General features: G+C 62.3%; 409 protein-coding genes, 3 tRNA genes, 26 pseudogenes and 1 other annotated feature (1 of these 439 running past the window's edge). Of the genes and pseudogenes, 236 read left to right on the forward strand and 202 right to left on the reverse strand.

Annotation, left to right across the window (positions count from 1 at the left end; genetic code table 11):
* The first annotated feature begins 6 nt into the window (after window positions 1-6).
* Both VDQ28_RS13850 and VDQ28_RS13855 read left to right on the forward strand, forming a co-directional pair.
* Window positions 7-468: a DUF934 domain-containing protein gene (locus VDQ28_RS13850; RefSeq protein ID WP_323036494.1), complete on the forward strand. Its 462-nt coding sequence runs from the start codon at window positions 7-9 to the stop codon at window positions 466-468.
* A 119-nt stretch (window positions 469-587) separates the two neighbouring features.
* Window positions 588-1,400 (forward strand): ferredoxin--NADP reductase, encoded by an 813-nt coding sequence (locus VDQ28_RS13855; protein ID WP_323036495.1) that lies wholly within the window; start codon window positions 588-590, stop codon window positions 1,398-1,400.
* 141 nt (window positions 1,401-1,541) lie between these two features.
* Here VDQ28_RS13855 and VDQ28_RS13860 read toward each other — a convergent pair whose 3' ends face one another.
* The gene (locus VDQ28_RS13860) at window positions 1,542-2,735 is read right to left on the reverse strand and encodes a hypothetical protein (RefSeq protein ID WP_323036496.1); all 1,194 of its coding nucleotides are present in this window, start codon (window positions 2,733-2,735) and stop codon (window positions 1,542-1,544) included.
* Between the two features lie 190 nt (window positions 2,736-2,925).
* On the opposite strand from VDQ28_RS13860, the gene infC reads away from it, so the two are divergent.
* Window positions 2,926-3,465, forward strand: coding sequence for a translation initiation factor IF-3 (gene infC, locus VDQ28_RS13865; RefSeq protein ID WP_416349431.1), 540 nt, complete (start codon window positions 2,926-2,928; stop codon window positions 3,463-3,465).
* A gap of 109 nt (window positions 3,466-3,574) precedes the next feature.
* Here the strand turns inward: infC and VDQ28_RS13870 are convergent, their stop codons facing one another.
* Entirely contained in the window at window positions 3,575-4,588 is a 1,014-nt protein-coding gene (locus VDQ28_RS13870) for a hypothetical protein (protein ID WP_323036498.1), read from the reverse strand.
* A 165-nt stretch (window positions 4,589-4,753) separates the two neighbouring features.
* On the reverse strand, window positions 4,754-5,518 hold the full coding sequence (locus VDQ28_RS13875; RefSeq protein WP_323036499.1) for a DsbA family protein: 765 nt from the start codon (window positions 5,516-5,518) through the stop codon (window positions 4,754-4,756).
* Window positions 5,519-5,696: 178 nt separating this feature from the next.
* Between VDQ28_RS13875 and VDQ28_RS13880 the strand changes: the two genes are divergently transcribed.
* The 31 genes and pseudogenes from VDQ28_RS13880 to VDQ28_RS14025 all read left to right on the forward strand — a co-directional run bounded on the left by VDQ28_RS13880 (window position 5,697) and on the right by VDQ28_RS14025 (window position 34,824).
* Entirely contained in the window at window positions 5,697-6,998 is a 1,302-nt protein-coding gene (locus VDQ28_RS13880; RefSeq protein ID WP_323036500.1) for an N-acetylmuramoyl-L-alanine amidase, read from the forward strand.
* A 101-nt stretch (window positions 6,999-7,099) separates the two neighbouring features.
* Window positions 7,100-9,640, forward strand: coding sequence for a penicillin-binding protein 1A (locus VDQ28_RS13885; RefSeq protein WP_323036501.1), 2,541 nt, complete (start codon window positions 7,100-7,102; stop codon window positions 9,638-9,640).
* Between the two features lie 78 nt (window positions 9,641-9,718).
* Complete coding sequence (locus VDQ28_RS13890) at window positions 9,719-10,576, forward strand: hydroxymethylglutaryl-CoA lyase (RefSeq protein ID WP_323036502.1); 858 nt, start codon at window positions 9,719-9,721, stop codon at window positions 10,574-10,576.
* Window positions 10,573-11,358 (forward strand): crotonase/enoyl-CoA hydratase family protein, encoded by a 786-nt coding sequence (locus VDQ28_RS13895; protein ID WP_323036503.1) that lies wholly within the window; start codon window positions 10,573-10,575, stop codon window positions 11,356-11,358. Before VDQ28_RS13890 ends, VDQ28_RS13895 begins: the two co-directional genes overlap by 4 nt.
* A 375-nt stretch (window positions 11,359-11,733) precedes the next feature.
* Entirely contained in the window at window positions 11,734-12,099 is a 366-nt protein-coding gene (locus tag VDQ28_RS13900) for an NADH-quinone oxidoreductase subunit A (RefSeq protein WP_323036504.1), read from the forward strand.
* On the forward strand, window positions 12,090-12,623 hold the full coding sequence (locus VDQ28_RS13905; RefSeq protein WP_323036505.1) for an NADH-quinone oxidoreductase subunit B family protein: 534 nt from the start codon (window positions 12,090-12,092) through the stop codon (window positions 12,621-12,623). The genes VDQ28_RS13900 and VDQ28_RS13905 overlap by 10 nt, the downstream gene beginning before the upstream one ends.
* Window positions 12,624-12,633: 10 nt before the next feature.
* Window positions 12,634-13,233, forward strand: coding sequence for an NADH-quinone oxidoreductase subunit C (locus tag VDQ28_RS13910; protein ID WP_323036506.1), 600 nt, complete (start codon window positions 12,634-12,636; stop codon window positions 13,231-13,233).
* The gene (locus VDQ28_RS13915) at window positions 13,230-14,135 is read left to right on the forward strand and encodes a sulfotransferase (RefSeq protein ID WP_323036507.1); all 906 of its coding nucleotides are present in this window, start codon (window positions 13,230-13,232) and stop codon (window positions 14,133-14,135) included. Before VDQ28_RS13910 ends, VDQ28_RS13915 begins: the two co-directional genes overlap by 4 nt.
* Before the next feature lie 34 nt (window positions 14,136-14,169).
* Window positions 14,170-15,393, forward strand: coding sequence for an NADH-quinone oxidoreductase subunit D (locus VDQ28_RS13920; protein ID WP_323036508.1), 1,224 nt, complete (start codon window positions 14,170-14,172; stop codon window positions 15,391-15,393).
* Window positions 15,390-16,025: a hypothetical protein gene (locus tag VDQ28_RS13925; RefSeq protein ID WP_323036509.1), complete on the forward strand. Its 636-nt coding sequence runs from the start codon at window positions 15,390-15,392 to the stop codon at window positions 16,023-16,025. The genes VDQ28_RS13920 and VDQ28_RS13925 overlap by 4 nt, the downstream gene beginning before the upstream one ends.
* Complete coding sequence (locus tag VDQ28_RS13930) at window positions 16,022-16,393, forward strand: hypothetical protein (protein WP_323036510.1); 372 nt, start codon at window positions 16,022-16,024, stop codon at window positions 16,391-16,393. Before VDQ28_RS13925 ends, VDQ28_RS13930 begins: the two co-directional genes overlap by 4 nt.
* Window positions 16,394-16,471: 78 nt before the next feature.
* Window positions 16,472-17,662 (forward strand): NADH-quinone oxidoreductase subunit E, encoded by a 1,191-nt coding sequence (locus VDQ28_RS13935; protein ID WP_323036511.1) that lies wholly within the window; start codon window positions 16,472-16,474, stop codon window positions 17,660-17,662.
* Window positions 17,663-17,692: 30 nt separating this feature from the next.
* Window positions 17,693-17,926, forward strand: a complete 234-nt coding sequence (locus tag VDQ28_RS13940) for a DUF5337 domain-containing protein (RefSeq protein WP_323036512.1) — start codon at window positions 17,693-17,695, stop codon at window positions 17,924-17,926.
* A 3-nt stretch (window positions 17,927-17,929) separates the two neighbouring features.
* Window positions 17,930-19,229: pseudogene (gene nuoF, locus VDQ28_RS13945) on the forward strand (NADH-quinone oxidoreductase subunit NuoF).
* Window positions 19,230-19,367: 138 nt separating this feature from the next.
* The gene (locus VDQ28_RS13950) at window positions 19,368-19,736 is read left to right on the forward strand and encodes a hypothetical protein (protein WP_323036513.1); all 369 of its coding nucleotides are present in this window, start codon (window positions 19,368-19,370) and stop codon (window positions 19,734-19,736) included.
* Window positions 19,737-19,741: 5 nt separating this feature from the next.
* Complete coding sequence (locus VDQ28_RS13955; protein ID WP_323036514.1) at window positions 19,742-20,005, forward strand: DUF5333 family protein; 264 nt, start codon at window positions 19,742-19,744, stop codon at window positions 20,003-20,005.
* Window positions 19,962-20,141 (forward strand): DUF5333 family protein, encoded by a 180-nt coding sequence (locus tag VDQ28_RS22635; protein ID WP_416349384.1) that lies wholly within the window; start codon window positions 19,962-19,964, stop codon window positions 20,139-20,141. The genes VDQ28_RS13955 and VDQ28_RS22635 overlap by 44 nt, the downstream gene beginning before the upstream one ends.
* A 14-nt stretch (window positions 20,142-20,155) precedes the next feature.
* Complete coding sequence (gene nuoG / locus VDQ28_RS13960; protein WP_323036515.1) at window positions 20,156-22,177, forward strand: NADH-quinone oxidoreductase subunit NuoG; 2,022 nt, start codon at window positions 20,156-20,158, stop codon at window positions 22,175-22,177.
* Between the two features lie 7 nt (window positions 22,178-22,184).
* Window positions 22,185-22,601, forward strand: coding sequence for a hypothetical protein (locus VDQ28_RS13965; protein ID WP_323038129.1), 417 nt, complete (start codon window positions 22,185-22,187; stop codon window positions 22,599-22,601).
* Window positions 22,602-22,610: 9 nt separating this feature from the next.
* Window positions 22,611-23,651: an NADH-quinone oxidoreductase subunit NuoH gene (gene nuoH / locus VDQ28_RS13970; protein ID WP_323036516.1), complete on the forward strand. Its 1,041-nt coding sequence runs from the start codon at window positions 22,611-22,613 to the stop codon at window positions 23,649-23,651.
* Between the two features lie 2 nt (window positions 23,652-23,653).
* Window positions 23,654-24,151: an NADH-quinone oxidoreductase subunit NuoI gene (gene nuoI, locus VDQ28_RS13975; protein WP_323036517.1), complete on the forward strand. Its 498-nt coding sequence runs from the start codon at window positions 23,654-23,656 to the stop codon at window positions 24,149-24,151.
* Window positions 24,152-24,157: 6 nt separating this feature from the next.
* Complete coding sequence (locus VDQ28_RS13980; RefSeq protein ID WP_323036518.1) at window positions 24,158-24,568, forward strand: carboxymuconolactone decarboxylase family protein; 411 nt, start codon at window positions 24,158-24,160, stop codon at window positions 24,566-24,568.
* A complete protein-coding gene (locus tag VDQ28_RS13985) occupies window positions 24,565-25,179 on the forward strand; it encodes an NADH-quinone oxidoreductase subunit J (RefSeq protein WP_323036519.1) in 615 nt (204 codons plus the stop codon). Before VDQ28_RS13980 ends, VDQ28_RS13985 begins: the two co-directional genes overlap by 4 nt.
* A gap of 128 nt (window positions 25,180-25,307) precedes the next feature.
* A complete protein-coding gene (nuoK, locus tag VDQ28_RS13990) occupies window positions 25,308-25,613 on the forward strand; it encodes an NADH-quinone oxidoreductase subunit NuoK (protein ID WP_323036520.1) in 306 nt (101 codons plus the stop codon).
* Between the two features lie 5 nt (window positions 25,614-25,618).
* Entirely contained in the window at window positions 25,619-27,583 is a 1,965-nt protein-coding gene (gene nuoL / locus VDQ28_RS13995; protein ID WP_323036521.1) for an NADH-quinone oxidoreductase subunit L, read from the forward strand.
* A complete protein-coding gene (locus VDQ28_RS14000) occupies window positions 27,583-29,145 on the forward strand; it encodes an NADH-quinone oxidoreductase subunit M (protein WP_323036522.1) in 1,563 nt (520 codons plus the stop codon). Before nuoL ends, VDQ28_RS14000 begins: the two co-directional genes overlap by 1 nt.
* Window positions 29,146-29,158: 13 nt before the next feature.
* Window positions 29,159-30,598 (forward strand): NADH-quinone oxidoreductase subunit NuoN, encoded by a 1,440-nt coding sequence (gene nuoN / locus VDQ28_RS14005; RefSeq protein ID WP_323036523.1) that lies wholly within the window; start codon window positions 29,159-29,161, stop codon window positions 30,596-30,598.
* Entirely contained in the window at window positions 30,588-31,337 is a 750-nt protein-coding gene (locus VDQ28_RS14010) for a biotin--[acetyl-CoA-carboxylase] ligase (RefSeq protein WP_323036524.1), read from the forward strand. Before nuoN ends, VDQ28_RS14010 begins: the two co-directional genes overlap by 11 nt.
* Before the next feature lie 15 nt (window positions 31,338-31,352).
* Window positions 31,353-32,126 carry a type III pantothenate kinase gene (locus tag VDQ28_RS14015; protein WP_323036525.1) on the forward strand — a complete coding sequence of 258 codons (774 nt, stop codon included), beginning with the start codon at window positions 31,353-31,355 and terminating at the stop codon, window positions 32,124-32,126.
* Window positions 32,123-33,796, forward strand: a complete 1,674-nt coding sequence (locus tag VDQ28_RS14020) for a ribonuclease J (protein WP_323036526.1) — start codon at window positions 32,123-32,125, stop codon at window positions 33,794-33,796. Before VDQ28_RS14015 ends, VDQ28_RS14020 begins: the two co-directional genes overlap by 4 nt.
* Window positions 33,797-33,858: 62 nt before the next feature.
* The gene (locus VDQ28_RS14025) at window positions 33,859-34,824 is read left to right on the forward strand and encodes a FliM/FliN family flagellar motor switch protein (RefSeq protein WP_323036527.1); all 966 of its coding nucleotides are present in this window, start codon (window positions 33,859-33,861) and stop codon (window positions 34,822-34,824) included.
* Here VDQ28_RS14025 and VDQ28_RS14030 read toward each other — a convergent pair.
* From VDQ28_RS14030 to VDQ28_RS14080, 11 genes and pseudogenes are all read right to left on the reverse strand, one after another.
* Window positions 34,821-35,543: an ABC transporter ATP-binding protein gene (locus VDQ28_RS14030; protein WP_323038130.1), complete on the reverse strand. Its 723-nt coding sequence runs from the start codon at window positions 35,541-35,543 to the stop codon at window positions 34,821-34,823. The two genes, VDQ28_RS14025 and VDQ28_RS14030, sit on opposite strands and share 4 nt — an antisense overlap.
* 15 nt (window positions 35,544-35,558) lie before the next feature.
* Complete coding sequence (locus VDQ28_RS14035; RefSeq protein ID WP_323036528.1) at window positions 35,559-36,341, reverse strand: ABC transporter permease; 783 nt, start codon at window positions 36,339-36,341, stop codon at window positions 35,559-35,561.
* A pseudogene (gene alr / locus VDQ28_RS14040) lies at window positions 36,338-37,382 on the reverse strand (alanine racemase). The gene VDQ28_RS14035 and the pseudogene alr overlap by 4 nt, the downstream one beginning before the upstream one ends.
* A 253-nt stretch (window positions 37,383-37,635) precedes the next feature.
* Complete coding sequence (locus VDQ28_RS14045; protein WP_323036529.1) at window positions 37,636-38,442, reverse strand: cytochrome c; 807 nt, start codon at window positions 38,440-38,442, stop codon at window positions 37,636-37,638.
* A gap of 108 nt (window positions 38,443-38,550) precedes the next feature.
* Window positions 38,551-39,012, reverse strand: coding sequence for a cytochrome c (locus tag VDQ28_RS14050; RefSeq protein ID WP_323036530.1), 462 nt, complete (start codon window positions 39,010-39,012; stop codon window positions 38,551-38,553).
* A gap of 129 nt (window positions 39,013-39,141) precedes the next feature.
* A complete protein-coding gene (locus VDQ28_RS14055) occupies window positions 39,142-40,473 on the reverse strand; it encodes a 3-deoxy-D-manno-octulosonic acid transferase (RefSeq protein ID WP_323036531.1) in 1,332 nt (443 codons plus the stop codon).
* Between the two features lie 72 nt (window positions 40,474-40,545).
* The gene (locus VDQ28_RS14060; RefSeq protein WP_323036532.1) at window positions 40,546-41,340 is read right to left on the reverse strand and encodes a carnitinyl-CoA dehydratase; all 795 of its coding nucleotides are present in this window, start codon (window positions 41,338-41,340) and stop codon (window positions 40,546-40,548) included.
* Window positions 41,340-43,328: an acetate--CoA ligase family protein gene (locus VDQ28_RS14065; protein ID WP_323036533.1), complete on the reverse strand. Its 1,989-nt coding sequence runs from the start codon at window positions 43,326-43,328 to the stop codon at window positions 41,340-41,342. The genes VDQ28_RS14060 and VDQ28_RS14065 overlap by 1 nt, the downstream gene beginning before the upstream one ends.
* Before the next feature lie 11 nt (window positions 43,329-43,339).
* Entirely contained in the window at window positions 43,340-44,503 is a 1,164-nt protein-coding gene (locus VDQ28_RS14070) for an acyl-CoA dehydrogenase family protein (protein ID WP_323036534.1), read from the reverse strand.
* A complete protein-coding gene (locus VDQ28_RS14075; protein ID WP_323036535.1) occupies window positions 44,503-45,963 on the reverse strand; it encodes a carnitine 3-dehydrogenase in 1,461 nt (486 codons plus the stop codon). The genes VDQ28_RS14070 and VDQ28_RS14075 overlap by 1 nt, the downstream gene beginning before the upstream one ends.
* Window positions 45,964-46,050: 87 nt before the next feature.
* Window positions 46,051-46,965 (reverse strand): 3-keto-5-aminohexanoate cleavage protein, encoded by a 915-nt coding sequence (locus VDQ28_RS14080; RefSeq protein ID WP_323036536.1) that lies wholly within the window; start codon window positions 46,963-46,965, stop codon window positions 46,051-46,053.
* A 221-nt stretch (window positions 46,966-47,186) separates the two neighbouring features.
* Between VDQ28_RS14080 and VDQ28_RS14085 the strand changes: the two genes are divergently transcribed.
* Window positions 47,187-48,161, forward strand: coding sequence for a GlxA family transcriptional regulator (locus VDQ28_RS14085; RefSeq protein ID WP_323036537.1), 975 nt, complete (start codon window positions 47,187-47,189; stop codon window positions 48,159-48,161).
* A gap of 55 nt (window positions 48,162-48,216) precedes the next feature.
* On the opposite strand, the pseudogene tyrS reads toward VDQ28_RS14085, so the two are convergent.
* Window positions 48,217-49,469: pseudogene (tyrS, locus tag VDQ28_RS14090) on the reverse strand (tyrosine--tRNA ligase).
* Window positions 49,470-49,533: 64 nt separating this feature from the next.
* Between tyrS and VDQ28_RS14095 the strand changes: the two are divergent.
* Together VDQ28_RS14095 and VDQ28_RS14100 are read left to right on the forward strand one after the other, a co-directional pair.
* A complete protein-coding gene (locus VDQ28_RS14095; RefSeq protein ID WP_323036538.1) occupies window positions 49,534-50,613 on the forward strand; it encodes an anhydro-N-acetylmuramic acid kinase in 1,080 nt (359 codons plus the stop codon).
* A 152-nt stretch (window positions 50,614-50,765) separates the two neighbouring features.
* A protein-coding gene (locus tag VDQ28_RS14100) for an IS3 family transposase (protein ID WP_416349375.1) occupies window positions 50,766-52,009 on the forward strand; the annotation gives its coding sequence in 2 pieces (ribosomal slippage) (window positions 50,766-51,069 and window positions 51,069-52,009; 1,245 coding nt in all).
* Window positions 51,062-51,178: a sequence feature (AL1L pseudoknot), on the forward strand. Its footprint overlaps the gene before it by 117 nt.
* 81 nt (window positions 52,010-52,090) lie before the next feature.
* Here the strand turns inward: VDQ28_RS14100 and VDQ28_RS14105 are convergent.
* Window positions 52,091-52,684, reverse strand: a complete 594-nt coding sequence (locus VDQ28_RS14105; protein ID WP_323036539.1) for a TetR family transcriptional regulator C-terminal domain-containing protein — start codon at window positions 52,682-52,684, stop codon at window positions 52,091-52,093.
* Window positions 52,681-53,334 carry a TetR family transcriptional regulator C-terminal domain-containing protein gene (locus VDQ28_RS14110; RefSeq protein WP_323036540.1) on the reverse strand — a complete coding sequence of 218 codons (654 nt, stop codon included), beginning with the start codon at window positions 53,332-53,334 and terminating at the stop codon, window positions 52,681-52,683. The genes VDQ28_RS14105 and VDQ28_RS14110 overlap by 4 nt, the downstream gene beginning before the upstream one ends.
* Window positions 53,335-53,584: 250 nt before the next feature.
* On the opposite strand from VDQ28_RS14110, the gene VDQ28_RS14115 reads away from it, so the two are divergent.
* From VDQ28_RS14115 to VDQ28_RS14155, 9 genes are all read left to right on the forward strand, one after another.
* Window positions 53,585-53,998, forward strand: a complete 414-nt coding sequence (locus VDQ28_RS14115) for an ACT domain-containing protein (RefSeq protein WP_323036541.1) — start codon at window positions 53,585-53,587, stop codon at window positions 53,996-53,998.
* A 5-nt stretch (window positions 53,999-54,003) separates the two neighbouring features.
* Entirely contained in the window at window positions 54,004-55,254 is a 1,251-nt protein-coding gene (locus VDQ28_RS14120; RefSeq protein ID WP_323036542.1) for a Zn-dependent hydrolase, read from the forward strand.
* Between the two features lie 129 nt (window positions 55,255-55,383).
* Window positions 55,384-55,707 (forward strand): hypothetical protein, encoded by a 324-nt coding sequence (locus VDQ28_RS14125; protein ID WP_323036543.1) that lies wholly within the window; start codon window positions 55,384-55,386, stop codon window positions 55,705-55,707.
* 31 nt (window positions 55,708-55,738) lie between these two features.
* Window positions 55,739-57,193: a dihydropyrimidinase gene (gene hydA, locus VDQ28_RS14130; RefSeq protein WP_323036544.1), complete on the forward strand. Its 1,455-nt coding sequence runs from the start codon at window positions 55,739-55,741 to the stop codon at window positions 57,191-57,193.
* Window positions 57,193-57,993 carry an ABC transporter ATP-binding protein gene (locus VDQ28_RS14135; RefSeq protein WP_323036545.1) on the forward strand — a complete coding sequence of 267 codons (801 nt, stop codon included), beginning with the start codon at window positions 57,193-57,195 and terminating at the stop codon, window positions 57,991-57,993. Before hydA ends, VDQ28_RS14135 begins: the two co-directional genes overlap by 1 nt.
* Entirely contained in the window at window positions 57,990-58,883 is an 894-nt protein-coding gene (locus VDQ28_RS14140; protein ID WP_323036546.1) for an ABC transporter permease, read from the forward strand. The genes VDQ28_RS14135 and VDQ28_RS14140 overlap by 4 nt, the downstream gene beginning before the upstream one ends.
* A 281-nt stretch (window positions 58,884-59,164) precedes the next feature.
* Window positions 59,165-60,004: an ABC transporter permease gene (locus VDQ28_RS14145; RefSeq protein WP_323038131.1), complete on the forward strand. Its 840-nt coding sequence runs from the start codon at window positions 59,165-59,167 to the stop codon at window positions 60,002-60,004.
* A 40-nt stretch (window positions 60,005-60,044) separates the two neighbouring features.
* Window positions 60,045-61,052 carry an ABC transporter substrate-binding protein gene (locus VDQ28_RS14150; protein ID WP_323036547.1) on the forward strand — a complete coding sequence of 336 codons (1,008 nt, stop codon included), beginning with the start codon at window positions 60,045-60,047 and terminating at the stop codon, window positions 61,050-61,052.
* Window positions 61,053-61,497: 445 nt separating this feature from the next.
* Window positions 61,498-65,157, forward strand: coding sequence for a vitamin B12-dependent ribonucleotide reductase (locus tag VDQ28_RS14155; protein ID WP_323036548.1), 3,660 nt, complete (start codon window positions 61,498-61,500; stop codon window positions 65,155-65,157).
* A gap of 765 nt (window positions 65,158-65,922) precedes the next feature.
* On the opposite strand, the pseudogene yghU reads toward VDQ28_RS14155, so the two are convergent.
* Window positions 65,923-66,756 (reverse strand): annotated as a pseudogene (gene yghU, locus VDQ28_RS14160) (glutathione-dependent disulfide-bond oxidoreductase).
* A gap of 157 nt (window positions 66,757-66,913) precedes the next feature.
* Window positions 66,914-67,924, reverse strand: coding sequence for a Fe(3+) ABC transporter substrate-binding protein (locus VDQ28_RS14165; RefSeq protein ID WP_323036549.1), 1,011 nt, complete (start codon window positions 67,922-67,924; stop codon window positions 66,914-66,916).
* Between the two features lie 196 nt (window positions 67,925-68,120).
* Here VDQ28_RS14165 and VDQ28_RS14170 point away from each other — a divergent pair, with 196 nt between their 5' ends.
* Entirely contained in the window at window positions 68,121-69,803 is a 1,683-nt protein-coding gene (locus tag VDQ28_RS14170; protein WP_323036550.1) for an iron ABC transporter permease, read from the forward strand.
* 144 nt (window positions 69,804-69,947) lie between these two features.
* The gene (locus tag VDQ28_RS14175; protein WP_323036551.1) at window positions 69,948-70,604 is read left to right on the forward strand and encodes a L,D-transpeptidase; all 657 of its coding nucleotides are present in this window, start codon (window positions 69,948-69,950) and stop codon (window positions 70,602-70,604) included.
* 93 nt (window positions 70,605-70,697) lie between these two features.
* Here the strand turns inward: VDQ28_RS14175 and VDQ28_RS14180 are convergent, their stop codons facing one another.
* The 6 genes from VDQ28_RS14180 to VDQ28_RS14205 form a co-directional block, all read right to left on the reverse strand.
* Window positions 70,698-70,967 carry a hypothetical protein gene (locus VDQ28_RS14180; protein ID WP_323036552.1) on the reverse strand — a complete coding sequence of 90 codons (270 nt, stop codon included), beginning with the start codon at window positions 70,965-70,967 and terminating at the stop codon, window positions 70,698-70,700.
* Window positions 70,968-71,117: 150 nt separating this feature from the next.
* Window positions 71,118-71,192 (reverse strand) — tRNA-Glu (locus VDQ28_RS14185).
* A 102-nt stretch (window positions 71,193-71,294) separates the two neighbouring features.
* Window positions 71,295-73,034 (reverse strand): single-stranded-DNA-specific exonuclease RecJ, encoded by a 1,740-nt coding sequence (recJ, locus tag VDQ28_RS14190; protein ID WP_323036553.1) that lies wholly within the window; start codon window positions 73,032-73,034, stop codon window positions 71,295-71,297.
* Between the two features lie 82 nt (window positions 73,035-73,116).
* Entirely contained in the window at window positions 73,117-74,091 is a 975-nt protein-coding gene (gene glpX, locus VDQ28_RS14195) for a class II fructose-bisphosphatase (RefSeq protein ID WP_323036554.1), read from the reverse strand.
* Between the two features lie 138 nt (window positions 74,092-74,229).
* On the reverse strand, window positions 74,230-75,516 hold the full coding sequence (locus VDQ28_RS14200; protein WP_323036555.1) for a homoserine dehydrogenase: 1,287 nt from the start codon (window positions 75,514-75,516) through the stop codon (window positions 74,230-74,232).
* Between the two features lie 99 nt (window positions 75,517-75,615).
* Window positions 75,616-75,900, reverse strand: coding sequence for a hypothetical protein (locus VDQ28_RS14205; protein WP_323036556.1), 285 nt, complete (start codon window positions 75,898-75,900; stop codon window positions 75,616-75,618).
* A 145-nt stretch (window positions 75,901-76,045) separates the two neighbouring features.
* Between VDQ28_RS14205 and VDQ28_RS14210 the strand changes: the two genes are divergently transcribed.
* Window positions 76,046-76,642, forward strand: coding sequence for a TetR/AcrR family transcriptional regulator (locus tag VDQ28_RS14210; RefSeq protein WP_323036557.1), 597 nt, complete (start codon window positions 76,046-76,048; stop codon window positions 76,640-76,642).
* A 75-nt stretch (window positions 76,643-76,717) separates the two neighbouring features.
* Here VDQ28_RS14210 and VDQ28_RS14215 read toward each other — a convergent pair whose 3' ends face one another.
* The 10 genes from VDQ28_RS14215 to VDQ28_RS14260 form a co-directional block, all read right to left on the reverse strand.
* Entirely contained in the window at window positions 76,718-78,562 is a 1,845-nt protein-coding gene (locus VDQ28_RS14215) for a hypothetical protein (protein ID WP_323036558.1), read from the reverse strand.
* Between the two features lie 48 nt (window positions 78,563-78,610).
* Window positions 78,611-79,144: a TadE/TadG family type IV pilus assembly protein gene (locus VDQ28_RS14220; protein WP_323036559.1), complete on the reverse strand. Its 534-nt coding sequence runs from the start codon at window positions 79,142-79,144 to the stop codon at window positions 78,611-78,613.
* The gene (locus VDQ28_RS14225) at window positions 79,144-80,409 is read right to left on the reverse strand and encodes a pilus assembly protein TadG-related protein (RefSeq protein ID WP_323036560.1); all 1,266 of its coding nucleotides are present in this window, start codon (window positions 80,407-80,409) and stop codon (window positions 79,144-79,146) included. The genes VDQ28_RS14220 and VDQ28_RS14225 overlap by 1 nt, the downstream gene beginning before the upstream one ends.
* A 158-nt stretch (window positions 80,410-80,567) precedes the next feature.
* The gene (gene rsmA, locus VDQ28_RS14230) at window positions 80,568-81,404 is read right to left on the reverse strand and encodes a 16S rRNA (adenine(1518)-N(6)/adenine(1519)-N(6))-dimethyltransferase RsmA (RefSeq protein ID WP_323036561.1); all 837 of its coding nucleotides are present in this window, start codon (window positions 81,402-81,404) and stop codon (window positions 80,568-80,570) included.
* 51 nt (window positions 81,405-81,455) lie between these two features.
* Complete coding sequence (pdxA, locus tag VDQ28_RS14235) at window positions 81,456-82,454, reverse strand: 4-hydroxythreonine-4-phosphate dehydrogenase PdxA (RefSeq protein ID WP_416349385.1); 999 nt, start codon at window positions 82,452-82,454, stop codon at window positions 81,456-81,458.
* Window positions 82,432-83,634 (reverse strand): peptidylprolyl isomerase, encoded by a 1,203-nt coding sequence (locus tag VDQ28_RS14240; RefSeq protein ID WP_323036562.1) that lies wholly within the window; start codon window positions 83,632-83,634, stop codon window positions 82,432-82,434. The genes pdxA and VDQ28_RS14240 overlap by 23 nt, the downstream gene beginning before the upstream one ends.
* Window positions 83,635-83,767: 133 nt before the next feature.
* Entirely contained in the window at window positions 83,768-85,924 is a 2,157-nt protein-coding gene (locus VDQ28_RS14245; RefSeq protein ID WP_323036563.1) for an LPS-assembly protein LptD, read from the reverse strand.
* Between the two features lie 53 nt (window positions 85,925-85,977).
* Entirely contained in the window at window positions 85,978-87,078 is a 1,101-nt protein-coding gene (gene lptG, locus VDQ28_RS14250; RefSeq protein ID WP_323036564.1) for an LPS export ABC transporter permease LptG, read from the reverse strand.
* Window positions 87,075-87,305 (reverse strand): hypothetical protein, encoded by a 231-nt coding sequence (locus VDQ28_RS14255; RefSeq protein WP_323036565.1) that lies wholly within the window; start codon window positions 87,303-87,305, stop codon window positions 87,075-87,077. The genes lptG and VDQ28_RS14255 overlap by 4 nt, the downstream gene beginning before the upstream one ends.
* Before the next feature lie 14 nt (window positions 87,306-87,319).
* Complete coding sequence (locus VDQ28_RS14260) at window positions 87,320-88,189, reverse strand: LptF/LptG family permease (RefSeq protein ID WP_323036566.1); 870 nt, start codon at window positions 88,187-88,189, stop codon at window positions 87,320-87,322.
* A gap of 159 nt (window positions 88,190-88,348) precedes the next feature.
* Between VDQ28_RS14260 and VDQ28_RS14265 the strand changes: the two genes are divergently transcribed.
* Together VDQ28_RS14265 and VDQ28_RS14270 are read left to right on the forward strand one after the other, a co-directional pair.
* On the forward strand, window positions 88,349-89,797 hold the full coding sequence (locus tag VDQ28_RS14265) for a leucyl aminopeptidase (protein ID WP_323036567.1): 1,449 nt from the start codon (window positions 88,349-88,351) through the stop codon (window positions 89,795-89,797).
* Window positions 89,798-89,803: 6 nt separating this feature from the next.
* The gene (locus VDQ28_RS14270; RefSeq protein ID WP_323036568.1) at window positions 89,804-90,277 is read left to right on the forward strand and encodes a DNA polymerase III subunit chi; all 474 of its coding nucleotides are present in this window, start codon (window positions 89,804-89,806) and stop codon (window positions 90,275-90,277) included.
* Here the strand turns inward: VDQ28_RS14270 and VDQ28_RS14275 are convergent.
* A complete protein-coding gene (locus tag VDQ28_RS14275; RefSeq protein ID WP_323036569.1) occupies window positions 90,274-92,193 on the reverse strand; it encodes an enoyl-CoA hydratase-related protein in 1,920 nt (639 codons plus the stop codon). The two genes, VDQ28_RS14270 and VDQ28_RS14275, sit on opposite strands and share 4 nt — an antisense overlap.
* 117 nt (window positions 92,194-92,310) lie before the next feature.
* Window positions 92,311-92,643, reverse strand: coding sequence for a TraR/DksA family transcriptional regulator (locus VDQ28_RS14280; RefSeq protein ID WP_323036570.1), 333 nt, complete (start codon window positions 92,641-92,643; stop codon window positions 92,311-92,313).
* A 146-nt stretch (window positions 92,644-92,789) separates the two neighbouring features.
* On the opposite strand from VDQ28_RS14280, the pseudogene VDQ28_RS14285 reads away from it, so the two are divergent.
* The 4 genes and pseudogenes from VDQ28_RS14285 (at window position 92,790) to VDQ28_RS14300 (ending at window position 95,106) form a co-directional block, all read left to right on the forward strand.
* Window positions 92,790-93,652: pseudogene (locus VDQ28_RS14285) on the forward strand (MBL fold metallo-hydrolase).
* A gap of 128 nt (window positions 93,653-93,780) precedes the next feature.
* Window positions 93,781-94,209 carry a YeeE/YedE family protein gene (locus VDQ28_RS14290; RefSeq protein WP_323036571.1) on the forward strand — a complete coding sequence of 143 codons (429 nt, stop codon included), beginning with the start codon at window positions 93,781-93,783 and terminating at the stop codon, window positions 94,207-94,209.
* 1 nt (window position 94,210) lies between these two features.
* Window positions 94,211-94,651: a DUF6691 family protein gene (locus VDQ28_RS14295; RefSeq protein ID WP_323036572.1), complete on the forward strand. Its 441-nt coding sequence runs from the start codon at window positions 94,211-94,213 to the stop codon at window positions 94,649-94,651.
* 26 nt (window positions 94,652-94,677) lie between these two features.
* Complete coding sequence (locus VDQ28_RS14300; RefSeq protein WP_323036573.1) at window positions 94,678-95,106, forward strand: TIGR01244 family sulfur transferase; 429 nt, start codon at window positions 94,678-94,680, stop codon at window positions 95,104-95,106.
* A 70-nt stretch (window positions 95,107-95,176) separates the two neighbouring features.
* On the opposite strand, the gene VDQ28_RS14305 is transcribed toward VDQ28_RS14300, so the two are convergent.
* The 5 genes from VDQ28_RS14305 to VDQ28_RS14325 all read right to left on the reverse strand — a co-directional run bounded on the left by VDQ28_RS14305 (window position 95,177) and on the right by VDQ28_RS14325 (window position 100,911).
* Window positions 95,177-96,079, reverse strand: a complete 903-nt coding sequence (locus VDQ28_RS14305; RefSeq protein WP_323036574.1) for an ABC transporter permease — start codon at window positions 96,077-96,079, stop codon at window positions 95,177-95,179.
* Window positions 96,072-97,082 carry an ABC transporter permease gene (locus tag VDQ28_RS14310; RefSeq protein WP_323036575.1) on the reverse strand — a complete coding sequence of 337 codons (1,011 nt, stop codon included), beginning with the start codon at window positions 97,080-97,082 and terminating at the stop codon, window positions 96,072-96,074. Before VDQ28_RS14310 ends, VDQ28_RS14305 begins: the two co-directional genes overlap by 8 nt.
* An 81-nt stretch (window positions 97,083-97,163) precedes the next feature.
* Complete coding sequence (locus VDQ28_RS14315) at window positions 97,164-98,867, reverse strand: peptide ABC transporter substrate-binding protein (RefSeq protein WP_323036576.1); 1,704 nt, start codon at window positions 98,865-98,867, stop codon at window positions 97,164-97,166.
* Complete coding sequence (locus tag VDQ28_RS14320; protein ID WP_323036577.1) at window positions 98,864-99,919, reverse strand: ABC transporter ATP-binding protein; 1,056 nt, start codon at window positions 99,917-99,919, stop codon at window positions 98,864-98,866. The genes VDQ28_RS14315 and VDQ28_RS14320 overlap by 4 nt, the downstream gene beginning before the upstream one ends.
* Window positions 99,916-100,911, reverse strand: coding sequence for an ABC transporter ATP-binding protein (locus tag VDQ28_RS14325; RefSeq protein WP_323036578.1), 996 nt, complete (start codon window positions 100,909-100,911; stop codon window positions 99,916-99,918). Before VDQ28_RS14325 ends, VDQ28_RS14320 begins: the two co-directional genes overlap by 4 nt.
* Window positions 100,912-101,168: 257 nt before the next feature.
* Between VDQ28_RS14325 and argE the strand changes: the two genes are divergently transcribed.
* On the forward strand, window positions 101,169-102,335 hold the full coding sequence (argE, locus tag VDQ28_RS14330) for an acetylornithine deacetylase (protein WP_323036579.1): 1,167 nt from the start codon (window positions 101,169-101,171) through the stop codon (window positions 102,333-102,335).
* Between the two features lie 61 nt (window positions 102,336-102,396).
* On the opposite strand, the gene VDQ28_RS14335 is transcribed toward argE, so the two are convergent.
* A complete protein-coding gene (locus tag VDQ28_RS14335; protein WP_323036580.1) occupies window positions 102,397-103,137 on the reverse strand; it encodes an outer membrane protein in 741 nt (246 codons plus the stop codon).
* A 211-nt stretch (window positions 103,138-103,348) separates the two neighbouring features.
* Here VDQ28_RS14335 and VDQ28_RS14340 point away from each other — a divergent pair, with 211 nt between their 5' ends.
* Genes VDQ28_RS14340 through VDQ28_RS14350 form a run of 3 tightly spaced genes read left to right on the forward strand, consistent with a single transcriptional unit; the run spans window position 103,349 to window position 106,865 of the window.
* Window positions 103,349-104,515 (forward strand): M20 aminoacylase family protein, encoded by a 1,167-nt coding sequence (locus tag VDQ28_RS14340; RefSeq protein WP_323036581.1) that lies wholly within the window; start codon window positions 103,349-103,351, stop codon window positions 104,513-104,515.
* A 3-nt stretch (window positions 104,516-104,518) separates the two neighbouring features.
* The gene (locus VDQ28_RS14345; protein ID WP_323036582.1) at window positions 104,519-105,682 is read left to right on the forward strand and encodes a M20 aminoacylase family protein; all 1,164 of its coding nucleotides are present in this window, start codon (window positions 104,519-104,521) and stop codon (window positions 105,680-105,682) included.
* Between the two features lie 22 nt (window positions 105,683-105,704).
* Window positions 105,705-106,865 carry a M20 aminoacylase family protein gene (locus tag VDQ28_RS14350; RefSeq protein ID WP_323036583.1) on the forward strand — a complete coding sequence of 387 codons (1,161 nt, stop codon included), beginning with the start codon at window positions 105,705-105,707 and terminating at the stop codon, window positions 106,863-106,865.
* Window positions 106,866-106,923: 58 nt separating this feature from the next.
* On the opposite strand, the gene VDQ28_RS14355 is transcribed toward VDQ28_RS14350, so the two are convergent.
* From VDQ28_RS14355 to VDQ28_RS14375, 5 genes are read right to left on the reverse strand one after another with little or no spacing between them, the layout of a single operon-like run.
* Window positions 106,924-107,316: a hypothetical protein gene (locus VDQ28_RS14355; RefSeq protein ID WP_323036584.1), complete on the reverse strand. Its 393-nt coding sequence runs from the start codon at window positions 107,314-107,316 to the stop codon at window positions 106,924-106,926.
* Entirely contained in the window at window positions 107,316-108,398 is a 1,083-nt protein-coding gene (locus VDQ28_RS14360) for a flagellar type III secretion system protein FlhB (RefSeq protein ID WP_323036585.1), read from the reverse strand. Before VDQ28_RS14360 ends, VDQ28_RS14355 begins: the two co-directional genes overlap by 1 nt.
* On the reverse strand, window positions 108,395-109,186 hold the full coding sequence (locus tag VDQ28_RS14365; protein ID WP_416349432.1) for a flagellar biosynthetic protein FliR: 792 nt from the start codon (window positions 109,184-109,186) through the stop codon (window positions 108,395-108,397). Before VDQ28_RS14365 ends, VDQ28_RS14360 begins: the two co-directional genes overlap by 4 nt.
* The gene (gene flhA, locus VDQ28_RS14370) at window positions 109,186-111,258 is read right to left on the reverse strand and encodes a flagellar biosynthesis protein FlhA (protein ID WP_323036587.1); all 2,073 of its coding nucleotides are present in this window, start codon (window positions 111,256-111,258) and stop codon (window positions 109,186-109,188) included. Before flhA ends, VDQ28_RS14365 begins: the two co-directional genes overlap by 1 nt.
* Entirely contained in the window at window positions 111,255-111,920 is a 666-nt protein-coding gene (locus tag VDQ28_RS14375) for a lytic transglycosylase domain-containing protein (RefSeq protein ID WP_323036588.1), read from the reverse strand. Before VDQ28_RS14375 ends, flhA begins: the two co-directional genes overlap by 4 nt.
* 165 nt (window positions 111,921-112,085) lie before the next feature.
* Between VDQ28_RS14375 and VDQ28_RS14380 the strand changes: the two genes are divergently transcribed.
* From VDQ28_RS14380 to VDQ28_RS14415, 8 genes and pseudogenes are all read left to right on the forward strand, one after another.
* Window positions 112,086-112,424: an SH3 domain-containing protein gene (locus VDQ28_RS14380; protein WP_323036589.1), complete on the forward strand. Its 339-nt coding sequence runs from the start codon at window positions 112,086-112,088 to the stop codon at window positions 112,422-112,424.
* A 188-nt stretch (window positions 112,425-112,612) separates the two neighbouring features.
* A complete protein-coding gene (locus VDQ28_RS14385; protein ID WP_323036590.1) occupies window positions 112,613-115,453 on the forward strand; it encodes a monovalent cation/H+ antiporter subunit A in 2,841 nt (946 codons plus the stop codon).
* A gap of 1 nt (window position 115,454) precedes the next feature.
* Window positions 115,455-115,802, forward strand: a complete 348-nt coding sequence (locus VDQ28_RS14390) for a Na+/H+ antiporter subunit C (RefSeq protein WP_323036591.1) — start codon at window positions 115,455-115,457, stop codon at window positions 115,800-115,802.
* Between the two features lie 10 nt (window positions 115,803-115,812).
* Window positions 115,813-117,422: pseudogene (locus VDQ28_RS14395) on the forward strand (monovalent cation/H+ antiporter subunit D).
* Between the two features lies 1 nt (window position 117,423).
* Complete coding sequence (locus VDQ28_RS14400) at window positions 117,424-117,915, forward strand: Na+/H+ antiporter subunit E (protein WP_323036592.1); 492 nt, start codon at window positions 117,424-117,426, stop codon at window positions 117,913-117,915.
* The gene (locus VDQ28_RS14405) at window positions 117,912-118,181 is read left to right on the forward strand and encodes a K+/H+ antiporter subunit F (RefSeq protein WP_323036593.1); all 270 of its coding nucleotides are present in this window, start codon (window positions 117,912-117,914) and stop codon (window positions 118,179-118,181) included. Before VDQ28_RS14400 ends, VDQ28_RS14405 begins: the two co-directional genes overlap by 4 nt.
* Before the next feature lie 12 nt (window positions 118,182-118,193).
* Entirely contained in the window at window positions 118,194-118,625 is a 432-nt protein-coding gene (locus VDQ28_RS14410) for a Na+/H+ antiporter subunit G (protein WP_323036594.1), read from the forward strand.
* 84 nt (window positions 118,626-118,709) lie between these two features.
* Window positions 118,710-119,063 carry a hypothetical protein gene (locus VDQ28_RS14415; protein WP_323036595.1) on the forward strand — a complete coding sequence of 118 codons (354 nt, stop codon included), beginning with the start codon at window positions 118,710-118,712 and terminating at the stop codon, window positions 119,061-119,063.
* Between the two features lie 59 nt (window positions 119,064-119,122).
* Here the strand turns inward: VDQ28_RS14415 and mscL are convergent, their stop codons facing one another.
* Window positions 119,123-119,572, reverse strand: coding sequence for a large conductance mechanosensitive channel protein MscL (gene mscL, locus VDQ28_RS14420; RefSeq protein WP_323036596.1), 450 nt, complete (start codon window positions 119,570-119,572; stop codon window positions 119,123-119,125).
* A gap of 159 nt (window positions 119,573-119,731) precedes the next feature.
* Here mscL and VDQ28_RS14425 point away from each other — a divergent pair, with 159 nt between their 5' ends.
* The 4 genes from VDQ28_RS14425 to VDQ28_RS14440 all read left to right on the forward strand — a co-directional run bounded on the left by VDQ28_RS14425 (window position 119,732) and on the right by VDQ28_RS14440 (window position 123,601).
* Window positions 119,732-120,433, forward strand: a complete 702-nt coding sequence (locus VDQ28_RS14425; protein ID WP_323036597.1) for a glutathione S-transferase N-terminal domain-containing protein — start codon at window positions 119,732-119,734, stop codon at window positions 120,431-120,433.
* A gap of 134 nt (window positions 120,434-120,567) precedes the next feature.
* On the forward strand, window positions 120,568-121,221 hold the full coding sequence (locus tag VDQ28_RS14430) for a protein-L-isoaspartate O-methyltransferase (RefSeq protein WP_323036598.1): 654 nt from the start codon (window positions 120,568-120,570) through the stop codon (window positions 121,219-121,221).
* An 82-nt stretch (window positions 121,222-121,303) separates the two neighbouring features.
* A complete protein-coding gene (locus VDQ28_RS14435; RefSeq protein WP_323036599.1) occupies window positions 121,304-122,692 on the forward strand; it encodes a TolC family protein in 1,389 nt (462 codons plus the stop codon).
* Window positions 122,693-122,770: 78 nt separating this feature from the next.
* Window positions 122,771-123,601, forward strand: coding sequence for a hypothetical protein (locus VDQ28_RS14440; protein ID WP_323036600.1), 831 nt, complete (start codon window positions 122,771-122,773; stop codon window positions 123,599-123,601).
* A gap of 216 nt (window positions 123,602-123,817) precedes the next feature.
* Here VDQ28_RS14440 and tkt read toward each other — a convergent pair whose 3' ends face one another.
* The gene (gene tkt, locus VDQ28_RS14445; protein ID WP_323036601.1) at window positions 123,818-125,830 is read right to left on the reverse strand and encodes a transketolase; all 2,013 of its coding nucleotides are present in this window, start codon (window positions 125,828-125,830) and stop codon (window positions 123,818-123,820) included.
* A gap of 185 nt (window positions 125,831-126,015) precedes the next feature.
* Between tkt and VDQ28_RS14450 the strand changes: the two genes are divergently transcribed.
* Both VDQ28_RS14450 and VDQ28_RS14455 read left to right on the forward strand, forming a co-directional pair.
* Entirely contained in the window at window positions 126,016-126,549 is a 534-nt protein-coding gene (locus VDQ28_RS14450; protein WP_323036602.1) for a hypothetical protein, read from the forward strand.
* Between the two features lie 13 nt (window positions 126,550-126,562).
* Window positions 126,563-126,943, forward strand: coding sequence for a cell division protein ZapA (locus VDQ28_RS14455; protein WP_323036603.1), 381 nt, complete (start codon window positions 126,563-126,565; stop codon window positions 126,941-126,943).
* 12 nt (window positions 126,944-126,955) lie between these two features.
* Here VDQ28_RS14455 and VDQ28_RS14460 read toward each other — a convergent pair whose 3' ends face one another.
* The 7 genes from VDQ28_RS14460 to VDQ28_RS14490 all read right to left on the reverse strand — a co-directional run bounded on the left by VDQ28_RS14460 (window position 126,956) and on the right by VDQ28_RS14490 (window position 133,366).
* Window positions 126,956-127,672, reverse strand: coding sequence for a hypothetical protein (locus tag VDQ28_RS14460; protein WP_323036604.1), 717 nt, complete (start codon window positions 127,670-127,672; stop codon window positions 126,956-126,958).
* Between the two features lie 145 nt (window positions 127,673-127,817).
* Window positions 127,818-128,180, reverse strand: a complete 363-nt coding sequence (gene grxD / locus VDQ28_RS14465) for a Grx4 family monothiol glutaredoxin (RefSeq protein WP_323036605.1) — start codon at window positions 128,178-128,180, stop codon at window positions 127,818-127,820.
* Between the two features lie 153 nt (window positions 128,181-128,333).
* On the reverse strand, window positions 128,334-128,576 hold the full coding sequence (locus VDQ28_RS14470) for a BolA/IbaG family iron-sulfur metabolism protein (protein ID WP_323036606.1): 243 nt from the start codon (window positions 128,574-128,576) through the stop codon (window positions 128,334-128,336).
* A gap of 67 nt (window positions 128,577-128,643) precedes the next feature.
* On the reverse strand, window positions 128,644-129,096 hold the full coding sequence (locus tag VDQ28_RS14475) for a hypothetical protein (protein ID WP_323036607.1): 453 nt from the start codon (window positions 129,094-129,096) through the stop codon (window positions 128,644-128,646).
* A 117-nt stretch (window positions 129,097-129,213) separates the two neighbouring features.
* Window positions 129,214-131,373, reverse strand: a complete 2,160-nt coding sequence (gene purL, locus VDQ28_RS14480; protein WP_323036608.1) for a phosphoribosylformylglycinamidine synthase subunit PurL — start codon at window positions 131,371-131,373, stop codon at window positions 129,214-129,216.
* A 150-nt stretch (window positions 131,374-131,523) separates the two neighbouring features.
* A complete protein-coding gene (locus VDQ28_RS14485; RefSeq protein ID WP_323036609.1) occupies window positions 131,524-132,174 on the reverse strand; it encodes a class I SAM-dependent methyltransferase in 651 nt (216 codons plus the stop codon).
* 289 nt (window positions 132,175-132,463) lie between these two features.
* Window positions 132,464-133,366, reverse strand: a complete 903-nt coding sequence (locus VDQ28_RS14490; protein ID WP_323036610.1) for a LysR family transcriptional regulator — start codon at window positions 133,364-133,366, stop codon at window positions 132,464-132,466.
* 171 nt (window positions 133,367-133,537) lie between these two features.
* On the opposite strand from VDQ28_RS14490, the pseudogene VDQ28_RS14495 reads away from it, so the two are divergent.
* The 9 genes and pseudogenes from VDQ28_RS14495 to VDQ28_RS14535 all read left to right on the forward strand — a co-directional run bounded on the left by VDQ28_RS14495 (window position 133,538) and on the right by VDQ28_RS14535 (window position 144,083).
* Window positions 133,538-136,953, forward strand: a pseudogene (locus VDQ28_RS14495) (indolepyruvate ferredoxin oxidoreductase family protein).
* A 101-nt stretch (window positions 136,954-137,054) separates the two neighbouring features.
* Window positions 137,055-137,867, forward strand: a complete 813-nt coding sequence (locus VDQ28_RS14500; RefSeq protein WP_323036611.1) for a glutamate racemase — start codon at window positions 137,055-137,057, stop codon at window positions 137,865-137,867.
* Between the two features lie 96 nt (window positions 137,868-137,963).
* Window positions 137,964-138,992, forward strand: a complete 1,029-nt coding sequence (argC, locus tag VDQ28_RS14505; RefSeq protein WP_323036612.1) for an N-acetyl-gamma-glutamyl-phosphate reductase — start codon at window positions 137,964-137,966, stop codon at window positions 138,990-138,992.
* A 22-nt stretch (window positions 138,993-139,014) separates the two neighbouring features.
* Window positions 139,015-139,509 carry a cytochrome c maturation protein CcmE gene (ccmE, locus tag VDQ28_RS14510; protein ID WP_323036613.1) on the forward strand — a complete coding sequence of 165 codons (495 nt, stop codon included), beginning with the start codon at window positions 139,015-139,017 and terminating at the stop codon, window positions 139,507-139,509.
* Between the two features lie 53 nt (window positions 139,510-139,562).
* The gene (locus VDQ28_RS14515; protein WP_323036614.1) at window positions 139,563-140,174 is read left to right on the forward strand and encodes a holin-associated N-acetylmuramidase; all 612 of its coding nucleotides are present in this window, start codon (window positions 139,563-139,565) and stop codon (window positions 140,172-140,174) included.
* Window positions 140,165-140,692 carry a holin family protein gene (locus VDQ28_RS14520; protein WP_323036615.1) on the forward strand — a complete coding sequence of 176 codons (528 nt, stop codon included), beginning with the start codon at window positions 140,165-140,167 and terminating at the stop codon, window positions 140,690-140,692. Before VDQ28_RS14515 ends, VDQ28_RS14520 begins: the two co-directional genes overlap by 10 nt.
* A 102-nt stretch (window positions 140,693-140,794) precedes the next feature.
* Entirely contained in the window at window positions 140,795-142,768 is a 1,974-nt protein-coding gene (locus VDQ28_RS14525) for a heme lyase CcmF/NrfE family subunit (protein WP_323038133.1), read from the forward strand.
* Between the two features lie 4 nt (window positions 142,769-142,772).
* Window positions 142,773-143,213 carry a cytochrome c-type biogenesis protein gene (locus VDQ28_RS14530; RefSeq protein ID WP_323036616.1) on the forward strand — a complete coding sequence of 147 codons (441 nt, stop codon included), beginning with the start codon at window positions 142,773-142,775 and terminating at the stop codon, window positions 143,211-143,213.
* A gap of 93 nt (window positions 143,214-143,306) precedes the next feature.
* A complete protein-coding gene (locus tag VDQ28_RS14535; RefSeq protein WP_323038134.1) occupies window positions 143,307-144,083 on the forward strand; it encodes an enoyl-CoA hydratase-related protein in 777 nt (258 codons plus the stop codon).
* Here VDQ28_RS14535 and VDQ28_RS14540 read toward each other — a convergent pair.
* From VDQ28_RS14540 to VDQ28_RS14550, 3 genes are all read right to left on the reverse strand, one after another.
* The gene (locus VDQ28_RS14540) at window positions 144,080-144,958 is read right to left on the reverse strand and encodes a dimethyl sulfoxide reductase anchor subunit family protein (RefSeq protein WP_323036617.1); all 879 of its coding nucleotides are present in this window, start codon (window positions 144,956-144,958) and stop codon (window positions 144,080-144,082) included. The genes VDQ28_RS14535 and VDQ28_RS14540 overlap by 4 nt on opposite strands.
* Window positions 144,958-145,698: a 4Fe-4S dicluster domain-containing protein gene (locus tag VDQ28_RS14545; protein WP_323036618.1), complete on the reverse strand. Its 741-nt coding sequence runs from the start codon at window positions 145,696-145,698 to the stop codon at window positions 144,958-144,960. Before VDQ28_RS14545 ends, VDQ28_RS14540 begins: the two co-directional genes overlap by 1 nt.
* A 78-nt stretch (window positions 145,699-145,776) precedes the next feature.
* A complete protein-coding gene (locus tag VDQ28_RS14550; protein ID WP_323036619.1) occupies window positions 145,777-148,581 on the reverse strand; it encodes a molybdopterin-dependent oxidoreductase in 2,805 nt (934 codons plus the stop codon).
* 237 nt (window positions 148,582-148,818) lie between these two features.
* Between VDQ28_RS14550 and clpP the strand changes: the two are divergent.
* Window positions 148,819-149,449 (forward strand): annotated as a pseudogene (gene clpP, locus VDQ28_RS14555) (ATP-dependent Clp endopeptidase proteolytic subunit ClpP).
* Between the two features lie 115 nt (window positions 149,450-149,564).
* Window positions 149,565-150,842: an ATP-dependent Clp protease ATP-binding subunit ClpX gene (gene clpX / locus VDQ28_RS14560; RefSeq protein ID WP_323036620.1), complete on the forward strand. Its 1,278-nt coding sequence runs from the start codon at window positions 149,565-149,567 to the stop codon at window positions 150,840-150,842.
* A 141-nt stretch (window positions 150,843-150,983) separates the two neighbouring features.
* Here the strand turns inward: clpX and VDQ28_RS14565 are convergent, their stop codons facing one another.
* The 4 genes from VDQ28_RS14565 to VDQ28_RS14580 are packed head-to-tail and all read right to left on the reverse strand — an operon-like array spanning window position 150,984 to window position 155,212.
* Window positions 150,984-152,543, reverse strand: coding sequence for a 5-guanidino-2-oxopentanoate decarboxylase (locus VDQ28_RS14565; protein ID WP_323036621.1), 1,560 nt, complete (start codon window positions 152,541-152,543; stop codon window positions 150,984-150,986).
* On the reverse strand, window positions 152,540-153,718 hold the full coding sequence (locus VDQ28_RS14570) for a pyridoxal phosphate-dependent aminotransferase (protein WP_323036622.1): 1,179 nt from the start codon (window positions 153,716-153,718) through the stop codon (window positions 152,540-152,542). The genes VDQ28_RS14565 and VDQ28_RS14570 overlap by 4 nt, the downstream gene beginning before the upstream one ends.
* Before the next feature lies 1 nt (window position 153,719).
* Window positions 153,720-154,346 carry a TetR/AcrR family transcriptional regulator gene (locus VDQ28_RS14575; protein WP_323036623.1) on the reverse strand — a complete coding sequence of 209 codons (627 nt, stop codon included), beginning with the start codon at window positions 154,344-154,346 and terminating at the stop codon, window positions 153,720-153,722.
* Window positions 154,343-155,212, reverse strand: coding sequence for a dimethylarginine dimethylaminohydrolase family protein (locus VDQ28_RS14580; RefSeq protein WP_323036624.1), 870 nt, complete (start codon window positions 155,210-155,212; stop codon window positions 154,343-154,345). Before VDQ28_RS14580 ends, VDQ28_RS14575 begins: the two co-directional genes overlap by 4 nt.
* Before the next feature lie 149 nt (window positions 155,213-155,361).
* On the opposite strand from VDQ28_RS14580, the gene VDQ28_RS14585 reads away from it, so the two are divergent.
* The 3 genes from VDQ28_RS14585 to VDQ28_RS14595 are packed head-to-tail and all read left to right on the forward strand — an operon-like array spanning window position 155,362 to window position 157,651.
* Window positions 155,362-156,129, forward strand: coding sequence for a transporter substrate-binding domain-containing protein (locus tag VDQ28_RS14585; protein ID WP_323036625.1), 768 nt, complete (start codon window positions 155,362-155,364; stop codon window positions 156,127-156,129).
* Between the two features lie 2 nt (window positions 156,130-156,131).
* Entirely contained in the window at window positions 156,132-156,881 is a 750-nt protein-coding gene (locus VDQ28_RS14590) for an ABC transporter permease (protein WP_416349386.1), read from the forward strand.
* Entirely contained in the window at window positions 156,878-157,651 is a 774-nt protein-coding gene (locus tag VDQ28_RS14595; RefSeq protein WP_323036626.1) for an ABC transporter permease, read from the forward strand. Before VDQ28_RS14590 ends, VDQ28_RS14595 begins: the two co-directional genes overlap by 4 nt.
* Before the next feature lie 145 nt (window positions 157,652-157,796).
* Here VDQ28_RS14595 and edd read toward each other — a convergent pair whose 3' ends face one another.
* Entirely contained in the window at window positions 157,797-159,602 is a 1,806-nt protein-coding gene (gene edd, locus VDQ28_RS14600) for a phosphogluconate dehydratase (protein ID WP_323036627.1), read from the reverse strand.
* 195 nt (window positions 159,603-159,797) lie between these two features.
* On the opposite strand from edd, the gene VDQ28_RS14605 reads away from it, so the two are divergent.
* From VDQ28_RS14605 to VDQ28_RS14615, 3 genes are all read left to right on the forward strand, one after another.
* Window positions 159,798-159,956, forward strand: coding sequence for an RSP_7527 family protein (locus tag VDQ28_RS14605; protein WP_323036628.1), 159 nt, complete (start codon window positions 159,798-159,800; stop codon window positions 159,954-159,956).
* Between the two features lie 140 nt (window positions 159,957-160,096).
* Window positions 160,097-161,302: an RSP_2647 family RNA methyltransferase gene (locus tag VDQ28_RS14610; RefSeq protein WP_323036629.1), complete on the forward strand. Its 1,206-nt coding sequence runs from the start codon at window positions 160,097-160,099 to the stop codon at window positions 161,300-161,302.
* Between the two features lie 37 nt (window positions 161,303-161,339).
* The gene (locus tag VDQ28_RS14615; RefSeq protein WP_416349387.1) at window positions 161,340-161,813 is read left to right on the forward strand and encodes a PIN domain-containing protein; all 474 of its coding nucleotides are present in this window, start codon (window positions 161,340-161,342) and stop codon (window positions 161,811-161,813) included.
* A 3-nt stretch (window positions 161,814-161,816) separates the two neighbouring features.
* Here VDQ28_RS14615 and VDQ28_RS14620 read toward each other — a convergent pair whose 3' ends face one another.
* Window positions 161,817-163,403, reverse strand: a complete 1,587-nt coding sequence (locus VDQ28_RS14620) for a gamma-glutamyltransferase family protein (RefSeq protein ID WP_323036631.1) — start codon at window positions 163,401-163,403, stop codon at window positions 161,817-161,819.
* Between the two features lie 423 nt (window positions 163,404-163,826).
* On the opposite strand from VDQ28_RS14620, the gene VDQ28_RS14625 reads away from it, so the two are divergent.
* From VDQ28_RS14625 to VDQ28_RS14635, 3 genes are all read left to right on the forward strand, one after another.
* Window positions 163,827-165,599 carry an alpha/beta fold hydrolase gene (locus VDQ28_RS14625; RefSeq protein WP_323036632.1) on the forward strand — a complete coding sequence of 591 codons (1,773 nt, stop codon included), beginning with the start codon at window positions 163,827-163,829 and terminating at the stop codon, window positions 165,597-165,599.
* Between the two features lie 67 nt (window positions 165,600-165,666).
* Window positions 165,667-166,386: an endonuclease/exonuclease/phosphatase family protein gene (locus VDQ28_RS14630; protein WP_323036633.1), complete on the forward strand. Its 720-nt coding sequence runs from the start codon at window positions 165,667-165,669 to the stop codon at window positions 166,384-166,386.
* Window positions 166,383-167,909: a phospholipase D family protein gene (locus VDQ28_RS14635; RefSeq protein ID WP_323036634.1), complete on the forward strand. Its 1,527-nt coding sequence runs from the start codon at window positions 166,383-166,385 to the stop codon at window positions 167,907-167,909. Before VDQ28_RS14630 ends, VDQ28_RS14635 begins: the two co-directional genes overlap by 4 nt.
* A 10-nt stretch (window positions 167,910-167,919) precedes the next feature.
* On the opposite strand, the gene aat is transcribed toward VDQ28_RS14635, so the two are convergent.
* The 3 genes from aat to accB form a co-directional block, all read right to left on the reverse strand.
* A complete protein-coding gene (gene aat / locus VDQ28_RS14640; protein ID WP_323036635.1) occupies window positions 167,920-168,546 on the reverse strand; it encodes a leucyl/phenylalanyl-tRNA--protein transferase in 627 nt (208 codons plus the stop codon).
* 87 nt (window positions 168,547-168,633) lie between these two features.
* Window positions 168,634-169,980: an acetyl-CoA carboxylase biotin carboxylase subunit gene (gene accC / locus VDQ28_RS14645; protein ID WP_323036636.1), complete on the reverse strand. Its 1,347-nt coding sequence runs from the start codon at window positions 169,978-169,980 to the stop codon at window positions 168,634-168,636.
* A gap of 9 nt (window positions 169,981-169,989) precedes the next feature.
* Window positions 169,990-170,478 carry an acetyl-CoA carboxylase biotin carboxyl carrier protein gene (gene accB, locus VDQ28_RS14650; RefSeq protein ID WP_323036637.1) on the reverse strand — a complete coding sequence of 163 codons (489 nt, stop codon included), beginning with the start codon at window positions 170,476-170,478 and terminating at the stop codon, window positions 169,990-169,992.
* Between the two features lie 189 nt (window positions 170,479-170,667).
* On the opposite strand from accB, the gene VDQ28_RS14655 reads away from it, so the two are divergent.
* The 4 genes and pseudogenes from VDQ28_RS14655 to VDQ28_RS14670 all read left to right on the forward strand — a co-directional run bounded on the left by VDQ28_RS14655 (window position 170,668) and on the right by VDQ28_RS14670 (window position 175,583).
* Window positions 170,668-172,053: a helix-turn-helix domain-containing protein gene (locus VDQ28_RS14655; protein WP_323036638.1), complete on the forward strand. Its 1,386-nt coding sequence runs from the start codon at window positions 170,668-170,670 to the stop codon at window positions 172,051-172,053.
* A 66-nt stretch (window positions 172,054-172,119) separates the two neighbouring features.
* Entirely contained in the window at window positions 172,120-172,551 is a 432-nt protein-coding gene (locus VDQ28_RS14660) for a response regulator (protein ID WP_323036639.1), read from the forward strand.
* A gap of 3 nt (window positions 172,552-172,554) precedes the next feature.
* Window positions 172,555-172,743, forward strand: coding sequence for a hypothetical protein (locus tag VDQ28_RS14665; protein WP_323036640.1), 189 nt, complete (start codon window positions 172,555-172,557; stop codon window positions 172,741-172,743).
* A gap of 100 nt (window positions 172,744-172,843) precedes the next feature.
* Window positions 172,844-175,583: pseudogene (locus VDQ28_RS14670) on the forward strand (ATP-binding protein).
* A 15-nt stretch (window positions 175,584-175,598) separates the two neighbouring features.
* Here the strand turns inward: VDQ28_RS14670 and VDQ28_RS14675 are convergent.
* Window positions 175,599-177,389, reverse strand: a complete 1,791-nt coding sequence (locus tag VDQ28_RS14675; protein ID WP_323036641.1) for an ABC transporter ATP-binding protein — start codon at window positions 177,387-177,389, stop codon at window positions 175,599-175,601.
* Between the two features lie 193 nt (window positions 177,390-177,582).
* Here VDQ28_RS14675 and VDQ28_RS14680 point away from each other — a divergent pair, with 193 nt between their 5' ends.
* Window positions 177,583-179,355, forward strand: coding sequence for an SLC13 family permease (locus VDQ28_RS14680; protein WP_323036642.1), 1,773 nt, complete (start codon window positions 177,583-177,585; stop codon window positions 179,353-179,355).
* Between the two features lie 126 nt (window positions 179,356-179,481).
* Here VDQ28_RS14680 and VDQ28_RS14685 read toward each other — a convergent pair whose 3' ends face one another.
* On the reverse strand, window positions 179,482-181,179 hold the full coding sequence (locus VDQ28_RS14685) for a pentapeptide repeat-containing protein (protein WP_323036643.1): 1,698 nt from the start codon (window positions 181,177-181,179) through the stop codon (window positions 179,482-179,484).
* 210 nt (window positions 181,180-181,389) lie between these two features.
* Between VDQ28_RS14685 and proS the strand changes: the two genes are divergently transcribed.
* From proS to tsaA, 7 genes are all read left to right on the forward strand, one after another.
* Window positions 181,390-182,730 carry a proline--tRNA ligase gene (gene proS / locus VDQ28_RS14690; protein WP_323036644.1) on the forward strand — a complete coding sequence of 447 codons (1,341 nt, stop codon included), beginning with the start codon at window positions 181,390-181,392 and terminating at the stop codon, window positions 182,728-182,730.
* Window positions 182,731-183,287: 557 nt separating this feature from the next.
* Entirely contained in the window at window positions 183,288-184,193 is a 906-nt protein-coding gene (locus VDQ28_RS14695) for an isopenicillin N synthase family dioxygenase (RefSeq protein WP_323036645.1), read from the forward strand.
* An 81-nt stretch (window positions 184,194-184,274) separates the two neighbouring features.
* Window positions 184,275-185,156, forward strand: coding sequence for a DMT family transporter (locus tag VDQ28_RS14700; RefSeq protein WP_323036646.1), 882 nt, complete (start codon window positions 184,275-184,277; stop codon window positions 185,154-185,156).
* A gap of 103 nt (window positions 185,157-185,259) precedes the next feature.
* Entirely contained in the window at window positions 185,260-185,598 is a 339-nt protein-coding gene (locus VDQ28_RS14705; RefSeq protein WP_323036647.1) for a hypothetical protein, read from the forward strand.
* A 91-nt stretch (window positions 185,599-185,689) separates the two neighbouring features.
* A complete protein-coding gene (locus VDQ28_RS14710; protein WP_323036648.1) occupies window positions 185,690-186,748 on the forward strand; it encodes an ornithine cyclodeaminase family protein in 1,059 nt (352 codons plus the stop codon).
* Window positions 186,745-186,990, forward strand: a complete 246-nt coding sequence (locus VDQ28_RS14715; protein ID WP_323036649.1) for a hypothetical protein — start codon at window positions 186,745-186,747, stop codon at window positions 186,988-186,990. The genes VDQ28_RS14710 and VDQ28_RS14715 overlap by 4 nt, the downstream gene beginning before the upstream one ends.
* Before the next feature lie 225 nt (window positions 186,991-187,215).
* Window positions 187,216-187,668: a tRNA (N6-threonylcarbamoyladenosine(37)-N6)-methyltransferase TrmO gene (gene tsaA, locus VDQ28_RS14720; protein WP_323036650.1), complete on the forward strand. Its 453-nt coding sequence runs from the start codon at window positions 187,216-187,218 to the stop codon at window positions 187,666-187,668.
* Here tsaA and VDQ28_RS14725 read toward each other — a convergent pair.
* The gene (locus VDQ28_RS14725; RefSeq protein ID WP_323036651.1) at window positions 187,665-189,200 is read right to left on the reverse strand and encodes an MDR family MFS transporter; all 1,536 of its coding nucleotides are present in this window, start codon (window positions 189,198-189,200) and stop codon (window positions 187,665-187,667) included. The genes tsaA and VDQ28_RS14725 overlap by 4 nt on opposite strands.
* Before the next feature lie 144 nt (window positions 189,201-189,344).
* Window positions 189,345-189,809, reverse strand: coding sequence for an Rrf2 family transcriptional regulator (locus VDQ28_RS14730; RefSeq protein WP_323036652.1), 465 nt, complete (start codon window positions 189,807-189,809; stop codon window positions 189,345-189,347).
* 337 nt (window positions 189,810-190,146) lie between these two features.
* Here VDQ28_RS14730 and VDQ28_RS14735 point away from each other — a divergent pair, with 337 nt between their 5' ends.
* On the forward strand, window positions 190,147-190,875 hold the full coding sequence (locus tag VDQ28_RS14735) for a hypothetical protein (protein WP_323036653.1): 729 nt from the start codon (window positions 190,147-190,149) through the stop codon (window positions 190,873-190,875).
* 46 nt (window positions 190,876-190,921) lie between these two features.
* Window positions 190,922-192,034, forward strand: a complete 1,113-nt coding sequence (locus VDQ28_RS14740) for a GSCFA domain-containing protein (protein WP_323036654.1) — start codon at window positions 190,922-190,924, stop codon at window positions 192,032-192,034.
* Window positions 192,035-192,054: 20 nt separating this feature from the next.
* On the opposite strand, the gene VDQ28_RS14745 is transcribed toward VDQ28_RS14740, so the two are convergent.
* Entirely contained in the window at window positions 192,055-193,614 is a 1,560-nt protein-coding gene (locus tag VDQ28_RS14745) for a trimethylamine methyltransferase family protein (RefSeq protein WP_323036655.1), read from the reverse strand.
* Between the two features lie 97 nt (window positions 193,615-193,711).
* The gene (locus VDQ28_RS14750; protein WP_323036656.1) at window positions 193,712-194,557 is read right to left on the reverse strand and encodes a helix-turn-helix transcriptional regulator; all 846 of its coding nucleotides are present in this window, start codon (window positions 194,555-194,557) and stop codon (window positions 193,712-193,714) included.
* A 147-nt stretch (window positions 194,558-194,704) separates the two neighbouring features.
* On the opposite strand from VDQ28_RS14750, the gene VDQ28_RS14755 reads away from it, so the two are divergent.
* From VDQ28_RS14755 to VDQ28_RS14820, 14 genes are all read left to right on the forward strand, one after another.
* Window positions 194,705-195,604: a fatty acid desaturase gene (locus VDQ28_RS14755; RefSeq protein ID WP_323036657.1), complete on the forward strand. Its 900-nt coding sequence runs from the start codon at window positions 194,705-194,707 to the stop codon at window positions 195,602-195,604.
* The gene (locus VDQ28_RS14760; protein ID WP_323036658.1) at window positions 195,601-196,335 is read left to right on the forward strand and encodes a phosphate/phosphite/phosphonate ABC transporter substrate-binding protein; all 735 of its coding nucleotides are present in this window, start codon (window positions 195,601-195,603) and stop codon (window positions 196,333-196,335) included. The genes VDQ28_RS14755 and VDQ28_RS14760 overlap by 4 nt, the downstream gene beginning before the upstream one ends.
* On the forward strand, window positions 196,332-198,881 hold the full coding sequence (locus tag VDQ28_RS14765; RefSeq protein ID WP_323036659.1) for an FAD-dependent oxidoreductase: 2,550 nt from the start codon (window positions 196,332-196,334) through the stop codon (window positions 198,879-198,881). The genes VDQ28_RS14760 and VDQ28_RS14765 overlap by 4 nt, the downstream gene beginning before the upstream one ends.
* Before the next feature lie 234 nt (window positions 198,882-199,115).
* Window positions 199,116-200,198, forward strand: coding sequence for a Zn-dependent alcohol dehydrogenase (locus tag VDQ28_RS14770; protein WP_323036660.1), 1,083 nt, complete (start codon window positions 199,116-199,118; stop codon window positions 200,196-200,198).
* A 147-nt stretch (window positions 200,199-200,345) separates the two neighbouring features.
* Entirely contained in the window at window positions 200,346-201,578 is a 1,233-nt protein-coding gene (locus tag VDQ28_RS14775; RefSeq protein ID WP_323036661.1) for a mandelate racemase/muconate lactonizing enzyme family protein, read from the forward strand.
* 208 nt (window positions 201,579-201,786) lie between these two features.
* Window positions 201,787-203,490 (forward strand): ABC transporter substrate-binding protein, encoded by a 1,704-nt coding sequence (locus VDQ28_RS14780; protein WP_323036662.1) that lies wholly within the window; start codon window positions 201,787-201,789, stop codon window positions 203,488-203,490.
* A gap of 75 nt (window positions 203,491-203,565) precedes the next feature.
* A complete protein-coding gene (locus VDQ28_RS14785; RefSeq protein ID WP_323036663.1) occupies window positions 203,566-204,651 on the forward strand; it encodes an ABC transporter permease in 1,086 nt (361 codons plus the stop codon).
* Between the two features lie 12 nt (window positions 204,652-204,663).
* Window positions 204,664-205,824, forward strand: a complete 1,161-nt coding sequence (locus VDQ28_RS14790; RefSeq protein WP_323036664.1) for an ABC transporter permease — start codon at window positions 204,664-204,666, stop codon at window positions 205,822-205,824.
* Between the two features lie 96 nt (window positions 205,825-205,920).
* Window positions 205,921-208,011 (forward strand): ABC transporter ATP-binding protein, encoded by a 2,091-nt coding sequence (locus VDQ28_RS14795; RefSeq protein WP_323036665.1) that lies wholly within the window; start codon window positions 205,921-205,923, stop codon window positions 208,009-208,011.
* A gap of 227 nt (window positions 208,012-208,238) precedes the next feature.
* A complete protein-coding gene (locus tag VDQ28_RS14800) occupies window positions 208,239-209,492 on the forward strand; it encodes a sarcosine oxidase subunit beta family protein (protein WP_323038136.1) in 1,254 nt (417 codons plus the stop codon).
* Window positions 209,455-210,000, forward strand: coding sequence for a hypothetical protein (locus VDQ28_RS14805; RefSeq protein ID WP_323036666.1), 546 nt, complete (start codon window positions 209,455-209,457; stop codon window positions 209,998-210,000). The genes VDQ28_RS14800 and VDQ28_RS14805 overlap by 38 nt, the downstream gene beginning before the upstream one ends.
* Window positions 209,991-210,251 carry a sarcosine oxidase subunit delta gene (locus VDQ28_RS14810; protein WP_323036667.1) on the forward strand — a complete coding sequence of 87 codons (261 nt, stop codon included), beginning with the start codon at window positions 209,991-209,993 and terminating at the stop codon, window positions 210,249-210,251. Before VDQ28_RS14805 ends, VDQ28_RS14810 begins: the two co-directional genes overlap by 10 nt.
* On the forward strand, window positions 210,248-213,172 hold the full coding sequence (locus VDQ28_RS14815; protein ID WP_323036668.1) for a sarcosine oxidase subunit alpha family protein: 2,925 nt from the start codon (window positions 210,248-210,250) through the stop codon (window positions 213,170-213,172). Before VDQ28_RS14810 ends, VDQ28_RS14815 begins: the two co-directional genes overlap by 4 nt.
* Complete coding sequence (locus tag VDQ28_RS14820; RefSeq protein ID WP_323036669.1) at window positions 213,165-213,722, forward strand: sarcosine oxidase subunit gamma; 558 nt, start codon at window positions 213,165-213,167, stop codon at window positions 213,720-213,722. The genes VDQ28_RS14815 and VDQ28_RS14820 overlap by 8 nt, the downstream gene beginning before the upstream one ends.
* Here VDQ28_RS14820 and VDQ28_RS14825 read toward each other — a convergent pair.
* A complete protein-coding gene (locus tag VDQ28_RS14825) occupies window positions 213,712-214,470 on the reverse strand; it encodes a DeoR/GlpR family DNA-binding transcription regulator (RefSeq protein WP_323036670.1) in 759 nt (252 codons plus the stop codon). The two genes, VDQ28_RS14820 and VDQ28_RS14825, sit on opposite strands and share 11 nt — an antisense overlap.
* Before the next feature lie 171 nt (window positions 214,471-214,641).
* On the opposite strand from VDQ28_RS14825, the gene glpD reads away from it, so the two are divergent.
* The 6 genes from glpD (at window position 214,642) to VDQ28_RS14855 (ending at window position 218,899) form a co-directional block, all read left to right on the forward strand.
* Window positions 214,642-216,210 carry a glycerol-3-phosphate dehydrogenase gene (gene glpD, locus VDQ28_RS14830; RefSeq protein ID WP_323036671.1) on the forward strand — a complete coding sequence of 523 codons (1,569 nt, stop codon included), beginning with the start codon at window positions 214,642-214,644 and terminating at the stop codon, window positions 216,208-216,210.
* 82 nt (window positions 216,211-216,292) lie between these two features.
* On the forward strand, window positions 216,293-216,805 hold the full coding sequence (locus VDQ28_RS14835; RefSeq protein ID WP_323036672.1) for a peptidylprolyl isomerase: 513 nt from the start codon (window positions 216,293-216,295) through the stop codon (window positions 216,803-216,805).
* On the forward strand, window positions 216,792-217,382 hold the full coding sequence (locus VDQ28_RS14840) for a peptidylprolyl isomerase (protein ID WP_323036673.1): 591 nt from the start codon (window positions 216,792-216,794) through the stop codon (window positions 217,380-217,382). Before VDQ28_RS14835 ends, VDQ28_RS14840 begins: the two co-directional genes overlap by 14 nt.
* A 237-nt stretch (window positions 217,383-217,619) precedes the next feature.
* A complete protein-coding gene (locus VDQ28_RS14845; RefSeq protein WP_323036674.1) occupies window positions 217,620-217,994 on the forward strand; it encodes an NADH:ubiquinone oxidoreductase subunit NDUFA12 in 375 nt (124 codons plus the stop codon).
* Window positions 217,995-218,018: 24 nt separating this feature from the next.
* On the forward strand, window positions 218,019-218,483 hold the full coding sequence (gene mlaD / locus VDQ28_RS14850) for an outer membrane lipid asymmetry maintenance protein MlaD (RefSeq protein ID WP_323036675.1): 465 nt from the start codon (window positions 218,019-218,021) through the stop codon (window positions 218,481-218,483).
* The gene (locus tag VDQ28_RS14855; RefSeq protein ID WP_323036676.1) at window positions 218,480-218,899 is read left to right on the forward strand and encodes a DUF2155 domain-containing protein; all 420 of its coding nucleotides are present in this window, start codon (window positions 218,480-218,482) and stop codon (window positions 218,897-218,899) included. The genes mlaD and VDQ28_RS14855 overlap by 4 nt, the downstream gene beginning before the upstream one ends.
* Here VDQ28_RS14855 and VDQ28_RS14860 read toward each other — a convergent pair whose 3' ends face one another.
* From VDQ28_RS14860 to cobS, 3 genes are all read right to left on the reverse strand, one after another.
* Complete coding sequence (locus VDQ28_RS14860; RefSeq protein WP_323036677.1) at window positions 218,900-220,681, reverse strand: aminopeptidase P family protein; 1,782 nt, start codon at window positions 220,679-220,681, stop codon at window positions 218,900-218,902.
* 1 nt (window position 220,682) lies between these two features.
* Entirely contained in the window at window positions 220,683-222,557 is a 1,875-nt protein-coding gene (gene cobT / locus VDQ28_RS14865; RefSeq protein ID WP_323036678.1) for a cobaltochelatase subunit CobT, read from the reverse strand.
* A 156-nt stretch (window positions 222,558-222,713) separates the two neighbouring features.
* Window positions 222,714-223,688, reverse strand: coding sequence for a cobaltochelatase subunit CobS (gene cobS, locus VDQ28_RS14870; protein WP_323036679.1), 975 nt, complete (start codon window positions 223,686-223,688; stop codon window positions 222,714-222,716).
* Window positions 223,689-223,904: 216 nt separating this feature from the next.
* Here cobS and VDQ28_RS14875 point away from each other — a divergent pair, with 216 nt between their 5' ends.
* Both VDQ28_RS14875 and VDQ28_RS14880 read left to right on the forward strand, forming a co-directional pair.
* On the forward strand, window positions 223,905-224,882 hold the full coding sequence (locus VDQ28_RS14875; protein WP_323036680.1) for a DUF808 domain-containing protein: 978 nt from the start codon (window positions 223,905-223,907) through the stop codon (window positions 224,880-224,882).
* A 62-nt stretch (window positions 224,883-224,944) separates the two neighbouring features.
* Entirely contained in the window at window positions 224,945-225,658 is a 714-nt protein-coding gene (locus VDQ28_RS14880) for a DUF5765 domain-containing protein (protein ID WP_323036681.1), read from the forward strand.
* Between the two features lie 132 nt (window positions 225,659-225,790).
* Here VDQ28_RS14880 and VDQ28_RS14885 read toward each other — a convergent pair.
* Window positions 225,791-226,439: pseudogene (locus tag VDQ28_RS14885) on the reverse strand (DnaJ domain-containing protein).
* Window positions 226,440-226,518: 79 nt separating this feature from the next.
* Between VDQ28_RS14885 and VDQ28_RS14890 the strand changes: the two are divergent.
* Entirely contained in the window at window positions 226,519-226,824 is a 306-nt protein-coding gene (locus tag VDQ28_RS14890; RefSeq protein WP_416349388.1) for a BolA family protein, read from the forward strand.
* Between the two features lie 53 nt (window positions 226,825-226,877).
* Here the strand turns inward: VDQ28_RS14890 and VDQ28_RS14895 are convergent, their stop codons facing one another.
* Complete coding sequence (locus VDQ28_RS14895) at window positions 226,878-227,459, reverse strand: hypothetical protein (protein ID WP_323036682.1); 582 nt, start codon at window positions 227,457-227,459, stop codon at window positions 226,878-226,880.
* A 180-nt stretch (window positions 227,460-227,639) separates the two neighbouring features.
* Here VDQ28_RS14895 and VDQ28_RS14900 point away from each other — a divergent pair, with 180 nt between their 5' ends.
* On the forward strand, window positions 227,640-228,203 hold the full coding sequence (locus tag VDQ28_RS14900; RefSeq protein ID WP_323036683.1) for a YbjN domain-containing protein: 564 nt from the start codon (window positions 227,640-227,642) through the stop codon (window positions 228,201-228,203).
* Between the two features lie 17 nt (window positions 228,204-228,220).
* On the opposite strand, the gene VDQ28_RS14905 is transcribed toward VDQ28_RS14900, so the two are convergent.
* Entirely contained in the window at window positions 228,221-228,802 is a 582-nt protein-coding gene (locus VDQ28_RS14905) for a transglycosylase SLT domain-containing protein (protein ID WP_323036684.1), read from the reverse strand.
* Window positions 228,803-228,975: 173 nt separating this feature from the next.
* On the opposite strand from VDQ28_RS14905, the gene VDQ28_RS22640 reads away from it, so the two are divergent.
* The 3 genes from VDQ28_RS22640 to VDQ28_RS14915 are packed head-to-tail and all read left to right on the forward strand — an operon-like array spanning window position 228,976 to window position 231,455.
* Complete coding sequence (locus VDQ28_RS22640; RefSeq protein ID WP_416349389.1) at window positions 228,976-229,431, forward strand: hypothetical protein; 456 nt, start codon at window positions 228,976-228,978, stop codon at window positions 229,429-229,431.
* Between the two features lie 13 nt (window positions 229,432-229,444).
* Complete coding sequence (gatB, locus tag VDQ28_RS14910) at window positions 229,445-230,485, forward strand: Asp-tRNA(Asn)/Glu-tRNA(Gln) amidotransferase subunit GatB (RefSeq protein ID WP_416349390.1); 1,041 nt, start codon at window positions 229,445-229,447, stop codon at window positions 230,483-230,485.
* 40 nt (window positions 230,486-230,525) lie between these two features.
* Window positions 230,526-231,455: a hypothetical protein gene (locus tag VDQ28_RS14915; RefSeq protein ID WP_323036685.1), complete on the forward strand. Its 930-nt coding sequence runs from the start codon at window positions 230,526-230,528 to the stop codon at window positions 231,453-231,455.
* Window positions 231,456-231,569: 114 nt separating this feature from the next.
* Here the strand turns inward: VDQ28_RS14915 and VDQ28_RS14920 are convergent, their stop codons facing one another.
* Window positions 231,570-232,127: a TIGR00730 family Rossman fold protein gene (locus VDQ28_RS14920; RefSeq protein WP_323036686.1), complete on the reverse strand. Its 558-nt coding sequence runs from the start codon at window positions 232,125-232,127 to the stop codon at window positions 231,570-231,572.
* A 111-nt stretch (window positions 232,128-232,238) separates the two neighbouring features.
* Between VDQ28_RS14920 and VDQ28_RS14925 the strand changes: the two genes are divergently transcribed.
* Together VDQ28_RS14925 and VDQ28_RS14930 are read left to right on the forward strand one after the other, a co-directional pair.
* Entirely contained in the window at window positions 232,239-234,176 is a 1,938-nt protein-coding gene (locus VDQ28_RS14925; RefSeq protein ID WP_323036687.1) for a LysM peptidoglycan-binding domain-containing protein, read from the forward strand.
* Window positions 234,177-234,274: 98 nt separating this feature from the next.
* Entirely contained in the window at window positions 234,275-236,116 is a 1,842-nt protein-coding gene (locus VDQ28_RS14930; protein ID WP_323036688.1) for an ABC transporter ATP-binding protein/permease, read from the forward strand.
* Between the two features lie 52 nt (window positions 236,117-236,168).
* On the opposite strand, the gene VDQ28_RS14935 is transcribed toward VDQ28_RS14930, so the two are convergent.
* The 6 genes from VDQ28_RS14935 to VDQ28_RS14960 form a co-directional block, all read right to left on the reverse strand.
* Window positions 236,169-236,363: a DUF2892 domain-containing protein gene (locus tag VDQ28_RS14935; RefSeq protein WP_323036689.1), complete on the reverse strand. Its 195-nt coding sequence runs from the start codon at window positions 236,361-236,363 to the stop codon at window positions 236,169-236,171.
* Between the two features lie 86 nt (window positions 236,364-236,449).
* Complete coding sequence (gene mmsB, locus VDQ28_RS14940) at window positions 236,450-237,319, reverse strand: 3-hydroxyisobutyrate dehydrogenase (RefSeq protein ID WP_323036690.1); 870 nt, start codon at window positions 237,317-237,319, stop codon at window positions 236,450-236,452.
* Window positions 237,320-237,349: 30 nt separating this feature from the next.
* Complete coding sequence (locus VDQ28_RS14945) at window positions 237,350-238,372, reverse strand: enoyl-CoA hydratase/isomerase family protein (RefSeq protein WP_323036691.1); 1,023 nt, start codon at window positions 238,370-238,372, stop codon at window positions 237,350-237,352.
* Window positions 238,372-239,517, reverse strand: a complete 1,146-nt coding sequence (locus VDQ28_RS14950) for an acyl-CoA dehydrogenase family protein (protein ID WP_323036692.1) — start codon at window positions 239,515-239,517, stop codon at window positions 238,372-238,374. Before VDQ28_RS14950 ends, VDQ28_RS14945 begins: the two co-directional genes overlap by 1 nt.
* 128 nt (window positions 239,518-239,645) lie before the next feature.
* Entirely contained in the window at window positions 239,646-239,978 is a 333-nt protein-coding gene (locus VDQ28_RS14955; RefSeq protein ID WP_323036693.1) for a cupredoxin domain-containing protein, read from the reverse strand.
* 327 nt (window positions 239,979-240,305) lie between these two features.
* Window positions 240,306-241,805: a CoA-acylating methylmalonate-semialdehyde dehydrogenase gene (locus tag VDQ28_RS14960; protein ID WP_323036694.1), complete on the reverse strand. Its 1,500-nt coding sequence runs from the start codon at window positions 241,803-241,805 to the stop codon at window positions 240,306-240,308.
* 114 nt (window positions 241,806-241,919) lie between these two features.
* Here VDQ28_RS14960 and VDQ28_RS14965 point away from each other — a divergent pair, with 114 nt between their 5' ends.
* The 3 genes from VDQ28_RS14965 (at window position 241,920) to coaD (ending at window position 243,953) form a co-directional block, all read left to right on the forward strand.
* Complete coding sequence (locus VDQ28_RS14965; RefSeq protein WP_323036695.1) at window positions 241,920-242,816, forward strand: LysR family transcriptional regulator; 897 nt, start codon at window positions 241,920-241,922, stop codon at window positions 242,814-242,816.
* A 53-nt stretch (window positions 242,817-242,869) separates the two neighbouring features.
* On the forward strand, window positions 242,870-243,301 hold the full coding sequence (locus VDQ28_RS14970; protein WP_323036696.1) for a CBS domain-containing protein: 432 nt from the start codon (window positions 242,870-242,872) through the stop codon (window positions 243,299-243,301).
* Window positions 243,302-243,437: 136 nt separating this feature from the next.
* Window positions 243,438-243,953 (forward strand): pantetheine-phosphate adenylyltransferase, encoded by a 516-nt coding sequence (gene coaD / locus VDQ28_RS14975; RefSeq protein WP_323036697.1) that lies wholly within the window; start codon window positions 243,438-243,440, stop codon window positions 243,951-243,953.
* A 9-nt stretch (window positions 243,954-243,962) separates the two neighbouring features.
* Here coaD and VDQ28_RS14980 read toward each other — a convergent pair whose 3' ends face one another.
* From VDQ28_RS14980 to gap (VDQ28_RS14990), 3 genes are all read right to left on the reverse strand, one after another.
* Window positions 243,963-246,473, reverse strand: a complete 2,511-nt coding sequence (locus tag VDQ28_RS14980) for a cation:proton antiporter (protein ID WP_323036698.1) — start codon at window positions 246,471-246,473, stop codon at window positions 243,963-243,965.
* Window positions 246,474-246,549: 76 nt separating this feature from the next.
* Window positions 246,550-247,551 (reverse strand): type I glyceraldehyde-3-phosphate dehydrogenase, encoded by a 1,002-nt coding sequence (gene gap / locus VDQ28_RS14985; RefSeq protein ID WP_323036699.1) that lies wholly within the window; start codon window positions 247,549-247,551, stop codon window positions 246,550-246,552.
* A gap of 192 nt (window positions 247,552-247,743) precedes the next feature.
* Complete coding sequence (gene gap / locus VDQ28_RS14990; RefSeq protein WP_323036700.1) at window positions 247,744-248,745, reverse strand: type I glyceraldehyde-3-phosphate dehydrogenase; 1,002 nt, start codon at window positions 248,743-248,745, stop codon at window positions 247,744-247,746.
* 317 nt (window positions 248,746-249,062) lie between these two features.
* Here gap (VDQ28_RS14990) and VDQ28_RS14995 point away from each other — a divergent pair, with 317 nt between their 5' ends.
* The gene (locus VDQ28_RS14995; RefSeq protein ID WP_323036701.1) at window positions 249,063-249,374 is read left to right on the forward strand and encodes a DUF1294 domain-containing protein; all 312 of its coding nucleotides are present in this window, start codon (window positions 249,063-249,065) and stop codon (window positions 249,372-249,374) included.
* A gap of 29 nt (window positions 249,375-249,403) precedes the next feature.
* Here the strand turns inward: VDQ28_RS14995 and VDQ28_RS15000 are convergent, their stop codons facing one another.
* The 4 genes from VDQ28_RS15000 to VDQ28_RS15015 are packed head-to-tail and all read right to left on the reverse strand — an operon-like array spanning window position 249,404 to window position 252,399.
* Window positions 249,404-250,459 carry a threonine aldolase family protein gene (locus tag VDQ28_RS15000; protein WP_323036702.1) on the reverse strand — a complete coding sequence of 352 codons (1,056 nt, stop codon included), beginning with the start codon at window positions 250,457-250,459 and terminating at the stop codon, window positions 249,404-249,406.
* On the reverse strand, window positions 250,459-250,908 hold the full coding sequence (locus VDQ28_RS15005) for a YcgN family cysteine cluster protein (RefSeq protein WP_323036703.1): 450 nt from the start codon (window positions 250,906-250,908) through the stop codon (window positions 250,459-250,461). Before VDQ28_RS15005 ends, VDQ28_RS15000 begins: the two co-directional genes overlap by 1 nt.
* A 47-nt stretch (window positions 250,909-250,955) precedes the next feature.
* A complete protein-coding gene (locus VDQ28_RS15010) occupies window positions 250,956-251,882 on the reverse strand; it encodes a bifunctional riboflavin kinase/FAD synthetase (RefSeq protein WP_323036704.1) in 927 nt (308 codons plus the stop codon).
* Between the two features lie 31 nt (window positions 251,883-251,913).
* On the reverse strand, window positions 251,914-252,399 hold the full coding sequence (locus VDQ28_RS15015) for a MaoC family dehydratase (RefSeq protein ID WP_323036705.1): 486 nt from the start codon (window positions 252,397-252,399) through the stop codon (window positions 251,914-251,916).
* A gap of 286 nt (window positions 252,400-252,685) precedes the next feature.
* On the opposite strand from VDQ28_RS15015, the gene purQ reads away from it, so the two are divergent.
* The 12 genes and pseudogenes from purQ to VDQ28_RS15075 all read left to right on the forward strand — a co-directional run bounded on the left by purQ (window position 252,686) and on the right by VDQ28_RS15075 (window position 267,990).
* A complete protein-coding gene (purQ, locus tag VDQ28_RS15020) occupies window positions 252,686-253,354 on the forward strand; it encodes a phosphoribosylformylglycinamidine synthase subunit PurQ (protein WP_323036706.1) in 669 nt (222 codons plus the stop codon).
* 57 nt (window positions 253,355-253,411) lie between these two features.
* Window positions 253,412-255,175 carry a sensor histidine kinase gene (locus tag VDQ28_RS15025; protein WP_416349391.1) on the forward strand — a complete coding sequence of 588 codons (1,764 nt, stop codon included), beginning with the start codon at window positions 253,412-253,414 and terminating at the stop codon, window positions 255,173-255,175.
* Between the two features lie 39 nt (window positions 255,176-255,214).
* Window positions 255,215-256,573, forward strand: coding sequence for a sigma-54-dependent transcriptional regulator (locus tag VDQ28_RS15030; protein ID WP_416349392.1), 1,359 nt, complete (start codon window positions 255,215-255,217; stop codon window positions 256,571-256,573).
* Window positions 256,574-257,097: 524 nt separating this feature from the next.
* Window positions 257,098-260,232, forward strand: coding sequence for an Rne/Rng family ribonuclease (locus VDQ28_RS15035; RefSeq protein ID WP_323036707.1), 3,135 nt, complete (start codon window positions 257,098-257,100; stop codon window positions 260,230-260,232).
* 88 nt (window positions 260,233-260,320) lie between these two features.
* Window positions 260,321-261,073, forward strand: coding sequence for a cytochrome c biogenesis CcdA family protein (locus VDQ28_RS15040; RefSeq protein ID WP_323036708.1), 753 nt, complete (start codon window positions 260,321-260,323; stop codon window positions 261,071-261,073).
* A gap of 62 nt (window positions 261,074-261,135) precedes the next feature.
* Window positions 261,136-262,359, forward strand: coding sequence for a hypothetical protein (locus VDQ28_RS15045; RefSeq protein ID WP_323036709.1), 1,224 nt, complete (start codon window positions 261,136-261,138; stop codon window positions 262,357-262,359).
* Window positions 262,360-262,379: 20 nt separating this feature from the next.
* Window positions 262,380-263,751, forward strand: a pseudogene (locus VDQ28_RS15050) (cytochrome P450).
* 7 nt (window positions 263,752-263,758) lie between these two features.
* On the forward strand, window positions 263,759-264,079 hold the full coding sequence (locus VDQ28_RS15055) for a hypothetical protein (RefSeq protein WP_323036710.1): 321 nt from the start codon (window positions 263,759-263,761) through the stop codon (window positions 264,077-264,079).
* Window positions 264,080-264,270: 191 nt separating this feature from the next.
* Window positions 264,271-265,434 carry an isovaleryl-CoA dehydrogenase gene (locus tag VDQ28_RS15060; protein WP_323036711.1) on the forward strand — a complete coding sequence of 388 codons (1,164 nt, stop codon included), beginning with the start codon at window positions 264,271-264,273 and terminating at the stop codon, window positions 265,432-265,434.
* A complete protein-coding gene (locus VDQ28_RS15065) occupies window positions 265,431-265,928 on the forward strand; it encodes a lysozyme inhibitor LprI family protein (RefSeq protein WP_323036712.1) in 498 nt (165 codons plus the stop codon). Before VDQ28_RS15060 ends, VDQ28_RS15065 begins: the two co-directional genes overlap by 4 nt.
* Window positions 265,925-266,443 (forward strand): hypothetical protein, encoded by a 519-nt coding sequence (locus VDQ28_RS15070; RefSeq protein WP_323036713.1) that lies wholly within the window; start codon window positions 265,925-265,927, stop codon window positions 266,441-266,443. The genes VDQ28_RS15065 and VDQ28_RS15070 overlap by 4 nt, the downstream gene beginning before the upstream one ends.
* Window positions 266,440-267,990, forward strand: a pseudogene (locus tag VDQ28_RS15075) (AMP-binding protein). Before VDQ28_RS15070 ends, VDQ28_RS15075 begins: the two are co-directional and overlap by 4 nt.
* 2 nt (window positions 267,991-267,992) lie before the next feature.
* Here the strand turns inward: VDQ28_RS15075 and VDQ28_RS15080 are convergent.
* Entirely contained in the window at window positions 267,993-268,355 is a 363-nt protein-coding gene (locus tag VDQ28_RS15080; RefSeq protein WP_323036714.1) for a type II toxin-antitoxin system HicB family antitoxin, read from the reverse strand.
* Between the two features lie 374 nt (window positions 268,356-268,729).
* On the opposite strand from VDQ28_RS15080, the gene VDQ28_RS15085 reads away from it, so the two are divergent.
* The 6 genes and pseudogenes from VDQ28_RS15085 to VDQ28_RS15110 form a co-directional block, all read left to right on the forward strand.
* Entirely contained in the window at window positions 268,730-270,334 is a 1,605-nt protein-coding gene (locus tag VDQ28_RS15085) for a carboxyl transferase domain-containing protein (protein ID WP_323036715.1), read from the forward strand.
* Between the two features lie 145 nt (window positions 270,335-270,479).
* The gene (locus VDQ28_RS15090) at window positions 270,480-272,411 is read left to right on the forward strand and encodes an acetyl/propionyl/methylcrotonyl-CoA carboxylase subunit alpha (RefSeq protein ID WP_323036716.1); all 1,932 of its coding nucleotides are present in this window, start codon (window positions 270,480-270,482) and stop codon (window positions 272,409-272,411) included.
* A complete protein-coding gene (locus tag VDQ28_RS15095; RefSeq protein ID WP_323036717.1) occupies window positions 272,408-273,256 on the forward strand; it encodes a ferritin-like domain-containing protein in 849 nt (282 codons plus the stop codon). Before VDQ28_RS15090 ends, VDQ28_RS15095 begins: the two co-directional genes overlap by 4 nt.
* A gap of 184 nt (window positions 273,257-273,440) precedes the next feature.
* Window positions 273,441-274,333: pseudogene (locus tag VDQ28_RS15100) on the forward strand (DUF5930 domain-containing protein); the annotation flags it as partial.
* A 99-nt stretch (window positions 274,334-274,432) separates the two neighbouring features.
* The gene (locus VDQ28_RS15105) at window positions 274,433-274,771 is read left to right on the forward strand and encodes a M23 family metallopeptidase (protein ID WP_323038140.1); all 339 of its coding nucleotides are present in this window, start codon (window positions 274,433-274,435) and stop codon (window positions 274,769-274,771) included.
* Window positions 274,761-275,273 (forward strand): annotated as a pseudogene (locus VDQ28_RS15110) (bactofilin family protein); the annotation flags it as partial. The gene VDQ28_RS15105 and the pseudogene VDQ28_RS15110, both read left to right, overlap by 11 nt.
* Window positions 275,274-275,509: 236 nt before the next feature.
* Here the strand turns inward: VDQ28_RS15110 and VDQ28_RS15115 are convergent.
* The gene (locus VDQ28_RS15115; RefSeq protein ID WP_323036718.1) at window positions 275,510-276,295 is read right to left on the reverse strand and encodes a DUF2189 domain-containing protein; all 786 of its coding nucleotides are present in this window, start codon (window positions 276,293-276,295) and stop codon (window positions 275,510-275,512) included.
* A 293-nt stretch (window positions 276,296-276,588) separates the two neighbouring features.
* Here VDQ28_RS15115 and VDQ28_RS15120 point away from each other — a divergent pair, with 293 nt between their 5' ends.
* The gene (locus VDQ28_RS15120; RefSeq protein WP_323036719.1) at window positions 276,589-276,768 is read left to right on the forward strand and encodes a hypothetical protein; all 180 of its coding nucleotides are present in this window, start codon (window positions 276,589-276,591) and stop codon (window positions 276,766-276,768) included.
* A gap of 4 nt (window positions 276,769-276,772) precedes the next feature.
* Here VDQ28_RS15120 and prfB read toward each other — a convergent pair whose 3' ends face one another.
* Together prfB and VDQ28_RS15130 are read right to left on the reverse strand one after the other, a co-directional pair.
* On the reverse strand, window positions 276,773-277,900 hold the full coding sequence (gene prfB / locus VDQ28_RS15125; RefSeq protein ID WP_323036720.1) for a peptide chain release factor 2: 1,128 nt from the start codon (window positions 277,898-277,900) through the stop codon (window positions 276,773-276,775).
* A 102-nt stretch (window positions 277,901-278,002) separates the two neighbouring features.
* Window positions 278,003-278,461 carry a peroxiredoxin gene (locus VDQ28_RS15130; RefSeq protein ID WP_323036721.1) on the reverse strand — a complete coding sequence of 153 codons (459 nt, stop codon included), beginning with the start codon at window positions 278,459-278,461 and terminating at the stop codon, window positions 278,003-278,005.
* 85 nt (window positions 278,462-278,546) lie between these two features.
* Here VDQ28_RS15130 and queA point away from each other — a divergent pair.
* A pseudogene (gene queA / locus VDQ28_RS15135) lies at window positions 278,547-279,594 on the forward strand (tRNA preQ1(34) S-adenosylmethionine ribosyltransferase-isomerase QueA).
* A gap of 11 nt (window positions 279,595-279,605) precedes the next feature.
* Here the strand turns inward: queA and VDQ28_RS15140 are convergent.
* From VDQ28_RS15140 to VDQ28_RS15190, 11 genes and pseudogenes are all read right to left on the reverse strand, one after another.
* On the reverse strand, window positions 279,606-279,965 hold the full coding sequence (locus VDQ28_RS15140; protein WP_323038141.1) for a YbaN family protein: 360 nt from the start codon (window positions 279,963-279,965) through the stop codon (window positions 279,606-279,608).
* 148 nt (window positions 279,966-280,113) lie between these two features.
* Window positions 280,114-280,902 (reverse strand): xanthine dehydrogenase family protein subunit M, encoded by a 789-nt coding sequence (locus tag VDQ28_RS15145; protein ID WP_323036722.1) that lies wholly within the window; start codon window positions 280,900-280,902, stop codon window positions 280,114-280,116.
* An 11-nt stretch (window positions 280,903-280,913) separates the two neighbouring features.
* Complete coding sequence (locus VDQ28_RS15150; protein WP_323036723.1) at window positions 280,914-283,295, reverse strand: xanthine dehydrogenase family protein molybdopterin-binding subunit; 2,382 nt, start codon at window positions 283,293-283,295, stop codon at window positions 280,914-280,916.
* Window positions 283,296-283,374: 79 nt separating this feature from the next.
* Window positions 283,375-283,869: a (2Fe-2S)-binding protein gene (locus tag VDQ28_RS15155; protein ID WP_323036724.1), complete on the reverse strand. Its 495-nt coding sequence runs from the start codon at window positions 283,867-283,869 to the stop codon at window positions 283,375-283,377.
* A 76-nt stretch (window positions 283,870-283,945) separates the two neighbouring features.
* A pseudogene (locus tag VDQ28_RS15160) lies at window positions 283,946-284,946 on the reverse strand (molybdopterin-binding protein).
* The gene (locus tag VDQ28_RS15165; RefSeq protein WP_323038142.1) at window positions 284,946-285,911 is read right to left on the reverse strand and encodes an XdhC family protein; all 966 of its coding nucleotides are present in this window, start codon (window positions 285,909-285,911) and stop codon (window positions 284,946-284,948) included. Before VDQ28_RS15165 ends, VDQ28_RS15160 begins: the two are co-directional and overlap by 1 nt.
* A 135-nt stretch (window positions 285,912-286,046) precedes the next feature.
* Complete coding sequence (locus VDQ28_RS15170) at window positions 286,047-286,643, reverse strand: YeeE/YedE thiosulfate transporter family protein (RefSeq protein WP_323036725.1); 597 nt, start codon at window positions 286,641-286,643, stop codon at window positions 286,047-286,049.
* A gap of 3 nt (window positions 286,644-286,646) precedes the next feature.
* Window positions 286,647-287,189: a YeeE/YedE thiosulfate transporter family protein gene (locus VDQ28_RS15175; RefSeq protein WP_323036726.1), complete on the reverse strand. Its 543-nt coding sequence runs from the start codon at window positions 287,187-287,189 to the stop codon at window positions 286,647-286,649.
* A gap of 232 nt (window positions 287,190-287,421) precedes the next feature.
* The gene (locus VDQ28_RS15180; protein WP_323036727.1) at window positions 287,422-288,681 is read right to left on the reverse strand and encodes a VWA domain-containing protein; all 1,260 of its coding nucleotides are present in this window, start codon (window positions 288,679-288,681) and stop codon (window positions 287,422-287,424) included.
* A 61-nt stretch (window positions 288,682-288,742) separates the two neighbouring features.
* Window positions 288,743-289,657, reverse strand: coding sequence for a MoxR family ATPase (locus VDQ28_RS15185; protein ID WP_323036728.1), 915 nt, complete (start codon window positions 289,655-289,657; stop codon window positions 288,743-288,745).
* Between the two features lie 222 nt (window positions 289,658-289,879).
* On the reverse strand, window positions 289,880-290,518 hold the full coding sequence (locus tag VDQ28_RS15190) for a class I SAM-dependent methyltransferase (RefSeq protein ID WP_323036729.1): 639 nt from the start codon (window positions 290,516-290,518) through the stop codon (window positions 289,880-289,882).
* Window positions 290,519-290,605: 87 nt separating this feature from the next.
* Here VDQ28_RS15190 and VDQ28_RS15195 point away from each other — a divergent pair, with 87 nt between their 5' ends.
* Window positions 290,606-291,493, forward strand: coding sequence for a LysR family transcriptional regulator (locus VDQ28_RS15195; RefSeq protein ID WP_323036730.1), 888 nt, complete (start codon window positions 290,606-290,608; stop codon window positions 291,491-291,493).
* 73 nt (window positions 291,494-291,566) lie between these two features.
* Here VDQ28_RS15195 and VDQ28_RS15200 read toward each other — a convergent pair whose 3' ends face one another.
* Window positions 291,567-292,769, reverse strand: coding sequence for a pyridoxal phosphate-dependent aminotransferase (locus VDQ28_RS15200; RefSeq protein WP_323036731.1), 1,203 nt, complete (start codon window positions 292,767-292,769; stop codon window positions 291,567-291,569).
* Between the two features lie 104 nt (window positions 292,770-292,873).
* Here VDQ28_RS15200 and VDQ28_RS15205 point away from each other — a divergent pair, with 104 nt between their 5' ends.
* Entirely contained in the window at window positions 292,874-293,290 is a 417-nt protein-coding gene (locus tag VDQ28_RS15205; RefSeq protein ID WP_323036732.1) for a helix-turn-helix transcriptional regulator, read from the forward strand.
* Entirely contained in the window at window positions 293,283-293,567 is a 285-nt protein-coding gene (locus tag VDQ28_RS15210; protein ID WP_323036733.1) for a succinate dehydrogenase assembly factor 2, read from the forward strand. Before VDQ28_RS15205 ends, VDQ28_RS15210 begins: the two co-directional genes overlap by 8 nt.
* Window positions 293,568-293,642: 75 nt before the next feature.
* Here VDQ28_RS15210 and VDQ28_RS15215 read toward each other — a convergent pair whose 3' ends face one another.
* Complete coding sequence (locus VDQ28_RS15215; RefSeq protein ID WP_323036734.1) at window positions 293,643-294,593, reverse strand: hypothetical protein; 951 nt, start codon at window positions 294,591-294,593, stop codon at window positions 293,643-293,645.
* 200 nt (window positions 294,594-294,793) lie between these two features.
* Window positions 294,794-295,261, reverse strand: coding sequence for a hypothetical protein (locus VDQ28_RS15220; RefSeq protein ID WP_323036735.1), 468 nt, complete (start codon window positions 295,259-295,261; stop codon window positions 294,794-294,796).
* A gap of 271 nt (window positions 295,262-295,532) precedes the next feature.
* On the opposite strand from VDQ28_RS15220, the gene VDQ28_RS15225 reads away from it, so the two are divergent.
* Window positions 295,533-296,054, forward strand: coding sequence for a MarR family winged helix-turn-helix transcriptional regulator (locus tag VDQ28_RS15225; RefSeq protein WP_323036736.1), 522 nt, complete (start codon window positions 295,533-295,535; stop codon window positions 296,052-296,054).
* 48 nt (window positions 296,055-296,102) lie between these two features.
* Here the strand turns inward: VDQ28_RS15225 and lipA are convergent, their stop codons facing one another.
* The 6 genes from lipA to dusA form a co-directional block, all read right to left on the reverse strand.
* Window positions 296,103-297,056 carry a lipoyl synthase gene (lipA, locus tag VDQ28_RS15230; RefSeq protein ID WP_323036737.1) on the reverse strand — a complete coding sequence of 318 codons (954 nt, stop codon included), beginning with the start codon at window positions 297,054-297,056 and terminating at the stop codon, window positions 296,103-296,105.
* A 189-nt stretch (window positions 297,057-297,245) separates the two neighbouring features.
* Complete coding sequence (locus VDQ28_RS15235; RefSeq protein ID WP_323036738.1) at window positions 297,246-297,782, reverse strand: peroxiredoxin; 537 nt, start codon at window positions 297,780-297,782, stop codon at window positions 297,246-297,248.
* Between the two features lie 124 nt (window positions 297,783-297,906).
* Window positions 297,907-299,091, reverse strand: a complete 1,185-nt coding sequence (locus VDQ28_RS15240) for a vWA domain-containing protein (protein WP_323036739.1) — start codon at window positions 299,089-299,091, stop codon at window positions 297,907-297,909.
* Window positions 299,091-299,255 carry a hypothetical protein gene (locus tag VDQ28_RS15245; RefSeq protein ID WP_323036740.1) on the reverse strand — a complete coding sequence of 55 codons (165 nt, stop codon included), beginning with the start codon at window positions 299,253-299,255 and terminating at the stop codon, window positions 299,091-299,093. The genes VDQ28_RS15240 and VDQ28_RS15245 overlap by 1 nt, the downstream gene beginning before the upstream one ends.
* Window positions 299,256-299,277: 22 nt before the next feature.
* Window positions 299,278-300,657 (reverse strand): DUF2927 domain-containing protein, encoded by a 1,380-nt coding sequence (locus VDQ28_RS15250; RefSeq protein ID WP_323036741.1) that lies wholly within the window; start codon window positions 300,655-300,657, stop codon window positions 299,278-299,280.
* Window positions 300,654-301,658, reverse strand: a complete 1,005-nt coding sequence (gene dusA / locus VDQ28_RS15255) for a tRNA dihydrouridine(20/20a) synthase DusA (protein ID WP_323036742.1) — start codon at window positions 301,656-301,658, stop codon at window positions 300,654-300,656. Before dusA ends, VDQ28_RS15250 begins: the two co-directional genes overlap by 4 nt.
* 201 nt (window positions 301,659-301,859) lie before the next feature.
* Between dusA and VDQ28_RS15260 the strand changes: the two genes are divergently transcribed.
* Both VDQ28_RS15260 and hemE read left to right on the forward strand, forming a co-directional pair.
* Window positions 301,860-302,924: a DUF4424 family protein gene (locus VDQ28_RS15260; protein ID WP_323036743.1), complete on the forward strand. Its 1,065-nt coding sequence runs from the start codon at window positions 301,860-301,862 to the stop codon at window positions 302,922-302,924.
* Between the two features lie 94 nt (window positions 302,925-303,018).
* Complete coding sequence (gene hemE / locus VDQ28_RS15265) at window positions 303,019-304,074, forward strand: uroporphyrinogen decarboxylase (protein WP_323036744.1); 1,056 nt, start codon at window positions 303,019-303,021, stop codon at window positions 304,072-304,074.
* Between the two features lie 47 nt (window positions 304,075-304,121).
* Here the strand turns inward: hemE and VDQ28_RS15270 are convergent, their stop codons facing one another.
* The gene (locus tag VDQ28_RS15270; protein WP_323036745.1) at window positions 304,122-304,955 is read right to left on the reverse strand and encodes an MBL fold metallo-hydrolase; all 834 of its coding nucleotides are present in this window, start codon (window positions 304,953-304,955) and stop codon (window positions 304,122-304,124) included.
* Window positions 304,956-305,079: 124 nt separating this feature from the next.
* On the opposite strand from VDQ28_RS15270, the gene VDQ28_RS15275 reads away from it, so the two are divergent.
* Entirely contained in the window at window positions 305,080-305,832 is a 753-nt protein-coding gene (locus VDQ28_RS15275; protein WP_323036746.1) for a hypothetical protein, read from the forward strand.
* Here the strand turns inward: VDQ28_RS15275 and VDQ28_RS15280 are convergent.
* Window positions 305,823-306,473 (reverse strand): lysoplasmalogenase, encoded by a 651-nt coding sequence (locus tag VDQ28_RS15280; RefSeq protein WP_323036747.1) that lies wholly within the window; start codon window positions 306,471-306,473, stop codon window positions 305,823-305,825. The genes VDQ28_RS15275 and VDQ28_RS15280 overlap by 10 nt on opposite strands.
* A 59-nt stretch (window positions 306,474-306,532) precedes the next feature.
* On the opposite strand from VDQ28_RS15280, the gene VDQ28_RS15285 reads away from it, so the two are divergent.
* The 3 genes from VDQ28_RS15285 to VDQ28_RS15295 all read left to right on the forward strand — a co-directional run bounded on the left by VDQ28_RS15285 (window position 306,533) and on the right by VDQ28_RS15295 (window position 308,659).
* Window positions 306,533-307,603: an FAD-dependent oxidoreductase gene (locus tag VDQ28_RS15285; RefSeq protein ID WP_323036748.1), complete on the forward strand. Its 1,071-nt coding sequence runs from the start codon at window positions 306,533-306,535 to the stop codon at window positions 307,601-307,603.
* Window positions 307,603-308,247 carry a DUF938 domain-containing protein gene (locus VDQ28_RS15290; RefSeq protein ID WP_323036749.1) on the forward strand — a complete coding sequence of 215 codons (645 nt, stop codon included), beginning with the start codon at window positions 307,603-307,605 and terminating at the stop codon, window positions 308,245-308,247. The genes VDQ28_RS15285 and VDQ28_RS15290 overlap by 1 nt, the downstream gene beginning before the upstream one ends.
* Window positions 308,248-308,323: 76 nt before the next feature.
* Complete coding sequence (locus tag VDQ28_RS15295) at window positions 308,324-308,659, forward strand: carboxymuconolactone decarboxylase family protein (protein WP_323036750.1); 336 nt, start codon at window positions 308,324-308,326, stop codon at window positions 308,657-308,659.
* Window positions 308,660-308,732: 73 nt separating this feature from the next.
* On the opposite strand, the pseudogene VDQ28_RS15300 reads toward VDQ28_RS15295, so the two are convergent.
* The 8 genes and pseudogenes from VDQ28_RS15300 to xdhA all read right to left on the reverse strand — a co-directional run bounded on the left by VDQ28_RS15300 (window position 308,733) and on the right by xdhA (window position 318,097).
* Window positions 308,733-309,819 (reverse strand): annotated as a pseudogene (locus VDQ28_RS15300) (BMP family ABC transporter substrate-binding protein).
* A 48-nt stretch (window positions 309,820-309,867) separates the two neighbouring features.
* Window positions 309,868-310,801, reverse strand: a pseudogene (locus VDQ28_RS15305) (ABC transporter permease).
* Complete coding sequence (locus VDQ28_RS15310; RefSeq protein ID WP_323036751.1) at window positions 310,801-311,898, reverse strand: ABC transporter permease; 1,098 nt, start codon at window positions 311,896-311,898, stop codon at window positions 310,801-310,803. Before VDQ28_RS15310 ends, VDQ28_RS15305 begins: the two are co-directional and overlap by 1 nt.
* Window positions 311,885-313,402 (reverse strand): ABC transporter ATP-binding protein, encoded by a 1,518-nt coding sequence (locus VDQ28_RS15315; protein WP_323036752.1) that lies wholly within the window; start codon window positions 313,400-313,402, stop codon window positions 311,885-311,887. Before VDQ28_RS15315 ends, VDQ28_RS15310 begins: the two co-directional genes overlap by 14 nt.
* Window positions 313,402-314,079: a xanthine dehydrogenase accessory protein XdhC gene (gene xdhC / locus VDQ28_RS15320; protein ID WP_416349393.1), complete on the reverse strand. Its 678-nt coding sequence runs from the start codon at window positions 314,077-314,079 to the stop codon at window positions 313,402-313,404. Before xdhC ends, VDQ28_RS15315 begins: the two co-directional genes overlap by 1 nt.
* A gap of 46 nt (window positions 314,080-314,125) precedes the next feature.
* Window positions 314,126-314,359 carry an XdhC family protein gene (locus tag VDQ28_RS22645; RefSeq protein WP_416349394.1) on the reverse strand — a complete coding sequence of 78 codons (234 nt, stop codon included), beginning with the start codon at window positions 314,357-314,359 and terminating at the stop codon, window positions 314,126-314,128.
* A complete protein-coding gene (gene xdhB / locus VDQ28_RS15325; protein WP_323036753.1) occupies window positions 314,352-316,715 on the reverse strand; it encodes a xanthine dehydrogenase molybdopterin binding subunit in 2,364 nt (787 codons plus the stop codon). The genes VDQ28_RS22645 and xdhB overlap by 8 nt, the downstream gene beginning before the upstream one ends.
* A complete protein-coding gene (gene xdhA / locus VDQ28_RS15330) occupies window positions 316,712-318,097 on the reverse strand; it encodes a xanthine dehydrogenase small subunit (protein ID WP_323036754.1) in 1,386 nt (461 codons plus the stop codon). Before xdhA ends, xdhB begins: the two co-directional genes overlap by 4 nt.
* Window positions 318,098-318,314: 217 nt before the next feature.
* On the opposite strand from xdhA, the gene dnaE reads away from it, so the two are divergent.
* Together dnaE and VDQ28_RS15340 are read left to right on the forward strand one after the other, a co-directional pair.
* Window positions 318,315-321,809, forward strand: a complete 3,495-nt coding sequence (dnaE, locus tag VDQ28_RS15335) for a DNA polymerase III subunit alpha (protein WP_323036755.1) — start codon at window positions 318,315-318,317, stop codon at window positions 321,807-321,809.
* Window position 321,810: 1 nt separating this feature from the next.
* Window positions 321,811-322,611 (forward strand): crotonase/enoyl-CoA hydratase family protein, encoded by an 801-nt coding sequence (locus tag VDQ28_RS15340; RefSeq protein WP_323036756.1) that lies wholly within the window; start codon window positions 321,811-321,813, stop codon window positions 322,609-322,611.
* Between the two features lie 3 nt (window positions 322,612-322,614).
* Here VDQ28_RS15340 and hemF read toward each other — a convergent pair whose 3' ends face one another.
* The 7 genes and pseudogenes from hemF to VDQ28_RS15375 form a co-directional block, all read right to left on the reverse strand.
* Window positions 322,615-323,502 (reverse strand): oxygen-dependent coproporphyrinogen oxidase, encoded by an 888-nt coding sequence (hemF, locus tag VDQ28_RS15345; protein ID WP_323036757.1) that lies wholly within the window; start codon window positions 323,500-323,502, stop codon window positions 322,615-322,617.
* Window positions 323,503-323,528: 26 nt separating this feature from the next.
* Window positions 323,529-324,587 carry a DUF2332 domain-containing protein gene (locus tag VDQ28_RS15350; RefSeq protein ID WP_323036758.1) on the reverse strand — a complete coding sequence of 353 codons (1,059 nt, stop codon included), beginning with the start codon at window positions 324,585-324,587 and terminating at the stop codon, window positions 323,529-323,531.
* Entirely contained in the window at window positions 324,584-325,285 is a 702-nt protein-coding gene (gene pth / locus VDQ28_RS15355) for an aminoacyl-tRNA hydrolase (protein ID WP_323036759.1), read from the reverse strand. Before pth ends, VDQ28_RS15350 begins: the two co-directional genes overlap by 4 nt.
* Before the next feature lie 111 nt (window positions 325,286-325,396).
* Window positions 325,397-326,028 (reverse strand): annotated as a pseudogene (locus tag VDQ28_RS15360) (50S ribosomal protein L25/general stress protein Ctc).
* Window positions 326,029-326,507: 479 nt separating this feature from the next.
* A complete protein-coding gene (locus tag VDQ28_RS15365; RefSeq protein ID WP_323036760.1) occupies window positions 326,508-327,413 on the reverse strand; it encodes a sensor histidine kinase in 906 nt (301 codons plus the stop codon).
* Window positions 327,358-327,750: a hypothetical protein gene (locus tag VDQ28_RS15370; protein WP_323036761.1), complete on the reverse strand. Its 393-nt coding sequence runs from the start codon at window positions 327,748-327,750 to the stop codon at window positions 327,358-327,360. Before VDQ28_RS15370 ends, VDQ28_RS15365 begins: the two co-directional genes overlap by 56 nt.
* A complete protein-coding gene (locus VDQ28_RS15375) occupies window positions 327,747-328,400 on the reverse strand; it encodes a response regulator (protein ID WP_323036762.1) in 654 nt (217 codons plus the stop codon). The genes VDQ28_RS15370 and VDQ28_RS15375 overlap by 4 nt, the downstream gene beginning before the upstream one ends.
* A 143-nt stretch (window positions 328,401-328,543) precedes the next feature.
* On the opposite strand from VDQ28_RS15375, the gene VDQ28_RS15380 reads away from it, so the two are divergent.
* The 3 genes from VDQ28_RS15380 to VDQ28_RS15390 are packed head-to-tail and all read left to right on the forward strand — an operon-like array spanning window position 328,544 to window position 330,587.
* On the forward strand, window positions 328,544-329,509 hold the full coding sequence (locus VDQ28_RS15380; RefSeq protein ID WP_323036763.1) for a phosphoethanolamine transferase: 966 nt from the start codon (window positions 328,544-328,546) through the stop codon (window positions 329,507-329,509).
* Complete coding sequence (locus VDQ28_RS15385; RefSeq protein WP_323036764.1) at window positions 329,488-330,192, forward strand: phosphoethanolamine transferase; 705 nt, start codon at window positions 329,488-329,490, stop codon at window positions 330,190-330,192. Before VDQ28_RS15380 ends, VDQ28_RS15385 begins: the two co-directional genes overlap by 22 nt.
* A complete protein-coding gene (locus VDQ28_RS15390; RefSeq protein ID WP_323036765.1) occupies window positions 330,192-330,587 on the forward strand; it encodes a diacylglycerol kinase in 396 nt (131 codons plus the stop codon). Before VDQ28_RS15385 ends, VDQ28_RS15390 begins: the two co-directional genes overlap by 1 nt.
* A gap of 95 nt (window positions 330,588-330,682) precedes the next feature.
* Here VDQ28_RS15390 and VDQ28_RS15395 read toward each other — a convergent pair whose 3' ends face one another.
* The 9 genes and pseudogenes from VDQ28_RS15395 to VDQ28_RS15435 form a co-directional block, all read right to left on the reverse strand.
* A complete protein-coding gene (locus VDQ28_RS15395) occupies window positions 330,683-331,609 on the reverse strand; it encodes a carbohydrate kinase (protein WP_323036766.1) in 927 nt (308 codons plus the stop codon).
* On the reverse strand, window positions 331,606-332,313 hold the full coding sequence (locus VDQ28_RS15400; RefSeq protein WP_323036767.1) for a nucleoside/nucleotide kinase family protein: 708 nt from the start codon (window positions 332,311-332,313) through the stop codon (window positions 331,606-331,608). The genes VDQ28_RS15395 and VDQ28_RS15400 overlap by 4 nt, the downstream gene beginning before the upstream one ends.
* A gap of 25 nt (window positions 332,314-332,338) precedes the next feature.
* Entirely contained in the window at window positions 332,339-333,850 is a 1,512-nt protein-coding gene (locus VDQ28_RS15405) for a mannitol dehydrogenase family protein (protein WP_323036768.1), read from the reverse strand.
* A complete protein-coding gene (locus tag VDQ28_RS15410) occupies window positions 333,850-334,620 on the reverse strand; it encodes an L-iditol 2-dehydrogenase (protein WP_323036769.1) in 771 nt (256 codons plus the stop codon). The genes VDQ28_RS15405 and VDQ28_RS15410 overlap by 1 nt, the downstream gene beginning before the upstream one ends.
* On the reverse strand, window positions 334,617-335,624 hold the full coding sequence (locus tag VDQ28_RS15415; protein WP_323036770.1) for an ABC transporter ATP-binding protein: 1,008 nt from the start codon (window positions 335,622-335,624) through the stop codon (window positions 334,617-334,619). Before VDQ28_RS15415 ends, VDQ28_RS15410 begins: the two co-directional genes overlap by 4 nt.
* Window positions 335,625-335,634: 10 nt before the next feature.
* On the reverse strand, window positions 335,635-336,465 hold the full coding sequence (locus tag VDQ28_RS15420) for a carbohydrate ABC transporter permease (protein ID WP_323036771.1): 831 nt from the start codon (window positions 336,463-336,465) through the stop codon (window positions 335,635-335,637).
* Between the two features lie 13 nt (window positions 336,466-336,478).
* On the reverse strand, window positions 336,479-337,345 hold the full coding sequence (locus VDQ28_RS15425) for a sugar ABC transporter permease (protein ID WP_323036772.1): 867 nt from the start codon (window positions 337,343-337,345) through the stop codon (window positions 336,479-336,481).
* Window positions 337,346-337,462: 117 nt separating this feature from the next.
* Window positions 337,463-338,777, reverse strand: a pseudogene (locus VDQ28_RS15430) (ABC transporter substrate-binding protein).
* Between the two features lie 95 nt (window positions 338,778-338,872).
* A complete protein-coding gene (locus VDQ28_RS15435) occupies window positions 338,873-339,898 on the reverse strand; it encodes a LacI family DNA-binding transcriptional regulator (protein WP_323036773.1) in 1,026 nt (341 codons plus the stop codon).
* A gap of 293 nt (window positions 339,899-340,191) precedes the next feature.
* On the opposite strand from VDQ28_RS15435, the gene VDQ28_RS15440 reads away from it, so the two are divergent.
* From VDQ28_RS15440 to VDQ28_RS15480, 9 genes are all read left to right on the forward strand, one after another.
* Window positions 340,192-341,142, forward strand: coding sequence for a YihY/virulence factor BrkB family protein (locus VDQ28_RS15440; RefSeq protein WP_323036774.1), 951 nt, complete (start codon window positions 340,192-340,194; stop codon window positions 341,140-341,142).
* Entirely contained in the window at window positions 341,139-341,741 is a 603-nt protein-coding gene (locus tag VDQ28_RS15445; RefSeq protein ID WP_323036775.1) for a class I SAM-dependent methyltransferase, read from the forward strand. The genes VDQ28_RS15440 and VDQ28_RS15445 overlap by 4 nt, the downstream gene beginning before the upstream one ends.
* A gap of 621 nt (window positions 341,742-342,362) precedes the next feature.
* Window positions 342,363-342,977 (forward strand): hypothetical protein, encoded by a 615-nt coding sequence (locus VDQ28_RS15450; protein WP_323036776.1) that lies wholly within the window; start codon window positions 342,363-342,365, stop codon window positions 342,975-342,977.
* 99 nt (window positions 342,978-343,076) lie between these two features.
* Complete coding sequence (locus tag VDQ28_RS15455) at window positions 343,077-344,468, forward strand: pyridoxal phosphate-dependent decarboxylase family protein (RefSeq protein ID WP_323038143.1); 1,392 nt, start codon at window positions 343,077-343,079, stop codon at window positions 344,466-344,468.
* A 79-nt stretch (window positions 344,469-344,547) separates the two neighbouring features.
* Complete coding sequence (locus tag VDQ28_RS15460) at window positions 344,548-345,465, forward strand: endonuclease/exonuclease/phosphatase family protein (RefSeq protein ID WP_323036777.1); 918 nt, start codon at window positions 344,548-344,550, stop codon at window positions 345,463-345,465.
* Between the two features lie 74 nt (window positions 345,466-345,539).
* Window positions 345,540-346,457 (forward strand): aminotransferase class IV, encoded by a 918-nt coding sequence (locus VDQ28_RS15465; protein ID WP_323036778.1) that lies wholly within the window; start codon window positions 345,540-345,542, stop codon window positions 346,455-346,457.
* Between the two features lie 41 nt (window positions 346,458-346,498).
* On the forward strand, window positions 346,499-346,732 hold the full coding sequence (locus VDQ28_RS15470; RefSeq protein ID WP_323036779.1) for a hypothetical protein: 234 nt from the start codon (window positions 346,499-346,501) through the stop codon (window positions 346,730-346,732).
* Between the two features lie 209 nt (window positions 346,733-346,941).
* Window positions 346,942-347,151: a fused MFS/spermidine synthase gene (locus VDQ28_RS15475; RefSeq protein ID WP_323036780.1), complete on the forward strand. Its 210-nt coding sequence runs from the start codon at window positions 346,942-346,944 to the stop codon at window positions 347,149-347,151.
* A complete protein-coding gene (locus tag VDQ28_RS15480; protein ID WP_323036781.1) occupies window positions 347,133-348,446 on the forward strand; it encodes a fused MFS/spermidine synthase in 1,314 nt (437 codons plus the stop codon). Before VDQ28_RS15475 ends, VDQ28_RS15480 begins: the two co-directional genes overlap by 19 nt.
* Window positions 348,447-348,492: 46 nt before the next feature.
* On the opposite strand, the gene VDQ28_RS15485 is transcribed toward VDQ28_RS15480, so the two are convergent.
* The 11 genes from VDQ28_RS15485 to VDQ28_RS15535 form a co-directional block, all read right to left on the reverse strand.
* The gene (locus VDQ28_RS15485; protein WP_323036782.1) at window positions 348,493-349,761 is read right to left on the reverse strand and encodes an NAD(P)/FAD-dependent oxidoreductase; all 1,269 of its coding nucleotides are present in this window, start codon (window positions 349,759-349,761) and stop codon (window positions 348,493-348,495) included.
* 38 nt (window positions 349,762-349,799) lie between these two features.
* Window positions 349,800-350,531 (reverse strand): c-type cytochrome, encoded by a 732-nt coding sequence (locus tag VDQ28_RS15490; RefSeq protein WP_323036783.1) that lies wholly within the window; start codon window positions 350,529-350,531, stop codon window positions 349,800-349,802.
* A gap of 3 nt (window positions 350,532-350,534) precedes the next feature.
* Complete coding sequence (locus tag VDQ28_RS15495; RefSeq protein ID WP_323036784.1) at window positions 350,535-351,626, reverse strand: c-type cytochrome; 1,092 nt, start codon at window positions 351,624-351,626, stop codon at window positions 350,535-350,537.
* Window positions 351,607-352,890 (reverse strand): sulfite dehydrogenase, encoded by a 1,284-nt coding sequence (gene soxC, locus VDQ28_RS15500; protein WP_323038144.1) that lies wholly within the window; start codon window positions 352,888-352,890, stop codon window positions 351,607-351,609. The genes VDQ28_RS15495 and soxC overlap by 20 nt, the downstream gene beginning before the upstream one ends.
* A gap of 35 nt (window positions 352,891-352,925) precedes the next feature.
* Window positions 352,926-354,623 carry a thiosulfohydrolase SoxB gene (gene soxB / locus VDQ28_RS15505; protein ID WP_323036785.1) on the reverse strand — a complete coding sequence of 566 codons (1,698 nt, stop codon included), beginning with the start codon at window positions 354,621-354,623 and terminating at the stop codon, window positions 352,926-352,928.
* A gap of 183 nt (window positions 354,624-354,806) precedes the next feature.
* On the reverse strand, window positions 354,807-355,673 hold the full coding sequence (gene soxA, locus VDQ28_RS15510) for a sulfur oxidation c-type cytochrome SoxA (RefSeq protein WP_323036786.1): 867 nt from the start codon (window positions 355,671-355,673) through the stop codon (window positions 354,807-354,809).
* A gap of 35 nt (window positions 355,674-355,708) precedes the next feature.
* Entirely contained in the window at window positions 355,709-356,035 is a 327-nt protein-coding gene (gene soxZ / locus VDQ28_RS15515) for a thiosulfate oxidation carrier complex protein SoxZ (RefSeq protein ID WP_323036787.1), read from the reverse strand.
* A gap of 25 nt (window positions 356,036-356,060) precedes the next feature.
* Window positions 356,061-356,477: a thiosulfate oxidation carrier protein SoxY gene (soxY, locus tag VDQ28_RS15520; protein WP_323036788.1), complete on the reverse strand. Its 417-nt coding sequence runs from the start codon at window positions 356,475-356,477 to the stop codon at window positions 356,061-356,063.
* 38 nt (window positions 356,478-356,515) lie between these two features.
* The gene (gene soxX / locus VDQ28_RS15525; protein WP_323036789.1) at window positions 356,516-357,013 is read right to left on the reverse strand and encodes a sulfur oxidation c-type cytochrome SoxX; all 498 of its coding nucleotides are present in this window, start codon (window positions 357,011-357,013) and stop codon (window positions 356,516-356,518) included.
* A gap of 211 nt (window positions 357,014-357,224) precedes the next feature.
* Entirely contained in the window at window positions 357,225-357,812 is a 588-nt protein-coding gene (locus tag VDQ28_RS15530; RefSeq protein ID WP_323036790.1) for a thioredoxin family protein, read from the reverse strand.
* 23 nt (window positions 357,813-357,835) lie between these two features.
* Window positions 357,836-358,573, reverse strand: a complete 738-nt coding sequence (locus VDQ28_RS15535) for a cytochrome c biogenesis CcdA family protein (protein WP_323036791.1) — start codon at window positions 358,571-358,573, stop codon at window positions 357,836-357,838.
* 157 nt (window positions 358,574-358,730) lie between these two features.
* Between VDQ28_RS15535 and VDQ28_RS15540 the strand changes: the two genes are divergently transcribed.
* From VDQ28_RS15540 to VDQ28_RS15550, 3 genes are all read left to right on the forward strand, one after another.
* Window positions 358,731-359,114, forward strand: coding sequence for a hypothetical protein (locus VDQ28_RS15540; RefSeq protein WP_323036792.1), 384 nt, complete (start codon window positions 358,731-358,733; stop codon window positions 359,112-359,114).
* A gap of 128 nt (window positions 359,115-359,242) precedes the next feature.
* Entirely contained in the window at window positions 359,243-359,608 is a 366-nt protein-coding gene (locus tag VDQ28_RS15545) for a metalloregulator ArsR/SmtB family transcription factor (RefSeq protein ID WP_323036793.1), read from the forward strand.
* A gap of 97 nt (window positions 359,609-359,705) precedes the next feature.
* Window positions 359,706-360,773: a YeeE/YedE family protein gene (locus VDQ28_RS15550; RefSeq protein WP_323036794.1), complete on the forward strand. Its 1,068-nt coding sequence runs from the start codon at window positions 359,706-359,708 to the stop codon at window positions 360,771-360,773.
* A gap of 43 nt (window positions 360,774-360,816) precedes the next feature.
* Here the strand turns inward: VDQ28_RS15550 and VDQ28_RS15555 are convergent, their stop codons facing one another.
* The gene (locus VDQ28_RS15555; RefSeq protein ID WP_323036795.1) at window positions 360,817-360,954 is read right to left on the reverse strand and encodes a hypothetical protein; all 138 of its coding nucleotides are present in this window, start codon (window positions 360,952-360,954) and stop codon (window positions 360,817-360,819) included.
* The gene (locus VDQ28_RS15560) at window positions 360,923-361,729 is read right to left on the reverse strand and encodes an MBL fold metallo-hydrolase (protein ID WP_323036796.1); all 807 of its coding nucleotides are present in this window, start codon (window positions 361,727-361,729) and stop codon (window positions 360,923-360,925) included. Before VDQ28_RS15560 ends, VDQ28_RS15555 begins: the two co-directional genes overlap by 32 nt.
* Window positions 361,730-361,970: 241 nt before the next feature.
* On the opposite strand from VDQ28_RS15560, the gene VDQ28_RS15565 reads away from it, so the two are divergent.
* On the forward strand, window positions 361,971-363,017 hold the full coding sequence (locus tag VDQ28_RS15565) for a YeeE/YedE family protein (RefSeq protein ID WP_323036797.1): 1,047 nt from the start codon (window positions 361,971-361,973) through the stop codon (window positions 363,015-363,017).
* Between the two features lie 56 nt (window positions 363,018-363,073).
* On the opposite strand, the gene VDQ28_RS15570 is transcribed toward VDQ28_RS15565, so the two are convergent.
* Window positions 363,074-363,640: a YSC84-related protein gene (locus tag VDQ28_RS15570; protein ID WP_323036798.1), complete on the reverse strand. Its 567-nt coding sequence runs from the start codon at window positions 363,638-363,640 to the stop codon at window positions 363,074-363,076.
* A gap of 123 nt (window positions 363,641-363,763) precedes the next feature.
* Complete coding sequence (gene hemB, locus VDQ28_RS15575; protein ID WP_416349395.1) at window positions 363,764-364,768, reverse strand: porphobilinogen synthase; 1,005 nt, start codon at window positions 364,766-364,768, stop codon at window positions 363,764-363,766.
* Between the two features lie 145 nt (window positions 364,769-364,913).
* On the opposite strand from hemB, the gene VDQ28_RS15580 reads away from it, so the two are divergent.
* From VDQ28_RS15580 to VDQ28_RS15590, 3 genes are all read left to right on the forward strand, one after another.
* On the forward strand, window positions 364,914-365,441 hold the full coding sequence (locus tag VDQ28_RS15580) for a component of SufBCD complex (protein WP_323036800.1): 528 nt from the start codon (window positions 364,914-364,916) through the stop codon (window positions 365,439-365,441).
* A gap of 22 nt (window positions 365,442-365,463) precedes the next feature.
* Window positions 365,464-368,889: a transcription-repair coupling factor gene (gene mfd / locus VDQ28_RS15585; RefSeq protein ID WP_323036801.1), complete on the forward strand. Its 3,426-nt coding sequence runs from the start codon at window positions 365,464-365,466 to the stop codon at window positions 368,887-368,889.
* Between the two features lie 84 nt (window positions 368,890-368,973).
* Complete coding sequence (locus VDQ28_RS15590) at window positions 368,974-369,672, forward strand: NYN domain-containing protein (RefSeq protein WP_323036802.1); 699 nt, start codon at window positions 368,974-368,976, stop codon at window positions 369,670-369,672.
* Between the two features lie 2 nt (window positions 369,673-369,674).
* Here the strand turns inward: VDQ28_RS15590 and VDQ28_RS15595 are convergent, their stop codons facing one another.
* Window positions 369,675-370,097 carry a PaaI family thioesterase gene (locus VDQ28_RS15595; RefSeq protein WP_323036803.1) on the reverse strand — a complete coding sequence of 141 codons (423 nt, stop codon included), beginning with the start codon at window positions 370,095-370,097 and terminating at the stop codon, window positions 369,675-369,677.
* Window positions 370,098-370,154: 57 nt separating this feature from the next.
* On the opposite strand from VDQ28_RS15595, the gene VDQ28_RS15600 reads away from it, so the two are divergent.
* Window positions 370,155-370,943, forward strand: coding sequence for an enoyl-CoA hydratase (locus VDQ28_RS15600; RefSeq protein ID WP_323036804.1), 789 nt, complete (start codon window positions 370,155-370,157; stop codon window positions 370,941-370,943).
* 39 nt (window positions 370,944-370,982) lie between these two features.
* Here the strand turns inward: VDQ28_RS15600 and purB are convergent, their stop codons facing one another.
* Together purB and VDQ28_RS15610 are read right to left on the reverse strand one after the other, a co-directional pair.
* Complete coding sequence (purB, locus tag VDQ28_RS15605) at window positions 370,983-372,287, reverse strand: adenylosuccinate lyase (RefSeq protein ID WP_323036805.1); 1,305 nt, start codon at window positions 372,285-372,287, stop codon at window positions 370,983-370,985.
* A gap of 208 nt (window positions 372,288-372,495) precedes the next feature.
* The gene (locus tag VDQ28_RS15610) at window positions 372,496-372,936 is read right to left on the reverse strand and encodes a hypothetical protein (protein ID WP_323036806.1); all 441 of its coding nucleotides are present in this window, start codon (window positions 372,934-372,936) and stop codon (window positions 372,496-372,498) included.
* 119 nt (window positions 372,937-373,055) lie between these two features.
* Between VDQ28_RS15610 and moaA the strand changes: the two genes are divergently transcribed.
* The 5 genes from moaA to VDQ28_RS15635 all read left to right on the forward strand — a co-directional run bounded on the left by moaA (window position 373,056) and on the right by VDQ28_RS15635 (window position 377,915).
* Window positions 373,056-374,066 (forward strand): GTP 3',8-cyclase MoaA, encoded by a 1,011-nt coding sequence (moaA, locus tag VDQ28_RS15615; RefSeq protein ID WP_323036807.1) that lies wholly within the window; start codon window positions 373,056-373,058, stop codon window positions 374,064-374,066.
* A gap of 66 nt (window positions 374,067-374,132) precedes the next feature.
* On the forward strand, window positions 374,133-374,900 hold the full coding sequence (locus tag VDQ28_RS15620; protein WP_323036808.1) for a metal ABC transporter ATP-binding protein: 768 nt from the start codon (window positions 374,133-374,135) through the stop codon (window positions 374,898-374,900).
* Complete coding sequence (locus VDQ28_RS15625) at window positions 374,893-375,996, forward strand: metal ABC transporter permease (protein ID WP_323036809.1); 1,104 nt, start codon at window positions 374,893-374,895, stop codon at window positions 375,994-375,996. Before VDQ28_RS15620 ends, VDQ28_RS15625 begins: the two co-directional genes overlap by 8 nt.
* Window positions 375,993-377,144 (forward strand): metal ABC transporter permease, encoded by a 1,152-nt coding sequence (locus VDQ28_RS15630; RefSeq protein ID WP_323036810.1) that lies wholly within the window; start codon window positions 375,993-375,995, stop codon window positions 377,142-377,144. Before VDQ28_RS15625 ends, VDQ28_RS15630 begins: the two co-directional genes overlap by 4 nt.
* Window positions 377,145-377,915, forward strand: coding sequence for a sulfite exporter TauE/SafE family protein (locus VDQ28_RS15635; RefSeq protein ID WP_323036811.1), 771 nt, complete (start codon window positions 377,145-377,147; stop codon window positions 377,913-377,915). It begins immediately after the preceding gene.
* On the opposite strand, the gene VDQ28_RS15640 is transcribed toward VDQ28_RS15635, so the two are convergent.
* The 13 genes and pseudogenes from VDQ28_RS15640 to VDQ28_RS15700 all read right to left on the reverse strand — a co-directional run bounded on the left by VDQ28_RS15640 (window position 377,912) and on the right by VDQ28_RS15700 (window position 391,292).
* Window positions 377,912-378,883 (reverse strand): alpha/beta hydrolase, encoded by a 972-nt coding sequence (locus VDQ28_RS15640; RefSeq protein WP_323036812.1) that lies wholly within the window; start codon window positions 378,881-378,883, stop codon window positions 377,912-377,914. The genes VDQ28_RS15635 and VDQ28_RS15640 overlap by 4 nt on opposite strands.
* Before the next feature lie 64 nt (window positions 378,884-378,947).
* Window positions 378,948-379,226, reverse strand: coding sequence for a hypothetical protein (locus VDQ28_RS15645; protein WP_416349396.1), 279 nt, complete (start codon window positions 379,224-379,226; stop codon window positions 378,948-378,950).
* Window positions 379,223-380,408 (reverse strand): annotated as a pseudogene (locus tag VDQ28_RS15650) (phosphoglycerate kinase). Before VDQ28_RS15650 ends, VDQ28_RS15645 begins: the two are co-directional and overlap by 4 nt.
* A gap of 76 nt (window positions 380,409-380,484) precedes the next feature.
* Window positions 380,485-381,906, reverse strand: coding sequence for an aldehyde dehydrogenase family protein (locus VDQ28_RS15655; protein ID WP_323036814.1), 1,422 nt, complete (start codon window positions 381,904-381,906; stop codon window positions 380,485-380,487).
* Window positions 381,907-382,008: 102 nt separating this feature from the next.
* Window positions 382,009-382,362, reverse strand: a complete 354-nt coding sequence (locus VDQ28_RS15660) for a hypothetical protein (protein ID WP_323036815.1) — start codon at window positions 382,360-382,362, stop codon at window positions 382,009-382,011.
* Window positions 382,363-382,676: 314 nt separating this feature from the next.
* The gene (locus VDQ28_RS15665; protein ID WP_323036816.1) at window positions 382,677-383,306 is read right to left on the reverse strand and encodes a glutathione S-transferase; all 630 of its coding nucleotides are present in this window, start codon (window positions 383,304-383,306) and stop codon (window positions 382,677-382,679) included.
* A gap of 831 nt (window positions 383,307-384,137) precedes the next feature.
* Window positions 384,138-385,196, reverse strand: coding sequence for an aldolase/citrate lyase family protein (locus VDQ28_RS15670; RefSeq protein ID WP_323036817.1), 1,059 nt, complete (start codon window positions 385,194-385,196; stop codon window positions 384,138-384,140).
* Window positions 385,197-385,206: 10 nt separating this feature from the next.
* Window positions 385,207-386,007, reverse strand: a complete 801-nt coding sequence (hpaH, locus tag VDQ28_RS15675; RefSeq protein ID WP_323036818.1) for a 2-oxo-hept-4-ene-1,7-dioate hydratase — start codon at window positions 386,005-386,007, stop codon at window positions 385,207-385,209.
* Window positions 386,004-386,879 carry a fumarylacetoacetate hydrolase family protein gene (locus tag VDQ28_RS15680; RefSeq protein WP_323036819.1) on the reverse strand — a complete coding sequence of 292 codons (876 nt, stop codon included), beginning with the start codon at window positions 386,877-386,879 and terminating at the stop codon, window positions 386,004-386,006. Before VDQ28_RS15680 ends, hpaH begins: the two co-directional genes overlap by 4 nt.
* A gap of 16 nt (window positions 386,880-386,895) precedes the next feature.
* Window positions 386,896-387,879: a 3,4-dihydroxyphenylacetate 2,3-dioxygenase gene (hpaD, locus tag VDQ28_RS15685; protein WP_323036820.1), complete on the reverse strand. Its 984-nt coding sequence runs from the start codon at window positions 387,877-387,879 to the stop codon at window positions 386,896-386,898.
* A gap of 9 nt (window positions 387,880-387,888) precedes the next feature.
* A complete protein-coding gene (gene hpaD, locus VDQ28_RS15690) occupies window positions 387,889-388,743 on the reverse strand; it encodes a 3,4-dihydroxyphenylacetate 2,3-dioxygenase (protein WP_323036821.1) in 855 nt (284 codons plus the stop codon).
* A 14-nt stretch (window positions 388,744-388,757) separates the two neighbouring features.
* Window positions 388,758-390,266, reverse strand: coding sequence for a 5-carboxymethyl-2-hydroxymuconate semialdehyde dehydrogenase (hpaE, locus tag VDQ28_RS15695; protein WP_323036822.1), 1,509 nt, complete (start codon window positions 390,264-390,266; stop codon window positions 388,758-388,760).
* 120 nt (window positions 390,267-390,386) lie between these two features.
* Window positions 390,387-391,292 (reverse strand): LysR family transcriptional regulator, encoded by a 906-nt coding sequence (locus VDQ28_RS15700; protein ID WP_323036823.1) that lies wholly within the window; start codon window positions 391,290-391,292, stop codon window positions 390,387-390,389.
* Between the two features lie 85 nt (window positions 391,293-391,377).
* Between VDQ28_RS15700 and VDQ28_RS15705 the strand changes: the two genes are divergently transcribed.
* The 7 genes from VDQ28_RS15705 (at window position 391,378) to VDQ28_RS15735 (ending at window position 399,853) form a co-directional block, all read left to right on the forward strand.
* Window positions 391,378-393,528: an indolepyruvate ferredoxin oxidoreductase subunit alpha gene (locus VDQ28_RS15705; protein WP_323036824.1), complete on the forward strand. Its 2,151-nt coding sequence runs from the start codon at window positions 391,378-391,380 to the stop codon at window positions 393,526-393,528.
* The gene (locus VDQ28_RS15710) at window positions 393,525-395,048 is read left to right on the forward strand and encodes an indolepyruvate oxidoreductase subunit beta family protein (RefSeq protein WP_323036825.1); all 1,524 of its coding nucleotides are present in this window, start codon (window positions 393,525-393,527) and stop codon (window positions 395,046-395,048) included. Before VDQ28_RS15705 ends, VDQ28_RS15710 begins: the two co-directional genes overlap by 4 nt.
* Complete coding sequence (locus tag VDQ28_RS15715) at window positions 395,017-395,439, forward strand: thioesterase family protein (RefSeq protein WP_323036826.1); 423 nt, start codon at window positions 395,017-395,019, stop codon at window positions 395,437-395,439. Before VDQ28_RS15710 ends, VDQ28_RS15715 begins: the two co-directional genes overlap by 32 nt.
* 267 nt (window positions 395,440-395,706) lie before the next feature.
* A complete protein-coding gene (locus tag VDQ28_RS15720; RefSeq protein WP_323036827.1) occupies window positions 395,707-396,741 on the forward strand; it encodes a TRAP transporter substrate-binding protein in 1,035 nt (344 codons plus the stop codon).
* Between the two features lie 56 nt (window positions 396,742-396,797).
* Window positions 396,798-397,259 (forward strand): TRAP transporter small permease, encoded by a 462-nt coding sequence (locus VDQ28_RS15725; protein WP_323036828.1) that lies wholly within the window; start codon window positions 396,798-396,800, stop codon window positions 397,257-397,259.
* Window positions 397,260-397,265: 6 nt separating this feature from the next.
* Window positions 397,266-398,618 (forward strand): TRAP transporter large permease subunit, encoded by a 1,353-nt coding sequence (locus VDQ28_RS15730; RefSeq protein WP_323036829.1) that lies wholly within the window; start codon window positions 397,266-397,268, stop codon window positions 398,616-398,618.
* Between the two features lie 59 nt (window positions 398,619-398,677).
* A complete protein-coding gene (locus VDQ28_RS15735) occupies window positions 398,678-399,853 on the forward strand; it encodes a cytochrome P450 (protein WP_323036830.1) in 1,176 nt (391 codons plus the stop codon).
* Window positions 399,854-399,889: 36 nt separating this feature from the next.
* Here VDQ28_RS15735 and VDQ28_RS15740 read toward each other — a convergent pair.
* Window positions 399,890-400,763: pseudogene (locus VDQ28_RS15740) on the reverse strand (IS5 family transposase).
* Window positions 400,764-400,833: 70 nt separating this feature from the next.
* Window positions 400,834-400,908, reverse strand: a tRNA-Gln gene (locus VDQ28_RS15745).
* Between the two features lie 209 nt (window positions 400,909-401,117).
* On the opposite strand from VDQ28_RS15745, the gene VDQ28_RS15750 reads away from it, so the two are divergent.
* The 4 genes from VDQ28_RS15750 (at window position 401,118) to VDQ28_RS15765 (ending at window position 405,775) form a co-directional block, all read left to right on the forward strand.
* A complete protein-coding gene (locus VDQ28_RS15750; RefSeq protein WP_323036831.1) occupies window positions 401,118-402,284 on the forward strand; it encodes an NAD(P)/FAD-dependent oxidoreductase in 1,167 nt (388 codons plus the stop codon).
* Between the two features lie 56 nt (window positions 402,285-402,340).
* Window positions 402,341-403,099 (forward strand): RNA methyltransferase, encoded by a 759-nt coding sequence (locus VDQ28_RS15755; protein WP_323038145.1) that lies wholly within the window; start codon window positions 402,341-402,343, stop codon window positions 403,097-403,099.
* A gap of 62 nt (window positions 403,100-403,161) precedes the next feature.
* Window positions 403,162-404,298, forward strand: coding sequence for a heme A synthase (gene ctaA / locus VDQ28_RS15760; protein ID WP_323036832.1), 1,137 nt, complete (start codon window positions 403,162-403,164; stop codon window positions 404,296-404,298).
* Between the two features lie 4 nt (window positions 404,299-404,302).
* Complete coding sequence (locus tag VDQ28_RS15765) at window positions 404,303-405,775, forward strand: carboxypeptidase M32 (protein ID WP_323036833.1); 1,473 nt, start codon at window positions 404,303-404,305, stop codon at window positions 405,773-405,775.
* A gap of 95 nt (window positions 405,776-405,870) precedes the next feature.
* Here VDQ28_RS15765 and pgl read toward each other — a convergent pair whose 3' ends face one another.
* From pgl to VDQ28_RS15790, 5 genes are all read right to left on the reverse strand, one after another.
* A complete protein-coding gene (pgl, locus tag VDQ28_RS15770) occupies window positions 405,871-406,542 on the reverse strand; it encodes a 6-phosphogluconolactonase (RefSeq protein ID WP_323036834.1) in 672 nt (223 codons plus the stop codon).
* Window positions 406,542-407,990: a glucose-6-phosphate dehydrogenase gene (zwf, locus tag VDQ28_RS15775; protein ID WP_323038146.1), complete on the reverse strand. Its 1,449-nt coding sequence runs from the start codon at window positions 407,988-407,990 to the stop codon at window positions 406,542-406,544. Before zwf ends, pgl begins: the two co-directional genes overlap by 1 nt.
* A gap of 114 nt (window positions 407,991-408,104) precedes the next feature.
* Window positions 408,105-408,689 (reverse strand): HNH endonuclease, encoded by a 585-nt coding sequence (locus tag VDQ28_RS15780; protein ID WP_323036835.1) that lies wholly within the window; start codon window positions 408,687-408,689, stop codon window positions 408,105-408,107.
* A gap of 113 nt (window positions 408,690-408,802) precedes the next feature.
* The gene (locus VDQ28_RS15785; protein WP_323036836.1) at window positions 408,803-409,468 is read right to left on the reverse strand and encodes an alpha/beta hydrolase; all 666 of its coding nucleotides are present in this window, start codon (window positions 409,466-409,468) and stop codon (window positions 408,803-408,805) included.
* 11 nt (window positions 409,469-409,479) lie between these two features.
* Window positions 409,480-410,112: a DNA-3-methyladenine glycosylase 2 family protein gene (locus VDQ28_RS15790; protein ID WP_323036837.1), complete on the reverse strand. Its 633-nt coding sequence runs from the start codon at window positions 410,110-410,112 to the stop codon at window positions 409,480-409,482.
* A gap of 170 nt (window positions 410,113-410,282) precedes the next feature.
* On the opposite strand from VDQ28_RS15790, the gene pgi reads away from it, so the two are divergent.
* Window positions 410,283-411,905: a glucose-6-phosphate isomerase gene (gene pgi, locus VDQ28_RS15795; RefSeq protein WP_323036838.1), complete on the forward strand. Its 1,623-nt coding sequence runs from the start codon at window positions 410,283-410,285 to the stop codon at window positions 411,903-411,905.
* Between the two features lie 37 nt (window positions 411,906-411,942).
* Here the strand turns inward: pgi and VDQ28_RS15800 are convergent, their stop codons facing one another.
* Entirely contained in the window at window positions 411,943-412,779 is an 837-nt protein-coding gene (locus VDQ28_RS15800; protein ID WP_323036839.1) for an alkaline phosphatase family protein, read from the reverse strand.
* Between the two features lie 160 nt (window positions 412,780-412,939).
* Here VDQ28_RS15800 and betC point away from each other — a divergent pair, with 160 nt between their 5' ends.
* On the forward strand, window positions 412,940-414,445 hold the full coding sequence (betC, locus tag VDQ28_RS15805; RefSeq protein WP_323036840.1) for a choline-sulfatase: 1,506 nt from the start codon (window positions 412,940-412,942) through the stop codon (window positions 414,443-414,445).
* 3 nt (window positions 414,446-414,448) lie between these two features.
* Here betC and VDQ28_RS15810 read toward each other — a convergent pair whose 3' ends face one another.
* Entirely contained in the window at window positions 414,449-414,658 is a 210-nt protein-coding gene (locus VDQ28_RS15810; RefSeq protein WP_323036841.1) for a hypothetical protein, read from the reverse strand.
* Between the two features lie 465 nt (window positions 414,659-415,123).
* Entirely contained in the window at window positions 415,124-417,619 is a 2,496-nt protein-coding gene (locus tag VDQ28_RS15815; protein WP_323036842.1) for a DUF2339 domain-containing protein, read from the reverse strand.
* A 200-nt stretch (window positions 417,620-417,819) separates the two neighbouring features.
* On the opposite strand from VDQ28_RS15815, the gene rpe reads away from it, so the two are divergent.
* Window positions 417,820-418,521: a ribulose-phosphate 3-epimerase gene (gene rpe, locus VDQ28_RS15820; RefSeq protein ID WP_323036843.1), complete on the forward strand. Its 702-nt coding sequence runs from the start codon at window positions 417,820-417,822 to the stop codon at window positions 418,519-418,521.
* 232 nt (window positions 418,522-418,753) lie between these two features.
* Here the strand turns inward: rpe and VDQ28_RS15825 are convergent, their stop codons facing one another.
* The 6 genes from VDQ28_RS15825 to VDQ28_RS15845 form a co-directional block, all read right to left on the reverse strand.
* A complete protein-coding gene (locus tag VDQ28_RS15825; protein WP_323036844.1) occupies window positions 418,754-419,542 on the reverse strand; it encodes a helix-turn-helix transcriptional regulator in 789 nt (262 codons plus the stop codon).
* Window positions 419,543-419,926: 384 nt separating this feature from the next.
* Window positions 419,927-420,823: a translation elongation factor Ts gene (gene tsf, locus VDQ28_RS15830; RefSeq protein WP_323036845.1), complete on the reverse strand. Its 897-nt coding sequence runs from the start codon at window positions 420,821-420,823 to the stop codon at window positions 419,927-419,929.
* A gap of 76 nt (window positions 420,824-420,899) precedes the next feature.
* Window positions 420,900-421,676 (reverse strand): 30S ribosomal protein S2, encoded by a 777-nt coding sequence (gene rpsB, locus VDQ28_RS15835; RefSeq protein WP_323036846.1) that lies wholly within the window; start codon window positions 421,674-421,676, stop codon window positions 420,900-420,902.
* Window positions 421,677-421,866: 190 nt separating this feature from the next.
* A complete protein-coding gene (locus tag VDQ28_RS15840; RefSeq protein ID WP_323036847.1) occupies window positions 421,867-422,019 on the reverse strand; it encodes a hypothetical protein in 153 nt (50 codons plus the stop codon).
* Window positions 421,964-422,626 carry a GNAT family N-acyltransferase gene (locus VDQ28_RS22650; protein WP_416349397.1) on the reverse strand — a complete coding sequence of 221 codons (663 nt, stop codon included), beginning with the start codon at window positions 422,624-422,626 and terminating at the stop codon, window positions 421,964-421,966. The genes VDQ28_RS15840 and VDQ28_RS22650 overlap by 56 nt, the downstream gene beginning before the upstream one ends.
* Window positions 422,627-422,686: 60 nt before the next feature.
* A complete protein-coding gene (locus VDQ28_RS15845) occupies window positions 422,687-423,166 on the reverse strand; it encodes an outer membrane protein assembly factor BamE (RefSeq protein WP_323036848.1) in 480 nt (159 codons plus the stop codon).
* 200 nt (window positions 423,167-423,366) lie between these two features.
* On the opposite strand from VDQ28_RS15845, the gene VDQ28_RS15850 reads away from it, so the two are divergent.
* The 8 genes and pseudogenes from VDQ28_RS15850 (at window position 423,367) to VDQ28_RS15885 (ending at window position 429,075) form a co-directional block, all read left to right on the forward strand.
* Complete coding sequence (locus tag VDQ28_RS15850; RefSeq protein ID WP_323036849.1) at window positions 423,367-423,915, forward strand: DUF177 domain-containing protein; 549 nt, start codon at window positions 423,367-423,369, stop codon at window positions 423,913-423,915.
* A gap of 170 nt (window positions 423,916-424,085) precedes the next feature.
* Window positions 424,086-424,292, forward strand: coding sequence for a 50S ribosomal protein L32 (rpmF, locus tag VDQ28_RS15855; protein WP_323036850.1), 207 nt, complete (start codon window positions 424,086-424,088; stop codon window positions 424,290-424,292).
* A 23-nt stretch (window positions 424,293-424,315) separates the two neighbouring features.
* Window positions 424,316-425,431, forward strand: coding sequence for a phosphate acyltransferase PlsX (plsX, locus tag VDQ28_RS15860; RefSeq protein WP_323036851.1), 1,116 nt, complete (start codon window positions 424,316-424,318; stop codon window positions 425,429-425,431).
* Entirely contained in the window at window positions 425,428-426,414 is a 987-nt protein-coding gene (locus VDQ28_RS15865) for a beta-ketoacyl-ACP synthase III (RefSeq protein ID WP_323036852.1), read from the forward strand. Before plsX ends, VDQ28_RS15865 begins: the two co-directional genes overlap by 4 nt.
* A gap of 127 nt (window positions 426,415-426,541) precedes the next feature.
* A pseudogene (gene ihfA, locus VDQ28_RS15870) lies at window positions 426,542-426,853 on the forward strand (integration host factor subunit alpha).
* Window positions 426,854-426,856: 3 nt separating this feature from the next.
* Window positions 426,857-427,711 carry a MerR family transcriptional regulator gene (locus VDQ28_RS15875; RefSeq protein ID WP_323036853.1) on the forward strand — a complete coding sequence of 285 codons (855 nt, stop codon included), beginning with the start codon at window positions 426,857-426,859 and terminating at the stop codon, window positions 427,709-427,711.
* Between the two features lie 116 nt (window positions 427,712-427,827).
* Window positions 427,828-427,905, forward strand: a tRNA-Pro gene (locus VDQ28_RS15880).
* Between the two features lie 78 nt (window positions 427,906-427,983).
* A complete protein-coding gene (locus VDQ28_RS15885) occupies window positions 427,984-429,075 on the forward strand; it encodes a 2'-deoxycytidine 5'-triphosphate deaminase (RefSeq protein ID WP_323036854.1) in 1,092 nt (363 codons plus the stop codon).
* A gap of 27 nt (window positions 429,076-429,102) precedes the next feature.
* Here VDQ28_RS15885 and VDQ28_RS15890 read toward each other — a convergent pair whose 3' ends face one another.
* A complete protein-coding gene (locus tag VDQ28_RS15890; protein ID WP_323036855.1) occupies window positions 429,103-430,125 on the reverse strand; it encodes a tellurium resistance protein in 1,023 nt (340 codons plus the stop codon).
* A gap of 168 nt (window positions 430,126-430,293) precedes the next feature.
* On the opposite strand from VDQ28_RS15890, the gene VDQ28_RS15895 reads away from it, so the two are divergent.
* Complete coding sequence (locus tag VDQ28_RS15895) at window positions 430,294-431,268, forward strand: ROK family protein (RefSeq protein WP_323036856.1); 975 nt, start codon at window positions 430,294-430,296, stop codon at window positions 431,266-431,268.
* A 43-nt stretch (window positions 431,269-431,311) separates the two neighbouring features.
* Window positions 431,312-431,998, forward strand: coding sequence for a M48 family metallopeptidase (locus tag VDQ28_RS15900; RefSeq protein ID WP_323036857.1), 687 nt, complete (start codon window positions 431,312-431,314; stop codon window positions 431,996-431,998).
* Window positions 431,999-432,100: 102 nt separating this feature from the next.
* Here VDQ28_RS15900 and VDQ28_RS15905 read toward each other — a convergent pair whose 3' ends face one another.
* Complete coding sequence (locus tag VDQ28_RS15905; protein ID WP_323038147.1) at window positions 432,101-432,649, reverse strand: VOC family protein; 549 nt, start codon at window positions 432,647-432,649, stop codon at window positions 432,101-432,103.
* Between the two features lie 737 nt (window positions 432,650-433,386).
* A complete protein-coding gene (locus VDQ28_RS15910; RefSeq protein WP_323036858.1) occupies window positions 433,387-433,824 on the reverse strand; it encodes a hypothetical protein in 438 nt (145 codons plus the stop codon).
* Window positions 433,825-434,211: 387 nt separating this feature from the next.
* On the opposite strand from VDQ28_RS15910, the gene VDQ28_RS15915 reads away from it, so the two are divergent.
* Both VDQ28_RS15915 and VDQ28_RS15920 read left to right on the forward strand, forming a co-directional pair.
* A complete protein-coding gene (locus VDQ28_RS15915) occupies window positions 434,212-435,006 on the forward strand; it encodes a phytanoyl-CoA dioxygenase family protein (RefSeq protein WP_323036859.1) in 795 nt (264 codons plus the stop codon).
* Complete coding sequence (locus VDQ28_RS15920) at window positions 435,003-435,230, forward strand: ribbon-helix-helix domain-containing protein (RefSeq protein ID WP_323036860.1); 228 nt, start codon at window positions 435,003-435,005, stop codon at window positions 435,228-435,230. The genes VDQ28_RS15915 and VDQ28_RS15920 overlap by 4 nt, the downstream gene beginning before the upstream one ends.
* Before the next feature lie 21 nt (window positions 435,231-435,251).
* On the opposite strand, the gene VDQ28_RS15925 is transcribed toward VDQ28_RS15920, so the two are convergent.
* From VDQ28_RS15925 to VDQ28_RS15935, 3 genes are read right to left on the reverse strand one after another with little or no spacing between them, the layout of a single operon-like run.
* A complete protein-coding gene (locus VDQ28_RS15925; RefSeq protein ID WP_323036861.1) occupies window positions 435,252-435,770 on the reverse strand; it encodes a gamma carbonic anhydrase family protein in 519 nt (172 codons plus the stop codon).
* Entirely contained in the window at window positions 435,767-436,420 is a 654-nt protein-coding gene (gmk, locus tag VDQ28_RS15930) for a guanylate kinase (RefSeq protein ID WP_323036862.1), read from the reverse strand. Before gmk ends, VDQ28_RS15925 begins: the two co-directional genes overlap by 4 nt.
* A 3-nt stretch (window positions 436,421-436,423) precedes the next feature.
* Window positions 436,424-437,314, reverse strand: coding sequence for a YicC/YloC family endoribonuclease (locus VDQ28_RS15935; protein ID WP_323036863.1), 891 nt, complete (start codon window positions 437,312-437,314; stop codon window positions 436,424-436,426).
* A gap of 172 nt (window positions 437,315-437,486) precedes the next feature.
* On the opposite strand from VDQ28_RS15935, the gene VDQ28_RS15940 reads away from it, so the two are divergent.
* Window positions 437,487-438,116 (forward strand): PAS domain-containing protein, encoded by a 630-nt coding sequence (locus VDQ28_RS15940; protein ID WP_323036864.1) that lies wholly within the window; start codon window positions 437,487-437,489, stop codon window positions 438,114-438,116.
* A 76-nt stretch (window positions 438,117-438,192) separates the two neighbouring features.
* Here VDQ28_RS15940 and VDQ28_RS15945 read toward each other — a convergent pair whose 3' ends face one another.
* Window positions 438,193-439,563 carry a class II 3-deoxy-7-phosphoheptulonate synthase gene (locus VDQ28_RS15945; protein ID WP_323036865.1) on the reverse strand — a complete coding sequence of 457 codons (1,371 nt, stop codon included), beginning with the start codon at window positions 439,561-439,563 and terminating at the stop codon, window positions 438,193-438,195.
* Between the two features lie 328 nt (window positions 439,564-439,891).
* On the opposite strand from VDQ28_RS15945, the gene VDQ28_RS15950 reads away from it, so the two are divergent.
* The 7 genes and pseudogenes from VDQ28_RS15950 to VDQ28_RS15980 all read left to right on the forward strand — a co-directional run bounded on the left by VDQ28_RS15950 (window position 439,892) and on the right by VDQ28_RS15980 (window position 446,791).
* Window positions 439,892-440,884 carry a GlxA family transcriptional regulator gene (locus VDQ28_RS15950; RefSeq protein WP_323036866.1) on the forward strand — a complete coding sequence of 331 codons (993 nt, stop codon included), beginning with the start codon at window positions 439,892-439,894 and terminating at the stop codon, window positions 440,882-440,884.
* A gap of 152 nt (window positions 440,885-441,036) precedes the next feature.
* Window positions 441,037-442,218, forward strand: coding sequence for an ABC transporter substrate-binding protein (locus VDQ28_RS15955; RefSeq protein WP_323036867.1), 1,182 nt, complete (start codon window positions 441,037-441,039; stop codon window positions 442,216-442,218).
* A 114-nt stretch (window positions 442,219-442,332) separates the two neighbouring features.
* Window positions 442,333-443,124, forward strand: coding sequence for an ABC transporter ATP-binding protein (locus VDQ28_RS15960; protein ID WP_323036868.1), 792 nt, complete (start codon window positions 442,333-442,335; stop codon window positions 443,122-443,124).
* On the forward strand, window positions 443,117-443,839 hold the full coding sequence (locus VDQ28_RS15965; protein ID WP_323036869.1) for an ABC transporter ATP-binding protein: 723 nt from the start codon (window positions 443,117-443,119) through the stop codon (window positions 443,837-443,839). Before VDQ28_RS15960 ends, VDQ28_RS15965 begins: the two co-directional genes overlap by 8 nt.
* Before the next feature lie 53 nt (window positions 443,840-443,892).
* Window positions 443,893-444,904, forward strand: a pseudogene (locus tag VDQ28_RS15970) (branched-chain amino acid ABC transporter permease).
* Window positions 444,901-446,204, forward strand: a pseudogene (locus tag VDQ28_RS15975) (branched-chain amino acid ABC transporter permease). The pseudogenes VDQ28_RS15970 and VDQ28_RS15975 overlap by 4 nt, the downstream one beginning before the upstream one ends.
* Window positions 446,201-446,791, forward strand: a complete 591-nt coding sequence (locus tag VDQ28_RS15980; RefSeq protein WP_323036870.1) for a nucleotidyltransferase family protein — start codon at window positions 446,201-446,203, stop codon at window positions 446,789-446,791. The pseudogene VDQ28_RS15975 and the gene VDQ28_RS15980 overlap by 4 nt, the downstream one beginning before the upstream one ends.
* Window positions 446,792-446,798: 7 nt before the next feature.
* On the opposite strand, the gene VDQ28_RS15985 is transcribed toward VDQ28_RS15980, so the two are convergent.
* The gene (locus VDQ28_RS15985; protein ID WP_323036871.1) at window positions 446,799-447,980 is read right to left on the reverse strand and encodes a cytochrome P450; all 1,182 of its coding nucleotides are present in this window, start codon (window positions 447,978-447,980) and stop codon (window positions 446,799-446,801) included.
* Between the two features lie 422 nt (window positions 447,981-448,402).
* Window positions 448,403-449,802: pseudogene (locus VDQ28_RS15990) on the reverse strand (M20/M25/M40 family metallo-hydrolase).
* A gap of 196 nt (window positions 449,803-449,998) precedes the next feature.
* Between VDQ28_RS15990 and VDQ28_RS15995 the strand changes: the two are divergent.
* The 5 genes from VDQ28_RS15995 to VDQ28_RS16015 form a co-directional block, all read left to right on the forward strand.
* Complete coding sequence (locus VDQ28_RS15995; protein ID WP_323036872.1) at window positions 449,999-450,586, forward strand: 5-aminolevulic acid synthase; 588 nt, start codon at window positions 449,999-450,001, stop codon at window positions 450,584-450,586.
* Between the two features lie 145 nt (window positions 450,587-450,731).
* A complete protein-coding gene (gene hemA / locus VDQ28_RS16000; protein WP_323036873.1) occupies window positions 450,732-451,955 on the forward strand; it encodes a 5-aminolevulinate synthase in 1,224 nt (407 codons plus the stop codon).
* 236 nt (window positions 451,956-452,191) lie between these two features.
* Complete coding sequence (locus VDQ28_RS16005; protein ID WP_323036874.1) at window positions 452,192-453,319, forward strand: helix-turn-helix domain-containing protein; 1,128 nt, start codon at window positions 452,192-452,194, stop codon at window positions 453,317-453,319.
* Between the two features lie 109 nt (window positions 453,320-453,428).
* Window positions 453,429-454,553: a flavodoxin-dependent (E)-4-hydroxy-3-methylbut-2-enyl-diphosphate synthase gene (gene ispG, locus VDQ28_RS16010; RefSeq protein ID WP_323036875.1), complete on the forward strand. Its 1,125-nt coding sequence runs from the start codon at window positions 453,429-453,431 to the stop codon at window positions 454,551-454,553.
* A 266-nt stretch (window positions 454,554-454,819) separates the two neighbouring features.
* Window positions 454,820-455,506, forward strand: partial view of a hypothetical protein gene (locus VDQ28_RS16015; RefSeq protein ID WP_323036876.1) — the 5' portion only. The gene runs 33 nt beyond the window's last position; the window shows 687 of its 720 coding nt (coding positions 1-687); it begins with the start codon at window positions 454,820-454,822; its stop codon lies beyond the right edge, outside the window.

Here is a 455,506-nt window from a genome sequence, read left to right on the forward strand (position 1 = left end):
AACAGGATGTCAGTCCTAGTCACCGACAACGGGTTTGCGCCCGACGATTGGATTGACGGCTATGTGCCGCTTGCGGCGGCCTGCGACGTTTGGGCTTCGCCTCATGCACTGGGTATTTATCTTGCGTCACCGGATTTGACGGCCCGCGACCGTTTGCGGCTGGAGCAGTTGTTTCCTCGTGTTGGTCTGATCCGCATCCGTGTGCGCAGCTTTGGTGACTTCGAGGCCTATGATCTGGCAAAAGCCCTTCGCGCCAAGGGGTTCTCCGGGCGGTTGCGCGCGCATGGTGCCATGTTGGCGCGGTGCTACACCTTTGCGCGATGGGTGGGCTTTGACGAAATCGAGCTCGATCCACAGCAGGCACGCCGCCAGCCGCTTGAACATTGGCGCAAAGTGCCCGACTGGACCCCTGAAGGCCACGATGCCCGTATGCTCGGTGCTTTGTCGCAGGCATCCAACGTGCAGTAGCCCCGCTGCGCCACATTTCCAACCCCAACGCGATGCGTAAACCAGCGAGAAACCGGCCGGGGTTTCGTTCTCTTGCATTTCACCTTATTCAACCCCAAAGCCTTGTTGAAAGCCCGTATATGCCCGACGCCATGCCAAAGCCCCGCGCCAAGACCCTGCCTGATGCGCAGACAGTGACTCAGGTGAAGCATTGGGATGATCGTTTGTTTTCGTTTCGCTGCACGCGCCCGCGCAGCCTGCGGTTCCGGTCCGGTGAATTCGTGATGATCGGCCTGCTGGACGACAACGGCAAACCTTTGCTGCGCGCCTATTCCATTGCGTCGCCGTCGTGGGATGATGAGCTCGAGTTCTATTCGATCAAGGTGCCCGACGGGCCGCTGACCTCGCGCTTGCAGCATATCGAGGTGGGGGATCAGATCATCTTGCGGCCCAAGCCCGTCGGCACCTTGGTGCATGACGCGTTGCTGCCAGGCAAGCGGGTGTGGATGTTGGCGACCGGGACCGGGTTCGCGCCCTTTGCCAGCCTGATCCGCGACCCCGAGACGTATGAAAAATTCGATCAGGTGGTGGTGATGCACACCTGCCGGAACGTGTCAGAGTTGGAATATGGTCGGCAGCTGGTCGAAAGCCTCCAGGACGATCCGCTGATTGGCGAGATGGTCGAGGGCAAACTGCTGTACTATCCGACCACCACGCGTGAGGATTTTCCGAAAATGGGCCGGATCACCGACAATCTGACATCGGGTAAGGTGTTCGAGGATCTGGGCATTCCGCCGATGGACCCCAAGCACGACCGCGCGATGGTTTGCGGGTCGCTGGCGTTCAACATCGACGTCAAGGAAGTTCTCGAGGGCTTTGGCTTGCGCGAAGGCGCGAACAGCGAGCCGATGGAATATGTTGTCGAAAAAGCGTTTGTCGGCGAGGGCGTCTAAGCGCCGCTCAACTTTGCAAACCGAATTGGTTTTGGGGTGGCGCCATCGGTGCCGCCCTTTTTTCGCCGACAGGCCATGAAAAAAGGCCCCTGCAAATCGCGGAGGCCTTCTGTTTTCGTGGGGGATGTCAGACCCTGTGCGTTACAGACCCAGCAAGCCGCGGATTTGCTCCAACACTGCGGGCAGCAACTCGGGGTTGTCGCGCGCGCTTTCGAGAGCCCGCTGTGCGGTCGCCTTGGGCAAAGCGCCAAGGTCCGACGCTTCGATGGCGGCAACCGCTTGGTCATAGTCAAACCCGTCGGCGCTGAACAACTCGCTCAGCGAGGCCTGTGACTCCTCGGCGGTCGGAGCCGGGGCCACGGTTGTGTCAGCGGTGGCGTCGGTTGCAGCCCCCTCGGTGGCTTCAACCGCGTCCCCGGCGGCCTCTGTCGTTGCCTGGGCAGCGTCTTCGACCACGGCAGCAGCCTCGCCCGCGGTATCCTGGGCGGCTTCCATCGTGCTTACGGCAGCCCCCTCGGTGGCTTCAACCGCGTCCCCGGCGGCTTCGGTCGTTGCCTGGGCAGCGTCTCCGGCCACGGCGGCAGCCTCGCCCGCGGTATCCTGGGCGGCTTCCATCGTGCTTACGGCAGCCCCCTCGGTGGCGTCAACCGCGTCCCCGGCGGCTTCGGTCGTTGCCTGGGCAGCGTCTCCGGCCACGGCGGCAGCCTCGCCCGCGGTGTCCTCGGCGGCTTCCATCGTGCTAATGGCGGCACCCTCGGTGGCGTCAACCGCGTCCCCGGCGGCTTCGGTCGTTGCCTGGGCGGCGTCTTCGGCCACGGCAGCAGCCTCGCCCGCGGTGTCCTCGGCGGCTTCCATCGTGCTAATGGCGGCACCCTCGGTGGCGTCAACCGCGTCCGCAGCGGCTTCGGTCGTTGCCTGGGCAGCGTCTTCGGCCACGGCAGCAGCCTCGCCTGCGGTGTCTTGTGCGGCTTCCATCGTGCTAATGGCGGCACCCTCGGTGGCTTCAACCGCGTCCGCAGCGGCTTCGGTCGTTGCCTGGGCGGCGTCTTCGGCCACGGCGGCAGCCTCGCCCGCGGCGTTCTGGGCGGCGTCAACGGCATCGGTGGCGGCCTGAGTCGCGGTGTCGACAGCGTCTTGAACGGCGTTGGTCACCGCGTTCGTTGCCTGATCGACCAAGGTTCCGGTCTGCTCTTCGACGACGACGGTTTCCGGGGCGGTGACCGCGGGGGCAGCAACGGGTGTCGGTGCGGGTGCGGGGTCCGGCTGGTTGCGCGACACCCAGATGCCCAGGCCGCCGGCCAGAACGATTGCCGCGACGATAAGGAATTTCTTCATGGGATACCTCCGAGAATTGGTTTGTTCGGACTAGCCATGTTTTACCCATGAAGGCAATGCAACGCACCGCAAATCGGCGTCATTTCGCGGAACCGGGCCGAATCTTGGTGGGATTGGGCCCACCGCCCCCTTGCAACACCGCGAAACGAGGGCTATTTTCTGCCCGTCGACCCACAAAAGGAATCCTACCATAGCCCGCAGACCTCACAACGCCCCGCCCAGCCGCGATACTGGACCTCGTAGCAACGAGAAGATTCGCGCGCCCGAAGTACGCCTGATTGGCGCCGAAGGTGAAAATGTCGGTGTGGTAACGCCCGCGAAGGCAATGCAGCTTGCACAAGAGGCGGGTCTGGACCTCGTGGAAATCTCGCCGAATGCGGTTCCTCCGGTCTGCAAGATCATGGATTTCGGCAAGTTCAAATACGAACAGCAAAAGCGCGAAGCCGATGCGCGCAAGAAGCAAAAGACGATCGAGATCAAAGAGATCAAGTTCCGTCCGGGCACCGACACACACGACTATGACGTCAAGATGCGCAGCGTGTTCAAGTTTCTGGAAGAGGGTGACAAGGTCAAGATCACCCTGCGATTCCGCGGCCGTGAAATGGCGCACCAGCAGTTGGGTGCCGAATTGCTGCGCCGGGTTGCCGATGACGTGACCGAGGTTGGCAAGGTCGAGAACATGCCGCGTCTCGAAGGGCGTCAGATGGTGATGATGATCGGCCCGCGCTGATCGCCGCGCGTTTGAAGATATTGAAGCGCCGTTCCGTTTGGGGCGGCGTTTTGCTTTCTGCGCGCGCCGTCGTGAATTTGTTCCGTCGTGAATATATTCTGCCGCAAATTTATTCCGGCGCGGCGGTGCCAGGAAGCCGGGGCACATAGTGTTGGTTTTCGGCAATCAAGGCCGTCGCCAAACAGGCGGACGTCTCTTGCATCCGGGCAAACATGGCGCGCCTTCCACGAATATCGGTCGACAGCAAAATTCGCCGCATGATCGTGGATTGCCCACGCGGTGAGGCGAGAAATTCGGATTGACTGACCAAAGCCTCGGCGGGGGTGCCCAGGGTCAACAGGGCATTGTGGCTGTTCAAGGCCCGGTACGCCGCGCCCCGGCAGGTGTCGCCGCTTTCGGGGCACACGGATTGGCACAGCGCGGTGAGTGGCGCGGCGGCGTCGCTGGAGGCAAGCCACAGGTCAACCGCCCGATGATCCACGCGCTGGCCCATCAAAACCCATTGCGGATGATTGGCAGGCGTGCGGTTGGTGATCTGCGCGCGGCGCTCCTCCGTCGCGGATTGCCAAAGCAGGTACAACAGGTCGGTTTCGATGGTATCCAGGTCCATGTCCCGCAGGCTTGGATGCTCGCGAGAGGCCATCGTGATCAACGCCGTGCGGGCGGCGCGCGGTTCGCCCAGCGCCTCGAAGTCGCGGACCGTCTCCAGACCCATCGACACATCGCGCACCGACATCCAGGCATCCACAAGCGGCACGCCCGTGATTTGGGTCAACCAGTTGCGCCCGGAAATGCCGCCGTCGTTGCGCAACAGGGACACGCGATCTCGACGGTCGAGATGGGCAAGATATGCGCCTTGCAGGGCGGGGGATCTGTCGATCAGGCCCAGAAGGATCTGCGCCGCGACATTGCCCGACCGCGCCAATCTGGAGAAGTCCAGCAACGCCGTTTCTTCGTCATTTGCCAGCCAGACGCCCAGCGCCTCGCGAAAACCGGGGTCGTCGCTGCCCGGAAGCTGCGGTGGCGTTGCGAGCACCGGAACGGGCGCCATCGCCACACAAATGGCAAAGACGCTCCGGCGGGCGAGCCGGGCAAAGCGCGGGATGAGAGCACTCAGCAACACGGGCAAGCCTTGGATCAGGGGTACACGCCACGTCAAACACCATGACAGCGGCGGTGTATAGTCTGCAATTTGAGTGCCGATGATGCAACCCATTAGTTTGGCGCGCCAACGAGACCCGAAAAAGCGTCGCGCCAGACCTGCGTCGCCCCGGCGCGAAACCTGTCGTCAGCCACGCAATTGCGCTGCAATGCCCTGCATTTCGTCAGCCGGCATATAGCCGCGCAGCAATTCGCCACCCTCGAGGCCACCCATCACGAATGTCGGCGTGCCGCTGATCTGCAAACGCTGCGCCAATTCGCGGTTGGCGGTGAGAACGGCCGAGACAGCGTCGCTGTTCATTGCGCCGATCACGTCCTCGACCGAGGCCCCCAGTTCTTCGGCCAACAAGCGCGCGCTGGTTTCCGTGAAATCGCCCTCCCACGCCATCAGGCGCTCATGGGCTTCCTCATATTGCGCGTCGGTGCCTTGCTGGTGCACGGCGACCGCAAAGCGGCTCATGACCTCGGATTGTGGACCAAGAATCGGGAATTCCTTGATGATCAGGCGCACATTGCCGTCGGTGCTGAGGAATTCCGCCATTTGCGGCTGCGCGCGGCGGCAAAAGCTGCAGCGATAGTCCATGAATTCGACCAAGGTCAGGTCGCCATCCAGATTGCCACCAACCCAGGAATGCCCGTCGGCAAAGATTTCCTCGGCGTTGATCTCAACCAAGGTGTTGTCCATGCCCGATTGTGCCTCGGCGGTGCGGCGCTCGAATTCTGCGACGGCCTCGAAGATGACTTCGGGGTTTGCCAGCAGATAGGCGCGGACCTCGGCGCCAAAGGCGGCGCGATCCTCGTCGGACATCGGCGCGGTTTGAGCGGCCAGCGGGCTGGCGGCGAGGAACAAGGCAGCGCTGAAGGCGGCGACGGGAAACGGCAGACGGGTCATTGCAAGTCCTTATGTCAAAGTCGCGCAACTCTGCCCGCGCCGGTCCGTCAAGATCAAGCCCAGAACCGACCGGCACCCCGGTTTCTGACCCAAACGTGAAGCCTGTTGTCCCCTCGGCAGGGATTCCCCCTGGCCGTCGCTTCGGGTTAGGAAGGGACACATGGCAAAAGGGGAGCAAATGACACAGGGGCGAGGCATGGTCCGATTGAGGCGCAGGTTTTCCACAGGCAGTCGGTTTTCCACAGGCGGTCTGGCGGTGCTCGCACTGGTGTTGCTGATCGCCGCGATCAGCCCGGCGCGCGCGCAGTCCGATGGGTCCGACGCGCTGGGCGGGTTGGCGCGTGTGGCGGGCGTGATCGACGTGCAGGCGTCGTGGCGCAGTCTGGCGGTCACACTGCCCTTGACGCAACCGGTCCCGTGGCGCACGCGGTTGTTGGCCGATCCACCCCGCGCGCTGATCGACTTTCACACGGTTGATTGGGCCGGGGTTGATCTTGATGCGATTGCGCTGCCGACCCCTGCGCGCGCCATTCGGGTCGGCGCGGCGGGCGGTGGCTGGAGCAGACTGGTCATCGAACTCAGCACGCCGATGGGGTTTTCCGAGGCCGGCATGGCCACGAACCCGGAAACCGGCGGTGCGGTTGTCTCGCTGCGCCTGTCGCCGATATCCGAGGCAGAGTTCGCCGACCAAGCCGCACGACTGTTGGCGGCAACCGCACCGCTGGGTGTCGATACCTCGGCGGATGTCACACCCCGCGCACCTCTGGGGCAGCGCCGCACCTTGGTGGTTTTGGACCCCGGGCATGGCGGCGTCGATCCCGGGGCCCTGCATAACGGTGTCAGCGAAGCGGAAACCATGCTGACCTTCGCCCGCGAACTGGCGACGGCGCTGCGTCGAACCGGTCGCTATGAGGTGGCGATGACCCGTGACAGCAACGTTTTTGTCTCGCTCGAAGCCCGGATCACGGTTGCGCATCTGGCGCAGGCCGATGTGTTCTTGTCACTTCATGCCGATGCCCTGGAGGACGGGCAGGCGCGGGGCGCGACGCTGTACACACTGGCGGATGAAGCCAGCGATGAAGCCTCGGCCATGTTGGCAGAGCGCCACGACCGCGATGATCTGCTGGGGGCGGGGGTTGATCTGACGGGCACCGATGACACGATCACCTCGATCCTGATGTCGCTGGCCCGCACAGAAACCACGCCCGCGACTCATGCGTTGGCGCGTGCCCTGGTCGCCGCGATTCAGGGGGCAGATCTGCGAATGCACCGTCACCCATGGCAACAAGCGGCGTTTTCGGTGCTCAAGTCGGCGTCGGTGCCCTCGGCACTGCTGGAGGTCGGCTTCTTGTCGAATGATCGCGACCGCGGGCGGCTGATGAACCCGGAGTGGCGCGCGCAAATGGTTGCGGCGTTGATCGCGGGGCTCGATGTCTGGGTCGCCGAGGAAGCCGCGCAGGCGGCGTTGCGACGGCGATAGCATCACCTCTGCGCGATTTCGTGCGTTCCGGGGTCGCTTGCTTTTGACCCCGGCGGCGCATGTCCGTATAGAACTCTGATATCCCTTGTCGGAGCCCCTGCGTGACCCGAGCGATCTTGTCCTTTTTCGGCGGCCTGTTCAGCTTTCTTGTGCTGGGCCTGTTTTTTGGTGCGCTGACGGTGGGTGGCGTGATCTGGGTCTATACGCATGATCTGCCCTCGACCGAGCAACTGGCCAATTACAGCCCGCCGATGATCAGCCGGATCTACTCTGGCGAGGGGCAATTGATCGACGAATTCGCCAATGAGCGCCGTCTGTTCACCCCCATCGAAGATATTCCGCCGCTGCTGCGCGCGGCGTTCATCTCGGCCGAGGATCGCCTCTTTTATGAACACGAGGGCTTCAATCCGATGGCCATGGTCGCCGCGTTTCGCGACGCCGTGGTGTCGCGCGGGCGCAACGTGCGCGGCGCGTCGACCATCACGCAGCAGGTGATGAAGAACTTCTTGCTGTCATCCGACCGCACGATTGAACGCAAGATCCGCGAGATCATTCTGGCGTGGCGCGTTGAGCAATCACTGAGCAAAGACCAGATTCTGGAACTCTACCTCAACGAAATTTTCCTGGGTCAGAACTCGTTCGGCGTGGCCGCAGCGGCGCAAACCTATTTCAACAAGACGTTGGAAGAATTGACGTTGGAGGAAATGGCGTTTCTGGCGGCCCTTCCACAGGCCCCGTCCGAATATCACCCGGTGCGCGCCCGTGAGCGCGTCACGGCCCGGCGCAACTGGATCATCGGGCAGATGGTCGAAAACGGCTATATCACCGAAGAAGACTCGGCGGCGGCCCGCGCGACGCCCTTGAACACGGTGCAAGGCGGCGAAATTCAGTCCTTCCGCGAAAGCCTGCCAGAGCGCGACTATTTTACCGACGAAATCCGCCGCCAACTGTCCTCGTCCTTTGGCGAGGAGGAATTTTTCTCGGGCGGTTTGTCGATCCGGGCGACGATTCAGCCGGACTTGCAGATCGTCGCCGCCCATGCCTTGCAGCGCGCGCTCGAGGATTTCGACCGCGCCGGGGGCGAATGGCGGGGCACGGGCATTCGGTTGGAGCCCGAGCAATTGGCCGATGAGGCATCGTGGCGCGCGGGGCTGGCCGAGGCCGATCTGCCGCGCGACATCACGCTGGACAATCCGTGGTATCCCGCCGTGGTGCTGGAGGTGACGCCGGATCGCGCCCGAGTCGGCATTGAAAGCATTGACGAAATCGGGCAGATCGACCGACCCGATATTGATTGGTTGCCCGGCTCGCTGTCGGACACGCTGGATGTGGGCGACGTGGTGCTCGTGCGGGCCGTGACCTCTGACACCGACGGCAGTTTCGTTCGCTGGTCGCTGCGTCAGGTGCCCGAGGTTCAGGGCGCGTTCATGGCGATGGACGTCAACACCGGGCGCGTGATCGCCATTCAAGGCGGCTTCAGCTATCAGGCCTCGGGCTTCAATCGGGCGACGCAAGCGATGCGCCAGCCGGGTTCGGCGTTCAAACCCTTCGTCTATGCCGCCGCCCTTGATTCCGGCTTCACGCCGGCCACCATCGTCATTGACGCCCCGATCGAGATCGACACTGGCGATGGTATCTGGCGGCCGCAGAATGCCAACCATGATTTCCTCGGGCCGACGCCGGTGCGCACCGGTATCGAGCAATCGCGCAACCTGATGACCATCCGCCTCGCGCAAGAGGTCGGCATGGAGGTTGTCGCGGGCTATGCCGAACGATTCGGCGTCTATGATCGCCTGCAACCGTTTCTGGCAAACTCGCTGGGTGCGCAGGAAACCACGCTGTACCGGGTGGTCGCGGCCTATGCGATGTTTGCCAATGGTGGCGAGCGCGTAGAACCGACGCTGGTGGACCGCGTGCAGGATCGCTGGGGGCGCACCGTCTATCGCCACGATCAGCGCCAATGCATCGAATGTTCGGAACCCGATCTGCCCGCCGGACAAGCCCCGTGGATCGCCAGCCAGCGGCAGCGCGTGATGGACCCGATCACCGCCTATCAACTGACCTCGATGCTGCAAGGCGTGGTCCAGCGCGGCACGGCCACGCGGGTGCGCCTGCCGGTGCCGGTGGCGGGCAAGACCGGCACCACCAACGATTCGCGCGATGTCTGGTTCGTGGGCTATACCTCGACCATCGTGGCGGGCTGCTACATCGGTTATGACCGCCCAAGGTCGCTGGGACGCCGGGCCTCGGGCGGCGGGACATGCGCGCCGGTGTTCACTGAATTCATGCGTGAGGCGATTGAAACATACGGCGGCGGCAGATTCGAGGTGCCCCCCGGTGGGCGGTTCATCCGCATCAACCGCTATACCGGAGAGCGCCTGTCTGACGACGCAACCGGCGAAGAAGTCGTGGCGGAATATTTCCGCGACGGCGAAGAGCCCGTGTTCGGCATCGACGCGTTGATCGACGGCGGGTTCGTCATGGGCGGCTCGATGCCGGTCTTTGCGCCCGACGCCGAAGACCCGCCCCTGTACACCGAGGACGGAACCCAGGTCGGCACCGAAACCACGGGCACGGGCGCGGTGATCTTGCTGCCCGACGGTGCCAGTTTCGGAACCCTCAGCGCGGGTGGCCTCTACTGATCCCGGGCGGCGCATTTGCGCCCTTGGACCCGTGCGCGGAAACTGGCACAGTCGCGGCCGACTATCACGGGGGAGCCTATGTCGGAACGAGTGGAAATCTTCGAGGTCGGGCCGCGCGACGGGCTGCAAAACGAAAAGCGCCAGATCCCGACGCCCGAAAAAATCGCGCTCGTGGATTTGCTGTCCAAGGCCGGGTTTCGCCGGATCGAGGTGGCCAGCTTCGTCAGCCCGAAATGGGTGCCGCAAATGGCCGATTCCGCGCAGGTTCTGGCCGGAATCACCCGCGTGGCCGGGGTCTCTTATGCTGCCTTGACGCCCAACATGCGCGGCTATGAAGGCGCAAAGGCCGCGAGTGCCGATGAGATCGCGGTGTTTGCCTCGGCCTCGGAAGGGTTTTCCAAGGCCAATCTGAACTGCACGATTGCCGAGTCGATCGAGCGTTTCCTGCCGATCATCGAGGCGGCGCGCGCCGAAGGCATTCCGGTGCGCGGCTATATCAGTTGCGTCACCGACTGCCCGTTCGATGGCCCGACGCCGCCCGCCGCGGTGGCGGCGCTGGCGGCACGGCTCGACGCCTTGGGCTGCTATGAGATCAGCCTTGGCGACACCATCGGCAAAGCCACGCCAGACTCCTTGACCGCCATGTTGAGGGCTGTGTTGCAGGTGGTGCCGGCTGCCAGATTGGCCGGGCATTACCACGACACCGGCGGGCGGGCTTGCGACAATATCGAGGCCTCGCTGGCGCTTGGATTGCGGGTGTTCGATGCGGCGGTTGGGGGTCTGGGGGGGTGCCCCTATGCGCCGGGCGCTCAGGGCAACGTTGCCACCGAGGCCGCTGTCGCCCGGATCGAATCCTTGGGCTATGAGACCGGATTGAACCGCGAAATTATCGAAAAAGCCGCCGACATGGCGCGCCAGATGAGGAAAAACGCATGACCTGGGACACGATCACTTTGGCCACCGATGCGCGCGGCGTCGCCACGCTGACCTTGAACCGGGTCGACAAGCACAACGCCCTGTCGGCGCAGATGATCGAGGACCTGACCGAGGCCGCGGCCCAGGTGGACCGCGATGACTCCGTGCGCGTCGTGATTCTGACCGGGGCAGGGGGCAGCTTTTGTGCCGGCGGCGATCTGGCGTGGATGCAGGACCAGATGCGCGCCGATGCCGCGACGCGCGCCGAGCACGCGGGAAAACTGGCGGGGATGCTGGGGGCGTTGAACCGCCTGTCGAAACCGGTGATCGGCCGGGTGCAGGGGCAGGCGTTTGGCGGTGGCATCGGCATGATCGCCGTCTGTGACGTGGCAATCGGTGTCACGGGCGCGAAATTCGGCCTGACGGAAACCCGGCTTGGCCTGATCCCGGCGACCATCGGCCCCTATGTCCTGGCCCGCATGGGCGAGGCGATGGCGCGCCGCGTGTTCATGTCGGCGCGCCTGTTTGGTGCCGACGAGGCGGTGACGCTGGGTCTGTTGGCCAAAGCCGTCGCGCCCGAGGATCTGGACGCCGCCATCGAGGCCGAGGTGAAGCCGTATCTGTCCTGCGCGCCGGGGGCAGTCGCGTCGGCCAAGGCCTTGGCACTGACGCTGGGCGCGGGCATTGGGCCGGATGCGGTGAGCCAGTCGATCGACGCCCTGGTCGCGCGCTGGGAAAGCCCCGAGGCCGCCGAGGGGATCGCGGCGTTCTTTGACAAGCGCAAGGCCACTTGGATGCGCTGATCAGCACGGCACTGGGGCGGGCGTTTTGTCGCAGGTCGACGGCGAAACTCGACATCGCAAACATATGATTTTATTCAAATGTCATGCCGCGTTCGGATGGCAGGGTGGCGTGTCGACTCGGGGTGCCGGGCTTGTGACGTCTCAACTGAGTCGCCGATTCTTGCCCTGAGCGTCCATCCACGCCGCAGAGCAGCAGATTGGCAAATTATTTCCCCGGATCGCGCAACCCCGGCTTGGAAAACCGCACTTTAGCGGGATATGATCGGGCGGGGTTCGGTTGACCCGGCCTGAACGCCGGAGTAAACGAACCAGAGCCAACTTGTGCAGCGCGCCGTCTCCTTTGTGTCGGTGAGCAAAGCGCCAAAGGAGCCAGCGGTGGACGACCTTCTCCGAGACTACCTAGCCATTATTATTTTCCTGGTGATCGCCGTCGGGCTGGGCCTTGTGCTGATGCTGTCCGCCATGGTCATCGCCGTGCGCAACCCCGACCCGGAAAAGCTGTCGGCCTATGAATGCGGCTTCAATGCCTTTGATGACGCGCGTATGAAATTCGACGTGCGGTTTTATCTGGTTGCGATCCTGTTCATCATTTTCGACCTCGAAATCGCGTTTTTGTTCCCGTGGGCCGTGACGTTTGCCGACATGAGCATGACGGCGTTCTGGTCGATGATGCTGTTCCTTGGCGTGCTGACCGTCGGCTTTGCCTATGAGTGGAAGAAAGGGGCCCTGGAATGGGAGTGATGACTGGGGCCAATACCGCCGGGGGTGACCGCGAGGTCGCCACAAAAGCGCTGAATTCCGAGTTGCAGGACAAAGGATTCCTGCTGACCACGACCGCCGATATCATCAACTGGGCCCGCAACGGCTCGATGCACTGGATGACCTTTGGTCTGGCCTGCTGCGCGGTCGAGATGATGCACGCCTCGATGCCGCGCTACGATCTTGAACGCTTCGGCACCGCGCCGCGTGCGAGCCCGCGTCAATCGGACCTGATGATTGTCGCCGGGACGCTGACCAACAAGATGGCTCCGGCGCTGCGCAAGGTCTACGACCAGATGCCAGAGCCGCGCTATGTGATCTCGATGGGGTCCTGCGCGAATGGCGGCGGCTATTACCACTATTCCTATTCCGTCGTGCGCGGTTGTGATCGGATCGTTCCGGTGGATATCTACGTCCCCGGTTGCCCGCCCACGGCCGAGGCCCTGATGTACGGCATCATGCAGTTGCAGCGCAAAATCCGCCGCACCGGCACCCTGATCCGCTGAGGAGAGACGCATGTCCAAAGCCTTGCAAGAACTTGGCGGCTATATCGAAACGAAGCAATCAGATGCCGTGATCGGCACCGCGATTGCGTTTGGCGAGCTGACCGTGACGGTGGCAACGACCGCGTTGCCCGAGTTCATTCGCTTCCTGAAAACCGATGAGACATGCCGCTTCTCGACGCTGGTCGATATCACGGCGGTGGATTACCCTGAGCGGCGCGCGCGGTTCGAGGTGGTCTACCATTTCCTGTCGATGTACCGGAACCAGCGTATCCGGGTCAAAACCGCCATACGCGAGGAGACCATGGTCCCCTCGATCATCGAGGTTCACCGCTCGGCTGACTGGTTCGAGCGCGAAGTGTTCGACATGTTCGGCATCCTGTTTTCCGGCCACCCGGACTTGCGCCGCATCCTGACGGATTACGGCTTTCGCGGCCACCCGCTGCGCAAGGATTTCCCGACTACGGGCTATGTCGAGGTGCGCTATGACGAAGCCGCCAAGCGCGTTGTCTATGAGCCGGTGAAACTGGTCCAGGACTACCGCCAGTTCGACTTCATGTCGCCCTGGGAAGGTGCGAATTACATTCTGCCCGGGGATGAGCGCGCAAAGTGACCAGCACGGTTGATCAGTCCTTGCCGACATGGCCAGCAGGCGTTTCGCTACTGCTGGGTCTTGGCGCGCAAAAAGCCGGGACAACCTGGCTGCATGATCGCCTTAAAGCGCATCCTGATTGTCATGCGTTCCCGATCAAGGAATTGCATTATTTCAACACCGTAAGCGGTCTTTCGCGGCTGGGGTTCACATTGACGGCGGCAGGCCGGAACGCCTTGTTACGCAAAGGGGACAAGGCGGCCGCCGATCGCGTATCACAGCTGGCAGATCTGTTTCATGCCCAGCCTCAGACGCATCAGGACTACGTTGATCTGGTGACCGAGGGTTTGGAACCTGGCTCTGTGGCGCTTGATATCACACCGGCCTATGCACTGCTGGACGATGCGCAGTTTGAACAGGTTGCGGCGATGGATCCGGTTCGTTTCTTGTACATAATGCGCGAGCCGGTTGCACGATTTTGGTCCAACATTCGGATGATTTTGAATGCGCCGGGCAAAGATCAGCCTGATTTCGAGCCTGATGCGCAGGCGCTTCTGGATCACACGCTCGATCATCGTGACGCACCCATGTCTGCGGCGGCCTTTGCGCGCAGCGACTATCTTCAGGCATTGGAAAAGCTGGAGCGGCATGTCCCGGCGCAAAGGCGTCTGGTGCTGTTCTTTGAGGACCTGTTCACGGAGCATACGATGAACAGGATCTGGGCGTTTCTTGACGTGTCGCCCAGACCCCTCACCGCGACCGAGCCACGATTGGAAGGTGTTCAGGCGTCGATGCGCCCGGACCAGATTGAACGACTCAAGGATGTTTTCTGGCCCCAATATGACGCCATATGCGCGCGTTTCGGGGATGCCGTTCCAGACGCCTGGCACGCACGATTCGCGCCCGAGGTGATGGCAGCATGAGCACGATAAAGATTCTGCGACGGAGGTTGCAACGATGATGGACGGTTCAAAAGGATTCGGGGACGCTCAGACGAGCGAACAGAAAATCCGTAACTTCAACATCAACTTCGGGCCCCAGCACCCGGCGGCACACGGTGTGTTGCGTATGGTGCTGGAGCTTGACGGCGAGCTTGTCGAACGTTGCGATCCGCATATCGGTTTGCTTCACCGTGGCACCGAAAAGCTGATGGAAAGCCGGACCTACCTGCAAAATCTGCCGTATCTTGACCGGCTGGATTATGTGGCACCAATGAACCAGGAGCACGCCTGGTGTCTGGCGATCGAGCGGCTGACCAACACGCAGGTGCCGCGCCGTGCGAGTTTGATCCGCGTTCTGTATTCGGAAATCGGGCGCGTTTTGAATCACCTGCTGAACGTCGGCGCGCAGGGCAACGACGTGGGCGCGCTGACGCCGATTCTGTGGTGCTTCAACGAGCGCGACAAGCTGATGGACTTTTATGAACGCGCCAGCGGCGCGCGACTGCACGCGGCGTATTTCCGGCCCGGCGGTGTGCATCAGGACCTGCCGACAGCATTGCTCGACGATATCGAGATCTGGGCCGAGGCGTTCCCGGGCATCCTTGACGATGTTGACGGCTTGCTGACCGAGAACCGTATCTTCAAACAGCGCAACGTCGATATCGGCGTGCTGAATGAGCAAGAGATTCTCGAATGGGGTTACTCGGGTGTCATGGCCCGCAGTTCCGGTCTGGCCTGGGATTTGCGCCGCAGCCAACCCTATGAATGCTATAATGAATTCGACTTCAAGATTCCGATTGGCAAGAACGGCGATTGCTTTGACCGCTACCTCTGTCGCATGGCGGAAATGCGCGAATCGACCTCGATCATCCGGCAGGCCATTGCCAAACTGCGCGCGCCGGACGGGCAGGGCGACGTCATGGCGCGCGGCAAGATTTCGCCGCCCAAGCGCGGCGAGATGAAGACCTCGATGGAAGCGCTGATCCACCACTTCAAGCTTTACACCGAAGGGTTCCACGTCCCGGCGGGCGAGGTTTACGCCGCCGTCGAGGCACCAAAGGGCGAGTTCGGGGTCTATCTGGTCGCCGATGGCACCAACAAACCCTACCGCGCCAAGCTGCGCGCGCCGGGTTTCTTGCATCTTCAATCCATTGATTATGTGTCCAAAGGGCATTTGCTGGCCGATGTGTCGGCCATTTTGGGCAGCATGGACATCGTTTTCGGCGAGGTTGACCGGTGAGACGTGCAGCACCGATCCTGATTGCCAGCCTGCTGGCCGCGCCGGCACTGGCGTTCACGCCGGAGCGGGCGGGGATCATGGTGGATGCGGTGCGCGCCAATGGCTGCACGATGGCGGGGTCTGAAGCACCAGGTGCGCTGGAGCCGTTGGGGCTTGAGTCGGTTGAGGTTCAGACCTTTGTGGACGTGCTTTTCAACGCAGAGCTGGTGACACTGTCCGAGGATATGCAAACCCTGAGCCTGTCCGAGGCGCTTTGCGCCAGCGAAGGCGACGCGGCGATGGCCATGATCGTCACCGCGTTCGAGGCTGGCGAAACCGATTTGCGCCCGTGGCAGCCTGAATTTGCGCCCGAACGCGGTGCCGCTTTGGTGGCGATCCTTCGCGCAAATGACTGCACAATGACTGACCAGCAGGCCGGGGAAATCTTGCCCGATCAGGGCTTCGACCCGGTGATCACCCGCGATATCGTGACGTTGATGCTGGAAACAGACTTGGCGACGGTTAGCGACGATGGGCAGTCGGTGGGGCTGTCGCCCGTCTTGTGCGCGGCAGATCCGGCCACCGATACGGCCACCATCGCCCAAGCTCTGACAGCCTGGACCGAGGCGAACGCGGTGGAGGAGAGCCAATGACCCTGTCTTCCCTCGTTGTGGTATTGCTGGCGATCGGTGTTGTCCTGCTTGGTTTCATGGCATTTTTGTTCTGGACCGATCCGGCCAAGGGCTTGCGCATCACGACGCATCGTCTGGAAAACCTTCCCACCGTGATGGCCAACCGCTACACCGGGCTTGCGGTGTTGAGCCTGGGGATGATCCTGTATGGCAATTACCCGATCATCACGGTGTTTTTCTTGTCTGCTGCCATCATGGCGCTGTCCGACAGCATGATCTATGCACGCGCCGGGCATTCCTTTATCAAACACACGGCCTCGGGCGTGTTGAGCGTGATCGGTATGATCATCTCCGCAATTGCTTGGGCCACGACGCCGGTGGGGGGCTGATCTCGATGAACCGTCACCCACGCATTCGACACAATATCGACGTTCTCGCGACGTCGCAGAAAGGGCAGAACTGACGCCATGCTCCGCCGTCTTCATCCGCACCAACCCGAGAGCTTTGCTTTCACGCCTGCAAACCAGACGTGGGCCGAAGCACAGATCACAAAATTCCCTGAGGGGCGTCAGGCGTCAGCGATCATCCCTCTGCTGTGGCGCGCCCACGAGCAGGAAGGCTGGCTGACCCGTCCCGCCATAGAATCCATCGCGCAGATGTTGGGCATGGCCTATATCCGGGCACTTGAAGTGGCGACGTTCTACTTCATGTTCAAACTCGCGCCTGTGGGGTCCGTTGCGCATATTCAGATTTGCGGCACCACCAGTTGCATGATCTGCGGTGCTGAGGATTTGATCAGTGTTTGCAAGGAAAAGATCGCCTCGGCGCAATTGACCCTTTCCGACGACGGTCGTTTCAGCTGGGAAGAGGTCGAATGCCTTGGGGCCTGTGCAAATGCACCCATGGCGCAGATCGGCAAGGATTATTACGAGGATCTGACCGCGGAAAAGCTGCGTGAAATCCTCGACGAGCTGGCGGCTGGCCGTGTGCCGACACCCGGTCCACAAAACGGCCGCTTTACCTCCGAGCCGCTGTCAGGTCTGACCACGCTGACCAAGGGTGACCGGGTTGAAGCCGCGAATGCTTCGGTGGCGCGGGCGTTGGATCTTGGCGATACGATCAAGCGGATCGACGGGACCGAAGTTCCGATCCTGACACCTTGGCTGAAGACGCCAGGCGAAAAGCTTCGCGTGGCGCGTGACGATGGCAAGCCTGTCAGCGCGCGGATGGGCAAGGCCCCGGTCGCAAAGGCCCGCGATATCGAGGAAAATCAAGTCGCGAGACCCGAGCCAAAGCCGGAGGCCGAAATCAAGGCCGAGTCCAAGGCCAAGGCCGCCGAGGATGCGGCGGCTGAAGTCGCGCCGGTTGCGCAAGCACGCCCGGCGGCCTTGACCGCCGCCCGCGCCGGTGGCGCCGACGATTTGAAACGCATCAAAGGCATCGGCCCCAAGATGGAGGAGACCTGCAACGCGCTGGGGTTCTACCATTTCGACCAGATCGCCGCCTGGACCGAGGCCGAGGTTGCCTGGGTTGACGACAATCTCACGGGCTTTAAGGGCCGCGTGACCCGCGACAACTGGGTCGAGCAGGCAAAACTGCTGGCCGAGGGCAAAGACACAGAATTCTCAAAACGCGTCGACAAAGGCGATGTCTACTGACGACGCGTACTCAGGAGTTGAAACAACGTTATGAATGACGAATCCAAACAGGTCCGGCGCGGTCGCATTGTTGCGGTCATGATCGCTGGAATTGGCCTGGGTTGGATCGGCGTTCTGGCACTCGGGGATGCTTTGGGATGGTCCCAACGCACCCTCGCGTTCTTCGATCTGGCGGCTCTTGCCGGGTTCGGGATGGCGTTGTGGTTGGTTTACGGGATCTGGCGGTCACGCCGGAACAGCGAGGGCCCCGATGCGAAGGATTGAGCGATGCTGAAGGATCAGGACCGGATCTTCACGAACATCTACGGGATGTATGACCGCAGCCTCAAGGGCGCGATGTCGCGCGGGGCGTGGGACGGCACCAAGGATATCATCGGCAAAGGCCGCGACTGGATCGTGTCCGAGATGAAGACCTCTGGCTTGCGTGGCCGGGGTGGTGCGGGTTTCCCGACTGGCCTGAAATGGTCGTTCATGCCCAAGGAAAGCGACGGTCGCCCGGCGTATCTGGTTGTCAACGCTGACGAATCCGAGCCCGGCACCTGCAAGGACCGCGAAATCATGCGCCACGATCCGCATACGCTGATCGAAGGGTGTCTGATCGCGTCTTTCGCGATGAACTCCAACACCTGCTACATCTACATTCGCGGCGAGTATATTCGCGAGCGTGAAGCCCTGCAGGCTGCGATTGACGAGGCTTATGAAGCCGGTCTGGTCGGCAAGAACGCCGCCAAGTCGGGCTGGGATTTCGACATTTTCCTCAGCCACGGCGCCGGGGCGTATATTTGCGGCGAAGAAACCGCGCTGCTGGAAAGCCTCGAGGGGCGCAAGGGTATGCCGCGCATGAAGCCACCGTTCCCGGCGGGGGCTGGCCTTTATGGCTGCCCAACCACGGTGAACAACGTCGAATCCATCGCCGTTGTGCCGACGATCTTGCGGCGCGGCGCGGCTTGGTTCGCGGGTTTTGGCCGTCCCAACAACGCGGGCACCAAACTGTTTGCGATTTCGGGCCATGTCAACAACCCCTGTGTGGTCGAGGAATTCGATGTCGATCGGCTTCGAGGAGCTGATCGAAAAGCACTGCGGCGGCATTCGCGGCGGATGGGACAATTTGCAGGCGGTGATCCCCGGCGGCTCGTCCGTGCCCTTGGTGCGCGGCGAAAAGATGCGCGATGCGGTGATGGATTTCGACTATTTGCGCAACGAGTTGCAGTCGGGCCTCGGCACGGCGGCGGTGATCGTGATGGACAAGCAGACCGACATCATCAAGGCGATCTGGCGGCTTTCAGCCTTCTACAAGCACGAAAGCTGCGGTCAGTGCACGCCGTGTCGCGAAGGCACTGGCTGGATGATGCGCGTCATGGACCGTCTGGTGCGCGGCGAGGCCGAGGTCGAGGAAATCGACATGCTTCTGTCGGTGACCAAGCAGGTTGAGGGTCATACGATTTGCGCCCTCGGCGACGCGGCGGCCTGGCCGATCCAGGGCTTGATCCGCAACTTCCGCGACGTGATCGAAGATCGTATCAAGGCGCAGAAATCCGGCCGTGTTTCGGCCTTGGCCGCAGAGTAACCATGACCCAATTCGCCACATATTCCATGTCTCCCTGCTCGCACGCGCCACGCGCGGTTGTGACCACGGCGTCATGCGCGTGTGTGGTAAGCGGGGGTGCCGGGGCTGTAACCCGGCGCACACATGGAGGAATTTTCAATGAATAAGTTGAAAATGCTCGCGTTGGTCTCGTTGATCATGGGCTCTGTTGCCAGCGTCGCAACGGCGCAAACGCCGCGAATGGCCAGTTATAACGGCAGCACCTGGGGGTTTTACCTGCTTGAAACCGGGGCAGGGATGACCACGGTCCTGACCGGGCAACCCAGCCTGTCCGAGGGTCATCCGGAGGCCATCATCACCGTGGTCAGCCGCGATGGACATGCAATAACCGAGGCTGATCGCAATCTCGCGGTTGGATTGGCTCGTGGCCTTTGCGAACAAACGGGACGGCAATTCAACACGCAAACCCGGGGCCATTGGCTGCATTCGGGCGGGCTTGGCTTTGGGGGGGCGTGTTCGCAATGGTAAGACATATGCTCGCCGGAATACTGGCGCTGGGTGTCTTGGCAGCGCCCGCGTTTGCCACCACGCAGCAAGAGATAAACGCGACCCTGCGCAATGATGCAGAGCTATGGGACAAGTTGTTTGTCCTGGCACTGGCGGATCAGATTCGCTTGAACTGCCCGACAATCGAACCGCGAACCTTGCGGGCGACGCGCTACGTCTATGACGTCTATTCGCACGCGCGCAGCTATGGTTTTTCCCGTGCCGAGATTTCGGGCGTTTCAAACCAATGAAGACGCGCGCGCCGAATTGCGCGTTCGTGTCCTCGCCTATTTCAACCAACACGGTGTACGCGAAGGCGCACCCGAGACCTTCTGCGCGTTGGGGAATGCCGAAATCTCGGCTGGCACCCCGCCGGCACACTATTGAGAGTAAGGTAAGCCATGTCAGAGCTTCGCAAGATCATTATCGACGGCATCGAAGTCGAGGTTCATCCCGCGATGACCCTTATTCAGGCCTGCGAAGTCGCCGGCATCGAAGTGCCGCGGTTTTGCTATCACGAGCGGTTGTCGATTGCCGGCAACTGCCGGATGTGTCTGGTCGAAGTGGTCGGCGGCCCGCCCAAACCCGCCGCCTCCTGCGCGATGCAGGTCAAGGATTTGCGTCCGGGGCCAGAGGGCGCACCGCCCGAGGTGAAAACCAACTCGCCGATGGTCAAAAAGGCCCGCGAAGGCGTGATGGAATTCCTGCTGATCAATCACCCGCTCGATTGCCCGATTTGCGATCAGGGCGGCGAATGCGACCTGCAGGATCAGGCCATGGCGTATGGCGTGGATTTCAGCCGCTACCGCGAGCCCAAACGCGCCTCCGAGGATCTCGAGCTTGGTCCGCTGGTGGCGACCTGCATGACGCGCTGCATTTCCTGCACGCGCTGCGTGCGCTTCACCACCGAAGTGGCGGGCGTCACCGTCATGGGCCAGACGGGCCGGGGCGAGGATGCGGAGATCACCACCTATCTGGGCGCGATGATCGAGTCGAACTTGCAGGGCAACATCATTGATCTGTGCCCGGTCGGGGCGCTGACCTCCAAGCCCTACGCCTTTACCGCGCGTCCGTGGGAATTGACGAAAACCGAGAGCATCGACGTGATGGATGCTTTGGGATCGAACATTCGCGTTGACACCAAAGGCCGCGAAGTGATGCGCATTCTGCCGCGCAACCATGACGGCGTGAACGAGGAATGGATTTCCGACAAGACGCGCTTTGTCTGGGACGGTTTGCGCCGTCAGCGTCTGGATACGCCGTTCATCCGCGAGAATGGCAAGCTGCGCAAAGCGACCTGGGCCGAGGCGTTGTCCGCCGCTGCCAAAGCCATGACCGGGGCCAAAAAACTGGCCGGACTGGTCGGCGATCTCGCCTCGACCGAGGCTGCGTTTTCTCTGAAAACACTGGTAGAATCGCTGGGCGGGTCGGTCGAGTGCCGGGTTGACAGCGCGCGTCTGCCAGCGGGCAACCGTTCGGGCTATGTCGGCACGGCAACGATCGAGGATATCGACAGCGCCAAGTACATTCTTCTGGTTGGGACCAATCCGCGCGATGAGGCGCCCGTGTTGAACGCGCGCATCCGCAAGGCGTGGTTGAACGGTGCACAGATTGGCCTGGTGGGTGCGGCGGCTGACCTCACCTATGAGTATCACCATTCCGGCACCGATCGCGCGGCGCTTCGGGCGATCCTCGAACGGGATCACAGCGACGTGCTCGATGCGCCATCGCTGGTGATTCTGGGTCAGGGCGCCCTGCGCGAGGCTGATGGCGCGGCGGTTCTGGCGACTGCGATGCAGATCTGCGAGCGTTCGCAATCAAAACTGCTGGTGTTGCACACCGCAGCGGGCCGGGTTGGCGCGCTGGATGTGGGCGCCGTGACCGAAGGCGGCTTGCTGGCGGCGACCGACGGGGCCGATGTGATCTTCAACATGGGCGCGGATGAGCTGGACATCGAGGCAGGCCCGTTCGTGATCTATCAAGGTAGCCACGGTGACCGGGGCGCGCATCGTGCCGACGTGATTCTGCCGGCGGCCGCCTATACCGAAGAAAAGGGCGTCTTCGTGAACACCGAAGGGCGGCCTCAATTGGCCAGCCGTGCCGGGTTCGCACCGGGCGAGGCCAAGGAAAACTGGGCAATCCTGCGGGCCTTGTCCGCCGAAACCGGGCAGACCCAACCCTGGGACAGCCTCGGGCAGTTGCGCGCGGCCATGATTGCCGCCGTGCCGCATCTGGACATGATTGATGAGGTGCCGGAAAATGAGTGGCGCGCCGAACCCGCGGATGCCTTGGGTGATGCGACGTTCCGCCCGGCCATCGCCGATTTCTATCTCAGCAACCCGATTGCCCGGGCCTCGGCACTCATGGCCGAACTCAGTGCCGGAGTTGCGGCCCGATCGGCAAAACCAATGGCGGCAGAGTAAACGCATGATGCAGAGCGCTCCCTTTGTGATCACAACCTCGCTGGCCCTGATGGGTCTGGCGGGCTGTGTCACGGCTGCCAGCCAACCGGCTGATGCGGTTTTGGGCGCGCCGGAAACCGCCGTCTATCGCGGGGTCCAGACGCGTCTGCTCGAGGACGATCTGGTGCATTTCATCGTAACAATGCAGGGTGCGCGCGATGCACAAGACCCCATTGCCTATTCGCGCTGTGCCGCTGCACAATACGCCCTGATCAGGGGTTTCGGATTCGCGCGCCACGTGCGCACCAACGTAACAGAACAGGGTGGTCTTTGGCGGGCCGATGCGGTTTATACCGTCTCGCCCGCACTGCCCCGTGGGTTTCATACCATCGACGCGGAAGTCACCGTTGCCGATTGTACGGAACAGGGGATACCGACGGTCTGAGGACAACACATGGCTGACTTCTTTACCAATACCAACCTGGGGATTTCCCTCTTGCTCGTCGGGCAGGTGCTCCTCATCATCGTGCCACTTCTGGTGGCGCTGGCATTCCTGATGTACGCGGATCGCAAGATCTGGGCGGCCGTCATGATGCGGCGCGGACCCAACGTGGTCGGCCCGTTCGGCCTGCTGCAAAGCTTCGCCGACTTCATCAAATACATCGTCAAAGAGGTGATCTACCCGGCAGGGGCGGACCGCGCGGTCTTCCTGCTGGCGCCGATGATCACCTTTGTCATGGCGATGATCGCCTGGGCGGTGATCCCGTTCAACGACGGGTGGGTGCTGGCCGATATCAACGTTGCCATCCTCTATATCTTCGCCGTCTCCGGGCTTGAGGTTTACGGCGTGATCATGGGCGGCTGGGCCTCCAACTCGAAATACCCGTTCCTCGGCTCCTTGCGCTCGGCGGCGCAGATGATCTCGTATGAGGTGTCGATCGGCCTGATCATCGTCGGTGTGATCATCTCGACCGGCTCCTTGAACCTCTCGGATATCGTGAATGCCCAGGCCGGCAGCTATGGCTTGCTGCACTGGTACTTCATTCCGCATTTCCCGATGCTGTTCCTGTTTCTGATCTCGGCAATGGCGGAAACCAACCGTCCGCCTTTCGACCTGCCCGAGGCCGAGGCCGAACTGGTCGCCGGTTTTCAGGTGGAATATTCCTCGACACCGTTCTTGCTGTTCATGATCGGTGAGCTGGTTGCCGTGGTGCTGATGTGTGCGTTGATCAGCCTGATGTTCTTTGGCGGCTGGCTGTCTCCCGTCGAATTCCTGCCCGATGGCATCCACTGGATGATCCTCAAGATGTTGGCGGTGTTCTTCGTGTTCTCGATGGTCAAAGCCATCACACCGCGCTACCGCTACGACCAGTTGATGCGCATTGGCTGGAAAGTCTTCTTGCCGATGTCGCTGGGCTGGGTTGTGCTGGTGTCGTTTCTGGCAAAGTTTGAACTGTTCGGCGGCTTCTGGGCCCGCTGGGCGATTGGGGGCTGAAGATGACACAGCAAGTCGACTATACCCGTGCCGTCAAATACTTCCTGCTCTCGGATTTCGTGATCGGCTTTCGGCTGGGCTTCAAGTATTTCTTCGCGCCCAAGGTGACGATCAACTATCCGCACGAAAAGGGCATGTTGAGCCCCCGGTTCCGGGGCGAACACGCGCTGCGCCGGTATCCGAATGGTGAAGAACGTTGCATCGCCTGCAAATTGTGCGAGGCGATCTGCCCCGCGCAGGCGATCACCATCGACGCGGAACCCCGCGATGACGGCAGCCGCCGCACCACGCGCTATGATATCGACATGACCAAATGCATCTACTGTGGTTTCTGCCAAGAGGCCTGCCCGGTGGACGCCATCGTCGAAGGACCGAACTTTGAATTTGCCACAGAAACCCGCGAGGAGTTGTTCTACGACAAGGAACGCCTGCTCGCCAACGGCGACCGTTGGGAATCCGAGATTGCGCGCAATCTCGAAATCGACGCGCCTTATCGGTGACATGACATGAGCGATCCTTACACCAAGATCCTTGAGCAGATGATGGCATCCAGTCAGGAAATGATGCGGACCTTCAACCCAAGGCTTGAGGCTGCGCAACTGCCTGATGTGGGCGCGCTGTTTCCCACGATGTCCGCGGATATGTTGGAGATGTGGTTTGGCCGCGCGTTCAACCGCGACGGACTTGAGGCCAAGACACGTCTGTTGGTAACTCTGGCGGCGTTGACCGTTTTGGGCGCACAGGCCGAACCACAGATCAAACTGACGGTGCGGCACGCTCTCGAGGCAGGCGCGACCGAACGCGAGATCACCGAGGTGATCTGGCTGATGAGCATGTTCGGCGGCCTGCCCGCCATGCAAAAGGCCCTGGAACTTGCCCAGAAGGTCTTTGCAGATACCAAGGAGAAGGACGCATGAGCGTTGCTGATTTTGCCTTCTACGCCTTTGCCATTGTTGTGGTGGTCGCTGCCCTGCTGGTGGTGACGGCGCGGAACCCGGTGCATGCGGTGCTCTGGTTGGTCCTCACGTTTCTGTCGGCGGCGGGACTGTTTGTCCTGCTGGGCGCCGAGTTCCTCGCGATGCTGCTGATGATCGTCTATATCGGTGCCGTGGCCGTGTTGTTCCTGTTCGTGGTGATGATGCTCGACGTTGATTTCGCCACGCTCAGGGGGGAAATGGCACGCTATTTTCCGCTGGCATCGTTGGTGGGCGTTGTGATCCTGATGCAATTGGCGCTGCTCTATGGGGCCTGGTCCGGGGCAGACGGCGCGGCGGCGCTGCGACTGGCGCCGACACCCGATCTGGCTGTGGTCGACAACACCCGGGCCTTGGGATTGATCATGTATGATCAATATTTCCTGGTCTTCCAATTGGCGGGCTTGATCCTGCTGGTTGCCATGATTGGCGCGATTGTGTTGACCCTGCGCCACCGGAGCGATGTCAAACGCCAGAAAGTACTGCACCAGATGTGGCGTGACCCGGCCAAGACGATGGAATTGAAAGACGTGAAGCCCGGGCAGGGACTGTGAATTGACAGCGGGCCTCGTGGTGCGGTTATCCCCGTGCTGCCGTAGACCCGCTGAACGCTGAACGACAAAGGCGGGCGTGCCTCGCTGATAACGACAAGAACGGGCGACACGCTCGGAGGGAACGGACCATGGTTGGACTTGAGCATTACCTGACGGTAGCGGCAACGCTGTTCGTCATCGGGATCTTCGGGATATTCTTGAACCGCAAGAACGTCATCGTGATCCTGATGTCGATCGAACTGATCTTGCTGTCAGTAAATATCAATCTGGTGGCTTTCTCGAACCATTTGGGTGACTTGGTGGGTCAGGTCTTCACCATGCTCGTGCTGACCGTCGCCGCCGCTGAGGCCGCGATTGGTCTGGCGATCCTGGTCACCTTCTTCAGGAACCGCGGCACGATTGACGTTGAAGACGTCAACGTGATGAAAGGCTAAGACCGATGGCAACGATGCTTCTCTTTGCTCCCCTGTTGGGCGCGATCATCTGCGGTCTGTTTTGGCGCGCAATCGGCGAAAAGGCCGGGATGATCATTGCCACGGCGCTGCTGTTCTTGTCGGCGGGCCTGTCGTGGATCACGTTCCTGACCTTTGACGGTGCCGATCAGACCATCCATCTGTTTCGCTTCATCGACTCGGGCACCCTGGCCGGGGATTGGGCGATCCGCATGGACCGTCTGACGACCGTGATGCTGATCGTCGTCACAACAGTTTCGGCGCTGGTTCACCTCTATTCCTTCGGCTACATGGCGCATGACGACAACTGGACCAAGACCGAGGCTTACCGCGCCCGGTTCTTTGCCTATCTGTCGCTGTTCACCTTCGCGATGTTGATGCTGGTGACCGCCGACAACCTGGTGCAGATCTTCTTTGGCTGGGAGGGCGTGGGCCTGGCGTCCTATCTGCTGATCGGTTTCTACTGGAAGAAACCCAGCGCCTCGGCGGCGGCCATGAAGGCCTTCATCGTCAACCGGGTTGGTGACTTTGGCTTCATCATCGGCATCATGATGCTGTATTTCCTGACCGACTCGGTCAAGTTCGACGATATCTTCCACGCGGCCGAAACACTGTCGCAGACCACGCTCCACTTCCTGTGGACCAACTGGAACGCGGTCAATGTCGTGTGTTTCTTCCTGTTCATCGGCGCGATGGGCAAATCGGCGCAGTTGTTCCTGCACACCTGGTTGCCCGACGCAATGGAAGGCCCGACGCCGGTATCGGCACTGATCCACGCGGCAACGATGGTGACCGCCGGTGTGTTCCTCGTCAGCCGCATGTCGCCGCTGATGGAATATGCCGACGACGCCCGCGCTTTCATCGTTTTCATCGGGGCCATGACGGCATTCGTTGCGGCCAGCATCGGTTTGGTGCAAAACGACATCAAGCGCGTGATCGCCTATTCGACCATGTCGCAGCTGGGCTATATGTTCGTGGCCGCGGGGGTGGGCGTCTATTCGGTCGCCATGTTCCACCTGCTGACCCACGCGTTCTTCAAGGCGATGCTGTTCCTGGGGGCCGGTTCGGTGATCCACGGCATGCATCACGAGCAGGACATGCGCCATTACGGCGGGTTGCGTCACAAATTGCCCTATACGTTCTGGGCGATGATGATCGGCACACTGGCGATCACCGGCGTTGGCATCCCGTTGACCCACATCGGCTTTGCCGGGTTTGTCTCCAAGGACGCCATCATCGAGAGCGCGTTTGGCGGCGGGGCGACCTATGCCTTCTGGTTCCTCGTGATCGGTGCGGCGATGACCTCGTTCTACTCATGGCGTCTGATGTTCCTGACGTTCTTCGGCAAACCGCGGGGCGACAAGCACACGCACGAGCACGCCCATGAAAGCCCGCTGACCATGTTGATCCCGCTGGGCGTTCTGGCGGTGGGCTCGGTGCTGGCCGGGATGATCTGGTACGATCCGTTCTTTGGCTCGCACGAGTTTGTGCACGCGTGGTTCGGTCATTCCATTTTCATGCTCGACAGCAACCACACGATTTACAACGCCCACGAGGCGCCGGTCTGGGTCAAGGTTGCACCGTTCATCGCAATGGTGTTCGGCTTCTGCCTGTCGTATTTGTTCTACATGATGAAACCGCATCTGCCGGGGAAACTGGCGGCAAACCAGCCGATCCTGTATCGCTTCTTGCTGAACAAATGGTACTTCGACGAGATTTACGAGGCGATCTTCGTGCGTCCTTCCATCGCCCTTGGCCGTTTCCTGTGGAAGCGCGGCGATGAGAACACGATTGACGGGTTCCTCAACGGCTTGTCGCTTTCCGTCCTGCCGAAATTGAACCGCGTCTATGCACGCGTCCAGTCCGGCTACCTCTACACCTATGCATTTGCGATGGTCCTCGGGATCGCGGCACTTGTCACCTATGTTACGCTCACCGGAGGGGCGCACTGATGCTGAACCTTCTGTCCATCATCACCTTCACCCCCGCGGTGGCGGCGCTGGTTTTGGCCGTATTCCTGCGCGGCGAAGATGAAGCGGCGCAGCGCAATGCCAAATGGCTTGCGCTGGTGGCGACCTCGGCAACCTTCCTGATCTCGCTGATCTTGTTGTTTACCTTTGACCCCTCGGACACCGGCTTTCAGCAGGTCGAAGAGCGGACCTGGATCATGGGTCTGACCTATAAACTGGGGGTCGATGGCATCTCGGTGCTGTTTGTCATGCTGACCACCTTCCTGATGCCGATCACCATTGCTGCCTGCTGGAACGTGACGCACCGGGTCAAGGAATACATGATCGCCTTCCTGCTGCTGGAAACGCTGATGATCGGCGTGTTCGTGGCGCTGGATCTGGTGCTGTTCTACCTGTTCTTCGAAGCCGGTCTGATCCCGATGTTCCTGATCATCGGCATCTGGGGCGGCAAGAACCGCATCTACGCGGCGTTCAAGTTCTTCCTCTATACCTTCATCGGCTCGGTGCTGATGCTGGTGGCGATGATCTACATGTATATCCAGGCCGGCATGACCGACATTCCGACGCTGCTGTCCTTTGAATTTGACGCAGGTCCGGTCACCTTGCTGGGCTGGCAGATCGCCGGGGGCGCGCAAACGCTGATGTTCCTCGCGTTCTTCGCGTCGTTTGCGGTGAAAATGCCGATGTGGCCGGTCCACACCTGGTTGCCTGATGCACACGTTCAGGCACCCACGGCGGGTTCGGTCATTCTGGCGGCGGTTCTGTTGAAGATGGGCGGCTATGGCTTCCTGCGCTTCTCGGTGCCGATGTTCCCGGCGGGTGCCGAGATCATCGCGCCGCTGATCCTCTGGCTCAGCGCGATTGCCATCGTCTATGCATCGCTGGTTGCTTTGGTGCAGCAGGACATGAAGAAACTGGTGGCCTATTCTTCGGTCGCGCATATGGGCTTTGTGACGATGGGCATCTTTGCCCTGAACAAGCAGGGCCTTGATGGGGCGATCTTCCAGATGATCAGCCACGGCTTCATCTCGGGCGCATTGTTCTTGGCGGTTGGCGTGATCTATGACCGCATGCACACCCGCGATATCGACGCCTACGGTGGCCTCGTGAACCGGATGCCGGCCTATGCGGCGGTGTTCCTGCTGTTCACCATGGCCAACGTCGGCTTGCCCGGAACCTCGGGTTTTGTCGGCGAGTTCCTGACCCTGATGGCGGCATTCCAGGCCAACACCTGGGTTGCCGCGGTCGCGGCGACGGGCGTGATCCTGTCGGCGGGCTATGCGCTCTGGCTGTATCGCCGGGTGGTTTTTGGCCAGCTGATCAAGGAAAGCCTCAAGTCCATCAAGGATCTGAACGCCCGCGAAAAGCTGATGTTCGCGCCCTTGTTGGCGATGACCCTGCTGCTGGGCGTCTATCCGGCCCTGGTCACCGACCTGATCGGCCCCTCGGTCGATAATCTTCTCACTCACTATAATGCCGCGGTTGGCACCGAGGTGGTCGCTGACGCGGCTGCCCATGCCGCTCCCGCCGCCCCAAGCCACTGAAAGGCCCACCCAGATGACCTCGGTTGATCTTTCGATTGCGCTTCCTGAAATCCTGCTGGTGATCTGGTCACTGGTGGCATTGATGGCGGGTGCTTACTTCGGCAAAGACAAGTTGGCGGTGCCGCTGACTTGGGGAACCGTTGCCGTGCTTCTTTTGCTGGCCGTGCTGGTTGGTGTTCTGGAACCTGAGACCCGCTCTGGGTTCGGCGGGTTGTTCGTCGATGATGCCTTTGGCCGCTTCGCCAAAGTGGCGATCCTGCTGTCGGGCGCCGCCGTGCTGGTGATGGGCATGGATTACTTCGAGCGCCTCAACCTGATGCGCTTCGAGTATCCGATCCTCGTGGCACTGGCGACCGTGGGCATGATGGTCATGGTTTCGGCCAGTGACCTGATCACGCTTTACATGGGGCTGGAATTGCAATCGCTGGCCCTTTACGTTTTGGCCGCGTTCCGTCGTGACAGCGTCAAGGCAACCGAGGCGGGGCTCAAGTATTTTGTGCTGGGTGCCCTGGCGTCGGGTATGTTGCTTTACGGCGCTTCGCTGATCTATGGCTACGCTGGCACCACCCGCTTGGCCGATATCGCCAGCACCATTCACGGCGAGCATCTGCCGATCGGGCTGCTGATGGGCCTTGCGTTCATGCTGGCGGGCTTGGCGTTCAAGATTTCCGCCGTGCCGTTTCATATGTGGACGCCTGACGTCTACGAGGGCGCGCCAACGCCGGTCACCGCCTTCTTCGCCACCGCCCCCAAGGTTGCCGCCATGGGTCTGCTGGCGCGGCTGGTGTTCTCGGGCTTTGGCGAGGCTGCGGCGGATTGGGGCCAGATTTTGGGCTTCCTCGCCGGTGCCTCGATGGTGGTCGGTGCCATCGGTGCCCTGAGCCAGCGCAACCTCAAGCGCCTGATGGCTTATTCCTCGATCTCGCATATGGGCTTTGCGTTGCTGGGCCTGACGGCGGGCTCTGCGTTGGGCGTCAAGGCGATGCTGTTGTACATGGCGATCTATGTCGCGATGTCGATCGGCGTCTTTGCGTTCATCCTGTCGATGCGCCGGGAAGGTCGTCCTGTTGTGCAGATCGACGACCTGAATTTGCTCTCGAAGTCGCAACCGATGCAGGCGCTGGCAATCCTGATCCTGATGTTCAGCCTTGCCGGCGTGCCACCGTTGATCGGCTTTTGGGCCAAATTCGCGGTGCTGACCGCGGTGATCGACGCGGGCTACATCCTGTTGGCGGTGATCGGGGTGATCGCGTCGGTGGTCGGTGCGTTCTATTACCTGCGGATCGTGTATTTCATCTATTTCGGCAGTGAAGTCGATCCGCTCGACGCCGATGTCGCGCCCGTTCAGCGTTGGCTGACTCTGGCGGCGGCGGCGATCACCTTGGTGGGCGTTTTCAACCTCTTCGGGATCGAGGGCCCTGCTGCAATCGCGGCGCAGGCTCTTGTCCAATAATCCGCCGCATTGGCCGCAGGGCTATCAGCGTGTGGTGCTGTCGCAAGTGGACAGCACCAACGCCGAAGCCTTGCGCCAAGCATCACGGCTGACGGACCCCACCTGGTTTCTGGGATTGCAACAGACGGCGGGTCGCGGGCGACGTGGACGCGCCTGGGCTGACCCGCCGGGAAATTTCTCTGCGACCTTGGCGATCCGGCTGACGGATGCCCCCGCCAAACTGGCGCTGCGCTCTTTTGTGGCGGCGTTGGCGTTGCATGAGGCGCTGATCGCAATCACCGGGCTGGAGATCGGATTTGCCCTGAAATGGCCGAATGATGTGTTGCTGAATGGCGGCAAGCTGTCGGGCATTTTACTCGAGAGCACGGGGCAGGGCGTGCTGGCGATTGGCATCGGGGTGAACCTGAGGTCCCGCCCGGCCGCAAATCCGGATGCCGGCGGCTTTGCGCCGGCCTGTCTGCGCGATGAAACCGGGATTTCGGTGACGCCAGAGGAGTTTCTGAACCACCTCGCCCCGGTCTATGCGCAATGGGAAGAACGGCTGGTCACCTATGGATTCGAACCCGTCCGCACCGCCTTTCTGGCGCGGGTCGCGCGGCTGGGCGAACCGTTGATCGCCCGCACCCAGCACGACGAAATCCACGGCGTCTTCAAGACAATCGACGAGACTGGTGCGCTGGTCCTCGACACAAGAAACGGCCGCGTTACCGTCCCGGCCGCGGACATCTTTTTTCCCTGACCCTGAGGGGGGCTCATGCTTCTTTGTATCGACACCGGAAATACCAACACCGTGTTTTCGATTTGGGATGGCACTCACTTTATCGGCACATGGCGTTCGGCGACCGACCATCGGCGCACTGCTGACCAGTATTTCGTCTACCTCTCGACACTGATGTCGCTGCACAAACTCGATGTGAGGATTACCGACGTGATCATTTCCTCGACCGTGCCGCGTGTGGTGTTTAACTTGCGGGTCCTGTGTGACCGCTATTTCGAGTGTCGCCCGTTGGTCGTCGGCAAGCCCGAATGCCTGTTGCCGGTGCCGCCACGGGTGGAGCCCGGCGTGCGACCGGGGCCGGATCGGCTTGCCAATGCGGCCGGGGCGTTTGATCGCCACGGTGGGCATGTCGTCGTCGTTGATTTCGGCACCGCGACCAATTTCGACGTCGTGGCAGAGGATGGCGCCTATGTTGGTGGCGTGATCGCTCCGGGCGTGAATCTCAGCCTCGAGGCCCTTCACCAAGGGGCTGCGGCGCTGCCACATGTCGATATTTCGCGGCCAGAGAACGTAATCGGCAAGAATACTGTCGAATGTATCCAGTCAGGCGTGTTCTGGGGGTATACAGGCCTCGTCGAGGGGATTACGGCTCGTATCAAAGCCGAATACGGCCAACCGATGAAAGTCGTGGGGACAGGGGGGTTGGCCTCGTTGTTTGCTCAGGGCAATACGCTCTTCGATGTGATCGAAGACGATTTGACGATGCACGGTCTGACCGTCATCCATTCGCATAACAAGGACACCGCATGACGCGTGAACGACTGATTTATCTGCCGCTGGGTGGGGCCGGCGAAGTGGGCATGAACGCCTATGTCTATGGCTACGGCCCCAAGAATCGCGAGCGGTATATCGTGGTCGATCTGGGCGTGACCTTTCCGGACATGGATGGCACCCCCGGCGTCGATCTGATCATGGCCGATATTGCCTGGCTCGAAGAACGCCGCGACCGGCTGGACGGGATTTTCATCACCCACGCGCATGAGGATCACGTCGGTGGCCTTGGCCATTTGTGGAGCCGTCTGCGCGCGCCGATCTACACCCGCGACTTCACCGCCCGAATTGCCACCAAGAAGATGATCGAGGCCGGGCAACCAGCGGATCAGGTGATCACCGTCGGCGCTATGCCCGAGGTTGTCGAGCTTGGCCCCTTTCGGGTGCAATTCGTGCCCGTTTCGCATTCGCTGCCCGAGGCCTCGGGCCTGTTGATCGAAACGCCGGCGGGTCGCATCTTGCACACCGGCGATTTCAAACTGGACATGGCACCGGGCGTTGGTGAACCTTTCGATGAAGAACTGTTCCGGTCCATTGGTGACAAGGGCGTTCATGCCATGGTCTGTGATTCGACCAACGTCTTCTCGCTTCATCCCGGTCGTTCCGAAAGCTCCTTGCCGGCCGCCATCACCGAACTGGTACGCGGTGCCGAGGGCATGGTCATCGCGACGACTTTTGCCTCGAACGTCGCCCGCATCCGCACGTTGGCCAAGGCCGCCCGCGCCGCCGGTCGGTCGGTGTGCCTGTTGGGTCGCGCCATGCAAAACATGGTGCGCACGGCAACGGAAACCAAACTTTTGCTCGATTTCCCGCCGACAGTCAGCGCCGAAGAGGCCAAAGACCTTCCACGAGAAAGCCTCATGCTGATCGTGACCGGGTCGCAGGGCGAACGTCGTGCCGCTTCGGCGCAATTGTCGCGCGGCTCGTATCTTGGTTTCACCCTCAAAGAGGGCGATCTGTTCCTGTTCTCCTCAATGACCATTCCCGGCAACGAGCGTGGTGTTTTCAAGATCGTCAACGCCTATTCCGAAATGGGCGTCGATGTCGTCGACAACACCCAAGGCGCGTTTCACGTCTCAGGCCATGCCAATCGCCCCGATCTGGAGCGCATGCATGAGCTGGTGCGTCCCAAAATCCTGATCCCGATGCACGGCGAACACCGTCACCTGCGCCAACACGCGCGTCTGGGTGCCGCGCGTGGCATGATCACCGCCATCGCGCCCAACGGCACCATGCTGGACCTTGCGGGTGCCGAGCCCGAGGTCGTGGAATTTGTCGAAACCGGGCGTTTGTACCTCGATGGCACCGTGCTTTATGGGGCGATGGACGGGGTCGTCCGGGAACGGATGAAGCTGGCCTTGAACGGTCTTGTCATGGTGACGTTGATAATTGATGAAGATGGTTTGCCGATGGGCGAGGCTTGGGCCGAGTGCCTGGGTCTTGCGCGGCAGGGTCGTTCGCGCCGTCCTTTGGCTGAGGTGATCGAAGAAGAGTTGGCCACCGAATTGGATCGCGCCGGCAACAAGGTTCTGGCGTCCGATGACAAGCTCTCCGAGACGATCAAGCGTCGGGTGCGGCATGTGTGTGTCGATGAAATCGGAAAGAAGCCCGAGGTGACAATTGTTGTCTCGCGCCTGTCCGACGAGTGAGTTTGACAAGGGTTTGTTAACGTGTACCTGCGATCTTGTGAAAAAGGCAGGACTCTCTGGTTATGACCGTGCAAACCCGCGAAACGACGGTGCTGCGGCGAAAACTCTCGCCGCGAACCCCCGCTCCCAAAGCGGCCAGTCCCGTCTTGACGGGACCGGCACAAGGGATCGGGCGCTCGTTTGCACGCGCGGTGTCGGCAACGGCGCATTTGGTCGCGGAACAAGGCAAGACACAGCGCCAAACCGTCAGCCAATCAGAATTGCTCGACAGCATTGATACCGATGCCTTTGTGGCGCTTCTGACCGCCGGCGACTCGGGCCCGGCTTTGGCGATTCTCGATCAATCGGGCTTTTCTGCGATTATTGAGGCGATGACGATTGGCCGTCTTGGCTCACGCGCCGCGATCCCTCGGCGACCGACCCCCACCGACGCAAGTCTGCTGGCGGAAATGTTGGACAAGACGCTTGCCGGCCTTGAATCCGGGACCTTGGCGGCGATGCATCTGGTGCAAGCCGTACCCGACCATCGGCTGCTGGCCGTGCTGCTGGACGACACCCAGTTCGACTTGGTCACGCATGACGTAACGCTGGTGAGCGGTGATCAATCAAGGCCAGCACAGTTGGTTTTTGCGTTTCCTTGCGTGGATGCCGAAGAGACGGAGACTGCGAGCGGCACCGCGCCTGCAAGTGCCGACGGGTCGGGCTGGGCCGAGGCGTTGGAGGCGTCGGTCCTGCGCGCGCCCGCGTCACTCAGGGCAGAGTTGGGCCGAATCACGCTGCCCCTGTCTCGGGTGTTGGAACTCGACGTTGACAGTGCCTTGACCCTGCCGCTCTCGAACCTCGAAGAGGTGCAACTTGTCGCGCTGGACGGCTCGGTACACGCCTCCGGGCGACTTGGTCAAAGCCGCGGGATGCGGGCGGTGCGCTTGACATCCTGGCCCAATGGAACGCCTCCCAACCCCATTATGACCGAGATCACGCCCGCCACTGCGCAGAAATTGGCAGCGCCGAATGACGACATCTCCTAGCGCAGCGTCGGGATCGGGCCGGTGGTGCGGCCGTGCGTAAATTGTTGCATGATAGGGTCGGTCGTGGTGAAGGCGTCCGCGGTCGTGCCTTGCCAATAGAACTGCCCCTCGTGAAGCATCGCAACCCTGTCACCCACGTCTTTGACCGTGCGCATGTCATGGGTGATCGTCACCGCGGTTGCCCCCATTTCCGTGACGATCTCTCGGATCAGGGCATTGATGACCGCCGACATGATCGGATCCAAACCGGCGGTGGGTTCGTCAAAAAACAAGACCGGCGGGTCGCCAGCAATGGCGCGTGCAAGGCCAACGCGTTTTTGCATGCCGCCTGACAATTCGGCCGGAAACAGATCTGCTGTTTCAGCACCCAATCCCACGCGTGCCAATTTCTCGACCGCCAATGCATGAGCTTCCGCCGGGCCGAGTCGGTTCCGTCCGCGCATCAGGCGAAACGAAACATTCTGCCAGACGGGAAGCGAATCGAAGAGCGCCCCGCCTTGAAACAGCATGCCGACCTGCTCGGCGAGGATTTGCGGGCGCGGGTTCTCCAACCCGGCCACGCGGACAAAGCCGCTGTCCGCGCGCACCAATCCCAGCAAACACTTGATCAACACCGATTTTCCGGTCCCTGATCCGCCGATCACCACCAGGCTTTCGCCTTTCTCGACATCAAAAGAAACGCCTTTGAGGACGCGCTTTGTGCCGAAAGACTTGACGATATTGGCGGCATGAAATCATGCGGAAAAGAACGCTTCTGTCAGCAAATAGTTGGCGGCCAAGATCAAGATTGACGCCAAGACGACAGCGGATTTCGTCGCTTCACCGACGCCCTGCGCGCCGCGGCCAGAATTCATGCCGAAATAGCAGCCGGACAAGGCCACCAGAAATCCGAACGCCGCCCCCTTGATCATACCCGAGGCAATGTCCCAGAACTCCAGGAAATCCAATGTGTTACGAAGATACAGAGGGCCATCGAAACCAAGCCGGGAGATTCCAACGGCATAGCCGCCCAAGACGCCGATTGCGTCGCCAACCGCGACAAGAATCGGCATTGCCAGCGTTGCGGCAACCACGCGCGGCACCGTGAGATATTGCATCGGTTCAACCGCCAACGTCCGCAGCGCGTCGATTTGCTCCGACACTTTCATCGTGCCGATTTCCGCCGCGATGGATGACGCGACACGCGCGGCGACCATCAAGCCGCCCAAAACCGGCCCCAATTCCCGCACCATGCCAATTGCCGTGATCGACGGGACGGTAAACTCCGCCGAGAACCGGGCAGAGCCGGAGTAGATTTGCAATGCCAGGGCGCCGCCGGTGAAAAGCGTGGTCAAGCCGACGACGGGGAGGGATAGCCAGCCGATTTGCACCATCTGGATCAGGAATTCGCGCAGGTAAAACGGTGGTCGGACGATCCAGCCAAGGGTTTGCACGGCAAAAAGCACAAGTCGGCCAATCGCGCCCAGAATATCGCCCATGGCGCGGCCCGTTGCGCCAAGCGCCGTGGTGATGGTCATAGTGAGGACCCCAGGTAGCGACGGCGATATCGCGCGCCGAGACTGGTCAAAATCTCGTAGCCAATGGTTCCGCCAGCCTCGGCGAGCGCGTCGATCCCTTGGTGTTCATTCAGCAGATCCAGCGAGTTCGGGGGTCTCGGTCAGGTCCGTCACATCAACGGTGATCAGATCCATCGAGACGCCGCCGACAACCGGGCAGGGCGTCGCGCCATCCCAGAGCTTGGCAGCGTTGGACAGTGACCGCAGGATGCCATCGGCGTACCCGGCGGCCACCGTGGCGATGCGTGACGGGCGCTCGGCCAGCCATGTGCAACCGTAGCCCACGGGTTCGCCTTTGGCGACCTCGCGGACCTGAATCACCGGAAGCGACAAGGTCACAACCGGGCGCGCCTCGTCGAAAGGTGCGCCGCCGTACAGGCCAATGCCGGGCCGCGCGAGGTCAAAGTGATATTCCGGATTCAGCAGAATGCCGCCGGTGGCCGCAAGAGATCTTGGCCCCGTGTAACCCGCTGTCATATTGAGGAAATTATCCATCTGTTGCGCGTTAAACAGATGTTCATGTTCATCGGCGCAAGCCAGATGCGACATCACCAGAACCGGTTCGGCAGAGATCGCGAGGTCGCGAACGGCCGCCCATTCTGCGGCCTCCATCCCCAGCCGGTTCATCCCGGAATCGAGTTGAACGCCAAAGGGGTGATGCGGCAGGACCTCCAGATGGCGAACCAGTTGCTCGGCAGAGTTCAGCAGGGGGATCAGGTTGAGGTTGCGCAATGTCTGCGCGTCTCCCGCCATATGCCCTGAAAACACGAAAATGCGCGGCCCGGAACCCACCGCCTTGCGGATGACGGCGCCTTCTTCGGCCAGCGCCACGAAGAACGTGCGCACGCCGGCCCCCGCCAGCCGGCCGGCGACTTTGTCCGCGCCAAGGCCATAGGCGTTGGCCTTCACGGTTGCGCCAGTTTCGGCGCGGCACAGGCGATCCAGCCGCTGCCAATTGGCGGCAATCGCATCAAGATCAATGGTCAAACGAGCGGCTGTCATGGGCTTGGTTTGGCCATTCCCGCGCCTGCAAGTCAAGGGAGAATGCGTGCTCGGCGCAGTTCCGCCGAGCCTGTGGATAAGTCGCCTCAATTTCGCCCAAATTTAGTTTGAACCTGTTGCAAATCACGCGCAACAGATGTTTGTAGCCACGACGATTCTCGTCAAGCAAATGGATCCAACATGACCAAGCCTGCACGCCAGTCCAACCCTGCCCCGACGCCAGCCCAACCCGCGCCGCGGCCTGCCCAAAAGTTCACGGATTGGGCGATGATCTGAACGCCACGATATAGGTGGCAATTGCCGCCCGATCTTCGGGCGACAGGCGGCTCGTATTGGCGATGACATCGGCCATCGAGCCGCCGACCACATCAAAGGATGGTGTAAAGCCGCTTTGAAGATAGGCGGCGATATCGTCAGCAGACCACCCGCTTGGCGGCAACGCCGGAATGCGCCCATCGCCAGCCGGGTTGGCTGCCCCCGCAAGCCACAGCGACCGATCCAACCCACCCGCAATGTTGCGCGGTGTATGGCATTCGGCGCAATGGCCCAGGGCCTCGACAAGATAGCGACCACGCGCCAGTTGTGGATCGTCGCTTTCAGGGGCTACAAAATCCGTGTTGAAATTCAAGAGCTTCCAAAGGCCAAGCCCGCGCCGGATGCTGAACGGGAACCCGACCTCATGCGGTTGCGACGGTGTCGCATCGGCAGGAAGGGTTTGCCAGAACGCCCATAAATCCGCGATATCTTGGGGGCTTGCGCGGCTATATGTCGTATAGGGAAACGCCGGATAGTAATGCGCACCGTTTGGTGCGACGCCCAGTAAGACCGCGCGCGCAAAGTCGGTTTGCGACCAAGCGCCGATGCCTTCGGTGGGGTGCATGGAAATATTCGGCGCCCGAAACGTGCCGAATGGCGTGGCGAACGCGTGCCCGCCCGTCAAACGCAGGCGGGCCTCTGTCGGCGCGTTTGGCTCCAGACCCGGTGCCGCGTGACAACTGGCACACCCCGCCGCCCAAAACACCGCTTCGCCCGAGGTCGCATCCCCCGGATGCGTGCTCAAAACGGCGAGCGTTTCATCGGGAAGGGACGCGGGCCGTGTCAGCGCCCAAAAAAGCGCCGCTCCCCCGATGAGGCAGGAAATGCCAAGGCCCGCGACAAGACGCATCAATTACTGTGGCTCTCGATAGGCTTGGTGGCACGCCCCGCAGGCGCCACCAAGGCCGCCCATGGCACCCTGCAACGATGCAAGATCCGTTCCCGCCGCCGCCATCATCGCCTCGGTGGCGGTTTGCAGCGTGACAAAACGCGCCACGAAATCATCGGGGTTTTCCCAGATTGCCGGCAGGGCTCGGGTCCCCTCCGTGTCAAAATTGTCGGTCCCATCGGCCCACATGCGACGGGTATCGACCATGGCCAGAGTATGCAGGTTCGCGGCGGCTGTTGCGGCCATCTCCGCGTCATAGGGCATGCGGTTTTGCGCCATACCACCGATTACGCCCAGATTATACGCAAGCAGATCCATATAACTTTGACGCGCGGCGATGTTTGGATCGGCTTGCTCATCCGCGACAGCGGCACCGGTCAGACTGCAACCGGCCAAAATGGCAATCAGGGCGATTTTGCGAAACATGGTGGTCTCCTCGTGAATGGGTCAGATCTTCAAGTTACGCACAAGTTTGCCTGTCTACTCATCTCAATTCCGTGATCCGCTGATCCCGGATGCACAGGTTTTGTGTATCCTTGCACAGTGGCAATTCCGTCACATCGGGCTGTTCGCCAGCTCGTGCGCGTCGTCTTTGGCCGCGTTCACGAAGGCGTCGATGGCCCGCAAGGCATTCTCCAAAGGTTCCATATTGGCCGCGACCAGAGACTGCGCGGCCGCCAGATACGGTTGCCTGAGCGCCGGATCTTGCAGCGCGACCACAGCTTGCGCAAGTTCGGTCGGCGACCCGATTTGGCGGGCGGCACCAATGTCCTGCAACCGCGCGTAGCTTTGCGCAAAATGGCTGACCGACGGGCCGTGGATCACAACGCAAGACAATTGCAGCGCCTCGAACGGGTTTTTCCCCAACATCGGCCGCTGGTCGAGCGCCAGGGAATGCCCCAGAAACGCGATTTTGCTCATCCGATACCACAGGCCCATCTCGCCCATCGTATCCGCGATATAGACCTGCGTATCCTCGGTCATCGGTTCCTTGCGCGAGCGACGGGCAACATGGCGAAAGGATTTCAGCGCCTCGGCTTCGGTCTTGTCGGCCTGCGTGAGTTGGCGCGGGGCCAGGATCAACAACAGGTCAGGAAGGCTTTGGCAAGCCAGTGCATGGGCGGCGATGATCAGACGATCTTCATCTTCGTGCGTGGCCGCAGCAAGCCACCGCGGGCGGCTGCACAACAGCTGATCCAGTTTTTCACGCTCGACGCGTTGGTCGGGCAGCGGATCGGAGGCGCTTTTCAGAACACCCATCACCTCGAGCTGTTCGGGCGCAGCGCCCAATCGCACGAACCGCGCAACGCTTGTTTCATCCTGCACCAGAATCCGGGTGATCAGTTTGATCAAATAGGCATAGGATTTGGCGGCTCGCAGTCGGCGCTCGACGCTTTTTTCGGTCAAGATCGCGTTGATCAGATAGATCGGAATACTGCGCTCGGCGGTTCGCAACATCATTGTGGGCCAGAGGTCGATTTCGGCGATGAACAGGGCATCCGGCTGCCAATGGTTCAGGAAACGACGCACCGCGGTCGGGGTCTCGATCGGTGCGTACTGGTGAATGACGTTCGCCGGTAGGGTGTTGTTATCCAGCGCTTTTTCGGACGCATAGGTCGAAGTCGTCAGCAGTATCGTCAGAGCGGGCTGGCGGGTTTCGAGGCGACGGAACAGGGTCAGCAGCGCAAGGCTTTCGCCGACGCTGGCGGCATGGAACCAGATCAGCCGACCGCTCGGTCGTGCCAATTGCGCGTTGCCGAATTTTTCCGCAATCCGATCCGGATTTTCCAAGCCTTTGCGTTTGCGGATTTCCAGCGCCAACCACCAGATCGGCGCCGCAGCGGCGACCAATCCAGTGTAAAAACGCAAGAAAAATGGAACACCCATAGAGGTTTCCCCGCCGCAAAGAGCTTTGGGATAGGGTTTCCGCGTTGCAAGTGCAAGTGTCGGGCGCGTGGCTTAGCGGCCCTTCCAGACAGGGTCGCGCTTTTCGGTAAAGGCGTTTTGCCCTTCCATCAGATCCTCGGAGCCATAGAGCCGGTCAACTGTGGCGAATTGCCGTTTCGTGACGCGGTTCAATGCGTCCTGAAAGCGCATGTCCTCGGCCTCGCGGACCACCTCTTTGATCGCCGCGTAAACCAGTGGCGGACCCGAGGCCAAATGCCGCGCCAGGTCCCAGGTTTTCTCCAACAGGTCTTCCGGGGCACAGATTTCGCGGATCAAACCCCAGTGTTTGCCCTCCTCGGCGTCAAACCAGCGCCCGGTGAGCAACAGGTCCATCGCGACATGGTAGGGGATGCGCTTGGGCAATTTGATGCTTGCGGCATCGGCGATTGTGCCGGAACGGATTTCTGGCAAGGCGAATGTCGCGGTCGAGGACGCGAGAATCAGATCGCAGCTCAGCGCCAATTCCAACCCGCCGCCGCAGCAAATCCCGTTCACCGCGCAGATCACCGGCTTGTTGAGGTTGGGCAATTCCTGCAACCCCCCAAACCCACCGACGCCGTAATCGCCGTCAACGGCATCGCCGCCGGCCGCGGCTTTCAAATCCCAGCCCGGACAAAAGAACTTGTCGCCTTCGGCCCGCAAGATCGCAATGCGCAGGGTGTCATCATCGCGGAAGGCTTTGAAAACATCCCCCAGAACCCGACTGGTCGCAAGGTCGATGGCATTGGCCTTTGGCCGATCCAGCGTCACCTCAAGAATTGCACCGTCGGCGCGGGTTTTCACCGGACCTTGCGTCAAATGTTTCATCAGATTTCCTCCCATAGCACAGCGTCCACGGCCACCACGCCCGATCGGCGCAAGATCAGTGGGTTGATCTCTATTTCTGCAATGCCGCCGGTGCTTTGCATCATGTCTTGCAGAACCATTGCGGCATCAATCGCTGCCGGGATATCAGGCTTTGGCCGACCACGATAGCCATTCAGCAGGGGCCAGAGCCGCAATGACTGCAACCCCTCGGCGATCTGATCGCGCGTGACCGGCAGGACCAAAGTCACCGTATCTGCCAGAAGTTCGGCGGCAATCCCCCCCATGCCAAGCGTCAATGTCGCGCCGTAGACTGGATCACGGCGAACGCCCAGGATCAATTCCGCGACTCCATCGCCGACCATTTCTTCAAGCAGATACCCTTCTGCGCCGGGCATTGGCGTTTGCTGCGATAGGTCCGTCACCCCCAAGCGCACCGCACCGGATTCGGTTTTATGAGCAAATCCAAGCCCTTTGAGCGCGAAAGGATATGTCAGACCTTCGGGATTCAGGCCGTCGAGCGTGTCGGACGTCACCCCGCGCGGCACCGCGATCCCGGCGGCACGCAAGCGGTGCTTCGCGTGCGCCTCATTGATCAGTGTCACAGAGGCCGGTGTGGACACCGGCCACGGCCGCCACCCCGCATGCCCGGCGGGCGTCTGCGCGGCTTTGATTGCGGCCAGCGCGGCGTCCAAACCCATCAACGGCACCACTCCGCGGTCGATCATGGCGATTGCGCGCGCCTCGTCGAAATTCTCCGGCAGCGAGGCCACTGGAAACGCCGGTTTTCCGGTGTTTCTCTGCGCGTCCTCGATGGCTTGCAGCGCGGGTTCAAAGCTGCTGGGATCGCATCGATCCGGGCGCGGCGGATCAATTACGAACATGCCAGCGTCATATCCCGCCAACATTGTCGTGAAAACCTCGGTCGTTTTCGGCCCATCCCCCCAAATGAAGGTGTGATAATCCAGCGGATTGGCAACGGTGACAAGCGGCCCAAGCGTTGCCGAGAGGCGGGTCCGCTGCTCCAAGGATGGTGCTGGAAAATCAATGCCATAGGGGGCAGCGAGATCGGCAACGAGGCCCGCCTCACCCCCCGAACACGACAGGGAACACAGGCGCGTGCCCAGATCAGGACCATGGCAATGGAAGATTTTCAGGGTTTCGATCAGGTCGCTCAGGGATGTGACTTCGGCGATGCCCGCCTGTCGCAAAAACGCCGAGGATGCCACGCTTTCGCCGGCCAGCGACGCCGTGTGGCTGGCGGCGGCGGTGCGCGAGGCCTCGGTCTTGCCGGACTTGATTGCGACAATGCCTTTGCCCGCAGACCGCGCCGCCTCGGCCAATTGGGCAAGCGCCGGGGCGTCGGTGATCCCCTCGATGTACAATCCCAACGCCGTGACCCGGTCATCTGCCAAAACGGCGGCTGCAAGGTCCGCCAGCCCGACCTGCGCGGCATTGCCCAAACAGGCGACATAGGCCACGGGCAATCCGCGTGCCTGCATCGTCAGGTTGATGACGATATTCGAGGATTGACTGATCAGCGCGACGCCGGTTTGAACCCGGCGGCCACCATGTTGATCCGGCCACAGCAAAGCGCCGTCCAAGTAGTTGATAACACCGTAACAATTCGGACCGAGGATCGGCATTGATCCGGCCGCCTTGACAAGGTCTGCCTGCAATGCGGCTTCGCCGGTTTCCTGCCAGCCACTGGCAAAGCAAATGGCACCGCCAGCCCCCATCGCCGACAGTTCCCGCACGACCTCGACCGTCGCGTGTCGATTGACGCCGACAAAAACCGCATCCGGTGCTGCGGGCAGCGCGGCGAGGTTCGGAAAACAAGCGACCCCGCGTATCGCGCTGCGGGTCGGGTGGACCGGCCAAACCGGCCCGGAAAACCCCATTTTCGCGCATTGCTCGATAACATTGGCGGCCCAGCCTGCGCCCAACACGGCGATCGACTGCGGGCGCAAGAGCCGTGACAGGTCCTTCATCGCCGTTTCCCCTAGGCGCCGAGTGGTCTGAGCAGTTCCCGGCTGATAATATGACGCTGAATTTCGCTGGTGCCTTCCCAGATCCTTTCCACGCGTGCATCGCGCCAGATCCGCTCCAACGGCAATTCGTCCATCAGCCCCATGCCACCGTGTATCTGGATCGCTTCATCGGCAATCATCGCCAGGGCTTCGGTTGCCTTCAGTTTCGCCATCGCCATATCGGCGTCGGTCACGGTGCCTTGGTCGAACTTCCATGCCGCCTCATAGGTCAACAACTCGGCCGCCTTGAGCTCCAGCGCCATGTCGGCCAGCTTAAAGGAAACCCCTTGAAATTTCCCGATTTGTTGGCCGAACTGCTTGCGTTCCGCCGCCCAGGACAGCGCGTGCCCCAATGCGCGATCGGCCCGGCCGATGCTGGTTGCCGCGACCTGCAAACGGGTGGCGCCCAGCCAATCATTGGCAACCTCGAAGCCTTTGTGCACCGCACCGAGCACGTTTTCAGCCGGGATTCGGCAGTCATCGAACTCCAGGATCGCGTTCGAATAGCCGCGATGCGAGACGTTTCGATACCCGTCGCGCACGCTGAAACCAGGCGTTCCTTTGTCGACGAAAAATGCGGTGATCTTCTTTTTCTTGCCGCGAGGCGTGTCTTCTTCGCCCGTCGCCATGAAAGCGATGGTGAATCCCGCAATATCCGCGTGGCTGATGAAATGCTTCGTCCCGTTCAGGATCCAGTCGGTGCCGTCCGGATGTGCGCTTGCCGTCATGCCGCGCAGATCCGAGCCCGCGCCCGGTTCGGTCATCGCCAGACAATCCCAGGTTTCGCCACGAATACACGGCATGAGATAGCGCTCACGCTGGTCCGGTGTGCCTGCCAAAAGGATGTTTGACGGGCGTGCAACGCAAGTCCAGTGCAGCGCATAGTTCGCACGACCCAACTCGCGTTCATACAAAAGCCACGTCAGTGTATCGAGGCCAGCGCCCCCCACATCCTCTGGCATGTTCGCTGCGTAAAGCCCCGCATCCATTGCCTTTTTCTGCAACTCGCGGATCAGTTCCATGGGCAGGTGACCGGTTCTCTCCACCAAGGCCTCGTGTGGATACAGCTCTTTTTCGACGAAAGCCCGCGTGGTTTCCGCGATCATGCGTTGTTCGTCTGACATTCCAAAATGCATCAGGATTTCCTTTGTCCGACGAAGCGACCCGCCGTGTCAGGGCGCGCCAGCGCGCTGTGTGCCGCGGTGATGGGAGTCAGCCGTTCCAGAACCTCGGGTTTGACCGGGCAGGCGCGACCGGCCGCCATGTCGACATGCAGCAACATCTGCTCGATGCTCGCGACCAGGGCTCCGTCGCGTTCAATGCGGATGAACAGGTGCAGACGCTTTTCGTCCGAACCGAGAACCTGTACTGACCCCGTCAGTTTGTCGCCGAGTTTCGCCTCGCCCGCATGCATGATGTGGCTTTCGGCTGTATAGTAGCTGTGTCCGGCCTTCACATACTCCAGACCAGCGCCGATAAATCGCAAGAACGCATCGCAAGTCTCTGTCGATGCATGTAAATATCGGCTCTCGGTCATATGTCCGTTATAGTCGATCCAGCCAGGCAAAACCTGCATATGGGCAAGCACCAGCGGCGCGGCGGTGTCCGGCGTTGGTGCGGAAGCCAAGGTGCGGCGCCGTTCATCATGGTCCAACAAGACCTTGCCGGCGCCCCAGTTTGTGTCTTTGAGGACGCGGAGAAAGCCGATCAGGTTCTGGTCGCGAATGCGCTCCAGCTCACGAATGGAGTGATGACCGGATTGTGCATCGGATTGCCCGGCGATCAGGTCCACCAATTCATCCGTGAATTCAGGGACATCCATCAACTTGGTCCAGGGCCAGGTCAGGCAAGGGCCAAATTGTGCCATGAAATGTTTCATGCCCGCTTCGCCGCCGGCCACGCGGTAGGTTTCGAACAACCCCATCTGCCCCCACCGCAGACCAAACCCCATGCGGATTGCCTCGTCGATTTCTTCGGTTGTAGCAACACCATCTTTGACCAACCACAGGGCCTCACGCCAAACTGCTTCCAGAAACCGGTCTGCGATATGGGCATCGATTTCCTTGCGCACATGCAACGGATACATGCCAATTTCACGCAGAATTTCTTTTGCGTTTTCAATATGGTCTGGGTCGTTCTTCTGGGATGGTACAACCTCTGCCAGGGGCAGCAGGTAAACCGGATTGAACGGATGCGCGACAAAGATCGTTGCGGGATTGGTTGCCTTTATCTGCAATTCGGACGGCTTGAATCCCGACGTTGACGAACCCAGAAGTGTCGTCGGGGCATGCGCTTGAATTTGGGCATAGACTTTATGCTTGAGCTCCAAGCGCTCGGAAACCGATTCTTGAATGTAATCAGCGCCTTCTACTGCATCTTGAATGGTCTTTGAAAATGTCAGACGTCCCTCGGCTGGCATGGGAACGTCTGCAAGGGCGGGCAGTGCCGCACGCGCATTGGCCAGAACCTCACCGATCTTGCGGGGAGCTTCAGGATCCGGGTCGAAGATGGCGACGTCCCAACCCGACAGAAGAAACCGCGCAGCCCAACCGCCGCCAATTACGCCACCACCGACGATTGCTGCCTTCCGAGTCATGGTCGTTCTCCAGTAAGGGCTCAGCCCTGAATTGTTTATCATTAACAGTTGCGTAGAGGTCACTATTGACGTGTTTTACGCGACGCTTCAGCGTGGCAGAGGCGCGCGCTTTTCAAGATTGAGCCGCTTTCGCACCTCATCAGGGCCGATAACCCGCGCGCCCATCGTTTCGATGATGGTCACCGCCCGTTCCACCAACTGCGCGTTGGTTGCCAGAACGCCCTTGTCCAGCCACAGGTTGTCCTCCAGGCCGACGCGCACGTTCCCGCCCGCCAGGACTGCGGCCGCAACATAGGCCATTTGGTTGCGCCCCAGGCCGAATGCCGACCAGTGCCAGGTGTCAGGCACGTTGTTCACCATGGCCATGAAGGTGTTCAGATCGTCCGGTGCGCCCCACGGCACGCCCATGCACAGTTGCACCAGAACCGGATCCTTGATGATCCCCTCGGTAACCAGTTGTTTCGCGAACCACAGATGCCCGGTGTCAAAGGCCTCGATTTCGATCTGCACGCCGCTCTCGGTCATGCGCTGCGCCATATCGCGCAACATGCCGGGCGTGTTGACCATCACATAATCGGCTTCGGCAAAATTCATCGTGCCGCAATCCAAGGTGCAAATCTCGGGTCGGCACTCGACCACATGCGCCACACGTTCGGCCGCGCCCGCCATATCCGAGGTTTTTGCCATCTGATGCATGGCCTCGGTGCCGTCGAACAGCAGATCGCCGCCCATGCCCGCCGTCAGGTTCAGGACCACATCGGTGCCCGAATCGCGAATCCGCTCGGTCACTTCGCGGTACAGCGCCGGATCGCGCGACGGAGCGCCGGTTTCCGGGTCGCGCACATGGCAATGGACCACCGCCGCACCGGCTTTGGCGGCCTCTATGGCGCTGCTGGCAATCTGTTCGGGTGAGCGGGGAACATGCGGGCTGCGGTCTTGGGTGCCGCCGGAACCGGTCACGGCGCAGGTGATGAACACCTCTCGATTCATCGACAAGGGCATAGGGCTTCCTTCCGTTCGGGCGTTGAGTTGGGCAAAGACTAGCAGGGTTGCAGGGGCGCGTTTGGCAATATACGAACGAGAAATGTCAAAAACCGAAACCATCTTTGCCCCGTCGACACAGCAACTGGATATTGCGGTGCTGGTTTTGCCGCGCGCTTCGATTCTCGAGGTGGCGTCGGTGCTCGACCCGTTGCGAAACGCCAACCGCCAGTTGGGACGCGATGCGTTCCGCTGGCGGGTTGTCTCGCCGGATGGTCGCGCCGGTGCCGTTGACTTGCGGCATCGAATTGCCCAGTCACGGCGACCTGTCGGCCGCCGATGGGGCGGATGCGCTGATCGTTATCTCGGGCTACGGGCAGGCCGAAGTCGCGACGCGCGGATTGATCACCCAATTGCGACGCATGGCGGTGCGGTTTCGCGCCTTGGGTGGCGTGGACGCGGGGCCTTGGGTCCTGGCGCGCGCGGGTTTGCTGCAAGGGCACCGTGCCACGGTGCATTGGGAAGACCTCGAGGACTTCGCCAGTGCGTTTCCGGGCGTCGATGTCGTGGCGGATCGCTATGTGATTTCAAACAACCGCTTTACCGCAGGTGGGGCCGTACCTGCCGCGGATATGATGCTGCATCTGATCGGTGCACGCTGCGGAGCCGGGGTCGCAGGGCAGGTTGCCGATAGTTTTCTCTATGACGCGCGCGCTGATGGCAGCCGACCGCAGCGCACGGGCCTGGTGCCCGGCGCGCGCGACCCGCGGTTGTCGCGGGCTCTGACGGTGATGGGGCAGGCGCTGGAAGAACCTGTTCCACTGGCGCAGATCGCCCGGACGGTTGGCGTTGGCATTCGACGGCTGGAGCAATTGTTCCAGGACGGATTGGGCCAGGGACCGGCGGCGGCCTATCTGGAATTGCGTTTGCAACTGGCACGACGCATGATCGCCGATACACGCCATTCGATCCAGGAAATAGGACTGCGCTGCGGCTTTGCGGATCGCTCAGGGTTTTCGCGTGCGTATCGGCGCCGATTCCAGATGTCGCCCATGCAAAGCCGCCACGCCAAACCTGTCGCGAAAATGTCAGACATTAAAACATCTGACCTTAACGCCAAGTCTTCAGGATCTGTCCGGGCCTCCCGAATTGCGCGTAGTACCGGAAATCGTGACCGCCCGGTGGTCACGATGTCCCAATTGGAAACCAAACAATAGTTTTAAATACAAAGAGTTGCGGCTTTGACTTCTCGCAGTGTGGTAATGTATGACTTTAACCAACAGTGATCATCGCGTGCCGTTTCCGACCGGCGGTCAGTTTTACCGGTTCTGACAAATCTGACATTTGCAGGACCAGACCCGGGTCGCTTACCAGGGCATCATTCAGCCGTGCGCCGCCCTCTGCAATCAGGCGTTTGGCATCTTTGCCCGATTTCGCCAAGCCAGACCGCACGAACAACTGCACAATGGACTGGCCTTGTGCGGCCTCATCGGCCGACAAGGTCACAGTTGGCAAATCCTCGCCGGTGCCGCCCTGTTCGAACACCGCGCGCGCCGTTGCCTCGGCGGCGCTGCCGCCGCCTCGGCACCGTGACAGAGCGTCGTCACTTCATTGGCCAGGATGATTTTGCCCTCGTTGATCTCGGAGCCTTCCAGCGCCCCCAGACGGTCGCATTCCGCGACCGGCAACTCAGTGTACAGTTTCAGGAACCGGCCCACATCGGCGTCGGTCGTATTGCGCCAGAATTGCCAGAACTCATAGGGGCTCAGCAAATCGGCATTCAGCCATATCGCGCCGCCCTGCGATTTTCCCATCTTGCGCCCGTCCGACGTGGTTAACAGCGGCGTTGTCAGGCCGAAAATCTGTGCATCGGCCACGCGCCGCGTCAGGTCGATCCCGTTGACGATATTGCCCCATTGATCCGAGCCACCCATCTGCAACAAGCACCCTTGACGCCTGTAAAGCTCCAAGAAATCATAGGCTTGCAGGATCATGTAATTGAATTCGAGGAAGCTCAGCGATTGCTCACGATCAATCCGGGATTTCACGCTTTCAAACGACAGCATCCGGTTGACACTGAAATGACGCCCGATGTCGCGCAAGAATTCCAGATAGTTCAGCCCATCCAGCCACGCGGCGTTGTTCAGCATGATCGCGTCTTGCGCGCCATCGCCATAGGCCAGGTATTTCGCAAACACCTGCTTCATGCTGTCGATATTCTCGTCGATTGCCGCGTTGGTCAGCAACGGGCGTTCGTCGGCACGGAACGACGGATCGCCCACTTTGGTCGTGCCGCCCCCCATCAGCGTGATCGGCTTGTGCCCCGCTTTCTGGAACCAGCGCAGCAGCATGATGTTCAGCAAATGCCCAACATGCAGCGATTTCGCCGTCGCATCATACCCGATATAGGCCGGAACCACATCTTTGAGCAGCGCCTCGTCCAGCGATTGCAAATCGGTGCAATCGGCCAGAAAGCCGCGCTCGATGATGGTGCGCAAGAAATCAGATTTTGGTGTATACGTCATTTTGCTTGTCCTCGGCCCGCAGGTCGGGCTGTCTATAGACCGAAGGCAGGGGTAAGGGAAAGCCATGTTGAAAGCGGGAACGCACCGAATTCTGGGCACGATGTCAGGAACCTCGCTGGATGGGGTGGACGCGGCGGTGCTGATCACCGACGGCGTTGACATCGCCGGTTTTGGCGAAACGGCTTACCGCGCCTACACCGGCGAAGAGCGCGCGGTCTTGCGCGCCGCATTGGGGGCGTGGCCCGGTGATCCACGCGCGGATGCGGCGGCGGAGATCGTCGAGCTTGCCCATGCGCAACTCTGCGCCCAATTTGACGCGATTGAACTGGTGGGCTTTCACGGTCAAACCCTCGCGCATGAACCGGGCGGACGCGGCACGCATCAAGTGGGTTCCGGCGAGGTCCTGGCGCAAGCTCTGGGCTGGCCGGTGATCTCGGATTTTCGCACGGCGGATGTGCGGTTGGGCGGGCAGGGCGCGCCGCTTGCGCCGTTTTTTCATCATGCCCTTGCCAGACATATCGGCGCCAAGGGGCCAACCGTGTTTCTGAACCTGGGCGGAGTCGCCAATGTCACCTGGTGCGACCCGGGCATCGCCAAACCTGAACACGCGTGCCTTGCCTTTGATTGCGGCCCGGGGAATGCACCGATGGATGACGTCATGCGCATCCGGCGCGGCCTTGCGCGCGACGAAGACGGGGCGCTTGCGGCACAAGGCACGCCCGATGCCGCATTGCTCGACAGCTTCGTCAACCACGCCTTCTTTCGCCGCATCCCGCCAAAGTCGCTGGATCGTGCGGCGCCGGCCCCCGATGTCTCGGCGCTCAACGATGCCGACGCCCTGGCCACACTCGCCGCAGCAACCGCCGCCGGCGTGGCCTTGGCGTTCGAGCATTTTCCAAAACCGCCCGTGCGTCTGCTGGTTTGCGGCGGCGGGCGTCACAACGCGACCTTGATGACGATGATCGCCGCGGGTTGCGATTGCCCGGTCGCACCCGTCGAATCGGTGTCTCTGGATGGCGACATGATCGAAGCGCAAGCCTTTGCCTATCTCGCCGCGCGCGTGGCACAGGGCTTGCCAACCTCCGCCCCCGGAACCACCGGAGTCGCAGCGCCGGTGGGCGGTGGCACCCTCAATCACCCCTGACACGTCTTTGTTCCGGAAATATCCTGCGGGGGTGAATGGCCAACGGCCAGAGGGGGCGCAAAGCCCCCTGCGCGGAACGCGCCGAAAGATCGGGGCTCGATTGAACCGCCCCGGGTTTACCGGAGGGCAAAACTCTCGGAGAATTGCCCGTTATGGAACATGCACAAAAGAAGAAGACTTCGAAGCCGTATTCACCCGAGTTCCGCGAACGCGCGGTGCGGCTGGCGATGGAACACCGCGATGATTATCAAAGCGAAGCTGCAGCGCTGACAGCGATCGCGGGCAAATTGGGCTGTTCGCCGGACAGTCTTCGCGTTTGGATGCGACAGGTCCAGCGCGATGGCGGCGAGCGGCCGGGACCTACCGGCGTCGAGATTGCGCGGATCAAAGAGCTTGAACGCGAGAACCGGGAATTGCGGCAGGCGAACGAGATCCTGCGCAAAGCTTCAGCGTATTTTGCCCAGGCGGAGCTCGACCGCCCGTTTCGCAAATAATTGATTTCATTGAGGAAAGCCGAGAGGCATTCGGGGTCGAGCCGATCTGCAGGGCGCTGCAGTTTGCCCCATCCACCTATTATGACCGACGTGCCATTGCACGTGATCCTGACCGGGCTTCAGCCCGGGCCAAGTCTGATGCCGCCTTGAGCCTCAAGATCGATGCGGCCTGGGATGCGAACCGCAAACTCTATGGCGCGCGGAAAGTCTGGCATGTCTTGCGACGGCAGGGTGAATACGCTGCCAGATGCACGGTGGAGCGGCTGATGCGCCGTCTGGGCCTCAGGGGCGTGGTTCGCGGCAAAAAGGTCATCACAACCAACCCTGACGCATCGCTGCCATGCCCCGATGACAAGGTGAACCGTCTCTTCATGGCAGATCGGCCGAACAAGCTGTGGGTTTCAGACTTCACTTACGTGCCCACATGGTCGGGGACGGTCTATGTTGCCTTCGTGATTGATGTATTTGCCCGACGGATCGTGGGGTGGCGCACCTCAACTTCGATGAAGACGCAGTTCGTGCTCGATGCGCTGGATCAAGCAATCTGGCAAAGAAAGACTCCAGATAACAAGAGCTTGGTGCATCACTCGGATCGAGGATCCCAATATCTGTCGATCAAATACACCGAACGCCTAGCCGAGGCGGAGATCGATCTCTCTGTCGGGACAGTCGGTGACGCCTATGACAACGCACTGGCCGAGTGCGTCATCGGCCTCTTCAAAACGGAGGTAATCAACCAGATCGGGCCTTGGAAATCAATGCGCGAGGTTGAATGGGAAACCCTGAAATGGGTCGATTGGTATAACAACCGCCGCCTACTCGGCCCTATCGGATACATCCCGCCCGCAGAAGCAGAGGAGGCGTTCTATGCAAACCTGAACACACTCGATATGGTCGCCTAGTCGTTGAACAAATCACCCTCCGGTAAACCCGGGGCGGTTCAGATGCCCCGGTCTTTCGGGCTCCCTCATCGCCAGGGCCAATCACGGTGCCAGGAGCCGGTCGAACAACGTTTCCAGAAACGCCTCGGCACCGTCCATCGGGTCGTTGTCGCCGCGGATCAGCCGGATTTGCGCGTCGAAATCGGCATAGTGCTGGGTCAGCGCCCAGATTGAAAAAATCAGATGATACGGGTCCACGGCAGCCAGCCGTCCATCGTCGATCCAGGCGCGGATCACGGCGACCCGGTCCTCGACCAAGGCCTTGAGGGCGCCCGCGATGGCATCGGTCAGTCGTGGTGCGCCTTGCAGGACTTCATTGGCGAACAGGCGGCTCTCGCGCGGGTAATCGCGCGACATTTGCAGCTTGCGCCGCATATAGCCCATGATTTCGTCATGCGGGTCGCCCTTGGGCGCAATGGCGCGCAAAGGTGCCAGCCAGATGTCCAGCAGATGATCCATCAAGGCCCGATGCATCGCGTCCTTGCTGTCAAAGTAATACAGCAAATTCGGCTTCGAGAGCCCCGAGACTTCGGCGATCTGATCCAAAGTCGATCCGCGAAACCCGTTGGCGGAAAACACCTCCAGCGCGGCTTCCAGAATACGCTCTCGATTGCGGCGCTGAATGCGGGTGGTCATGCGTCCGGCCCCGGATCAAGGCCGATGCCGCGCAGGATGACGCCGCAGACGGTCTCGGTTGCCTCGTGCCATTGGTGATCCTCCAGGGCGCCACTGTTCAGCGTCTCGATCTGATGCGCGAAATCGGCGTAGTGCTGGGTGGTCGCCCAGATCATGTAGAGCAGCCAGCGCGGATCGACATTGCGCATCTGGCCCGCGTCGATCCAGCCGCGAATGACGGCGATGCGGGTGTTTGTCCAGCGGCGCAGCGTGGTCTCCAGATAGTCCTGGATGATCGGCGCGCCATGCATCACCTCATTGGCCCAGACCTTCGAGCCATAGCGATGCTCGCGGCTCAGTTGCATCTTGCGGGTGATATACTGGCGCAGCGCCACCTCGGGCGAAGCCGAGGTTTCAAAACTGTCGGCGGCGGCAAGCCAGATGGTAAAGATCCGCTCGACGACGCGGCGATAGAGTTTCTCCTTGGAGGAGAAATAATAATGCAGGTTCGCCTTGGGCAATCCGCTGGCCTGGGCGATGGCCTGCATGGTGGCGCCGCCGAACCCTGATTCCGCGAAAACCACCTCGGCTGCATCCAGGATTACCCGTTCGGTTTCCTCGCGCATTTCGGCGCGAGTGCCAGGTTTTTCAGCGCCCTCGGTGTGGCCCATGCGCGGTTTGCTCCCGTCCTCAAACTGTTTTCGGCCCCTGTTGTTTGCGGGCTGGAAATAATCTTGACTGAATGGTCAAGTCTGCTAGCGTCCTTGTATTCAGGCAAGGTTTTTCTTGCGTGGAGGATCAAGAATAGGCGCGGCTGCGTGCCCTGACAACCCAGGGCGCGCCGATTGAAACGACAGACCAGACGCATCCCCCAAGACGTCCACACTCTGGGTGCGGCGTTCCGGGGCAGGGAGAGATTGCATGGCACCGCCAACGGTCCTTCGCACACGCGCCGAGATGCTGCGACAGATGCGGCCCGAGCGGGTTGCGGGCCGGTTCATGTTCCAGTCGATCCCCGAAGAGGATCTCGCGGATCGGATGTCCGCAATTCAGGGCCTGTTTCGCGAATCCGAGGGCATCTCGGTGATCGTGCCCGCCGAGCCGGGCGCGGCGGGGGCAATGGCGCAAATCACGCTTCAGGCGTATTCGGCGCTGGACGGCGTCGGGCTGACGGCCGCGGTTTCGGGGGCTTTGGCGCAGGCGGGGATCGCCTGCAACATGGTGGCCGCGTTGAACCACGATCATGTGTTTGTGCCCGAGGCCGATGCCGACCGGGCCCTGAAAATCCTGCGCGACGTGTCGCGCTTCTCGAAACAGACGGACCAGAAAGGGTAGACACCATGCCAGCACCCGGCAAGAACCTGCGGATCAATCCCGACCGGCTGTGGGACAGCCTGATGGACATGGCCAAGATCGGCCCGGGCATCGCCGGCGGCAACAACCGCCAGACGCTGACGGACGAAGATGGCGAAGGTCGGCGCCTGTTCCAACGCTGGTGCGAAGACGCGGGCATGAGCATGGGCGTCGATGAGATCGGCAACATGTTCGCCACCCGCCCGGGCACCGACCCGGACGCGCTGCCGGTCTATATGGGCAGCCATCTGGACACGCAACCGACGGGGGGCAAATACGACGGCGTGCTGGGTGTTCTGGGCGCGTTGGAAGCCGTACGCACGATGAACGATCTGGGTATCAAGACCAAACACCCGATTGTCGTGGTCAACTGGACCAACGAAGAGGGCACGCGCTTTGCCCCGGCGATGCTGGCCTCGGGCGTGTTTGCCGGGCGGCACACGCTGGATTGGGCGAATGACCGGGTGGATGCCAAAGGCAAACGGTTTGGCGATGAGTTGGAGCGGATCGGCTGGAAAGGCGACGAAAAGGTGGGAGACCGCAAGATGCACGCCTTGTTCGAGTTGCATATCGAACAGGGCCCGATCCTGGAGGCCGAGGGCAAGGATATCGGCGTGGTGACCCACGGGCAGGGCTTGCGTTGGGTTGAATGCACGGTGACGGGCAAGGAAAGCCACACCGGCTCGACGCCGATGGCGATGCGCAAGAACGCCGGTCGCGGTTTGGCGTTGGTAACCGAGCTGGTGCATGAAATCGCGATGAAGAACCAGCCGAACGCGGTGGGCGCCATCGGCCATATCGACGTCTACCCCAACAGCCGCAATATCATCCCCGGCAAGGTGGTGTTCACGGTCGATATGCGCACGCATATTCTGGACAAGCTGAATGCGATGGTCGCCGAGCTGATGGAGCGCGCGCCGAAGCTGTGCGCGGATATTGGCGTCACGTTCGAGGCGCAGATTGTCGGACAGTTCGACCCGCCCGCCTTTGACGAGGGCTGCGTCGGGGCGGTGCGTCGGGCTGCCGAGCATCTGGGGTATGGGCATATGGATATCGTCTCGGGCGCGGGGCATGACGCCTGCTGGATCAATGACGTGGCACCGACCGCGATGATCATGTGCCCCTGCGTCGACGGGCTTTCGCATAACGAGGCCGAGGAGATCTCCAAGGATTGGGCCGCGGCGGGCACGGATGTGTTGCTGCACGCGGTTCTGGAAACGGCAGAAGTGGTCGGGTGAGGGGGGCGGCGCGCGGGGGCATCGAGCCCCCTTGCGCCGGTGGGGGCCAGCCCCCACGCCCCCGCCGGGCGGGTTTTCCACCCGCCCGGACCCACCCGGAGGATATTTGGAGAACAAAGACGAGAGCATATGGCGGGGTTGGGACCAGACTCGGAGATTGCGCGGATCGAGGCCCGGTTGGATGCGGAGATGGCGGCATTCCGCACGGATACGCGTTTGGCGCAGGGGTCTTTGGCGGCGTTTGCCAAGGCGCGGATTGTGCCGCGCGCGGTGACGGTGAATTTTTCGGGCGGGTTTGCGCATCGGTGTTATTCGGTTACCCGCTCGGATGGGACCTACCGCGTGATTTACATGCCGCGCGCCGACTATTTTGCGCTGTGCGTCGAGAGCGTGTTCGGGCCACTGGATATCGGCGTTCATGGCGGCGCGATCGAATGCCATTCATCGGTTTGAAGAGAGACAGAGACATGACAGGGGGAAGACCATGAGCACGATCATCAAGAACGGCACGATTGTCACCGCAGACCTGACCTACAAGGCGGATGTGCGCATCGAGAATGGCGTGATCACCGAGATCGGGCCGGACCTGAAGGGGGGCACCGAACTCGATGCGACGGGCTGTTATGTGATGCCCGGCGGGATTGATCCGCACACGCATCTGGAAATGCCGTTCATGGGCACCTATTCGACCGATGATTTCGAGAGTGGCACGCGGGCGGCCCTGGCGGGCGGCACGACGATGGTGGTGGATTTCGCGCTGCCCAGCCCCGGGCAGGGTCTGCATGACGCCTTGCAGATGTGGGACAACAAATCGACCCGCGCCAATTGCGACTATTCGTTCCACATGGCGGTGACCTGGTGGGGCGAGCAGGTGTTCAACGAGATGGAATTGGTGGTGCGCGACCGGGGCATCAACACGTTCAAGCATTTCATGGCCTATAAAGGCGCGTTGATGGTCAACGACGACGAGATGTATTCCTCGTTCAAACGCCTCGCCGAACTGGGCGCGACGGCCATGGTCCATGCCGAGAACGGCGACGTGGTGGCGGAACTGACCGCCAAGCTGTTGGCCGAGGGAAACACCGGCCCCGAGGCCCACGCCTATTCTCGCCCGCCGCAGGTCGAGGGCGAGGCCACCAACCGCGCGATCATGATCGCCGATATGGCCGGCGTGCCGCTGTATGTGGTGCATACGTCTTGCGAGGACAGTCACGAGGCGATCCGCCGGGCGCGGATGCAGGGCAAGCGCGTCTGGGGCGAGCCGCTGATCCAGCACCTGACGTTGGACGAATCCGAGTATTTCAACCCGGATTGGGACCACGCCGCGCGCCGCGTCATGTCACCACCGTTCCGCAACAAAAAGCACCAGGACAGCCTGTGGGCGGGGCTGCAATCGGGGTCGCTCAGCGTGGTTGCGACGGATCACTGCGCCTTTACCACCGCGCAGAAACGCACCGGCTTGGGCGATTTCTCGAAGATCCCGAATGGCACCGGCGGGTTGGAGGATCGGATGCCGATGCTCTGGACGCAAGGCGTCGCCACCGGCCGCCTGACGCCGAATGAATTTGTCGCGGTGACCTCGACCAATATCGCCAAGATCCTGAACTGCTATCCAAAGAAAGGCGCGGTTCTGGTCGGCGCGGATGCGGATCTGGTGGTCTGGGATCCGGAAAAGGAAAAGACCATCACCGCCAGCGCGCAGCAATCCGCGATTGATTACAACGTGTTCGAGGGGCACCACGTCATAGGCCTGCCGCGCTTCACCCTGACCCGTGGGCAGGTCGCCGTGCATGACGGGGAAATCCGCACCGAGGAAGGCCACGGCAGGTTTGTGAAACGCGAGCCCAACGCCACCGTCAACAAGGCGCTGAGCCAGTGGAAGGAACTCACCGCGCCGCGCCCCGTGCAGCGCTCGGGCATTCCGGCGACGGGGGTGTAATGAACGACCTCTCATTGCAGGCCGTGATCGAGGCCAGGAATCTTGGCCTCACCTTTCAAACCAACGATGGCCCGGTTCATGCCCTCAAGGATGTGACGCTGACCATCAACAAGGGCGACTTTGTCAGCTTTATTGGCCCTTCGGGCTGCGGCAAGACCACGTTCTTGCGCACCATTGCCGATCTGGAGCAGCCGACCTCGGGCACCCTGTCGGTCAACGGCATGACCCCCAGCGAGGCCCGCATGGCCCGCGCCTATGGCTATGTGTTTCAGGCGGCGGGGCTGTATCCGTGGCGCACGATCGGCGGAAATATCCGGCTGCCGCTTGAAATCATGGGGTTTTCCAAAGCCGAGCAAAAGGAGCGCACGGCACGGGTGCTTGAGCTGGTCGAACTCGGTGGGTTCGAAAAGAAATTCCCCTGGCAACTGTCGGGCGGCATGCAGCAGCGGGCCTCGATTGCGCGCGCGCTGGCGTTTGATGCCGATATCCTGCTGATGGACGAACCCTTTGGTGCCTTGGATGAAATCGTGCGCGACCGTTTGAATGAGGAACTCCTCAGCCTGTGGGCGCGCACCGAAAAAACCATTGCCTTTGTCACCCACTCGATCCCCGAGGCGGTGTATCTGAGCACCAGGATTGTCGTGATGAGCCCGCGCCCGGGGCGCATCACAGACGTTATCGACAGCCCACTGCCCAGGGAACGCCCGCTGGGAATCCGCGACAGCCAGGCCTTTATCGACATCGCCCACCGGGTGCGCGAAGGGCTGCGGGCCGGGTATGACGAGGCCAGTGAACCATGAGCCGTGCCCTGCCAGTTCTCACCGTTGTCGCCGCGCTTTTGGCGGCGTGGTATGTCGCCGTGGTGCCGATGAATGCGCAATGGGAGCGCGATCAGGCGGGCCGCGCGGGCACGGACTTGGGTTTTGGCCAATTGGTCGCCAACACCATGTCACAAGATCGCCCCGTCCTGCCCGCGCCGCATCAAGTGGTGGCGGAGCTTTGGAACTCGACGGTGGTCGAGGAATTCACCGGGCGGCGCGGATGGTGGCGGTCTGGCAGCTTGTCGAATCGCAGCCTGATCTATCACGGCTGGGTCACGCTGACCGCGACGATGCTGGGCTTTGTCATCGGCACTGGCGCGGGGATTTTGCTGGCCATCGGCATCGTCTATAACCGGGCCATGGATGCCAGCGTGATGCCCTGGGCGATCGCCAGCCAGACGATTCCGATCATCGCCTTGGCACCGATGATCATCGTGGTGTTGAACTCGATCGGAATTTCCGGCCTGGTTCCCAAGGCGATCATTGCCGCCTATCTCAGCTTTTTCCCCGTCGTCGTGGGCATGGTCAAGGGCCTGCGCGCGCCCGATGCGATGCAGTTGGACCTGATGAAAACCTATTCGGCCTCTGGGTTTGCGGTGTTCCTGAAGCTGCGCTTGCCGATGTCGATGCCGTTTCTGTTCGCCTCGCTCAAAGTGGGGATCGCGGCGGCGCTGGTCGGCACGATTGTCGGTGAATTGCCGGTGCAGCAGGGCGGGTTGGGCGTGCGGCTGTTGTCGGGCAGCTACTATGGCCAGACCGTGCAGATCTGGGCGGCGTTGTTCGCGGCGGCGATTCTGGCGGCGGGTCTGGTGGGGATCGTGGGTATCATAGAACGGCGGACCCTGCGCCGCATGGGGATGGCAACATGAGCCGGTTCCTGACAGTACCGGGGGCATGGCAACGATTGGCCATGACGGTGGCGGTTCTTCTTGCGGTGGCGCTGGGCGCGACCGGCGCGCCGGCGCAGCCGTCGGGCCTGGTTCTGGCGCTGCTGGCGGCGGCGGTCGTCGCGGCCTTTGTCTATCGCAGACGCCATCCGGCGATCTGGCGGATCCTTTTGTTGCTGGGCATCTGGAACCTGTTGCTCTTTGCCGCGTGGGGCTTGGCCCTGCACCAGACCGGCGCGGAATTGGCGGGGTTTTGGGCGGCGATGGCGGCGGTCTGGCTGGGGGGCTGGACGCTGGTGGCCTTTGTCGCCGAGCTTCGCCCGAGGGGCGGCTGGTGGGCGCGGGTGAAACCGCTGATCGCGCCGCTGGTGTTCGGGGTCACGGTGCTCTGGGCGTGGGAAACGGTGGTCAAGGCGCTGGATGTGCCGCGGGTGATCCTGCCTGCGCCCAGTGCAATTGGTCTGCGGCTGTCGCAGTCCACGGATATCTTGTGGACAGATCTGGTGCAGACCTTTGTGCGCGGCACCCTGTCGGGTTTTGCCATTGGCTGCGGCGCGGCGATTGTCTTTGCGCTGGTGGTGGATCGCTACACCTTCCTGCGCCGTGGCTTGCTGCCGGTGGGGAACTTTCTGGCGGCCCTGCCGATCATCGGCACCGCGCCGATTTTCGTCATGTGGTTCGGCTTTGACTGGCCCTCCAAGGCGGCGGTGGTGGTGGCGATGGTGTTCTTTCCGATGCTGGTCAACACGGTGCAGGGGCTGGCCTCGACCGAGGCGATGCAGCGCGACCTGATGCGCACCTATTCCGCCGGCTGGTGGCAAACCCTGATGCGCCTGCGTCTGCCTGCCGCCATGCCTTTTATTTTCAACGGGCTCAAAATCTGTGCCACACTGGCGCTGATCGGGGCGATCGTGGCCGAGTTTTTCGGCTCGCCAACCCGGGGCATGGGGTTTCGTATTTCCACTGAGGTCGGGCGCTTGCAGCTTGACATGGTGTGGGCTGAAATTGCCGTGGCGGCGCTGCTGGGATCAGCGTTCTACGGTTTCTGGGCTCTGCTCGAAAAACGGGTGACCTTTTGGCACCCGTCGCAACGCAGCAGATAAAAACGGCCCATCAGGGCCGATCAACACGGAGGGAATGACTATGTCGAAATACACTTTGATCGGAATGACTGCGGGTCTGGCTTTGGCGGCGGGTGCAGCCAGCGCCGATAGCCACGGCGGCATGGATGATGTCACATTGCAGCTCAAGTGGGTGACGCAGGCCCAATTCGGCGGCTATTACGCGGCGCTTGAGAACGGGTTCTACGAGGAAGAGGGCCTGAATGTCACCATTCGCCCCGGTGGCCCCGATATCGCCCCCGTGCAGGTGCTGATGGGCGGCGGCGCGGATGTCATGGTGGACTGGATGCCGTCGGCGCTGGCCGCGCGTGAACAGGGCGCGCCAGTGGTCAACATTGCCCAGCCCTTCGTGCGTTCGGGCATGATGCTGACCTGCCTTGCGGAAACCGGGATCACCACACCCGAGGATTTCCGTGGCCGCACGCTGGGCGTCTGGTTCTTTGGCAACGAATATCCGTTCCTGTCGTGGATGAACCATCTGGGCATTCCGACTGACGGCGGTGAAAACGGTGTCGAGGTCCTGCGTCAGGGCTTCAACGTCGATCCGCTGCTGCAACGTCAGGCCGATTGCATCAGCACCATGACCTATAATGAATACGGTCAGGTGCTCGATGCCGGGATCACGGCGGATCAACTGGTGACCTTCAAATACGAGGACCAGGGCGTCGCCACGCTGGAAGACGGGCTCTATGTGCTCGAAGCCAATCTTGAAGACCCGGCCTTTGTGGATCGTATGGCCCGATTCGTGCGCGCCTCGATGCGTGGCTGGGAATGGGCGGCCGAGCATCCCGAAGAGGCCGCGATGATGGTTCTCGACAACGACGAGACCGGCGCGCAGACCGAGGCGCACCAGATCTTCATGATGAACGAAGTGGCGCTGTTGACCGCGGGTTCCACCGGCGTTCTGGACGAGGACGCCTATAATCGCACGGTGCAAACCCTGTTGGGCGGCGGTTCTGACCCGGTGATTACCGCCGAGCCTGTTGGCGCCTTCACCCATGTTGTCACCGACGCGGCCATGGCGAACTGAGGCCTTTGTGCATCACTGAGAGATCAGGCCCGGCGATTGATTTCGCCGGGCCTTTTTTTGTTCATTCGACTGAGTCCGGGCCAAGTATGCCGATTTCTTGGCAAACTTCCGATGTTAACATTTGAGTCGCGGCACCCCCGGACGCGTCTGGATCGGTCAAGCCCGAAAACCTTACAAAAGGGTGAAAATTCTCGTTGACCGAGGCTGTCACATACGTCAGTTTGTGCAAGCCGACAAAAGGGCCACAAGATATAGTAAGGCCCGCACCGAGCAGTGAAAAATAAATCGACCTTATCAGGTGTGCCAATTCTGCGGATTGGCAATGCGTTGCCGCATATTCGTTGCGGCGGGGTTGGTTTGCGTTGTCCACTGTCGGGCGGGAACACGCTGTATCCGAAAATGGCGCATGTCGGCGGGACATTGTGAAACACCGGGGACAGGTACCATGCAGATCGAGCGCAAATTCACCAAGAAAAACCAAGACGCCTATGCGGCGCTGACCTTTACCACGACGGTTTCCGAGATCCGGAATCCAGACGGCAAGATCGTGTTCCGCAATGAGGCTGTCGAAGTTCCGCAGGGCTGGAGCCAGGTGGCCTCGGATGTGATTGCGCAGAAATATTTCCGCAAGGCGGGGGTTCCGGCGATCGTGAAGAAAGTCGCAGAAAAGGGCGTGCCCGAATTCCTGTGGCGCTCGGTCCCTGACACAGACGCGATGCAGTCCTTGCCCGAGGCAGAGCGATTCGTCGGCGAGACGTCGGCGCGGCAGGTGTTCGACCGCATGGCGGGCGCCTGGACGTATTGGGGTTGGAAGGGTGGCTATTTCACCACCGAGGCTGATGCCCAGGCCTATTTCGACGAGATGCGCTTCATGCTGGCCGACCAGATGGCCGCGCCGAACAGCCCGCAATGGTTCAACACCGGCCTGCATTGGGCCTACGGCATCGACGGCCCGTCGCAGGGGCATTTCTATGTCGACCCGTTCACCCACAAGTTGGTGAAATCAAAATCCTCCTACGAGCATCCGCAGCCCCATGCCTGCTTTATCCAGTCGGTGAGTGACGATCTGGTGAACGACGGTGGCATCATGGACCTCTGGGTCCGCGAGGCGCGCCTGTTCAAATACGGTTCCGGCACCGGCACCAACTTTTCCAGCCTGCGCGGCGAGGGCGAGAGCCTGTCGGGCGGCGGCAAATCTTCGGGCCTGATGGGCTTCCTGAAAATCGGTGACCGCGCGGCGGGCGCGATCAAATCGGGCGGCACCACGCGCCGCGCCGCCAAGATGGTGATCTGCGACATGGATCACCCCGATGTCGAGCAATTCATCAACTGGAAGGTCATCGAAGAGCAAAAAGTCGCCTCGCTGGTCGCGGGTTCCAAAGCCCACGAAACCCACCTGAACCTGATTTTCACCGCGATCAAAACCTGGGACGGCACCGCCGAGGACGCCGTGGACCCGGTCAAGAACCCGGCCCTGAAAACCGCCATTCGCGCGGCCAAAAAGGCCATGATCCCCGATACTTACACCAACCGCATCCTGCAATATGCCAAGCAGGGCTATACCAGCATCGAATTCCCGACCTACGACACCGACTGGGATTCCGAGGCCTATACCACCGTGTCCGGCCAGAACTCGAACAACTCGGTGCGCGTCACCGACGCCTTCCTGACCGCCGTCAAGGAAGATGCCGACTGGGCGCTGATCAACCGCAAGGATGGCAAGCCCGCCAAGACCCTCAAAGCCCGCGAGCTGTGGGATCAGGTCGGCCACGCCGCTTGGGCCTGCGCCGATCCCGGCATCCAGTTCCACGACACGGTCAACGCCTGGCACACCTGCCCGGCAGACGGCCCGATCCGCGGCTCGAATCCGTGCTCGGAATACATGTTCCTCGATGACACCGCCTGCAATCTGGCCTCGATGAACCTGCTGACCTTCTTCCACGACGGCAAATTCGACGCGGAATCCTATGTCCACGCCTCGCGCCTGTGGACCATCACGCTGGAAATCAGCGTGATGATGGCGCAGTTCCCCTCCAAGGAAATCGCGCAGCGCAGCTATGAATACCGCACGCTGGGCCTCGGTTATGCCAATATCGGCGGCCTCTTGATGAACATGGGCTTGGGCTATGACAGCCCCGAGGGCCGTGCGCTGTGTGGTGCCCTGACCGCGATCATGACCGGCGTTTCTTATGCAACCTCGGCCGAGATGGCCGCTGAGCTGGGCGCGTTCCCCGGCTTTGCCAAGAACCGTGACGCCATGCTGCGGGTGATCCGCAACCACCGCCGCGCCGCCCACGGCCTGACCGATTATGAGGGCGTCAACGTCACCCCGGTCGCCCTGGACGCAAGCCATTGCCCCGACGCCACGCTGGTCGCCTTGGCCCGCAGCGCCTGGGATGAGGCCCTGACCCTTGGTGAGCAGCACGGCTATCGCAACGCTCAATCCACGGTGATCGCGCCCACCGGCACCATCGGTCTGGTGATGGATTGTGACACCACCGGCATCGAGCCCGACTTTGCGCTGGTGAAGTTCAAGAAACTGGCCGGCGGCGGCTATTTCAAGATCATCAACCAGTCAGTGCCCGCCGCCCTCGCCAAACTGGGCTATTCCTCGGCGCAATCCGCCGAGATCATTGCCTATGCCGTGGGTCACGGTACTCTGGGTCAAGCGCCGCATATCAACCAGACCGCGCTGATCGGCCACGGGTTTGGTGCGGCCGAGATCAAGAAGATCGAAAACGCGCTGGCAACGGCCTTTGACATCCGCTTCGTGTTCAACCAGTGGACGTTGGGCGAGGAATTTTGCCGCGAGACGCTGGGCATCCCGCAGGCCAGATTGAACGACCCGTCGTTCGATCTGCTGCGCCACCTTGGGTTCACCAAAGCCCAGGTCGAGGCCGCCAACGATCACGTCGTCGGCACCATGACGCTGGAGGGCGCGCCGCATCTGAAGCCCGCACATTACAGCGTGTTCGACTGCGCCAACCCCTGCGGCAAAAAAGGCACGCGTTTCCTGAGTGTTGACAGCCATATCCATATGATGGCCGCGGCTCAGTCCTTCATCTCGGGGGCGATTTCCAAGACGATCAACATGCCGAATTCGGCCTCGATCGAGGAAACCCTGGCCGCCTATGAACTCAGCCATTCGCTGGGCATCAAGGCCAACGCCCTGTACCGCGACGGCTCGAAACTGTCGCAGCCCTTGGCGTCGGCGCTGATCGAGGACGACGACGAGGCCGAGGAAATCCTGACCAACGGCTCGAACCACGAGAAAGCCGCGGTCCTGGCCGAGAAGATCGTCGAGAAAATCATCATCAAAGAGGTCGCACGCGAGCGGGCCAAGCTGCCCGAACGGCGTAAGGGCTACACCCAGAAAGCCATCATCGGCGGGCACAAGGTCTACTTGCGCACCGGCGAATATCAGGACGGCAAGCTGGGCGAGATCTTCATCGACATGCACAAGGAGGGGGCTGGCTTTCGGGCGATGATGAACAACTTTGCCATCGCCGTCTCGGTCGGCCTGCAATACGGCGTGCCGCTGGAGGAATTCGTCGATGCCTTCACCTTCACCCGCTTTGAACCGGCGGGCGCGGTGCAGGGCAACGAGGCAATCAAGAACGCGACCTCGATCCTCGATTACATCTTCCGCGAACTGGCGGTCAGCTATCTGGACCGCACCGATCTGGCGCATGTCAAACCGGCGGGCGATGCGTTCGATGATCTGGGGGCGGGCCACAAGGAAGGCCAGACCAACGTCAGCAAGGTCAGCGACGACGCCGCCTCGCGCGGGTTGGAAGTGCTCCGCCAGATCTCCTCGACCGGCTATCTGCGCAAACGCTTGCCGCAGGAATTGGTGGTGCTGCAGGGCGGTTTGCCGACCCAGGCGCTGGGCTCGACGACCTTCAGTGACGGTGCGCTGGCCGTGGCAACCCGGTCGCAAACCTCGGTCGAGGCCGTGGCCGTCGCCACCGTCAACCCGCGCGCCAGGGCCAAGATGCAAGGCTACGAGGGCGACCCCTGCGGCGAGTGCGGCAACTACACGCTGGTGCGCAACGGCACCTGCATGAAGTGCAACACCTGCGGCGGCACGAGTGGGTGTAGCTGAGCAGCGTTTGGGTGGGGATGCAGAGCTACACCCTTCCGCATCCCCGCTTTCCCGCATTGCAGTGCACGCTGTCTGTCTCGGCCCACGACGGGTCAATGTCTGAGGAGAAACACGATCAGAGGCGGCAGGCACGGGCGTGCTCGACTGAATATGGCTTGTTCACAGGAATAAGTGAGAAGCCGTGGACAACGATGGGACTCTCGAATGGTCAAGAAAAGCATCACGGTCGCACGAGAAAAGCCGAGCGGGCTAAACACACACTTTAATGTTCCAGGACAAGGTGTTGTGCCGCGTGGCGTGCTTGCCGATCAGGTTCAGCGCGGCGAACACGACGGCTATCACATAAGGCGCGTTGACAGGCGCAGGGTAATTGCATCAAACCCCGATGGTTCAACGAGGAACAACTTGGGCTAATAGCGCCCTCGCACAACTGATCCGAGCCCAAGCCGGACCAGCTGAGAAGAGCCGGGGGAAACCCCGGCTTTTCTGATTCCCGACACCACACGCCCCCCCCAAAAAAAACTTCCAATACTTTGAACAATCTTGCCGCTCTTTGTTCCCAAAATATCCCGGGGGGCGCGCGCAGCGCGGGGGGCTGGCCCCCCTCTGACCCAACCCAACCACCCCGTCGCACAGACCAATCCCGTCCCGGAACCGATGAACAAATAGTTAAAGGCGCAGAAAATTCTGCGCCTTTTCAAGATCTTGAAATTGTCCCACAGGGGGACATCCACTGTGGTGCGTCCACAAGGGGGCGAGGGCGGCTTAATCCAGATCCGCCGCCGAATGCCGCTCTTTGACCGGATTGTCACCCCAAGACACATTCACCCGCTTGCCCCGTTTCACGGCCGGGCCGCGATTTCTGCAGCCCAGCGGGCCAGATTTTTATACTCATGAACCGACAGGAACTCAGCCGAATCATAAGCCCCCCCCCTCCACCAATCGCCCGTACCACGGATAAATCGCGATATCGGCGATTGAATACATGTCGCCGGCGATGTATTTCTTGCCCGCCAATTCGCGGTCCAACACATCCATCTGCCGCTTCACTTCCATGGCAAACCGATTGATCGGGTACTCAAGTTTCTCGGGCGCGTACGCATAGAAATGCCCGAACCCGCCGCCCAGATAGGGGGCCGCGCCCATCTGCCAGAACAGCCAGTTCATCACTTCGGTCCGTTCCGGGCCAGAGGCGGGCAGGAAGGCGCCGAATTTCTCGGCCAGATGAACCAGAATCGACGCCGATTCGAACACGCGTACCGGCTCGGGACCGCTGCGATCCACCAGTGCCGGGATTTTCGAATTCGGGTTGATGGCGACGAAGCCGCTGGAAAACTGATCACCCTCGCCAATGTCGATCAGCCAGGCGTCATACTCGGCCCCGGTATGACCCAGCGCCAGCAGTTCCTCGAGCATGATCGTGACCTTCACGCCATTCGGGGTGCCCAAGGAATGCAATTGCAGCGGATGCTTGCCGACGGGCAGCTCTTTGTCATGCGTCGGCCCGGCGATGGGGCGGTTGATGGAGGCAAAACGTCCGCCGCTTTCCTGATTCCAGGTCCAGACTTTCGGCGGCACATAAGCAGTATCGTTTGGCATCGGATTTCCTTGGGTCAGAGAGGCATCACGCGGGCGAGAGCCGGTGACGCGATCAGGGTAGATATGGGCGCAAACCTGACCAAGCCCAGCCCCGAGCGCAACAAAAAACAAGGGGGCTGCGCGATGCAGCCCCCCGAAAGACGTCATGTATGCGCGATTATGGGAAGCCGACGCGATCAAAAATATCCGTCGCCTGGCTGGCGTTCAGGCCGTAGACCGAGACGTTGACGCCCGAGCTGAGGAACTCGGTGAACGGGGCCACAGGGCCGTGAATCTCCACGCCTGGCACGATCGGGAATTCGTTGTTGCTGTCGGCAAAGATTTGCTGCGCCTCGTCAGACACCAGATATTCCAGGAATTTGATGGCGTTGTCGCGGTTCGGTGCATGTGCGGTCACGCCCGCGCCCGAGATATTCACATGCGCGCCTCGGTTCCCCTGATTGGGATAAAAGAACGTTACCGCCGCGGCGACCGCGGCATCCTCTGGATTTTCAGACGCTGCCAAAGCCCCCCAATAATAGGTGTTCGACACTGCAACCGAACATTCCCCCGCGGCCAGGGCGCGCAACTGATCGCGGTCGCCGCCTTGCGGAGGGCGTGCCAGATTGTTGGCGACGCCTTGCGCCCAGTCCTGCGCGGCCTCGGCACCCATCACGTCGATCATCTCAGCCATCATCGACACGTTATAGATGTTCGATGAGGAGCGGATGCAGATTTCACCCTCCAACCGGGGGTCGGCAAGGTCTTCGTAATCGTCCAGCCAGTCAGGGCGCTCTTCATCCGAGCGGGTGAAGATGACCCGTGCGCGCGACGACAAGCCAAACCACAGATTGTCCGGGTGTTGGAAGGCATCCGGGACGCGGGCCTCGAGAATTGCGCTGTCGATGGGCTGGAACACGCCCGCTTCGACGGCTTGATGCAACCGGCCACCATCGACCGTGATGAACAGATCCGCCGGGCTGTTGTTGCCTTCGGTCTGAAGCCTTTGCAGCAATTGCTGGTCCGAGCCCTCGATCACGTTGACGCGAATCCCGGTTTCCGCCGTGAAATTCTCATAGATACGCAGATCCGAGTCGTAGTGGCGCGCGGAATACAGGTTTACTTCTTGTGCCAATGCGGGTGCGGCGGCGAGCACGGACAGCCCGATCAGGTTTGCAAAACGCAACATGCGTTGTCTCCATTTCTTTGGGCCTGCCTGACACGATCTCGCGACGTGCGTCTGGGTTGGCGTGATGATTCCCCCGTGGCGACACCACGGTTGCGACCCTGAATATCGCGTCACTCTAATTCTGACAATAAGAATCGGATATCTGGACAGGCGCGGATGGATGGACTAATGCAAAGAAAGAATGCAGGAAAGCGGCATGGTTACAACCGCCACACCAACACCCAAGCGCATCGCGCGACCCGGACGCCGCCGGTTCCTGAGCGCGTGGAGCATCGGCGCAATGCTGATTGGCGCGCTGATTGCCTTGCCGATTGTCACCGTTCTGGCGCAGGTGTTCGTGCCCTCGGGCGGTGCGTGGCAGCACCTGACCGAAACGGTTCTGCCGCTTTATCTGCGCAACAGTCTGTTGTTGGTGGTCTTTACCGTCGGCATGGCGACGGCCATGGGCGTCGGGGCAGGGTGGCTGATCGCCGGGTTCGATTTCCGTGGTCGCGGGTTTCTGCAATGGGCGCTGATGTTGCCCATGACGATGCCGGGCTATGTGATCGCCTATGTCTATTTTGACCGGCTCGCCTATGCCGGGCCGATCCAGACGGGGCTGCGCGAGATGTTTGGTTGGGGGCGGAACGATTACTGGTTTCCGCAGGTCGCGTCGCTGCCCGGCGCGGCGATCTTGCTGGCGCTGGTTCTGTATCCCTACATCTACCTGCTGACCCGCGCCGCCTTTGCCACGCAATCCCTGCATTTGATCGAGGCCGCGCGGGCGTTGGGGCACAGCCCGCGCGGTGCGTTCTTTCGCGTGGCCTTGCCGATGGCGCGACCCGGGATGGTGGCGGGCGCGGCCTTTGTCGCGATGGAAACCTTGGCCGATTATGGCACCGTGCAGCATCTTGGTGTGCAAACCCTGACAACCGGGATTTTTCGCACATGGTTTGCGCGCGGCGAACCGGTGGCGGCGGCGCAACTCGCGGCGATGTTGATCGGCTTCGTGGCCTTGGCGCTGGTGCTCGAGCGGTTTTTGCGTGGGACGCGGCGCTATGTCGGCGACCCGGCGGGGCGCTCTGCGGCGGCGGCACGCCATGTGCTGACCGGCTGGCGCGCGGCGATCGTGATGATGCTCTGTGCGGTGCCGATTGTCCTTGGTTTTGTCTTTCCGGTGCTGGAATTGAGCCGCCTGGCGATTCTGGTGGGCGATCCGATGTGGGGACCACGGTTTTACGCCTTCGCCTTCAACAGTCTGTTCCTGGCTGGGGTGGCGGCCATTGTCCTGTTATCCTTGGGCCTGTTTCTGGGCTATGCGCGCAGGCTTGATGGCGGCCGGGTGGTCAGAGCCACATTGGGCATTGCCGGGATCGGTTACGCCATGCCCGGCGCGGTGATTGCGGTGGGTGTGCTGTTGCCCTTGTCCTGGGCGGATCAGACATTGGACGACTGGATGCGCGCCAGTTTCGGCATCTCGACCGGATTGTTGCTGAGCGGCAGCTATGTTGGCCTGATTTTTGCCTATGCCGTTCGCTTCCTGGCGATCAGCCTGAACACCATCGAGGCGTCTTTGCAACGCATCCCGCCCAGCCTCGATGATGCGGCGCGTGGGCTTGGCTCAGGCCCGGCGCGGACCTTGATGACGGTGCATTTCCCGTTGCTGCGCGGCGGGTTGCTGTCGGCGGCAATCTTCATCTTTGCCGATGTGATGAAAGAGCTGCCCGCGACCTTGATCGTGCGGCCCTTCAACCTCGATACACTGGCGATTCGCACCTATCGACTGGCCTCGGATGGTCGGTTGGATGAGGCGTCGACCTCGGCACTGCTGATCGTGGCGCTTGGCGTGATCCCGGTTATCCTGCTCAGCCGCGCGATGGATACGCCCGCCGGGCATTAAATCGGCGGATTTTTGCGCTGAATCGTGCCATACTGGACCGTTAAACGCAGGTGTGACCGGTTCCGGGCCTCTAGGGGTTTGCCAGCACCATGCAATCTCGCCTATGAAGGCCAAGACTAATGCTGCCAATCAAGGATACCTTTCGTGCTTAGTAGACGCCACTTTATCATCTCGAGCGCTGCCTTGTTCTCAGCGCCCATCGCCCTTCCGCAGCGTGCAGAGGCGCAGCAGTCGAACTGGGATGACTGGGACGCCCAGGTCACACCCGCCGGTTTCGACCTGGCCACCTCCAACCCCTGGGGGTTGCACCCGCGCTTCCTGCCGCAATTGGTCGAATCGAACACCCGGTTGCGCACCGGCGATATCCACGTCGATGCCGTCGCGCGTTATCTGTATCACATCCGCGAAAATGGCTTGGCGATGCGCTTTGGCGTCGCGATCGGACGCGATGGGCTCTATGAACCCGGTACATTTTCCGTGGGGCGCAAGGTGCGCTGGCCACAGTGGACACCGACCGCGAACATGATCGCACGCGACCCGGAATACGCCGAGTTCGCCGGCGGTATGCCCGGGGGTCCAACGAACCCGTTGGGCGCGCGCGCCTTTTATCTGTATGTGGGCTCACGCGATACCTATCTGCGTATTCACGGCACACCGCAGCCGCGCACCATCGGTCAGCGCGCCAGCTCTGGCTGTGTGCGAATGGTGATGCCACATATCATCAACCTGTTTGAGGACGTGGAGATAGGTTCTATGGCGTATCTTTACCCCGCCAGCGAACCCATCACGGCCTCAAGCTGACGCGGCCCACACAAAACCCCCGCAGCCGGTTTGGCCTGCGGGGGTTTTTTTATTGTGCGGGCTGTCAGATCGCGTTCAGGGTCCGGGCCGCGGTCAGGTTCCGGGGCGCGAGCAGATCATGCCACCGGCCCGCGAGCGCAGCGGCAGCATCGTCGTCTCAACCGGGCCAACATGTTGATACCAGTAGCAACCGTCGGGTTGAATGCGCACGGCATGCAAAGGCTGGCCGGGCATCGCGGTCTCCGCCAATCCCTCGGGGAGTTCCTCAAAGAACCCTGGCTCAAGTTCCGTACCGGGTTGCGGCGCGGCACAAGCACTCAACATCAAAAGAGAAACGGCCAATAGGCTGTAGGTGGTTTTCATGATCGGCCTTCGATTTGAGTGACTGTTCTTGCGCGCCAGCATCGCAGACTTCGCCTGTTCGTCAAGGCAACGTTCACCGCGCAAGGCTGGATTTTCATGCGAAAAACGCCCCAGAATGGGGTTCAAACGGCGGCAATTGCGCAAGAAAAGTGGCAGCCCGTAGGGGAGTCGAACCCCTCTTTCCAGGTTGAAAACCTGGCGTCCTAACCGATAGACGAACGGGCCACGCTTGGCGTGGGCGGTATTTAGGCCAGCGCCGCGATGGGCGCAAGAGGGTTTTTCCGTTCCGGTCACATCTTTTTTTTCTGGGTTCTTCATAGTCTTGAATTACACAGGCGCGGCATCTTCCAGACGCAGTTGCACGCGGCTGCGTCCACCGAAGCTGTTGATTTCAATGCGCCCGGCCAAATGCAGCTTTCCGCGGCCTGCACCCTCAACCGCGGGCCCCAGCGCGGTGTCATACGCGCCAAAGGCAATCGCTTCGAGTTGTGGCCCGCCAATGTCGCCGAACCGCACTTTCAGGTGGTTGGTGCCGACTCGCCGCGCGTCGAGGATCGCCATGTCGGGAAAGGCAAAGCGCGGGGCAGGGGCGGCCTGACCATAGGGTCCGGCGCTGTCGAGTGATTCGATCAACTCGACCGTGGCGGCGCCGGGCATCAGCACGCCATCCAGCCGCAAGTCACCAGCCCCTCTGGTGCCTGCCCCCTGACGGGCCAGAAGCTCGGCCAGGCGCTCCATGGCGGCGTCCAGCTTGTCGCGGGCGATCGTCAGGCCGGCCGCCATGCGATGCCCTCCGCCCTTGATCAGCAACCCCTCGCTTGCCAGTCGCTGAATTGCCGCGCCCAGATCGACGCCGCTCACCGACCGCGCCGACCCTTTGCCCTCGGCCCCCTCCAGCGCGATCACCACGGCGGGACGGTTCGTGGCCTCTTTGAGGCGGGCGGCGACGATGCCGATCACGCCAGGGTGCCACCCTTCGGCGGCCGCCCAGACCAGCGGGCCATCGGTGCCGCGTCGGTCGACCTGGGCCATTGCCTCGTCGCGCACGGCCTGTTCTATGGCGCGGCGCTCGTCGTTCAACTGGTCCAATCGTTCGGCGATTTGGCCCGCTTCAACGGGGTCTTTGGTTGCCAGGAGCCGCGCACCCAGGTCTGCCGCCCCGATGCGCCCACCGGCGTTCACGCGTGGCCCCAGCACATAGCCCAGATGATAGGACTTTGGCGCCGTGTCGATTCGCGCCACATCCGACAGCGCCACCAAGCCGGGTCGCTGGCGTCGGCCCATGACCGTCAGGCCCTGACGCACAAACGCGCGATTGACGCCGGTCAGCGGGGCCACGTCGGCGACGGTCGCCAGCGCCACAAGGTCCACCATGGCCATCAGATCAGGGCCCTGGATACCCTGCGCACGCAAGCGGCGGTTCATGTCGACCAGCACCAGAAACACCACCCCGGCGGCACACAGATGCCCAAGATCGCCGGTCTCATCTTGCCGGTTGGGGTTCACGACGGCCAGTGCGGGCGGCAAGGTTTCGCTGCCAAGATGGTGGTCGACAACGACCACATCAGCCCCCTTGGCGGCGGCAATCGGCCCATGCGAGAGGGTGCCGCAGTCCACGCAGATGATCAGGCGGTGCTCGGCGGCCAGAGCCTCCATGGCGGGTTCGTTGGGGCCATAGCCCTCGTCGATGCGGTCAGGGATATAGAGCGTCGCGTCATGGCCCATGGCGCGGAACCAGGTCAGCAGCAGCGCCGCCGAAGCCCCGCCATCGACATCGTAATCGGCAAAAATGGCGATTTTCTCGCGAGTCCTGAGCGCCTGAAGCAATCGTTCCGCGGCGGGCTCCATATCGCGCAAGGTCATGGGATCCGGCAATAAATTACGCAGGGATGGGGCGAGGAAATCGGCAACATCCGCGGCGGCGACCTTGTTGCGGGCCAATACGGCGCAGAGCGGCGCGGGCAGGCGTGTCAGTTGCACCAAGGCCTCGGCTTGGCGCTCGAACTCCGGCTCAGGACCTATCCAGCGGCGACCGGTCAGAGACGTCTCGACTCCCAAATAGGCCATTGAAGCCCCCTAAATCTGGTCGCTGCATTCGGGAAAGCCTGCGTCCCGCGCAACGCAAAAGCCCGGCGCGGGACGCATGAAATCACGGGCTGTTATTGGCCGGCGTGCGATAGGTCATGCGACGCACAGAGCCGGTTTTCGAGCGCATCAGCAACGTCTCGGTGGTGAACCAGCCGGGCTCGCGCTTGATACCGTCCAGAATTGATCCGACCGTGACGCCGGTTGCCGAAAAGATCACATCAGCCGTCACCAACTCGTCGCGGGTATAGATGCGGTCGAGGTCAGTGATGCCCGCCTTGGCGGCACGCCCGCGCTCGTCATCATTGCGGAACAACAGGCGGCCATAGATTTGACCGCCCATGCATTTCAGCGCGGCTGCGGCCAACACGCCCTCAGGCGCGCCGCCGGACCCCATATACATGTCAATGCCGGTGATTTCAGGCTCGGCACAGTGGATCACCCCGGCCACATCGCCATCGGTGATCAGACGGATCGCGGCGCCCGTGGCGCGGATTTCGGCGATCAGGTCCTCATGGCGCGGACGTTCGAGGATGCAGACCGTGATATCGGATTGTTCGCAGCCCTTGGCCTTGGCCAGGGCTCGTACGCGCTCGGAGGGGCTCATCGCCAGGGTGACGGTGTCGGGGGCGAAGCCCGGTCCGATCGCCAGCTTGTCCATGTAAACATCGGGGGCATGCAGAAGCGTTCCGCGCGGCGCCATGGCGATCACGGTCAGCGCGTTGGGCATGTCCTTGGCGGTCAGCGTCGTGCCTTCCAGCGGGTCCAAGGCGATGTCCACGGCGGGTCCTTGGCCGGTGCCAACCTCCTCGCCGATGAACAACATCGGCGCTTCATCGCGTTCACCTTCGCCGATCACCACCACACCCGCGATTTCGAGCATGTTCAATTGGTCGCGCATGGCGTTTACCGCAGCTTGGTCGGCGGCTTTTTCGTCGCCACGACCAACCCAGTCCGCCGAGGCCAAGGCCGCCGCTTCGGAAACGCGGGCCAGGCCCAACGACAGCATACGGTCGTGGAACATCGGAGATTCGGTCATTGGCCTGTCCTTTTATGGAGTTTTGCTCGATCCATGTTCTACCGAAAAGCCCGGTCAGCGCCAAGCACGAACACGGGCGCAACCTGCGAAATGCCGCAAGATACGGTGTCCAGGTCGATTGTAGGGGCCAGCTGTGGCTCAGACGTCTTCGATCCGCAGGGCCATGGGGGCACCAACGACAACGCCGCTCTGATTGAAATGTTCCATGGCCAGCGCAATGTCATCCGACGATGCTTTGTGCGTCACGATCAGGACCGGCGCATGGGCATTGTCATGCGAATACTGCCGCATCCGGTCAATCGATACGCCGACATTGCCCAGAATTGTCGCGATCTTGGCTAATGCACCCGGTTTATCCAACAAAACCATACGCAAATACCAAGACGCGCCGGTGCTGACGGCGGCGGCGGGGGCCTCGGTGAGCGAACCGACCGGTTGGCCAAAGGTCGGAAAACTCAGGCCCCGCGCGATGTCCATCACATCGGCCATCACGGCGCTGGCGGTCGGGCCTTCGCCGGCCCCGGCACCGCGCAAGACGATCTGGCCGACCGAATCGCCCTCGATCACCACCATATTGGTGCCGCCGTCCAACTGACCCAACGGATGCGTTCCCGGTACAAGGCAAGGGGTCATGCGTTGCTCCAATCCGCGGCCGGTCATTTGCGTGACACCCAGCAACTTGATCGAATAGCCCATGTCGCGGGCCAGCCTGATATCGTCAATCGAGATCGCGCCGATTCCTTGCAGAACCACGGCGTCAAAATCAACCTTGGTGCCAAAGGCGATTGCCGACAGGATGCTGAGTTTATGGCCCGCGTCGATGCCGCCCACATCCAGATTGGGATCAGCCTCGAGGTAACCAAGCTGTTTGGCCTCGTCAAAGACCGTCTCATAGGGCAGGCCAGCGCTTTCCATGCGGGTCAGAATGTAATTGCAGGTGCCGTTCATGACACCCATCACACGGCGAATTTGATTGCCGGCCATCCCTTCGATCATCGCCTTGATGACGGGGATACCTCCGGCCACGGCGGCCTCGAACCGTAGCGCGCGACCGTTGCGTTCCGCGAGCGTCGCCAGGGCATGACCGTGATGCGCCAGCAACGCTTTGTTGGCGGTGACCACGTCTTTCCCATTGCGCAGCGCGGCCTCGACCAAGGCTTTGGCGGGGCCGTTGTCGCCGCCGACCAGTTCCACCACGACATCCACATCATCACGCGCGGCCAAGGCGACGGCATCGTCTTCCCACGCATAGGCAGAGACGTCGGCACTGCGGTTTTTGGTACGCGAATGCGCGGACACCGCGGCGATAGTGACCGGGCGTCCGGCGCGCAGGGCCAGAAGGTCGGCGTGCCGCTGCACGATCTTGACCACGCCAATTCCGACGGTGCCAAGACCGGCAATGCCAAGACGAAGTGGGGTGGTCATGAACAGTCTCCGCTGCAGGGGCCGCCCATGGGAAACGGGCAGCGTCCTGCGACGATTAGCGGGTCAGGGGGCCGGGTGCAATGTGCGGATGCGCCCGAATTAGCGGGATTTCAACTGTTCCGCACGATACAGGAGTTCTTGACGCTCGCCGCTGGCAATCCCGGCACGCCGGATTTGTGCGGCGCGTGCCCGCAATCTTGCGCCGCGCGATTCCAGGGTGTTGGCGGCGGCCACGCCGCGTGACGTGTCGGCCGCGATATCTGCGCTTGCCGCGATCTCTTCCATCGACATCAGCGCCGGAGCATCAGAGGCCACCTGTCCACCGCACGCCGCCAAGCCAAGCAACGCGGCAAACGCCAAACTGGCAGAAAAGGATTGGGACATGATGCACGCGCCTGGAGACTAAGACGCCTCACACTACTGCGCGAAGGTTGGTCTGTGAAGGCTCATTTCGTTGGGGGACCCTGAAGGACCCATCAAGGCTCAGGTTTCGGGGTTGAATTGAACGTGTGTTCAGTGACAATGGCCTATGGCTCGCAAACCCGGTTCCCGCGCTGATATCACTGGCCCGCGTTTGCGCGAAGCGGCCTCGCGGCTGTTTGCGCGCGACGGGTATGCCGCGGTTTCGATGCGGCAGATCGCGGCGGAGGTCGGTGTACAGGCCGGTGCCCTGTATTTGTACACCGCGGACAAGCAAAGCCTGCTGTTCGATCTGATGCAGGCGCATATGGATGACCTGCTGGCGGCCTGGGCTGACAGCCTACCACCTGCCGGAGACGCCTGCGCGCGGCTCGAACATTTTGCGCGGTTTCACATCCGTTTCCATGCGGCCCGCGCCGATGCTGTGTTCATCGCCTATATGGAGTTGCGCAACCTCACGTCCGAGAATTTCGCGGTGATCGAAGGCTTGCGCAAACGTTACGAGGGGCAACTGGAGGCGATTCTTCAAGCGGGTCAGTCCGAAGGCAGCCTCAAGGTGCCGGACACCAAATTGGCATCCATGGCGCTGATCGCCATGTTGACCGGGGTGAATACATGGTTCCGCGAAGGCGGGCGCTTAAGTCGGGGACATGTCGAGGATATCTATGTCGATATGGTCCTCAACGCGGCGGGCGCCACGCGCTGATCAAGGGACAAAGGACGATATAGCGGACGACCCGTGCTATTCGCACGGCTCGATGTTTTCAAATGCAGAAGACACTCAGTACGCGACGACCATCAGGTTCGAGTTACACGGCGTGCTGCCATAGCTGCCCATCCAGATGGAATATTGCCCAGAGATGGCATTTCCCCCTTCCAGCCCGGCGTTGTATCCATAGCCGTTGCCGAAATCGTCATTGAACCAATACTGGCCATTGGGATCGCGGATCAAAATGGTGGAATCGCAGGCCCGCCCTTGATTCCGGTCATTGATCCCGACGGCAAGTTGAAACCCGGCGCCGCTGCGCCCCTGATTGTCGTAGTAGAGCACCACACTGGGGGACGCCGAGATATAACCGGTTCCGGGCAAACCAGAGCAGCTACGCAGAGAAGTGGGGCCGCCCGCTTGACGCGGAATATAGATCGCGGTCCTCACGTCTTCGATGCCAACCGACAACCAAGGCGCCCTGATGCGGTAGTCAGGACAACCAGAGTAGCGTGGGAAACGTGTGTGCGGGTCGTTGCTGGTGAAATTTGCCGATGGTGGCGTGAAAAACGGCCGCCCCGTGGCGCTTCCGGATGCGGAGATCGTCAGATTGTCGATGCCAAAAGATTCGTTCGCGGCGATCTCATCAAGGCTTGCGCTGAAGCCCAGCGCAAATTGCGCAGGTGGTTCTGTAATCGTCAGCACGGCATGCCAAACCTGATCGGCAAAGCCACCCCCGGCGAAATTCGTTCCAGAGTGCGTTGGCCGCAGGGTCAGTTGAAACTGTGCACCGTTAATATACCCGGAGGCGGATCGTTCGCGCCGGTATAGCCCGCTATAGTGGACACTGTAGGCATCCAGTGAAATCGGTTGCCCGTCGATCATGATTTGCAGCGTATCACCAAGCGCTGTGGTGTACTGCGGATCATAGCCGTCCCATCCGTCAATGATCAGCAGGTCGAATTCAATCACGGCGGTCGCTTGCGCGGTGCCAAGATCAATGGCCAGTGACAAGGGCGTCGCGTAAGTCTCGCCGCCGAAGGGCCCCAAAAAGCTGCCGCCAACCGCTGATCCGGCAGTGACGGTCGACTGCGACCACCCGGTCGTGACGCCTGTATCAAAATTGTAACTTCGGATGCTTCCGGTGTCATCGACATCATCCGGCGGCGGGTCATTGGGATCCGGGAGTGTTTCATTGCCGCCGCCAGTCCATGCGATTTCGTAATCGGGTTCGGGATAGATCGTCTCAACGCCGTCAAAATTGATCCAGGGCGCAAAGCGCGGGCGTGCGACCACCACGGGTGCGAGCCGGATTTGACCAAGACCCACATTGGAGAAGGGGGTCCACAGCGCAAAGGATTCGACCAGCAACAGCGCCTCTCCTGGCAAGACGGGTGGAACGCGTCCGGGAAGGTCGGAAACCGGCATTTGCGCCGCCGCCCCGGCAAAGCTGAACAATTCATCCTCACCGAACCGCGCCAACAATGTCTCGAGATCGTTATTTTGCATCAACTCGAATGTATCGGTCGGCAGACCGCTCAGGTCACGCGTCCCATAGGACCACTGCAACATGTTGCGTTCATTGACGCTATCCCAGATGATGGATGACACCCGGATCCGAGTGGGAATGCTCCGGTTGACAAGAAAATCAAAGACGTCATTCATGCCCTCGACATAGGCCGCCGTGAACAGGTTCGTTTCGCGCGACATGATATCGGCCACGGTCTGCGCTGCCATCTGTGCATGATACCGCGTGCGAAACCCGTCAAAGAACACGGCCGTTGCCGCCAAGGCCCAGATCAGCATTGGCAGAATGATCACCAACTCGACCGAAACGGCACCTTTGGAATTTTGCGAGAAGCGCCCGACGGCGGCAATGCGGCGCGCCGAACGTTTGTTTTGAGCCGTGCGGTGGGTCATGGTGGACCTCATGGTTGGAACAAAGGCAGCAAAAGTGCTGTGTCGGAGTCAAATGGGTTCGTTCGCGAAGGCCGCGTGTGAGACGATGTGGTAACCGCCAGACGCATCGAGCCGCATGCCGAGCACCATGCCCGTCATCTCAAGGAACGGGTCGGCGACGATACACACGCGGATCAACATCAATTCCTGGCCGCCATTGCCGGGGTTGAACTGCAAGGACGGGGCAATGTTCTGTTCGCGGTTGATACATTGCGCCGGTGTGTCCAGCCCGGCCCAGGTGGCGGTATCGATCGGGCGCATTTCCACGGAAATGCTGGACATGCAATTTGGGATCAAGAAGGTATCGTCGCAGATCATCTGTTTGAACGCGTCGAATCCGCCGGATGGAACATTGCCCAGCCGCACTTGCCGGACCGCCATGTCCACGGAGCGATCCAGAAACACCTGCCGCAACATGACCACGCCAAAATCTATGGATGAGAACAGGAACGCCAGCACGAGTGGCACGGCGATAACGAACTCGACCGTTGCCGTGCCTTGGTCACGGTGCAAGAAACGGGCAAGGCGACGCAGGAAACCCATCAGTACGTCAACCTCAGGGCTTGGGTCTGGATATTTGCCCCGATGCCTTGAAACGCCGCCGCCAGTTGGCTGGTATCGGCATTGAAATAATGATTCGATGACGAGGCGCAGGCGCGCATCAGCGCGGCCCCGGATGTCGGGGCCTGAAACGCTATCGAGTAGATCAAAATCCCTTGCGCTTTCAGAGCGGTGCAGGTTGCAAGGGTGTTCACGTCTTGCACGAGGGTTGGCATACGTTCACCGCAGCAGTTTTCGCCATCGGTGAGCAAGATCAAGGCACGGACCAAGCCAGGCGTATTCCACGCATAAGGCCGACCCTGAAAGACCGGATCTATGGCACCATTCACGATCATTTGCGAGATAATCGGTTGCAGCGTTTCGTCAAAGAACAACGCGCCATTGCGTAACCCGAGGTCGATTGACGTGGTCCCCGAGGCAACCAACGCATTGATATAGCCCGCGGTCACCACCGGGTCATGCAGATAGGGGCGCACGGTGCGCCACGAGCTGGTGCTGCAGGAGTTGCGCGAAATCGGCTGGCTCAGACTGTTGGAGATGACGTTCCAGACCGACCAATCCGCACAAGCGCCGGACGTTCCCGTCAAATTGGTGAAGTGGTTCAGGAACCCGGCCGGTGGCAAGACAGACGCGGCATAGGGCACAATCGTCACGGCGACGCTGCCATCCGCGTTGTCTGCAAGCAATGTGTTGGTCAAGTCGATGGCGGCATTTCGCATCGTGCCGATCTTGTTGGAACCACCCATGGACCCAGAGACGTCGAGCACCATCACCAGTTCAATTTGCACCCCCCCGCTGACCGCTTCGGTGGCCTGAGCGGGGGTAACAATGGCAAAGTCATTGACCCCCAGCAGGCGCATGAAAAGCGATGGAACGGACGCTGCGGGGATCACTGTCACGGTGCGCCCGGTTTCATTGTCGCCGCCCACGACAACACGGCCGGCCAATTGAGGCGACAAACCTTCCGCCGCAAAATAGGCCTCGACGAGTTGTTGGGGGGTGGCTTCGGAGACATTCGCACGCAGCATGGTCGCGGCGAGCACTGCGCGATCGGCGGTGTTTTGCATGCGGATTCGCTCGTTCTCGTGGCGCATCATGTCGATGGCCAATCCGCCGACCAACAGCATCGCGAAAAAGACAAACACGCTGAACACCGCCATCGACCCGTCATCCCGGCGCGCAAGCGTTTTCAGCCGCGCGAAAGCAGGGTTCGGGGGATGACCATTGGTTCGGTCGAGCGCGCGCATGTCGTCACCTTTTGCTAATCTGGCAGACCTGAGTCGAAAGAACTCGGAGGCCAAACTAGAGCAAAGTGGTGACTGAATTGCGGCGCGAAAACCGAATAATATGTCAAGTTTGAGGCAAATGCCTCAGGAAAGTCGCGGTTTGGTTGTGCCGGCGTCTCTCAGCCAAAGTCCCGTGCCAGGGCGCAAAACTGCTCCAACCCGATCTCCTCGGCGCGCGCCGTCGGGCGAATGCCGAGCCGTTCCAGACGGGATTCCGCATTCGGGTCGAGGCTGCGCAAGCTGGACCGCAACATCTTGCGGCGCTGGTTGAAGGCCGCCGCAACAACCCGTTCGAGGGTTTTGGCATCGGCGGGAAAGCGGGGCTCGGGCAAGGCAGTCAGGTGAACCACCGCCGAGTCGATCTTTGGCGGTGGCGTAAAGGCGCCGGGGGGCAAGGTCAGCACGATCCGCGCGTCGCAGCGCCACTGTGCCAGCAGCGCCAGGCGGCCATAGGCCTTCGAGCCGGGCTTGGCGACGATGCGTTCGGCGACCTCCTTTTGAAACATCAAGGTCAGCGTCGACCAGAAGGGCGGCCATTCTTTGGGCGTCAGCCAGCGCACCAACAACTCGGTGCCCACGTTATATGGAAGATTTGCGACGATTTTGATTGGCGGGGTCAGGTGCGCCAAGGGGTCGATTTCCAGCGCGTCGCCCTCGATCACCTGCAAACGACCGGGATAGGCCTCGGCGATTTCGGCCAGCGCGGGCAAGCATCGTCCGTCTTTTTCGATCGCCAGAACCTTTCGCGCACCCTCGGCCAACAGGCCGCGCGTCAGGCCGCCGGGGCCAGGGCCAACCTCGATGATATCCGAGCCCGCAAGATCGCCCGCCGCCCGGGCAATGCGCGCGGTCAGGTTGAGATCCAGCAGGAAATTCTGACCCAACGCTTTTTTGGCGCGCAGATCAAAGCGCTCTATGACGTCGCGCAGAGGGGGGAGGTGATCAATTTGGCTCATGCCCTGTCCCTTAACCAAAAGCGCCGCCAAGGCAAGGCTGGCCCGCGCCCCTTAGCCCCGGCGTTGCACCATATCCCACGCCATCGCCATTGCCGCCCGCATCGACGAGGGGTCGGCGATCCCGCGTCCGGCGATATCATAGGCGGTGCCGTGATCGGGCGAGGTGCGCACGAAGGGCAGACCCAGCGTGACATTGACGCCATTCGCAAAATCAATCGTCTTGATCGGGATCAGGGCCTGGTCGTGATACATGCAGATCGCCACGTCATAGCGCGCGCGGGCTGCGGGGTGGAACATGGTGTCGGCGGGCAGGGGGCCGAAGATCGCCATTGGGCGATCATTATAGCCGCGCACGATGGGACGGATGAAGTCGTTTTCCTCGGTTCCCATTGCACCACCCTCACCCGCGTGGGGGTTCAGACCGGCGACGGCGATGCGCGGATCGGCAATGCCAAAATCGCGGATCAGGGCGGCATGGGTGATCTCGATCGTCATGCGCAGCAGGTCAGGGGTCAAGGCCTTGGGGACTTCGGACAAGGGAATGTGGATCGTCACAGGCACGACGCGCAGCGCGTCACAGGCGAGCATCATCACCACCTCGCACCCGCCCGCCAGATGCGCAAGAAATTCGGTATGGCCGGGAAAGGCAAAGCCGGCGCCGTCCTTGAGCGCTTTCTTGTTGATCGGCGCCGTGACGATCGCACCGGCTTCGCCCGATTGCACGAGACGCACGGCAGTTTCGATCGCGGCGATGGTGCCGGCGGCATTCTCTGGGGTTGGCTTTCCAGGGATTGCGCGCGCCGCAAACCGTTGTTCGAGGACCGCCAGAGTTCCGCTGGGAACCGACGCCCCTTGTGCCGGGGTGCTGACCGCTTGCCATGCCGTACCCGGCGGCAAATGCCGCGGGTCGCCAATCCAGACGAATGGTGCGGGTGTGTCAGATCGCGCAATGGTCGCCGCAAGTTCCGGCCCGATCCCTGCGGGGTCGCCGCAGGTCACAACCAACGGTGCACGCGGCCCCGACATTTCAGGGGTAACGGATTTCGGCATCAGCACGCAAGCGCTGAAGATACAGCATGGAGTGGCCTTCCAACGCGCGATTCAACAGCGCCATGCGCACAGTCTCGCGCGACGGCACGCTCTCATTCGAGACGGAGCGGCGACACAACATCAGGACCACAAGTTGATTGTTCTCCACCAGATTCGCCGAGATCTGGCCCGGATTCAAACGCTCCAACTCGGCGCGCGTGTTCGCATCAACATCGGCCTGTGGGCGCGTGATCTCGGCAACATCGGCATCCGTGAGTTGCGGGACCGCGCGCAGCAAGGTCGCCGGATAATCAACACACGAGTCGATTTGTGCCTGAAACTGCTCAACCAGCGCTGTGTTTTCACCACTGCGGCCGCCGGGCAACCCGGTCCGGTGATAGGCCAACTCGATTGCCGAGTCCGGAACTGAACGTGAATTGCGCCGTGCCCGCAATTGAAAGAAAGCCAAGGCGCCGGGCACTTCGATCGGGCCAACCACGGCGCCGATACCGGCGTTTTCCATTGCGCGGGCAACCGGCGCGGGCATCGCCGCGACGTTGACCCACCGATCAATGCGACCACCGGCGGTGGCGGTCGGTGCGGCTGAAACCTGCCGTGCGGCATTCGCGAACTCGGTTTCCGAGCGTATGCGCTGAATCTGTGGAACAATACGCTGAACCGCTTCGGCATACTGCGGGTCTGTGGGCAAGAATATCTCGGACATGAGAACTTCGGTCACAGGCTGCACACCTTCGACGGACAGGGCCTGATCAATCATCGACTCGGTAATATTCACCTGAGGACTGTATAGTGCCCGGATCAGCTCGCGCCACATGATGCCGGATCGAATGAACGAGACAAACGTCTCTCTGTCGATCCCGGCTTGATCCATGCGCTCAAACATTTCCTCGGCGGTCAGTTCGGCGCGCGCCGCAAATTCTTGCAATCCGCTGTCGAGCTGGTCTGGTGTCACGCGACCGCCCAAACGAGTCCCTTCCTGGAGTTGCAGGCGGTCTTCAATCAGACGCTCGATGGCCAGTTGCCTCGGGTCGGCGCTGGTTACGCCGATAAACTCCAGAAATTTCATTTTCTGCGTGATCTCGTAATTCGTGATCGCGGAATCATTGACGTACAAGGCTGCGGCGAATGGCGACTGCGCAAGGGCGCGCGAGGTCGGCAGACCTGCGGCCAACAGCGTCATGGCCACCGCAATGGTGGACAGAAAACGAGCAAGGCAAGCAATAGGGCGGGCGGGGCGCATAGGGTGCAGTCCGTTGATGTCATCACACATGCTCCCGGCCTAGCGGCTTGGGGGCAAGATGAAAAGGGGCATGTTAGGCGCGGCAACTGCGCCCGTTGATGGTCGGCGCCCGACCGCCGATTCCGAGCAGGTCGATACTCATGCTGAAGCGCGTCGATGCGGTCGGGTTTGTGGAGGTCACGAAATGGCGCGCGAAGGAGAGATCAAATAAAAGGCATTCATTGCGGAATTCCAGTCCTGCGCGCGCTGTGGCGAACAATCGCTGCGCCACGTCATAGTCCCATCCCACGCTGGACGACCAGCCGTTTGAATGACGGCGCGCCAGATCAAAGCTCCATTCGCTCAACGCCGTGGCGCGATCCTCGAAGAGACTGGCGGGCGAATACAAGTACCGAGTCGAGACCGTTGTCGCGCGCCGGGTCCAGGCGAGGTTGGTCTCGGCCCGCGATACGACGCTATCGGTGTCGATCAGCACTCGGAGTGAGCCCGAGACCCCGCTTTGATGGCTGATCCGCCCGGCCAGAAGCAAGTCGGAGGCATCGCCGCCAAGGGGCTGCACATGGGTCGGCGCAAAGCCAAGGTAACGGTCGCGGCGCCAAATGCGCCCGATCATTGCTTCGCTGGACCAACCCGAGGGATCAAAACGGGTCCAGCGCAGACCCGCGTTGATCCGAGATCCATCGTCACGCGCATCTTCGCCGGAAAAGCGGGCCAATGTGAACAGGTTTCCCTCGTCCAACTCGGGCATCGTGTTGTCATCGTTCGGCAACGGGCCAGCACTTCGGCGGCTGCCGATGACCTGAAGGATCGGCTCGACGACATGGCGCGCGCCGGATGATGTCGTTGACGCCCAAGGCCAACGGAATTCCACAAGGCCCTGCAAGGCTTGCCGCGTGACCGGCGTCGGATAGGCGGTGTCATCGCCGACCCGCACATGGTCGATGCGCCCGTCAAGCGCACCGGTTGCCAATATGCCGCCCGACAGAATGGCGCTGCGGCGCCATGTCAACTGCGCGTGCGCGCGCGCAACGTCGCGGCCTTCGCCGCCCAACACCACGGTCGAGCGGCGTTGAATCGCCTGCGCGCCCAACTGGACGCGCAAACTGCCACCAATCAAGGTGTGATCCAAGCCGATGCGCTGATCCACTTCAGCCTGAAGCGCCGCGTTTGGCAGTCGGGCATTGATATCTGCCGCCCGCAGCGAATAAAACGCCAAGGCGCGCGCCCGGATCATTTGATCGCGGCGCACACGCTCGATCGTGACATCGGCATCAAGGCGCGAACGGTCGGAAATATCGTAGGTTTCCAGATAGGTTCTGTCCGAGGCCGCAAGCAGATTGGCGCTGAGTCTGAAGTCATTCGACAGGGCAAACAGCGCGCGCATATAGGCATAGCCGCGAATATCACCGGGCCTGATCTGATCACTCGAGATCTGCCCGCCCAATTCGATGCCGCCGTTCTGCCGTGCTGTACGCCAGCGAAAGCCCAGCGAGACCATGCGCTCGGTGGAGACCATGGGCGTGACGGTCAGATCATGCGCCTCGCCCAGCGGAATGAAATACGGAATTCCGACCGACAGACCGAGATCCGAACCCACATCGACGACGGGGCGCAAGACGCCGCGCGACCGGTCAAGCCCGGGCCCGGGCATCCGCATGCGCGGCAAGTAGAAAATGGGCACGCCGGCAAACCGGAACTGCGCCTGCTCGAAATGCAGTTGATCGGTGTTTTCGTTATGCGTCACCCGTCCGGCGCGGATTTCCCACAGCGGTGTCGGGTCCGCCGCACAGACCGGGCAGCTTGAGGCCACGACCGAGGTCATCTGGCTGATGCCATTGGGGTCGCGCACAATTGTCGCGGCGCTCATTTGCAGTTGCTGCTGCAAGACCACGCGGGCGCTGGTGATCAAACCGGCCCGCAGATCGGGCGAAATCTGCGCGGAATCAGCCAGAAAGATGGTGTCAGGGCCCTCTGTGATCGAGATGGGACCATCGACGATCAGGAAGTCGCGGCGTTGATCAAAGACGACACGCGTCGCGGTCAGCCGCACAGAGCCATGCCAAACCTCGACCGAGCCCGAGGCAATCAGGCGTCCGGCGGCATCGACGAGGACCTGATCGGCCATCAGCGTGGCGGTGGATTGGGCCAAAGACGGGGAAGGCGAGAATACGACGCCAAACGACAGGGCCAAGGCCAGGACGCTACGGCGCGCGCGGGCACACAGATTCAAGGCCGCAGTTGCGGTCCCGTTTCCTGTCTGCAAATGGCGCCTGAATCCGACCACTAACCGTCCTCCATATGCAGCAATACCCCAAGCGCCAGAAGCATGGAAGCGATGGGTGGTGTCCAAATCGCCAAGGACAACGGTATTTGCCCGTTTTCGCCCAAGACCTGTGCGAAATTTCGCAGAAAGAACAGGGCAAATCCAGCAAGAACCGTCATCAGGATGCGGGTGCCGGAATTCCCCGCACGAACGTGTTTGAAACACAACACAGCGCCCACCAGCATCATGGCCGCCATCAAGACCGGAAGTGCCAGCTCTGACAGGAATTGGCTGCGGTGTGTGCGTGATGACAGGCCCGCGCGGTCCAGCGCCGCGATGAAATCGGGCAGATCCCAGACCGACACCATGCCGACGCGCGCAAAACTCTCGCGGATACGCTCTCCGGTCAGGTCACTGGGCATGTCCAGGGTCTCGAACGTTGCGGCATCGCGTTCAGGGTTGTCGGCCAGCAGATTCCAGCGTTTCGCCGTTGTCAGCCGCCAAAATCCGGAATCCAGATGGGCATGGGCCGCCTCGATGCGGATCAGCGGCGCGCCGGTTTCGCGCTCGAACTGCATGAAGGACACGTCGGAAAACTCCAGTCCATCCGGCGCCACGCTCTGGGCACGGATCACCGTTTGGCCATGCGTGTCGCCCTGACGCATCCAGACCGCTGACCCCTCCAACGAGATTTGCGATTGCAGGTCAGGGGTTTGCAGCGTTTGCAGTCGGTCTTGATAAGCGCGCGAGGCCGCCGCAACTATCGGGTTGAAGCCCGCCACCAGCAACGCGCCGAAGATCAGCGTGGCCAGAAAGGGTTCACGCAGCATCCGCATTGCGGAACGCCCCGCCGAACGGATCACCACCAGTTCAGAGCTGCGCGCCAGGCCAAGAAACAAGGACATCGACGACAGGATCGTCAGCAGCGGAAGGATTTGATAGAAAGTCGCCGGGATCCTGAGCATCGCCAGCCAGATGATTTCGCGCATCGGTGTCTCGCCGCCGCCGAAACGCCGCACCATCTCGACCACCTCGAACAACAACAACATGCCAAAGAACACGGCGGAAATCATGCCGAAACTGCTGGCCAGTCGTCGCACAAGATATAACCCAAGCGTCATGCGCGGACCTCCTTGCGCAGACGCCGCGTGCGGCTGGCCCAGAGCATCAAGCCGAATGAGATCACAACGGCCAGAAGGAAAGGCGCAATCCCCAGCCATGACAACGCGATGGAGCGCATGGCGATGTCGGCAAAGGTGTTGGTCAGCGACTGGATGATCGCCATCAGGACCACCGACAGCAACACCTCGCGCCAGAACCCGAGGCGGCTGAATCCACCGGCGATCAAGGTTGCGTATCCAATCAGCGCGCCGCAACCGCCGCGAATCCATCGACAAATCTTGAAACCAGTTCGAACCGTGCTTGTGATGCCGTGACGCCGGTTTCGTCCAAGAGCGCCTCCGACGGGTTGAACAATGCGGAGGTCGGCAGTTCATAAAGGCTTCGCGCCCGGCCCGCTGGGCCGATCAAGACACTCAAATCATAGGTGAAATCGCCAAATCCGGTGACCGACAACCGCCCGGTGCGCCGGTTGTGGATCTGCGCTTGGCCGTCGATCATCACCAGTTTTGGGCCGGTGCTGTCGGGGACGATCAAGGCGGTGCGTGCCGTGTAATCAATGCGTTGCAGTTGTGACCGGGAATCAGACAGATAGATGCCGCGCATAACCCCTTCCGGGGTGATTTCGGAAATGAAGAACGTGACACCCTCGGCGGGGTGTTGGAACACACCGTCTTGCAGCAAGGCCGAGGTGACGTTCTGCGCGACCTCTGCTTGGCGGCGCATCAACTGGCTGCGCGCCTCTGGCACCAGAAAATTCATCAAGATCACCAGAAATGCAGTGACAATCAGACCAAAGATCACAAATGGACGCGCCAGACGAAATGGCGATATACCTGCCGCCTGTAGCACGGATATCTCGCTGTTTTTCAACAGGTTGAGTGTCACGAATGTGGCGGCGACGAAGGCCGAGATCGGCAGCACCGTGCGAATCAGCATTGGCAGGCTGAGGGCCGTGAATTCGAGAAACACGACCATGGATTGCCCGTCGCTGATCAACTGATCAAACAGCTTGACGGCCTTGTTGACCCAATACACGGACACAAGAACCAAGGAAAAAAACCCAAACACGCGCAGCAGCTGTGCCAAGATATACCGGTCAAGCCGCGCCACGTCGTCCCTTTCGTCAAAGCTGTCCCGGCCGCATGATAAACGGTTTCGGCGTGCGGGCAAACGGTCATTCTGCGGACCGGGTGGACAAGGCCTTTGATGCTCTGGCCAAGTCGCGCCGCGCGGGCTAGGTTTCACGCCGACCCTCAGGAGAAATCACGCATGACCCTCGTCTCGGTAAAGTTTGCCCCGTTTGACATCCCCGAAATGGCGCAAAACGCCGGACTTCTGGTGGTTTTCGCCGATGAGAGGCTCGATTTAGATGCGAAGCGGATCGACACCAGGACGCGCGGTGCGTTGAGCCGGGCGATCACGGGCACGGCTTGGGCCGCGCTCAAGCCCGGTGAGGCGCTGACTCTGGCATTTCCACACGGATTGAACGCGTCGGCTGTGATGATGGTGCGCTTGCCCGTCCGCGCCACGGCAGCGCAAGCGCGCAAGGCGGGGGCCACGATTGGCAAGGGCCTGACAGAGGCAGACACCTGCATTGCCGCGCAACGGGTGCGCCGCTTGCCAGACTTGGTCGAAGGCCTGGCGTTGCGCGCCTATGCCTGGTCGATGAAGACCGAGGTCGACAAGGCACCGGGCGGTGTGACCGTGGCGGTTGCCGATCCCAAAGCGGCCGAAGCCGCCTGCGCTGTGGCCTTGACCCGTGCCGAGGCGGTGCATTTCACACGGGATCTGGTCAACGAGCCGGCCAACATTCTGACCACCACCGATTTTGCCAACCGGCTTGAGGCGATGCGCGACATGGGCCTCGAGGTTGAGGTCTTGGATGAGCCAGCCTTGGAGACGCTGGGAATGCGGGCCTTGCTGGCCGTTGGCATGGGGTCCGAAAGCCCGTCCAAGGTTGTCGTGATGCGCTGGGCCGGGGCCGAGGGCGCGCCATTGGCATTTGTGGGAAAAGGCGTGGTGTTCGACACCGGCGGCATCTCGATCAAACCGGCGGCGGGCATGGAAGAAATGACAATGGACATGGGCGGCGCGGGGGTTGTCGCCGGGGTCATGCGCGCGCTGGCGGCCCGCAAGGCCAAGGCCCATGTCGTCGGAATCGTGGGCCTTGTCGAGAACATGCCCGATGGTCGTGCGCAGCGTCCGGGCGATGTGGTGCGCTCGATGAAGGGCGATACGATCGAGGTGATCAACACCGATGCCGAGGGGCGTCTGGTCCTTGCGGATCTGCTCTGGTACGCGCAGGATCGGTTTGACCCCAAGGCGGTGATTGATCTGGCAACACTGACCGGTGCGATTATCATTGCCTTGGGGCATGACCACGCGGGCGTGTTTTCCAACGATGACGCCTTGTGCGGTTCGATCCTGAACGCCTGCACCGAGGATGAAGAGGGCGCGTGGCGGATGCCTCTGGCCCCGGCCTATGACAAATTGATCAAGACGCGCATGGCTGACATGAAGAACACCGGCGGGCCGGCGGGCTCGATCACCGCCGCGCAATTCCTGCAACGGTTCATCAAGCCTGACGTGCCTTGGGCGCATATCGACATTGCCGGGGTGGCGCTTCCGGTCGCGGAAACCGCCTTTGCCCCCAAGGGTCCGACCGGCTGGGGCGTGCGGGCGCTGGACACGCTGGTGCGCCAGAAATTCGAGCAGTAACCCAAAATGGCCGTCGCAAAATTCTATCATCTGACCCGCGATCCGTTGGAGACGTTGTTGCCGAAATTGATCGGCAGGGCGCTGGAAATGGGGATGACGGTTGCGTTGCGCGGTACGGATACACAGCGGATGCAGGCGCTTGATCGCCAGCTTTGGCTCAACGACGGGTTTTTGCCGCACGGCATGGTCGGCGGGCCACATGATGCGGACCAGCCGGTTTTGCTGGTTGCGGATGCCACACCGGTGGCGGCGTTGGCGAACCAACCAGGCTGCTTGATCACCCTGGACAGTGCGCCGGTGACACCGGACGAGGCGCGCGCGGTGGAACGCCTGTGTATCGTGTTCGATGGCACGAATGACTGGGTCGTCGCGCAAGCGCGGCAGCAATGGCGCGCGTTGACCGGGGCTGATGTGGCCGCCGAATACTGGAACCGTGAAAGCGGGCGCTGGGCCTGTGTCGCGCAGCACCCGAAACCTTAGACCTTACGGCGGTTCAGATCTTCAAAGCGCTGACCGTCGCGGATCAACTGGTCAAACAGCGGATCGGGCGACCAGAGCGCGGCATCCACCGTTTCGGCCTGCTGACACTCGTGCCGTAAAACCATCGGCCCGATCCCATCGGCCTCGGCCATCGGGCCACCGCGCCAATTGGGCCAACCCGCGCCCAGAACCATCGCCAGATCAATATCCGACGGCCTGAGGCACGCGCCCTCGCGCAGCAGTCGTGCACCGGCATTCACCACCGCCAACAACACCAACCGCTCGGCGCTCTGCGGCAGTGGGACAAGAACCTGTGCGGCCTCGCCCAGTTCCGCCCCATTGTGCAACAGCCCCGTCGCGCGCAGAGCCGCGCTGGTGACGCCCTTGGCCCGCAAGCATTGTGCGGCCGCGGCGGCGGCCTGTGCCAGAACGGGCAGGATCGGGGCACCTTGCACGCGGATCGGCGTCAGCTTTTGGCGCAGTGCAAAGGCTGTGGCGTGGCGGATCGCAGTGGTGTCGGTGTTCGATTGCACAACAATTTCACACAAACGCGGGGCGCGCGAGGGGGCTGGAACCAGCGCAACCGCCTGGGTCGGTGCGGTCAAACCGGGCAGGGCATGGGCGCCGGGGGACCACAGGATCAGCGGAGTCAGCGCCGGAACCATCGTTTCCAGCCATGCGGCATGTTCCAGATCCGCGAACGCCATGGCCGGGCGCGCACCGGGGTCCGGGTCGAGGCGCCCCGAGAGACGGTTCCAGTCGCGCTCGGAGTTGGCCTGGGTCAATTGCCCAGCGGTCACCCTGTCGAGTTGCGCTTGTGCGACGCTTTCCAATGCCTGTGCCAAGGGCTCCCGGTCGGGGGCGGTCAGCGTCAGGTCAACACCGTGGCGCAGTATCGTCGGCACCAACCGGGCGGCGTTTTCCGGCGAGAGCGCCGCCAGAATCGGTCCGGTCCGCGGCACTCCGTCCGGCATCAGCCCAGCCTCGGGCGTGATCAGTGCGCGTCGCGTGGCGCGCGCCAAATGCGCCAAAGCACGCGCCACCGGGGCGAGGGCAGCATCTTGCGCCCGCACGAGATCAAAGGCCAGCGCCTGATCCGCGGGCAGCAATTGCGCCGCCTCGACGGTATCCAGCAAGTCCGCCTCATGCGCCCGGTGGCTGGGCAGGGGCGTGGGCAAAGCGGCACGGGCTTTTTGCACCGCCACGCGATAGTCGATCGAGGCCGACAGGCCCGCAGGTTCCGGGCGCGGTGTCTTGGTCATGGCCAGAGAATCCGCCAGTGCCAGCGCCGTCGGAACCAGGTTTTCGGGCACGGTGTCGTCGACAAGGCCCGGCACGTCGGCCGCCGTCACGGGCCCGGGGGATTGCAGGACTTTCAGCGCATTGGCGGCACCCAACCGCCAGCAGAGCCGTACCGCGCCATTTCCCGGCGGCAGGCGGCCCAGCCGTGGCTCTGGAAAATGCAAGGTCGTGCGGGTGTCGGCGATGATCCGTCGCGCGGCCAGGGCCAAGGCCAACCCGCCGGAAAACACGCGCCCGTGAATGGCGCAAACCAAGGGTTTATGCGCGGCCTCGATTGTCGCGCACAACGTGGCCAAATCGGCGATCACCGGTGGCAAATCAACGGCGTCAGGACCGGGAGGCGGCAAGTCGGTCCAGGGTCCGGCGCAAAAATCGGCGCCGCGGGCCGTCAGGACCAGAGCACGCACGCCCTCGTCGCGCAGTGCTGTGGCAATTGCCTTTGTCAGGGCGCGCACAAGATATGGCCCCAGACGATTACCGTCTGGCCCCGCCATGGTCAGGATCGCGACCCCGTCCTGCGTGCGTCGTTGAACATACTCGGATGCGGCATCAGCACCACCCAACGGCCCGGCAGCGGCGCGTGGCCCGGATGCGGGTAGCGGGCGTTGCGTCACATCTCCTCCGGCATTGATCCAAGGCTCAACGGCATTAGACGCAACAGCTGCGCAGTTTGCAATGTTTTCGCGTGGATTTTCGGACCTTATCCGGCGATTTCCCGGTGTCTCCGGGCGTCAGGGCGCGCAGGTCCGGCAAAACGGTGTTGCCGGCAGTACATCGAGCCGCTCCTCGGAGATCTGTGCGCCGCAACTTGTGCAGTAGCCGTATTCGCCCGCGTCAAGACGCTCAAGCGCGGCCTGGATCATGCGGATTTCGTCCTTGCCGCCGTCCCCCATGGAGGTCAGCACCTCATCGTGCTCGCGCTCGGTTGCCATCTCCTCCCAATCGCGCGATTGATGCGACATCAATTCGTCCTCAATGCCATGAAGCCGGACGCCCAATTCCGTCAGGCGCGCTTCAAGCTGCGCTTTTCGGTGGGCCAGAGCAGCGGCGGAAAATTCGGTCATGGCGCGTCTCCTCGTTCAAGTTCGGCCCAGAATACGCCTTTGGCAATGACATCTGCATGATCCATGTCAATAAGTCACATTCAAAACTTGCAATATGAGGGTGTGGCGTTATATTCTCCCTCGACACTATATAACGGAGTAGCGACATGAAGCCCGAAGTCTTTGGTTTCTTTGACGAAGCGACCTTTACGATTACCTATGTGGTCCGTGACCCGTCGAGCCAGAAATGCGCTGTTATCGATTCGGTGCTGGATTTCGACTATGCATCGGGGCGCACCGATACGCGCTCGGCGGATGCCGTGATCGCCTTTGTTCAGGACAAGGGGTTCGACGTGGAATGGCTCTTGGAAAGCCACGTTCACGCCGATCACCTGTCGGCGGCACCCTATCTGCAAGCCAAGTTGGGCGGCAAGATCGGCATCGGTGAAAACATCAAGACCGTGCAGGACACGTTCGGCAAAGTCTTCAATGAAGGCACCGAATTTCAACGGGATGGCTCGCAGTTCGATCAGTTGTTCAAAGATGGCGACCAAATCAACATCGGCCAGTTGCGCGCCGACGTGATGCACACGCCGGGCCACACACCCGCCTGTTTGACCTTTGTGGTTGGCGATGCCGCATTTGTCGGTGACACGCTGTTCATGCCGGATTTTGGCACGGCGCGCTGCGATTTCCCGGGCGGTTCGGCGAGGATCTTTACAAGTCGATCCAGAAAATCCTGACCTTGCCCGATGAGACGCGGATTTTTGTCTGCCACGATTACAAGGCGCCGGGCCGCGACGAATTCGCCTGGGAAACCACCGTTGCCGAGCAAAAGGCCTTCAACGTCCATGTTGGCGCTGGCAAGCCCGCCGAGGAGTTTGTGGCGATGCGCCGGGCGCGGGATTCGACGCTGGCGATGCCGCAATTGATCATTCCGTCCTTGCAGGTGAACATGCGTGCAGGGCAAATGCCACCCAAGGAAGACAACGGCGTCAGCTATCTGAAGGTTCCGGTCAACGGGATCTGAGACAGAGCCGAGCCACGGTGCGGTGGGGAGAGCGCTGCACCGAGCGTCGCCGTTGGAAACAAACGGACACACACAAGGAAAAGCCGCTGGGTGAGAAACGCCGAGCGCAGAAACGGGAAATCGGAAGAATGGAAATTGATTGGATTTGGGGCCTCGTCGGGGGCCTTATGATTGGTGCCGCGGCGTCCTTTCACTTGCTGGTCAACGGGCGGGTCATGGGGGCCTCGGGCATTATTGGCGGGTTGGTCGACCGATCCGGCTGGTCCACATGGGGCGAGCGCGTCGCGTTTATCGCCGGGTTGGCCTTGGTGCCGCTGCTGCTCAAGCCAATCTATAATGTGCCGGTTCAGACCAATATCACCGGAAACCTGGTAGCGATTGTGATCGCGGGGCTGTTGGTCGGGGTTGGCACACGGTTGGCGAATGGTTGTACCTCGGGCCATGGCGTTTGCGGGATCTCTCGGCTGTCTTTGCGCGGCATTGTAGCCACGGTGTTTTATCTGCTGGCGGGCGGCGTGGCCGTCATTGTCTTCCGTCATCTGCTGGAGGTGATTTGATATGATCCGCATTCTCACAACGTTGTTTTCGGGCGGGTTGTTCGGCGCCGGTTTGCTGGTGTCCGGCATGACCGACACCCGCAAAGTGCAGGGCTGGCTGGACATTTTTGGCGACTGGGACCCAACCTTGGCCTTTGTTCTGGGTGGCGCGATCCTGCCAATGGTGTTTGCATGGAATTATGCCTCGCGTCGCGCGCGGGCCGTGTTGGGCAATGAACTGCCCGCAGAAACGGGCAGCGAGATCGACCGCAACCTTGTGCTGGGCTCGCTGATGTTCGGCGCGGGCTGGGGACTTGTGGGCCTGTGCCCGGGACCGGCGATTGCGTCGATCACCTGGGGGGGCATCGGCGGGATGGTCTTCCTGTTGGCGATGTTGGCGGGTATGGTCGTGGCTCCGGCCTTCCGTTCGCGCCTCACCGCAATGGCCACCGCTCTGAGCTGACACCACCACAATCGCAGGACCCGACCATGGATATTCGTCCCCTCTCTGACACTTTCGATGTCTCTCCGCAAATCCGCGCCGAAGACATTCCGACCCTCGCGGCTGCTGGATACAAGATGGTGATCTGCAACCGTCCGGATGGCGAAAACCCGCCTGAACTGTCAGCCGAAGCCCTCAGGCCGCTGGTCGAGGGTGCCGGGATGGCGTTTGTCGTCAATCCGGTGGTCGGCAATGCCTTGACGATGGAGATGGTCGAGGCGCAGCGCGCGGCGATTGATGCGACGCCGGGAAAAATTCTGGCGTATTGCGCGTCCGGAAACCGGTCGTCCATCGTCTGGGCTCTGGCTCTGGCAGGGCGGCAGCCGACCAACGACCTGATCAAGGCGGGCGCGCAATATGGCTATCAGGCCGCGCAGTTTCGCGACCTCATCGAACGGCTCGCGACACAGGCCTGAGCCACGCGGCATGGTGACCAAAATAAAAGGGGGGCAGATGCCCCCCTTTTTGCGTGCGCAGACGCGGGTGTCACCGTCCGCGAATGCGTGGGTCCAAGGCGTCGCGCAGACCGTCGCCGATGTAGTTCACGCTCAACACGACCAGCGAGATAAAGACACCCGGCAACATCGACCGCGACGGATATTGCTGAAGATAGTCAACGCCATCGGCAACCAGACGACCCCAGGTTGGAAAGTCGGGCGGGAAGCCCATGCCAAGAAACGACAGCGCGCTTTCCGTGATGATGGCGGCGGCCAGCATCAAGGTCGCCGACACCATCACCGGGGACAATACGTTGGGCAGGATATGGCGCAGGATCAGGCGACGTGGCGGGGTGCCGATGGAGCGCGCAGCTAACACATACTCTCGTTCTTTCAGCGCCAGAACGTCACCCCGCACAACCCGTGCGGTGCGCATCCATGAGGTCAACGCAATCGCCGTGACAATCAGCAGGAAAATGCCCGTCTCGACGCCAAAGACCGTGGACAGCGGTTGGCGAAACAGCATCGACATCACCAAAAGCAACGGCAGCAGGGGCAGGGCGAGGAACAGGTCTGTCAGCCGCATCAAGGTGCCGTCAATGCGCCGGAAATACCCTGCCAGAACCCCGATCAACGTGCCCAGAAACACCGACAGGATCATCGCCACGATGCCAACCGCCAGCGATACCTGCCCACCCTTCATCATCCGCGCAAAGATATCGCGGCCCAATTGATCCGTGCCGAACGGGTGGGCAAGGGTGAAGCCCTGATTGCGTGCCCGGATGTCGATATAGGTCGCGCTATAGGGCCACAGATAAGGGCCGACGAAACAAAAGAGCACAATGGCCAAAAAGACGATCATTCCGATGAGGGCGCCTTTGTGGGTCTTGAATTGGTCCCAGACGTCCCACCATTGGTTTCGGGGCGCGCGGAGGACAACGGTATCAGTCATAGCGGATCCTCGGGTCAAGGATTGCATAAAGCAGGTCGGCAATCAGGTTGAAGCCAACGATGAGAATGGCGAACACCATCGAGAGGGTCAGAACCATCGGGATATCCGAGGCATAGATCGCGATGATCAGCAATTGCCCCAGCCCGTTCACGCGGAAGATCTGCTCGGTGATGATGGCGCCGGTGAAGATGGTCGGAATGCCCAGCGCGATCACGGTGACGACCGGGATCATCGAGTTGCGCAGCACATGGACCAGCACCACGACACGCTCGGTCATGCCTTTGGCGCGGGCGGTGCGCACATAGTCCTGGGTGAAGTTGTCCAGCATTGATGCGCGCATGAAACGGTTGATCTGCGCCGCGTTGTAAAGCGTCAGCACGAACACCGGCATCGCCATTTGCCGCATTTGCAGGCCAAAATTGTGGAAACTGTCGACCACCAGGGTTGTGTCATAGATGATCGGGAACCAGCCCAGCCAGATCGAGAAGATCAAGATCAACAGCGGTCCGGTGAAGAAGGTCGGCAGGGAAAATCCGACCATCGACACGAAGGCGCCCATTTGGTCGAACCAGCTATACTGGCGATAGGCGGAATACACACCGATCGGCACGGCAATCAGAATGCCGAAGACATACGACAGACCAACCACCCACAGGGTTTGTGGCATACGCTGCGCGATGATGTCGGCAACCGGAGAGCGCGTCTGAAACGAGATGATCCGCGGCCCATCGGCGGCGAGGCTTTCGATGCCGGTCATATTGGCGATCACATGGCTCGGCTCCACGATCGAGAACATGTAGAGCCACTTGTAGAAGCGCACATACCACGCTTCACCGAGACCCAACGCGATCCGCATCTGTTCGCGCACTTCAGGCGGGATGGTCAGTGGCATGTCGGACATCGGGTCGCCGGGGGATAATTCCAGCAACAGGAAAATGGCCAGAGCGATGAACAAAAGCGTCGGGATTGCCATCAGCAATCGTCTCAGCGTGTAATTGAACATAAGAAAGGGCGCCTTTGTTCAGCGTTCCATTGCGGGGGAAAAGGCCCGCCCCCGGAGGGGGGGCAGGCCAAGTCGCAGGGATCAGTTTGCGCGACGCCAGCTGGCGATGGCCCACGTTTCGCTGTCCCAGGTGTTCAGATCAGCACCTTCAAGCGTGACCGAACGGGCCGAAACGCGACCACGGCTCACCAGCGGGATGATCGTGTAGCTGCGGACCAGCATGTCGTTCAACTCACGCGCAATCCGGGCACGATCTTCGATCGCAGCGGTGCGGCCAAGTTCGGCGTGCAGCGCATCATATGCGGGATCACAGAAGCGGTTGATGTTCTCGCCCTGCCACTGGGTTTCCGGACGCGGCTCGTTGCCACACAGGTATTGGCCCAGATAGGTCGCCGGGTCGGTGCCCGCAAAGTTGTTCGCATACATTTCAACGTCTGCGTAGAACTTCTGGAACGTGTCGGGCGAACCGGGGTCACCACCGAAGAAGACCGACGCGTTGATATTGCGCAGGTTGGCTTCGACGCCAATCTCACGCCACCACTGCTGGATCAGGGCCTGGAAGTCCTGACGAACCGCGTTGGTCGAGGTCTGATAGTCGAGAACCAGACGCACGCCATCGCGAACGCGGATGCCGTCACCGCCAACCGTCCAGCCGGCTTCGTCCAGCAATGCGCGGGCGCGGTCCAGATCCTGCGTGACGCAGTCGTTGTTGGTGTCCGAGGCGAACATCGGTGGGGCTGGGACCAGGTTGCAACCGGGCAGACCGGCCACACCATAGCCGATTTCCACCAGCAACTCGCGGTCAATAGCGCGGCTCAGCGCCTCACGCACGCGAATGTCCGAGAGGATCGGGTGCATCTCTGCGCGGGTCGAGCGCGTTTCGGGCGGCAGATCCGGCGAAGGGTTGGTCAGGTTGACTTCGATCCGCTCAACCAGCGTGCCAAAGGCCGCCATTGGAACGCCGCGACCACCTTGCGCCATCGTCGCGATGACATCGGGGGCCAATTGCAGGTTCCAGGCGTAGTCCATCTCGCCGGTTTCCATGACCGCGCGACCCGCCGAAGCGGCGTCGCCGCCACCCTTGAGGGTCAGCGTGGCGAAATAGGGCATTTCCGGATCGCGATAATTCTCGTTTGCAACAAATTGCACAACGTCATTCGGACGGAAGTCGGTGACGCGGAAGCCACCGGTGCCGATGGGGTAGAAGTTCGCTTCGGTACACTCAGGCGCGCGCGCGCCAAGGCAATCCGCGAATTGTGCGGCCTGAATGATCGGCGAGAAGCCGGTCACGAAGGGGCCGTAAGGCACGGGTGTCGGGCCTTCGAAGTGCACGGTCACGGTCCGGTCGTCAACGATCTCGACGCTTTCCACGCCCTCGAACTGGCGCAATTGTGCGCAACCGCCCTCGGGGTGCATGCAGTATTCAGCGGTAAAGGCCACATCCGTCGAGGTGACGGGGGTGCCATCCGACCACAGCAGGCCTTCGCGCAGGCGCCAGGTGATCGAGGTCAGATCCTCGGCGACGCCGCCGTTTTCGACTGTCGGGATTTCTTCGGCCAGCCAAGCGGTCAGTTCGCCCTCGATATTATAGCGTGCCAAAGGCTCGATCACGATGTTCGCGGCGTCAACGTCTTTGGTACCACCGGACAGATACGGGTTCATGATCGACGGCGCTTGCCAGTAAATCACATTCAGGTGCCCGCTTTCCCCGCGCTCTGCCATCGCCGATACCGGCATCATGACAAAGGCAGCAGCGGCCCCGAGCAGGGCTACTTTGCTATTCATGCAACTTCTCCTTGTTGGTTTCTTGATTGAGTGCTTGTCGTTTTCGCGCCACCGGTTTGGCCGATGGTCGGTCTGTCATTGAGCAGGTGACAAGCCGAGAAATGACCCGGCTCAATTTCGCGAAGTGGCGGCTTTTCAACCTTGCAGATGTCCATGACCTTGGGACACCGGGTGCAAAAATTGCAGCCAACCGGCGGGTTCGAGGGCGACGGGACGTCCCCCTGAAGTACGATACGCTCTTTGCGGGCCAGAGAGGGATCTGGTTCTGGCACGGCCGAAAGCAGAGCTTCGGTATAAGGATGCAATGGCGCATCATAAAGCTTGTGCACCGGCGCCAGCTCGACGATCACGCCCAGATACATCACCGCCACACGGTCGGCGATGTGGCGCATCATGCTCAGGTCGTGGCTGATGAACATGTAGGTCAGGCCGAATTGCTCCTGAAGCTCCTCCAGCAGGTTCACGACCTGCGCCTGAATCGACACGTCCAGCGCCGCGATCGGCTCGTCGCACACGATGAACTTGGGGTTCAGGGCCAAGGCCCGCGCGATCCCGATCCGCTGCCGTTGGCCGCCCGAGAATGCATGCGGATAGCGGTTGGCAAAGTCGCGGTTCAGGCCGACCTTGTCCATCAGCTCGTAGATCCGCTCCAGCTTTTTGGCTTTGGGCCAATTTGTATGTTCGTCCAGCGGTTCGCCAATGATTCCTGCGACGGTCATCCGCGGGTTGAGGCTGGCCTGCGGGTCCTGGAACACCATCTGCATCATCGGGCGTCGCTTGCGCAGCTCTTCCTGTGACAAGCTTGCGATGTCGGTGCCGTCAATGGTGATCGAACCGGCGGTGGCTTCGTACAGACGCAAGACCGCCCGGCCACAGGTGGACTTGCCGCAACCGGACTCTCCTACGATTCCAAGGGTTTCACCTTCGAAGATGTCAAACGAAACGCCGTCAACGGCTTTCACGGCGCTGACTTGACGGCGCAAAATGCCGCCATAGATCGGGAAGTGGAGTTTGAGGCCGCGAACTTCGACCAGTTTGCGCTGCGCACTCATAGGGCGGCCCCTTTGTGATCCCAATGACAGGCGACGTCGTGGTTCTCGCCCAATGAGCGGCGCTTCGGGTTTTCGGCGGCACAGCGTGCGAAGGCGTGCGGGCAGCGGTCGTTGAACGGGCACGCGACGGGCTGGCGGTTCAAGATTGGCGGCTGGCCTTCGATCACACGCAGTTTCGCGTCGCGCGCGCCGTGAAGTTTGGGCATCGTTTGCAGCAGCGCGCGGGTATAGGGGTGGGCCGGATTGGCGAAAACTTCGCGCACCGGACCTTGCTCGGCGATCTGGCCGCCATACATCACCATCACCCGGTCCGCGATCCCGGCAATAACGCCAAGATCATGCGTGATCCAGATAATCGCCATGCCCAGCTTTTGGCGCAGCTCTTTCACCAATTCCAGAATTTGCGCCTGAATGGTCACATCCAGCGCGGTGGTCGGCTCATCGGCGATCAACACCTTCGGATCACAGGCGAGCGCAATCGCAATCATCACCCGCTGGCGCATACCGCCCGAAAACTGGTGCGGATAGTCGTCGAGGCGGCGGCGAGCGTCGGGGATGCCGACGAGTTCAAGCAGCTCCACCGCGCGATCGCGGGCTTTGGCCTTGCTCATCCCCCGGTGCGCGCGCAGGGGCTCCATGATCTGAAAACCGACATTGAACACAGGGTTCAGCGAGGTCATCGGATCCTGAAACACAAAGCCGATATCGTTGCCGCGAACGTGACGCAGGCTTTCGGCGTCCAATGTCAGCAGATTGCGGCCATTCATCATGACGGTCCCGTTGCGCACTTCGGCGGGTGGCGACGGTAGCAAACCCAACAAGGACATCATGGTCACAGACTTGCCTGACCCAGACTCGCCAACCACACCCAGCAATTCGCCCGGCCGAAGGTCAAAGCTAACAGAGTTCACCGCATGAACTTCGCCACCTCGAGTGTGAAAAACCGTTTTGAGATCCGTGACCTCAAGAATTGGCGCTGCCCCGTCAGGCATGCGAATCTCCCCATGTAAGTCTGCTCCGATTTCTGTGTTGAATCGGATGCCTAGGTTCGAGACTAGGCAATTACTACGCCACCTAGCAAGGGAAAAAGAAATTCATCCGCCAGAGATGTTGCACAATAGTGCATCATTTGAATGGGGGTTATTGAGTTGCTCGTTTGTTCCAGTTGTCATGCGTTTTTGTCATTGTCGGCCTTGACGCCGGGCGGTCGCACCGTCGAGGATAGAGCCGTATTTCACAGGAGAATATCATGGTTGCGACCATTCTCGACGCACGCGCGATTCTGGATCGTCTGGTTGCGTTTCCGACCGTCAGTCGCGACACAAATCTGCCTCTGGTGGATTGGGTGCAGGGGTATCTGTCGTCGCATGGCATTGAAAGCCACCGCATCGCGTCACCGTGTGGCGAAAAAGCGCATCTTTTTGCACATGTCGGGCCGGATCTGCCGGGCGGGGTGGTGTTGTCTGGCCACACCGATGTGGTTCCGGTCGATGGGCAGGCATGGACCAGCGATCCTTGGACGCTGACCGAGAAAGACGGCAAGCTGTTTGGCCGTGGCACCTGCGACATGAAGGGCTTTGATGCCCTGGCGATCTGGGCCATGATCGCGGCCAAGGACGCGCCCCTCAAGCGTCCGTTGCAATTGGCGCTGTCGTTCGATGAAGAGGTGGGGTGCATGGCGGTCGCCGACCTTGTCGAGGGGTTGATCGGCTCTGCGTTGCCGCGCGCGGAATCCGTGATCGTGGGCGAACCGTCGATGATGAAGGTCGTCACCGGGCACAAGGGCGGAATTGGGTTTCGGGTGCATGTACACGGGTTCGAGGTGCATTCCTCGTTGGCCCCCTATGGCGTCAGCGCGATTCACGAAGCGGCGCGCCTCATCCATTGGGCCAATGAGCAAAATGATGCCAATGCGCGGGCCACACCCAGCGACTTGGCGGCCCCGTTTGATCCGCCGTATTCAACGCTGCATGTCGGCATGATCAAGGGGGGAACGGCGCATAACATCACCGCCAAGGATTGCGAGTTTTTGCTGTCGGTGCGCGCCGTACCGGGTGATACCGGATGGGGCGACAAGATGCTGGCCGCAGCCAGAGACATTGAAAGAAACATGCAGGCGATTCGGCCAGAAACCTCGATCGAGATGAGTCCTGCCTTTGGCGTGCCCCCCTTGGCCCCTGAATACGGCGGGCCGGCCGAAACCCTGACGCGCCGGCTGACGGGTGACAATGGCACGCATGTGGTCAGCTACGGCACCGAAGGCGGACAGTTTCAGACGCGGGGCTATTCGGTCGTGGTCTGCGGCCCCGGCGACATTGCACAGGCGCACCAGCCGGATGAATTCGTGTCGCTCGAACAATTTGCGGCTGGCCAGACGTTCATGGAGCGGCTCTTGGCGGATCTGTCAGACGGCTGAGGGCCGCAGTCAGATTGTGGCACCCGGCGATGTCTCGCCGGGCACGGTGTTGCGGCGAGCCTCAGAACCGTTGGCTCAGGCCGACGCGGATCGCATGATAGTCAGGCGTCGCCCGGGTCGTTTGTGTGCCGTCCGTCAGATCGCGTGCGCGGTACAACGTGTAGCCATACTCACCACGCAGCGACCAGTTTGCGCTCACCATCCGCTCGTAACCGACGCCGACCGACACGCCGGGTGCGTAAAACGTCGATTGGATGTTGGACGGAACCGCCGTGTCACCCGCCGCATAAGCCACGCGGCCCAAGGCCAAACCACCGGTGACATAGATCAGGCCGTCACCATTGACCCAACCCGCGCGGGCGCGGATTTCCGTGACCGGAGAAATCCGGACGCGGGAACTGGCGGTGGCATTGGTCAAGTCGTCGCCGATATTGCCAAAGCTCAGAGAACCTTCGACGCCGATGACCCGGTTGCCGCGCTGCCAATCGTAGCCACCATGAAGGCCCATGAATGCGCCGTGTTCGCTCATGCTGCCGATCACGCCCGGAGGTGCCGGGGCCAGTTGAACGCGGTCGCGACCGCAGCAGGCATAGCCCAGCGACACGCCGACATAGGCCCCGGACCAGTTGGTGTCGGGCGCCGCATAAGAGGGGAGTGCGGCGTATGTGGTGGGCGGGGTTTCGTATTGATACGTCGAGGGCCCACTGGCGAGGGCCGGAGCCGCCATGCCCGACGCGATCACAAACAGCGCGGCCATAGACTTCATGGAGCGCACGGGGCGCCCCGATCCAGTTTTTTTCATCTGCTCTACCTCAAGAGTTAAAACGGCATCTTTTGTGCCGATGCGGAAATGGTCTCACGGCCAAGCGCTTATGTAAATGCATTTGATCTGGTGAGCGACGGATTGCGACGCTGGGACGCAGTCGGCCAGTCCTTGCGCGTGACCAATCTAAGCCTTGCTCATGCGTCTGTTCCGCGTCATCTTCACATGTGAATGACTGAAGGAGACTGACATGCCCGTTCGCAATCGCCTCGCCGAAATGCATCCGGAAATCACCGCATGGCGGCACGATCTGCATGAGAACCCTGAGCTGTTATACGACCTTCCCCGAACCAGTGGCATCGTCGCAGAGAAACTCACGGCGTTTGGCTGCGACGAAGTTGTGCCCGGCATCGGCATTTCGGGCGTGGTTGGTGTGATCCATGGTCGCAAGCGCACGTCGGGCAAGGTGATCGGCTTTCGCGCCGATATGGATGCTTTGCCGATTCTCGAGAAATCAGGCGTCGACTATGCCTCGCGGACGCCGGGCAAGATGCACGCCTGCGGCCACGACGGCCACACCGCGATCCTGTTGGGCGCGGCAAAATACCTGGCCGAAACCCGCAATTTTGACGGCACCGTGGTGCTGGCCTTCCAACCCGCGGAGGAGGGTGGCGCAGGCGGCAAGGCGATGGTCGATGATGGGTTGATGGATCGCTGGGGCGTGCAGGAAATCTATGGCCTGCACAACATGCCTGGCTTTCCGGTCGGCCAGTTCGCGATCCGCGAGGGTGCACTGCTGGCCTCGGCGGATGAATTCGAGATCACCGTGACGGGCAAAGGCGGTCACGCCGCAATGCCTCATCAAGCGATTGATACCACCTTGGTCGCCAGTCAGATAGTTGTGGCATTACAATCCATTGTCTCGCGCAACATTGATCCGTTGGGCAATGTTGTGGTGACGGTCGGCAGCTTTCACACCGACAGCGTGGCCTCGAACGTGATTGCCCATGAGGTCAAGCTGCAAGGCACGGTACGCACGCTTGACCCCGATCTGCGCCTTCTGGCCGAGGAGCGGATCAAGGCGCTCGTGCCCGCCACCGCCATGGCCTATGGTGCGGTGGCCGAGGTTGACTATCGCCTCGGCTATCCGGTGACAGTGAACCATCCGGAGCAGACCAGATTTGCCGCCGATTGCGCCGAGGAGGTCGCGGGCTCGGTGATCCGTGACGTCAAACCGGTGATGCCCGCCGAGGATTTCGCCTTCATGTTGGAGGCACGTCCCGGTGCTTATATTTTCATGGGCAACGGTGACACGCCGATGTGTCACCATCCGGCCTATACCTTTGACGACGGTGCCATTCCCGCCGGGTGCAGTTGGTTTGTCACGCTGGCGGAACGGCGTATGCCCTTGGAGTAACCCATGCCCGTCAAGAACCGGATCGCAGAGTTCCAACCCGAAATCGCGGCGTGGCGGCAGGATCTGCACGCGCACCCCGAATTGCGCTTTGACCTGCCGCGCACCACTGCCAAGGTCGCCAGCCTGCTGCGCGCGTTCGGTGTCGATGAGATCACCGAGGGCATCGGTCAATCGGGCATTGTTGCGGTGATCAAGGGGCGCAAATCTGGGTCAGGCCGGGTGATCGGGTTTCGCGCCGATATGGACGCGCTGCCGATCCTCGAGGCCACCGGCCTGCCGCACGCTTCGACCAGTGCGGGCAAGATGCATGCGTGCGGCCATGACGGGCACACCTCGATCCTGTTGGGCGCGGCCAAGTATCTGGCGGAAACGCGCAATTTCGACGGCACTGTGGTGTTGGCGTTTCAACCCGCCGAAGAAGGCGGCGGCGGCGCGCGCGCAATGGTCGCTGACGGATTGATGGATCGGTGGGGCATTCAGGAAATCTATGGCCTGCACAATATGCCCGACCTGCCAACCGGGCACTTCGCGATCAAACCGGGCCCCCTGCTGGCGGCGGCGGATTTCTTCGAGATCACGGTGCGCGGCAAGGGCGGTCACGGGGCCATGCCGCATCAGGTCAACGACACGACCTTGGCCGCCGCGGCGGTGGTCATGGCCCTGCAGCAGGTGGTATCGCGCAACGTGCCGGCGCTCAACCCGGCGGTCGTTTCGGTGTGCGGCTTTGCCACCGATACCATGGCGCATAACGTGATCCCCGATTCCGTTCTGCTGACGGGCACGGTGCGGACCTTGGATGTTGCGACCAAAAAGCTGATCGTTCAGCGCATTGCCGAGATCGCCACGTCCACCGCCCAGGCCTATGGCGCGGTGGCCGAGTTGGACTATCAGGATGGCGTCCTGCCGACCATCAACGCAGAGGATCAAACCGCTTTTGCAATTCAGGCGGCGCAAACCGTCGCCGGGACGGTAAAAACCGATATCGAGCCGTCGATGGGCGGCGAGGATTTCGCGGAAATGCTGGCCGAGCGACCCGGTGCCTTCATCCTGTTGGGCAATGGTGCCTCGGCGGGGCTGCACCATCCGAAATACGAATTCAACGACGAGGCAATTCCGGCAGGTTGTAGCTGGTTTGCAACCCTCGCCGAGCAACGCATGCCGCTTTGAGGCAGAGAGAAAAGGAAACCCCATGGCCGTCAAGAACCGTTTCGCCGAAATGTTGCCCGAAATCACCGCCTGGCGCCGCGATTTCCATGAAAACCCCGAATTGCTGTTTGATGTTCACCGGACGGCCGGCATCGTCGAGGAAAAGCTGCGGGAATTCGGCTGCGACGAGGTGGTGCCGGGCATTGGCCGTACCGGTGTCGTGGCGGTGATCAAGGGGAACAAGACCGGATCGGGCAAGGTGATCGGGTTGCGCGCCGATATGGACGCACTGCCGATTTTCGAGGCGACCGGTGCCGAACACGCGTCGAAAACGCCAGGAAAGATGCATGCCTGCGGCCACGATGGACACACGGCGATGTTGCTGGGTGCGGCCAAATATCTGGCCGAGACCCGCAATTTTGACGGCACTGTGGTGGTGATTTTCCAGCCCGCCGAAGAGGGCGGTGGCGGCGGCAAGGTGATGTGCGACGACGGATTGATGGACCGTTGGGGCATTCAGGAAGTGTATGGAATGCACAACATGCCCGGCATTCCCTTGGGCCAATTCGCGATCCGGGAAGGAGCGTTTTTCGCGGCGACGGACCAATTCAAGATTCATGTCGAGGGGCTGGGTGGCCATGCCGCAAAGCCGCATGAGACCGTCGATACAACCGTGATCGCGGCGCATCTGGTGACGGCATTGCAAACCATTGCCAGCCGCAACCATGATCCAGTCAAGAATCTTGTGGTGTCGGTGACCTCGTTTCGCACCGAATCCGAGGCCTTCAACGTGATCCCGCAACATGTTGAGTTGAAGGGAACCGTGCGCACCATGGATCCAGAGACCCGCGCGATGGCCGAGGTGCGGATCAAGGCGCTCTCGGCCGGGATTGCGGACGCCTTTGGCGCGCGCGCCGAGGTCACCTATAACAGGGGGTATCCGGTCATGGTGAACAGCCCCGAGCAAACGGCCTTTGCTGCCGAGGTGGCGACCAAGGTTTCGGGCGCGTGCGCTGAAGCACCGCTGATCATGGGCGGCGAAGACTTTGCCTTCATGCTCGAGGAACGTCCGGGGGCCTATATCCTTGTCGGCAACGGCGACACGGCGATGGTGCACCACCCACAATATGATTTTGACGACAACGCCATCCCGGCGGGCTGTAGCTGGTGGGCGGGGATCGTCGAGAACCGGATGCCAGCGTAACGGCGGCCTCGAGATCGGCAAGCATGACGGATGCTTCACCTCCACCGTCTTCAAGGGGTTAGCGTGGCTTCTCTTGGTTCTGGCGATGTGAAAGCTGTGCGTGTTCCGTCAATTGTTCCAGAACCGCCGCACGCCCAAAGGCGCGTGCGGCGGCTGGTTTCTGGCGCAGATAATCTGCCGTCACCAAGGCCAATTGCTGGTTCAACCGGCGATGCTGCGCCTCGATCCAACGGCGATGGGCAAGCCGAGCGCTGATCATGGAGGCGACCAAGTTGGCGGATTGACCGTCCACGGAATCCAATGGTTCCTCGGTGTTTTTCAATGCGTTTACAGCGGCTTGCAGGCGCGCGCGGCTTTGTGCAACGGTGGCCAGCCGCGCCAGCTCGGCGTCTTTCTTGAGCGCAGAGAGCGCGGTCAAGCGTGCGAGTGTTTGAACTTTCCTGCGGTCCATCAATGGCGCTTTCTGGCAAGGGCGCGCATGTGTTCGGCAAACCGAATGGCGGCGGCAACGGCTTGATAGTGATCCGGTGCAATCTCATCGCCTATGCGGGTCGCGGCAAAAAGCGCCCGGGCGGTCGGCGGGTCGGAATGGATCGGCACACCGGACTCCTTGGCAATTTCCCGGATCCGGGCGGCGATCTCATCAGTGCCCTTGGCCACACACACCGGGGCACCCGCGCTGTTGGCCTCCCATGCCAGGGCAACGGCGTAATGGGTCGGGTTGACCACCACCACCGACGCCTTGGGGACATCCTTGAGCATTTTGTTGGTGGCGATATCGTGGCCCCGCTGCCGACGTTGTTGCTTGGCATGCGGATCACCCTCGGCCGCCTTGTGGTCTTCACGCAATTCCTGATGGCTCATCCGTTGACGGCGCTTGTGGTCGAACACCTGCCAAAGATAGTCGAGCACACCGATCAGCACCATGACAAGCACCACAATCGCCATGAATTCCGCGATCAGGCGCATCATCAAGGCGCTCAACGGTCCGGGGCTTTGGCTCAGACCCGCGAGCAATTCGGGCATTCGGGCCAACAGGAAAAACCACAGGATTGTGCCGTAGATACACAATTTGGTCGCGCTTTTGGCGAATTCCATCAGTCCGGAGGGGCCGAATTTGTTTTTGGCATTCGACAAGGGAGACACTCTCGAAAGCTTTGGGCTGAGCTTTTCTGGTGCAAAAACAAGTCCCTTCACGGCAAACAGCACGGCAATCACCAAGACACCGGGGACGACCGCGACTGGCGCCAAGGCCAACCCGATCTGCCCCAGCAGCGTTCCGGCAAAGGCTGTGCCGCCCCCCAGCAAGACCGTGGCAAAGTCTTCTGGCCGAGTCAGCAAGCCCTGTCCGATGGCGCCAATTCGGGTGGGCACCCAGCCCCCCGGCAGCAAGGCAAGTGACAAGATGCCGATCGCCGCGGCTGCCGCTGTGATATCGGCGGTGCGCGGGATTTCACCGCGTTTCCGGGCCTCTTGGAGCTTGCGCTCGGTGGCTTCGTGGGGGCGTTCGGCGTCGCTGTCGTCGCCACTCATGGCTGCACCAGCGCCGTTGGGTCGGTTATGACCTCGGTGAAGGCGGAATACCAAACGCCAATCATCAGCGGTGCCGCGATCAGCATCAGAACCAAACCGCCCAGAGTCAGAGCCGGCGCACCAATGAAGGCGACCATCAGTTGCGGCATGGCCCGATTGATGGCGCCCAAGGCCAAATTGTAGAGCGCAGAGCCGATCACGAACGGCGAGGCCAAAACGAAGGCCAGCGCAAAAGCGTGGGCAACGCGGGCGGTGCCCCACTCGGCAAGTGCTGCCGGGTTGGGCCAACTGCCGGAGGGGAAGATGTCATAGGACAGAACCAGAAGTGCGGCCAGGCGCTCGGGAAACCCCATCACGACAATCATCGCCAGCCCGGCCATGACCAACACTTGCGAGAATGCCGGTTGCGGGTCGATGCCAGCCCCGCCAAAGGCTTGCGAGAGCGACGTCGCCTGGGCGGCTTTGGTGCCGGCCATTTGCAAGATCATCACCATCAGGCGCAGCCCCGCGGCTAGCGTCAGGCCGACCAGTGTCTCGGCCCCCAGAAACAAGGCGGCGCGGATCGGGGTGTCCGGCACGGCGGGAACCCAAGCGCTGACGGCGGGGGCGACGATGCTTGTCATGGCCAGCGCGGCGACCAGACGCACGCGGGCGGGGACCACCCGTTCGCCAAACACGGGCAACAGGGCGAAAAAGGCCCCGATGCGCGCAAAGACAAGCCCCGCGGCGATAAACCAGGCCTGCGCCTGCTCCAGCACCTGCGCGAGCGCGTTGAGCACGTCCGGGATCACGCCGCAACCTGTCCAACAAGGGCCGGGCGTGCCTCCATGCCGATTTCCTCGAATGCAAGGACCGGGGCGGAAACATCGCGCGCGGCCATGACGGTCCGCAAGAACCGTCTGCGCCGCGTCGATGTCACGAGGGCCGCTTGCGTGCCTTTGTCCGCCAATCCGGCAAATGTTTCTGCCAACATCGACGCCAAGCGCCCGAACGCATCCGGCGGCAGGGCGATGTCGGTGCCCCCGCGTTCCCCCTCGATCTGGTAGCGGGTGAAAACCTCTTCCCACTCGGGCGCCAATTGCACCAAGGGCAAGGAACCATCGGGACGCTTCAACCCCGAGACGAGCTGGAACCCGAGCCGCTGGCGGACATGCTCACAAACGGCTTCAGGCGAGAGGTGCTGAACCCGGAGTTCCGCAATGGATTCAAGGATAAGTGGCAGATTGCGGACCGAGACACGTTCATCCAGCAGCAGACGAAGCACCGCCAGGAGCGTGTCGACAGGGACTTTGTCCGGGATCAATTCGTCAATCAGGCGGCGATTGGCCTCGGAGCGACGCTCATCGGAAAGGTTGGTCATTTCGTCCAACATCCGGCGCAGCCCACGCAAGCTGAGCAGGCGGGCGAAATTGGTTTTCAGGACTTCCAACAGATGCGTCGCGAGGACTTCGGCAGGGCCGACAACCGTGAGCCCGCCAAGCGCCGCCGCCTCTTCGTCTTTGGCCGCGATCCACCGGGCCGGGGCGGCATAGACCGGTTCACGCACGTCGAGTCCGGCGGGGGCATCCGCGCCCTCTTCGGGCAGGAGCGCCAAGCGTCGATCCGGCATCAAACGGTCGCGGCCTTGTTCGACGCCTTGGATCAAGATCTGATACTCGCCCGGGTTCAATGCGGAATCATCCGTCAGGCGGATTTCCGGCAGGATGAGACCGAAATGTCGGGCGACATGGTTGCGCATGTTCATGATCCGCGCATCAAGCCCGGTCGCGGGGTCGAGGACCATGGGCACCAGATCGGGCGAGAAGGTGACGTGGATCTCGTCCAGATCAAGGATATCCCCGAGCGATGTCTTGCGGACCTCTGGCGCGGGCGACTCGTCGACGATCGGCTTGTTCAGATGGCGACGGGCGAAATATGCCGCCGTACCCAGAAGCCCTGCGCCGGTGACAAAGGGCAAGAATGGCAGGCCGGGGATCAAGGCAAACATCACCATCAGGAGCGCCACGGTCAACAAGGCCGCCGGGTGTTTTCCGAGTTGCGCAAAGAGGGCGGTATCCGTGGCCCCGGTGGCGCCGCCGCGTGCCAGCAACAGCGCCGCGGCGATGGAGATGACAACCGCCGGAATTTGACTGACAAGCCCATCGCCGACCGTCAGGATTGCATAGGTTTCAAAGGCTTCCCCGATTGGCATACCATGCGCCAACGTGCCCATCAGCAACCCGACGACGATGTTGAGAAGCGTGATCAACAGGCCGGCAACGGCATCGCCTTTGACAAATTTTGAGGCACCATCGAGCGAACCGAAAAAGGTTGTTTCAGCTTGATCACGTTCGCGACGGGCTTTGGCCTCGGCGTGCGAAATGGCCCCGGCGGACATATCGCTGTCGATGGCCAGCTGCTTGCCCGGCATTGCGTCGAGGGCGAATCTCGCGCCGACCTCGGCCATGCGGCCAGCGCCTTTGGTGATCACGATGAAATTGACGATCAGCAAGACGCAAAAGATGACAACGCCCAGATACACGCTCCCGCCCATGATGAAGCTGGAAAACCCCTGGATAACCGAGCCGGCGGCTTGTGGGCCGGTGTGCCCCTCACCGATGATCAAGCGGGTGCTGGACACATTGAGCGACAAGCGCAGCATGAGCGAGGCCAGCAGCACGGTCGGAAAAATCGAGAAATCGAGCGGGCGTTCGATGAACAGGGTCAGCGTGAACATCAGAATGGCGAGCGCGAACGAGGTCGCGAGGCCGATATCGAGCATCCACGCGGGGACCGGCAGGATCATCATCACGATGATCGCCATCAGGGCGAGCGCCAGCAGGATTGTCGGCTGGAAAAGCTGGGAAATGGTGAATTTCATGGGCGCAAGGCAATCAACGGGGTCACGCGGGGCAGGTTGACCGGAACCAGAGAGGCACCAGAGGCCGTTCCGGCGAACAACGGAAACGCGCGCACTGTGGTGGCGTGGGCAGGGTGGTCGGGCGTGTGACGGAGGGGTTCGTGGTCCAGACTGGCGCGCATCTCGCGGAATCGTGCGCGATACCGGGTGTTGTATTGGGGCGTGCGTGAATGATAGGCGCCCGCCGCCGCTTCCCATGAGCCGAATTCATCGTGCAACGCAGCCAGATGCCGGGCGGCATAGCGCGCGGCGGTAATCGGTTCCAAAATTGCCTCGGCGCTGTTGAATTGATTCCCATGCCAGCGGACATTGATCTGAAAACACCCCAGATCAATGCTGGTCTGGCCCCGCGCGAGGGTTTGCCGCAAGAACGCCTCTGCCGCATGACGATCTGCGAACCAGTGGCCTCGGCCCTCGGTGTTTGCGGCCCAGGGCCAGGGCCGCAGCCGCCCGTTTTGTGGCCGCCCCGTTTCGGTCAAGGCAATCGCCAGAAGCACATCCACGGGCACGCCCGTTTCGCGGGCGGCGCGTGTTGCGGCCGCTTCACACAGTTCCGGTCGTGCCAGCGCCGGTGACGCCAAAACCATGGCGAGCAAAACCAGTATCAAGCGAGAATTCTTCATCGCATCCGTTCCTGAGGTCCTCGCAATCCTAGGCCGGGTTTGGTTGATGAAGTGTTTACGACGATGCCCCACAGCATATATTCTCCAAACGCGATATGATGGCGGTCAACGCGCGAAAAGGCGCTTTTTGATACGATGGGAGGGCTTGTAAACAGGGAGTGTCCTATGAAGACCATTTTCATGTCTCTTATCGCCGCAGCCGTGCTTGCCACACCGGTAAATGCCGGGGATTGCACGGGAAATGTTGTCGGCGTGCGGCCGATTTCACAGTATAACCATGCTGCGGGTCGCGGCTTTCTCGCGGTTCGCAGCGGCCCTGGGTCTGGGTATCAACAGATTGGCGAGCTTTATGCCGGCGATGAGATCTCGGTCTGGCAGCGCTCCGGGCGCTGGTATTATGTACGCTGCATGTCGGGGCTCTGCACGAATCCGTATTGGGGTCCTGCCGTGCCGACCGGATGGGTTTACGGCAACTATCTGTCGATAGGCGGGGTCTGCCCATAACGTCAGGGTTGCGGGTCCAAGAGACGGCCGAAATACCCGTTGTCGGCTTTTTCTGGTCGAATATGGTGGCGGAGTGTCGGTTCCGCTTGACTCCCGGCCTCAGGTGAAAATGTTAGGGCAGGTGGATCGCTCTGGTCCCAACTCCTGACATCGGCGCCTTTGGGCCGCCCTCAGACAATGGAACCGGCATGTCCCTTGCCTTGATCGCGGCGCTCCCATTTCTCGGAGCCTTGTTGCCCGGCTTGATGATCCGTTCAGGTCGCAACACCTGCGCCTCTGTAACGTTTTCCGTGACCGCACTGGCCTTTATCGGCCTGCTGCTGAACGCGCCTGCCGTGTTCGGCGGTCGGGTGATCACCGAGCACTATGACTGGTTGCCGTCGCTCGGCCTGAACGTGAATTTCATGCTGGATGGCTTGGGGTTCCTGTTCGCCTTGATGATCTTGGGCATCGGCCTGCTGATCATCCTTTATGCGCGGTTCTACCTGTCGAAAAACGACCCGATGGGCAATTTCTATACCTATCTGCTGCTGTTCCAAGGCGCGATGGTGGGGATTGTTCTGTCAGATAACATATTGCTTTTGCTGATTTTCTGGGAGTTGACATCGCTGTCGTCCTTCCTGTTGATCGGCTATTGGAAGCATTTGCCCGAGGGGCGCCAAGGGGCCCGCATGGCGCTGATCGTCACAGGAATGGGCGGATTGGCGATGATCGGCGGCATGTTGATTCTGGGCCAGATCGCGGGCAGCTACGACATCAGCGTGATCCTGACCCAGGGCGAGGCGATCCGGGCCTCGGATATGTATGTGCCAGCGCTGATCCTGATTCTGTTGGGGGCTTTCACCAAATCCGCGCAATTTCCGTTCCATTTCTGGTTACCGCACGCGATGGCCGCGCCGACGCCGGTGTCCGCCTATCTGCATTCGGCGACAATGGTGAAAGCGGGCCTGTTCCTGATGGCGCGGTTCTGGCCGGTGTTATCCGGTACGCCCGAGTGGTTCTGGCTGGTCGCCGGAGCCGGGCTGATCACCATGGTTCTGGGCGCGGTGATTGCGCTGTTCAAGGACGATCTGAAGGCGCTGTTGGCTTTTTCAACCGTCAGTCATCTTGGCCTGATCACCATGCTATTGGGAATGGGGACGGAATATGCAGCCAAGGCAGCAGTGTTTCACATCATGAACCACGCGACGTTCAAGGCGGCGCTGTTCATGACCGCCGGGATCGTCGATCACGAGGCGCATACCCGCAACATCCGGTTGCTTGGCGGCTTGCGCAAATTGATGCCGATCACCTTCATGATCGGCACCGTCGCGGCGCTGTCGATGGCGGGGATTCCGTTCTTTAACGGGTTTCTATCGAAGGAAATGATGCTTGAGGCGGCGTGGAATACCAACACGCTGTTCGCGGTCGTGGCGACGTTGGGGGCGGTGTTCTCGGTGGGCTATTCGCTGCGCTTCATTGTCCACACCTTCCTTGGCCCGGTGCGCGACGACTATCCCTCGCACCCCCATGACCCCGGCTTTGGCATGTGGGTCGCGCCCGCATTGCTGGCGGTCATGGTCATCGTCATCGGGATTTTCCCGCAACAAACCGTTGGCGCGTTCGTCGAAGTCGTCGCGGGGGCGGTGACCGGCGCGCATCCGCATGTGCATCTGGCGCTCTGGCATGGCGTGACGCCGGCCTTGTACATGTCGGGCATCGCGGTTGCGGCGGGCTTGCTGATCCTGTCGATGCAGCGCGCACTTGCGCCGCTCTGGGACAATGCGCCCCGACCCGAAGCCAAGCAGATCTTCGACGCAATCGTCGAATCCCTGGCCAGGCTTGCGCGCGCGGTGACCGACACGCTGCATGATGGCGCGATTTCGCGGTATCTGACGGTGTTTACCGCCTCGGTTCTGGCCTATGGCTGCTGGGCTTTCTTTGGCGGGACCTTCACGGCGGGAACCCGGTCGATGCTGCCAATTGGCCCGGTCGAGGCGATCTTCTTTGTGCTGCTGATCGTCGCGTCGGCGGGGCTGGTGGCTGTTCATCGGAGCCGTTTCAAGGCGCTGATCGTCATTTCGATCTGTGGCTTGGTGGTGTCGATGACATTTGTGCGGTTTTCGGCACCGGACCTTGCCTTGACCCAGCTCACCGTCGAAGTGGTGACGGTCATCTTGCTGCTGCTGGCCCTCAACTATTTGCCCAAGCAATCGCCGATCCTGTCCAGCGCCAAGGCGCGGCTGGCGGATGGCGCGATTGCCTTGGCGGCGGGTGCCGGGGCTGGGGCTTTGGCCTTTGCGATTCTGACCCGTGACATGAGTTTGACGTCGATCTCGGAGTATCACGTCGCGAATTCGTATATCGGTGGCGGCGGCAACAACGTGGTGAACGTGATCCTCGTCGATTTCCGGGGCTTTGATACGATGGGCGAGATTGTCGTTCTGGGCATCGCGGCACTGGTCATTTACGCGATTGTCGAGGTGATCTTGTCCGGCCCGGCATCGCGGCGGTTGCTGAACTGGATCCCCGACATGCCGCAAGCCTTTGACCGTCACCCGCTGATGATGGTGGTGATGACCCGTCTGGCCCTGCCAATCGCGTTGATTGTCGGCGTCTATATCTTTCTGCGCGGGCACAATCAGCCGGGTGGCGGGTTTATCGCCGGTCTGGTTGTGGCGATTGCCTTCTTGATGCAATACATGGCCTCGGGCTTTGCGTGGACCCAGGAGCGCCAGCGCTATGACTATCATGCGGTGATTGCCACGGGCGTGATGGTTGCGGTGACGACGGGCGCGGTCAGCATTATTCTGGGATGGAATTTCCTGACCTCGACCGGTGCCTATATCCATATCTGGCCGCTCGATGAGATCCATCTGGCCAGCGCCGCCGCCTTTGATCTGGGCGTGTTCCTGACCGTGCTGGGCGCTGTGCTGCTGGCCCTCGCCAGCCTGAGCCGGATTGGTCGCCGCGCGGGCGAAGGCGTGAACCTGACCGCGATGGATGTCGACCCCAGCGCCGATCCTGAAACCGACGCGGAGGCACGCTGACATGGAACTTCTTGTCGCGATTTCGATTGGCGTGATGACCGCAACCGGCGTCTACCTGATGCTGCGTTTGCGCACGTTTCCGGTGGTTCTGGGCCTGTCGATGCTCAGCTATGCGGTGAACGTGTTCATCTTTGCGTCGGGGCGGCTGGTCACCGATGCGCCGCCGGTCCTGGGGGTCGCGGACACCATGACCGACCCACTGCCGCAAGCCCTGGTGCTGACCGCCATCGTGATTTCCTTCGGCATGACCGCCCTTGTGGTGATCCTGTCATTGAGCTCGTATCTGAATGCCGGGACCGACGTGATCAATATTGAAAAGCCGGGCGAGCAGCCCGAAACCGGTCGCTGAGGGCATGAGCATGGAGCATTGGATTGTTGCCCCCATCATCTTGCCCGCCTTGATCGGGCCCATGATGGTTCTGACGATGCGACACGACGTGTCGCTGCAACGGATCGCCGGTATCGCAACGGGTGTGGTCCTGGTTGGCATCACGGTCGCGCTTCTGGTCGCGGCCAGCGGCGGGGATGTCGAATCCTATGAGTTGGGCAGTTGGCCCGCGCCGTTTGGCATCGTGCTGGTGCTCGACCGTTTGTCCGCGCTGATGGTCACCTTGACCGCCGTGTTGGGCTTGATCGTGCTGACCTACGCGTCGCTCACCGGCTGGGATCAACGCGGCGAAATTTCCATGCGCTGTTCCAGTTTCAGCTCATGGGCCTGTTCGGCGCCATGCTGACAGGTGATATCTTCAACCTGTTCGTCTTTTTCGAGATATTGCTGATTGCGTCATACGGTCTGATGACCCATGCGGGCGGACGTATGCGGCTGCGCAGTGGCGTGCAGTATGTGATCTTCAACCTTGCCGGATCGACCTTGTTCCTGTTCGCCCTCGGCACGCTTTATGCGGTGTTCGGCTCGCTGAACATGGCGGATCTGGCCGAACGTGCGGTGCAACTTCCCGCCGGGGATGAGGCCTTGGTCCGGGTCACGGCGGCGCTGTTGCTGCTGGTGTTTGTGCTCAAAGGTGCGATGTTGCCGTTGCATTTCTGGCTGCCCAACACTTATGCGCTGGCGCCGGCGCCGGTCGCAGCCCTGTTTGCGGTGATGACCAAGGTCGGCGCTTACTCGGTGATCCGCGTCTACACGCTGGTCTTCCCGGAAAGCCTGGGCGCGATGAACGGGTTGGTCAGCAACGTGTTGATGCCCGCGGCCCTGTTGACCCTGGCGGTCGGCATGATCGGCGTGTTCGGCGCGCGTACACTTGCACGCGTGGTATCCTTTGCCGCGATCGGATCCATGGGGACGCTGTTTCTGGCGGTCTCGACCTTTCATGAAACCGGGATCGCGGCGGCGCTTTATTACATGGTCCATTCGACGCTGGCGGGGGCTGCGTTGTTTCTGGTCGTTGATCAGGTACGGGCGCGGCGCGGAAATTCCGCACTGACGGCACAAGCACCGATGCCGGGCACCGGCATTGTCGCCGGTTTCTTCTTTGTGGCCGCCATCGCCTCTGCCGGGATGCCACCCTTGTCGGGCTTCATCGGCAAATTGTTGATCCTCGACGCGATTTGGGATCAGGCCTGGTGGGTCTGGGGCTGGGCCATTGTGCTGACGACCTCGTTGCTGGCCATCGCCGGGTTTTCGCGTGTCGGCTCATCCTTGTTCTGGAAGCCCTATGACGCCAAGACCCCGCCGCCTGACGGGTTCGAGGTGGTGCCGGGGACGACCTCGGGCGTCGCGTTGGGCGTGTTGGGGCTGTTGCTGGGTTTGATCGTTGCGTTGACCGTGTTTGCCGGACCGATGACACGCTATACGCAATCCGCCGCCGCGCAATTGATGAACCCGGTTGAGTATATCCATGCGGTCATGGGTACACCCGCCGAGCGCGTCGTTCGGGCAGCCGCAGAGGCTGCGGCAGCGGCGGCGACATCACATCACGGCACCGACGACGCCGCAACCGAGGGTCATTGACATGCGCGCGCGCCTTCTTCCCCACCCGTTGCTTTCGTTGGCCTTGTTCGTGATCTGGCTGCTGCTGGTCAATTCGATCTCGATCAACTCGATTGTCTTTGCGGCCCTGCTGGGTATCGTCGTGCCGATGATCACCCAGCCCTATTGGCCGGACATGCCGACGCTGCGCAACCCGGTGGCGATTGTCGGGTATTGTCTGATCGTGCTTTATGACATTGTCGTCGCCAATACCCAGGTCGCCCTGATCGTGTTGTTCAAGCGCAGTGCCGATCTGAGACCTGCATGGGTCTGCGTGCCGCTCGATATCCGCTCGCCCGAGGCAATCACCGTTCTGGCCGGCACCATCACCCTGACCCCCGGCACCGTATCCTGCGATCTGTCCGAGGATGGGCGCGCGATATTGGTCCACTGCCTGCACGCGCCCGACCCGTCGGCGGTCAGCGCCGACATCAAATCCCGCTACGAGCGGCGGCTCAAGGAGATCTTCGAATGATCATTTATGCGCTGACCTTTGCCATCACCTGCTTTTCGCTCGGGTTGATCCTGAACCTGTGGCGTGTGGTGGTCGGCCCCGCCAAGAGCGACCGGATTCTTGCGCTCGATACCATGGTTATCAATGCCATCGCGCTGTTGATCCTGATGGGAATCTGGCAGGGCACGACGATCTATTTTGAAGTCTCGATGCTCTTTGCCCTCGTTGGCTTTGTCTCAACCGTGTCCTATTGCCGCTTTCTTTTGCGCGGCGACATTATCGAATAAGGGGGTGCCGTCATGCCACTTTGTGCTGAAATCACCGTCACGGTGTTCCTTGTCATCGCCGGTTTCTTTGGGCTCGTCGGCTCTTTCGGCCTGATCCGGTTGCCGGACCCGATGACCCGTCTTCATGCGCCGACCAAGCCCTCGACGATGGGTGTTGGCGGAGCCTTGCTGGCGTCGATGGTCTTTTTCTATGCGACCGAGGGGCGCATCTCGTCGCATGAGTTGCTGATCACGATTTTCCTGCTGCTGACCGCCCCGATCGCGGCCTTGTTTATCGGCAAGGTGCATCTGCATCAGCGCGTTTCCCCCAAGGATCTGCCAACACCGGATGCGGGCACTGGATGGGCCAGTTTTACGGCCGAAGGCCCGGCGCGCGGCGTGCGCGATTTTCCGCCCGCAACCCGGGCCACAGAGCGGCGGCCTGACAAAAAGGTGTCAAACTGACGCGGCTATGGTTTCCGTATCAAGACGTTTGCTGTAACACTTCTGCGGTCGCCGGTGTGTTGGCGGCGGGTACAGGGGTGTACCTTGGTGTGGGACGCGGAACAGATTGACGACCTGACTGAAACCGTTGTGCGACGGCTTTTGGTCGAAGGTGGAACGGCGCGTGCCCTTGCGGTCGAAATCGCCGCTCAACTTGCTGCGCAAAACGCGACGCTTCCGGCCTTGGCTGTGGCACTGCCGTTTTCCTTGGCGGCGGGTGGGATCGAAGAGATGCTGGGTGGCGGACCACAGGCCTGCGCTGCGGCCCGCGACGCCTGGCGCATCGCGGCTTTGATTGGCGGCGATGCCCTGGCGCTCCATGCCACGCTTCGATGCCCGGCCACGGTTTCCGACCTGTGCGCACATTGGGCGTCGGGCGATACCGTGTTTTCAGCATAAGCAAAAGGCCCCGCGCCGGGGGCCTTTTCGGGGTCAACCGTTTCGGTGCCCCCCGTGCATCAGGGTCTGGCACCCGATGCCAGCAAGTCGCGGATTTCTGCCAGAAGCTGCTCTTGCGACGGAGGGGTGGGTTCGGCAGGGGCCTCAGGTGCGGCCTCTTGTTCGCGCATCGCGGCGTCCTTGACCTTGTTCACCGACTTGACCAGCATGAATACGACCCAGGCGATGATCAAAAAGTTGATCACGGCCATGAGGAACGACCCATAGGCAAACACCGCCGCCCCGGCTTCCCGGGCAGCCTCAAGGCTTGCGCCCGCCGCGACCTCGCCCGACAGAACAAAGTAGTTGTTCGTGAAGTCCAGGCCACCCGTAAACAGGCCGATGATCGGGTTGATCAGGTCAGCCACCAGGGAACTGACAATCGCGGTAAACGCCGCGCCGATGATGATCCCGACGGCCATGTCCATGACATTGCCGCGCGCGATGAAGTCCCGGAATTCTTTGATCATGTCACAATTCCCCTTTTGTAACGATGGCGTTGTTGTCGCAGGGTACCCGGTCATTCCCACCTTGAAGACCGCACCCGAAGCTGATTGTATCCCCGATAAGCCCTGTGGATACAGGGAAAATCAAGGTTTATTTTTCATCTTTACTGGTCTGGATACGCCATGTCGCCATTGTCTGAACACCCCGTTTCCCGCCGCTGGCCTGCGCAAAATCCTGACGTGTTGCAACTATACTCGTTGCCCACCCCGAACGGGGTCAAGGTGGGGATTGCCTTGGAAGAGCTGGCGATACCATACGAGGCGCATCGACTCAGTTTCGCCGAGGGTGATCAGTTCACACCAGAGTTTCTGGCGCTCAATCCGAACAACAAGATCCCAGCGATCCTCGACCCCAATGGCCCGGGAGGCAAGCCGCTCGCGTTGTTTGAAAGCGGTGCGATTCTGATCTATCTGGCCGAGAAAGCCGGACGCCTGATTCCCGCGGACCCGGTGGATCGCTTGCTGACGCTTCAGTGGCTCATGTGGCAGATGGGCGGCGTCGGCCCGATGTTTGGCCAGTTGGGATATTTCCATACGTTTGCCGGCAAGGACATCGAAGACAAACGCCCGTTCGAGCGCTACCGCGCCGAGACTGCCCGGTTGTTGACCGTTCTGGACGGGCAACTGGAGGGGCGCGATTGGGTCACCGGCGAGTTCTCGATTGCCGATATTGCAATTGCGCCTTGGGTTAGGACGGTCCTGACCCATTATGCGGCACAAGACCTTGTGGGCTGGGATGACCTCAGCAATGTTCCGGGCTGGCTTGACCGTTTCTTGGCCCGCCCGGCAGTTCAACGCGGTCTTCTCGTACCCAAGGCGGATTGACCCGCGAACCGCGACCCGCAGCGTGGCCGAATGGCCCGCAATCAACCTGGTTCTCGGTCAGACGCGTCGGTGCCATTGCAATGGTACCTGCGCCTGTGGCAAGAGAGAGCGACCAATCCAGACGGAGCTAGCCGATGCCTGATTTTGCCACCCGCCGGACGACCATGGTCGATACCCAGGTGCGCCCTTCGGATGTAACAAAGCTGCCGATTATCAAAGCCATGCTGACCATCCCGCGTGAGCGTTTTGTGCCTGATGCCTTGGCAGAGGCCGCATATATCGGCGAAAACCTCGTTTTGGGCAGTGGGCGCGTGCTGCTGGACCCACGGTTCCTGGCGAAAATGCTGGATGCGCTGGACATCAAGCCAGACCAGATGGTCCTCGATATTGCGCCCGGCACTGGCTATTCCAGTGCGGTGATCTCGCAATTGGCAGAAGCCGTCGTTGCCGTTGAGCCTGATTCGGACATGGCGGATGATGCAGAAGCTGCATTTGAGGCGCAGGGCATCAACAACATTGCCCTGGAGCGCGGCCCGGCCGTTGATGGGGCTGCCGCACATGGACCGTATGATGCGATCATCATTCAGGGCGGCATCGAGGTGTTTCCACAATCGCTCAGTGATCAGTTGAAAGATGGCGGACAGGTTTGTGCCATTTTTCTCGACGGAACTCTGGGCACCGTGCGTTTAGGCTATAAGCACGCTGGCGTTATCCGCTGGCGCGATATTTTTAACGCGTGGGCGCCGCCTCTGGACGGTTTCCTCGCCGAGCGCAGCTTCGCGCTGTGAGAGACATGTCGTCCACGTCCGGGCGGTAGACAGGGCAGGACCCCGAGGGGGGTGTTTGCCACGACTAGCATTGGAGGGCGCAATGAGCGTTCTGTTTCGGATTCGGTCCGCAGTTTTAGGATTTGCCCTGAGCGGACTGGCGGCGATGCCGCTCCACGCCGACACATTGGCCGATGCCTTGGCATCTGCCTATCGCAATTCGAACCTGCTGGAGCAAAACCGCGCGCTCTTGCGGGCCTCGGATGAAGACACTCAGCAAGCCATCGCGGCAATCGGTCCCGTCGTCGATTTCATCACCACCGCCTTGGCAAACAGTGACAATGCGCCGTCGATGCGCCTGAGTTTTCAACTTGTCGCCAGTGCCACGCTGTATGATTTTGGCCGCGGCCGTCTGGCAATCGACCTCACACGCGAACAGGTGTTGTCCGCCCGGGCCGGCCTGATTGTGGTGGAACAAAACGTGCTGTTCGATGCGGCGCAGGCCTATCTGAATCTGTTCAGCGAGTTGCAAAGCGTCGATCTGCAACGCAACAGTGTCTCGGTCATCAGTGAGCAATTGCGCTCGGCGCAGGAACGTTTTGAACTGGGCGATTCAACTCGTACCGATGTCGCCATCGCCGAGGCACGTCTGGCCGCCGCCCGGTCGGCGCTTGCCGCGGCCGAAGGCAATGTGGCGGTCGCCCGCGAGTCGTACAATCTGGCGGTCGGCCGCTACCCGAGCGGTTTGTCGCAGCCGCCACGCTTGCCACGTCTGCCCGGCTCTCTGGCCGCAGCGCAAGAGATTGCGCGCCGCCATCACCCGGCGATCACCCAGGCGCAACATCAGGTGGCCGCAGCGGATATCCTGTCGGAAATCGCCGGGCGGCAGCGGTATGGCACTGTTACGGGCAGTCTCACAGGCGAGATCGCCGAGAGTGATACGTCGCTCGGGCGCAGCAGCACGAGCGATATCACCGCGTCGATGCGCTACGCTGTGCCACTTTACACCGGGGGGCGGTTGAACTCGGTGGAGCGTCAGCGCGTGGCGCAGGGGCAAGCGCAGCGCGCGGCCTTGCATCAGACGGTGGCTGTGGTGCAGCAAGCGGTCGCGTCGAACTGGGCGTTGCTGCAAGTGGCGCGGGCGCGGTTGGCGTCGGGTGACTTGCAGATCCAGGCCTCGCTCTCTGCCTATGAGGCGGTGCGTGCCGAGGTTGAACTCGGTTCCCGCACGACCTTGGATCTGTTGAACGCGGAACAGGAATTGCTCGACGCCCGCTCGTCGCGGGTTCTTGCATCTGCAGGCGTGCAAACCGCCGCCTATGCCTTGCTCAACACTATGGGACAGATGACGGTTGGGGCGCTGGGGTTGGGGATTCCCACCTATGACGTGGAAGCCTATGCGTCCGGGCCCAATTCGCGTCGGTCTGACCGCGCGCCGTCGGAACAAGGCAGCATGTTGGACCGCATCCTCGGGCGGCATCAGCAGCCATAAGACAATTGATTCGGATCGACAGTTGTCTGAAACCCCGTCCCGGGTTAGTCTTGGGGTTCAAACGGGCAAGGGTGAAAAATGGCTGAGGCAATGACCAATCGAGAGATTGAGGACGTTCTGACGTCCATTCGGCGCTTGGTTGCGCAGGACGGTGCGCGTCCGACGGATGCAGGTCGTTTGATCCTTACCGAAGAATTGCGAGTGGGCGTCGCGTCGGTTGCGACAGCCGTTGCCACACCCGCGCATGTAAGCACGCAAGCCCCCGGTATCGCGCAGGATGCGGCCCGCTCTCCGGGTGATGGCGATGAGGGGTCAGGGGAAAACCCGCCTAACTTGTCGCTTCCGGAACCTGATTTCGGCAAGCTCGAAGCGACAATCGCAGAGTTGGAAGCCGCCGTATCCGCCAGCGGCGAGACATGGGAGGCCGAAGCCAGCCCCGGGGATGCTCCGGTCTCCTCAAATGTGACCGACCTTTACGGTCGTCTGAACTTTGTGCATCGCAGTGCCGCAACGGAAAAAGATGCGGATGTTGCAACCTCGACCGAGATCGCGACGCCTGACACCGGGGCTACAGAGGGTGCCCCCGGGATCGGAGCCGAATTGCACGCGAAGGCAGCTGATAGTGACGGTGAAACGCAGCCAGAGGACGCCTTCGCAGCCGTTGACGCACCCGCGTTGGCGCGAGATTTCGATGATGGTTCTGAGGCGCGTGAGGCGGATGCGCGTGAGACCGGCGACGCGGTTTCAGAACACGACTCGATTCTGGATGAAGAGATGTTGCGCGCCTTGGTCGCACAAATCGTACGCGAGGAGCTGCATGGTCAGCTGGGCGAGCGTGTGACGCAGCAAGTGCGAAAACTGGTTCGTGCCGAGATCGCCAAGGCGCTGGACGACCGTAACTTTTTGTAAGCGACGACACCGGATGGTCAGGCGGTGCAACCTTTGGCAAGGCCGACGCTCAGGGGCATCGAGCCCCATCGCGTCGGTGGGCCTTCGCCCACATTGCGCGTTGATTTGACGGATGTGCGCGTGCGCAACCGTGCTCGCCGTGAGTATTTTTGGCAAGATGATGGGGCAACACTGGTGAAAACGCCGCCCGGGGATGGGGCGGCGTTTTCTGTCTGGTCAAAGCAACGCTTTGACTTTGTTGACGATGGCGTCGGCGGTGATTCCGAATTCCTGATACAGCCGTTCTGCCGGGGCTGATGCGCCGAACCCGGTCATGCCGACGAAATCCGACTTGCGCGCCCGTTCGCCCAGCAGCCAGCGATCCCAGCCACCGGCCCGGACGCCGGCCTCGATGCCGATGCGCGCCGGACCTGCGGGCAGAACGCGCTTGCGATAGCTTTCTGGCTGATCGGCGAACAGTTCCATGCAAGGCATGGAGACAACGCGTGTGCCAATGCCCTCGGCCTGCAGGGCCTCACGGGCTTGTAGCGCGATCTCGACCTCGGAGCCGGTGGCGATCAGGATCACCTGGCGCTTGCCCTCGGAGTCGGCCAGCACGTATCCGCCCTGCGCCGTCAGGTTCTTGGCGGTGTGCGCGCTGCGCGCCGGGGTCAGGTTTTGACGGCTCAAGGACAGCACCGAGGGGGTGGATTTCTGGCTTAATGCCAATTCCCAGGCTTCGGCGGTTTCGACCAGATCGGCAGGGCGGAACACCAAGGTGTTGGGGGTGGCGCGGGAGATCGCCAGATGCTCGACGGGTTGGTGGGTCGGGCCGTCTTCGCCCAGGCCAATGGAATCGTGGGTCATCACATAGGTGACCGGGATTCCCATCAGCGCGCTCAGGCGCATCGCCGGGCGCGCGTAGTCGGTGAAGGCCATGAACGTGCCGCTATAGGGGCGGATGCCGCCGTGCAGCGCCATGCCGTTCATCGCCGAGGACATGCCGTGCTCGCGGATACCCCAGTAGACATAGCGCCCGCCACGGTTGTCGATGTCGAATACGCCCATATCGGCGGTCTTGGTGTTGTTCGAGCCGGTCAGGTCGGCCGAGCCGCCCATCGTGTCGGTGACGATCGGGTTGATCGCCTTGAGCACCAGTTCCGAGGCGGCGCGGGTGGCCATTTTCTTGGGGCTGTCGATGGCGTCTTTCTTGACCTTGCGGATTGCCGCCGGCAAGCGGGCGGGCAACTCGCGGGCGAAGATGCGGGCGAATTCGGCCTGTTTGGTGGCAGAGAGGGCCGTCAGACGTGCCCCCCAGGCGGCGCGTTCCGTCGCACCGCGTGCGCCGATGGCCTCCCAGGCCGACTTGATGTCGGCGGGAATCTCGAAGGGGCCATGGTCCCAACCATAGGCGGCGCGGGTGTCGGCGATCAGTTTCGCGTCGGTCAGGGCGCCGTGACCCTTGGAGGTATCCTGTGCCGAGGACCCCAGCGCGATATGCGTCTTGCAGGCGATCATTGCCGGGCGTGGGCTGGCTTTGGCGGCGGTGATCGCGCGGTCGATATCCACCGGATCGTGGCCGTCGCAGTCGAACACATCCCAGCCCGAGGCGGCAAAACGGGCGCGCTGGTCGGTGATGTCCGACAGGGCCACGGTGCCGTCGATGGTGATGCCGTTGTCATCCCAGAGCACGATCAGCTTGGACAGTTTGTGCCGACCCGCAATGCCGATGGCCTCTTGGCTCACACCCTCCATCAGACAGCCGTCGCCGGCGATGACATAGGTGTGGTGGTTCTGGATCTTGGCACCCCAGCGGGCGCGCAGATGTTCTTCGGCGATGGCAAAGCCGACCGCATTGGCGATACCCTGACCCAGCGGGCCGGTGGTGGTTTCGACGCCTGTCGCGTGGCCATATTCCGGGTGGCCGGCGGTGATCGCGCCCCATTGGCGGAAGTTCTTGACCTGCTCCAGCGTCATGTCGGCATAGCCGGTCAGATGCAGCAGCGCGTAGATCAACATCGAGCCGTGGCCCGCCGACAGGATGAAGCGGTCGCGATCCTCCCAGTCTGGCGCAGAGGCGTCAAACTTCAGGTGGTTCTGGAACAAAACCGTGGCGACATCGGCCATGCCCATCGGCATCCCAGAGTGGCCGGAATTGGCGGCCGCAACCGCATCGAGCGTTAATACGCGGATGGCGCAAGCCAAACGCCAATGCTCTGGGTGTTGGGCGCGAAGAGTGGCGATATCCATGGCAGCGATCCTTCGTTAAAGGAGGTTTCGAGGCGTCATAACAGGCTGGTGACCGAGTTCAAGCTTGCCGCGCGAGGATCGGTTGGAAAGCCTGCGTTTTCCGCCTATTCTAGCGTCAAAATGACCCGCCAGGCAGGCGTGCAATGATTCGCGTCGCGACTGCGGGCACGCGTGAGGAGAGATGGATGAGCGACCTAGCCCCGGTAGAACGCCGGCTTTCGGATGCCCTTGATCGGATCGCCCGACGTTTGGAGAAAGGTGCAGCCTCGGCCAAGCCTGCGCGCGGGTCCGTGTTCGGTCTGGGCGCGCGGCCCGAAATCGGCCCTGATCCAGAACAGACAGCAACCATAGCCAGTCTGCGTGAGGCGCTGGAAAAAGAGCGGGCGGCGAATGCCCAGCTCAGTGAGCGGGTGCATCAGGTCAAGCAGCGTCAGGAAACCACGATTGCGCAGCTGGAGCGGCGTTTGGCGCGGCTGACCGAGCAGCTTGATTTGCAAAGCCTTGAGATGTTGCGTCTCAAGAAAGCGAATGCCAAGCTGATGGGGTCGAACACCGCGCTGCGCGAGGCACAGATCGAGGAATTCCCGGATGCGACCTTGATCAACAAGTCGATCTCGGCCGAGTTGGAGGCCTTGCAGGCCGAACGCCGGGCGGAAATGGCCGAGATGGAAGAGATCCTGGCCGAATTGAAGCCGCTGCTTGCGGCTGAAGCGCGATAAACAGGAGGCGCGGATGCCCGAGGAAACAATCGAAATTGGTGGCAAGACCTTCGAGGTCGCCTGTCAGGCCGGCGAGGAGCAATATCTGCAAGCCGCAGCCCGCATGTTGGACGCCGAAGCGCGCACGTTGATCGACCAGATCGGCCGCTTGCCCGAGGCGCGCATGTTGCTGATGTCCGGCTTGATGCTGGCCGACAAGACAGCAGGGGCCGAAGACCGGGTGCGGCTGCTCGAGGAAGAACTGGTCGCGGCGCGGGCCGAATTGGACCGGGTGCGCGCGACTCCGCGGGAACGGGTCGAGGTGGCCGCTGTCCCGGCTGCCGCGATTGAAAAACTGTCGGAATTGGCGGCGCGGGCCGAGGCTTTGGCCGATCAGATCGAAACCAGTGCCTGACGGGCGATCCGTTCAGCGAAGCTGTGATTGCAAGGTGCGTGCGGTGTCGATGAGGGTGGCCAGTCGGCCGGGGTCCATCTCGGGCTCGCCCAGCCTGATCTTTGTGCCTTGGTTGCCAATCAGGATCATCGGCGCCATTCCAGACCGGTGGCGCGGTTTTGGCAGGGTGTGAATCGCCTCGGCAATCGCGGCGGTGTCGAAATGTCGGGTCGGGTCCACGCTGGCCATGATCGTCACCATGCTGCCGTCCTGCGGCTCAAAGGCCTGCAACGCGCCCAGATGCGCTCCGATCTCATCCCCAATCAGATGCGACAACACCCGGCGCGACAGCGCGTTGTCGAACATGCCCAGCAGCCCGGACGCCGCCGCGGCAACGCCCGAGGCCGCGCGCGTGGAATAGATCGCCAGCCCCCCGTCGAGCCGTGGATCGGGCAGGCTCAACTGCGTTGAGCCGCCCTTGGTCACTGTGCTGCTGCCAGACTTGCGCGTCAGCGGTTGGGTGATGACGATTTGCAGCCCCGAGTCGTCATCGCGCAGCATGGACCGTGCCGCCTGGCTGCCGTGCCGCCCGGTTTCCGTGTATTCCAGCCCGCGTTCCAGGGCAAAGCGGCGCAGCATGGCTTTGGCGCGACGATCCCGTCGGACCATGACAAAGGCGGTACCGCCGAGTATCCCGGCAAGCGCGATGAAAATCGCGAGGCCCAGTGCATTGGCGAGGGGCAAATCCATGAGGATATCCGCATCGGGACAAGAGTATGTGCCCCAACACTACACCGAGATTGGCGAGACATCCAAAAAAAACCGACGCAGGGGGCCTGCGTCGGTCTTGTTCTGCGGTCGGCGCGGCTCGCGCGCGCGCCGCCAGATGTTCAGATCAGGCGTTGGCTTCGCGGATTTTCTCGGCGGCGTCCTTGTCATAGGCCACGCCTTTTGCCTCGAACAACTGGTCCAATTCGCCCGACAGCGTCATCTCGGTGATGATGTCGCAGCCGCCGACAAATTCGCCTTTGACATAAAGCTGCGGGATCGTGGGCCAATCCGAATATTCCTTGATTCCCTGACGCACGCCTTCGTCGGCTAGCACGTTCACGTCGGCGTATTCCACGCCCATGAAATTCAGCACCCCGGCCACGCGGCTGGAAAACCCGCATTGAGGCGTGGTTTTGGTGCCCTTCATGAACAGCACGACATCGTTGGATTTCACGGTCGTTTCAATGGTGTCTTTTGCGTCAGTCATCCGTTTTGTCCTTTGCTCTCAGAGTGCGGGTCCGCGCAACTCTGGAAATCCTGCGATCAAGGGGCGCCCCAATCACGCGTTTCTTCTTTGTCCAAATAGTCGCGCCTTGCGTTGCGCCAAGTCTCGAAATCCAAGAAAATCGTCGGCCCGTGCTCAGTCTGGTGCTTTTGTCGTCAGCGCCAGCGCGTGCAGCTCGCCATTTGCGCCGTCCATCTTGCCTTTTAGCGCCGCATACACGTCACGCTGTTGCTGCACACGGTTCTTGCCGCGAAAGCTTTCGTCAATGATTTCGGCGGCATAATGGTTGCCGTCACCCGCCAGATCGGTGACCGTCACCTTTCCGTTCGGAAAGGAGGTCCGCAACAGCGTTTCGAGGTCCAGAAGTGTGATAGCCATGCGCCGTCTCCGTTATGCGTTCAGACAGATGTAAATCTCGTGGGGGCTGCGTGCAAGTGTTGGTGCGTTAGACATAAGCGCGCAGGCTGCGGATAAAGCCCGCGGTGCGGCTTTTCAGGTCTGATGCGTCGATGGCGGCCAGCGAGTCGCGTGTCCAGCCGGTGTCGGGCGCGTGTTCTTCGATCAGCGCCTCGCATTGGGCGGCGGCGGCGGCGGGCAGCGGCAAGGTGCGCGCGGTGACCAGCAATTCAAGGTCCTGATGAATTCGTCGCAGAGCCGCCAAGGCCTCGGCCATTGGCACCATCAAAGCCGGTTGATCGCGCCAGTTCTGCCCGGCAAACACGTCGTGCGTCACGCGTTGCCCGGCGCCGAGGCAGGAAAACTTGCGGCAGCCCGAATAGCCCGCGGCATCCAATGTTTCATGGATGGTGCACGAAAATGCCCCATCCAGCTTGGGGCAGGCGGCGCAAGCGGGCTTGTCTGCCGCGAAGTCCTCGCCCGCATCAAACGCGAGCGCCATGCAACACAGCGCCACGCAGTCGGAACAATTCGCCACAAAAGAAGGGATCTGAACCATGTCGTCTATGCGTCCGGGCTTGATTTATACGGCCGCTGTACCCTCAGACGACCGTAAAAATCACTCAATCGCTGCGGCAAAGGACGTCCGATAGAGCGCCGACAAGTCGGACAGTGCCGCGCTGCTCGCCCCCATCGACACGGTGTTCCCGCCAAATCGCCCGACGCTCTGAATTAGGACCCCGGCACCAGAGGCTGCGACCATCAGGGCTTCGGCGGCGTCGAAACCACTGGCCACGAGATAGCGCGCCTGATCCTCGCCGAACAGGGTCGGGGTGTCATCGGACTCGAGGGTCAGGCCAAGGCCCGCCGCTTCGGCCATTTCAAACGCCGCCAAGGCCAGGCCGCCATCCGATAGATCCGTTGCGGCGTTGATCAGGTGTCGATTGGCGCGCAGAAACTCGCCGTTGCGCCGCTCTTCGACAAGGTCAACAACGGGGGCGTCGCCATCCGCCCGGTTGAAGACTTCGGCGAGCAGGGCGGATTGGCCCAAATGACCCTGAGTTTTGCCGATCAAGAGCGCATAGTCGCCCTCGGCGGGTTGCCCGGCAATCATCTCATCAAGCGACTGGAGCAGACCCACTGCGCCGATGGTCGGGGTTGGCAGAATGCCGACGCCGTCGGTCTCATTGTACAGGCTCACGTTGCCCGACACGATGGGCATGTCCAGCGCGGCGCAGGCCTCGCCGATGCCTTGAATCGCGCCGACCAATTGGCCCATGATTTCAGGCTTTTCAGGGTTGCCGAAATTCAGGTTGTCGGTGGTTGCCAAAGGCGTTGCGCCTACGGCGGTCAGGTTGCGATAGGCTTCGGCAACGGCTTGTTTGCCGCCCTCGACGGGGTTCGCCTTGACATAGCGCGGCGTCACGTCGCTGGTAAAGGCAATGGCTTTGGGCGTGCCGTGCACCCGCACAATGCCCGCGCCCAGACCCGGCGCGCGCACCGTGTCCGCCATGACCATATGATCGTATTGCTCCCAGACCCAGGCCTTGTGCGCGTAATTGGGGCTGGAGATCAGGCCTTTCAGCCCGTCAATCGGGTCAATGTGGGGCACGTCGCCCATTGCCTCGGCGGCGGGTGTCGGCACCCACGGGCGGTCGTATTCTGGTGCTTCCGAGGATAGTTTTGACAGTGGCAGGTCGGCTTTGACCTCATTGCCATGCAGAATCAGGAACCGGTCTTCGGCGATGGTTTCGCCAACAATCGCAAAATCGAGGTCCCATTTCTCGAACACGGCGCGGGCCTCGGCCTCTTTTTCCGGGTGCAAGACCATCAACATGCGCTCTTGCGATTCCGACAGCATCATCTCATAGGCGGTCATGTTGGTTTCGCGCTGCGGCACGTCGTTCAGTTGCAGCTTGATGCCCAGACCCCCCTTGTCGCCCATTTCGACCGCCGAGCAGGTCAGGCCCGCCGCGCCCATGTCCTGAATGGAAATCACCGCGCCGGTCTGCATCAATTCCAGCGTGGCCTCCATCAGGCGCTTTTCGGTGAACGGGTCACCAACCTGCACGGTGGGGCGCTTTTCCTCGATGGTGTCATCGAACTCGGCCGAGGCCATCGTCGCGCCGCCAACCCCGTCACGCCCGGTTTTCGCGCCGAGATAAACAACCGGCATGCCGATCCCTGACGCTGTCGAGTAGAAAATCTTGTCCGCATCCGCGAGGCCCGCCGCGAAGGCGTTGACCAGACAGTTGCCGTTATAGGCCGCATGGAACCGCACCTCGCCACCGACATTGGGCACGCCGAAACAGTTGCCATAGCTGCCGATCCCCTCGACCACGCCCTTGACCAGATGTGGGGTCTTGGGGTGGCCGGGTTCACCAAAGCTCAGGGCGTTCATCGCGGCAATCGGGCGGGCGCCCATCGTGAACACGTCGCGCAGAATGCCGCCCACGCCGGTCGCAGCGCCTTGATGCGGCTCGATATAACTGGGGTGGTTGTGGCTCTCCATCTTGAAGATCAAGGCCTGACCATCGCCAATATCCACCACGCCGGCATTTTCACCGGGGCCGCAGATCACCTGCGGGCCGGTGGTCGGCAGGGTGCGCAGCCATTTCTTGGACGACTTGTACGAGCAATGCTCATTCCACATGGCGGAAAAAATGCCCAACTCGGTGAAATTGGGCGCACGGCCGATGATCTCGAGGATGCGCGCGTATTCATCGGGCTTGAGCCCATGCGCGGCGATCAGTTCGGGGGTGACGGTGGGTTCGGTCATGACGGCTTTCCCGGACGCTGGAACGTTGGCAGCGTCATAAGGCAACCCGACCCCAAGGAAAAGGGGACATGGCAAGATGACGGGGATTTCCCCCCAGCCAACGTCGGCGCCGGATATTTTTCCACGGCGGTGTCGACGCGACGCGCGGCCTCAACGCCGGAGTGCGACGTCGAAATAGCCGGTTGGCGACAGCGCGATTGCGATCATGTCATGGCCTTCGTTGACCATTTCGTTGACCACGGCGACCACACCATACGGAATTGCCTCGCCGGGGGACCACATGGTGTAATCGTTGAAGAACAAGACGCCGCCCGGTTTGACCGCAACCTTGGCGGCGCGGCTATCCTTCATCGCGCCAATGTATGAATGGTCGCCGTCGATATAGGCCCAATCCAGCGAACCTGGCGCGATTTTCTTCAAGTTCGTCGAGGAATCGCCGCCGTGCAGGCTGACACGGGGGTCGGATCGGACGTCGGGGCGAATCTGCGGGATCGACATATCCAGCAAATGCAGTGTCTTGAGCGAAAATTCATCGAGAAGGAACCGCGAGAAATCACCACGCTGAACGCCGACTTCGGCCCCCACGTCACCCGTTGCCATGGCCCGCATCATCTGGAAACGGTCAGAAAACACACGGCAGTTTTCCAGCGCGTCATCGCGCATTTTAACGGGTTTTTTTTCGTGCAGGAACATAGGCGGTTGTTTTGCCGCCCGTTTATAGGCCTTTAACGCTTCCCGAAACGCGACGAGTTTTGCCATGGTCGCCTCGCGCAATGCGTTGATCGTTGCCTCGTCAGCCATGGAACCCTCTGAGTTGAGCTTGGAAATTTGATACAGTTATATGGGCGCTGCAGGTTGGCGTAAATCGCGCGCATCCGCTTTCATGCGGAAATGCCAAAAAAAAGGCCGAGCAGTTGCTCGGCCGAAGTCCAACAGGGAGGTAAAGATACAAGCAAAAGCTGTGTATCTTGCGTTCAGAGATAGTCCATTCGTGGCTTTGGATCAAGATTTTCTTCGCTGCATGTGCATCATAACCGCAATGCGTTGCATGCATGCCTCACTGCTGAAACCGGGCGCGCGGAATGTCCCGTCAGGTATTGGTCGCGCTTCGGTTGCGACGATAGGCGATGATTCCCTCAAGAACGAAATCCCGGAAGGCCGTGATCCGCTTGGAATGGCGAAGTTCTTCCGGATAGGCGAGGAAAACGGGGACCTCTGCGCTTTCGACATCTGGCAGAACCCGGACGAGGCTTGGAAAATCCTCGGTCAGGTAATCCGGCAGCAACCCGATGCCAAGATTGTTCAGAACGCCTTGGAGGACGCCGAAATAATTGTTGACCGTGAAGGTCGAACTGATCGCGTAGGTGTTGAGTTCGCGAACCAGCGCGGCACCCGCCGACACCTGCGGCGCGTTGGCATTCTGGCTGACCAGTCGAAATCTGGCCATATCGGGCAACGTAAGCGGGGTGCCGTTTTGCTCCAGATATGCGGGCGACGCATAGAGCCGCATCCGCACGCTCATCAGGCGTTTGCGGATCAGATCGGCCTGGCTGGGTTCCTTCATGCGGATGGCCAGGTCGGCCTCTCGCATCGGAAGGTCCAAAACGCGCTCTTCAAGCATCAGATCAATTTTCAGATCTGGATAACGTTCATACAGGGCGGGCAAGCGCGGGGCCAGCCAGAGCGTTCCGAACCCGGTTGTCGTGGTGACCCGCAGCTCGCCATAGACTTCTTCTTCACTGTCGCGAATGCGGGCGGCAGCGGTTTCGAGTTGCTTGGACATCGTGCGTGTCGCGTCAAACAACAACTCGCCTTGCTCGGTCAGGATCAGACCGCGCGCATGACGGTGGAACAAAGTGGTTCCGAGGCTTTCCTCCAACCCGCGAATTTGACGGCTGACAGCAGATTGGCTCAGGCTGAGCACGTCGCCAGCATGGGTCAGGCTGCCCGCGTCGGCGACAGCGTGAAAAATTCTAAGCTTGTCCCAATCCATAGCGGATTTATCTGTTACCCTGTAGCCTGATGAGGTCTCGTCGCCTCTGCTCATAAGGCAGAAGTGGACGTCAGAAAAGAAAAGATTGCGTCAACGCCGCTTATAGGGCAGTGTTTGTGACCTATATGGCGTTCAAAACCCCGTTCCGCGCCATGCCAGCAGGAGAGTCCGATGACCAACCAGTCCATTTCCCTGAACGATCGGTTCGATCTGGAGAAAACGCCGATCCTGCTCAACGGTACGCAGGCATTGGTGCGGCTGATGCTGCAACAATCTGCGCGGGACCGGGCGAATGGGTTGAATACGGCGGGTTACGTCACCGGGTATCGCGGCTCTCCGCTGGGCGCGGTCGACCTGCAAATGCAGCGCTCGAAACCGTTTCTGGACGCGGCCCATGTAAAGTTTCAACCGGGTCTGAACGAAGATCTTGCCGCGACCGCGATCTGGGGTTCGCAACAGGCGGAACTGCGTGGTGACGGCGCCTATGACGGGGTTTTTGCGCTGTGGTACGGCAAAGGGCCCGGCGTTGACCGCACCGGCGACGTGATGCGACACGCCAATATGGCGGGCTCCAGCGTGCATGGCGGCGTCATCATGGCGATGGGCGATGATCACACGGGCGAATCCTCCACCGTGTTGCACCAGTCCGATTGGGCGATGATCGACGCCTATATGCCGGTCGTGTCGCCGGGGGCGTGCAGGAAATCCTTGATTATGGTCATTACGCCTATGCGCTCAGCCGGTTTTCGGGGCTCTGGGTGGGGCTGAAAACGATGAAGGACACGGTCGAGGCCACGGCCGTCGTCGATGGCAACCCGCATCGCCTGCAGTTTGTCACACCAGAGTTCAAAATGCCCGAGGGCGGTCTGAACATTCGGCTCGGTGACAGCCCGGTTGCGCAGGAAGCCCGGATGATCGACTTCAAACGCTTCGCTGCCGAGGCGTTTTCGCGTGCCAACCGCATGGACAAGCGGATGTGGGGACAGGCAGGGGCCAAGATCGGGCTGGTTGCGGCGGGCAAGAACTGGCTGGATCTGGTGCATGCTCTGGGGCTGCTGGGCATAGACGAGGCCGAGGCCGAGCGTCTGGGCATCACCACCTACAAGGTCGGGCAGACCTGGCCGCTGGATATGGAGAGCTTCCATGAATGGGCCGAAGGGTTGGATCTGGTCATTGTCGTTGAGGAAAAGCGCAAACTGATCGAGGTGCAGGTCAAAGAGGCGATCTTTGATGATCGCCGAGGCCGCCGCGTTTACGGTTGGCACAAGGGCGACACCTGGAAAAACGGCCGTCAGGTCGAGCTGTTCCCGACGCGCTATGCGCTCGACCCGGTGATGATCGCCGAGAAGCTGGGCAAAATCTTCATCGAAGAGGGCAACGACACGGACTCGCTGCGCGCCGGGCTTGCGCGACTGGACGAAGCGCGCCGGGGTGACAACGCCCGCGAAATCGCCGCGCGCCTGCCATTCTTCTGTTCGGGCTGCCCGCATAACACCTCGACCAAAGTGCCGGACGGCAGCCGCGCCTATGCCGGGATCGGCTGTCACTATATGGTGCAGTGGATGGACCGCGCGACCGATGGCTTCACGCAGATGGGTGGCGAAGGGGCCAATTGGATCGGCAAATCCTTGTTTTCAAAGCGCGCGCATGTGTTTCAGAACCTGGGCGACGGCACCTATAACCACTCGGGCGCGCAAGCGATCCGCGCGGCTTTGGCGGCAGGAACCACGATCACCTACAAGATCCTGTTCAACGATGCCGTGGCGATGACCGGCGGGCAGGCCAACGAGGGTGGTTTGACCGCTGACCAGATCGCGCGCGAAATCCACGCGATGGGGGTCAAGAATATCGCGCTGGTCTATGATGACAAGGAAGACGTGGATTTCGCCCGGATGCCCACAGGGATCGAGAAATTCGAGCGCGCGGATCTGATGTCGGTGCAAGACCGCTTCGCCAAGATCAAGGGCGTCTCGGCGATCCTGTATGTGCAGACCTGCGCCGCCGAAAAGCGCCGCCGTCGCAAGCGGGGGCAATTCCCGAACCCGGATCAGCGCGTGTTCATCAACACCGATGTCTGCGAGGGCTGTGGCGATTGCGGCGTGCAGTCGAACTGCGTGTCGATCGTGCCGGTGGAAACCGAATTGGGCCGCAAGCGGGCGATTGATCAATCGTCCTGCAACAAGGATTTCAGCTGTCTCAAGGGGTTCTGCCCGTCGTTTGTCACCGTGACCGGGGCGAAACCCAAAAAGGCCGCAACCCGCGCGCTGGACCTGCCCGACCTTCCCGAGCCGACCCTGCCGGTGATCAACGGCACGCATAACATCGTGATCACCGGGGTTGGTGGCACGGGCGTTGTCACCGTTGGAGCCGTCTTGGCGCAGGCCGCGCAAATCGACGGCAAAGGCGCTGGCATGATGGAAATGGCGGGCCTCGCCCAAAAAGGGGGTGCGGTGCATATTCATTGCCGCATCGCCAACAAACCCGAAGATATCAGCGCCGTGCGCGTGGCCGTGGGCGAAGCGCATGCAGTCATTGGCGGCGATCTGGTCGTCACCGCCGGGGCCAAGACCATTGGCCTGATGCGGACGGGGCAAACCGGCGCCGTGGTCAACAGCCACGAAACGATCACCGGGGAATTTACCCGCAACACCGAATTCCGCTTGCCTTTCAACGAGCTGACCGTCGCTCTTGAGGCGCGTTTGCGGGATCGGTTGAGCATTCTGGACGCCTCTGAACTGGCGCGGGTTTTGTTGGGGGATTCGATTTTCTCCAACATGATGGTGCTGGGCGGCGCGTGGCAGATGGGTCTGATCCCGGTTTCCGGCGACGCGCTGCGCGGGGCGATCCGGCTCAACAAAGCTGCGGTCGAGGGCAATCTGCGCGCCTTCGAGATCGGGCGCTGGGCCGTGCTTCATCCGGCCGAAGCTGCGGCGCTCTTGATGCCCGCCACGGTCAGCACGCTGCCGGTCGATCCGATTGCCTATCGCGAGACGCATTTGCAGGCCTATCAAGGCGCTCGTCTGGCCCGCCGTTTCCGGGCTTTGGTGGACGGCATTCCGGATAAAGCGCTGCGCGAGTCTGTGGCGCGCGGATATCACAAGCTGTTGTCCTACAAGGACGAATATGAAGTGGCACGGCTGCATTTGCAAACCGTCGAAAAGGCCAAAGAGGCTTTTGACGGTGATCTCGGCGTCCATTTCCATCTCGCGCCACCACTCATTGCCCGCACCGGATCGGATGGGCGCCCCCAAAAGCGCAAATTTGGCCCCTGGATGCTGACCGGCTTTGCAATGCTGGCCCGGATGAAAGGGCTGCGCGGCACGCCGTTTGACCCCTTCGGGTATAGCGCCGAGCGCAAGATGGAGCGTGCCTTGATCCAGCAATATGAGGCCGATCTCAAGGCGGTCATGCCAAAACTGACGCCGCAAACCCAGGACTTGATTCAGGAACTGGCGTTGCTTCCCTTGTCGATTCGCGGTTTTGGTCCGGTCAAGCACGCCAACGCCACCAAAGCGGCCAAACGCAGAACCGAGATCCTGGCCGCGATCGAGGCGGGCGGGGTTCCGACGCGGGTGGCGGCGCAATAACCCGCGCCGCGGCCGCGAAACAGGTCATGGATTTCTTGTGCGGCGCACCGTATGACGGGACGCACGCACAACAGGTTGCGGACAGGCGATAGAGGCACAACATGGCGGTTGGCGTTTTTGATTCCGGGCTTGGTGGGCTGACGGTGCTCGAGGCGCTGACGCGCAAACTGCCCGACGTCCCGTTTGTCTACTTTGGCGACAACGCCAACACACCCTACGGTGTTCGTGATGCCGATGACATATATAACCTGACCTGTGCCGGGGTTCAGCGCCTGTTCGATGAGGGCTGCGATCTGGTCATCCTGGCCTGCAACACGGCCTCGGCCGCGGCACTCAGACGGATGCAGGATGGCTGGATCCCCGAGGGAAAGCGCGTGCTTGGCGTGTTTGTCCCACTCATCGAGGCACTCACCGAGCGGCAATGGGGCGACAACAGCCCGCCGCGCGAGGTCGCGGTCAAACACGTCGCGCTGTTCGCCACCCCGGCAACGGTGGCCAGTCGCGCCTTCCAGCGTGAATTGGCGTTTCGGGCCATTGGCGTCGATGTCGAGGCGCAGCCTTGTGGCGGTGTGGTCGATGCCATTGAGCAAGGTGATCTGATCCTTGCCGAAGCGCTGGTGCACAGCCATGTCGAAGCCCTGCATCGGCGGATGCCAAACCCCGAGGCGGCGGTTCTGGGATGCACGCATTATCCGCTGATGGAAGAGGCCTTCCGCGCGGCGCTTGGCCCCAAGGTCGAGGTGTTCTCGCAGCCCGAACTCGTGGCGGCCAGCCTCGCGGATTACCTCATGCGGCATCCGGAAATGCTGGGGAGCGGGAACACCAGCGCCTATCTGACGACAGGCGATCCCGTCGCGGTGGGGCACAAAGCCACTCTGTTCATGCGCCGACGCATTCCGTTCGCGGCGGCGTGACTCCGAGCCACATGCGAGACGCAGTACGCTGCGGCAAAAACGCCCGTTGTCGGGCGAGACCAGACTTCTTATGTCATTCCCCAAGGGAGACCCCTCATGACTCATAACGTCGCAATCCTTGGTGCCAGCGGCTATACCGGTGCCGAACTCGTGCGGATCATTGCCACACACCCACGTCTGCGGGTTGCTGCGCTGTCGGCCGACCGCAAGGCGGGGCAGGCGATGGGCGCGGTGTTTCCGCATCTGCGCCACCTTGATTTGCCGACACTGACCACGATTGACGAAATCGACTTCTCGCAAATCGAGTTGGTGTTTTGCGCGCTGCCGCATGGCCTGAGCCAAGCGCTGGTCAAGGATCTGCCGCGCTCGGTCAAGGTCGTCGATCTGGGCGCCGACTTCCGGCTGCGCGATCCGGCGGCCTATAAAAAATGGTACGGGCTGGACCACGCCGCCGTCGAATTGCAGCCCGAAGCCGTGTACGGCCTGACCGAGTTCTATCGTAAGCAGATCAAGGGCGCACGTTTGGTGGCGGGGACGGGGTGCAACGCGGCGACGGTGCAATTCGCGCTGCGCCCATTGATCGAGGCGGCGCTCATCGACCTTGATGACATAGTCTGCGACCTGAAAAACGGGATTTCCGGGGCCGGGCGGTCGCTCAAGGAAAACATGCTGTTTGCCGAGCGCTCTACCGATGTCTCGGGCTATAGCCAGGGCGGAAAGCACCGGCATCTGGGCGAATTTGATCAGGAATTCAGCCTGTTGGCGGGACGTCCGGTAGAGATCATCTTCACGCCGCATCTGGTGCCGATCAACCGGGGCATTCTGGCGTCGTGCAATGTCAAGGGCGACCCCAAGGCGATTCATGCGGCGCTGGCCGCGCGCTATGCCGAGGAGCCGTTCATCGTCGTGCTGCCCTTCGGCGAAGCGCCGGGGATGGGGCATGTGATGGGCTCGAACTTCTGCCACATCGGCGTGGTCGGCGACCGCAAGCCGGGCCGCGCATTGGTGGTGTCCACGCTGGACAACCTCAACAAGGGCTCCAGCGGGCAGGCGATCCAGAATGCCAACCTGATGCTGGGCCTGCCCGAGACCGAGGGGCTGATGCTGGCCCCTGTTTTCCCATAGCCGCCAGAAACGGAGACGCAAAATGGCCGGACTGAAAAGCCTGAAAAAGAAGCGCCGTGTGCAGATCATCGTGGTTGCGGCGGTGGCGCTGGCGCTGTCGACGGGGCTGATCGGCTACGCCATGCGTGACGGGATCAATTTCTTCCGGTCGCCCAGTCAGGTGCTTGCCGAGCCGCCAACCGCGAACGAGGTGTTTCGCCTTGGCGGCATGGTCGAGGTGGGCTCCTTGCAGCGCGGACAGGGCGAGGAGATCGCCTTTCGCGTCACCGATTTCTGTCATTCGGTAGAGGTGACCTATCGCGGGATCCTGCCGGATCTGTTCGGCGAAAACGAGGGGACCGTCGCGACCGGGCGTCTGGTCGACGGTGTGTTTCAAGCCAGCGAAATTCTGGCCAAACACGACGAGACCTATATGCCGCGCGAAGTCTCGAATTCGCTCGACGGCAATACCGCTGAAACCGAGCACCCCGAATGTGCCTATCATGGCGCTTACGCAACGTCCGGTGGCGATACCTGACTTGAACCAAGCCTGAGCCATTCTGCCCCCAAATTCCGTGTTTGGAGGGCAGAATGCGTACAGTTATGGACCTCGCCGAAGAAATCGTCGACCGCGAGGGGGGCTTTGTCAACGACCCCAACGACCCCGGCGGCGCCACGAATTTCGGTGTCACCATTCACACCATGCGCCGCCTCGGGCTGGACCTGACGGGCGATGGCGCGGTGGATATCGACGACGTGCGCGCCATGACCCGGGCGCAGGCCGTCGAGATTTTCGTCGAGCATTATTATCACCGCCCGCGCATCGCGGCGCTGCCCGAGGTGCTTCAGCCCTCGGTGTTCGACATGTATGTCAACGCGGGCGGCAATGCGGTGCGCATCCTGCAACGGCTGTTGATCGACATGGGCTATGACATCGACGTCGATGGAGCGATTGGTCCGCAGACCCTGCGCGCCGCACAGTCCGCCGCCTTGGCCGCGCCAGATCATATCGCGGATGCCTATGGCATCGCGCGCCGCGATTATTATTACGGGTTGGGCGACCGCCGCCCGGCAAGTCGGCGCTATGCCAAACGGCGTGATGGTGGCAAAGGCGGCTGGATTTTGCGGGCCGAGGTCTTCATCTCGCCGCGCTATCATCTGAGCGCTGCCGCACATCGGGAAAGGACCGCATCATGGGGCTGATCGCACAGTTTTTCCGGGCGTTGTTCTTGCGGGGTGGTCTGGCCGAATTGGGCCGCGCCGGAACCCAGGTGATTGACGCGGTACGCCCCAATGCGACGCGGCAGTTGCAACTGGGCCACGACGCCTTTACCGCGGTGCAGGCCGAACACGCCGAGGAGTTTCGCAACGCACGCGGCGGCTATTTTGACGCGTTCGTCAATGGCTTGAACCGTTTGCCGCGCCCGATGCTGGCGATCGGGACGCTTAGTCTGTTCATCTATTCGATGGCGGATCCGGCCGGGTTTTCCGTGCGGATGCGGGGGCTTGCGGAAGTGCCAGAGCCTCTGTGGTGGCTTCTGGGGGCGGTCGTGGCGTTTTATTTTGGCGCCCGTGAGACGCATCATCTGCGCGCGCATCGGCCCGTCTCGCCGCGCCGGGTGACGGAGGACGCGACGCCGGCCGAGCCGCGCCCCCCTGAGAATCCGGCGCTGGCGGAATGGCGTCGCCAGAACGTCGATACCGACATAGATCGGAGCTGACCGACTATTGTGTGGGGGCAATCAGGCCCCCGCGCGCAGCGGTCGCAGCGGTGTGATGCGTATTGGCTTTGCCCGGCGGGCGCAGTGCGATATATCCACGGCATGATCGTAGAACTCGGACATTTCGCCCTCATCCTCGCCTTCTGTGCGGCCATTTTGCAAACCATTGTGCCCCTTGTCGGGGCGCATATGCGCTGGGCTGACTGGATGGCCGCGGCCAACCCCTTGGCCAGCATACAATTTTCGCTCATCGCGCTGTCGTTCGGCGCGCTGACCTATGCCTTTGTGACCTCGGATTTCTCGGTCGCGCTGGTGGTGAACAACTCGCACACGCTCAAACCGCTGATGTACAAGATTTCAGGCGTTTGGGGGAATCACGAGGGGTCGTTGCTGCTCTGGGTGCTGATTGTGGCGCTTTTCGGCGCCTGTGCCGCGTGGTTTGGCGGCAATCTGCCCGCGACCTTGCAGGCCCGCGTCCTGGCCGTGCAAGGCTCCATCGGTGTGGCGTTTCTGGCCTTTCTGATTCTCACGTCGAACCCGTTTCTGCGCACGGCCTTTCCGCCATTCGATGGCCGTGATCTGAATCCCTTGTTGCAAGACCCCGGCCTCGCGTTCCATCCGCCGTTTTTGTACCTCGGCTATGTCGGCCTGAGCATGGCATTCAGCTTTGCCGTAGCCGCGCTGATCGAGGGCAAGGTCGATGCCGCCTGGGGCCGCTGGGTGCGTCCCTGGACCCTGGCCGCGTGGATATTCCTGACGATTGGTATCGGTCTGGGATCCTGGTGGGCCTATTACGAGTTGGGCTGGGGCGGGTTCTGGTTCTGGGATCCGGTTGAAAATGCCAGCTTCATGCCCTGGCTCTTTGCCACGGCGCTGCTGCACTCGGCGATTGTCGTGGAAAAGCGCGAATCGCTCAAGGCGTGGACAATCCTGCTGGCGATCCTGGGCTTTGGGTTCTCGCTGATGGGCACGTTTATCGTGCGCTCGGGGCTGATCACCTCGGTCCATGCTTTTGCCAGCGATCCCGAGCGCGGCGTGTTCATCCTGATCATCTTTGCGGTGTTTGTCGGCGGGGCGCTGACCCTGTTCGCGATGCGCGGCGCGGCGCTGGAGGCCAAGGGCGTGTTTGCGCTGGTCAGTCGCGAATCCGCGCTGGTGCTGAACAATGTGTTGCTGGCGGTGGCATCTTTCGTGGTGTTTGTCGGCACCATGTGGCCCTTGGTCTCTGAACTGGCGTTTGGCCGGGTGTTGTCGGTCGGGGCACCGTTCTTCAATGCGGCTTTCACGCCGTTCATGGTGGCCTTGGCCGTGGTTCTACCGATTGGCGCGATCCTGCCGTGGAAGCGCGGCAGCATCGGCAAATCCATCCGCAACCTGTGGGGCGCGGCGCTGTTGGCGATTGCCGTCGGGGCTTTGGTCTGGGTGCTGCAAACCGGCGGGTCGATGTTGGCGCCGGTGGGCCTGTCGCTGGGGCTTTGGCTGATCCTTGGCACATTGGTGGATTTGTGGATGCGCGGCGTGCGGGGCGGTGTCGGCAGCCGGTTGCGTCGCATCATCCGGTTGCCGCGCGCCGACTGGGGCAAGGCGATGGCCCATAGCGGGCTGGGGATCACGATTTTCGCGGTGTCGGCAATGCTGGGCTGGGCCAGCGAAGATATTCGCGTGGCGCAAATCGGTGAGAGCTTCGAGCACGGTGGCTACACCTTCACGCTGACCGATGTGCGCCGCGTGCAGGGGCCGAATTATGTCTCGTCCACCGGGTATGTCGATGTGACGCGCGACGGGGTTCTGGTGACGCAACTCGAGCCCGAAAAGCGCGTCTATCCCGCCGCCGGAATGCCCACCACCGAGGCGGCGATTGATTACGGCTTTACCCGCGACATCTATCTGGCCTTGGGCGATCCGCAGGACGGCGGCGGCTGGGCCTTGCGGACCTATATCAAACCCTTTGCCAATTGGCTCTGGGGCGGGATCCTCATCATGGCTTTTGGGGGCTTGATCTCGTTGACGGATCGGCGCTTCAGGGTCGCGGCGGGGGCGCGCAAAGCACCCGCAAGTGCCACACCGGCGGAGTGAGATGATGCGCAAACTGATCCTGCTGCTGGCGTTCCTCGCGTCTCCTGCCTTCGCGGTTCAGCCCGATGAAATTCTGGCGGATCCGGTGCAGGAAGCGCGCGCGCGCGAAATCACCGCGGTGCTGCGCTGCGTGGTCTGTCGCAACGAAAGCGTGGACGATTCCAACGCCGAGATTGCGCGCGACATCCGTTTGATGGTGCGCGAGCGGATCGTCGCGGGCGATACCAACGAGGAAACGATGCAGTATATGGTCGATCGGTTTGGCGAGTATATCTTGCTGAATCCGACGACCTCGGGGTCGAATCTGGTGCTTTGGCTTGCCGGGCCGATCCTGTTGTTGAGCGGCTTGGGGATTGCCGCGCTGACCTTGCGGCGCAGACGGCCAACGACCGAACCCTTGTCCGACGACGAAGAAGCCCGTTTGGCGCGGATTTTGAACGAGTGACGCAAGGTTGTCTCTAGGCGGGAAAGCGTGCCGCGCACTAAGGTGGTCGCCAAACCGGTCCTCGCTCTGGCCGCTGCATCAAAGGACGTCTCGATGATTTACACCACGCTTACCGTGACCGAAGACAACGGCATTGGCCTGATTGTCATGAACCGCCCGACCTTGATGAATGCGCTGAACGTGCAGATGCGGGCCGAGATCACGGCGGCGGTGCGCGACCTTGGCGCGCGCATGCGGGTCCTGGTACTGACCGGCGAGGGGCGGGCGTTTTGCTCGGGGCAGGATCTGGGCGATGGGGCCTCGGTCAATGAGCTCGATTTCGGGCGCACGCTGCGCGAGGAATACGAACCCATGCTGCGTGCGATTTACGACTGCCCGATCCCGGTGATTGCGGCGGTGAATGGCGCGGCAGCGGGCGCGGGGGCGAACCTTGCGCTGGCGGCGGATGTGGTGATCGCCGCGCAATCGGCGGTGTTTCTGCAAGCTTTCGCGCGCATTGGCCTGATCCCCGACGCCGGTGGCACCTATTGGTTGCCGCGTCTGGTGGGCTTTGCGCGGGCCATGGGGCAATCGCTGTTTGCCGACAAGCTGACCGCCGATGATGCCGCAGCGCAAGGTTTGATCTGGGCGTCCGTGCCAGATGATCAATTCGCCGCGGAATGGCGCCGCCGGGCCGAGCATCTGGCCAACGGTCCGACGCTGACCTATGGCGCGATCAAGAAGGCGCTGCGCAAGAGCATGACCAATGACCTTGATGCGCAGCTTGACCTTGAGGCCCAGTTGCAGGGCGAGGTGGGCAAGACCCGCGATTTTCGCGAGGGTGTGATGGCGTTTCTGGAAAAGCGCCCGGCCAAATTCGAGGGCCGCTAGGCGCGTCGCCCATAATAGAGGCCGACGACATGTTCGGCCTCGGCAAAGAACAACCAGCGGGCGGTCGCCATGCCGATCAGGTGCGCCAGCGTTGCCGCAGCCGTGCTGATCACGGTAAACGGCGCGATCCACAAGATGCCAGAGGGCACGATACAGGCCAAAAGCAGCGCCAGAACGCGCAGTTTCAGCGCGTGTTTGCGGGCCACGACATAGACCATTTCCGTCAGCAAATAGTTCTGCCCGGTATGCGGCGGCTCCAGTTGACGCACCATGCCGCGCGCGCCCAACCCGGTTGCGGTGCCAAGGTCGGACCCCGAGGCCGCGAATTGACGGTCGCCCAGCACCCAATGGCAGGCCAGCGCAACTGCCAGCCAAGGCAACAGGATCAGCGCAAGAAAGGCCATTCCGGCCAATAAGGCCCCTCCGGTCAGGGCCGCGAGCAGAAAGACCGCGGGTGTCGTCCAGTGGTTCCAGCGCGGCACGCTGCGCAACTGGGTGTAGATCATCGCGGTTGCCAGCACGGTTTGCAGACACAACACGCCGCCGATGGCCCCAAAGCCGGTCAAGGGCCGCCCCCAGAACACCAGCCCCGCCGCATGGGGGGCCATGAACAGCAAGGCTGCCGTCGCCAGCACCGCCTCGCGCGAAAGCCAACTGGTGCGCCATTGCGAGAACGCCTTGAGCGCGCGCTCTGGGCGGCCAAGATGAAACGCCGAGGCGGCGAGGCCGATCAGCGTCAAGGCATAGCCCAGACCGAACCACAAGAACGCGGCAAGGCCCGTGGGTTGGATCATGCCAAGCCCCAGAAAGGCCAACAATCCCAAGCCAAGGCCAGAGAGGACAGTGAAAGCGATGACAGAGGGTGCAGGGTGCATCAGAACCTCGACAAAGTGCGGTCAATCCAACCGAGGAAGCCCGAAAGCCCGTCGGTCGAGGGGTCCGGCGTTGCGGCCGGGGCCACGGGCAGGGCGTCGCGTGCGCGCGGTGGCAGGTATTTGTTGACCGGACGTGTGCCTTGTTCTGGCATCAGGTCCATGCCACCCCGCGCGGCGACCAGCTGCGACACGGCACTGTCTGGATCCGAGAAATCGCCAAAATGCCGCGCGCCTGCCGGGCAGGTGCGCACGCAGGCCGGCTCGCGGTCGATCTCGGGCAGGTTTTCATTGTAAATGCGGTCCACGCAGAGGGTGCATTTCTTCATCACCCCCGCCAAGGCGTCCATCTCGCGCGCGCCGTATGGGCAAGCCCAGGCGCAAAGCCCGCAACCGATGCAATCCTGTTCGTTGACCAGCACGATCCCATCCTCGGTGCGTTTATAGCTGGCGCCGGTGGGGCAGACGGTGACGCAGGGCGCATCCTCGCAATGCAGGCAGGATTTTGGGAAATGCACCACCATTGGCGGGGCATCAGGCGCGGAAACCTCGTAGCTGTGCACCCGGTTCAGGAAGGTGCCCACCGGATTCGCGCCATAGGCGTCCATATCCGACAAGGGCGCGCCATAATTCTCGGTGTTCCAGCCCTTGCACGAGACCACGCAGGCATGACAGCCGACGCAGGTGTCAAGGTCGATGACCAACCCCAGCTTGCGCTCGGTGGTGGCGGGAAGGGCGGTCATGCGGGGGCCTTTCCTGCGGGCGCGGTGCCGGTGGACGCGTTGCCATGAGTATTTGGGGCAAGATGAAATCGCATGGATCTATCCCTTTGTCTGTTGCGCCACAGTGGTTGGGCCAAGCCCCACGGGTGAGGCCTGGGCCGCGTGTGCGGGTTCGGAGGGGCCGCCGCGTGGTGCCTTTTCAAGCCTGACGCGCAGGTCGAACCAGGCGGCCTGCCCGGTGACGGGATCGGAATTGCTCCAGCGCAGCCCGTCGCCTTTGGCGGGCAGAAGTTCGCTGATCAAGTGATTGAGCAAAAACCCGTTTTCGGCCTCAGGGGCGTCGGGTGACAAGGCCCAGGCGCCGCGCCGTTTGCCAAGTGCATTCCAGGTCCAGACGGTGTGATCGTTCAGGGCATCCATGCGCGCAACCGGCACTTTGATCGTGCCATTGGCCGAGGTCAGGTAGGCCCAGTCGCCTTCGGAAAACTTGTGCTGCTCCCAGACCTTGCCCGGGACGAACAGCGGATTCACGCCATGGATCTGGCGCAGCCAGGCGTTTTGCGAGCCCCAGGAATGATACATCGCCGCCGGGCGCTGGGTGAGGGCATGAAGCGGGTAGTCGGCGGGGTCAACTTGGGTTTCCTCGAACGGCGGATACCAGAGCGGCAGCGGATCGAGGGTTGCCTTGATCCGGTCGCGCAGGTGGTCCGGGGGTTGGCGCTCGCCATGACCTTCGGCGGCCAGTTGGAATTTGCGCAGCGGCTCGACATAGAGGTTGAACACATAGGGCGCGGCTTTGTCGAACAGGCCGCGCGCCACCGCCCAATCCTGATACGCCTTGTTCCACGGCTTGTAGAATTGCGCGCCCTCGGGAATGTGGTCCGCGTAGAAACCGCCGTTGTCGATGTAGTGCTGCAATTGCGCCGGGTTGGGCGCGCCACGACCCGATCCGGTTCCATCGCCGCGCCAACCCGCCAAGGGGCCGATGCCGGGGCGGCGCTGATGGTTGACGATATAGTCGGCATAATCCGCGTATTTCGCGCGGCCATCGTCCTTGACCATGCCCGGCAGTCCCAGCCGCGCGCCAAGATCCAGCAGCACGGATTGAAAGCCGCGCACATCCCGGTCAGGTTCCACCATCGGCCAGCGAATGGCGTCGTTCATGCTGTCGGGCTCACCAATCGGGCGGTCCAGCAGACTGATGCAATCGTGGCGCTCCAGATAGGTGGTATCGGGCAGGATGAGGTCGGCAAAGGCCACCATTTCCGACGAATAGGCGTCGGAATAGAGGATATGCGGGATCACATAATCGCCGTTTTCATCCCGGTCGGTGAGCATGCGCATCACCTCACTGGTGTTCATCGACGAGTTCCACGCCATATTCGCCATATAGAGGAACAGCGTGTCGATCTTGTAGGGGTCGCCGGCATGAGCGTTCGAGATGACCATATGCATCATGCCATGCGCGGACAGAGGGTTCTCCCAGGTGAACGCCTTGTCGATGCGTTTGGCGGTGTTGTCGGCGTTGATCAGCAGATCCTCTGGGCCTTGCGGATAGCCCAGATGCGGGCCGTCCAGTGGTTTGCCGGGGGTCACATTGGCATGAGGTTTGGGGTGTGCCTCGGGCGGTTTGGGGTAGGGCGGCTTGAAGCGATAGCCGCCGGGCACCTCGACGGAACCCAGCAGGATTTGCAGCATATGCAGCGCGCGGCAGGTCTGGAAGCCGTTGGAATGCGCCGAAATTCCGCGCATCGCATGAAAGCTGACGGGGCGGCCGGTCATGGTCTCGTGGTGCTGACCGCGAAAATCGGTCCAGGGTTGGTCGAGGGTGATCTGTTCTTCAAAGGCCACGCGCGCCAGTTCGGCGGCCACCGCGCGGATTTTGCCCGCGGAGATGCCGCAGCGGTCCGCCACGGCCTCGGGCGCGTGGTCGTTGGATAGATAGCGCTCGGCCATCAGGCGCAGCACCGTTTTGTGCGCCTGCCACTCGGCGGCGGGGTCGGGCTGCACGCCTTTGGCATTCCATGCCGCGGGCTGGCCGGTGCGGCGATCCAGGACCATCGGCACGCCGGTATCGTCGCGCAGGAACAGACCTTTATCCGCGCCGTCCTCGCCGTTCACCAGAAACGGAGCGTTGGTGTAGCGGATCAGATAGTCGAGGTCGATTTTCCCGGCCTTGAACAATTCATGCACCAGCGCGAGAATGAACAACCCGTCCGTGCCCGGTGTGATCCCCAGCCAATCATCCGCCACCGCGTTATATCCGGTGCGCACCGGATTGACCGCGATGACCCGGGCGCCGCGCGCTTTCAGCCTGCCGAGGCCCATCTTGATCGGGTTGGAGTCGTGGTCCTCGGCGACGCCGAAAATCATGAACAGCTTGGTGCGCTCCCAGTCGGGTTGGCCGAATTCCCAGAATGCGCCACCCATGGTATAGATGCCCGCCGCCGCCATGTTGACGCTGCAAAACCCGCCATGCGCTGCGTAATTCGGCGTGCCATAGGCCTGTGCCCACCAGCCCGTCAGGCTTTGCGACTGGTCACGGCCCGTGAAAAATGCCAACTTTTCAGGGGCCGTCTCGCGCAGGGGTTTCAGCCAGGACACGGCCAGATCCAACGCCTCATCCCAGGAAATTTCCTCGAACGCGCCCGAGCCGCGCGGGCCGACCCGCTTGAGGGGTGCGCGCAATCGGGCCGGGCTCAGGTGTTGCATGATCCCGGCGGACCCTTTGGCGCACAAGACCCCCTTGTTTACCGGATGATCACGATTTCCTTCGATATATGCGACACGGCCCGCTTTCATGTGGACATTGATTCCGCAGCGACAGGCACACATATAGCAGGTCGAGCGGCGAATTTCGTCCGAAACCACTGGTGACAGATCTGGCGTTGGTTGGCGCTGCATCTCATCCTCCCCGCCCCGCATCTGCGGGATTCTTGGCCGGTATCGAACAGGTGTTTATCCCGAATGTCCATCGCCGCCAGAGATCAGTTTGAACCGCAGACCCGGATCAAGACCGTGAGATGAGAAAAAAAAACACGCCCGCACTGCCCTTGCGGGGGTCTGACCGGCGGGCTAAGTCTGTGGCAAGGTTTGACTCCTAATGTGGCACCAGCCGCGTAAAAAAATGAGGCCCGAGTGATGCGCGATCCGATTGAAACATACATGAACCTCGTCCCGATGGTCGTTGAACAGACCAGCCGGGGTGAACGCGCCTATGACATTTTCTCGCGTCTGCTCAAAGAGCGGATCATCTTTGTCACGGGACCAGTCCACGACGGCATGTCGACGCTGATTGTTGCGCAATTGCTGCATCTTGAGTCGGAGAACCCCTCGAAAGAGATCTCGATGTATATCAACTCGCCCGGTGGCGTGGTGACGGCGGGGTTGTCGATCTACGACACCATGCAATACATCAAGCCCAAGGTTTCGACCCTGGTGATCGGTCAGGCGGCGTCGATGGGGTCGCTCTTGCTGACGGCGGGCGAAAAAAGGCATGCGCTTCTCGCTGCCCAACAGCCGCGTCATGGTTCACCAGCCGTCTGGCGGTTTTCAGGGGCAGGCGACGGATATCTCGATCCACGCCCGCGAAATCCTGGAACTCAAGGACCGGCTGAACAATATCTATGTCAAGCACACCGGCCAGACGCTGAAAAAGGTCGAGGCGGCGCTGGAGCGTGACAACTTCATGACGGCAGAAGACGCCAAGGATTGGGGTTTGATCGACGAAATCGTCGCAAGCCGCACCAAGGAAGAAACCCCGGCAACGTGAACTGGCTCAGGGGCCGAGGGATGATTTTGGCATTGTCCCCGGCCTCAGGCTAGCCTAACCTTTGCCCCAAAGGCCCGTCAGATGGCCCGAACCGAACACGAGCACGAGGTGTCGAATGGCCAATTCCTCCGGCAATGACAGCAAAAACACGCTGTATTGTTCCTTCTGTGGCAAAAGCCAGCACGAAGTTCGCAAGCTGATTGCGGGCCCGACGGTGTTCATTTGTGATGAATGCGTCGAATTGTGCATGGACATCATCCGCGAAGAGACAAAGGGGTCCGGCTTCAAATCCGCCGATGGCGTCCCGACCCCGCAAGATATCTGTAAAGTTCTGGACGATTATGTGATCGGGCAAGAACGTGCAAAGCGCGTGTTGTCGGTCGCCGTCCACAACCACTACAAGCGTCTGAACTACTCGGGCAAAGCGGGGAAAGCCGGCGAAGTCGAGCTGTCGAAATCCAACATCTTGCTGATCGGCCCAACCGGGTGCGGCAAGACCTTGTTGGCGCAGACGCTGGCACGCATCCTGGACGTGCCGTTCACGATGGCAGATGCCACCACGCTGACCGAAGCCGGTTATGTGGGCGAAGACGTTGAAAACATCATCCTCAAGCTGCTGCAATCGTCCGAATACAACGTTGAGCGCGCGCAACGCGGCATCGTCTATATCGACGAGGTCGATAAAATTACCCGCAAATCCGATAATCCCTCGATCACCCGCGATGTTTCGGGCGAGGGTGTGCAGCAAGCCTTGCTCAAACTGATGGAGGGGACGGTTGCCTCGGTTCCGCCCCAGGGCGGTCGCAAGCATCCGCAGCAGGAATTCCTGCAAGTGGATACGACCAATATCCTGTTCATCTGTGGCGGTGCATTTGCCGGACTCGAGAAGATCATCTCGATGCGCAACAAAGGCACGGCCATCGGGTTTGGCGCCGATATCAAGGATGAATCCCTGCGCACGGTGGGCGAATCCCTGACCCAGTTGGAGCCGGAAGATCTGCTGAAATTCGGGTTGATCCCGGAATTCGTGGGGCGTTTGCCGGTGATCGCGACCTTGACCGATCTCGACGAGGACGCGTTGGTGACGATCCTGTCCGAGCCCAAGAACGCCCTGGTCAAACAATACCAGCGTTTGTTCGAGATCGAAGGCACGGAACTGACCTTTACCGACGACGCGCTGCGGTCCATCGCGCGCCGGGCGATCGGTCGCAAGACGGGTGCCCGTGGTTTGCGGTCGATCATGGAAGATATCCTGCTCGACACGATGTTCGACCTGCCGGCGCTTGAGAATATCGCAGAGGTCGTGGTCAACGAAGAAGCCGTCACATCGGGCGCGCGCCCCTTGCTGATCTATACCGACAGCAAATCCAAGAACGCCTCGTCAGCGGGCTGAAACGCCACGTTTTCAAGACGATAGAAACCGCCCCGACGTTGCAGATCGTCGGGGCGGTTTTCATTTTGAGCAAGGCTCACGGACCAGGTCTCGGCCAGAAAATGTATGATGTTTCAAGGTCAGACAATTGAGGCGGGCGGGCTACCGATAGTCCGCGACTTTCTTGCGCTCGACCTCGATCAGCCGTGGGCCTTTGCCGCTGGCCACCAACGCTGGCAATTCCGCTTCCGAGCAAACATCGTAGCGCAGGTTCGATGACTGCGCCACGGCTTCCATCCCCGGCGGGGTCGGCGTGCAACCCAGAACCTCGGCGTCCGCATCCAGCATTGCACGCGCGATTTCGCCGTAGCCGTGGTTGTTGAACACCACAAAGGTCACATCGAGGTTCTCATCGGCGGCGGTGCACAGTTCACCGGGGTGAAACATCAGGCCGCCATCGCCGATCAGACACACGACCCGGCGTTTCGGTGCCGCCAGTGCCGCACCAATCGCGGCACCCATCGCGTATCCAAGCGCGCCGTATCCGGTCGCGGCATTGAACCAACCACCCGGCACATCATGGCTGTAATACAGGTTTCCCGCGTAAATGGTTTGCGTGGAATCGCCGACCATGAGCAATCCGGGTACGGTATCCCGCAGCGCTTCGAGCAGTCGCACCTCGGCCTTGTAGGGCTCGGTCAACTCGGCAAAAGCCTCAAGCCGAACCGCCGCCGCCCGCTCGGCGCCGCCGTCCACTGGCCGGGGCGGGGCGAGTTTTGGCAGAATTGCCGCGACGTCCGCCTGCAGGGTCAGCGCGGCGTTGTGGCGGGCCAGTTGCGCCCCGTCGATATCAATCCGAATGAGCCGCTGTTGGGCGATCTCGAACGCACCAGTCCCGTAAACGTCATAGTCGGTTGGCCCCAACTCGGACCCCGCGACCAGCACGAGATCCGCGTCGCGGACCAGTTTTCGCACCGCATTCAGGCTGGGGCTGGCGGGAATCGCCAGTGGATGCTCGTGCATCAGGCCGCGCGCATTCGTGGTCAGGACCACGGGCGCGCCCATCGCTTCGGCGAGGGATTGCAGCTCGGATCCCGCTTTGCGACATCCGCCGCCCGCCAGGATCACCGGCGCTTTCGAGGCCCGAATTCGGGCCAGAGCTTTGGCCGGATCAGGCAAAGCCGAAACAGGCGTTGCCAAGGCAACCGCCGCCGGAGCGGGCGAGGTCATCAAATCCAATGGAATCTGCACATGAACCGGCCCGCCGCGGCCCGTCGTCAGGGCGCGTCCGGCTTGGGCCAGCACACCGGGCAGCGCCTTGGGGTCTTCGAGGTGCAAGGCCGGGCCGAGCACGCGGGTCAGCGCGCGTTGGTCGGGCAATTCATGCAGATGCCCAAGGCCGCGCCCCAGGGTATCGCGTTTGTTGACCCCGGAAATGACCAGCATCGGCACCGAATCCGCCCGCGCCTGCGCCATGGGCGTCAAGATATTCGTGACCCCCGGCCCGGTGATGACCAGTGCCACGCCAAATCGGCCCGAGGCCCGCGCGTAGCCATCGGCCATGAACCCGGCCCCGGCCTCGTGGCGGGGCGTGACGTGACGAATGCCTGACCCGGGCAAGGCCCGATACAGTTCGATGGTATGCACGCCGGGGATGCCGAAAATCGTGTCTACACCCATGGATTTCAGCCATTCCACAAGGGTTTGCGCGACGGTCTTCATTTTACATATTCCTCGGCAAAACCACGGATGCGGGCGCAGGCGTCCGCAGTATCATCGTCAGAGGCATTCAGAGCCACGCGCAGCCAGCCCTCGAGCGCCGTGCCAAAGGACGCACCGGGCATGACCGCGACAGCCGTTGTTTCCAACAGCTTAAGCGCAAATGCAACTGAGTCATTGCTCAGGGCGCGAATATCGACCAGGGCGAACATGCCGGCTTCGGGCAAGGTCACCCTCATGCCGGCGATTCCGTCCAGGGCATCGCGGATGATGCGGGCGCGGTTTGCCATGCGGGCGGCCATGCTGCGCGCCAACTCGGGTGGCGAGGCAACGGCCTGCGCGGTCATATCGGCGATGAATGGCTGCGAGCCGAACAGCATGGTTTCGGACAGTGGCAGTGCGCGGGTGCAGAACTCGGCCGGGCCGACCGCCCAGCCAGACCGAAACCCGGGCGCCGCGTGGCTTTTCGAGATGGAGGCGGTGACAATCGTACGGTCCTCGAAAGCGGGATTGGCCAGCGCCGAGGTGTAGATACGCTGATCATGCGTGAGGTCGCCGTAAACCTCGTCCGAGACGATCCACAGGTCATGTTTCCGCGCAACTTCGCCCAAGGCCAGCAGGTCCTCGGGCCGCAAGATCGCCCCTGTCGGATTGTGGGGGGTATTGAGGAAAATCACACGGGTTGAAGGGGTTATGGCGGCTTCTACATCCTCGGCGCGCAGCCGGAACCCGGAATCGGGGCGCAGGGTCACGGCAACGGGCGTTGCGCCGGAGCTGCGCACCAATCCCTCATAAGTGGCATACATCGGGTCGCCCAGAATGACCTCGTCGCCGGGTTCACAGAGCGCGCGGAACACCAGATACAGCGAGGTTTGCGTGCCCGGCAGGCACAGGAACCGATCCTTGCCGACGGGCCGCCCCAAACGGTCGGAATAGCGCGCCGACAGGGCCGTCAAGAGACTGTCCTCGCCGCGCCCATTGGAATACCCGGTGCGCCCCGATTGCATCGACGTGCAGGCGGTTTCAATCAAGCTTGACGGCGTCGGGACGTCGGGTTCACCGATCGTCAGATTGAGGATCCGATGACCCTGTGCCGCGCGTTTGTGGGCGGCGGTGTTCAGGATCCATTTGTCCGAGCCCAGCCCAGCCAGTTGATCGGTGACAGCAGCATATTTCATCTCAAACTCCTTCGAGTTGTAGATTAAGAAGGCGCGAAAAGGCCTTGATTGCAATAGATTTCATCTCGTCTTTTGCGAAGTGTTCCGGCAGCGCGCCAGCTTCGATCCAGAGCCCGTCCAGCAGCGCGTTTCCGGCGATGGCAAGCATGCGGGCGTCGTCGGTCGGGCGGCCCGCGGCGCGCAGGGCGTCGTCGATCAACCGCTGCAACCGGTCGCGAAACTGGACATAGGTGGCCTCGTGCACCACGCGCATCGTGGCGTCGCGCGGCACAAGCTGCATGGACGCGGCCCACAAGGAAACGGCGCGCGGGTCGGTCACCGGCGGCGAGACCGCGTTGATGATGAACCCGGCCAGGCGCGCCAGGGGATCATCGGGCAGCGCGTCCAGATTGGCGGCGCTGGCATCGGTCAAGCCTGTCATCAGGCTTTCATGGGCGGAGGCAACGAGGTCTTCCTTGGTCGCGAAATAGTGCCGGATCAGCCCCGGTGTGACACCCGCGCGCATGGCGATGGCCCGTACGGTGGCGGCTTGCGGGCCGCCCTCGGCGATCAGGTCCAGGGTCGCGGCAATCAGATCGGCGCGGCGGGTTTCCTCACCGGCGCGCACAAACGAGCGCCGGGGTGTCATGCCCGCAGGATCGGGCGCGTCAGGCAGGTGGGGCCACCTTCGCAGGCAATGCACAGCGCGTCGCCCTCGAACACCTGAACCCGGCAGCCGTGCGCCTCCATCAGGGCGCGGGTTTTGGGGAAGCCGTCCACCATGACCACATCCTTGGGTGACAGCATGAGCACATTGAGGCTGAGGCCGTTGGACGCCGCGAACTCGTCTTCGGGCGCATGCAGCAGGGTCCAGCCGCGAGCGGTAAGGTCGGCCCACAGCGCGTAAGGCATCAAGGGCGCGTGGATCAGCGCCATTTTTGGCGCCAGCGGCGAGATCATCGACATCAGGTGCAAGCACGCCGCCGGTCCGGTCCAATAGGGCAGGTCATAGGCCTGAACGCGCATCCCGTGCGGGGCCAGGATCGCGGCGACGGCGTCGATACCGGCCTGGTTGCTGCGCGCGCCGCGGCCGATTGCCAGGGTTTCCGGGTCGATCCAGACGCAATCGCCTGATTCCACGGTGGCGTCGCCCGTCAGCCGGCCGATGACCGGAACGCCGAGCTCGGCATAGGCCGCGACATGGAGGTCGGCTTCGGGAACGCGCAGGGGCTTGCCCATGTTCAGAACGACCGCACCGGCCTGGGTCACGAAGGACGGGTCTTGCACGAACATCGCGTCCGACAGGCCATCCGCTTCGGAGGCCAACCAATGAATTTCGGCGCCCGAGTCTGCCACGATCTCGGCCAGTTTCGCGTGCTGCGCCTGCGCGCGCTCGGGGTTGAACTGTGGCCCGTAATGCCATTCGGTCGGGTCAGCCGCCGCCATGGCGGGGCCGGGGGCGCGCATCATCACCCGCGCCAAAGGTTTCGAACGATCTTGTGCGCCGTAGGTCATGATGATCCACCCTGTAATTATACGGTTGCATAATTACGCGAAATGGTGCCGACTACAAGGGCAAACAAGTCTGTGCAATTGCAATAAAACATGCTTAGTCTGCCTAGAAACAGGCGCCAAACGAGCGCCGTCACAACAGGAGCGACCTCATGAAATCCCTATTCCTTTCAGGCTGTGCAGCCTTGGCCTTGATCGCCGGAACCGCCTCGGCCGATGTCGTACGCGTCGGTATTGCGGCAGAGCCCTATCCACCCTTCGCCGCCCCCGATTCGGCTGGCAATTGGGTCGGCTGGGAAGTCGAGATCATTGCCGCCGTGTGTGAAGCCGCGAACCTCGAATGCGAGCTGACCCCGACCGCGTGGGACGGCATCATCCCCGCGCTGATCTCGGGCCGGATCGACGCCATCATGGCCTCGATGTCGATCACCGATGAGCGTCTGCAAACCATTGATTTCTCTGACCCCTATTACAACACGCCCAGCGTGATCGTCGGCCAGGTCGGGATGGAAATGGATGCCACGCCCGAGGGGTTGGCCGGCATGATCATCGGCGTTCAGGCCTCGACCATTCACCAATCCTACGCCCAGACCTATTTCGGCGAGGGCAGCGAGCTGCGCATCTATCAAACGCAGGATGAAGCCAACCAGGATCTGGCCGCGGGTCGGATTGACGCGACCCAGGCCGACAGCCTTGCGATGGATGATTTCCTGAGCACCGATATGGCGTCGTGCTGCGAGTTGAAGGGCGCCGTTGCGATGGACGAATTGATTCTGGGCTCGGGCATCGGCGCGGGTGTGCGCAAAGGCGATGACGCGCTGCGCGAAGCTATCAACGGCGGAATCGCCGCGATTCTGGCCGATGGCACCTATGACGAGATCACCGCGCGCTACTTCGCGACCTCGATTTACGGCCACTGAGCTTGCTGGACTGGCTCTATCACCTGTGGCCGGGGCTTGAAGCCTCGGTCGCGCTCTTGTCGCTCGACCCTCCGGGGTGGGGCGGCAATCTGTTGCGCGGGGCCGGGAACTCCATCATCATTGCGCTGGGGGCGTTTACCCTGGGTGGGGTGATCGGCATCGGCGGCGCGCTGGGGAAGCTGAGCGGCGGTCCGGTTACCCGTGACTTGCTTTCCGTGTACACCACCGTTGTGCGGGCCGTCCCCGAGCTGATCCTGATTTTGCTGCTCTATTACGCCGGCACGGATCTGCTCAACCAGTTGTTGCAGGCCTTTGGCTATCGACCAATCGAAATATCGGGCCTTGTGGCCGGGATTGGTGTGCTGGGCATTGTGCAGGGCGCTTATGCGACCGAGGTTCTGCGCGGTGCCATTCAGGCCGTACCCAAAGGCCAGGTCGAAGCCGCACGCGCCTATGGGTTGACACCGTTTCAGACCTTCCGCCGGGTCACCTTTCCGGCGATGTTGCCGCTGGCGCTGCCCGGATTGTCGAACCTGTGGCTGATTGCCACCAAAGATACTGCGCTTCTGGCGATTGTCGGGTTCTCGGAACTGACGCTGGAGACCCGCCAGGCGGCGAGCTCCACGCGGGCGTATTTCACCTTCTTCCTCGCGGCGGGTGCGTTGTATCTGATCATGACGCTGGTCTCGGGCCGGTTTTTCGGCTGGATCGAGACGCGGTTCCGGCGTCATCAGGTGGGCGCGCGCGCATGACGCGGGAGTTCTGGCAACCGCACCGGATCGGACTGATCCTCGCCGCCCTTGCCCTGTGCATCTGGGCAGGGGTCGCGTTGCGCTGGGACTGGATCCCGCGCTATGCCGGGCTGGGTCTGGAGGGGTTGTGGCGCACGCTGTGGCTTTTGGGCCTGTCCCTGCTGATCGGGTTTGCGATGGCGGTGCCCTTGGGACTGGCACAGGCGGCGGGGCCGCGGATCCTGGCGGTCCCGGCGCGGTGGTTCTGCACGATGGTGCGCGGAACGCCGCTGCTGTTGCAGATCTGGCTGATCTATTTCGGTCTGGGCAGCCTTTTCCCGCAATTCCCGGCCATTCGGCAGTCGGAACTGTGGCCCTATCTGCGTCAGGCGTGGCCCTATGCGTTGCTGGCACTCAGCATCAGCTATGCCGGATACGAGGGCGAGGTGATGCGGGGCGCGTTCAAATCCGTGCCACACGGCCAGTTGGAATCGGCGCGTGCTTTTGGATTGAGCCGCTGGGCTGTGTTCCGGCGGATCTGGCTGCCGCAAGCTCTGGCGCGGTCACTGCCGACCCTGGGCGGCGAGGCGATCTTGCAACTCAAAGCCACGCCTCTGGTGGCGACGATCACGGTGATCGAGATCTATGCCGTCGCCAGCCGCGTGCGGCAGGATACGTTCATCATCTATGAGCCATTGTTGCTTTTGGCCGTGATCTATTTGGCGATTGCCGGTCTGATCGCGCTGGCGTTCCGCTGGTTGGAACGCCGCTACAGGCCGGGGTTGGGATAAGAGGGATTTGTCCGCGCTCTGGGCGGACGTCGCTTGGGCCCCATCGAGGGGCCGCGCGCGCCGGCGGTTTTCGGACCGCGGCCGACTGGAAGGGTTTTCCACCCTTCCAGACCAACCCGAGGATATTTCCGGAACAAAGACAGGTTCAGAACAGGATCGACGCGCCATGCGTTGAGTCCGAGGCATTGCCGCGCAATCGCGCAAAGAGGTCGCGCCCGCAGCCCCAGTCGTTGGCGCTGAGGTCGGCGGTCACGGGGGTGCGCTTTGCGAAGTCCGGGGCCAAGACGTCAAGGTCGCCGGTGGTTGCGTCGAGGCGCACCATGTCCCCATCCTGGACGCAGGCAATCGGTCCGCCCTTGGCCGCCTCGGGTGCCATGTGGATTGCGGCGGGGACCTTGCCGGAGGCGCCCGACATGCGGCCATCCGTGACCAGGGCGACCTTGAGGCCGCGGTCTTGCAGCACCGCCAGAAGCGGGGTGAGGCTGTGCAATTCGGGCATACCATTTGCGCGCGGCCCCTGAAAGCGCACCACCACAACGGTATCGCCAGTGAATTCGCCAGCCTTGAACGCGGCTTTCACCTGCTCCTGGTCCGAGAAAACCCGGGCCGGGGCCTCGATGATCTGGCGCGATGGGTCCACGGCCGAGGTCTTGATCACGCCGCGCCCCAGGTTGCCGTTCAGCTGGGTCAACCCGCCATGCGGTTGAAAGGGGTCGGCGACCGGGCGCAGGATGCGATCGTTGAGGGTTTCGCGTGGGCCGTCGGTCCAGGTCAGCGTGCCGTCAATCAGTTTCGGTTCGCGGGCATAAAGGCCAAGGCCGCTGCCCGCCACGGTTTCCACATCCTCGTGCAGCAAGCCTGCATCGAGCAATTGGCCGATCATATAGGCCAGCCCGCCCGCGGCATGAAAGTGGTTTACATCGGCCAGTCCGTTTGGATAGACCTTGGCCATCAGCGGCACGGCCTTCGCGATATCCGCGAAATCGTCGAGTTCGAGATGGATCCCTGCGGCATGCGCCATCGCGGGCAGATGCAGCACCAGATTGGTGGAGCCGCCGGTGGCCATCAACCCGACCAAGCCGTTGACAAAGGCCTTTTCGGTCAGGATATGCCCGGCCGGGCGCCAGTCATTCCCAAGGTTGGTGATGGCGGCGGCGCGGCTGACGGCGGCGCGGGTCATCGCCGCGCGAATTTCGGTGCCGGGATTGACAAAGGCCGAGCCGGGCAGTTGCAGACCCATGAATTCCATCAACATCTGGTTGGTGTTGGCGGTGCCGTAAAAGGTGCAGGTGCCCGGTCCGTGATACGAGGCCATTTCGGCGGCCATCAGATCCTCGCGCGTTGCCTTGCCAGCGGCAAACTCCTGACGCACCTTGGCTTTTTGATCATTGGGCAGGCCCGAAGTCATCGGACCCGCCGGCACCAACACCGCCGGGACATGCCCGAAACTGGCCGCGGCGATCACCAGACCGGGGACGATCTTGTCGCAGACGCCCAGCCAAAGTCCGGCGTCGAAACAGTCATGTGACAGGGCGACCCCGGCGGCCAAGGCGATGGCATCGCGCGACATCAGCGACAGTTCCATCCCCGCGCGACCTTGCGTGACCCCGTCGCACATGGCGGGAACGCCGCCGGCAACCTGCGCGGTAGCGCCGGCAGCTTTGGCCGCCTCGCGGATCAGCGCGGGATAAGCCTCATAGGGCTGATGCGCCGAGAGCATGTCGTTATACGCGGTGACGATGCCGAGATTGGGGGCGCGATCCGCGGCCAGACTTGCCTTGGCGTCGCCCGAGGCCGCATAGGCATGGGCCGCATTCGAGCAGGAGAGATGCGCGCGGGCCGGGCCTTGACCTGCGGCACGGTTCAAGCGCTCCAGATAAGCCGTACGGCTTGAGCGGGAACGGTCGATGATCCGTTGGGTCACGGAGCCAATTCGGGAATCGAGTGTCATGTCGGAGCCTTCGCAATTTCGCGCATGGTATAGACTGATACCGCTAACATTGCAAGCGGCAGGGGAGCCTTGCAAGCCGTGCAACTCGGGTCTGTCAATTTGGGCCTACTGGTTCGCTGCGGCGCGGCATAGCTATGCACCACGGGAGATTGCGGGGGACGGCCCCGAGAACGGTACCCGAAAGGAACTCTGAGAATGACCGAGAACAGTTTCGATTTCAAGCACACGGACTTGATGGCAATTGAGCGCCGTGCCCAGGCAATGCGCGCCCAGGCGGTGGCAGAGATGGTTCGCGCGTTGCGGGCCGCAATCGTCGCCCGGTTGCAACGTTCACCCAAAACCCGCGCTGCGTAACCCGCGCACCCACATCATCTGACGTCTTGCCCTTGAACGCTCCGCCCGGTCGCATCCGGTGCGGGGCGTTGTCGCTTTGCGCTTTCTCAATTTGCCGCGGGGCGCTATTTGGGGGTGTCCAGCCCAAAGGAAACCGTGCCATGTCCACCGATACATCGACCCGCGCCGTTGTGCGCCTGCGCCCAAAGGCCGAAGCCCGTGCCATTCGTCATGGCTTTCCCTGGGTCTATGCCGATGAACTGGTGATGGACCGTCGCACGCAAGCCTTGGCAGCGGGCAGTCTGGCGATCCTCGAGGATGCCGATCGCACGCCGATGGGGCTGGTAACGGTCAACACCAACTCGAAAATCAGCGCCCGGATGCTGGACCGCGATCCCGAGGCGGTGATTGATCAAGCCTGGCTGGAGGCCCGGTTGGCCCATGCACTGGCGCTGCGGGACCGTTGTTTTGCGACGCCGTATTACCGTCTGGTCCATGCCGAGGCCGATGGGTTGCCCGGAGTCGTGATCGACCGCTTTGGCGATGCCGCGGTGATCCAGCCCAATGCGGCTTGGGCGGAAACCCATTTGGATCTGTTGGTTGACGCATTGATGACGGTGACGGGCGTGAAAAACGTCGTCAAGAACGGCTCGGGGCGGTCGCGTTCGTTCGAGGGTCTGGCCGATGAAACCCTGATCCTGCGCGGCGCGTTGGATGGTCCGGTGCCGGTGCCGATGAATGGCGCGGTCTATATGGCCGATCTGCTGGGCGGGCAGAAAACCGGCCTGTTCCTCGATCAACGCGACAACCACGCCTTTGCCGCGCGGCTTGGCGCGGGTGGTCGGGTGCTGGATGTGTTCAGCCATGTCGGCGGCTTTAGCCTTGCGGCTTTGGCGGCGGGCGCGACCAGTGCCTTGGCGATTGACGGCTCTGAACCGGCCTTGGCCTTGGCGCAAAAGGGGGCCGAGGCGATGGGGGTTGGTGAAAAGCTCACCCTGCGCCACGCCGACGCCTTTGAAGCGCTCGAGGCTTTGGCCGCCGAGGGGCAGGTGTTTGATCTCGTGGTCTGCGATCCGCCCGCTTTTGCGCCGCATAAAAAGGCGCTTGAGGCCGGGCTGCGCGCCTATGAGCGGGTTGCGCGTCTGGCCGCGCCGCTGGTGGCGCCGGGCGGCTACCTGATGTTGTGCTCGTGCTCCCATGCCGCCGATCTGACGCAATTCCGCAACGCCTCGGCGCGCGGCATTGGTCGGGGTGGGCGGCGCGGGCAGTTGATCCACACCGGGTTCGCCGGGCCGGATCATCCGATGTTGCCGCAATTGGCGGAAAGCGGATACCTCAAGGCGCTGGCCTTCCGGCTTGATGCCTAGGGTCTTTCTGGACACCTGCGTTCTCTATCCGCCAATCATGCGCACTCTGCTGCTGGGGTTGGCGGATGCGGGGGTGTTTGATCCGCTGTGGTCCGATGGCGTGGCGGCGGAATGGCTGCATGTCACGGCACAAAAGGGCCAACCGGGCGCGCCCGAGGCCTTGGCGCGCATGGCGGCGCGCTGGCCCGAGGGCGTGACCCCGGCGGGCAACCCTGAGATTCTCGATCTGCCCGATGCCAATGACCGCCACGTTCTGGCCGCCGCAATTGCGGGCGGGGCCGACGGCCTTGTGACCCTGAACCTGCGCGATTTTCCCCCTCGGGCGACCGATCCGCATGGCCTGCGCGTACAGGCCCCCGATCCGTTTGTCATGAATCTCTGGCTGGAAAATCCCGCGGTCGTCGAGGGGCAGGTGGCCCAGATCTGGCCGGGGCTGCAAGGCCGCGATCTGCGCAACGCCTTGAAGCGCGCCCGTCTGCCGCGACTGGGCAAGGCCTTGGAGCATGACTGACGCTTAATAGCCCAGGGCGCAGCCGTCCTTGCGCGGGTCCGACGCCCCGATCAGCACGCCGCGCGGATCCAGGACAATCGCCTGCGCGCCGCCCAAAGGCTCATCCGACCAGCGCATGTCATGGCCCTTGTCCGCCAGGGCGGCAAAGACCGCGGCCTCATAGCCGGTTTCCAACGCCATACCCGTCTTGCCCGAGAACAACCCGGAAAAGGCGCGCGGCGCGTCAATCGCGCTTTGCGCCTCCATCCCGTAATCCACCAGATTCGACACCAGCCGCGCGTGGCCGCAGGGCTGATACGCGCCGCCCATCACCCCGAACGGCATGATCACCCGGCCATTCTGGCGCTGCATCGCCGGGATGATCGTGTGCATTGGCCGCTTGCCGCCCGCCGCCTCGTTGGGGTGGCCCGGTTCCAGCGTGAACCCTGCGCCCCGGTTCTGAAACGCCACGCCAAACCGCTGTGACGCCAACCCGGCACCAAAACTGTGAAAAATCGAATAAATCAACGAGACGGCCATGCGATCCTTGTCGACCACCGTGATATACACCGTGTCGCGGTGGATCTGTTCGGTCAGCGGCGCAACCTCGGCCAATGCGCGGTTCGGGTCGATCAACCCCGCCAACCGTTGCGCCGTTTCGGGGGCCAGCATATGCGCCAGCCTGGTGGTGAAATCGCCATCCGCCAGAAACCGGTTGCGCGCGTCATAGGCCAGCCGCGTGGCTTCGGCCTCCAGATGTGCGCGTTCCGCGCCAAGCGGGTCCATCCTTGGCAGATCGAACTGCGCCAGGATGTTCAACAGCAGATTGGCCGTCGCCCCTTGGCCGTTTGGTGCGTGTTCGATCAACTCGAGGCCCCGATACGGGCTGCTGATCGGGTCACTGTAGTCGCTGCAAACGGCGGCCATATCGTCAAGCGTGTGACAGCCACCCAAGGCGCGAAGGCTCTGGATGAGATCCTCGGCAACCTCGCCGGTATAGAACCCGTCGCGCCCCGCGCGCGCGATGCGGCGCAGGACCTCGGCCTGACCCGGCGCGGCAAAGCGATCGCCCACCTTTGGGGCGCTCCCGCCCGGCAGGAAATGCCGCCGCGCATCGCCCTGCAAACCGTCCTTTTCGGCCCAATCCAGCGCCACGCGGGGGGCCACGGGCACGCCTTGTTCGAAATATCCGATGGCCGGGGCCAGCACTTGCGCCAGGTCCAACTGTCCCCAATCGGTGTTCAGGCGGCAAAAGGCATCGACCGCGCCGGGCATGGTTACCGCCTCAACACCATAAGTCGGCACCGCCGACAGGCCCCGATCCCGCATGGCCTGCGCGTTCAGCCCAGCGGGCGCACGGCCAGAGCCATTCAACGCCACCACATCCTCGCGGCCTGCGGGCTTCACCAGGACAAAACAATCGCCGCCCAATCCGGCCATTTGCGGCTCCAGCAGTCCCAGCAAAACCCCGGCGCCAATCGCCGCATCAACGGCGTTTCCGCCCTCGCGCAGCAGTTGAATGGCGACCTGTGCGGCCAGCGGGTGCGAGGTGGCGACCATGCCGTTTTGCGCGTAAACGGCGGAACGTCCGGGGCGTTGAAAGTCGCGCATAGGTCAGGCTCCTGCATGATTTTCACGCAGAATAGTCGATGCGCGGGAAAACTGAACCGGAAAAGAAAAAGAGGTCGACCCAATCGGGCCGACCTCTGAGCGACCGCCGATGCCTGGGCCAAAACCAGCTTCAAGCGCGACATGTCGCAGATTTGGGCTTGACGCGCGTCGGTGCTCTGGCTGCCGAAAATCACCCCCACCCAAGCGACGACGCACAAGGCGCACGGCTCGGGCAACGGTTGGCAAACACTGGCCGCACGATCCCCCCGACAAACGTTGATCTAAAAAGCATACGTCATTGGATACTGCAACGTTAGCAGGATTCGCCGGACCCGGCTTCACCCATATGGGTTAAAAGGCACTCGTCAGGCGTATCATTTTGCGACACACTGACACGCAGACCGAGTCATGGGGATGCTGGCCATGGACAAGTTGACCCACGCAAACACCGACACTGATCTCGAACGGGCGCGCCTGATCGGCAGCATTTATGAAACCGTGCTGAACCCTGAGCATTTCGACGTTTTCATGCATGACTGGTCCAGCTATGTGGATCAAGCGGCGCGTCGGTTGGGCGAATTGCAGGTCGGCGCGGGCAATGCCGGGCGCTTGGTGAATGATCCGATTGTCGAGGCTCATTTCCAGCGCGCCTTCTCGTTGTTCGAACGCATGGGCCGCGGCGAAGACTCCCCGGATCCCGGATTCGAGGGGCGGGTGCCGCTTGTGCGGTTGGGGCGTCGCGGGGTGATCACCGACCTGACCGCCGAGGCCGAGGCCCTGTTTGGTGCTGCCCCCAGCCTGGCGTCGATCTACGACGCGCTGGATCGTGATAGCGCGACGCGGCTGTCGGCCTTCCTGACAACCTTCGAGCGCGCGCCTGCCTCGGGCCGGTTCGTTGTGTTGTCTCTGGCGCCGACCGCCGACACGATGCCGCTTGACATGCCGGGGGGCGGGCTGATTGCGGCGGTAACCTGCCGTGCGTCAGGGGGCGACGGGTTTGTCGCGGAACTGCGACCCTTGGCGATTGGCTGGTCAACCGGCCTCGCCGGGGTTTTGTCGGATTCGTTCAACCTCACCCCGCGCGAGGTTGAACTGGTGCATGAACTCTCGCAGGGCGGTGATCTGGCGGCCATTGCCGAACGGGTTGATCGGTCTCTCAACACCTTGCGGGCGCAGTTGAAATCGGTGTTTGCGAAAACCAGAACCGGGTCTCAGTCCGAGTTGATGCGCTTGGTGGCGGTGCTGGTGCTGCATGGCCCGACCACCGAGGCACCCGTTGATCCGGGTCTCAGCACCACGCGCGAACACCGGATCGACCTTGGCAATGGTCAATTCTTGCCGATACACACCCTTGGCCCCGAGGACGGGCTGCCGGTGATCTTCCTCCACGGTATGCTCGAAGGTCTGGGCGTGTTGCAACGGATCGGATCGGCGCTGGAGGCCGAAAATCTGCGGCTGGTTGCCCCGGTGCGCCGCAACTATGGCCAGTCGATCCATGACCCTCGGATCAAGGAAGCGCCTGAAATCTTTGCCCATGATCTTGCGGTCATCCTGCAAAAGCTGGGCATTGAACAATGTGTCGTTGTCGGGCACATGGCCGGCGGCATCTACGCCTTTGCCGCGGCCGCCCATTTGCCAGACAAGGTTGTCGGGGTGTTCAACGTTTCCGGCTGCGTCCCGATCAAAACCATCGAGCAATTCTCCTCCATGACACCGCGCCAACGCGCGGTTGCCTATACCGCCCGTTTTGCGCCCGCACTGTTGCCGGCCGTCTTGCGCGCCGGAATTGCCCGCATCGACAGCACCGATGTCAAACGCTTCATGGTGCCGCTTTATCCCGAGGGAACACGCGACCGCGCCACCGTCGAGAACCCCAGGATCGCGGCCGCCCTGATCGATGGCTACCGGTTCACCGTGGCACAAGGCATCGTCGCGTTTCAGGTTGATTCATGGCACGTCACCCGCAATTGGGGCGATCTGGTCGCCGGCTGCACCTGCCCGGTGTCCCTGATCCATGGACAGTTGGACCCGGTCGTGACGATTGGCAGCGTGCGCGACTTTGCACGGTCGAACCCTCGTGTCACCCTGAACGAGATCCCGCGTGAGGGGCAGTTGGTGTTCCACGCGCGTCCCGACATGGTGATCAAATGTCTCGCCAGGTTCGCGCGCACCTGCCTGAACGTTGCGCCGCCTTAGCGCCGGGTTGTACTGTGCCCCATTCCACCCCATGTTTCAGGGGAACCCAGATCTCGAGGTCCTGCCTATGCCCCACCGCGCCAAGCTCACAGTCGGCTCCTATAATATCCACAAGGGCGTTGGCAGCGATTACCGGCGCGATCCACGCCGAACGATTTCGGTGATCCGTGAGTTGGCTGCTGATATCGTCGCCCTGCAAGAGGTCGACCGGCGTTTTGGCGATCGGCGCGGCGTGTTGGACCTGCAGGCGTTGAATGACGCAACCGGCCTCTCACCGATCCCGCTGTCCGACCGTTTGGCCGAGCTGGCGCATGGCTGGCACGGCAATCTGATCCTGTTTCGCAACGCCCAGTTTGAAAGCGCGCATGTCATCTCCCTGCCGGGTCTGGAACCGCGTGGCGCGATTGTCGCCAATCTGACCTATCGCGGGCACCGGTTGCGGGTGATTGCCGCGCATCTCGGGTTGCTGAAGGGCTCGCGCAAAACCCAGTCACAGCGGTTGGCCGAGGAAATCGGTGACGACAGCGCAACGGTGATGATGGGGGATCTGAACGAATGGCGGCAAGGGGAAGGATGCTCGCTGACGGCGCTCAAAGCCGGGCTCAAGGCCGAAGAGAACGCCCAGACCGTGCCCAGCTTTCCCGCCCGGCGCCCCACCTTGTCGCTGGATCGCATCATCGGCTGCACGGCGGCGCAGATCACGAACCTTCGACCTCACGACACACCGCTGTCACGCCTTGCCTCTGATCACTTGCCGATCCGAGCGGACATCAGGCTCGGATCATGATGGCGTGGCTCCTGTGGGGCTTGCTGGGGCTGATCGTGGTTCCGGTGATCTTGGGGGCGGTGATCTGGTCGACAGGGCGCTATGTCTGGCGCAAGGAAGGCACGCCTTCCTACATTATCCCGCCGGGGCAGGGCACCGCGCTCGATGACCTGCTGGCGCCCATCGAGGCGCAGCACCCCGGGAAAACCGGTGTTACGCTGGTCGATGACCCCGCCGAGGCGCTTGGTCTGCGGTTGGCGATGGCGCAATTGGCCGGGCGCAGCCTCGATCTGCTGTATTACATCTGGCACGATGACCTCAGCGGGCGGCTCTTGGCAAAGGCCGTGCTCGAGGCCGCCGACCGGGGGGTGCGCGTGCGGATGCTGTTGGATGACGTGAACGCCCTCAATCGAGACCCGGTCTATCGCGCGCTGGATCGACACCCCAGAATCGATGTGCGCCTGTTCAACCCGATCCGCAACCGGGACCGCGGGTTTCGGCGGGGACTCGAGATCTTGCTCAGCATCCTGCCCTATAATCGGCGTATGCATGGCAAGCTCTGGATCACCGACGGGCGGCTGGCCCTGACCGGCGGGCGCAACATCGGCGATGAGTATTTCGGCCTGCTGGAGGGGCCGGGGCATGATTTTGACGACCTCGACACGTTGCTGTCCGGCCGTATCGTGCGAGACGCCGAAGCCCATTTCGACGACTTCTGGAATTCCGGCCTCGCCTTGCCCATCGGCACGCTATGGCCCGGAAAACGCAAACGTCTGCGCCGGTTTCGCACGCGCCTGGTCCGATTTCTGAACAAGCCGCTGTCGAGGAAGCGCCTGTCCGGTGCGGTGCGGCACACCGCCGAAGATGCCGCCGCCGCGCTGCGTCTCCCGGATCTGCATTGGGTGAGCCAGATCACCTTTCTCGGCGACCCCCCGGAAAAGACCTTGGCCAAAGAGCGCGACGGCTGGTTGCCCGCGGCCCTGCTGCCCTTGTTGCAAAATGCCCAGCACAGCGTGCGGATCATGACGCCCTATCTCGTGCCCGGTCGACAAGGTGCGGCGCAGCTTCTGGCCCTGACCGGCGCGGGGGTTCGCGTCGAGATCATCACCAATGGCCTGGCCCAGTCGGACAATGTTCTGGTGCATGGCGCCTATCGCTGGTATCGGACCCGGCTCCTGACGGGGGGCATCAAGATCTTCGAGGTCGCCTCCCGGACCGCACCGCGCCACATGCTGCACAGCAAGGCGTTCCTGGTCGATGACAAGGCCGGCTTTGTCGGCTCGTTCAATTTTGACATGCGCTCGGCGTTCATCAACACCGAATTGGGCGTGATGTTTGACGATCCCCATCTGGTCGCCGAACTGGGCGCTTTGTTTGACACCAGCATCACGCCGGAAAACGCCTATCGGGTGGCGATGCAAGGGCGCTTGCCGGCCTGGTCCCGGGGCGACGGTCCGGTGACACATCTTGAGCCCGATACCAATATGGCCAAGCGGGTGATTTCCTTCACCGTCGGACACCTGCCAATCCATCGGTTTCTCTGAGCGCCGCCGTTCAGCGCCAGACCGCGCCGTCGTCCTGCGGTGCCGGACCAAACGCGCGCGTGGTGTCGGGCACCACCGCCAAAGCCGCTGCCAACTGCTGACGATAGGCCGCGCGCGAAATCTCCACCCCGCCAAGACTGGCCAGATGCGGCGTCACATATTGCGTGTCCATCAGGCGAAACCCGCCCGCCTTGAGCCGCGCCACCAGCTCGGCCAGTGCCATCTTGGATCCATCGGTGACCCGCGACACCATGCTCTCGGCGAAAAACGCGCCACCAAGCGCCAAGCCGTAAACGCCGCCCGCAAAGGCGCCATCCGGGGACCAGACCTCGACCGAATGCGCAAGCCCCAAGACATGCAGCGCCTTGAAAACCGCGGCAATTTCCGCGTTGATCCAGGTGTCTTCCCGGTCGGCGCAAGCCGCAATGACCGTCGAAAAGGCCTGGTCGCAACTGAACCGATACCCCCCGCGCCGCCGGGTCCGCACGAGCGAGCGCGCGACATGAAATCCGTCCAACGGCATCACGCCTCGATGGCGCGGCTCGAACCAATGGATCTGATCGCTCTGCGCGGTTTCCGCCATCGGGAACACGCCGCCCGCATAGGCTTTGACAATCAGATCAGGCGTCAACCGCATCTCGGCCCATCTTTGTTCTTGAAATATCCTCAGGGGGTGAAGGCCCAGGCCTGAGGGGGCTGAAAGCCCCCTTCTTGTCGCCCGTTCTCAGCCCAGCTTCTCGGCCAGGAATTTTTCGAGCCAATGGATGTTGTAATTGCCCGACTGCACATCCGGATCGTCGAGAAGCTCGAAAAACAGTGGCAAGGTCGTGTCGATCCCGTCAATGATCAACTCGCCCAACGCCCGGCGCAGCCGCGCCAAAGCCTCGGGCCGGTCGCGTCCATGCACGATCAGCTTGCCGATCAGGCTGTCGTAATAGGGCGGGATCTTGTAGCCGCCATACAACGCCGAATCCATCCGCACACCCAGCCCGCCGGGGGCGTGGAACGTGTTGACCTTGCCGGGGCAGGGCGTGAAATTCGGCAGCTTTTCGGCGTTGATCCGCACCTCGATGGCGTGACCGTTGACCTGCAATTCGTCCTGCGTGAACGACAGTGGCATTCCCTGCGCCACGCGGATCTGCTCGCGCACCAGATCGACGCCAAAAATCGCCTCGGTGACCGGGTGCTCGACCTGCAAACGGGTGTTCATCTCGATGAAATAGAACTCGCCATCCTCGAACAGGAACTCGATGGTGCCGGCACCCGAATAGCCCATCTTGGCAATCGCATTGGCACAGATGCCGCCGATATGGGCGCGCATTTCAGGCGTGATGCTGGGGCCGGGGGCCTCCTCGAACACCTTTTGGTGACGCCGTTGCAGCGAACAATCCCGCTCGCCCAGATGCACCGCGTTGCCCTTGCCGTCGCCGAACACCTGCACCTCGATATGGCGCGGTTTCTGCAGATATTTCTCGATATAGACTTCGTCATTGCCGAACGCGGCCTTGGATTCCGAACGCGCCGTGCGAAAGGCGTTTTCCAGCTCGGCTGCGGATTTCGCAACCTTCATGCCGCGCCCGCCGCCGCCCGCCGTGGCCTTGATGATGACCGGATAGCCCATACCCTCGGCGACGGACTTTGCCGTCTCGAAGTCCGGCACGCCACCTTCAGAGCCCGGCACAACCGGAATGCCCAGTTCTTTCGCCGTCACTTTGGCGGTGATCTTGTCGCCCATCATGCGGATATGTTCCGCGCTGGGTCCGATGAAGGTCAGGTCGTGATCCTCGAGCATCTGCACGAAAGCCGCGTTTTCCGACAGGAATCCATAGCCCGGATGGATCGCCTGCGCCCCGGTGATCTCGCAGGCCGAGATGATCGCCGGCATCGACAGATAGCTGTCGGTGGACGAGGCCGGGCCAATGCAGATGGCTTCGTCGGCCATGCGCACATGCATCGCATCACTGTCGGCGGTGGAGTGCACCGCGACCGAGCGGATGCCCATTTCACGACAGGCGCGGATCACCCTGAGGGCAATCTCGCCACGGTTGGCAATGAGGATCTTTTCGAACATGCGCTGGCCTTATTCGATGATCATCAGGGGCGCGCCGTATTCGACGGGGGTGCCGTCGGCGACAAGAATGCGCTTGATGGTGCCCGAGGCGGGTGCCGGGATCTGGTTCATGGTTTTCATCGCCTCGATGATCAGCACGGTCTGCCCGGCGGTCACCGCCTGGCCAATGGCGACAAAGGGTGCGGCACCGGGTTCGGGTGACAGATAGGCGGTGCCAACCATCGGCGAGGCCACGGCACCGGGATGCTCGGCGGGGTCCGCGCTGATCAGGGCCGGGGCGGCGGTGACCGGGGCGCTGGCCTGTGGGGCCACAGGGGCCGCCTGCGGGGCCGCCGCCGGCGCGGCAACCATTTGGGTTTGCTTGGAAACCTTGACGTTCAGCGCGTCGTTTTCGCCGTATTCGCGTTTCACCGAAATCTCGGTCAGATCATTGCTGTTGAGAAGCTCGGCCAAGGCCTGAATGAAGGCAACATCCGCCGTGGTATGATCTTTGCTCATGGACTTCCTCGTCGCGTTATGGGCCAGCCGGGGTCGGCATGCGCCCCGCAATTTTCTGGGGTGTTATACGGTACGCATGGACCTGTGAAAAGTGCCATTCGGCCCGCCGTTCGACGCTATCCAGGCAACAGGTGTCGCTTGCACGCGCTTGGCGGGCATGGTGTAACACGGGGCAACCGGAGGCAAGTCATGGTCCGATCCGCGCTCTCGGGGACGCGAATCCGCGCTTTGCGCACAGCGCGACGGCTGGGTCAGGCCGATCTTGCGCGTATGGCCGGGATTTCGCCGTCCTATCTCAACCTGATCGAGCACAATCGCCGTCGGGCGCGCCCGCAGGTGCTCGAGGCGATCGCGGGGGCATTGCAGATCCCGCTGGAGAGTCTCGATGAGCACAGCGGCGACGCGCAGATCGACGCGCTGCGGGCCGCCGCCACGCGTGCCAGTCAGGGTTTCGAGCCGGAACTGGACCGCGCCGAAGAATTCCTGGGGCGGTTCCCCGGTTGGGCGGCGTTGGTGACGCAAATCCACGCCCATACCGAGGGCCAGGATCGCGTCATCGAGCGTCTGTCTGATCGCATGGCGCATGACCCCAATCTGTCGACGTCACTGCACGAGATCGTCTCGGCGGTCACCTCGGTGCAATCCACCGCCGCCATTCTGGCCGAATCCGAGGATCTGGAGCCCGAGTGGCGCGCCCGGTTTCATGCCAATATCCACGCGGATTCCGTGCGCCTGGCTCATGCCGCCGAGGCATTGGTCGCCTTTCTCGATACTTCCAGCGAGGAAACCGGCCTTGCTGCGCCGCAAGAAGAGATGGAAAGCTGGCTGGCGCGGCAGGAATTCCACATTGACGCGCTGGAACAGACCGCCGCCGCCGATTGGGCGCGTCTCTGCGCCGGACAGGTCGAACTTGCCTCGGCCTCGTCGCGGGAACTGGCCGAGGCGTGGCTCAAGACGGCCCATGCCGATGCGCAGGCGTTGCCGCTCGACCGTTTGGCGCCTGTGCTGGTGGCAATGTTCAGCGGCGGCAAGGACTTTGCGCCCGAGGGGCTGGCGCGCGAATTCGGCGTTGGTCTGGCGCAGGTGTTCCGCAGGCTGGCAATCTTGCCGGTTTTGCAAGGCGTGCCCCGGTTCGGGCTTGCGGTCTGCGACGGCTCGGGAACCCTGGTGTTTCGCCGCCCCGTCGAGGGCTTCGCGTTGCCCCGGTTCGGTGGGGCCTGTCCGCTCTGGCCGCTCTATCAGGCGATGGTGCAACCCGACCGGCCCATACGCGCGGTGATCGAATTCGCCGGGCGCCCCACCATGCGCTTCGTGGCCCACGCCATTTGCTCGGCGCGTGATCCGATGCGCTACGATCCGCCTTTTGTCTGGGAATCGAGCATGTTGATCACCCCGGCCACTGGCGGTGATGCCGGCGTCCGAGAAATCCGGAACCGCGCCGCTGGAGGTTGGAAGCAGCTGCCGCATCTGCCCGCGAACCGTCTGCCCGGCGCGACGCGAGCCCTCGATCGTGATCGGCTGACCGGTTTGCGCAGCGGCTTTTGTTTTTCAAGCGAGCCTTTGACACACCTGTGAATTGCCGCAATACTCACCGTTGAAAGCGCGGCTATCGGTGGCCTTTCCGCCCGCTGGAGGACGTCAATGGCAAACGATGACTTGCATAGGCCAGGTGCTGCACCGGTCGCGCCCGGTGCGCGTCTGGGGGCAGGGCGGGCGGTTTTGGTGGTCGAGGACGAACCCAACATCGGCGAGGCCATCCGCTTTATCCTGCGCCGCGACGGATGGGATGTGACGGTTCTCGAGTCCGGCGAAAACATCAAAGCAACGATTGCCGCCCTGCAACCGGCGGTGATGATCCTCGATGTCATGCTGCCCGACCAAAGCGGCTTTGATATCCTGCGCGCCTTGCGCGCCGCGCCGCCGACCAAAAACCTGCCGGTGATCCTGCTGACGGCCAAAGGCCAGAGCGCCTCGCGCGATCTGGCGATGGAATGCGGCGCGTCGGCCTTCATGGCCAAGCCGTTTGCCAATCGCGACTTGTTGGATGCGGTCCGCAATCTGGTAATGGGGTAACGCATGGAGCGCCGCCGCACCCCGCTGTATCTGGAACGCGAAACCTATCGCCGCCGTCGCATCATGGATGCCGCGCGGGTCTTGCCGGTTCTGGGGTTTGTCCTGATCTTGCTGCCGGTCCTGTGGACGCAGGGCGGGCAGATGGGCACGGCGGCGAGGCGGTCTATATCTTCATTCTCTGGTTCGTGCTGATCCTCAGTGCCGCCCTGCTGTCGCGCCCCTTGCACGCCTCGTTGAACCGCGAGATGCCCCGCCAATCCAGTGGCACGAAACCTGACCCCGGCGCGCCCGAATGACGCTGAATATCCTGATCCCGGCGGCGCTGGGGTATGTGGTCTTTCTGTTCGGCATCGCCTCGCTGGCCGAGCACCGCGCCGAGACCCTGCGCGCCGCCGGGCGGCGTCCACGGTTTCTGCGTTCGCCGCTGATCTACACGCTGTCGCTGTCGGTGTATTGCACCGCCTGGACCTTTTACGGTGCGGTCGGCTACGCGGCGCGCTCGGGGTTGGAGTTTGTCACCATTTACATTGGTCCGACGCTGGTTTTCGTTGGCTGGTGGTGGTTCTTGCGCAAGCTGGTGCGGATCGGCAAGGCGCAGCGCGTGACCTCGATTGCCGACCTGATCTCGGCGCGTTACGGCAAGTCGAACATGATCGGCGTCATCGTGACCCTCCTGGCCGTCGCCGCCACGACCCCCTATATCGCGCTGCAATTGCAATCCATTGCCCTGGCATTCGGGGCTTTCGCGGTGGATGAAATCACTGGCGCCGCAACAGTTGGCGCTGTGGGTGGCCGTGGGCCTGGCGCTGTTCACCATCCTGTTTGGCACGCGAACCCTTGACGCCAACGAGCAGCACCACGGCGTCGTCACCGCCATCGCCGTCGAGGCCGTTGTCAAACTCGTGGCGCTGCTGGCGGTTGGCATCTGGGTTGTCTGGGGGCTGATGGATGGTCCGATGGATGTGATGGAGCGCATCACGCTGGCGGATCGCCCGGAATGGAATGTGCAACCGGGCCGCTGGATGGGGCTGACCTTTCTGGCGGCGGTGGCGATCATCACCTTGCCGCGCATGTTTCAGGTGATGGTGGTCGAAAACTCCGATGAGCGGCAGTTGAGCACCGCGTCCTGGGCCTTTCCGCTCTATCTCATGGCGATGAGCCTCTTTGTGCTGCCGATTGCCGTCGCCGGAATGGAGTTCCTGCCGGCCAATACGAACCCTGACCTGTTCGTGCTCAACCTGCCGTTGGCCCTGGGGCAGGACGGATTGGCGATGCTGACGTTTCTGGGCGGGTTTTCGGCGGCGACCTCGATGGTGATCATCGCGTCACTGGCGCTGGCGACGATGGTATCGAACCATATTGTCGTCCCGCTCTGGCTTCGAGGGCACCGGCACGCGACCGGCTCGGCACGCGAGGTCAGCGATATGCGCGGGCTTGTGCTGAATGCGCGGCGCGTGTCGATCGTGGGCATTCTGGCGCTCGGCTATCTGTATTTCGCGGTGTCGGGCGGCTCGCGGGCGCTGGCGGCGATTGGCTTGATCTCGTTCGCCGGTATGGCGCAGGTCTTGCCCGCCCTGGTCGGCGCGCTGTACTGGCGCGGCGCCAGCCGGATCGGGGCGGCGGCGGGGTTGACGGTCGGGGCCTTGGCATGGCTTTACACGCTGTTCTTGCCATCCTTCGGGCCGGGTGTCGTGCTGGGCGCTGACCTGATGGAGTTTGGCCCCTTCGGGCTGGCGTTGTTGCGGCCGCATTCGCTGTTTGGCGTGGTCGGGCTCGATCCGTTGCTGCACGCGCTGTTCTGGTCGCTTTCGCTCAATGCGATGGTGTTCATCGCGGGCTCCCTGCTCAGTTTTCCGCACCCCGTCGAGCGGGTGCAATCGGCGCAATTCGTCAATGCCTTTGACCATGATCGCAGCGAGGATTCCTCGGGCACGCGCGGCTGGGCGCTGGAAGCCTCGGAAAACGATGCCGAAGACCTGCTGGCGATGTCACAGCGCACGCTTGGCCCCGTCGAGGCGCAGCTGTTCTTCGAGCGTGAGGCGCATGGGCAAGGCCGCGACGGCTTCCTGCCCGACCCGACACCGGATTTTCTGGACCGGCTTGAACGCGAGTTGGCCGGGTCGGTCGGCGCGGCCACGGCGCATGCGATGATTATCCAGATCGTCGGGGGCCGGTTGGTGACGGTGGATGACCTGATGGCCGTGGCCTCGGAAACCGCGCAGATCATGGAACATTCCGCGCAGCTCGAGGCCAAATCCGAGGAACTGGCCCGCACCGCCCGCCAGTTGCGCGATGCCAACGAGATGCTGCAAAAGCTCTCGGTGCAAAAAGACAGTTTCCTGAGCCAGATCAGCCATGAATTGCGCACGCCGATGACCTCGATCCGGGCGTTTTCCGAAATCCTGATGGATGACGAGGTGACGAGCGACGAACAGGTCCGTTACGCCCGCATCATCCACGACGAAAGCATCCGGCTGACCCGGTTGCTCGATGATCTGCTCGATCTCAGCGTGCTGGAGAATGGTCAGGTCAATCTCGATATTCAGCCCGGCAATCTGGCCGATCTGATCGACCGGGCGTTGCTGGCCTCGAACTCGGTGCTGCCCGAGCGCGTTTTCCAGATCCATCGGCGGGGGCTGGACAACCCCATCGCGCTGAACACCGATATCGGACGGCTGACGCAGGTGTTCATCAACATCCTGACCAATTCCCGCAAATACTGCGACGCGACTGCGCCGGAAATGCGCATTTCCGTGCGGCGCAGGGCCGGGCGCGTGACGGTGGATTTCATCGACAACGGCTCGGGCATTCCCAAGAAAAGCCAGGCGCTGATCTTCGAGAAATTTGCCCGCCTCACCGACACCCATCAGGCGGGCGGTGCCGGGTTGGGCCTGGCGATCTGCCGCGAGATCATGCACAATCTGGGCGGCGACATCGCCTATGTCCCCGGTCAGGGCGGCGCGGCGTTCCGGGTTACCTTTCCGGCGGATCTGTCGCCAAAGCTGCCCGATGTCGGCAAGCCCGCGCGGTGATCAGGGCTTTGGTGATCAGGGCTTTTTCGTATTGAATTGCAACGCATATAGGGCGGCATAACTGCCGCCTTTGGCCAACAAGGAATCATGCGTGCCCTGCTCGATGACGCGGCCTGCCTCCATGACGATGATCTTGTCGGCATTGCGCACCGTCGCCAGCCGATGCGCGATCACCAGCGTCGTGCGCCCCTCGCTCAGCGTGTCCAGCGCCGCCTGGATCAGCGCCTCGGATCGGGCATCCAGCGCCGAGGTGGCCTCGTCGAGCAACAGGATCGGCGATTGCCGCAGCAGCGCGCGGGCGATCGCCACACGCTGACGCTGACCACCCGACAGGGCCGATCCGCGCGGCCCGACGCGGGTTTCCAGACCGTCCGGCAGTTGTGGCAGGAACTCATCGACATGCGCCGCCGTGATCGCCGCTTGCAACCGCGCGTCGCTGACCGAGTCGTCACCCATCAGGATATTGTCGCGCAGTGTCTCGTCAAACAATGCGCTGTCTTGCGCGACCACCGAAAACAGCCGCCGCAACCCGGCCAGATCCATCTGGCGCACATCCTGCCCACCCACCAGAACCCGCCCTTCCTGCGGGTCGGCCAGCCGGGTCAGCAGCGTGAACACCGTGGTTTTCCCGGCCCCCGACGGCCCCACCAGCGCCGTTGTCTTGCCCGCTTCGGCCACCAGCGACAGTGCGTTCAACACCGGGTCCTGATCATAGGCAAAGGTCACCGCGTCAAAGCGCAGATCCTCGTGGCCGGGTTCTGGCAGCGGCGCCAACACGCCGGTCGGCTGCGTGATCTTCGGCTGCACCTTGAGCAACCGGTCAATGCGCTCGACACTGGCCAGCACGGTTTGCCAGGTGCCGCTCAGGGTGCCGAGTTTGCGCAGCGGGTCGAACAAGAACGCCAGCGCCGCGAAAAACGTCATGAACTCGCCAACCGTGCGCTCTCCGGCGATGATCTGCCGCCCGGCGAACACCAGCACCAGACCAAAGCCCAGCGCCGCGACAAGATCGGACATCGACCCCATCGAGGCTTGCCCCGCCACGGTGCGCACCCGCGCCTTGAGGAACCGGTTGAGCACCTCACGCAGACGCAGGCTTTCGCGCGCTTCAAGCCCGGTCCTCTGGATCGTGACAACGCCGTGAAAGACCTCATCCAACCGCGTCGAGGCCCCCGCCGACGCGTCGCGCGCCCGGATACCGATGCGGCGCACAACGCGTTGAATGATCGCCGCCGGCAGCACCAGCAACGGCACCCCGACCAGCGCCACCAGCGTCCATTGCACATCGGTGTAAAGCGCCACACTGACCAGCGCGATAATCGAGACCCCGTCGCGCGCGACCCCCGGAATGATCCGTTCAAAGATCGCTGACAGCTCCTGCGTGTCGCCGCGAATCCGGTCGATGAGATGGCCGGGCGGGTGCTCGTGATGAAACGACTGATCCAGCGTCATCAGGTGCTTGGTCAGGTCCAGTTGAATCTGCGTCATCACCTTGTTCGACACATAGGCCGTCAAGGTCCGATACAGCAATGTCGAGACGCTGCGCACGACAAAGGTTCCCGAGATCGCAAAAGCCACGAACAGCACCATGTCGGACCGCCCGGCAACCAGCACGTCGTCGAACATCGGCTTGAGCAAGGCGCTCACCGCGCCGGTCATCGCGCCATCAACCGCCATCAGCAGCATCGCCAGCAAGATCGTCGGCATCCACTGCCGCAAATAGGTCTGCCACAGCCAACGCCGCAAAACGCGATCCTTGGCGCGGGACTGTGGCGCAGTCTCGGGTGGCATTTGGTCCTGGGTCATGCGGCCTCTGCGGCTGGATAGGGTTTCATGGCTATACCGCGCAGCGCGGCGAAGGGAAATGGGCCGTGTACCCCGGCGCGTTCGTGCGGGGCGCAGGTCAACGTCGGGCGCGGGCGGCATCCATCGCCGCAAGGGCTTCACGCCACGGCTCAAATACGCCAAACTCCGCCTCGACCGCAGTATCGGAGCCAGAATGACCCAAGATCAAATGATCATCTTTTCGATCCTCGCCCTCACGGTCGCGGCGTTTCTCTGGGGCAAATTCAGGCATGATATCGTGGCCTTGGCCGCGCTGATCGCCTGCGTGGCCGCCGGTGTCGTACCCTCGCCCGTGGCCTTTGCGGGGTTCGGCCACCCGGCGGTTGTCACCGTCGCGGCGGTTCTCATTCTGAGCCGTGCCCTGCAACGCACGGGGGCTGTTGATGCCTTGGCGCGCAGCGTTCTGCCGGCCAAAGCCGGGCGGCTGACGGCTGTGGCGGCGTTGATGGGGTTGGGCGCGTTCCTGTCGGCCTTCATGAACAACGTCGGCGCAATGGCGCTGTTGATGCCGCTGGCGATCCAGCTTTCGGGTCGGCTCGATCTGGCCCCGGGTCAGGTGTTGATGCCATTGGCCTTCGGAACCATCCTGGGCGGCATGACCACGCTGGTCGGCACGCCCCCCAACCTGATTGTCGCGGGCTTTCGTCCACCCGAGGCCGGAGGGGCGTTCGGTATGTTCGATTTCGCCTGGGTCGGCGTGCCGGTTGCCGCGACCGGCGTGGCCTTTGTCGCGTTGATCGGCTGGCGATTGGTGCCGGTACGGCGGCCATCGGGCGAGGACAGCTTCCAGACCGGGGCCTACCTGACCGAACTCAAGGTGCCCGAAAACAGCAAAGCCATCGGCATGACCCTGCGCGGGTTCGAGGATGCCATGGAGGGGGCCGATTTGCAGATTGTGGCGCTGGTGCGCGGCACGGTGCGTCTGAACGCACCGCATGGCGGGCGGCGGATCCAGGCCGACGATATCCTGGTGGTCGAGGGCGACGCGAAAGCCCTGACCGACACCTCTGCCAAACATGACGTGGCGCTCGAGGGGTTGGGTACGCCCGCGGCGGATGAAACCGGCGACGGCGATTTCGTGCTGCGTGAGTTCGCCGTTTTGCCCGGCTCGGCGCTGATCAATCGCAGCGCGCGCGGGTTGTTCCTGCGGTCGCGTTTTGGCGTGGCCTTGCTGGCGGTCTCGCGGGAAGGGCATCAACCGCGCGCCCGGTTGGGGACGTTGCCGTTGAAATCGGGCGACCTGATCATGCTGCGCGGCGCGCCCGAGGTGCTTGCGGAATTCGCGCGCGATATGGGCTGCGCGCCGCTGGATACCGACGAGATCTCGGTGCCGGACCGCGGCAAGGCCTGGACGGCGGCGGCGATCATGGCGGCCTCGGTCGGGCTGGCGGCGCTGGGGATCCTGCCGGCGGCGGTGGCCTTCACCTTCGGGGTGCTGGTGGTGATGATGACCCGGGTCTTGCCGCTGCGGGACGTTTATACGGCGATTGACTGGCCGGTGGTGGTGCTGCTGGCGGCGCTGATTCCGGTCGCCGGGGCGATGCAGGCGACGGGGGCGGCGGATTTGCTGGCCGGGGTGCTGGTCGGCAGCCTCGCGCAAGGCAATGCGGTGGCGGCGCTGACGGTGGTTCTGGTGGTGACGATGTTCTTGTCGGATGTGATGAATAATGCGGCGACGGCGGCGGTGATGGCGCCGATTGCGCTGGGAATCGCGGCGACTTTGGGGGTGCAGGCGGACGGGTTCTTGATGGCCGTCGCGATCGGGGCGAGCTGTGCGTTTCTGACGCCGATCGGGCACCAGAATAATACGCTGATCTTGGGACCGGGCGGGTTTCAGTTCGGGGATTATTGGAAACTGGGGCTGATTTTGGAGGTGATCATCGTGGCGATTTCAGTGCCGATGATTTTGCTGGTCTGGCCGCTGTAAAGGCGTGTGTCCCCCCGTGGGACAAAGTGGGGGACACGGGATATCAAGGGGTTAGTGTGCAGCGTTAACTTTTGGGAAAGGGTTTGGAGAGGTGGTTTGGTGCGTGCGAGCACGCACCCTACGGGGTTATTCAGGCGGCGGGGCCGGGATGAATTCCTCGCCTGCTGGGGTGTCAAGCCAGCGTTGGTATTCGGAGAGGAATGTGATCTCGGTTGCATCATCAGACCGATACTGAGGTTTCCACGTCAGCCAGTGATCTGGCGCAGGACGCAGGGCTTCGGGGAGGATCACCGAGGCGTCACCGAAACTTGCGTTGACCTGTTCCGCTGAAATTCGGACATTTGAGTAATCAACCTCTCTCAACTTGGCACCTGTCAAGGTGGCCAAGTTGAGAGAGGTTGATGCATCCATCCGCGCCAGCCAGAGGTCCGCCCCCTCCATCCGCGCCAGCCCGAGGATCGCCCCCTCCATCCGCGCCAGCCCGAGGATCGCCCCCTCCATCCGCGCCAGCGTGAGGACCGCCCCCTCCATCCGCGCCAGCCAGAGGTCCGCCCCCTCCATCCGCGCCTGCGTGAGGTCCGCCCCCTCCATCCGCGCCAGCCGGAGGATCGCCCCCTCCATCCGCGCCAGCCCGAGGTCCGCCCCCTCCATCCGCGCCAGCATGAGGTCCGCCCCCTCCATCCGCGCCAGCCCGAGGATCGCCCCCTCCATCCGCGCCTGCGTGAGGACCGCCCCCTCCATCCGCGCCTGCCGGAGGATCGCCCCCTCCATCCGCGCCTGCCTGAGGTCCGCCCCCTCCATCCGCGCCTGCCTGAGGTCCGCCCCCTCCAACCGCGTTTTTTCAGAACGGGCGGTTTGGTAGCGGCCCTTGGTCATATCTGCGCCTTGCAGGTTGGCGCCGCGCAGATCGAGGCGATAGCCGGTGTATCCCTCGATGACCTTTTTCCAAGCGGCCACTTGTTCGCGGTAGGCATCAACCTCGGCTTTCGTCATCGCCGTTTGGCTTGGTTCATCCGGTAAGGCCGGGCATTCGGTGTCAAAGACCCATGTGGTTGTCGCACTGGGCGGGTTTGGCCATGCGGCCTCGACCAGCAATTGTGCGTGGGTGCGGCGACCAATGATGGTCAGGGCTTGGGCGATATCCTCGCGCGGTGGGGTCAGGGTAGTGGCCCATTGGCGGACTTTACCCTCGGAAACATGAGCGCCGAACCGTTCGTCGCGCTTGGCGAGGTGGGCTTTGCGTTCATCATCGGTGGGATCGTCTTTGAGCGGTTCCCAGTCGCCGTATTCGTGGTTTTCGGCGCTGCTGGCGGGTGCATTCTCGCGAATATAGGCGCAGAGGATTTCCATCACCCGCACATGGTCGCGGCCTTTGTCGTGAGTGGTACTGTCTTGGGCGATGCGCTCCAGCGACAAGATCGCGCCGATGCGGACTTCGAGGTTGGGTTTGGTTTCCTCAACCCCGTCTTTCTTGACTGTTTTCTCCGCGCCCAGCATCTCGACCGCTTTGGCGATGCGGTCGGTCATGTGGCCCTCTTTTTGATAGCGCACGGTGGTGTTCTTGAGGACGGTGCTCCAGATCAGGAAGGGCGCGCCGAGGAGGGCGGCGATGAGGCCGCCGACGCCCAGGGTCACATCCATATAACCAAGGACAACCCGCCCGATGATCGCGAATGTCGCAATCAGGGCGAGGGCGAACAGCAAAAACAGCAGCACGCTGAGGAGTGGGCCTAGGGGGCGGGCGACTTTCCAGTTCGGCGCATTGTTAATGCCAAGCCATTCGAGCAAGTCTTGGGGTGGCTTGTTTTCGGGTGTCTCGGGCATTGGGATACTCGCTAACCGGGTGCGGGTACTGTGGCGCAGGTTGTGGGGGTTGGAAAGGGGTGCGTGGAACCACGCACCCTACGGGGTGGCGCTTGAGTGTGGCGTAGGGTGTGTGCTTGCACGCACCGTCCGTCCTGCGTGACGTGAGGTGCTTGTCGGGGCGGGCGCAATCGCTTAGACGGTTTGCAATCCACATTTCAAAGGTGAGCCATGCGCCTGAGCCGTTATTTCCTGCCCGTTCTCAAAGAAAACCCGTCCGAGGCGCAGATTGTCAGCCACCGGTTGATGCTGCGCGCGGGGATGATCCGTCAGCAAGCCGCGGGGATTTATTCTTGGTTGCCGCTGGGCTTCAAGGTGCTGCGGCGCATCGAGCAGATCGTGCACGAGGAGCAGGCGCGCGCCGGGCATATTCCGCTGTTGATGCCAACCTTGCAGCCCGCCGATCTGTGGCGCGAGAGCGGGCGCTATGACGATTACGGCCAGGAAATGCTGCGGATCAAGGACCGGCACGGGCGCGATATGCTCTATGGGCCGACCAACGAAGAGATGATCACCGATATTTTCCGCAGCCACGTTGGCAGTTACAAGGATCTGCCGTTGACGCTCTATCACATCCAGTGGAAGTTCCGCGACGAGGTGCGGCCTCGGTTCGGGGTGATGCGCGGGCGCGAATTCCTGATGAAGGATGGCTATACATTCGACGTGGACAAGGACAGTGCGCTGCATGCCTATAACCGGCATATGGTGGCGTATCTGCGCACCTATGAGCGGATGGGGCTGACGGCGATCCCGATGCGGGCGGATAGCGGCCCGATTGGCGGGGATGATACGCATGAATTCCTGGTGCTGGCCGAAACCGGCGAGTCTGAGGTGTTCTACGATCAGGCGGTGACCGAGTTGACGCTGGGCGACCGGGCGGTGGATTACGATGACCGCGCGGCGGTTGCGGGCGTGTGTCAGGAGTTCACCACGCTCTATGCCCGCACCGACGAGACCCATGATGCGGCCTTGTTCGACGCGGTGCCCGAGGCGCGGCGGCGGGTTGGCCGGGGCATTGAGGTCGGGCAGATCTTCTACTTTGGCACCAAGTATTCCGAGGCGATGGGCGCGACGGTGGTGACGGCCGATGGCAGCCGGGTGCCGGTGGAGATGGGCTCGCACGGGATCGGTGTGTCGCGTCTGTTGGGCGCGATCATCGAGGCCTCGCACGACGAGAAGGGCATCATCTGGCCCGAGGGCGTGACGCCGTTCCATGCCGGGATCGTCAACCTCAAGCAGGGCGACGCGGCGGCGGATGCGGCCTGCGAGGCGTTGTACACGGCGCTGGCGGGCGTGGGGCTCGAGGCGCTTTATGATGACCGCGACGAACGCGCCGGGGCGAAATTCGCGACGATGGATCTGATTGGCCTGCCGTGGCGGATCACCGTGGGGCCGCGTGGTTTGGCCAAGGGCGTGGTTGAATTGACCTCGCGCCGGACGGGTGACAGCGTGGAGATGACGCCGGAGGAGGCAGTGGCGAGGCTGGTCGGGATATACGCGCCGCATCGGTAACGGGTTTGCGGGCGCTGCCATGTTTTTGGTAGGGTTGGGGGCGCTGCCACGTTTTTGGTAGGGTTGGGGGCGCTGCCACGTTTTTGGTAGGGTTGGGGGCGCTGCCCCCGGCCTGCGGCCTCCCCCGGGATATTTTGGGAACAAAGAGCGGGGTCGGGGGTGCTCGGCCGCGAAGGTTGTGATCAGGTCTGGAAGGTCTGGAAGGGCTGGAAGGTCCGGGGGCTGGAAGGTCAGGGGGGGGCTGGGGCGTGTTCGCGTCGGTGGTCTATAGTGTTTGCGGCCGCGATGCGGGTGTTGGGGTGGTGGTCGCCGGCAGCCGTTTGAATGTTTGACAGGGCGTTCTCGCGGATGGTGTCGCACTGGCCTCAAACGCGGGTTTTCGACCGGGGTTTGACGCGCCCGCATTCACCCCATACGCCCGTCCGGCGTGTGTGGTCTCACAGGAGCTCGCGATTTCGCGGTCGCAGCGCACGCGGGTGTGGGCGCAGGTCCAGACTTCTGGCGGGCCGGTTCGGCGCATGCTATGGGGGCCGCGAAAGAGGATAAACAGGTGCGCCATGACCACAATCCCCCGCATTGATTTTCAGGCCCTGATCGCGGGTCAGCCCGACGCGGTCGAGGCCGTGCGGCGCGGGGCGATGGAGGTGGGGTTTTTGACGCTGCACAACACGCCAATCAGCGCGGCGCAGGTGCGGGCGGTTCTGGCGGCCTATGCCGGGTTCTTTGCTTTGTCGCAGGCCGAGAAATCGGCGGTGGATATGGCGCGCACCGGCGCGAACCGGGGGTGGGGCGGGCCGCGATCCGAGCAGGTCGATCCGGAGGCGAACCCCGATTACAAGGAAGTCTTTGACATCGGCTTCGAGGTTCCGGGCTCTGATCTGGCCGTTCATGCGCCGAACCTGTGGCCCAGCGCCCCCGAAGGATTTCGCGCCACGCTGGAGGCGTATTATGCGCAGGCGCGGGGGTTGGCGTTGCAGCTTTTGGGCGCGATTGCCGGGGCGATTGGCGAGGATCCAGCGTGGTTCGAGGGCGCCTTTGGCCAGCCGATGGCGCTGCTGCGGGGCAATTACTACCCGGCGCGCCCCGACTGGGCGGGCGACAGGGATTTCGGCATTGCGCCGCACACCGATTATGGCTGTCTGACGCTGCTGGCCACCGATGGCGTGCCGGGGCTGGAGGTGCAGGGCCGTGATGGCGCATGGATCGCGGTGAACGCGGTGCCCGGTGACTTCGTCATCAACTTCGGCGAGATGCTGGAACTATGGTCGGGCGGGCGGATCACGGCAACGCCGCATCGGGTGCGGGGCACATCCGACGAACGCCTCTCGGTGCCGCTGTTCTTCAACCCGGACCCGGAGACGAATGTGGCGCCGCTCGGCTCGGGCCGGGTGGTTCGCGCGGGGGATCATTTGCAACGTCGGTTCGCGGAAACCTATGTGCATTTGCAAGCGGCGCGCGGCTGAGGCGGCTCTTGTCGCGGCCGGGGGCGCGCGCTATCCGGTCCACCAGCGCGACGCGGACCCTCCGTCCGGCAAGGAGCCCCGATGCCAACCCCACTCCTGTTGATCCTGTCTGCGGCGGGCTTTGGTGCATCGACGCTGCTTCTGGGCCTGAATGTCGCGTATTTCCCGCCCTGGACCCTGGCCGCGTTGCGCGCGGCGATCGGCTTGCCGCTGCTGATCATCGTCGCCGGGTTGACCGGGCCGCAAAAGCTGCCGACATGGCATGATGTGGTGACCGTGGTGGCGGGCGGAATCTTTGTCGTGGCGATCCCGTTCGTGAGCATGGCGGCGGGGATGCAGTATATTCCCACGGGCATGGGCGGGATGCTGTATGCCACGATGCCGCTGTTCACGCTGGGGCTGGCGGCGCTGTTTCTCAAGGACGAACCGGCGACATTGGAGCAGGGGATCCGCATTGCGATTGGCATCATCGGCGTGGTGTTGATCGCCGGTCCGGGGCTGATTGCCGATGGGCTGGGGCAGGCGGGGCTGGGCACGGCGCTGACGCTGATCTCGCCGCTGAGTTATGCGGCGGGGAATGTGTGGTTCCGGCGGCGGCGCAAGATGCAGCCCTTCATGCTGAGCGCCGGGATGTTTCTGGTCGGCACGGTCGCGGTCTGGCCGCTGGCGCTGGTGATCGACGGCGCGGTGCAGGTCGAGCCGACCGGCTATCTGATCTTCATCCTGCTGGCGCTGGTGATCTTTGCCACCGTCGCGCCGAACCTGTTGAACTATGCGCTGGTGCAGCAGGCCGGAGCCAACAAGGCGGCGTTGGCGATGTTCCTGATGCCGGGATTCAGCGTGCTCTTTGGCTTTCTGTTCCGCGATGAGCGCCTGCCGTTGATCGCCTTTGGCGGCCTGGCGCTGGTGATCGCGGCCTCGGCGGCGCGGAGGCCAAAGGCGCTGCGGCGGCGCGCCATGTGAGCCGTCAGATCGCGAAAAACAGGTGGTTTCCTGCGGATCCGAGAACGCGTTGTTAACCCTTCTGGGCTCACAATAGGCGGGTATTCGAGCAAGGAGACCGCCTATGCATCCGATGAGCCCGGCTGATGAGCTGGCCATGATTCGCGCGCAACTCAATGGCCTGCGCACCCGCGAGCAGGAATTGCGCCAAGACCTGATCGCCGCGCCCGTTGAGGGGCGCGACGGGCGATGGTCGCGCGCTGATGTGGTGACCCGCACAGTGCGGGTTTTCGATCACCGCCTGTTGCCGCAAAACCTGCGGGATGACCCCTGCTACTGGCGCGAGCGCGCGGTGGTGGAGGTGCGCTGCCTGCCGATCCAGGCGCGCGGCCCGGCCCGATGGGATGCGCCGCCGACGATCAGACCTGTGCCGGACTCAGGGTCCCGGCCGGTTCACATGTAGCGCGGGCCCACCGCGCACGGGCGATGCCGTGCATGGTGTCCCGATCTGCGGCATCTTGGATCGACGAACGCCCAGAATACCTCTACAGACTGTGACCTGTCATGTAGTCCGGGGTGATCCCGGCGGGGATGGGTTTGGCCATGTGGCCAATGGCGTGGAGCGAGGGCCTGACATGCGGGTTTTGTCGAATGCGGATGTGGCGGCGTTGCTGCCGATGGATCAGGCGATCGAGACCGTCGCGCAGGTGATGCAGCGGGTTTCGCGGGGTGAGGCGCAGATGCCCTTGCGCCATGTGGTGCCGGTGGGCGGGCCGAACATGATGGGGGTCATGTCGGGCGCGCTGGATCAGCCGCCGTGTTTTGGCGTGAAGCTGGTCAGCCTGTTTCCGGGCAACCCGGCCAAGGGCTTGTCGGGGCATCGCGGCGCGGTGGTGCTGTTCGAGCCGGAAACGGGCGGCGCGGTGGCGATGATGGACGCGGGGTTGCTGACCGCGATCCGCACCGCGGCGGCCAGTGGCGTGGCGACGCGCGCGCTGGCACGGCCTGACGCACGGCGGCTGACCATCATTGGCACCGGTGAGCAGGCCGAACATCACCTGGCGGCCCTCGGCGCGGTGCGGCCCTTGGAGGCGGTGCATATCGTCGGGCGGCGCGCCGAAACGGCGGCCGCGTTCGCGGATTGCGCCAGACGGGCGTTTCCGGATCTGCGCGTCACGGCGGGCACCGATGCGCGGGCCGGGGTTGCGGGGGCGGATATCGTCTGTACGGTGACCAATGCGCCGACGCCGGTGTTGTGCGGTGACTGGTTGGAGCCGGGCCAGCATCTGAACATCGTCGGCGCGTCGGTGGCCTCGAAACGCGAGGTTGATGATGCGGTGGTTCTGCGCTCGTCGGTCTGGGTCGATTCCCGGGCCTCGGCCCTGGCGCAGGCGGGCGAGCTGGTGGATATGATCGCGGCGGGCACCCTTATGCCGGAGCAGATCGGCGCGGAAATCGGCGCGGTTCTGGAAGGTCAGGCCGAGGGGCGCCGGGATGCCGCTCAGATCACCCTTTATCGCTCGCTGGGGGTGATTGCGCAGGATTTGGCCTGTGCGCAGCATATCCTGACCCGCGCCGAGGCTGAGGGGCGGGGAACCGAGGTCGCATTTTGACCCGCAAACCCGATGCGCGCTGGGCCTTTGCGCATCACTTGCCCAAAGCCCGCCGGGGCTATCCTCTGGTCAACGCGCCGATCCCGGATTTGAGCGCGGTGATCGCGCGCCATGACGGGTTTGTCCGCGATGCGTTTGGCGTGTTGAACATGGGCGGCACGGTGATCCGCGGCGCGGGCGCGCGGATCGCCCGGCGCTGGGCGGCGGGCAAGAAACCGGTGGTGTTGACCAACGGGGCCTGACCGCCGCAGGAGCAGGCGCTGACGAAATACCACCGCCGGGGGCTCTCGTTCCTTGGCGCCGAGGCGTGGGCCGCGGCACACGGACGCTCCGGGCGGGCGCGCGGCGCGGTGTTTTGGGGCGCTGATCTCGGGGCACGGGTTTTTCGCCGGGCGCGATCCGCAGCCGTTGCCCGCCGCCTCGGGTCTGGTGCCTGATTTCATGCCACCCGCGACATAGGAATGATAATGCCGGACAAGCCCTTGAAACCTCATGAGATTGCCACCGATCAAGCGCTGGGTGCCGATGCCGTTCTGGGGTTCATCGGCCATGTGGAAACGCCCTGGACCACGCGTGCGGCCTGCCCGAAACAAGGCTCGATGGAGGGGCCGGAGTGCACCGTGATTGTAGCGCCGCCGTGGGATCAGGCGCTGCACGGGGTCGAGAACTTCGCGTATCTGGAACTCTATCTGTGGTTCCATCTGGCGCGCCGCGATCTGCTGGTGATCGACCCCAGCCACGGCGGCGGGCCGCGCGGGGTGTTTGCGCTGCGCTCGCCGGTGCGGCCCAACCCGATTGCGGTCAGCACGGTGCGCTTGCTGGCGCGTCAGGGCAATCGCTTGATCGTGCGCGGGCTGGAGGCGGTGTCGGGCACGCCGCTGATCGACATCAAGCCGGGGCGCTGCCCGCAGTCGATCTAAGCGCCGGTTTTGGCGGCGGGTGGCACGGTGTGGCTGGCCAAGGGGATTTCCTGAAGCCGCCAGGACACCAGAAAGCCGAGCACGGCCATCGCGGCGACGATCCAGTAGATCGGCGCGATGGCATTGACCACGGCGTCGGCAATGCTGTCGCGCAACGCCGGGTCCAGCTGCGCGAGGGCTTGCGGGGCCATTTCCGAGGCGAGATTGATCTGGCCGCCCATGCGCGAGGCCAGCCGCGCGGCCATCATCGCGCCGAACACGGCCACCGCCAGCGAGCCGCCGATTTGCCGGAACATGATGCCCGAGGCGGTCGCCGTGCCCAACAAGGCGCGCGGCACGGCGTTTTGCACGGCGGTGGAGAGGATCGGAAAGATCAACCCCATGCCAAAGCCGAACAGCACCAGAACGGCGGCGAAAGACCAGATCGAGGTATCGACGGCAATCTGGGTCAGCGCCAGCGCGGCCAGACCCATCAGCGGCATTCCGACTTTTGCCAGCACGCTGTAACGCCCGGTGCGGCGCATGTAGCGGCCCGAGATGGTCGTCGCCATGATGATGCCCAGCGTCATCGGTGCCAGCAGCAGGCCGGATTCCATCGGCGTCACGCCACGCGCGATTTGCAGGTAAACCGGCAGGAAGGTGACCGCGCCCAACATGCAGGCGCCGGTCAGAAAGCTGAGGATGCCGGTGTTGCGAAACACGTTGCCGCGAAACAGGCCCAGCGGCAGGATCGGCTCTTCGGCGCGGCTTTCGACAAAGATGAACGCGGCCACCGCCGTGAGGGTCAGTGCCATCAGCGCGACGGCCGGAAGCGAGGCCCAGGGGAAATTGTGGCCGCCAAGGCTGGTGAGCAGCGTCAGCGAGGCCAGCGCTATCGAAAGCGCCGCCGCGCCGGCCCAGTCGATCTTGTGTTTGCGGCTCATGGTTTGCGCCGGGAAGCTGATCGCGAAGCCCGCCACCGCGATGATGCCAACCGGCACGTTGACCAGAAAAATCCAGTGCCAGCTGAACATTTCGACGAACCAGCCGCCCATCAGCGGGCCGATCATCGACGAGATGGAAAACACCGCCGCGAACATGCCCTGCACCTTGCCGCGTTCCGCGGCGCTGAGCACGTCCCCGACCACCGAGAGCGCCAGCACGAACAGGCCTCCGCCGCCCAGACCTTGCACCGCACGCGCCACGATCAGGAACGCCATGCTGTTGGCAAGGCCGCACAGCAACGAGCCGAACAGGAACAGCCCGACCGAGATGAACACCATCCGGCGGCGGCCATAGATGTCGCCCAATTTGCCGTAAAGTGGTGCCGCAACTGTCGAGGCCAGGATATAGGCGGTGACCACCCAGGACAGATGTTCCAGCCCGCCAAGGTCCGAGACAATCGTCGGCAGCGCGGTCGAGACGATGGTCTGATCCAGCGACGCCATCAGCAGCAGCATCCCCACTGAGCCGATCACCATCCGCGTCGACCCGGTGCGGGCAGGGGTTGAACTGGCGCGGGTGGCGTCTTGTGCGGGGGGCGTCTGGGTCATGCTGTGGCTCTGGTTTGACGGTTTGGGCGCGCGGAACATGCATCCCACAGCCACCAAATACGCCCGTCACCAACCCGAGTGCAAGGGTTAACAAGTGAAATACCTGTGTGCCGCGCGGCCCGCATCGCGCCGCTTGCGCGGCTGTCAGGCGGTGGTGGCGGCGTCTTGTTGCGCGCGGTCGGCCTCGAATATCGCGGCCAGCGCGGTGTTGCCGTCGACCAGATCGGCCAGCACATAGCGGTCGAGCGACGCATAAAACGCACCCAGCGCCTCGCAGAGCATCCCCTGGAGGCGGCAGGCGCCGGCCAGCGGGCAGGTGTTGCGCGCCGTGTCCATGCATTCGGCAAAGGGCAGATCGGATTCGAACAGTCGGAAGATGCGCCCGACCGCGATGTCCTTGGGCGCCTTTGCCAGGGTTATCCCGCCGCCGCGTCCGCGCGTGGTGCGCAGAAATCCCTCGCTTTCAAGCTTGTTGACCACCTGCGCGACATGATGGAACGAGGCATTGCAGGCCCGCGCGACATCTGCCGTGCGCAGCATCTCGGGCGCGTGCGTGGCGCAATGCATCAAGGTCCGCATCGCCAGATTGGTTCGCATGGTCAGTCGCATGGCACACCGCTGTTGGGTCCGCAAACGTGGCGGTTCGGGGCAAGGTAGGGGTGGCTTCGGGCGAGGGCCTTGATTCAGATCACAAACTCCGCAAGCCCGATCCGGGTTTGTGCGCGCGGCGGATCGGGCCTTTTGCATGACGCCGCCGGGACAAGACGCGCGCCGGGTGCAACGGGGGCGGTTCTGCCGATGATCCCCGGTCGTTTGGCGACAAACGGGCGGCGCTGGCGATTTTGGTCCTGCGTTGGCGATCCGCAGGTTTGCACCGTGCGATCAACCTGTCATAAAGAGGCATCTGATCCACCGGATCGCACGGCACTTGAACATGAGACCACGCATGAAACTCTTACTGATCGGGGACTCGCATATCGGGGCGCTCAAGCGTGGCCATGATCACTTGGTCGCGCAAAACGAGACAGATCCGGCGGTGTCGCTGACCATCTTGCCGCTGGCGAATGGCGCGAACCTGTCGCAACCGTTCTGGGAACCTGCCGAGGGCTATGCCAGGATCATCGACGAGGAGGTGCGCGACCGCATGGACCGGGTGCCGCCAGAGGGACTGTCGTTTGATGCCATCGGCTTCAGCATGGCGCTGTGGCATGGTCGGGTGATGCGGCGCATGGTGGGCGGCAATCATTGCCTGCCCGGGATGCGCAGCGGGCGGCCGATCTCGCGGGCGGTGTTTCGCAAGATGGTCGAGGCCGATCATGCGCATATCCTCGGGCTGCTCGATCATTTCCACGCTCAGGGGCAGCCGGTGTTCTCCATCGCGCCGCCCGCGGTTTTCCGCGACAGTCAGGCCATCGGCCGCATTGGGGCCGAGCGCGTTCTGGGGATTTTCCAGGCCTTTCAAGAGATCATGCGCGCGGAGCTGGCGAAACGCGTGGCACCGGTCATTGATTTTCCGCCGGAGTGTCTGGATGACGAGGGCTATATGCGCGCGCTCTACAAACACCCCGACCCGATGGACCCGCATCATGCCAACGAGGCGTTTGGCGTGCTGATGATCCGGCGCATCGAGGCTTGGGCGCGCGCCTTTGCCGATGAACAGGCCGCACGCGCATGACCCGGCCGGATTTCGTTCCTTCCTGACGCTGACCTCGGAGACTTGCATGGACCACCCCTATCGCAGCCAACCTGCAAAAGCGTATTGGAAAGAGACGGTGACCCCGTATCACCCGCAGGATGTTCCGGATTGGTACGAGAAACGCTTCAGCCTCGAGGGGGCCAGGATCGCGACGGCGGGCAGTTGCTTTGCGCAGCAGTTGGGGCGAAACCTGCGCGAAAGCGGGTTTCGCTATCTTGATGTGGAACCCGCACCCGAGGGGCTGCCGGTGGCGCTGCATCGCGACTACGGCTATGCGCTGTATTCGGCGCGCTATGGCAACGTCTACACCACGCGCCAGTTGATCCAGCTGATCCAGCGGGCGCTGGGCCAGTTCACCCCCACCGAGACGCATTGGGAAAAGGACGGCGGCGTGGTCGATCCGTTCCGCCCGACGATTGAGCCCGAGCCCTATGGTTCGGTCGCGGAATTGCAGGTGTTGCAGCGCGACCATCTGGAGCATGTGGTCGAGATGTTCCACGAGCAAGACGTGTTCGTTTTCACGATGGGCATGACCGAGGCGTGGCTGTCGCGGCATGATGGCGCGGCGTTTCCCCTGTGCCCGGGCACGGCGGGCGGGGTGTATGATGACACCAAATACCGCTTTCACAACCTCAATTCGGTCGAGGTGCGCGCCGATATGGAAGCCTCGATCGCCGCCCTGCGGGCGATCAATCCCAAACTGAAAATCCTGCTCACGGTCAGCCCGGTGGCAATCATGGCGACGGCCACCGACCAACAGGTTGCGGTGGCCAATGCCTATTCCAAATCCCTGCTGCGCACGGTGGCGGGGGAATTGTATGATGCGCATGATTTCATTGATTATTTTCCGTCGTACGAGATGATCACCGCGCCCTTCATGAAGGGCTATTTCCTGGCCCCGACACAACGCGAAGTGGCTCCGGCCGGGGTTGCGTTCGTGATGGCGCAATTCATGGCCCAGCACCAGCCGCCCACCGCCATGAGGCGCGCCGAAGGCCCGGCGGCCACCCCCGCGCCGCGTCCTTTGCCCACGCGCCGCGCGCCGCCCGCGCCGCGACAAGACGCGGGTGATCTGGCGCTGGACGATGTGAAATGCGACGAGGAAATCCTGGCCGCGTTCGGTCCGCCCAAGGACTAGACGACGGCCCGGCGCTTGGGTCAGAAATCGGTGGGCGCGCCGCCTTCGGCCTTGCGGCGTGTGACGAAGCTGTCGAGTTCCTCGCGGATCGCCACGTCCATGGCCGGGGCCTCGAAATTGTCGATGATGTCGCGATAGATCCGGTGCGCGCGCTCGGGGGTTTCGACCGCGCCATCGGCCTGCCAGGCCTCATAATTGCGCCAATCGCTGACGATGGGGCTGTAGAAGGCGTTGGTGTAGCGCGCCTGCGTGTGCTCGCAGCCGAAATAATGCCCGCCCGCGCCGACCTGTTTGACGGCGTCAAGGGCGATATCCTCGGGCGTGGTGGCATAGGTCGCGGGCTCGAAATAGCGCTGGATCATCTGCAACACCTCGCAATCCATGACGAATTTCTCGGGCGAGGCAATCAAGCCGCCCTCCAGCCAGCCCGCCGCGTGATAGACCATGTTGCTGCCCGATTGCACGGCGGCCCACAGGCTGTTCGAGGTCTCCCACATCGCCTGTGCGTCGGGCACATTGGCGGTGCAGACACCCGAGGAGCGCAGGGGCAAGCCGTAGAATCGCGCCAGTTGCCCGGTGATCTGCGTCGCACGCATGTATTCGGGCGTGCCAAAGGCGGGCGCACCCGAGCGCATATCGACATTCGAGGTAAACGTGCCGATACCGACCGGGCAGCCCGGTGAGACGTATTGCAGCAGCGCGATCGCCGCCAACCCCTCGGCAATCGACAGGGTCACGGCGCCCGCCATCGTCACCGGGGCCATGGCGCCCGCCAGCGTGAAGGGCGTCACGATCACCGCCTGCTTGCGCCGCGCCAACCGCAGCGCGCCGTCGATCATCGGGAAATCATGTTTCAGCGGGCTGACCGAGTTGATGTTGGTATACAGGCGCGGGCTGGCGTCAAAGTCTTCGTGGCGCAACCCGCCCGCGATGCGCACCATCTCCATGACATCCTCGACCCGCTCGCGGCCCAAGGAATAGGCGTGGCAAACCTTGTCGGTCAGAATCAGCTTTTCCGCGACGCAATCGAGGTGGCGCACCGCGGGGTGAATATCCACCGGCTCGACCGGATACCCCCCCGCGACATGGATGCAATTGAAGAACTGCGTCAATTTCATGAAATCGCGAAATGTCTCGAAATCGCCCGGACGTTTGCCGCGTTTGATGTCCCAGGAATTGGGCGGGCTGGAGACGTTGATGAACACCATATGCCCGTCGCCGATGGTGATCTGGCGCGCCGGGTTGCGCGGGGTGATGGTGAACGAAGCGGGCGCGCGGCGCACCATCTCCATGATGAAATCCTCGTCCATGCGCACGGTGATCCCGTCCACCCGACACCCGGCCTCGCGGAAAATCTGCAAGGCTTCGTCGTTGAGAAACTCGATGCCGATTTCCGACAGGATATGCATGGCCCCCTTGTGGATCGCCTGCACGCCCTCGGCGTCAATCGGTTCGGTCGGGCGGTCGGGGTTGAAAGGAATGCGCCAGGGCATCTGATCCAGATGGAAACCGGGGGTGCGGCGGGCATTGCCACCGCGCCCGCCATGCCGTTGCCGCCGTCCTGTTGCCTCGTCCGACATGCCCGCAATCCCCCTGTTTGTGGGCAAACTCTAAGCGGCGGGCTGCGCGCGCGGCAAGAGGTCACTTGTGTACAAAGAGCGTTTGCAGAGTCAGCTTTCAGGGATCGGGTGCGACGGGCAAATCGCGGACCCATTGCGCGGCGGTATGGGCGTGCACCTCGGCGTTGCGGATCTGGCTGTCAAAGACCCGGGCGAGGTCGTGAACCAGATGTTTGGAGCGCACCAGCAGATAGATTTCGCCGGCATAAATCGCCGCGTGCAGGTAGCCGAACACGGTCATCGGCGGGGCGAAATGCTTGCGCGCATCGAACAGATACATGCGAAACGCGGGGTAGAGTTCATCAAGCGTGGCGGCGATATGCGCCAGTTGCTCGGCACGATCGGCGGCGCAAAGCCCGGCCCAGGGGCCAAGCCCCGCGGCGAACAGCTCCAGGGTTTGCAGCGGCATGCACATCTCGATATCCGACTCCGGCATCCGCGAGAAATGCAGCCGCGTGTCCGTCTGGCGCTGCAAACGGCGGCGTTCCTGCGCCGAGGACTGCGCCTGAAAGGCTATGACCGCCGGGGTGCGCATCAGATCGGGCAGATGGGCGGGAACGTAGCGCACCTTGTGCCCGGTTGCCTCATGGTGCCAGCGCTCCATCGCGGTGCGGTTCTGCTCGTCCAGCGCCTGCTCGGTTTCCACGACATTGAGCGCCTGCGACAGGACCCCGCGATCCTCGGTCAGGCCCAGCAGCCAGTCGGTCGACACCTGAAACCGCAGGGCCAGCGCCAACAGGGTTTCCGCGCGCGGCAGGCGGGGGTTTTGCCCCGAGGTCAGTTGCGACAGCGCCGAGCGGTCGATGCCGATGGCCTGGGCAAAGGCGGTCTGCGTCAGGCCCGATTGCGCGTGCAGATGCGCCAGGCGGGTGCGGAACAGGGCGGCGGTCTGGCGTTTGCCCATGGCGGCGGGTTCCCTCGCGTGGTGTAGAGTTCAGTAAACATATGTGACTGAATGCGTCAATCCTGCACCAAAATGCGGCCCACACTGCGCTTGTGCCACGCCGGGTTTGCCCGACACTGTCGGCGTGACTTTCGCAAGGGATCGTGCATGAGACTGGAGTGGCCAACGCTTGGCCTGATCATTCTGTGTTACGGCAGTTGGCTGGCGGCGGGGCTCTGGCTTTGGCCGCTGGTTCCGGCGCTGGCGCTGGCGGTGATGGCGCTGATGGGGGCGTTGCAATCGTCGCTGGTGCATGAATGTCTGCACGGCCATCCGACCCGTCACCGCCTGATCAACGAGGCGCTGGTCACGCTGCCGCTGACCCTGCTGCATCCGTATCGGCGCTACAAGGCCACGCATCTGGCGCATCACCACGACGAGCAGTTGACCGATCCGCTGCATGACCCTGAAAGCTACTATCTTGCGCGCTATCGGTATGCGGCGATGCCCGCATGGTTCCGCCGGGTGCTGCGCGCCAACAACACCTTGCTGGGGCGGATCGTGATGGGGCCGTGGCTGGCGGGTGTGGCGTTTCTGGTCAGTGACGGACACTTGCTGCGCGCCGATGCGCGGGGCGTGCGGCGGGCCTGGGCGCTGCATGTTCCGGCGGTGGCGGTGGTTCTGGCGCTGGTCTGGGCGATGGGGATTCCGATCTGGCTCTATGTGCTGGCGGTCTGCTGGCCGGCGCTGTCGCTGATCTCGTTGCGCACCTTTGCCGAGCATCGCTGGCACGAAACCCCCGAGGGGCGCACCATCATTGTCGAGTCATCCCCGCTGGCGTGGGTGTTCCTGTTCAACAACCTGCACATCGTGCACCACCAATTGCCCTCGGCGCCGTGGTACAGGTTGCCGCGTCTCTATGCCGAGCGGCGCGCGTATTGGCAGGACCTCAACCAAGGCTATGTGTTCCCCAATTACCGCGCGCTGTGGCGGCAATGGGCGCTGACGGCCAAGGAACCCGTGGCGCATCCGGTGTTGCGGCGCGAGGCCGAGCCGGGCGTTTCATGAGGCTGGCAACGCTGCCGATGTATGACTGGCCCGAGGTGCGCGCCGAGACGGCGGCGCTCTGGTCGGCGATCCGGGCGGGGGTTCTAGCGCGTCTGCCGGGGTGCGATCTGCCGCTGGACGTGACGCCGACGCCCACAGCCGGACCGATGGCGCTGTGGTGCGATCCGGGGTTGGTGTTTGGCCAGACCTGCTGGGGGCCGTTGTCCCTGGGCTTGATCGATAGGCTTTTGCCACTGGCGCAGCCTGATTACACGGCCTTTACGGGCGGGCGCGGTGCGTTCTATCGTTCGGCGCTGGTGGCGCGCGCGGGGGCGGCGGCCAAGGTGCCGACGGGGGCAGGGGCATTGCTGCCGGTCGGTCTGCTGGCGGGCAGGGTCTTTGCCCTCAACAGCCGCGATTCGCTGTCGGGGTATCTGGGGCTGCGCAAGGATCTGGGCGCCGATCCGGGTGCATTGGCGGCCAGATGCGTGGAAACCGGCAGCCACCGGGCCTCGATCATGGCGGTGGCCGAGGGACGCGCGGATCTGGCGGCGATTGATTGCCGGTCCTGGGCCTTGGCACGACGCCATGAACCTTGCGCCAAGGCGCTGGTCGTGGTCGGCTGGAGCGCAGAGCGCTGGGGGCTGCCCTATGTGACGTCGCGCGCGACCGATCCGCAGACCGCGCAAGCGCTGCGGGAGACATTGATAACCCTGGGGTGCCATGCCGCCCCGGCAAGGAGTGATCTATGACGCGAACCTATCGGGCAGTGGTGATTGGCGGCGGCGTGGTCGGCTGTTCAGTGCTCTATCATCTGGCCAAGGCGGGCTGGAAAGATGTGCTGCTGATCGAGCGATCGGAACTGACCTCGGGGTCAAGCTGGCACGCGGCGGGGGGCTTTCACACGCTGAACGGCGACCCGAACGTGGCGCGGTTACAGGCCTATACGGTGTCCTTGTATGAGGAACTGGAAAAGATATCCGGCCAATCCTGCGGCTTGCATCTGACCGGCGGCGTGATGATGGCCGACAGCGCCGAGCGCATGGATTTCCTGCGCCTGACCCATGCGCGGGGCCGGGCGCTGGGCATGGAGACCGAGCTGATCACACCCCTTGAGGCCAAGGCGATGTTCCCGCTGATGGACGAGACGCAATTTGTCGGCGCGCTCTGGGACCCGGTCGAGGGGCATCTGGACCCGTCCGGCACGACGCACGCCTATGCCAAGGCAGCCAAGGTTCTGGGCGCCGAGATCGAGCTGCGCAACCCGGTGCAGGACATCACCCAAAGCCCCGACGGGATGTGGACTCTGCACACCGCGCATGGGCCGATCCGCTGCGAGCATGTGGTGAATGCGGGCGGGCTGTGGGCGCGCGAGGTCGGGCGCATGGTCGGGCTGGAACTGCCGGTGCTGGCGATGGAGCATATGTATCTGCTGACCGACGCCATGCCCGAGGTCCAGGAGTTCAACGCCGCGACCGGGCGCGAATTGGTGGGGGTGATTGATTTCAAAGGCGAAATCTACACAAGGCAGGAGGGGCAGGGCATTCTGCTGGGCACCTATGAGCGCGCCTGCAAGCCGTGGTCGCCGGTCCATACACCGTGGGATTTCGGCCATGAATTGCTGGCCCCCGATCTGGACCGCATCGCGCCGTCTTTGGAGGTCGGCTTCCGGCATTTCCCCGCCGTCGAGCGCGCGGGCATCAAGCAGGTGATCAACGGCCCCTTCACCTTTGCGCCGGACGGCAACCCTTTGGTCGGCCCGGTGCCGGGGCTGACGAATTACTGGTCGGCCTGCGCGGTGATGGCGGGCTTTTCGCAAGGCGGTGGTGTCGGCCTTGTGTTGGCCAACTGGATGACGCAGGGCGATCCGGGCCATGACGTGTTCGGCATGGATGTGGCGCGGTTTGGCGACTGGGCGACGCTGCGCTACACCAACGCCAAGGTGCGCGAGAATTACGCGCGCCGCTTCTCGATCCGCTTTCCGAACGAGGAATTGCCCGCCGCGCGCCCCGCGGAAACCACGCCTTTGTACGACCTGATGCTGCGCGACAACAACGCGGTGATGGGCGACACCTGGGGGCTGGAGACGCCGCTGTGGTTCGCGCCCACACCCGAGGAGGCGCAGGATATCCCGTCGTTCCATCGCTCGAATGATTTCGCGCATGTCGGCAACGAGGTCCGCGCGGTGCGTGAACGCGTGGGTGTCACGGAAATCGCCAATTTCGCGAAATACGAGGTCTCGGGACCGGGTGCCGAGGCGTGGCTGGATCATTTGATGACCAACACCCTGCCGCGCGTCGGGCGTCTGGTGCTGACGCCGATGCTCAATGAGGCGGGCAAGTTGATCGGGGATTTCACCATTGCCAAGGCGGCGGAGGGGCGGTTCCTGATCTGGGGCTCGCTGGGGGCGTCGAAATATCACATGCGCTGGTTCCAGCAGCACCTGCCCGATGATGGCTCGGTCACGCTGCACCGGTTCCATATGGATCTGGTGGGCTTGTCGATCTGCGGCCCGAAGGCGCGCGATGTGCTGGTGCAACTGGTCGATGTCGATGTCTCGAATGCCGGGTTCAAATTCATGGATTTCCGCGAGATGGATGTGGCGGGCGCGCCCTGCATGGTCAACCGGATCACCTATAGCGGCGATCTGGGCTATGAGCTGTGGATGAAACCCGCCGCGCAACGCCGGGTCTATCTGGCGATCAAGGCGGCGGGGGCGGAGCACGGGATCGTCGATTTCGGCATGCGCGCGCTGTTGTCGATGCGGCTGGAAAAGAATTTCCCCACCTGGTTCGCCGAGTTGCGGCCGATCTATGGCCCGTTCGAGGGCGGCATGGAGCGTTTCGTCAAGCTGCAAAAGCCCGATTTCATTGGTCGTGAAGCGGCGGCACGCGAGCGGGATGCAGGGCCAAGGCTGCGGCGTGTGTCGCTGATTGTCGAGGCGGACAGTGCCGATGTGATGGGCGACGAGCCGATCTGGGCGCGGGTCGGTGACATGGATCATGGCACGATCAGCCCGCCGCATGGGTATGGCGCGCCGCGGTTCGATGCGGCCGGGGCGACGGTGCCCGCGCCCGATCCCGCGCGCGACGGCGACTGGCGGGTGGTCGGTTGGGTGACCTCGGGCGGGTACGCGCATTTCGTGCAGGCGTCGATGGCGCAGGGCTATATCCCGGCGGCGCTGGCCGAGGTCGACGCGGCGGGGATGTTCGAGGTCGAGATCCTGGGCGAACGGCGCGCGGCGCGGATCGTGCGGGAGCCGCCGTTTGATCCGGACGGGTCGCGCATGCGGATGTGACGTGAGGGGGGCGGCGCTTCGCGGGGCCTTGTGGCCCCTTGGCGCGCCGGTGGGTTGCCACCCACACCCGCTTGGGAGGGTTTTCCACCCTCCCAAACCCACCCGCCCACTTGGGAGGGTTTTTCACCCTCCCAAACCCACCCGAAGGATATTTGAGGAACAAAGAGCGGGGTGTGGTCTTGTGATCCGGGCGGCAGGGATGTTCACTGGCATTGGAAAAACCGGGAGAGAGAGATGAAAGCCGCTGTGTGTCGTGCCTATGGAGCGCCGTTGACGCTGGAGGAGGTGGTGTTGCGGCCACCGGGGCCGGGGGAGGTTCAGGTCACAGTCAGCGCGGTGGCGATCTGTCATTCGGATCTGGGGTTTCTGGATGGCAATTGGCAAGCGCCATTGCCGGCGGTTTATGGCCACGAGGCCTGTGGTCGCGTGGCGGCTCTGGGCGACGGGGTGCTTGGGTTTGATGTGGGGGATCAGGTGGTGGTCACCTTGATCCGCAGTTGTGGGCAGTGCCGGGCCTGTCTCAGAGGCAAGCCGTTCCTGTGCGCGACGGTGTATGATCGCGGCAACGGGGTGTTGAGTCTGCCCGATGGCACAATCGTGCAGCAGGGGTTGAGCACCGCGGCTTTTGCCGAGGCGGTGACGGTTCATGCCAGCCAGATCGCCAAGGTGCCCGAGGATCTGCCCGCCGAACTGGGGGCCTTGCTGGCCTGTGGTGTGGTCACCGGCACGGGCGCTGCGATCAACACGGCGCAGGTGACGCCGGGGTCCTCTTGTGTGGTCATTGGTGCGGGGGGGGTCGGGCTGAATGCCATTCAGGGTGCCCGTCTGGCGGGGGCCAGCACCATCATTGCCGTTGATCTGGCCGAGGAAAAGCTGGTTGCGGCGCGCGCGTTCGGTGCGACCGAGGCGTTGCGCGCCGACATGAAAGGGTTGCGCGGCGCGGTGATGGATCTGACCGAGGGGCAGGGCGCGGATTTTGTCTTTGTCACAGTGGGGGTCATCTCGGCCTATCAGGGGGCACCGGCGCTGGCGGCCAAGGGGGGCATGGTGGTGATGGTGGGCATGACGCCCTCGGGCGCGCAAATGGCGGTGGAGCCGGTGGTCGTGGCGGCGACCTCGCAGACCCTCAAGGGCAGTTTCATGGGGGGCACCGTGGTGCAGCGCGACATTCCCTATTTGGTCGAGATGTGGCGGCAAGGGCGGCTGAAGCTGGAGGAGTTGATCACCGAACGTTATCGGTTCGAGGATATCAACCAGGCGCTGGCCGATGCGCGCGGCGCAGCGGTGCGGCGCAATGTCATCATCATGGATCGGTGAGGGCGGTGGTGATCCAGGACCTCGTTGCCGTCGCCGACAAGGGGGGCGACGTGCGCGCCGAACCCCGGGCATGCGGCGGAAGTGAAACGCTGGCGAGGGACGAAAAATGCCGCCCTGCCTGGCCCTGACGCCCGGAAAGGAACCTGTATGAAACTGGCCGATCTTGAGGTTTTTGTCATCGGCACGCCGCCGCCGGGGTGGGGCGGGCGCTATTGGTTGATCGTCAAGCTGACCACCGACAACGGGATTGTTGGCTATGGCGAGGTGTATGCCGCCTCGGTCGGGCCCAAGGCGATGGTGGCGGTGATCGAGGATGTGTTCGCGCGCCATATGCACGGCGAGAACCCCGAGAACATCGAGCTGATGTTTCGCCGCGCCTATTCGGCAGGTTTCACGCAGCGCCCGGATCTGACGGTGATGGGGGCGTTTTCAGGGCTGGAGATCGCCTGTTGGGATATTCTGGGCAAGGCGCATGAGCGGCCTGTTTACGCGCTGCTGGGCGGCAAGATGAATGACCGGCTGCGGGCCTATACCTATCTCTATCCGATGGCGCATCACGATCCGGCCGCGTTCTGGTCCTCGCCCGAGATGCAGGCCGAATCCGCGCTGGAGGCGCTGGATCAGGGGTTCACGGCGATCAAATTCGACCCCGCCGGGCCCTATACCCTACGCGGCGGGCATCAGCCGGCGTTGGCCGATATGGATCTGAGCCTGCGCATGTGCCGTGCCCTGCGGGACGCGGTGGGCGACCGCGCCGACCTGCTGTTTGGCACGCATGGGCAGTTCACGCCCGCCGGCGCGATCCGGTTGGGGCAGGCGTTGGAGCCGTTCAGCCCGCTGTGGTTCGAGGAGCCGATCCCGCCCGACAATCTGCTGGATTTTGCGCAGGTGGCGCGGGCGGTGCGCATACCGCTGGCCACCGGCGAGCGGCTGACCACCAAGGCCGAGTTCGGCACGCTGTTGCGCAGCGGCGGGGCGTCGATCCTGCAACCGGCGCTGGGCCGCTCGGGCGGGATCCTGGAGACCAAGAAGATCGCCGGCATGGCCGAGGCCTTTGGCGCGCAGATCGCGCCGCATCTCTATGCCGGGCCGGTGGAATGGGCGGCGAATATCCAGCTGGCGGTGACGCTTCCGAATTTGCTGATGGTCGAGAGCATCCAGCAAGGCGGCGGGTTCCACGGGGCGTTGATACAGCACGGGCTGCGGGTCGAGGGCGGCTATATCGAGGCGCCAACCGCCCCGGGATTGGGCATCGCGTTCGACGAAACCCTGGCGCGCGCGCACCCCTACGAGGGCGCCGGGTTGCATCTGCAAATGCAGGAAGCGCCTTGCCGCTATGACAGCGCGAACAGCTTTCAGGGCGGTGCACCCCGAGAATGAGGCGTCCGGTCACGATCAATTGTCGGCAATCGGCACAAAACGCGGCAATCTGCGGATAAGTGGGTTGAATTCTGGCGGCTGTCGCGTTTGGATGGGGGCAAGTCGTATTTGGATTGGCAAAACCATCCGTCTGAACGCGCAATGAAAGACATACCGGTGAACAACATCGGAGTTGATAACAATCAAGACTGAATAGGGAGAAAACCACATGAAAGATTTCACACTCAAGACACCCAGGGTCCACCCGGCCGCGGAAATGTACGCGTCCGAGGTTGCCGAGGGGAAGCTGGATCGCCGCGAATTCCTGACCCGCGCCACGGCGCTGGGCCTCGCCGCGCCGACCGCCTACGGATTGCTGGGTCTGGCGGCCCCCGAGGCGCGCGCCGAGTCGCATGGCATGACGCCGCAGACCGGCGGCTCATTGCGGATGCAGATGTTCGTCAAGGCCCAACGCGACCCGCGCACCTGGGATTGGTCGGAACTGGCCAACGCCTGCCGCGGCTGGCTGGAGTATCTGGTGGATTACCAGCGCGACGGCACCTTGCTTCCGGTTCTGCTGGAGGGCTGGGATGTCAGCGACGACGCGACGCAATACACGCTGCGCGTCCGTCAGGGTGTCACCTGGAACAACGGTGACGTGTTCAACGCCGACAACGTGATCGACGCGCTGACGCGGTGGTGCGATGAATCGGTCGAGGGCAACTCGATGGCAACCCGCATGGGCGGGCTGGTCGAAAACGGTGGCGTCCGTGAAGGCGGCCTGACGCGGGTTGACGATTACACCGTCCTCGTCACGCTGCCGTCCCCGGATATCGCCTTTATCGTCGGCATGGCCGACTATCCGGCGGCGGTTGTGCACCCGTCCTTCTCGTCGGGTGATCCGGTTGCCGATCCGATCGGCACCGGCCCCTACCGTCCGGTCAGCTATGAGCCCGGCATCGGTGCTGTCGTCGAGCGCAATCCCGATCACACCTGGTGGAACGAAGGCAACGGTGCCTATCTCGACCGGATCGAGTTTGTCGATCTGGGGCCGGACCCCTCGTCGTGGATTGCCGCCGCTGAGTCTGGAGAGATCGACCTGAACTATCAGGCGCAGGGCGACATCATCGACATTTTCGAGGCCATCGGCTTCCCCCGGACCTCGGTTGTGACCGCCGGGACGATCTGCGTCCGCTTCAACCAGGATGACGAGATCTACGCGAATGGCAACGTGCGTCGCGCCCTCGTCAAGGCGGTGGACAACGCCGTGGCGCTTGAGCTGGGGTATAACGATCTGGGGGAAGTGGCGGAAAACCACCATGTCTGCCCGATCCACCCGGAATATGCGCCACTGCCACCGCTGGTTATTGACCCTGCCGCTGCCGCGGCCGAGATTGCCGCCGAAGGTCTGGCGGATCACACGTTCGAGCTGATTTCCGTTGATGAACCGTGGCAGTCGGAAACCTGTGACGCCGTCGCCGCCATGGTACGCGACGCCGGGATCAACATCGAACGCACGATCCTGCCGTCGGCGACCTTCTGGAACGATTGGCTCAAGTACCCGTGGTCAGCGACCGAGTGGAACATGCGCCCGCTGGGTGTTCAGGTCCTCAACCTCGCCTACCGGAGCGGTGTGCCGTGGAACGAATCGGCGTTCTCGAATGCCGAGTTCGAACTCGTTGTTGGATCAGGCCAACTCCATCGCCAATGCCGACCGCCGCCGCGAGATCATGGCGCGACTGGAAGCGATCATGCAAGAAGAAGGCGTGATGATTCAGCCCTACTGGCGCTCGCTGTTCCGCAATGCGGCCCCGAATGTCCACGGCGCAGAGATGCACCCGACCTTCGTGGTGGATTACGTCAAATACTGGGTTTCGTAAAACCCGAGACACGGGGCGCGTCGATCGCGCCCCGTCTTTTCTTACTGCATTAGCTGACGTGACCCGGCCCGCACCCGTGGGCCTGAGAGGTCATTCTGTTACGCGCTCGTCCAGCTACAGGAGAAGCCATGCTGCTATTCTTGCTCCGGCGCCTCGGTGTGATGTTGCTCACCGCGCTGTGCCTGACCCTCGTGGTCTTCTACCTTACCAACCTGCCCGCGAAACTCGAAACCCTTGCCAAGACCCAGGCCGGCAGCCGCATGACCGATGCCGAAGTGGACAGTTGGCTGGTGCGCAACGGCTATGGCTCGCCGATGGTGGTGCGCTATGGCGAGTGGCTGGGCGTTCTGCCGGGCTGGGTGCGCGAAGCCGAGGACGGCACCGTTACCGGGCGCTGCGTGAACCTGCGCGACGATCCGGCGCAAGCGGGCGCGCGCTGCGGGTTGTTGCAGGGCGACTGGGGCTATTCCACGCGCTTCGCCGATGACGTGTCCGACGTGATCAGCGCGCGGCTGGGGGCCACCGGGATGCTGATGCTCTGGGTGCTGATCGTCATGGTGCCGATGGCGCTGATCCTCGGTGTGCTGGCGGGGATGCGCGAGGGGTCGAAAACCGACCGGACGCTCTCGACCGTTGCGATCGTCACCACGGCGACGCCGGAATATGTGTCCGGTGTGGTGTTCATCGCGCTGTTCGCCTCGTCAACCGTGGGCCTGTCGCCGCTGCTGGCGGAATGGGGCTGGATCGAGGGCCGCGTCCTGTTTCAGGGCAACGCGCGTTCGGCGCTCGACGGGATCACCTTCTCGAACTTCACCCTGCCGGTGCTGACCGTGGCGCTGTATGGCATGGGCTATATCGCCCGCATCACCCGCGCCTCGATGACCGAGGTGATGACCCAGCAATATATCCGCACCGCCCGCCTCAAAGGGGTGAGCTTTGGCAACATCGTGATGAAACACGCGTTGCGCAATGCGCTGATTGCGCCGTTTACGGTGATCATGTTGCAGATCCCGTGGTTGCTCAATGGCGTGGTCATCTCCGAGGTGTTGTTCAGCTACCCCGGCTTCGGCTGGACCCTCTATGAGGCGGCGGTGAACAACGATATCGAACTTCTCCTGGCGTCCTCGGTCGTCGCCGTCGTCGTGGTTCTGGTCACGCAGCTGATATCCGATATCGGCTATGTGTATCTGAACCCGCGCATCCGTATTTCGTAAGGAGAGCTGCCCATGGAACCCCTGAGCTGGCTCGACATCATCGCCCGGATCGCACAGCAATTGCTGCCGGTCTGGATCGCCTTGGTCGTGATCTATGCCCTGTCCATCCGCTTCAAGCGCAAGCTGGGCCTGTATGGCAAATTGTTCGACTCGACGGTCGGCATGATCGGCTTCGGCATCGTGATGTTCTGGATCCTCACCGCGTTCTTCGCGGATCTGATCGTCACCCATGACCCGCTGGCGCAGGTCAGCCGGATGCGCAACGCCGTGCCCGGCTCGGCCTTGCCGCGCCCGGATGACCTGTATCCCTACTATCTGTTCGGCGGTGACAGCCTGGCGCGCGACGTGTTCTCGCGCATGGTGATGGGCGCGCGCGAGGTGCTGCGCATTGCGCCCTTCGCGGCGATGATCTCGTTCATGATCGGCATCACGCTGGGCCTGCCCGCCGGGTATTTCGCGGGCAAGCTCGATACCGCGCTGACCTTCCTTGCCAATCTGGTGCTGGCCTTCCCGGTGATCTTGCTGTTCTTCCTGCTGGTTGCGCCCGAAATCCAGAACACGCTGATCCCGGTGGTGATGGCGGGGATTTTGTTCCTCATGCCGATCCTGTTCGTGACGGTGCTGCTCAACAGCCGGTTCTTCACGCAACCGGCCAAGCGCAACCTCTATGTCGGGGTCGTGCTGGCGCTCGGGGCCTGGGCCTATGTCGGACTGGTGTTCGACGCGGATCCGACGGGCCTGTGGTCGATGTCGCCGAACCTCTTGAACGTGTTCGTGGCGGTGGTGTTCGTGAACGCGCCCACCGTGTTCCGGATCGTGCGCGGCATCACGCTGGACATCAAGACCCGCGACTATGTGGCGGCGGCGCAAACCCGGGGCGAGGGGGCGTGGTACATCATGCTCTGGGAGATCCTGCCCAACGCACGCGGCCCGCTGATCGTCGATTTCTGCCTGCGCATCGGCTACACCACCATCCTGCTGGGAACCCTGGGCTTCTTTGGCCTTGGCGTGTCGCCCGAAAGCCCGGACTGGGGGTCGACCATCAACGCCGGCCGCCGCCTGCTGACGGTCTACCCGACCCCGGCGCTGGTGCCCGCGCTGTCGCTGATGAGCCTCGTTCTGGGCCTCAACCTGCTGGCCGATGGTCTGCGCGAAGAAAGCCTGAAGGATTGATGACATTGCCTGTCGATTTCATCTTGCCAAAAATACTCCACAGGGGTCCGGGGGTGTGAAACCCCCGGTTCCGCCGCCCGCAAACGGGAGACCGCTATGACCGAACCTTGGGACGCTTCTCAGCCGATCCTCGAAATCAAGAACCTGTCGATCTCGTTCTTCACCCGATTGCGCGAAATCCCGGCGGTGATGGATTTTTCCTGCACCGTGATGGCGGGCGAGGCGATGGGCCTTGTCGGCGAATCCGGCTGCGGCAAATCCACCGTGGCGCTGGCGGTGATGCAGGATCTGGGTGTGAACGGCAAAGTGGTCGAGGGCTCGATCAAGTTCAAGGGCCGCGATCTGACGCTGATGAGCCAAGAGGAGCTGCGCAAGTTGCGCGGCTCGGAAATCGCCATGATCTATCAGGAGCCGATGGCCTCGCTGAACCCGGCGATGAAGGTTGGCGCGCAACTGGCCGAAGTGCCGATCATTCACCAGAACATGGGCAAGGCCGAGGCGATGTCACTGGCGCGTCAGGTTGTCAAGGACGTGCGCCTGCCCGACCCGGACCGCATCCTGAACAGCTATCCGCACCAGCTTTCGGGCGGCCAGCAGCAGCGCATCGTGATCGCGATGGCGCTCATGTCGAAACCCGCCTTGCTGATCCTCGATGAGCCGACAACCGCGCTGGATGTGACGGTCGAGGCCGGGATTGTCGATCTGGTCACGGTGCTGGCCGAGAAATACGGCACCTCGATGCTGTTCATCAGCCACAATCTGGGGCTGGTGATGGAGGTCTGCGACCGCATCACCGTGATGTATTCGGGCGAGGCCGTGGAAACCGGCAACGTCAAGGATGTCTTTGACAAGATGCGCCACCCCTATACGCAAGCGCTGTTCCGCTCGATACCGCTGCCCGGCGCTGACAAGAACCAGCGCCCGCTGCGCGCGATCCCGGGCAATTTCCCGCTGCCGCACGAGCGCCCCAAGGGCTGCAATTTCGGCCCGCGCTGCGATTATTTTGAAGAGGGGCGTTGCAACGCCGCCGAGATCAGGATGGCCTCGGTCGATGACCAGAAGCGCCACGCGTCCCGGTGTTTGAAATTTCAGGAAATCGACTGGGACGCGCCGCTGGCGTTGATGGACGTCACCAAGAAAGGCGAGATCGGCGAGGTTGTCCTGTCGATGGAGAATGTGCGCAAATACTATGAGGTCGCGGCCTCGTCACTGTTTTCGGGCGGAGACGCCAAGGTGGTGAAAGCCAACGAGACGCTCAGTTTCGACGCGCGCGAGGGGGAAACCCTGGCCATTGTCGGCGAGTCGGGCTGTGGCAAATCGACCTTCGCCAAGGTGCTGATGGGCCTCGAGACGGCGACCGCCGGCAAGATCATGCTGTTTGACGAAAACGTGCAATCCACGCCGATCCAGCAGCGCAACACCGACACCGTGTCCTCGTTGCAAATGGTGTTCCAAAATCCGTTCGACACGCTCAACCCGTCCATGACGGTGGGGCGCCAGATCATCCGCGCGCTGGAGATCTTTGGCGTCGGCGCCTCGGATGCCGAGCGCAAGCAACGCATGCTGGAACTGCTCGACATGGTGAAGCTGCCACGTGAATTCGCGGGCCGGATGCCGCGGCAACTCTCGGGCGGGCAAAAGCAGCGCGTCGGCATCGCGCGCGCCTTTGCCGGTGACGCCAAGGTGGTGATCGCCGATGAGCCGGTCTCGGCGCTGGATGTGTCGGTGCAGGCGGCGGTGACCGATCTGCTGATGGAAATCCAGCGCAAGAACAAGACCACGCTGTTGTTCATCAGCCATGACCTGAGCATCGTGCGCTATCTCAGCGACCGGGTTCTGGTGATGTATCTGGGGCATGTGGTGGAACTGGGCTCCACCGATCAGGTGTTTTCGCCGCCCTATCACCCCTATACCGAGGCGCTGTTGTCGGCGGTGCCGATCGCCGACACCCGGATCGTGAAAAAGCGGATCGTGCTGGAGGGGGATATCCCCTCGGCGGTCAATCCGCCACCCGGCTGCCCGTTCCAGACCCGCTGTCGGTGGAAGGATCAGGTGCCGAATGGCAAATGCGACATCGACATGCCGCCGATGAAAACACTGGCGGACGGGCATCAGATCAAATGCCATCTGTCGGATGAGATCCTGTCGGAAATGGAGCCGGTGTTCCGCATGGCGGCTGCCGAATAGGCGTTTGGCCTGTGACACGGAGGGCGGCAGGGCCGCCCACACGGTTTGTAAGGCGAGAAGGGAGGCTTTGCCTCCCTCTTTGCTGCGCAAATTCACCCTCCAGGATATTTCGAGAACAAAGACGCCGGGAACGCCATCTGAGACCGCGCGTGGTTGGGGGCCGCTTTGAGGCTTGTCAAACAAAGTCGGGCAGTATTGTCTGGGTACAGGAGGAGCAGGTGTCGGCCATGCGCTATAGCGGGTTCAGGGTTTTCACACAGGGGCTGACGGGCAATCGGGGCTGGAAACAGGCCTGGCGCAAGCCCGCGCCGAAACCGGAGTATGATATCGTCATCATCGGCGGGGGCGGGCATGGTTTGTCGACCGCCTATTATCTGGCGAAAAACCACGGTTTGACCAATATCGCCGTGCTGGAGCGCGGCTATCTGGGGGGCGGCAATGTCGGGCGCAACACGACGATTGTGCGGGCGAATTACTTCTTGCCGGGCAATTCGGAGTTTTACAGCCATTCGCTGAAACTGTGGGAGGGGTTGGAGGCTGAGCTGAATTACAACGTCATGCACAGCCAGCGCGGGTTGATCAATCTGTTCCACTCGGACGGGCAGCGCGACGCCTTTGCGCGGCGTGGCAATGCGATGCTGGCGCAGGGCGATGATGCGATCCTGCTGGACCGCGACGGCGTGCGCGAGAAACTGCCCTATCTGGATTATGAGCAGGCGCGGTTTCCGATTTACGGCGGGCTTTACCATCCGCGCGGCGGCACGGCCCGGCATGATGCGGTAGCCTGGGGCTATGCGCGCGGGGCGGACCGGCGCGGGGTTGACCTGATCGAGAATTGCGAGGTCACCGGCATTGAGACCGCGGGCGGCAAGGTCACCGGTGTGCAGACCGCGCGCGGGGTGATCCGGGCGAAGAAGGTGGCGATGGTGGTGGCCGGGCGGTCCAGTCAGGTGGCGGCGATGGCCGGGATGCGTCTGCCGATCGAGAGCCATGTGTTGCAGGCCTTTGTCACCGAGGGCCTAAAACCGGTGATCGACCATGTGATCAGCTTTGGCATGGGGCATTTCTATATCAGCCAGTCCGACAAGGGCGGGCTGGTGTTTGGCGGGGATCTGGATTTCTACGCCTCGTATGCGGCGCGCGGCAACCTGCCGATGGTCGAGCATGTGATGGAGGCGGGCATGGCCTTGATGCCGATGATCGGCCGCGCCAAGGTGCTGCGGTCCTGGGGCGGGATCATGGATATGTCGCCCGATGGCTCGCCGATCATCGACCGCACGGGTATTGACGGGCTCTATGTGAATTGTGGCTGGAATTACGGGGGGTTCAAGGCGGTTCCGGCCTCGGGTTGGTGCCTTGCGCATTTGCTGGCCACGGATCAGCCGCACCCGGTTGCGGCGGGCTTCAGATTGGATCGGTTTCGCACTGGACGGGGGATTATGGATGAAGAAGGCACAGGGTCTCAGCACAATCTGCATTAGTGCGCTGCTGTTCACGGGGGCGGCTTTGGCCCAGAACGCGCCCGATGGGTGTTATTCGCGCCACTACACGCCCGAGCATCTGCAGGCGCAGCCGCAGCAGGTGGTCGAAACGCTGTTGCTCAGGATCAGTGATCAGGGCAACAGTTTTGCGATTGCTGTGCGGATGGCCAATCAGGGTCATGCCGGGCGCGACGGGTTTGGCGGGCTGATCATGCGCGAGGAGGGGATGTGCTCGCACGGCGAGTGTCTGGTGTATTGCGACGGCGGCGGCTTCGTGCTGGGCAACATCAGCGCGGAGTCCATCGACATCACGACGCGGGCCATGCGGGTTGTGTCGGGCGATACCTGCGGCGGCGAGGCGCTGGTGTCGAAATCTTGCCGAAGTGTTCGACGAGCCGACGACCTATCGCCTGTTTCGCAGCCCGTTTGCGGTGTGCGAGGGGGGCCAGTGACGCCGGTGCGAAACATCGGCGGCGCGCTGCAAACCTGGAGGGCGCGATGCGCATAGCCTGTCCCTGTTGCGGCACCCGGGATCGCCGCGAATACACCTATTATGGCGCGTCGGTGTTTCTGGCGCGCCCGGTCGAGGGTGCCGGAGCAGAGGCCTGGGACGCCTATCTGCACCTGCGCGACAACCCCGCCGGGGTGACCCGCGATCTGTGGTATCACGACCCCTGCGCAACCTGGGTCGAGGTGGAGCGCAACACCGTGACGCATGAAATCCTGTCCAGCCGTGCCATTGCCGGGGGGGCTGCATGACCCAATCGCATCGCATCCCCAGACGCGGGCTGATCGACCGCGCGCGCCCGCAGCGGTTCCGTTTTGACGGCCAGACCTTCGAGGGGTTCGCGGGCGATACCCTGGCCTCGGCGCTCTTGGCGAATGGTGTGCGGCTGATGGGGCGCTCGTTCAAGTATCACCGCCCGCGCGGGGTGATGACGGCGGGTTCCGAGGACCCTTGCGCGCTGGTCGAAGTGCTTGAAAACGGGCACCAAACCCCCAATGTGCGGGCCACGGTGCAAGAGCTGTTCGAGGGGTTGGAGGCGCGCAGTCAGAACCGCTGGCCGTCGTTGAACCACGATCTTCTGGCGGTCAATGATCTGCTGTCGCCGTTCCTGTCGGCGGGGTTCTATTACAAGACCTTCATGTGGCCGCGCGCCTTCTGGGAAAAGCTCTATGAGCCGCTGATCCGCCGGGCGGCGGGGCTGGGCAGTGTCTCGGGGCTGCACGACGATGCGCGCACCGAAATGGCCTTTGCGCATTGCGATCTGCTGGTGATCGGCGCGGGGCCGACGGGGCTGATGGCCGCCCTGACCGCCGCGCGCGCCGGGGCTGATGTGATCCTGGCCGATGAGGACAGCCGGATGGGTGGGCGCTTGTTGTCCGACCAGCCCGGCGTTGACGGACAGCGCGGCGACGAATGGGCCGAGGGTGTGCTGGCGGAACTTGGCGCACGGCCGAATGTCCGGCTGATGACCCGCACCACGGTTATCGGCGCCTATGACGGTGGCACATTTGGCGCGTTGGAGCGCGTGGGATTGCACCGCGCCCCCACCGCCGACCTGCCGCGCGAGTGTTTCTGGCGCATTGTCGCGCGCCGCGCGGTCCTTTGTGCCGGTGCGTTGGAGCGCCCGATTGCCCATCCTGACAACGACCGCCCCGGCGTGATGCTGGCCTCGGGCCTGCGGGCGCATGTGGCGCGTTGGGGTGTCAATCCGGGCCGCGTGGTGTTGTTCTCGAACAATGACAGCGGGTTGGAGACGGCGCGCGCGCTCACGGCAATGGGTGTCGAGGTCGCGGCCTATGTCGATCCGCGCGATGTTGCCGTGACCGAGGATTTCCCGGTCTATCCACGCGCGCACGTCGTCGGCACCACCGGGCGGTTGGGGTTGAAAACCGTGGCGATCCGGCACGCGGGCGGCATCTCGCAGATCGCGGCGCGCAGCTTGGGTCTGGCGGGCGGCTGGAACCCGACATTGCATCTGACCTGCCACATGAATGGCCGCCCGGTCTGGGACGCGTGCACCGCGTCTTTCGTGCCGACCGACGGCATGGTGCCGGGCTTGAGCGTTGCGGGGGCCGCGCGGGGCCGGTTCTCGACCGCGGCTTGTCTGGCGGACGGGATCGCCGTTGCGGCGACGGCCTTGGCCGACCTTGGGTTCCCCGCGCCAGCGCTGCCGACGCCCATGGCCGAGGACGCGCCCTATGCCATCTCGCCGCTCTGGACGGTTGCGGCAAGCGGCCGCGCCTGGCTTGATTTCGCCAATGACGTGACCACCAAGGACGTGATGCTGGCCGCGCGTGAGGGGTTCACCTCGGTCGAACACATGAAGCGCTACACCACGCAGGGGATGGCGCCGGATCAGGGCAAGAACTCGAATGTGGGTGCGCTGGCGGTGCTGGCCGATGCCACGGGCCGCGCGATCCCCGAGACCGGCACCACCACCTTTCGCCCGCCCTTCGTGCCGGTGTCGATTGCCGCCTTGGGCGCAGGCGGGCGCGGGCAGGGGTTTGCGCCGCGCCGTTTGCTGACCTCGGATGCGAGATCCCGCGCGATGGGCGCGCCGATGATCGAGGCCGGGCTGTGGTATCGGCCCAGCTATTATCCGCGCGACGGGGAAACCGACTGGCGCGCCGCCTGCGACCGCGAGGTGAGCACCGTGCGCACCTGCGTCGGCGTCACCGAGGTCGGCACCTTGGGCAAGATCGACGTGCAAGGCCCTGATGCGGCGCGGTTTCTCGATTTTGTCTATGCCAACACCATGTCCACGCTGAAACCGGGCCGCGCGCGCTATGGCGTGATGCTGCGCGAGGATGGTCATGTCATGGACGACGGCACCTGCGCGCGGCTGGGCGAGGATCATTATGTGATCACCACCACCACCGCCGCCGCCGGGTTGGTCATGCGGCACATGGACTTCGTGCAGCAAGCGTTTTGCGCGGATTGGGCGGTGCGCTTTGTCTCGGTGACCGAGGCCTGGGCGCAATTCGCGGTGGCCGGCCCCAAGGCCCGCGTGGTTCTGGCCAGCGTCTGTGCGGTGCCGGACCTGCCCTTCATGGGCTGCGCTGACCTGACGATTGCGGGCGTCGCGGGCCGGATTTTCCGCATCTCGTTCTCGGGCGAGCAGGGGTATGAACTGGCGGTGCCGACCCGCTATGGCGCGGAGCTGTTCGACCGGCTCCTGACCGCCGCCGAGGCGTTGGGCGGCTGCGCTTACGGCATGGAAGCGCTCAACGTGTTGCGCATCGAAAAGGGCTTTATCACCCACGCCGAAATCCATGGCCGCACGACAGCGGATGACGTGGGTCTGGGCAAGATGGTATCGGCGAAAAAGGACTGTATCGGCAAGGCCTCGACCCGGCGACCCGGGTTTACCGAGGCCGGCCGCGCGCAGCTGGTGGGCTTGATTCCGGTCGATCCCGCGCAGAGCCTCAGCGCCGGGGCGCATCTCTATCGCGAGAACGACCCGCCGAAGCGCGAACATCATCAGGGCTATGTCACCTCGGTCGCGCCGTCGCCGACGCTGGGTCATTGGCTGGGGCTTGGTTTCCTGACCAACGGGCGCGCGCGACACGGCGAGATCCTGCGGTTCGAGGATGGGTTGCGCGGCAAGACGCTGGCTGTGCGGGTCGTGGAACCGGTGTTCTTTGACCCGGACGGAGGGCGGATGCGTGGCTGATCTCAAGGCAAAGGCAGCACTCGGCGGGTTGCCGCTAACCCATGGGCGCGCCACGCTCGATGGATTGGACCAAGGCGTCGTGACATCAATCGCGCCCTATCCGGGGCTGGATGCGAATGGCGCGCTTTCGACACTCGGCCTGCGGTTTCCCGACCCTGGTACGCTCAACGCACAGGGCGCGACGCGGATCATCTGGGCCGGGCGCGACATGGCGTTTTTGCTGGGGGCGCGGGCGCCCGAAGCGCTGCGCGGGGTCGCGGCGCTCACCGATCAAAGCGATGCCTGGGTCTGGCTGCATCTGACCGGGCCTGACGCGCGCGCCGTTCTGGCACGCCTCACGCCGCTGGACCTGCGCGATGCGGCGTTTGGGCTGGGCCATGTTGCGCGCACGCTGGTTGGGCACATGTCGGCAATCTTGATCCACTCCGCCCCAGAAGCCTATGAAATCGCAGTGTTTCGCTCGATGGCGGGCACGCTGAAGCACGAGGTTTCAGAGGCCATGCGTGGCGTGGCCGGGCGCGCCGCCGCCAAACGCCCGGTCAACCCGTGACAACCTGCGTCTGCCATTGCGCGCACCGCGCCAGCAACGGCGCTGGCAAGGGGCGATCGGTGAACACGCGATCAAAGGCGCTCAGCGACGCAATCCGCGCCGGGGCGGTGCGGTTCAGCTTGGAGTGGTCGGCCACCACCCACGAGCGCCGCGCCTGCGCGATCAGCGCCCGGCTGACACCCACTTCCTGAATGTCGTAATCCAGCAAATCGCCGTCGGCATCCAGCGCCGAACAGCCGATCACCGCGATATCGACCTTGAATTGGCGGATCGCGTCTTGCGTCAAGGGGCCGGTCAAGCCGCCATCCGAGCGCCTCAGCGTGCCGCCGGTGACAATCACCTGCGCCGCAGGAGTGTCTGCCAAGATATTGGCAATGTTCATATTATTGGTCACGACCATGAGGCCCGAATGGCGTCTGAGCTCGCGGGCGACGGCCTCGGTTGTGGTCCCGATTGCCAGAAACACCGACGCCCCTTGCGGGATCTCGGCGGCACAGGCCCGCGCGATGCTCTGCTTGGCCTCGGCATTCAGCGCCGCGCGTTCCTGATAGCCGATATTGACGGTCCCCGAGCGCAGGATTGCCCCGCCATGCACCCGCTCCAGCTTGCCCGCCTCATCCAGATCCGCCAGATCGCGGCGAATGGTCTGCGCGGTCACGTTGAACCGGTTTGCCAAGTCATCGACCGTCACGCGGCCGTCCTGGCGCGCGATTTCCAGTATTTCCGGCAGTCGAAACCCTTGGGCCATGATTCGAACCTCGTTGCGGGTGAAGTCTGTGCATTGGCATGACAGGACGCAAGGTTTGGCGTGACGTGCAAGACGCACAGACTGAAATTTCAACGGGAGTATCTTGCTAAAAGCAACATAAAGGCGTATAAAACGAAAGTAAACGAACATCAAGGACGCGAAACGAACATCATGAACTCTCGACCCGCAACCCCGGAACCCGCCGTAGACCTGTTTGTGATCGGTGGCGGCATCAATGGCTGCGGCATTGCCCGCGACGCCGCCGGGCGCGGGCTCCGTGTCATGCTGGCCGAGATGGGCGATCTGGCGGGGGCGACCTCCTCGGCCTCGACCAAACTGTTTCACGGCGGGCTGCGGTATCTGGAATTCTTCGAAATAAGATTGGTTCGCAAGGCCCTGAAAGAACGCGAAATATTGCTGCGCGCTATGCCGCATATCAGCCGTCCGATGCGGTTTGTCCTGCCGTATCACCGTGACATGCGGTTCGACGCGCAAACGCCGACCTCGCGGGTTCTCGGCGTGGTGATGCCGTGGATGCGCGGACGGCGCCCGGCCTGGCTGATCCGGCTGGGGTTGTTTTTGTATGACAATTTGGGCGGGCGCGACATTCTGCCGGGCACCAAGAAGCTTGATCTGCGCCATGAGCCCGAGGGGGAACCACTTCAAGAACGCTTCGTAACTGCTTATGAATACTCGGATTGTTGGGTTGATGATGCGCGGCTGGTGGTGCTGAATGCGCGCGATGCGGCGGCCAGAGGGGCGCAGATCCTGACCCGGACCAAGGTGACCGATGCGCGCGTCGTGGATGGGGTGTGGGTTGTGACTCTCCGCGATCCGACTGGAGAACGGCAAGTGCGCGCCAAGGCCCTGATCAATGCGGCGGGGCCCTGGGCGGACAAGGTCGTGACATCCGTCGTTCAGCGGCCGGTCTCGGGGCATGTCCGGCTGGTGCGCGGCTCGCATATCGTGGTCCCGCGCCTGTTTGAGCACGACAAGGCCTATTTCCTGCAAGGCACTGACGGGCGTATCATTTTTGCCATTCCCTATGAGCAGGATTTCACCGTTATCGGCACCACCGAGGCCCCCGAATCCGACCCGGACACCACGCCGCGCTGTTCCGAGGCCGAGCGCGATTATCTTTGCGCCTTTGCGTCCGGGTACTTCAAGAAACCGATCCGGCCCGACGATGTGCTCTGGACCTATTCGGGGGTGCGCCCGCTCTATGACGACGGCGCAAGCAGTGCGACGGCGGCAACGCGGGACTATGTCCTGTCCCTCGATACCGGGGCGGGCGCGCCGGTTCTGACGATTTTCGGCGGCAAGATCACCACCTATCGCCGTCTGGCCGAGGCGGTTCTGGACCGATTGGACGGGCATCTGGCGATCAAGCCGCGCTGGACCGCGGGGGTCGCGCTGCCCGGTGGCGATTTTCCGGTGGAGGGCGGGCCCGAGCTGGTTTCCACCCTCAAATCACGCTACCCCTTTTTGTCAGACATTTGGGCGGAGCGCCTGATCCGCGCCTATGGGACCGAGGCGCGCGCCGTCCTGGGGGAGGCCGCCACCGCAGAGGACCTGGGGCAGGATTTCGGGGCAACCCTGACCGCGCGCGAGGTTGATTGGCTGGTGACGCAGGAATTCGCGCAGACCGCCGATGACATCCTGTGGCGGCGCTCGAAACTGGGTCTGCGGCTCACGGCAACGCAAGTCGAGGCGTTAAACACCTATCTGACGGCGATCTGACGCGAATTTCAGCGCAGACCCGGTTTTCCTGCCGCGAAATGCGCGATAACGTGCGCGCCAGTCGATTAGCAGGAGCGCCAAAATGGCCGAGATCAAAGACCCCGAAAACACCATCCTGATGGAACTCAAGGGCGGCACCGTCGTCATCGAACTGATGCCGGCCATCGCGCCCAAACATGCCGAGCGCATGAAGGCATTGGCGCGCGCCGGTGCCTATGACAATGTCGTCTTTCACCGGGTGATCGACGGGTTCATGGCGCAAACCGGCGACGTGGCGAATGGCAACAAGGCCAAGAATTTCAACATGGGCCGCGCCGGAACCGGTGCCTCGGATCTGCCGGATCTGCCCGCGGAATTCTCGAATATCCCGCATGATCGCGGCACGTTGGGGGCGGCGCGTTCGCAAAACCCGAATTCGGCCAATAGCCAATTCTTCATCAATTTCAGCGACAACCATTTCCTGAACAAGCAATACACGGTCTATGGCCGGGTTCTCTCGGGGATGGAGCATGTCGATGCGATCGGGCGTGGCGAGCCGCCGCGTGAGCCTGACATGATGATCAGCGTCAAGGTGGCCGCCGATGTTGAGGCGTAACCTGCTGGCCGCCGTTCTGGCGGTGACTCTGGCGCCCGTCGCGGCGTTTGCAGAGCAACACGGCACCTCGGCGATGCCGCTCCTTGAGATCGACGTGGCCGGCGAGGCAACCGGGACAATTCGCATCCAACTGCGCCCCGATCTTGCCCCCGGTCATGTGGAGCGGGTGATCACCCTCGCCGAGCGGGGCGCCTATGACAACGTCGTCTTTCACCGGGTGATTGACGGGTTCATGGCGCAAACCGGCGATGTGCAATTCGGTGTGCGCGGCGGGGACACGTCGCGCGCGGGTATGGGCGGCTCTGAGTTGCCGGATTTGGCGGCTGAATTCACCGATGCGCCCTTTGCGCGCGGTGTGATGGGCATGGCCCGGTCACGCGCACCCAATTCGGCAAACAGCCAGTTCTTTCTGATGTTTGAACCGGCGCCGCATCTGGACACGCAATATACCGTCGTCGGCGAGATCATCGACGGGCTCGACGTGTTGGATGCGATCCATCGTGGGCGCGGCCCCAATGGCGCGATGACGGATGAGCCCGATTACATGGCCGATGTGCGCGTGGTGATGCCCGACTGACGGGCGGCACGATAGCGATTGGAGGGGCCCGCGGCGCTGCTGCGGGCCTTTTTTCGTGCCTGATCCGCCGCTTTTGCCGTCGCCTCTCCGGTGTTTCACCCCATGGGGCACCGGATGGCCGAATAGCGGCAAATATACCCGGATGTGACCGTCACACCGTCGAGTTGGGCTTTATTTCCCCTGCGTTCTGCGTCATATCTAACGCTGATCGAATTCGTCCAAGACGGGAACCGCGCCATGAATTTTCTTCTTCGTCTCTTAACCTGGTGGAATGGCCAAACGCTTGGCACCCAGTTGTTCACCTGGCGCAAAGGCACCAAAGTGGGCGAGGATGCGCAGGGAAACGTGTATTATCAGTCGGTTGGCGGTAAACGGCGGTGGGTGATCTTCAACGGCGAAGTCGAGGCAAGCCGCATCAGCCCCGAGTGGCACGGCTGGATGCATCACACTTGGGAACACGCCCCGACCGAGCGCCCCGTTGCGCGCAAGCCGTGGGAAAAACCGCATCAGGACAATCTGACCGGCACCGAGGGCGCCTATGTGCCCGCCGGGTCCATGCGCCGGGCTGATCCGGTCAAGCGGACCGACTACGAGGCGTGGCAGCCCGAATAAGGCCGACAGAATCGGAGCGCCGTCATGGCCTATCGCATGTGGGAAGTGTTGCTCGGCGCGGTGGTTGTCGCGGTTGCGGTGGTTTTTGTGGTGTTTGCCCTGCGTTCGACGGGCACGACCCTGTCGCAAGCCAGCAGCTATGATTTGCGCGCCACGTTCCGCTCGGCCGAGGGGGTTCGCACGGGCACCGAGGTGCGCTTGGCGGGTGTCAAGATCGGCAGCGTGACGAACATCACGTTGAACCCGCAGACATTTCGCGCCGAAGTGACGATTGGCGTTGATCAGGCGGTGCAATTGCCGCTGGACAGCTCGATTCAAGTGGCGAGCGAGGGGTTGTTGGGCGGCGTGTTCATCGAAATCCTGCCGGGCGGCGATATGGACAACCTTGCGGCGGGCGACACTTTCCAGGACACGCAGAGCGCGGTCAGCCTGATCGCCCTGTTGCTGCGCGCCTTTACCGGCTCCTCCGAGGAAGAGGCAACTCCGTGACGGGGGCGGCACTTCGGGCATTGGGTGTTGCGGCGTTGTGCCTTGGCACGCCCGCCTTCGCGCAGACCGACTGGCAGCCCCTGCAATCGACCGAGACCACGCCGACCCGTCAGCGCGGGCCGGAACTTGCCTCGGGCAGCGCCGCGACGTTGCACGCGTTGGATAAAATGTCTGGCGATGTCATAGAGTTGGCCATGAGCGTCGGCGCTGTCACCACCTATGGCCGTCTGTCGGTCACCTTGGTGTCCTGCCGCTATCCGGTGGAAAACCCGTCGTCGGATGCCTTCGCCTTTCTGGAGATCCGCGACGTGGCAAGCGGCGAAATGCAGTTTCGCGGCTGGATGATTGCCTCAAGCCCGGCGCTGAACGCGCTCGACAACCCGCGCTATGATATCTGGGTTACGCGCTGCCGCTGATCAGTCCAGCGGCAAGCAGGCCTGTTGCAACCAGCGATGGGTTTCCGGGGCCACCAGCGGGCCGATTTCGTGCAAGACCCGCGCGTGATAGGCGTTGAGCCAGTCACGTTCATCGCCGCTCAACATCTCGCGCAGCAGCAGGCGCGTGTCGATCGGGCATAGCGTGATGGTCTCGAAATCCAGCCAGGGCCGGTTCTCGCCCAGGGCATCCGCGGTTTTCACGATCAGCAGGTTCTCGATCCGGATGCCAAACGCCCCGGCGCGGTAGTAGCCCGGCTCATTGGACAGGATCATCCCCGGCTCCAGCGGCAGCAGCGACACCCGCGACAGCCGCACCGGCCCTTCATGCACACTCAGCGCCGCCCCCACGCCATGCCCGGTGCCGTGGTCATAATCCAGCCCGTCCAGCCACAAGGGATAGCGCGCCAAGGCATCCAGATGCCCCCCGGCGACGCCTTTGGGAAAGCGTGCGCGGCTGACGGCGATCATGCCTTGCAACACGCGCGTATAGGCGGCGCGGCGGTTTTTGGCGACCGGCCCGACGGGCAGGGTGCGGGTGATATCGGTGGTGCCGTCGGGGTATTGGCCGCCCGAATCCAGCAAGAACAGGTCGCCGGTTTGCAAGGTGCGGTTGGTGTCCTCGGTCACGCGGTAATGGTTGATCGCGGCATTCGGCCCGGTGGAACTGATGGTGTCAAAGCTCAGATCCAGCAACTGCCCGGTTGCGGCGCGGCAGCTTTCAAGCTGTCGCGCCATGTCGATTTCGGTCAACTCGGTCAGGGTTTGTGCGTCATACCAGGCCAGGAATTCGACCATCGCCGCGCCGTCGCGGCGGTGTGCGGCGCGCATCCCCTCCAATTCGGCGGGGTTCTTTTTCGCCTTTGCCATCAAGCAGGGATCCGCCAGTTCCAGCCCCGTGGCCAAGGCCGATTTCACCGCGACCGGCGCGGTCATCGGATCGAACCCGACGGTGCCGTTCAGCGCCTTGAGCGCGGGCAGAAACGCACCGGGGGCGTGGCGCGTCACCCCGTCCTCGGGCGCGATGCCCGCCAATTTGGCCGGGTCCAGGAACAGATCGAGCCGCGCGTCGTCATGCAGGATCGCAAAACCCTGCACCACCGGGTTGCGGATGATATCGGCACCGCGCCAGTTCATCAGCCAGGCCAGCGAATCCGCCAGCGTGATCACCGTCGCACTGGCCCCCTTGGCGCGCAGGGTCGCGGCCAGATCGGCGCGTTTCTCGGCGGCGGTTTTCCCGGCAAGCGCCAACTGATGCGCGCGAACCGGCCCACAGGCGGGTGCGGGTTGGGCGTGCCAAACGGACTCCACAGGGTTCTGCGCGACCGCCCGCAACGTGATGCCGCTGCCGCGCAGGCCATCGGTGATCGTGCCGATCTCATCGGGCGTATGCAGCCACGGATCAAAGCCGATCACCGCGCCGCTGCCGGCGTGTTCGCGCAACCACGCCGCCGCCGGGGTTTGCGGCCAGTTGACCGGCGTGAAGGCCTCCAGGTCGATCTGGCTGCGCACTTGCACCGTATAGCGCCCGTCGATGAACACGCCCGCAACCTGCGGTAAAACCACGCAAAACCCCGCCGATCCGGTGAATCCGGTGAGCCAGGACAGCCGCTCGTCATGGGGGCTGACGTATTCGCCCTGATGCGCATCGGCGCGCGGCACGAGGAACCCGGTCAGGCCCTGCGCCGCCAGTTCCGCCCGCAACAACGCCAGGCGCGGCGGGCCGTCCGAGGGGCGGGTGGTGGCGGTGAAGGTCTGGAACATGTTACTTCCGCATCACATTGGCCATACCCATCACCCGCGCCCGCGCCCGCGGGTCGCTGTCGAACAGCGCCGCCAGTTGTTCGGTCATCGCCCCCGCCAGTTGTTCCACATCGGTGATGGTCACGGCGCGCTCATAATAGCGCGTCACGTCATGGCCGATGCCGATGGCCAGCAGTTCCACGGCTTTGCGTTTCTCCACCATGGCGATCACGTCGCGCAGGTGTTTTTCCAGGAAATTCGCGGCGTTGACCGACAATGTTGAGTCGTCCACCGGGGCCCCGTCCGAGATCACCATCAGGATCTTGCGCTGCTCACGGCGGCCAACCATGCGCCGGTGCGCCCATTCCAGCGCCTCGCCGTCGATGTTTTCCTTGAGTAGACCCTCTTTCATCATCAGGCCCAGATTGTCGCGCACCCGACGCCACGGCGCATCGGCGCTTTTGTAGATGATGTGGCGCAGGTCGTTCAGACGCCCGGGCGATTGCGCGCGCCCCTCGGCCAGCCATTTCTCGCGGCTCTGACCGCCTTTCCAGGCGCGGGTGGTAAAGCCCAGGATCTCGACCTTGACCTGACAGCGCTCCAGCGTGCGGGCCAGAACATCGGCGCAAATGGCGGCAATCGAGATCGGCCGCCCGCGCATCGAGCCCGAGTTGTCCAGCAACAGCGTGACCATCGTGTCGCGGAATTCGGTGTCTTTCTCCATTTTGAATGACAAGGGCGTGGTCGGGTTTGCCACCACCCGCGCCAGACGGCCCGCGTCCAGCGTGCCTTCCTCCAGATCGAACTCCCAGCTACGGTTCTGCTGCGCCTGCAAGCGGCGTTGCAGCTTGTTGGCCAAGCGGCTGACCGCGCCCTTCAGCGGGTCCAACTGCTGATCGAGATAGGCGCGCAGACGCTCCAGTTCGGCGGGGTCGGCCAGATCCTCGGCGTTGATTTCCTCGTCGAACTCAGAGGTGAACACCACATAATTCGGGTCGGCATCGGAAAACGGCGCCGGGGCAGGCGGTTCGGGCGGGGCCTCGGCCTGTGGCATCTCGGTGTCGTCGGACAATTCATCCTCGGCCGAGTCGTCCATCACCACGTCGGTCTGCGCGCTTTCCTCTTGCGGGCCATCCTCGTCGGCTTCGGTGTCGTCTTGTTCCTGGCTTTCCTCGCCCTGCGAATCCGGATCTTCGGGGCCTTCTTCTTGCTCCTCCTCGGCCCCGTCCTGATCGTCGCCCATATCGTCGGGGTCGTCGCCCAATTGGTCGCCGTAGCCCAGATCCTGAATGACGCGGCGTGCGAAGCGGGCAAAGGCCGCCTGATCGCCCAAGACGTGATCAAGGTTTTCCAGTGTCTCGCCGGCCTGTTCCTCGAAGAACGGCCGCCACAGATCGGCCACCGTATCCGCCCCCGGCGGCAGCGAGCGCCCGGTGGCCAATTGCCGGATCAACAACCCCGCCGCCACCGACAGGGGTGCTTCGGTCTGGCTGCGGATCTGGGCATAGCCCTTGCGTTGCGCGTCATGGGCGATGCGCGCGTCGATATTGCCCGCCGTGCCCGGCATATACTCGGCACCGACGGCCTCGCAGCGCGCGGTTTCCATCGCCTCATAGAGATCCCGCGCCATCTCGCCCGAGGGCCGGTAGCGGTTGTGCGTCGCCTCATTGTGATAGCGCCGCTTCAGGGCAAAGCCATCCGCCGTGCCGCGCGCCAGCATCACCTCGTCACGGGTCATGCGGCGCGTGATCTGCGGCAGGCGCATGGCCTCTTTGGTCATGCCCGGCGGGTCCACCGTGAAGCTGACGGCAATATCCGGGTCATTCGCCAGCACGCGCGTCGCGTCGCTGAGCGCTTTCTTGAACGGATCGGCGGGGTTGTCTGACGGCTTGTTCATTGTTGGGGTTTCCCCAGTCGGTTCCACGTTGGCGGCCAAGGGGCGATAGGCGCCGCCTCCTGGCCTTCAGCGATAGACGCGGTGTCCGTCACAAACCAAGCCATTGAAACGTTTTCCTTTCAGAACCAGGTGCCGCGCCGGACAACAGGCGAGGCGTCAGCCCAGGCTCATGCTTGCGGCACTCTCGGGCAATTCCTCGCCAAAGCAGCGCTGGTAGAATTCGGCAACCGTCTGGCGCTCCAGCTCGTCGCATTTGTTCAGGAAGGTCAGCCGGAACGCATACCCGATGTCGCGGAAAATACGCGCGTTCTCGGCCCAGGTGATCACCGTGCGGGGGCTCATCACGGTGGAAAGCTGGCCCTTCATGAACGCCGTGCGCGTCAGGTCCGCGACCGTCACCATCTGGCCGATTTCCTTGCGGCCCTTCGCGGTGTTATAGGTCGGGTTCTTGGCCAGCACGATGGCGCTTTCGGCGTCATGGCTCAGGTAGTTCAGCGTTGCGACCAGCGACCAGCGGTCCATCTGCGCCTGGTTGATCTGCTGCACCCCGTGATACAGACCCGTCGTATCGCCCAGACCCACGGTGTTGGCGGTGGCGAACAGCCGGAAGCTGGGGTGCGGCGTGATGATCTCGTTCTGGTCCAGCAGCGTCAGCTTGCCGTCATGCTCCAGCACGCGCTGGATCACGAACATCACATCGGCGCGGCCCGCGTCATATTCGTCGAACACGATGGCGCAGGGGTTGCGCAGCGCCCAGGGCAGGATGCCCTCGTGGAATTCGGTGACCTGCTTGCCGTCGCGCAGCTTGATCGCGTCCTTGCCGATCAGGTCAATGCGGCTGATGTGGCTGTCGAGGTTGACGCGCACCGTCGGCCAGTTCAGCCGGGCGGCGACCTGCTCGATATGCGTCGATTTGCCGGTGCCGTGATAGCCTTGGATCATCACACGGCGGTTATAGGCAAAGCCCGCCAGAATCGCGAGTGTCGTGTCCGGGTCGAACTTGTAGGTCGGATCGAGCGCAGGCACGCGGTCGGTCTTTTCGGCGAACCCTTTGACATGCATGTCGGAATCAATGCCGAACACCTCCCGGACAGAGATTTCCTCGGTGGGTTTCGCGTTTTGGTCGGTCATCAGGTTCGCCTTTGCATCTGTCACACGCGGGTGAGCGCCCCATGGGCGCACCGGTTTCAAGGATTTGTGGAGCATTCCGCGCGCGCGTGCAAGAGCAGCATCAGGGTTCTTGCGCGGATCGTGGCATCGCGGCGGGCGGATGGGCGGCTTGTTGCGCCCCAAGGGCGCGCGCGTTAGGGTCGGCGCGAGGGCAAAAACAGGAACGGGTGAGGCTTTATGAGTGGTCTACTTGCGCTATTGGATGACGTGGCGGGCATCGCCAAAGTGGCGGCGGCCAGTGTCGATGATGTCGTCGGACAGGCCGCCAAAGCCGGGGCCAAAGCGGCGGGCGCGGTGATCGACGATGCGGCGGTGACGCCGAAATATGTGCAAGGGTTTGCCCCGGCGCGCGAATTGCCGATTGTCGGCAAGATCGCCTTGGGGTCCATTCGCAGCAAACTGCTGATCCTGCTGCCGGCGGCGCTGCTGCTGACCTCGTTTGCGCCCTGGCTGATCGTGCCCTTGTTGATGCTGGGCGGCTCGTATCTGTGTTTCGAGGGCGCGGAAAAGGTCTATCACCTGTTCCGACCCCACGCCCCGCACGCCGATGGCACGCCCCGCGGGCCGGTCAACCCGCAGCATCTGGAGCGCCAGAAGGTCGCGGGCGCGATCAAGACCGATTTCATCCTCTCGGCCGAGATCATGACCATCGCGCTTGCCGCGCTCCCCGATGAGGGGCAGTCGATCTGGATCATTGCCGCCGTGCTGGCGGTGGTGGCAATCGGCATCACGGTGGCGGTGTATGGCTCGGTCGCGCTGATCGTCAAAGCCGATGACGTGGGGCTATGGTTGGCGCGGGAGGGGTCCGTGGGACTGACCCGCGCATTGGGGCGCGGTGTGGTGATCATCATGCCGGGCTTTCTGAAACTGTTGCTCATCATCGGCACCGCGGCGATGATCTGGGTCGGCGGCTCGATTGTCGTGCATGGGCTCAAGGATCTGGGCTGGAGCGTGGCTTATGACTGGATTCACCACCAGGCCGTCGCCGCGGCGCAGGCAGCGGGCACCGCACAGGGCTTTGTCGAATGGTTCGTGACGGCGTTCTTTGATGGGGTCGTCGGGCTGGTCTACGGCCTGGCGCTGATCCCGGTGGTGACCTGGATCATTGATCCGTTGATCCACGCGGTAACGGGCAACAAAGCCGAGGCGCACTGAACGCATTGCCAGAGCGCGCAACGCGTGCTTGACTAAGCGCCTCACAGACAGGAGAGCGCGGCATGTGCTGGACGATGGGGGTTTCGGCAACGATGGTTGCGCTGGGGGGCGCGGCGACAGCGGTCAGCATCAAGCGCGGTGATGCCCCGGCGATCCCGGTGACGCTGGGCTATTTTACCGCGATGGAGGCCCTCCAGGTTGCGGGCTATGCGGTGATCAACGACTGCTCGTCCCCGGTCAACCAGACCGTGACCATCCTGTCAGTGCTGCATATCGTCTTTCAACCCCTGGTGATCAACGCCTTTGCCATGGAACTGGTCGCCAAGCCGGTCAGCGTGCGGATGAAAACGCTGGTCTTCACGCTTTGCGCCTTGTCCTCGATCCTGATGATCTTGCAGCTTTATCCCTTCGAGTGGGCGGGCAGTTGCGCGCCCGGATCAAACCTGTGTGCGGCGCAACTCTGCACCGTGTCGGGCGATTGGCATCAGGCGTGGGATGTGCCGTTCAACGGGCTGATGGTGCCGCTGGAATCGGCGATCGGCACCAATTGGGGTTTCCCGAGTTATATCCTCGTCACCTTCGCGCTGCCGCTTCTGTACGGCGCGTGGCGATTGGTGCTGTTTCACGCGCTGGCCGGGCCGATCCTGGCCGGGTTGTTGACCAGCAACCCCAACGAAGTGCCCGCCATCTGGTGCCTGTTCTCGATTGCCATCGTGCTGATTGCGCTGAGCCCGGCGATCCGGCGGCGATTCAGCGTGCCACCCGCCGCCGCCTGAACCGGACACGGGCCTGAGCCGGACACGGGCCTGAACCGGACACGGGCCTGAACCGGACACGGGCCTGAACCGGACACGGGCGGCCCTGAGGATCAGCGCCACCCGTATTGCGGCCACGATCACGCGCGCGGCTCAGGCCCCGTCGCGGAAATTGCGCGATTCCTTGATCTGATCCCAGGCCCAGACCACCTCTTGCAGGCGCTCCTCGTCGGCGCGGTTGCCGCCGTTCAGGTCCGGGTGCAGGTCTTTGACCAACCCTTTGTATTGCTTGCGAATCTCGGTGCGTGACCAGGTGTCTCGCGCGTCCAGGACCTCCAGCGCCTTGCGTTCGGCCAGGGGGCAGGCGGCGGGTGACGGTGCCACCCGGGCGGGCGTGTTCCGGGCGGCGCTGCGTGGCTTTGTCGCCCAACACCTGATGCGGGTCGTCGATGCCGTGGCGCGCCCAGCCCTTGGCCTCGCGCGCCTTGCTGCCAAAGGGCTGCGCGGTCTTTCCCCAGACGCGGTCCTGTTCCATCGTGGCTTGCGTCTCGGCCTCGGTCTGGCCGTCAAAGAAATTCCACTTCAGGTTGTATTCGCGGACATGCTCTTTGCAAAACCACAGATAGTCGTCCAGTTGATCGCGGGCGCGCGGCGCGCGATATTGCCCGGTCTCCTCGCAGCCCGGATGCTGGCACTGCTTGGCCGAGGTTTCCACAGCGCCGGACAAGCCGCGACGACCGCGGGATTTCTTTTTCTTGTCGGTCGACGCTCGCATGTCGAAGTTGAAAGGATCGCGGGCCATGGGACTCCTGCAGTGCTAAGTGTGCTTCGATCGCGGGCGGGGCCATTTGGCCCCTTGCGAGTCGGAGGCGTGAGTTTAAATGTTCCAAGAGGCAAATGAAAAGGGCCAGTTGTACATGAATGACGACATCCGCGTGAGCGACCAGATTGAAACCCGTCTCCGGGCGGCGTTTACACCACGATCCTTGCACATCGAGGACGAAAGCGAATCCCACCGGGGCCACGCGGGCTATCGAGACGGCGGGCAAAGCCATTTCCATGTGGCTCTGGATGCCCCGGAACTGGACGCATTGTCACGCGTGGCGCGCCATCGGGCGGTTCACAAGGCAATCGGCGATGATCTTGTCGCCCAGATCCACGCGCTACGCCTGACATTGGGGTCATAGCGCCGGAAATCAAGGCCGGGCGCGGGCGGTCAGTCGGGCGGTCAGGCGGGCGGTCAGTCGGCGTCGTCGTCGGATTTTGACGCGCGGGGCCGCAAGATCGGCTCGGGGCGCGAGGCCATGTCGGGGCGATTCAGCGGGCTCGCGCGAAACAGCGGCTCTTGGCGGCTGGGTTGCGGGCGGCGCACTGGCGGGGGTTCGGGCGTCGGCTGGGGGTCCGGCTCTGGCGCGACATGTCGGCGGGCGGGCTCGGCGCGAAGCGGGGTCGCGTGACGCTGTGTTTCAGCGCGTGGCGCGTCATACTGGGGGTCGTCGTACCCGGGGTCGTCATAGGCGCTCGTGTCATCCTGATACGGTGCCTCTGCCTCCTGCGCCGCGGCCAGCGCGGCCCCCGCGTCGGGGCGCAGGCCGCCGACGGGCCGGGCAAACACCATGACCGTCTGAACCGATGTCTTGACCCGCCCCAAAATCGAGCGTTCCTCGCAGGTCAGGGACTCGGTGCGCTGGAACTGCCATCCACCGGCGGCTTCGGCGTTGATACACTCGGCCAGAGCATGCGAAAACCGCTGGGCCGTGGACTTGAGTCCTTTGGCCTTGGCCGCGTGGACCGGGGCGGGGACGACTTTGTATTCGTACATCTTGGATTTCCGACGCTTGTTTTACAGGCCTTTTGCGGCAATTTCCACCATATTGCAAGCCACCGCCCATCGGACCGGCTGTCATCCGCCGCGCCGTTTTCCTGACCCACGAGCTTTTGATTGATCGGAGCCGGAACACGATGCTAGCCTAGATGCATGTATTTTTATGGAGGACCCATAATGCTGAATTTTCGAACTTTGGCGACGGCCTCGGCCCTGGGCACATTTCTGGCATTTCCCGCCGTGTCGCAGGTCGCCTTGGGCGGCATGATTACGGGCAGTGATTTTGACCGGGTCATGGAGATCGCCGGCAGCTATGGACCCGTGGAGCGCCGGACCGACGAGGTCGGCGACTGGATTCGCGGCGAAATGGGCGGCACGGTCTATACCATCACCTTCCTGAATTGCGACGACAATGACCAGAACTGCACCTCGCTGCAATTTCGGGCGTGGTGGAACTCCAATGGCAATTACACCGCCGATCATATGAACCAGTGGAACCGGGATCGTCGGTTTTCCGATGCCTATCTCGACTCGCGCAACAACCCGACGATCGAGTTTGACGTGAACCTGGCCGGCGGCGTCACCGCGGTCAATTTCGATGACACGGTGCAGTGGTGGCAGGCGGTCCTGCGCCAGTTTCAGGATATGGTGATCGACCCGGTCTCGCGCGGCCAGCCGCCCGTGACCTCGTCAACACCCGTGCCCGAAATGCCGCCGGTCCAGACCCCGCCGAGCAAGTGAGCGCGCGGCGATCCGGCTCAGCCCTCGCATTGGGGCAGAGCGCGGGTGAACTCGGCGACCTCGCGGCGTTTCGCGGGGTCGCGCATCGGCGGCCAGTCTGCGGCGATGCCGCCCCGGCCCGCGGCCACGACCCCGTCACGGGTGACCGCCGAGGTGGCGATGCGCACCGCGCAGGCCAGATTGGCCGCGCCGTTGAACAACCCGGCTTCCGGCAGGCTGCAATCGTGATGCTGCGCCGTCTGCGGCGAGATCTGCAACAAGCCCCGATACCGCCCGCCACCGCCCGAGGCGCGTGGGTTCCAGGTGCTCTCGAACCGGGCGAGGCCCGAGAAGAACGCGACATAGAACGCCGCGCGCTCGTCTTCCGAGGCATCCGCATAGCCCGGACACCACGTCTGAATATCTTCCGGCGTCAACGCCAGCATCTCGGCGCCATCGGTGCGCAGTGCCTGCATCATGGCGCTGTTCCACAGATCCGCCTCGGGGCGATGGTCCCAGCGGGCTGCCACCTCCATGTCATTGGTCGTGGCGTTGATCTGGGATGAACAGGCGGACAGGGCAGCAATCGACAGGATTGCGAAGATCGAAGCAGGGCGCATGAGGGCTCACTCTGGTTTGCTTCACGTTCCTTGACTGCGCACACCGATTCGCGCAAGCGACGCCAGCCTGTGCCCGGTTGCCGTGCGCGGAAAGCCGCCGCGCGGAAAACCGCTTCCCTCTTTGGGCGAGTCACACTAGAAACGGGCGCAAATCTTGATAGGAAGCTTACTCCATGCTCGATCTCAGCTTTGAAGCCCCCAAGCCCAAAGTGTTCTCCGGTGCCACGGGCGACTGGGAACTGGTCATCGGGATGGAAATCCACGCGCAGGTCGCCTCCAGGGCCAAGCTGTTTTCCGGCGCCTCCACCACCTTCGGCGCGGAACCCAATTCCAACGTCGCCTTTGTCGATGCCGCGATGCCCGGCATGTTGCCGGTGGTCAATGAGTTCTGCATCGAACAGGCGGTGCGCACCGGCTTGGGCCTCAAGGCGGTGATCAACCTGACCTCGGCCTTTGACCGCAAGAACTACTTTTATCCCGACCTGCCGCAGGGCTACCAGATTTCGCAGCTTTATCACCCGCTGGTCGGTGAGGGCGAGGTGCTGGTCGAACTGGGCAACGGCACGGCCCGCAGCGTGCGCATCGAACGTATCCACGTCGAGCAGGACGCGGGCAAATCGAATTCATGACATGGACCCGACCATGTCTTTCGTTGACCTCAACCGCACCGGCGTCGCGCTGATGGAGATCGTCAGCCGCCCCGATATCCGCAGCCCCGAAGAAGCCGCCGCCTATGTCGTGAAAATCCGCCAGATCCTGCGCTATCTGGGCACCTGCGACGGCAACATGCAAAACGGCAACCTGCGCGCCGATGTCAACGTCTCGGTCTGCCGCCCCGGCCAATACGAGAAATATCAGGCGACGCAGGATTTCAGCCACCTCGGCACGCGCTGCGAGATCAAGAACATGAACTCCATGCGCTTCATCCAGCAGGCCATCGACGTCGAGGCGCGCCGCCAGATTGCCATCATCGAGGATGGTGGCAGCGTGACGCAGGAGACCCGGCTTTTCGACCCCGACAAGGGCGAAACCCGCTCCATGCGCTCCAAGGAAGAGGCGCATGACTACCGCTATTTCCCGTGCCCCGATTTGCTGCCGCTGGAAATCGAGCAGGCCTGGGTCGATGCCATCGCCGCCTCGATGCCGGAACTGCCAGACGCCAAGAAAGCGCGCTTCATCAAGGACTTCGGCCTGACCGACTATGACGCCTCGGTGCTGACCGCCGATGTCGAACTGGCGCAATATTACGAGGATTCGGTCGGTGGCGGTGACGGCAAACGCGCCGCCAACTGGGTGATCAACGAGGTTCTGGGCCGCGCCAACAAGCTTGAAGTCACCCCGCGCGAGATCGTCGCCCCCTCGGCCAATGCCGCCATTCTGGCGATGATCGCCTCCGAGGAAATCAGCTCGAAAATCGCCAAGGATGTGCTGGAAATCCACATCGAGACCAAAGAGGACCCGGCCCATATCGTCGAATCCCGTGGCATGAAGCAGGTCACCGATACCGGCGCCATCGAGGCCGCCGTGGACGAGATCATCGCCGCCAACCCGGCGCAGGTCGAAAAGGCCAAGCAGAACCCGAAACTGGCGGGCTGGTTTGTCGGTCAGACCATGAAAGCGACCGGCGGCAAGGCCAATCCGGCGGCGGTCAACGCGTTGGTCGCGGCAAAGCTCGGGTTGTAATCCGGCGCCACCCGCGCCCCCCCCCTTCGTGAGGTTGCCAATGTCTGACACGACAACGATCTTGCTGCATTTGGGGACGCATAAAACCGGCTCCACGTCGTTGCAGCGCAATTTTGCAAAGCACCGGTGGGTGCTGCGCAAGCATGGGTTGCGGTATGTGGGGACAGACCAGCCCTATCCGAACCTTTATTCCGCGTTCATGCCCGATCCGATGAAATTCGTCTGGAACCGGGTCTCGGGGTTGAGCCGCGAACAGATCATGGCGCGCGATGCCAAGTCGATGGCCGAACTCGAGGCGGTGCTGGCCAAGAACACCGACCCATTGGTGGTTATCTCAAGCGAATATCTGGCGATGCTTCCCGCCGAGGGGCTGCGCGCGATGCGGGATCGTTTCGCGCCCTATGGGCGGGTCGAGGCGGTCTATGCCTACCGCGAATTGCACAGTTGGATTTCATCGGACACGCAGCAGATGGCCAAGATCGGGGTCGCCAAACGGCGCACGCCGGTCAACGAGGCGCTCAGGCGGATCTCGGATTTCCCCGTCAAGATTGTCGAGGTGTTCGGCCGCGACGCCACGCATTTCCTGCGCTTCGAGGATGCCAAGGAGATCGGCATTTGCACGCATTTCCTGCAAACCTTCGGGTTGCCGGGGTTTCCCGAGATGGGTCTTGAGGAAAGCCGTGAAAACCTATCGCTGTCGGGCCCGGCGGTCGAGGCGCTTTTCGTCTATAACCGTGAGCACCCGTTGGAGGGTGGCACCCGCGACCCGGTCGAGGTTGCGCGGCTCAGGGCATTGCCGGGGCCGCGCTATGTCGCCAATGCCTTCGGTCCGCGCCATATCGAGAATTATGCCCAAGCCTGGAAGGTGGCGACCGAGTTGGGCCTGCGCCTGGCACCGCCGGAAACGCTGGCAAGATTGCCGGCGTGGCAAATCTGGCGCTCGCGGCTCAAGCGGGCGCTTCGCCTGTAGCCTCTGGTGTTCGCGTCAGGGGGGCGGAACTCTTGCCAAAAGGTTAACGCTGCACCTCAAGCCATTGAAATCATGGGTCTCACGGTCTGTCCCACGGGGGGACACAGGGGCGTCTCATGCGATTTTCACCGCCAAGGCCGCCTCGGCCTCCGCCACTGATCCGGCCACGATCATCAACTCCCGCAGGGTTTCCTGCGCGAAACCCTGCTCGATCACATGATCAATCAGGGCCAATAACGGCCGCCAGAACCCGCCCTGATCCAACAAGATCACCGGTTTCTTATGCAGCCCGATCTGCGCCCAGGTCAGCACCTCGAAAAACTCATCCAGCGTGCCCGCCCCGCCCGGCAAAACCAGCGCCGCATGAGAATTCGCAAACATCACCTTCTTGCGCTCATGCATGGTTTCGGTGATCACCAAACTATCCAGCTCCACCCGCGCAACCTCGTCCGTCATCAGATGAACCGGGATCACCCCAAACGTCTTGCCGCCCGCCTTTTGCGTCGCCCGCGCCACGGCCCCCATCAACCCGATATCCCCGGCCCCATACACCAGCCGCCAGTTTCGCCGCGCAAACATCGTCCCGATCTCGACACCCGCCTGCATCATCGCCGGATCTTTTCCGGGCCGCGACCCACAAAACACGCAAACAGAGGGCGGGAACACAGCCATCGCGGCTCCTTTCGCAAGACCTTGGGGAAAGAAATTCTTTTACCCATAGATACGGGTGTTGTAGGGTGGGGACAAGTGCGGGTGACGGCCCGCCATAAAGGTTGGATACGGATGTCTCAGAAACGGGTCTGGGTGTTGGGCGGCGCGACTCTGGTCGTGGGCGCCGCGGTCGCCATGGTTCTGGCCACAGGCGTACGCCGCGATGATCCGTCAGGCCCTGCGCCGTTTGCCTCGCTTGCGCCCGAGGCGGCGGATCCCGAAACCACGACATCCCGGGCCACCACATCCGAGCCCGCCCAACCGACGACGGCGGTCCCCGCTGAGGTCGTGGCCGTTCCTCCGTCTGCGACTTCCGAGCCAGCGCCGCAAGCGGCAATACCGCCACAATTCGATGTGGTGCGGATTGGTCGCGATGGCAGCGCGCTGGTGGCTGGCGAGGCCGCACCTGGTGCTGCCGTGACGGTGCGCCTTGATGGGCAGGTGGTGGCGCAAACCGCATCGGATGGTGCGGGCCAGTTTGTGATGCTGTTTTCGCTGGGCCATTCCGACGTCGCGCAGATGCTGACCCTGGAGATGGAGGCCGCCGATGGCACGGTGATGGCCGCCGAGGACACGGTGATCCTGACGCCGCGCCCGGCTCCGGTTGCAGCTCCGGTTCAGATTGCCGAGGCCGAAGCACCCGGTCGGCCAGCACCAAGTGCCGCGGGCCCGGACAGCCCCGGGCAAGATGGTGCAGAACGCGACACCACGCCCGAAGAACTCTTGCAGCCGTCGACCGTGGCACAAGCGCCCTCCGTGACCGCCACGGCGACGGCGCCCGAGCGTGCGCAAATCACGACGCCAGCGCCACAAACCACGGTTCCGGTGACCTCACACGCCGAATTGACGAGCCCGGACCAAGACCGTCCGGCCGCGACCCGTGCGCAGACGGAATCCGCAGAGGGGCTGTCAACGGCTCCGGTTGCCATTGCGCGTGTGGAGGCCTCGTCACCCGAGGCCGCGACACCGACACCCACGGGTCCGGTCGAGGTGGCGCAATCTTCGAGCCTGGCCAGACCCGAACCCGAGGCTGCCTCCGCCCCGGCAACCGCCGTGGCTGTCGCCGCTGCTGATGCCGAACCCGATGCAGGGTCGATCGCCGTCGATATTGCACCAGCGGTTGCGCCAGCGTCGGGCCCCGCCATGGTCCTCCCTGTCGAATCGGCAGCCATTGAGCGTGCCGAAACCATACCTGAAATACTGGATGCTCCCGGAACATCTGTGACAGCGCCGGTTGTCGCATCCACGCCGCCTGTTACGCCAGAGGTGTCACCGGTCACCAACCTTGCCGCGACGGAGTCCGAGGAAACACGTTTGGCCGACGCCGCGTCACTGCCCTCGGGTTTCATCGTGCGGGGCAGCGGCGCGGTTGAGGTTCTGGACCGTGCGCCGCAGGTCATGGACAATGTGGTGATTGACTCGATCAGCTATTCGGCGGCCGGTGATGTGCAAATCGCGGGCCGCGCGGCCAGCGCGCAACCGGCCTCGAACCTGCGAATTTATCTGGACAATCAACCGATTGCCGTGGCGCGGTCCGAACGTGGCGACTGGACCTCGGACCTGCCGCATGTGGACCCGGGGGTCTATACGTTGCGCGTCGATCAACTGAGCGACCAAGGCCGGGTTGTCTCGCGGTTCGAGACCCCGTTCCAGCGCGAGGACCCGACGCGCGTGGCCGCCGCGCAGGCGCAACCGCGCGACGTGTCCGCGCCGAGCACCCAGAGCTCCGAGGCGGCGGCGCCTGACGTGACGGCCCGCGCCACCGTCGCGCCGCGCGCTCAACCAGACCCAGCCGCGCCGCGCGCACAACCAGACCCTGCGCCCGCTGCCGCGCCAACGCTCCCCGTTTCGCTGATCACCGTGCAGCCCGGCCATACGCTTTGGGCAATCTCGACCGACCGATATGGCGCCGGCGAGCTGTATGTGGTGATCTACCGCGCAAACCGAAATCAGATCCGCGACCCGGATTTGATCTATCCCGGTCAGGTGTTCGCGCTGCCGGATAACTAGGCGCAAGGCCCCGCGTTGGGGCGAAAGTTCCGGCGACTCTGGCAATCCGGCCGCCCGAGGACTACCTGTGGTCTAGATTTTACAGGAAACTCCCCGTCATGCGATACCGACCAAGCTCTAGCGCGCTGCCAAGCGATACTGGCCATACGGCAGCCTCGGGGTGGGTCACGATCCGCCGGGTTGCGCCCTATCTGTGGCCCGACGGTGAAAACGGCGTCAAGATCCGCGTTGTTGTGGCGATGCTGATGTTGCTGGCGTCCAAGCTGATCGCGGTGGGCACGCCCTTGTTGTACAAGGCGGCGGTGGACAATCTGGTGCCCTCCGAGGCCGGAGTCGCGTGGTTTATCGGCGTGGGTGCCGTCGGCTTGACGGTGGCCTACGGCGTGGCGCGGCTGATGACCAACGGCTTTCAGCAACTGCGCGATGCGGTGTTTGCGGTGGTCGGGCAACGCGCCTTGCGCAAGCTGGCCCTGGAGACATTCACCCATATTCACCGCCTGAGCCTGAGCTATCACCTGACGCGCAAGACCGGCGGCTTGAGCCGGGTCATCGAGCGCGGCGTGAAGGGCGTTGATTTCCTGTTGCGCTTTCTGCTGTTCTCGATTGGCCCGCTGATCCTGGAACTGTTGATGATCGCCGGTGTCATGCTGGTGTTGTTCGATGTCTGGTATGTCGCGGTGATCGTGGTGACGATCACGCTCTATGTCTGGTTCACCTTCAAGGTGACGGAATGGCGGGTGAAAATCCGCCGTGAGATGAACAAGCAGGACACCGACGCCAACCAGAAGGCCATCGACAGTCTGCTGAACTTTGAAACCGTCAAGTATTTCAGCGCCGAGGATCGTGAGGCGCGGCGCTATGATCACGCCATGGCGGGGTATGAATCCGCCGCCCTGAAAACCGCCTATTCGCTGGCCTGGCTGAATTTCGGCCAATCGGCGCTGATCACCACCGGGTTGGTGGTGGTCATGGTCCTGGCGGCGATTGGCGTGCAGAATGGCGCGCTGACGGTCGGCGATTTCGTGGTGGTCAACGCCTATATGGTGCAGATCACCATGCCGCTGAATTTTCTGGGCACGGTGTACCGCGAGATCCGGCAGGCTCTGGTCGATATGGGCGAGATGTTCGGCCTGTTGGGGCAAAAGCCCGATGTGGTGGAAAGCGCCGATGCCAAGCCCTTGGTTTTGCGCGGTGGTGCGGTGCGGCTGACGGATGTGCGCTTTGCCTATGATCCGGCGCGGCCGATCCTGAAAGGGGTCACGCTGGATGTGCCGGCGGGGCACAAGGTGGCGCTGGTGGGGGCCTCGGGGTCGGGGAAATCCACCATTGGCCGCCTGTTGTTCCGGTTCTATGACGTGAGCGACGGCACCTTGACGATCGACGGGCAGGACGTGCGATCCGTGACGCTTAAAAGCCTGCAATCAGCCATTGGCGTGGTGCCGCAAGACACGGTCTTGTTCAACGATTCCATCTATTACAACATTGCCTATGGCAAGGATGACGCGACCCGCGACGAGGTGGAAACCGCGGCCAAGGCTGCGCGCATCCATGAGTTCATCCAAAGCCTGCCCGAGGGTTACGACACGCCGGTTGGCGAGCGTGGGCTGAAACTGTCGGGCGGCGAAAAGCAGCGGGTGGGCATTGCGCGGACCTTGCTCAAGGATCCGGCGATCTTGTTGCTGGACGAGGCAACCTCGGCGCTGGATACGCAAACCGAGCGCAACATTCAGGAATCGCTGGCTTTGATGGGGCAGGGGCGCACGGTGATCACCATCGCACACCGCCTGTCCACGGTGGTCGATGCCGACCGGATCGTGGTGCTGGAGGCGGGCGAGATCATCGAAGAGGGCACGCATGAGGCCTTGCTGCGCGCCGAGGGCCGCTATGCCCGGATGTGGGCGCGCCAGGCGCATGAAATCGTGCCCGAAGTGGCGGAATGACACGGCAATCCCGCGCCTTTGCGGGGCGCGGTTTGCGGTGTTCAATGCCGGTTCAACGGTGGGTCGAGAACCCGAACAGGCGATAAAGCAGGCAGGAGCTCATCACGCCCGTGGCCAACGGCACGATGCCGATCAGAAACAGCCAGCGATAGGGGGCCTCGGGGTACAGGAAAAATCCTGCGAGCAAGGCGGCGCCGATCACGAGGCGCAGAAGTCGGTCGATGGGTCCGACATTGCGTGAAAACATGGGGTCAGGTCCTTTCTGTGATGCCATTGCCGCGCAGGTAGACGCGCTGCCCTGGGTCCGTCTTTGATCTGACCCCGGGATTTGCCTTATGGGCGCCCACGCTTTTCAAACCGGGGCAACATGGCCGAGAAATCCATACCCTTGCCATCCTCGGTTTCGACGAATTGCTCATAAAGCGCGGCAGCAAGCTGGCCCATCGGCGTGTCCGCATCGGCGCTGGTGGCGGCCTGTTGCGACAGTCGCAGGTCCTTCAGCATCAATTCGGCGGCGAATCCGGGCTTGTAGCCATTATCAGCCGGCGATTTCGGCCCCACGCCCGGCGCCGGGCAATAGGCGTTCATCGTCCACGAATAACCCGACGAGGTGCTGACCACATCGAACATCTTCTGCCGGTCCAGCCCCAGTTTATCGGCCAGCGCAAAGGCCTCGCAGGTGGCGATCATGGTGACGCCCAGGATCATGTTGTTGCAGATTTTGGCCGATTGCCCGGCACCCGCGGCACCACAATGCACGGCCTTCTGGCCCATGATGTCAAACAAAGGGGCGACGGTCGCGAAACTGGCGTCATCGCCGCCAACCATGAAGGTGAGCGTGCCGTTGGTCGCGCCGCCCGTGCCGCCCGACACCGGCGCATCCAGCGCCCCGAGCCCCGCCGCCGAGGCCTGTGCGGCGACGGCCTTTGCGCTGTCCACATCCACCGTTGAGCAATCACACAGCACCGCGCCCGGTTTCATCGCCGGGATCACCTGATCCGCGACGGCGCGCAGGATCTGGCCGTTCGGCAACATGGTGATGACCACATCGGCCCCGTCCACGGCCTCGACGGCGCTGGCGGCAAGGGTCAGACCCTCGGGCTTGGCCATCGTGTCAAAGCCCACAACCGCGTGCCCGGCCTTGCTCAGGTTTGCGGCCATGGGCGCGCCCATGTTTCCCAGTCCGATAAAGGCGATTTTCATGGTGTTTCCTTCATTATTGCGGTCGAAATGTCAGGCAAGCGATAACTCGTTGTCGCCCAGCGGCGCGAGCATCGCGGCGATTTCGGCAGGGGTCACGTCCTCGGGGCGGGCGTGCTGCCAGGTCGGATTGCGGTCCTTGTCGAGGATCTGCGCGCGCACCCCCTCCAGGAAATCACCCCTGTCCATCGCTCGCCAGGTCCAGCGGAATTCCTGCGCCAGGGCGGCGGCCAGCGAGGTCGGCGCAGGGCGCAGCATCTGCAAGGTGCAGGCCATCGACAAGGGCGCATTGCGGCGCATCGCCTTGCGCGCCGAGGCCGCAAGCGGGCTGTCATCGGCTTCCAGCGCTTGCAAGATCTGCGGCACATCGGGCAGAGCGAACAGCGCGTCAATCGTGCCCAGCGTGGCAAACAGCGCCGCCTCGGGCGCGTTGTGCACCGGCAGCCCTGCAAGATCGCCTGTGGTACACAGGCGCTGTTTCACGCGGTCCCATTCGGCCTCGGGGATGAAATGATCGGCGAATCCGGCGGCCAGCGCGTCACCCGGTCCCATGCGCGCGGCGGTCAGGGCCAGATACACCCCCATCTGCCCCGGCGCTTGCCCCAACAACCAGGTGCCACCGACATCGGGGATCAGGCCAATGCCGCATTCGGGCATTGCCATTTGCGTGGTCTCGCCGACGATCCGGTGGCGGACATGGCAGCCATAGCCCACGCCGCCGCCCATGACAAAACCCTGCATGAAGCTGACGATCGGCTTGGGGTATGTCGCCAACAACAGGTTCATGCGGTACTCATCGCGCCAGAAATCACGCCCCATCGCGAAGTCTCCGGCGCGGCCTGCTGCGGCGACCTGCGCAATGTCGCCACCCGCGCAAAACGCGCGCTCCCCCACGGCATCGAGGATCACCAGATCCACCGCCGGGTCATCGCGCCACGCCAGCAAGGCCGCTTCGGTTTGCAGGCATTGGTCATGGGTCAGCGCGTTCAGTGCCTGCGGGCGGTTCAGGGTCAAACGGCCGGCGCGGCCCTCGATGCGGACAAGAAGCTCGGACATCAGCCACGCTCCGCCAGCAACGCGCGCGCCGTGATCAGGCGCATGATCTCGTTGGTGCCCTCAAGGATCTGATGGACCCGCAAGTCGCGCACGATCTTCTCGATGCCATAGTCCGACAGATAGCCATATCCGCCATGCAGTTGCAGGCATTGATCGGCCACCTGACTGCCCGCCTCGGTGACGAATTTCTTGGCCATGGCGCAGAATTTGGTGGCATCCGGGGCTTTGGTGTCCAGCTTCCACGCCGCCTGTCGCAGGAAGGTGCGCGCCGCTTGCAGCTCGATCTCCAGATCGGCCAGCCGGAATTGCAGCGCTTGAAACTGGTCGATGGTTTTGCCGAAGGCCCGGCGCTCGCCCATATAGGTCAGCGTCTGGTTCAGCGCCTGTTGCGCGCCACCCAGCGAACAGGCCGAGATATTCAACCGCCCGCCATCAAGGCCCGCCATCGCGTATTTGAACCCGTCGCCCTCCACCCCGACGAGGTTCTCGGCCGGGACCGGGCAGTCGTCGAATTGCACCTGCCGCGTGGGTTGACTGCGCCAGCCCATTTTGCGTTCCAAGCCGCCGAACGACAGGCCCTGCGCACCGTTTTCCACCACCACCGTGGAAATCCCGCGCGCGCCCTCATCGCCGGTGCGGCACATCACGACATAGGCGTCGGAATACCCACCGCCCGAGATGAAGGCCTTGGTGCCGGTCAGCGCATAGCCGTCATTGGTGCGCGTGGCGCGGGTTTTCAGCGCGGCGGCATCGCTGCCCGCGCCCGGTTCGGTCAGGCAATAGGACAGCACCGTGTCCATGCTGATCGCCGGGGTCAAAAAGCGGTCTTTGACGCTGTCGCTGCCGAATTTGTCCAGCATGGCGGCGCACATATTGTGGATCGACAGGAAGGACGCAACCGAGGGGCAGGCCATGCTGAGTGCCTCGAACACCAAGGTCGCATCAAGCCGCGTCAGGCCAGAGCCGCCGTTTTCCTCGGAGACATACAGCCCGCCAAACCCCAGTTCGGCCAGCTTGGGCCACAGCGCGCGCGGGATGTCGCCAGCGGCCTCCCACTCGGCGGCAAAGGGGGCGATATGCTCCTGGCCAAAGGCATAGGCCATGTCAAAAATGGCCGTTTGTTCCTCGCTGAGTGCAAAATCCACGGGCGCTCCCTCTCTTTGGCAATCGAATTGAACAGGTGTTTAATTCGGGATTGTTGCGAGAGTTTTGCAGCCCCGGCGCGGGAACGCAAGCGGGGCTTGAACGCAGAAAAATTCGTCGCCTGTGCGGGTCAGGCCTGCACGACAATCGTGCCCTGCATGGCGCGGTGAATGGAGCACACATAGGCAACCGTGCCCGCGGCTGCGAATGTATGTTCGGCGCTGTCGCCACGCCCGAGACGCCCGGTCTCCAGCCCGGCCGAAGCCGCCGTTGCCGTATGCGGCGCGCTGTCCAGATTGGTGAAGCGCACGGTGTCGCCCACCGCAATGGTCAGCGAACTGGGCGAAAAGGCCATGCCTTGAATGGTGACATCATGGGTCGTGGCGCTGGCGGCGGTGGCAAACCCCACTGTCGCCGGAACAAGGGCAGCCGAGGCGAGGAATTGGCGACGGGTCAAAGCCATGATCATGGTCTCCTGTGGCGGAATGCCGCAGTCAGAGTGCGGCATCATCGCGGCGCAAGCAAGCCAGCACGCCACCGGGTCGCCAAGACGTGAACAGCCCGGCGGTTCCCTTGCACGAGGGTACGTCGAACAGCCTCCCGCCATCGTTGTCCATCTGAAGCCGGCAACCCGGGTTGGTAGGTTCGTGTCCTTCGGAGGCATGCGACCCAGCGTGGCGGCGCAATACAGAACGCGGGAAACCGTGGCGCGTTCTTGTCACCCGCGTTTCGCGGCGCAATAAAAAAGGGCCCCGATCGGGGCCCTTTCCGTCAGACTTGATCGCCAAGATCAGTCCATTGCCTTGAAGTTGAACTCGCCGCCCGTGCGAATGCCCGAGGGCCAGCGCGAGGTCACCGTCTTGGTGCGCGTGTAGAAGCGGAAGCCGTCCGGCCCGTGCTGGTTCAAATCGCCAAAGCCGGATTTCTTCCAGCCGCCAAAGGTGTGATAGGCCAGCGGCACCGGGATTGGCACGTTGATGCCGATCATGCCGACGTTCACGCGGCTGGCAAAGTCGCGCGCGGTGTCGCCATCGCGGGTGAACAGCGCGGTGCCGTTGCCGTATTCGTGATCCATCGTCAGTTTCAGCGCGTCTTCATACGTGTCCATGCGGACCATCGACAGGACGGGGCCGAAGATCTCGGTTTTGTAGATGTCCATCTCTGGGGTCACGTTGTCGAACAGATGCGGGCCGACAAAGAAGCCGTCCTCGTAGCCTTGCAGCTTGAAGTCGCGGCTGTCGACGACCAGTTCGGCACCTTGCGCCACGCCGGTTTCCACCAGACGCAGGATGTTGGCCTTGGCGGCGGCGGTGACGACCGGGCCGTAGTCCACATCATCGCCCGAGGTCCAGGGACCAACCTTGAGCGCCTCGATTTTCGGCACCAGACGCTTGCGCAGGGCCTCGGCCGTGCCTTTGCCCACCGGAACCGCGACCGAGATCGCCATGCAGCGTTCGCCAGCCGCGCCAAAGCCCGCGCCAACCAGCGCGTCGGCGGCTTGATCCATGTCCGCGTCGGGCATGATGATCATGTGGTTCTTGGCACCGCCGAAACACTGGGCGCGTTTGCCCTGCTGGGCGGCGCGCTCGTAGATGTATTGCGCGATCGGGGTCGAGCCGACGAAGCCCACGGCCTGAATGACCGGGCTGTCGAGGATGCCGTCAACCAACTCTTTGTCGCCGTTGATCACCTGCAACACACCATCGGGCAGACCGGCTTCCTTGCACAGTTCCGCGATCATCATCGGCACCGAGGGGTCGCGCTCACTGGGTTTCAGGATCATCGCGTTGCCCGAGGACAGCGCCGGGCCCATTTTCCACAGCGGAATCATGGCGGGGAAGTTGAACGGCGTGATGCCGGCCACAACGCCCAAAGGCTGGCGCATGGAATACATGTCGATGCCGGGGCCGGCGCTGTCGGTGAACTCGCCCTTGAGCATCTGCGGCGCGCCGATGCAATATTCGATCACTTCCAGACCGCGCTGGATGTCACCCTTGGCGTCGGGGAAGGTCTTGCCGTGCTCGCTCGAGAGCATCTCGGCCAGTTTGTCCATGTCGCGGTTCAGCAAACCGACCAGCGCCATCATCACCCGCGCGCGGCGCTGCGGGTTGGTCGCACCCCAGGCAACCTGCGCCTTGGCAGCCGAGGCAATCGCCGCGTCCAGTTCGGCCTTGGAGGCCAGAGCGACCTTGGCCTGCACTTCGCCCGTCGCGGGGTTGAACACGTCGGCGGTGCGGCCTGACGTGCCTGCAACAACCTTGCCGTCGATCCAGTGACCGATTTCCCTCATGGTATCCTCCTGATGAATTTCCGTTTCCCTTGGCGGCCACAATAGCCTTGCATAAATGACCTGAACAGAGGCAGTTTGCCAAAAAGGGTTTTGCGATTTTGCAAAGGTGCTGCAATGGCGGATTGGGATGACCTGCGGATCTTTCTGGCCGTGGCGCGCGGTGAAAGCCTGAGCCGCGCGGGCCGGGTGCTGAAGCTCGATGCCGCCACGGTCGGGCGGCGAATCGCCCGGTTCGAGGAGGCCTTGGGCGCGCGTCTGTTCACGCGCTCGCCGCAGGGCTATCTGCTGACCGACGAGGGCGGGCGGCTGGTTGCGCACGCGCAGGCCATCGAGACCGAGGTTGAGCGCGCCCGCGATGCGGTGTCCGGATCGAGCGAGGGGATCACCGGGCAGGTGCGGATCGGCGCGCCCGACGGCGCCGCGAATTACCTGTTGCCGCAAGTGGTGGCCGAGATTGTCGCGCAGAACCCGGCGCTGGAGGTGCAGATCGTCGCCCTGCCACGGGTGTTTTCGCTGACCAAACGCGAGGCGGATATGGTGATTGCCGTGTCCAAACCCGAACAAGGCCGCGTGATCGCCCAGAAAATCACCGACTACCGCCTGCATTTGGTGGCATCGCGCGCCTATCTGGCCAAGGCACCGCCGTTGAACACGCTGGCCGATCTGCCCGCGCATCGCGTGATCGGCTATATCCCCGACATGATCTTTGACCGGGAGCTGGATTACCTGTCCGACCTTGGCATCGAACATCCGCCGGTCGCGTCCAACTCGGTCTCGGTGCAGTTGAACCTCATTCGACAGGGGGCGGGTGTCGGCGTGGTGCATGATTTCGCGCTGCCCGCAGTGCCCGGCCTGCGCCGGATCCTGACGGCCGAATTCTCGTTGACCCGCGCGTTCCACCTGATCCGCCACGCCGACGACCGCCGCGTGCCCCGTGTCGAGCGTTTTGCCGCGGCGCTGGTCTCGGGCTTGCGGCGCGAAGTGGCACGGCTGGAAACACTCGCAGAGTGACCTTGACACGAATCCTCAATGCGTTGACGCTGAGACAAAAAGGGAGACACACCATGCTCGTCAGTCAGATTCTCAAAAACAAAGCCCAAGGCGTGTTGACCGTGTCACCCGGCGCAACCGTGCGCGAGGTCGTCGAAATCCTGACGAACAAGCGAATCGGTGCGGTCGTGGTGTCGAAAAGCGGCACAGACGTCAAAGGCATCATTTCAGAGCGCGATATCGTCCGCGAATTGTGCCGTGCCGGCGCGGTTTGCCTCGATGAAAAGGTCGAAAAAGTCATGACCCGCGCGGTTCTCGGCTGCTCGCCCAAGGACACCTCCGACGCCGTGCTTGGAACCATGACCAGCAAACGCTTCCGCCACATGCCGGTGATGGAGGGCGATACGATGGTCGGGTTCATCTCGATCGGGGATGTCGTGGCGGCGCGCATGTCCGAGTTGCAGATGGAAAAGGACGCGCTGACCGGGATGATCATGGGCAACTGAGCCCGTGCCGGTGCGCCGGGGTTGTCTTGTGGGCACCATGTTTTCGCGAACATGACCGGCGCGCCGTTTCTGATCTTGCATCCGGGCGCGCAATATTGTTGCGTGGGCCGACGTAGCGAAGGCGGAAGGACAATTCATGCGCATCGGGCTCTATCCCGGAACCTTTGACCCGTTGACGCTGGGGCATATCGACATCATCGCCCGCGCCGCCGATCTGGTTGACAGGTTGGTCATCGGCGTCGCGATCAACCGCGACAAGGGGCCGTTGTTCTCGTTGGAACAGCGCGTCGCCATGATCGAGGCAGAATGCGCCGAATTGAGCCGACAAAGCGGAACCGAGATTGTCGTGCATCCGTTCGAGAACCTGTTGATTGATTGCGCCCGCGATGTCGGCGCGCAGACCATCATCCGGGGGCTGCGGGCGGTTGCGGATTTCGAGTATGAGTTCCAGATGGTCGGCATGAACCGCGCGCTGGATAAATCCATCGAGACGGTTTTCTTGATGGCGGATGCGCGGCGTCAGGCGATTGCCTCGAAGCTGGTCAAGGAAATCGCGCGCCTTGGCGGCGATGTGACGAAATTCGTCCCCGAGCTGGTCAACACGGCGCTGCGCGAACGGTTTGGCCCGATCACCAGCCACAGCCCCGGATAATCAACCCGGCTAGAGCTTGCTCAGCGTCGAATCATCAAGCGCGACGCCACGTTTCTGCGCGCTGTCGAGCACCGCGTCGCGCAGGCTTTCATCGCTTTTGAGCAACTGCAAGAACCGCGCTTCGTCGAGGGTCAGCAAGGTGCATTGGGTGATGGCGGTCGTGTGCCCGCGGCGCGCGTTGCGGCGCAGCAACGCCAGATGGCCAAACATCTCGCCGCGGCCCAAACGATACACCTGACCGGCGCGCACCTGCTCGACCGCGCCCGAGGCGATGAACCAGACCTTGTTCGGCAATTCATGTTGTTTCAGTAAGACTGTCCCGCGCGACGCATAGACCGTGCGCATCTTCTTGCCCAGGGCGGCGCGCGTTTCCGGCGACATCCCCGCGAACAGCGGGAAGCCTGCGACCAGCACTTCGCGTTGCACATCCAGATCCAGATGCGGGCGTTTCGCCAAGGCGGCCCGTCGGCGGGCAATGCCGTCGTTCAGCACCAAGCGCAGTTCAGGGCCGATCAATCCGTCATCGACCAGCGCGGAATACTCCAGCTCTTCCTGTGACAGAACGATCTGCCGGATCAGGCGACGTTCAAGATCCTCGGCATAGCCGGGAAATTGCAGCCGCAGACCGGCCAGCGCCTGATCGGCCTCGTCCATGCGCCGTTCCAGCAAATCGTGCAGCAGATCGCCGACGCGTTTGCCATGAATGCGCCGGATGCGCGTGTCGATGAAGGCGTGCAGGTCGCGCAAAATTGCCACCCGCGCCACCAGATGCTCGAATCGGTCTGCGGTCATCCGTTCGAGGGGGGCGGACAAACCCAGGCGGTTGTGCAACACGCTGGCCACGCGGTCGGTCAGCCCCGCGCCGCGCGTCAAGCGGGCGGTGGTCAGATAGCCCAGGCGCCCGCCGCTGCGCGTGCCCTCGATCAAGCGGTCGACATCGGCAATCATGCGGTTGGCCAAACTGGCGGGCAACAGGCCTTCCTTGAAGGCTTCAAGGATCATGTCCCGTTCGCGCCCGGCCAGCGCCACCAGCCCCAGTGTGATGCGGTCGCGGTCGGCGATCTCGGTGCCCTCATCCGCCTTTGCCACGGCATCATCGACGCGGGTGGCAAAGCGTTTGGCCTCCTCGCGCACGGTTTCCTGCGCCAGGCCGAAATCGCGCGCCGTGTCGGCCACCGTCTCGCGCACGGTTTGCAGGGCCACGGCGACGACCTGCGCCGACAGGGCCTGATCGAGTTTCGACAACCGGTCCAACCCCAGCTTGGCGATCACGAAGCGCAGCGTGGTGCCCTGAACAATCAAGGTGAACAGGGTGAAGCCGGTGGCGATGATACCCACATGACGCTTGATATCCGACGGAATCCGCACGCTTTCAGTGACCGTCAGCGCCAGCGCCAGGGTCACGGCACCGCGCAGCCCCCCCCAGAGAATAGCCGTGCGGTATTTGGTGTCGATCCTCGGCGACAGCTTCAGGCGGCTCATCAAGGGTAACAGGCCGAACAGGATCGTCGCGCGCGCCGCCAGCGCGGCAACAACGGTCACGGCAATCAGGAAAAGATCATGCAGCGTGACATTGGCCAGCAGGTTGGGGATCAACAGGGCGGCCAGCACAAAGATCAACCCTCCGGCCCAATAGGCCAGCAGGTCCCAGGTGTCCCCCAGTTGCGCGCGCGTGGGCGGTGACAAGAGGCCGGGCGCATGGAAATTGACCGCCAGTCCGGCGGCCACCACGGCGACCACGCCCGACGCACCCAGCAAGGTCTCGGCCAGCAAGAACACCAGATAGGGCAGGGCGACCGACATCGACATTTGTCCCAGCGGGTGCAGTGACAGCCGCGCAATGGCCGAAAGCGCCACACGCCCGACGATCCAACCGGTGATGCCGCCGCCAATCAGCAGCCAGGGAAACTGATACGCGACATTGGAAAGCTGCGGGTTGGGGATGCCAAAGGCCACGAAGGCAAAGAACAGACCGAACAGCGCGATGGCGGCTGCGTCATTCAGCAGGCTTTCGCCCTCGACAATGCGCGCCAGCCGTTGCGGGGCGGGGGTCGCGCGGAAAATGCCGACCACGGCCGAGGGGTCGGTGGTCGAGACAATCGCGCCGATCATCAGGCAGGTCATCAACGACAACCCGGCAATCGGATAAAGCGCCCAGCCGACCGCCAGCGTACTGACCACAACGGCGACCACCGCCAGCAGCAGGATCGGCACCCAGTCATCCAACATGCGGCGGATGTCGAGGGACAGCGAGACCTGAAAAATCAGCGTCGGCAGAAAGACATAGAGGAACAGGTTGGCGCGGATCGGAAGATCCTGGATGGCGGCGGCGGCGGCGGCGATTCCGTCGGGCACCGGCAGCGTGACCAGAGCCGTTGACACGATGCCGATCACAATGCCCATCAAGGCCAGAACCACGGTCGCGGGCAGGCGCAAGCGCGCTGCCACGGGTTCCGACAACCCGATGACAACGAACAAACCGGCAATGATGGCGACAATGACAACAATATCCATGCGCATGGGATAAATGGAAAACCCCTGAGGCGCGAGGCACTCAGGGGTCAATTTTCGGTATTACGATGCAATAAATCCGTGTTCAGCGCAGTTTGGCAATTTCCGCAACGGTATCGAGCATACGGTTCGAAAATCCCCACTCGTTGTCGTACCAGGCCATGACCCGAACCATGGTGCCATCCATCACCTTGGTCTGGTCCAGGGCGACAATGGCAGAGCGCGGATCATGGTTGAAATCAATCGACACGTTCTCGGCGGTGGTGACGCCCAGAATGCCCTTGAGCGGCCCCTCCGAGGCGGCGATCAGGGCGGCGTTCACCTCATCGACGGTGGTGGCACGCGCAGAGTCGATGGTCAGGTCGATGGCCGACACATTGGGCGTCGGAATCCGAATCGCCACGCCGTCAAGCTTGCCGTCCAGCTCGGGCAACACCAGCCCCACGGCCTTGGCCGCGCCGGTCGAGGTCGGGATCATGCTGAGCGCCGCGGCGCGTGCCCGGTAGAGATCCTTGTGCAGCGTGTCCAATGTCGGCTGGTCGCCGGTATAGGCGTGGATCGTGGTCATGAACCCTTTGACGATGCCCACCGACTCATTGAGCACCTTGGCCACCGGGGCCAGGCAGTTGGTGGTGCAGCTGGCGTTCGAGATGATCTTGTCGTCAGCGCGCAGGGTCTGATGGTTGACGCCGTAGACGATGGTCCGGTCGGCCCCTTTCGAGGGGGCCGAGACCAGCACACGCGACGCGCCGTTTTCCAGATAGACCTTGGCCTTGTCGGCATCGCGGAACACGCCGGTGCATTCCAGCACCACGTCGATATCGGACCACGGCAGGTCAGCCGGGTTGCGCAGCGCCGTCACCCGAATTCGGCCGCGGCCGACGTCAATCCAGTCCTCGCCGGTGGTGACCTCGGCGTTCAGGCGTCCGTGGACGCTGTCAAAGCGCAGCAGATGGGCGTTGGCCTCGACCGAGCCCAGATCATTGATGGCGACGATTTCGATATCCAAGCGGTTTTGCTCGAGCAGTGCGCGCAAGATCAGACGCCCAATGCGGCCGAAACCGTTGATGGCAACCGTGGTGGTCATGGGGAGTTCCCTTTCTGACGTCAATTGTTGGCGCTAACATTACTATTTTTGCGCAAAGGTCAATCACAAATCCCGGTGCGCGTGTGTCGAAGGTGCCGAGGTGATATCTGCGCCGAACCCGCATGATACACGAAAAACCCCGAGGCTGCGACAGCCCCGGGGTTCAATGTCAGTCCATCAACCGTGATGGTGTCAGATCAAGCGGCCCATGGCGCCGGCAACATCGGCCATCCGCGCCGAGAAGCCCCATTCATTGTCATACCACGCCAAGACCCGCACCAACCGCGTGCCGGTAACCTTGGTTTGGTCCGGTGCAAAGATCGAGGAATAGGTGGTGTGGTTGAAGTCGATCGACACCTTGGGCTCTGGATCATAGGACAACACCGCCCCCATCGACCCCGCCGCTGCTTTTTGCATGATCTCGTTGACGTCCTGCACGGTCACGTCACGACCCGCGATAAAGGTCAGATCGACGGCGGAGACGTTTGGCGTGGGCACGCGAATCGCGGTGCCATCAAGCTTGCCGGCCAATTCGGGCAACACCTCGCCCAAGGCTTTGGCGGCCCCGGTCGAGGTCGGGATCATCGCCATGGCGGCGGCGCGCGCGCGGTAAAGGTCGGCGTGGCGGCGGTCCAGCGTTGGCTGATCGCCGGTGTAGCTGTGAATCGTGGTCATGATGCCCGATTCAATGCCGATTGCGTCGTTCAACACCTTGGCCAGCGGCGCGAGGCAGTTCGTCGTGCACGAGCCGTTCGAGACAACCAGGTGTTCGCCGGTCAACGCACGGTGGTTGACGCCGTAAACAATGGTCTTGTCCGCGTTCTTGGCCGGGGCCGAGACCAGAACGCGCTTGGCGCCACGGGTCAGGTGCACGGCGGCCTTGTCGCGGTCGTTGAATTTGCCGGTGCATTCCAGCACCACATCGACGCCGTCCCAATCCAGCTCTTGCGGGTCATAGGTGGACATGACGCGGATCGGACCGCGGCCCAGATCCAGCGTATTGCCCTCAACCCGGATCTGCCCCGGAAAGCGGCCATGTACGCTGTCGTATTTCAGCAAATGCGCGTTGGTCTCGATCGGGCCGGTGGCGTTGATCGCGACCACTTCAACATCGTTGCGCGCGCTTTCGGCGATATGCGCAAGGGTGCAACGACCGATGCGTCCAAAACCATTGATGGCAAGTCTGATTGTCATTTGTCCAGCCTCCGAGAAAAATGGGTCCATGAAGGATTGGGCTGGCCACAATATCAGAGGCGCACCCGGTCGAGGTTAGCCAAGTGTATACAGGTCCAATGGTGTCGAAGAAAGGGCAGGAATCGAGATTTCGCAAGGCGTTAGCGGTAAACATGCCGCGGCTGGGCGTGTTTGCGTTAACGATTTCTCACGGTCCTTGATGCCAAACCGGAAACGGTTCGCATCCGGACTCGCGCCATGCTTTGACGTTCGGCGCGTTGCATCGCGTCGGGCACTCTCTTATGACCAACGCAGAGATCCAAAACGGGCACCCAGGAATGATCACTCAGATCGCAATCGCCGTCTACATGATTGCCTTGAACACGGCCGCGTTTTGGCTTTTTGTCCATGACAAACGCGCGGCGATTGCCGGAACCCGCCGCATCCCCGAGGATCGGTTGCTGGCGGTGGCGTTTCTGGGCGGATCCATCGGCTGCAAGCTGGGGCAGATGATCAACCGCCACAAGATCCGCAAAGAGCCGTTTCGCCAGCAGCTGAACGGCATCCTCGCGGTGCAGATCGTCGCGATGGCGGCGGCCTTTGCGCTGCATATGGTGCAGAACACCTATATTCCGGTCATCATCAACTGACGGTCCCCCGGGCGGCAGGCGCGGCGGGTTCAGCCGGAAATCGCCTGCGCCAGTGCCGTTACAAACCTGTCCACATGCGCCTCGGTTGTGGACCACGAGGCGACAAACCGCGCCTGCAACAGCTCATCATCAGGCCCGTCGGCATGATCGCCGGGCCAGTCATAATACACCGCACCCGCCGCCCGCAACGCCCGGTGCGCGGCGCGCGGCAATTGCGCAAACAGCAGATTTCCGCCGCGCGGATGGATCAAACTGGCACCGGCCTTGATCAGCCCCTGTTCCAGCCGCGCCGCGCTGGCATTGGCGCGCGCCGCCAGGTCCAGCCAGAGACCGTCGGTCAGATAGGCCTCCATCTGTGCCGACAAATACCGATGCTTGGACACCAGATGCCCGCCGCGCTTGCGCCGCAGCTCGAATTCCCGCGCGCGGGCCGGGTCGAACATCACCACCGCCTCGACACCCAGCAAGCCGTTTTTCGTGCCGCCAAAGCTGACCACATCCACCCCCGCGCGCCACGTCATCTCGGCAGGGGTGCAGCCCTCGGCGACGATGGCATTGGCGAATCGCGCGCCGTCCAGATGCACGGGCAGGCCGTGGGATTTGGCGATCGCCGCCAGTTCGGCGATCTGCGCCACGGAATAGCGTGCGCCGCGTTCGGTCAGGTTGGTCAGGCTGAGAAGGCCGGGTTGCGCGTGATGCACGGCATTTGACGCCCCCGCCAGCCGCATGCGCAGGTCGTGCGGGTCGATGATCCCGTCGGCCCCGTCCAGCAAGGTCAGCTTTGCGCCGCCGGCGTAAAACTCGGGCGCGTTGCATTCATCCTCTTCGATATGGGCGACGCGGTGGCAATAGATCGCGTGCCACGGCTGCACATGACTGGCAATCGCCAGCGCATTGGCCGCTGTCCCGGTCGCGACCAGATACACGGCGGCCTCCGGGGCCTCGAACACCTCGCGAATCTGACCGCGCACCCGGTCCATCAGCGAGTCGGCACCATAGCCCAGCGAGAACCCGTCATTGGCCCGCAGCAGGGCCTGCATCACTTGATCGGGCGCGCCCGAGGTGTTGTCAGAGGCGAAAAACATCAGATTTCCTCGTCGATTATGTGATCTTCCCAATCTTCCTCGGGGATACTCATCTCGCCCAAGGTGCGGTTGCGCATCGAGATCCCCGCCGTGTGCACCGTGTTCGGATCGCCCGAGATCAGCGGGTGCCAATCGGCCAAGCCGCGCCCCTCGTTCAACCGCCTGTAGGCGCAGCTTTTCGGCATCCAGTAGGCGGTGGTTTCAATCGTGTCGGGCGTCAGCACCACGCATTCGGGCACGATGGTCTTGCGGATTTCATAGTTGGAACAGCGGCAGGTCGCGTCATCGAGCAACCGGCAGGCGATATTGGTGAAAAACACCTCGCCGGTGTCGGCGTCCTCCAGCTTGTTCAGGCAGCATTTGCCGCAGCCATCGCACAACGCCTCCCATTCCTGAGGCGTCATCTGGTCGAGGGGGACCGTGTCCCAAAAATTCTTGCGCAAGGTCATGGGCGCAGGTTTGGAAGATTTCGCGGCGAAAGGGAAGGGTGGTTGCCCTAGACCTGCGCCAAAATCGCGCGCGCCTGGGCGCTGTCCTGGTCCATCTGTGCGATCAGGTCGGGCAGGCTGTCGAACCTGGCTTCGGGCCGCAGGTATTGAACCAGTGCGACCGACAGATGTGCGTCATAAAGATCGCCTTTGAAATCAAAGAGATGAACCTCGAAATTTGGCGTATTGATGCCAAACATAGGCCGCACCCCCAGCGAGGCGACGCCGTCATAAATGCCGCGCTGCGGCCCGCTGCGGACCTCGACCTTGACGGCATAGACCCCCAGTTTCGGCAGGTGCAGCCCATCCACGACCATATTGGCGGTCGGATACCCCAACTCGCGCCCGCGTTTGGCACCATGCACAACGAGGCCGTCAATGCGGTGGCGGTGGCCCAGCATGTCCGCCGCATCCTGGACCCGGCCCTCGGACAGGGCCGTGCGAATGGCGGTCGAGGAATAGACGCCGTCCGCTTTGCCGATCAGATCGACAATGGTCACGTCAAATCCCATCTGTGCGCCAAACGCCTTGAGCATTTCGGCATTGCCTGCGCGCTTGTGGCCAAAACAGAAATCCGAGCCGACGACGACATGGCTGATGCCCAGACCCTGGCTGAGAATGTCGCGGGCAAACGCGTCAGGCGGCAGGCTGGAGAGGTCCTTGGTGAAGGGCAGTTCAAACAGCACATCGACGCCCAGGCGCTCAAGCCGGTTGCGACGGCCCTCGGCGTTCATCAGGCGAAAGGCCGGGCCATCGGCGTTGAACACCTGCCTTGGATGCGGCTCGAAGGTGATCACGCCCAGCGGCGCGTCGGGGCGGCGTGCCGAGTTGATCACCGCCTGGTGGCCACGGTGAACGCCGTCGAAATTGCCCATTGCCACCGAAGCACCGCGCAGCGCCTCATCGGTCAGGGTCCAAGTGCTGATCGTCTGCATCCTGCTCCGCGCCCCCGCCAAGGGTGGCGGGTCAGTCGAACTTGCGGCTCGGCGCCAGAACCAGCGCGTCACCCTTCAGGACGGTGGTATTGCCCACCGAGCAGCGACAATCAAGACCAACCCGGCGCTTGCCATAATCGATCTCGCGCACGGTGACTTCGGCCAGAACCGTGTCACCGGGGCGCACAGGGGCCAGAAACCGCAGGTTTTGCCCCATGTAAATGGTGCCGTGACCCGGCAATTGCTCGCCGATGACCGCAGAAATCAGGCCGGCGGTCAGCATTCCATGCGCGATGCGCCCCTCGAAGATCGTGTCCCGGGCATAGGTGTCATCCAGATGCACCGGGTTGTGATCTGTCGAAACCTCGGCAAAGAGCTCGATATCGCGGTCGGTGATCAGCTTTTGCAGGTGACGCGTCATGCCCACTTCGAGATCTTCGATGCAGATCGTACCACGGGGCAGATTGTCGGCGGGGCGGCTGTCGAGCATGGCGGATTTTCCGGTTTTGTGACCCATGGGGACGGGAGTCTTCCTGTTTACTGCGGTGCAGCATAACAAGTCCTGCCCCATCGCGCAAGATGCTTGCGCAAGAAAAGTGCGCTGAATGATGAAGTGTCGCAATTATATTGCGCTTCGGAATTGAGTGGGCGAGGAGTCAGATGCCGTTAACCGAATGTTTGGTGTTTGCGGTGAACATTCCCGTCACCACCGGCGGAAATTCAAGGAATTCGCTTTTCCAAAGCGCCACTGCGCAGTAAAGGAGGCCGCAAGAGACAGTCAGGACAAGCGACGGGAGGCACGCATGAAAGCGGCAGTCATCACCTTTCCGGGGTCGAATTGTGACCGCGATCTGGCCGTGGCCTTTGAGGACGCGGGCGCTCAGGTCGCGCGCGTCTGGCACAAGGACGCGACCTTGCCGGAGGGGACCGACATTGTCGGCATTCCGGGCGGGTTCTCGTTTGGCGATTACCTGCGCTGTGGGGCGATCGCCGCGCAGTCGCCGATCGCCAAGGCAATCGTCACCCACGCCGAGCGGGGCGGCTATGTGTTGGGTATCTGCAACGGCTTTCAGGTCCTGGTGGAAACCGGGCTGTTGCCCGGCGCCTTGATGCGCAATGCGGGGCTGAAATTCATCTGCAAACCCACCCGTCTGACGGTCGCCACCAGCGATAGCGCTTTCACCGGCGGTTACCGCCCGGGCCAGGACCTTTCGGTGCCCATCGCGCATCACGACGGCAATTATCAGGCCGATGACGAGACTTTGGGCCTGCTGCAAGGCGAGGATCGCGTGGCGTTTCGCTATCTGGACAACCCGAACGGCTCGCGCGGGGATATCGCCGGGATCCTGTCGCACAATCGTCGAGTGCTGGGGATGATGCCGCACCCAGAGCGGGCCATCAGCCCCGAACACGGCGGCACCGATGGTCGCGCGCTGTTCTCGGGCTTGATGGGCGCTTTGGCGCTTACATGATCGCGCGACGCGCAGCCCGCGCTTGAGCCCTCTGCGACGGGGCTTTACGGTATGCGAATGACTGGCGACCCCTCTTTTCCCGCGTCGCGAACGCTGCGCTCCGGCATGCCCCCTTGGGGCAAGGCGGTGGTTGCGCTGTTGGTGGTGGTCGCGGCGGTGGTCGTCTGGGTCCTCGATGACTGGCTCAGCGAAAGCTTTGCCGTTGACACGCGCAACCGGGCCGAACTGCGTCTGGTGCTCTATGCGGGCAATATCGAGGGCGAGTTGCAGCGCACGCAGGTGATGCCGATCCTCTTGTCGCGCGACCCGTCGCTGCGCGAAGCGCTGGAGGTCGGCAATTTCGCCAGAATCCCGCAATTGCTGATCAGCTTGCAATCCGAGGTTGGCGCCGCGTCAATCGAGTTGCTGGACACTGCCGGGCGGGTCGTGGCCGCAACCGACCGCAATCGGCTGGGGGTCTCGCGCGCCACGGATTTGCTGTTTGTGGACGGTCGCCGCGCCACAGACACGCTGTTTGCCGTCCAGCCACGCGATTCCGGCGGCTACGGCTTCGCCTATGCCCGTGCCATCCGCGCCGGGACGCAGGTGTTGGGCGTTGTTACGGTCGAGGTTGATCTGGCCAAATTCGAGCGCGCCTGGGCCGGGTTTTCCGAGGCCGTGGCGCTGATCGACAGTTCCGGCAATATCATCCTGTCCACCGAACCCCGTTGGCGCGGGCGCAGCGAAAGCGACGCCCTGGCGCTGCGCGATGCGCCCTCGGCGATCGAGCGCGCGCTGCAATTCACCGCCGATCTGACCGGGCGCGGCCCCGATGCGTTCTTGTCGAACGAGGCGGTTCTGCGGTCGGAAACGCGCTTGCAGCACCGCGGCTGGCGGTTGATCAGCTACACGACCTATGCGGGTGTTCGGGAAAAGGTGAACGGCGTTCTGGCGCTGGTGATCATGGGGTTTGCCCTGTTGCTGACGCTGGTGTTCTACGTCTTTTCGCGGCGCGCCTGGTCGCAATCCGCCCGGTTCGAGCAGGAATCCGTTGAGTTGCGCCAGCTCAACATCCGGCTGCAACGCGAGGTCGCGGCGCGCGAGAAGGTACAGAAAGAACTGAACGTCGCCGAGCAAACCCTGATGCAATCATCGAAACTGGCGGTTCTGGGCGAGATGTCGGCGGCGGTCAGCCATGAGTTGAACCAACCGCTGGCGGCGATGAAAACCTATCTGGCGGGCGCGCGCTTGTTGTTGAACCGGCGGCGCTCGGAAGAGGCGCTGGTCTCGTTTCAGCGCATCGACGACCTGATCGACCGCATGGGCGCGATCACGCGGCAGCTGAAATCCTTTGCGCGCAAGGGCGGCGATGCGTTCGAGCCGCTCGATTTGCGCGCCTGTGTGACCCAGGCGCTGGCAATGATGGAGCCAAAGTTGCGCGAACGTCGCGTGCTGGTGGTGCGCACGATCCCCAAAGAGCCGGTGATGGTGATGGGCGACGCACTGCGGCTGGAGCAGGTGTTGATCAACCTGATGCGCAACGCGGTCGACGCCACGGCGACGGTCAATGCGCCGCAAATCGATCTGGTGATGACCCAGGGCGACACGGTGATTCTGACGATCCGCGACAATGGCACCGGCATCGCGGATATCGGGCAAATCTTCGAGCCGTTCTACACGATGAAGAAAGCGGGTGAGGGGGTCGGGCTTGGACTGGCGATTTCGTCGGGCATTGTCGCGGATCACGGTGGGCGCTTGACGGCGCGCAATGTGCCCGAGGGCGGCGCGGCCTTTGATATTTCGCTTCCCGTTTTGGTGAATACGACGGAAATCGCCGCATAACGTGTTATAGTAACAAGACGAATTTCGAGGAGAACCCCTATGAACGCCAGCGAGAGCGTCACGCAGATCAGCCGCAGCCCCTCGCGCATCGTGGTGGTCGATGACGAGCAGGACATGCGCGCCTCGATCAGCCAATGGTTGTCGCTGTCCGGTTTCACGCCCGAAACCTATGCCAGCGCCGAAGAAGCCCTGGCGGTTGTGGGCCCTGATTTTCCCGGCATCGTGGTCACCGATATCCGGATGCCGGGCATGGATGGCATGGCCTTTCTCAAGCGGTTGATGGGGATGGACGCGAGTTTGCCGGTCATTTTGATCACCGGTCACGGCGATGTGCCGATGGCGGTCGAGGCAATGCGCCTCGGGGCGTTTGATTTCCTGGAAAAGCCGTTTGATCCTGAGCGCATGACGGACCTGGCGCGCAATGCCCTCAAGGCGCGCAGTCTGGCGCTCGAGAATCGGGCGCTGCGCCATGAATTGGCCGATGGCACCACGATCATGCGGCGTCTGGTGGGAAATTCGGCCGAAATGGTGCGGCTTCGCGAGGATATTCTGGATTTCGGGCAGGCCGATGGGCATGTGTTGATCGACGGCGAAACCGGCACCGGGAAAACGCTGGTGGCCCATGCCTTGCACGCCGTCGGGCCGCGGGCGGGCAAGCGTTTCGTGTCGGTCTCGTGTTTCGGGCTGGATGACGACCAACTGGCCGCGCGGCTGTTTGGCCCGGTTGAAACCGGCGGCTTGCCGCTGACCGAAGAGGCGCGCGGCGGCACGCTGTGTCTGGAAGACGTCGAGGCGTTGAGCCCGGCGTTGCAGGGGCGGTTGCTCAGCTTCATCAACGCGCAGGCGACCCCGCCCGAGACCCGGATCGTCGCCGTATGCAACGCGCACCGGCCGGGCAACTCCTTGGAGGATATCCTGCGGCCCGACCTCTATTATCGCATGGCGGCGATGAAGCTGACCTTGCCGCCACTGCGCAACCGGGGCGAGGATATTCTGGCGCTGTTCAAGAGCTACGCCGAGGATTATGCAGAGGAATATGGCTGTCCGGCACCGGATCTCTCGGCCCAGGACGCGGCCTATCTGCTGCAAGCGCCATGGCCGGGCAACATCCGGCAGTTGATCTCGATTGCCGAACAGGCGGTGCTGCAAAACCGTCGCGGTTCCGGGTCGGTGGTGTCACTGGTGATGGCCGAGAACGAGGCCTCGGGCGGGGCGCTGACCACCGAGGGCAAGCCGCTGAAAGACTATGTCGAAGCCTTCGAGCGCACCTTGATCGACAACACCATGCGCCGTCACAAGGGGTCGATCGTCGCGGTGATGGAGGAACTCTGTCTGCCGCGCCGCACGTTGAACGAGAAAATGGCCAAATACGGGCTGAGCCGCGGCGACTATGTCTGACGGCGCGGATCGCAGGCAGGCGCTCGCGCCTGGGTTGTGAGGCACAAGCCATGGGGTGCGCCGGGTTTTGCACCCCAAGCAGGTGTTGAATCCACTGACGTTTTTCGTGAATGTGTGAATTGTCTGGCCACAATCGACATTTTGCCATTGCGGTGGAGGGGTCTTAGCCCCTATGTTTGTAGGGCTGAAGTGCGCGACGCGCACCTCTCACGGAATTCACAGCCTGCAATTTCCGGTTTTCGGTCGATGCGCAGGCGGGATCGGCCCAGGTTGGCCGTAGAAATGTCAGGCGCGGCACCGCGTCCGCCCGGCTTAGAACGGGTGTCCACCGCGCTTTGCGGCCGGACGCCGGAGCATGAAACCGCGATGCAAAGGGACGCATCAGCACATGACGTGAATGGGACGCGCAAGCGCGACGCCCTCCGTTTGCTGACGTTTGGCATCGCCCACACAATCCCCCATGACAGCAGACCGCGTGGCCCTTCGGGGCTGCGGGGAAGGCGGCATGGGGCAAGTAGGATCCTATGGGAAAGAAACTTCTTATTGACGCCACGCACGCGGAAGAAACCCGCGTCGTGGTCGTGGACGGAAACAAGGTTGATGAATTTGATTTTGAGACCATCCACAAGCGCCAGCTGGCTGGCAACATCTACCTCGCCAAGATAACCCGCGTCGAGCCGTCGCTCCAGGCGGCCTTTGTCGATTACGGCGGCAACCGTCACGGTTTTCTGGCGTTCGCCGAAATCCATCCGGATTATTACCAGATCCCCGTCGCGGATCGTCGCGCCTTGCTTGAGGAAGAGCGTGCGCTTGCCCGGTCACATGATGATGACAACGGCAATGGCGGCAACGGCAACGGTAATGGCGGCAACGGTGGCCGCAATGGCGCTCATGACAGCACCGATGCCGCGTCCGAGGGTGGCAACCCCTCTGGCCGCCGCTCGCGTCGCCGCCGGTCGAATTCGGACGGCGATGATAACGCGCAAACGTCGCAGGATGCAGACGCCGAGGCGCAGGACACCGAGAATGCCGTGGCCGAACCCGTCGCGCAGGATGCCGGGATCAGCGAACACGCTGACGCGCCGGTAATCGAGGCGCAATCGGTCGAAGCCCCGGCCGACGGCGCCGCCGACACGGCTGTGGAGGCCGCGTCCGTGGCCGAGGCAGACGCCGCCGCAGCACCGGGTGCCGCGCCAGAGGCGGAAACGCCCCATGCCGCGCCAGAGGCGGAAACGCCCAAGGCCGCGCCGGTGGAATCGTCACCCGCCGAGACCACCGACGACACCCCCGCCCCCGGCAATGGCCGCCCGATGGCCGCCAACTCCGAGGGGATGGAGACGCGCACCTATGGCGCGATGGACGTCGTTGAACTCGAGGATGACGCCAACTCTGACCATTCCGACGAGTTGGGTTCGCATGATGACGAGCCGGAAAAACCATACCGCGCCGCGGATTTTGCCAGCCAGAACGACGACCAGATCGAATCGGTCGCGGATGAAGACGTGTCGGACGAAGTACGCCCACCACGCCGCCCCCGCGCGCGCCGCTACAAGATCCAGGAAGTCATCAAGGTCCGTCAGATCATGCTGGTGCAGGTGGTCAAGGAAGAGCGCGGCAACAAGGGCGCAGCGCTGACCACGTACCTGTCATTGGCCGGTCGGTACTGCGTCTTGATGCCCAACACGGCACGCGGTGGCGGTATCAGCCGCAAGATCACCAACGCCGCCGACCGCAAGAAGCTCAAGGAAATCGCCGGTGAAATCTCGGTGCCCGAGGGCGCTGGCCTGATCATCCGCACGGCGGGGGCGCAGCGCACCAAGCCAGAGATTCGCCGCGACTATGAGTATCTGTTCCGCGTCTGGGAGCAGATCCGCGAGCTGACGCTGAAATCCGTGGCCCCGGCGCCGATCTACGAAGAGGGCAACCTGATCAAGCGGTCGATCCGCGATCTGTACAACAAAGACATCGACGAAGTGCTGGTCGAGGGCGAGGGCGGCTATCGCACCGCCAAGGACTTCATGAAGATGATCATGCCGTCGCACGCGAAAAACGTGCAACTCTATCGTGATCAGATGCCCTTGTTCGCGCGGTTCCAGGTCGAAAGCTATCTGGGCAGCATGTTCAACCCGACCGTTCAGTTGAAATCGGGCGGCTATATCGTCATTGGCGTGACCGAGGCTTTGGTCGCCATCGACGTGAACTCGGGCAAATCGACGCGCGAAGGGTCGATCGAGGACACCGCGCTCAAGACCAATCTTGAAGCCGCCGACGAAGTTGCCCGCCAGTTGCGCCTGCGCGACCTTGCGGGTCTGATCGTCATCGACTTTATCGACATGGAAGAGCGCAAGAACAACGCCGCCGTGGAAAAGCGCATGAAGGATGCGCTGCGCACGGATCGCGCGCGCATTCAGGTCGGGCGCATCTCGGCCTTTGGTTTGATGGAGATGAGCCGCCAACGCCTGCGTCCGGGCATGTTGGAGGCCACCACCCAGCCTTGCGCGCATTGTCATGGCACGGGTCTGATCCGGTCGGACAATTCGCTGGCGCTGCAAATCGTGCGCGCCATCGAGGAAGAGGGCACGCGCAACCGCTCCAAGGAAGTGCTGGTCAAAGCGCCGATCGAGATCATCAACTATCTGTTCAATTCAAAGCGTGAGCGCATCGCCCAGATCGAGATCCGCTACGGGATGGCGATCCGCCTCGAGGCGGATACCTCGTTGATCAGCCCGGATTATTCGATTGAAAAGTTCAAGACCGCGACGCGGATCGTGGCGCCTCCGACATCGGCGGTCGTGTCGTTCGACACCAAGACGATGTCGGATATCGACGACGAATTCAGCGATACCAGCGTGGATGAGGACGAGTCCGAGATCGTCGAGGCAACCGTTGTCGAGAGCACGGTCGCCGAGGCGAATGGCGCGGATGGCAATGGCGACTCGGCGGATGGCGGGGACGGCAACAAGCGCAAGCGGCGGCGGCGTCGGCGGCGGCGCGGTGGTCAGAATGGCGACAGCCGCGCGGATGATGAGTTGGATACCAGCGACAACGACAACGATAGCGACGAGTCCTCCGATGATGAGGACAGCGACACCGACCAAAGCGTGACAACGCCGGTCGAGGGCGCGGATGCCACGGCGCAAGAGCCGGCAAAACCCGTGCGCAAGCGGCGGACCCGCACGCGCAAAAAGCCGGTTGAGGGTGAGGCCGAGGCGGCTGACACCCCCGATGTGGCGGCCGAGGCCGCGGCTGACGAGGCTCCGGCCCCGAAAAAGCGCACCCGCACGCGCCGCAAGAAGGTGACCGACGAGGCCGCACCGGCCGCCGAGGCCGCCACCCCGGACGCCGCCACCCCGGACGCCGCGACCCCGGACGAGCCTGCCCAGACCCCGGTCGAGCCCGCTCCGACCCCGGTGGAGGCCCCCGTCGAGCAGCCCATCGAGGCCCCCGTCGCGCCCCCCGTGGAGACCCCTGCGGAGGCGCCGATCGAGGCCCCGGCCGACACGCCGCTCGAAGCGCCTGTCGAAACGCCATCGCCCGACGTGGCCGAGGCCGCCGAAACTGCCGAAACCGCCGCTGACCCCGTCGTCGCACCGGTTTCAGAGCCCGAGCCGCCAAAGCCCGCCAAACCACGGCGCATCGGCTGGTGGTCGCGCGGCTGAGTGCGGCTGATACGAACGTGACCGCGCCCCTCGTGACGAACGGGGGGCGCGTGTCTATGAGGGACAGGCCCAACCCGGAGCGCATGTGATGTTCGGAATCGACCTTTTTGACGCCGCCCTGATGCCGTCGCTGGCGGTGGCGCTGCTGGCCGGTCTGTTGTCCTTCCTCAGCCCCTGTGTGCTGCCGATCGTGCCGCCCTACCTGGCCTATATGTCGGGCATTTCGATGCGCGACCTGACCGAAAACCGCAAAGGCCCCAGTCGCGCCACCTTGCCCGCGCTGTTTTTCGTCATGGGCCTGAGCACGGTGTTCCTGTTCCTTGGCTTCACCGCCTCCAGCCTTGGCCAGATCTTTCTGGCCTACCGCGAAACCTTTGCCCAGATCGCCGGAGTTGTGGTGGTGGTCATGGGGCTGCATTTCCTGGGCCTGTTCCGCATCGGGTTCCTGATGCGCGAGGCGCGTCTGGATGCCGGCGACCGCGGCGGTTCGGCGTTTGGCGCCTATGTGCTGGGGCTGGCCTTTGCCTTTGGCTGGACACCCTGCATCGGGCCGATTCTGGGCATGATCATCACGCTGGCCGCCTCCGAGGATTCGGTGATGCGCGGCACGTCCTTGTTGGGGGTCTATGCCATCGGGCTGGGCCTGCCGTTCCTGCTGGCGGCGATTTTCATCAGCCGCTCGATGACCTTGATGAACCGGATCAAACCGTGGCTGGGCACCATTGAAAAGGCGATGGGCGTGCTGCTGATCGTCGTCGGCATCGCGTTGATCACCGGCTGGATGGCCAGTTTCTCGTTCTGGCTGCTGGAAACCTTCCCGGCCTTCGGAAACCTCGGGTAATCCGGGTTTTCAAAGCCTGCGAAGCGGCATAGCCTGCACCCGGGACAGGGGCAGGGCAGACCATGCAGAGCACACAACAGGTCAAACGGCGGCGGGTGTTTTATGTGCCCGGCTATGACCCGTTTCCGCCGCGCCGCTACCGGGAGTTGTATCGCCGCGAGGGGGTGAAACAGGCCGAGATTTCGGGCTATGCGCTCAGCATGGCCGCGCAAGACACCGCCGCCGAGGGCTATGGCTGGACCGTGCAGACCGACATCGACGGCCAGATCACCGACACCCATGTTACCGTTCTGGCTTGGGCCGATCTGGTGCAAGCCTCCATGCAGCGCGGCGTGTTTTCGGCCTATCTGCTGCTGGTGCGCACGCTGTGGATTTTCATCTCGACGGGCGCTCTGTGGGCGATGATCCGGCTGCGCCCCGGGCCGATGCTGGCGGGGCTTTGGCCGTCGGGCATGCTGGTCGGGCAATTGCTGGTGGCGGGTCTCGCGGGCTGGGGGCTGGGCGCGGGCCTGATGTGGCTCACGGGTGGCGGCTGGCTGATGAGTCTGGTGGCCTGGGGCGTTGGCCTGGGGTTTGCGGTGGCGCTTCTTAAGGCGTTTCAACGCTGGGATGCCAAGCTGTTCGTCTATTATCTGCTCTATGATTTTGCCTATACCGCCGCGCATCGGGGCCGCTATGACCCGGCGCTGGCCCTTCGGCTGACCGATTTCGCCACGCAGGTGCGCAAGGCGCTGATCGAGGGTGGTGTCGACGAGGTTCTGGTGATCGGCCATTCCTCGGGCGCGTCGCTGGCGGTGTCGGTGGTGGCCGAAGTGCTGCGCAGCGGGGTGCCCAAGGACGGCCCAGCCCTGGCGCTGTTGACCCTTGGCGAGGCGATCCCGGTGCAGAGCTTTCTGCCCCATGCGCACCGCTTGCGGCAGGATCTGCGCGCCCTCTCGAACAGCGCGGCGATCACCTGGATCGACATCACCGCCAAGGCCGACGGCGTCTGTTTCGGCCTGTGCGATCCGGTGGCCGTCACCGGGGTCGCGCCGCCCGATCAACGCTGGCCTTTGGTGATTTCGGCGGCCTTCAGCGAGGCCCTCACGCCGCCGACCTGGACACGCCTGCGCCGCAAGTTCTTTCAACTGCATTTCCAGTATCTCGCCGCGTTCGATGCGCCCCGCGATTACGATTATTTCCAGATCACCGCGGGGCCCCAGACCCTGAGCGCGCGCTATCAGGGCCGCAAACCGTCACCCAGCCGCATTGCGCGGGCGCTCTCTCCGCATCGGTCGTTGCCATGACACAACCACACAAACCCCTGATCATCCCGCCCAAACCGCCCTCGCGCGCGCGCGGCTTCGGTCTTTGGCGCTACATCCGTTCGTTCCGGCGTGACATCCTGTCGGCCAACCCCGAGCGCCTCTATCGCGCGAAAATGGCCGAGTTCCGCATTCCGTTCCTGCACACGTTTCTGGTCAATGACCCGGCCTTGTGGCGCCATGTCCTGACCCAGCACCCCGGCGATTTTCCCAAATCACCGCGCATGGTGGCGGGGCTGGAGCCGTTGCTGGGGCAGGGGGTGTTCCTGACCAATGGCCCACAATGGGAGCGCCAGCGCCGTATCATCGACCCCGCCTTCGAGGGGGGGCGGCTGCGCGATACCTTCCCGGCGATGCTGGCGGCGGCGCGGTCCTGCGTGGCGCGTCTGGCGCCCCTGGCGGACGGTCGCGCGGTCGAGATGGAGGCCGAAATGAGCCACGTCACGGCGGATGTGATCTTTCGCACGCTGTTTTCCGTACCGATCGAGGATGCCGCCGCAAGCGCGGTGTTCCACGAATTTCGCAGCTATCAAGGCACGCAACCGCTGCTGAATCTGCGCGCGTTCCTGCCCTTGCCGCGCTGGATGCCCCGGTTCCACCGGCGGGCGACGGTGACATCGGCGCGGCGCATCCGGGTGATCATCCGCGATCTGGTCGAAGCCCGCCGGCACGCGATCAAGGCCGGCACCGCGCCCGATGATCTGGCGACGAAAATCATGACCACCGCCGACCCGCAAACCGGCGAGATCTTTGGCAATGCCGAGATGATCGACCAGGTGGCGGTGTTCTTTCTCGCGGGCCATGAGACCTCGGCCTCGGCGCTTGGCTGGGCGCTGTTCACCCTGGCGCTGGACCCTGACACCCAGGCGCAGGTCGCTGCCGAGGCCGAAGCCGTGCTGGGCGATGACCCGGACGCCGCGGTGGAGTTCGGCGCCATCAGCCGCCTCAAACTGGCGCGCGACGTGTTCCGCGAAGCGCTGCGCCTTTACCCCCCGGTGCCGATGATGGTGCGCGAAGCCGCGTGCCCGGCCGAGTTTCGCCGGCCGCCCCGTGCCCAAGGGCGCGCAGGCCGTGGTCAGCCCGTGGTATCTGGGGCGCCATCAGGATATGTGGCGCGATGCCGATGCGTTCTGCCCGGAACGGTGGTCCACCCCCGAAGGCAAGGCCGCGGCGCGGCAGGCCTTTTTGCCGTTCTCGATCGGGCCGCGCGTCTGTCCGGGGGCGGGATTCGCGATGATCGAGGGGCCGCTGCTGCTGGCCATGCTGGCGCGCGCCTATCGTTTCAGTGTGCTTGAGGCGCGATTGCCGGAACCGGTTGCCCTTCTGACGGTTCGCTCGCGCACCGGGATCTGGTTGAAAATCACGCCGCGCTAGGGGCGATTTGGCAAATGCAAGCCTGGCGGGCGACCTTGTTTCGGATGACACTGGGTTTCGGATGACGCTGGGCGATGACCTTGTCCGGGACACGCCGAAGCCGCACATCCGGGCCTGGATCAAAGTGTTCGGCGCGCACTTGTTCATGGTGCGGTATTGCTGGGTGATCATCGACGATGGCAATACACTGCGGAGATCGCTGTTGACGGCCTTGTCGGCCCCCCCCGGCTGCGTGGAAAATCCTGCTGCGGGTCATGGCGGTCTGGCGGACCGCCTGGGCACTGCTGGTCTTTCGATAAGGAGCCGCCTGCGGCGGCAAGATAGTTGAAATTTGCCCGGTCCTTGCGGCCCGGGCAAATCTGCGTGCCTTCGGCGAGGATATTTATGGAACAAAGACCGGGCGGTGATGGGCTGGCGTGTGAATTTGTTTGACTCGAATCCGAGGGGCGCGTTATTTATTGAACGAGCGTTCAATAAGCGGCGATTGCGCACCGGGCTGCGCACTGGGGAGAGATGGCCATGTACACTGCATCCATGAAATTTGATCTGGGCGATGATGTGAATGCGCTGCGCGATACCGTGCATCGTTGGGCACAGGATCGCGTGCGCCCGATGGCGGCCGAGATTGATCGCAGCAATGAATTTCCGGCCGCGCTGTGGCGCGAGATGGGGGATCTGGGTCTGTTGGGCGTCACCGTTGCGGAGGAATATGGCGGGGCCGGGATGGGCTATCTGGCCCATGCGGTGGTGGTCGAGGAAATCGCCCGGGCCTCGGCCTCGGTCAGCCTGTCTTATGGGGCGCATTCCAACCTGTGTGTGAACCAGATCAAACTGAACGGCACGCCCGAGCAAAAGGCGAAATACCTGCCCGATCTGGTGAGCGGTGCCAAGGTCGGCGCGCTGGCGATGTCCGAGGCGAGTGCCGGGTCGGATGTTGTCTCGATGAGCCTGCGGGCCGAGAAAAAGAACGACCGTTTCGTGTTGAACGGCACGAAATACTGGATCACCAACGGGCCGGATGCCGAGACGCTGGTGGTTTATGCCAAGACCGACCCTTCGGCAGGCTCGAAGGGGATCACGGCCTTCCTGATCGAGAAAAGCATGGCCGGGTTCTCGACCTCGCCGCATTTCGACAAGATGGGGATGCGTGGCTCGAACACCGCCGAACTGGTGTTCGAGAATGTCGAAGTGCCGTTCGAGAATATCCTGGGCGAGGAAGGCCGCGGCGTGCGTGTGCTGATGTCGGGCCTGGATTATGAGCGGGTGGTTCTGGCCGCAATCGGGCCGGGGATCATTGCCGCCTGCCTTGACGAGATCATGCCCTATATGCGCGACCGCAAGCAATTCGGCCAGCCGATCGGCTCGTTCCAGCTGATGCAGGGCAAGATGGCGGATATGTACACGGCGATGAACTCGTCGCGCGCCTATGTTTATGAAGTGGCCAAGGCCTGTGACCGGGGCGAGGTGACGCGGGCGGATGCGGCGGCCTGTTGTTTGTATGCCTCGGAACAGGCGATGGTTCAGGCGCATCAGGCGGTGCAGGCGATGGGTGGGGCGGGGTTCATGAGCGACAGCCCGGTCGGCCGCCTGTTCCGCGATGCCAAGCTGATGGAGATCGGCGCGGGCACCTCGGAAATCCGCCGGATGCTGGTGGGGCGCGAGATGTTGGGTGCGATGGGATGAGCGCTCTGCGCGTTAGTCTGCTCTGTGCCGGGCTCGCGCTCTGCGCGCCCGCCCAGGCCGAGCAGATCCGGTTCGACACCGATCAGATGACCGCCTGTGTCGAGGCCGGGGGCGGGCAGGACTGCGTTGGAATCGCGGTTGACGCCTGTATGGAGAGGCTTGGCGGCTGGTCCACGCCGGCGCATCAGGCGTGTTCATGGGCGGAATATGAATGGTGGGACGGCTATCTCAACGCCGTTTATCAACGCGCCGTGACCCGGTCGCGCGGGATCGACGCGACATCGGGAACGCAGGGGACGCCGGATCGCCCCTCGGATGAGGAGGCGCTGCGGGTCATGCAACGCGCCTGGATTGCCTACCGCGATGCGACCTGCACCTATGAGCAGTTGCAATGGTGGGGTGGCACCGGGGCAAGTGGCGCGCATTCGGAATGTCTGACCCGTGTGACCGCCGATCAAGCGCTGTTGCTGCGCGGATTTCAGGTCGACGAATGAAGATCGCCGCCCTGATCCTTGTCGCCGCCGGGCCAGCCTTTGCGCAGGCGGATATCGGATTTCCGGCCGGCATGGTGGATGGGTGCAGCGCGACGAATGGCGGGGCGCTCTGCGTCGGATTGGGCACCACGGCCTGTCTGAGCGAGGCGGGGCCGCAGAGTGTCGGGCTCTGTCTCGGGGCCGAGAATGCCTATTGGCTGGCGCGGATTGCGGCGGCTGAAGGTCAGCTGCGCGCAGCCGAGGCCGAGGTGGTCGCGCAGGCCGCGCGGCTGGGAATGCCCGCGCCGTCGATGGACGAGATCGCCGCCGGTTTTGCCGCGTATCGTACCGCCGCCTGCCTGTGGCGCGCGGCGCAAGAGGAGGGGGCGCAAGAGGAGGGGATGCAAGAGGAGGGGATGCAAGAGGAGGGGATGCAAGAGGAGGGGATGCACATGGGGCCTGAAGAGATCGACTGTCAGATGCGGCTGAATGCGCAACATGCGTTTTGGCTCGAAGCGCGGGTTCAGGTCCGATGATATTGCCCAGACACGGAACATATGAGGAACTGGTGTCCGGGTTTTCATGGCCCACGCCCGCGCGTCTGAACATGGCGCGGCAGGCGTGTTTCGACTGGCTGGAAACGCCCGACCGGCTGGCGATCCTGGATCTGTCGGGCGGCGCGCGGCGCGACGTGTCCTATGGCGATCTGGCGCGGATGACACGGCGTTTGGCCGGCTATCTGGCGGCGCAGGGCGTGCAACGGGGTGACCGCGTGGGCGTGTTGCGGGCGCAAGATCCCTGGACCGCGGCGGCGCATCTGGCGATCTGGTCGCTGGGGGCTATCTCTTTGCCATTGTTCAAGCTTTTTGGCCCCGACGCCCTGTCGGTGCGGTTGGCGGACAGCGGCGCGCGGCATGTGATCACCGATCCCGAGGGCGCGGCGTTGCTGGCGGGTCTGGCCATTGGTGCGCATGTTCCCGAGGCCGCAGACCTGCCCGATACCGGCCCCGACCCGATTGACACCGCCGCCGAGGATCCGGCGATCCTGATCTATACCTCGGGCACGACGGGGGCACCCAAAGGGGCCCTGCACGCGCACCGGGTTTTGACCGGGCATCTGCCTGGCGTCGAGATCAGCCATGATCGGCTGGGCCAGCCCGGTGACGTGATCTGAACGCCGGCGGATTGGGCCTGGATCGGCGGCTTGTTCGATGTGCTGATGCCGGGGCTGGCGCTTGGCGTGCCGGTGGTCGCGGCGCGGCTGGCGAAATTCACGCCCGAGGCCGCGCGCGAGGTGATCCGCACGGGCGGCGTGCGCAACGTGTTTTTCCCGCCGACCGCGCTGAAATTGCTCAAGGCGGCGGATATGGCCCTGCCGGGGTTGCGCTCGGTGGCCTCGGGCGGCGAGCCGCTGGGGGCCGAGATGCTGGACTGGGGGCAGCGCGCCTTTGGCTTGCAGATCAACGAGTTCTACGGTCAGACCGAATGCAACATGATCGCCTCATCCGCCAGCAGCCTGTTTCCCGTGCGCCCCGGCTGCATCGGCAAACCGGTGCCGGGGCATGAACTGGCCGTGCTGGGTCCCGAGGGGCCGCTGGGCGAGGGCACCGAGGGGGATATCGCGGTCAAACGCGGCTCGGCCTCGATGATGCTGGGCTATTGGAACCGCCCGCAGGAAACCGCCGACAAGTATCGTGGCGCATGGATGCTGACCGGCGACCGGGGCCAGTGGGAACAGGGCTACCTGCGTTTTGTCGGTCGCGACGATGACGTGATCACCTCGGCCGGCTACCGGATTGGCCCGTCGGAAATCGAGGATTGCTTGCTTCGGCACCCCGCCGTGGCCGTCGCGGCGGTGATCGGCGTGCCCGACCCGGTGCGCACCGAGCGCGTGCGCGCCTATGTGGTGCTGAAACCGGGGGCCGAGACCACCGAGGCCGCTTTGCAAGCCCACATCCGCACCCGGCTCAGCGCGCATCTGGTCCCGCGCGAGGTGCGCTTTGTCGATGACCTGCCGATGACCGTCACCGGCAAGATCATCCGCAAAGAGCTGAAACGCCGCGCTGTGGAGGAAGACGAATGAGTTCACATCTTGCGCAGGGCTTGTTGTCCCTCGGCGAGGGTTCGCGCGGCAGCCTCGGTCAAGGCATCGTCCATCCATTGATTGATGGATTGCGCGCGCTTCATCGCGGCCTCAGCGATCAACCGGTGGTGCTCTGGCGTTGTGCGAAACGCCAGTTTTCCGGAAAAGGGTTTTTCCGGCATTCTCCCGTCTTCGGCACACCAAGCAAGATAGTCGTCCACCGAGCCGTGGAACGACGCTTCGAGTTCGTCGATGGATGCGCCAGAAAAGTGGATCACATCCCGGATGCCCTCGACGGTGCCATGAAACAGGCGGTCGTCAGAGTCCAACCAGATAGACGCAGAGTATCCTTTATAGGGCGTCATGGCGTTACACCTGCCTCCCCTGGAAACCGTCGGAGGGCAACGATGGCCCCTTTGTCGGTCTCGGGTCTTGGGTGCGGGCGATGGAAAACCGCGCGCACACCGTTCACTGCAATCCTGACGCGAGAGCCCGCGCCTTCGGTGATCGTCGCGCCTTGGGCACGACGCCGTGTTTCAATATCGCTCCACCGAATGTTGGAGCGGACGGGTTTGTCGAATATCGCCGCCAGGGTGCGTGGCGCTTTGGATGCATTCATATGTGCTCTTTCTCCGTATGCGATTGCATGCGGTTTCAGTTACCCTGCGACCCAAGCTGCGCCACAGCCCGACAGCACCTATTTAGTATCAATAAATGATATCGTTAAGGGGAGCGATCCATGCGCCTGACATCTTCCGTCCTGACCAACTCCGACGCCTTCAAAGCCAACCGTGCCGCGCATCTCGAGGCTTTGGCGCAAGTGGCCGAGGCCGCGCAGCATGCGACGATGGGTGGCGGCGAGAAAGCGCGCGCGCGCCACGTCAGCCGCGGCAAGATGCTGCCCCGCGACCGGGTGGCCAACCTGCTCGATGCGGGCTCGCCGTTCCTCGAGATCGGCGCGACCGCCGCCCATGACATGTACAAAGGCGCGGCCCCCGGCGCGGGCGTGATCACCGGCATTGGCCGGGTCATGGGCCTTGACGTGATGATCGTGTGCAACGACGCCACGGTGAAGGGCGGCACCTATTACCCGATGACGGTGAAAAAGCACCTGCGCGCCCAGGAAATCGCCCAGGAAAACAATCTGCCCTGCGTCTATCTGGTCGACTCGGGCGGCGCCAACCTGCCCAACCAGGACGAGGTCTTCCCCGACCGCGACCATTTCGGCCGGATCTTTTACAACCAGGCCAACATGTCGGCGCGCGGCATCCCGCAGATTGCCGTGGTGATGGGGTCGTGCACCGCGGGCGGGGCCTATGTTCCGGCGATGTCGGACGTCACCATCATCGTCAAGGATCAGGGCACGATCTTTCTCGCCGGGCCGCCCTTGGTCAAGGCCGCCACCGGCGAGATTGTCACCGCCGAGGATCTGGGCGGCGGCGATGTGCACACGCGCCTGTCTGGCGTCGCCGATTATCTGGCCGAGGATGACGCCCATGCGCTGGCCCTCGCGCGCCGCGCGATCGGTCACCTGAACCGGCGCAAACCCGACACCGTGCTCTGGCAACCCTCCGAAGAGCCGGCCTATGACCCGGATGAAATCCTGGGCGCGGTGCCCGCCGATCTGCGCACGCCCTATGACATCCGCGAGGTGATCGCGCGGCTGGTCGATGGCTCGCGCTTTGATGAATTCAAGCCGCGCTTCGGCGAAACGCTGGTCACCGGCTTCGCCCATCTCAAAGGGTGCCCGGTCGGCCTCATCGCCAACAATGGCGTGCTGTTTTCCGAGGCCGCCGTGAAGGGCGCGCATTTCGTCGAACTGTGTAGCCAGCGCAAGATCCCCTTGATATTCCTGCAAAACATCACCGGCTTCATGGTCGGGCGCAAATACGAAAACGAAGGGATCGCGCGGCATGGGGCCAAGCTGGTAACCGCCGTGGCGACAACCGCCGTGCCGAAAATCACCATGATCATCGGCGGCAGCTTCGGCGCGGGCAACTATGGCATGTCGGGGCGCGCCTATCAGCCGCGTTTCCTGTGGTCCTGGCCCAGCTCGCGCATCTCGGTGATGGGCGGCGAACAGGCGGCCGGCGTTCTGGCCACGGTCAAGCGTGACGGGATCGAGCGGGCAGGCGGCCAGTGGTCGGCCGACGAGGAAGCCGCCTTCAAGCGCCCGACCCTGGACATGTTCGAGCGCCAGTCGCACCCGCTCTACGCCTCGGCGCGGCTCTGGGATGACGGCATCATCGACCCGCGCAAATCGCGCGATGTGCTGTCACTGTCGCTGACCACCGCCCTGAATGCCCCCATCGAGGACACACGTTTCGGCGTGTTCCGGATGTGATGACCGCGCCCGCCGCCTCGGCGCAGCACGCCAAAGCCTTGGGTTTTCTCGCGATGACCCTGTGTTCTCTATCTCATCTTGCCCAAAATACTCCGGGGGTTCGGGGGCAGCGCCCCCGTCCGTCGCTTGCCAGAGGAGCAAAACCATGTTCAGCAAGATCCTGATCGCCAACCGGGGCGAAATTGCCTGCCGCGTCATTCAATCCGCCCGCTCGATGGGCGTGCGCACCGTGGCCGTGTATTCCGAGGCCGACGCCCATGCCCGACACGTCGCACTGGCCGACGAGGCCATTCTGATCGGTGGCCCGCGCCCCGCCGACAGCTACCTCAAGGGCGACCGCATCATTCAGGCGGCGCTTGAGACCGGCGCGCAAGCCATCCATCCCGGCTATGGGTTTCTCTCCGAGAACCCCGACTTCGTCGAGGCGGTCACCGCCGCGGGCCTCACCTTCATCGGCCCCTCGGCCACAGCGATCCGGGCGATGGGCCTGAAAGACGCCGCCAAAGCCCTGATGCAAGAGGCCGGCGTGCCGGTGGTGCCGGGGTATATGGGCGAAAATCAGGACCCTGAACATCTGGCCAAGGCGGCGAAGGACATCGGTTATCCGGTGCTGATCAAGGCCGTCGCGGGGGGCGGTGGCAAAGGGATGCGGCTGGTCGAGGATCCGCGAAAATTTGCCGAGGCGCTGGCATCGGCACAGGGCGAGGCGGCGACCGCGTTCGGCAACGCGCATGTCTTGATCGAGAAATACATCCAGAAACCACGCCACATCGAGGTGCAGGTGTTTGGCGACGGCACGCACGCGCTGCATCTGTTCGAGCGCGATTGCTCGCTGCAACGCCGTCACCAGAAGGTCATCGAAGAGGCCCCGGCCCCCGGCATGACCGCCGAGATGCGCGCGGCGATGGGTCAGGCGGCGGTCAAGGCCGCCGAGGCGATCGGTTATTCCGGCGCGGGCACCGTGGAATTCATCGTCGATGGCTCCAAAGGTCTGCGCACCGACGGGTTCTGGTTCATGGAAATGAACACCCGTCTGCAAGTCGAACATCCGGTGACCGAGGCGATCACCGGCGTCGATCTGGTCGCGTGGCAATTGCGCGTGGCCGCCGGCGAAAGCCTGCCCGCGCGGCAAGAAGATCTGACAATCAACGGCCACGCCTTCGAGGCGCGCCTGTATGCCGAGGACGTGCCCGCCGGGTTCCTGCCCGCCACCGGCACGCTCGATCATCTGGTGTTCCCGGATTTCGCGCGCATCGACAGCGGCGTGCGTCAGGGCGATACGATCAGCCCGTGGTACGATCCGATGATCGCCAAACTCATCACCCACGGCCCGACCCGCGCCATTGCGCTGGCCCGGCTGCAGGCCGCGCTCGAGGGGACGCAAGTCGCGGGTTCGGTGACCAACCTCGATTTTCTGGGCGCACTGACCCGGCACGCGGGGTTCAAGGCGGGTGACGTCGATACCGACCTGATCGGCCGTGACCTCGACCGCCTGACCGTGCAGCCCGAGGTTTCGCAATCCGCCGTGGCCCTGGCCGCGCTGGCGGCGTCGGGCGCGGGGCAGGGCACTGAACTCGCAGGATTTTCCCTATGGTCTCCGGTCTGGCAATCGGTTCCCTTGAGCCTTGGCGAGACTGCCTATGACTGTGCCGTGGCCCGCGTTGACGACCGGTGGGGCGTGCGCATTGATGGCACCGAATTGAGCGCCGAACAGCGCGCGGGCGCGTGGTGGATCGACGGCAAACGCGCCGATGGCGTGGCGATTTCCACGCGCGCCCGGGTCTCGGTATTTGGCGCGACGACGGTGCATTTCGCCCGCCACGATCCGCTCGATGTCGTGGCCGACGGTGGCGCGGGGGCCGGGGTGGTGCTGGCACCGATGCCGGGTCTGGTGAAATCGGTGTTCGTCAAGGCCGGTGACGTGGTCGAGAAAGGCGCGCGTCTGGCGGTTCTGGAGGCCATGAAAATGGAGCACACCCTGACCGCCGGCCGTGATGGCACGGTGGCCGACGTTTACGCCAAGGCGGGCGATCAGGTCGAGGCCGGGTCGGCGCTGATCGTGCTCGAAGAGGAATGACAGACATTCCGGGCACCCTGGCGGCCTGTGCCGACGCGGTGTTGCGCACCGCCGACGGGCGCGCCAAGACCGCCTTTTCCAAACGCTGCGCCGAGGCCTGGTTCGCGGCGCGCGCGGTGGGCACGCCGATGCCGATCGGCCACGGCAACCCGCCCGACACCCCCGCGCGGCCCGACACGCCGGTGCTGCTGGAGCCACGCGACATGCCGCGCCGTCGCCCCGGCAAAGCGAGCGGGCGCACGGCGTTGCTCCACGCCGTCGCCCATATCGAACTCAACGCGGTGGATCTGCATTGGGACATCATCTCGCGGTTTTCCGAGGTCAGGATGCCGCTGGGCTTTTATGATGACTGGGTCAAGTCGGCGGCCGAAGAATCCAAGCATTTCAACCTTGTCTGCGATGTTCTTGAGCAGATGGGCAGCCATTACGGGGCCATGCCCGCCCATGCCTATATGTGGCAGGCCGCCTCGGATACCGCCACGGATTTCATGGGGCGGCTGGCGGTTGTGCCGATGGTGCTCGAGGCGCGCGGCCTTGATGTGACCCCCGGCATGATCGACCTGTTCCGCGCCGCTGGTGTCACAGAGGCGGTTGCCGCACTGGAAACCATCTATGCCGAGGAAGTGGGCCATGTTGCCTATGGCTCAAAATGGTTTCATTTTCTCTGCGGCCGCCATGACCTCGACCCGAAAGACACGTTTCACGCGCTGGTGCGACAGTATTTTCACGGCCTGCTCAAGCCACCGTTCAACGAGGAAAAGCGCGCCGAAGCCGGAATTCCCCCGGATTTCTACTGGCCACTGACCGAAGAACACCCCGCGAACATCGCCCGATTCGACAGCTAAGCCTGTGGAAAGACAGGCCAACAGGCGGTTTCTCGCCGATTTTCCGCATCCAGAGCGATGCGGCTCCGCAACAGATTGCAAAAGAGTTGCAGCACCGTGAGGTGGACGTTAACAGTTGCGCAAAAGCCACGCGCCCCGCGCGCGCGGTGGTCAAGTAAGGCGCCATGCTCAGCGAGGGACATTTGTGAAGGCTTGGATCGAAAGACTGAACCACGCGTTGGAACGCTATCTTCCTGAAAAACGTTTGTTTTTGCGCTCTGAAAACAGCACCCGGTTTGTGCGGCTGCGGCGGTTTCGCAGGCCGTGATCTTGACGGGCACGATCAGCTACATGGCCTGGAGCCTGGTGGCGACCTCGATTCTGTTCTTCGAGGTGGTGGGCTCGAACGACATGCGCGCCTCGGCGCAGCGCGAACAGATGTATTTCGAGACCCGCCTGAACGACATCGCCGCCCAGCGTGATCAATCCGACGCCGAGGCACAGGCCGCGCACAACCGCTATGGCGAGGCGATGGACCGGGTTGCCACCATGCAGGGCCAGATCCTGAGCAGCGAACAGCGCATCATGGAGCTGACGCAAGGCATCGACACCTTGCAATCCAATCTGCGCAGCTTGCTGGATCAACGCAATGCCGCGATGACGCGCCTGGCCGAACTGGAATCCGCCGATACCAATGCCGAACTGATCGTCGCCGGGCAGCAATTGGCCGAGGTCGAGCAGACGCTCGACTTCCTGATGAGCGCGCTTGGCGAGACCGCCGATGAGCGCGAAGCGATGCGCGCCATGGCCGATGGTGCGGCCCAGCAGGTTGAACATCTGGCGCTGGAATACCGCCTGATCCAGGATCGCAACACCCGCATTTTCTCTCAGCTCGAAGAAGCCGTCGAAACCTCGATGCTGCCGCTGGAGCGCATGTTCCGCGCCGCCGGGCTGCCGCCCGAGCAAATCCTTCAGCAGGTGCGCTCCGGCTATCAGACGCGGCAAGCCTCGCTGTCGCCGATTTCCATCTCGACCAGCGGCACGCTGGACCCGCAAGGCGACGAGTTGCGCGCCAATACCGTGCTGGCCGCGCTGTCCGAGATTGATCTCTACCGAATCGCGGCCGAGCGCACGCCGTTCGCGATTCCCGTCTCGGGGGTGCGCCGCACCTCGGGCTTTGGTACGCGCCGCGACCCGATGACCGGCCGTTCGCGGTCTCATAATGGCGTTGACTGGGCCGGGCCACAGGGCACGCCGATCTACGCAACCGCCGATGGCATTGTCACCCATGCCGGACGGCAAAGCGGCTTTGGCAATCTGGTTACCATTCAGCATGAATTCGGCATTGAGACGTATTACGCGCACTTGCATCGCATCAACGTGACCGAGGGCCAAAGGGTCTCGCGCGGGGATCGAATTGGTGCTATGGGCACGACAGGCCGGTCCACCGGGGTTCATTTGCACTATGAAATCCGTGTTGGTGGCAGACCCATCAATCCTTTGACCTATATAAGGGCAGCACAGAATGTTTTCTAAGAGCAGGATCAACGAAACCGCCCCACGCGCTGAACCCCCGCGCGCCCCTGAGCCACAAAAAAGCCCGGCCTCCGGTTTCGTACCGCGTCCTTCGCTGGATCAGGGCGGCGCACCGTCCGAGACCGCGCCGCGCAACAAACCCGTGGCCTCGGCGCTGTCGTCCGATCTTCAGATCACCGGCAACCTGCGCACCACCGGCGATATCAACATCGAGGGCGTGGTGGATGGCGATATCCGCGCGCATCTGTTGATTGTGGGTGAAAGTGCCACGATTCGCGGCGAGATCGTCGCGGATGACATCGTCATCAATGGCCGCGTGATTGGCCGCGTGCGCGGTCTCAAGGTCCGCTTGACCTCTACCGCGCGCGTCGAGGGGGATATCATCCACAAGACCATCGCCATTGAATCGGGCGCGCATTTTGAAGGTTCGGTGCAGCGTCAGGATGATCCTCTGGCGACCAAGCAGCCAACCCAGCAGCGTCAGGCCGCCGCCCCGACTCCGCCGCCCCGAACCCGGCTGCATCGGCACAGCCGCGGCCCAGCGAAAACCCGTCGCCCTCGAACAACGCGCCCCGTCCGGCCGCGCCCGAGGCCGCATCGGCATCGTTTCGGCCCGCGGCCCCCAAACCCCCGGTTGATTCGAAAAAGCCTTGAGGCACGAAGTCTCAGTGTCGCCGCATCACGGCGACACCTGAAACGGGGGGCCAACTGGCCCCCCGTTTGCGTTCGTCCGCTGGGTTAGTCCGGCTTTGCCAACAAACGCCGGTACAAATGCCAACTGGCATGACCAAACATCGGCAGCACGATGAACAGCCCCAAGAACAGCGGCACCATGCCGATGAAAAGCCCCAGCGCAATGGTCGCGGCCCAGATTGCCATCACCACCGGATTGGTTGTGACACAGGCAAAGCTGGTGATCATCGCGGTGATGAAATCGACCTCCCGGTCCAGCAGCAGTGGCAGGCTGACCACGGTCAGGGCGTAGAACATCGACGCCATGACACCACCAATCGCCGTGCCGACCAGCAGCATCATCAATCCGTTGCCGGTGAACAGCATGGTCAGCGACGAGTCGGTGATGGGCTGAAGGCCGAAGAACAGCGCAAAGATCGTATGCGCCAGAAACACCCAGAACATGAACACCAGCAGGACGAACATCGCCATGGACGGCACCTGCCGATCCTTTTGCGCAAAGACCGCACCAAAGACCGACCCCAGCCCCAAGGCATCGCCATTTTCCAGGCGGCGGCTGACCTCATAGAGGCCGGTGGCGGCGAAAGGTGCGAGGATGGGAAAGCCCACGGCGATGGGGATGAACCAGTATTCCGCCGCCGAGGCGGCGAAAATCGCGTACATCACCATACCGCCCAGAACGTAAAACGCGCTGAACAGGATGCCATACAGCGGCGCGCGTTTGAAATCGTGCAGCCCCAGGCGCAGGCAATCCCACAGATCGCCCGTGGTGATGCGCGATGGGTCGGGAAGTGTGGCCGCCGGGGCGTGGTGTGGTGTGGTGTCTGACATGGATCCTCCAAAGAGCGTTCGCGCGCGCGCGTTCGGGTGAACCTAGCATGGCAGGACGATGACGCAATGCGCTTTGACGGGGCGTCTGCCGTGTCCGGTGGCCGGCACCGCCGGGATCACGCCTGACGTGATCACCATGCCGCCTTGCGCCTCGCAGAAGGGGGTGCGGCCAAGCCGCCTCGCGCGACAGCCGCACCCAGGTACCGGGTTTTCTTTGAACCAAAGCGGCGCGTGGGTCGACTTATGGTCACAAAGACGCACCCAAGCGCACCCCAAACCCCGGAGACCTCGCCATGGTTCACGCACGCCCCAAACCCCAGAGTGCGACACCCGTTGCCGTGACGCTGCTGTCCGATCTCGACATCATCACCCGCATCGAAGCCTCGCTTGCCGGGCGCGCGCGCCATTGCAGCCCGCGCAGTCGGCCGGATTTCAGCCGACTGGCACGCTACATTCACAGCCTGAAATTCTGAACGCTCAGTCGTCGCCCTGTGCATCGGCGCGGCTTTTGCCCGAGGCATCCATCGCCAGCGTCGCCGCCATGAACCCATCCAGATCGCCATCCAGCACGCCTTGCGTGTCCGAGGTCTCATGCCCGGTGCGCAGATCCTTGACCATCTGATAGGGCTGCAACACATAGCTGCGGATCTGGTTGCCCCAGCCCGCATCGCCCTTGTTTTCATGCGCCTCGTTGATGGCCGCGTTCCGGCGGTCCAGCTCCAACTGATAGAGCCGCGATTTCAACGCCTTCATCGCGATATCGCGGTTCTGGTGCTGCGATTTCTCGGAACTGGTCACCACGATGCCGGTGGGGTGGTGGGTGATCCGCACCGCCGAGTCGGTCGTGTTGACGTGCTGACCACCCGCCCCCGACGAGCGATAGGTATCAATGCGGATATCCTTGTCGGGCACCTCGATCTCGATGTTGTCATCGACCACCGGATAGACCCAGACCGAACTGAACGAGGTATGCCGCCGCGCCGCGCTGTCAAAGGGCGAAATCCGCACCAACCGATGCACGCCGCTTTCCGATTTCAGCCAGCCATAGGCGTTGTGCCCGGAAATCTTGTAGGCCGCCGATTTGATACCCGCTTCCTCGCCCGACGTCTCCGAGGTCAATTCGACCTTATAGCCCTTTTTCTCGGCCCAGCGCACATACATGCGCGCCAGGATCGACGCCCAATCGCAGCTTTCCGTGCCACCCGCGCCCGAGTTGATCTCCAGATAGGTGTCGTTCGCGTCGGCCTCGCCGTCCAGCAGCGCTTCCAATTCCTTGGCCGCGGCTTTCACGCCCAGCGCCTTCAATGCCGCCTCGGCCTCGGACACGATATCCTTGTCGCCCTCGGCCTCGCCCATTTCGATCAACTCGATATTGTCGGTCAGATCGCGCTTGATCGTCTCGTAGGTCTCGATCGCCTCCAGCAATTGCTGGCGGTCGCGCATCAGCTTTTGCGCGCGCTCCTGATCGTTCCACAGGTTCGGATCTTCGATCATCGCGTCGAATTCTTCCAGGCGATGCTTGGCGGTTTCCCAATCCATGCGCTTGGCCAGCAGCGACAGAGACTTGTTGATGGTCTCGATCGTGGATTGGGTTTCTGCGCGCATGGGGCCGTCCTTGTTCACCGTGGGGCAGGGGAGTTGCGCCCGCCCGTTGCCGCGTCTGATACCGCGACGCGGATTTACAGGCAAGGGCAGGCGCGGGGATTGCTACAGGGCTTTGACCGCCGCCAGAACCGCCTCGGCGTGGCCGTTGACCTTCACCTTGCGCCAGACCTGCGCGATCTTGCCCGCGGCATCAATCAGGAAGGTCGCGCGCTCGATGCCCATCGAGGTCTTGCCGTACAGGGTTTTCTCGACCCAAACACCGTAGTCTTCGCACAGCGTGCCTGCCTCGTCCGAGACCAGCGTCACGCCCAGATCATGCTTGGCAATGAACTTGCCGTGCTTGGCCACGCTGTCCTTGCTGACGCCGATCACCCGCGCCCCGGCGGCCTTGAACTCGGCCGCCAGCGCGGTGAAATCCTTGGCCTCGGTGGTGCAGCCGGGCGTGTCGTCGCGCGGGTAGAAATACAGGACCACAGGCCCGGGGCGCAGGCTGGACAGGGTCAGGGCCTCGCCGGTTTCGGTGGGGGCGGTGAAATCCGGGGCCATATCGCCGATGTTCATGGGGGTTCTCCTTGTTGCTTGCGTGAGTTGTAGAGTTGATGCCGGAAGGGTAAAGGGCTGGGGCCGATATTTTCCGAGGTTTGCCGTGAAACTGAGCGATTTTGACTTTGATCTGCCCGAGGGTTTGATCGCCACGCGCCCGGTGCGCCCGCGCCCGACCGCGCGGCTGTTGCATGTCGAGGGCGGCACGATGGCCGATCGTCATGTGTCGGACCTGATCGACATCTTGCGCCCCGGCGATCGGCTGATCCTGAACAACACCCGCGTGATCCCGGCGCGGCTGTTTGGCGAACGCCAGCGCGAGACGCGCGACGGCTCGGGCCGCGCCAAGGTCGAGGTCACGCTGATCGGTCCGGCAAGCGATGGCGGCTGGCGGGCGTTGGCGCGCCCGTTGCGCAAGCTCGCGGCGGGGGATCGGGTGGTGTTCTCCGAGGCCCTTTCGGCGGTCGTGCGCGGCAAGGACGAGGCCGAAGCGGTGCTCGATTTCACGCTCTCCGGGTCTGATTTCGACGCGGCGCTGGATGCCGCCGGGCGTATGCCGCTGCCGCCCTATATCGAGTTCGCGCCGCGCCGCCGATGCGCAGGATCGCGAGGATTATCAGACCGTGTTCGCCCGTGAATCCGGTGCCGTCGCCGCCCCCACCGCCAGCCTGCATTTCGACAGCGCGCTGTTGGACGCCCTGCGCGCCAAGGGCGTCGCCACCACCGAGGTGACCCTGCATGTCGGCGCGGGCACCTTTCTGCCGGTCAAGGTCGAGGATGTCACCACCCACAAGATGCACGCCGAATGGGGCGAGGTCAGCGCACAGGCCGCCGCCGAGATCAACGCCACGCGCGCTGGCGGGGGGCGGGTGATTGCCGTCGGCACCACGGCTCTGCGTCTGATCGAAAGCGCCGCGCGCTCTGGCCGCGTGGAACCGTGGCGCGGCGAGACGGATATTTTCATCTATCCCGGCTTTGCATTTCAGGCGGTTGACGGCTTGATGACCAATTTCCACCTGCCCAAATCGACGTTGCTGATGCTGGTCTCGGCCCTGATGGGCAAGCCGGTGATCGACGCCGTCTATGCCCATGCCATTGCGCAAGAATATCGGTTCTTTTCCTACGGCGACTCGTCGTTGTTGATCCCGTAAGGTGTGGCTGATCACAGCGTCGGGCTGGGGCGGGTCAGGATGAACAGCGTGACAAGGCCCAGCGTGACCGCCTGAATGCTCAACACGGTGCCCGGCAGCCGCAGCACCACGCTGAGGCCAAACGTCGCGGCGATGGCCACCACCGCCAGGGTTTTTCCCCGTGTCGAGATTGCCCCCTCGGCGCGCCAATCGCGGATCGGCGGGCCAAGGCGCGGGTGCTCGATCAGCCACATTTCCAGCAGGGGCGAGGATCGCGCGAAACAAAACGCCGCAAGCAGCAGCAATGGCGTGGTCGGCAGCAGCGGCACAACGATGCCGATGACCCCCAACGCCAGCGCGAACCCGCCCGAAACTGTCCAGAATACCCGCAGCATCTTGCCCCCAAGTGATAGCGGATAGATAGGCCACGTCACCGGGTCTGACCAGCGCTGCACCGTCAAAAAATACGCGGCACGGCCCGGACGTCAAGAAAGGAGGGCCAAAGCCCTCCTTTCTTCGGGTCCCAACCCGTCGTCTGTTCTAGTGCGCCGCGGCCACCGCGCGGCGGGTCATCACCGCCACCAGATTGGCCCGGTATTCCGGCGTGCCGTGCAGATCGCCGATCAAACCCTCGGCCGAGGCTGACAGACCCGACAGCGCCTCGGCGCTGAAATTGCCGGACAGCGCCGCTTCCGCCTCGGACCAGCGGAACACGCCACCCTCGGAGGCCCCGGTGATCGCCACCCGCACCCCGTCGGCAAATTGCGCCACAAACGCCCCGGTCAAGGCAAAGCGCGAGGCCGGTTGCAGGAATTTCGCGTAAGCTGCCTTTTGCGGGATCGGAAACCGCACCGCGGTGATGATCTCACCCTCATGCAGGACCGTGGCGAACATCCCGTCGAAAAAGTCATCCGCGGCGATTTCGCGCGTGTTGGTGATGATCGTCGCACCCGAGGCCAGCACCGCCGCCGGATAACACGCCGAGGGGTCGTTGTTGGCCAAGGACCCGCCAATCGTGCCGCGATTGCGCACCGCCGGATCGCCAATGCCCCCCGCCAGGGCGGCAAGGGCCGGATAGTGCGCGCCCGCCTCGCGCGCGACCTGCGCATGAGTCGTGCCCGCGCCGATCACCAGCGTCTCGCCCTCGCGGCGCAGGCCCACCAGATCCGCGATCCCGGTCAGGCTGACCAGGGTCGCGGGCGCGTTCAGCCGCTGTTTCATCGACGGGATCAGCGTTTGCCCGCCCGCCAGCGCCTGTGCCTCGTCACCCGACAGCGCCGAGATCGCTTCGGCCAGGGTGGTGGGTTTCATGAGTTCGAAGCTATACATTTCCAGCCCCCTTATTGCGTTTGCATCGCCGACCAGACGCGCGACGGCGTCACCGGCATATCAATATGAGTCACATGGGCAAAACCGCCCCGTTGCAACGCATCCACCACCGCGTTGATCACCGCCGGCGGGCTGCCGATCGCGCCAGCCTCGCCGCACCCTTTCACACCCAGCGGATTGTGCGTGCAGGGCGTGTTGCAACTGTAATCCACGGTGTAGAACGGCACATCCCCGGCGCGGGGCATGGCGTAATCCATGTAGGAGCCCGACAAAAGCTGCCCGTTCGCGTCATAGGTCGTCTGCTCCAGCAGCGCCTGACCGATGCCCTGGCCAACCCCGCCATGCACCTGTCCCTCGACAATCATCGGGTTCATCACATTGCCGAAGTCATCCGCACAATGGAAGGCCACGACCTCTACCTTGCCGGTGTCGGCGTCCACCTCGACCTCGCAAATATAGGCCCCGGCCGGATAGGTGAAGTTCGCCGGATCGTAGAACGAGGTCTCCTCCAACCCCGGTTCCAGCGTTTCCAGCGGATAGTTGTGCGGCACATAGGCCGAGAACGCCACCTCACCGAATGTCAGCGATTTATCCGTGCCCGCCACCGCGAAACTGCCATCCTCGAAGGTGATATCCTCCTCGGACGCCTCCAGCATATGCGCGGCGATCTTCTTGCCCTTGGCGATGATCTTGTCCACCGCGTTGCTCATCGCAGAGCCCGCAACCGCCAGCGACCGCGAGCCATAAGACCCCATGCCAAACGGGATTTTCGACGTGTCGCCATGCACGATCTCGACGCTTGCCGCGTCAATCCCCAGTTTTTCCGCGACGATCTGCGGGAACACGGTTTCATGGCCCTGACCGTGGCTATGCGCCCCGGTCATCACGACGATATTGCCGGTGGCGTTCACCCGCACCGTGGCCGCATCATACAGCCCCACGCGCGACCCCAGCACCCCGACCAGGTTCGACGGCGCAATTCCGCAGGCCTCGATCCAGGTTGACAGCCCCATGCCGCGCAGCTTGCCGCGTTTGGCGCTCTCGGCGACGCGCGCCTCAAAGCCTGACATATCGGCCATCTCCAGCGCCTTATCCAGCGTCGCGGCATAATCGCCGGTGTCATACACAAGCCCAACCGGCGTCGTGTAGGGGTACATATCGGGCGTGATGAAGTTCTTGCGCCGCACCTCGACCGGGTCCAGGCCGCGCTCACGGCACATCTTGTCAATCACCCGCTCCAGCGAATAAGTCGCCTCGGGACGACCCGCGCCGCGGTAAGCATCGACCGGCGTGGTGTTGGTGAACACGGTTTTCAGGTTCACATAGACATTCGGCACCTTGTACGGCCCGGCCATCAGTGTGCCATGCAGGAACGTCGGCGTCGCGGTCGAGAAATTCGACAGATAGGCACCGACATTGGCCAGGGTTTCCGTGCGGAAGGCGATGAAATTGCCCGCGTCATCGCTGGCCAGTTCGATCTTGGTGACGTGATCGCGGCCATGCGCGTCGGTCAGGAAGCTTTCCGACCGCTCCGCCGTCCATCGCACCGGGCGCTTGAGCTTTTTCGCCGCCGCCAGCACCAGCGCTTCCTCGCCGTAGTGGTAGATTTTCGAGCCAAATCCGCCCCCCACATCCGGGGCCACCACGGTCAGCTTGTTCTCGGGAATACCCAGCACAAAGGCCGAGATCAGCAGCCGATGCAAATGCGGGTTCTGGCTGGTGGTGGTCAGCTTGTAATCGCCGGTGCCGGGGAAATATTCGCCGATCGAGGCGCGCGGTTCCATCGCGTTGGGCACCAGCCGGTTGTTGATCAACTCCAGCGTCGTGACATGCGGCGCGGCCTTGATCGCCGCATCCACCGCGTCGCGATTGTCCTCGACCCAGCCCCAGTCAAAGCACAGGTTGTCGGGGATCTCGTCGTGCACCCGGTTGTCGGGGTTTGCCACCGCCGCCTTCATGTCAACGATGGCGGGCAGTTCCTCGATCTCGGTGTCGCCGGCCAGTTGCTCGGCGGCGTCCTTGGCCTGCTCATAGGTTTCCGCGATCACCGCCGCATAGGCGTCACCGACATGGCGCACCTTGCCATGCGCCAGCACCGGGCGCTTGGGTTCGCGCATTGGCGTGCCGTCGCGGCTGTTGATCAGCCAGCCCGCCGGATTGCCGCCGACATCCTTGAAATCCTCGCCGGTGAACACCGCCAGAACGCCGGGCATTGCCGCAGCGGTGGCCGTATCAATCGACACGATCCGCCCATGCGCCACGCTGGAGCGGGCGAACACCGCAAAGCTCTGGCCGTGCAGTTTCAGATCGTCGGTATAAACTCCGGCCCCTGTCAGAAACCGGATATCCTCGCGCCGCTTGGTATTGGCGCCGATGCCACCGTCTTTGGGCATGTTTTCCTCCCTCAAGATCCATGGGCCGGGCAGAGGGTTCTGCCGCGCGGCCTCGCCAAAATTCGATGCGTCGCGCCGGTCATTCCGCCGCGACGACACCCAGCCCCGAGACATCCTGCCCCGAGGCCGCCAGCACCGCACGAACGATGTTGTGATAGCCCGTGCAGCGGCAGATATTGCCATCCAGATAGTGTCGCACCTCGGCCTCGGTGGGTTTGGGGTTTTCGGCCAGCAGCGCGGCGGTCGACATCACCATGCCCGGCGTGCAAAAGCCGCATTGCAACCCGTGATAATCCTGGAACGCCTGCTGGATGGTGCCCAGCGCGCCATCCTCGTTGGCCATGCCCTCGATGGTGGTGACCTGCGCGCCCTCGGCCTCTTGCGCCAGCATGGTGCAGCTTTTCACCGCCTTGCCGTCGACATGCACCACACAGGCGCCGCACTGGCTGGTATCGCAGCCGATATGGGTGCCGGTCAGGCCCAGTTCCTCGCGCAGGAACGCGGACAAGAGCGTGCGACCCTCGGCCTCGGCAGAGCGCGCGCGCCCGTTCACCGTCATTGTAACCTTCGTCATGAATCCCCTCCCTTAGGATCGTCAAAGTTAAGCACGAGTTGAGTGGCGGGTATATGCCTTCTCTAGGCGTAGTCCTTTAAGTTGTGTCTTGTCTAGGTCGAGGCCGCGAGGGGATCTCTTTGAGCAAGCCGCCGACCCCCAGGCGCTGAATATCCGCCCCGGTCAGCGCGAGGCCGCAGATCACCCGCTCCAACACCCAATCCGCCCCGTTCAGCGCCGGGCTTTTGGCACAGCCGGGCAGGCCGATCACCGGACGGTCATAGAGCGTGCCCAGGAACAACAGGTTCCCCGGATCGACCGGCATCCCGAAATGTATGACATCTCCGCCCGCCGCCCGCAACGCCGCTGGCCCGACATCGTTGATATCCGAAGTCGCCGAGGCGGTCAGGATCAGGATCAGCTCTGCGGTCGCGGTTTTCAGCGCCGCCGCCAGCGCCGCTTCGCGGTGCGCCACGACCGCGCCCCGGGTCAGCGCCACCTCCAGCCGCGCCAACCGGTCGCGCATCACGCGAAAACCCTTGTCGGGCGCGGCGCAATCATCCGACACCGTGGTTTCGATCAGAACCGCAGAGCGCCGCACCGGCCGCCTCAGCGACAGCGCCCCGTGTCCTGCCCCCTGGCCGCAAAAACCGACGCCTTGTCAACGGCATAGGGGATGATCTTGATGGTCGCCACCATCCCCCCGGCCTCCAGCCTTTGCCATTCCGGCACCGTCGCCACGGTGATCGCCGGGTCAACCGCATTCACCGCATGGATCCGCGCCGTATGGATGCGCGCCAACCCCGGCGCGGTCGCCATGATGTTCACCCGCCCCGTGCCCACCGCTTGCACCGCCAGCCCGACGGCCCCCGGATCGGGCACCAGCGCCTGCGCCAGACGCAACGCCGCGCTGTTTTCGTCCAGGTCCTGCGCCCCCAGCCGCGCCACCGTCACCTCCGACAGACCCGCCGCCGCCAGCGCCGCCAGATGCGCCGCCTCCAGCACCAGCCCCTTGCGCAACCGCCCGTCGGCCACCCGCACCGAATGCGCCAGCACCGTGCCCAAAGCCTCGCCCAGGGGGATCGGCCCGAAGTCCATCAGCCGCGCCGCAAGACGTCGGTGATCTGCGCCAGGATCGAGACGGCGATCTCGGCCGGCGTTTTCGCCCCGATGGCCAGCCCGACCGGCGCGTGAAGGCGCGCGATCACCGCATCGGGCAGCCCGGCGGCGCGCAGCCGCTCCACGCGCTTGGCATGGGTGCGCGTCGAGCCCAGACAGCCGACATAGAACACCGGCGAGCGCAGCGCGCTCAGGATCGCGGGGTCGTCCAGTTTGCTGTCATGGGTCAGCGTCACCACGGCGGTGCGGCTGTCCAGCCCGGCAAGGCGCACCGCTTCGTCGGGCCACTCGTGCAGCAGCCTGACCCCCGGAAACCGCGCCTCCGAGGCAAAGGCCTCGCGCGGGTCGATCACCACCGGATCATAACCTGTCAAGCGCGCCATCGGCACCAAAGCCTGCGCAATATGCACCGCGCCGATGATCAGCATCCGCAGCGGCGGGTTGAACAGCGCCACGAATTCCTCGGGGCTTTCCATGCCGGACTTGTCCGACCGAAACCGCGCGGGCATCGCGTCCTGGGGTATCAAACGCCGGGTCCATCCGTCAAAGCTGACGCCATAGGCGATGGGCGTGCGGGCGGCGCGGGCGGTGACGATCTGCGCCAGCATGGTCTCGGGCATCACCGCGCCGACAGGCTCCACCAGAATGCGGATCGTGCCGCCGCAGGCCAGCCCGACCGAGAACGCGTTGTCGTCACTGACGCCATAGGTCAGCAGCCGTGGTTCGCCCGCCGCCAGCGCCTCTTGCGCCTCGACCACCACCGCGCCCTCGACACACCCGCCCGAGACCGACCCCATCATCTCGCCCTCGCCCGAGATCACCAGTTGGCTCCCGGCCTGACGCGGCGCAGAGCCCCAGGTTTCCACCACCGTCGCCAGAACCGCGCCTTTGCCGCTCTGATGCCAATCCAGCGCAATCTCGGGTATCGTGTCGTGCTGCATGATCTCCTCCGATGGGCCGAGTATGGCGCGAGACCGGCAAGCACGCCAGCATGGTTTTTGCCGCAGTTCCAAAAATTTGGGCCGCCACATTCCCTCAGGAAACATGGCGGCCCAAGAAACCCTTGAACAGGGCCGGGATTACTCGGCGGGCACCGCTTTGGCGCGCTGTCCTGTGCCGGGGCGACCGGGCAGGGCAAAGGCAATGATCACGAACAAGGCCCCCATCACGATGCCCAGCACATCGCCGCGCATGCCGGGCAACAAGGCCGGGCCGTCCAACCCCGGAACCGCGCCCAGGGTGACCTTGCCGCCCCAGATCGCGTCGAGCAACCCGGTGTCCTTGATGCCGGCATAGGCCAGGGCATAGGCTGCGGCCCCCAGCAATCCGCCGACGATGTAGACCATCGCGTCCCGGCGACCAGATGCCGCCGCGCACACGCCGGTGCCGGGGCAAAAGCCGGTGATTGCCCAGCCAAAGCCCAGCAGCATCCCGCCGACCAGAACGCCCCAATAGGCGGTTTTCACCGACATATGCGCGACATCCACCAGCCCCACCATCTGACCCGCAAAGATCAGGATCGCCGCCGTGCCGATTGCCAGCAGGATGGCCTTCATCAGCGTCAGGCTGCGCAGGGCCAGCATGTTGATCAGGACGCTGGGGTTGGTCGCGCCGATCCGGTCAAGAACAGCGCCGAAGGCAGCACCGATGATCAGCGCCAGAATAATCGTGGTCATCGCTCAACCCTCCTTGCGATACAGGAACATGGCAGTGGGAATTGCCGTGGCAAAGACACCCAGCGAGAACAGGAAGCCGGAAACCGCGGTTTGCGACATGCCCGCCATCATATGCCCCGAGGTGCAGCCTCCGGCCATGCGCGCGCCGAACAGCACGATGAAGCCGCCGACAAAGGCCACGGCCATCCGGCCCAAGGCACCCTCGCCGAAATTGGCCCGCCAGATTGCCGGGATGGTTTTTTCCGCCGCCGCAACGCCATTGCGCAAGCGCGAGGACAGGGCCGCGCCGATTGCCATCGCGATGACAAACACGAACCCATAGTTCAGCGGGTTGGCGATGTTGCTGGCATACCGCGCGAAATACGGGTTGTCCGAGGTCCAGTCGCCACTTGCGTCCTGATACACAACCTCGCTCGAGAGCGCGTCGGCGATCACCCCATCGACAATGACAAATTGCGTCGAAACGCCGATCGGTTTGACCAGCATCAACGCCAGAAAAAACACAAAGCCAAGCAGAACACCGCCCAGTCGCCAATCAACCGCCATGATCATCTCCTGATTCACTTACATTCAAACAATCATATATATAATTGGAGTGCGGGCGCGTACCTTGATCTGGATCAAGTCGTGCAAGCTCTTGGTTTCTGGGTTGAAGGTAAGGGGGGGGGCATAGCGGCGCAGAGTGCGTGGGCAAAGCTTTCCAATTGGTTAATCGCGCAGGCCAAGGGGTTGATTTTGCTCGACTTGCATCATGTCCCACGGGGGGACATCACACCCGTCAGGACGCAAGGGCCGCCATCAGCCGCGCCTTTTCCCCATGATCCTTCGGGTCCGACAGCGCCGTCGCCAGCGCCTCCAGCGAGGCAATCGAATGGCTGGCCCGGAACGTATCCACATGCGGCAGCATCGCCTGAACCCCGCGCGCCCGCGGCGCAAATCCATCCCAGCGCAGCAGCGGATTGAGCCAGATCAGCCGTTTGCACGACAGGTGCAGGCGCTGCATTTCCTTGCCCAGCAGCACCGGATCGTCGCGCTCCAATCCGTCGGTGATGAGCAGCACAACCGCCCCCTGACCGAGAACCCGACGCGACCAATCACGGTTGAAGTCGTGCAGACACGCCCCGATCCGCGTGCCGCCCTGCCAATCCTGCGCCTCGGCCCCCGCCGCCTTGAGGGCGGCATCGGCATCCTTGTGGCGCAGATGACGGGTGATATTCGTGAGCCGCGTACCAAAGGTGAAGGCGTGGACCTTGGCCCAGCCTTGCCCCTGCCGGTTGGCCACCGCATGCACGAAATGCAGCACCATGCGCGAATACGAGGACATCGAGCCCGAGATATCGCACAGCACCACCAAAGCAGGCCAGCGCGTGGTTGGCCGACGGCGCGCGATTGCCGTGATCTCGCCGCCATGCCGCGCCGCCTCGCGCAGCGTGCGGCGCGGATCGACCCGGCGCCCGGCCGCCGCCGCCGCCGCGCGCCGGGTGATCAACGGCGGCACCGGCAAGCTGAGGCGGGCCAACATGCGTCTGGCCTGCGCTGCCTCATCGCTGGACATCTGCTCGAAATCCAGCCGGCGCAGCGTTTCATCGGCCGAGGCCGTGAACGAGGCGTCGATCTCGATCTCGGTGGGGGCGGTGTCGTCGCCAGTCGGGGGCGCGGGGGCCTCGACCCCATCGAGCAGCGCCTCGGCGGCCCGTTTGGCGCCGGGGTCGGCGGCTTGCTCATCGTGGGTGCCGTGAACAGCCGGCAACATCAGCGACATCATGTGATCCATGAACCGCGGATCGCGCCAGAACAGACGAAAGGTCTGGTTGAAGATCTGCCGCTCTTCGGGGCGATTCACGAAACAGGCGTGCAGCGTCCAGTAGAAATCGGTGCGCTTGGTGAACCCGGCCGCGGCCACGGCCTCGATGGCGGTCAGGATCCGGCCCGGTCCGATGGGCAGCCCGGCCTTGCGCAGCGCCCGGGCGAAATGGATCAGGTTCTGCGTGAGCTTCGGATCATCGGGCAGGGCCAGATCGGCATAGCGCGCGCTCACGCGGCACCCGTGGGGTTTTTGAGTATTTTTGGCAAGATGAAATCGATGGGCATGTCAGGGCTTACGCGGGGGCCAGGGATTTGCGGGCCTCGTCGAGGAGTTTTCCGGCCTCCAACCCCTGCAATCGGGCGATGTCGTCCTGGTATTTGAGGATCGCGCCGAGCGTGTCGGCGATGACCTCGGGCGAGAGGGTGAGCACGTCGAGCGCCAGCAGGCATTTGGCCCAGTCGATGGTTTCCGCAACACCGGGTTTCTTGAACAGATCCTCGTGGCGCAGGCGTTGCACGAAGGCCACGACCTCGTGCGAGAGGGTGGCGGCGGCCTCGGGGACGCGGGCGTTGAGGATGGCCAGTTCGCGGGTGAAGTCGGGGTAGTCGACCCAGTGATAGAGGCAGCGGCGCTTGAGCGCGTCATGCACCTCGCGGGTGCGGTTCGAGGTGAGGATGACGATGGGGGGTTCGGGGGCGGCAATGGTGCCGAGTTCGGGGATGGTAACCTGAAAATCACTGAGAGCTTCGAGCAGGAAGGCTTCGAAAGGTTCATCGGTGCGGTCGATTTCGTCGATCAGCAGGACCGGCGCGCCGCCGGGCTGGGGGCGCATGGCTTGCAACAAGGGGCGCTCGATCAGGAAATCGGGGCCGAACACTTCGGTGCGCAAAGTGTCGCGGTCGGAAGTGGCGGTGGCCTCGGCGGCGCGGATCGCCACCATTTGCGCGGCAAAATTCCATTCATAGACCGCGCTGGCCGCGTCGAGCCCTTCGTAACATTGCAAGCGGATCAGGCGGCGGCCCAGTGCCGTGGCAATCGCTTTGGCGATTTCGGTCTTGCCGGTGCCGGCCTCGCCCTCGAGGAACAAGGGTTTTCCGAGTTTCAACGCCAGAAAGGTGACCGTGGCCAAGGCGCGGCCGCAGACGTATTTTTGTCCGGCCAGCAGGGTTTGCACATCGTCAATCGTCGTCAGGGGGAGTTTGGTCACGCCTTGGGCCTCCGAGATCTGGTTCGGCCATGGTGTGGCGCGCGCGCCCGGGGGTCAAGCGGGGAACGTCGAGGGCGCGGGCGCACGGCTTGCGAAAACCGGCATGAACAGCCGATAGCGCCGAGACCGGGTCTGTGGCCAAGGGTCGGGTGTATTTGGCGGCGGGTGCGGCGTCGGGCGACAAGGGGTGCCTTCGCGGCGGTGGGCGGGAACCGGCGAGTTCTAACGTTTGCGCGCCGCGATGAACCGGCCCAAGGGCGAGCCGGAGGGGTCGAAGGATTCGACGATCTCGAACCCGGCGGCACGGATCTGGCCCTCGAGCGAAGCGACCGACATCAGCTTGAAGTATGGCGCTTTGCCAAACAGGCGCATGATGGCAACCAAGGGCCACAACACCGTGCGCCAGCCCGAGATGCAGGCCGATTTCGAGATGAACAGGCCGCCGGGCGACAAGAGGGCATGGGCTTTGCGCGCCACCTCGCCGGGGTCTGGGACGAGGTGCAGCATGTTGAACGCCAGGATCGCATCGAAAGGGCCGGGGCCAAGGGCGGGATCGCCCAGCGCGCCCTGCACGTTGATCACCGTGTCGACGCCTGCCGCAACGGTCTTTTCGCGCCCGATGGCGACCATTTCGGCGGAGATATCGCTGGCGGTATACTGTGCGACATCGGGGGCCAGCAGCAGGGCGGTGGATGCGGTGCCGCAGCCGATTTCCAGCACCTTGTCGGTGGGTTTGAGATAGGCGCGGGTATGGGCGAGCGTCTTTTCATAGGCGGCCATGTTGCCGATGGGACGGGTTGCGTATTTGCGCGCGACGCGGTCCCAGAATTGGCCTGCGGTGGTCTCGGTCATAGCGGTCATCGGCATATCTCCTTGTTGCGGGCAGCATAGACGCTGTGGGGCCTCAAGAAAATTGCATAAATTGGTATTCGTGCTATGCATAATCGCATGAATTGGCAGGCGATATCCTTTGACTGGAATCAGGTGCGGGCGTTTCTGGCGACCGCCGAGGAGGGCAGCCTCTCGGCGGCGGCGCGCGCCCTGGGTCTGGCGCAGCCGACCCTGGGGCGGCAGGTCGCGGCGTTGGAGGATCGGCTGGGGGTGACCCTGTTCGAGCGCGCCGGACGCGGGGTGAGCCTGACGCAATCGGGGCGCGACCTGTTGGATCACGTCCGCGCGATGGGCGAGGCGGCGACCCGGATCGCGCTGGTTGCGGCGGGCCGGGCCGAGGGGGTTGCGGGCAAGGTGTGCATCAGTGCCAGTGACGCGATGGCGGCCTATCTGTTGCCCGACATCATGGCTGAACTGTCCGAAACCGCGCCCGAGATCGAGATCGAGATACTGGCGACCAATTCGCTCAGCGATCTGTTGCGGCGCGAGGCGGATATCGCCATTCGCCATGTGCGCCCCGAGGAGCCCGATCTGGTGGCAAGGCTGATCCGCGACGGGCAGGCCAACCTCTATGCCGCGCCTGCGTTCCTGCGGCGTCACGGGCGGCCGCTGACGGTCGAGGCTCTGCGTGATCTGCCGTTCATCGGCATGGCCAGCCCGGAGCGTATGGCGATGGAGTTCGCGCGCATGGGCCTGCCGGTCACGGCCCGCAATTTTCGCCATTACAGCGACAATACGGTGGTCGGCTGGGAGATGGTGCGGCGCGGTCTGGGGGTCGGCGCGATGATCGACGATATTGCGCGACGCACGCCCGGCGTCGAGCGCATCGTGCCTGAGTTTCCGGCGATTCCGGTGCAGATCTGGCTGACGACGCATCGCGAGTTGCGCACCAGCAAGCGCATTCGCGTGGTGTTCGATTTCCTCGCCGAGGCGTTGGCGCGGTAGGGTGGAACGCCCGCCGGGGGGGTGGCGGGCGTTTTCAAATGCGGATCAGGTCAGGCGGATCAGGTCAGGCGGATCAGGTCAGACTGCGGCAGAAGGTCTGGATGCGGGTGCAGGCCTCGGTCAGGGCGGCGTCGGAGGTGGCGTAGCTCACGCGGAAATTCGGGCTGATGCCAAAGGCCGAGCCGAACACCACGGCGACGCCGGTTTCCTCCAGCAGCGCCTTGGCGAAACTCTCGTCATCCGTGATCGCCGTGCCGCCGCCCGAGGTCTTGCCGAGGCAGCCCGAAATGTCGGGGTAGACATAGAAGGCACCCTCGGGCTTCGGGCAGGTGATGCCGGGGGCGGCATTGAGCATCTCGACCACCAGATTGCGGCGTCGCTGGAACGCGGCGCGGAATTCCACCAGGAAATCCTGTGGCCCGTTCAGCGCCTCGACCGCGGCCCATTGCGCGATGGTGTTGGGGTTCGAGGTGCTCTGCGACTGGATCGTCGCCATCGCCTTGATCAGCGCCACCGGACCCGCCGCATAGCCGATCCGCCAGCCGGTCATCGCATAGGCTTTGGAGACGCCGTTGCAGGTCAGGGTGCGGTCGTAAAGACCGGGTTCGACCTGGGCGGGGGTGACGAATTCAAAATCGTCGAACACCAGATGCTCGTACATATCGTCCGACATGATCCAGACATGCGGGTGTTTCATCAGCACATCGGTCAGCGCCTTCAGCTCGGTGCGGGTATAGCCGGCCCCCGTCGGGTTCGAGGGCGAGTTGAAGATCAGCCATTTGGTGTTTGGCGTGATCGCAGCGTCCAGCTTTTCGGGCGTCAGTTTGAAGTGCGACTCGATCCCGCAGGGCACGGTCACGGGCGTGCCTCCGGCCAGCAACACCATGTCCGGATAGCTCACCCAATAGGGCGCGGGAATGATCACCTCATCGCCGGGATTCAGCGTGCAAACCAGCGCATTATACAGGATCTGCTTGCCGCCGGTGCCGACGCTGACCTGATTGGGCGCATAGGTCAGCCCGTTTTCCCGCGCGAATTTGGCGCAGATCGCCTTTTTCAGTTCCGGAATGCCGTCAACCGCCGTGTATTTCGTTTTCCCGCCGTCAATGGCCGCTTTTGCCGCGTCCTTGATGTGTTGTGGCGTGTCAAAGTCCGGCTCACCGGCCCCCAGGCCAATGACGTCTTTGCCCGCTGCCTTCATCTCTGCGGCCATGTTGGTCACCGCAATGGTTGCCGAAGGTTTGATGCGCGACAGGGTGTCAGACAGGAAGGGCATGGGCGGACTCCGGTTTGTGTTTTCCGGACCCATCTCATATGGTGATGGGCGCCCCCATACAAGAGCGAACGCGCGTGTCTGCGCGCTCGGAGCAAGGAGATCTCATGGCCGAAAATTGGTATTCCGAGGAACACGCGACACTGGGCGATCGCTTGGCGGCGGCGCGCGAGGCGGCAGGTATGTCGGCGAATGAATGCGCGCAACGCATTGGTGTCAGGGCGAAAACCTTCAGCGACTGGGAGAATGACGTCTCTGAGCCGCGCGCCAATCAGTTGCAGATGTTGACCGCCTTGCTGAATGTCTCGCTGCGCTGGCTGCTGACGGGCGAGGGCGGTGACATATCCCTGCCGGACGCGCAGCACACGGAGCTCGACTCGCATTTGAAGGCCACGCTGGGAGAGTTGCGTCAGGTGCGCGCCGATATGCTGAAAATGGGCGAAAGGCTGGGCCGATTGGAGAAATCTCTGCGCGTCCAAATGACGCGGTCTCTTGAGAGGCAGGATGGGATGGACGATGCGTGAGCGGACAGATCTGAAGCGATTGCGCATGCGATCGTGGCGGCGCGGGATCAAGGAAATGGACCTGATCCTTGGCCCTTGGGCAGATGAGGCGCTGACCACGCTGTCCGAGCACGAGTTGGACCGTTTCGAGGCCCTGCTCAACGAGAACGACCATGACCTGTATCAATGGGTCACGGCGCGGATCGGCGCGGGGACGACGCAGCCCAAAGGGCCGGTTGGCTATGCTGGCTTGCTGGACACCATTGCCGCCCATGCCGCCACCCGGTTGCGGGCCTAAGAACCAGACGCGGTGGTTGCGACTGAAAAGGCCGGGTCGTTGGACCCGGCCTTTGTTTCGTTGTGCAAGTTTGGCTTACTTGCTGGGTGCCGTTGGCTGACCCTGAGGTGCCTGAGGGCTATAGGCATTGACCGAAATCGACGATGCACATCCCGCATCAAAAGACCCAACCCAGACATCATAGCGACCCGAAGGCGCGTTCTCGATGACAATGCCGGGATTCAGGTTGTTGGAGTCGTCATTGAACATCCACTCCGCCATGGAGTTGTTGATCAGCAGCGTCTGGTCACACGCACCTGTCACACTGATATCAAGCGTGATTGGCTGGTTCTGATTGTCGAAATACAGCGAGAAATTCGGCGCGGCGGTCAGGTAGCCATGGGCCGGAACGTCGCAGGTGCTTTCGAACATATTGAGCGGGCCACCAGCCTGAACCTGCCGCTCCTCACGCTGGCCATTGACGATTTGCCATTCTGCGCCACCAAGCGACCACTCAGGACACTGTGCGGCGGTTTGCTGTCCGCCCGATCCCGAGGGTGGAAAGGTTTCGGCAATCAACGTCGCCGAACAGGCTTGCTGGCTGTAGGTGCCGACCCAGACGTCATAGCGTCCACTGGTGGCGGCGGGCAAGCGCACTGCCGGGTTCATTTGATTTGTATCGTCGTTGAAGAACCACTGCCCGGTCGCGTTGTTGACCAGAAGTGCGGTATCGCAGGTGCCGTCTACGCGCAGTTCCAGATCGCGGCCCATGCCCCGATCATCGTAGGAAAGCGAGAAATTCGGCGCGGCGGTGATAAAGCCGACGCCCTCGACGGTGGTGCATTCGCGCAGGTTCAAGGCACCGCCCGCGAAGACCGGATATTGTTGCGGAGCCCAGGCCTGTTCGGCATCGGTGGCGATTGGCACGCCCCCCAACTGCCACTCTGGGCATTGCTGCGCCATTGCGGCGCTGGCGCTCAACGCGCCAAAAGCCGCGCCGGTTGCGACCACAATAAGGCCGCGACGGATCGAATGAAATGCGTGCATTGTATGCTCCTTTGAAAACAGGGTTTTGCGAGGAGCGTGGCGGTTAAAAGCAGGTCCGTCAAGGGCCTGAAACGATCCGTTCCTTTCATGTCTTGGTGAAGACCTCGAAACAAATCACGCCCGCCCGAGCGCACGAGGCACAACAGCAACGCCGAGCCCCGCAGGGCTCGGCGCTGTGGTTTTCGCGCGGATTGGAACGATCAGAAGCTTTCGATGGTCAGCGTGGCGGCGCATGTGGTGGCGTCAAAGGTTCCGACCCAGATGTCGTAGCGACCATCGGGTGCGCCCTCGACCCGCAGGCGCGGATGCATTTGCGCATCGTCATCGTTGAACAGCCACTCGGCATTGGCCGTGTTGACCAGCAAGACCGTATCACAATCGCCGGTCACGCGGAATTCCAGCGCGCGCCCCATGCCAAGACCATCATAGATCAGCGAGAAGTCGGGCGAGGAGATGATATGGCCGACACCCGGGACAGACGGGCAGTCTGCCAGGACCAGATCCCCGCCGGCGATGACGGTGCTGCTTTGCGGAACCCAGACGTCTTCGGCCGAATATTCCAGCGTGGCACCGGGGTTTTCGTAGCTCGGGCAGGCTTGTGCTGCGGCCAGTCCGGGCGCGCCAAGGGCCAGGGTGGCTGCAAAAAGTGCTTTGGTCAGAAAATTCATCGAACGGTCTCCTTGGATGTTCAGGCCGGGTATGAGGGTCGGCAAGATTGGCGTCAAATGGTGATCAAGTCGCTGACATAGTTGTGATATTCACGACCCGCCGGGCCGCCCTGATGGCGTGCCGCGAATTGTGGCACATCGAGGGCCTGATGGAAAAGCCGGCTTTTCGAGACTTATTGCGAAAAATGTCTGGAAAATCTTCCATCACTTAACCCTGTATTTGCAATTTGGCGGTCAGTATGGCCCTTGAAACCCGATGGTCGGAGGCCTCATGAGTTTTCATACCCCTGTCAATCGTCCACCGCCCCATGCCGGGGACGGGGCCACAAATATCGAATTGCTCCCGCGTTACCTCGACAGCTTGTCCTTGGTTGAACGTCTGCACAGACTGTTGCTGGATGTCATCAAGGATGAATTCGAGCGGTTGTCGGTGCTCGATATCAACGCGGTTCAGGCGTTGTTGTTGTTCAATATCGCCGACAACGAGGTTACCGCTGGCGAACTCAAGTCGCGCGGCTATTATCAGGGCTCGAACGTGTCCTACAACCTCAAGAAACTGGTCGAAAACGACTATATGCACCACACCCGCTGCGAGATTGATCGCCGTTCGGTGCGGGTGCGTTTGACGCCACGCGGGCAGGACATCCGCGCCGTGGTGACCGACCTGTTTGCCCGTCATGCCGAGGGGTTGATCGGCAAGGGTGTCATTGACAGCGATGAACTGGATCGCATCAATGCCGCCCTCAAGCGCATGGAGCGATACTGGACCGACAACATCCGGTACATCTATTGACGCGGCTCGGCTGGGGCGAGCCTTGTCCGGATCGGCTGCGGCTGCCGATCAGGCGCGGCCCAGCTTTTTCTCGCGCGCGTGGCGCAGTCGCGCAAAGTCGTCCCCTGCGTGATAGGAAGAACGCGTCAACGGGGTTGCCGATACCATCAGGAACCCTTTGCCAAAGGCAGATTTTTCATAGGCCGCGAATTCTTCGGGCGTCACGAAGCGATCCACATGATGATGTTTCGGCGTTGGCTGCAAGTATTGGCCAACCGTCAGGAAATCCACATCGGCCGAGCGCATGTCATCCATGACCTGCAAAACCGATTGCCGGTCTTCGCCAAGTCCGACCATGATGCCGGATTTGGTGAAAATGCTGGGGTCGAGGGATTTCACGCGCTGCAACAAGCGCAAGGAGTGAAAGTAACGTGCGCCGGGTCGCACCGAAGGGTAAAGCCCCGGAACGGTTTCGAGGTTGTGGTTGAACACATCGGGCCGTGCTTCGACCACCGCTTCCAGCGCGGAGTCGTCGCAGCGCAAGAAATCAGGTGTCAGGATTTCGATGGTGGTGTCCGGCGCGCGGTGGCGCACGGCGCGAATCGTCTGGGCAAAATGCTCGGCCCCACCGTCCTCGAGGTCGTCGCGGTCAACCGAGGTGATCACCACATGTTTCAGGCCCAGCGTCGCCACGGCATGCGCCACACGGCCCGGTTCAAACGCATCGAGCGCCTGCGGCTTGCCCGTCGCCACGTTGCAAAATGTGCAGCCCCGGGTACAGATCTCGCCCATGATCATCATGGTCGCGTGTCCCTGGCTCCAGCATTCGCCGACGTTCGGACAGCCGGCCTCCTCGCAAACCGTGGTCAGTTGATTGTCGCGCATGATGCGGCGCGTCTCGTTATAGGCCTCGCCGCCGGGGGCCTTCACCCGAATCCACCCGGGCTTTTTCGGCTGCTGCGGCTGATCGGGGCGGTGCGCTTTTTCCGGGTGACGCTGATCGGGCAGCTTGAGGTCGCGCATCGGGTTTCTCCCCCTTGAGAGCAGTTTCAGCGGACAATAGCCGCAGCGCCGTGATCTGGCAAGAATCGCCGTGCCCTGCCGCCCTGCATCCTGTGCATGGGTCTGCCCGAAAATACAACGGGCCGCACTTTTTCCAAAGCGCGGCCCATCGTTGTTCGATTCCGATAATTCCCGTGATCCGGCAATCGGTTAGCCTTTGTTCTCAGCCAGCCATTTCAGCACGGTTTCGGGTGACGAGACGCCATACGGGTCTTCACCGTGGTTATCGCACAGGCCGGGCTCTTCGAACCAAGCTTCGATGACGCCGTCCTTGACCACCGCGGCATAGCGCCACGAACGCATTCCGAAGCCGAGGTTGTCCTTGTGCACCAGCATCCCGAGGCGGCGGGTGAAGCCGCCCGAGCCATCCGGGATCACCTGCACGTTGCTCAACTTTTGGTCTTGCGCCCATTTGTTCATCACAAAGGCGTCGTTGACCGACATGCAATAGATCGCGTCGATCCCATGCTTGGCGAATTCGTCATACCCTTTTTCGAACCCCGGCAATTGATAGGTCGAGCAGGTCGGCGTGAAGGCGCCGGGCAGCGAAAACAGAACGACGCGCTTGCCGGCGAAATAGTCGGCGGTGGTCTTGTCTTCCCAACGGAACGGGTTGGAGCCGCCGATGCTTTCGTCACGAACGCGCGTGTGGAAGGTTACTTCTGGAAGTTTGAAGCCAGTGTGCATGGTGTTTCTCCGTATCGTGGGTAAGGTGTGAAGCGTTTTGCGCAACGTCAATTGGCTTTTTAGAATGATTCCAAGCCGCTTGGCAACCGCCAAAGCCACGGTGCGGCGCGGCAATCGAACGGCGCTAGCGACCCAACAGGCGCATCCCTTTGGTCAAGCCGTCCAGTGTCATCGGAACCATGCGGTTGTCAAACAAGTCCGACATCATCCGGATCGAATGCGAGTGTTGCCAGTAGTGTTCGGGCGTCGGGTTGATCCAAAGCGTGTTTGGCCAATGCTCGCGCACGCGGGTCATCCAGGTGGCACCGGATTCCTCGTTCCAGTGTTCGTTGGCACCGCCGACATAGGCGATCTCATAGGGCGACATATTGGCGTCGCCCACAAAAATGCATTTGTAATCAGCGCCATAGGTGCGAAGGATATCCCATGTCGAGGTGCGGGCATCCCAGCGCCGGGCATTGTCGCGCCAGACGTATTCATACAGGCAATTGTGAAAATAGAAGTGCTCGAGGTGTTTGAATTCAATGCGCGCAGCACTGAACAACTCCTCCATGACCTTGACATAGGGGTCCATCGAGCCGCCGATATCAAAGAACAGCAGGACCTTGACCGCGTTGCGCCGCTCGGGCCGGGTCTTGACGTCCAGCCAACCTTGCTCGGCGGTGGCGCGGATCGTGCCGTCGAGGTCCAGCTCCTGCTCGGCCCCGTCGCGCGCCCAGTTGCGCAGGCGTTTCAGGGCGACCTTGATGTTGCGCGTGCCCAGTTCGACGGAATCGTCCAGATTGCGAAACTCGCGCTTGTCCCAGACCTTCACGGCGCGGCCATGGCGGCCCTCTTTCTGGCCGATGCGCACGCCTTCGGGGTTGTAGCCATAGGCCCCGAACGGGCTGGTGCCCGCCGTGCCGACCCATTTGCTGCCGCCCTGATGGCGGCCTTTTTGCTCTTCCAGACGCTTTTTGAGCGTCTCCATGAGCTTCTCGAACCCGCCCAATGCCTCGATTTCCGCGCGTTCTTCGGCGGTCATGTGCTTTTCCGCCAGCTTTTCCAGCCATTCCTTGGGCAGGTCGATGGATTGGATCACCGCGTCGGGGGTGATCGTATCGAGGCCCTTGAACGCCGCGGCAAAGGCGCGGTCGAAGCGGTCGATGTGCTTTTCGTCCTTCACCATTGTGGTGCGCGCCAGATAATAGAACCCCTCGGCATCGAACTGGGCCAGTCCGGCCGTGAGGGCTTCGAGAAACCCGAGGTATTCGCGCAGGGTCACCGGAACGGAATGTTGGCGCAGTTGTTCGAGAAAGGGCCGAAACATCAGATCAGCCGCTCGATCCCGATGGTCGCCACGACACCCAGAATGGCACCGATAATGCCCCAGACGGCGGCATATTGGGCGACGTCAAAACCGTTGCCGTTGCGGCGACGGACATAGACAATGCCCAAGATGGCTCCGATCAGAATGCCTGCAAGAATGACCATAAATGCCTCAAAAGTGCCGGGATCAGAGTTGCGCCAGACGCTGTGCGGCGCTGCCGATCCGGGCGATTTCGTCAAGCCGCGCGCGTGCGGCGTCGTCAGAGCCGAAGCCATACCGTGCAGCAGGAAGGGAGTCGAGCCTCAGGCGCTCGGCCTCGGCGGTGCGGCCCTGAAATCCGAGGGCCTCGGCGCGAATAAAGCCAAGCGACGCCAGAAAGGCCGCGTTTTCACTGCGTTCGGCGATGGGCATGGCGCGGGCGGTGAGGTCGAGCACCATGTCGGATTGCCCAGAGGCCAGTGCCTGCACCGCCAGATGCATGTCGATATGCGCCGCATGGACCTCGCCGCCCGGCGTGTTGCGGTAGATTTCGGCCGAGGTCAGCAGCGCCGACAAGGCAGCTTCGCCGTCGTCGCGCGGGGCCAGGCGGGCGCTCAACATGAGGCTGAGGGCGAGGCGGGTGTCGGTCCAGTTTTGCGCGCGCGCCAGCGACAAGGCCCGTGCCGCTCCGGCCCGACGCTCGGCGACGCCGCCGCTGGATGCCAGTGCCTGTTCGATGGCCTGTTGCCAGGCACGCGGCGTGATGCCGGCATTGCGGCCGGCGTGTTGGCGGCCGGCGGGGTTCAAGCGATTGAAAAGCGTCGGCAGGCGGGCGGTGACCTGGTCCCGGGTCATGCCGGGCTGCAATTCGGGCGCATACCAGACCCGCAGCAACAACATGTCGAACCCGGTCAAGGTGGTCTGGAAGTTGTCGTCATTGAAGACACTGTCGGTCAGGCGGAACAGGTCGTTCAACGGGCCGAGCGCCTGGCCGATTTCTTCGTGCAGGCAGTCGCGGATTTCCTGTGGCGTGGTGTCGGTCGGTACAAACACGGCGGCGCGTGTCCGGGTGACGACTTGGGTCCAGTCGATGGTCGGGCTGCGCCGATTGGCGACAAATTCGGACCATGTGCTGACGTTGGGCACGACGAAACAGGCGGCCGAGGGCACCACGGCCTGCATCTGGCGGCGTTGCATGAATTCGACGGTGATGGTGTTTTCACCCTCGGCGCTTTGCGCATCGCGCGCGATGTCGATCCCGGCCTCGCTACGCAAACGCGCGATCAGCCGGTCGAGGTCGGCCAGCGCCTGCACCGGTGCCGGCCCGCGCGTCACCACCCGAACCGGTCCGTCAAAGCGCGAAAATCGTTCTATGGTGCGGCCGCTTTCCATGGCAAAGCCCAATTCCAGAAAGTCGCGCACCATTTCGGCATTCGGGCGGCTGGCGGGAAGTGGCCGCGGCGTTCCCGGACGAAAGGCGGCAATCGGCGCCGTGGCGACGCCGCTTGCATCAAGCCGTTGCGCCTGCCCGACGGGGGCACAGGCGCTGAGCACGGCGAGGCCAAGGGCCAGAAATCCAGCTTTCATGCGGCGTACCTTTCTACCAGACCGTTCAACAGCCCGTCAAAATCATCCATCGTGCCATTGGGCATTTCCGACAAGGCACGCCGCCAGGCCCGCGCCCCGGGTTTGCCCGCGAACAGGCCCAGAATATGCCGCGTCGCCCCGATCAACCGGCCACCGCGCGCCAGATGCGCGGCAATCACCGGGCGCATGGCAAATGCCACATCGACCGGGTCGGCATCAGCGGTGGTTTGGCCGAAAATCCGGCGATCCGCGCTGGCCAGAATATCGACCGGCGCATGATAGGCGGCGCGGCCGACCATCACGCCCGCAAAGCCGCGCGCCAGCAAATCCTCGGCCTGATCCAACGTGGCGACGCCGCCGTTCACGCAAATCGTCAGGTCCGGGTAGGCCGTGATCATGCGCGCCGCCAGATCATAATCGAGCGGCGGCACCTCGCGGTTCTCCTTGGGCGAGAGACCCTGCAACCACGCTTTGCGCGCGTGGATGATGACCCGCGTGACACCCGCGGCGCGCGCGGCCTCAAGCAAGGCGGGCAGGGCGGTTTCCGGGTCCTGATCATCGACGCCCAGGCGACATTTCACGGTGATCTCGGCATCGGCCCCGGTGGCCGCGCGCATCGCCGACAGGCAGTCGCCCACCAGATCCGGGGTTTTCATCAAGACCGCGCCAAAGCAGCCCGATTGCACCCGATCCGACGGGCAACCGACGTTGAGATTGACCTCGGCATACCCCTCATCCGCGCCCATCCGCGCGGCCTGACCCAGTTCCACAGGGTCGGACCCGCCCAATTGCAGCGCGACGGGGTGCTCCACGGGATCAAAACGCAGCAGGTGGCGCGCGTTGCCCCGGACCAATGCGGCCGAGGTCACCATCTCGGTGTACAGCAGCGTGTGACGGCTCAGATGACGGTGAAATTGGCGGCAGGTCGAATCGGTCCAGTCCATCATCGGCGCGACCGAAAGGCGCCATGGCTCAACAGTCGAGGAAGAAGGCTGTGACATGCGGGGCACCTGACGCGGAGAAAGACCGTGACTCCGGATATAGCCCAGTGCTGCGCGCGCGTCCATAAAGCCCCGAAAAAGATCACGATCCAGCACGGTGCAAGCCGCGGTCTTGACCCGTGTCATGGCGCGCGCATGTGGCAGGGCGCAAAATTCAAGGGTTGGCGGCGGATCAGAGCCGACCAAATCGGAGGGTTCACCATGACCATTTCACCGGGTTTTTCGCTGATTTTCGCCGCGTGTCTGAGCGTTTTGACTTTGCCGATCAGTGCCGCGCGGGCCAATGATTCGGTTGCCGGGTTCGGCGTTGGCGGCCTGGAATTGCGCAGCACGGATGTCGTGCGCATGGCCCGCGAGAACTTGCGGATCACGCCGCATCTGATTGATGTGCGCTATGTGTTTCGCAATGAGACAGACCGCGATGTCACGTTGATCGTCGCGTTTCCCTTGCCGGCGGTGGGTGGCGACGGCTGGTTCGAGGGCTACGATCTGCCGCATTCCGGGCGCATGGATTACGTCGGCTTTCAAACGCAGGTCGATGGGGCCTCGGTGACGATGACGCCAGAGCACCGGATCACGCTGGACGGCAGGGATCGCACCGACGCGTTCGAGGCGATCGGTGTGCAGGCGGTCGCGGTGCACAATTGGGATATCTATGACCTGGCGCGGCGATCCTGGACTCCGGCACAGATCGAGGCGCTGACCGCCCAGGGATTCCTGAATGCGCAGGGCCGCCCGCGCTGGGAGATCCAGTCGACCTATTGGCGCGAGCAGCTGTTTCCGGCGCAAACCGATGTTGTCGTCGCGCACCGCTATGCGCCGGTGGCGGCCAGTTCGCTCGACTCGTGGTTCCCGGCAGATCAAGAGCCCGCCGTCATTCCCGACACGCTTGTCGATTTCTGGGACGAACATCGCGACCGGATCGCCGCCCAACGCGCGCAATATTGCCCCGAACCCCAGATCGAGGAGGCGATGCGCGCACAACTGGCGGGCGCGACGGGTCTGGTGGGGTATTCGACCTTTTTGTCCAGCGAGGTCGATTACATCCTGACAACCGGTGCAGGCTGGCGTGGGCCGATCGCGCAATTCACCCTGGTGGTCGAGGCCGAGGGCCCATGGGATTTCGTGTTCCTGTGCTTGCCGGGTCAGCAGCGCGTCAGTCACGGCTGGATCGAGTTTTCCGCGCAGAACTATGTGCCGACACAAGAGCTATCCGTCTATTTCGCGCGTGCGGTGGGCGAGGCCATTGACGCGGCGGGCAACTGAACAACGCGGCATCGGCGCGTGCTGCCCTCCGTTCGGCTTGACAACTGGGCGCGCCCGTCCCATCGACGGGCAACGCGAAAACAGGAGAACCACCGTGACCCAGACCGCCCAAGCCCCGAACGCCCCGACCAAAACGATCCTGCGGGCTTTGGCCGGTGAAAAACAGGCCGTGCCGCCGATCTGGATGATGCGGCAGGCGGGGCGCTACCTGCCCGAGTACAAGGCGACCCGTGCGCAGGCCGGCGATTTCCTGTCGCTGTGCTACACGCCGGAGTTGGCCGCCGAAGTGACCCTTCAGCCTTTGCGCCGGTTCCAGTTCGATGCGGCAATTCTGTTTGCGGATATTCTGCTGATCGGTCAGGCGCTTGGCGCGAAGCTGTGGTTTGCCGAGGGCGAAGGCCCGCGCATGAGCACGGTGACCAGCCGCGCGCAGGTCGCGGCCCTCAAACCCGCGCAAGATGTGCATGAGGTTCTGTCGCCGATCTACGAAACCCTGCGCATCCTGACCCGCGAGTTGCCGCGCGACACGACGTTGATCGGCTTTGCCGGCGCGCCCTGGACGGTTGCCACCTACATGACCGCCGGGCGCGGCACCAAGGATCAAGGCCCCGCGCACGCCTTCATGCAGGCGGATCGCGAAGGGTTCTCGATGCTGATCGACGCGCTGACCGACGCGACCATCGAATATCTCTCGGCGCAGATCAGCGCCGGGGCCGAGGTTGTGAAACTGTTCGACAGCTGGGCGGGCAGCCTCAAAGGCGCGGATTTCGACGATTTCGCCCTGCAACCCACGGCGACGATCATCGCCGCCCTCAAGGCGCGGCACCCGGGCATCCCGATCATCGCCTTCCCGCGCGAGGCGGGTGACCGCTACATCGGGTTCGCCAAGGCGACGGGTGCGGATTGCGTGGCGCTGGACAATTCGGTGAGTGCGGATTGGGCGGCGGCACATGTGCAGGTGGATGGCTGCGTGCAGGGCAATCTTGCGCCCAAATACATGGTCGAGGGCGGCGCGGAACTGGTCACCGAGACCAAGCGCATCGTCAAGACCTTCGGCAATGGCCCGCATATCTTCAACCTCGGCCACGGCATCACGCCAGACGCGAAGCCCGAGAATGTGTTGCGCATGATCGAGGCAGTGCGCGGCTGATGGCCGTGCGGGGGCATCCCGGTGATGCCCCCGGATGCGCTAGACGATCAAGGCCGCACAAGCCGATAGCCGGTGCCATCGCGAACGGCCTTGTGAAAGGCCGGGTGCAGGAAATGCCCGCCGGTGAACAGCGCGCCATCCGTGGCAACCTCGTCAAGGATGCGTTTGCGGGTGTTGCGCGCGGTGTCGGCGTCCAGATCGAACGCAATCGCGATATTGGGGTCGGCGGCCTGCAGCACGGGTGCATGGATGATGTCGCCGACATGGATCAATTGCTTTGCACCATTGTCCAACCGCCAGCCACCATGCCCCGGCGTGTGCCCCGCCAGCGGCAGGGTGGTCAGGCCCGGCGCGATCTCGGTCACGCCCGTGACCACGCGCAGCCGGTCGCCGTACGCCGCCAGAACCGCGCGCGCCAGACCGGCCCAATCGGGCAGCGGTGCGGGCAGTTTCTGGGTGCTGGCCTCATCGCCCCAAAAGGCCACCTCGGCCTCGGTCACCACCAGTTCGGCGTTCGGGAACACCGCGCGCCCCTGCGCGGTGATCATGCCCGCGATATGGTCGGGGTGCAGGTGGGTCGCGAACAGCGTATCGATATCGTCGGGCGCAACCTTGGCCTCGGCCAGTGCGTCGGGCAGAAATCCGCAGGTCGGACCGAAAAGATCGCGCGGTCCGGCATCACACAGGATCGTGCGGCCCGCGTTGCGAATCAGAACCGCGTTGAAATTGGTGGTGACCGCCGTGGCGTTCTGTTGTGCCAACAACTCGGAAATATGGTCCGGCGTGGTGCCGGGAAATAGCTCGGGTCCGAAATCCGTTGCACCATCGGTCAAGACGGTGACGGTCGCTGTGCCGATCGTGCGCGTGGCGGTGCGGGTCATGGTGGCTCCTTTGGGTAACGCGATTTCATGGGGCTACGCTAGCATGTCTGAGGCTGCTGGCAACGGATTGCGCACTTGCGGTTTGCCCGGCTCTGCCGTAATTCGCGAAATATGGAAAGAGACCTTGTCCCCGTTTTCGCCGCCCTCGCGCATCCTCAGCGGCTTGAGGTTGTTCGCCTGCTCATCCGCGCTCACCCGTGTCCGGTGCCCCGCCGGCGAGATTGGCGCCAGTCTCGCGATCAAACCCAGCACGCTGTCGGGGTATCTGGCGCAACTGACCGAGTCGGGCGTGATCCAACAGCAACGGCGCGGCACGTCACTGTTGTATACCATCGCTCTGGATGCGCTTGAGGCGTTGAACGCGGGGTGGATTGGTGATGTGTGCCGCGGGCGCGGGGTTCCCGATACCGGGGCGCCGGGGCCGCGGGTGCGCAATATCCTGTTTCTGGGCGCAAACAATGCCGGGCCGACGCTGTGTGCCGAGGCCTTGCTGCGCGCGTGCGCCGGGGAGCAATACGAAGTGTTTTCCGCCGGGCTGACGGGAACCGCGCCGCCGGATGCCGACTTGATGCAGCATTTGCAGGCGTTGGAGTGTGACACGGATTTGCTCTGGTCAAAACCGGTTGCCGACCTGATGGGCCCGGGTGCACCACGTCTGGATGTGGTGATCGCGGTGGGCAGCCGTGCCTGGCGTGACCTGCCGCGTTTCGAGGGCTGCCCGATTGTCGCCCACTGGCCGATGACGCCCGCCCTGTCGGCGCAGCCCCTTGCCGAAATGCTGGACGCGCGCCTGAAGCACTTTGCCGCGCTCGATCCCGTGACGACCCCGCGCGCCGCGCTGCAAGGCGCGTTGGACGGCGAATTGCGTCAGGCGTAAGAGCCCCACAAGATCAGCGCCTGACCGAGCCAGTACAAAGGCCAAAGCGCGCGCGCCGCGAACAGGCGCAGCGCCCGATCGCGCAGCACAAACAGGCGGATCGCAAGGATCAGGTCGGAGGCGACGAACAGCGCAACGCCGATTTGCGTGATCGCGCGACCCGGGGTTTCGGGCATGAGCGTTGCCGCCAAAGCCATCGCCCCGATAACCAGCGCATAACCGCGTACCGGCCAGGCCAGCCCTCCGGCCTTGGGTGCGATCCACAGCGCCGTCAGCAAGGTCAGCGCGGTCATCAGCGCCAGGGTCAACCAGAATGCCAGCGGCAAGACTGACACATCCACCGTGGAATTGCGCGCAAAAGCAACGGCATAGGCCAGATGCCCCAAGGCAAAGGCCGCCATACCGATCAGGAATGACGGCTTGCCGTCGCGCGACAGGGCATAGTCGCCCACCGACCCCAAGGCGAGGCCCGCGACAATCAGGCCCGGCGCGCCGGTGACCGCGCCCAACACCACCAGCGCGGCGGTGCTGGCGGTCTTGAACGCGCTGGCTTTTGGGTCCTGGCCGTCAATTCCTGCGTGTCTGACCCAGAATACGAGGGCTGAAAACGTTGCGAGGGCGGAAAGAAACAACAGGGTCACGCGGGTCTCCTTGTACTTGCGCGCATCCTCTGCCACCCTTCGCGAAAAGGCGAGGGCTGATGCTGGATTTCTTGATCATTGGCGGCGGAATCGCCGGGTTGTCGGCGGGGGCACGGGTCTCGGCCTTGGGCCGGGTGTTGGTGGTCGAGAGCGAGGCGAGCCTTGGCTATCACACGTCCGGACGCTCTGCGGCGCTGTATGAGGCGGATTACGGCGCGCCCGCCACGGTCGCGGTGGCGCGCGCCAGCGGGGCGGATCTCGAGGCGTTGGGGGTGATGAGCCCGCGCGGCTTCATGGTCGTCGGCCGGGCGCAGGATCGCGTGGCGTTCGACGCCGATGTTCAGGCGTTGCGGTTGGCGGTGATCCCCAAGGCCGAGGCGCTGGACCGGTTTCCCATCCTCGACCCCGAAGCGGTGGCCTTGGCCGCCTATACCGACAGCGCCAAGAACATCGACACCGATCTGTTGATGCAAACCTACGCGCGCATGATCCGCGCCAATGGCGGCGAGATCCGCACCAAGGCGCCGGTGCAGGCAATGGAGCGCGTGGCCGGGGGCTGGCGGGCAACGCTCAAGGGCGAAACGCTGACTGCGCGCCGCGTCATCAATGCGGCGGGCGCCTGGGCGGATGGCGTGGCGCGGATGGCCGGGATCGCGCCGATTGGCATCACGCCCTACCGTCGCTCGATTGCGCAAATCCCGCCGCCCGGTGGGCGCGATGTCTCGGGTTGGCCGATGGTGATTGGCGCGGGTGAAACCTGGTATGCCAAGCCCGAGGCGGGCAAATTGCTGATCTCGCCGGCCGAGGAGGACCCAATGGAGCCGCATGACGCTTATAGCGATGACATGGTGCTGGCCGAAGGGTTGGCGCGCTATGAAGAGATGATGATCGAGCCGGTCATCCGGGTTGAAACCTCGTGGGCGGGGTTGCGCAGTTTTGCGCCTGACCGAACCCTGGTTCTTGGCCCCGATCCGCGCGACCCCGGCTTTGTCTGGTGCGCCGGGCAGGGCGGGCAGGGGTTCCTGTCGGCTCCCGGCGCGGCGCGGGTTTTGGCGGAAACGCTGGGTGGTCCGGCCTCAGGGCTGTCGGCCGCGGTGGTTCAGGCACTCTCGCCCGCGCGGTTCCGGTGATGAGGAACCTGACCCTGCCAGATAGCAGCGCGCCGCGTGAGGGCGCGCGCCGCCACGCCCCCTCGGCGGCGCGCAATCTGGCACCGATTCTGGCGGTGTTGCAGCGCGTGTTGCCCGAATCCGGGCGCGCCTTGGAACTTGCCAGCGGCACCGGGCAGCATATCGCCGAATTTGCGCGCCGGTTTCCGGGGCTGGGGTGGCAGCCCAGCGACGCGAACCCAGAGGCGTTGGCGTCGATCATGGCCTGGGTCGAGGGCATTGCGAACGTCGCCGCCCCCATCCGGCTGGACGCGTGCACGCCCGGCTGGGCGCGCAAGTTCGAGGTGTGGAACGCCATGTGCCTGACCAATCTCTTGCACCTGATCTCCACCGCCGAGGCTTTGGTCTTGTTGCAAGAGGTCCCCAAGGCGCTGGCCGACGGCGGTGTGTTCTGCCTCTATGGTCCGTTTCGGCAAGGTGGCGTTCTGGTCTCGGAGGGCGACGCGCGCTTTGACGCCAGCCTGCGCGCCCAAGACCCCGACATCGGTTACAAGGAGATCGAGTGGGTTCAGGGCGTGCTGTGTGATGCGGGCCTGGAGGTGGTCGATCTTGTCGCGATGCCCGCCAACAACCTGATGCTGATCACCCGCCGCGCGCCACGCTGACTTGACCCATATCAAGGCCGCTCGCGGCTGGCTGTGCGATCTGTCGCGAGAACAGACATTCGAGAAAGGGAATATCATGGATCCTCGGGCAGAGCTGGAGCGCACCAAAGACCGGTCGCGCGCGCTTATCAAGGCCGTCAACGCGCCGATGAAAGCGTTTGGGCAACTTGGGGCGGCGGTCAAGGCCGCGGAGGCAATCAGCGTCAAGGAAAAGGAATATGTGGCGATCGGGATCGCCGTGGTTCAGGGCTGTGACGATTGCGTCGGCTACCATGCGGATCTGCTGCAAAAGCTGGGCTGCACGCGCGAGGAATTCTGCGATGTGCTGGCGATGGCGATCCAGATGGGTGGTGGCCCGGTGGTGATGAACGCCGGGCGCGCGCTGGAAATCTGGGACGGGTTGGCGGCGTAAGGCCCCGACGACCAGAGACAAAAAAGGGCGGCCCGAGCCTTCGGACCGCCCCGTTTCACGACTGTGGCAAAGATCAGTTCGGGATATCGCCGGTCATGCCCTCAACATAGAAGCTCATGCCCAACAAATCGCCATCGGGCGCGGTTTCACCCTCGGCCAACCAAGGCGTGCCGTCCTGACGGTTGATCGGGCCCGTGAACGGGTGGAACGAGCCATCCGAAATGGCGGCAATCATCGCATTGGCTTCGGCCTGTACGTCGGCGGGGATGCGGTCGCTGAATGGGGACAGCACGACTTCGCCGTCGCCGATACCCAGCCAGACGTTTTCAGCCGCCCAGGTGCCGTCAAGCCGCGCCTGAATGCGGCTGATGTAATAGGGTGCCCAGTTGTCTTCGATGGCGGTCAGGTGCACGTCGGGCGCAAAGGACGACATGTCCGACGCCTGACCAAAGGCCAGCGCGCCATGCTGCTGCGCGACGGTCAGTGGCGCGGTCGAGTCGGTGTGCTGCATGATGATGTCGGCGCCTTGCTCGATCAGGGCCTCGGCGGCGGCGGCCTCTTGTGCCGGGTCGAACCACGAGAAGGCCCAGACGACGCGGAATTGCACATCCGGGTTGGCCGCGCGCGCTGCAAGATAGGCGGCGTTGATGCCCATGATCACTTCGGGGATCGGGAAGGACGCAATATAGCCGATCACGTTCGATTCGGTCATGCGGCCCGCGATATGGCCGATGACGGCGCGGCCTTCATAGAAGCGCGCGTTATACAACGAGACGTTCGGGGCCTCTTGCAGATAGCCGGTTGCGTGCTCGAAGGCGATATCGGGGAAGCGTTGCGCAACGGCGTTGATCTCGGGGCCGTAGCCGAACGAGGTGGCGAAGATCATGTCAACGCCGGACAGCGCCATCTGCGTCATGACGCGGCCCGAAATCCGCCCCCTCGGGGACGCTTTCGACAAAAACGGTCTCGATGGCATCGCCAAAATGCTCTTGCGCGGCCTGGCGGGCCACGTCATGCGCGGTGGTCCAGCCAAAGTCACCGACCGGGCCGACATAGATGAAGCCGACTTTCATCGGGTCTTGTGCCAAAGCGGCGGTGCCCAGCGTTGCGGCAAGGCCAAAGGCCATGGCCGACGAGGCCAGAAGGGTTCTACGTTTCATGGATACACTCCCTAGTGTGACGGGCATTCGCCCTTGGTTACGGCCGGTTTACCCGGCGGCGTGGAACGATCGGCCCAGAGATCCCGGAGCCGACAGTGAACTGCGTCCTCGAATTCGATGACATGACAACGAGAACCAGGATAGTGATCAAATACGGGGACATTGATAGATATTCTACCGGGATACGGAAGCCCGCCGCTTGCAAATTCAACTGCAAGACCATGATTCCGCCGAACAGATACGCCCCGGCCAGAACGCGCCACGGCCGCCATGAGGCAAACACCACCAGCGCCAGCGCGATCCAGCCCGCACCGGCCGTCATGCCCTCGGTCCATTGCGGCACCCGCACAAGGCTGAGATACGCGCCGCCCAGACCTGCACAGGCGCCGCCGAACATGATCGCCAGAATGCGCACGCGCTTGACCTTGTAGCCCAAGGCATGGGCGCTGTCGTGGTTTTCACCCACCGCGCGCAACACCCGGCCACCGCGTGTCTTGTTCAGCCAATACCACGTCGCGGCCACCAGCAGCAGCGAGATGTAAACCAGAATGTCATGGCCAAAGACCATGCGACCGACCACCGGCAGGTCGCTGAGAAAGCCGAAGTCGATCTTTGGCGTGCGGGGCGGCACGACCCCGACATAGCTTTGCCCGACCAGCGCCGACAGTCCCAGGCCGAACAACGTCAGCGCCAGACCCGAGGCGACCTGATTGGCCATCAGGATCTGCGTGAGCACCGCAAAGATCAGCGACACCAGCGCCCCCGCGACAACCGCCGCCACCATCCCCAGATACGGGTTTTGCGTGATGATTGTCGCGGCGAATCCAGAGACCGCGCCGACGATCATCATGCCCTCGACACCAAGGTTCAGAACGCCCGATTTCTCGACCACCAGTTCGCCGAGCGCCGCCAACAGGATCGGCGTTGCCGCAACCATCAGCGAGGCGATCAGCACGACAGGGTTGATTGAGGAAAGGTCCATCACACGGCCTCCTTGCTGCGGTTGCCAAAGTCCAACCGGATGCGATAATTCGACAGGACATCGAGGGCGAGCAGGAAGAACAACAACATGCCCTGGAACACCTGGATCGCCGAGGACGGCAAATTCAGCATGAATTGCGCCAACTCACCGCCGATATAGGTCAGCGCCAGAAGCAACCCCGCCAACACGATGCCCACCGGGTGCAAACGACCCAGAAACGCAACGATGATCGCGGTGAATCCATAGCCCGAGTTGAAATCGATGGTGATCAGCCGCGCCGGGCCCGCGACCTCGAACATGCCGGCCAGCCCGGCCATGCCACCCGAGATTCCCATGCACAGCAGCACCAGTCGGGATGGCGCAACGCCTGCGAATTTGGCGGCGCGCGGTGCTTGCCCGGCCAGTTGCACATGAAAGCCAAGGATGTGGCGTTGCAGCAAGACATAGGCAAACAGCACCGCAATCAGCGCCGTGACCCCGCCCCAATGCAGGCCGGTGTTGGCGAACAATTCCTGGTTCGAGGCGGCGGCATAGTTGAAGATGTTGCGCGATCCGGGAAAGCCCGAGCCCTCAGGGTTTCGCATGAACCCGGTCGCGGCGGCGGCCAGCAGCTTTTCGGCCACATAGACCAGCAGCAGCGACACAAGGATTTCGTTGGTGTTGAAGCGCGTTTTCAGAATCGCCGGGATCATCGCCCAGGCCCATCCGCCCAGAGCCCCCGCGATGATCATCAAGGGAAAGACGATCCACAGCTCCGCCGGGTAGAAATACAGCGCCGTCGCGGTCGCGCACAGCGCGCCGATGATGTATTGCCCCTCGGCGCCGATATTCCAGATCCCCGCGCGAAAGCCGATCGACAGACCCACGGCGATCAGGATCAAGGGCCCGGCCTTGACCAGCAGTTGCGGGCGCGAATAGGCGGCGAATTGTTCCGAGAACAGCGGATCCCAGAAAATCAGCTTGATCGCCTCGAACGGGTTCTTGCCCAGTGCGAGGAACAGGAGTCCGCCAGCGATCATCGTCAGGAAAACCGCCACGACCGGCGTGGCGTAATTCCATGCCTGCGAGGGCATCGGGCGTTTCTCAAGCCGCAACATTGCTGTCTCCTTCCGCTCCGCCCAACATCAGGCCGATCTGGTCCATGGTCAGCCCTTGCACCGGGCGCGGCGCGCTCAGTTTCCCGGCGTTCAGCGCGGCAAATTGATCCGCGACTTCGAGGAGTTCATCAAGGTCCTGGCTGATCACGACCACCGCAGCCCCGGCTTGCGCCAGATCCAGCAACGCCTGCCGGATCGCCGCCGCCGCCGAGGCATCAACCCCCCAGGTCGGCTGGTTCACCACCAGCACCGACGGGCGCTGCAGGATCTCGCGGCCAATGACGAATTTCTGCAAATTGCCGCCCGACAAGGCGCGTGCGACGACATGCGGACCGGGGGTGCGGACGTCGAACCGTTCGATCACCTGCTCGGCAAAACCGCGCGCCTTGCCCCAGTTGACGAACCCGCGACGGACCAGCTTTTCGCGCCAGGCCCCGGTGAGCAACGCGTTTTCCGTCAGGCTCATATCGGGGGCGGCGGCGTGTCCAAGCCGTTCTTCGGGGGCGCACAACAGCCCCAGCGCGCGCCGGGCGGTCGGGCCGAAGTGGCCGACGGGTTCTCCGGCCATGCGGATCGCGTCGCGGTCAGAGCGCACCTCGCCCGAGAGCGCCGACAGCAGTTCATCCTGCCCGTTGCCCGCGACCCCGCCGATGCCCAGCACTTCGCCCGCGCGCACCGTCATGGTGATGTTTTTCAACGATGTGCCAAAGGCCGATTGCGGCGCCAGCGACAGGTTGGTCAGTTGCAGCAGCGTTTCACCGGGATCGACCGCATCGCGAGACGGTTGATGCAGCACTTGCCCGACCATCATCTCGGCCAGCGAGCGTGCGCTTTCTTCACGCGGGTCGGCCCGGCCCACAACCTTGCCAAGCCGCAACACCGTGGCGTTTTCGCACAGCGACCTGATTTCTTCGAGTTTATGCGAAATATACAGGATGGATTTCCCCTCGGACCGCAACTGGCGCAGGGTCTTGAACAGGATATCCACCTCCTGCGGCGTCAGCACCGAGGTCGGCTCGTCCATGATCAGCAGTTGCGGGTTTTGCAGCAAGCAGCGGATGATCTCGACGCGCTGGCGCTCGCCCGCTGACAGGTCGCCCACCATGCGACCCGGGTCCAGCGGCAGGCCATAATTCTGCGAGACCTCGGTGATGCGCGCCGCCAATTCGCGGATGGGCGGCGGGTTGTCCATGCCCAAGGCGACATTCTCGGCCACATCCATCGCGTCGAACAGGCTGAAATGCTGGAACACCATCGCCACCCCCGTGGCGCGGGCTTGAGGCGGCGCGCCCGGCGCATAAGGCTGGCCCCGCCAGAGCATCTGCCCTGAGTTGGGCCGCACCAGCCCGTAGATCGCCTTGACCAGTGTCGATTTTCCCGCGCCATTCTCGCCGAGCAGGGCATGGACTTCGCCCTCGCCGATATCAAAGCTTACATTGCTGTTGGCGACAACGCCGGGGTAGGCTTTGGTCAGGTTCTGGATGGATAACAAGGGTTGGTTCATCAAACGATCTCCCTGAGGCGGGCGGTGCCGGGCTGCGACAGGATCACTGCGGCGACGGAAATGGCAATGGCCTGCGGGTGTTTTCCCAGCGCCGGGTCACCAATCGGGCAGTCTATGCGGTCGATATCGGCGGGCGCGTGGCCCAACCCTCGCAATCGGTTGCGAAACCGCGCCCATTTCGAGGCCGAGCCGATCAACCCGCAGCGGGCAAAGCCCTGCACAAGGCTGCGGTGGCACAGGTCGAGATCAAGCGCGTGCGAGTAGGTCAGGATCAGATGTTCGGCGGTTTTCGGGGCCTCGGCCATCAGCGGTGCCGGGTTCTCGGCAATGCGCATCGTCACGCCGTCGGGGATGGTGTCGGGGAAGCGGTTGCGCGCCGTGTCGATCCAGGTGATCGACAGATCAGGCAAGGGGGCCAGCGTGGCGACAATCGCGCGCCCGACATGGCCCGCGCCCCACACCCAGAGCGCGCGGGTCGGTGGCGCGACGGGCTCCGCCAGCCAGCCCTGCACAAACCGCGTGCCGGTGATCCCTTCATTGCGGGCCGCTTTCAGCGCGCGGCGCAAGGCCAAGGGCATCTCGGGCGCGGCATCGCGGGCGAGGGGGCGCAGGAACAGACCGTCATGGGGAATGGTCGCCAATGTGTCGGCGTCGATGGGTTCATAGGCCAAGGTCACGGCACCGCCGCAACATTGGCCAAGATTGGGGCCAAGCGCGATACGGTCAACCTGCGCCGCCCCCCCCTTGCAGCAAGGCGCGCGCTTTCAGGCTCGCCTCGTATTCCAACGTGCCGCCGCCGATGGTGCCGGACTGGCCGCCCGCGTCGCTGACATCGGCCCAGACCAGCATCGCTGCGCCCGCCTCGCGCGGGGATGAGCCTTGATGCGCGCAGATCACCACGCGCACCACGCAGCCATGCGCCTTGACGGCGGCCTCCAGGGCGGCGCGGTCAAACATGGCCGCCCCGCTGGCGATCGACAGCGGCCAGCAAACGCTCGGGCGTGGCGGGGGCGTCGAGGTTGGCATAAAGCGACCCATCGCCACAGGCCGCCACGGCATCCGACAACGCCAGAAACACCGAATTGCCGTGCATGAAGGGCGGCTCGCCCACGGCCTTGGATTTGTGGATCGTGTCCTCGGGGTTTTCGGCCCCCCAAAGGGCCACGTTGAACACCCGCGGGCGGTCGCCACAGGCCGGAATCTTGTAGGTCGAGGGCGCGTGGGTGCGCAAACGGCCCTTGCCGTCCCAGACCAGTTCCTCGGTGGTCAGCCAACCGGCACCCTGCACAAAGCCGCCCTCGATCTGGCCAATATCCAGCGCCGGGTTCAGGCTGTTGCCGCAGTCGTGCAAGATATCGGTGCGCAAGATCCGCGATTCGCCGGTCAAGGTGTCAAGAACCACCTCGGACACGGCGGCCCCATAGGCGAAATACAGAAATGGCCGCCCGTCGCCTTTGATCCGGTCCCAGGCGAGTTTGGGCGTCGCATAGAACCCGGTCGAGGACAGGCTGACGCGCGCTGTATAGGCAAGGGTGGCGACCTCGGCAAAGCTGTAATCGGCGTCCTTGACAGTCACCCGCCCCTCGGCAAACCGCACAGCGTCGGCGGTGGTCTGGTGCAACTCGGCCAGAAAATCCGCCATCCGGTCGCGGATCGTGTCGCTGGCGGCCTTGACCGCCATGCCGTTCAGGTCAGACCCCGAGGAGGCCGCCGTCGCCGAGGTGTTGGGCACTTTGGCGGTGTCGGTGGCGGTGATCTTGATCGCCTCCAACCCCACGCCGAAACTCGATGCTGCCACCTGCGCGAGTTTCTGGAACAGGCCCTGACCCATTTCCGTGCCGCCGTGGTTCAGATGAATCGAGCCGTCCTGATAGACATGCACCAACGCCCCCGCCTGATTGAGGTGGGTCAGCGTGAAACTGATGCCGAATTTCACCGGGGTCAGCGCGAGACCCTTTTTCAAGATCGGGTTCTCGGCGTTCCAGTCGTCCACCGCGGCGCGTCGGGCGGCGTAACCGGCGCTTTCGGCCAGCCGGTCGGTCAGGTCATGCAGGATGAAATCCTCGACCACCTGGCCATAAGGCGTGGTCTGCGGGCCGCTGTCTGTCGGTGCCTTGGGGCTATGCGCGCCGCCAAACCGTTTGGCCGTTCCGGCACCGCTTTTCGCCGGCGTGGTGGCGCGGTAATAATTCGCGCGGCGTACCGCCAGCGGATCAAGGCCCAAGGTATGCGCGATATGATCCATCACCCGCTCGATGCCCAGCATCCCCTGCGGACCACCAAACCCGCGAAATGCCGTGGCCGAGCACATATTGGTGCGCAAACGGTGGCTCTCGATGCGCACATTGGGCAGGAAATACGCGTTATCCGCGTGCAACATCGCCCGATCGGCAACCGGCAAGGTCAGGTCCATCGACCAGCCCGCGCGGGTATAGTGAAGGAACTCGATCCCCTCGATCCGACCCTCGGGATCGACGCCCACGCGGTAATCAATGCGGAAATCATGGCGTTTGCCGGTGATCACCATATCGTCGTCGCGGTCATAGCGCATCTTGCACGGCTTGCCGGTCCGTTTCGCGGCCAGAGCACAGGCGACCGCCAGATGATTGCCCTGACTTTCCTTGCCGCCAAAGCCGCCGCCCATGCGCCGCGTTTCCACCCGAACCGCGTGCATCGGCGCGCCGATTGCCTCGGCGACCTTGTGCTGAATTTCGGTCGGGTGCTGGGTGGAGCTGATCACATGCATGTCGCCGCCCTCTTGCGGGAGCACCAGCGCGGCTTGCCCTTCGAGGTAGAAATGCTCCTGGCCGCCCATTTCGAGGCGTCCTTCGATCTGCTGCGCCGCACGCTTGATTGCCGCGTCGGCATCACCGCGTGCCCAGATGCGCGGGCCGTCCTCGAACCGGCTGTCGGCGGCCATCGCATCCTCGATGGTCAGGATCGCCGGTTTTTCCTCATAGCTGACCTTGCCCAGACGCGCGGCTTTTCGCGCCGCCAGATGCGAGGTGGCGACCACCAGATACACGGGCTGGCCAACGTAATGCACCTCGCCCTGTGCCAACAATGGCTCGTCATGGTTCGACGGGCTGCAATCGGCGTCACCGATATCCTCGGCGATCAGCACCGCGACCACGCCGGGGGCGGCGCGCACGGCGCTCAGGTCCAGCGCGGTGATCGTGCCATGCGCGATCTCCGACAGTCCAAACGCCAGATGCAGCGTGCCCGAGGGTGTGGGAATGTCATCGACATAGCGCGCCTCGCCGGTCACATGCAGGGGTGCGGCATCATGGGGCAGGGATTTGTGAACGCTCATGCCTCAACCTCCAGAACGCGAGTCTCGAACCCCTGATCCTCAAGGATATAGCGCACCAGCAGATTGCGCGCGCTGGTCATGCGGTACTCTGCCGAGGCGCGCATATCCGACATCGGCGTGAAATCCTGGGCAAAGGCGGGCAGGGCGGCTTGCACCGTGTCTTGCGTCCAGGGCTTGCCCAGCAAGGCGGCCTCGACAGCGCTGGCGCGTTTGGGGGTGCCGGCCATGCCGCCAAAGGCAATGCGGGCATCGGTCACGGTGCCGTCCGTGACGGTGATGTTGAAACAACCGCAGAGCGCCGAGATATCCTGATCGAACCGCTTGGAAATCTTGTAGCATTTCAGCCGGTCGGGCTGGCGCGGGATGCTGACCGCCTCGACAAATTCACCCGGCGCGCGGTCTTGCTTGCCGTAGTCGATGAAGAAATCCTCGATCGGGAGGGAGCGCCGCGTGTCGCCCTTGCGCAGATGCAAGGTTGCCCCCAGCGCGATCAACGCCGGAGGGCCATCGCCGATCGGCGAACCATTGGCGATGTTGCCGCCCAAGGTCGCCGCCGCCCGCACCTGAGCCGAGCCGTAACGGCGGATCATTTCGGCGAAATCCGGGTGATAGGGGGCGATGGCGGGCATGATTTCGGCCAAAGTCGCCACCGCGCCGATGCGGATTTCGGTGTCAGAGACGGTGATGCCGCGCAGATCCTCAACGCCGGAGATGAAGGCGACTTTATCGAGGTCGCGCAGCTGTTTGGTGACCCAAAGCCCGACATCGGTGGCGCCGGCGATCAAGCGCCCATCTGGATTGGCGGCATACCATGTCGCCAGATCATCGGCGCTGCGCGGGAGGCTGACGTCAGAATTTTTGAGTATTTTTGGCAAGATGAATTCGGGGGAGGTCTGGTCTTTCAACCACGCGGGAACCGGGGCGGACTCGGCGGCTTCGGCGGCGCGGATGATCGGGGCGTAGCCGGTGCAGCGGCACAGATTGCCTGCCAGATGCGTGTCGTGATCGGTTTCGCCGTTCAGGTGTCCGACGGCCATCGACACCACAAAGCCCGGCGTACAAAAGCCGCACTGGCTGCCGTGATGCTCGACCATCGCTTGCTGAACGGGGTGGAGCGCGCCGTCAAGGTCGCGCAAGCCTTCGACAGTGCGCACCGCCTTGCCCTGAAGCTGCGGCAGAAACAGGATGCAGGCATTCAAGGCGCGCGTGCCGTTCTGGTCGGAAACCATCACGGTACAGGCGCCGCAGTCGCCCTCATTGCAGCCTTCCTTGGTGCCTTTCAGGCCCTGATCCTCGCGCAGCCAGTCGAGCAGGGTGCGCGTTGGCGGCTGATCTGCGACCTCTATGGCCGATCCGTTGAGAACAAAGCTAATCTCGGTCATGCGTCGATCCGCCGCTATCTCGCTTACAGTGATGAGGCTCTGCGCCCGATGCGGCGTAAGGCGTGCAGAGTTTTCCTTGATATCCCGACCTTGAGTGAACAACTCTGACTGCGTTCACGCAAGCAAGAACTTTGGACTGCGTGGATAAGCATTTTCAACGATATGTTGAAGATAGGATCTCTCTTGCGTCCATGCGCCCGACGGATACTCTGGGCCAATGTCAGATCCCCGATTCATTCACCTGCGCGTCCATACCGAGTATTCCTTGCTGGAAGGCGCGCTGCCGTTGAAGCAGCTGGTCAAGCTGTGTGAAGCGCGAAAAATGCCCGCCGTGGCCGTGACCGACAGCAATGCGCTGTTTTCGGCGCTGGAGTTTTCGGTGTTGGCCAAAGGGGCCGGGGTTCAGCCCATTGTCGGCTGTCAGATCGACGTGATGTTGCCGCCAGAGCAGGTCGGTGACAAGCCGCGCGCCGCCGCGCCGCTGGTTCTGCTGGCGCAAGATGAGGCCGGGTATGAAAATCTGATGAAGCTCAATTCGTGCCTGTATTTGCGCACGGACGGTCAGTTGCCCCATGTCACGCCACAGGATCTGGCCCAACATGCCGAGGGGCTGATCTGCTTGACCGGCGGGCCCGATGGCGTCGTCGGGCGCTTGATCCGCGACGGGTTGACCACGCGCGCGCAGGCCTTGATGCAAAGTTTGGCCGCGGTGTTTCCCGGCCGTCTTTATGTGGAACTTCAACGGCATCCCGGCGAGGGGGGCGCGCTGACCGAGGCGGAGCGGGCGACTGAACGCCCGTTTGTCGAGATGGCCTATGCGATGGACCTGCCCTTGGTCGCCACCAATGACGTGCATTTCCCGGATGCCAAGATGTATGAGGCGCATGATGCGCTGTTGTGCATCAAGGATGGCGCTTATGTGGATCAGCAAGCGCCCCGCAGACGCCTGACGCCGCAGCATTATTTGAAAACACCCGAGGAAATGGCGGCGCTGTTTGCCGATCTGCCCGAGGCCCTGGAAAATACCGTCGAGATTGCGCGCCGTTGCGCCTTTGCCGCCTATAAACGCGACCCCATTTTGCCCAAATTCGCCGATGACGAGGTGCAGGAGTTGCGCCGTCAAGCGAACGCAGGGCTGCAGGATCTGCTCAAGGTCATTCCCCACGCCGTGACGCCCGAAAAATACCAAGAGCGGCTGGATTTCGAACTGGGCATCATCGAGAAAATGGGCTTTCCGGGCTATTTCCTGATCGTTGCCGACTTTATCAAATGGGGCAAGGAGCAGGGGATTCCCGTGGGGCCGGGGCGGGGGTCGGGCGCGGGCTCGTTGGTGGCCTATGCCCTGACCATCACCGACCTTGATCCGCTGCGCTATGCGCTGCTGTTCGAGCGTTTCCTGAACCCCGAACGCGTCTCGATGCCGGACTTTGACATCGACTTTTGCATGGACCGCCGAGAGGAGGTGATCCGCTATGTGCAAGACAAATACGGCCGCGACAAGGTCGGGCAGATCATCACCTTTGGCGCGCTGCTGTCGAAAGCGGCGGTGCGCGATGTCGGGCGCGTGTTGCAGATGTCCTATGGGCAGGTCGACAAACTGTCAAAAATGATCCCGGTCGAAGGCGTGAAGCCGGTCTCGATCACCAAGGCGCTGGCCGATGAGCCGCGGCTGCGCGAGGCGGCGAAGGAAGAGGTTGTCGCGCGGCTTCTGGACTATGCCGAAAAGGTTGAGGGGCTGTTGCGCAATGCCTCGACCCACGCGGCGGGCGTGGTGATTGGCGACCGACCTCTGGATGAATTGGTGCCGCTCTACCGCGATCCACGCTCGGATATGCCCGCCACGCAGTTCAACATGAAGTGGGTCGAGGCGGCGGGTCTGGTCAAGTTCGACTTTCTGGGTTTGAAAACCCTGACCGTGATCCAGAATGCGATCGACCTGATCCATACTTCGGGCCGCGACCTGCATATCGCGCCGGATGGCCGGCAGATTTACGCGCCGGCTGTGGGGGCTGAGGGGCAGATCAACTTGATCCCGCTCGATGATGCGCCGACCTACAAGCTCTATGCGTCGGCGCGCACGGTGGCGGTGTTCCAGGTGGAAAGCTCGGGCATGATGGATGCGCTGCGGCGCATGAAGCCGACCTGCATCGAGGATATCGTCGCGTTGGTGGCGCTCTATCGTCCCGGCCCGATGGAGAACATTCCCACCTATTGCGAGGTGAAGAACGGGTTGAAACCCATTGAATCCATTCACCCTTCCATTGATCATATCCTCGAGGAAACCCAAGGCATCATCGTTTATCAGGAACAGGTGATGCAGATCGCGCAGGTGATGGGCGGGTATTCTCTGGGCGGGGCTGATCTGTTGCGCCGGGCGATGGGCAAGAAGATCGCCGAGGAGATGGCCAAGGAGCGCCCGAAGTTCATCAAAGGCGCGACCGAAAATGGCGTCACTGACAAGAAAGCCGGAGAAGTCTTTGATCTACTAGAGAAATTTGCGAATTACGGATTCAACAAGTCACACGCCGCCGCCTATGCCGTGGTCAGCTATCAAACCGCGTGGTTGAAGGCCAATCATCCGGTCGAATTCATGGCCGCGGTGATGAACTGCGACATCCATCTCACTGATAAGCTTGCAATTTACAAGCGGGAGGTGGATCGCATGGGGATCGACGTGGTCGCCCCTTGCGTCAACCGCTCGCTGGCCACGTTCAGCGTCGCCGAGGGCAAGGTCGTCTATGCCTTGGGCGCGCTGAAAAACGTCGGCGTCGAGGCCATGCGCCTGATTGTCGAGGCGCGCGGCGACACGCCGTTCCGCGACCTGACCGATTTTGCGCAACGCGCCGATATGAAACGGATCGGCAAGCGGTCGCTAGAAATGCTGGCGCGGGCGGGAGCGTTCGATGCGCTGGAGAAAAGCCGCAAGCGGGTGTTCGAGAGCCTCGATGCGCTGACGGCCTATTCCGCCGCCTCGCATGAGGCCGCCACGTCGGGGCAACATTCTCTGTTTGCGGGCGGCGATGACTTGCCGCCGCCACGCCTTGCGCCCAGGGGCGATTGGCTGCCGATGGACCGCCTGTCGGCCGAGCATCAGGCGATTGGCTTCTATCTGTCGGGGCATCCGCTGGACGACTATGCCGGTGCCCTCAAGCGCAAGGACGTGCTGACATTGGCCGAGGTCACGAAACGCGCTCAGGGCGGGTCCTTTGTGGCGCGGATTGCGGGGTCGGTCTCGTCGCGGCAAGAGCGCAAGTCGGCGCGCGGCAATCGCTTTGCCTTTGTGCAATTGTCGGACACGACAGGGCTGTACGAAGTCACCATGTTTTCGGACACGCTGGAAACGGCGCGCCAACACCTTGAGACAGGCATGAACGTTGTGCTGACCGTCGAGGCGACAATGGAGGCGGATACGCTGAAGCTTCTGGCGCGTGCGGCGCAGGCGATTGATGACGTGGTCGCGGATGCCGGAGCATCCGGATTGCGCATCCGGTTGGAAGGGCCACAGGCTTTGCCGGAGATCCATGAGATCCTTGAGCGCAATCCACCCAACAAAGCGCCGCGCAAGTCATTGGGTCCGTTGCTGTTTTGTGTGCCGGACCCGGAGACAGGCGGCGAGATCGAGGTTGATATCGGCCGCGAGATCCCGGTGACTCCCATGGTCAAGGCGATGATGCGGGGTGTCGAGGGGGTCTTGGCCGTCGAGGAGGTTTGAGATGATCACTGTTGAAACTCAAGGCCGTGTTCGGGTCGTCACCTTGTCGCGCCCCGAGGCGCGCAATGCGGTCAATCCGGCCTTGGCGCGGGCACTCTATGGGGCGATGCTGGCGTTTGACATCGACGCCGATGTGGATGTCGCGGTGCTGACCGGGGCCGAAGGGACGTTTTGCGCAGGGTTCGACCTGAAGTCAGCCTCGCAGGGGGATGGGATCGAGTGGATCAAAGGTCTGACAATTCCGGAGACCTGGACGGACCCGATCACCGACCCGCGGCAGGGCCCAATGGGCCCGTCACGGCTGATGCTGTCAAAGCCGGTGATTGCGGCGATTGAAGGCTCTGCGGTGGCGGGTGGCATGGAGCTGGCCTTATGGTCTGACATTCGGATCATGGCCGAAGACGCACAGTTCGGCGTGTTTTGTCGCCGCTGGGGCGTGCCACTGATCGACGGCGGCACGGTGCGCTTGCCGCAGGTTGTCGGGCAGGGCCGTGCCAATGACCTTATCCTGACCGGGCGCGCGGTGAACGCCGTCGAGGCCGCGGCCATTGGTCTTGCAGACCGGGTGACGCCCAAAGGGGGGGCCTTGACGGCAGCGCTCCAGATGGCCGAGGGGCTGACCCGCTTTCCGCAAGGCTGCATGCGCGCCGATTTTCTGTCAGCGCGCGGTGATCCAGCGGCATTGGCGGCGGCGCTCAGGCGCGAATGGGCCAGTGCCGGGATGGCGCTGGCTGAGGGTGTTCAGGGCGCGACCCGGTTTGCTGAAGGCCATGGGCGCGGCGGGCGTTTTGACGATCTGTAGGGCCTAGACCCATTTTGCCAGCGGCGGCAGGCTCATCAACACGGCGTTGGCGTCATGCCCGGTTTCCAGCCCGAATTTTGTGCCCCGGTCATAGACCAGGTTGTATTCGGCATAGAGGCCCCGGTGGATCAGTTGCGCGTCTTTGTCGGCCTCGGTCCAGGGCGTGTCGCGGCGCTTTTCGCAGAGCGGTGTGAAGGCGGGCAAGAACGCGTCGCCGACGGCCTTGGTAAAGGCAAAATCCTTGTCCCAGCTGTCCGCCTCGGGGCCGCCGGAATTCAGATCGTCATAGAAAATACCGCCCACCCCGCGCGCGCGACCGCGGTGCGGAACGAAGAAATACTCATCCGCCCAGGCTTTGAATCGGTCGTAATAGGCCAGATTGTGCGCGTCACAAGCGCGCCGCATCTCGGCGTGGAAATGCGCGGTGTCCTCGGGATATTCAAGGCAGGGGTTGAGGTCCGCGCCGCCGCCAAACCACCAGGCGCCGGGGGTCCAGAACATGCGCGTGTTCATGTGGACGGCGGGGCAATGCGGGTTGTTCATATGCGCGACAAGACTGATGCCCGAGGCCCAGAACCGGGGATCATCGGCCATGCCGGGCACCCCGCGCGCGGCCATCGCCGCTTGCGCGCGCTCGCCCAGCGTGCCGTGCACGGCCGACCAGTTGACGCCGACCTTCTCGAACAAGCGCCCGCCGCGCATCACCGACATGAGGCCGCCGCCGCCACGGCCCTCGTCGCGGGTGGTGGGTGTGACCTCGAAACGTCCGGCGGGGGCGTCGGACGCGGTGCTGTCCTCCAGCGCCTCGAAGCGGGCGACAATGGTGTCGCGCAGGCTGTGAAACCACGCCGAGGCGGTGTCCTTGCGGGTCTCGAAATCGGTCTGGGTCATGCGGGCCTCGCGGTGTTTGGCAACAGTTAGACTGGATTGACGGCCAAGGAAAGTGGTGGAACGCCGCGCCAATCCACCCAGCGACCGTGGAAATCGGCGCGGCCCAGATCGAGGGTCAGATCTTCGGGCCACAGGCGCAGGGTCAGGGCCGCGCCGGGTTTCTGGCCGTCGCTTTCATAGGAAAACCACGCCAGCGGGGCCTTTGGCGTGGCCTTTGCGCCTGCCGCTTCGATCAACGCACACCCCCGGTCCTGGCTTTCTTTGGGGAAATACTGCCAGGCAATCGTGGTCCAGATGAAATGCACCTGACCGGGATGCGGGGCCAGGCGCGGTTCCAGCCAGTCGATCGCGTCGGCCTTGTCAGGCCGTGGAGGCGTGGCGGCGATGGCGGCTGCGGTGAGAGTTTGGCGGTGCACCTGATCGGGCCAAAGATAGGACATCAACCGCAAACGGTGCGCGGGGTCCGCGGCATCCAGTGGATTGAGGTCAACGCCCGCGCGCTGTGCCACTTGCACCGGCGCGTTCGGCGGGGTCGGGCCGGTCCAGTTCGGGGTCAATGTCAGAATCGGCGCGTGTGGTCCGATGGTGGCGGTCGGCAGGGCCAACGCATAGCGATCCCAGTTCAGGTTCAGCCCGGCACTGGCGCCCAATTCGCTGAACACAAAAGGCAGTTTGTAATGCGCGGCAAGGCTGTGCCCGACCGCAATGAGCGCGGCAGACCGGCGCACTTCGTTGGTTTGCGGCGCGCTGTCGAGGGTTGCACCAAGATCGGCGGCGTGTTGCTGGATCGCGTGCGCCACGGCGCACCAAAGGGCGTCGTCATCCACGTCTTGCGGGGGGTAAACCGCGCGCAGCCCGGCATCGCCACGCAGCACCAGACTGTGCAACGCCCCGGCCAGCCGCAATGGCACCGAGTGGCCCGAGGCCGACAGATCGCCCGGCCAATCAAAGAGGCGGCGGGTCAGGGCGCAAGTCGGTTCCAGGCGATCACCCAAGAGCGTACAGAGCCGGGCCATGAAGGGCGACCCCAGATACTCGCAAGCCTGGGCCTGATCCCGAAACGCGGTCCGTAGGCGGTCGGTCATCGGAACCTGTCCGCGAGCTTTTGCAGCGCCGTTCTGCTGTCGGGCGCTTGTGGATCGGGCGCGCTGGGGGCGTGAGGCGCTTCTTTGGTGGTGGGCGCAGGCTTTTCGGCCGCGCGCCCGGCATTGCGCGCCGGAGCGACGCGGGCGGCGACGGCATTCTGGAACCGCCCGCCGTCGCCCGTCGCCAAAAACACCGCGCCTTCGGAAATGCCGCGCAGCAGATCGTCCAGCCATTCGGCGTCGGCCTTGGCGAAATCATGCAGCACAAACCCTGCCACCGCGTCCTTGTGGCCGGGATGCCCGATCCCCAGCCGCACCCGCGCAAACTCGGCGCCGATATGCTGGATCATCGAGCGCAACCCATTGTGGCCCGCGTGCCCTCCGCCCTGTTTCAGCCGCAGCTTGCCGGGCGCGAGGTCAAGCTCATCATGCAGCACGATCACATCCGCCGCCTCGAGCTTGAGATAGCGCATCGCCTCACCGACCGCCTGACCGGACAGGTTCATGAAAGTCTGGGGCTTGAGCAGGATCACCCGCTCGGACCCGAGCCGCCCCTCTGACACCTCGCCTTGAAACCGGGCCTTCCACGGCGAGAACCCATGATCTTCGGCAATGCGGTCCAGCGCCATGAACCCGATGTTATGGCGGTTCTGCGCATATTTCGCGCCGGGATTTCCAAGGCCAACAATGAGTTTCATGGTGCTGGTTTTATGCCGGGTCTGCGCGGCTGTCCATGGCAGGTGCACAAACAAAAACCCCGCCCCCGAAAGCCGGGGACGGGGTGTTCAGACGTCGCCAAGCGCCAAGGATTACTCCTCGGAGGCGTCCTCGTCTTCTTCGTCATCGCTTGCCTCGTCATCAGCCGAACGCAGGCTCGACGGTGCGGCGAGATTGCCGATCACGAAGTTGCGGGCGATGGTCGCCTTGGAACCGGCGGGCAGCGTCACATCGTTGATGTGAATCACGTCGCCAATTTCCAAACCGGTCAAATCAACGACGATTTTTTCCGGGATATCGCTTGCCAGGCAGTTCAACTCGACTTCGTTGCGCACAACCGTCAGCGTGCCGCCACGCTTGAGACCAGGCGCGGCCTCGTGATTCACGAATTCAACGTGAATGAACAAGTTGATCCGCGAGGTGCGGCGCAGGCGCATCAGGTCAACGTGGGTCGGCATGTCTTTGACGACATCGCGCTGAACGCTGCGGCAAATCACGCGCACATCGTCCTGGCCCTCTACCTTGAGGTTGAAAAGGGTCGACAGGAAGCGACCTTTTTCAGCTTCTGCAGCAGATAGTTGAACTCGAAGTTCAGCGACAGTGGCTCTGCGCCACCACCATAGACCACGCCCGGGACCTTATTGTCACGACGAGCTTGACGAGCGGCCCCCTTGCCTGACCCCGTCCGGACCTCAGCGATTAGATCAGGGATCTCACCAGCCATATCGGTTCCTCCAATTGGAATTACAAAAAAAGCACGCCCCTCCAAGGGTGGATGCGCACCGACGCGCCGGATAGCCGAGTTATGGTGTGAAGGAAAGTCGATTCGCGACCCGAATAGGCCCGGCAGCGCAGATTATCGCGCAACAGCGAGCCCGAAACCGTCAAGGGACCGGATTTTGGCGCTGGGGAGAGGGCAATCCGCGGTGACGATACGCGCAAGCGGTGTTTTGCCTCTTTTGGCCGTGTGGCGTCGCGTTGTTGGTTGCGCGTGCCGGGTCCGATCCGTCCAGACAGCACGGCAAGACGGGGCCTCTTGCGGTTTCTGGTGCTGTTCTGGCGCAGGGCACGAGGTGTGCACCATGAACGCACCTGAGGACGCGGCTTGAGACGGGTCGAACAGTCCCTGTCAAACCGGGTCGGTTTGAACGCTTTTGTGTGGTCCGCCAGGTCTCGATCGGGTTGAATCGCGGCCGGGTATTTTCAGGCGGATTGGCGGGGAAAGGTCAGTGTGACGCGGACGTTTCCGGCCGTGACCTCGCGCGCCAGGGTCACGCGCATGGCTTGGGCCAGTGCGGTGATGATCGACAGACCCAAACCAACGCCCGAGGAGTTTTCGCTGCGCTGATACCGTGCGTCAGCCATTTGCGGGTGGGTTGCGGGGTTTTCGATGGTCAGGGTTGCATCGGGCGACAGGCGCAGACGGATTTCACCATTGCCATGTTCAACGGCGTTTTCCAGCAGGTTGCGCAGCATGATGGCCAGTGCATCGGCATCGCAGGCCACCATCAGGTCTTGCAGGTCGCTGTCATCAAATCGGATCGGATGAGGGCTGCCGGGGCGCGTGTCCTGAATCAACAGATGCAGGATGCGCAGCACATCCGCCGGACCTTGGCGGAGACCCACTTCGGCCTCGGAGCGCGCGAGTTGCAGCAGACGTTCGACGCGACGGGTCAGCGCGTCGATCTGCGGCAGGCTTGCAGCGGCGTCCGGATCATCGGACACTTGCAGGCGCGCGCGGATTGCCGCCAGAGGGGTGCGCAATTCATGCGCGGCATTGGCGACGAAATCGCGCTCGGCCTGGCGGATACTGTCGATCCGGGCAAGGTAGCTGTCGAAGGCGGTGACAAAGGGTTGCAGCTCTTGCGGCAGGTCCTGCGGCGGAAAAGACGACAGATCGTCGGGTTGGCGCGCGGCAATTTCGGTGGCCAGTCGGTCAATCGGGATCATTGCCGTGCTCGTGATCCGGCGCAAACCCCAAAACAGCAACCCCATGAGCGGCAAGACGAGTACCAGAAACGCCGAGGCAACCTCGAGCACTTCTTCGCGGCGCTCATAGGTCGATTGCGCGGCCTCGATCACCATACCTTCGGCGCTGCGTCGCAACACCCGCCAGCCGGGTGTGTCGTGAAAGCCGTCGCCCGTCAGGGCCGGCCACGGGGCTTGAGGGGGCGGATCGGTCTGCGACAGCAAGCGCAGGATGCGCTCGGATTGATCCATCCCGACCCCCCAGATTGCGCGGCACCCGCGCCGTGTCGCTGCTTTCCAGAAACAGAACCGAGGTTTCCACCAGTGCCGTCAGTTCCTCGTCGAACATATCGTTCATTTCGTGTTCGAGCATGAAGACGGACAGCACGATGGTCACCAGCCAGCCACCGATGACCAGACCCAGCACCCGACGGGTCAGGCGTTTGCGCAGCGACCAGGGGCGGGCGGGTTTGTTCATGTCAGGATGTACCCAAGACCGCGCCGGGTCTCGACGACCCCCGCGCCGAGTTTCTGGCGCAGGCGTGACATGTAGACCTCGACGGCATTGCCCTCGATGTCGGTGTCAAACGCATAGAGCGCCTCTTGCAACGACGATTTGTGCAGCACCCGCCCGCGCGCCCCCAGAAGCGCGTCGAACAGCGCCCATTCCCGCGCGGTCAGGCAAATCTCGGCGCCACTGCGCCAAACCCGGGCAGCGGCGCGATCGACCTCCAATCCATCCACCCGCACCCGCGTTTCCGGCAGCCCTTGACCTCGCCGGGCGTGGGCACGAATGCGGGCGGTCAACTCGCGCAGGTCATAGGGTTTGACGACGTAATCATCGGCCCCGGCATCCAGCCCGGCGATCCGGTCGCTGATCTGATCGCGCGCGGTGGCGATGATCACCGGCGTCCGGTCGCCAGCCGCGCGCCATGTCTTGAGCAGTGCAAGGCCGGACCCATCGGGCAAGCCGAGATCGAGGATGATGCAGGCGTATTCGGCGACCGCCTGTGCGGCCTGCGCGGTCGCCGCATCCGCGGCGTGATCGACGGCATGTCCCTCGCTTTGCAAGAAGCGCAGGACGGAGCGGGCCAGATCTTCGGTATCTTCAACAAGCAAAAGTCGCATGACCCTGAATAGCGCCGAAAACTTTGAACTGCGACAGAAATCCAACCGCGGTGTGTGGATTGTAATGTTGGCGCAAGCTTGGGCTGTGATGGGGATGCGGCGGGCCCGTGCCTGCCTCTGGATTGAAACACGCAGGACACCCCATGACCGACCATACCAATTCCAACGCAACCCGATGGCATGTGCCGCGCCCGGTTATCGGGCAGACGGTGCTGACGATCCTTGTCGCCAGCTACTGCATGGCGGTGCTGAACACCGGGTTCTGGGCCCGTGTGATCGAGATATTTCCACAATCCTTGGGGCAACAAGCCCTGTTGGGCGCGGCCTTTTGGGGCTTCACGGTTCTGATCCTCGAGGTGCTGGGCCCTTGGCGGCTGCAACGGCCGGTTGCGGCGCTGATGATCGTGATCTCGGCCAGCGCGCATTACTTCGAGCGCAATTTCGGTGTGCTGATTGATCGCGAGATGGTGCGCAACGTTTTTGAGACAACCCTGACGGAATCACGCCATCTGGTGACCTGGGATGCGATACTCCAGATTGGTGTGACCGGGGTTCTGCCCGCGGCGCTGGTCTTTTGGCCCAAGGTTCGCCGGGTTGGCCTCTGGCATCAGCTTTGGCGCTGGCCTTTGGGCGTGGCGATGGCGTTTGCCATTCTGGTGGGGTCGCTGTTCATGGACCTGCACTCTTTTTCCGCGGTGCTGCGCGAACGCCATGACCTGACAGCGGCGTATCAACCGGGGGCGACGGTCTATTCGGTGATCCGCTATGCCGAGCAGCAATGGTTGACCTCTGATCCCGTCGTGAGCCCCCTTGGCCGCGATGCGCAACCCGGTGCGGCGCTGGCCGCAGCGGACAAGCCCGTGCTTTTGGTGATCTTTGTCGGTGAAACGGCGCGGGCGCAGAATTTCGGCCTGAATGGCTATGCACGCGACACGACGCCGGGTTTGAGCGCGCGCGATGTGATCAACTTCACTGATGTCCGGTCGTGCGGCACCTCGACTGCGGTGTCCTTGCCCTGCATGTTTTCGCGCTTGCCACAGGCTGATTATTCGCGGAACGGGTTTCTGGCGCAAGAAATCTGCTCGATGTGCTCAGCCATGCCGGGTTGAACGTCGAATGGCATGACAACAACACCGGCGATCAGCGCATTGCCAGCCGGACAGGATGGGCACGGATCGATGAAACCTTGACGCCCGAGGCCTGTGCTGTTGAATGCACGGACGAAGCATTCTTGCCGCTGATCGAGGATCGGTTGGCGACAATCACCCAGAACACGGTGCTGGTGTTGCATATGATAGGCAGTCATGGTCCGGCATATTATCTTCGCTATCCGGCAGAGCGCGCGCAGTTCCAGCCGACCTGCGAGACCTCGCAATTCTCCGACTGCACCGTGGACCAGATCGTGAATGCCTATGACAACTCCATCCTCGAGACCGATTTCGTGTTGTCGCGCGCGATTGATCTGATGGAGGCGTCTGACCGGGTTCTGCCCGCGATGATCTATATCTCGGATCACGGCGAGTCCTTGGGCGAGGATGGGCTGTATTTGCACGCCGCACCGCTGTTCATGGCACCCGACGTGCAAACCCGTGTGCCCTTCATGATGTGGCTCGACGAGGATTTTCGCACTGCGCTGTCGCTGGATCGGTCCTGTTTGTCGGCGGCGGCCCGCCAGCCGGTCAGCCATGACAATCTGTTTCACAGCGTGCTCGGGTTGCTGGATGTGACGACTCAGGCGCAAGACAGCGCCTTGGACCTGACCCATGGCTGCCGCGTCAGGATGGAAAGCTGATGACGAAGACTGAATTGGACGCAGAGCGCACAGTGATCCCGCCGCGCGGTGGCCTGCTGCATGTCGTTGATGCGGCGGGGTATTCCGTGGCGGGTGCCCGTCGCCTCTGGGCGGAAACGGCGGCGCGGCTGGAAATTCTGGCGGCGGGTATCATCGTCGCCGGGTTTCTGTGGCAGGGCGCGGTACTTTGGCAGTGGCTGGTGGTCCTGCTCTTGTTCGCGCTGACCCTTGTCGTCGAGGCGCTGAACACGGCGATCGAGGTTTTGACCGACCGCGTGTCGCCGGAATGGTCGCAAGCCGCAAAGGATGCAAAGGATCTGGGGTCCCTTGCGGTTGGGCTCATGCTGATGGTCTGCGGCGTTTTTGCCGGGCTGGTGATTGTCGGGGTGTTGTAGTCACCGCGCGGGGCGGTGTGATTTGGGGCAGGGTGCCGGTGTCTTCGTGGTCTGGCGGCTTGAATGAGACGCAGACACCCACAGGTGGCCTTGGATCACAGCTCCGCTGACCAGGGCGGGTTGGCACCGGCGCGCGAGACGGTCACCGCGGCGACGCGGGCACCATGCGTCAGCGCTTGTGCCAGGTCGTCAGCCGACAGGGTCGCCAGCCGCGATTTCTGCAAAGCCCCCAACTCGTAGAGTTTGGCCAAGACGCCCGCGTTGAAGGTATCGCCCGCGCCAACCGTATCAACGATTTCGACGCGTTTGGCCGGAACGGATACCTCGGTTCCATCCGCCATGAACCCGGTCGCCCCCTCGCCGCCGCGCGTCAGGATGACCAGGCTCGGCCCGATATCCAGCACCGCGTTGACCTTTTCCGTCAGGGACAGCGGCGAGGGGAACATCCAGTTCAGATCCTCGTCCGACACCTTGACGATATCGGTCATCGCCATCATCCGATCCAACCGGGCGCGATAGGTGTCGATATTGCGGATGAATTGCGGGCGGATATTCGGATCCATCATCACCGCGCGGTTTTTACCCTCGGTTGCGAGCAACGCGGCATAGGTGTCGGCGCAAGGCTCGCTCGCCAAACTGATACCGCCGAAATAGAGCGACGACACGTCGGCCGAGACCTGCGGGAGATCATCGGGGCCAAGTATGCGCCCGGCCGAGTTTTCATCGAAGAAAGAATAGGTTGCGTGCCCATCCTGCAAGCGCACGAAGGCCAGTGTGGTCGGGCGATCCGAGACGATGATGTGGGAGGTATCGACATGGCTGGCCCGGAGTGCCTCGGTCAGTTGTTGGCCGAACATATCCGAGGACAGCCCCGACAACAGGCCCGTCTGCACCCCAAGCCGCCCCAATGCGATGGCGGTGTTGAACACCGCGCCGCCGGGATGGGGCACAAACCCGTCGCGACCGGTGCTGGTCGGCGTCGGAATCATGTCGATCAGGGCTTCTCCGCAACACAGGATCATGTCGTTTTTCCTTTGAAGGCCGTGGGCCGTTTGGCGTCGCCAGCAAGGCGCACTGCGTCCGCGTGAATGAGGAAATAGTCCGGCGCAGAACTATCGGCCAGAACGCGCCGCGCGTTCGGCAGATCGTTGCCGTCAACTTTTTGTTGCGCGTCAGCGAGGCTGTACTCAAGATCACGCCATCGCGTCAGCAGCCGCTTGCGCAAGATCTGCGCATCGCATTCAAGCATGATGGTCAGATCGAACAACGGTTGCAGTTGAGACCACGGCTGATCGTTCAACAGCAGATAGTTTCCTTCCACCAGCACAAGGCGGGTGGCGGGGTCGATCAGGCGTCCCGCCGCGCGTGACAACTCCAGCCCGCGATCAAAAACCGGGACTGCCACCGGTTCGGTCTGGAACGCGGGGGCAAGCCGGGTCAGCGTTGTTTTCAGCCCGATAACGTCGAACGTATCGGGCGCACCTTTGCGGTCGGACCGGCCCAACTGGGCCAAAACCGCGTCGTCATAGTGGTACCCATCCATCGGCACGATCTGCGTTGCGATCCCGTAGGTTTCGGTCAGCGCGCATTGCAAACGCTTTGCCGTCGTGGACTTTCCGCTGCCCGGCGCGCCCGCCAGCGCCACGACACGACGCGACGCGCCGGCGTTTGCCGCAAGGGCGGCGGCAAGGTCGTCTAGCGTGATGGAGCGTGGTGTGGGGGGCATCGGAGTGTTTGATCCCTTTGGCGGATCACCCTTTGGATGGGGTGTCGTGGCCACAATAGTCGCGCAAGGCGGCTCTGGCTCCATCGGCCCATATTTTGCGCAACCATGCAGAAAAGGCACCCGAAAACCGGGGGTTATCGGCCAGATCACCATAGATCTGATGCAGTGCCAACCAGGCCTGCGGGTCCGATTTCGCGGCCTGTGCGGTCTGTGTCAACCGGTCCCAGATCGGGTCATTCGCGGCGATCGTGCTGCCATCCTCGCGGGTTCCGGCGCACATGCGTGCCCAGAGCGCCTCGACAAGCGCCAGCCCCTCGATGTCGCCGCCGCTGTCCAGAGCATCGCGCAAAATGGGCAAGATGAACCCGGCATGGCGCGATGAGCCGTCAAACGCGACGCGGCGGGTGGTGTCACGGATTTTCGGGTTGGAGAACCGCTTTTCGATCAACGCAAGATAGTCCAGCGCCGTGGTTCCCTCGACCGCTTCGACATGGGGCAGGAATTCCTGCGCCTGAACCTTGTGGAAAAACGCGAAAATCAGCGGATCGGCCATGCAATCGGTGATCGTCTCCAGGCTCAGGAGTTCGCCGACATTGGCCAGAACCTGATGCCCGGCGTTCAGGATGCGGATTTTCATGCTTTCGTACGGGTGCACGGCGTCGGTGATCGTCGCCCCGGCGTGTTCCCACGACGGGCGGCCCTGACAGAATTGATCCTCGATCACCCATTGGCGGTAGTTTTCATGGGTCACCGGCGCGGCGTCGTCAATGCCGAGCGCGCGCACGAAAGACAGCTCTGACGCGCCAGTGGCGGGCACGATGCAATCCACCATGGAGTTGGGAAAGCTGGCGTTCTGGTCGATCCAATGCGCAAGCTCGGGGTCGCTGAGCCGCGCCAGGTCCACAACGGTGCGGCGCAAAACGTCGCCATTGCCTTGCAGGTTGTCACAGCTTTGCCCGGCAAAGGCCGCGTGGCCCGCGTCGCGGCGCGCACGATACGCAGCGATCATCGCGCCAAAGGCGGTGACGGGCTGGTGCGGATTGGCGGCGTCATGCCGGATATCGGGGTGCGACGTGTCAAGCGTACCCGCCGCGGACCGAAAATAGCCCCCCTCGGTGACGGTCAGCGCCACAATGCGGATACGAGGGTCGGACATTGCTGCGATCAGCGGGGTGTTTTGCGGGTGAACCTCGACGAAATCAATCATCGCGCCAATCACCTCAACCGAGGCGCTGTTCGGGTCCAGCTCCACAAGTGTCGTCAGGCAGTCCTGCGCCAACAAACGCTCGCGCATCACCGCGTCACCGGCGCGCACTCCGGCACCGATGATGGCCCAGTCATGGGCCAGACCCTGCTGCATCAACCGGTGCAAATACCACGCCTGATGCGCACGGTGGAAATTGCCCAGGCCGATGTGCACGATCCCCGGCGTCAGCGCGGATCGGTCGTAGGTCGGAACCGCGACACCCTTGGGCATTTTGCCCAGATTGGCGTTGCAGAGCTTGATGGTCTTGGGGTCACGCACTGGGTTCGTCATCAGCTCATCCAATTCCCGCCGTCCACATTATAGGTCTGCGCCACAACATAATCGGCGTCGGCCGAGGCCAGGAACACGGCCATGCCCACCAGATCCTCGGCCCGGCCCATGCGCCCGTAAGGCACCGAAGCCGCGACCTCTTTTTTCTTCTGGCCCAAGGGCTTGTTTTCGTATTTGGCAAAGAACGCATCGACGCCGTCCCAGTGTTCGCCATCCACCACACCGGGGGCGATGGCATTCACGTTGATGCCATGCGCGATCAGGTTGAGGCCCGCCGATTGGGTCAGCGAAATGATCGCCGCCTTGCTGGCGCAATAGACCGCGACCAGGCTTTCGCCGCGCCGCCCGGCTTGCGAGGCCATGTTGATGATGCGCCCCTTGATGCCCTTGTCGATCATGTGCCGCGCGACCGCCTGCAGGGTGAACAGCGTGCCACTGACGTTGATGTCAAAGACCCGCGTGTAATCCTCGCGGGTGATTTCCACGATGGGCGCGGCGGAAAAGATCGCGGCGTTGTTGATCAGGATGTCGATCTGACCGAAGGCCTTGATCGTGGCGGCAACACCCGCGTCGATGCTGGCCTGATCGGTGACATCCATCTTGACCGCAATCGCCGCCGCGCCGATCTCGGCGGCGGCGGCCTGTGCGCGCTCCAGGTCGATATCGGCAATCGCAATCCGCGCGCCCTCGGCGGCATAGCGTTTGGCAAAGGCCAGACCGATGCCGCGGGCGGCGCCGGTAATCAACGCACATTTCCCGTGCAGTCTCATTGCGCGATCCTCAAGCCCTTGGCGTCGAACTTGTGGATTTGGTCGAGGCGGGGCGTCAGGTGGACCGTGTCGCCGTGGCTGAGGGCAACGTCTCCGGCGATGCGCACGGTCATCGGGTCGCAGCCCGGAACGCCGTGGACATGCAAGAAGGTGTCCGAGCCCAGATGTTCCGCCACGCCGACGGTGCCTTGCCACTGGCCCTCGGTGGTCGAGATGTCGATATGCTCGGGCCGGATGCCGATGGTGGTGGCGTTGTGTTTCGCCGCCTCGGGCCCTTCGAGCAGGTTCATCTTGGGCGAGCCGATGAAGCCCGCCACGAATTTGTTGCGCGGCGTGTGATAGAGTTCCAGAGGGCTGCCGACTTGTTCGATCACCCCGGCTTGCAGCACGACAATCTTGTCAGCCATGGTCATCGCTTCGACCTGATCGTGCGTCACATAGACCATCGTTGTCTTGAGCTTCTTGTGCAGTTCCGAGATTTCCATCCGCATGCCGACCCGCAGCGCGGCATCAAGGTTTGACAGCGGTTCATCGAACAGAAAGGCGGCTGGCTCGCGGACAATGGCGCGGCCAATCGCAACCCGTTGGCGCTGGCCGCCCGAAAGCTGGCCGGGGCGTCGATGCAGATAATCGGTCAGGTTCAGCGCCTTGGCGGCGGCCTCGATGCGGCGATCCTGCTCGGCCTGATCCATCTTGGCCATGCGCAGCGGAAAGGCGATGTTCTTGCGCACCGTCATATGCGGATAGAGCGCATAGGATTGGAACACCATCGCCAGCCGCCGTTTGGCCGGGGGCAGGGCGGTGGCATCCTCGCCGTCGATCTCGATATTGCCCGAGGTGGTATCCTCGAGCCCGGCAATCAGACGCAAAAGCGTGGATTTACCGCAGCCCGAGGGGCCGACAAAGACCACGAACTCGCCGTCGTTGATCTCCAGGTCCAGCGGTGGAATGACCACCACGTCGCCGAAAGCCTTTTTAACCTGCTTGAGTTGGATGCGTCCCATTATGTGTTCCTCACTTCACGGCGCCAAAGGTCAGGCCTCGGACAAGTTGTTTCTGGCTGAACCAGCCAAGGATCAGGATCGGCGCGATGGCCATGGTCGATGCAGCGCTGAGTTTCGCGAAGAACAGGCCTTCGGGGCTGGAGTAGCTGGCGATGAACGCGGTCAAGGGGGCGGCGTCGATCGAGGTCAGGTTCAGCGTCCAGAAGGCTTCGTTCCACGCCAGGATGAAGTTCAAGAGCAGCGTCGAGGCAATACCGGGGATCGCCATTGGCGTCAGGACATAGAGGATTTCATCCTTGAGGTTTGCCCCGTCCATTCGCGCCGCTTCCAGGATTTCGCCCGGAATTTCGCGGAAATAGGTGTACAGCATCCAGACGATGATCGGCAGGTTGATCAGCATCAGGATCACCACCAGCGCGGCGCGATTGTCCAGAACCCCCAGATGAATGCACAGAAGGTAGATCGGATACAGAACGCCAACCGCCGGCAACATCTTGGTCGAGAGCATCCACAGCAGGATGTCTTTGGTGCGCTTGGAGGGCACAAAGGCCATCGACCAGGCGGCGGGCACGGCAATCAGCACACCCAGCAGCGTCGAGCCGCCCGCGATGATCACCGAGTTGGTCAGGAAGCGCATGTAGTTCGAGCGCTCCATCACCACACCGTAATTCTCCAGCGTCCAATCGAAGAACAGGAACACCGGTGGGTTGGCGATGGCCTCGGCCTCGGTCTTGAACGAGGTCAGGATGGTCCACAGGATCGGGAAGAAGATCAGCAGGCCGATGCTCCAGGCGACGACGGTGTTGAGGGCCTTGCGTTGGGTTGTGACAGCTCTTGCCATGATCAAATGCTCCTCAATTGTCCAGGTTCTTGCCGACGATGCGCATCAGGAAGATGGCGACGATATTGGCAAGGATGATGGCATAAACGCCGCCGGCACTGCCCAGACCCACATTCTGGCTTTCCAGCACGCGCTGATAGATCAGGTAGGTCAGGGTTCGGGTGCCAAAGGCGCCGCCGGTGGTCACGAAGATTTCGGCAAAGACGGCCAGAACAAAGATCGTCTGGATAAGAATGACGATGGTGATGGCGCGGCTGAGATGCGGCAGGGAGATAAAGACAAAGCGGGCCAAGGGGTTGGCACCATCAATCTCGGCGGCTTCCAGTTGCTCGCTGTCGAGCGATTGAATGGCCGTCAACAGGATCAGGGTTGCAAACGGCAGCCACTGCCACGCGACGATCACAATGATCGAGAACACCGACGCGTCTTGCAGCCAGACGATGGGATCCGCGCCAAAAAAGCGCCACAGATGGGCGAACACGCCGTTCACCGGGTCCATGAACATGTTCTTCCAGACCAGCGCCGAGACGGTTGGCATCACGAAGAACGGAGCGATGACGAGGATGCGCACGATGCCCTGTCCCCACATCGGCTTGTCCAGCAAGATCGCCAGCAGCACGCCAAAGACAATCGAGATCAGCAGGACGCCGCCGACGATGATCAAGGTCGTCAGGATCGAGGGCCAGAAGGCGCTGGAGGAGACGAAGCGCACGAAATTGTCGAAGCCCGCGAAACCCAGGTCGCCACCGCGAAGCGGCAGATAGTTTCGGAACGAGAACCACAAGGTCATGCACAGCGGGACGAGCATCCAGACAAGGAGCAAGAATACTGCAGGGGCCATCATGATCCGCGCTGCAGATCGGGAATGCTGGGTCGCCATGGCACGTCTCCTCAGCTCAGGGGGCGCAAGGGCCCGGGGAAATATGAAGTTTCTGGGAACACAGTGTCAGAAGTCGGAAGGCGGCACAGGCCGCCTTCCGCGTGAGCGTGGCGCAGCTTAGCGGTAGCCCGCAGCTTCCATCGCTTCGTTGGTGATCGCCTGAGCATTCGCCAGCGCTTCTTCGACGGTCTGCTGACCGGCATAATAGGCCGAGAATTCCTGGCTGACTTCGGTCGCGATACCGGCAAACTCGGGGATCGCGGCGAATTGGACACCGACATAGGGAACCGGATCAACGGTCGGGTTGTTCGGATCCGCCGACAGGATCGAGTCGAGCGTCATCTGGGCAAACGGCACCGCCTGGTAGTTCGGGTTCTCATAGAGCGAGGTCCGGGCACCCGGAGGCACATTGGCCCAGCCTTCGTTCTCGGCGACCATCTCGATGTAGCCGGTTCCGGTGGCCCATTCGATGAACTGCAGAGCGGCGTCTTGCTGCTGCGTGCCAGCCGGGATCGCCAGCGCCCAGGCCCAGAGCCAGTTCGAGCGACGGCCCAACCCATTGTCGGGGGCCAGCGCAAAGCCGACGTGATCGGCAACGGTCGAATCGCTGCCAGTGACGAAGGAGGCCGCAACCGTGGCGTCGATCCACATGCCGCACTTGCCTTGGTTGAACAGCGACAGGTTTTCGTTGAAGCCGTTGGTGGCATAGCCGGCCGGGACCGGATTCGCTCATCATGCCTTGAAAGAAGGTCAGCGTGTCATGCCAGGGCTGGGTGTCGAACTGGGCGTTCCACTCCATGTCGAACCAGCGTGCGCCGAACGAGTTGGACATCGCGGTGATGAACGCGCCACCCTCGCCCCAACCAGCCTTGCCGCGCAGGCAAATGCCGTTGATATCATTCGCCCGGTCGGTCATCGCTGCCGCGGCCTCGCGGATGAAGGTCCAGGTCGGTGCGGTCGGCATTTCCAGACCTGCTGCTTCCATCAGATCGGTGCGATACATGATCATAGAGCTTTCGCCGTAGAACGGTGCCGCATAGAGCGTGCCGTCATGGCTCAGACCGCCGCGCATGGCGGGCAGAATGTCATCGACGTTATACTCTGCCGACAGACCGTCCAGCGGGACCAGCCAGCCGTTGGCACCCCAGATCGGCGTCTCGTACATGCCGATGGTCATGATGTCGAACTGGCCACCCTGCGTCGTGATATCGGTGGTAACATGCTGACGCAGAACGTTTTCTTCAAGCGTGACCCACTCGACATTGATGCCGGTCTGCGCGGTGAATTGATCCGTGTAACCCTGCATCCGGATCATGTCGCCGTTGTTCACAGTCGCAATCGTGATTGTCGACGCGTGGCTCTCGGCAAACGCGCCGGTGGTCGCAATCAACGACAGTGCTGTTGCTGATAGAAAAGTGCTCTTCCTAGACATCCGTAGTCCTCCCGTTTGGATGAGTTGACTTACGGTAGTGGCGTGACGTGCCATGCGTCAACAAAAAAATTGACGCGCGTAAAAAATATAGCGGATCATGCCGAGTCTCGCAGGATCAAACGACCTTCCAAACGCGTGCTTTTCCAAGGGGATACCCGCCCGTCAATCGCGGCAAACAAACTGTCGGCGGCGGTCTGGGATACGGCGTCATAGTCGTGCGAAATCGTGGTCAAAGGCGGACATGTATAGCGGGAATGGGGGTGACCGTCCTGTCCGGCAACCCGAATCGCATCGTCTGGGCCGCGCCCGACCCGGACCCCTTGTTCGTAACACGCCGTCAACAACCCGATCGCCAGTCGGTCGTTGCTGCACAGGATCGTATTGGTCGGAAATCGCGCCTGTGTCAGGGCCTCATGACCGCCCAGGCGACCGATTTCCTCGAACCCCCAACCCTCGCCTTCGACCGAGATGACATGCGGGGTATGACCAAAGGCCGCCATCGTATCCAGATAGCTCTGACGGCGACGCAGCGCGTTCGGATTGGCTGGGGTCTTCATGTCAAATAGACAAGGCGGCTCGCCGGTCCGGCACAGATAATCCGCAATATGCTGCGTGAACTGAAAGTTGTCGGAGCCCACGAACCCAAGGCCGATTTCCTCGACGCTGCTGTCGAAAATCATCGTCGGAACGTCGTTGCAGAACCGTTTCAGCGCTTGTTTGTCGGACGCGCGACCCAAGGGCGCCAGCAGGGCACCGGCTGGTTTGAGCGAGCGAAGCGTGTCGAGCACCTCGACCTCGAAGGCGGAGTCGCCGTGCGAGCTGAACAGGGTCGGGCGGTATCCGGCGGTGATGCAGCGCTGTTCGAGGTTGCGGGCGATTTCGGCGAAATAAGGGTCCGAGATGAGGGGGACGACGATGCCAATGGTCTTGGTCAACTTGCGGTTCTGGTTCATCGCATAGATGTTGGGTCGATAGTCATACCGCTCCAACGCGGCCTCGATGCGACCACGCGTGCCGGGACGAACGCTGTCAGGATCGTTGAAATATTTTGAGATTGTCGGGCGAGAGATGCCACTGACGTCGGCAAACTCCTGCATGTTCCGAATTTTGATACCTGTCATCGTCATCCGCTCCGCTGTTCTCGCGGTTTGCGTGTCAAACTTTCCAAGATGACACATGAATTTTCCGCGCGCCAAATTGCAACGTAACATTTTTTTCCTGAAACGCGACCCCTGCGTGAGAGAGGGTTCGGACAAGGCGGGCTGCAACGAAGGCGAGGCCCGCAAAAACCCTCGGATGCGCGGCGCAAGAGACGGTCGACGTTGCGGCGGGGAAATCGTACACGCCACTGGACGCAAACCCGTCAGTCCGCGACACTCTCGGGGACTGAGTTTTCTGACATCAGGAGTGCCCGATGGCGCGAGGCCGACAAGCAGACACCCCGGCGCAGATCCCGGCCAGTGGTTGGAAAGACATCGCCTTGCGCGTGAAAGACAACATTGCGGCCGATCATTTGGGCCTCATTGCCGCCGGGGTCGCGTTTTATGCGCTGCTGGCGATTTTCCCGGCGATCGCCGCGCTGATGGCGCTTGGCGGCCTTGTTCTGGCACCCGCTGAAGTGGCGGCACAGCTTCAAACCCTGACCGAGATCATCCCCGAGGAGGCTGCGCAGATCATCATGGATCAGGCCGTGGCGGTGACCGGTTCCGAGCAACAGGGCCTGGGTGTTGCCTTTGGCGTTGGTCTGGTTCTGGCGATTTATTCAGCGTCCAAGGGAATGGGCAGCCTGATGCAGGGGTTGAATGTTGCCTATAACGAGCGGGAAAAACGAGGGTTCGTCAGGAAAACGCTCTGGACGTTGGCGCTGACCCTGTTCTTGATCGTGGGGCTGATCATGGGCTTGCTCGCGGCGCTGGCGGTGCCTGTCATCCTGAGTTTTCTCATCCTGCCGGACGGGCTAAAGACGGCCCTGTCGTTGTCGCGTTGGGTCATTCTGGCGGCAATGACGGTGTTTGGTCTGGCGGTGATTTATCGCTACGGACCGTCCCGCCGGAATGCACGGTGGAAATGGCTGTCGGTCGGGTCCGTGACGGCCTGCGTGGTCTGGATCCTGGCCTCCATCGGGTTTTCGATCTATGTGCGCAATTTCGGCAGCTATAACGAAACTTTCGGCAGCGTGGCGGGGGTCATTGTCTTGCTGATGTGGCTGTGGATTTCGGCCTTCATCCTCATGCTGGGGGCGGTGATCAACGCCGAGATCGAGGCGCAGACCGCCGTTGATTCCACCGTCGGACCCGACAGGCCGATGGGGCAGCGCGGCGCCAAGAAGGCGGATATTCTGGGCGAGGCCAAGGGCAAGGCATGACGCGGGACTTTGGGGACTTGCGGGTTGATTTTGTCGGCGGCGCGGTGGCGCATCGGCGTCGCTTCGGCGGCGGGCGTGGACAGGCCCTGGCCAAGGCGATGGGCCTGCGCGGCGGCAAAACACCGACTATCGTCGATGCCACCGCGGGTCTGGGGCGCGATGCCTTTCTGTTGGCCTCGCTGGGTGCCGAGGTCACCTTGATCGAGCGATCCCTGACCATGCACGCCTTGTTGGAGCAGGGTTTGCAGCGCGCCTATGACGAGGGCGGAGACGTGCGCGACATCGTTCGCCGCATGACGCTTTTGCAGGGCGATTCCAAGGACTTGCTGCCGACGATGCGCACCGAGGCAATTCTGATCGACCCCATGCACCCGCCAAGCAGGAAATCGGCGCTGGTGAAGCAAGAGTTGCGACGTGTGCGCGAGATTGTCGGGGCCGACGATGATGCTTTGGACCTGATGCATATCGCGCTTGATCACGCACGAAACCGCGTCGTCTTGAAATGGCCCGCCAAGGCGGACCCGATGGTCGGACTGCGCGCGTGTTCGCATCATATCCTGGGGAAAACGACGCGTTACGATGTGTTCATGACCGGCTAAGGCAAACCCCCGGGGCCCGGCGCGTCATGGATGCGCCGGGCGCTGGTGTCTGGCAAAGCCGCGTCGGCTTTATACCGGATGAATGACCATGGTGATGATCGCATAGACCATGAACAGCCCGACGGAGCTCAACATGATGATGAGTGGAAGATATTGGCGCATGATGCCTCTCTGAGATTTCGCGTTGATGTTACGTCGAAGTCATCAGGGCCGGGGGCGCTTGTGGGGCTGGCCGCATATGGCGGCGGGCCAGGATCGCGTCAGAATGTGATGCGTGGTTGCGATACCGGGTCGCGGCGACTGTTGCCGGGGCAATGGTCCGTGGGGTAGTGGCGGGCGGCAGTGCCGTCGGCGAGGCGGGATCAGCCGACGGGGCGACAAGTTGGGTGCTTGCCAGTTCAACCCAGGTAACATTCGGCGCAGACTCATCCGGGCTGCTGGGGAAGGCCAGCAGGTACACCAGAAGAATCAGGCTAATCCACCGAAGCATTTTGGCCCCATACGTCGAATGTGACGACCACGCGCCTTCTTTATGGGTTTGTCAATTGAGATTTCGGGAATGTGAGATTCCCTTGCGTTGCCGTTGTCTGCGGTCAAGAGTTGGCGCAACGGGAGAGTGTGATGCGTCAAAACCGGGTCGATCCGATGGGGGGGTTACAGGCCATCGCCGAGCGGGGCGCTTGGTTCGGCAACAAAGGGTGTTTGCATACGTCGGATGGGCGGATCGTGCGAGGCCATAGTGGAAAACGCTGGATCACCTGCGTCTGTGCGTTTCGCGGGCGGCGGCGCGAGTTGATGCAGCCGGGCTGCTATACGGAGTTGTTTTTCCACGATGAAGCAACGGCTTATGCGGCGGGGCACAGGCCCTGTGCGCAATGCCGCTATCCGGAGTGGCGAGTGTTTGCAACGCTATGGGCCGAGCTGTTCGGAGCGGCGACGGCGGATCAGATCGACGCGGCCTTGCACGACGCGCGCCTTGAGGGCCGCGGGCGCAGAACGCGGCAAACACCCAAGGCAGAGGTGCCCGCAGGGGCAATGATTGTCGAGGCGGGCGCTGTTGTCTTGCGCGCGCAGGGCAGGTGGTGGCGCTGGCGTTTCCAAGGATACGCCGAGGCCCCGGCACCAAAGGCGTGCAGTGTGACCCTTCTGACGCCTTGGCCGCTGGCCCAGATGATGACCGCAGGTTTGCCGGTGCAAATCGCGGATCTGCCGGGCGTGCCGCATCGGTGCGGATGATTTGGTTGCCTTGTTCATTACTCTCTGATTTCCTGACCGCAACCCTGCCTTGGCCCGCACCAAAGGATGACGCCTATGCCCGATGATACCAAGCCTCGCATGGACTGGGATAATTTCGCCAGACTCGGCGCGGAAATCGCCGAATGGGGCGCGAATTACCATCGCGGCATTGGTGAGCGCCCGGTGCGCGCCCCGCTGGAACCGGGGGCCGTCCGGGCCAGATTTCCGCAAAGCCCGCCCGAAACAGGCGAAGGGTTGGACGGGATCCTGGCCGAGATCGACGAGAAGATCATGCCGGGTCTGACCCATTGGCAACACCCGAGATTCTTTGCCTATTTTCCGGGCAATGCCACGCCACCGTCGATGCTGGCCGATTTCGTGGCCTCGATCATGGCGCAGCAATGTATGCTCTGGCAGACCTCGCCCGCCGGAACCGAGGTGGAAACGCTGATGCTGGATTGGCTGCGGCAAGGGTTGGGGTTGCCGGAGGGGTTTCAGGGCGTCATTCAGGACTCGGCGTCATCGGCGACCTTGGCGGCGGTGTTGACCATGCGCGAGCGGGCGCTGAAGTGGGCGGGCAATGCAGCGGGGCTGACGGGCCAGGCGCGGTTGCGGATCTATGCGTCGGATGAGGTGCACACGTCGGTCGATCGGGCGATCTGGATTGCGGGGATCGGCGGTGACAATCTGGTGCGCATTCCAACCCGGGGTCCGTTGCGAGCGATGGACCCCGTTGCACTCCGCGCGGCGATCAGGGCCGACCGGGAGGCGGGCTATCTGCCAGCGGGACTTGTCGCCTGCACGGGCGGCACAGGCACCGGGGCGTGCGATGATCTGCGCGACGTTCTGGCCGTGGCGCGTGACGAGGCGCTCTATAGCCATGTGGATGCAGCCTGGGCCGGGGCGGCGATGATTTGCCCGGAATTTCGCACCCTTTGGGCGGGGATCGAAGCCGCGGATTCCCTTGTGCTGAACCCGCACAAATGGATGGGTGTCCAGTTTGATTTCAGCGCACACTATCTGCGCGACCCGAAAGACCTGGTCAAGACATTGGCCATTTCGCCGGAGTATCTGCGAACCCATGGCAAAGGCGGTTTCGTCAATTACTCGGAGTGGTCGGTGCCGTTGGGACGGCGGTTCCGGGCGATGAAATTGTGGTTCGTGCTCAAGGCCTATGGCCTCGAAGGGTTGCGCGCGGTGATCCGCGATCATGTGGCCTGGTCGCAGCAACTGGCCGAGGTCCTGCGCGCCGATGGACGCTTCGAGATTGTCACGGAACCGGTGTTGTCGCTGTTCACCGTCAAGCTGGCGGGGGCCGATGATGCGGCGATGCTGGCCTATGTGAACCGGATCAACGACGATGGCCGTATCTATGTCACGCAAGGGCGCACCAAGGGGCAAATCGTGGTAAGATTTCAGGTTGGCAGCTTCGCGGCGACAGAGGCGGACGTGATCTTGGCCGGTGAGGTGATGAAGTCGTTGGCGGGGTAGAAGAGGGGGCCAGCCCCCGTCTGCGCCTTTGGCGCAGCCTCCCCCGGGATATTTGGAGAACAAAGAGCGGGCAAGACCTATGCGGGTTCTGACTTTCAATGTCCAAAACCTGCGATTGCGTCGTCCCGGCGGCCAGGACCGGTTGGACGGGGCGCGCGATTTCGACGAGACCGAAAAGGCCGAAGATCTGGGCCGGGTGCTTGATTTCGCGGATCGGCGTTTGACGGCGCAGGTATTGGCACAGGCCGATGCCGATGTTTGCGCCTTGCAAGAGGTGTTTGACGCGCCGTCGCTGGACTATTTTCACGATCATTTGCTGCGGGCGACAGGAGTCGAGTTGTGGCCGTGGCGTGCCTGTTTGCCCGGCAATGATGGGGCAGGGCGCGATGTCGCGGTGATGGCACGTCGGCCCTTTGCCGCGACCTCTTATGCGCGCCTGCGTCCCCGTGATCTGGGCCTGTCGCAAGTGCCCGGCGTCAGTGTGGATCGGGTGATTTTCTGCCGCGACTGCCTGCAAGTCGAGATGGGCGCGTTGACCTTGTTCACCGTGCATTTCAAGGCGCCCTGGCCGGATCGAACCGCGGCCTGGCATCGGCGGCGGCTTGAAGCGCTGGCGGTGAAGCGGCTGATCGAACGTCGCTTTTCGGAGCCGGGCGCAGCGCTGTGGTTGGTGCTGGGTGATCTCAATGACCCGCTTGCTGACCCCGAGCGCGCGGTGGCGCCGCTGATCGAGGGGTTTGGCGTGGACCTGACGGCGCGTATGGCGCCGGGCGAGCGCTGGACCTGGTGGCACGAGGACGGGGTTCGCGGGTGCCCGGACGCCATGGTGGCCTCGCCGGCCTTGGCGGCACGCTGGCCTGATGCCGTGCCGCGCGCCCTGCGGGCGGGGATGGGCCGCGATGCGGGCGGTCAGGCCGCGCGGCTGGAAGATGTTGGCGACCATCGCCCGCACGCCAGCGATCACGCGGCGTTGGTGCTGGATTTGCCGGGGATATGAAGGACAGGAATTGGTGCCTGCGCTTGACTCTTGGCCCTGCGCCCGTGCCAATCGACACAACAGGAGGCCAAATCATGACCACACGAACCGCCGCACAAGGCTATCTTCCCGATCCGCGCAATGATGATGTTCTGGTGTCGGTCAACGGTGCGTTGATCCCCCGCAATCAGGCGATGGTCTCGATCTTTGACGCGGGATTCGGCTTTGGTGATGGCGTCTGGGAAGGCTTGCGGCTGGTGCGTGGCAGGATCTTGCAGCTGGACGCGCATCTGGATCGGTTGTTCGAAGGGACGGGGTCGATTGCGCTGGAGATCCCGCAAGGCCGCGAGGGGATCACGGCCGCGTTGGAGGCGGTGTTGGACGCCAATGGCATGACCGATGGCGCGCATCTTCGGTTGATGGTGACGCGGGGTATCAAGTCGACGCCGAACCAGGACCCGCGCTTCATCATTTCTGGCCCGACGGTGGTGATCGTCGCCGAATTCAAGACGCCGCGTCCAGAGGCCCGGACCAAGGGCATGACGCTGTTCACGTCGACTTTCCGCACCTCTGGCCCCGATGTTTTTGACCTGCATCTCAACTCCCACAGCCGTCTGAACCTGATTCAGGCGCTGATCCAGGCGATCAACGCGGGCGCTGACGAGGCGCTGATGTTGGACCCGCGCGGATTTGTGGCGAGTTGCAATTCGACCAACTTTTTCATCGTGCGCAAAGGGGAGGTCTGGACCTCGACCGGCAGCTATTCCTTTCGCGGCATCACCCAGCGTGCGGTGATCGAGGCCTGTCGGGCAGATGGGATTGTCGTGCGTGAGTGCGACTTTACCTTGGCGCAATGCTATGCGGCGGATGAAGCCTTCGTGACCGGAACACTGGGTGGGGTGACACCGGTCACGCGCATTGACGGGCGCCGGATCGGGGCAGGTGTGCCGGGGTCGTTTGCGGACCGTGTGCGCGGCCTGTATGAGGCGTCGGTTTACCCAACAGGTGCATGAGTCCCTCGATTCCAGATGTCAGACAATAAAAAGACATCGGCATGAATATTGCTCGGAAACAGGCGGTATATCTGCGAAAGGCTGCGAGTTTCACGCAGATTCATACACGGACTTATCCACAGGGCAATAAATGTCAGACTTTCAAGGGTGGCGATCTGGATCCCCTGATCAATATCTTGCGCGGTTGGATTATGAGGGCGTATCAACGTAAGAAGGTCTTGCAAGAGATTGATAAAACGACATTAAAGCCAGATTTCGCGTTGATGGCCAGATGAGGGACAGGTCATCTTTTGAGCGTGAAGGCGACCAAGTTCTCGTTTTGTGCATTTTGCGTCAAGGAAACTTATGCACAACGCGTCACGTCGAAAAATTCGGGCAGCCATATGGTCAATATGTGCGTGAGAGATTGGTATACGCTTGTTCGCTGGCCCCCTCTGGGGTGTAATCGGTGGGCGAACAAGAAACGCCAATCATTGGGGAAAACATGCGCTCTTTGTGGCTCTTGGTGGCGGTGCAGGCAACGGTGGCGGCCGCGAGTTTGGTGGTCGAAATCGTCGCTGGGCGACTGTTGGCGCCCTATGTCGGCATGTCCTTGTACACCTGGACGTCGGTGATCGCGGTTGTGCTCGCCGGGTTTTGGCCGGACATTGGGTTGGCGGGCGGTTCGCGGAGTGGGTGCCGGACCGCGCCTTGAAGGCCAATGGCTGGGCGATGCTGGCGGCCTCGGTGACAACCGCGGGCGCGATTTTCGTACTGCGATCCCTGTCGGGTCCGGTGATCACCGCGGTCCCCGATCCGGTGATCTCGATCATCGTCTTGACAGGTCTGGTGTTTTTCCTGCCGTCCTTTTTTGCCGGGATTCCTGCGCCAATCCTGTCGATGATCGCCGTGCATTTTCACGCGGATCGCCGGGGGCGCGCGCTGGGGGCAATGTTCGCGGCGGGCGCATGGGGTGCCATTTTGGGGACACTGGCCGCCGGGTTCGTCTTCATTTCGTGGCTGGGATCTACCGGAACTCTGGTCGTGGTGGCGGCGGTTTATGCCGCATTGGGGCTGCAATCCCTGTTTGCGGCGGGCAGCCTGCGCGGCGCGGGGCTGGGGGGCGTGGCAGTCCTGGTGCCTGTCTCGCTGAGCTTTGGGGCGATGAATATGCCCGATCCTTGCACGGTCGAGAGCAATTATTTCTGCATCCGGGTGATTGATACCCCGTCCAGCGCCGGCGGGCTGACCCGGTTGATGGTTCTGGATCATCTGGTGCATGGCGCGGCTGACCAAGCGGACGCCCGCGCCATGATGACGCCGCACGCGATGATGTTGGACGGGTTGGCGCGGCTGCGTATGGAGGATCGCGCGGCGTGGAGCGCGTTTTTCGTGGGCGGCGGCAGCTATTCCGTGCCGCGCGGCTGGCATGCTCTGGGCACGCCAGTGCAGATCACGGTGGCCGAAATTGATGCGGCGGTGACTGAAACGGCGATCAACGCGTTTTGGTATGAGCCGGGCGACGACCGGATCATCCATGCCGACGCCCGGCAAACCTTAAGTCGTGAAAGCACCCGGTATGATGTGATCATCGGTGATGCGTTTTCGGACATCGCCGTGCCGCAGCATTTGATCACCCGCGAGTTCTTTGAACTGGTACGGGCGCGGTTGACCGATGAGGGTGTCTATCTGATGAACATTATTGATCATTCGGATCGGTTGGACGTGCTGGCCTCGTTGATCACCACGGCACGCGCGGTTTGGCCCAGTGTCGAGATCTGGGCCATTCCGGGCCATGATCCGACCGAGACACGGCGCGTTTTCGTCATGGTGGCGGGTGAGGGGCCGTCGATGCGCTCGCAGATCGACCATGAGGGGCCGATGCCATTGGCGGCGGTGCGGGTTGCGGCGGCATCAATCGAGGCGATCCTGGACTCCCGCGCGCCGATTGTGTTTACCGACGATTACGCGCCGATTGACCGGCTGCTGGGCGACCGAGGCGACGGATAAACCGCACCGAGCCCGAAAAAAGGGGGCTTGCGCCCCCTTTCCTTGATTATCCGAAAATATCGGCAGTGATGCCTTCGTACCAGCCGACGCTTTCCTCATAGGTGCGTTGGCGCATTTCGGCGGTTTCGCCCACTTCGCTGATGAAGGACGACACGGAATCAATCTGCGCCGCGCCGGGTTCATAGCTTGCGCCGACTTTGACACCATCATTGGTGGCAATCAGCGACCAGCAGGTGTTGGAATAGCGCGCCGGGAACACGCGGCTGCCGGTCAGGTCCGCGCGGACCACGTTGGCGGCGACCTTGGCTTGGCTGTTGGCCGAGAAACCCGATTTGGGCATGGCACCCTGCGCCGAGGAATCGCCAAGAATGAAGATGTTTTCATCGACGCGTGAGCGCATGTCGGTCGGTGTGACCGGTGCCCAGCCGGTGTCGTCGGTGACACCGGCCAATTGCGCGATGCGCCCGGCTTTTTGCGCCGGAATGACGTTGCAGACATCGACGGCCTGCACCTCGCCGTCGATGACCACCTCCATCGTCTCTGGTCGCACCTCGACGTTACCGCCGCCGAAATCGGGGCCAATGCGCTCGATCATGCCGCTGTAGTGGCGTGACCAGCCGTCCTCGAACAGGGCTTGTTTCGAGAAGTTGACCTTGGGGTCGAGGATCAGGATCTTGGCGGTCGGGTTCGATTGCGACAGGACATGCGCGACCATCGACACCCGCTCATAAGGCCCGGGCGGGCAGCGGAACGGGTTTGGCGGCGCAACCATGGCGAAGGTGCCGCCTTCCCGCATGGTTTCCACCTGATGCTTCAAGAGTTGCGTCTGGCTGCCGGCCTTATAGGCATGGGGCATTCTGGCTTGCGCGGAAATATCCCAACCGGGGACGGAATCGTCAACAAAATCAATGCCCGGTGCAATGATCAAACGATCATAGGGCAGGGTGTGTCCGCCCGCCAACGAGACGGTTTTGGCGTCGCGGTCTACGCCGACGGCCCAGTCGTGCACAACATTGATGCCATAATCCGACACCAGCGCGCCATAGGAGTGGCCGAGGTTTTCGTAATCCCAGAACCCACCGAGATAGAGGTTCGAGAAGAAGCAGGTATAATACTGGCGAGTTGGTTCGATCAGCGTGACGTCAATCGCGCCGTCGGAATCCTTGGCGATAAAGCGCGCTGCCGTGGCACCGCCCGCGCCACCGCCGATGACGATGACCTTGGGGCGGCCCTGCGCCATGACCATGGGGGCGGAAAGGGCTGGCGAGGTTGCGGCGACCGTGGCCAGAAACTTGCGTCGGTTGATAAGTGTCATGGTCTTCCTCCGGTTGATGAATTGATGTTGCGGCGTCTTCAGTCGGGTATTGTTGCGAAATAGGCGGCCAGCGCCGCGATCTGCTCAGCGTCCAGCCGCTGGGCCATCATCTGCATGACCGGGTGCGGACGCAAACCCTGTTTATAGGCGTGCATGGCGACGACAAAATCCTCTGCCAGCCAACCGGTGATGGCGGGAATCCCGTCATCGGTGCCGCTGAGTTGATGGCAGGTGGTGCATTCCGCCGCGAGGTATTCGCCATATTCGCGATCACCCTCGATTTGCAGGGTTTCCGGCGACAAGTCCGGCATGGTTCTGCGGGCGGTCGGGGCGGATTCGGGGATATTCTGCGGTTGCTCGGAATAGGCGCGCAGATAGGCCAGAAGATCGTGACGCTCGGTCTCATCGCGCAGTCCGCGATAGCTCATGCGCGTGCCCGAAACCAGCGCACGCGGGTTGGCGATATAGGCGTCGAGGGTTTCATAGGTCCAGACCAGCCCGTCAACGCCCATGCGGATCAAGCCGCGCGAATAACGAACATCCTCCAAGGACCCAGCGCCGCGATCATAGATGCGGTTCAATTGCGGGCCGACGCGGTTGGCAGCGTCGGGGCCGATTTCGTGGCAAAACGCGCAGTCGCGGTTGAAGACAACCGCCCCTGCGGCGGCATCGCCGAGCGGCGCCGCGAGGCTTTGTCCGGTCGGAGTTTGTGCCGGGGCAGCGAGCGCCCCGGCGAGCGTCAGACAGATTGCGACAAGGACCCCGCGCATGGATCAGTCGCCAAAGGACGACAGATAGGCGATCACCGCGGCGCGGTCAGCCTCATCGCGCAAGCCCCGGAACGACATCCGCGTGCCGCGCATGTAGCCTCGTGGATCGGCGAGGAAGCTGTCGAGGGCCTCGGGCGTCCAGACCAGGCCATCGGCCGCCGCCTGCTGCATCGGGTTCGAATAGCGGAACCCGTCCACAGCGCCTGCGGCGTTGCCGACAATGCCATAAAGGTTCGGCCCGGTGCCATTGCGTGCGCCTTGCTCAACGGTGTGGCAACTGCGGCATTGACGCCACAACCCTTCGCCCGCAGCAACCAGGGCCGGGTCCAGGGTTGGGGTTTCCGGCTCTGCGGCGGCTTCCTGGGTCGGCTCGGCTGCGGGCATCGCCCCTTCGCCACCCTCGGGCAGCCCGGCGTTTTCGGCCACTCCGCTGGCACGATCCGGCGCAAACACCGTCACCGCACCCTCGGGCGTGGATTGCAGATCGGTGGCGCGCAGGGTGATGTGAACCGGCGCGCTGCAATCGCTCATGCAGGGGTCACCCGTGAACAGCGGCACCTCGACCTCGACACGGTCATCGACATAGAACCCATCGGCATTCGGCATCTCGACATCGAGGAAATTGTCGCGCGACAGCACAAAGTCGTCATCCACGATGCCGTTGGAATAGAGGATATACGCGGTGATGGCATAGGTCTCATCAGCGGTCAGGATCTGCGCATTGCCAAAGGGCATCGAGCGATGGACATAGTCCCAGACGGTTGACAGGTACGGCCAATAGCTGCCGACGGTTTTCACCGGGCGGCGGTTGGTGAGCGTGCCTTCGCCGCCCGCGATGACCGGGAATGCGCCCGCCCCCTCGCCGAAATCGCCGTGACAACTGGCGCAGTTTTCAACCCAGAGATCCTCGCCATCATAGACATCGCCGGAGCCCTCGGGCAGGCCAGTGCCATCGGGCTCGACCGCGATATCCCAGGCCGTGATTTCTGCGGGCAGGGCGGGGCGGCCAAGATTGTGGACCTGTGCCATGAGAGGCGTGGCAAGCATACCCGCCAACGCCGTGGTGGTGAGCGCCTTAAGTACTGACTTCGACATTTTCCACCGCTCCGTTCTCATAGACCGCCCAGGTCTGAATTCCGTTGTTGTGATACACCGAGTTCAACCCGCGAATGTCGCGCAACTGGTTCTTGGTCGGCTGGACATAGCCGGTATCGTCCATCGCCCGCGATTGCAGCAACATCGGGCTGCCGTCCCACTCGATTTCCAGATAGAACCGCGACAGCGCGAACTTGCCGCCCTGCGTGCCAAGCCGCGCGGTCTGCCAGTTGACGCCACCATCCAGCGAGACATCCACGCGCTCAACTGCCCCGCGACCAGACCACGCCAGACCCGTGATGACCAGCGGGCCAGTGCCATGGGTGATCGGCATTTGCGGCGAGGGCGAGGTGATGACGGATTTCGCGTCCATCTCCCAGGTCCATTTGCGCGCGCGTCCATCGGGCATGAGGTCGGTGTATTTCGAGGTCTCCTCGCGGGCTTCCACTGCCGAATGGTTCACGCCAATGCGGCGCACCCATTTGACCCACATGTTCCCCTCCCAGCCGGGAACCACCAGCCGGACCGGGTAGCCATGCTCTTTGCGCAGCGCCTCGCCGTTGGCCTTGAAGGCAACCAACACGTCGTCCATCGCCTTTTCCAGCGGGATCGAGCGCCCGTTCGACGAGGCATCGGCCCCCTCGACAAAGATCCACTGGCCTTCGGGCTGCACGCCCGCTTCCTCCAGCAAGACGCGCAGCGGGATGCCGGTGTATTCCATGTTGTGAATCATGCCGTGGGTGAACTGCGCGCCGTTCAATTGCGCGCCCGCCCATTCCATGCCCGAATTCGCCGCGCATTCGCAGAAATACACATGATTTTCACGCGGGAAGCGCATCAGATCTTCGTAGGTGAACACCAGCGGGCGATCCACGAGGCCGGTGATCATCAGGCGATAATCGTCTTTCGACAGCTCGATCGCGCCCGAATGGTGCCGCTCGAAGGCGCAGCCCTGCGGGGTGATCGTGCCGTCAAGTGCATGGATCGGTGTGAAGTTGATCGAACTGATCGGGTCGGCGGTCAGCCAGGAGACCGTGCGACGCACGACATCCTCTTCGAACCGGATCGGCAGTCCGTAGGGTGAGGCGTCCACCCCGTCACCCGTGGCCGAGGCCCAGTCCTGCACTTCGGTGATCAGCGGGTCGGCCTCTTGCGCGTTGGCCGTTGCGGCCCCCACGACAGCGCCGCCCGCGGCCAGCCCGGCCGTGCGCAGAAAATTGCGACGGCTGGTGTCTACCGGGTGCGTGTGATCGTCATCAGACATGTCGGTCATGACGCTTGCTCCTTCGTTTCAACGTCTCAGTTGCCGGTTACGGTTACCGCAGTGTTGGGTTCAGCCGATACGCGACCAAGTTTGCGAATGTGCTCTTCGACCACATCCCAGATCTGCGGCCCCTCGGTGCCTTCATTGACCGAGGCCCAGCCGCCAACCGTATAGCTGCGCGCCATATCCAACGCCTCGCCGGTGCGCAGCAGGGTCAGGCCGGTAATCCGCTCGCCGATTGGTTTCTGAATATCAATGGCATAGGCAAGACCGCCCAGGCGCACCATATCGCCACCCTGTTGGTAATAGGGATCGGTGTTGAACAGGTTGTCGGCGACATCCTCGAGGATCGCATGGATCGTCTCGCCGGTCATTTCCGAACGGTACACCTTGCCATAGGTCATCGAGGTCACACTGTGGATATCCTCGCGGGTGATCGCGTCGCCGGGCATCAGGCTGGCGCCCCAGCGCACGCCGGGCGACATGGCAATCTCGGTGTCGCGCTCGGACATGATGGCGTCGCAAATCAGGGTGTCCCAGGTCCCGCCAAAGTTGCCGCGCCGGTAGAGCAGGCTGTCGGTGTGGCCGATGACCTCCTCGAGCTGCTCTTTGTAGGGTGCGCGCTCGGCGTCGACCAGCGCGGCCATCTCGGGGTCGGGGGCGATCACGTCGCTGAACACCGGGATCAACTTGTGGCGAAAGCCCATCAACTGCCCGTCGCGCACATCGAGATCCAGACGGGTGACAAATTTCCCATGGCTGCCCGAGGCGATCAACAGCGTGGTGCCGACCAGAACGGGCTCGGGCAGGGCGTCATGGGTGTGGCCGGTCAGGATCACGTCGATGCCGGAGACGCGGCTGGCCATCTTGCGGTCGACGTCAAAGCCGTTGTGCGACAGAACGACGACGACATCGGCCCCTTGACCGCGCACTTCGTCCACCATCTCCTGCATGCGTTCATCGCGGATGCCAAAGCTGAATTCCGGGAACATCCAGCCCGGATTGGCGATTGGCATATAAGGAAAGGCTTGACCGATGACCGCCACCTTGGCGCCACCACGCTCGAACCAGGTGTAGGACGGAAAGTCTTCGGAGGGTTCGTTCCACTCGGCGTCAAAGATGTTCTGGCCAAGGAACGGGAAGTTCAATTGTGCGACCAGTTCGAACACCCGCTCGGTGCCAAAGGTCCATTCCCAATGCGAGGTCATCGCCTCGGTGCCGAGCGCGTTCATGATGTTGACCATGTCCTGACCGCCGGTCAGATAGCTGGTCATCGAGCCGTGCCAGGTATCGCCGCCGTCCAGCACAATCGCATCCGGGCGATCGGCTTTGATGGCCTTGACGATGGTGGCGACACGGTCCATGCCGCCCATCTTGCCGTAGGTCTGCCCGAGGGCGACAAAATCCTTGTAGGTCAACGCATAAGCCTCGGGCGAGCCGGGCGTCAGGTTGAACATGTCGATGAAATCCTGGCCCACGACATGCGGTGGCACGCCGCGGACGTCACCAACACCGATGTTGAATTCCGGCTCGCGGAACCAGATCGGTTTGGTGTGGGCGTGAATATCCGTGACGTGGATCAGCGAGATATTCCCGAACGTGTCAAATCGCAACAGGTCGTCCTGGGTCAGGACTTGTTGCGCGGCCAGTTTGGACCAGTTGCCAAAGCCGGAAATACCGTACAGGGCGGATGCAGCAATCGAGGCTTGCAGGAATTCGCGCCGGGATATCATGCGTTCGATCTCCTATAGTCGAGAGAGGCGGGGCGGATTTGAAGCCGAAGTTATGCCAATCTACGAAGATGTGAATATACGGAAAAGCTTGATGAGCGCGAAACGCGCGGTCTGCCGTATGGTCTGACCCCCGGAACCCAAGGGTGGAAAAAGGGGCGCGGCGGGCCGCACCCCTCGCGTGTCTTATGGTCGGACCGAGACGCCTTCGATCGACAGACCCATGCCGCGCGAGGCGACGTAGAGCTCCAGCGCGCGGAACTCGTCTGAGCCTTCGGCAAAAGTTTCGGCACGGGTGTCACGGATACAGCCACGGAAGCGGTTGTGTATCGACACGATACCCGCGTTCTTCAGGCGGTAGGTCGGGAACCCGTTGATCTGGCCTTGGCTCAAGTGATCCGCGCGGATCATCAGACCATAACTCTCCTCATGACAACTCGAACAGGACAGTTCGAGCTGGCCGTAACGAGTATAATACATGTCGCGACCCTGCTCCCAATAGGGGGCGGCGGGGCCATCAATCTGCACGTCAACCGGCATGCCGCGCGATTGCAACGAGATATAGGACGTCATCGACGTCATTTCATTCCCGCTCCAGCGCCACGCCTCGGCCCCCATGCGCTCCGTGCGGCAGTCGTTCACATAGTCTTCCATCGACCACAGGACGCCATCCTCGTTGACATGGGGCATGCTGGCGCGAACGCCCGCCATGCTTTCCTCGGCATCGCCGTGGCAATCCTGACAGGACTGGCCGGCGGTGCCGTCCGCGGTGGACCACAATGCCTCTCCGTTTTCCACGGCAAGCATCGCCGGGTTTTCAAAGTCGTCCATCTGCATGGCCCGTGTGTCGGCATCGCGGAACAACCAGCCCGAGTAGCGCTCGGGCAGGTTGGGTGTGATGACATCGTCGCTCGGGGCGCGGGTCACAAGGTGTAACTCGCCCTCGATGATCAGTTCTGCCGTTGGGTCCGGATCGGCCCAGGCCATGCCCGTGAACAAGGCCATACAGGCCGACGCCAAGGCCATCGTTGTGGCAGTCTTAAGGTGCTGCATAGTGTCTCCTCCCAGACTTCTGTCGCGCCGAAAGCTCAGCTGACTTCGAAGGCTTCGGTTGCGGTGTAAACGTCGCCGTTGTCATCATACCAGGTGAAAACAAAGTCACCGGATTGGTCAACGAGGGCCTCGAATTCAAAGTACGGATTGGCGGAAATCGCGCCTTCGAGAGCGGAATCAAGGACCATGCGGCCGTTGAATTCACATGTGAAGCGGTTGATGATCTGACGCGGAATCGTTTCGCCGGCCGAATTGCGGCGCTGGCCCGATTCCATGTCGTGATTGATCAAGGTTTTCACCACGATCGAGTCGCCTGCCGACGCGCTGCGTGGGAGGCGGATGCGGGGTCTTACTTCTGTCATCTGCGTTACTCCTGAAATGTCTGGCTCAGCCGCCGCAGCCGCCGATGGTGACTTTGATCTCGACGCGGGTCGAGGCAAACGTGCCGTCTGCCATCTTGGCAATTGCCACCACGTCCTGGGTCCGGCCCAGACGAATGCGGGTGGCAATCATGGCGGCCCCGGCCGCTTCGCCGAACATGAACCGGCCGACATTGGGGGTCGGGTTGCCGGTGGCAATGATGGTGATTTCGCTGGCACCGGGCGCCGAGATCGCGATCGGAACGGTGTTTCCGTTCTCGGCGATTTCAGGCGCGGTGATGGTGACACCGGTTTCGGCCATCTCGGCCCCACCGGTAAAGGCGGCGATTGCTTCTTCGACCGTGAGGGCCGAGGCGGTTACGGGTAGCAGGGCCAAAGCCGAGGCTCCGAGACCGATCGCGAGTGTGTCGCGTCTTGTCAGCATGGGTGAACTCCTTTCAAGTTTCGGGGCTGGGACCGCGTTCAGTCGGTCAGCGTCATGAGATAGGCGATGGTATCCTCGATCTGCTGCGCCGAGAGCAGGGGACCAAAAGTGGCGGGATCTGCGGCGCGGCCGGTATAGCCGTCACCGGGACGAATGAAGCCGGTCACGCGGTAAAACGACGGCATCCGGGTTTCGGGGAACATGTGCTTGGCGTCAACGAGGATGCCGCGCAGTTCTGCCTCGGACCAGCGGCTGCCGGCGCCGTCGAAGGACGGGCCCACATTGCCTTGGAATTCGACATCCGGAAGTGCGGAAACCTGGTGGCATGCAACGCAGTTCCCCTGCGATTGCGTCGATACAACAGTCACCCCATCGGCGGCGTTGCCGGGTGCGCCGGTCAGCGATTCCGTCACCATGACGTCGTCGACCCAGACGATATCAGTGGGTGCCGTTTGCGCGACGGCAGCCCCGGAAAAGACGAGGCCGGCGACAACAAGGCTCGCGACGGCGGAGCCGGTCACAGCTTTCAGGTTCATGGATGTCCTCCCTGACATTCAGCGATTGATTGTTGCGCTCTCCCAAACGCATTACGAAACTAACGTAGCCGATGGTGCACCGAAACGGCAACAGAAAATTCAAGTTTATGCATATTGGTTTTGCATTCCATTGACGTGTCCTTGCTGTTGCAGGATTGGGAACTCGGTTTGACCGCGATTGGTTCCCTGATCCTTGGCGGGTGTTCGGCGACTACGGGTTCAGGTTGCGCGCCACATAATGCTGGAAATGCTCGTCGCCTTCATAACCGCGCTCCAGCACCCATTGCAGCATCAGCCTTGTGGTGCCACGCTCGAAGGCGCCGGGCATGATCATCACGGCGGCATCGCGCACGGTGCCTGATTCTGGCACGTTCTCGGGCAGGAAGATCATGGTTGGCGTGAACACCACGCCCCAGCGGGTCATCATGTCACGCTCATCGCGCACATCACCGTCAAAATCGGTGACCGGAACATTGCCGAACAGGTTCATCTGTACAACGAAATAATCCTCGCGCAGCATCCGCGCGATATCGTCGTCGGTATAGACATGCTCGTGCATGCGCGTGCAATAGATGCAGCCGCGTTGCTCGACCAGGATCAACATCCGCTTGCTCAGCGATTTGGCCTCTTCGAGGTCGTCGCGCATGTCGCGGAAGGTCTCATTGAGCCAGCCGGGCTTGTGCAAGCCATCCTCGCCCATTGGCGCTACGGCCTGGTCAGCGCGGGCCGGGCGAGTCAGGGATGCGGCGGCAACCGTCAGCGCCATACCGCTCAAGAACGTTCGACGATTTGTTGGCATTTTGGCCTCCTCCTTGGGCGATGTTAACCGATCGAGGCCATCCACGGCATTACCTCGATCATCCATTGCGCGATATAGGCGACGGAATTCGTGGCGATCAGAATCGCGAACACGATCAGCATCACGCCCATGATCTTCTCGACATATTGCAGCTTGTTGCGGTGGCGTGAGACCCAGTTGAGGAACGGCCGCGCGAACAGGGCGGCGATCACGAAGGGCAGGGTCATCGCCATGCCATACACGAACAGCAGCATGGCGCCGCGCGTGATGTCGCCCATGCCCGACGCGATCATCAGGATCGCCGCCAGTGCCGGGCCGACGCAGGGTGTCCAACCAAAGCCAAAGGCGAGGCCCATCACATAGCTGCCGATCACCGATTTTGGCGCGCCGGCGTTCTCGATCCGCGCCTGACGATACAACAGAGAGATTTTCAGCACGCCGAGAAAATGCAGGCCGAACACGAACAGCACAGCCGCGGCGACCCATTGCAGCGTGTCGCGCCATTCCAGAAAGGCCTGACCGAGCGCCGTGGCACCCATGCCCAGCAGCACGAAGATCGTTGTCACACCCAGCGAAAACGCCAGTGCAGACAGAACCAACCGCCGCTGAGCGCCGGGTGCCAGCCCTTGATCCGCGCGCAGTTCCGCCATCGACAGACCGGCCATGTAACACAGGTAAAACGGCACCATCGGCAAGATGCAGGGCGACAGAAACGAGAGGATCCCGGCAAGGGCTGCGCCACCGAAGCTGATATCAAACATGCAGCATCACCTCTTTGGCCGACCTTGCGAGCGACTCTTGCCCGCGCAACTCAATCACATTACAATGTTGTTATGTATCCAAACGCTCGTCAATCGGGAATTGAAGGGTTACACTGAATATCTTGATTCCGACGCGCACCTTTGCAGGAGGACCGACATGCTGATCAAACGTCTGACATCTGTTGTTGTCGCTCTGATCCTGAGTGGCCTGTCCGCAATGCCCGGTTTTGCGCAGGAATTCCGTCTGTTGATGATCGAACAGGTTGGCTGCTACGTCTGCGAGGCGTTCAACCGCGATATCGCCCCGATCTATGAGGCATCGCCCGAAGGCGAGGTTGCGCCGTTGATCCATGCCGATCTGCGTGGCCCTTTGCCCGACGGGGTAACGCTGCATTCACGGCCTTTTGTGACGCCAACCTTCATTCTGCTGGATCAGAATGGCACCGAAATCGGGCGCTTGCTCGGGTTTCCCGGCGAAGACTTCTTTTGGCCCTATATCAATGAGATGTTCGCCACGGCGCGGGCCGCGACCTCGGGTTGAACACCCGCCGCGCGATGGTTTGCACCACCATCCCACTCAATTCCTTGCAAATCCCATGATACACTGAACTTTGGTCATGTGACGCCAAAGGGCGTTGACGCCATGATCAAGGGTAGAGTGGAGATCGCATGTCGCCAGACGACATGACACAAATTCCGTCGTTCGAACAGGACGTGGATACCGGGCGCTGCGATGCACCCGGGTCATCGTTTCAACTCGCCCAGGCGCGCGGAGCGGCGGATTTTCTGAAAGCCTTGGGCCACGAGGGGCGCTTGTTGATGCTGTGCCACCTGTGCGAGCGGGATCTGTCGGTCACCGAGCTCGAGCAGTTGATCATGTCGCGCCAAGCCGCGGTTAGCCAGCAGCTTGCGCGTTTACGCCATGAAAAGCTGGTGACGACACGGCGCGACGGCAATCAGATCATCTACTCTCTGGCCGATTCGCGCGTGCGTGACACCATTTTGACCATTCAACGTCTGTTTGGACGCCCCTGACGCGCATGACGCCTCGATCTGCCTGATCCAGATCAAGGCGCATTCATGCAGATAACGGCATATCGGGGCGCAGGAATCTTGAGCCGGGGATACATCTATGGACAGTTTCATCGCGTTCATCGAATGGATCGGCGAGGCCAACGCGGGTGCTTTGTTCGGCCTGTTGACCGGCGCATTGTTTGGCGTGGCCGCGCAACGATCCTCGTTTTGCCTGCGCGCCGCGACCGTGGAATTCGCGCGCGGCATCATTGGTGGGCGCGTGGCGGTCTGGTTGCTGACCTTTTCGACGGCGGTGGTCTGGATACAAGCGGCTCAATGGTTGGGACTGTTCCGATCAAGTGACGCGCGCATGATGGCGGTCGCGGGCTCTTGGTCCGGCGCGATCATGGGTGGGTTGATCTTTGGCGTCGGCATGGTGCTGGCGCGCGGCTGTTCTGGCCGGCTGCTGGTTCTGGCGGCGACAGGCAACCTGCGCTCGGTGGTCTCGGGGTTGATCTTCGCGGTCGTGGCGCAAATGAGCCTCGACGGCTGGCTGGCTCCGATTCGCAACTGGTTGGCGGCGCTATGGGTGACGCCGAACGGCCAGAACCTGAACCTGCTGACGCTGATCGGGCTGCCTGATATCGCGGGGCTTGCGATGGGGTTGGCCTTGGCCATCGTGGCGATTGTGGTTGCCATGCGCGCGCAAATCGGCGTGCGGGTGCTGGTGTTTGCCTCGGGCGTCGGCTTTGCGGTTGCGGCGGGCTGGGTGCTGACCTGGAATCTGGCCGAATTTGCGTGGGAGCCCGTCAACGTGACCTCGGCGACCTTCACCGGACCCTCGGCCAACACCTTGATGTTCTTTTTGTCGAATACCGAGACGTTGCGCTATGATATCGGCCTCGTGCCGGGGGTTTTCCTGGGAGCGTTCCTGGCCGCAGCGTTTTCGGGCGAGTTCAAGTTTCAGGGGTTCACCGACGAGTCCAACATGCGCCGCTCGATGACGGGCGCGGTGCTGATGGGCTTTGGCGGGATGTTGGCGGGGGGCTGCGCGATCGGTGCGGGTGTCACCGGCGGCTCGATCTTTGTCGCCACGGCCTGGCTGGCGCTGTTCTTCATGTGGGTCGGGGCGATGGCGACGGACCTGTTGATCGACCAGCGCGGGCTTGGCGCGCAAACGGCCTAAGCCGCCCCGAAGAGCCGTGGCCCTCCGGGGTCGTCAGCGTTTCTCAGCTTTCCGTCACGAACCGATAGCCACTGCCGTCGCGTTCCACCCGGCCCAATCCGCCGGGCAGATGGAAACCCGCAATGCGCATCTGTTCGCTCGCCAGTTGATCAATCAGCGACACCCGCGTTTGCGCCGCCATTTGCGGATCCTGATCCGAACCCGAGTGCCAATCCGGCCAGGGCAAAGGCGACATGGTGGTTGCCGATGGCATCGCCGATCACCATCAGGCTTTCGGACCCGTCGCGCAGCTCGAACGCCATGTGACCGGGCGTATGACCAAAGCTGGCGCGTGCCGCGACGCCGGGCAGGATTTCCTCGCCGTCCTCGAAAAACGTGACCAGATCGGCCACCGCCGCGAGCCTGCGTTGCGCGCCAACGGCAAAGGATTGGCGTGCCGCGTCAATGGTATCGACGGTGTTGGCGTTGGTCCAATAGTCGAAATCGACCCGCCCCATGAGGATCTGCGCCGCGGGCAGATAGGGCTCGTCGAAGTCATCCAGCAGGCCCCAGATATGATCCGGGTGACCATGGGTAATGACCAGATGGGTGATATCCTCTGGGTAGAGGCCCATTGCATCCAGTGTTTCGGGCAGCAATCCAGCGGTCGGTTGAAAATCCGGGCCAGACCCCACGTCGAACAGGATCACCCGGTCCTCGTGGCGCAGCAAGGTCAGGTTGCAGGGTGGGGTCAGCGCACCCTCGGGCACATTGTATTGTGTCAGGATCGCCTCGACGCCCTCATCGGGCATCGGCCCCAGTATGAAATCGCGTGGCAACACCAGATTGCCATCAGTGACCATGTCGATCTGCATACCGCCCAACCGTGCCGTGGTCTGGGCGCGGGCTGGGCGCAGCCCTGATACGGCAAAGGCGGCGGTGCCCCCCAAAGCGAAAGCACGGCGCGTAATAGGCATAAGGTCCCCATTCAGTTTGGCCCCGAACCGGAGCGGCAGGTGTGTGATGTCGGCTCGGGTGGGAGAACCCCAAGGACGTGCGTGCAACGATACGTTGCTCGCCTCAGAAATCAAGGTCTATTCATGAATATGCATGTTGCGTTTGAGTGCCGGAGCCTGGGGAAAACCTTCATTCCGGGCTTGCATTCTCTTGCCTGAACCCAGACCCTGCGGCGTCGAAATTTGCAAACTGGAGGCGCAGATGGACAGCATTCCCTATGGCATATGGGCGGCGCTGGCCGGGTTGATCGGTGGATTGGTTCTGGGCCTGTCCGCGCGGCTGGGTGATTTTTGCACGCTGGGCGCGTTGGAATCGGCGGTCTATGGCGGTGATCAGCGCCGCTTGCGGATGTGGGGCATCGTGCTGGCCGTGGCGATCGTCGGGACATTCATGGGTGTGCAGAGCGGCCATATCAACCTCATGGAAACCTTTTATCACCAGTTTGTCTGGAACCCTTGGGCGTCGGTCATGGGCGGATTGATCTTTGGCTATGGCATGGCGCTGGCCGGCAATTGCGGGTTCGGGGCGCTGGTGCGGTTCGGTGGCGGCGATTTGCGCTCATTGGTGGTGGTCGTGGTGATGGGGCTGTTCAGCTTCATCACGCTGTCGGGCCCGTTGGCGCGGCTTCGGGTGGCCCTGTTCGATCAGACCCTGTCGACGGAACCGCAAGGCCTGGCGTATGCGGTCGAAGAAGCCGTCGGTCTCTCGCCGATGATAACCGCAGTGATCGTGGCGACGGGGTTTGCCGCCTGGGCGCTGGCCTATGCGCCGCTGCGGCGCGCGCCGGTGAAAATCATCTGGGGCGTGGTTGCCGGGTTGGCCATAGTCTGGAGCTTTTGGGCGACCAATTGGCTGAACACCGAAAGCTTGGGCGAGGTTCAAGTCGAGGGGTTGTCCTTCACCGCGCCTGTCGGGCGCAGCCTGCTGTATCTGATGACCTCGACCGCGGGCGGCTTGAATTTCTCGGTCGGCGCGGTGGGTGGCGTCATGGCGGGGGCCTTGGCCGGGTCGCTCTGGCGGGGCATGTTCCGTTGGGAGGCGTGCGAAGACCCACGCGAGTTGGGCCGTCAGGTGGGCGGCGCGGCGCTGATGGGCATTGGCGGCGTGATCGCGCTGGGATGCTCGGTCGGGCAGGGCGTATCGGCCTTTGCGACGCTGGCCTGGTCGGCACCGGTGACGCTGGCGGCGATTGCGGCCGGGGCGTTATATGGGTTGCGCGGCTTGATTGGCATGGCGCAACCAGATTGAGCGGCGCCAAAGGGCACTTGAAGCGCCCTTTCACATCTGCACCGGAAACTTTGCGTTTACGGAATGATGCGTTGATAGCGCACGCCGGCCAAGGACGCGCCAGCGATCAGACCCGCCTGACCAAAAACCACCGCAATCACGGGTGAGAACATGGTGGTGGTCTGAATGCCTGCCGCGCCGCCTTCACTTGGCGTTGCATAGCGCAGATCGGCGCTGGCCGCCCAGCCTTCGCCCGCGCGGAAATCAGCCAAGGCCTGCGGTGTCATGAAGAACAGCACATGCGCGTATTGCTGGGCGCCAATCTGCAAGCCAACGCTGGCGCGCGTCGCAGAATAATAATCGACGGTTGCGTCATTGATGCGCAGCGCGCCTTGCCCATAAGCGCCGCCGACAAAGAACCCGGCCTCGGACACCAGCGGCATATACAGAATGCCCTGCGAGTTTTCGAACAGGTTGTCGAGTTCACGATGGTTTTGCCGCAGGAAATCGCGGGTGGCATCGACACGCCCGTCAAGACGCTCGCCGTTGAAATTGCCCACCGGATTGCCACAGCCCGCCAAAAGAGCCGCTGCACCGCCGCCGACCAGAAGGCCACGGCGCGAAAGTCGCGTGTGTTGGATCATGCTCTGCCTCGTTGTTGCGGCCGAAGTCTTGTGCCCCATAGCCGGAATGCCTCGTATGTCATACCTATACGAGACCCGCTGCGCTTTGTCACGCGGAACGCAAAACCTAAGGCAAATCGCCGCCTAGTCGCGCAGTGCCGCCGCTGCCGCCGGGGCGAAATAGGTCAGAACCCCGTCGCAGCCCGCGCGTTTGAACGACAACAGGCTTTCCAGGATCACGGAGTCGCCCAGCCAGCCGTTGGCAATCGCCCCGGCCAGCATCGCGTATTCTCCGCTGACCTGATAGGCAAAGGTCGGCACGCCAAACTCGTCTTTGACCGCGCGGCAGACATCCAGATAGGGCAGGCCGGGCTTCACCATGACCATATCGGCCCCTTCATCGAGATCGCGCGCCACGCAGCGCAACGCCTCGAGCCGGTTGGCCGGGTTGACCTGATAGGTTTTCTTGTCGCCCACCAGCCGCCCCGAAGCACCGACCGCATCGCGGAACGGGCCATAGAAACCGCTGGCGAATTTCGCGGCATAAGACAGGATCGCGACGTTCTGGTAGCCCGCACCCTCGATCGCCTGACGCATCGCGCCGATCCGGCCATCCATCATGTCGGACGGCCCCAGAATATCCGCCCCGGCCTCGCATTGCGCCAGGGCCATCTTGACCAGCGCCTCGACGGTTTCATCGTTGAGGATCTGGTCACCGACCACCAACCCGTCGTGGCCGTTGATGTTATAGGGATCCAGCGCGATATCGGTCATCACCGCCATATCGGGCAGCTCGGCCTTGAGCATCCGGATCGCGCGGTTGGTCAGGTTTTCAGGGTTCCAGGCCTCGGCGCATTCCTCGGTGCGCAGGTCTGGTTCGGTATAGGGGAACAGACAAATCGCGCCGACACCCAGGGCATGGGCCTCGGCGGCCTTGCGCAACATCACATCCAGTGACAGGCGCGCGACGCCCGGCATCGAGGGAATCGGCTCTTCGATGTTGTGGCCTTCGCGGATGAACACCGGCCAGATCAGATCGGCCGCCGTGACGCGGTTTTCGGCCACCAGATCGCGCAACGCATGGGTGCGGCGCATCCGGCGCAGGCGGGCAATCGGGAACGGCGCGGGGGTGTGGACGGGCATCGGCATCCTCCTGTAATTCTGGGTGCCTAGGTGCCATGACACCGCGCTGACCTCAAGCCCTGCACACACAACCGGCGCGCCACGTTGGATCGGTGCTTGGCCCCGTCACCTATCGGCGTTAATCAGAGGAACAACTGGCAGGGGTTTCGGTGTGGATTTCTACTCTACGGTTTTTTCGACAATCGACCTGCGGTCGTTTTCGAACATCTGGTTCTGGATCGCGATCGCAATCGGCTGGTCCAACATGACGCATTTCATCATCGGCGTGCCCTTTGACATGGTCCAGCGCGCGCGCCGACGCGGTGGACAGGCGATGGCCGATCTGGAGCTCATGGCGCATTTGCAGGCCCGCCGACGGATGCAAATCATGTCCAGCGCGGGCGTTTGGCTGGTCGGGTTCTGGGCGGCTGTGTTGACCGGGCTCGGAGTGCTGGGTTTCGGTTATGGCGCGGAATTGGCGCAGGCCGTGACCATGCTGATGGTCCCGATGACCATCGCGGCCCTCCTTGGCATGGGACTTGCGGCGAAACTGGCGCGCAACCCCTTGACCGGCAAAGCCTTGACCCGCAAGCTTGTCCTGCATCGCGTGTTGATTCAAGCCATTGGTTTGTTGGCCATTTTGATCACGACCATGTATGGCACCGTGTACAATCTTTCGATCCCGCTGATGGATCGCTAAGACAGAATTTCGAGGACTGGTGATGGCAATCGAACGCCTGCTCATGGGGGGCGCGCCCGAAGGGTTTGACGCCGAGTTGATCCGCCGCGAGGTCGCCAAACGGGGTGGCCCGGTGATCCATGTCGCGCGCGATGACAAGCGCCGCGAGGCGATGCGTCATGCCTTGGCATTCTTTGCGCCCGAACTGGTGACCATCACATTGCCGGCTTGGGATTGCCTGCCGTATGACCGGGTGTCACCCAATCCTGAAATCGTCGCCCGTCGCATGGCGACGCTGGCCGGGCTTGCACAAGGGGTGCCGGGTCCGTTCGTGTTGCTGACGACACTGAGCGCCGCGACTCAACGTATGCCGTCGCGGGAAACGGTGGGGGCGTCGTCCTTTGTTGCCGAGGTCGGGCGACGTCTCAACGAGCAAGGTTTGCGCAACTATCTGGCGCGCATGGGCTATTCGCCCAGCCCCACGGTGACGGAACCGGGCGAATTTGCCGTGCGCGGCGGAATCATCGACATTTTCCCGCCCGGCGACACGGACCCCGTGCGGCTGGATCTGTTCGGCGATGTCCTGGACGGGTTGCGTCAATTCGACCCCGCAACCCAGCGCACCATCGGCAAACTGGATCGTCTGGAACTGGCGCCAGCCTCCGAGGTGATCCTTGACGAGGCGGCGATCACCCGGTTCCGGCAAGCCTATCGCATGGAATTTGGCGCGGCGGGAACCGACGACCCGCTCTACGAGGCGATCAGCGCCGGACGCAAGCAACAGGGCATGGAGCATTGGTTGGGGTTCTTCCACGACCGGCTCGAGACGGTCTTTGACTATTTGCCAGACGCCAGTGTCGTTCTGGACGACCAAACCGACGCCGCCCGCACTGCGCGTTGGGAAACCATTGCCGATCAATATGATAACCGGCGCGAAGCGATGAATACCAAGGGCCGCGTGGATACGGTTTACAAACCGGCACCGCCAGATCTGTTGTATCTGGACGATACGTGTTGGCTCACCGCCCTGGATGCCAAGCGGGTCATCCAACTGTCGCCGCTGCGCCAACCACCCGGACCCGGTGTCCTGGATTCCCAAGGGCGCGCGGGGCGCAGTTTCTCTTTGGAGCGTCAACAGGAAAACATCAACATTTTCCAAGTGTTGAAAGACCATATTCAAGCAGAGCGCAAAGCCCGGTCCGTGGTGGTCGCCTCATGGACCGAGGGTGCTCTTGAACGGCTCTCGGGGTTGTTGGCGGAACATGGGCTGTCAGACGCCAAACAGATCGGGGACGCACGCGAGCTCAAGGGCAAGAACGCGGTGCAACTTGTTGTTTGGCCACTGGAAAGCGGGTTTGTAACCCCGGATCTGGTGGTGATTTCCGAACAGGACGTGCTGGGGGAACGCCTGATGCGCACCCAGCGCAAGAAACGCGCCGAGAATTTTCTGACCGAGGCGCAGGGCCTCACGCCGGGCGATCTGGTGGTGCATGTCGATCACGGCGTCGGGCGCTATACCGGGCTGGAGACGATCACCGCGATGGGTGCGCCGCATGAGTGCATCATGCTGGAATATGCCGGCGGTGACCGTCTGTATCTGCCGGTCGAAAACATCGAATTGCTGTCGCGCTACGGACACGAGACCGGCTTGCTCGACAAACTGGGCGGTGGCGCGTGGCAAGCCAAGAAGGCCAAACTCAAGCAGCGCATTCGCGAGATGGCGGACAAACTGATCCGCATTGCCGCGGAACGCGAATTGCGCAAGGCCCCGGTGCTGAACCCGCCTGAAGGGCTCTGGGAGGCGTTTGCCGCCCGCTTTCCCTATGCTGAGACCGACGATCAGTTGACGGCCATTTCGGACATTATCGACGACTTTGACCGCGGCCGCCCGATGGATCGCCTGATCGTCGGGGACGTCGGCTTCGGCAAAACCGAGGTGGCCATGCGCGCGGCCTTCATTGCGGCCATGTCAGGGCTGCAGGTGGCCATCGTGTGCCCAACGACCCTGCTTGCGCGTCAGCACTTTCACAGCTTTTCCGAACGTTTCCGTGGCTTTCCGCTGATCGTCAGACAATTATCGCGTTTTGTGCCCGCCAAGCAAGCAAGCCTTACACGCGCCGGTCTGACCGATGGCACGGTCGATATTGTCGTTGGCACCCATGCTCTGCTTGCCAAGTCGATCAAGTTTCGCAACCTCGGTTTGATGGTCATCGATGAAGAGCAACATTTCGGAGTCGGGCACAAGGAGCGCCTCAAGGAGTTGCGCTCGGACGTCCATGTGCTCACCCTGACGGCGACGCCGATCCCGCGCACGCTGCAACTGTCCTTGTCCGGCGTGCGCGATCTGTCGTTGATCTCGACGCCGCCCATCGACCGCCTGTCGATTCGCACCTATGTCAGCGAATTCGACAGCGTGACGATCCGCGAAGCGCTGTTGCGCGAACGGTTCCGGGGTGGGCAGTCCTTTTATGTCGTGCCCCGCATCAAGGATCTGCCGGAAATCGAGGAGTTTCTGCGCACTCAGGTGCCCGAAGTCAAGGTTCTGGTGGCGCACGGGCAACTGGCGGCGGGCGAATTGGACGACCGGATGAACGCGTTTTATGATGGCAAATATGATGTGTTGCTGGCCACGACAATTGTGGAATCCGGTTTGGACATCCCACGCGCAAATACGATGATCGTGCACCGTGCTGACATGTTCGGCCTGTCGCAGCTTTATCAAATCCGGGGTCGTGTCGGGCGATCAAAAACCCGCGCTTACTGCTATTTGACCACCAAACCCCGCAAGCCCCTGACGCCGCAAGCCGCCCGTCGCCTCAAGACGCTGGGGTCGATTGACAGCTTGGGTGCCGGGTTCAATATTGCCAGCCAAGACATGGACTTGCGCGGCGCCGGTAATATTCTGGGTGAGGAGCAATCCGGCCATATCAGCGAAGTCGGCTATGAATTGTACCAGCAGATGCTGGAAGAAACGATCACCAGACTGCGCACGGGCGAGTTGACGGATCTGGACGGCGGGCAATGGGCTCCGCAAATCAATCTGGGCGTGCCGGTTCTGATCCCCGAGGCTTATGTCCCTGATCTGGACGTGCGTCTGGGCCTCTATCGCCGTCTGTCGACCCTGGAGAAAAAGGTCGAGTTTGAGGGATTTGCCGCAGAGCTGATTGATCGATTTGGAGAATTGCCAAAAGAAGTCAACACGTTGCTGGTCGTCGTCCAAATCAAGGCGATGTGCAAGAAGGCACAGGTTGCGCGGCTTGACGTTGGTCCGAAAGGGGCAACAATCCAGTTTCATCAGGATAAATTCCCCAATCCCAAGGGGTTGGTCGAGTTTCTTCATGCGCAGGGTAAAGACGCCAGGATCCGTGACAACAAAGTGGTCATCCAACGCGACTGGGCGACGGACAAAGAGAAACTGCGCGGGGCCTTCACGCTTATGCGAGATCTTGCGGAAAAGGCGCAGGCATGATGGTTGTGCTCATGCGTCAGGCGCGTCACAGTTGCGCTAATCGCGTCGCGCCCTTCGTCAGGCTGCCGCGCTGAAAGGAACACCATGCTACCGAAACAATCTCCACTTTTGGCCGTTCTGATAGACGCCGACAACTCCTCACCCCGCTGGGCCGAGGCGATCTTTGATGAGATTGCAAGCTTGGGCGAAGCCTCGGTGCGGCGTATTTATGGCGATTTCTCACGCGGCCAGATGAGTGGATGGAATGAGAGACTGCCTTCCATGGCGCTGGTGCCGCATCACCAACCTGCCAATACCGTCGGCAAGAACTCGTCTGATATCGCCTTGGTGATTGATGCGATGGACCTGCTGCACACCGGGCGCTTTGATGGGTTTGTTCTGGTGTCCTCGGACAGTGACTTTACGCGCCTCGCAAGCCGCATTCGCGAACAGGGCGTGGATGTCTACGGAATTGGCGAGCGCAAGACTCCGGACGCCTTCAAAAAGGCCTGTAAGCGGTTCATTTTTGTGGAAAATCTGATTGGTGCCTCGGAGCCCAAAAGCGCTGACAAGCGGGATTCGCCGGTTGATGCGATTCCCTTTATCAACAGCGCCATGCAAGCCCTTGATCCAGAACAAGAATGGTTCCCTCTGGGGGTGCTGGGGCAGGCGATTCAGGCCAACCATCCAGACTTTGACAGCCGCACCTATGGGTGCGCCAAGCTCAGCGACCTGGTGCAACGCGCGGGGCGCTATGATATCAGACGTAGCCCCAATGTGGTCGAGGTTCGGCGCAAGGATTGACCTCAGCGTTTGGGCGGAATGGCATAGGTCAGGCTGGCGCGGGCAACAATCGCGTCTGAGTCGACCGAGCGAATCAGGACGTCACCCACCGCCAGCGTCTTGCCCAGTTTCAGCAAGCGCGCGGATCCGATCAGGTCGCGGCCTGCCTCGGGTTTGCGCATGAAATCAATCGAGCAATTGGTGGTCACGGCCAGAGCCACCGGCCCGATCATGGCCAAGGTCACGACATACATGGCCAGATCGACCAGCGCGAACATCGAGGGGCCGCTGATGGTTCCGCCGGGGCGCAGATGCTGATCCGTGACCAGAAGACGCACGTCGGCCTCCATTGGCGCGACCCGCTCGACGGAAAACTCGGCGGCAACTTGCGGAAACTCGGCCATCATGAAGGCGTTCAGCGCCGCGGCGTCCATTTTTACGGTCATGCTTTCCCCCAAGACAATCCGGCTCTAGACTGGCCGCAAAACGAAGGGGAGAGCAAGATGAGCGACGATCTGGTGCTATGTGACGTAGCGGAAAACGTGGCGATTGTGACGATAAATCGCCCGAAGGCGCTGAATGCGCTGTCGGATGCGATGCTGGCGGCCATGACCGAAACTCTGACAAAGCTGGCCGGTGATACCCAAGTCAAGGCGGTGATCATTCGGGGGGCGGGCAAGGTGTTCTGCGCGGGCCATGATCTGAAGGAAATGCAGGCCGGGCGCGCGGCTGACGACAAGGGTGCGGGCTATTTCGCCGATCTTTTCGCCCGGTGCGGCACCCTGATGCAACTGATCCCGTCCATGCCGCAGCCGGTGATCGCGCAGGTGCATGGCATCGCCACGGCGGCGGGGTGCCAGTTGGTCGCCAGTTGCGACATGGCGGTCGCGGCCTCGGACGCGCGGTTTGGGGTGAATGGCGTCAATATCGGGTTGTTCTGTTCGACCCCGATGGTCGCGCTGACCCGCAATCTGTCGCGCAAACAGGCGTTCGAGATGCTGACAACCGGCGAGTTTATCGCAGCCGAGCGCGCGCGTGAGGTTGGGTTGATCAACCGGGTAGCGGCACCTGAGGATTTGGACGCCGTTACTCTGGATCTGGCGAAAACCGTCGCCGCAAAACTGGGCGCTGCGGTGCGGATCGGTAAGCGTGCGTTTTATGCGCAATTGGCGCTGCCGCTCGATCAAGCCTATGCCTATACCGGCGCGGTGATGGCGGAAAACATGCTGCTGCGCGATACCGACGAGGGGATTTCGGCGTTTATCGAAAAGCGCAAACCCGACTGGGCATAGAGGGCGCCCCCCAAAAAGGGTGCGCCCGCGGTTTCGCGATCAGGCACCAAACACGCGCTTGAAAATCGTCTCGACGTGTTTGGTGTGATAGCCCAGATCGAATTTCTCGTTGATCTGGTCCTCGGTCAAGGCGGCCAGAACGTCGGCATCGGCCAGCAATTCCTCGCGGAAATCTTTGCCCTGCTCCCAGACCTTCATCGCGTTGCGCTGCACGAGGCGATACGACTCCTCGCGACTGACACCAGCCTGAGTCAGCGCCAAGAGCACGCGCTGCGACATGATGAGGCCCTTGAATTTATTCATGTTATTCAACATGTTCTCAGGGTATATGACCAGCTTTTCAATCACTCCCGCCAAGCGGTGCAAAGCAAAGTCGAGGGTCACAGTCGCGTCCGGGCCAATGGCGCGTTCGACCGAGGAGTGCGAAATATCGCGCTCATGCCACAGCGTGACGTTTTCCATCGCCGGGATCACCGCCATGCGCACCAAGCGCGCAAGGCCGGTCAGGTTCTCGGTCAGAACCGGATTGCGCTTGTGCGGCATGGCCGATGAGCCCTTTTGCCCGGCGCTGAAAAACTCTTCCGCTTCAAGCACTTCCGTGCGTTGCATGTGACGGATTTCGGTGGCGACATTCTCGATGGAGGAGGCGATCACGCCCAGCGTGGCAAAGAACATCGCGTGGCGGTCGCGGGGAATGACCTGCGTGCTGATCGGTTCAGGCTTGAGGCCCATTTGCGCGCAGACATGCTCTTCGACCGCGGGGTCGATATTGGCGAAGGTACCGACTGCGCCCGAAATCGCCCCCGTGGCGATCTCGTCGCGCGCGGCCAGAAGGCGCGCCTTGTTGCGGTCCATTTCGGCATAAAAGCACGCGAAGGTCAGGCCCATCGTCGTGGGTTCGGCATGGATGCCATGCGAGCGACCGATGCGCACCGTATCCTTGTGCTCGTAGGCGCGGGTTTTCAGCGCCGCCAGCACGCGATCCACGCCGCCCACCAGGATGTCGGCGGCGCGCACCAATTGCACGTTGAAGGTGGTGTCGAGCACGTCGGATGAGGTCATGCCCTGATGCACGAACCGCGCGACATCATGGCCGATGATTTCCGCCAAATGGGTCAGGAAAGCGATGACGTCGTGCTTGGTGACGGCTTCGATCTCGTCAATGCGGGCGACGTCGAACTCGACGTCCTTGGCTTTCCAGACGGCCTGCGCGTTTTCCCGTGGGATCACACCCAGCGCGGCTTGCGCGTCGCAGGCATGGGCCTCGATCTCGTACCAAATGCGGAACTTGGTCTGGGGGGACCAGATGGCGACCATTTCGGGGCGGGAATAGCGAGGGATCATGTGCGGTCCTTTGATCTGGCGCGCGCTTTGCACGGATGCGCGCGTGATAAACCGCGTGTTGCAAGGGTGCAAGGCCAACTGGCGTTTCGCATGGGCAATTGGTCTGACATTAAGATGTCAGGTCAATACAACATCTGCTGGGATCGTGACGTGAGTACTGTGACGTGAAGCCTGGCGACACCCGAGGACTGCGTCGGGGATTACCGGGTCAATCCACATAGACGCGCAGCGTCGCGAGCTCGCCAAGGTGGAGGCCCAGAGTCTGCATCGCCATCAAAGACACCTGACTGCCGGCACTGGGGGCAGCACCGGTCGGGCGCAATTCCAATGTCAGACTTCTGCCGGACTCCGTTACAACGCGCCCTTGTTGGACCTGCGCCACAAGGCCGGTCTTGAGCCATAACCCGGTTTCAGCAGGGGCGCCAAGCCCTGCCAGGGTCTCACCCAGATAGCCTGTCGCCGATGGTGTAGGCGGTGGGGGAACCTCGGTCTGGCCGTCGCGCGCCCTTGGGCGCAGAACGTCATCGCCGGGCGATTCCAGTACGGTTATGTCAGGATCAGACGCGTTATTGCGACCACCAAAAGACGCGGGCAGAGAGCACGCCGAAAGCGCTGTGACGGTCAAGATGGGGAATGCGTATCTGAGCATGATGGCAGTGTATCGTCGGCGTCTGGTGCGAGCAATAGGTGCCAAAGCAGAAAAGCCGGGGTTGAGCACCTTGTCACGAGCGCGGACCGGCACTAGTTTCGCTGGATATGGAGGCCTTCATGACCCACGCCGCACCGCTGATCGATCCGTTCGCACGTCCTATCAAATATTTGCGGGTTTCGGTCACCGACCGGTGTGATTTTCGCTGCACCTATTGCATGACAGAGCATATGACGTTCCTGCCGAAAAAGGAGCTGCTGACGCTGGAGGAACTGGACCGCATGTGCACGAGCTTCATCGGCTTGGGCGTTGAAAAGCTTCGCATAACCGGGGGTGAGCCTTTGGTGCGAAAAGGCATCATGACGTTCTTTGAGGGCATGGCGCGGCATCTGCAAACGGGCGCTCTGCGCGAGTTGACCTTGACCACCAATGGCTCGCAACTGGTACGTTTTTCACAGGATCTGGCGGATCTGGGCGTGAAGCGGGTCAATGTGTCACTGGATACGTTGGACGATCAGAAATTCGCCGAGATCACGCGCTGGGGCCGTTTGCCGCAGGTGCGCAAGGGCATCGACGCGGCAAAGGCGGCCGGGCTGCGGGTCAAGATCAATGCCGTGGCGCTCAAGGGGTTCAACGACTCGGAGTTGTTCGACATTGTCGATTGGTGCGCACGCGAAGACCACGACCTGACCTTTATCGAGGTCATGCCGATGGGCGACATGTCCGAGGAGGCGCGTCTGGGCAGCTATTGGCCGTTGGCCGACCTGCGCAAGCAATTGGCGGCACGCTTTACGCTGACGGATCTGCCAGAGAATACCGGCGGCCCCGCGCGCTATGTACGGCTGGAGGAAACCGGGCAGAAGGTCGGGTTCATCACACCTTTGACCCATAATTTCTGCGAAAGCTGCAACCGGGTGCGCCTGACGTGCACGGGTGAGTTGTTCATGTGTCTGGGCCAGGAAGACAACGCCGATCTGCGCGCGCCGCTGCGGGCCAGTCCGGATAACGCGTTGCTGGAGCAAGTGATCCGCGCCGCGATTTCGCGCAAACCCAAGGGCCATGATTTCGATTACTCGCGCCAGAAGGTCGATGGGCAGATGAGCCGACACATGAGTCATACGGGCGGTTGATCGCTGGGGCTTTTACTTGCGAATGATTCGCAATAAGGTCTGGCGTGAACCGCAACGGAGGGCGCCATGTCCGGACTGCACGAGCCGCAATTTGCCTGCCATGTCGAGGACTTGACCGTCAGCTACCGTGACCGGCCGGTGCTGTGGGATATCGACCTGGATATACCACCGGGCGTCATGGCCGCTATCGTCGGCCCGAACGGTGCCGGGAAATCCACGCTGATCAAGGCAATCCTTGGGCTGGTGACGCCGGTTGCCGGACATGTGCGGATTTTTGGTCTTCCCGTCGATCAGGCCCGTCGCCGCATTGCCTATGTGCCACAACGCCAATCCGTCGATTGGGATTTCCCGGCAACGGTGCGCGATGTGGTGTTGATGGGGTTGTATGGCCAGATGGGCTGGCTGCGGCGACCGGGCAAGGCCGAGCGCGCACGCGCGACGCGGGCCTTGGAGCAGGTCGGTATGCTCGACTATGCGGCGCGCCCGATCAGCCAATTGTCGGGCGGTCAGCAGCAACGGGCGTTCATCGCGCGGGCGTTGGTGCAAGAGGCCGACCTGTTGTTCCTGGACGAGCCGATGGCCGGCGTCGATGCGGTGACCGAAGCGGCGATCGTGACCTTGCTCAAAGCGCAACGCGACGCCGGGCGCACGGTGGTTGTGGTGCATCACGACTTGCAAACCGTCGCCAAATACTTCGATTGGTTGGTGATGCTGAACCAGCGGATCATCGCCCAGGGCCCGGTAAAAGACGTCTATACCGAGGCCAATCTGCGCGCGGCGTACGGCGGACAACTGGCCCTGATCGGAGCGCTGGAGATGAGCGAGAATGCTTAACCCGACGCTGATCACGGTGATCATGGCGGCGGCGCTGATTGGCGCTTTGGCCGGGGTTCTTGGCACATTTCTGGTGCTGCGCGGCCAGAGCCTGCTGGGCGATGTGATCTCGCATGCGGCGTTACCGGGGGTGGTTGGCGGTTTTCTGGCCAGCGGCGGGCGCGGGTTCGTGCCGATTCTGGGTGGAGCGTTGATCTCGGGCGCGCTGGCGGGGCTGGTTGTGCAAGTGCTGCGCCGGGGGGCGGGCGTCAAGCCGGATGCGGCGCTCGGCACGGTCCTGAGCCTGTTTTTCGCGGGCGGTGTGGTGCTGCTGTCGGTGGCGCAATTGCAGCCGGGTTCGGCGGGTTTGACGGTGTTCCTGTTTGGCCAGGCGGCCTCGGTCCTGCGCGCCGACCTGTTGCCAATGGCGCTTGTCGCGGCCTTTGTCCTCAGCGGTATTCTTCTGTTCTGGAAGGAATTTCAACTGATTGCCTTCGACCGAGAGGCGGCTTTTGCGCAAGGGTTGCCGGTTGTCCTCTTGGAAACCGTACTGACCGTGTTGACCGCGATCACCATCGTTCTGGGCCTCGCGCTGGCGGGCGTCGTGTTGATGGTCGCCATGCTGATCGCGCCCGCCGTTGGCGCCCGTAAGTGGGTGCGCGGATTGGGGCCAATGGTGGTGCTGTCGGCGATGTTCGGCATTGCCGCCGGGGCCAGCGGTGCGTTTTTGTCAGCCATGGGGCAGGGCATTGCGACCGGGCCTGTCATGGTGTTGATGGCCAGCCTGTTCACGGCAATCTCGCTGCTGTTTGCGCCGGACCGGGGCGTCTTGGCGCAGGTCATGCGGCGTGCAACCGCGCGAAAGACCCTGCAAGGCTATCAAGTGCTCGAGGCATTGCATGGCATGAGCCGGGATCACAAGAACCCGGCCTATGGCAGCGATCAAGCCATGCTGGACGCCTATCTTGGTGCTGACGCCGGGCCCGCCCTGACGCAATTGCAGCGTGACGGGTTGATCCGCGTGCAGGCCCCCGCAGAGCCCGAGGATCGTGCCACACGCTGGGAACTGACCGACGCCGGCGCGGCGCAGGTGACGGCGCATGGGGGCTGGCAGTGATCCTCGATTTACTCGATGTAATGATCCTGACAACCGGGGCTTTGGTGGCCCTGTCGGGCGCGATGCTGGGCACGTTCCTTGTGCTACGCGGGCAGTCAATGTCGGGCGATGCGATCAGCCATGCGATTGTGTTGGGCATCATTCTGGCCTGGATGATCACCGGCGCGCGCTCGGGCCCTTTGGTGGTCGGCGGCGCGGCCTTGGCGGGGATCGCGGCGGTTCTGGCGGCGCAGGCCTTGGCGCGCAGTGGGCTGATGGCGCAGGATTCCGCGACCGGGCTGGTGTTCCCGGCCATGTTCGCGCTGGGGGTTCTGCTGATCAACCTGAACGCGCGGAACCTGCATCTGGATGTGGATTCGGTGCTGTTGGGGGAAATCGGCTATATCTGGCTGGACACCGTGATGTGGTTTGGCGTCGAATTGCCGATTGCGGGCGTGACGCTGGCGGCCGTGTCGGTGGTCAACGCGGTGTTCCTGGCGCTGTTCTGGAAAGAGCAAAAGATCGCGGCCTTTGATCCGGGGTTGGCCGCAGCCTCGGGGTTTCGGCCGGAATTGATGGGCCTGGCGCTGCTCACGCTCACCGCCCTCACGGCGGTTGCGGCCTTCGATGCGGTGGGCGTGGTGTTGTTCCTGGCGTTCCTGATCGTGCCCGCCGTGACCGGGCGTCTGGTCGCGGCCAGTGTTCTGGGCATCATGCTGGTGGCAATTGCATCGGGGGTCGGGTCGGTGGGCGTGGGCTATGGCGCGGCGATGCTGTGGGATGTGTCGATCGGCGGCTGCATGGCCTTGGCGACCGGGTTGGGGCTGGGTCTGGCGCTGATGGCCTCGCCACGCTCGGGCTTTGTGGCGCTGGTGATCCGCCGTCGTGCGATCCAGATGGAGGCCCTGGTTGCCACCTTGTTGACGCATCTTGCCAGCCACGAAGGAACCCCCGCTCAGGCCGAGGAGAGCAGCCATGTCGCGCTGATCGAACACCTGCATTGGCGCGAAAATCAGGCGCAGTTGGTGGTGCTGGAGGCGTTGGATCGTGGCGTGATCAAGCGGAACGGCGCGGAATACGCGCTGACCGAGGCCGGGCGTGCGCTGGCGCGGGCGGCGGCGCGACGGATTGACCGTCGTGCGACAGAGCTTCGCGAAGGGTCCAGCTAAGTGGCTGAATGGACTGTCTTTACCACGCCGACGATGATCTGGGTCACGGTTCTGGCGGTGGCGCTTGTGGGTCTGTCCAAGGGCGGTCTTGGTGGCGCTTTCGCGCTGATGGGGGTGCCGGTGATGTCGCTGGTGATGCCGCCTGTGCTGGCGGCGGCGGTCTTGTTGCCGGTCTTGCTGATGATGGATGCGGTCAGCTTGTGGCACTGGCGCAAATGGACGGATTGGTCGGTGTTGAAGATCATGGTGCCGGCCGCGCTGATCGGGATCGGGGTGGGCTGGGCCACGGCGGCGATCACCTCGGACTCTGTGGTGCGGTTGATTGTCGGCGTCGTGGCGCTGGCGTTTTCAGCACGCGCCTTGTTGGGGCGCTTCCTGGGGCGCGCGCCCCGGCATCGCCCGGCTTTGGGGTGGCTGTTTGGCGCGGTGGGTGGGTTCACCTCGTTTGTGGCGCACGCTGGCGGGCCGTTGTTTCAGATGCATGTGTTGCCAAAACGGTTGGACCCAAAGCTCTATACCGGCACGTCCGTGATGTTCTTTGCCGTTGTCAACCTGGTCAAGGTGGTTCCCTACGCCGCGCTTGGCATGTTTGAACCAGAGGTGTTGATGTCGGCACTGATCATGCTGCCCTTGGTCCTTGTGTCGGTCAGCCTTGGCGCGGCGATCATCCGGCGCATGTCGGCCGAGGTGTTTTATCCGTTCACCTATGCGATGGTCTCATTGGTCGGCGCAAGACTGGTCTGGGACGGGATCGCCGGACTGTTGGCTTAACTTCTGGCACGGCGCGCGATGCGGTCGATTGCATCGACCACCGCGTCGGGATGGCTGTGATGGGGCATATGGCCGGTGTCAGGGAGGATGGTCAGCACGGCCCCTGGGGCCTCGGCGGCCATGCGGCGGCTGTGGATTTCCAGCCCGACGATGGTGTCCTGATCGCCGTGCAAAATCTCGATGGGCAGGGTCAGATCGGCATAGGCGGGCTGCATTTCTGTCACATAGGTCAGCAAGTCATTGACCTGCCGGGTGTTATTGGCCTGCGAGTCGCGCCGGATCGACAGATTGGGGCCGAAATACGCGACATAGCCTTCGGGAATTGGTGTCGGGGAAAACACCGAGTCAAGGACCGTCGCGACCATCGATTCCGGTGCAAAAGCCGCAACGGTTGCACGAGCCGGGCGGCCCAAGGGTGTGTCATTGAGCCGATACCAACCGCCAAGCGCCGTATCCCACGGATGGGTCGCGCCCGCCAGCAGAACGACGCCCGCGGTTTGCGCCTCGGATTGCAGGGCAAAGCCCATCGCGACCGAACCGCCATAGGAATGGCCCACGACGATTGGACGACGCACCCCCAGGTGTTCGAGCGCCAGCCGCAGCACCCGCGCCTGTTCGCGTGGGTCGCTATCGGCCTCGCCCAGACTGTCGGAGTATCCCAGACCGGGGCGATCCACGGCAATCACGCGGTAGTTGCTTTCCAGCCGTCCCACCAGATCAAAGGTGAAATCGCGCAGATTTCCATTCGCGCCGTGGATCAGCACCACATCCTGCGCGGACCGGTTCGGACGTCCGGCATCAAACACATGAATCCGGTGGCCCTCGACCTCGATGAACTGCCCCAAAGGCGGGGTTTGCGCCTCCCATCCGGCCTCGCGGCGGTCGGCGCGGGTGTCGACCAACGCGGCGCATCCGGCCAACCCTGCAACGGCAAGCACAGAGATCATGAGCGGGGCGGGCATGGGCATGGCGAACTCGCTGGTTGTGAGCACGACGACCTAGCGCGGCGCTTCCCGCTGTCCAGTGGGAGGGTCAGGGTTTCTCGGCGAAACGCCCGGCACGCCCACCGCGACGCCGGCTTTGCGACGGTTTCACCTGCGCCGCCGCGGCCAGAAGATCGGTCATCGGGTGGGCTGTTGCCGCGTGGGCTGCGTGCAAACGGGCGGCAATCGCGGGTTGATCTGCGTCCAGTGGCAGGCTGAGCGCCCAATCCACCAGGATCGAGCGACACTCGGCCGCCGTGATGCCCTCGATCCGGTAGGATTCGCGGATCAACCCTTTGGGATCATCCGGATTGCGCGCCTCCATCATGCCTCCAAGGCTTTGACGCCGGGCAAGGTCTTGCCCTCCATCCATTCGAGGAACGCCCCGCCAGCCGTTGAAATATAAGTGAAATCCTTGGCGGCATCGGCACGGTTGAGGGCCGCCACCGTATCGCCGCCGCCCGCCACGGACACCAGTGTGCCCTCCTTGGTCAATTCGGCGGCGTGTTGTGCCGTGGCATTGGTGGCCGCGTCGAACGGTTCCAATTCGAAGGCACCCAACGGGCCGTTCCAGATCAGCGTGCTGGCGGTCTCGAACACCGCGTTGATCGCGGCAACACTGTCGGGACCGGCGTCCAGGATCATCGCATCCGCGGGGCACTCGGTCACGATCTCATGTGGCGCATGGGCCTTGAACTCGCGCGCGACCACCAGATCGACCGGCAGGATCACATTGCAGCCCGCGTTTTCGGCCTTGGCAAGAATGCTGCGTGCGGTGTCTGCCAGATCGTGTTCGCACAGCGATGTGCCAACCGGTTTGCCAAGCGCGGCCAGAAAGGTGTTGGCCATACCGCCGCCGATCACCAGATGATCAACCTTGCTGACCAGATTGCCCAGAAGATCAAGCTTGGTCGAGACTTTGGCCCCGCCGACAATCGCCACAACCGGACGTTTCGCGTTGCCCAGGGCGGCGTCCAGCGCCTTGAGTTCCGAGGCCATGAGCCGACCTGCGCAGGCGGGCAACAGCTTCGCTATTCCCTCGGTCGAGGCATGGGCGCGGTGCGCCGCCGAAAACGCGTCATTCACATAGATATCGCCCAAAGCGGCGAGGCTTGCGGCGAATTGTGGGTCGTTCTTTTCCTCGCCCTCGTGGAAACGGGTGTTTTCCAGCAGCAGGACATCGCCGTTCTCCATCACCGAGACCGCCTTTTTGGCCGGGCCACCGATGCAATCACTGGCAAAGGCCACGGGTTTCCCAAGGGCTGCGGACAGCGCCGGCAGCACTTGTTTCAGGGACATCTCCGGCACGGGTTTGCCCTTGGGGCTGGCCGAAATGTGCGAGCAACACGACCTTGCCGCCCGCCGCCGAGATGTCGCGAAGGGTCGGCAGCACGGCCCGGATGCGCGTGTCGTCGCTGACAACGCCGTGGCTGATCGGCACGTTGATATCCACGCGGACCAAGGCTGTTTTGCCGGTAAAGTCCATATCGTCGAGTGTTTTCCAGCTCATGTGCGCCTCGTTTATTGTGTGTTGGAGCCTTGTTGCCCGCCCGGGTCCGTGGCGTCAACTGATCACGGCGTCGGGATCAATCCCAACCAATGATGCCTTTGACTTCGCAGAAATCATGCAGCCCCCAATCGGCGTATTCGCGACCGTTGCCGGATTGTTTATAGCCGCCGAATGGCGCGAAAGTATCCCAGTCTGGGCGATTGAGGTTGACCATTCCCGCCCGCAACCGTCGCGCCAAAGCGCGCGCCTGATCCTGCGGACCTGAGACATAGGCGGCAAGCCCATACGGTGTGTCATTGGCGATCTCGACGGCCTGATCGACGCTGTCATAAGGCAAAATCGACAGGACCGGGCCAAAGATTTCCTCGCGCGCGATGGTCATCTGGTTGTCGACGCCTGCGAAAACGGTCGGGCGCACGAACCAGCCGCTGTTCAGGCCCTCGGGTTTGCCCAGGCCGCCGGCGATCAACTGCGCGCCCTCATCAAGGCCGGACTGGATCAAGCGTTGCACCTTGTCCCATTGCGCCTTCGAGATCAGCGGGCCCATCGTCGTCGCTTCAAGGCGTGGGTCGCCGACGATCACGGCTGCGGCAACTTCTGAGGCCAAAGTGGCGGCGTGGTGCATCTGGTCGCGCGGCACCAACATGCGGGTCGGTGCGTCGCAGCTTTGGCCGGTGTTGTCAAAGACCGCTTGCGTGCCCGCGCGGACTGCCGCGTCAAACGCGTCATGCGGCAAGATGATGTTGGGCGATTTGCCACCCAGTTCCTGCGCCACGCGTTTGACGGTGGGCGCGGCGGCGGCGGCCACGGCCGTGCCAGCCCGCGTCGAGCCGGTAAAGCTGACCATATCGACCTGAGGGTGCTCGGACAGGCGCGCGCCCACCACCGGCCCCAAGCCGTTCACAAGGTTGAACACGCCCTTGGGCAAGCCAGCCTGATCGCAGAGCTCGGCAAAGACGATCCCGGAAAGGGGTGCGATTTCAGAGGGTTTCAAGACCATCGTGCAGCCTGCGATCAAGGCTGGCGCGACCTTGCAGGCGATCTGGTTCATCGGCCAGTTCCACGGCGTGATCAACCCGCACACGCCAATGCCCTCGCGAAGGATCAGCGAGGTGCCGCGCTTTTCCTCCCAGGTCATGGATTCGGCGGCGGTGATCGTGCTTTCAAGATGCGCGCCGCCGCCCCAGACCTGCGCCTCGCGCGCCCAGGTGATCGGCGCGCCCATCTCGGTGGACATCGCCTGCGCCAGATCCTCGGCGCGGGCGTTATAGGCCGCAAGCAGCCGTTTGACGGCGGCGATCCGGTCAGCGACGGGGGTGGTTGTCCAGCCCTCGAACGCGGCACGCGCGGCGGCAACGGCGCGGTCGGTATCCGCAACGGACCCCAGCGCCAATTGGCCGACGATTTCTTCGGATGCGGGGTTCTGAATCGGCATCGTGTCGCGGGTCAAAGGCGATACCCATGCCCCGTCGATATAAAAACGGCTGGTGTTCATCATTGGCCCCATTGTGGTTCAAGTCCATCCTAGGGGCGGCGACATGGTCAATGCAAGCGCGGAACCAACCGCGGAAGGGATAGGGGCGTCATGCTGCCGAATGGGTCAGATCCTGATCCGGGGGTACGAGTCGCAAGGGGCCTCGGACATGGTGCGAAACGCGGGGGTGTGGTCCTTGATACGCGGCATACCCACGGACAGATAAGATCGCAACGTTGACACCATCGACCGGCGCATCGCCTTGCATGCATCCGCCAGCGCGGTATCGCGTGTGATCACCCCGCCGCCCGGGTCCTCGATGGCAAACACCTTGCGAAAGGTGGAGGTATTGGCCAACCCTGCGCTGGTTCGGGTGTCAAAGCGCAACACGATGCCCGCGTTCAACAACAAACCCACACAAAGTCTCAACCCCGCCCGCGCCATTTCCGGGAAACAGACGGCGAACTGCGGCTGCAACATTGATATCCATCGCTCCAAACCCGGGCGATGCCCCCGATTGGCGCGGCGTCTTGGGTCTTCAGGCCGCAACCGGAGCGGATATACCCCTCATCCGGGCCTTCGGGATTGGCCGTATCGAACCCGACCCAACCGTGCCGTTGCGTTTAGGGGGTGCGGGTGGTTTGACCATGACGCATTTTGTCAAAGCCGGAAACCATGCCGCACACCGATTTTCCATGACGGCGCGGCATCAGGTGACGGGCGCAATGACGTCCCGGTGCCCGATACTCGGGGTCGAAATGCCCAGGCGCGTGAGTGCAGGGTCCGGAAATCGGCTAAAGGGACGCGCTCGGGTGGGCTTTGATTGCGTCGAACCATGCGCGGGTCGCAGGTGAAGTATCTGGAATAGAGGCTTTGATGACGCGCGCAAAATCGACAAAAACAAACCCGGTGATATCCGCCATCGTCAGGCGTTCACCCGCCAGATAGGCGCTTTGCGACAGGCGCTGTTCGAGCAGGTCGAAAAACAGCCCGACCCGGAGGCGCCCGCGCTCTGCCAGTTCGGGAATCTGCTCGAAATTCACCGGCCCGGTCAGCGCGCGCCCCCGCATGTGCTTGTTGGAATTGCGCAAGACATCGGCGATGGGCAGGCCGCCTTGTTGCTCGACTAGCGCATTCCATTGCATCACCTGCGCCTTCTCATCGGCGGTTTCGCCCAACAGGGGTGGATTGGGCGACACGGCTTCCAGATAGGTGGCGATGGCGAGGTTTTCGGTCAGCGTGGCCCCCGACCGGGTGATCAGCACGGGCACCGTGGCGCGCGGGTTCACGGCCAGAAAGGCTGGTGAGAGCTGCTCTTTCTCGGCCAAGGAAATCTCGCGCGATTCAATTTTCAGACCCTTTTCCGCAATGAACATGCGGGCGCGACGAGGGCTGGGCGCGGTGGAGCAATCGTAGAACAGCATGAACCCTTAACTCCTTCCTTGCGCGTGTTTGTGCGGTATCGTTGCAGAGCTTTGCCTTAAAGACAACAGGCGAGTGGTCGGGTTGTCCGCTCATGAAACCGGCATGCGACAGTGGACCCGGGGATCAGGGGGAACCCCGCACGATACGAGTCGCTGCGCATTAGGCAAGGATTGCCCCACGGTAGCTGCGACAAACACCGCCCCAACACCACGCGCGACGACAGACCGATACCGACGGCGCCTATGTGCGGCAACTCGAAGTCGGCAGGCTGAGAAAACAATGGATCGTTGCAGGGCTGATCTGGAATGGCCTGCGCGCGTTTGCCCAGGGCGTCACACTGGGCGTCACCGAGGGCGATGTCGTGGTTGCGCGCGCGGGGTGTTTTTCGGTGACGGGGATCACGTCTTTCCGGTCCACGCAGGGACAGCGCCAGCTCAGGATGCGACAGAATGAACATCTCCATTCGCGCCATTCGCAAGCCGGTCCCCATAATGGCGCTGCTTCTGGTGCTGGTGATCGTCGGGCGGACGGGCTTCATGGACTGCCAGTCACGCAATTCCCGACTGTTGATATCCCGATTGTCACGGTTGCCATTGCGCAGCCGGGTGCGGCACTCTCGGAGATTTCCACGCAGATCATTCGGACGGTGGAACGTGCCGTTTCGGATGTGTCCGGCGTCAACACGTCACGGCGATCGCCACCGACGGCCTCGCATCAGCGCGGATCCCCGAGCATGAGGCCGGGTTCCGGCGCCGTGACGGGGCTCATGTCCGGCTCTATGCTTGCTTTCCGGTGGCTTGCGATACCGTCCAAGGAGATTTCCTCGCGGGTCAGGCGTCCCAGGTCAGGGTCAATTCCTCGCGAAAGGCAAAGCGTTGCAGATGCGCTTCGATCACCGATTGCCACCGCGCCAGATCGCCGCGCGGGCCGACGGTTGCGGTCAGGGTCAGGCGTTCCGGGGTCGCCGTCAGCACCAGCCGGTTGCCCGAGTCAAAGACCAGTGTGCCTTGCTGTGCGTCAAACTCGGCCTTGGCCTTGTGCGACCAGTGTTTGCACAGTTGTTGCAGGTACTTACTGGCGTTTTCCGTGATGGCGTGGCCGGCAGCGACCTGATCGGGCAGCAAGGACAACGCCGCTTTCGCGCTGGCGCGGATCGCGCTGGCAAACAACGACACGTCAATCGCCGTCGCCACAAAGGTTGCGCCGATCTCGAGGCAGGATTTTTGCAGCGTCGGACTCATCGTCAGGATGCCGCCCGCCTTGCCCGAGGCGACGATCTTGCGCATCGCATCAAGGATGGCTGCCTCAACCTCGGGCGCGGTGGCTTGACCCAGAAAACCCATGTCGGCCGCCAGATCCGCGGGGCCGATAAACACGCCATCGACGCCCTCGATGGTCAGGATTTCATCCAGCGCCGCCAAGCCCGCTAGATTTTCGACCTGCACCAACAGGCAAATCTCGTTGCCGGCGGTGGTCAGGTAATCCGGGATCGCCGCAAATCTTGACGCACGCGCCAAGGATGCCCCAACACCGCGCACACCGTGCGGCGGATAGGTCACCGCCTTGACCAGATCGCGCGCCTGATCGGCGCTCTCGACCATCGGCACCAGCAGGGTTTGCGCGCCCGCGTCCAGCAATTGCTTGATCATCCAGGTCTCGCCAATCGTCGGGCGCACGATCGGGTGCGAACCCGAGGCGGCAATCACCTGCAATTGTGCGATGATCGAGCGCAGGTCGTTGGGTGCGTGTTCGGCGTCGATCAACAGCCAGTCGAACCCGGCGCTGGCGCTGATTTCTGCGACATAGGGATCGGCCAGACCCAGCCAGCAGCCCATTTGCGGCTTGCCAGCGCGAAGCGCGGCCTTGAACGGATTGTGCGGTGCGGGCATGGGGTTTCCTTCAGGCAAAATTGAGAGTGACAGCGCCAAATCCGCCGAAATCGGCGTGGATATGGCTGCCAGAGGGGCATTCGACCGGGCGGATGAAGCTGCCCGACAAGATGATATGCCCGGCTTCAATGGCTTGGCCGTATTGCGCCATGCGGCGCGCCAGCCAGACCACGCTTTCAACCGGATCGTTCAGCACACCCGCGCCAAGGCCGGTTTCCTCGACCGCGCCGTTGCGGCTGATGATTGCCCCGACCCAGCGCAGATCATGCGCGTCAATCGCATGGCGCTGCGGGCCCAGCACGACGCCGGCGTTGGCGGCGTTGTCGCTGATCGTGTCATAGATGATCCGCGCTTTTCCGGTCACCGGGTCGCGGCGCTGAATGCGGGTATCGAGGATCTCGAGCGAGGGCGCGACAAAATCTGTGGCGGCGATCACGTCATCGCGCGTCACATGCGACCCAGCCAGCGAGGATTTCATCACGAAGGCGATCTCGGCCTCGATCCGGGGTTGGATGAACCGCCCCCTGGGCACCGTCGCGCCGTCGTCAAAGCGCATGTCGTCGAACAGGATGCCGCTGTCGGGAATGTCAATGTTCAGCGCGGCCTGCATCGCCTTCGAGGTCAGGCCGATTTTCCAGCCGATCACCCGTTGACCCTGCGCCGCTTTGGCGCGCGCAATGGCGGATTGAATGGCATAGGCATCGTCCATCGTGATGTCGGGATGGCGCAGGCTCAACAGGCCGATCTGCACGCCGGTTTTCTCGGCCTGTAACAAATCGGCGGCGGCTTTGGCGTGCTCGTCGGGCGTCATCCCAAAACCTCGTCGGCCACCGTATTGCGCAATATGCCGATGCCGTTCACCTCGACCTCGACGACATCGCCGGGTATCAGATAGCGCGGCGGATCGAACCGTGCGCCGGCGCCGGTCGGGGTGCCGGTGACAATGATATCGCCGGGCTGCAAGGTCATGAAGGTGCTGATATATTCGATCTCGCGCCGGATCGGGAACATCATCCGGTCAAGCGTATCGTCCTGACGAACCTCGCCATTGACGCGGGTGATGATGCGCGCCTTGTCAAGCTGTGCCGCGTCGGTGAAGGGCACCAGCCATGGCCCCATCGCGCCCGAGTTGTCCCAATTCTTGCCCTGCGTCACGTTGAACTTGGCGTGACGCACCCAGTCGCGGATCGTGCCCTCGTTGCAGATCGTCAGCGCGGCGATGTGGTCATAGGCGTCGGCCTGCGTGATACGCCGTCCGGCCTTGCCGATGACAATCGCAACCTCGCCTTCATAATCCAGTGTTTGGTTCTCGGGCGGGCGGATCAACGGGTGTTGGTGCCCCGTAAAGCCGCTGGCAAAGCGGGGGAAAAGCGACATGTATTTCGGCGAGGCGCTGCCGTCTTTGTATTCGGCGTTGCGGTCAGGGAAATTGACGCCGACACAGAGGATGCGCCGCGCGTTTGGCAGGACCATGTCGTAGGTCACGTCGCGGTGCGTGACCGCGCGCCCCTCGGCGGCCTGCGCCAAGGCGTTCAGGCCACCCCCGGCGATCACGTCCAGCAAACTCGGCCAGTGCGGAAAGTCAGGCGACAGCGCGATCATGCCCGCGTCGGTGACTGCGCCGTAAAAGGTCTGACCATCGGCGGAATAGGTGGCGAAGCGAGGGGGATTAGGGCTGTTCATGTCATAATTCCGGGCGTCAGGGGGCGATGATGGGCGAGGCAGACAGGGTTGCGTCCTTGGTCTCGATGCCCACGAATTTCGTGCCGTGCTCGAACCAGCTGCGCGGCGCGGGTGCCCCCCAGAGGGTCTGGCGCTGCGGGTCTTTCAGATCCCATTTGATCGGCTCCAGATCGGGGTCAACCGTTTGATAATCCGAACAATAAATCTCGATCCGGTGGCCGTCCGGGTCGAGGACATAGAGGAAGAACGCGTTGGAAATCCCGTGCCGCCCCGGCCCGCGTTCGATGTTGCCAACGTAGCCGGTGGTTGCCATCAGGTCGAGCAGGTCGATGATGTTCAAAGGCGTCGGCACCCAGAAGGCAACATGGTGCAGCCGTGGGCCGTGGCCGTTGGTGAAGGCCATGTCATGCACGCCGCCCTTGCGGTGCATCCACGCGGCCCACAGATGTTTGGACTCGGCGTCTTCGGTGTATTCGGTGACACGAAAGCCAAAGTCGCTGTAGAAGGCGACGCTGTCATCGACGCTGGTGGAAAACACGTTGAAATGGTCGATGCGCAGCGGTTTGACACCGCGATAGAGCGCGTATTGCTGATGGATCGGGGCAAGCCGGTCCATCTTGTGATAGAATTCCAGCGGAATGCCCATGTTGTCCGAGGTCAGCAGCGTGCGGCCTTGATAGGGGCGCTCAACCCACGAGATCGGGCGGCCGAGTTTCTCGAAATAGGCGGCGGCGCGGTCCAGATCGGCCTCGTCAAAGGTCTTGAAGCCGAGAACCTCGACCGTGCCGGGCTGGTCGGATTTTTGCAGGATCACGCAATGATGCCCGCGCTCTTCCATCGCCCGCAGATAGAGGTGGCTGTCGGTCTCATCGGTGATCTGCAATCCCAGAATCTCGGTGTAGAATTTGCGCGAGGCGGCCAGATCGGCGACGTTCAGGCAGACGTGGCTCAGGCGGATGGTGTTGAAATCCGGGTAGAGATTCGGTGCGGGAATGGGCATGGATTGCTCCTATTGCACGGGAAAGATGACATTGGTCTGACCAGTGCCCGAGGATGGAAAATAGGGGGAGACGACTTCGCATCTGGCGCTGTAACGGTCCCAGCCCAGCGCGCCATACAGCATTGCCGTGTCATGCATCGAGCCTTCGCCGCAGCAATGTTGCGCGTATTCGCCCAGCATTTTCAGGAAGGTCGCGTGGTCACCGTTTTGCCACAGGTCAAGCACACGCAAGTCCATCTGGCGGTTGAATTCCGAACTGATGGTGAAGGTGCCGTTGTTGGCGGCGTAATCCTTGTTCGGCCAGATCTTGTGGCTCAGAGACCCCGAGGCAACCAGCAGAACCTTGCTGTCGCTGGCCTCGACGGCGGCGCGGATGGCCTCGCCGACGATCCGGCTTTCGTCATGGCTGTGCACCGTCGCCCAAGCGGCGATGGACACCACCTTCATCTCGTGCTCGCGCGCCATGAAGCGCATCGGCACCAGCGTGCCGTATTCCAGCTCCAGACTGTCAAGATGATGCGCCAGAGTATAGGCCCCGCGCGCCGTAGCCTCGGCGGCAATGGCGTCACCCAGATCGGGGTTGCCGTCATAGGCATAGGCCAGGTTCTGGATGAATTGCGGAAATTCGTTCGAGGTGAACAACCCTTCGAACCGCGTATTGGCGTTGATGTGAAAGCCCGCATTGATCACCCAATGCGTGTCACAGATCACCACCGTATCGGCCCCCAGGGCCTTGGCCCGGCGCGCAATCTCGCGGTGCCCGTCAATGGCGGGCTGGCGTTTGCCGTGGACCGGGCCGTCCTGCTCGGACATGAGCATGGTCGGAACGTGGGTCATCTTGGCGGCGAGGACGATCTCTCCCATACAATGCTCCTGAGTTATGCGCCGAGCCGCATGATCTTGTGCGGTCCGGTGGCAAAGCCGATGTGCTTGGTTTCCATGTAGAACTCGAAAGACCAATCGCCGCCATCACGCCCGATACCCGAGGCTTTGACGCCGCCGAACGGGGTTGGCAGGTGGCGCACGTTCTCGGAGTTGACCCAGATCATGCCCGCCTCAAGCTGATCGGTAAAGCGCAACGCACGGGTCAGATCATTGGTCCAGACATAGCCCGTCAGCCCGTATTGCGTGTCATTGGCCATGGCCAGCGCCTCGGCCTCGGTCGAGAAGGGAATCGAGGTCAGCACCGGGCCAAAGATTTCCTCTCGCGCGATGCGCATGGCGTTGGTGGCGTTGGTGAACAGGGTGGGGCGCACGAAATAGCCGGTGTCGCCAATCGTTTCGCCGCCCGCCGCGATGGTCGCGCCGTCGGTTCGGGCAATCTCGAAATACGACGTCACCTTGTCGAAATGTTCCTTGGTCACCAGCGGCCCGATCTCGGTCGCGGGGTCCAGCGGATGCCCGACCTTGATGTTGTTCACGCGCTCGATCAGCTTGGCCTCGAAAGTCTCGCGGATCGTGTCCTGCACCAGCAAGCGGCTGGACGAGGTGCAGCGTTCGCCGTTGATCGAGTAGATCATGAAGATCACCGCATCCAGTGCGCGCTCCAGATCGGCGTCGTCAAACACGATGACCGGATTCTTGCCGCCCAATTCCAGATGCAGGCGTTTGAGCGTGTCGGCGCCCTGTTTGGTGATCAGGCTGCCCGTGCGGCTTTCGCCGACAAAGGCGATGGCCTTGATCAACGGGTGCTCGGTCAGGCGTTTTCCGGCGTCGTGGCCAAAGCCATTGACCGTGTTCAAGACGCCCGGTGGCAGACCGGCGTCCTCGGCGATTTCCACCAGCAGGCGGGCGGTCAGCGGCGAATCCTCGGCGGGTTTATGGACCACGGTGCAGCCCGCGGCCAAGGCGGGCGCGATTTTCCAGGTGGACAGCATGAAAGGCGTGTTCCACGGCGTGATCACGCCCACAGGGCCAATCGGCTTGCGGGTGGTGATGTTCATCAGCGTGGGTGAGGGCAGGTGCTGGCCGTCACGGGCTTGCACCACTTGATCGGCGAAATAGCGGAAATTCTCGGCCCCGCGCAGGGCGGCCTTGGACATGAAGCGCAGGGTCTGGCCGGTGTCCCAGCATTCGCACAATGCGATTTCTTCGGCGCGGGCCTCGATGGCGTTGGCGACGTTGAGCAGGATCTTGCGGCGCTCGGTCGCGGGCATGTCGCGCCATGCGGGAAAGGCGGCCGATGCGGCCTCGGCGGCGCGGTCAATGTCGCTGGCGTCGCTGCGGGCCACGTCGCAAATTACAGATTTGTCAACGGGCGAGCGCGTTTGAAACACCCCACCCGCGCCGGGCTGATCCTGACCCGCGATGCGGTTTTGCAGACCGCGATCCTTGAACCTGGCCAAATAGCCGGTCAGCTTTTCGAGGTTTTGCTCCAGTGCGTTCATGGCGGCCTCTTTTGATTGTCGTGGATCGTGGCATCTATTAGTTGCTTTGTTAAGCAATGGCGTGCCGACCTGTCAACACAATTCTTGGCCCGCGCCACGCAGAGGCCCACCACAACCCTATCATCCACCCGGCAAAAAGAGCCCCATGATCTGCTGCCTGATCCACCGTGCTGTTGCATCGGTCTGCAAACGCTGGTGCCAGATCATCCGCACCGGGCGTTCCTTGAGATCCGAAATCCTAGCGATCTCGCGCACCGCTTCGGTCGCAATCAAACGATCCGCGAATTGCGTTGGCACAATGGCTATGGCGTTGATATCCGACAGCAACTCGCTGAGCCCGCCAAAGTGGCGCAGCCGCATGATGATGTTTTGCGCATAGCCCTGATCGTTCACCCATCTCTCGATATCGCTGGCATAGGTCGCCTCCGGGGCGGCCAGAACCAGTTTTGCGTTGCCAAGATCGAGGCCGGGCGGCGCGGCATGGTTTGCACCGATGATCGCCGAATAAGTTTCTGCAAACAGATCCACGCCGAGAATGCCGCGCTCGGGGCTGTCGAGAATACCGATGGCGAGGTCGATGTCGCCATTTTCCAATGCAGCGCCGACCTGTGGTTTGGCGATCGAGAGATTTCGAAACCGCAACCCCGGTGCTTGGCGGATCAGGCATTTGGCGATCATTGGCAGCAACAAGGCCTCGCCCAAACCCGACAGAGACAGGCGCAGCACATGGTTGCTGGTGGCCGGGTCGAAGGCCTTGGCCGGCACCAAGGCGGCCTCCAATGCGTGCAAGGCAGTCCGCACATCCGGTGCAATCTGGGCCGCGTAATGCGTCGGCACCATGCCGCCCTTACCGCGCACGAAAAGCGGATCCCGCAGCTGGTCGCGCAACCGGTTGAGCGCGCTGCTGGCGGCGGGTTGGCTAAGCCCCAATTGTTGTGCGGCCGTCGAGACAGACTGGGAGTCAAAGACAATCAGAAACAGGCGCAGCAGATTGAGGTCCAGCCGTGCCAAGTTTATTTCTGACATGAATACACTCCATTCAGTAATTCAGTTTTACTTTAATTCAACCCGTTCCTACTGTCACGCAGAATACCGTCGGGTTGGGGAACTCATGGAAGTCTCGTTTGCCAAGGAGATCGAAAAGCTGAAGCTGGGGCAGGGCGACCAGTTCCACGGCGAGGGGATTTTGGCGGTGACCAAGGCGTTGCTGCAATCGGGCGTGTCCTATGTCGGCGGATACCAAGGCTCACCCGTGTCGCATCTGATTGACGTGATGGTGCAAGCCGCGCCGCAGATGCGCGAGTTGGGCGTGCATGTCGAGGCCTGCACCAACGAGGCCGCCGCCGCCGCCATGCTGGGCGCCTCCATCATGTATCCGGTGCGCGGGGCGGTGGCGTGGAAATCCATCGTCGGCACCAATGTCGCCTCGGATGCGCTGGCCAATCTGGCCTCACCGGGGTTGATGGGCGGCGCGCTGATCATCGTTGGCGAGGATTTCGGCGAGGGTTCCAGCGTCATACAGGAGCGCAGCCACGCCTATGCGATGAAATCGACGCTCTGGCTGATGGACCCGCGGCCCAACCTGCCCAGCATCGTCAACGCGGTCGAGAAATCCTTTGAATTGTCCGAAGCATCGAATACGCCGGTGATGATGGAACTGCGCATTCGGGCTTGCCATGTGCAGGGCAGTTTCACCGCCAAGGACAATATCGCCCCGGCGATATCCATGACGCAAGTGCTCGCCGAGCCCGCACCCCATGACTACGAACGCCTCGCGCATCCGCCGGTGACCTTTGGCCATGAGCGCAAGAAATCCGGCGCGCGGATGCAGGCGGCGCGCGCGTTCATCCGCGAGAATGCGCTCAATGAAGTGTTCGAGGGTCAGACGCACAAGGATGTCGGGCTGATCGTACAGGGCGGGCTGTATAATGCGCTGTTGCGGGCACTGGCGGAACTGGGCCTCGCGGATGAAAGCGGCAATTGCGATATTCCGATCATGGTGCTGAATGTGGTGTATCCGCTGGTGCCCGACGAGATTTTGGGTTTTGCCGCCGACAAGCGCGCGGTGCTGGTTCTGGAGGAAGGCCAGCCCGAATATATCGAGAATGAGGTCGGCACGATCCTGCGGCGCGGAAAGTCCAGGACGATCCTTGCGGGCAAGGATATCCTGCCGATGGCGGGGGAATATACCGCGCAGGTGATGTTGGATGGAACGGCGGCGTTTTTGCGCCAGCATCTGCCCGCCGTCGGCAATATCCTGACCGATGGCCAATACCGTGACGAGGTGCAGGCGCTGATCGACCAGACCGCCAGTTTGCTGCGCAACCCCGTGCCCCCGCGCCCGCCGGGGTTCTGCACCGGCTGCCCCGAACGCCCGTTTTTCACCGCGTTGAAACTGACCGAGCGCGAGATCGGCAAGGTCCATTATTCCGCCGATATCGGTTGCCACGCCTTCGCGACCTTCGCGCCATTCAACTTCGGCAACTCGATCCTGGGCTATGGCATGAGCCTTGCGTCGAACGCCTCGGTGGCCTCGTTTCAGGCGAAACCGCCGCTGGCGGTGATGGGCGACGGTGGGTTTTGGCATAATGGCTTGCTGACCGGGGTGACCTCGCGGCTGCTGAACGGCGGCGACGGGGTGCTGGTGATCATGAAGAACGGCTATACCTCGGCCACTGGCACGCAGGAAATTATCTCGTCGCCCGACCCCGCGATGAAACTGAAAGCCGCCGAGAAAAGCGCCACGCAGGGCGAGCGCACGATCGAGGACGCATTGCAAGGCGTCGGCGTGAAATGGCAGCGCACGGTCCACACCTACGGCGTTGCCAAAATGCGCGACACGCTGCTCGAGGCGTTTGCCTCGCCGTTCAAAGGCCTCAAGGTGATCGTCGCCGAGGGCGAATGCCAGTTGGAGCGTCAACGCCGCATCAAGCCGATCCGCGCCAAGGCGCTGGCGGCGGGGGAGCGGGTGGAACGTCTGCGTTTCGGCATTGATGAAGACACCTGCACCGGGGATCATTCTTGCATCCGGCTGTCGGGCTGCCCGACCCTGACCGTGAAAACCGCGACCGATCCCTTGAAAACCGATCCCGTGGCGCATGTCACCAACGGTTGCGTCGGCTGTGGCTTGTGCGGTGAGGTGGCCCATGCGGCGACGTTGTGCCCCTCGTTCTGGCGCGCGCAGTTGATCTCGAACCCGTCATGGTGGGATCGCGCGAAAGCGTGGATGAACACCACTCTGAACGGGGTGCCGCAGCCATGAGCTATGCCCCGCCCTTGCGACTTCTGATTGCGGCTTTGGGCGGCGAGGGCGGCGGCGTGCTGTTGGGTTGGGTCGTGGCCGGCGCACAGGCGGCGGGCCTGAAGGTGCAAGCGACATCCGTTCCCGGCGTTGCGCAACGCACCGGATCGACAAGCTATTACGTTGAAATCGCAGAGCCGGAGTCAGAGGTTGTGCTCAGCCTCGTGCCGATGCCCGCGCGCGTCGATGTGGTCCTGGCCAGCGAGTTGGTCGAGGCGGCGCGCTGCATGGCGGCCGGGTTTGTCTCGCCGGGTCTCACAACCCTGATCGCCTCCACGAACCGGGTGTTTTCGACCGCCGAAAAGATCAGTCTGGGCGATGGGCGCTTTGCGGCGGAGGATATCATCAGTGCCGCGCAAAAGATGGCCAAGACCTGTCATCTGGCCGATTTCGACGCGCTGGCGTCTGAGGCGAATACTTTCATCTCGGCCACCTTGTTCGGGGCGCTGATTGGCAGCGGCGTTCTGCCGTGGTCCGAGGAGATCTCGTTGTCGGTGCTGGGGCAGGGGCGCGCCGCCGAGGCCAGCCTGCGCGGCGCGCGGGCCGCGATGGCGGCGGTGCAAATGCCAGCCGCAGCGGGACCTGTGCCAGCGGCCAGGGAACCGCAACACCATCTCGCGGGCCTTCCGTCCGAGACCGCCGAAATCGTCGCGCACGGCTATGATCACGTCATTGATTTTCAGGATGCGGCCTATGGCCAGACCTACCTTGACCACGTCGCCACCCTGCTGGCCGCCACGCCTTCGGGCGACCACCGCGCCGCTTATGCCCTGACCGAGGCGGCGCGCCGTTTGGCGTTGTGGATGGCCTATGAGGATGTCGCGCGGGTTGCCGATCTGAAAACCCGGCCCGAGCGGTTTAAACGTGTCCAAAACGAGGCGCAGGCCCAGCCCGGTCAAATCGTCTGGGTCACCGAATACATGAAGCCGCGCACCGAGGAAATCGCCGACATTCTGCCGTCCGGTCTGGGCAGCCGGATCATGCGACGCCTCCAGCGCGGCAAGCCGCTGCCGCTTACCGGACGTGGCGTTTTTATCCGTTCGAACGGAGTTTTGGGCTACCGAATGTTGCGGATTGTGGCAGGCATGAAACGCTTGCGCCGCAAATCTCTGCGGTTCCAGACCGAAAGCACTGAAATTTCGCGTTGGGTTGACGCGATGACAATCGCTTTGGGCCGCGATCCGGGTTTTGCCAGCGGGCTGGCGGAGCTGCCGCGCGTCCTCAAAGGGTATTCCGATACGCATTTGCGTGGCAAAGCGGCCTATGCCAAGATCATGGAGGGCATCGTCGCGCCTGCCATTGCCGAAGGTTCTGAGGCGCGCGCCGCACAGACCCTGCGCCATGCCGTCGCCGCAGCGCTGGCCGATGAAGCGCATACCGAACTCGACGCGATTTTATCGGGCGCACCCGCTGCCGCTCCCGACATTCCGAACCTGAAGGGGGCACGCAATGCTCACGAGCCGACGCACGATTGTCATTGATTGGGGCGACTGCGACCCTGCCGATATTGTCTTCTATCCCAATTATTTCCGCTGGTTCGACGCCTCGACCGCGGCGCATTTCGCAGCCGCGGGCTTGCCGAAGCCGCGCTTGATCGCCGAATACGGCGTTGTCGGTTTTCCGATGGTCGATACGCGGGCAAGGTTCCATGTGCCGTCGAAACATGGCGATGAGGTGGTCATCGAGACCACAATCACCGAATTTGGCCGCTCCAGTTTCACCGTCGAACACCGGTTGATGCGTGGCGAGACGCTGGCGGTCGAGGGATTTGAGAAACGCGTGTTGGTGGCCAAATCCGTGGGTGGTGGGGGCCTGAGATCCTTTGCAATTCCTGAAGAAGTCAAGGCGCTGTTTTCGGGGGATATGGTTTGAGGATCGCCGTGCCTGGTGCTGGACTGTATCACGCCGAAGCCGAGGTCGCACCGCTTGATGTGGCAACGGCAACTGGCCTGAGCCGCGCCTTTCCGGATGCCATGACGCGGTACAATGACGCGGGCGTTGAACAGCACGCGGCATCGCGTGTTTGCCGAAAAAGACGCACCGACCAAAGTGACGACCCAGTATCAGGAAGATCGGCAAGCTATCTTTGATCCATGATGCTGGTTAAGCTTTCTTAACGACCCAACGGAGGAGAAAACAATGAACTATCTTGCAATGACCGGCACACTCGTGAGCGCGCTTTCGCTGTCATCTATGGCAAGCGCTCAGGAATACACGTTTCGCTTGCATCACCTGCTGAGTGCGCAAGCCCCGGCGCACAGCCAAATGCTGGTGCCTTGGGCCGAGCGCGTCAAGGAACTGTCGGGCGGCCGCGTGGATATCGAGATTTTCCCGGCCATGACCCTCGGCGGTGCGCCGCCCGAGTTGATCAGCCAGGTCCGCGATGGTGTCGTTGATTTGGTCTGGACAGTGAACGGCTATACACCCGGCCTGTTTCCGCGCAGCGAAGTGTTTGAATTGCCGTTCGTTTATGTGAATGATCCGGTCGCCACCAACCTCGCCATGTATGACATGTTCGATGAGTATCTGCGCGAGGAATATCAGGGCGTCGAGGTCATGTTTCTGCACGTTCACGCGGGGCAGGGCATCCATATGGTTGACGATCTGATCCGGACGCCGGCTGACCTCGAAGGCATGAGGATGCGCATTCCAACCCGCACCGGCGCCTGGATCATCGAGGCTTTGGGGGCCACGCCCGTTGCCATGCCAGTCCCGGATTTGCCGCAGGCGCTGCAAACCGGCGTCGTGGACGGGGCGTTCATTCCGTGGGAGATCATTCCGCCCCTGCGCATTCAGGAGCAGACCGAGTACCAGATCGAAGGGTTTGACAGGGCCCGGTTTGGCACCACGACCTTTCAGGTGTCGATGAATGCGGATCGTTGGGCGGGGTTGCCTGAGGATATTCAGGCAATCTTCCGTGAGGCCTCCAACCGCGAATGGTGGGCTCATGTCGGCGAGATCTGGCGTGCTTCGGACGATTTCGGCATCAACATGGCGGTGAATGCGGGCAACACCCATGTCACGCTGACTGAAGAAGAAACGGCCGCCTTCCAAGTGGCTCTCGAGCCGGTTGTCGAACGTTGGGTTGCAGAAGTCGACGGCCTTGGCATTGATGGCGCGGCTTTGGTCGCGGCGGCGCGCGAAGCCATCGCCGCCAACGCTTCCGATATGTGATGGAGGCATCCACGCAAACCCCTCGCCGCACTGGTTTGACCAGTGCGGCGGACACCGTGATCACCGCTTGGGCGGTGTTCGGCGGGATCATGGTGATTGCCGTTGTGCTGATGAATGTCCTGTCGGTGCTTCTGGCAATCCTTGGCGTGCCATTCGGCGGAGATTTTGAATTGACGCAAATGGGGATCGCCATCGCGGCCTTTGCGTTCTTGCCCTATTGTCAGTTGACCGGGGCGAATGTCACGGCGGATATCTTTACCGCCAATGCCTCGCCGCGCACCATCGCGATTTTCGCCGTTGCGGCCTCGGTCGTGGCGCTGATGTTCGGGCTGTTGTTGCTTTACGCCATGTACGGCGGCATGGTGAGCCAGCGCCAGTATAACTACACCACCGCCATTTTGCAGGTGCCGATCTGGTGGGCCTATGTCCCGGGCCTCCTGTCGCTGGCGCTGTTGGCCATTGCGTCCTTTATCACCCTTACGGAAAATCTCGGCAAACTGCGCCGGGGCAGGAATTGACCACTTATGTTTGACCCCATCACGCTTGGGCTCATCAGCCTTGTTGTCCTGGTCACGCTGATCGCCTTGCGCATGCCGATTGCCTACGCGATGATCCTTGTCGGCGGGGTCGGCGTGGTCATCATGAACGGCCCGATGACCGTCATGAACCAATTGAAAACATTGGCGTATGGCCAGTTCTCCAACTATGGGCTGTCGGTGGTGCCGATGTTCGTGTTGATGGGGGCAATTGCATCACGAGTAGGCCTGTCGAAGGCGTTGTTCCGGGGCGCAAACGCGTGGCTTGGATGGGCGCCGGGTGGCACGGCGATGGCGGCAATTGCGGGTTGTGCCGGCTTTGGCGCGGTGTCCGGGTCGTCGCTGGCGACGGCCTCGACGATGGGGCGCATCGCCTTGCCGGAGCTCAAGCGGTTCAACTATTCCGGCGCTTTGGCAACCGGATCGCTGGCGGCGGGCGGCGTGCTGGGCATCCTGATCCCGCCCTCGGTGGTGCTGATCATCTACTCGATCATCGTCGAGGCCAACATCGTCACCATGTTCATGGCGGCGATGATTCCGGGCGCACTGGCGGTGCTCTTTTTCATGCTGACGATCCTGATCTATGTGCTGATCAAGCCCGATGCCGGCCCCAAGGGGGGCGCTGCGGACCGCGCGGAGTTTGTCGCCGCGAGTTTGGGTGTTCTGCCCGTCGTACTGATCTTCGCAATTGTTCTGGGTGGGATCTATCTGGGCTTTTACAACCCTACGCCGGGTGCCGCGATGGGTGTCTTCATGGTCGCGGTGTACGGCCTTGTGCGGCGCAGTCTGTCATGGGCCGACACGCTCGACAGCATCAAGGAAACCGCACAGACGACCGGTATGATCTATCTCATCTTGCTGGGCGCGGAACTGGTGAAGATCTTCATGTCCCGCGTGCGTATGCCGCAAGCGACGGCCGAGTGGATCGGTGCGTCGGGGCTGGAGCCGATGACCGTGTTGATCTTGCTGTTGATCGCGCTGATCCTGCTGGGCTGTCTGATGGACAGCCTGTCGATGATCCTGCTGGTTGTCCCGTTCTTCTGGCCGGTTCTGGTCGAATTGAACGGCGGTCTCTATGCATTTGGCCCCGATACCGGCTTTGGTATGAGCACCGAGGAATTGAAAGTCTGGTTCGGGATTCTCGCGCTGATTGTCGTCGAGTTGGGGCTGATAACGCCTCCGGTCGGCATGAATGTCTTTGTGATTTCCGCCTTGGCCAAAGACGTGCCGATGATCGAGACGTTCAAGGGGGTGATGCCGTTTTTCGGGGCCGAGATCGTACGGATCGCGGTTCTGATCATGTTCCCCGCGTTGACCCTTTGGTTGCCGAGCGTCTTTTAGCAAGGCGAGGAGCGCTTGATGCACCGTGGTTCAAACGCCGTTTAACTTGAGGAAATGCCATGCCTTTAGCCCCCATTGACACCGAGATCACCATTGCCGAACTCACCCGGTCGCCCTATCCGATCTATCAGCGCCTGCGGGCGCAAACCCCGGTGCTGAAAGTCGCCTCGGTCGGGCGGACGTTTCTGACCAAGGCGGCCGATACACGCGCGGTCAAAGAGAACCCCGAGTTGTGGAGCTCGAACGATCCGAACACCCCGATGGAGCGCGCATTTCAGGCGCATACGCTGATGCGCAAGGATGGTGAGGCGCATCTGCGGGCGCGCAACGCCATGTTGCCCACGTTCTCGGCGCGCAATATCCGGACCATCTGGTCCGTCGAATACGAAAAGCTGGCCGCGCAATACCTCGATCGGCTGCCGCGCGATGAGGTGATTGACCTGTTTTCCGCCCTCGCTGGCCCGCTGGCGGCGCGGATCTTGTCGGTTGTCCTGGGCATTCCCGAGGCCAGCGACTATGAATTGCAAGAATGGTCGCAAGCGCTGATTGATGGCGCCGGGAATTTTGGCTGGGCGCCCGAACCTTTTGCGCGCGTGGATCGCGCGCATATCGGCATGAATGCGTTGCTCAAGCAAAAAGCCGAGGTGCTCAAAGCCGCACCGAATCAATCGGCGCTGTCGGTGATGGTGAATGCCGAAGATCCGCTGGACTGGGACCAGATCGTCTCGAACATCAAGATCGCGATTGGCGGCGGCATCAACGAGCCTCGCGATGCGCTGTTGACCTGCGTTGTAGGCCTGGTGAACAACCCCGACCAATTGGAGGCGATCAAGGAAAGCGGCAAATGGGGCGATGCGTTTGAAGAAGCCGTGCGCTGGGTCGCGCCAATTCAGGTTTCGGCGCGTGTTGCCACCAGCGACACCGAAATTCGCGGCATCGACATTCCAAAAGGGGATGTTGTGCTGACGTGTCAGGCGTCGTCCAACCATGATGAAGAGCTGTTCGAGGACGGGCACGAATACAATGTTTTCCGCAAACATGCGCCACACCAAAGCTTTGGCGGCGGCCCACATCACTGCATGGGAACCCATATTTCGCGGGCGATGATCGGCAAGATCATGTTGCCGATGCTGTTCGAGCGGTTCCCGAATATGAAGCTGATGTCGCCCAATGACGTCAACTGGAGCGGCTTTGGCTTTCGTGGGCCGCTGTCTTTGCCAGTTCGTTTGACCTGAAAACAGCGGCACTTAGGCTCAGGACTCGTTCTTGTTTCATAGCCAGAACAAGACGACCGCTGCGACGGCGATGGCTGACAGGAAGATTTTTTGGCACCGGTCGTATCGGGTTGCGACGTGCCGCCAGTCCTTCAACCTGCCGAACATGATCTCGATTCGGTTGCGGCGTTTGTATCGACGTTTGTCATATTTCACGATTTCGGTGCGCGGCTTCCGGCCGAGTATACAGGCCCGTATCCCTTTGTCTTTCAACGCATCTCTGAACCAATCGGCATCATGGCCACGATCCCCGAGCAGCCAATCGACCTTTGGCAGACTGTCCAGCAAGGCCGCCGTACCGATGTAATCGCGGCCTTGACCGGCGCTGACGAAGAGGCTGATCGGACGACCCCGGCAGTCGCAAATCGCGTGCAACTTCGTATTCAGGCCGCCCTTGGTGCGGCCCATCAGGCGTCAATTCGGCATTGTCCTCGGACCAATGGCGGACAATTTCTCATCCCCCTTTTTGACGCCCAGACTGGACGCCGTGCGGTGGGCCTTGAGGGACTTGCGCAGGCTCACTCGACCGCAAGGCGTTCGCCTGCTCAATTCAAACATCACGGTCATTTCTTCGCCGTGATCAGCCGCCAGACCAAGCATCATCTGCGCGAAGATGCCCTTCTCGCTCCACCGCTTCCAGCGGTTATAGAGCGTTTCCGGGGCTTGCGCGGCCCCACTGGGGCCACGGTCCGCTGCGACTTTGGGGGCCGTATTCGCTGTGCGCATCCTGCCACCGCAAGCCATTGCGATTGATGAAGATAATCCTGCTCAAGACCCGTCGATCATCAACGCGAGGCTTGCTGTGGGACTTGGGAAAACAGGGCTCCAGACGCGCCATCTGCGCGACGCTCAACCAGAAGAGATCAGACATGACACCGCTCGTTTTTCCAGCGGTGACTTATGCCGACAGACGGAAATCAATGGATCCTGGGTCTGGAAATTGGCTGGGGCGGTAGGATTCGAACCTACGATACACGGTACCAAAAACCGATGCCTTACCACTTGGCTACGCCCCAACTGTGGCGGTGTTTACCCAAGTGGTCGGTGTGCTGCAAGGGGGGTTTGAAAAAAATCAGCCGGCAATGACAGGGATTGTCTGCTACTCCTCAGTCCCGACATCAGAAGAATTTTATCGCAGTCTCGCAAGAGGTTGCCTTGAACCAGCGGCTTTCGCTCCATGAACCTTGCGTGTAAAGGTTTGAAACGCGATTTGGCGGGGAATGCAATGACGTGGGACGTAATCGTGCTGGGCGCCGGTGCCGCCGGTTTCATGGCGGGGATCGAAGCGGCACGGCGAGGGCGTCGGGTTCTGATTCTGGATCATGCCAAGTTTCCGGGCGAAAAGATCAGGATTTCGGGTGGTGGGCGTTGCAACTTCACCAATCTTCACATCGCACCTGAGCGGTTCCTGTCGCAAAACCCGCGCTTCGCGCTGTCATCGCTGCGCCGCTTCACGCAGCACGACTTTATCGCACGGATCAATGCCGCCGGAATCGCCTGGCATGAAAAAACGCTGGGACAATTGTTCTGCGACGGATCGGCCCGACAAGTGGTGGATATGCTGGTCCGCGACTTTGCGCGGGCGGGTGGCGAATTGCGTCTGGGTGTGAGCGTCAACAGCGTGGCGCCCGGGTTTCGCGTGGATACGTCTGACGGTGTCTTTTCGGCCGCATCGGTGGTTGTGGCGACGGGCGGCAAATCGATTCCCAAGATGGGCGCAACGGGGTTTGGCTATGGCGTTGCCCAAGCATTTGGCCTCCGTCTGGTGGAAACCCGGCCCGGATTGGTTCCGCTGACCTTTACCGACACTCAGCTGGATTGGATGAAACCACTGGCCGGGATTGCCGTGCAAGCGCGCGTCGGTCTGGCCGGTGCCAAGATCAGCTTTGACGAAGGCCTGCTGTTTACCCATCGCGGCTTGTCTGGACCTTCTGTGCTGCAAATCTCCAGCTATTGGCAGGCCGGGCAGGCGATTGTCGTAGACCTCGCGCAGGGGCGCGACATCGCCGCCGAAGCCATGGCGGCGCGGCGCATTGCCGGGGGGCGGGATCTGGTGAATGCACTGGATTTACCCGATAAACTGGCGCGCAATGTTGTGGAGCGGGCTGGTTTGAGCGGGCGCTTGGCGGATCAATCCACGAAAGCCTTGGCCAGCCTTTCGGATGCGGTTCATCTCTGGACTTTGGTGCCCGCCGGAACCGAGGGCTATCGAACCGCAGAGGTCACCCTCGGCGGGGTTGATACGCGCGATCTGGACGCGAAAACCATGCAGGCGCGGGCCGTGCCGGGGCTCTATTTCGTTGGCGAAGTGGTCGACGTCACGGGTTGGCTGGGCGGGTATAATTTTCAATGGGCCTGGTCCTCGGGTTGGGCAGCGGGGCAGGTGGCCTGAGGTTTGCCAGCCCCGACATCTTGCGCAGCACCCTGCCACAGGCTATGCGCGCGGCTATGGGATCGACGATACGAGAGCTTTCAACCGAGCAGGGCAGTTCGCCTTTCGTTGTGCTGGTGCGCCCGCAAATGGGCGAGAACATCGGCGCAGCTGCGCGTGCCATGCTCAATTTCGGCCTTGAACACATGCGACTGGTGGCCCCTCGGGATGGATGGCCAAATTCCTCTGCGACGGCGTTGGCGTCAGGGGCCAGTGGCGTGCTGGATCATGCCGGGGTGTTTCCGGATCTGGGCGCGGCCTTGGCGGATTGCGACTATGTCTATGCCACGACGGCACGCTCGCGGGATTTGGTCAAACCGGTGTTGACGCCCGAGACGGCCATGGCCGAAGCCCGCGCCATGATCGCCAGCGGCAAGAAGGTCGCGGTATTGTTCGGCCCGGAACGCGCGGGGCTTGAGAATGACGATGTGTCCCACGCAAACGCGATCATCACGGTTCCGGTCAATGCCGAGTTTTATTCGCTGAACCTCGCGCAATGCGTGCTGCTCACCGCCTATGAATTTGCGCGGCTTGGCAGTGACGCGCCCGGGATGCGGCTGGAACTGGCCGGGGCCGATATGGCCACCGGCATCGAGGTGCAAAAGCTGGGCGATCATTTCGAGGAAAAGCTGGAGGCGGCGGGGTTCTTTCATCCCCCCGACAAAGCGCCCGTGATGAAACTGTTCTTGCGCAATATGTATACCCGCTGGTCACTGACGCGCGGCGAAGTGCAGGCCCTGCACGGGATCTTGCGGAAACTTGTGCGCCGGGACTGAAACACAAGCCCTTGAAGCTGTTTGGCCCCGGCTCTAGCTTGGCGCTGACACAGGAGTGACGCATGGCCAAACGCCCGATTTTCGAAGACGTCGCCGCACCGCCGGCGGGAAAACCAACGCCATTGCCCCCACGCGGCATCGAGGCGCCGTCAGGCGCGCGCCGGGCAATTCAGGCGTGGCTGTGGGTCTTGTTCGCGATGGTCATGGCGATGATCGCGGTCGGGGGGCTGACACGGTTGACCGGCTCGGGCCTGTCGATCACCGAATGGGCACCGTTGCGTGGTGCCCTTCCGCCGATGAATGCCGCCGACTGGCAGGCAGAATTCGAGCGCTACCGCCAGATCGACCAATACCGGCTGGTCAATGAGGGGATGAGCCTGGGCGAGTTTCAGGTCATCTATTGGTGGGAATGGTCGCATCGGCAATTGGGCCGCCTGATGGGGGTTGTGTGGGCCGTGGGGTTCCTTTGGTTCTGGTTGCGCAAACAAATCCCTTCTGGCTGGACCGTACGCCTGTTGATCCCCGGCCTGTTGGGCGGTCTTCAGGGCGCAATCGGCTGGTGGATGGTGCATTCCGGGTTGCAAGACGGCATGGTTGCGGTGGCGTCCTATCGTTTGGCGACGCATCTGGGACTGGCTTTCGTGATCCTTGGCGTGCTGGCCTGGTACGCGTTGATGCTGGGCCGCAGCGCCAGCGCCTTGATGAAAGCCCGCCGATCGCGAGAGGCAAAGCTGTTCTCGATGTCCACAGGCCTGATGCATTTTGCCTTTCTGCAGATCATTCTGGGCGCGTTGGTGGCCGGCATCGACGCGGGACGGGGCTATACCGATTGGCCTTTGATGGCCGGGAGTTTCCTGCCGCCGGCGATGTTCGAGCTGGAACCCGTGTGGCGCAATTTCTTCGAAAACGACGGCACGGTGCAATTCATCCACCGGATGTCTGGCTATTTGCTGGCAATTTTCGCCGTCGTCGTCTGGATGCGCGGGCGCCGCAGCGCCTTTGCCCAGACCCGCCGGGCATTCCAGTGGGTTCTGGTCGCGATGCTGGGTCAGATCGTGCTGGGGATCGTGACCGTGATGCACGGGGCACCGGTGTATCTGGGCATTTCACATCAATTCATGGCGGTGCTCTTGTGGGTCTTGATCCTGCGCGCGCGGCTTTTGGCGCAGTATCCGCTGGGCGGCACAATTCGGGGATAAACCCATGACAGCCTTTCAAAATATCGTCGAGCACGAGCATGGCACCTGGGCTTTGGCGCAGGTTATGGGCCGGTTGGGCTGGGATCAGGAAACCACCATGCCCCGGGGCGCTGCGGTGCAACGCTCCGAGGAAATGGCGGCGCTGGAGACGGTGCTGCACGCGCGGCGCACCGATCCGCGTTTGGGCGATTGGCTGACGCAGGCCGAGGCCCCGGACGCCACGGGCAAGGCGATCTTGCGCCATGCGAAACGCTCGTTCGAGCGCAACACGCGGGTTCCCGCAAAATTGGCGGCAGAGTTGGCGCGCGTGACCTCGGTCGCGCAGGGCATTTGGGCCGAGGCGCGAGCGCGTGATGATGTGCCGCATTTCCTGCCAACCTTGAACCAGGTCATTGCGCTGCGCCGCGAGGAAGCCTCGGCTTTGGCGGATGGCGGTTCGCTTTATGACGCGCTGCTGGCTGATTATGAGCCGGGCATGACGGGCCATGAGATCGGTGCGATGTTCGACCGGATGCGCCCGCGACTGGTGGCCTTGCGCGAAAAGGTTCTGGGTGCCGATCGGCAACCAGCGATGCTGACGGGGAGCTTTGGTCACGACGGGCAAATGCGCCTGTCACGGCGCTTGGCCGAGACTTTTGGTTACGATTTCACGCGAGGGCGGCTGGATCTGGCGGTGCACCCGTTCTCATCGGGATCCGGGTCGGATGTGCGCATCACAACGCGGGTTTCCGAGGATGATCCCTTCAATTGCCTTTATTCGACGATCCATGAAGTCGGCCACGCATGTTATGAGCAGGGGATTGATCAGGCCTATGCGTTTTCACCGCTGGCAAATGGCGTCTCGATGGGGGTCCACGAGAGCCAGAGCCGGATTTATGAAAACCAGCTCGGGCGGTCGCGTGCCTTTACGGGGTGGCTGTTTGACCGGATGCGCGAGGAGTTCGGGGACCTGGGTGCCAAGAACGCCGAGCAATTTTACGGCGCGGTGAACCGGGTCAGTGCCGGGTATATCCGCACCGAATCGGATGAAGTGCAGTACAATCTGCACATCATGCTGCGGTTCGATCTGGAGCGCGCGTTGATCTCTGGCGATTTGCAACCCGGTGATCTGGAAGCGGCGTGGAACGACCGGTTCCTGTCGGATTTCGGGGTGGCTGTAGACCGGCCATCCAACGGGATGCTGCAAGACGTGCATTGGTCGGTGGGTCTGTTTGGCTATTTCCCGACCTATGCCCTGGGCAATGTCTATGCCGGATGCCTGATGAAAGCCCTGCGTCGGGATTTGCCCAAAGTGGATGATGACCTGGCGGCCGGGAATTTGACTGCCGCGACGGGCTGGTTGCGCAATGGGGTGCAGCGTCACGGCGGATTGATGGAGCCGCGCGACACGATCGCGCAGGCTTGTGGTTTCGAGCCGGATGAAGAGCCGTTGCTGGCGTATCTGGAGGCGAAGTTCAGTGACCTTTACGCGGTTTGAACCGCCACAGGATTGAACGGGGGAGGCCGGTTCTCAGGGGCATCGAGCCCCTTCGAACCGGCGCGACGAGCGCGCGGTTGGCGCTTGCTGACCGCTCAAGGCGCCCAGTGCACCGACGCATCGCCCAAAAGCGCAGCGATCGGGGCGTCTATCGGCTTCATTTTCGCGGCCTTGTGGATGGCCACGTTCTTCTCGTCGCCGGTGATCAGCACATGAACCGCATAGGCATCGCGCAAGACGCGCGCCGACAGGGTGATCCGGGGTTCCGCCGCGCCCGGGGCCGTGATCGGCACCGCAACCGGTGCGTCCTCGGCCAGGGCGCGTTCCAGCATGTCCGCCCCCGGAAACAGCGAGGCCGTGTGCATGTCAGCCCCCATGCCGACGATGGCGACGTCAATCGGCAGGAGAGGCTCGATATCGGCGATAAGATCGGCGATCGCGTCTTGAGGCGTGGGCTGGTCGCGCCAAAGCGGGATCAGGCGTGCCGCTGCCGCCTTGCCGCGTAGCAGTCGCGACCGGATTTGTGCCGAATTCGAGCGGGGATGATCCTCGGACACCCAGCGTTCATCACCGGGGATGATATCGACGCGCTCCCATTCCAGATCCGAGGCGGCCAGCAGGTCGAAGATCGGACCAGGTGTGGAACCGCCGGGCACCGAAAACAGCACCCTGTCGCGTCGCTCCAGGGCATTGCGCAGGTCCCGCGACACCAGTCGCGCCACCTGCAACATCATCATATCCGTGTCAGCATAGTCGATAAAATTCATTAACGTATCTCGCGCCACCGTCGCCCATCGCGATGCAACAGCATAAGCGCATCTTCCGGGCCCGACGACCCCGGATCATAGGTCTTGGGCTGGTCGGCGGAATTTTGCCACTCGGCAATGATGGGATCGGTCCAGGCCCAGGCCGCCTCGACCTCGTCGCCGCGCATGAACAGCGTTTGGTTGCCGCGGATCACATCCATGATCAAGCGTTCATACGCGTCCGGAATATGCGTGTCTTCGCCCAGAGCATCGGCAAAGGACATATCCAGTGCCACATCCTTGAGACGCATCCCGCCGGGACCGGGTTCCTTGATCATCACGCGCAACGTCATGCCTTCATCGGGTTGCAACCGGATGACCAGCACATTCGCGCGCCACGGCGCACCTTCGCCAAAAATCGAGTGGGGCGGATCGCGGAAAGTGACGGCGATTTCCGACGCGCGGGCACGCAACCGTTTGCCGGTGCGTAGGTAGAACGGTGTCCCTTTCCAGCGCCAGTTCGAAATGCCCACTTTGAGCGCGACATAGCTCTCGGTCTGCGAATCCGGGGATTCGACCTCGGTCAAATAAGAGGCCGCCTCGGCGCTCGAGGTATATTGTCCGCGCACCAGATCCTTGGGTGGAACTGGATCCAACGCGTTGATGACCTTCAGCTTTTCATCCCGAACTGCGTCAGGCTCGAACCGATAGGGCGGCTCCATCGCGATCAGGCACAACAGTTGCATCATATGGTTCTGCACCATATCGCGCATGGCACCCGATTTATCGTAATAGGGTCCGCGCCCGCCAACACCAACCGTTTCCGCAACCGTTATTTGAACGTGATCGACAAACCGCGCATTCCACAACGGTTCAAAAAGGATATTGGCAAACCGTACCGCCATCAGGTTCTGCACGGTTTCCTTGCCCAGGTAATGGTCAATTCGATAAACCTGAGTTTCACTGAAATGGGCGGCGAGCGTCTGGTTCAAGGCGCGCGCAGTTTCCAGATCATTGCCAAAGGGTTTTTCGACAACGATGCGCGTTTCCGTGGATACCAGTCCAAAATTGCCCAATTGCGTGGCCAAGGGCCCAAACAGCGACGGGCCAACCGAAAAATAGAACGCGCGCACGACACCGTCGCGCAGTTTTTCGCTGAGTTCTGGCCAGCCTTCGTCGCTGGTGGCGTCGATTGCGACATAATCGAGCACGTCCAGAAATGCCGTTCGTGCCTCGGCGTCGAGGGTCGGCGTCTCCATGAACTCGTCAAAGGCCTCACTGATCATGGTTTGAAATTCGGCACGCGTCATGTCGCCGCGCGCCGCCCCAATGATGCGCGCCTCGGGTGGCATCTGCCCTTCGGCAAAGCGCCTGCACAGGGCCGGCAAAATCTTTCGGCGCGCAAGGTCGCCGGTCGCACCGAAGATGACAAGGTCGAACGGATCGACTGGAATAACGCGCGAAACCATCATGGAGTCCTGCAATGTTAGCGGTAACTGGTGGCATCCACATAGTCGGAGCGCACCATCATGTCCAGAAAAAATGCCCGTGCGGCGCAGAGCCGGGCCGTGGGTGCCGCGCGATCACGCGTCGAGTTCCGCGTCCCAATAGAGATAGTCCGCCCAACTATCATGCAAATGATTTGGCGGAAACCGGCGCCCGATATCAATCAGCTTTTGTGCCGTTGGGCGGTACGGGGCTGAACGCAAACGCAACCCCGAAGCGCGCAAGGTCTTGGACCCTTTGCGCACATTGCAAGGCGCACAGGCCGCGACGACGTTCTCCCAACTCGTGACGCCACCAAGCGCACGCGGCACCACATGGTCAAAGGTCAAGTCGTGACGCGCCCCGCAATATTGGCAGGCAAATTCATCGCGCAGGAAAAGGTTGAAACGGGTAAAGGCCACGCGTTGTCTGGGTTTGACGTAATCCTTGAGGACGACAACCGAGGGGATATGGATATCGAGCCGTTGCGAGTGAACCATTTGATCGTATTCCGCAACAATATCAACGCGGTTCAACCAGACCGCCTTGATCGCCTCCTGCCACGGCCAGAGCGACAAGGGATAGTAGGACAACGGGCGATAATCGGCGTTGAGCACCAAGGCCGGAAACTGCCGCAGCGCTGCATGGTCGTGCACAAAGTCACGCCTGAAATCGCCGTCCATTGTTGGTCACACCTCGCGCCATAGCGCACCGGAACCGGTGCACGCCGACTATATCGGGCGTTTTGCACCTGACAACCCGGTAAAATGGGGCAAGATGTAGGTTTTGTGGGCGGTTATTTAGGCAGCATTTCCTGCAAGAACCCCAGCGCCAGCGACAGACCCTCGTTGTCGATCGAATGGCCCAGCCCCTGACAGACAAATCCATAAACCTCGAATCCGGCTTCTTTCAAGGCGTGATCGGCCTCGGGCAAGTGCTCGATCGGAACCATCGGATCGGCATCGCCGTGGATCAGGAACACCGGAAACTTGCTGACAACTTCGGCGGCCAAGGCGTCGGGATTCATCAGCCGACCGGAGAACCCGACCAGGGCCCCCAGCGGCTTTTCGCGGCGCGGTGCGACCTGAAGGCTCATCATCGTGCCTTGCGAGAACCCGACCAAGGCGATGGCCGAAGGCTCCAAACCCTCCTCGGCCATGACATGATCGATGAAGCCGTTGAGGTCTTGGGCGGCTTGCAACAAACCGGCCTGCGCGGATTTCTCGGACGAGCCATCCATGCGCGGGATCGAAAACCATTGATACCCGCCCGGAACGCCCGGGCACGCATTGGGCGCGTCGGGTGCATAGAATGCCGTTTTGGGCAGGTTCGGCGCCATGGGACCGGCCAGCGCCAGCAGATCGGCACCGTTCGCGCCATATCCATGGACAAAAATTACAGCCGAGGTAACAGACCCTTTTGGCGCACCCTTGCGGGCGGATTTCAGCGGGCGTACGGGCATGGAGGGTCCTTTCAAACGATGCCTTCGCGGCTCTTGGCATGATGGTAATAGTGCCACAACAGCCCGGCCGCAACCGTCCTCCAGGGGGACCAAGCCTCGGACATCTTGCGCATGGGGGCTTCGCGCGGACGGTCCGGCAAATCAAACAACAAACGCGCAGATTCCTGTAACGCCAGATCATTGGCGGCAAAGACATCGGCGCGCCCAAGGCTGAACATCACATAGACCTCGGCCGTCCAGCGACCGATTCCGGGGACGGCGGTCAGCGTTGCGATGATGTCGGAGTCGGACAGGCGGGGCAGGGCGGCAAAATCGATATGTGCCTCAGCCAGTGCACGGATATAGCGCGCCTTTTGCCGTGACAGCCCCTGTCCGCGCAGATCCTCATCCGTTGCCGCGATGATGGCGTCGGGATGGGTGTAGCCTGCCACCTCCAACCGGGTCTTGATGGCGCGTGCCGACGCCACCGAGACCTGCTGGCTGACAATCGCCCCCAACAGATCATCAAATCCCCCGGCGCGACGACGCAGGGGCGGTGGACCGCAAAGATCCAGGGCAAAGGCAAATCGGGGTTCGACATTTGCCAAATATGCGCAGCCCTCAGCCATGCACGCGTCCGATGTCAAAAGGCGAGGTTTGTTCATATCTTTTCCTGCCGGGGATTTGCCGCCGCTGCAAGCGACCAATGTTGCATGTAAGACTCACAGGCCGGATGAATCCCTCTGCATTCAGGTTTCTATTGCCTTTTTGGCTGGGCAACGTCGAGACTTCTTGGCATGAAGGGGCTCATTGAAAATGACGTGGGTTTTTCCTTATGGACGATTGGGCCGCTATACGCGCTCGGGCGCAGATCAGCTCACAGAATCGGATTGCTGATCTATTCGACGATGAAACGCGCGCCGACAGTTTTTCCGTTTCTGTGGAACTCCCCGGAACCGGCCCCGTTTTGTTCGATTATTCCAAAACGAGCATAGACGCCGAAACACGCGAGGCCTTGTTGGCGCTTGTCCAGACGAAAGGTCTGGAATCTCGCCGTGACGCCATGTTTTCGGGTGAAAAGATCAACGAGACCGAGGGGCGTGCCGTGCTGCACACGGCGCTGCGCAATTTGTCAGAGCCCGTCATCGTTGACGGCAAGGACGTCATCCCGGGTGTCCGCGCGACCCTGACCCGGATGGAGGCCTTTGCGCGTGACCTGCGCGATGGCCGGATTCGCGGAACGGGCGGACGCATCACCGATGTCGTGAACATCGGGATCGGCGGCTCCGATCTTGGCCCGGCGATGGCGGCAATTGCCTTGGCACCGTATCACGATGGTCCGCGCATCCATTTCGTCTCGAATATCGACGGCGCCCATATTGGTGACGTTTTGGAAGCGTTGAACCCGGAAACAACCTTGGTGATTGTCGCGTCCAAGACCTTTACCACCATCGAAACCATGACCAATGCCGAAACCGCAAAGGCCTGGATGGCGCGCGCGGTGGCGGAACCGACGCGTCAGTTTGTGGCGCTGTCAACTGCGCTCGACAAGACGACCGCCTTTGGCATTGATCCGGCACGGGTCTTTGGCTTTGAGGACTGGGTCGGCGGGCGTTATTCGATGTGGGGGCCCATCGGCCTGAGCCTGATGATCGCGATCGGGACCGAACATTTCGCAGCGTTCCTGTCCGGTGCCGCCGCCATGGACCAGCATTTCCGCTCGGCCCCCTTGGCGCAGAACATGCCGGTCATGCTGGCGTTGGTGGGCATCTGGCATCGTCAGGTGCTTGGCTACACGACGCGCGCGGTCTTGCCCTATGATCAGCGCCTCTCGCGGCTGCCGGCCTATTTGCAGCAGCTCGAGATGGAATCCAACGGCAAACGGGTTGCCATGGATGGCGAGGATTTGACGGTGCCCTCGGGGCCGATTGTGTTTGGCGAGCCGGGCACCAATGGACAGCACGCGTTTTACCAATTGATCCATCAAGGCACGGATATCGTGCCTTGCGAATTTTTGCTGGCGGCCAAAGGCCACGAACCCGCGTTGAGCCACCAACATCGGTTGCTGGCGGCGAATTGCCTGGCGCAGGCCGAGGCCCTGATGACCGGCCGCTCGCTGGATGAAGCCCGCGCCATGATGCAAGCTGCGGGCCTGTCCGGCGCGGAATTGGAGCGTCAGGCGCGCCACCGGGTCTTTCCCGGCAATCGCCCCTCGACCACGCTGATTTACAAGCAACTGACCCCCGCGATGCTGGGGGCGATTGTCGCGCTTTATGAGCACCGCGTCTTTGTCGAGGGCGTGGTATTGGGCATCAATTCCTTTGACCAATGGGGCGTGGAGCTTGGCAAGGAACTGGCGATGCAACTGGTCCCGATGGTCAATGGCAAAGCGCCGGTCGAGGGGCGCGACGGCTCCACGATGAACTTGATCAACACGTTGAAAGGCCTGGGATTGTAAGCGGGCAGGGCCGAACCCTGCCCATGCCGACCCTTGGCTATTTCAGGAACGACTTGGCCTTCATGGTTTCGGCAATCGGCGCGCCCAACCGCTCCAGAATTGTTGGTGCAAGTTGTAGCTGGTCCAGCAACACATCTGGCGCGGGCCCCTCGGCATCGCCAAAATAATACAACGCGAAATCCTGCTGATCGCTACCCGTGCCGCCGTGATGGCCGCGCAAGGATTGCCCGTGATCCGCCGTGACGATCACCTCATAGCCCATGTTTCGCCACGCGGGCAGAAAATTGGCCAGCATGGCATCCATCAATGCGCAAGCATGGTCCATTTGCGCGCACTCATGCCCGAACCGGTGGCCCATGCTGTCAAGCGTGCAGGTGTGCAAAATCCCATAATCCAATTTGAACCGAGCGCAGAGCGACGTCAGCGTCGCGAACAGGTCCGCATCGCAAGGCGTCGCCTGATTGACGTGATCATAACCGGTCATGGTGTGAAACCGACCGTGATTGATGCTGTCACTCTCGGGCTCATCGTATTCGATATCGCGCACCATATCGAAGGGCGCGCGGTTGAAAAACGTCGACCACCAGGAATGCGTGACGGCCCCGGTCACGCCGCCGGATTTGCGCACCTGGCTGAAAATGTCTGGCATTTGAACCCGGTGAATATGGCCGTTCGACAGCACGCCATGCACCTGCGGCGGCGTGCCGGTATGGATCGACGCGTAACACGGCCCCGACATCGAGGGCAGCGACGCCCGCATCCGCCAAACCTTGGCCTCACCCGACGCGACCCATCCTTCGAGCCCGCCGAAGTAGCGCCGCCAATTGGCATAGGGAACGCCGTCAAGAATGATCAAGAGCAGTTTGCGGGACATGTCGGAACCTTTCCTCGGAGTCTTGCCACGGTCAGACCCTATGCCGCGCTGTTTGGCTTGACCAGAGGGCCAGTTTCGGCATGACATGTCGCAAAGGCGAATGCAGGCACCCGGTCCCCGGTGCATTGTTGACACCGAAACACCAGATCCAAGGCATTCCATGACCGCTCCGAATATTCTGATCCTGATGGTCGACCAACTGACCGGAACCTTGTTCGAAGACGGGCCCGCGCCCTTTTTGCACGCGCCCAATCTCAGGGCCTTGGCGGCACGCTCCAAACGGTTTTCGCGGGCCTATTGCGCCAGTCCTCTGTGTTCGCCATCCCGCGCGAGTTTCATGGCCGGACAATTGCCGCGTCGTACGGGTGTTTACGACAACGCCGCCAATTTCGCCTCCGATATTCCGTGTTTCACCCATCATTTGCGGCGCGCGGGCTATCAGACCTGCCTCTCGGGAAAGATGCATTTTGCCGGGCCCGACCAGTTGCACGGCTTTGAGGAACGGCTGACAACCGATATCTATCCGTCCGATTTTGGCTGGACCCCGGATTATCGCAAGCCGGGCGAGCGGATTGATTGGTGGTATCACAATCTGGGATCGGTGACGGGGGCAGGGGTCGCGGAAATCACCAATCAACTGGAATTTGACGACGACACAGCACATCTCGCGTGCCAAAAGCTCTATGATCTGTCGCGTGGACATGACCCGCGACCATGGTGCCTGACGGTCAGCTTCACGCATCCGCACGATCCCTTCGTTGCGCGCCGTAAGTATTGGGATTTGTACGAGAATTGCCCAGAACTGGAACCCGCGGAACGCGTCGCTTATGACGCGCAGGATGCACATTCCAAACGTTTGATGGACAGCGTTGACTGGCAGAAATTCGATCTGACGAAAGAACAAGAACGCCGTGCAAGGCGCGGATATTACGCGAATATTTCATATATAGACGACAAGGTCGGCGAGGTTTTGGCAACTCTGGAGGCGTCGCGGCAAGAGGCGGTGATCCTGTTTGTATCCGACCATGGCGAAATGCTGGGCGAGCATGGATTGTGGTTCAAGATGAGTTTTTTCGAAGATTCGGCACGGGTTCCGATGATGATTTCGGTGCCTGGGATGGCGGCGGGACGTGTTGATCACCCGGTCAGCATGATCGACGTATTGCCCACGCTGGCGGATATCGCCGGGATTCCAATGGCCGAGATCACGCCCTGGACAGATGGCGAGAGTTTGTTGCAGCTCCTGCATGGCACGGGCGGACGCGGCCCCGTGCCCATGGAATATGCCGCAGAGGGTACGATTGCGCCGATGGTCGGGTTGGTCGACGGACCTTGGAAATATATCGCCAGCGCCCCCGATCCAGAGCAGCTTTTCAACCTCGAAAGCGACCCGCGCGAACGCCATAATCTTGCGTCTGATCAAGGCTTTACGCCGGTTCTTGAACGTATGCGTGGAATGGCCAGGGCGCGCTGGGATCTTGCGGCCTTTGATGCCGAAGTGCGGCAGAGTCAGGCCCGTCGCTGGGTTGTCTATGACGCGCTGCGCAAGGGCCGCTTTGAAGCCTGGGACTATGAACCGCATCGCCCGGCGTCAGAGCGCTATATGCGCAATCACATGGACCTGAATATTCTCGAGGATTCTCAAAGGTTTCCGCGCGGCGAATAGACGTCAATCAACCTCGAGCAGCCGAACATTCAAGTTTGGACACAGCGCGCTGACCTCTCGAATAACGAGTTCGGCGCGTGGCAGTCGTTGGGTCATCGCAAACAGATCCCCACGATATCCAAGCTTTTCCAGCTCCAACCCCAGATCGACGATATCCCAATCCGAGGTAATCAGGGGTCCGATGATGACGTCCGGATGGATGGTGCGGATCATGTCTTCGCTCAACATCCGTTTTTGTGTAATGATTACAGACTGCTGCCCTGGTTGAGGCCGGAGCTGTTTGAGCGACGATGGTGAATCGATCACAAGAACGGTTCGGGCATCAAGAAGAACCCGACAAACCGGAACTGGATGACTGACAAACTGAGTCTGTGCCTTTGTTTGCATTGTGCAGGCCGAACGTTATGGAGTGAACCCAAGTGAACGTGGGAACAATCTGATTTCACATACCACTCATCAAGAACCCGTATTACTCAGTAAATCATTAATATCGCGTTAATACCTGTACGGTTTTGTGGTGTTGCACAAGGGGTTGTTGCATCTGCGATTTGGGCGCCTTTGGCGCTGTGGCGCATCAGCAACCCCAAAAGCGACCACTATCGGCATCGAGTTCCAAATACAGCGCTCGTCGTGACGTGCGTTGCATGGCATTTATTTAACATAATACCGATTATCAGACTAATGGATGTCAGGCCCACGTCCCATCCGCGCCGCCACCCAGGCATTGAGCCAGGCAAGCCCCACCAAGGCACCGCCCAGCCCCAGGAATGCGCCGACGCGCATCAACCCGGTCAAGCCGGACGCGTCGATCAAGAAAGCTTTGCTTGCCGCTATCGCAATCAGGGCCAGTCCGGCAATCCTGTATTGGGTCCGTCCGACGCGGAGTGCCATGGCCAAGGCGATTGCACCCGCGATCAGCAACGCGACCGTATAGGCATAAAGCTCACCCTGCGCAAAGCCGCGCGACATGCTCATGCCCGTGCCGCCTTGCCACATATGGCGAATAACAACGCCAATCCAGTAAACAAGCAATCCGTAGCCGATGATGCGGCCAAGGCCCGCGACCCGAATGGTTGCATGGCGCAGCACCCAGATCAACGTCGCCCCTGGAAGCGCATAAGCAAGCAGCAGATCGTTCAGCAAGATCACACCCACAACGGCGTCAGCGCTCCAGCCGTTGGTCGAGAGTGGCGAAAAGTAAACCGTTGCGCCGACAATCATCGCGCCGGCTCCGGCGCCAAAGAAAAACGCCAGCACACGCCGCACAAGACCGAGCGCACGGCTATCGCGCAAGTGTTCTGCGCGACGCATTTGCACCCAGGCCAGGATGATCAAGACGCAGGCCTGAAGGCCCAGATGTGCATGAATGCTGATCGTGTCAAAGAAGAAGCGTGCGATGAGGACCGACAGGGAAATGGGAAGCATCCCCGCCAGCCCGGTTTCGACGATCACACTGGACCAATCGCGCAATTTGCCCCGCGCAAGACCCGCAGTAAGCGCCAGCGCTACGGCCGGCCCACCGATCGCGGCCAGAACGCTCAAGATGACCTCGATCGCAGTTGCGCTGCCGGATCCATCCCATCCAAGCATCCACGACAGGCCAGGATTGACGACAATGCGCCAGCCAATCGCCATTGACCCCAAGGCCAGGAACCAGCCCAGCAACGGGATGTCAAAGCGCCGATCCATGGCCGCGGCGATGATCATCAACCCCGCCAGGGCCAGTGTCAGCGCGCTGAAGCTAAGGCTCAACATCAGTGCCAGCGCGATCATGGCAAAAGCCGCCGTTGCGGATGCCCCCAGCAAAAGGCCCTGCCCGCTATCATGCTTGGCCGCCCATAACGCGACGCCAGCATAGGCCGAGGCAAGTGCCATCGCGGCCAACGACCATGTTGCCGCATCCGACCACAGGCTGAGTGACCAGAACAGTTCAAATGCGACCAGCATGGCGCCCGGATAGCCGATTCCCAGCATGGCCCAGAAATCACGCCATCCACCGATTGCCAATCGGCTGCGCCACACCATTGCCGCGCCCGCGACCACGGCCAGCGCCATGGCCGCGAACGGCAGCCATGGGCGCTCTGCCAGGATCAGAAAGACACCCGATTGCAACGTTATTCCCGCAACTGCCACGGCGGCGAGGCTTGCCAGGACAGGCAGCAGACCCTGATCGGAAAGCACCGGGGCAAAACGGGTCCAGAGAGGCACGATCATCGCCAAAACCCCGAGACTGAGAAGCAAGACGATGGTGTCTTGCACCAGAAACAGAATGGCGCTGCTCAACGCGAGTGCGAGCGCTGAAACAAGTGTCGGAGCCGACGGTCGGGCCTTGCGCCAGGTGCAGATCCTTGCGCCCTCGCCACGCGGGATCAGGACCCCGGATGGCAGCGCCATCGCCAGCAGGGCCACCAGTATGGTGAGGGCCGACAGACCAAAGGCCCCTGCCCCTGCAAACCGGATCAAGACCCCGGCAACCATTGGCGCAACCACCGCCAAGGCCGACACCCAACCCCAGCGCTTGAAACCATCGATCCCCAATCCGAAAACCGCGATCAGCCCGAAATAGGCATACAGCATGTCGCTGGGTGCGCCACCGCCGCCGATGAGAAATGGAGCGGACACTCCGGCAACGACGCCGATGGTCGCCAGCAAGGGGCCATGCACCCAGCCCAAGCCCATGGCGAAGGCCGAAACTGCGGCAAGACCCAGCAGCGCGACCGTGGGCGACAGCATGGCATAGAAGTGGAACGCGGCAAGGATCGCGGCCAAAAGCGCAACGATACCCGCGCCGGACAACGTCGAGGGCAACAGGCGCGCTGAGCTTCCCTCATCGCCCCAACGACGGCGGATGAACTCGCCACAGGCAACCAGCACTGCGCCGAGCAGCAAAGCCAAAGCGATCCGCGCCTGCGGTGACAGCAGTCCGCGCTCTATCGAGTATTGCACCAGATAGACCGCCGCCATGATCAGCGCGGCTCCGGCAACGGGATAGATCCAGTTCGCCTTGATCCAATTGAACAGCCCTCGCCACAGGGGCGATGTCTCGCGCTTGCCACGGCTCCAAGGGCTTGGCCGCTGGGTGTCTGTCTCAGCCGTTTCCGGTGCTTGCTCTGCCGGTTCTGGGGCCGTTTCTGCGGCCGGTTCTGGGGGCGCGTCCCACCCCAATGACGCCATTCGATCTTCCAGAATCGCCACACGGCGTGCCAATCGTCGAGACCTGAGAAGGCCAAGAAGCGCTATGAAACACGCAAAGGCCGCGACTAAGATCGCAAATTCGGCCGACATGCGTGTACCTCGCTTTGCAGTAGACGCCCGTGACGCTATGGCTTAGGGCAAAATCATCGTAACTTTGCCATATCCGGAGCCTCAGTGTTATGACATTCTCGCGCAACATCAAGATCGCCCCCTCGATCCTTTCAGCGGACTTCGCCGATTTCGGACGCGAGATTTATGCCATCGAAGCGCAGGGCGCTGACTGGGTCCATGTCGACGTCATGGACGGGCATTTTGTCCCCAACCTGACCTTTGGGCCGCCCGCAGTGGCCGCGTTTCGCAAACATGTGACAACGGTCATGGACGTTCATTTGATGATCGCCCCGGTCGACCCCTATATCGAGGCGTTCGCCGAGGCCGGTGCCGACATCATCACCGCCCATGTCGAGGCTGGCGCGCATAGTCACCGCACCTTGCAAGCCATTCGCGCAACTGGAAAAAAGGCAGGTATTGCCCTGAACCCCGGGACGCCTGCGGAAAGCGTGGCACATCTTCTGGATTTGACCGATCTGATCTGTGTGATGACGGTCAATCCGGGGTTTGGCGGGCAGAAATTCATTGATATGACCGCGAAGATACGCGCCTTGCGGGCGATGATCGGGGACCGGCCAATCCATATTGAGATCGACGGCGGCGTGACGCCCGAAACCGCGCCTTTGGTGGTGGCGGCAGGGGCAGATGTCCTTGTGGCAGGCTCTGCGGTGTTCAAGGGTGGCTCGGTCGGCAACCCTGCGCCGTATGGCGAGAACATCCGCGCAATTCGAACTGCTGCCGAACTGCGCACCGGGGCGTTTCTGGCCTGAAAATCCTGGATGAACGCCTGATTTGTCAGGCAGCAGACCCTACCGGTGGGGTAAAACCACACCGGTAAGCCTTGCTGCATCGGGTTGGGACTAGATACCGCAAGTTACGCGGATCCTTGCATCCCTTCGAACCGAAAACGTGGCTGGATGCAGAATGCAAAGATTACTCATCAATACATCGCATTTTAGACATGTATAAGTCGAAACGGCAGTACAGAAATCCATACCTTGTTCACGTCGAGCCCTCTCCAGAGGGTTTGAATTGTTCCAGTTTTCGGGCGCCGCTCCCGATTTCTGGCTTTCGCGACATGAACACCTGGTTGAGAAAGGCGGCCTTGACCAATGCGTGAGCGGTCGTTTCGACCCCCAATGTTTCTCGCGCCAATCGGAGATGTTTGTCTACGGTCGGAGCGGACAAACCCATGATCGTCGCAATATCCGCCGAGGTTTTTCCCTCGGCAACCCATTCCAGAACTTCTCTCTGGCGGTCCGTCAATTGGCCCCGTGGCGTGGGATAAGGCAGTGTTGACAGCTGGTTATGGGCAATTGTTGCCGCGACAAATATAAGGGTATCGTATTTCAGCAGCCATTCATCAACCTCAGCTTGGGGAACGTCAGCCGGCGCTATGAGCGCCAGAACCGCCTTGCCGCGCGTGCGCACATTCGGGAAACCGACGCAACAGCCGGAAACCAGTCCGTGGCGCTCGAAAAACTCGAGGGACGCCGGTTTTGCAACATAATCAGCCGCCAAACCACACTCGGCTGCCGATTTTGACCAGCTTGCCACGCCGACGTTGTTCAGCGCCCAATGAAATGTCAGGCTTTGCAGATAATGGCCCTCTCCAATCAATCTGGCGGACACTTCGGCGTCGAAGGTCGACAAGATCAGATAATCCTCCGGAGAGCCCAAACGCGCGCCCCATGAATCCGGGGAATAGCCAAAAATGGCATGTGCAAAGCCAAGCTCGTAAAAAAACTCGCAGGTCTTGGCCCAAACGGTTTCCTGGTCCGCGGCGGTCATGACAGCGGAGAGGTGACCCGCGAAGCCCGGCAAATCTCGCGTGAAACGCTGGGTGCCTGCGCCAGTACTCAAGCGCAAAGCGGGGTCTGGAGCGTTGTTATCAGGAGTTATGGGATGCATCGCCAAATATTCAAATATAAAAACTCATTCAAAATGTTGCAGTTTCCAGCGAGTGTCGAGTGTTTCGATAGACAGGACTGAAGATGCGCATATCCAATAGAATGGTTTATAACTTAAAATAGGATTTAGCGTGGAAAAAAGAACGACAAGGCGCAAACTGTGCCTATTGTGCAGCAATGCGGATATGCATCGGCAATCTCAATTAAGCAAAAAGGGCAGCACATTCGGTGCCGCCCTTTTTGGTAAAGACGCAATCCTGGGGGATTATTGCCCCAAGGTTTTGGCAACCTCGGCAGCGAAGTCTTCTTCCTTTTTTTCGATCCCTTCGCCAACTCCCATGCGGATGAAGCCGGTGATCTCGACGCCCGCATCTTTGGCCGCTTGTTCAACGGTCAAATCGGGGTTGATCACGAACTTCTGGCCCAGCAGCGTGACTTCTTCGAGAAACTTCTTCATCCGACCGGGGATGATGTTGTTCTGGATCACGGCTTCGGGCTTTGGCTTTGGCGCAGATGCGTTCTCTTCCAGAGCCTTTTGCGTCTGCACTTCCAGTTCGCGCTCCACGATGGCCGGGTCCAGATCGCCCTCGCCCAGCGACATTGGCGAGGTCGCCGCGATATGCATCGCGATCTGCTTGCCAATCCCGTTATCGGTGCCTTTCATCGCCACGAGAACGCCGATCTTGCCAAGCCCATCGGCCGCAGCGTTGTGCACATAGGAGGCAACCACGTCGCCCTCGATCGTGGCCATGCGGCGCAATGACAGTTTCTCGCCGATTTTGGCGATTGCCGCGGTCACCGTGTCTTCGACCGACTTGCCGTTAACCGAGGCGGCGGAAAGCCCGTCAAGATCAGAGACGCCCAAAGCCGCAGACGTGATACCATTCACCAAAGCCTGGAAATCAGCATTCTTTGCGACGAAATCGGTTTCCGAGTTCACCTCGACGGCGACGCCTTTGTTGCCATCGACAGCAACGCCGACCAAACCTTCGGCCGCGATGCGATCGGCTTTCTTGGCCGCTTTCGCCAAGCCTTTGGTGCGCAGCCAATCGACCGCCGCTTCCATGTTGCCGTCATTTTCGGTCAACGCCTTCTTGGCGTCCATCATGCCTGCGCCTGTGGTGTCGCGCAGCTCTTTCACCATTGCAGCGGTAATCGCCATGGCTCAAACTCCTTGATTGGGAATGCGGGCAGGGTTTCCCCCGCCCGTTGTCATATTGGAAACGTCAGCGCGAGGCTCAGGCCTCAGCAGCGGGTGCGTCCTCGGCGATGGTTTCTTCGGCAGGGGCCTCTTCAAGTTCGCCCAGGTCAACGCCGGCCGCACCGAGTTGTGCCGACATGCCGTCCAGCGCCGCGCGCGACACCAGATCGCAATACAGCGCGATGGCGCGTGCCGCGTCGTCGTTGCCGGGGATGACATAGTCCACGCCGTCCGGTGGGCAGTTGGTGTCGACAACCGCGATCACCGGAATGCCCAGTTTGCGGGCTTCCTGGATGGCCAGGGTCTCTTTGTTGACGTCGATGACGAACAGCAGGTCCGGCAGGCCGCCCATTTCGCGAATGCCGCCCAACGAGGCTTGCAGTTTGGTCTGCTCGCGCTCCATGCTCAGACGCTCGCGCTTGGTCAGACCTTCGGCACCATGCTCCATGGCTTCGTCGATCTTCTTCAGACGGTTGATCGACTGCGAAACGGTTTTCCAGTTGGTCAGCGTGCCACCCAGCCAGCGGTGGTTCATATAGAACTGCGCGCTTTTTTCAGCCGCGTCGGCGATTTGCTTTGCCGCTTGACGCTTGGTGCCGACGAACAGGATGCGACCGCCACGGGCGACGGTTTCGCGGACGACCTTGAGTGCCTCGTCCAGCATCGGGACGGTTTGCGTCAGGTCGAAAATGTGAATGCCGTTGCGCTGGCCGTAAATATACGGGCCCATACGCGGGTTCCAGCGCTGTGTCTGGTGACCATAGTGAACGCCAGCTTCCAAGAGCTGACGCATGGAGAATTCGGGAAGCGCCATGTCATGTTCCTTTTCCGGTTTGCGCCTGGGGTGAGACATTATAGGGCGGATGCCCAACCGGTGGACCGCGCAGGATGTCTCCCTGCTTGGCCCTGCCTCACCTGTGAAGTGCGCGCCGATTACCGCGAACCCGCCCGGTCAGCAAGTACAAACTCGGGGTTTTCGTACAATTCCGGGTGTTTTACCGCGTTCAGGGGCGCGCCATACGGGTCAACACACGCCGCCGGGCCTCGGGCATTGTCTCGATTTCGACACAGGTGAAGATGTGACAGGTGCCCAGATCCTCATCAACGACCAGATGATCCGAGACCCATCCGCCAAGCATCAGATAGAGGCGCAGCAACGGCGGTAGGTCGGCGATACTGGCAGTCGCGCCGGGTGAAACCGAGGAAAGCGCGTAGGTCCTGGCCGCTTTGATGCCCTGGCCGCCGGGGTGCGGGGCCGACAGATGCCTGCGCCAAAAACGCCAGTCCGGGGGCCAGGGCCTCGGGATCGGTGGTCGGAAACGAGGGGCAACCGATCAGACGTTTTGCGCCAGACGCCAACACCATGCGGGCCACCCCTGCCCATATGAGGCGCATCAGATCCCCGTCGTCGTGGCGTGATGAGGGCGCACGGCACAGGCGCCCCAGCTCCAGAATCGGGCCGGATATCTGCGCCATGCCGCTCAGATCATAGCTTTGTGCCGCATAGCCTTGCAAAAGGTCGGCCGGGCGTCGATGTACCGCCCAGCGAATAGTGGCGCTTGGTTCCCGCCCTGCTTGACCGACCCATAAATGATGGAACCGCGCGTCGAAGTCATCTCGATCATTGGCCATTGGCGATCCGCGAAACGAATTCGCCCGGAGCCGGAGGACCGCGCTCATATCCTCGGCGGTCGCGGGCCGCACCACCCAACCCGCTTTGGTCAACGCCGGCCCAAATCCGGCGTCATCGCAGGAATTTGACATGACGCACCGTCTTTCTTACTTCGTCGTCATGGTTCGCGCCGATCCGTCACCCTCTCGGGATCAATTGCTCAAGGATGACGATGTGAACTGGCCCAAGGTGCGGATCACCTGCCTCAGGATGCTCGGCCGTGGACCGGAATCCGTGATGCGGCGCGAAATCGGCACCACGACACCATCGGCCAGGCCAAAGCGTTCGATATTGGCCACACGGTCACGCGAATCAAAGCTGATGGCAACAACCTGACGATCGATTTCCTCGGGTGCGCTCCAGTTGCGGTGCCGCCAATCGGATTGCACATAGAACCAGCCCGAGCCCTCCATGACCCCGCCGATGCCCGGCTGACCGATCTTTTGCGCCACGGTTTCACGCGTATCTTGACCGACCTGAATCTCGGAAAGCTCCTCATCAGAAGGCGCATAGCCGTGGAATTGCAGAATTGGTGAGCAAGCAGCGATGGCAAAGACAACCAGAACAGACAACAAGCCCGTGCGCAGCCAGTGCGCGCCCTCGCTGCTTTGCTGTGTGAAACGTTCCCTCATGCCTGCCTCCTGGCTTTTGATTGCCGCGTCAGCGTGATCGAGGCCTCGCCCACGGTCAAACCTTGCGCTACAAGGCTTTGAACCCCGTACTGCCTTTGGATTGCAGAAAGAACGGCAAAGTTCAAGAATGGAACACCGTGTCGCGCGCATGGTCGCTGAACCGTGAACATCCAACCGGCCCTCAAAAGTGCAGAGAACTCATGACTGACAATGCCCCCTCCCGCGACTCCAATGATTTGACGCTATCGCTCCGCGTCGCGGATCTGCCCAATCGGGTTGGCATCACATTTCGGATGATGCCCGATGCAAAAAGCCGCGCCAAACTTGCGGAACAACTTGGTGTGCGCAAGTTGCGCAAGCTGCTGTTTGCAGGATCACTGCGTCCCGAGGGTCGCCATGATTGGCGGCTTGAGGGAATGCTTGGCGCGACGGCCGTTCAGGATTGCGTGATCACCTCGGACCCGGTGACCACCCGGATCGACGAGACGGTCGTCCGGCGTTACATTCGTCAACTGCCGGCCATCGAGGACGTCGAAGTTGAAATCCCCGAAGACGACAGCATCGAACAATTGCCGCCGATCATAGAGTTGGGGGAAGTGCTGATCGAAGCCTTGGCCCTCGCCCTGCCCGATTATCCGCGTGTCGAGGGCGCGACACTTGACGCCGAAGCACTGGGCCTTGATACCCAAGACCCGGAGCGCCGAAACCCGTTTGCCGCCCTTGCGGCGCTCAAGGATAAAGACGACTGACGCCGACGTCCCGATTCACCCTTGCAACCGTGCGAAAAACCCGTATTTTCCGCCCTTCATGCACGATAGGGCTTTCCCTGACCGCATTCGCGGTTTAAAGCCCCGGGCACATCAAGTTTCCACCGACCCGGGCTCAGATTCGTGCCCGCCGAAGATATCAGAGGTTGACCATGGCCGTTCAACAGAACCGCGTGACCCGTTCCCGTCGTAACATGCGTCGTGCGCATGATGCTCTCGTTGCGGGAAACCCGAACGAATGCTCGAGCTGCGGCGAGCTCAAGCGCCCGCACCACGTTTGCCCGTCTTGTGGGCACTACGATAGCCGCGAAGTCGTGGCGCAGGCGTCCGAAGTCGATCTGGACGACGACGCAGCCTGACGTTCGCGTCAGGCGGTACAAAGATGGATTCTTCACAGGACCATTCCCGGACCGATCCGTCGGTGGACAGTACCGCCAAGGCTCGGGTTGTCATTTCCGTTGACGCCATGGGCGGCGACCGTGGGCCCGAGGCCGTGGTCGCTGGCTGTGCCCAGTCTGCGCAGACTGACCCCGATATCAGCTTCCTCATTCATGGCAACGCGCAAGTTCTGGAGCCGTTGGTCGCCCGCCACCCCGTGTTGGCGGGACGATGCACTGTGGTCCATGCCGAAGGTGTGGTCACAATGGATGACAAGCCCAGCCATATCATGCGTCACGGCAAGGCCACGTCGATGTGGTCCACCATTGCCGCCCTGAAAAGCGGTGACGGGCATGCGGCCGTTTCCTGTGGAAACACCGGCGCGCTGATGGCGGTGTCGATGTTGCAACTGCGCCGCATGACAGGTGTCAACCGTCCGGCCATTGCCTGTTTGTGGCCCTCGCGCGGGCCGCACGGGTTCAACACGTTGCTTGACGTGGGTGCCGACATCAAGGCCGAGGCCGAGGATCTGTTGGCCTATGCAATCATGGGCGTCACCTATTTCCGAAACGGTTTCGGCGAGGCCCTGCCGCGCGTCGGCTTGTTGAACGTCGGCACCGAGGAACACAAAGGCCGCGCCGAAATCAAAGCTGCGCACGAGTTGATCTCGCAATACGCCGATATTGGCCGCTATGAATATGTCGGGTTTGTCGAAGGTGGCGATATCCCCTCGAATCGTGTGGACGTCATTGTCACCGACGGTTTCACTGGAAACATTGCGCTCAAAACCGGCGAAGGTACGGCCAAGCTGGTGGGCGATATCCTCCGCGAATTGTTCAAGTCGAGTGTTTTCGCGATGGCTGGGGCATTGCTAGCGAACCGTGCCTTGAAGCGCCTGAGCGCCCGGATTGATCCGCGCCGGGTCAATGGCGGGGTTTTTCTTGGCCTGAATGGGACCGTGGTGAAGTCGCATGGCTCTGCGGATGCGATGGGGGTTGCCGCGGCGATTGGCCTTGCCGCAAAGCTCGCGCAATCGGGCTACCATGGTCGGATGGCAGAACGGCTTGTTATTGCGGCGCAAGCCGCGCAAGATGCCGTGAAGACCGGAGAAACCGAATGACCTCGACCCCTGTGACCCGCGCCGTTGTCATCGGCTGCGGCCATTACCTTCCCGAAAATGTCGTGCCGAATGCCGCGTTTACCAAAACGCTGGATACGTCGGACGAATGGATCGTCTCGCGCTCGGGCATCGAGCGGCGCCATATGGCGGCCAAAGGTGAAAACACCTCGCATCTGGCCAGTCACGCGGCACGCGCCGCGCTGACCCACGCGGGCATCGAAGCCGACACGCTCGATGCGATCATCGTCGCCACATCAACGCCCGACATGACATTCCCTTCGGTTGCGACGATGGTTCAGTCCGACATCGAGGCCTTTTCGGCCTATGCCTTTGATGTGCAAGCGGTCTGTGCGGGCTTCGTGTATGCCTTGGCCAATGCGAACGCGCTGATCGTCTCGGGGCAAGCCAAGCGCGTGTTGGTGATCGGGGCCGAAACCTTCAGCCGTATCATGGATTGGAGCGACCGCGGAACCTGCGTCTTGTTCGGTGATGGCGCCGGCGCACTGATTCTCGAAGCCCAGGATGGGGACGGCACGGCAACCGATCGCGGGATCCTTGCGACGGATCTGAATGCCGACGGGCGCCAACGCGATGTCCTCTATGTGGATGGTGGCGTTTCCAGCACGGGCACCGCAGGGTTCCTGCGCATGCAGGGCAAAGAAGTCTTTCGCCATGCCATTGAAAAACTTGCACAAACCGCCGAGACGGCCCTGACAAAGGCAGGTCTTGAATCAGACCAGATCGACTGGATCGTTCCGCATCAGGCCAATCTGCGGATCATCCAGGGCACCGCCAAAAAGCTGGGCCTGACAATGGATAGGGTCATTGTGACCGTGCAGGATCACGGCAATACCTCTGCGGCCTCGATCCCGTTGGCCCTGTCGGTCGGCGTCGAACGCGGTCAGATAAAGCGCGGCGACCTGATTGTGACCGAAGCGATTGGCGGCGGATTGGCCTGGGGCGCGGTGGTTTTGCGCTGGTAGGCCGGTTGCCGGTGAAATTCCAGGATTAATGCTGCGTGGAAACAACGCTGCGCAAACCCCGGTGTTGACAGCAGAATTTCCTTGTCGCATCCTTTGCCGACTGCCGTGCTATCGCGAGGGGGATGTGATGAGCGGAACGACACTGACACGCATGGATCTGAGTGAAGCGGTTTTCCGCGAAGTCGGCCTCAGCCGCAATGAATCCGCGCAACTCGTTGAAGCGGTGATTTAATATATGTCTGACGCCCTTGTTGCGGGTGAGCAGGTGAAGATTTCATCCTTTGGCACGTTTGGCGTGCGCTCCAAGGCGGAACGCCTGGGCCGCAACCCCAAAACCGGTGAAGAGGTGCCTATCAGCCCTCGCCGCGTTTTGTCCTTTCGTCCGTCACATCTGATGAAAGAGCGTGTGTCTCGCGGGAATCTTCGCGGCGAGGCCTAAAGCATGAAAAAAGCGCCCGAAGCCTTTCGCACGATCAGCGAAGTGGCGGAGATACTTGAAACCCCGGCGCATGTCCTGCGGTTCTGGGAAAGCAAGTTTTATCAGATCCGGCCGGTAAAACGTGCCGGAGGGCGCCGCTATTATCGGCCCGACGATGTTGCGTTGATCAACGGCATCCGCAATTTGCTGCAAGAACAGGGCATGACCATTCGCGGCGTGCAGCGTGTTCTGCAAGAACAAGGTGTGAAGCACGTCGCAACGTTGGGCGAACCGCTGACGGTGCCTGATCCAGACGATGGAATCGAAACCATTGATGCGGTCGTCGTCGCCGACGAAGGCTTTGTTTTGAAGGCCGTTGATCCGGCGCACGACGATCAGGCGAGCGCCCCGATGGAGCCGCAAGAAACACTGGCCGATGACGATCTCGAAATCGAGGTGGCCGAGGTCGTGGACGATGAAGAACCGACGCCTGCGCCGATGATGGAGGCGACGCAAGCCGCAGAGGATACGCACGCAGCACCCGCGCCAATTCCGACACCTGCTGCCGAGCAAACCGCGGACACGGACGCCACGAACGGAGCCCTCGAAGCCCTGAAAGCGACGGAATCGCCGCAAACCACCCCGAGCGCAGACAGGCACATCCGCGACGATCCGCCAACAAAACCCGTCTCCGCCCCTGACGAGGTGGAATCGGACGACACCCGGCAGATCACCGAACGCGCCAGAATTGCGCGGCAGCTGCGTATCATGCCGCGCGGTCAATTGGGCAAAAAATACGAGTCATATCAACGTCTGAGCCGCCGCATTGATGTCCTGCTGGAGCGAATGAGCGAAGCCTCGGGCGCTGGTCGCTGGTGATTTGAATGTCAGGCAATTGGCGCTGGATGCTGAATTCAAAGACCTTCGGGTTTTTGCGACGGGGGACGCGTTTTGATGCTTGCCCCTGACGGGAAAAGCGGTAGAAAGCGCTTCGTCGGGCTGTGGCGCAGCTTGGTTAGCGCGTCCGTCTGGGGGACGGAAGGTCGTGAGTTCGAATCTCGCCAGCCCGACCATTTTCATCGGCCCGTGGCATCTCTGCCGCGGGCCGTGTGCTATGCGGGGACCGCATCACAGTTTGAGGGATGAAGGCCATGACCACGCAAGCCGCCGGCGTCTTGCCATCGCAACAGCTGCGCGCGCTCATTGCGCAGGGGGCCTTGTTGGGAACGCCAGACATTCTGCCCGATCAGGTCCAGCCCGCCAGCCTCGATTTGCGACTGGGCACGCAGGCAGTGCGGCTGCGCGCATCCTTTCTACCCGGCAAAACCCGCAGCGTTGCCGAGCGCCTTTCCGAATTTGAAATGCATCGGTTTGATCTGGGCACAGGCACGGTTCTGGAAAAGGGCTGCGTCTATGTCGTTGAATTGATGGAGCGTTTGGCTCTTCCGCAAGACATCCATGCGGTGACCAATGCCAAAAGCTCGACGGGGCGGCTGGACCTGCTGGTGCGGGTCATTACCGACCAGGGGGTTGAATTCGACCGCGTTGGGCCGGGCTATAGCGGCCCGCTCTATGCCGAGATCTGCCCTCGGTCGTTTTCGGTATTGGTACGCCCGGGGATGCGGTTGAACCAAATCCGGCTGCGGCGCGGGCAATCGCTGGTTTCGGATGCCGACCTGACCGCGCTCCACGCCAAAACGCCCTTGGTTTCGGATGGCCCGGCGTTGATCTCGGAGGGTTTGGGCTTTTCGGTCGGCTTGCGCCCGAGCACGGGTCACTTGGTCGGATATCGCGCGAAACCCCACGCAGGTGTCATAGATCTTGACCGGATCGGTGCCTATGATCCGGTTGATTTCTGGGAGGAATTGCACACATCGACGGGGCAGGTGATCCTCGATCCGGGCGCTTTCTACATCCTTGTCAGCCGTGAATCGGTCAGCATTCCGCCCGGCTATGCGGCCGAAATGGCCCCATATCTGGCCATGGTGGGCGAGTTTCGTGTGCATTACGCCGGTTTTTTCGATCCGGGATTCGGCTATGCCGCGGCGGGCGGTGCGGGTGCAAAAGGCGTCCTCGAAGTGCGCTGCCACGAGGCGCCCTTTGTTCTGGAAGACGGCCAGATCGTTGGTCGTTTGGTGTATGAACGCATGGCCGAGGTGCCGGACGCCTTGTATGGCGTTGGAATTGCGTCCAATTACCAGGGCCAGGGCCTTAAGCTTGCCAAACATTTTCGGATGAACTGACGATGTGATGCAACCCCTTGCGGCCGGTCAGGCCGTCGCGGCGTTGGTTTTCATCGCCAATTGGCCCTTGGCCCAGGCCTTGACCACGCGCGTTGTCACCCATGGGTTTAGCGCGGAAGCGGCAATCAGCAAGACCGCGCCGACCCAGAACCCGACCGCACCAAGCGCTTGGATCGAGGCGGTTCCGCTGGCCGCAAGCGGGAAGGTCAGCGCCCCCCAGAGCGGCGAAAACCCCGTAACCAGCAACCACCGCACCGACGCAAGCAGAGCCAGCAAAAGCGCCAACGCAAAGAGCGCAAAGCCGATGGCGAGCGTGACATACCCCATTTGCGCCGAGACGATTGCAAACAGGCTTGCCGGAGCCACATGAATCGCCAACAAGGGGCGCAGCGGCGCGGGCGGGGTGCGCGTGACAAGCTGGCGAAAACTGACCAACCAGATCGCCGAAGCCGCAAGAATTGTGACGATCAAGAGGCCCTTCGCAAACGCCAAATAGCCCAGTGGAATCAGCGATAACGGCATCAGGATGTATCCGGCAAATGTCAGATGAAACACCGGCGTGACCGCGCGCGCTTCCTGCGGGCCGCTCACCATGGCCCAGCCGATCATGCCACCCAGAACAACCAGAAACGCAAAGGCCACGCTCACCAACACCAAAGCAATTGCGGGCTGATACGGCACCATCGCCGCGGCTGCCAAGGCAATGCACAACACCATCGCGGCGAGTCCGGCACGGCCGGGTAGAACCGCCAGATCCTCCCACAGAACGCCGGGGCGGCGCAGCGGTTTCGACAGGTATGCAACCAGCGAGAACCCGAACAACAGCAGCACGGCCCCCAGGATCGCTTCGCCAATCGGGGCGAGCGGCAACATGCCGGGTTGCGCGGCCAGGGTCCGCCAGCCCAAGCCCAAGCCGAACAGCCCCATCATCGGCGGAAAAATTGCGGGCGGCGTGCGGCGCCAAAGGCCAGGCGACGCTTGCACCAAGGGCGGGGGCGGCGGGAAGTGTTTTGGCTTGATCCGTGGAATGGGTTTTGGGGCGTCGGTCATGGTCAATCTCTGCGGTTGGGCGGGCAGACTGTTCCCCGTCTTGCGGCCTTGTGCAAGTGGGCAGCCTGTCGCGCTTTGCACCCAGACCACGACGATATTGCGCAGATTGCCCATAGTGAAGCCTCCAAACCAGAGTTACACTGACGCGTCCTAGTCATGAGTGCGTTGATGCCTGATCGAGTTCTGAAACCTTGGCCATTCACCCCTGCCCCTCAGTTGGTCGCCGATATTGGCGGCACCAACACGCGGGTTGCGCTGGCGGATTCGGGTGTGCTGCGTCAAGGGTCGATCCGCCGATACCCCAATCAAGGCCGCGCGTCCTTGTCTGACATTTTGCGCGCCTATCTGCGGGAGACGGCGACCTGTGACTGTATCGGCGTCTGCGTTGCCGTGGCGGGGCCGGTGCGCAATGGCGTGGCGCAGATGACAAATCTGGATTGGGAGATCAACGCGCCGGATCTGGCCGAGATCGGCGGCACCGCGCGCGTGGCAATCCTCAACGATCTTGTGGCGCAGGGACACGCGCTTTCGTCGATTGACCGCCGACATATCCGACAATTGCTGCCGGGGCGCGAGGCATCCGATCAGGCGTCTCAATTGGTCGTTGGCGCCGGAACCGGGTTCAACGCAGCCCCTGTTCATCATGTCTCGGGTGCGACGCAGGTTTTCGCGTCGGAATGCGGGCATGTCCACCTGCCTCAACACGGCGCCCAAGAGCAGGCATTGGCGCGCCACCTTGCCCAACAGCACCAGATCGCGACGGTCGAAGACGTGTTGTGCGGGCGTGGATTGGTCGCCCTGCACCGATGGACGAGCGGCCAAGACATAACCCCTGACGCGCTGATCACCGCCATCGCCGCGGGCGATCTGGCGGCGCGTGAAACCGGGGCGCTTTATGCGCGGATCATGGGGCGTGTCTTGGCGAGCCTTGCGTTGGTGCACCTGCCTTTTGGCGGGATCTATCTGATCGGCGGTGTCGCGCGTGCGATGGCGCCGCATCTGGTCGGGCTGGGCATGGCCCAGAGTTTCGCTGACATGGGGCGGTTTTCCGACATGATGGCGCAGTTTCCGGTCAGTGTTGTCAACGATGACTATGCGGCGCTTTTGGGATGTGCGGCCCATTTGACCGCCCTGCCCGCATGAACAACGCCTTGCCTTATGGGGCGGCGCAACCCATATGGCGCCTATGTTGAAACTCGCACCGATCCTTTTGGCGATCCTCTACGGCCTGGTGTTCTGGCAGTTTTCCGCATGGCGAACGCGGCGCGAATTGGATGCGCGCGCGACGGTGCTCAACGATGCCGCCTTGACCGCCCTCACCCATAAAATGGCGCGAGCGTTGGATTTGCCGAAAATCCGCGTGCACGTCTATGAGATCGAGCCGATCAATGGCCTCGCTGCTCCCGATGGGCGCATTTTTCTGACGCGTGGCTTTCTGGATCGCTACAAAACCGGTGAAGTCACAGCGGAAGAGCTGGCCTCGGTGATCGCGCATGAGTTGGGGCATGTGGCGTTGGGCCATAGTCGGCGGCGGATGATTGATTTTTCGGGCCAAAACGCGGTTCGAGTCGCGTTGTCGGCCATTCTGGGGCGTCTGTTGCCCGGCATTGGCATCTGGATCGCGAACACCTTGGTGGCCATGCTGGCCGCCAGTCTCAGCCGCACCGATGAATACGAGGCCGATGAATACGCCGCGGCGTTGTTGACCAAAGCCGGAATCGGCACGCAGCCGCAGAAATCGCTGTTGTCAAAACTGGAAAACCTGACCGGAATGCGCGGAGCGCCGCCTGTGTGGCTGGCCTCGCACCCGAAAACCCCAGACCGGATCAGCGCCATCGAGGCGCTGGAAGAGCGCTGGCGGGTCGGCTCGTAGGTCTGGGCGCCAACAGATCAAGGAAAAGGGCGAGGCCGCAGCCCCGCCCATGATGAAAACAATCCGTGCGTTTATGCGACACACGTCATGGTCTTCAAATTCTCAGACGTTCTCTTTCTTGAGTTCCTTGGCGTGCATCCAATCCGCGTGCTTTGGCGCGCGCTTGGTTCTGCTCCACTCTTCCAGCATGTCCCATTTCACCGCATCCATACGCTTGAGCATCGCCTCTTCTTCGGGGTCCGGGCAGGCCAGTTCACAGCGATGACCGTTCGGATCGTAGAAATAGATCGAGTGGAACAGGGAATGGTCGGTGATGCCCAGAACTTCGACGCCATTGGCCTCCAGATGCTCTTTGAACGCGATCAGCGTGTCGCGATCCTTGACCTTATAGGCGATGTGCTGGCACCAGATCGGGGTGTTCGGGTCGCGGCCCATTTCCGGCTTTGTCGGCAGTTCAAAGAACGCCAGAACGTTACCGTTCCCCGCATCCAGAAACACATGCATGTAGGGATCGGGCTCATGGGTTGAGGGAACCTTATCCTCGGCAATGGCCAGGACAAAATCCATATTCAACATCTTGCCATACCACTCCACGGTCTCTTTCGCGTCTTTGCAGCGATAGGCGACGTGGTGCATCTGGTCGATTTTCAAAACGGGTGCGTTCATGGGATCCTCACTGAAGGTCGTTGCAATTGCAATGATGTGTCCTTGAAGCATGATTCTTTGCGCCTGTCAATTCATTGCGAACGCAACAAAGGCGAGCCAAAGCCCGCCTTTGTTTGCGACCCTTCGTCTGATCAGCGAAAATAGAACGGCGCACTCATCCGCAGAGGTCCAAAATAATCCATTGTTGCCAAGCCACTATGGCGCATTGTGTGGCGCTGGAAGGGGCGAAATGGCGATCCAAGACGAAATTCGGCAACGCCTTGCACATCAAGACAGGGACGCGACAGAACGCCTGCAAACGCCCCATGTGGCGAACTCAAGACGCAAGTGTAACCGAGAATCGGCCTTGGCCGTGCGGGGTAGTGTGCGCGGGGTGTCACCCGCCGATCCGCGCCATCCAACATCATCCGCAACATTGCGCGCGTGTCAGACGCCTCTGGCGAGAGACGCGGCATTATCGACGGTGGGGTCGCACGCATCGTTGCGTGGCTGGTCATATGCGGCATCATCAAGCTGCGGATCATCGACGTGGCATCCGCGGCGGCGGTTTGCGCGGTCATCGACGAGAGAAACAAGGCGATAACCAATTTGGGGAGGTGACGTGACATAAGACAATTCCTTTCTGAAACTTATTTCTGTGACAGCGGGAATTGGCGAAACATGCCGCATCCCATGATCAAGCCCCCGGCAACAAAAGACCCGCCGGGGGCTGGCCTTTGGCGTCAGTCCTGCACAATGGCGACAACATTGTTCGAGCCGACTTGCGTTGAACTGGTCGAATTGTTGTGGCCGACCTGAACGACGGCGGTGACGTTGCGTTGGCCGCACTGGGTGAGAACCGCTTCGTTGTTCGAGCCGACTTGCCCGACTCCCAGCACGTTGCGCCCGCCGCACTGATGGGAATCAACATAGTTATTGCTGCCCGACTGGCCGATTGCGGTGGTGTTGCGGTGGCCATCCTGCGTGTTGATCGAAACATTCGAATGACCGTCTTGGATCACCGTCAGGCGCTGATACCGACCCGATTGGCCGCCACCGATCTGGTTGTTGAAACCGAATTGTTCGATCCGAACCCGGTTGCCACCCGCCAAGGCCGGGACTGCGGTTGCGGTGATCAACAAGACAACGGTGGCAGCGTTAAAGGTTTTTGCGAGAAACATGGGAAACTCCGTGGTGTATGGCCGGGGCCGTTTGAAATTGGGGTTACGGTTGAATCGGTCCGCGTTCCGGGGTTTTGAATGGTCAGATGCGCTTCCGATGGCCTCACGATGCGGCGGAGCAAGGCGACACACAAAAACATCGGCGCGACACCCGATAACGCGGCCCTTGTTATTGAATAACACGCCGGATTTCTGACCGGATTTCCTCTGTAATTGTCTGTTATTGCAATGTAATCGCATTCCTGATCTGTCGATGCGGATAGCGGCCGTTCCGCGTGAGGCACCGTCGGTCTGCTTGACAGCCCCGCCGTTCTGGGGCCTTCTTGGCCCCTCGGTTATCAGATATCCCGCCGAAATCCGTTGCAGACACCAAAAGGACAATAGCCCATGACCCACCCGCTTGTGACCGACGCCGACATCGAGGCTTTTCAGCGCGACGGCGTGGTCGTGATTCGGGGCCTGTTCGCGGATCATGTGGAAACGATTCGCGCCGGCATTGAGCGCAACATGCGCGAACCCGGTGAATATGCGGCCGAGAACCTGAAACCTGGCGAGGGCGGACGCTTTTTCGATGATTATTGCAACTGGCGCCGGATCCCGGAATTCGTCGATGTCATCGAAAATTCACCCGTAGCCGCGGTCGCGGCGGCGCTCATGCGCTCGAAAACCGTGCAGATGTTCCATGATCACGTCCTGGTCAAAGAGCCCGGCACCAGCAAGCCGACACCATGGCACCAAGACAGCCCCTATTACTTTGTCGAGGGCACGCAAACGGTCAGTTTCTGGTCGCCGATGGATTCCGTGACCGACGCCTCGTTGCGCTGTGTTGCCGGCTCGCACCTTTGGCCCAAGCAAGTCTTGCCGACCCGTTGGTTGGCGGAAACCAACTTTTATCCCGATAGCGACGCCTATATGCCCGTGCCCGATCCTGATGCCGAAGGTATGGATGTGCGGGAATGGGCGATGAAACCCGGCGATGCCGTGGCTTTCAACTACCTGATTTTGCATGGCGCGCGCGGAAACAACTCGGATCGTCGCCGCCGTGCGTTTTCTTTGCGACTGGTTGGCGATGACGCACGCTATGTCGAGCGCCCGGGCCCAACATCGCCCCCCTTCCCCGGTCACGACATGAAACCCGGTCAGCGTCTGCGTGAAGACTGGTTTCCACTGCTGCGGACGTGAGCGGACGGCCGCAAAAACACTCTTTGACGCTCAAGGGGCACCGAACCTCTGTGTCCCTTGAGGCAGAATTCTGGGCTGCCTTTCGCGCCCTCGCCCGGAACCGCAATCAAGGCATCAACGAATGTGCCGCCGAAATCGACGCGGCGCGTGGCGATGTCGGGTTGGCTTCGGCGATCCGGCTTGCGGTTCTAAAGGATCTGCAGAGCCGGTTGGACCGTTCCTAGGCGCGCGGCAACGCGCACCGATCAGAGCGGCCGCAACCCGTCGCGATAGCGCCGCATGTTGTCTTGGTAATGCGTGGCAGAATACCGCAAGTTGGCAAAAGCCGCCTCGTCAAGCTGCCGCACGACTTTGCCCGGTGAGCCCATCACCAGCGAACCATCCGGGATCTCCTTGCCTTCGGTGATCAGCGCACCGGCACCGATCAGGCAATTCTTGCCGATCTTCGCGCCGTTCAGGATTGTCGCCCCCATGCCGATCAAGGTCTCGTCGCCGATGGTGCAGCCATGCAGGATCACATTGTGGCCGATCGTGCAATCGCGCCCGACGGTCAGCGGATAGCCAATGTCGGTGTGCAGCGTGCTACCCTCCTGCACATTCGAGCCTGCACCGATCTCGATCCACTCGTTGTCACCGCGAACGGTGGCGCAAAACCAGACCGACGCACCGGCCATCAGCCGCACCCGGCCAATGATATTGGCATCTGGTGCAACCCAGCAGTCGGCATCTATTTCCGGGGTCAGGTCACCAAGCGCATAGATCATTGTGTCACTCCAGTCATGCGGGCTTCGAATTCATGGTTCAGGTTGCGGACGAATTCGATCAATCCGGGCTGACGATCACGGCGCGACCGCTCTGCGCTGAGGATGGTTTTCAATTCCGCAGCCGCCTCGTCTATGTTGCGGTTGACGATCACATAGTCATATTCCGCCCAATGCGTGATTTCGTCCATGCATTTTGCCATGCGGGCTTTGATGGTTTCATCACTGTCTTGCCCGCGACTGCGCAGCCGCGCTTCCAGTTCCGCAATCGAGGGCGGCAGTATGAAGATCGACACCACGTCCTTGCCCAGCGTCGAGTTGCGGATCTGCTGGCCGCCTTGCCAGTCGATATCAAAGAGCGTATCGCGCCCCTCGGCCATCGCCGCGACAACCGGGGCTTTGGGCGTTCCATAAAAATAGTCGAAAACCTTGGCGTGTTCCAGCATTTCGCCGTTGTCGATCATGGATACGAAGTCGCTCCGAGACTTGAAATGATATTCAACGCCGTCTGTCTCACCTTTGCGCGGCGCGCGTGTGGTCGCTGAAACCGAAAATTTCAACGACGGATCCCAAGCCATCAAATCTCGAGACAGCGTGGTTTTGCCGGCGCCAGACGGTGACGACAAGATGATCAACAATCCGCGACGGTGCATGTGTTACTCCAAGTTCTGAACCTGCTCGCGCATTTGGTCGATCACAGTCTTGAGGTCAAGACCGATGCGTGTCAGGTCCGGGTTCTGGGATTTGGCGCACAAGGTGTTGGCTTCACGATTGAATTCCTGCATCAGGAAATCCAGTTTGCGGCCAATCGGCTCGACCTCGGCCAAGAGTGCGCGCGCGGCAACGACATGGGCCTTGAGGCGGTCGAGTTCTTCGGTCACGTCGGTTTTCACCGCAATCAAGGCCAATTCCTGCTCCAAACGCGCGGGCTCGACATGAGGTGCCGCCTCGGAGAGGCGCGCCAAGGCGGCTTTGAGCGCGGCGACCTGATCGCTCCGTCGCCCCTCGGTGGCGGCTTGTGCCTGTGTGGTCAAGGTCGCAATCGTGTCAATCTGCGCGGTCAATATCCTTAACAAAGCCGCACCCTCGGCCGCGCGACTCGCCTCGAATGAGTCGAGCAAGGGCGCAAATTGTGTCACAAGCGTGGCGATCAATGGGGCCGGGTCCGCCAGATCCGGGCCACTTTCGACGATGCCGCGCATAGTCAACAGGTCAGCCGCGGTCATGGGTGCAAGCCCCAATCCTTGCATTTCGGCCCGTGTTTCGGCCGCCATGACCATCACAACTGCGGCATCCAGAGCCGCGAGATTCAGGCGCATCGCCCCGGATTGTTCGGCCCGCGCAAGCTTTAACGTCAGGGTTACATTCCCCCGGCGAACCCGGTCAGACAATTGTTTTCGCAAGGAAACTTCGAGACCATCCAGCCAATCAGGCAGTCTGAAGCGAAGATCCAGACCGCGTCCATTGACGCTTCGCAAATCCCACTGGCACGAGAACTGCCCACCCTCGGTCGCGATCTCGCAATTCGACGCCGAATACCCGGTCATAGATTTAACCATTTTTATACAATTCGTCCCCACCAACAGAAATTACGGCTACATTAAGGCATCAGTAAGAATACTCAATCAAAGGTAAACAACGGCGAGTCGATCCTGGCAGAACGTGGCGTCGATACGGCCTGTCCCCTGCAAGAACCTCGTCACAATCGGAGTCTTCGCCATGACCCACTTACCCTCTTTTCCGAACGATACGATTGCAGCAGCCGCGTCCAATGTCCGCCGCTTGTCGTTTGCGTTGAAAAGCAATTCCGTACAGGAATTTCCCGCGGTCGCAAAGGTGCAGGCACATTATGATGTTTTGCGGGCGGGACGCATCGCTCCGGCACGCGCTGAAATCGACCCGCGCCCCTTGGCCGAGGCGCTTGATGTCATGTTTGTCGCCGAGGTGGTGGCGCCCGGTGTTGCACGGATGCGCCTGTGTGGGCAGCATTTGAACGAGTTGTTGGGCATGGAGCCGCGCGGGATGCCTTTGAGCGTGTTTTTTGCGCCCGAGGCCCGCGACGACGTGGCCAAAGCGCTGGCACAAGTCGCCAATGGCGCGCGCGCATCCCTGCCGCTGCGGGCCGAGAAAGGGCTTGGGCGTCCCGGACTGGACGGGATGTTGGTGCTGCTCCCGTTGACGGATCACACGGGTGCCATCACCCGTATCCTCGGGGTTCTGGAAACCTGTGGCCAGATCGGCCGCGCGCCGCGAAAATTCAAGCTGCGGGCGTCGGCCGAGATGAAACCAGTGCCGCCCAGGGCGACGGGAAAGCCCGTTCTACAGCTGATCCTGGGTGGGCGGTCGTAAATGAATTGGGGACCGGATTGCCCGATCCCCAAGGGTCCGATGTGTGTTCACGAGTCGATTGGGGCTAGTGCAACCGTCAGCCGGCGTCTCGCGCCAGGAGTTTGCGCCGTTGCGACAATTCTTCGGCCACCAGAAACGCCAGTTCCAGCGATTGGCTGGCATTGAGGCGCGGATCGCAGGCCGTGTGATACCGGTCTGACAGATCCTCGTCGGACACCGCGCGCAAGCCGCCCGTGCATTCGGTCACATCCTTGCCCGTCATCTCGAAATGCACGCCGCCGGGGATCGTGTTTTCGGATTTGTGAATCGCAAAGAAATCGCGCACCTCTTGCAAGACGCGATCAAACGGCCGGGTTTTGTAGCCGGAGGGCGACTTGATGGTGTTGCCGTGCATCGGGTCGCACGTCCAAAGCACATTCGCGCCCTCTTCCTGAACCGCTTTGATCAGACGCGGCAGATGCTCGGCCGACTTGCCCGCGCCGAACCGCGCGATCAGGGTCAGGCGACCTGCCTCGTTGGTTGGGTTCAGCTTGGCCATCAGCACCTTGAGATCCTCGGCCGTAATCGACGGGCCGCATTTCAAGCCGACCGGATTCTGCACGCCGCGCGCAAATTCAACATGCGCGCCGTCGGGTTGGCGCGTGCGGTCGCCGATCCAGATCATGTGACCTGACCCTGCCACCGGAAGCCCGGTGGTGGAATCGATGCGACACAGCGCCTGCTCGTATTCCAGCAACAAGGCTTCGTGCGAGGTGTAGAAATCCACGGTTTGCATGGTTTCCAACGTCGAACTGGTGATTCCCGCGGCGGTCATGAAATCGAGCGCATCCGAGATACGATCCGACAGGGCACGATAGCGCTCGGCGTTTTCGCCCTGCGTGAAGCCCAAGGTCCACGAGTGAACGCGGTGAATATCCGCGAAACCGCCCTTCGAGAAGGCGCGCAGCAGGTTCAGACTGGCAGCCGCCTGGGTATAGGCTTGCAACATGCGGTTGGGGTCCGGCACCCGCGCGGCTTCGGTGAATTCGAAGGCGTTGATGATATCGCCGCGATAGCACGGCAATTCGACGCCGCCCACGGTTTCAGTCGCCGATGAGCGCGGTTTCGCGAACTGGCCCGCCATGCGACCGACCTTGATCACCGGAACCTTGGCGCCAAAGGTCAGCACGATCGCCATTTGCAGCAACACCTTGAAGGTGTCACGAATGATGTCGGCGTTGAATTCGCCAAAGCTCTCGGCACAGTCACCGCCTTGCAGCAAAAAGGCGCGGCCTTGCGCCGCCTCGCCAAGCTGCCGCTTGAGATCGCGCGCTTCGCCGGCAAAAACCAGCGGTGGATACTGCCCGAGTTGCGCCTCGACCGTGGCAAGTGCCGCCGCGTCAGGATAATCGGGCATTTGCACGCGCGGTTTGTTGCGCCAGCCGGATTTGCTCCAAGAGTCAGTCATCGTATCCTCCGTCGATTGTCCGCTCTGTTGCCCTTCCGGCGACTGTCAGCGGTATCATGCTCCTTATACTGCCAATCAGGCGCTTGCAAACCCGTCACGCCATGGCGACGCGCGGTTTCAGTTCTCTTGCGATGGACCGCATTTCCTGATTGGATCGCGCTCGCCACGAAACCCTTGTTTCGTTTCACACAAACAAATGAGCAACCGCGCTGTGCCTCGCCCGATTCCTGCATCTGATTCACGGCCCCCTTTGGGGCGCTCACCGGCGACTGCCTCTGCGCCAGCGTCGACACGAGGGGCCAAGGACGCCGCGCGCCGGCGGCATTTTGTGTTTGTGTTACTCAATGAGTTCACGCTTTTGTCCTTCTCGGCGGCGATCGAGCCGCTGCGGATCGCCAACCGGATGAGCGGTCAGACGCTCTATACATGGAGCGTGTTGTCTGAAAGCGGTGAAAGCGTGGCCTGCTCCAACGGCACCCTTGTCCATGTGAATGGCGGGTTGGGGGATGTGGGGCGCGATGACGTCATCCTGGTGTGCGGTGGCCTCGGGGTGCGGGGCAATACAACCCAGTCAGTGAAAGCCTGGTTGCGAAAGGTTGCGCGCAAGGGTTCGGTGATTGGTGGGCTCTGCACCGGCGCACATACGCTGGCCGCCGCCGGTTTGCTGGACAGTCGGCGCGCGACGATTTATTGGGAGAACCGGGATGGCTTTCTGGAGGAATTCACCGAAACCGACCTGACGAAATCGGTTTTCGTTATTGATGGCAACCGCCTGACAGCCGCCGGAGGCACGGCGTCGATTGATCTGGTGCTGACGCTGATCGCCGATGATCACGGCAAGGATCTTGCCAATTCCGTTGCCGATCAGTTGATCTACACGACGATTCGCACCGACCGTGATATTCAACGCCTGTCGATTCCGACCCGCATCGGCGTGCGCCACCCGCGCCTGAGCCGCGTCATCGAACGGATGGAACAATCCATCGAGGAACCGGTATCACCCGCCGAGCTCGCCGAAGAGGTGGGCATGTCGACTCGCCAGTTGGAGCGTCTGTTCCGCCGCTATCTCAACCGCAGCCCGAAACGCTATTATATGGAATTACGGCTGGCACGGGCGCGGAACCTGCTGATGCAAACGGATTTGAGTGTGATCAACGTGGCCTTGGCCTGTGGCTTTGCCTCGCCGTCGCATTTCTCGAAATGCTACCGCGCACAATACGGCACGACCCCTTACCGCGAACGCGGCGCGCATGGCATGGATGACGAATTGGGTGCCGAACCCACCGACGAGGACACCGATTCCCTGGATGATCTTGAATGACGCCGCGGTTTTGGATCCGATCAAAGACCGGGGCACTTTGGCGCTGAAAAACCCCGCGTTATTTTGAACACAGCCCCTCTGTTCAAACAGGTTTTCAGGCGCTAATGTCCTGCGATACAAGAAACTAGACCAACAACCACTGGGAGCACTTCATGAAAAAACTTCTTCTTGCCAGCGCAGTGTCGGCCCTCGCCGCAGGCGGTGCCTTTGCCGATGACATCAATATCGGCATCTTGCTGGGCTTCACGGGCCCGCTCGAGTCGATCACGCCAATGATGGCGGAAGGTGCGGAGCTGGCGATCAGCGAAGTCAACGCATCGGGCGGCATCTTGTCGGGCACCATGATTTACGGCATTCGTGCAGACAGCTCGTGCATCGACAGCTCGGTCGCACAAGCAGCCGCAGAGCGTCTGGTGACCTCGGATAATGTTGTCGCCATCATGGGCGCCGACTGTTCCGGCGTGACTCGTGCGGTGCTGGAAAACGTCGCGATGACCAACGGCATTCCGATGATCTCGCCGTCGGCCACGTCGCCCGGCTTCTCCGATTTCGATTCGGGCGGCCTGTTCTTCCGCACCTCGCCGTCGGACGCCCGTCAGGGTCAGGTTCTGGCTGACATTCTGGTGCGCCGTGGCATCACCAGCGTTGCAACCACGCACACCAACAACGACTATGGTCTGGGCTTGGCAACCGCGTTCAACGACGCATTCACCGCAGCGGGCGGCACCGTGACCGCGACCGTCCCACACGAAGAAGCCAAAGGCGATTATTCGGCGGAAGTTGGTGCCTTGGCATCGGCCGGTGGCGAAGCGCTGATGGTGTTGGGCTATGTGGACGGCGGCGGCAGCATGATCCGCACCTCGTACGATCTGGGTGCCTTTGATCAGTTCTTCATCGGCGACGGCGTATACTCGGACGATCTGCTGCCTCGCATTGGTGACGCAGCCGCGGGTCTCGTCGGCACCGTGCCATGGGCAACCGGTGACGCAGCCGCGCGTTTTGTGGATGTCTACACCGCAGCAGGCATCAATGGCGCAAGCTCCTATGTTGCTGAATCGTATGACGCAGCGGCCCTGCTGATGCTGGCAGCGCAAGCGGCAGGCGAAGCAACCCCGGCTGGAATCGCGGCCAACGTGTTGAACGTTGCCAACGCTCCCGGTGAGGAAATCCTTGCAGGCGATCTGGCACGCGGCCTCGAGATCCTCGCTGCCGGTGGTGAGATCAACTACCAGGGCGCCACCAACGTCGAGCTGATCGGCTTTGGCGAAGCTTCGGGCAGCTACCGTGAGTTCAACGTCGTGGATGGCGCGTTCGAAACGGTGCAGTTCCACTAAGGTATTGCAAGCCTAGCGTGTAAATAACATGGCCCGGGGGATTTCACTCTCCGGGCCATTTTTGGGTAAAAGCCCACCCGCATAGAGGGGGCGCCCAAGTCAAAGGGGGGACGGATGATCCAGGTCGAGAACCTGCACAAGCACTTTGGCGGATTTCACGCCGTTGACGGTGCAACACTGCGCATTGGCGAAGGGTCGATCACCGGATTGATCGGGCCAAACGGTGCCGGAAAAACCACATTGTTCAACGTCATCGCCGGGGTTCTCAAGCCAACCTCGGGCAAGGTGACAATGGCTGGTGAGGATATCACCGGCCTGGAACCGCATGAATTATTTCACAAAGGGCTTCTGCGCACGTTCCAGATCGCGCATGAGTTTTCCTCGATGACGGTGCGCGAGAACCTGATGATGGTGCCGCCCGACCAATCGGGTGAAAACCTGTGGTCAACGTGGTTCCACCGCGCACGGATCAAGCAGGAGGAAATTGAACTGCGTCGCAAGGCCGACGAAGTTCTGGAATTCCTGACCATCGATCACATCGCCGATGAAAAGGCGGGCCAGATCTCGGGCGGGCAGAAAAAGCTGCTCGAGCTTGGCCGCACCATGATGACTGACGCGCGGATCGTTTTCCTGGATGAAGTCGGCGCAGGCGTGAACCGCACCCTGTTGAACACCATCGCCGACGCAATTGTGCGCCTGAACAAGGAGCGCGGTTATACCTTCGTCGTGATCGAACATGACATGGACTTCATCGGCCGCATTTGCGACCCGGTGATCTGCATGGCCGAGGGCAAGGTTCTGGCCGAGGGCACATTGGATGAGATCAAAGCCAATGAGCATGTGATCGAGGCCTATCTGGGCACAGGGTTGAAAAACAAAGTCAAGGCTGGGGAAGAGCATGTCTGAGACCACGACAGAACCCGTCCTGATCGGCAACTCGATGACTGGCGGCTACGGCGGCGCAGACATCCTGCATGATTGTACGATTGCCGTCGACAAAGGCCAGATCGCCGTGATCGTCGGCCCCAACGGCGCCGGGAAATCCACGGCCATGAAGGCCGTGTTCGGGATGTTGAACCTGCGAAAAGGCAGTGTGCGGCTGAATGGCGAGGATATCACCGCGCTGTCGCCACAGGTGCGCGTCGCCAAAGGCATGGGGTTTGTGCCCCAGACCAACAATATCTTCCCCTCGATGTCGGTTCAGGAAAACCTTGAGATGGGGGCCTATATCCGCACCGATGATTATCGCAACACGATGGAGCAGGTCTATCACCTGTTTCCGATCCTTCGCGACAAACGCCATCAGGCGGCGGGCGAATTGTCTGGCGGTCAGCGCCAGCAAGTGGCCGTCGGTCGTGCGCTGATGACCAAGCCGTCGGTCCTGATGCTGGACGAACCCACCGCCGGGGTATCGCCCATCGTGATGGACGAGTTGTTTGACCGCATCATCGAAGTCGCGCGCACCGGGATTTCCATCTTGATGGTCGAGCAAAACGCAAGGCAAGCCCTTCATATTGCAGACAAAGGATATGTCTTGGTGCAAGGGGCAAATCGTTTCACCGACACTGGGCAGGCCTTGTTGGCTGATCCTGAAGTCCGCCGCAGCTTCCTGGGGGGCTAAGACATGACGCATAACCCGAACTGTCTGATTCTTTCACTTGAGGGCGATGTCTCATGGAAATCCTGAATGCACTGGTACTGCTGGCCAATTACGTCCTTATTCCCGCCTTCGCCTATGGCAGCCAGCTGGCCCTAGGCGCGTTGGGCATCACGCTGATTTATGGAATCTCTGCGCTTTTCGCATTTCGCGCATGGCGATGTGATGGCATTCGGCACGGCTTCGGTGATTTTGACCACATGGTGGTTTCAAAGCATGGGCGTGTCACTGGGCTTCTTGCCCACGGCGCTGCTGGCTTTGCCGATCGGCATGGTCTTGACGGTTGGCTATCTGTTGTTGGTTGACCGGACGGTTTACCGCTTTTATCGCAAGGTCAAAGCCAAGCCGATTGTCTTTGTGATGGCGTCATTGGGGGTCATGTTCGTGACCAACGGTCTAACTCGTCTGTTGATCGGCCCCGGAGAGCAGAGTTTTGCCGACGGCGAGCGCTTTGTCTTTTCGGTCCGCGATTTTCGCGCAGTGACCGGCCTGGATGAGGGTTTGGCGCTGCGTACGACACAAGTTCTGACGGTCGTTGTCGCCTTGATTGCAATGGCGATCCTGTTCTGGTTCCTCAATCGCACGCGCTCGGGGAAATCCATGCGCGCCTATTCGGACAACGAGGATCTGGCGCTGCTGTCGGGCATCAACCCCGAACGTGTCGTCTTGATCACCTGGGCAATCACCGGGATCCTGGTGGTTCTGGCGGGCACCCTCTACGGCCTCGACAAGACCTATCGCCCCTTCACCTATTTCCAGCTGCTGCTGCCGATGTTCGCGGCGGCGATCGTGGGCGGATTGGGCAATCCACTGGGGGCAATTGTCGGCGGGTATGTCGTGGCTTTTGCCGAACTCGGCATCACCTATGCCTGGCGGCGTTTCGCGGGATATTTCCTGCCCGACAACTGGCTGCCAGACGGGCTTTTGCAAATTCTGCCCGTTGACTACAAATTCGCAGTGACCTTTGCGCTGCTGGTCTTGGTCTTGCTGTTCCGTCCAACAGGCATCTTCAAGGGGAAGTCGGTATGAACCCCACAGTACGTTCATTCATTCTGTTCGGATTGGTTGCCTTGGCGCTGGTCTTTACAGGCCTCCATCAAAGCTGGACCTTGTCCCTCACGATCCTGAACATGAGTCTCATCTCGGCCATTCTGGCGCTTGGGGTGAATATTCAATGGGGTTATGCGGGCCTTTTCAACGTCGGTATCATGGGCTTCACGGCCATTGGTGGTCTGGCTGTGGTGCTGGTCTCGGTCGAACCGGTTCCAGAGGCCTGGCGCGCGGGCGGATTTGGCGCGCTGCTCGGTCTGGCCTTGGGGGCTGCCACGGTTCTTGCGGCGATTGCGGCATGGAAGCGTATGCCGAAGGGGCGCGCCGCGTTATCGCCCTGATCGCCATTCTGGTGATTGGTTATTTCGTCACGCGTCTGGTCTTTGCCCCGGCACGCGATGCGATTTCCAGCGTGAACCCTGCGACCGAAGGTTTCCTTGGCGGTGCCGGGTTGCCCGTGCTCTTTGCATGGCCGGTCGGCGCCCTGTTCGCTGCCGGATTGGCGTGGGTCATCGGCAAAATCAGCCTTGGCCTGCGGTCGGATTACCTGGCCATCGCGACGCTTGGCATTTCGGAAATCGTCATTGCGGTGTTGAAATTCGAGGGGTGGTTGTCGCGTGGCGTGAACAACGTCGCGGGCTTGCCGCGTGCCATCCCCCGCCCGGTCGACCTTCAAGCGGCCGGCTGGGTGCAGTCATTCTCGGACAGCACCGGGATCTCGCTGATCGAAATGGCCTCGATTGTTGAGAAAATCGGATATGCGCTGCTGTTTGGCGTTGTCCTGATCATCTTGATCATCCTGTCCGAACTGGCCCTCAACTCGCCTTGGGGCCGCATGATGCGCGCCATTCGTGACAACGAAATCGCCGCCCGCGCCATGGGCAAGGACGTCAAGGCCCGGCATTTGATGATCTTCGTTCTGGGATCGGGCGTGTGTGGTCTGGCGGGCGCGATGATGGTCACGCTCGACGGCCAATTGACCCCGGGTTCGTACGAACCCCTGCGCTTTACTTTCCTGATCTGGGTGATGGTGATTGTCGGGGGGTCGGGCAACAATTGGGGCTCGGTTCTGGGTGGCTTCATCATCTGGTTCCTGTGGGTTCAGGCCGAGCCTCTGGGGCGTGCGGCGATGGAATTCCTGACAGCAGGCATGGCCAACGACAATGCGGTCAAGTTGCATCTGCTGGAACAATCCGCGCATACACGTTTGATCATGATGGGCGCAGCCCTGTTGTTCTTCCTGCGCTTCGCGCCGCGTGGCCTGATCCCAGAGCGGTGACACCCAAGCCGATCAAGCTTGTGCTTCTGGCGGCGGGCGCGTCGCGCCGCATGAACGGGCGAGACAAACTGCTTGAAACCATCGAGGGCCTGCCGTTGTTGAGACGGCAGGCCCTTGCGGCTTTGGCGGCGCGAATTGGCCCGGTTGCCGTCACCCTGCCGACCGAGAGCCCGGACCGGCATCGCGCGGTTGCCGATCTGGATGTGACCCTCCTGACAATTCCCGATGCGCACACCGGCATGAGCGCCAGCCTGCGTGCGGCGGCGAAATGGGCGCAGGGAGCGGCTCTGATGATTTGCCCGGCCGATATGCCGGACGTCACCGCGCAGGACTTTGCGACCATGGCGGCGGGCTATAAAGGCCAGGCGCTCTGCGCATCCGACGTCGACGGAAAACCAGGGCATCCCGTGGTGTTTCCACCCCAGGCGTTACCGATGTTCGAGGCGTTGAAGGGCGACACAGGCGCGCGCGGCATTCTGCGGCGCTTCACGCCACAGTCAATCGCCCTGCCCGCTCATCATGCGACCACCGATCTGGATACACCCGAGGCTTGGGCCAAGTGGCGACGGGAAAATCCATCGGCCTGAGTGTCGGTCAGCGCTCGACCATCAGAGAGGACAGGCCATGAAAGTGAAACCGATCTGCGTATTGGGGCGGTTCGGCCAGACGCAATCCGGGCACGCGGTCGAATAGAATCGGCAAGGCGGCGGTCATTTCCAGCCTTGCAAGCGGTGCGCCGACACAGAAATGCAGCCCGACGCCGAACGCCAGATGCGGCTTGGCCACGCGCTCAGGATCAAACACGTCGGGATTCTCCCACGGGCCGGGATCACGCGCGGCGGCGGCCAGCATCACGCCAACCTCGTCGCCCGGCTCGAACACATGCCCCATGACCTCGATCTGTTCATAGGCCCAACGCGTAAACATATGCAAAGGCGGGTCAAAACGCAGCGTTTCCTCGATGGTCGCGTCCCGCTTTTCCGGCGAGAGCCAATCGCGCGGCCCCCCCGCCTCCAGGATCGTTTTGACGGCGTTGCCGATGCCGTGCACGGTGGCCTCGTGGCCCGCGTTCAGCAGCAGAATGCAGGTCGTGATCAGCTCATCGGTTGACAGCTTTTCGCCCGCCTCCTCGGCCTGAATCAGACTGGTGATCAGATCATCCGCCGGGTGCGCGCGACGTTCATCGACATAGCCGCGCATGAAACCAGCGAACTCGGCACTGGCGCGGGCGGCGGCTTCTTCCATCTCGCGCGTGCGCCCGGCCTGATACATGCTCACCATATCATGCGACCAGCGCAAAAGCTGATCTTTCATCGTCTCGGGCACCCCCAGTAGACGCGCGATGATGATCACCGGAATGGCCTCGGCAAAGGCGGGCAGCAGGTCGAACTTGCCGGTTGGAAAGGCATCGATCAACTGGTGGGCCAGAGCTTCGATATCCGGACGCAGGGCGGCGATGCGACGCGAGGTGAACCCGCGCAGAACCAGAGAGCGCAGACGCGTGTGGCGCGGCGGCTCCAGTTCCAACATGGAATGCGCCTCGACGGCATAAAAGGGTGCAGTGTGGGCGGCGATGGGTTTGCGTTTGAACTCAGGCACTTCGCGGCCAAAGCGGCGATCGCGCAGGATTGCATTGGCGGCGGCATGACCGAAAACGCAGGGCAACCCATAATCCTGCCAATAGACCACCGGGCCCAAGGCCCGTGCGCGAGCGTAAAAGGCATAAGGGTTTTGCACAAAGGCAGGATCGGTTGGCGATTGCGAAATGCTCTGCATGGGGTTTTCCCTTGAATTTTGGCCGACGGTGCCCGCCCGGCCAAGACGCGTCAAGCGCCGATTGAGCCCTTTGTGCAGATCGGCCGACCTATGCCCATGACCCAGGTTTCGACGCGCCCCATTCCCACAAACACCGCTCGCCTCCCGGAGCGGCGGTTTTGAATTGGTGTTGCGCGCGATAGCCACGGGGCTGCAAACGGTGCGTCCTTCAGCAAATCGGGTGCCTATGCTGTTGACCGGGATCGTCGGTTCGCCTGTAAGGGGCGCGTCCTGCCTGCCCCGTACAAGCGCCCACCCCTTTTGCAGCGCGCTGGCCTTCTACCCTTGGCCATCACCTTGGCACGGCCCGGTCTGGCGCTGGGGGCATCACTGATATTGGGCGGTGTGGGTCTGTGGATCATCCTGACCCTCGCCGTCTTTCGTCATGCGCCTTGAACGCGCGACAAGGCGTCCAGCACCCGGACCCAACTGCGAATCCCTTTGTGGAACGACTCAAGGTCGTATTTCTCATTGGGTGAATGGATCTGGTCGTCATCGCGGCCAAACCCGATCAGCAGCGAATCCATGCCGAGGATCGTCTGGAAATACCCGGCAATCGGGATCGAGCCACCGCAGCCGATAAACGCGGCCGGGCGTGGCCATTCGTCCGAAAGCGCCACGCGCGCCGCCTCGAACGCCGGGTGATCAATCGGCATGACCGTGGCGGGTGCACCCTCGGCATCGAAGAATTCGCATGTGCAATCTGCGGGCAGACGTGCGGCGACATGGGCTTTGAAGGATTTCAGAATGGCCGCAGGGTCTTGCGTGCCGACCAGTCGAAAGCTGATTTTTGCCGACGCTTTTGACGGCAGCACGGTCTTGAAGCCGGCCCCCGTGTAGCCGGATGTCATCCCGTTCACTTCACAGGTGGGCCGCGACCAGATCATCTCCAGCGCGCTGCGGCCTTGCTCGCCCGCAGGAACGCTCAGGTTGACGCCTTTCAGAAAACCTTCGGCATCAAAGCCCAGGCTCTCCCATTGTGCGCGTTGCGCGTTGCTCAGTTCTGGAACGCCGTCGTAAAACCCGTCCAGCGTGATACGGCCCGTGTCATCATGCAGGTCCGCGATGATCCGCGCCAGAACCCGCGCCGGATTGATCGCCGCCCCGCCATACATGCCCGAATGCAGGTCTTTGTCGGGGCCCGTGATCACCATTTCCAGTTTTGCCAAGCCGCGCAGCGCCGTGGTGATCGCCGGGGTTTGCGGGTCAAACATGCCGGTGTCACAAATCAGCGCCAGATCGGCCTTGAGCGCGTCGGCGTGTTCTTTCATGTAAGGCACCAAGGACGGCGAGCCGCTTTCCTCCTCGCCTTCAAAGAACATCGAGACGGTGATCGGCAGGGCGCCGTGGACCGCTTTCCATGCGCGACAGGCCTCGACAAAGGTCATCAACTGGCCCTTGTCATCCGCCGCGCCACGGCCCCGGATCACCTTGCCATCGGCGGTATCTTCGACAGCCGGGTCAAACGGGTCGCGCGCCCAAAGCGACAACGGATCCACGGGTTGCACATCATAATGGCCATAAAACAGCACATGCAGGCCGTCTTTCTCGTCGCCATGCGCCACGACCATCGGATGCCCGGTGGTCGGGTGTTTTTCGCCATAAAACCAAGATCGGACAGTTCCGACACCATCCAATCCGCCGTGCGGTCGCAATCGGCCTTGAAGGCCGGGTCGGTGGAAATCGACGGCAGCCGCAACAGGTCCAGCAAGCGCTCGAGCGACTGGTCCAGATGCGTGTCAACATGCGCGAGTACGGGGTCTATGGGGGAGGTCATGGTCATCGGATTTCCCTGTCTGAGTTACCGCAGCCTAGCCCTCTGACGCGCAAGAAGTCCAGTGGCCGGCGAGTTCTTGCCGATGACGTCACGGCCCGGGTTCAAATCAACCGAATGTGTGCGCTAAAGCCGCCGTTCTGGGGGCTGCAATCTGTGCGCAGACCCTGTAAAAGATTGCAGCATTTGCGTTCAGGAGTATCCCATGATCCGTCGTCCCATTCTTGCGTCTGCCTTGGTACTGTCCGTCATCGCCGTGCCGCTGGGCGCATTTGCTGATCCGGTAGACACCGATACCGCACGCAGCTTGCTGTTTCTCGATGAGCGCCCTGAGGTTGTGCGTTATGATACAACCGGGTTGACCGAGCAGGAGATCGCGACGCTGGTTCAGGTTGCGCAAACTCAGAAATATTATGCCGCTCTGGCCTTCGCTCCCGCCGACGGAATCATGGCAGAGCCGACGGTGATGTCGGCCAATTACCACTCCATCGAGGCGGCGCGCGACGCGGCTTTGTCGGGCTGCAATGAGCGCCGCAGTGGCGGTGCGTCTTGCGTCATCGCGATGGAGGTTCGCCCCCGGGGATGGGAGGCGCGCGCCCTGCAACTGAGCGCGGATGCCACGACGGGATTTGAGGATACCTATCGCCAGGAGCGGGGGGCGCGGGCGTTTGCGATCTCTGCAAGTTCGGGATTGTGGGGAATCGGTCTGGGGGTTAATGCCCAGGAGAATGCGATATCGGCGTGCCAAGGCGATACAAATGTTGCCGATTGTGCCATTGTCATCGTAGATTGAGCCTGAATCCGACAAAAAGGTGAGGGTGCAACACTTTTTTCAATTGATCCACGTCATGTTTCCATCGCATTCAAACATGCATAGATTACGCAGATAATCGACCACACCTTCGACCTCGTGCTCAGAGTTCGCCAAGGAGAGACCATTGACCTACGACTCCGCTCTCGACACCGCCCTGCAGCGCCTCCACGACGAAGGCCGCTATCGGACTTTTATTGATATCGAGCGCAAGAAGGGTCAGTTTCCCCATGCGGTCTGGCGTCGCCCGGACGGAACCGAAAAGGAAATCACCGTCTGGTGTGGCAATGACTATCTCGGCATGGGGCAGCACCCTGCGGTTTTGAGCGCGATGCATGAGGCCTTGGACGCGACCGGCGCGGGCTCTGGCGGTACGCGCAACATTTCCGGAACAACCGTCTATCACAAGCGCCTGGAAGCCGAGATTGCGGATCTGCATCAAAAAGAGGCCGCGTTGGTGTTCACCTCGGCCTATATTGCCAATGATGCGACACTCAGCACCCTGCCCCGGCTGTTCCCCGGCTTGATCATTTATTCCGACGCGCTGAACCACGCCTCGATGATTGAAGGCGTGCGCCGCAATGGCGGGCAGAAGCGCCTGTTCCGCCACAATGACGTTGATCATCTGCGGGAGCTTTTGGCGGCGGATGACCCCGAGACACCAAAGCTCATCGCGTTTGAATCCATCTACTCCATGGACGGCGATTTCGGCCCGATTGAAGCGATCTGCGATCTGGCGGATGAATTCAACGCCCTCACCTATATTGACGAGGTTCACGCCGTGGGCATGTACGGCCCGCGCGGCGCTGGCGTGGCAGAGCGTGACGGTCTGATGCATCGTCTCGACATCATCAACGGCACGATGGCCAAAGCCTATGGCGTGATGGGTGGTTACATTGCGGCAAGCGCAAAAATGGTTGATGCAATAAGGTCTTACGCGCCGGGCTTCATCTTCACGACGTCACTGGCGCCGGCGATCGCGGCGGGCTGTGCAGCGTCGATCAAGCATCTGAAAACCGATCAGGGCCTTCGCGACAAACAGCAGGAATACGCAAGCATTCTGAAAAACCGCCTCAAGGCGATGGGCCTGCCGATTATTGACTATGGCAGCCATATCGTGCCGGTGCATGTCGGCGATCCGGTGCATTGCAAGGCCATTTCGGACATGTTGCTGGAGCAATTCGGCATCTATGTACAGCCGATCAATTTCCCCACCGTGCCGCGCGGGACCGAGCGTTTGCGCTTTACCCCGTCACCGGTTCACGACCCCAAGGAAATTGACCGGGTCGTGCGCGCCATGGATCGGCTTTGGTCGCATTGTGCGCTAAATCGTGCCGAGATGTCCGCTTAGTAACGCCTTACACTTCAATTGTTTTTTACTTTCTGCTAAGATTTGGACAAGAGGTCGTTGTGGAGCGACTCGGTTGTGGATATCCCGCCGCAATCAGGTTTCCCCGCCAATCGGCCCGATTCGAGCGGTAACAAGCAGGGACAATGCGAATGATCTGGCGGAAGGAAGAGCCTCCGGTGCAGACAGAGGAAGGGCCTCGTGGGTTCGATGATTTCGAACTGAGGCTTGGAGATGTCTTGCGTGGAGAACGGGCGACCTTGGGCAAGTCCTTGCTGGACGTGCAACGGGAACTGCACATTCGTGCGGCGCATATCGCGGCAATCGAAAATGGCGACCTCGATATTTTTGAGACCCCAAGTTTTGTGGCGGGCTTCGTGCGCTCCTATTCGCGGTACCTGGGCATGGACCCGGAGTGGGTCTATGAGCGCTTTTGTCTGGAGCATGATTTTCAGGTCGCGCATGGCATGTCCGGAGCCGGCGGATCATCAACGCGCGCCGTAAAGTCGCAGCCTGCGTATGATCGCAGCAATCCGTTGCGCGGTGTCGGTCTCCTGCCTGATCCTGACCCTTTCTGGAAACGGATAGAACCGGGTGCCTTGGGGTCCGTTACCGTCTTGGTGGCGTTGATCGTTGGTCTTGGTTATGCAGGCTTCACCGTCCTCAAAGAGGTTCAACGCGTTCAGGTCGCGCCCGCCGATATGGTTCCGAACGTCGTGAGCGATTTCAATCCTCTCACCCCGAGCGCGACACGCGTGGCCTCTGGCATCGACACCGATCCATTGACCTCGGCGCAGGGTACCGGCTCGACCGATGCGCTGGGAACAGCCTCAAGATCCGGCGCCGAAGGCATTGTGCGGATCGCACGGCCGCAGGCTTTGGATACACCGGTCCTGATCCCGCGGGATGGTCCGATTGCGGCAATTGTCCCGGACGTCAGCGAGCCGATCACGCGTGTCGGCATTTCGACCGACGATGCCGTCGCGCAAGCGCTGGCCGGTGAAAGCAATGACGCCGCCCCTCAGGTTCTGGCCGCGGGTCCCGATACGGTTGAACTGCTTGCGGTCCGACCCTCGTGGCTGCGCGTGCGGGCGGCGGATGGCACGGTTATTTTCGAGCGCATCATGGACGCGGGTGAACGTTACACAATCCCGCAAACCGAAGAACCGCCAACCCTGCATTCGGGCAATTCCAGTTCGGTCTATTTCCTGATCAACGGTCAGGCCTATGGCCCGGCGGCCCCCGGCGCGCAGGTTGTGCGCAACGTGGCGCTGGATTCCACCGCGTTGCGGGAACAGTATCAGGTGGCGGACCTTGGCCGAGACGCGGATCTTGCGGTCCATGTGGCGCAGTTGCGCGATCAATAATCCTGAGGCCCGCGTCGCAGCGGGCCTTTTCATTTGCCCCCCTGCATTGTCACGCGCCGACCTCGGGCTTATGTCTGCAGTCTGACTTTGCTTTGCCTATGGTACCGAAATGACCCACAATCCGATCCGTCCTTGGCGCAATATCGAACGCCGTAAATCGCGCCAGATCATGGTGGGGTCGGTTCCGGTTGGGGGCGACGCGCCGATCTCGGTGCAAACCATGACCAACACCGATAGTTCCGACGTCAAGGCAACTCTGGCGCAGATCATTGCGGCGTATGACGTCGGCGCCGATATTGTGCGGGTATCGACGCCCGATAAGTCCTCAACTCAGGCCCTGCGCGAGATTGTGCGCGAAAGCCCGGTGCCGATTGTGGCAGACATCCATTTTCACTATAAACGGGCGATCGAAGCCGCCGAGGCCGGGGCCGCCTGTCTGCGGATCAATCCGGGCAACATCGGTTCGGCGTCGCGCGTCCGCGACGTGATCAAGGCAGCGCGGGATCACGGTTGTTCGATTCGCATCGGCGTGAACGCCGGATCGTTGGAAAAGCACCTGCTCGACAAATACGCCGAGCCCTGCCCCGCGGCGATGGTGGAATCCGGCCTCGATCATATCAAGCTGTTGCAGGATAACGATTTTCACGAGTTCAAGATCAGCGTCAAAGCCTCGGATGTGTTTCTGGCGGCCGCGGCCTATCAACAACTCGCCGAGGCCACCGATGCGCCAATCCACCTCGGCATCACCGAGGCTGGCGGGTTCGTCGCCGGCGCGGTGAAATCGGCGGTCGGCATGGGCAATCTGCTCTGGGCTGGAATCGGCGACACGATCCGTGTGTCACTATCGGCGGACCCGGTCGAAGAGGTCCGCGTGGGCTATGAAATCCTGAAATCCCTGGGGCTCAGGACGCGTGGCGTGCAGATCATCTCTTGCCCCTCCTGCGCAAGACAGGGTTTTGACGTGATCAAGACGGTCGAAACGCTTGAGGACCGTTTGTCGCACATCAAGACCCCGATGAGCCTGAGTATCATCGGCTGCGTGGTCAACGGCCCCGGTGAGGCGCTGATGACGGATATCGGTTTTACCGGCGGTGGTGCCGGATCCGGGATGATCTATTTGGCGGGCAAGCAAAGCCACAAGCAATCGAATGCCGAAATGGTCAATCATATCGTTGAATTGGTTGAGAAACGCGCGGCTGAGCTTGAGGCGGCGGCCGCGAAAGCCGATCCATAAGCCAAGTCTGTGACCCGAAAAAAAGAACGCCGCGAGAGGGAGGTCTCGCGGCGAAAAAGTACCAGACGCAGGGAGGTGCGCCCGGAAACGGGAGATGAAGATCAAGCGAATGGTAACTCCTGATCCATCCCCATCATCCCTAAAGGCGATATCTGGCTGACGCCTTGATTTGGATCAAACCCCCGCAACCCTGGGTTTTTTCCCGACGTTATCCGACAGTTAACCGCTATGGCGCATGATGGACTTCAGTTCAGTTGGATGGGTCCATGTCTACAGAAAACGCAACGGTTCCTGCCGTCTCCACGCCCGCGTCCTCGCTTCATGCAACGGTGGGCTCCAAGCCCGCGTCGCGCGTTGCCACCAGCCCTTCGGGGCGGCGCATCCAGGCGTTGAGCGGACGGCAGAAGGCGGCGATCATGGTGCGTCTGCTGCTGACGGAGGGGGCCGATCTCAAACTTTCCGATCTGCCAGAGGATGTTCAAACAGCCCTGACGGAGCAGATTGGCCAGATGCGGCTTGTCGATCGCGAGACGATGTCCTCGGTGATTTCAGAATTTGTCGAGACATTGGAACAGGTTGGCCTCAGTTTTCCGGGCGGTATCGACGGCGCGCTCAAGGTGCTCGATGGCCGATTGAGCCCTGGCGCGGCGGCCAAATTGCAACTGATGGCACGGTCACGGGATGGCGCGGATCCCTGGGCGCGGATCTTGTCAGCACCCGCGGACACTCTGATTGAGATCCTCGAACCCGAAAGCGCAGAGGTCGCGGCTGTTGTCCTCTCGAAGCTCCCCGTTGGTCGCGCGGCGGAGCTGTTGGGGAAGATGCCGGGTGAACGCGCGCGCCGCGTCGCCTATGCCGTTTCACTGACCGAAGGCATTGCGCCGACGATGGTTGCCCGCATCGGAAACTCACTCGCGCGCGAATTGGACGGGCGTCCACCCGGGCTTTCCCCG

The organism is Pararhodobacter sp. (assembly GCF_034676545.1).
Lineage (GTDB): Bacteria > Pseudomonadota > Alphaproteobacteria > Rhodobacterales > Rhodobacteraceae > Pararhodobacter.

What these genes read in the sequence shown, in the direction of transcription:
- VDQ28_RS13850 (WP_323036494.1), top strand. Translation starts at nt 7, where the DNA reads ATGTCAGTCCTAGTCACCGACAACGGGTTTGCGCCCGACGATTGGATT.
- VDQ28_RS13855 (WP_323036495.1), top strand. Translation starts at nt 588, where the DNA reads ATGCCCGACGCCATGCCAAAGCCCCGCGCCAAGACCCTGCCTGATGCG.
- VDQ28_RS13860 (WP_323036496.1), bottom strand. Translation starts at nt 2,735, where the DNA reads ATGAAGAAATTCCTTATCGTCGCGGCAATCGTTCTGGCCGGCGGCCTG.
- VDQ28_RS13875 (WP_323036499.1), bottom strand. Translation starts at nt 5,518, where the DNA reads ATGACCCGTCTGCCGTTTCCCGTCGCCGCCTTCAGCGCTGCCTTGTTC.
- VDQ28_RS13880 (WP_323036500.1), top strand. Translation starts at nt 5,697, where the DNA reads ATGACACAGGGGCGAGGCATGGTCCGATTGAGGCGCAGGTTTTCCACA.
- VDQ28_RS13890 (WP_323036502.1), top strand. Translation starts at nt 9,719, where the DNA reads ATGTCGGAACGAGTGGAAATCTTCGAGGTCGGGCCGCGCGACGGGCTG.
- VDQ28_RS13895 (WP_323036503.1), top strand. Translation starts at nt 10,573, where the DNA reads ATGACCTGGGACACGATCACTTTGGCCACCGATGCGCGCGGCGTCGCC.
- VDQ28_RS13905 (WP_323036505.1), top strand. Translation starts at nt 12,090, where the DNA reads ATGGGAGTGATGACTGGGGCCAATACCGCCGGGGGTGACCGCGAGGTC.
- VDQ28_RS13910 (WP_323036506.1), top strand. Translation starts at nt 12,634, where the DNA reads ATGTCCAAAGCCTTGCAAGAACTTGGCGGCTATATCGAAACGAAGCAA.
- VDQ28_RS13920 (WP_323036508.1), top strand. Translation starts at nt 14,170, where the DNA reads ATGATGGACGGTTCAAAAGGATTCGGGGACGCTCAGACGAGCGAACAG.
- VDQ28_RS13930 (WP_323036510.1), top strand. Translation starts at nt 16,022, where the DNA reads ATGACCCTGTCTTCCCTCGTTGTGGTATTGCTGGCGATCGGTGTTGTC.
- VDQ28_RS13935 (WP_323036511.1), top strand. Translation starts at nt 16,472, where the DNA reads ATGCTCCGCCGTCTTCATCCGCACCAACCCGAGAGCTTTGCTTTCACG.
- VDQ28_RS13940 (WP_323036512.1), top strand. Translation starts at nt 17,693, where the DNA reads ATGAATGACGAATCCAAACAGGTCCGGCGCGGTCGCATTGTTGCGGTC.
- VDQ28_RS13950 (WP_323036513.1), top strand. Translation starts at nt 19,368, where the DNA reads ATGAATAAGTTGAAAATGCTCGCGTTGGTCTCGTTGATCATGGGCTCT.
- VDQ28_RS13955 (WP_323036514.1), top strand. Translation starts at nt 19,742, where the DNA reads ATGCTCGCCGGAATACTGGCGCTGGGTGTCTTGGCAGCGCCCGCGTTT.
- VDQ28_RS22635 (WP_416349384.1), top strand. Translation starts at nt 19,962, where the DNA reads ATGGTTTTTCCCGTGCCGAGATTTCGGGCGTTTCAAACCAATGAAGAC.
- nuoG (WP_323036515.1), top strand. Translation starts at nt 20,156, where the DNA reads ATGTCAGAGCTTCGCAAGATCATTATCGACGGCATCGAAGTCGAGGTT.
- VDQ28_RS13965 (WP_323038129.1), top strand. Translation starts at nt 22,185, where the DNA reads ATGCAGAGCGCTCCCTTTGTGATCACAACCTCGCTGGCCCTGATGGGT.
- nuoH (WP_323036516.1), top strand. Translation starts at nt 22,611, where the DNA reads ATGGCTGACTTCTTTACCAATACCAACCTGGGGATTTCCCTCTTGCTC.
- nuoI (WP_323036517.1), top strand. Translation starts at nt 23,654, where the DNA reads ATGACACAGCAAGTCGACTATACCCGTGCCGTCAAATACTTCCTGCTC.
- VDQ28_RS13980 (WP_323036518.1), top strand. Translation starts at nt 24,158, where the DNA reads ATGAGCGATCCTTACACCAAGATCCTTGAGCAGATGATGGCATCCAGT.
- VDQ28_RS13985 (WP_323036519.1), top strand. Translation starts at nt 24,565, where the DNA reads ATGAGCGTTGCTGATTTTGCCTTCTACGCCTTTGCCATTGTTGTGGTG.
- nuoK (WP_323036520.1), top strand. Translation starts at nt 25,308, where the DNA reads ATGGTTGGACTTGAGCATTACCTGACGGTAGCGGCAACGCTGTTCGTC.
- nuoL (WP_323036521.1), top strand. Translation starts at nt 25,619, where the DNA reads ATGGCAACGATGCTTCTCTTTGCTCCCCTGTTGGGCGCGATCATCTGC.
- VDQ28_RS14000 (WP_323036522.1), top strand. Translation starts at nt 27,583, where the DNA reads ATGCTGAACCTTCTGTCCATCATCACCTTCACCCCCGCGGTGGCGGCG.
- nuoN (WP_323036523.1), top strand. Translation starts at nt 29,159, where the DNA reads ATGACCTCGGTTGATCTTTCGATTGCGCTTCCTGAAATCCTGCTGGTG.
- VDQ28_RS14015 (WP_323036525.1), top strand. Translation starts at nt 31,353, where the DNA reads ATGCTTCTTTGTATCGACACCGGAAATACCAACACCGTGTTTTCGATT.
- VDQ28_RS14020 (WP_323036526.1), top strand. Translation starts at nt 32,123, where the DNA reads ATGACGCGTGAACGACTGATTTATCTGCCGCTGGGTGGGGCCGGCGAA.
- VDQ28_RS14025 (WP_323036527.1), top strand. Translation starts at nt 33,859, where the DNA reads ATGACCGTGCAAACCCGCGAAACGACGGTGCTGCGGCGAAAACTCTCG.
- VDQ28_RS14035 (WP_323036528.1), bottom strand. Translation starts at nt 36,341, where the DNA reads ATGACCATCACCACGGCGCTTGGCGCAACGGGCCGCGCCATGGGCGAT.
- VDQ28_RS14050 (WP_323036530.1), bottom strand. Translation starts at nt 39,012, where the DNA reads ATGTTTCGCAAAATCGCCCTGATTGCCATTTTGGCCGGTTGCAGTCTG.
- VDQ28_RS14055 (WP_323036531.1), bottom strand. Translation starts at nt 40,473, where the DNA reads ATGGGTGTTCCATTTTTCTTGCGTTTTTACACTGGATTGGTCGCCGCT.
- VDQ28_RS14060 (WP_323036532.1), bottom strand. Translation starts at nt 41,340, where the DNA reads ATGAAACATTTGACGCAAGGTCCGGTGAAAACCCGCGCCGACGGTGCA.
- VDQ28_RS14065 (WP_323036533.1), bottom strand. Translation starts at nt 43,328, where the DNA reads ATGAAGGACCTGTCACGGCTCTTGCGCCCGCAGTCGATCGCCGTGTTG.
- VDQ28_RS14070 (WP_323036534.1), bottom strand. Translation starts at nt 44,503, where the DNA reads ATGCATTTTGGAATGTCAGACGAACAACGCATGATCGCGGAAACCACG.
- VDQ28_RS14075 (WP_323036535.1), bottom strand. Translation starts at nt 45,963, where the DNA reads ATGACTCGGAAGGCAGCAATCGTCGGTGGTGGCGTAATTGGCGGCGGT.
- VDQ28_RS14080 (WP_323036536.1), bottom strand. Translation starts at nt 46,965, where the DNA reads ATGCCCTTGTCGATGAATCGAGAGGTGTTCATCACCTGCGCCGTGACC.
- VDQ28_RS14085 (WP_323036537.1), top strand. Translation starts at nt 47,187, where the DNA reads ATGCGTTCCGCTGGCGGGTTGTCTCGCCGGATGGTCGCGCCGGTGCCG.
- VDQ28_RS14095 (WP_323036538.1), top strand. Translation starts at nt 49,534, where the DNA reads ATGTTGAAAGCGGGAACGCACCGAATTCTGGGCACGATGTCAGGAACC.
- VDQ28_RS14105 (WP_323036539.1), bottom strand. Translation starts at nt 52,684, where the DNA reads ATGACCACCCGCATTCAGCGCCGCAATCGAGAGCGTATTCTGGAAGCC.
- VDQ28_RS14110 (WP_323036540.1), bottom strand. Translation starts at nt 53,334, where the DNA reads ATGGGCCACACCGAGGGCGCTGAAAAACCTGGCACTCGCGCCGAAATG.
- VDQ28_RS14115 (WP_323036541.1), top strand. Translation starts at nt 53,585, where the DNA reads ATGGCACCGCCAACGGTCCTTCGCACACGCGCCGAGATGCTGCGACAG.
- VDQ28_RS14120 (WP_323036542.1), top strand. Translation starts at nt 54,004, where the DNA reads ATGCCAGCACCCGGCAAGAACCTGCGGATCAATCCCGACCGGCTGTGG.
- VDQ28_RS14125 (WP_323036543.1), top strand. Translation starts at nt 55,384, where the DNA reads ATGGCGGGGTTGGGACCAGACTCGGAGATTGCGCGGATCGAGGCCCGG.
- hydA (WP_323036544.1), top strand. Translation starts at nt 55,739, where the DNA reads ATGAGCACGATCATCAAGAACGGCACGATTGTCACCGCAGACCTGACC.
- VDQ28_RS14135 (WP_323036545.1), top strand. Translation starts at nt 57,193, where the DNA reads ATGAACGACCTCTCATTGCAGGCCGTGATCGAGGCCAGGAATCTTGGC.
- VDQ28_RS14140 (WP_323036546.1), top strand. Translation starts at nt 57,990, where the DNA reads ATGAGCCGTGCCCTGCCAGTTCTCACCGTTGTCGCCGCGCTTTTGGCG.
- VDQ28_RS14145 (WP_323038131.1), top strand. Translation starts at nt 59,165, where the DNA reads ATGGCGGCGGTCTGGCTGGGGGGCTGGACGCTGGTGGCCTTTGTCGCC.
- VDQ28_RS14150 (WP_323036547.1), top strand. Translation starts at nt 60,045, where the DNA reads ATGTCGAAATACACTTTGATCGGAATGACTGCGGGTCTGGCTTTGGCG.
- VDQ28_RS14155 (WP_323036548.1), top strand. Translation starts at nt 61,498, where the DNA reads ATGCAGATCGAGCGCAAATTCACCAAGAAAAACCAAGACGCCTATGCG.
- VDQ28_RS14165 (WP_323036549.1), bottom strand. Translation starts at nt 67,924, where the DNA reads ATGTTGCGTTTTGCAAACCTGATCGGGCTGTCCGTGCTCGCCGCCGCA.
- VDQ28_RS14170 (WP_323036550.1), top strand. Translation starts at nt 68,121, where the DNA reads ATGGTTACAACCGCCACACCAACACCCAAGCGCATCGCGCGACCCGGA.
- VDQ28_RS14180 (WP_323036552.1), bottom strand. Translation starts at nt 70,967, where the DNA reads ATGAAAACCACCTACAGCCTATTGGCCGTTTCTCTTTTGATGTTGAGT.
- recJ (WP_323036553.1), bottom strand. Translation starts at nt 73,034, where the DNA reads ATGGCCTATTTGGGAGTCGAGACGTCTCTGACCGGTCGCCGCTGGATA.
- glpX (WP_323036554.1), bottom strand. Translation starts at nt 74,091, where the DNA reads ATGACCGAATCTCCGATGTTCCACGACCGTATGCTGTCGTTGGGCCTG.
- VDQ28_RS14200 (WP_323036555.1), bottom strand. Translation starts at nt 75,516, where the DNA reads ATGACCACCCCACTTCGTCTTGGCATTGCCGGTCTTGGCACCGTCGGA.
- VDQ28_RS14205 (WP_323036556.1), bottom strand. Translation starts at nt 75,900, where the DNA reads ATGTCCCAATCCTTTTCTGCCAGTTTGGCGTTTGCCGCGTTGCTTGGC.
- VDQ28_RS14210 (WP_323036557.1), top strand. Translation starts at nt 76,046, where the DNA reads ATGGCTCGCAAACCCGGTTCCCGCGCTGATATCACTGGCCCGCGTTTG.
- VDQ28_RS14215 (WP_323036558.1), bottom strand. Translation starts at nt 78,562, where the DNA reads ATGACCCACCGCACGGCTCAAAACAAACGTTCGGCGCGCCGCATTGCC.
- VDQ28_RS14220 (WP_323036559.1), bottom strand. Translation starts at nt 79,144, where the DNA reads ATGGGTTTCCTGCGTCGCCTTGCCCGTTTCTTGCACCGTGACCAAGGC.
- VDQ28_RS14225 (WP_323036560.1), bottom strand. Translation starts at nt 80,409, where the DNA reads ATGCGCGCGCTCGACCGAACCAATGGTCATCCCCCGAACCCTGCTTTC.
- rsmA (WP_323036561.1), bottom strand. Translation starts at nt 81,404, where the DNA reads ATGAGCCAAATTGATCACCTCCCCCCTCTGCGCGACGTCATAGAGCGC.
- pdxA (WP_416349385.1), bottom strand. Translation starts at nt 82,454, where the DNA reads ATGCCGAAATCCGTTACCCCTGAAATGTCGGGGCCGCGTGCACCGTTG.
- VDQ28_RS14240 (WP_323036562.1), bottom strand. Translation starts at nt 83,634, where the DNA reads ATGACGCTGTTGGCCGCAGGTCTGCCGACCTCGCGCGCCCTTGCGCAG.
- lptG (WP_323036564.1), bottom strand. Translation starts at nt 87,078, where the DNA reads ATGACGCTTGGGTTATATCTTGTGCGACGACTGGCCAGCAGTTTCGGC.
- VDQ28_RS14265 (WP_323036567.1), top strand. Translation starts at nt 88,349, where the DNA reads ATGACCCTCGTCTCGGTAAAGTTTGCCCCGTTTGACATCCCCGAAATG.
- VDQ28_RS14270 (WP_323036568.1), top strand. Translation starts at nt 89,804, where the DNA reads ATGGCCGTCGCAAAATTCTATCATCTGACCCGCGATCCGTTGGAGACG.
- VDQ28_RS14280 (WP_323036570.1), bottom strand. Translation starts at nt 92,643, where the DNA reads ATGACCGAATTTTCCGCCGCTGCTCTGGCCCACCGAAAAGCGCAGCTT.
- VDQ28_RS14290 (WP_323036571.1), top strand. Translation starts at nt 93,781, where the DNA reads ATGGAAATTGATTGGATTTGGGGCCTCGTCGGGGGCCTTATGATTGGT.
- VDQ28_RS14295 (WP_323036572.1), top strand. Translation starts at nt 94,211, where the DNA reads ATGATCCGCATTCTCACAACGTTGTTTTCGGGCGGGTTGTTCGGCGCC.
- VDQ28_RS14300 (WP_323036573.1), top strand. Translation starts at nt 94,678, where the DNA reads ATGGATATTCGTCCCCTCTCTGACACTTTCGATGTCTCTCCGCAAATC.
- VDQ28_RS14305 (WP_323036574.1), bottom strand. Translation starts at nt 96,079, where the DNA reads ATGACTGATACCGTTGTCCTCCGCGCGCCCCGAAACCAATGGTGGGAC.
- VDQ28_RS14310 (WP_323036575.1), bottom strand. Translation starts at nt 97,082, where the DNA reads ATGTTCAATTACACGCTGAGACGATTGCTGATGGCAATCCCGACGCTT.
- VDQ28_RS14315 (WP_323036576.1), bottom strand. Translation starts at nt 98,867, where the DNA reads ATGAATAGCAAAGTAGCCCTGCTCGGGGCCGCTGCTGCCTTTGTCATG.
- VDQ28_RS14320 (WP_323036577.1), bottom strand. Translation starts at nt 99,919, where the DNA reads ATGAGTGCGCAGCGCAAACTGGTCGAAGTTCGCGGCCTCAAACTCCAC.
- VDQ28_RS14325 (WP_323036578.1), bottom strand. Translation starts at nt 100,911, where the DNA reads ATGCCTGACGGGGCAGCGCCAATTCTTGAGGTCACGGATCTCAAAACG.
- argE (WP_323036579.1), top strand. Translation starts at nt 101,169, where the DNA reads ATGGTTGCGACCATTCTCGACGCACGCGCGATTCTGGATCGTCTGGTT.
- VDQ28_RS14335 (WP_323036580.1), bottom strand. Translation starts at nt 103,137, where the DNA reads ATGAAAAAAACTGGATCGGGGCGCCCCGTGCGCTCCATGAAGTCTATG.
- VDQ28_RS14340 (WP_323036581.1), top strand. Translation starts at nt 103,349, where the DNA reads ATGCCCGTTCGCAATCGCCTCGCCGAAATGCATCCGGAAATCACCGCA.
- VDQ28_RS14345 (WP_323036582.1), top strand. Translation starts at nt 104,519, where the DNA reads ATGCCCGTCAAGAACCGGATCGCAGAGTTCCAACCCGAAATCGCGGCG.
- VDQ28_RS14350 (WP_323036583.1), top strand. Translation starts at nt 105,705, where the DNA reads ATGGCCGTCAAGAACCGTTTCGCCGAAATGTTGCCCGAAATCACCGCC.
- VDQ28_RS14355 (WP_323036584.1), bottom strand. Translation starts at nt 107,316, where the DNA reads ATGGACCGCAGGAAAGTTCAAACACTCGCACGCTTGACCGCGCTCTCT.
- VDQ28_RS14360 (WP_323036585.1), bottom strand. Translation starts at nt 108,398, where the DNA reads ATGAGTGGCGACGACAGCGACGCCGAACGCCCCCACGAAGCCACCGAG.
- flhA (WP_323036587.1), bottom strand. Translation starts at nt 111,258, where the DNA reads ATGAAATTCACCATTTCCCAGCTTTTCCAGCCGACAATCCTGCTGGCG.
- VDQ28_RS14375 (WP_323036588.1), bottom strand. Translation starts at nt 111,920, where the DNA reads ATGAAGAATTCTCGCTTGATACTGGTTTTGCTCGCCATGGTTTTGGCG.
- VDQ28_RS14380 (WP_323036589.1), top strand. Translation starts at nt 112,086, where the DNA reads ATGAAGACCATTTTCATGTCTCTTATCGCCGCAGCCGTGCTTGCCACA.
- VDQ28_RS14385 (WP_323036590.1), top strand. Translation starts at nt 112,613, where the DNA reads ATGTCCCTTGCCTTGATCGCGGCGCTCCCATTTCTCGGAGCCTTGTTG.
- VDQ28_RS14390 (WP_323036591.1), top strand. Translation starts at nt 115,455, where the DNA reads ATGGAACTTCTTGTCGCGATTTCGATTGGCGTGATGACCGCAACCGGC.
- VDQ28_RS14400 (WP_323036592.1), top strand. Translation starts at nt 117,424, where the DNA reads ATGCGCGCGCGCCTTCTTCCCCACCCGTTGCTTTCGTTGGCCTTGTTC.
- VDQ28_RS14405 (WP_323036593.1), top strand. Translation starts at nt 117,912, where the DNA reads ATGATCATTTATGCGCTGACCTTTGCCATCACCTGCTTTTCGCTCGGG.
- VDQ28_RS14410 (WP_323036594.1), top strand. Translation starts at nt 118,194, where the DNA reads ATGCCACTTTGTGCTGAAATCACCGTCACGGTGTTCCTTGTCATCGCC.
- mscL (WP_323036596.1), bottom strand. Translation starts at nt 119,572, where the DNA reads ATGATCAAAGAATTCCGGGACTTCATCGCGCGCGGCAATGTCATGGAC.
- VDQ28_RS14425 (WP_323036597.1), top strand. Translation starts at nt 119,732, where the DNA reads ATGTCGCCATTGTCTGAACACCCCGTTTCCCGCCGCTGGCCTGCGCAA.
- VDQ28_RS14430 (WP_323036598.1), top strand. Translation starts at nt 120,568, where the DNA reads ATGCCTGATTTTGCCACCCGCCGGACGACCATGGTCGATACCCAGGTG.
- VDQ28_RS14435 (WP_323036599.1), top strand. Translation starts at nt 121,304, where the DNA reads ATGAGCGTTCTGTTTCGGATTCGGTCCGCAGTTTTAGGATTTGCCCTG.
- VDQ28_RS14440 (WP_323036600.1), top strand. Translation starts at nt 122,771, where the DNA reads ATGGCTGAGGCAATGACCAATCGAGAGATTGAGGACGTTCTGACGTCC.
- tkt (WP_323036601.1), bottom strand. Translation starts at nt 125,830, where the DNA reads ATGGATATCGCCACTCTTCGCGCCCAACACCCAGAGCATTGGCGTTTG.
- VDQ28_RS14450 (WP_323036602.1), top strand. Translation starts at nt 126,016, where the DNA reads ATGAGCGACCTAGCCCCGGTAGAACGCCGGCTTTCGGATGCCCTTGAT.
- VDQ28_RS14455 (WP_323036603.1), top strand. Translation starts at nt 126,563, where the DNA reads ATGCCCGAGGAAACAATCGAAATTGGTGGCAAGACCTTCGAGGTCGCC.
- VDQ28_RS14460 (WP_323036604.1), bottom strand. Translation starts at nt 127,672, where the DNA reads ATGGATTTGCCCCTCGCCAATGCACTGGGCCTCGCGATTTTCATCGCG.
- grxD (WP_323036605.1), bottom strand. Translation starts at nt 128,180, where the DNA reads ATGACTGACGCAAAAGACACCATTGAAACGACCGTGAAATCCAACGAT.
- VDQ28_RS14470 (WP_323036606.1), bottom strand. Translation starts at nt 128,576, where the DNA reads ATGGCTATCACACTTCTGGACCTCGAAACGCTGTTGCGGACCTCCTTT.
- VDQ28_RS14475 (WP_323036607.1), bottom strand. Translation starts at nt 129,096, where the DNA reads ATGGCGCTCGCGTTTGATGCGGGCGAGGACTTCGCGGCAGACAAGCCC.
- purL (WP_323036608.1), bottom strand. Translation starts at nt 131,373, where the DNA reads ATGACCGAACCCACCGTCACCCCCGAACTGATCGCCGCGCATGGGCTC.
- VDQ28_RS14485 (WP_323036609.1), bottom strand. Translation starts at nt 132,174, where the DNA reads ATGGCTGACGAGGCAACGATCAACGCATTGCGCGAGGCGACCATGGCA.
- VDQ28_RS14490 (WP_323036610.1), bottom strand. Translation starts at nt 133,366, where the DNA reads ATGGATTGGGACAAGCTTAGAATTTTTCACGCTGTCGCCGACGCGGGC.
- VDQ28_RS14500 (WP_323036611.1), top strand. Translation starts at nt 137,055, where the DNA reads ATGGCGGTTGGCGTTTTTGATTCCGGGCTTGGTGGGCTGACGGTGCTC.
- argC (WP_323036612.1), top strand. Translation starts at nt 137,964, where the DNA reads ATGACTCATAACGTCGCAATCCTTGGTGCCAGCGGCTATACCGGTGCC.
- ccmE (WP_323036613.1), top strand. Translation starts at nt 139,015, where the DNA reads ATGGCCGGACTGAAAAGCCTGAAAAAGAAGCGCCGTGTGCAGATCATC.
- VDQ28_RS14515 (WP_323036614.1), top strand. Translation starts at nt 139,563, where the DNA reads ATGCGTACAGTTATGGACCTCGCCGAAGAAATCGTCGACCGCGAGGGG.
- VDQ28_RS14520 (WP_323036615.1), top strand. Translation starts at nt 140,165, where the DNA reads ATGGGGCTGATCGCACAGTTTTTCCGGGCGTTGTTCTTGCGGGGTGGT.
- VDQ28_RS14525 (WP_323038133.1), top strand. Translation starts at nt 140,795, where the DNA reads ATGATCGTAGAACTCGGACATTTCGCCCTCATCCTCGCCTTCTGTGCG.
- VDQ28_RS14530 (WP_323036616.1), top strand. Translation starts at nt 142,773, where the DNA reads ATGCGCAAACTGATCCTGCTGCTGGCGTTCCTCGCGTCTCCTGCCTTC.
- VDQ28_RS14535 (WP_323038134.1), top strand. Translation starts at nt 143,307, where the DNA reads ATGATTTACACCACGCTTACCGTGACCGAAGACAACGGCATTGGCCTG.
- VDQ28_RS14540 (WP_323036617.1), bottom strand. Translation starts at nt 144,958, where the DNA reads ATGCACCCTGCACCCTCTGTCATCGCTTTCACTGTCCTCTCTGGCCTT.
- VDQ28_RS14545 (WP_323036618.1), bottom strand. Translation starts at nt 145,698, where the DNA reads ATGACCGCCCTTCCCGCCACCACCGAGCGCAAGCTGGGGTTGGTCATC.
- VDQ28_RS14550 (WP_323036619.1), bottom strand. Translation starts at nt 148,581, where the DNA reads ATGCAGCGCCAACCAACGCCAGATCTGTCACCAGTGGTTTCGGACGAA.
- clpX (WP_323036620.1), top strand. Translation starts at nt 149,565, where the DNA reads ATGGCCAATTCCTCCGGCAATGACAGCAAAAACACGCTGTATTGTTCC.
- VDQ28_RS14565 (WP_323036621.1), bottom strand. Translation starts at nt 152,543, where the DNA reads ATGAAGACCGTCGCGCAAACCCTTGTGGAATGGCTGAAATCCATGGGT.
- VDQ28_RS14570 (WP_323036622.1), bottom strand. Translation starts at nt 153,718, where the DNA reads ATGAAATATGCTGCTGTCACCGATCAACTGGCTGGGCTGGGCTCGGAC.
- VDQ28_RS14575 (WP_323036623.1), bottom strand. Translation starts at nt 154,346, where the DNA reads ATGACACCCCGGCGCTCGTTTGTGCGCGCCGGTGAGGAAACCCGCCGC.
- VDQ28_RS14580 (WP_323036624.1), bottom strand. Translation starts at nt 155,212, where the DNA reads ATGACCTACGGCGCACAAGATCGTTCGAAACCTTTGGCGCGGGTGATG.
- VDQ28_RS14585 (WP_323036625.1), top strand. Translation starts at nt 155,362, where the DNA reads ATGAAATCCCTATTCCTTTCAGGCTGTGCAGCCTTGGCCTTGATCGCC.
- VDQ28_RS14595 (WP_323036626.1), top strand. Translation starts at nt 156,878, where the DNA reads ATGACGCGGGAGTTCTGGCAACCGCACCGGATCGGACTGATCCTCGCC.
- edd (WP_323036627.1), bottom strand. Translation starts at nt 159,602, where the DNA reads ATGACACTCGATTCCCGAATTGGCTCCGTGACCCAACGGATCATCGAC.
- VDQ28_RS14605 (WP_323036628.1), top strand. Translation starts at nt 159,798, where the DNA reads ATGACCGAGAACAGTTTCGATTTCAAGCACACGGACTTGATGGCAATT.
- VDQ28_RS14610 (WP_323036629.1), top strand. Translation starts at nt 160,097, where the DNA reads ATGTCCACCGATACATCGACCCGCGCCGTTGTGCGCCTGCGCCCAAAG.
- VDQ28_RS14615 (WP_416349387.1), top strand. Translation starts at nt 161,340, where the DNA reads ATGCGCACTCTGCTGCTGGGGTTGGCGGATGCGGGGGTGTTTGATCCG.
- VDQ28_RS14620 (WP_323036631.1), bottom strand. Translation starts at nt 163,403, where the DNA reads ATGCGCGACTTTCAACGCCCCGGACGTTCCGCCGTTTACGCGCAAAAC.
- VDQ28_RS14625 (WP_323036632.1), top strand. Translation starts at nt 163,827, where the DNA reads ATGGACAAGTTGACCCACGCAAACACCGACACTGATCTCGAACGGGCG.
- VDQ28_RS14630 (WP_323036633.1), top strand. Translation starts at nt 165,667, where the DNA reads ATGCCCCACCGCGCCAAGCTCACAGTCGGCTCCTATAATATCCACAAG.
- VDQ28_RS14635 (WP_323036634.1), top strand. Translation starts at nt 166,383, where the DNA reads ATGATGGCGTGGCTCCTGTGGGGCTTGCTGGGGCTGATCGTGGTTCCG.
- aat (WP_323036635.1), bottom strand. Translation starts at nt 168,546, where the DNA reads ATGCGGTTGACGCCTGATCTGATTGTCAAAGCCTATGCGGGCGGCGTG.
- accC (WP_323036636.1), bottom strand. Translation starts at nt 169,980, where the DNA reads ATGTTCGAAAAGATCCTCATTGCCAACCGTGGCGAGATTGCCCTCAGG.
- accB (WP_323036637.1), bottom strand. Translation starts at nt 170,478, where the DNA reads ATGAGCAAAGATCATACCACGGCGGATGTTGCCTTCATTCAGGCCTTG.
- VDQ28_RS14655 (WP_323036638.1), top strand. Translation starts at nt 170,668, where the DNA reads ATGGTCCGATCCGCGCTCTCGGGGACGCGAATCCGCGCTTTGCGCACA.
- VDQ28_RS14660 (WP_323036639.1), top strand. Translation starts at nt 172,120, where the DNA reads ATGGCAAACGATGACTTGCATAGGCCAGGTGCTGCACCGGTCGCGCCC.
- VDQ28_RS14665 (WP_323036640.1), top strand. Translation starts at nt 172,555, where the DNA reads ATGGAGCGCCGCCGCACCCCGCTGTATCTGGAACGCGAAACCTATCGC.
- VDQ28_RS14675 (WP_323036641.1), bottom strand. Translation starts at nt 177,389, where the DNA reads ATGACCCAGGACCAAATGCCACCCGAGACTGCGCCACAGTCCCGCGCC.
- VDQ28_RS14680 (WP_323036642.1), top strand. Translation starts at nt 177,583, where the DNA reads ATGACCCAAGATCAAATGATCATCTTTTCGATCCTCGCCCTCACGGTC.
- VDQ28_RS14685 (WP_323036643.1), bottom strand. Translation starts at nt 181,179, where the DNA reads ATGCCCGAGACACCCGAAAACAAGCCACCCCAAGACTTGCTCGAATGG.
- proS (WP_323036644.1), top strand. Translation starts at nt 181,390, where the DNA reads ATGCGCCTGAGCCGTTATTTCCTGCCCGTTCTCAAAGAAAACCCGTCC.
- VDQ28_RS14695 (WP_323036645.1), top strand. Translation starts at nt 183,288, where the DNA reads ATGACCACAATCCCCCGCATTGATTTTCAGGCCCTGATCGCGGGTCAG.
- VDQ28_RS14700 (WP_323036646.1), top strand. Translation starts at nt 184,275, where the DNA reads ATGCCAACCCCACTCCTGTTGATCCTGTCTGCGGCGGGCTTTGGTGCA.
- VDQ28_RS14705 (WP_323036647.1), top strand. Translation starts at nt 185,260, where the DNA reads ATGCATCCGATGAGCCCGGCTGATGAGCTGGCCATGATTCGCGCGCAA.
- tsaA (WP_323036650.1), top strand. Translation starts at nt 187,216, where the DNA reads ATGCCGGACAAGCCCTTGAAACCTCATGAGATTGCCACCGATCAAGCG.
- VDQ28_RS14725 (WP_323036651.1), bottom strand. Translation starts at nt 189,200, where the DNA reads ATGACCCAGACGCCCCCCGCACAAGACGCCACCCGCGCCAGTTCAACC.
- VDQ28_RS14730 (WP_323036652.1), bottom strand. Translation starts at nt 189,809, where the DNA reads ATGCGACTGACCATGCGAACCAATCTGGCGATGCGGACCTTGATGCAT.
- VDQ28_RS14735 (WP_323036653.1), top strand. Translation starts at nt 190,147, where the DNA reads ATGAAACTCTTACTGATCGGGGACTCGCATATCGGGGCGCTCAAGCGT.
- VDQ28_RS14740 (WP_323036654.1), top strand. Translation starts at nt 190,922, where the DNA reads ATGGACCACCCCTATCGCAGCCAACCTGCAAAAGCGTATTGGAAAGAG.
- VDQ28_RS14745 (WP_323036655.1), bottom strand. Translation starts at nt 193,614, where the DNA reads ATGTCGGACGAGGCAACAGGACGGCGGCAACGGCATGGCGGGCGCGGT.
- VDQ28_RS14750 (WP_323036656.1), bottom strand. Translation starts at nt 194,557, where the DNA reads ATGGGCAAACGCCAGACCGCCGCCCTGTTCCGCACCCGCCTGGCGCAT.
- VDQ28_RS14755 (WP_323036657.1), top strand. Translation starts at nt 194,705, where the DNA reads ATGAGACTGGAGTGGCCAACGCTTGGCCTGATCATTCTGTGTTACGGC.
- VDQ28_RS14760 (WP_323036658.1), top strand. Translation starts at nt 195,601, where the DNA reads ATGAGGCTGGCAACGCTGCCGATGTATGACTGGCCCGAGGTGCGCGCC.
- VDQ28_RS14765 (WP_323036659.1), top strand. Translation starts at nt 196,332, where the DNA reads ATGACGCGAACCTATCGGGCAGTGGTGATTGGCGGCGGCGTGGTCGGC.
- VDQ28_RS14770 (WP_323036660.1), top strand. Translation starts at nt 199,116, where the DNA reads ATGAAAGCCGCTGTGTGTCGTGCCTATGGAGCGCCGTTGACGCTGGAG.
- VDQ28_RS14775 (WP_323036661.1), top strand. Translation starts at nt 200,346, where the DNA reads ATGAAACTGGCCGATCTTGAGGTTTTTGTCATCGGCACGCCGCCGCCG.
- VDQ28_RS14780 (WP_323036662.1), top strand. Translation starts at nt 201,787, where the DNA reads ATGAAAGATTTCACACTCAAGACACCCAGGGTCCACCCGGCCGCGGAA.
- VDQ28_RS14785 (WP_323036663.1), top strand. Translation starts at nt 203,566, where the DNA reads ATGCTGCTATTCTTGCTCCGGCGCCTCGGTGTGATGTTGCTCACCGCG.
- VDQ28_RS14790 (WP_323036664.1), top strand. Translation starts at nt 204,664, where the DNA reads ATGGAACCCCTGAGCTGGCTCGACATCATCGCCCGGATCGCACAGCAA.
- VDQ28_RS14795 (WP_323036665.1), top strand. Translation starts at nt 205,921, where the DNA reads ATGACCGAACCTTGGGACGCTTCTCAGCCGATCCTCGAAATCAAGAAC.
- VDQ28_RS14800 (WP_323038136.1), top strand. Translation starts at nt 208,239, where the DNA reads ATGCGCTATAGCGGGTTCAGGGTTTTCACACAGGGGCTGACGGGCAAT.
- VDQ28_RS14805 (WP_323036666.1), top strand. Translation starts at nt 209,455, where the DNA reads ATGAAGAAGGCACAGGGTCTCAGCACAATCTGCATTAGTGCGCTGCTG.
- VDQ28_RS14810 (WP_323036667.1), top strand. Translation starts at nt 209,991, where the DNA reads ATGCGCATAGCCTGTCCCTGTTGCGGCACCCGGGATCGCCGCGAATAC.
- VDQ28_RS14815 (WP_323036668.1), top strand. Translation starts at nt 210,248, where the DNA reads ATGACCCAATCGCATCGCATCCCCAGACGCGGGCTGATCGACCGCGCG.
- VDQ28_RS14825 (WP_323036670.1), bottom strand. Translation starts at nt 214,470, where the DNA reads ATGGCCCAAGGGTTTCGACTGCCGGAAATACTGGAAATCGCGCGCCAG.
- glpD (WP_323036671.1), top strand. Translation starts at nt 214,642, where the DNA reads ATGAACTCTCGACCCGCAACCCCGGAACCCGCCGTAGACCTGTTTGTG.
- VDQ28_RS14835 (WP_323036672.1), top strand. Translation starts at nt 216,293, where the DNA reads ATGGCCGAGATCAAAGACCCCGAAAACACCATCCTGATGGAACTCAAG.
- VDQ28_RS14840 (WP_323036673.1), top strand. Translation starts at nt 216,792, where the DNA reads ATGTTGAGGCGTAACCTGCTGGCCGCCGTTCTGGCGGTGACTCTGGCG.
- VDQ28_RS14845 (WP_323036674.1), top strand. Translation starts at nt 217,620, where the DNA reads ATGAATTTTCTTCTTCGTCTCTTAACCTGGTGGAATGGCCAAACGCTT.
- mlaD (WP_323036675.1), top strand. Translation starts at nt 218,019, where the DNA reads ATGGCCTATCGCATGTGGGAAGTGTTGCTCGGCGCGGTGGTTGTCGCG.
- VDQ28_RS14860 (WP_323036677.1), bottom strand. Translation starts at nt 220,681, where the DNA reads ATGTTCCAGACCTTCACCGCCACCACCCGCCCCTCGGACGGCCCGCCG.
- cobT (WP_323036678.1), bottom strand. Translation starts at nt 222,557, where the DNA reads ATGAACAAGCCGTCAGACAACCCCGCCGATCCGTTCAAGAAAGCGCTC.
- cobS (WP_323036679.1), bottom strand. Translation starts at nt 223,688, where the DNA reads ATGACCGACCAAAACGCGAAACCCACCGAGGAAATCTCTGTCCGGGAG.
- VDQ28_RS14875 (WP_323036680.1), top strand. Translation starts at nt 223,905, where the DNA reads ATGAGTGGTCTACTTGCGCTATTGGATGACGTGGCGGGCATCGCCAAA.
- VDQ28_RS14880 (WP_323036681.1), top strand. Translation starts at nt 224,945, where the DNA reads ATGTGCTGGACGATGGGGGTTTCGGCAACGATGGTTGCGCTGGGGGGC.
- VDQ28_RS14890 (WP_416349388.1), top strand. Translation starts at nt 226,519, where the DNA reads ATGTTCCAAGAGGCAAATGAAAAGGGCCAGTTGTACATGAATGACGAC.
- VDQ28_RS14895 (WP_323036682.1), bottom strand. Translation starts at nt 227,459, where the DNA reads ATGTACGAATACAAAGTCGTCCCCGCCCCGGTCCACGCGGCCAAGGCC.
- VDQ28_RS14900 (WP_323036683.1), top strand. Translation starts at nt 227,640, where the DNA reads ATGCTGAATTTTCGAACTTTGGCGACGGCCTCGGCCCTGGGCACATTT.
- VDQ28_RS14905 (WP_323036684.1), bottom strand. Translation starts at nt 228,802, where the DNA reads ATGCGCCCTGCTTCGATCTTCGCAATCCTGTCGATTGCTGCCCTGTCC.
- VDQ28_RS22640 (WP_416349389.1), top strand. Translation starts at nt 228,976, where the DNA reads ATGCTCGATCTCAGCTTTGAAGCCCCCAAGCCCAAAGTGTTCTCCGGT.
- gatB (WP_416349390.1), top strand. Translation starts at nt 229,445, where the DNA reads ATGTCTTTCGTTGACCTCAACCGCACCGGCGTCGCGCTGATGGAGATC.
- VDQ28_RS14915 (WP_323036685.1), top strand. Translation starts at nt 230,526, where the DNA reads ATGTCTGACACGACAACGATCTTGCTGCATTTGGGGACGCATAAAACC.
- VDQ28_RS14920 (WP_323036686.1), bottom strand. Translation starts at nt 232,127, where the DNA reads ATGGCTGTGTTCCCGCCCTCTGTTTGCGTGTTTTGTGGGTCGCGGCCC.
- VDQ28_RS14925 (WP_323036687.1), top strand. Translation starts at nt 232,239, where the DNA reads ATGTCTCAGAAACGGGTCTGGGTGTTGGGCGGCGCGACTCTGGTCGTG.
- VDQ28_RS14930 (WP_323036688.1), top strand. Translation starts at nt 234,275, where the DNA reads ATGCGATACCGACCAAGCTCTAGCGCGCTGCCAAGCGATACTGGCCAT.
- VDQ28_RS14935 (WP_323036689.1), bottom strand. Translation starts at nt 236,363, where the DNA reads ATGTTTTCACGCAATGTCGGACCCATCGACCGACTTCTGCGCCTCGTG.
- mmsB (WP_323036690.1), bottom strand. Translation starts at nt 237,319, where the DNA reads ATGAAAATCGCCTTTATCGGACTGGGAAACATGGGCGCGCCCATGGCC.
- VDQ28_RS14945 (WP_323036691.1), bottom strand. Translation starts at nt 238,372, where the DNA reads ATGTCCGAGCTTCTTGTCCGCATCGAGGGCCGCGCCGGCCGTTTGACC.
- VDQ28_RS14955 (WP_323036693.1), bottom strand. Translation starts at nt 239,978, where the DNA reads ATGGCTTTGACCCGTCGCCAATTCCTCGCCTCGGCTGCCCTTGTTCCG.
- VDQ28_RS14960 (WP_323036694.1), bottom strand. Translation starts at nt 241,805, where the DNA reads ATGAGGGAAATCGGTCACTGGATCGACGGCAAGGTTGTTGCAGGCACG.
- VDQ28_RS14965 (WP_323036695.1), top strand. Translation starts at nt 241,920, where the DNA reads ATGGCGGATTGGGATGACCTGCGGATCTTTCTGGCCGTGGCGCGCGGT.
- VDQ28_RS14970 (WP_323036696.1), top strand. Translation starts at nt 242,870, where the DNA reads ATGCTCGTCAGTCAGATTCTCAAAAACAAAGCCCAAGGCGTGTTGACC.
- coaD (WP_323036697.1), top strand. Translation starts at nt 243,438, where the DNA reads ATGCGCATCGGGCTCTATCCCGGAACCTTTGACCCGTTGACGCTGGGG.
- VDQ28_RS14980 (WP_323036698.1), bottom strand. Translation starts at nt 246,473, where the DNA reads ATGCGCATGGATATTGTTGTCATTGTCGCCATCATTGCCGGTTTGTTC.
- gap (WP_323036699.1), bottom strand. Translation starts at nt 247,551, where the DNA reads ATGACCACCACGGTTGCCATCAACGGTTTCGGCCGCATTGGGCGTCTG.
- gap (WP_323036700.1), bottom strand. Translation starts at nt 248,745, where the DNA reads ATGACAATCAGACTTGCCATCAATGGTTTTGGACGCATCGGTCGTTGC.
- VDQ28_RS14995 (WP_323036701.1), top strand. Translation starts at nt 249,063, where the DNA reads ATGATCACTCAGATCGCAATCGCCGTCTACATGATTGCCTTGAACACG.
- VDQ28_RS15000 (WP_323036702.1), bottom strand. Translation starts at nt 250,459, where the DNA reads ATGTTTTTCGCCTCTGACAACACCTCGGGCGCGCCCGATCAAGTGATG.
- VDQ28_RS15005 (WP_323036703.1), bottom strand. Translation starts at nt 250,908, where the DNA reads ATGACCTTGCGCAAGAATTTTTGGGACACGGTCCCCCTCGACCAGATG.
- VDQ28_RS15010 (WP_323036704.1), bottom strand. Translation starts at nt 251,882, where the DNA reads ATGCAGACGATCAGCACTTGGACCCTGACCGATGAGGCGCTGCGCGGT.
- VDQ28_RS15015 (WP_323036705.1), bottom strand. Translation starts at nt 252,399, where the DNA reads ATGGGTCACAAAACCGGAAAATCCGCCATGCTCGACAGCCGCCCCGCC.
- purQ (WP_323036706.1), top strand. Translation starts at nt 252,686, where the DNA reads ATGAAAGCGGCAGTCATCACCTTTCCGGGGTCGAATTGTGACCGCGAT.
- VDQ28_RS15025 (WP_416349391.1), top strand. Translation starts at nt 253,412, where the DNA reads ATGACTGGCGACCCCTCTTTTCCCGCGTCGCGAACGCTGCGCTCCGGC.
- VDQ28_RS15030 (WP_416349392.1), top strand. Translation starts at nt 255,215, where the DNA reads ATGAACGCCAGCGAGAGCGTCACGCAGATCAGCCGCAGCCCCTCGCGC.
- VDQ28_RS15035 (WP_323036707.1), top strand. Translation starts at nt 257,098, where the DNA reads ATGGGAAAGAAACTTCTTATTGACGCCACGCACGCGGAAGAAACCCGC.
- VDQ28_RS15040 (WP_323036708.1), top strand. Translation starts at nt 260,321, where the DNA reads ATGTTCGGAATCGACCTTTTTGACGCCGCCCTGATGCCGTCGCTGGCG.
- VDQ28_RS15045 (WP_323036709.1), top strand. Translation starts at nt 261,136, where the DNA reads ATGCAGAGCACACAACAGGTCAAACGGCGGCGGGTGTTTTATGTGCCC.
- VDQ28_RS15060 (WP_323036711.1), top strand. Translation starts at nt 264,271, where the DNA reads ATGTACACTGCATCCATGAAATTTGATCTGGGCGATGATGTGAATGCG.
- VDQ28_RS15065 (WP_323036712.1), top strand. Translation starts at nt 265,431, where the DNA reads ATGAGCGCTCTGCGCGTTAGTCTGCTCTGTGCCGGGCTCGCGCTCTGC.
- VDQ28_RS15070 (WP_323036713.1), top strand. Translation starts at nt 265,925, where the DNA reads ATGAAGATCGCCGCCCTGATCCTTGTCGCCGCCGGGCCAGCCTTTGCG.
- VDQ28_RS15080 (WP_323036714.1), bottom strand. Translation starts at nt 268,355, where the DNA reads ATGACGCCCTATAAAGGATACTCTGCGTCTATCTGGTTGGACTCTGAC.
- VDQ28_RS15085 (WP_323036715.1), top strand. Translation starts at nt 268,730, where the DNA reads ATGCGCCTGACATCTTCCGTCCTGACCAACTCCGACGCCTTCAAAGCC.
- VDQ28_RS15090 (WP_323036716.1), top strand. Translation starts at nt 270,480, where the DNA reads ATGTTCAGCAAGATCCTGATCGCCAACCGGGGCGAAATTGCCTGCCGC.
- VDQ28_RS15095 (WP_323036717.1), top strand. Translation starts at nt 272,408, where the DNA reads ATGACAGACATTCCGGGCACCCTGGCGGCCTGTGCCGACGCGGTGTTG.
- VDQ28_RS15105 (WP_323038140.1), top strand. Translation starts at nt 274,433, where the DNA reads ATGACCGGCCGTTCGCGGTCTCATAATGGCGTTGACTGGGCCGGGCCA.
- VDQ28_RS15115 (WP_323036718.1), bottom strand. Translation starts at nt 276,295, where the DNA reads ATGTCAGACACCACACCACACCACGCCCCGGCGGCCACACTTCCCGAC.
- VDQ28_RS15120 (WP_323036719.1), top strand. Translation starts at nt 276,589, where the DNA reads ATGGTTCACGCACGCCCCAAACCCCAGAGTGCGACACCCGTTGCCGTG.
- prfB (WP_323036720.1), bottom strand. Translation starts at nt 277,900, where the DNA reads ATGCGCGCAGAAACCCAATCCACGATCGAGACCATCAACAAGTCTCTG.
- VDQ28_RS15130 (WP_323036721.1), bottom strand. Translation starts at nt 278,461, where the DNA reads ATGAACATCGGCGATATGGCCCCGGATTTCACCGCCCCCACCGAAACC.
- VDQ28_RS15145 (WP_323036722.1), bottom strand. Translation starts at nt 280,902, where the DNA reads ATGTATAGCTTCGAACTCATGAAACCCACCACCCTGGCCGAAGCGATC.
- VDQ28_RS15150 (WP_323036723.1), bottom strand. Translation starts at nt 283,295, where the DNA reads ATGCCCAAAGACGGTGGCATCGGCGCCAATACCAAGCGGCGCGAGGAT.
- VDQ28_RS15155 (WP_323036724.1), bottom strand. Translation starts at nt 283,869, where the DNA reads ATGACGAAGGTTACAATGACGGTGAACGGGCGCGCGCGCTCTGCCGAG.
- VDQ28_RS15170 (WP_323036725.1), bottom strand. Translation starts at nt 286,643, where the DNA reads ATGACCACGATTATTCTGGCGCTGATCATCGGTGCTGCCTTCGGCGCT.
- VDQ28_RS15175 (WP_323036726.1), bottom strand. Translation starts at nt 287,189, where the DNA reads ATGGCGGTTGATTGGCGACTGGGCGGTGTTCTGCTTGGCTTTGTGTTT.
- VDQ28_RS15190 (WP_323036729.1), bottom strand. Translation starts at nt 290,518, where the DNA reads ATGACCGCTATGACCGAGACCACCGCAGGCCAATTCTGGGACCGCGTC.
- VDQ28_RS15195 (WP_323036730.1), top strand. Translation starts at nt 290,606, where the DNA reads ATGAATTGGCAGGCGATATCCTTTGACTGGAATCAGGTGCGGGCGTTT.
- VDQ28_RS15200 (WP_323036731.1), bottom strand. Translation starts at nt 292,769, where the DNA reads ATGCCCTTCCTGTCTGACACCCTGTCGCGCATCAAACCTTCGGCAACC.
- VDQ28_RS15205 (WP_323036732.1), top strand. Translation starts at nt 292,874, where the DNA reads ATGGCCGAAAATTGGTATTCCGAGGAACACGCGACACTGGGCGATCGC.
- VDQ28_RS15210 (WP_323036733.1), top strand. Translation starts at nt 293,283, where the DNA reads ATGCGTGAGCGGACAGATCTGAAGCGATTGCGCATGCGATCGTGGCGG.
- VDQ28_RS15215 (WP_323036734.1), bottom strand. Translation starts at nt 294,593, where the DNA reads ATGCACGCATTTCATTCGATCCGTCGCGGCCTTATTGTGGTCGCAACC.
- VDQ28_RS15220 (WP_323036735.1), bottom strand. Translation starts at nt 295,261, where the DNA reads ATGAATTTTCTGACCAAAGCACTTTTTGCAGCCACCCTGGCCCTTGGC.
- VDQ28_RS15225 (WP_323036736.1), top strand. Translation starts at nt 295,533, where the DNA reads ATGAGTTTTCATACCCCTGTCAATCGTCCACCGCCCCATGCCGGGGAC.
- lipA (WP_323036737.1), bottom strand. Translation starts at nt 297,056, where the DNA reads ATGCGCGACCTCAAGCTGCCCGATCAGCGTCACCCGGAAAAAGCGCAC.
- VDQ28_RS15235 (WP_323036738.1), bottom strand. Translation starts at nt 297,782, where the DNA reads ATGCACACTGGCTTCAAACTTCCAGAAGTAACCTTCCACACGCGCGTT.
- VDQ28_RS15240 (WP_323036739.1), bottom strand. Translation starts at nt 299,091, where the DNA reads ATGTTTCGGCCCTTTCTCGAACAACTGCGCCAACATTCCGTTCCGGTG.
- VDQ28_RS15245 (WP_323036740.1), bottom strand. Translation starts at nt 299,255, where the DNA reads ATGGTCATTCTTGCAGGCATTCTGATCGGAGCCATCTTGGGCATTGTC.
- VDQ28_RS15250 (WP_323036741.1), bottom strand. Translation starts at nt 300,657, where the DNA reads ATGAAAGCTGGATTTCTGGCCCTTGGCCTCGCCGTGCTCAGCGCCTGT.
- dusA (WP_323036742.1), bottom strand. Translation starts at nt 301,658, where the DNA reads ATGTCACAGCCTTCTTCCTCGACTGTTGAGCCATGGCGCCTTTCGGTC.
- VDQ28_RS15260 (WP_323036743.1), top strand. Translation starts at nt 301,860, where the DNA reads ATGACCATTTCACCGGGTTTTTCGCTGATTTTCGCCGCGTGTCTGAGC.
- VDQ28_RS15270 (WP_323036745.1), bottom strand. Translation starts at nt 304,955, where the DNA reads ATGACCCGCACCGCCACGCGCACGATCGGCACAGCGACCGTCACCGTC.
- VDQ28_RS15285 (WP_323036748.1), top strand. Translation starts at nt 306,533, where the DNA reads ATGCTGGATTTCTTGATCATTGGCGGCGGAATCGCCGGGTTGTCGGCG.
- VDQ28_RS15290 (WP_323036749.1), top strand. Translation starts at nt 307,603, where the DNA reads ATGAGGAACCTGACCCTGCCAGATAGCAGCGCGCCGCGTGAGGGCGCG.
- VDQ28_RS15295 (WP_323036750.1), top strand. Translation starts at nt 308,324, where the DNA reads ATGGATCCTCGGGCAGAGCTGGAGCGCACCAAAGACCGGTCGCGCGCG.
- VDQ28_RS15310 (WP_323036751.1), bottom strand. Translation starts at nt 311,898, where the DNA reads ATGTTGCGGCTTGAGAAACGCCCGATGCCCTCGCAGGCATGGAATTAC.
- VDQ28_RS15315 (WP_323036752.1), bottom strand. Translation starts at nt 313,402, where the DNA reads ATGAACCAACCCTTGTTATCCATCCAGAACCTGACCAAAGCCTACCCC.
- VDQ28_RS22645 (WP_416349394.1), bottom strand. Translation starts at nt 314,359, where the DNA reads ATGTTTGACCGCGCCGCCCTGGAGGCCGCCGTCAAGGCGCATGGCTGC.
- xdhB (WP_323036753.1), bottom strand. Translation starts at nt 316,715, where the DNA reads ATGAGCGTTCACAAATCCCTGCCCCATGATGCCGCACCCCTGCATGTG.
- xdhA (WP_323036754.1), bottom strand. Translation starts at nt 318,097, where the DNA reads ATGACCGAGATTAGCTTTGTTCTCAACGGATCGGCCATAGAGGTCGCA.
- dnaE (WP_323036755.1), top strand. Translation starts at nt 318,315, where the DNA reads ATGTCAGATCCCCGATTCATTCACCTGCGCGTCCATACCGAGTATTCC.
- VDQ28_RS15340 (WP_323036756.1), top strand. Translation starts at nt 321,811, where the DNA reads ATGATCACTGTTGAAACTCAAGGCCGTGTTCGGGTCGTCACCTTGTCG.
- hemF (WP_323036757.1), bottom strand. Translation starts at nt 323,502, where the DNA reads ATGACCCAGACCGATTTCGAGACCCGCAAGGACACCGCCTCGGCGTGG.
- VDQ28_RS15350 (WP_323036758.1), bottom strand. Translation starts at nt 324,587, where the DNA reads ATGACCGACCGCCTACGGACCGCGTTTCGGGATCAGGCCCAGGCTTGC.
- pth (WP_323036759.1), bottom strand. Translation starts at nt 325,285, where the DNA reads ATGAAACTCATTGTTGGCCTTGGAAATCCCGGCGCGAAATATGCGCAG.
- VDQ28_RS15370 (WP_323036761.1), bottom strand. Translation starts at nt 327,750, where the DNA reads ATGAACAAACCCGCCCGCCCCTGGTCGCTGCGCAAACGCCTGACCCGT.
- VDQ28_RS15375 (WP_323036762.1), bottom strand. Translation starts at nt 328,400, where the DNA reads ATGCGACTTTTGCTTGTTGAAGATACCGAAGATCTGGCCCGCTCCGTC.
- VDQ28_RS15380 (WP_323036763.1), top strand. Translation starts at nt 328,544, where the DNA reads ATGACCGACCATACCAATTCCAACGCAACCCGATGGCATGTGCCGCGC.
- VDQ28_RS15390 (WP_323036765.1), top strand. Translation starts at nt 330,192, where the DNA reads ATGACGAAGACTGAATTGGACGCAGAGCGCACAGTGATCCCGCCGCGC.
- VDQ28_RS15395 (WP_323036766.1), bottom strand. Translation starts at nt 331,609, where the DNA reads ATGATCCTGTGTTGCGGAGAAGCCCTGATCGACATGATTCCGACGCCG.
- VDQ28_RS15400 (WP_323036767.1), bottom strand. Translation starts at nt 332,313, where the DNA reads ATGCCCCCCACACCACGCTCCATCACGCTAGACGACCTTGCCGCCGCC.
- VDQ28_RS15405 (WP_323036768.1), bottom strand. Translation starts at nt 333,850, where the DNA reads ATGACGAACCCAGTGCGTGACCCCAAGACCATCAAGCTCTGCAACGCC.
- VDQ28_RS15410 (WP_323036769.1), bottom strand. Translation starts at nt 334,620, where the DNA reads ATGAGACTGCACGGGAAATGTGCGTTGATTACCGGCGCCGCCCGCGGC.
- VDQ28_RS15415 (WP_323036770.1), bottom strand. Translation starts at nt 335,624, where the DNA reads ATGGGACGCATCCAACTCAAGCAGGTTAAAAAGGCTTTCGGCGACGTG.
- VDQ28_RS15420 (WP_323036771.1), bottom strand. Translation starts at nt 336,465, where the DNA reads ATGGCAAGAGCTGTCACAACCCAACGCAAGGCCCTCAACACCGTCGTC.
- VDQ28_RS15425 (WP_323036772.1), bottom strand. Translation starts at nt 337,345, where the DNA reads ATGGCGACCCAGCATTCCCGATCTGCAGCGCGGATCATGATGGCCCCT.
- VDQ28_RS15435 (WP_323036773.1), bottom strand. Translation starts at nt 339,898, where the DNA reads ATGACAGGTATCAAAATTCGGAACATGCAGGAGTTTGCCGACGTCAGT.
- VDQ28_RS15440 (WP_323036774.1), top strand. Translation starts at nt 340,192, where the DNA reads ATGGCGCGAGGCCGACAAGCAGACACCCCGGCGCAGATCCCGGCCAGT.
- VDQ28_RS15445 (WP_323036775.1), top strand. Translation starts at nt 341,139, where the DNA reads ATGACGCGGGACTTTGGGGACTTGCGGGTTGATTTTGTCGGCGGCGCG.
- VDQ28_RS15450 (WP_323036776.1), top strand. Translation starts at nt 342,363, where the DNA reads ATGCGTCAAAACCGGGTCGATCCGATGGGGGGGTTACAGGCCATCGCC.
- VDQ28_RS15455 (WP_323038143.1), top strand. Translation starts at nt 343,077, where the DNA reads ATGGACTGGGATAATTTCGCCAGACTCGGCGCGGAAATCGCCGAATGG.
- VDQ28_RS15460 (WP_323036777.1), top strand. Translation starts at nt 344,548, where the DNA reads ATGCGGGTTCTGACTTTCAATGTCCAAAACCTGCGATTGCGTCGTCCC.
- VDQ28_RS15465 (WP_323036778.1), top strand. Translation starts at nt 345,540, where the DNA reads ATGACCACACGAACCGCCGCACAAGGCTATCTTCCCGATCCGCGCAAT.
- VDQ28_RS15470 (WP_323036779.1), top strand. Translation starts at nt 346,499, where the DNA reads ATGAATATTGCTCGGAAACAGGCGGTATATCTGCGAAAGGCTGCGAGT.
- VDQ28_RS15475 (WP_323036780.1), top strand. Translation starts at nt 346,942, where the DNA reads ATGCGCTCTTTGTGGCTCTTGGTGGCGGTGCAGGCAACGGTGGCGGCC.
- VDQ28_RS15485 (WP_323036782.1), bottom strand. Translation starts at nt 349,761, where the DNA reads ATGACACTTATCAACCGACGCAAGTTTCTGGCCACGGTCGCCGCAACC.
- VDQ28_RS15490 (WP_323036783.1), bottom strand. Translation starts at nt 350,531, where the DNA reads ATGCGCGGGGTCCTTGTCGCAATCTGTCTGACGCTCGCCGGGGCGCTC.
- VDQ28_RS15495 (WP_323036784.1), bottom strand. Translation starts at nt 351,626, where the DNA reads ATGTCGAAGTCAGTACTTAAGGCGCTCACCACCACGGCGTTGGCGGGT.
- soxC (WP_323038144.1), bottom strand. Translation starts at nt 352,890, where the DNA reads ATGTCTGATGACGATCACACGCACCCGGTAGACACCAGCCGTCGCAAT.
- soxB (WP_323036785.1), bottom strand. Translation starts at nt 354,623, where the DNA reads ATGATATCCCGGCGCGAATTCCTGCAAGCCTCGATTGCTGCATCCGCC.
- soxA (WP_323036786.1), bottom strand. Translation starts at nt 355,673, where the DNA reads ATGCAGCACCTTAAGACTGCCACAACGATGGCCTTGGCGTCGGCCTGT.
- soxZ (WP_323036787.1), bottom strand. Translation starts at nt 356,035, where the DNA reads ATGACAGAAGTAAGACCCCGCATCCGCCTCCCACGCAGCGCGTCGGCA.
- soxY (WP_323036788.1), bottom strand. Translation starts at nt 356,477, where the DNA reads ATGCTGACAAGACGCGACACACTCGCGATCGGTCTCGGAGCCTCGGCT.
- soxX (WP_323036789.1), bottom strand. Translation starts at nt 357,013, where the DNA reads ATGAACCTGAAAGCTGTGACCGGCTCCGCCGTCGCGAGCCTTGTTGTC.
- VDQ28_RS15530 (WP_323036790.1), bottom strand. Translation starts at nt 357,812, where the DNA reads ATGCCAACAAATCGTCGAACGTTCTTGAGCGGTATGGCGCTGACGGTT.
- VDQ28_RS15535 (WP_323036791.1), bottom strand. Translation starts at nt 358,573, where the DNA reads ATGTTTGATATCAGCTTCGGTGGCGCAGCCCTTGCCGGGATCCTCTCG.
- VDQ28_RS15540 (WP_323036792.1), top strand. Translation starts at nt 358,731, where the DNA reads ATGCTGATCAAACGTCTGACATCTGTTGTTGTCGCTCTGATCCTGAGT.
- VDQ28_RS15545 (WP_323036793.1), top strand. Translation starts at nt 359,243, where the DNA reads ATGTCGCCAGACGACATGACACAAATTCCGTCGTTCGAACAGGACGTG.
- VDQ28_RS15550 (WP_323036794.1), top strand. Translation starts at nt 359,706, where the DNA reads ATGGACAGTTTCATCGCGTTCATCGAATGGATCGGCGAGGCCAACGCG.
- VDQ28_RS15555 (WP_323036795.1), bottom strand. Translation starts at nt 360,954, where the DNA reads ATGGCGGCGCAAACGCGGGTGTCGCTGATTGATCAACTGGCGAGCGAA.
- VDQ28_RS15560 (WP_323036796.1), bottom strand. Translation starts at nt 361,729, where the DNA reads ATGCCTATTACGCGCCGTGCTTTCGCTTTGGGGGGCACCGCCGCCTTT.
- VDQ28_RS15565 (WP_323036797.1), top strand. Translation starts at nt 361,971, where the DNA reads ATGGACAGCATTCCCTATGGCATATGGGCGGCGCTGGCCGGGTTGATC.
- VDQ28_RS15570 (WP_323036798.1), bottom strand. Translation starts at nt 363,640, where the DNA reads ATGATCCAACACACGCGACTTTCGCGCCGTGGCCTTCTGGTCGGCGGC.
- hemB (WP_416349395.1), bottom strand. Translation starts at nt 364,768, where the DNA reads ATGCCGATGCCCGTCCACACCCCCGCGCCGTTCCCGATTGCCCGCCTG.
- mfd (WP_323036801.1), top strand. Translation starts at nt 365,464, where the DNA reads ATGGCAATCGAACGCCTGCTCATGGGGGGCGCGCCCGAAGGGTTTGAC.
- VDQ28_RS15590 (WP_323036802.1), top strand. Translation starts at nt 368,974, where the DNA reads ATGCTACCGAAACAATCTCCACTTTTGGCCGTTCTGATAGACGCCGAC.
- VDQ28_RS15595 (WP_323036803.1), bottom strand. Translation starts at nt 370,097, where the DNA reads ATGACCGTAAAAATGGACGCCGCGGCGCTGAACGCCTTCATGATGGCC.
- VDQ28_RS15600 (WP_323036804.1), top strand. Translation starts at nt 370,155, where the DNA reads ATGAGCGACGATCTGGTGCTATGTGACGTAGCGGAAAACGTGGCGATT.
- purB (WP_323036805.1), bottom strand. Translation starts at nt 372,287, where the DNA reads ATGATCCCTCGCTATTCCCGCCCCGAAATGGTCGCCATCTGGTCCCCC.
- VDQ28_RS15610 (WP_323036806.1), bottom strand. Translation starts at nt 372,936, where the DNA reads ATGCTCAGATACGCATTCCCCATCTTGACCGTCACAGCGCTTTCGGCG.
- moaA (WP_323036807.1), top strand. Translation starts at nt 373,056, where the DNA reads ATGACCCACGCCGCACCGCTGATCGATCCGTTCGCACGTCCTATCAAA.
- VDQ28_RS15620 (WP_323036808.1), top strand. Translation starts at nt 374,133, where the DNA reads ATGTCCGGACTGCACGAGCCGCAATTTGCCTGCCATGTCGAGGACTTG.
- VDQ28_RS15625 (WP_323036809.1), top strand. Translation starts at nt 374,893, where the DNA reads ATGCTTAACCCGACGCTGATCACGGTGATCATGGCGGCGGCGCTGATT.
- VDQ28_RS15640 (WP_323036812.1), bottom strand. Translation starts at nt 378,883, where the DNA reads ATGCCCATGCCCGCCCCGCTCATGATCTCTGTGCTTGCCGTTGCAGGG.
- VDQ28_RS15645 (WP_416349396.1), bottom strand. Translation starts at nt 379,226, where the DNA reads ATGATGGAGGCGCGCAATCCGGATGATCCCAAAGGGTTGATCCGCGAA.
- VDQ28_RS15655 (WP_323036814.1), bottom strand. Translation starts at nt 381,906, where the DNA reads ATGATGAACACCAGCCGTTTTTATATCGACGGGGCATGGGTATCGCCT.
- VDQ28_RS15660 (WP_323036815.1), bottom strand. Translation starts at nt 382,362, where the DNA reads ATGTTGCAGCCGCAGTTCGCCGTCTGTTTCCCGGAAATGGCGCGGGCG.
- VDQ28_RS15665 (WP_323036816.1), bottom strand. Translation starts at nt 383,306, where the DNA reads ATGCTGTTCTACGATTGCTCCACCGCGCCCAGCCCTCGTCGCGCCCGC.
- VDQ28_RS15670 (WP_323036817.1), bottom strand. Translation starts at nt 385,196, where the DNA reads ATGCCCGCACCGCACAATCCGTTCAAGGCCGCGCTTCGCGCTGGCAAG.
- hpaH (WP_323036818.1), bottom strand. Translation starts at nt 386,007, where the DNA reads ATGACGCCCGACGAGCACGCCAAAGCCGCCGCCGATTTGTTACAGGCC.
- VDQ28_RS15680 (WP_323036819.1), bottom strand. Translation starts at nt 386,879, where the DNA reads ATGAACAGCCCTAATCCCCCTCGCTTCGCCACCTATTCCGCCGATGGT.
- hpaD (WP_323036820.1), bottom strand. Translation starts at nt 387,879, where the DNA reads ATGCCCATTCCCGCACCGAATCTCTACCCGGATTTCAACACCATCCGC.
- hpaD (WP_323036821.1), bottom strand. Translation starts at nt 388,743, where the DNA reads ATGGGAGAGATCGTCCTCGCCGCCAAGATGACCCACGTTCCGACCATG.
- hpaE (WP_323036822.1), bottom strand. Translation starts at nt 390,266, where the DNA reads ATGAACGCACTGGAGCAAAACCTCGAAAAGCTGACCGGCTATTTGGCC.
- VDQ28_RS15700 (WP_323036823.1), bottom strand. Translation starts at nt 391,292, where the DNA reads ATGTCAGAAATAAACTTGGCACGGCTGGACCTCAATCTGCTGCGCCTG.
- VDQ28_RS15705 (WP_323036824.1), top strand. Translation starts at nt 391,378, where the DNA reads ATGGAAGTCTCGTTTGCCAAGGAGATCGAAAAGCTGAAGCTGGGGCAG.
- VDQ28_RS15710 (WP_323036825.1), top strand. Translation starts at nt 393,525, where the DNA reads ATGAGCTATGCCCCGCCCTTGCGACTTCTGATTGCGGCTTTGGGCGGC.
- VDQ28_RS15715 (WP_323036826.1), top strand. Translation starts at nt 395,017, where the DNA reads ATGCTCACGAGCCGACGCACGATTGTCATTGATTGGGGCGACTGCGAC.
- VDQ28_RS15720 (WP_323036827.1), top strand. Translation starts at nt 395,707, where the DNA reads ATGAACTATCTTGCAATGACCGGCACACTCGTGAGCGCGCTTTCGCTG.
- VDQ28_RS15730 (WP_323036829.1), top strand. Translation starts at nt 397,266, where the DNA reads ATGTTTGACCCCATCACGCTTGGGCTCATCAGCCTTGTTGTCCTGGTC.
- VDQ28_RS15735 (WP_323036830.1), top strand. Translation starts at nt 398,678, where the DNA reads ATGCCTTTAGCCCCCATTGACACCGAGATCACCATTGCCGAACTCACC.
- VDQ28_RS15750 (WP_323036831.1), top strand. Translation starts at nt 401,118, where the DNA reads ATGACGTGGGACGTAATCGTGCTGGGCGCCGGTGCCGCCGGTTTCATG.
- VDQ28_RS15755 (WP_323038145.1), top strand. Translation starts at nt 402,341, where the DNA reads ATGGGATCGACGATACGAGAGCTTTCAACCGAGCAGGGCAGTTCGCCT.
- ctaA (WP_323036832.1), top strand. Translation starts at nt 403,162, where the DNA reads ATGGCCAAACGCCCGATTTTCGAAGACGTCGCCGCACCGCCGGCGGGA.
- VDQ28_RS15765 (WP_323036833.1), top strand. Translation starts at nt 404,303, where the DNA reads ATGACAGCCTTTCAAAATATCGTCGAGCACGAGCATGGCACCTGGGCT.
- pgl (WP_323036834.1), bottom strand. Translation starts at nt 406,542, where the DNA reads ATGAATTTTATCGACTATGCTGACACGGATATGATGATGTTGCAGGTG.
- zwf (WP_323038146.1), bottom strand. Translation starts at nt 407,990, where the DNA reads ATGGTTTCGCGCGTTATTCCAGTCGATCCGTTCGACCTTGTCATCTTC.
- VDQ28_RS15780 (WP_323036835.1), bottom strand. Translation starts at nt 408,689, where the DNA reads ATGGACGGCGATTTCAGGCGTGACTTTGTGCACGACCATGCAGCGCTG.
- VDQ28_RS15785 (WP_323036836.1), bottom strand. Translation starts at nt 409,468, where the DNA reads ATGCCCGTACGCCCGCTGAAATCCGCCCGCAAGGGTGCGCCAAAAGGG.
- VDQ28_RS15790 (WP_323036837.1), bottom strand. Translation starts at nt 410,112, where the DNA reads ATGAACAAACCTCGCCTTTTGACATCGGACGCGTGCATGGCTGAGGGC.
- pgi (WP_323036838.1), top strand. Translation starts at nt 410,283, where the DNA reads ATGGACGATTGGGCCGCTATACGCGCTCGGGCGCAGATCAGCTCACAG.
- VDQ28_RS15800 (WP_323036839.1), bottom strand. Translation starts at nt 412,779, where the DNA reads ATGTCCCGCAAACTGCTCTTGATCATTCTTGACGGCGTTCCCTATGCC.
- betC (WP_323036840.1), top strand. Translation starts at nt 412,940, where the DNA reads ATGACCGCTCCGAATATTCTGATCCTGATGGTCGACCAACTGACCGGA.
- VDQ28_RS15810 (WP_323036841.1), bottom strand. Translation starts at nt 414,658, where the DNA reads ATGATCCGCACCATCCATCCGGACGTCATCATCGGACCCCTGATTACC.
- VDQ28_RS15815 (WP_323036842.1), bottom strand. Translation starts at nt 417,619, where the DNA reads ATGGCGTCATTGGGGTGGGACGCGCCCCCAGAACCGGCCGCAGAAACG.
- rpe (WP_323036843.1), top strand. Translation starts at nt 417,820, where the DNA reads ATGACATTCTCGCGCAACATCAAGATCGCCCCCTCGATCCTTTCAGCG.
- VDQ28_RS15825 (WP_323036844.1), bottom strand. Translation starts at nt 419,542, where the DNA reads ATGACCGCCGCGGACCAGGAAACCGTTTGGGCCAAGACCTGCGAGTTT.
- tsf (WP_323036845.1), bottom strand. Translation starts at nt 420,823, where the DNA reads ATGGCGATTACCGCTGCAATGGTGAAAGAGCTGCGCGACACCACAGGC.
- rpsB (WP_323036846.1), bottom strand. Translation starts at nt 421,676, where the DNA reads ATGGCGCTTCCCGAATTCTCCATGCGTCAGCTCTTGGAAGCTGGCGTT.
- VDQ28_RS22650 (WP_416349397.1), bottom strand. Translation starts at nt 422,626, where the DNA reads ATGTCAAATTCCTGCGATGACGCCGGATTTGGGCCGGCGTTGACCAAA.
- VDQ28_RS15845 (WP_323036848.1), bottom strand. Translation starts at nt 423,166, where the DNA reads ATGAGGGAACGTTTCACACAGCAAAGCAGCGAGGGCGCGCACTGGCTG.
- VDQ28_RS15850 (WP_323036849.1), top strand. Translation starts at nt 423,367, where the DNA reads ATGACTGACAATGCCCCCTCCCGCGACTCCAATGATTTGACGCTATCG.
- rpmF (WP_323036850.1), top strand. Translation starts at nt 424,086, where the DNA reads ATGGCCGTTCAACAGAACCGCGTGACCCGTTCCCGTCGTAACATGCGT.
- plsX (WP_323036851.1), top strand. Translation starts at nt 424,316, where the DNA reads ATGGATTCTTCACAGGACCATTCCCGGACCGATCCGTCGGTGGACAGT.
- VDQ28_RS15865 (WP_323036852.1), top strand. Translation starts at nt 425,428, where the DNA reads ATGACCTCGACCCCTGTGACCCGCGCCGTTGTCATCGGCTGCGGCCAT.
- VDQ28_RS15875 (WP_323036853.1), top strand. Translation starts at nt 426,857, where the DNA reads ATGAAAAAAGCGCCCGAAGCCTTTCGCACGATCAGCGAAGTGGCGGAG.
- VDQ28_RS15885 (WP_323036854.1), top strand. Translation starts at nt 427,984, where the DNA reads ATGACCACGCAAGCCGCCGGCGTCTTGCCATCGCAACAGCTGCGCGCG.
- VDQ28_RS15890 (WP_323036855.1), bottom strand. Translation starts at nt 430,125, where the DNA reads ATGACCGACGCCCCAAAACCCATTCCACGGATCAAGCCAAAACACTTC.
- VDQ28_RS15895 (WP_323036856.1), top strand. Translation starts at nt 430,294, where the DNA reads ATGCCTGATCGAGTTCTGAAACCTTGGCCATTCACCCCTGCCCCTCAG.
- VDQ28_RS15900 (WP_323036857.1), top strand. Translation starts at nt 431,312, where the DNA reads ATGTTGAAACTCGCACCGATCCTTTTGGCGATCCTCTACGGCCTGGTG.
- VDQ28_RS15910 (WP_323036858.1), bottom strand. Translation starts at nt 433,824, where the DNA reads ATGTTTCTCGCAAAAACCTTTAACGCTGCCACCGTTGTCTTGTTGATC.
- VDQ28_RS15915 (WP_323036859.1), top strand. Translation starts at nt 434,212, where the DNA reads ATGACCCACCCGCTTGTGACCGACGCCGACATCGAGGCTTTTCAGCGC.
- VDQ28_RS15925 (WP_323036861.1), bottom strand. Translation starts at nt 435,770, where the DNA reads ATGATCTATGCGCTTGGTGACCTGACCCCGGAAATAGATGCCGACTGC.
- gmk (WP_323036862.1), bottom strand. Translation starts at nt 436,420, where the DNA reads ATGCACCGTCGCGGATTGTTGATCATCTTGTCGTCACCGTCTGGCGCC.
- VDQ28_RS15935 (WP_323036863.1), bottom strand. Translation starts at nt 437,314, where the DNA reads ATGACCGGGTATTCGGCGTCGAATTGCGAGATCGCGACCGAGGGTGGG.
- VDQ28_RS15940 (WP_323036864.1), top strand. Translation starts at nt 437,487, where the DNA reads ATGACCCACTTACCCTCTTTTCCGAACGATACGATTGCAGCAGCCGCG.
- VDQ28_RS15945 (WP_323036865.1), bottom strand. Translation starts at nt 439,563, where the DNA reads ATGACTGACTCTTGGAGCAAATCCGGCTGGCGCAACAAACCGCGCGTG.
- VDQ28_RS15955 (WP_323036867.1), top strand. Translation starts at nt 441,037, where the DNA reads ATGAAAAAACTTCTTCTTGCCAGCGCAGTGTCGGCCCTCGCCGCAGGC.
- VDQ28_RS15960 (WP_323036868.1), top strand. Translation starts at nt 442,333, where the DNA reads ATGATCCAGGTCGAGAACCTGCACAAGCACTTTGGCGGATTTCACGCC.
- VDQ28_RS15965 (WP_323036869.1), top strand. Translation starts at nt 443,117, where the DNA reads ATGTCTGAGACCACGACAGAACCCGTCCTGATCGGCAACTCGATGACT.
- VDQ28_RS15985 (WP_323036871.1), bottom strand. Translation starts at nt 447,980, where the DNA reads ATGCAGAGCATTTCGCAATCGCCAACCGATCCTGCCTTTGTGCAAAAC.
- VDQ28_RS15995 (WP_323036872.1), top strand. Translation starts at nt 449,999, where the DNA reads ATGATCCGTCGTCCCATTCTTGCGTCTGCCTTGGTACTGTCCGTCATC.
- ispG (WP_323036875.1), top strand. Translation starts at nt 453,429, where the DNA reads ATGACCCACAATCCGATCCGTCCTTGGCGCAATATCGAACGCCGTAAA.